This is a genomic window from Nonomuraea sp. NPDC048901 (assembly GCF_040649695.1).
In the GTDB taxonomy this organism is placed as follows: Bacteria; Actinomycetota; Actinomycetes; order Streptosporangiales; family Streptosporangiaceae; genus Nonomuraea.
Map to the genome: position 1 here is coordinate 680,517 of NZ_JBEZFW010000001.1, position 356,883 is coordinate 1,037,399.

Annotated in this window: 334 protein-coding genes and 4 tRNA genes; 163 read left to right on the forward strand and 175 right to left on the reverse strand. The window is 69.4% G+C overall.

The features are described 5' to 3' along the window. Positions 1–234 precede the first annotated feature (234 nt). Positions 235–492, reverse strand: a complete 258-nt coding sequence (locus tag AB0C30_RS03365; protein ID WP_357652685.1) for a hypothetical protein — start codon at positions 490–492, stop codon at positions 235–237. After that, positions 489–788, reverse strand: a complete 300-nt coding sequence (locus AB0C30_RS03370) for a DUF6247 family protein (RefSeq protein ID WP_357939077.1) — start codon at positions 786–788, stop codon at positions 489–491. The genes AB0C30_RS03365 and AB0C30_RS03370 overlap by 4 nt, the downstream gene beginning before the upstream one ends. Positions 789–925: 137 nt before the next feature. Between AB0C30_RS03370 and AB0C30_RS03375 the strand changes: the two genes are divergently transcribed. After that, the gene (locus AB0C30_RS03375) at positions 926–2,359 is read left to right on the forward strand and encodes an ATP-binding protein (protein ID WP_357939079.1); all 1,434 of its coding nucleotides are present in this window, start codon (positions 926–928) and stop codon (positions 2,357–2,359) included. A 154-nt stretch (positions 2,360–2,513) separates the two neighbouring features. Further along, complete coding sequence (locus tag AB0C30_RS03380; RefSeq protein WP_357939081.1) at positions 2,514–4,016, forward strand: alpha/beta hydrolase; 1,503 nt, start codon at positions 2,514–2,516, stop codon at positions 4,014–4,016. Between the two features lie 101 nt (positions 4,017–4,117). Here the strand turns inward: AB0C30_RS03380 and AB0C30_RS03385 are convergent, their stop codons facing one another. From AB0C30_RS03385 to AB0C30_RS03410, 6 genes are all read right to left on the reverse strand, one after another. Next, on the reverse strand, positions 4,118–4,567 hold the full coding sequence (locus AB0C30_RS03385; RefSeq protein WP_357939083.1) for a DUF1931 family protein: 450 nt from the start codon (positions 4,565–4,567) through the stop codon (positions 4,118–4,120). Between the two features lie 5 nt (positions 4,568–4,572). Next, positions 4,573–6,228: an FAD-dependent oxidoreductase gene (locus AB0C30_RS03390; protein ID WP_357939085.1), complete on the reverse strand. Its 1,656-nt coding sequence runs from the start codon at positions 6,226–6,228 to the stop codon at positions 4,573–4,575. Next, on the reverse strand, positions 6,225–6,659 hold the full coding sequence (gene trxA, locus AB0C30_RS03395; RefSeq protein WP_357939087.1) for a thioredoxin: 435 nt from the start codon (positions 6,657–6,659) through the stop codon (positions 6,225–6,227). The genes AB0C30_RS03390 and trxA overlap by 4 nt, the downstream gene beginning before the upstream one ends. A gap of 1 nt (position 6,660) precedes the next feature. Beyond that, positions 6,661–6,819, reverse strand: a complete 159-nt coding sequence (locus AB0C30_RS03400) for a hypothetical protein (protein WP_357939089.1) — start codon at positions 6,817–6,819, stop codon at positions 6,661–6,663. 247 nt (positions 6,820–7,066) lie between these two features. Beyond that, the gene (locus AB0C30_RS03405) at positions 7,067–7,195 is read right to left on the reverse strand and encodes a hypothetical protein (protein ID WP_357939092.1); all 129 of its coding nucleotides are present in this window, start codon (positions 7,193–7,195) and stop codon (positions 7,067–7,069) included. A gap of 70 nt (positions 7,196–7,265) precedes the next feature. Then, positions 7,266–9,779: an AAA family ATPase gene (locus AB0C30_RS03410; RefSeq protein WP_357939094.1), complete on the reverse strand. Its 2,514-nt coding sequence runs from the start codon at positions 9,777–9,779 to the stop codon at positions 7,266–7,268. Between the two features lie 157 nt (positions 9,780–9,936). Between AB0C30_RS03410 and AB0C30_RS03415 the strand changes: the two genes are divergently transcribed. Together AB0C30_RS03415 and AB0C30_RS03420 are read left to right on the forward strand one after the other, a co-directional pair. Then, positions 9,937–10,101: a hypothetical protein gene (locus AB0C30_RS03415; RefSeq protein ID WP_357939096.1), complete on the forward strand. Its 165-nt coding sequence runs from the start codon at positions 9,937–9,939 to the stop codon at positions 10,099–10,101. A 324-nt stretch (positions 10,102–10,425) separates the two neighbouring features. Further along, a complete protein-coding gene (locus AB0C30_RS03420) occupies positions 10,426–12,213 on the forward strand; it encodes an MFS transporter (RefSeq protein WP_357939098.1) in 1,788 nt (595 codons plus the stop codon). Positions 12,214–12,308: 95 nt separating this feature from the next. Here AB0C30_RS03420 and AB0C30_RS03425 read toward each other — a convergent pair whose 3' ends face one another. Then, positions 12,309–13,064 (reverse strand): alpha/beta hydrolase, encoded by a 756-nt coding sequence (locus tag AB0C30_RS03425; protein WP_357939100.1) that lies wholly within the window; start codon positions 13,062–13,064, stop codon positions 12,309–12,311. Between the two features lie 85 nt (positions 13,065–13,149). On the opposite strand from AB0C30_RS03425, the gene AB0C30_RS03430 reads away from it, so the two are divergent. The 8 genes from AB0C30_RS03430 to AB0C30_RS03465 all read left to right on the forward strand — a co-directional run bounded on the left by AB0C30_RS03430 (position 13,150) and on the right by AB0C30_RS03465 (position 21,677). Then, positions 13,150–14,301, forward strand: coding sequence for an alginate lyase family protein (locus AB0C30_RS03430; RefSeq protein WP_357939102.1), 1,152 nt, complete (start codon positions 13,150–13,152; stop codon positions 14,299–14,301). A 79-nt stretch (positions 14,302–14,380) separates the two neighbouring features. Continuing rightward, positions 14,381–15,256: a xanthine dehydrogenase family protein subunit M gene (locus AB0C30_RS03435; RefSeq protein WP_357939104.1), complete on the forward strand. Its 876-nt coding sequence runs from the start codon at positions 14,381–14,383 to the stop codon at positions 15,254–15,256. Between the two features lies 1 nt (position 15,257). After that, on the forward strand, positions 15,258–15,758 hold the full coding sequence (locus AB0C30_RS03440) for a (2Fe-2S)-binding protein (RefSeq protein ID WP_357939106.1): 501 nt from the start codon (positions 15,258–15,260) through the stop codon (positions 15,756–15,758). Beyond that, positions 15,755–18,145 (forward strand): aerobic carbon-monoxide dehydrogenase large subunit, encoded by a 2,391-nt coding sequence (locus AB0C30_RS03445; protein ID WP_357939108.1) that lies wholly within the window; start codon positions 15,755–15,757, stop codon positions 18,143–18,145. Before AB0C30_RS03440 ends, AB0C30_RS03445 begins: the two co-directional genes overlap by 4 nt. A gap of 15 nt (positions 18,146–18,160) precedes the next feature. After that, positions 18,161–18,892: an XdhC family protein gene (locus AB0C30_RS03450; protein WP_357939110.1), complete on the forward strand. Its 732-nt coding sequence runs from the start codon at positions 18,161–18,163 to the stop codon at positions 18,890–18,892. A gap of 4 nt (positions 18,893–18,896) precedes the next feature. Continuing rightward, positions 18,897–19,805, forward strand: coding sequence for a MoxR family ATPase (locus AB0C30_RS03455; RefSeq protein WP_357939112.1), 909 nt, complete (start codon positions 18,897–18,899; stop codon positions 19,803–19,805). After that, on the forward strand, positions 19,802–20,479 hold the full coding sequence (locus AB0C30_RS03460) for an SRPBCC family protein (RefSeq protein ID WP_357939113.1): 678 nt from the start codon (positions 19,802–19,804) through the stop codon (positions 20,477–20,479). The genes AB0C30_RS03455 and AB0C30_RS03460 overlap by 4 nt, the downstream gene beginning before the upstream one ends. Beyond that, a complete protein-coding gene (locus AB0C30_RS03465; protein WP_357939114.1) occupies positions 20,469–21,677 on the forward strand; it encodes a VWA domain-containing protein in 1,209 nt (402 codons plus the stop codon). Before AB0C30_RS03460 ends, AB0C30_RS03465 begins: the two co-directional genes overlap by 11 nt. Positions 21,678–21,701: 24 nt before the next feature. On the opposite strand, the gene AB0C30_RS03470 is transcribed toward AB0C30_RS03465, so the two are convergent. After that, positions 21,702–21,971, reverse strand: coding sequence for a hypothetical protein (locus tag AB0C30_RS03470; protein ID WP_357939115.1), 270 nt, complete (start codon positions 21,969–21,971; stop codon positions 21,702–21,704). Positions 21,972–22,260: 289 nt separating this feature from the next. Then, a complete protein-coding gene (locus tag AB0C30_RS03475; protein ID WP_357939116.1) occupies positions 22,261–22,626 on the reverse strand; it encodes a helix-turn-helix domain-containing protein in 366 nt (121 codons plus the stop codon). A 78-nt stretch (positions 22,627–22,704) separates the two neighbouring features. On the opposite strand from AB0C30_RS03475, the gene AB0C30_RS03480 reads away from it, so the two are divergent. Further along, positions 22,705–23,568, forward strand: coding sequence for an NAD(P)H-binding protein (locus AB0C30_RS03480; protein ID WP_357939118.1), 864 nt, complete (start codon positions 22,705–22,707; stop codon positions 23,566–23,568). Positions 23,569–23,573: 5 nt separating this feature from the next. On the opposite strand, the gene AB0C30_RS03485 is transcribed toward AB0C30_RS03480, so the two are convergent. The 5 genes from AB0C30_RS03485 to AB0C30_RS03505 all read right to left on the reverse strand — a co-directional run bounded on the left by AB0C30_RS03485 (position 23,574) and on the right by AB0C30_RS03505 (position 28,147). Beyond that, positions 23,574–24,533 carry a LysR family transcriptional regulator gene (locus AB0C30_RS03485; RefSeq protein ID WP_357939121.1) on the reverse strand — a complete coding sequence of 320 codons (960 nt, stop codon included), beginning with the start codon at positions 24,531–24,533 and terminating at the stop codon, positions 23,574–23,576. A gap of 67 nt (positions 24,534–24,600) precedes the next feature. After that, the gene (locus tag AB0C30_RS03490; protein WP_357939123.1) at positions 24,601–25,608 is read right to left on the reverse strand and encodes a hypothetical protein; all 1,008 of its coding nucleotides are present in this window, start codon (positions 25,606–25,608) and stop codon (positions 24,601–24,603) included. A gap of 139 nt (positions 25,609–25,747) precedes the next feature. After that, complete coding sequence (locus AB0C30_RS03495) at positions 25,748–26,416, reverse strand: sensor domain-containing protein (protein ID WP_357939125.1); 669 nt, start codon at positions 26,414–26,416, stop codon at positions 25,748–25,750. 121 nt (positions 26,417–26,537) lie between these two features. After that, positions 26,538–27,233, reverse strand: a complete 696-nt coding sequence (locus tag AB0C30_RS03500) for a GntR family transcriptional regulator (protein ID WP_357939127.1) — start codon at positions 27,231–27,233, stop codon at positions 26,538–26,540. A 26-nt stretch (positions 27,234–27,259) separates the two neighbouring features. Continuing rightward, positions 27,260–28,147, reverse strand: coding sequence for a dihydrodipicolinate synthase family protein (locus AB0C30_RS03505; RefSeq protein WP_357939129.1), 888 nt, complete (start codon positions 28,145–28,147; stop codon positions 27,260–27,262). Between the two features lie 90 nt (positions 28,148–28,237). On the opposite strand from AB0C30_RS03505, the gene AB0C30_RS03510 reads away from it, so the two are divergent. The 3 genes from AB0C30_RS03510 to dhaL are packed head-to-tail and all read left to right on the forward strand — an operon-like array spanning position 28,238 to position 31,187. Beyond that, positions 28,238–29,554, forward strand: a complete 1,317-nt coding sequence (locus AB0C30_RS03510; protein ID WP_357939131.1) for an MFS transporter — start codon at positions 28,238–28,240, stop codon at positions 29,552–29,554. Further along, positions 29,551–30,555, forward strand: a complete 1,005-nt coding sequence (locus AB0C30_RS03515; RefSeq protein ID WP_357939133.1) for a dihydroxyacetone kinase subunit DhaK — start codon at positions 29,551–29,553, stop codon at positions 30,553–30,555. Before AB0C30_RS03510 ends, AB0C30_RS03515 begins: the two co-directional genes overlap by 4 nt. After that, positions 30,552–31,187 carry a dihydroxyacetone kinase subunit DhaL gene (gene dhaL / locus AB0C30_RS03520; protein WP_357939135.1) on the forward strand — a complete coding sequence of 212 codons (636 nt, stop codon included), beginning with the start codon at positions 30,552–30,554 and terminating at the stop codon, positions 31,185–31,187. Before AB0C30_RS03515 ends, dhaL begins: the two co-directional genes overlap by 4 nt. Positions 31,188–31,198: 11 nt before the next feature. Here the strand turns inward: dhaL and AB0C30_RS03525 are convergent, their stop codons facing one another. The 4 genes from AB0C30_RS03525 to AB0C30_RS03540 form a co-directional block, all read right to left on the reverse strand. Then, positions 31,199–32,020, reverse strand: a complete 822-nt coding sequence (locus AB0C30_RS03525; RefSeq protein ID WP_357939137.1) for an SAM-dependent methyltransferase — start codon at positions 32,018–32,020, stop codon at positions 31,199–31,201. Between the two features lie 62 nt (positions 32,021–32,082). After that, positions 32,083–32,505 carry a hypothetical protein gene (locus tag AB0C30_RS03530; protein WP_357939139.1) on the reverse strand — a complete coding sequence of 141 codons (423 nt, stop codon included), beginning with the start codon at positions 32,503–32,505 and terminating at the stop codon, positions 32,083–32,085. A 61-nt stretch (positions 32,506–32,566) separates the two neighbouring features. Continuing rightward, positions 32,567–33,223 carry a response regulator transcription factor gene (locus tag AB0C30_RS03535; protein ID WP_357939141.1) on the reverse strand — a complete coding sequence of 219 codons (657 nt, stop codon included), beginning with the start codon at positions 33,221–33,223 and terminating at the stop codon, positions 32,567–32,569. Beyond that, positions 33,216–35,264, reverse strand: coding sequence for a sensor histidine kinase (locus AB0C30_RS03540; RefSeq protein WP_357939143.1), 2,049 nt, complete (start codon positions 35,262–35,264; stop codon positions 33,216–33,218). The genes AB0C30_RS03535 and AB0C30_RS03540 overlap by 8 nt, the downstream gene beginning before the upstream one ends. 146 nt (positions 35,265–35,410) lie before the next feature. On the opposite strand from AB0C30_RS03540, the gene AB0C30_RS03545 reads away from it, so the two are divergent. From AB0C30_RS03545 to AB0C30_RS03555, 3 genes are all read left to right on the forward strand, one after another. Then, positions 35,411–36,061, forward strand: a complete 651-nt coding sequence (locus AB0C30_RS03545) for a hypothetical protein (RefSeq protein ID WP_357939145.1) — start codon at positions 35,411–35,413, stop codon at positions 36,059–36,061. Between the two features lie 88 nt (positions 36,062–36,149). Further along, on the forward strand, positions 36,150–36,440 hold the full coding sequence (locus AB0C30_RS03550) for a hypothetical protein (protein ID WP_357939146.1): 291 nt from the start codon (positions 36,150–36,152) through the stop codon (positions 36,438–36,440). 14 nt (positions 36,441–36,454) lie between these two features. Next, positions 36,455–37,573, forward strand: coding sequence for an NlpC/P60 family protein (locus AB0C30_RS03555; protein ID WP_357939148.1), 1,119 nt, complete (start codon positions 36,455–36,457; stop codon positions 37,571–37,573). Between the two features lie 76 nt (positions 37,574–37,649). On the opposite strand, the gene AB0C30_RS03560 is transcribed toward AB0C30_RS03555, so the two are convergent. Further along, positions 37,650–37,853, reverse strand: coding sequence for a cold-shock protein (locus AB0C30_RS03560; RefSeq protein ID WP_214640926.1), 204 nt, complete (start codon positions 37,851–37,853; stop codon positions 37,650–37,652). A 522-nt stretch (positions 37,854–38,375) separates the two neighbouring features. Here AB0C30_RS03560 and AB0C30_RS03565 point away from each other — a divergent pair. Beyond that, entirely contained in the window at positions 38,376–38,963 is a 588-nt protein-coding gene (locus AB0C30_RS03565; protein WP_357939149.1) for a hypothetical protein, read from the forward strand. 169 nt (positions 38,964–39,132) lie between these two features. Here AB0C30_RS03565 and AB0C30_RS03570 read toward each other — a convergent pair whose 3' ends face one another. The 8 genes from AB0C30_RS03570 to AB0C30_RS03605 form a co-directional block, all read right to left on the reverse strand. Beyond that, a complete protein-coding gene (locus AB0C30_RS03570) occupies positions 39,133–39,663 on the reverse strand; it encodes an N-acetyltransferase (RefSeq protein ID WP_357939151.1) in 531 nt (176 codons plus the stop codon). A 286-nt stretch (positions 39,664–39,949) separates the two neighbouring features. Continuing rightward, positions 39,950–40,729, reverse strand: a complete 780-nt coding sequence (locus AB0C30_RS03575) for a FadR/GntR family transcriptional regulator (RefSeq protein ID WP_357939153.1) — start codon at positions 40,727–40,729, stop codon at positions 39,950–39,952. Positions 40,730–40,797: 68 nt separating this feature from the next. Then, positions 40,798–42,051: a four-carbon acid sugar kinase family protein gene (locus AB0C30_RS03580; protein WP_357939155.1), complete on the reverse strand. Its 1,254-nt coding sequence runs from the start codon at positions 42,049–42,051 to the stop codon at positions 40,798–40,800. Further along, the gene (locus tag AB0C30_RS03585; RefSeq protein ID WP_357939157.1) at positions 42,048–42,446 is read right to left on the reverse strand and encodes a VOC family protein; all 399 of its coding nucleotides are present in this window, start codon (positions 42,444–42,446) and stop codon (positions 42,048–42,050) included. Before AB0C30_RS03585 ends, AB0C30_RS03580 begins: the two co-directional genes overlap by 4 nt. Beyond that, positions 42,439–43,209, reverse strand: coding sequence for an aldolase/citrate lyase family protein (locus tag AB0C30_RS03590; protein ID WP_357939159.1), 771 nt, complete (start codon positions 43,207–43,209; stop codon positions 42,439–42,441). The genes AB0C30_RS03585 and AB0C30_RS03590 overlap by 8 nt, the downstream gene beginning before the upstream one ends. A 46-nt stretch (positions 43,210–43,255) precedes the next feature. Beyond that, the gene (locus tag AB0C30_RS03595; protein WP_357939161.1) at positions 43,256–44,275 is read right to left on the reverse strand and encodes a hydroxyacid dehydrogenase; all 1,020 of its coding nucleotides are present in this window, start codon (positions 44,273–44,275) and stop codon (positions 43,256–43,258) included. After that, positions 44,275–46,155, reverse strand: coding sequence for a hypothetical protein (locus tag AB0C30_RS03600; protein ID WP_357939163.1), 1,881 nt, complete (start codon positions 46,153–46,155; stop codon positions 44,275–44,277). Before AB0C30_RS03600 ends, AB0C30_RS03595 begins: the two co-directional genes overlap by 1 nt. Then, positions 46,152–47,156 (reverse strand): aldo/keto reductase, encoded by a 1,005-nt coding sequence (locus AB0C30_RS03605; protein ID WP_357939165.1) that lies wholly within the window; start codon positions 47,154–47,156, stop codon positions 46,152–46,154. Before AB0C30_RS03605 ends, AB0C30_RS03600 begins: the two co-directional genes overlap by 4 nt. Before the next feature lie 140 nt (positions 47,157–47,296). Here AB0C30_RS03605 and AB0C30_RS03610 point away from each other — a divergent pair, with 140 nt between their 5' ends. Genes AB0C30_RS03610 through AB0C30_RS03650 form a run of 9 tightly spaced genes read left to right on the forward strand, consistent with a single transcriptional unit; the run spans position 47,297 to position 56,606 of the window. Continuing rightward, positions 47,297–49,942: a family 78 glycoside hydrolase catalytic domain gene (locus AB0C30_RS03610; protein ID WP_357939167.1), complete on the forward strand. Its 2,646-nt coding sequence runs from the start codon at positions 47,297–47,299 to the stop codon at positions 49,940–49,942. Further along, a complete protein-coding gene (locus AB0C30_RS03615; protein WP_357939169.1) occupies positions 49,939–51,252 on the forward strand; it encodes an extracellular solute-binding protein in 1,314 nt (437 codons plus the stop codon). The genes AB0C30_RS03610 and AB0C30_RS03615 overlap by 4 nt, the downstream gene beginning before the upstream one ends. Further along, on the forward strand, positions 51,249–52,160 hold the full coding sequence (locus AB0C30_RS03620; protein ID WP_357939171.1) for a sugar ABC transporter permease: 912 nt from the start codon (positions 51,249–51,251) through the stop codon (positions 52,158–52,160). The genes AB0C30_RS03615 and AB0C30_RS03620 overlap by 4 nt, the downstream gene beginning before the upstream one ends. Continuing rightward, the gene (locus AB0C30_RS03625) at positions 52,157–52,975 is read left to right on the forward strand and encodes a carbohydrate ABC transporter permease (RefSeq protein WP_357939173.1); all 819 of its coding nucleotides are present in this window, start codon (positions 52,157–52,159) and stop codon (positions 52,973–52,975) included. The genes AB0C30_RS03620 and AB0C30_RS03625 overlap by 4 nt, the downstream gene beginning before the upstream one ends. A gap of 11 nt (positions 52,976–52,986) precedes the next feature. Beyond that, positions 52,987–53,736, forward strand: coding sequence for an SDR family NAD(P)-dependent oxidoreductase (locus AB0C30_RS03630; RefSeq protein WP_357939175.1), 750 nt, complete (start codon positions 52,987–52,989; stop codon positions 53,734–53,736). Beyond that, positions 53,736–54,110 (forward strand): carboxymuconolactone decarboxylase family protein, encoded by a 375-nt coding sequence (locus AB0C30_RS03635; protein ID WP_357939177.1) that lies wholly within the window; start codon positions 53,736–53,738, stop codon positions 54,108–54,110. Before AB0C30_RS03630 ends, AB0C30_RS03635 begins: the two co-directional genes overlap by 1 nt. A 1-nt stretch (position 54,111) precedes the next feature. Beyond that, on the forward strand, positions 54,112–55,341 hold the full coding sequence (locus AB0C30_RS03640; protein WP_357939179.1) for a Tm-1-like ATP-binding domain-containing protein: 1,230 nt from the start codon (positions 54,112–54,114) through the stop codon (positions 55,339–55,341). A 25-nt stretch (positions 55,342–55,366) separates the two neighbouring features. After that, entirely contained in the window at positions 55,367–56,188 is an 822-nt protein-coding gene (locus AB0C30_RS03645; RefSeq protein WP_357939182.1) for a phosphoenolpyruvate hydrolase family protein, read from the forward strand. A 10-nt stretch (positions 56,189–56,198) separates the two neighbouring features. Then, positions 56,199–56,606 (forward strand): cupin domain-containing protein, encoded by a 408-nt coding sequence (locus tag AB0C30_RS03650; RefSeq protein ID WP_357939184.1) that lies wholly within the window; start codon positions 56,199–56,201, stop codon positions 56,604–56,606. Positions 56,607–56,708: 102 nt separating this feature from the next. Here the strand turns inward: AB0C30_RS03650 and AB0C30_RS03655 are convergent, their stop codons facing one another. Further along, positions 56,709–57,590 carry a CAP domain-containing protein gene (locus AB0C30_RS03655; protein WP_357939186.1) on the reverse strand — a complete coding sequence of 294 codons (882 nt, stop codon included), beginning with the start codon at positions 57,588–57,590 and terminating at the stop codon, positions 56,709–56,711. A 447-nt stretch (positions 57,591–58,037) separates the two neighbouring features. On the opposite strand from AB0C30_RS03655, the gene AB0C30_RS03660 reads away from it, so the two are divergent. Continuing rightward, entirely contained in the window at positions 58,038–58,403 is a 366-nt protein-coding gene (locus tag AB0C30_RS03660) for an ArsC/Spx/MgsR family protein (protein WP_357939188.1), read from the forward strand. A gap of 47 nt (positions 58,404–58,450) precedes the next feature. Here AB0C30_RS03660 and AB0C30_RS03665 read toward each other — a convergent pair whose 3' ends face one another. Genes AB0C30_RS03665 through AB0C30_RS03675 form a run of 3 tightly spaced genes read right to left on the reverse strand, consistent with a single transcriptional unit; the run spans position 58,451 to position 60,303 of the window. Next, the gene (locus AB0C30_RS03665; RefSeq protein ID WP_357939190.1) at positions 58,451–59,020 is read right to left on the reverse strand and encodes a LysM peptidoglycan-binding domain-containing protein; all 570 of its coding nucleotides are present in this window, start codon (positions 59,018–59,020) and stop codon (positions 58,451–58,453) included. A gap of 3 nt (positions 59,021–59,023) precedes the next feature. Further along, complete coding sequence (locus AB0C30_RS03670; RefSeq protein ID WP_357939193.1) at positions 59,024–59,926, reverse strand: hypothetical protein; 903 nt, start codon at positions 59,924–59,926, stop codon at positions 59,024–59,026. Positions 59,927–59,940: 14 nt separating this feature from the next. Continuing rightward, on the reverse strand, positions 59,941–60,303 hold the full coding sequence (locus AB0C30_RS03675; protein WP_357939195.1) for a YbaB/EbfC family nucleoid-associated protein: 363 nt from the start codon (positions 60,301–60,303) through the stop codon (positions 59,941–59,943). A gap of 279 nt (positions 60,304–60,582) precedes the next feature. On the opposite strand from AB0C30_RS03675, the gene AB0C30_RS03680 reads away from it, so the two are divergent. Beyond that, entirely contained in the window at positions 60,583–61,197 is a 615-nt protein-coding gene (locus tag AB0C30_RS03680; protein WP_357939197.1) for a substrate-binding domain-containing protein, read from the forward strand. A gap of 44 nt (positions 61,198–61,241) precedes the next feature. On the opposite strand, the gene AB0C30_RS03685 is transcribed toward AB0C30_RS03680, so the two are convergent. Genes AB0C30_RS03685 through AB0C30_RS03695 form a run of 3 tightly spaced genes read right to left on the reverse strand, consistent with a single transcriptional unit; the run spans position 61,242 to position 63,150 of the window. Continuing rightward, positions 61,242–62,024, reverse strand: coding sequence for a CPBP family intramembrane glutamic endopeptidase (locus AB0C30_RS03685; protein WP_357939199.1), 783 nt, complete (start codon positions 62,022–62,024; stop codon positions 61,242–61,244). After that, positions 62,021–62,641: a YciI family protein gene (locus tag AB0C30_RS03690; RefSeq protein WP_357939201.1), complete on the reverse strand. Its 621-nt coding sequence runs from the start codon at positions 62,639–62,641 to the stop codon at positions 62,021–62,023. Before AB0C30_RS03690 ends, AB0C30_RS03685 begins: the two co-directional genes overlap by 4 nt. Before the next feature lie 38 nt (positions 62,642–62,679). Beyond that, positions 62,680–63,150 (reverse strand): VOC family protein, encoded by a 471-nt coding sequence (locus tag AB0C30_RS03695; protein ID WP_357939203.1) that lies wholly within the window; start codon positions 63,148–63,150, stop codon positions 62,680–62,682. A 338-nt stretch (positions 63,151–63,488) separates the two neighbouring features. Here AB0C30_RS03695 and chvE point away from each other — a divergent pair, with 338 nt between their 5' ends. Genes chvE through mmsB form a run of 3 tightly spaced genes read left to right on the forward strand, consistent with a single transcriptional unit; the run spans position 63,489 to position 67,427 of the window. Next, positions 63,489–64,625, forward strand: a complete 1,137-nt coding sequence (gene chvE, locus AB0C30_RS03700; RefSeq protein ID WP_357939205.1) for a multiple monosaccharide ABC transporter substrate-binding protein — start codon at positions 63,489–63,491, stop codon at positions 64,623–64,625. Between the two features lie 4 nt (positions 64,626–64,629). After that, the gene (gene mmsA, locus AB0C30_RS03705; protein ID WP_357939207.1) at positions 64,630–66,168 is read left to right on the forward strand and encodes a multiple monosaccharide ABC transporter ATP-binding protein; all 1,539 of its coding nucleotides are present in this window, start codon (positions 64,630–64,632) and stop codon (positions 66,166–66,168) included. Then, positions 66,165–67,427, forward strand: a complete 1,263-nt coding sequence (mmsB, locus tag AB0C30_RS03710) for a multiple monosaccharide ABC transporter permease (RefSeq protein ID WP_357939209.1) — start codon at positions 66,165–66,167, stop codon at positions 67,425–67,427. The genes mmsA and mmsB overlap by 4 nt, the downstream gene beginning before the upstream one ends. Positions 67,428–67,432: 5 nt before the next feature. Here the strand turns inward: mmsB and AB0C30_RS03715 are convergent, their stop codons facing one another. Next, on the reverse strand, positions 67,433–68,272 hold the full coding sequence (locus AB0C30_RS03715; RefSeq protein ID WP_357939756.1) for a PaaX family transcriptional regulator C-terminal domain-containing protein: 840 nt from the start codon (positions 68,270–68,272) through the stop codon (positions 67,433–67,435). Between the two features lie 146 nt (positions 68,273–68,418). On the opposite strand from AB0C30_RS03715, the gene AB0C30_RS03720 reads away from it, so the two are divergent. Both AB0C30_RS03720 and AB0C30_RS03725 read left to right on the forward strand, forming a co-directional pair. Next, positions 68,419–69,903, forward strand: a complete 1,485-nt coding sequence (locus AB0C30_RS03720) for a long-chain fatty acid--CoA ligase (protein WP_357939211.1) — start codon at positions 68,419–68,421, stop codon at positions 69,901–69,903. A 24-nt stretch (positions 69,904–69,927) separates the two neighbouring features. After that, the gene (locus tag AB0C30_RS03725) at positions 69,928–70,230 is read left to right on the forward strand and encodes a metalloregulator ArsR/SmtB family transcription factor (protein ID WP_357939213.1); all 303 of its coding nucleotides are present in this window, start codon (positions 69,928–69,930) and stop codon (positions 70,228–70,230) included. A gap of 59 nt (positions 70,231–70,289) precedes the next feature. Here the strand turns inward: AB0C30_RS03725 and AB0C30_RS03730 are convergent, their stop codons facing one another. Continuing rightward, the gene (locus AB0C30_RS03730; protein WP_357939215.1) at positions 70,290–71,195 is read right to left on the reverse strand and encodes a hypothetical protein; all 906 of its coding nucleotides are present in this window, start codon (positions 71,193–71,195) and stop codon (positions 70,290–70,292) included. 119 nt (positions 71,196–71,314) lie between these two features. On the opposite strand from AB0C30_RS03730, the gene AB0C30_RS03735 reads away from it, so the two are divergent. Then, positions 71,315–72,157, forward strand: a complete 843-nt coding sequence (locus tag AB0C30_RS03735; RefSeq protein ID WP_357939217.1) for an AfsR/SARP family transcriptional regulator — start codon at positions 71,315–71,317, stop codon at positions 72,155–72,157. Here the strand turns inward: AB0C30_RS03735 and AB0C30_RS03740 are convergent. Beyond that, complete coding sequence (locus AB0C30_RS03740) at positions 72,054–73,046, reverse strand: helix-turn-helix domain-containing protein (protein ID WP_357939218.1); 993 nt, start codon at positions 73,044–73,046, stop codon at positions 72,054–72,056. The two genes, AB0C30_RS03735 and AB0C30_RS03740, sit on opposite strands and share 104 nt — an antisense overlap. Positions 73,047–73,117: 71 nt before the next feature. On the opposite strand from AB0C30_RS03740, the gene AB0C30_RS03745 reads away from it, so the two are divergent. Continuing rightward, a complete protein-coding gene (locus tag AB0C30_RS03745; protein ID WP_357939220.1) occupies positions 73,118–73,432 on the forward strand; it encodes a cupin domain-containing protein in 315 nt (104 codons plus the stop codon). Between the two features lie 19 nt (positions 73,433–73,451). After that, positions 73,452–73,895 carry a protein-tyrosine phosphatase family protein gene (locus tag AB0C30_RS03750; RefSeq protein WP_357939222.1) on the forward strand — a complete coding sequence of 148 codons (444 nt, stop codon included), beginning with the start codon at positions 73,452–73,454 and terminating at the stop codon, positions 73,893–73,895. Positions 73,896–73,904: 9 nt separating this feature from the next. On the opposite strand, the gene AB0C30_RS03755 is transcribed toward AB0C30_RS03750, so the two are convergent. The 3 genes from AB0C30_RS03755 to AB0C30_RS03765 all read right to left on the reverse strand — a co-directional run bounded on the left by AB0C30_RS03755 (position 73,905) and on the right by AB0C30_RS03765 (position 77,313). Next, positions 73,905–74,498: a DUF305 domain-containing protein gene (locus AB0C30_RS03755; protein ID WP_357939224.1), complete on the reverse strand. Its 594-nt coding sequence runs from the start codon at positions 74,496–74,498 to the stop codon at positions 73,905–73,907. A gap of 111 nt (positions 74,499–74,609) precedes the next feature. Next, positions 74,610–75,773: a histidinol-phosphate transaminase gene (locus tag AB0C30_RS03760; RefSeq protein ID WP_357939226.1), complete on the reverse strand. Its 1,164-nt coding sequence runs from the start codon at positions 75,771–75,773 to the stop codon at positions 74,610–74,612. Positions 75,774–75,888: 115 nt separating this feature from the next. Beyond that, a complete protein-coding gene (locus AB0C30_RS03765; RefSeq protein ID WP_357939228.1) occupies positions 75,889–77,313 on the reverse strand; it encodes an FG-GAP-like repeat-containing protein in 1,425 nt (474 codons plus the stop codon). A 108-nt stretch (positions 77,314–77,421) separates the two neighbouring features. Between AB0C30_RS03765 and AB0C30_RS03770 the strand changes: the two genes are divergently transcribed. From AB0C30_RS03770 to AB0C30_RS03815, 10 genes are read left to right on the forward strand one after another with little or no spacing between them, the layout of a single operon-like run. Further along, on the forward strand, positions 77,422–78,189 hold the full coding sequence (locus tag AB0C30_RS03770) for a GntR family transcriptional regulator (RefSeq protein ID WP_357939230.1): 768 nt from the start codon (positions 77,422–77,424) through the stop codon (positions 78,187–78,189). 51 nt (positions 78,190–78,240) lie between these two features. Further along, the gene (locus AB0C30_RS03775; protein WP_357939232.1) at positions 78,241–79,527 is read left to right on the forward strand and encodes an extracellular solute-binding protein; all 1,287 of its coding nucleotides are present in this window, start codon (positions 78,241–78,243) and stop codon (positions 79,525–79,527) included. Then, positions 79,524–80,441: a sugar ABC transporter permease gene (locus AB0C30_RS03780; protein ID WP_357939235.1), complete on the forward strand. Its 918-nt coding sequence runs from the start codon at positions 79,524–79,526 to the stop codon at positions 80,439–80,441. The genes AB0C30_RS03775 and AB0C30_RS03780 overlap by 4 nt, the downstream gene beginning before the upstream one ends. Continuing rightward, entirely contained in the window at positions 80,438–81,238 is an 801-nt protein-coding gene (locus AB0C30_RS03785) for a carbohydrate ABC transporter permease (protein WP_357939237.1), read from the forward strand. Before AB0C30_RS03780 ends, AB0C30_RS03785 begins: the two co-directional genes overlap by 4 nt. Beyond that, entirely contained in the window at positions 81,235–83,235 is a 2,001-nt protein-coding gene (locus AB0C30_RS03790; RefSeq protein WP_357939239.1) for a hypothetical protein, read from the forward strand. The genes AB0C30_RS03785 and AB0C30_RS03790 overlap by 4 nt, the downstream gene beginning before the upstream one ends. Next, positions 83,232–84,086 (forward strand): ROK family protein, encoded by an 855-nt coding sequence (locus AB0C30_RS03795; protein WP_357939241.1) that lies wholly within the window; start codon positions 83,232–83,234, stop codon positions 84,084–84,086. The genes AB0C30_RS03790 and AB0C30_RS03795 overlap by 4 nt, the downstream gene beginning before the upstream one ends. Further along, positions 84,083–84,847, forward strand: a complete 765-nt coding sequence (locus AB0C30_RS03800; protein ID WP_357939243.1) for an SIS domain-containing protein — start codon at positions 84,083–84,085, stop codon at positions 84,845–84,847. Before AB0C30_RS03795 ends, AB0C30_RS03800 begins: the two co-directional genes overlap by 4 nt. Then, positions 84,844–85,536, forward strand: a complete 693-nt coding sequence (locus AB0C30_RS03805) for an SDR family oxidoreductase (RefSeq protein ID WP_357939245.1) — start codon at positions 84,844–84,846, stop codon at positions 85,534–85,536. The genes AB0C30_RS03800 and AB0C30_RS03805 overlap by 4 nt, the downstream gene beginning before the upstream one ends. Continuing rightward, entirely contained in the window at positions 85,533–86,750 is a 1,218-nt protein-coding gene (locus AB0C30_RS03810; protein ID WP_357939247.1) for an FAD-dependent oxidoreductase, read from the forward strand. The genes AB0C30_RS03805 and AB0C30_RS03810 overlap by 4 nt, the downstream gene beginning before the upstream one ends. After that, entirely contained in the window at positions 86,747–87,691 is a 945-nt protein-coding gene (locus tag AB0C30_RS03815) for a hypothetical protein (protein ID WP_357939249.1), read from the forward strand. The genes AB0C30_RS03810 and AB0C30_RS03815 overlap by 4 nt, the downstream gene beginning before the upstream one ends. Here the strand turns inward: AB0C30_RS03815 and AB0C30_RS03820 are convergent. Further along, positions 87,688–88,515 (reverse strand): alpha/beta hydrolase, encoded by an 828-nt coding sequence (locus AB0C30_RS03820; protein ID WP_357939251.1) that lies wholly within the window; start codon positions 88,513–88,515, stop codon positions 87,688–87,690. The genes AB0C30_RS03815 and AB0C30_RS03820 overlap by 4 nt on opposite strands. A gap of 75 nt (positions 88,516–88,590) precedes the next feature. Between AB0C30_RS03820 and AB0C30_RS03825 the strand changes: the two genes are divergently transcribed. Further along, positions 88,591–89,907, forward strand: coding sequence for a M28 family peptidase (locus AB0C30_RS03825; RefSeq protein ID WP_357939253.1), 1,317 nt, complete (start codon positions 88,591–88,593; stop codon positions 89,905–89,907). Here the strand turns inward: AB0C30_RS03825 and AB0C30_RS03830 are convergent. Continuing rightward, positions 89,895–90,524: a helix-turn-helix domain-containing protein gene (locus tag AB0C30_RS03830; RefSeq protein ID WP_357939255.1), complete on the reverse strand. Its 630-nt coding sequence runs from the start codon at positions 90,522–90,524 to the stop codon at positions 89,895–89,897. The two genes, AB0C30_RS03825 and AB0C30_RS03830, sit on opposite strands and share 13 nt — an antisense overlap. 128 nt (positions 90,525–90,652) lie before the next feature. Between AB0C30_RS03830 and AB0C30_RS03835 the strand changes: the two genes are divergently transcribed. After that, the gene (locus AB0C30_RS03835) at positions 90,653–91,627 is read left to right on the forward strand and encodes a YihY/virulence factor BrkB family protein (RefSeq protein WP_357939258.1); all 975 of its coding nucleotides are present in this window, start codon (positions 90,653–90,655) and stop codon (positions 91,625–91,627) included. Here the strand turns inward: AB0C30_RS03835 and rph are convergent. Then, on the reverse strand, positions 91,606–94,266 hold the full coding sequence (gene rph, locus AB0C30_RS03840; protein WP_357939260.1) for a rifamycin-inactivating phosphotransferase: 2,661 nt from the start codon (positions 94,264–94,266) through the stop codon (positions 91,606–91,608). The genes AB0C30_RS03835 and rph overlap by 22 nt on opposite strands. A gap of 157 nt (positions 94,267–94,423) precedes the next feature. On the opposite strand from rph, the gene AB0C30_RS03845 reads away from it, so the two are divergent. Together AB0C30_RS03845 and AB0C30_RS03850 are read left to right on the forward strand one after the other, a co-directional pair. Further along, on the forward strand, positions 94,424–95,029 hold the full coding sequence (locus tag AB0C30_RS03845) for a TetR/AcrR family transcriptional regulator (RefSeq protein ID WP_357939262.1): 606 nt from the start codon (positions 94,424–94,426) through the stop codon (positions 95,027–95,029). A gap of 410 nt (positions 95,030–95,439) precedes the next feature. Next, the gene (locus AB0C30_RS03850) at positions 95,440–95,817 is read left to right on the forward strand and encodes a hypothetical protein (RefSeq protein WP_357939264.1); all 378 of its coding nucleotides are present in this window, start codon (positions 95,440–95,442) and stop codon (positions 95,815–95,817) included. A gap of 478 nt (positions 95,818–96,295) precedes the next feature. Here AB0C30_RS03850 and AB0C30_RS03855 read toward each other — a convergent pair whose 3' ends face one another. The 5 genes from AB0C30_RS03855 to AB0C30_RS03875 all read right to left on the reverse strand — a co-directional run bounded on the left by AB0C30_RS03855 (position 96,296) and on the right by AB0C30_RS03875 (position 97,882). After that, positions 96,296–96,421 (reverse strand): hypothetical protein, encoded by a 126-nt coding sequence (locus tag AB0C30_RS03855; protein WP_357939266.1) that lies wholly within the window; start codon positions 96,419–96,421, stop codon positions 96,296–96,298. 149 nt (positions 96,422–96,570) lie between these two features. Next, on the reverse strand, positions 96,571–96,711 hold the full coding sequence (locus tag AB0C30_RS03860; RefSeq protein ID WP_357939268.1) for a hypothetical protein: 141 nt from the start codon (positions 96,709–96,711) through the stop codon (positions 96,571–96,573). Positions 96,712–96,858: 147 nt separating this feature from the next. Next, positions 96,859–97,158 (reverse strand): hypothetical protein, encoded by a 300-nt coding sequence (locus AB0C30_RS03865; RefSeq protein ID WP_357939270.1) that lies wholly within the window; start codon positions 97,156–97,158, stop codon positions 96,859–96,861. Continuing rightward, complete coding sequence (locus AB0C30_RS03870; RefSeq protein WP_357939272.1) at positions 97,155–97,379, reverse strand: hypothetical protein; 225 nt, start codon at positions 97,377–97,379, stop codon at positions 97,155–97,157. Before AB0C30_RS03870 ends, AB0C30_RS03865 begins: the two co-directional genes overlap by 4 nt. Positions 97,380–97,753: 374 nt before the next feature. Further along, complete coding sequence (locus AB0C30_RS03875) at positions 97,754–97,882, reverse strand: hypothetical protein (RefSeq protein WP_357939274.1); 129 nt, start codon at positions 97,880–97,882, stop codon at positions 97,754–97,756. 494 nt (positions 97,883–98,376) lie between these two features. Between AB0C30_RS03875 and AB0C30_RS03880 the strand changes: the two genes are divergently transcribed. From AB0C30_RS03880 to AB0C30_RS03910, 7 genes are all read left to right on the forward strand, one after another. Continuing rightward, positions 98,377–98,892, forward strand: coding sequence for a hypothetical protein (locus AB0C30_RS03880; protein WP_357939276.1), 516 nt, complete (start codon positions 98,377–98,379; stop codon positions 98,890–98,892). Positions 98,893–99,034: 142 nt separating this feature from the next. After that, the gene (locus AB0C30_RS03885; protein WP_357939278.1) at positions 99,035–99,664 is read left to right on the forward strand and encodes a GNAT family N-acetyltransferase; all 630 of its coding nucleotides are present in this window, start codon (positions 99,035–99,037) and stop codon (positions 99,662–99,664) included. Positions 99,665–99,742: 78 nt separating this feature from the next. Continuing rightward, the gene (locus AB0C30_RS03890; RefSeq protein WP_357939280.1) at positions 99,743–100,624 is read left to right on the forward strand and encodes an alpha/beta hydrolase; all 882 of its coding nucleotides are present in this window, start codon (positions 99,743–99,745) and stop codon (positions 100,622–100,624) included. A gap of 131 nt (positions 100,625–100,755) precedes the next feature. Next, entirely contained in the window at positions 100,756–101,022 is a 267-nt protein-coding gene (locus AB0C30_RS03895) for a hypothetical protein (RefSeq protein ID WP_357939282.1), read from the forward strand. Positions 101,023–101,025: 3 nt separating this feature from the next. Then, a complete protein-coding gene (locus AB0C30_RS03900; protein WP_357939284.1) occupies positions 101,026–102,237 on the forward strand; it encodes a phosphotransferase in 1,212 nt (403 codons plus the stop codon). After that, positions 102,230–103,222 (forward strand): T3SS effector HopA1 family protein, encoded by a 993-nt coding sequence (locus AB0C30_RS03905; protein ID WP_357939286.1) that lies wholly within the window; start codon positions 102,230–102,232, stop codon positions 103,220–103,222. The genes AB0C30_RS03900 and AB0C30_RS03905 overlap by 8 nt, the downstream gene beginning before the upstream one ends. Continuing rightward, positions 103,219–104,565 (forward strand): lanthionine synthetase LanC family protein, encoded by a 1,347-nt coding sequence (locus AB0C30_RS03910; protein ID WP_357939288.1) that lies wholly within the window; start codon positions 103,219–103,221, stop codon positions 104,563–104,565. The genes AB0C30_RS03905 and AB0C30_RS03910 overlap by 4 nt, the downstream gene beginning before the upstream one ends. A 4-nt stretch (positions 104,566–104,569) precedes the next feature. Here AB0C30_RS03910 and AB0C30_RS03915 read toward each other — a convergent pair whose 3' ends face one another. The 3 genes from AB0C30_RS03915 to AB0C30_RS03925 all read right to left on the reverse strand — a co-directional run bounded on the left by AB0C30_RS03915 (position 104,570) and on the right by AB0C30_RS03925 (position 107,607). After that, positions 104,570–105,340 carry a sulfite exporter TauE/SafE family protein gene (locus tag AB0C30_RS03915; protein WP_357939290.1) on the reverse strand — a complete coding sequence of 257 codons (771 nt, stop codon included), beginning with the start codon at positions 105,338–105,340 and terminating at the stop codon, positions 104,570–104,572. A 142-nt stretch (positions 105,341–105,482) separates the two neighbouring features. After that, positions 105,483–106,607, reverse strand: coding sequence for a serine hydrolase domain-containing protein (locus AB0C30_RS03920; RefSeq protein ID WP_357939292.1), 1,125 nt, complete (start codon positions 106,605–106,607; stop codon positions 105,483–105,485). An 85-nt stretch (positions 106,608–106,692) separates the two neighbouring features. Then, positions 106,693–107,607 (reverse strand): patatin-like phospholipase family protein, encoded by a 915-nt coding sequence (locus AB0C30_RS03925; protein ID WP_357939294.1) that lies wholly within the window; start codon positions 107,605–107,607, stop codon positions 106,693–106,695. Between the two features lie 150 nt (positions 107,608–107,757). On the opposite strand from AB0C30_RS03925, the gene AB0C30_RS03930 reads away from it, so the two are divergent. Further along, positions 107,758–108,540: a DeoR/GlpR family DNA-binding transcription regulator gene (locus AB0C30_RS03930; RefSeq protein ID WP_357939296.1), complete on the forward strand. Its 783-nt coding sequence runs from the start codon at positions 107,758–107,760 to the stop codon at positions 108,538–108,540. Positions 108,541–108,595: 55 nt separating this feature from the next. Here AB0C30_RS03930 and AB0C30_RS03935 read toward each other — a convergent pair whose 3' ends face one another. From AB0C30_RS03935 to AB0C30_RS03945, 3 genes are all read right to left on the reverse strand, one after another. Further along, positions 108,596–109,780: a cytochrome P450 gene (locus AB0C30_RS03935; RefSeq protein WP_357939298.1), complete on the reverse strand. Its 1,185-nt coding sequence runs from the start codon at positions 109,778–109,780 to the stop codon at positions 108,596–108,598. 88 nt (positions 109,781–109,868) lie between these two features. Then, positions 109,869–110,432 carry a TetR family transcriptional regulator gene (locus AB0C30_RS03940; RefSeq protein ID WP_357939300.1) on the reverse strand — a complete coding sequence of 188 codons (564 nt, stop codon included), beginning with the start codon at positions 110,430–110,432 and terminating at the stop codon, positions 109,869–109,871. 75 nt (positions 110,433–110,507) lie between these two features. Next, positions 110,508–111,827 carry a hypothetical protein gene (locus AB0C30_RS03945; protein ID WP_357939302.1) on the reverse strand — a complete coding sequence of 440 codons (1,320 nt, stop codon included), beginning with the start codon at positions 111,825–111,827 and terminating at the stop codon, positions 110,508–110,510. Positions 111,828–111,975: 148 nt separating this feature from the next. Here AB0C30_RS03945 and AB0C30_RS03950 point away from each other — a divergent pair, with 148 nt between their 5' ends. Next, positions 111,976–112,860 carry an AraC family transcriptional regulator gene (locus AB0C30_RS03950; protein ID WP_357939304.1) on the forward strand — a complete coding sequence of 295 codons (885 nt, stop codon included), beginning with the start codon at positions 111,976–111,978 and terminating at the stop codon, positions 112,858–112,860. Positions 112,861–112,864: 4 nt separating this feature from the next. On the opposite strand, the gene AB0C30_RS03955 is transcribed toward AB0C30_RS03950, so the two are convergent. From AB0C30_RS03955 to AB0C30_RS03985, 7 genes are all read right to left on the reverse strand, one after another. After that, positions 112,865–113,818 (reverse strand): dihydrodipicolinate synthase family protein, encoded by a 954-nt coding sequence (locus AB0C30_RS03955; protein WP_357939306.1) that lies wholly within the window; start codon positions 113,816–113,818, stop codon positions 112,865–112,867. Between the two features lie 91 nt (positions 113,819–113,909). Continuing rightward, positions 113,910–114,821, reverse strand: coding sequence for an ABC transporter ATP-binding protein (locus tag AB0C30_RS03960; RefSeq protein ID WP_357939308.1), 912 nt, complete (start codon positions 114,819–114,821; stop codon positions 113,910–113,912). Further along, a complete protein-coding gene (locus AB0C30_RS03965; protein WP_357939310.1) occupies positions 114,818–115,807 on the reverse strand; it encodes an ABC transporter ATP-binding protein in 990 nt (329 codons plus the stop codon). Before AB0C30_RS03965 ends, AB0C30_RS03960 begins: the two co-directional genes overlap by 4 nt. A gap of 29 nt (positions 115,808–115,836) precedes the next feature. After that, a complete protein-coding gene (locus AB0C30_RS03970; RefSeq protein WP_357939312.1) occupies positions 115,837–117,375 on the reverse strand; it encodes an ABC transporter substrate-binding protein in 1,539 nt (512 codons plus the stop codon). Positions 117,376–117,457: 82 nt separating this feature from the next. Further along, positions 117,458–118,333 carry an ABC transporter permease gene (locus AB0C30_RS03975; RefSeq protein WP_357939314.1) on the reverse strand — a complete coding sequence of 292 codons (876 nt, stop codon included), beginning with the start codon at positions 118,331–118,333 and terminating at the stop codon, positions 117,458–117,460. After that, positions 118,330–119,259 (reverse strand): ABC transporter permease, encoded by a 930-nt coding sequence (locus AB0C30_RS03980; RefSeq protein WP_357939316.1) that lies wholly within the window; start codon positions 119,257–119,259, stop codon positions 118,330–118,332. The genes AB0C30_RS03975 and AB0C30_RS03980 overlap by 4 nt, the downstream gene beginning before the upstream one ends. A 46-nt stretch (positions 119,260–119,305) precedes the next feature. Continuing rightward, positions 119,306–120,331, reverse strand: coding sequence for a LacI family DNA-binding transcriptional regulator (locus AB0C30_RS03985; protein WP_357939318.1), 1,026 nt, complete (start codon positions 120,329–120,331; stop codon positions 119,306–119,308). A gap of 213 nt (positions 120,332–120,544) precedes the next feature. Here AB0C30_RS03985 and AB0C30_RS03990 point away from each other — a divergent pair, with 213 nt between their 5' ends. From AB0C30_RS03990 to AB0C30_RS04005, 4 genes are read left to right on the forward strand one after another with little or no spacing between them, the layout of a single operon-like run. Further along, complete coding sequence (locus tag AB0C30_RS03990) at positions 120,545–122,629, forward strand: exo-alpha-sialidase (RefSeq protein ID WP_357939320.1); 2,085 nt, start codon at positions 120,545–120,547, stop codon at positions 122,627–122,629. Then, positions 122,626–124,506, forward strand: coding sequence for a beta-L-arabinofuranosidase domain-containing protein (locus AB0C30_RS03995; RefSeq protein ID WP_357939322.1), 1,881 nt, complete (start codon positions 122,626–122,628; stop codon positions 124,504–124,506). Before AB0C30_RS03990 ends, AB0C30_RS03995 begins: the two co-directional genes overlap by 4 nt. Further along, positions 124,503–126,341 carry a trehalase family glycosidase gene (locus AB0C30_RS04000; RefSeq protein ID WP_357939324.1) on the forward strand — a complete coding sequence of 613 codons (1,839 nt, stop codon included), beginning with the start codon at positions 124,503–124,505 and terminating at the stop codon, positions 126,339–126,341. Before AB0C30_RS03995 ends, AB0C30_RS04000 begins: the two co-directional genes overlap by 4 nt. Next, positions 126,338–127,189, forward strand: coding sequence for a phytanoyl-CoA dioxygenase family protein (locus AB0C30_RS04005; protein WP_357939326.1), 852 nt, complete (start codon positions 126,338–126,340; stop codon positions 127,187–127,189). The genes AB0C30_RS04000 and AB0C30_RS04005 overlap by 4 nt, the downstream gene beginning before the upstream one ends. A gap of 52 nt (positions 127,190–127,241) precedes the next feature. Here the strand turns inward: AB0C30_RS04005 and AB0C30_RS04010 are convergent, their stop codons facing one another. Further along, positions 127,242–130,928, reverse strand: coding sequence for a glycosylhydrolase-like jelly roll fold domain-containing protein (locus AB0C30_RS04010; RefSeq protein WP_357939328.1), 3,687 nt, complete (start codon positions 130,926–130,928; stop codon positions 127,242–127,244). A gap of 295 nt (positions 130,929–131,223) precedes the next feature. Here AB0C30_RS04010 and AB0C30_RS04015 point away from each other — a divergent pair, with 295 nt between their 5' ends. Beyond that, positions 131,224–133,134, forward strand: coding sequence for an amino acid transporter (locus AB0C30_RS04015; protein WP_357939330.1), 1,911 nt, complete (start codon positions 131,224–131,226; stop codon positions 133,132–133,134). Between the two features lie 6 nt (positions 133,135–133,140). Here AB0C30_RS04015 and AB0C30_RS04020 read toward each other — a convergent pair whose 3' ends face one another. After that, positions 133,141–134,205, reverse strand: a complete 1,065-nt coding sequence (locus AB0C30_RS04020; RefSeq protein WP_357939332.1) for a serine hydrolase domain-containing protein — start codon at positions 134,203–134,205, stop codon at positions 133,141–133,143. Positions 134,206–134,305: 100 nt separating this feature from the next. Then, positions 134,306–134,905: a TetR/AcrR family transcriptional regulator gene (locus tag AB0C30_RS04025; RefSeq protein WP_357939334.1), complete on the reverse strand. Its 600-nt coding sequence runs from the start codon at positions 134,903–134,905 to the stop codon at positions 134,306–134,308. A gap of 123 nt (positions 134,906–135,028) precedes the next feature. On the opposite strand from AB0C30_RS04025, the gene AB0C30_RS04030 reads away from it, so the two are divergent. Both AB0C30_RS04030 and AB0C30_RS04035 read left to right on the forward strand, forming a co-directional pair. Continuing rightward, a complete protein-coding gene (locus AB0C30_RS04030) occupies positions 135,029–135,850 on the forward strand; it encodes an SDR family NAD(P)-dependent oxidoreductase (RefSeq protein WP_357939336.1) in 822 nt (273 codons plus the stop codon). Between the two features lie 86 nt (positions 135,851–135,936). Further along, on the forward strand, positions 135,937–137,646 hold the full coding sequence (locus tag AB0C30_RS04035) for a serine/threonine-protein kinase (RefSeq protein ID WP_357939338.1): 1,710 nt from the start codon (positions 135,937–135,939) through the stop codon (positions 137,644–137,646). Here the strand turns inward: AB0C30_RS04035 and AB0C30_RS04040 are convergent. Beyond that, complete coding sequence (locus tag AB0C30_RS04040) at positions 137,627–138,895, reverse strand: MFS transporter (RefSeq protein WP_357939340.1); 1,269 nt, start codon at positions 138,893–138,895, stop codon at positions 137,627–137,629. The genes AB0C30_RS04035 and AB0C30_RS04040 overlap by 20 nt on opposite strands. Before the next feature lie 88 nt (positions 138,896–138,983). Here AB0C30_RS04040 and AB0C30_RS04045 point away from each other — a divergent pair, with 88 nt between their 5' ends. Together AB0C30_RS04045 and AB0C30_RS04050 are read left to right on the forward strand one after the other, a co-directional pair. After that, positions 138,984–140,183: a HAMP domain-containing sensor histidine kinase gene (locus tag AB0C30_RS04045; protein WP_357939342.1), complete on the forward strand. Its 1,200-nt coding sequence runs from the start codon at positions 138,984–138,986 to the stop codon at positions 140,181–140,183. Positions 140,184–140,285: 102 nt separating this feature from the next. Next, on the forward strand, positions 140,286–141,542 hold the full coding sequence (locus tag AB0C30_RS04050; protein WP_357939344.1) for a C39 family peptidase: 1,257 nt from the start codon (positions 140,286–140,288) through the stop codon (positions 141,540–141,542). A gap of 3 nt (positions 141,543–141,545) precedes the next feature. On the opposite strand, the gene AB0C30_RS04055 is transcribed toward AB0C30_RS04050, so the two are convergent. Further along, positions 141,546–142,562: a nitronate monooxygenase gene (locus AB0C30_RS04055; RefSeq protein ID WP_357939346.1), complete on the reverse strand. Its 1,017-nt coding sequence runs from the start codon at positions 142,560–142,562 to the stop codon at positions 141,546–141,548. A 162-nt stretch (positions 142,563–142,724) separates the two neighbouring features. Between AB0C30_RS04055 and AB0C30_RS04060 the strand changes: the two genes are divergently transcribed. Beyond that, on the forward strand, positions 142,725–144,488 hold the full coding sequence (locus AB0C30_RS04060) for a CBM35 domain-containing protein (RefSeq protein ID WP_357939348.1): 1,764 nt from the start codon (positions 142,725–142,727) through the stop codon (positions 144,486–144,488). Between the two features lie 87 nt (positions 144,489–144,575). Here the strand turns inward: AB0C30_RS04060 and AB0C30_RS04065 are convergent, their stop codons facing one another. From AB0C30_RS04065 to AB0C30_RS04085, 5 genes are all read right to left on the reverse strand, one after another. Then, complete coding sequence (locus AB0C30_RS04065; protein ID WP_357939350.1) at positions 144,576–145,556, reverse strand: lytic polysaccharide monooxygenase; 981 nt, start codon at positions 145,554–145,556, stop codon at positions 144,576–144,578. Between the two features lie 79 nt (positions 145,557–145,635). Further along, on the reverse strand, positions 145,636–146,022 hold the full coding sequence (locus AB0C30_RS04070; protein ID WP_357939352.1) for a hypothetical protein: 387 nt from the start codon (positions 146,020–146,022) through the stop codon (positions 145,636–145,638). A gap of 82 nt (positions 146,023–146,104) precedes the next feature. Then, complete coding sequence (locus tag AB0C30_RS04075) at positions 146,105–148,462, reverse strand: hypothetical protein (protein WP_357939354.1); 2,358 nt, start codon at positions 148,460–148,462, stop codon at positions 146,105–146,107. A gap of 3 nt (positions 148,463–148,465) precedes the next feature. Beyond that, positions 148,466–148,768, reverse strand: coding sequence for a hypothetical protein (locus AB0C30_RS04080; protein WP_357939356.1), 303 nt, complete (start codon positions 148,766–148,768; stop codon positions 148,466–148,468). Further along, positions 148,765–149,151: a YbaB/EbfC family nucleoid-associated protein gene (locus AB0C30_RS04085; protein WP_357939358.1), complete on the reverse strand. Its 387-nt coding sequence runs from the start codon at positions 149,149–149,151 to the stop codon at positions 148,765–148,767. The genes AB0C30_RS04080 and AB0C30_RS04085 overlap by 4 nt, the downstream gene beginning before the upstream one ends. 158 nt (positions 149,152–149,309) lie before the next feature. Between AB0C30_RS04085 and AB0C30_RS04090 the strand changes: the two genes are divergently transcribed. From AB0C30_RS04090 to dgoD, 7 genes are all read left to right on the forward strand, one after another. Next, complete coding sequence (locus AB0C30_RS04090) at positions 149,310–150,653, forward strand: sugar ABC transporter substrate-binding protein (protein WP_357939360.1); 1,344 nt, start codon at positions 149,310–149,312, stop codon at positions 150,651–150,653. Positions 150,654–150,718: 65 nt separating this feature from the next. Next, the gene (locus AB0C30_RS04095; protein WP_357939362.1) at positions 150,719–151,585 is read left to right on the forward strand and encodes a sugar ABC transporter permease; all 867 of its coding nucleotides are present in this window, start codon (positions 150,719–150,721) and stop codon (positions 151,583–151,585) included. After that, the gene (locus tag AB0C30_RS04100) at positions 151,579–152,418 is read left to right on the forward strand and encodes a carbohydrate ABC transporter permease (RefSeq protein ID WP_357939364.1); all 840 of its coding nucleotides are present in this window, start codon (positions 151,579–151,581) and stop codon (positions 152,416–152,418) included. The genes AB0C30_RS04095 and AB0C30_RS04100 overlap by 7 nt, the downstream gene beginning before the upstream one ends. Further along, the gene (locus AB0C30_RS04105) at positions 152,415–154,337 is read left to right on the forward strand and encodes a beta-galactosidase (RefSeq protein ID WP_357939366.1); all 1,923 of its coding nucleotides are present in this window, start codon (positions 152,415–152,417) and stop codon (positions 154,335–154,337) included. Before AB0C30_RS04100 ends, AB0C30_RS04105 begins: the two co-directional genes overlap by 4 nt. Further along, entirely contained in the window at positions 154,334–155,044 is a 711-nt protein-coding gene (locus tag AB0C30_RS04110; protein ID WP_357939368.1) for an SDR family oxidoreductase, read from the forward strand. The genes AB0C30_RS04105 and AB0C30_RS04110 overlap by 4 nt, the downstream gene beginning before the upstream one ends. Continuing rightward, positions 155,044–155,724: a FadR/GntR family transcriptional regulator gene (locus AB0C30_RS04115; protein WP_357939757.1), complete on the forward strand. Its 681-nt coding sequence runs from the start codon at positions 155,044–155,046 to the stop codon at positions 155,722–155,724. The genes AB0C30_RS04110 and AB0C30_RS04115 overlap by 1 nt, the downstream gene beginning before the upstream one ends. After that, on the forward strand, positions 155,721–156,866 hold the full coding sequence (dgoD, locus tag AB0C30_RS04120; RefSeq protein WP_357939370.1) for a galactonate dehydratase: 1,146 nt from the start codon (positions 155,721–155,723) through the stop codon (positions 156,864–156,866). The genes AB0C30_RS04115 and dgoD overlap by 4 nt, the downstream gene beginning before the upstream one ends. Before the next feature lie 62 nt (positions 156,867–156,928). On the opposite strand, the gene AB0C30_RS04125 is transcribed toward dgoD, so the two are convergent. Beyond that, positions 156,929–158,968 (reverse strand): SufS family cysteine desulfurase, encoded by a 2,040-nt coding sequence (locus AB0C30_RS04125; protein WP_357939372.1) that lies wholly within the window; start codon positions 158,966–158,968, stop codon positions 156,929–156,931. 195 nt (positions 158,969–159,163) lie between these two features. Here AB0C30_RS04125 and AB0C30_RS04130 point away from each other — a divergent pair, with 195 nt between their 5' ends. Both AB0C30_RS04130 and AB0C30_RS04135 read left to right on the forward strand, forming a co-directional pair. Further along, positions 159,164–160,297, forward strand: a complete 1,134-nt coding sequence (locus AB0C30_RS04130) for a helix-turn-helix transcriptional regulator (protein ID WP_357939374.1) — start codon at positions 159,164–159,166, stop codon at positions 160,295–160,297. A gap of 105 nt (positions 160,298–160,402) precedes the next feature. Further along, the gene (locus AB0C30_RS04135; RefSeq protein WP_357939376.1) at positions 160,403–161,074 is read left to right on the forward strand and encodes an alpha/beta hydrolase; all 672 of its coding nucleotides are present in this window, start codon (positions 160,403–160,405) and stop codon (positions 161,072–161,074) included. A 20-nt stretch (positions 161,075–161,094) separates the two neighbouring features. On the opposite strand, the gene AB0C30_RS04140 is transcribed toward AB0C30_RS04135, so the two are convergent. Then, on the reverse strand, positions 161,095–162,246 hold the full coding sequence (locus AB0C30_RS04140; protein ID WP_357939378.1) for an AI-2E family transporter: 1,152 nt from the start codon (positions 162,244–162,246) through the stop codon (positions 161,095–161,097). 130 nt (positions 162,247–162,376) lie between these two features. Here AB0C30_RS04140 and AB0C30_RS04145 point away from each other — a divergent pair, with 130 nt between their 5' ends. Continuing rightward, entirely contained in the window at positions 162,377–163,288 is a 912-nt protein-coding gene (locus tag AB0C30_RS04145; RefSeq protein ID WP_357939380.1) for a YihY/virulence factor BrkB family protein, read from the forward strand. 105 nt (positions 163,289–163,393) lie between these two features. Continuing rightward, on the forward strand, positions 163,394–163,570 hold the full coding sequence (locus AB0C30_RS04150; protein WP_357939382.1) for a hypothetical protein: 177 nt from the start codon (positions 163,394–163,396) through the stop codon (positions 163,568–163,570). A gap of 8 nt (positions 163,571–163,578) precedes the next feature. Here AB0C30_RS04150 and AB0C30_RS04155 read toward each other — a convergent pair whose 3' ends face one another. Both AB0C30_RS04155 and AB0C30_RS04160 read right to left on the reverse strand, forming a co-directional pair. Continuing rightward, the gene (locus AB0C30_RS04155) at positions 163,579–164,238 is read right to left on the reverse strand and encodes a response regulator transcription factor (RefSeq protein WP_357939384.1); all 660 of its coding nucleotides are present in this window, start codon (positions 164,236–164,238) and stop codon (positions 163,579–163,581) included. Continuing rightward, positions 164,226–165,500: a sensor domain-containing protein gene (locus AB0C30_RS04160; RefSeq protein WP_357939386.1), complete on the reverse strand. Its 1,275-nt coding sequence runs from the start codon at positions 165,498–165,500 to the stop codon at positions 164,226–164,228. Before AB0C30_RS04160 ends, AB0C30_RS04155 begins: the two co-directional genes overlap by 13 nt. A 200-nt stretch (positions 165,501–165,700) precedes the next feature. On the opposite strand from AB0C30_RS04160, the gene AB0C30_RS04165 reads away from it, so the two are divergent. Next, complete coding sequence (locus tag AB0C30_RS04165) at positions 165,701–165,931, forward strand: hypothetical protein (RefSeq protein ID WP_357939388.1); 231 nt, start codon at positions 165,701–165,703, stop codon at positions 165,929–165,931. A 5-nt stretch (positions 165,932–165,936) separates the two neighbouring features. On the opposite strand, the gene AB0C30_RS04170 is transcribed toward AB0C30_RS04165, so the two are convergent. Then, positions 165,937–166,968 (reverse strand): sigma-70 family RNA polymerase sigma factor, encoded by a 1,032-nt coding sequence (locus tag AB0C30_RS04170; RefSeq protein WP_357939390.1) that lies wholly within the window; start codon positions 166,966–166,968, stop codon positions 165,937–165,939. Positions 166,969–167,041: 73 nt separating this feature from the next. Between AB0C30_RS04170 and AB0C30_RS04175 the strand changes: the two genes are divergently transcribed. Beyond that, a complete protein-coding gene (locus AB0C30_RS04175) occupies positions 167,042–167,848 on the forward strand; it encodes an alpha/beta hydrolase (protein WP_357939392.1) in 807 nt (268 codons plus the stop codon). Between the two features lie 10 nt (positions 167,849–167,858). Here AB0C30_RS04175 and AB0C30_RS04180 read toward each other — a convergent pair whose 3' ends face one another. The 10 genes from AB0C30_RS04180 to AB0C30_RS04225 all read right to left on the reverse strand — a co-directional run bounded on the left by AB0C30_RS04180 (position 167,859) and on the right by AB0C30_RS04225 (position 178,248). After that, the gene (locus AB0C30_RS04180) at positions 167,859–168,479 is read right to left on the reverse strand and encodes a YoaK family protein (protein ID WP_357939394.1); all 621 of its coding nucleotides are present in this window, start codon (positions 168,477–168,479) and stop codon (positions 167,859–167,861) included. Positions 168,480–168,592: 113 nt separating this feature from the next. Further along, entirely contained in the window at positions 168,593–170,110 is a 1,518-nt protein-coding gene (locus tag AB0C30_RS04185) for a ricin-type beta-trefoil lectin domain protein (protein WP_357939396.1), read from the reverse strand. A gap of 99 nt (positions 170,111–170,209) precedes the next feature. Beyond that, entirely contained in the window at positions 170,210–171,004 is a 795-nt protein-coding gene (locus tag AB0C30_RS04190; protein ID WP_357939398.1) for a maleylpyruvate isomerase family mycothiol-dependent enzyme, read from the reverse strand. A gap of 153 nt (positions 171,005–171,157) precedes the next feature. Next, positions 171,158–171,724, reverse strand: coding sequence for a carboxymuconolactone decarboxylase family protein (locus tag AB0C30_RS04195; RefSeq protein ID WP_357939400.1), 567 nt, complete (start codon positions 171,722–171,724; stop codon positions 171,158–171,160). A gap of 93 nt (positions 171,725–171,817) precedes the next feature. Further along, positions 171,818–172,834: an oligopeptide/dipeptide ABC transporter ATP-binding protein gene (locus tag AB0C30_RS04200; protein WP_357939402.1), complete on the reverse strand. Its 1,017-nt coding sequence runs from the start codon at positions 172,832–172,834 to the stop codon at positions 171,818–171,820. Then, positions 172,827–173,831: an ABC transporter ATP-binding protein gene (locus tag AB0C30_RS04205; RefSeq protein WP_357939404.1), complete on the reverse strand. Its 1,005-nt coding sequence runs from the start codon at positions 173,829–173,831 to the stop codon at positions 172,827–172,829. The genes AB0C30_RS04200 and AB0C30_RS04205 overlap by 8 nt, the downstream gene beginning before the upstream one ends. Beyond that, positions 173,828–174,772 (reverse strand): ABC transporter permease, encoded by a 945-nt coding sequence (locus AB0C30_RS04210; protein WP_357939406.1) that lies wholly within the window; start codon positions 174,770–174,772, stop codon positions 173,828–173,830. Before AB0C30_RS04210 ends, AB0C30_RS04205 begins: the two co-directional genes overlap by 4 nt. After that, positions 174,769–175,695, reverse strand: coding sequence for an ABC transporter permease (locus AB0C30_RS04215; protein WP_357939408.1), 927 nt, complete (start codon positions 175,693–175,695; stop codon positions 174,769–174,771). Before AB0C30_RS04215 ends, AB0C30_RS04210 begins: the two co-directional genes overlap by 4 nt. Positions 175,696–175,706: 11 nt before the next feature. After that, entirely contained in the window at positions 175,707–177,269 is a 1,563-nt protein-coding gene (locus tag AB0C30_RS04220; protein WP_357939410.1) for an ABC transporter substrate-binding protein, read from the reverse strand. A gap of 46 nt (positions 177,270–177,315) precedes the next feature. Then, entirely contained in the window at positions 177,316–178,248 is a 933-nt protein-coding gene (locus AB0C30_RS04225; RefSeq protein WP_357939412.1) for a 5-dehydro-4-deoxyglucarate dehydratase, read from the reverse strand. Between the two features lie 93 nt (positions 178,249–178,341). Here AB0C30_RS04225 and AB0C30_RS04230 point away from each other — a divergent pair, with 93 nt between their 5' ends. Then, positions 178,342–179,127, forward strand: a complete 786-nt coding sequence (locus tag AB0C30_RS04230; protein WP_357939414.1) for an IclR family transcriptional regulator — start codon at positions 178,342–178,344, stop codon at positions 179,125–179,127. Between the two features lie 12 nt (positions 179,128–179,139). Here AB0C30_RS04230 and AB0C30_RS04235 read toward each other — a convergent pair whose 3' ends face one another. Continuing rightward, complete coding sequence (locus AB0C30_RS04235) at positions 179,140–181,227, reverse strand: beta-galactosidase (protein ID WP_357939416.1); 2,088 nt, start codon at positions 181,225–181,227, stop codon at positions 179,140–179,142. A 164-nt stretch (positions 181,228–181,391) separates the two neighbouring features. Beyond that, complete coding sequence (locus AB0C30_RS04240) at positions 181,392–182,381, reverse strand: LacI family DNA-binding transcriptional regulator (RefSeq protein WP_357939418.1); 990 nt, start codon at positions 182,379–182,381, stop codon at positions 181,392–181,394. 410 nt (positions 182,382–182,791) lie between these two features. Between AB0C30_RS04240 and AB0C30_RS04245 the strand changes: the two genes are divergently transcribed. Genes AB0C30_RS04245 through AB0C30_RS04255 form a run of 3 tightly spaced genes read left to right on the forward strand, consistent with a single transcriptional unit; the run spans position 182,792 to position 186,052 of the window. Further along, positions 182,792–183,724, forward strand: a complete 933-nt coding sequence (locus tag AB0C30_RS04245) for a sugar ABC transporter permease (RefSeq protein ID WP_357939420.1) — start codon at positions 182,792–182,794, stop codon at positions 183,722–183,724. Beyond that, a complete protein-coding gene (locus AB0C30_RS04250; protein WP_357939422.1) occupies positions 183,721–184,641 on the forward strand; it encodes a carbohydrate ABC transporter permease in 921 nt (306 codons plus the stop codon). Before AB0C30_RS04245 ends, AB0C30_RS04250 begins: the two co-directional genes overlap by 4 nt. A 34-nt stretch (positions 184,642–184,675) precedes the next feature. Beyond that, entirely contained in the window at positions 184,676–186,052 is a 1,377-nt protein-coding gene (locus tag AB0C30_RS04255; RefSeq protein WP_357939424.1) for a sugar ABC transporter substrate-binding protein, read from the forward strand. Positions 186,053–186,132: 80 nt separating this feature from the next. On the opposite strand, the gene AB0C30_RS04260 is transcribed toward AB0C30_RS04255, so the two are convergent. From AB0C30_RS04260 to AB0C30_RS04270, 3 genes are read right to left on the reverse strand one after another with little or no spacing between them, the layout of a single operon-like run. After that, complete coding sequence (locus AB0C30_RS04260) at positions 186,133–187,755, reverse strand: hypothetical protein (RefSeq protein WP_357939426.1); 1,623 nt, start codon at positions 187,753–187,755, stop codon at positions 186,133–186,135. Then, entirely contained in the window at positions 187,752–188,645 is an 894-nt protein-coding gene (locus AB0C30_RS04265; RefSeq protein ID WP_357939428.1) for an ABC transporter ATP-binding protein, read from the reverse strand. Before AB0C30_RS04265 ends, AB0C30_RS04260 begins: the two co-directional genes overlap by 4 nt. A 42-nt stretch (positions 188,646–188,687) precedes the next feature. Then, positions 188,688–189,512 (reverse strand): oxidoreductase, encoded by an 825-nt coding sequence (locus AB0C30_RS04270; protein ID WP_357939430.1) that lies wholly within the window; start codon positions 189,510–189,512, stop codon positions 188,688–188,690. Between the two features lie 214 nt (positions 189,513–189,726). Between AB0C30_RS04270 and AB0C30_RS04275 the strand changes: the two genes are divergently transcribed. Further along, positions 189,727–190,437 (forward strand): helix-turn-helix domain-containing protein, encoded by a 711-nt coding sequence (locus AB0C30_RS04275; protein ID WP_357939432.1) that lies wholly within the window; start codon positions 189,727–189,729, stop codon positions 190,435–190,437. A 14-nt stretch (positions 190,438–190,451) separates the two neighbouring features. Here the strand turns inward: AB0C30_RS04275 and AB0C30_RS04280 are convergent, their stop codons facing one another. Further along, entirely contained in the window at positions 190,452–190,766 is a 315-nt protein-coding gene (locus AB0C30_RS04280; protein ID WP_357939434.1) for a sensory rhodopsin transducer, read from the reverse strand. A 141-nt stretch (positions 190,767–190,907) separates the two neighbouring features. On the opposite strand from AB0C30_RS04280, the gene AB0C30_RS04285 reads away from it, so the two are divergent. Further along, positions 190,908–192,329, forward strand: coding sequence for a hypothetical protein (locus AB0C30_RS04285; protein WP_357939436.1), 1,422 nt, complete (start codon positions 190,908–190,910; stop codon positions 192,327–192,329). Here the strand turns inward: AB0C30_RS04285 and AB0C30_RS04290 are convergent, their stop codons facing one another. Continuing rightward, a complete protein-coding gene (locus tag AB0C30_RS04290; RefSeq protein ID WP_357939438.1) occupies positions 192,330–193,685 on the reverse strand; it encodes an NB-ARC domain-containing protein in 1,356 nt (451 codons plus the stop codon). It lies immediately after the preceding gene. 252 nt (positions 193,686–193,937) lie between these two features. On the opposite strand from AB0C30_RS04290, the gene AB0C30_RS04295 reads away from it, so the two are divergent. The 4 genes from AB0C30_RS04295 (at position 193,938) to AB0C30_RS04310 (ending at position 201,446) form a co-directional block, all read left to right on the forward strand. Further along, positions 193,938–197,519, forward strand: coding sequence for a WD40 repeat domain-containing protein (locus AB0C30_RS04295; protein ID WP_357939440.1), 3,582 nt, complete (start codon positions 193,938–193,940; stop codon positions 197,517–197,519). A gap of 43 nt (positions 197,520–197,562) precedes the next feature. Continuing rightward, positions 197,563–198,213: a hypothetical protein gene (locus AB0C30_RS04300; RefSeq protein ID WP_357939442.1), complete on the forward strand. Its 651-nt coding sequence runs from the start codon at positions 197,563–197,565 to the stop codon at positions 198,211–198,213. Beyond that, on the forward strand, positions 198,213–200,891 hold the full coding sequence (locus AB0C30_RS04305) for an NACHT domain-containing protein (RefSeq protein ID WP_357939444.1): 2,679 nt from the start codon (positions 198,213–198,215) through the stop codon (positions 200,889–200,891). The genes AB0C30_RS04300 and AB0C30_RS04305 overlap by 1 nt, the downstream gene beginning before the upstream one ends. 87 nt (positions 200,892–200,978) lie before the next feature. Continuing rightward, complete coding sequence (locus AB0C30_RS04310) at positions 200,979–201,446, forward strand: hypothetical protein (protein WP_357939446.1); 468 nt, start codon at positions 200,979–200,981, stop codon at positions 201,444–201,446. A gap of 2 nt (positions 201,447–201,448) precedes the next feature. Here AB0C30_RS04310 and AB0C30_RS04315 read toward each other — a convergent pair whose 3' ends face one another. Both AB0C30_RS04315 and AB0C30_RS04320 read right to left on the reverse strand, forming a co-directional pair. Beyond that, positions 201,449–202,834, reverse strand: coding sequence for a serine hydrolase domain-containing protein (locus tag AB0C30_RS04315; protein WP_357939447.1), 1,386 nt, complete (start codon positions 202,832–202,834; stop codon positions 201,449–201,451). 6 nt (positions 202,835–202,840) lie between these two features. Further along, positions 202,841–203,089, reverse strand: coding sequence for a hypothetical protein (locus AB0C30_RS04320; protein WP_357939449.1), 249 nt, complete (start codon positions 203,087–203,089; stop codon positions 202,841–202,843). Between the two features lie 235 nt (positions 203,090–203,324). Here AB0C30_RS04320 and AB0C30_RS04325 point away from each other — a divergent pair, with 235 nt between their 5' ends. Beyond that, positions 203,325–204,248 (forward strand): MarR family transcriptional regulator, encoded by a 924-nt coding sequence (locus AB0C30_RS04325; RefSeq protein WP_357939451.1) that lies wholly within the window; start codon positions 203,325–203,327, stop codon positions 204,246–204,248. 162 nt (positions 204,249–204,410) lie between these two features. After that, the gene (locus tag AB0C30_RS04330) at positions 204,411–204,821 is read left to right on the forward strand and encodes a hypothetical protein (protein WP_357939453.1); all 411 of its coding nucleotides are present in this window, start codon (positions 204,411–204,413) and stop codon (positions 204,819–204,821) included. Between the two features lie 54 nt (positions 204,822–204,875). Here the strand turns inward: AB0C30_RS04330 and AB0C30_RS04335 are convergent, their stop codons facing one another. Continuing rightward, the gene (locus AB0C30_RS04335) at positions 204,876–205,817 is read right to left on the reverse strand and encodes an RNA polymerase sigma-70 factor (protein ID WP_357939455.1); all 942 of its coding nucleotides are present in this window, start codon (positions 205,815–205,817) and stop codon (positions 204,876–204,878) included. Positions 205,818–206,024: 207 nt separating this feature from the next. Between AB0C30_RS04335 and AB0C30_RS04340 the strand changes: the two genes are divergently transcribed. Continuing rightward, on the forward strand, positions 206,025–206,780 hold the full coding sequence (locus AB0C30_RS04340; protein WP_357939457.1) for an SDR family oxidoreductase: 756 nt from the start codon (positions 206,025–206,027) through the stop codon (positions 206,778–206,780). Between the two features lie 41 nt (positions 206,781–206,821). Here the strand turns inward: AB0C30_RS04340 and AB0C30_RS04345 are convergent, their stop codons facing one another. Further along, complete coding sequence (locus tag AB0C30_RS04345; protein WP_357939459.1) at positions 206,822–207,688, reverse strand: AraC family transcriptional regulator; 867 nt, start codon at positions 207,686–207,688, stop codon at positions 206,822–206,824. A gap of 126 nt (positions 207,689–207,814) precedes the next feature. Between AB0C30_RS04345 and AB0C30_RS04350 the strand changes: the two genes are divergently transcribed. Then, entirely contained in the window at positions 207,815–208,780 is a 966-nt protein-coding gene (locus tag AB0C30_RS04350) for a DMT family transporter (protein ID WP_357939461.1), read from the forward strand. A 260-nt stretch (positions 208,781–209,040) separates the two neighbouring features. Continuing rightward, positions 209,041–209,901 (forward strand): M23 family metallopeptidase, encoded by an 861-nt coding sequence (locus AB0C30_RS04355; protein ID WP_357939463.1) that lies wholly within the window; start codon positions 209,041–209,043, stop codon positions 209,899–209,901. Positions 209,902–210,027: 126 nt separating this feature from the next. On the opposite strand, the gene AB0C30_RS04360 is transcribed toward AB0C30_RS04355, so the two are convergent. Then, entirely contained in the window at positions 210,028–210,891 is an 864-nt protein-coding gene (locus AB0C30_RS04360; RefSeq protein ID WP_357939465.1) for an EamA family transporter, read from the reverse strand. Positions 210,892–211,108: 217 nt separating this feature from the next. Between AB0C30_RS04360 and AB0C30_RS04365 the strand changes: the two genes are divergently transcribed. Continuing rightward, entirely contained in the window at positions 211,109–212,215 is a 1,107-nt protein-coding gene (locus AB0C30_RS04365; RefSeq protein WP_357939467.1) for a diaminopropionate ammonia-lyase, read from the forward strand. A 9-nt stretch (positions 212,216–212,224) separates the two neighbouring features. On the opposite strand, the gene AB0C30_RS04370 is transcribed toward AB0C30_RS04365, so the two are convergent. The 11 genes from AB0C30_RS04370 to AB0C30_RS04420 all read right to left on the reverse strand — a co-directional run bounded on the left by AB0C30_RS04370 (position 212,225) and on the right by AB0C30_RS04420 (position 224,782). Then, positions 212,225–213,025 carry a GNAT family N-acetyltransferase gene (locus tag AB0C30_RS04370; RefSeq protein WP_357939469.1) on the reverse strand — a complete coding sequence of 267 codons (801 nt, stop codon included), beginning with the start codon at positions 213,023–213,025 and terminating at the stop codon, positions 212,225–212,227. Positions 213,026–213,072: 47 nt separating this feature from the next. After that, positions 213,073–214,941, reverse strand: a complete 1,869-nt coding sequence (locus AB0C30_RS04375; RefSeq protein WP_357939471.1) for a hypothetical protein — start codon at positions 214,939–214,941, stop codon at positions 213,073–213,075. A 2-nt stretch (positions 214,942–214,943) separates the two neighbouring features. Further along, positions 214,944–215,774, reverse strand: a complete 831-nt coding sequence (locus AB0C30_RS04380; protein ID WP_357939473.1) for a carbohydrate ABC transporter permease — start codon at positions 215,772–215,774, stop codon at positions 214,944–214,946. After that, on the reverse strand, positions 215,764–216,705 hold the full coding sequence (locus AB0C30_RS04385; protein WP_357939475.1) for a sugar ABC transporter permease: 942 nt from the start codon (positions 216,703–216,705) through the stop codon (positions 215,764–215,766). The genes AB0C30_RS04380 and AB0C30_RS04385 overlap by 11 nt, the downstream gene beginning before the upstream one ends. Position 216,706: 1 nt before the next feature. Beyond that, entirely contained in the window at positions 216,707–217,969 is a 1,263-nt protein-coding gene (locus AB0C30_RS04390; RefSeq protein WP_357939477.1) for a sugar ABC transporter substrate-binding protein, read from the reverse strand. Between the two features lie 19 nt (positions 217,970–217,988). Continuing rightward, positions 217,989–219,593 (reverse strand): FAD-dependent oxidoreductase, encoded by a 1,605-nt coding sequence (locus AB0C30_RS04395; RefSeq protein ID WP_357939479.1) that lies wholly within the window; start codon positions 219,591–219,593, stop codon positions 217,989–217,991. Between the two features lie 112 nt (positions 219,594–219,705). Beyond that, the gene (locus AB0C30_RS04400) at positions 219,706–220,728 is read right to left on the reverse strand and encodes a LacI family DNA-binding transcriptional regulator (protein WP_357939481.1); all 1,023 of its coding nucleotides are present in this window, start codon (positions 220,726–220,728) and stop codon (positions 219,706–219,708) included. Between the two features lie 947 nt (positions 220,729–221,675). Then, the gene (locus AB0C30_RS04405; protein ID WP_357939483.1) at positions 221,676–222,053 is read right to left on the reverse strand and encodes a helix-turn-helix domain-containing protein; all 378 of its coding nucleotides are present in this window, start codon (positions 222,051–222,053) and stop codon (positions 221,676–221,678) included. Then, complete coding sequence (locus tag AB0C30_RS04410) at positions 222,050–222,223, reverse strand: hypothetical protein (RefSeq protein ID WP_357939484.1); 174 nt, start codon at positions 222,221–222,223, stop codon at positions 222,050–222,052. Before AB0C30_RS04410 ends, AB0C30_RS04405 begins: the two co-directional genes overlap by 4 nt. A gap of 301 nt (positions 222,224–222,524) precedes the next feature. Next, on the reverse strand, positions 222,525–223,931 hold the full coding sequence (locus AB0C30_RS04415) for a pyridoxal-dependent decarboxylase (protein WP_357939486.1): 1,407 nt from the start codon (positions 223,929–223,931) through the stop codon (positions 222,525–222,527). A 41-nt stretch (positions 223,932–223,972) separates the two neighbouring features. Next, on the reverse strand, positions 223,973–224,782 hold the full coding sequence (locus tag AB0C30_RS04420; protein WP_357939488.1) for an AraC family transcriptional regulator: 810 nt from the start codon (positions 224,780–224,782) through the stop codon (positions 223,973–223,975). Positions 224,783–224,912: 130 nt separating this feature from the next. On the opposite strand from AB0C30_RS04420, the gene AB0C30_RS04425 reads away from it, so the two are divergent. The 6 genes from AB0C30_RS04425 to AB0C30_RS04450 all read left to right on the forward strand — a co-directional run bounded on the left by AB0C30_RS04425 (position 224,913) and on the right by AB0C30_RS04450 (position 231,587). After that, positions 224,913–225,626 carry an ABC transporter ATP-binding protein gene (locus tag AB0C30_RS04425; protein WP_357939490.1) on the forward strand — a complete coding sequence of 238 codons (714 nt, stop codon included), beginning with the start codon at positions 224,913–224,915 and terminating at the stop codon, positions 225,624–225,626. Further along, positions 225,623–226,312 (forward strand): ABC transporter permease, encoded by a 690-nt coding sequence (locus tag AB0C30_RS04430; protein WP_357939492.1) that lies wholly within the window; start codon positions 225,623–225,625, stop codon positions 226,310–226,312. The genes AB0C30_RS04425 and AB0C30_RS04430 overlap by 4 nt, the downstream gene beginning before the upstream one ends. Positions 226,313–226,316: 4 nt before the next feature. Continuing rightward, a complete protein-coding gene (locus AB0C30_RS04435) occupies positions 226,317–227,417 on the forward strand; it encodes a sensor histidine kinase (RefSeq protein ID WP_357939494.1) in 1,101 nt (366 codons plus the stop codon). Continuing rightward, entirely contained in the window at positions 227,417–228,013 is a 597-nt protein-coding gene (locus tag AB0C30_RS04440; RefSeq protein ID WP_357939496.1) for a response regulator transcription factor, read from the forward strand. Before AB0C30_RS04435 ends, AB0C30_RS04440 begins: the two co-directional genes overlap by 1 nt. 90 nt (positions 228,014–228,103) lie before the next feature. Next, positions 228,104–230,029 (forward strand): hypothetical protein, encoded by a 1,926-nt coding sequence (locus tag AB0C30_RS04445; protein ID WP_357939498.1) that lies wholly within the window; start codon positions 228,104–228,106, stop codon positions 230,027–230,029. A gap of 586 nt (positions 230,030–230,615) precedes the next feature. After that, complete coding sequence (locus tag AB0C30_RS04450; RefSeq protein ID WP_357939500.1) at positions 230,616–231,587, forward strand: NBR1-Ig-like domain-containing protein; 972 nt, start codon at positions 230,616–230,618, stop codon at positions 231,585–231,587. A 47-nt stretch (positions 231,588–231,634) separates the two neighbouring features. Here the strand turns inward: AB0C30_RS04450 and AB0C30_RS04455 are convergent, their stop codons facing one another. The 3 genes from AB0C30_RS04455 to AB0C30_RS04465 form a co-directional block, all read right to left on the reverse strand. Further along, the gene (locus AB0C30_RS04455) at positions 231,635–232,576 is read right to left on the reverse strand and encodes a SpoIID/LytB domain-containing protein (protein WP_357939502.1); all 942 of its coding nucleotides are present in this window, start codon (positions 232,574–232,576) and stop codon (positions 231,635–231,637) included. A 36-nt stretch (positions 232,577–232,612) separates the two neighbouring features. Then, positions 232,613–233,506: a peptidase inhibitor family I36 protein gene (locus AB0C30_RS04460; protein ID WP_357939504.1), complete on the reverse strand. Its 894-nt coding sequence runs from the start codon at positions 233,504–233,506 to the stop codon at positions 232,613–232,615. Positions 233,507–233,573: 67 nt separating this feature from the next. After that, positions 233,574–234,419 carry a peptidoglycan-binding protein gene (locus AB0C30_RS04465; protein WP_357939506.1) on the reverse strand — a complete coding sequence of 282 codons (846 nt, stop codon included), beginning with the start codon at positions 234,417–234,419 and terminating at the stop codon, positions 233,574–233,576. Between the two features lie 630 nt (positions 234,420–235,049). On the opposite strand from AB0C30_RS04465, the gene AB0C30_RS04470 reads away from it, so the two are divergent. The 3 genes from AB0C30_RS04470 (at position 235,050) to mltG (ending at position 239,758) form a co-directional block, all read left to right on the forward strand. Next, positions 235,050–238,172: a TIM-barrel domain-containing protein gene (locus AB0C30_RS04470; protein ID WP_357939508.1), complete on the forward strand. Its 3,123-nt coding sequence runs from the start codon at positions 235,050–235,052 to the stop codon at positions 238,170–238,172. A gap of 132 nt (positions 238,173–238,304) precedes the next feature. Beyond that, positions 238,305–238,817 carry a SigE family RNA polymerase sigma factor gene (locus AB0C30_RS04475; protein WP_357939510.1) on the forward strand — a complete coding sequence of 171 codons (513 nt, stop codon included), beginning with the start codon at positions 238,305–238,307 and terminating at the stop codon, positions 238,815–238,817. After that, a complete protein-coding gene (gene mltG, locus AB0C30_RS04480) occupies positions 238,814–239,758 on the forward strand; it encodes an endolytic transglycosylase MltG (protein ID WP_357939512.1) in 945 nt (314 codons plus the stop codon). The genes AB0C30_RS04475 and mltG overlap by 4 nt, the downstream gene beginning before the upstream one ends. A 6-nt stretch (positions 239,759–239,764) precedes the next feature. Here mltG and AB0C30_RS04485 read toward each other — a convergent pair whose 3' ends face one another. The 4 genes from AB0C30_RS04485 to AB0C30_RS04500 all read right to left on the reverse strand — a co-directional run bounded on the left by AB0C30_RS04485 (position 239,765) and on the right by AB0C30_RS04500 (position 244,140). Beyond that, entirely contained in the window at positions 239,765–240,136 is a 372-nt protein-coding gene (locus tag AB0C30_RS04485; protein WP_357939514.1) for a fibronectin type III-like domain-contianing protein, read from the reverse strand. Positions 240,137–240,382: 246 nt separating this feature from the next. Beyond that, positions 240,383–241,726, reverse strand: coding sequence for an MFS transporter (locus AB0C30_RS04490; RefSeq protein WP_357939516.1), 1,344 nt, complete (start codon positions 241,724–241,726; stop codon positions 240,383–240,385). 42 nt (positions 241,727–241,768) lie between these two features. After that, positions 241,769–243,532 (reverse strand): sulfatase, encoded by a 1,764-nt coding sequence (locus AB0C30_RS04495; protein ID WP_357939518.1) that lies wholly within the window; start codon positions 243,530–243,532, stop codon positions 241,769–241,771. Next, positions 243,529–244,140 carry a PadR family transcriptional regulator gene (locus AB0C30_RS04500; RefSeq protein ID WP_357939520.1) on the reverse strand — a complete coding sequence of 204 codons (612 nt, stop codon included), beginning with the start codon at positions 244,138–244,140 and terminating at the stop codon, positions 243,529–243,531. Before AB0C30_RS04500 ends, AB0C30_RS04495 begins: the two co-directional genes overlap by 4 nt. A 241-nt stretch (positions 244,141–244,381) precedes the next feature. On the opposite strand from AB0C30_RS04500, the gene AB0C30_RS04505 reads away from it, so the two are divergent. The 6 genes from AB0C30_RS04505 (at position 244,382) to AB0C30_RS04530 (ending at position 252,330) form a co-directional block, all read left to right on the forward strand. Next, positions 244,382–244,930, forward strand: a complete 549-nt coding sequence (locus AB0C30_RS04505; protein ID WP_357939522.1) for a hypothetical protein — start codon at positions 244,382–244,384, stop codon at positions 244,928–244,930. Positions 244,931–245,073: 143 nt separating this feature from the next. Beyond that, the gene (locus AB0C30_RS04510) at positions 245,074–246,387 is read left to right on the forward strand and encodes a family 43 glycosylhydrolase (protein WP_357939524.1); all 1,314 of its coding nucleotides are present in this window, start codon (positions 245,074–245,076) and stop codon (positions 246,385–246,387) included. Positions 246,388–246,513: 126 nt separating this feature from the next. Further along, complete coding sequence (locus tag AB0C30_RS04515) at positions 246,514–247,419, forward strand: alpha/beta hydrolase (protein WP_357939526.1); 906 nt, start codon at positions 246,514–246,516, stop codon at positions 247,417–247,419. 183 nt (positions 247,420–247,602) lie between these two features. Then, positions 247,603–248,133 carry a pyridoxamine 5'-phosphate oxidase family protein gene (locus AB0C30_RS04520; protein WP_357939528.1) on the forward strand — a complete coding sequence of 177 codons (531 nt, stop codon included), beginning with the start codon at positions 247,603–247,605 and terminating at the stop codon, positions 248,131–248,133. Between the two features lie 144 nt (positions 248,134–248,277). Continuing rightward, a complete protein-coding gene (locus tag AB0C30_RS04525) occupies positions 248,278–250,806 on the forward strand; it encodes an excinuclease ABC subunit UvrA (protein WP_357939530.1) in 2,529 nt (842 codons plus the stop codon). Positions 250,807–250,926: 120 nt separating this feature from the next. Continuing rightward, positions 250,927–252,330: a M1 family metallopeptidase gene (locus AB0C30_RS04530; RefSeq protein WP_357939532.1), complete on the forward strand. Its 1,404-nt coding sequence runs from the start codon at positions 250,927–250,929 to the stop codon at positions 252,328–252,330. Here the strand turns inward: AB0C30_RS04530 and AB0C30_RS04535 are convergent. Then, positions 252,302–252,559, reverse strand: coding sequence for a hypothetical protein (locus tag AB0C30_RS04535; protein ID WP_357939534.1), 258 nt, complete (start codon positions 252,557–252,559; stop codon positions 252,302–252,304). The two genes, AB0C30_RS04530 and AB0C30_RS04535, sit on opposite strands and share 29 nt — an antisense overlap. A 583-nt stretch (positions 252,560–253,142) precedes the next feature. Here AB0C30_RS04535 and AB0C30_RS04540 point away from each other — a divergent pair. Together AB0C30_RS04540 and AB0C30_RS04545 are read left to right on the forward strand one after the other, a co-directional pair. Beyond that, entirely contained in the window at positions 253,143–253,802 is a 660-nt protein-coding gene (locus AB0C30_RS04540) for a DUF998 domain-containing protein (protein ID WP_357939536.1), read from the forward strand. Between the two features lie 124 nt (positions 253,803–253,926). Then, positions 253,927–254,598 (forward strand): DNA alkylation repair protein, encoded by a 672-nt coding sequence (locus AB0C30_RS04545; RefSeq protein WP_357939538.1) that lies wholly within the window; start codon positions 253,927–253,929, stop codon positions 254,596–254,598. A gap of 162 nt (positions 254,599–254,760) precedes the next feature. Here AB0C30_RS04545 and AB0C30_RS04550 read toward each other — a convergent pair whose 3' ends face one another. The 5 genes from AB0C30_RS04550 to AB0C30_RS04570 all read right to left on the reverse strand — a co-directional run bounded on the left by AB0C30_RS04550 (position 254,761) and on the right by AB0C30_RS04570 (position 258,961). Further along, on the reverse strand, positions 254,761–256,353 hold the full coding sequence (locus AB0C30_RS04550) for a sulfatase (protein WP_357939540.1): 1,593 nt from the start codon (positions 256,351–256,353) through the stop codon (positions 254,761–254,763). 254 nt (positions 256,354–256,607) lie between these two features. Then, positions 256,608–257,450 (reverse strand): sigma-70 family RNA polymerase sigma factor, encoded by an 843-nt coding sequence (locus tag AB0C30_RS04555; protein WP_357939542.1) that lies wholly within the window; start codon positions 257,448–257,450, stop codon positions 256,608–256,610. 69 nt (positions 257,451–257,519) lie between these two features. Then, on the reverse strand, positions 257,520–258,014 hold the full coding sequence (locus tag AB0C30_RS04560) for a hypothetical protein (RefSeq protein ID WP_357939544.1): 495 nt from the start codon (positions 258,012–258,014) through the stop codon (positions 257,520–257,522). Positions 258,015–258,206: 192 nt separating this feature from the next. Further along, on the reverse strand, positions 258,207–258,383 hold the full coding sequence (locus AB0C30_RS04565) for a hypothetical protein (protein ID WP_357939546.1): 177 nt from the start codon (positions 258,381–258,383) through the stop codon (positions 258,207–258,209). 377 nt (positions 258,384–258,760) lie between these two features. Continuing rightward, positions 258,761–258,961 (reverse strand): hypothetical protein, encoded by a 201-nt coding sequence (locus AB0C30_RS04570; protein ID WP_357653769.1) that lies wholly within the window; start codon positions 258,959–258,961, stop codon positions 258,761–258,763. A gap of 284 nt (positions 258,962–259,245) precedes the next feature. On the opposite strand from AB0C30_RS04570, the gene AB0C30_RS04575 reads away from it, so the two are divergent. From AB0C30_RS04575 to AB0C30_RS04600, 6 genes are all read left to right on the forward strand, one after another. Continuing rightward, the gene (locus AB0C30_RS04575) at positions 259,246–259,335 is read left to right on the forward strand and encodes a hypothetical protein (protein WP_357939548.1); all 90 of its coding nucleotides are present in this window, start codon (positions 259,246–259,248) and stop codon (positions 259,333–259,335) included. Next, positions 259,332–259,730, forward strand: a complete 399-nt coding sequence (locus AB0C30_RS04580; protein ID WP_357939550.1) for a DUF5994 family protein — start codon at positions 259,332–259,334, stop codon at positions 259,728–259,730. Before AB0C30_RS04575 ends, AB0C30_RS04580 begins: the two co-directional genes overlap by 4 nt. A gap of 58 nt (positions 259,731–259,788) precedes the next feature. Beyond that, positions 259,789–260,094, forward strand: a complete 306-nt coding sequence (locus AB0C30_RS04585) for a circadian clock KaiB family protein (protein ID WP_357653770.1) — start codon at positions 259,789–259,791, stop codon at positions 260,092–260,094. Then, complete coding sequence (kaiC, locus tag AB0C30_RS04590; RefSeq protein ID WP_357939552.1) at positions 260,091–261,620, forward strand: circadian clock protein KaiC; 1,530 nt, start codon at positions 260,091–260,093, stop codon at positions 261,618–261,620. The genes AB0C30_RS04585 and kaiC overlap by 4 nt, the downstream gene beginning before the upstream one ends. Further along, positions 261,620–262,675 (forward strand): ATP-binding protein, encoded by a 1,056-nt coding sequence (locus AB0C30_RS04595; RefSeq protein WP_357939554.1) that lies wholly within the window; start codon positions 261,620–261,622, stop codon positions 262,673–262,675. Before kaiC ends, AB0C30_RS04595 begins: the two co-directional genes overlap by 1 nt. Positions 262,676–263,093: 418 nt before the next feature. Continuing rightward, positions 263,094–263,597 (forward strand): hypothetical protein, encoded by a 504-nt coding sequence (locus tag AB0C30_RS04600; protein WP_357939556.1) that lies wholly within the window; start codon positions 263,094–263,096, stop codon positions 263,595–263,597. A 183-nt stretch (positions 263,598–263,780) separates the two neighbouring features. Here AB0C30_RS04600 and AB0C30_RS04605 read toward each other — a convergent pair whose 3' ends face one another. After that, positions 263,781–264,218, reverse strand: coding sequence for a hypothetical protein (locus AB0C30_RS04605; protein ID WP_357939558.1), 438 nt, complete (start codon positions 264,216–264,218; stop codon positions 263,781–263,783). 267 nt (positions 264,219–264,485) lie between these two features. Here AB0C30_RS04605 and AB0C30_RS04610 point away from each other — a divergent pair, with 267 nt between their 5' ends. Then, positions 264,486–265,367, forward strand: coding sequence for a hypothetical protein (locus AB0C30_RS04610; RefSeq protein WP_357939560.1), 882 nt, complete (start codon positions 264,486–264,488; stop codon positions 265,365–265,367). 1,302 nt (positions 265,368–266,669) lie between these two features. Here AB0C30_RS04610 and AB0C30_RS04615 read toward each other — a convergent pair. Together AB0C30_RS04615 and AB0C30_RS04620 are read right to left on the reverse strand one after the other, a co-directional pair. Continuing rightward, positions 266,670–266,745 (reverse strand) — tRNA-Lys (locus AB0C30_RS04615). Between the two features lie 59 nt (positions 266,746–266,804). Continuing rightward, positions 266,805–267,959, reverse strand: coding sequence for an acyl-CoA dehydrogenase family protein (locus tag AB0C30_RS04620; protein WP_357939562.1), 1,155 nt, complete (start codon positions 267,957–267,959; stop codon positions 266,805–266,807). 91 nt (positions 267,960–268,050) lie between these two features. Between AB0C30_RS04620 and AB0C30_RS04625 the strand changes: the two genes are divergently transcribed. After that, positions 268,051–268,350, forward strand: coding sequence for a PspC domain-containing protein (locus tag AB0C30_RS04625; RefSeq protein WP_357939564.1), 300 nt, complete (start codon positions 268,051–268,053; stop codon positions 268,348–268,350). On the opposite strand, the gene AB0C30_RS04630 is transcribed toward AB0C30_RS04625, so the two are convergent. Then, positions 268,351–269,616: an MFS transporter gene (locus tag AB0C30_RS04630; RefSeq protein ID WP_357939566.1), complete on the reverse strand. Its 1,266-nt coding sequence runs from the start codon at positions 269,614–269,616 to the stop codon at positions 268,351–268,353. Positions 269,617–269,725: 109 nt separating this feature from the next. After that, entirely contained in the window at positions 269,726–270,067 is a 342-nt protein-coding gene (locus tag AB0C30_RS04635; RefSeq protein WP_225301693.1) for a metallopeptidase family protein, read from the reverse strand. A 60-nt stretch (positions 270,068–270,127) separates the two neighbouring features. On the opposite strand from AB0C30_RS04635, the gene AB0C30_RS04640 reads away from it, so the two are divergent. The 6 genes from AB0C30_RS04640 (at position 270,128) to AB0C30_RS04665 (ending at position 272,635) form a co-directional block, all read left to right on the forward strand. Further along, on the forward strand, positions 270,128–271,672 hold the full coding sequence (locus tag AB0C30_RS04640; protein WP_357939568.1) for a metallophosphoesterase: 1,545 nt from the start codon (positions 270,128–270,130) through the stop codon (positions 271,670–271,672). Then, a tRNA-Glu gene (locus AB0C30_RS04645) sits at positions 271,673–271,745 on the forward strand. 87 nt (positions 271,746–271,832) lie between these two features. Then, positions 271,833–271,907: transfer RNA gene (locus AB0C30_RS04650), tRNA-Asp, on the forward strand. 4 nt (positions 271,908–271,911) lie between these two features. Then, positions 271,912–271,985: transfer RNA gene (locus tag AB0C30_RS04655), tRNA-Phe, on the forward strand. A gap of 267 nt (positions 271,986–272,252) precedes the next feature. After that, a complete protein-coding gene (locus AB0C30_RS04660; RefSeq protein WP_357939570.1) occupies positions 272,253–272,378 on the forward strand; it encodes a hypothetical protein in 126 nt (41 codons plus the stop codon). Further along, the gene (locus AB0C30_RS04665) at positions 272,375–272,635 is read left to right on the forward strand and encodes a Txe/YoeB family addiction module toxin (protein ID WP_357939572.1); all 261 of its coding nucleotides are present in this window, start codon (positions 272,375–272,377) and stop codon (positions 272,633–272,635) included. The genes AB0C30_RS04660 and AB0C30_RS04665 overlap by 4 nt, the downstream gene beginning before the upstream one ends. A gap of 39 nt (positions 272,636–272,674) precedes the next feature. Here the strand turns inward: AB0C30_RS04665 and AB0C30_RS04670 are convergent, their stop codons facing one another. Next, positions 272,675–273,634, reverse strand: coding sequence for a hypothetical protein (locus tag AB0C30_RS04670; RefSeq protein WP_357939574.1), 960 nt, complete (start codon positions 273,632–273,634; stop codon positions 272,675–272,677). Positions 273,635–273,921: 287 nt separating this feature from the next. Between AB0C30_RS04670 and AB0C30_RS04675 the strand changes: the two genes are divergently transcribed. The 3 genes from AB0C30_RS04675 to AB0C30_RS04685 all read left to right on the forward strand — a co-directional run bounded on the left by AB0C30_RS04675 (position 273,922) and on the right by AB0C30_RS04685 (position 278,183). Then, positions 273,922–274,182: a type II toxin-antitoxin system prevent-host-death family antitoxin gene (locus AB0C30_RS04675; protein ID WP_357939576.1), complete on the forward strand. Its 261-nt coding sequence runs from the start codon at positions 273,922–273,924 to the stop codon at positions 274,180–274,182. Continuing rightward, complete coding sequence (locus AB0C30_RS04680) at positions 274,167–274,574, forward strand: PIN domain-containing protein (RefSeq protein WP_357939578.1); 408 nt, start codon at positions 274,167–274,169, stop codon at positions 274,572–274,574. Before AB0C30_RS04675 ends, AB0C30_RS04680 begins: the two co-directional genes overlap by 16 nt. 534 nt (positions 274,575–275,108) lie before the next feature. Further along, positions 275,109–278,183, forward strand: a complete 3,075-nt coding sequence (locus tag AB0C30_RS04685; RefSeq protein ID WP_357939580.1) for a BTAD domain-containing putative transcriptional regulator — start codon at positions 275,109–275,111, stop codon at positions 278,181–278,183. A gap of 1 nt (position 278,184) precedes the next feature. On the opposite strand, the gene AB0C30_RS04690 is transcribed toward AB0C30_RS04685, so the two are convergent. The 4 genes from AB0C30_RS04690 to AB0C30_RS04705 form a co-directional block, all read right to left on the reverse strand. Then, the gene (locus tag AB0C30_RS04690) at positions 278,185–279,183 is read right to left on the reverse strand and encodes a hypothetical protein (protein ID WP_357939582.1); all 999 of its coding nucleotides are present in this window, start codon (positions 279,181–279,183) and stop codon (positions 278,185–278,187) included. Next, complete coding sequence (locus AB0C30_RS04695; protein WP_357939584.1) at positions 279,180–280,673, reverse strand: AMP-binding protein; 1,494 nt, start codon at positions 280,671–280,673, stop codon at positions 279,180–279,182. The genes AB0C30_RS04690 and AB0C30_RS04695 overlap by 4 nt, the downstream gene beginning before the upstream one ends. Positions 280,674–280,926: 253 nt before the next feature. After that, positions 280,927–282,117, reverse strand: coding sequence for a serine hydrolase domain-containing protein (locus tag AB0C30_RS04700; RefSeq protein ID WP_357939586.1), 1,191 nt, complete (start codon positions 282,115–282,117; stop codon positions 280,927–280,929). Positions 282,118–282,157: 40 nt separating this feature from the next. Beyond that, positions 282,158–282,535 carry a hypothetical protein gene (locus AB0C30_RS04705; protein ID WP_357939588.1) on the reverse strand — a complete coding sequence of 126 codons (378 nt, stop codon included), beginning with the start codon at positions 282,533–282,535 and terminating at the stop codon, positions 282,158–282,160. A 225-nt stretch (positions 282,536–282,760) separates the two neighbouring features. On the opposite strand from AB0C30_RS04705, the gene AB0C30_RS04710 reads away from it, so the two are divergent. After that, complete coding sequence (locus AB0C30_RS04710; RefSeq protein ID WP_357939590.1) at positions 282,761–283,150, forward strand: TraR/DksA C4-type zinc finger protein; 390 nt, start codon at positions 282,761–282,763, stop codon at positions 283,148–283,150. A gap of 15 nt (positions 283,151–283,165) precedes the next feature. Here the strand turns inward: AB0C30_RS04710 and AB0C30_RS04715 are convergent, their stop codons facing one another. Further along, entirely contained in the window at positions 283,166–284,539 is a 1,374-nt protein-coding gene (locus tag AB0C30_RS04715; protein WP_357939592.1) for a hypothetical protein, read from the reverse strand. Between the two features lie 43 nt (positions 284,540–284,582). Here AB0C30_RS04715 and AB0C30_RS04720 point away from each other — a divergent pair, with 43 nt between their 5' ends. Together AB0C30_RS04720 and AB0C30_RS04725 are read left to right on the forward strand one after the other, a co-directional pair. Further along, entirely contained in the window at positions 284,583–285,158 is a 576-nt protein-coding gene (locus AB0C30_RS04720; RefSeq protein ID WP_357939594.1) for a hypothetical protein, read from the forward strand. A 47-nt stretch (positions 285,159–285,205) separates the two neighbouring features. Then, the gene (locus tag AB0C30_RS04725) at positions 285,206–285,811 is read left to right on the forward strand and encodes a hypothetical protein (RefSeq protein ID WP_357939596.1); all 606 of its coding nucleotides are present in this window, start codon (positions 285,206–285,208) and stop codon (positions 285,809–285,811) included. Positions 285,812–285,823: 12 nt separating this feature from the next. Here the strand turns inward: AB0C30_RS04725 and AB0C30_RS04730 are convergent, their stop codons facing one another. Then, positions 285,824–286,411: an NAD(P)H-dependent oxidoreductase gene (locus AB0C30_RS04730; RefSeq protein WP_357939598.1), complete on the reverse strand. Its 588-nt coding sequence runs from the start codon at positions 286,409–286,411 to the stop codon at positions 285,824–285,826. An 85-nt stretch (positions 286,412–286,496) separates the two neighbouring features. Between AB0C30_RS04730 and AB0C30_RS04735 the strand changes: the two genes are divergently transcribed. Further along, on the forward strand, positions 286,497–286,985 hold the full coding sequence (locus tag AB0C30_RS04735; RefSeq protein WP_357939600.1) for a MarR family winged helix-turn-helix transcriptional regulator: 489 nt from the start codon (positions 286,497–286,499) through the stop codon (positions 286,983–286,985). A gap of 181 nt (positions 286,986–287,166) precedes the next feature. On the opposite strand, the gene AB0C30_RS04740 is transcribed toward AB0C30_RS04735, so the two are convergent. Beyond that, positions 287,167–289,206 (reverse strand): cellulose binding domain-containing protein, encoded by a 2,040-nt coding sequence (locus AB0C30_RS04740; RefSeq protein WP_357939602.1) that lies wholly within the window; start codon positions 289,204–289,206, stop codon positions 287,167–287,169. A gap of 441 nt (positions 289,207–289,647) precedes the next feature. Here AB0C30_RS04740 and AB0C30_RS04745 point away from each other — a divergent pair, with 441 nt between their 5' ends. Both AB0C30_RS04745 and AB0C30_RS04750 read left to right on the forward strand, forming a co-directional pair. After that, the gene (locus AB0C30_RS04745) at positions 289,648–290,082 is read left to right on the forward strand and encodes a hypothetical protein (protein ID WP_357939604.1); all 435 of its coding nucleotides are present in this window, start codon (positions 289,648–289,650) and stop codon (positions 290,080–290,082) included. 30 nt (positions 290,083–290,112) lie between these two features. After that, positions 290,113–290,853, forward strand: a complete 741-nt coding sequence (locus tag AB0C30_RS04750) for an endonuclease/exonuclease/phosphatase family protein (RefSeq protein ID WP_357939606.1) — start codon at positions 290,113–290,115, stop codon at positions 290,851–290,853. An 11-nt stretch (positions 290,854–290,864) separates the two neighbouring features. Here AB0C30_RS04750 and AB0C30_RS04755 read toward each other — a convergent pair whose 3' ends face one another. The 5 genes from AB0C30_RS04755 to AB0C30_RS04775 form a co-directional block, all read right to left on the reverse strand. After that, complete coding sequence (locus AB0C30_RS04755) at positions 290,865–291,881, reverse strand: hypothetical protein (protein WP_357939608.1); 1,017 nt, start codon at positions 291,879–291,881, stop codon at positions 290,865–290,867. Between the two features lie 105 nt (positions 291,882–291,986). Next, complete coding sequence (locus tag AB0C30_RS04760; protein ID WP_357939610.1) at positions 291,987–293,195, reverse strand: HAMP domain-containing sensor histidine kinase; 1,209 nt, start codon at positions 293,193–293,195, stop codon at positions 291,987–291,989. Further along, entirely contained in the window at positions 293,192–293,836 is a 645-nt protein-coding gene (locus AB0C30_RS04765) for a response regulator transcription factor (RefSeq protein WP_357939612.1), read from the reverse strand. The genes AB0C30_RS04760 and AB0C30_RS04765 overlap by 4 nt, the downstream gene beginning before the upstream one ends. Before the next feature lie 49 nt (positions 293,837–293,885). Further along, positions 293,886–295,265: a dihydrolipoyl dehydrogenase gene (gene lpdA, locus AB0C30_RS04770; RefSeq protein WP_357939614.1), complete on the reverse strand. Its 1,380-nt coding sequence runs from the start codon at positions 295,263–295,265 to the stop codon at positions 293,886–293,888. 69 nt (positions 295,266–295,334) lie between these two features. After that, positions 295,335–295,709 (reverse strand): tautomerase family protein, encoded by a 375-nt coding sequence (locus AB0C30_RS04775; RefSeq protein ID WP_357939616.1) that lies wholly within the window; start codon positions 295,707–295,709, stop codon positions 295,335–295,337. Between the two features lie 45 nt (positions 295,710–295,754). On the opposite strand from AB0C30_RS04775, the gene AB0C30_RS04780 reads away from it, so the two are divergent. Both AB0C30_RS04780 and AB0C30_RS04785 read left to right on the forward strand, forming a co-directional pair. Next, positions 295,755–296,807: a quinone-dependent dihydroorotate dehydrogenase gene (locus AB0C30_RS04780; protein WP_357939618.1), complete on the forward strand. Its 1,053-nt coding sequence runs from the start codon at positions 295,755–295,757 to the stop codon at positions 296,805–296,807. Between the two features lie 101 nt (positions 296,808–296,908). Beyond that, positions 296,909–297,688: an aminoglycoside adenylyltransferase domain-containing protein gene (locus tag AB0C30_RS04785; RefSeq protein WP_357939620.1), complete on the forward strand. Its 780-nt coding sequence runs from the start codon at positions 296,909–296,911 to the stop codon at positions 297,686–297,688. A gap of 48 nt (positions 297,689–297,736) precedes the next feature. Here the strand turns inward: AB0C30_RS04785 and AB0C30_RS04790 are convergent, their stop codons facing one another. From AB0C30_RS04790 to AB0C30_RS04805, 4 genes are all read right to left on the reverse strand, one after another. Then, on the reverse strand, positions 297,737–299,341 hold the full coding sequence (locus AB0C30_RS04790; protein ID WP_357939622.1) for a beta-N-acetylhexosaminidase: 1,605 nt from the start codon (positions 299,339–299,341) through the stop codon (positions 297,737–297,739). Further along, on the reverse strand, positions 299,338–300,189 hold the full coding sequence (locus AB0C30_RS04795; RefSeq protein WP_357939624.1) for an N-acetylmuramoyl-L-alanine amidase: 852 nt from the start codon (positions 300,187–300,189) through the stop codon (positions 299,338–299,340). Before AB0C30_RS04795 ends, AB0C30_RS04790 begins: the two co-directional genes overlap by 4 nt. A gap of 75 nt (positions 300,190–300,264) precedes the next feature. Then, a complete protein-coding gene (locus AB0C30_RS04800; RefSeq protein WP_225301664.1) occupies positions 300,265–300,519 on the reverse strand; it encodes a hypothetical protein in 255 nt (84 codons plus the stop codon). Positions 300,520–300,615: 96 nt separating this feature from the next. After that, the gene (locus AB0C30_RS04805) at positions 300,616–301,665 is read right to left on the reverse strand and encodes a LacI family DNA-binding transcriptional regulator (RefSeq protein ID WP_357939626.1); all 1,050 of its coding nucleotides are present in this window, start codon (positions 301,663–301,665) and stop codon (positions 300,616–300,618) included. 146 nt (positions 301,666–301,811) lie between these two features. On the opposite strand from AB0C30_RS04805, the gene AB0C30_RS04810 reads away from it, so the two are divergent. After that, positions 301,812–302,477 carry a TetR/AcrR family transcriptional regulator gene (locus AB0C30_RS04810; protein ID WP_357939628.1) on the forward strand — a complete coding sequence of 222 codons (666 nt, stop codon included), beginning with the start codon at positions 301,812–301,814 and terminating at the stop codon, positions 302,475–302,477. Between the two features lie 136 nt (positions 302,478–302,613). Here AB0C30_RS04810 and bldC read toward each other — a convergent pair whose 3' ends face one another. Together bldC and AB0C30_RS04820 are read right to left on the reverse strand one after the other, a co-directional pair. After that, complete coding sequence (bldC, locus tag AB0C30_RS04815) at positions 302,614–302,817, reverse strand: developmental transcriptional regulator BldC (RefSeq protein ID WP_013133571.1); 204 nt, start codon at positions 302,815–302,817, stop codon at positions 302,614–302,616. A gap of 322 nt (positions 302,818–303,139) precedes the next feature. Continuing rightward, a complete protein-coding gene (locus AB0C30_RS04820) occupies positions 303,140–304,003 on the reverse strand; it encodes a hypothetical protein (RefSeq protein WP_357939630.1) in 864 nt (287 codons plus the stop codon). Positions 304,004–304,110: 107 nt separating this feature from the next. Here AB0C30_RS04820 and AB0C30_RS04825 point away from each other — a divergent pair, with 107 nt between their 5' ends. Together AB0C30_RS04825 and AB0C30_RS04830 are read left to right on the forward strand one after the other, a co-directional pair. Continuing rightward, a complete protein-coding gene (locus AB0C30_RS04825; protein WP_357939632.1) occupies positions 304,111–305,190 on the forward strand; it encodes a Glu/Leu/Phe/Val dehydrogenase dimerization domain-containing protein in 1,080 nt (359 codons plus the stop codon). Between the two features lie 151 nt (positions 305,191–305,341). Further along, the gene (locus tag AB0C30_RS04830) at positions 305,342–305,557 is read left to right on the forward strand and encodes a DUF3073 domain-containing protein (protein ID WP_357939634.1); all 216 of its coding nucleotides are present in this window, start codon (positions 305,342–305,344) and stop codon (positions 305,555–305,557) included. A 295-nt stretch (positions 305,558–305,852) separates the two neighbouring features. Here AB0C30_RS04830 and purM read toward each other — a convergent pair whose 3' ends face one another. From purM to AB0C30_RS04850, 4 genes are all read right to left on the reverse strand, one after another. Further along, the gene (purM, locus tag AB0C30_RS04835; RefSeq protein ID WP_357939636.1) at positions 305,853–306,878 is read right to left on the reverse strand and encodes a phosphoribosylformylglycinamidine cyclo-ligase; all 1,026 of its coding nucleotides are present in this window, start codon (positions 306,876–306,878) and stop codon (positions 305,853–305,855) included. Continuing rightward, the gene (purF, locus tag AB0C30_RS04840; protein WP_357939638.1) at positions 306,875–308,311 is read right to left on the reverse strand and encodes an amidophosphoribosyltransferase; all 1,437 of its coding nucleotides are present in this window, start codon (positions 308,309–308,311) and stop codon (positions 306,875–306,877) included. The genes purM and purF overlap by 4 nt, the downstream gene beginning before the upstream one ends. Positions 308,312–308,360: 49 nt before the next feature. Next, positions 308,361–309,107, reverse strand: coding sequence for an SDR family NAD(P)-dependent oxidoreductase (locus AB0C30_RS04845; protein ID WP_357939640.1), 747 nt, complete (start codon positions 309,105–309,107; stop codon positions 308,361–308,363). A gap of 91 nt (positions 309,108–309,198) precedes the next feature. Then, positions 309,199–309,603 (reverse strand): MarR family transcriptional regulator, encoded by a 405-nt coding sequence (locus AB0C30_RS04850; protein ID WP_357939642.1) that lies wholly within the window; start codon positions 309,601–309,603, stop codon positions 309,199–309,201. 142 nt (positions 309,604–309,745) lie between these two features. Here AB0C30_RS04850 and AB0C30_RS04855 point away from each other — a divergent pair, with 142 nt between their 5' ends. Then, positions 309,746–310,783, forward strand: a complete 1,038-nt coding sequence (locus tag AB0C30_RS04855; RefSeq protein ID WP_357939644.1) for a DUF4190 domain-containing protein — start codon at positions 309,746–309,748, stop codon at positions 310,781–310,783. 16 nt (positions 310,784–310,799) lie between these two features. Here AB0C30_RS04855 and AB0C30_RS04860 read toward each other — a convergent pair whose 3' ends face one another. After that, a complete protein-coding gene (locus AB0C30_RS04860) occupies positions 310,800–311,210 on the reverse strand; it encodes a sterol carrier family protein (RefSeq protein ID WP_357939646.1) in 411 nt (136 codons plus the stop codon). Between the two features lie 196 nt (positions 311,211–311,406). Here AB0C30_RS04860 and AB0C30_RS04865 point away from each other — a divergent pair, with 196 nt between their 5' ends. Together AB0C30_RS04865 and AB0C30_RS04870 are read left to right on the forward strand one after the other, a co-directional pair. Continuing rightward, positions 311,407–313,407, forward strand: a complete 2,001-nt coding sequence (locus AB0C30_RS04865) for a PhoX family phosphatase (protein ID WP_357939648.1) — start codon at positions 311,407–311,409, stop codon at positions 313,405–313,407. A 34-nt stretch (positions 313,408–313,441) separates the two neighbouring features. After that, the gene (locus tag AB0C30_RS04870; protein WP_357939650.1) at positions 313,442–315,319 is read left to right on the forward strand and encodes an ABC transporter ATP-binding protein; all 1,878 of its coding nucleotides are present in this window, start codon (positions 313,442–313,444) and stop codon (positions 315,317–315,319) included. Between the two features lie 47 nt (positions 315,320–315,366). Here AB0C30_RS04870 and AB0C30_RS04875 read toward each other — a convergent pair whose 3' ends face one another. After that, on the reverse strand, positions 315,367–316,794 hold the full coding sequence (locus AB0C30_RS04875) for an MFS transporter (protein WP_357939652.1): 1,428 nt from the start codon (positions 316,792–316,794) through the stop codon (positions 315,367–315,369). A gap of 69 nt (positions 316,795–316,863) precedes the next feature. Between AB0C30_RS04875 and AB0C30_RS04880 the strand changes: the two genes are divergently transcribed. Then, positions 316,864–317,520: a TetR family transcriptional regulator gene (locus AB0C30_RS04880; protein WP_357939760.1), complete on the forward strand. Its 657-nt coding sequence runs from the start codon at positions 316,864–316,866 to the stop codon at positions 317,518–317,520. A 10-nt stretch (positions 317,521–317,530) separates the two neighbouring features. Beyond that, positions 317,531–318,280 carry a methylenetetrahydrofolate reductase gene (locus tag AB0C30_RS04885; protein WP_357939654.1) on the forward strand — a complete coding sequence of 250 codons (750 nt, stop codon included), beginning with the start codon at positions 317,531–317,533 and terminating at the stop codon, positions 318,278–318,280. 38 nt (positions 318,281–318,318) lie between these two features. On the opposite strand, the gene AB0C30_RS04890 is transcribed toward AB0C30_RS04885, so the two are convergent. From AB0C30_RS04890 to AB0C30_RS04900, 3 genes are read right to left on the reverse strand one after another with little or no spacing between them, the layout of a single operon-like run. Then, positions 318,319–319,746 (reverse strand): MFS transporter, encoded by a 1,428-nt coding sequence (locus AB0C30_RS04890; protein ID WP_357939656.1) that lies wholly within the window; start codon positions 319,744–319,746, stop codon positions 318,319–318,321. Between the two features lie 44 nt (positions 319,747–319,790). Then, positions 319,791–320,453 (reverse strand): Crp/Fnr family transcriptional regulator, encoded by a 663-nt coding sequence (locus AB0C30_RS04895; protein WP_357939658.1) that lies wholly within the window; start codon positions 320,451–320,453, stop codon positions 319,791–319,793. A 32-nt stretch (positions 320,454–320,485) separates the two neighbouring features. Then, complete coding sequence (locus tag AB0C30_RS04900) at positions 320,486–322,504, reverse strand: adenylate/guanylate cyclase domain-containing protein (protein WP_357939659.1); 2,019 nt, start codon at positions 322,502–322,504, stop codon at positions 320,486–320,488. 240 nt (positions 322,505–322,744) lie between these two features. Between AB0C30_RS04900 and AB0C30_RS04905 the strand changes: the two genes are divergently transcribed. After that, the gene (locus AB0C30_RS04905; protein WP_357939661.1) at positions 322,745–323,596 is read left to right on the forward strand and encodes a hypothetical protein; all 852 of its coding nucleotides are present in this window, start codon (positions 322,745–322,747) and stop codon (positions 323,594–323,596) included. Positions 323,597–323,681: 85 nt separating this feature from the next. Here the strand turns inward: AB0C30_RS04905 and purL are convergent, their stop codons facing one another. The 4 genes from purL to purS form a co-directional block, all read right to left on the reverse strand. Further along, on the reverse strand, positions 323,682–325,886 hold the full coding sequence (purL, locus tag AB0C30_RS04910; RefSeq protein ID WP_357939762.1) for a phosphoribosylformylglycinamidine synthase subunit PurL: 2,205 nt from the start codon (positions 325,884–325,886) through the stop codon (positions 323,682–323,684). Positions 325,887–325,930: 44 nt separating this feature from the next. Then, a complete protein-coding gene (gene purQ, locus AB0C30_RS04915) occupies positions 325,931–326,608 on the reverse strand; it encodes a phosphoribosylformylglycinamidine synthase subunit PurQ (protein ID WP_357939663.1) in 678 nt (225 codons plus the stop codon). A 138-nt stretch (positions 326,609–326,746) separates the two neighbouring features. Continuing rightward, positions 326,747–327,133 carry an ATP-binding protein gene (locus tag AB0C30_RS04920; protein WP_225301701.1) on the reverse strand — a complete coding sequence of 129 codons (387 nt, stop codon included), beginning with the start codon at positions 327,131–327,133 and terminating at the stop codon, positions 326,747–326,749. Positions 327,134–327,355: 222 nt separating this feature from the next. After that, positions 327,356–327,601, reverse strand: coding sequence for a phosphoribosylformylglycinamidine synthase subunit PurS (gene purS / locus AB0C30_RS04925; protein ID WP_225301645.1), 246 nt, complete (start codon positions 327,599–327,601; stop codon positions 327,356–327,358). 226 nt (positions 327,602–327,827) lie between these two features. Between purS and pdhA the strand changes: the two genes are divergently transcribed. From pdhA to AB0C30_RS04940, 3 genes are read left to right on the forward strand one after another with little or no spacing between them, the layout of a single operon-like run. Then, on the forward strand, positions 327,828–328,919 hold the full coding sequence (pdhA, locus tag AB0C30_RS04930) for a pyruvate dehydrogenase (acetyl-transferring) E1 component subunit alpha (RefSeq protein ID WP_357939665.1): 1,092 nt from the start codon (positions 327,828–327,830) through the stop codon (positions 328,917–328,919). 45 nt (positions 328,920–328,964) lie between these two features. Continuing rightward, positions 328,965–329,945, forward strand: coding sequence for an alpha-ketoacid dehydrogenase subunit beta (locus tag AB0C30_RS04935; protein ID WP_357939667.1), 981 nt, complete (start codon positions 328,965–328,967; stop codon positions 329,943–329,945). Between the two features lie 12 nt (positions 329,946–329,957). Beyond that, positions 329,958–331,451, forward strand: coding sequence for a dihydrolipoamide acetyltransferase family protein (locus tag AB0C30_RS04940; RefSeq protein ID WP_357939669.1), 1,494 nt, complete (start codon positions 329,958–329,960; stop codon positions 331,449–331,451). On the opposite strand, the gene AB0C30_RS04945 is transcribed toward AB0C30_RS04940, so the two are convergent. From AB0C30_RS04945 to AB0C30_RS04960, 4 genes are read right to left on the reverse strand one after another with little or no spacing between them, the layout of a single operon-like run. Next, entirely contained in the window at positions 331,448–332,620 is a 1,173-nt protein-coding gene (locus AB0C30_RS04945) for an adenylosuccinate synthetase (RefSeq protein WP_357939671.1), read from the reverse strand. The genes AB0C30_RS04940 and AB0C30_RS04945 overlap by 4 nt on opposite strands. Next, the gene (locus AB0C30_RS04950) at positions 332,617–333,552 is read right to left on the reverse strand and encodes a hypothetical protein (RefSeq protein ID WP_357939673.1); all 936 of its coding nucleotides are present in this window, start codon (positions 333,550–333,552) and stop codon (positions 332,617–332,619) included. The genes AB0C30_RS04945 and AB0C30_RS04950 overlap by 4 nt, the downstream gene beginning before the upstream one ends. Before the next feature lie 10 nt (positions 333,553–333,562). Then, positions 333,563–334,405, reverse strand: coding sequence for a molecular chaperone DnaJ (locus tag AB0C30_RS04955; RefSeq protein WP_357939675.1), 843 nt, complete (start codon positions 334,403–334,405; stop codon positions 333,563–333,565). Continuing rightward, positions 334,402–335,133 (reverse strand): NUDIX hydrolase, encoded by a 732-nt coding sequence (locus AB0C30_RS04960; RefSeq protein ID WP_357939677.1) that lies wholly within the window; start codon positions 335,131–335,133, stop codon positions 334,402–334,404. The genes AB0C30_RS04955 and AB0C30_RS04960 overlap by 4 nt, the downstream gene beginning before the upstream one ends. A gap of 144 nt (positions 335,134–335,277) precedes the next feature. Here AB0C30_RS04960 and AB0C30_RS04965 point away from each other — a divergent pair, with 144 nt between their 5' ends. Both AB0C30_RS04965 and AB0C30_RS04970 read left to right on the forward strand, forming a co-directional pair. Then, a complete protein-coding gene (locus AB0C30_RS04965; RefSeq protein WP_357939679.1) occupies positions 335,278–338,541 on the forward strand; it encodes a carbohydrate-binding protein in 3,264 nt (1,087 codons plus the stop codon). Between the two features lie 4 nt (positions 338,542–338,545). Continuing rightward, complete coding sequence (locus tag AB0C30_RS04970) at positions 338,546–338,839, forward strand: Dabb family protein (protein WP_357939681.1); 294 nt, start codon at positions 338,546–338,548, stop codon at positions 338,837–338,839. Here AB0C30_RS04970 and AB0C30_RS04975 read toward each other — a convergent pair. After that, on the reverse strand, positions 338,802–339,809 hold the full coding sequence (locus AB0C30_RS04975) for a CU044_5270 family protein (protein ID WP_357939683.1): 1,008 nt from the start codon (positions 339,807–339,809) through the stop codon (positions 338,802–338,804). The genes AB0C30_RS04970 and AB0C30_RS04975 overlap by 38 nt on opposite strands. Further along, the gene (locus AB0C30_RS04980) at positions 339,806–340,342 is read right to left on the reverse strand and encodes an RNA polymerase sigma factor (protein WP_357939685.1); all 537 of its coding nucleotides are present in this window, start codon (positions 340,340–340,342) and stop codon (positions 339,806–339,808) included. Before AB0C30_RS04980 ends, AB0C30_RS04975 begins: the two co-directional genes overlap by 4 nt. Before the next feature lie 243 nt (positions 340,343–340,585). Here AB0C30_RS04980 and AB0C30_RS04985 point away from each other — a divergent pair, with 243 nt between their 5' ends. Further along, entirely contained in the window at positions 340,586–341,506 is a 921-nt protein-coding gene (locus tag AB0C30_RS04985) for an NAD-dependent epimerase/dehydratase family protein (protein ID WP_357939687.1), read from the forward strand. Here AB0C30_RS04985 and AB0C30_RS04990 read toward each other — a convergent pair. From AB0C30_RS04990 to AB0C30_RS05000, 3 genes are all read right to left on the reverse strand, one after another. After that, the gene (locus AB0C30_RS04990; RefSeq protein WP_225301634.1) at positions 341,503–341,727 is read right to left on the reverse strand and encodes a hypothetical protein; all 225 of its coding nucleotides are present in this window, start codon (positions 341,725–341,727) and stop codon (positions 341,503–341,505) included. The genes AB0C30_RS04985 and AB0C30_RS04990 overlap by 4 nt on opposite strands. Before the next feature lie 65 nt (positions 341,728–341,792). Continuing rightward, a complete protein-coding gene (locus AB0C30_RS04995) occupies positions 341,793–342,734 on the reverse strand; it encodes an MBL fold metallo-hydrolase (RefSeq protein ID WP_357939689.1) in 942 nt (313 codons plus the stop codon). Positions 342,735–342,840: 106 nt separating this feature from the next. Continuing rightward, on the reverse strand, positions 342,841–344,646 hold the full coding sequence (locus tag AB0C30_RS05000) for an acyl-CoA dehydrogenase (protein WP_357939691.1): 1,806 nt from the start codon (positions 344,644–344,646) through the stop codon (positions 342,841–342,843). Positions 344,647–344,737: 91 nt separating this feature from the next. On the opposite strand from AB0C30_RS05000, the gene AB0C30_RS05005 reads away from it, so the two are divergent. Continuing rightward, positions 344,738–345,547 (forward strand): methyltransferase domain-containing protein, encoded by an 810-nt coding sequence (locus AB0C30_RS05005; RefSeq protein WP_357939693.1) that lies wholly within the window; start codon positions 344,738–344,740, stop codon positions 345,545–345,547. Between the two features lie 41 nt (positions 345,548–345,588). Beyond that, on the forward strand, positions 345,589–346,506 hold the full coding sequence (locus AB0C30_RS05010) for a zinc-binding dehydrogenase (protein WP_357939695.1): 918 nt from the start codon (positions 345,589–345,591) through the stop codon (positions 346,504–346,506). Here AB0C30_RS05010 and AB0C30_RS05015 read toward each other — a convergent pair. After that, positions 346,472–346,921, reverse strand: a complete 450-nt coding sequence (locus AB0C30_RS05015) for a hypothetical protein (protein WP_357939697.1) — start codon at positions 346,919–346,921, stop codon at positions 346,472–346,474. The genes AB0C30_RS05010 and AB0C30_RS05015 overlap by 35 nt on opposite strands. A 95-nt stretch (positions 346,922–347,016) precedes the next feature. Here AB0C30_RS05015 and AB0C30_RS05020 point away from each other — a divergent pair, with 95 nt between their 5' ends. Continuing rightward, positions 347,017–347,481 (forward strand): GNAT family N-acetyltransferase, encoded by a 465-nt coding sequence (locus tag AB0C30_RS05020; RefSeq protein ID WP_357939699.1) that lies wholly within the window; start codon positions 347,017–347,019, stop codon positions 347,479–347,481. Here AB0C30_RS05020 and AB0C30_RS05025 read toward each other — a convergent pair. Continuing rightward, positions 347,454–348,002 (reverse strand): PadR family transcriptional regulator, encoded by a 549-nt coding sequence (locus AB0C30_RS05025; RefSeq protein WP_357939701.1) that lies wholly within the window; start codon positions 348,000–348,002, stop codon positions 347,454–347,456. The genes AB0C30_RS05020 and AB0C30_RS05025 overlap by 28 nt on opposite strands. 67 nt (positions 348,003–348,069) lie before the next feature. Between AB0C30_RS05025 and AB0C30_RS05030 the strand changes: the two genes are divergently transcribed. Next, on the forward strand, positions 348,070–348,810 hold the full coding sequence (locus AB0C30_RS05030; protein WP_357939703.1) for a hypothetical protein: 741 nt from the start codon (positions 348,070–348,072) through the stop codon (positions 348,808–348,810). Here the strand turns inward: AB0C30_RS05030 and AB0C30_RS05035 are convergent. After that, positions 348,788–350,803, reverse strand: coding sequence for a molybdopterin oxidoreductase family protein (locus AB0C30_RS05035; protein WP_357939705.1), 2,016 nt, complete (start codon positions 350,801–350,803; stop codon positions 348,788–348,790). The two genes, AB0C30_RS05030 and AB0C30_RS05035, sit on opposite strands and share 23 nt — an antisense overlap. A 194-nt stretch (positions 350,804–350,997) precedes the next feature. On the opposite strand from AB0C30_RS05035, the gene AB0C30_RS05040 reads away from it, so the two are divergent. Beyond that, complete coding sequence (locus AB0C30_RS05040) at positions 350,998–353,376, forward strand: lysylphosphatidylglycerol synthase transmembrane domain-containing protein (RefSeq protein WP_357939707.1); 2,379 nt, start codon at positions 350,998–351,000, stop codon at positions 353,374–353,376. Here the strand turns inward: AB0C30_RS05040 and mgrA are convergent. After that, entirely contained in the window at positions 353,345–354,343 is a 999-nt protein-coding gene (gene mgrA / locus AB0C30_RS05045) for an L-glyceraldehyde 3-phosphate reductase (protein ID WP_357939709.1), read from the reverse strand. The two genes, AB0C30_RS05040 and mgrA, sit on opposite strands and share 32 nt — an antisense overlap. Continuing rightward, positions 354,340–356,388: a S9 family peptidase gene (locus AB0C30_RS05050; RefSeq protein ID WP_357939711.1), complete on the reverse strand. Its 2,049-nt coding sequence runs from the start codon at positions 356,386–356,388 to the stop codon at positions 354,340–354,342. The genes mgrA and AB0C30_RS05050 overlap by 4 nt, the downstream gene beginning before the upstream one ends. Positions 356,389–356,883: the final 495 nt, after the last annotated feature.

Genomic DNA, 356,883 nt, shown 5'->3' on the forward strand with positions numbered 1-356,883 from the left:
GCGGCCAGGTCGCTCTGGGCGAGCCCGAGCCTGTGCTTGCCCTCGGGAAAGACATGCAGCTCGTACGGCCTGCCCGCGCGACCGAGCGCGTCGGCGAAAGAAGCTAATAGCTATAACCGATATAGAGAGACTCTCAAGGAACCGACATGGCGCTGATGAGCCCTTGATGACGAGCAGGATCAAGGACGTCCACGAGCATCCAAAGCGAACAGATCAACTTCGGCTCCAGCGAGGTCAGCCGGCCCAGAGGAGGTCGATGATGCGCAAGGCCCGGGTCTCCTCATCGAGGATGAACGTCATCATGCCTTGGCCGTTATCTCCGAAGAAGGCGTGCCTCACCGCGGACTGACCAGGGCGCTCCGCGACCGCGTCCCACGGATCGCGGAGGAGTTCAAGAAGACGCTCCAGCAGCGGGCCGTCACGGACCTCCTCGGGAAGACCGTTCAGCTCGTAGAGGGCGCGTCCGTGGAAACCGTCGAACTTGTAGCTCACACCCGGCCTTCCCACTCCGGCGGGGTGTAGCGCGTGAACATCTCTGTACGGTTCTGGAGAGCGTCCTGGACGGCTTCCTCGTAGCCCGGACGGGCGTAGGCGATCGCACGCAGGCGCCACTGACGCAACAGCGTCTGCACCTGCTTGAAGCGGGCCAAGTCGTGCGCGGCCTCCAAAGCCTCGTCGTACTCCGCCCGGAACAGGGCACGGTGCGACGGCGGAAGCGCCTCGAAGATCGCGGCCGGATCCTCACCTGGATCACGACGCGCAACGGGCTCCACAGGCTGAGCGGTCATACCGACCAACCTATCTTCCCGAGCATGAAAGCGCGCCCATCATGCTCTCGCTCAGTCACCCCCAGTCGCGCCTGTCGCTGTAGCTTTTGTGAAGTACGGTTGAGTCAACTATAGTTCGGTCAACTATACTTCGACTCATGCGGAAGCCTCAGCATGTGTTCGGCCGTGAGCGAGAGTGGGCGGGCCTGGTCTCGTTCGCTTCGGAAGCGGGCCCGGGAGCTCGGCTCGGTGTGGTGAGCGGCCGCCGCCGCCAAGGGAAGAGTTATCTCCTGCAGGCCTTGGCGAGCAGCATGGGCGGCATCTACTTCCCCGCGCTCGAGGTGACGGAGGCGGTGGCGTTGCGCCTCTTCGCGGACGAACTGATCAGATTCACCGGCGCGCCTGTTCCGGCCTTCCGCGATTGGATCGACGCCATCCCCTACCTCTTCGGGGTCGTGCGCGATCGGGCGGTGCCTGTCGTTTTTGATGAGTTTCCGTATCTTGTCAAGGCATCCCCAGAGCTTCCCTCGATCATCCAGCGGGAGTTGGGTCCTGGCGGCTCCGGAGCCGCCAGCACGGCCAGGGTGCTGCTCTGCGGTTCAGCGATGTCGGTGATGGGCGGTTTGTTGTCCGGTACGGCTCCGCTACGCGGACGCGCGGGACTGGAAATGGTCATCAGGCCCTTCGACTACCGCCAGGCCGCCCGCTTTTGGGGGATCAGCGACCCGCGTCTGGCGGCCCAGGTACACGCGGTGGTGGGTGGGACACCGGCCTACCGGAAGGAGTTCGTCCGTGGTGATGTCCCGGCTGGGCCGGCGGATTTCGACGACTGGGTGATCAGATCCGTGTTGAACGCCGAGGTCCCGTTGTTCAGGGAGGCCCGCTACCTGTTGGCGGAAGAGACGGAGATCCGCGACCCGTCGCTCTACCACTCCGTCCTTGCCGCCGTCGCCGACGGCAACACGACGTCAGGGGGAATCGCCGGCTACGTGGGGCGGAAGTCCAACGAGATCGCGCATCCGCTCCGCGTCCTGGAAGACAGCCATCTCCTGGTCAAAGAGCGCGATCTCTTCCGGCCGAACCGCGGCTACTACCGGGTGGCCGAACCGCTCATCACGTTCTATCAGGCGATCATGGTCAGGGAGTGGGCGCGGTTGGAGCGCGGGGACGCGGCGACGGTGTGGCGGGGCAGCAGGGCACGCTTCCTGTCGCAGGTCGTCGGCCCCCATGTCGAGATGCTCTGCCGCGAGTACGCCCTGCATGCCGATACCGCGGCCGGTGAGGTGGGGAGTGGAGTCGTACCCGATCCCGCCAATCGCACGCAGATCCAGGTCGATGTCGCTGTTCTGGCGCCCGCGGATCACGGACGCCCGCGACGGGTTCTCTCACTGGGCGAGGTCAAGTGGGACATGGTCATGGGAGCCGAGCATGTGGCCCGGCTCCGGCGCGCGCGCGATCTGCTCACGGCAAAGGGGTACGACACCCGCGACACGGTGCTCACGTGTTATTCGGGCGCCGGGTTCACCCGGGACCTCGGCGCCGAACCAGGGAGCGACGTGCACCTGATCACACTTGACGACCTCTACGGTTGATCGCCAGCTTGCAACGGTCGTGTCCTGTGCGGCGCTTTAGCCTCTAACGCGCAGGTCAGCGTACGGATTCGCCGATAGAAGCCAGGTGGTTACGCCCTGGTTATGGCGAATCGATCACAGTCGTCGGTCAGAAACCCTTCGACGACGGGACGCCATGCGAAGATCACTCCTGCCGGCTCTAGCGCTGACCTTGCTCGCGGTCCTCCTGATGCCCACCGCGCCGGCCGCCGCGCGGACATCGGGGATCGATTGGCAGCCGTGCGATCAGGACGCCACCGCCGAGTGCGGCACCCTGACCGTGCCCATCGATTGGGCCACGCCCGGGAGCGGCACCATTGACCTGGCATTGGCCAGGCGCAAGGCCACCGACGCCACGAAGCGGATCGGCTCGCTGGTGGTCAACCCCGGTGGCCCGGGCGTCTCGGGCGTGGATTTCGCCCTCTTCTCGGATCGTTTCCTGAGCGCCGAGCTCACGAAAAGCTTTGACATCGTCGGCTTCGACCCGCGCGGGGTGGGCCGCAGCCATCCCGTCGTGTGCTCCAGCGCCCTGCTGCGCGCGATGCCGGACACTCTCATGAGGAGCCAGGCCGACTTCGCGGCCCGCATCGCCTACAACAAGCGGCTCCGCGAGGACTGCGAGGCCAGGACCGGGCCGCTGTTCGACCATGTCAGCACGGTGAGCGTGGTGCGTGATCTGGAGGCCATCCGCGCCGCGCTGGATGAGGAGCGGGTGACGTTCTACGGGGTCTCGTACGGAACGCTGATCGGCCAGCAGTACGCCGAGCGATATCCCGGCAGAGTGCGGGCACTGGTCCTCGACAGCAACTTCGACCACAGCCTGGGCACCGGCGCCTACCTCGACACCGCCGCCATCAACGCGGAGAGCGCCTTCGACGAGTTCGCCGACTGGTGCGCCAAGAACGCGACGTGCCCGCTGCACGGCAAGGACGTGCGCGCCTTCTGGGCGAAACTCCTGGCCCGCGCCGACCGCGGCGAACTACACCAGCCAGGACAGCCGGATATTCCACTCACCAGCTGGGATTTGATCGACCAGGCCTTCGGCGCCTTCTACGGGCCGTACTGGACGGAACTGGCCGAGTCACTGCTGGCCACGGACACCGCGGCTGCGGCGAAGACGCCGTCGGGCGAGGCAAGCCAGGCCGAGGAGCTGTCGCCGTTCCCGCGGGCGGTCTTCTGCCAGGACTTCTCCTTTCCCGTCCGTGACTACCGCGAGTACGCCGCGCGCCTGGATCGCCAGCGCGCCCTTGCGCCGGACATGCGTTACAACCCCGCCGCGTTGTACGCGATCGCCGCATGCCTGGACTGGCCCACGCCGATCCCTAACCCTCAACACCGCTTGAACGTTGACGGCACACCGCCCATCCTGGTGGCCAACGCGCTCTACGATCCCGCCACCAGCTACCTGTGGGCGGCCGGTGTGGCGGGCCAGATAGGGCGCGAGGCGGCGCTGCTCACCTACGAGGGCTGGGGGCACGGCGTCTATGGCCGTAGCGACTGCGTCACAGGCGCGATGAACCGCTACCTGATCTCGCTGACCGTGCCCACCGCCGCGGGAAGCCGCTGCCCCGCGATCCCCCCGCCCGCCGTCGGGCTGAACCGATCGCCATCAGGTGTACAGCAGTTCCTGGTCGAGTAGCACGGGCCTCGCCGTCGCGCACGGCCACGCCGCCCTCGACCATCGCCGGCTGCTGAAGATCGGTAGGGTCCCCGGTGGTCGCTCGCCCTGCCGCGTCACGCTCACAGGAGCAGGCCGAACAGCCGGGTCATGCGCTCCCAGTGCTCGCTGGAGGGGTTCTTGAGATCGGGTTCGACGATCTTGAACGCCTGGGCGAGCGCCATGGACAGCCCGCCCGCCACGGCGGGCAGTCGGGCCTCGGCGTCCACGCTGAGCGACAGGTCGAGCGGCGGCAGCGCGGTGAGCTGCTCCAAAATCGGCGTCAGCTCCAGCTCCTCGTCGAGGTCGCGGAAGCCGTGCATGTTCTCCTGCAGGCCCTTGGTGATGGGCAGGTCCCATGGCTGGATGATGTCGCGCCTGTTCTCCTTGGCCGCGGCTTCGGCGACGACGAGCATGTCGTACAGCTTGCTATTGACGAAGTCGTTGAAGCGCTTGAGGTCGTTCTTGTCCACGTTGAGTCCTGCGGCGGCGCGGAAGAAGCGCTCGAACCTGGAGTGTGCCATGACCGGCATGTGGATCACCGTCTCCTCTGTCGATTTTCTGTGGTGGTGAACCGTTCGTACACCAGGCGTACGGCCATGGCGCCCTCCCCTACCGCGGAGGCGACCCGCTTGACCGATCCGCTGCGGACGTCGCCCACGGCGAAGACGCCCATGTGGTCGGTCTCCAGGGGAAGCAGTGCGTTCCAGGTGGTGCGCTGTCCCGTGATGACGAAGCCGCGGTCGTCGAGCGGCACGGCGCCCTCCAGCCACTTGGTGTGTGGGTCGGCGCCGATGAAGACGAACATCGCCCTGGTGGCGATCTCCAGGGACTTCCCCGTGCGCCGGTTGTGGACGCGGACGCCGGTCAGCGTGCCGTCGCCGATGAGCTGGCGTACCTCGGTGTTGAGCATGATCTCGATGCCGGGCGTGCGGTCGAGCTCGTCGGCGAGGTAGTGGGACATGCTGGCGCGCACGTCGTCGCCGCGTACGAGCACCCGCACCGACGAGGCGTTCCTGGCCAGGTAGAGTGCCGCCTGACCGGCGGAGTTGCCGCCGCCGACGATGACCACCGGCGAGTCGCTGCACATGCGCAGCTCGAAGGGCGTCGCCGCGTAGTAGACGCCGGATCCCTCGTACTTCTCCAGCTCGGGGACGTCGAGCTTCCGGTAGCGGGCGCCGGTGGCGATGATCAGGGCGTGGCCCTTGATGGTGTTGCCGTCCTCGACGAGGACGCTGTAGAAGCCGTCGTCCGGCTGCAGGCCGGTCGCCTCGGCCGGGACGGTCAGCGCCGCGCCGAACTTCCGCGCCTGGATGACGGCGCGCTCGGCGAGCTCGGCGCCCGAGATGCCGGAGGGGAAGCCGAGGTAGTTCTCGATGCGGGAGGAGGTGCTGGCCTGCCCGCCCGTGGCCACGGCGTCGAGTACGACGGTCGTCAGCCCTTCCGAGGCCCCGTACACGGCGGCGGCCAGACCGGCCGGGCCGGCGCCCACGATGACCAGGTCGCAGACGCCGTCGCCGGGCACCGGGGCGGGCAGGCCGATCGCCTTCGCCAGCTCGGCGACGGTCGGGCTGCGCAGGACCTTGTCGCCGCGCCAGATCACCACTGGGGTATCCGCGGCCGGGATGCGTAGCTCGCGCAGCAGCGCGTTCGCCTCCTCGTCTTCCTCCAGGTCGATCCACCGGTGCGGCACCCTGTTGCGGGCGGCGAACTCGCGCAGCCGCTTGCAGTCCGCCGAATAGCGGGAGCCGATGATGCGGAAGCCGGTGCCCAGCCCGATCAGCAGGGACCGCCGGGTCAGGTAGGCCCGCAGGATGAGGTCGCCGAGCGCCTGGTCGTGCGCCACGAGCGCGCGCACCTCCTCGGCCGGGACGGCCAGCACCTCGCCTGGCTCCTGGACGACGGCGGTCAGGAATGCCGCCTGGCCGGTGAGCAGGCTGAGCTCGCCGAGGAAGCGGCCCGGGCCTTGGACGGCGATCGTCTTCTCGTCCGGGCCGGAGCCGTGCCCCTCGACCATGGCCACCTTGCCGCTCAGCACGACGATGAACTCCGTGGTGGGCTCCCCCTCCCTGAACAGGACGTCGCCGAGCGAGACGGCCCGGCGCTCGCCGTGGGGCGAGAGCTCGGCGAGCTGCGCCTCGCTCAGCCGGGGGAAGGCGCCGTATAGATCCGGCGTCTCGGGGACCGGCGTCATGTGCGCGTCCTGACCGCGTCCTCGACCCATCGGCGCAGCTCGTGGGCGGGCGAGGCGCCCGCCCGCTGGGCGACGACCTCGCCGCGGACCATCATCATGAGCATCGGAATGTGCTTGATCGTGAAGCGCTCGGACAGGCGGGGCGACCGGTCCACGTCGACTTTGACGAGTTTGACGCGGCCGGCCAGGTCCTGGGAGATCTGTTCGAGTGCGGGCGTGACCATCCGGCACGGCCCGCACCAGTCCGCCCAGAAGTCGACGATGACCGGCGGGCCGGCACGCTCGGCGACCTCGGCGAACGTGTCGTCGCCCGCCTCGGCGATCCACGGCAGCGGCCGGTGGCAGTTCCCGCACTGGGGCACGCCGTCGGCCGCGGCCGGGACCCTGTTCCGTTTGCCGCAGTTCGAGCAGGCGACGGTGGTCGAGATCATGTCAGCTCCCTGGTCCGGCGAAGGTGACGCTCAGCTCGCCGTGGTCGACGTCCACCGTGACGGTCGAGCCGTCGGGGACGTCGCCGCTGAGCAGCGCGCGGCCGATCCTGGTCTCGACCTCGCGAGCGATGAACCGGCGCAGCGGCCGGGCCCCGTACACGGGGTCGTAGCCCTGGTCGGCGATGAGCTTGAGCGCCTGGTCTCGTCGCGGCGGGTGTAACCGAGGCGGGACAGCTCGGCGACCGCGCGGAGCCGGCGGTCCTCCAGCTCCGCGATTTTCGCGGCCGCCTCCGGGGCCTCCTCTAGGTGCTGTTCGTAGGCGTTCATTTGACCTCGGTGAAGTCCGCGTCGATCACGTCGTCGTCGGCCTGCTGGAGCACGCCGTTGAGCGCGCATTGCGGCTCCCCCTAGCGATTGATACTCGCGAGCAGTTCTTCCGCGACCGCTCCCCAGAGCAGGCCACAGAGAATCATGGCGATGGCGGTGAGCGCGAAGACGAAGAGGCCGACGAGCAGCCCGATTTCCAGGTGGCTCACACGCTTTACCAGGCTTTCCCTGGCGCTCCGGGGTCACATCCCCCATGCGTGTAGTTCTGGGGCAAATCCCTTAGTCGACGGTGTCGTCCCGCCCCCGGACGATCACGAGGCGGGTCAGCTCGACGCGGGACTTGATCTGCAGCTTGGAGTAGATGTGCCGCAGGTGGAAGGCGACCGTGTGCGCGCTGATGAACATCTGCTCCGCCACCTGCCGGTTGGACCACCCGTCGGCCACCAGGAGCGAGACGTGCCATTCCGTCTCGGTGAGGCTGTCCCAGCCGGAGGCCGGCCGGTCGGCGTAGCTCCAGTGCCGGTGGCGCACACCCATGGCGCGCAGCCGCTTGCGTACGCGGGCCGAATCCCTGACGGATCCGATCTCGTAGTAGATCGCGAGCGCGCGGTCGAGGCTTACCGCCGCGTCGTCGTGCAGCCCGCCGGCGGCCTGCAGCACGCCGAGGTCCTCCGTGGCGGAGGCGCGCCCCCACACGTCGTCGGCGCGCTCGGCGGCCCGGGACAGGGCCTCGCGATCGCCGTCGAGCAGGCCGCGCGCGTGCGCGGCGGACGCGGTCAGGGCCAGGAAACCCGGGTTGGCGGCCGCCAGTTCCTCCGCGGTGGCGACGGCGGCGTTGGCCACCGCGCGGGCGTCCACGGCGAGGGCGAGGCGGACCAGCCAGGCGCTCGCGGTGGGGTTGCCGGCGAGCATCGAACGTTGCCGTTCGAGCAGGTCGGCCAGTAAGGTCATCGCCTTCAGCGGTCCGTCGCACGCCTCGGTGACCTGGGCCACGATGAGGGCGTGTTCGAGTGAGTCGCCGGGCAGGTCGGCGACGTGCCGGACGGCCGCCCGTACGTTGCCGCGCCGCAGCGCGACGGTGGCCAGGACGTTGGTGGCCGCTGCGGCGGACAGGGGCGTGGCCCGGTCCGCGGCGAGGCTCAGCGCCCGCTGGGCTTCGTCGGCGGCGCTGTCCAGCCGCCCTTCGAGCAGCTCGGACCGGGCCGCGAGGGCGGACAGGTCGGCCTCCCATGCCTGGTGGCCGGAGTCGAACATGTCCTCGCGCGCGTCCTGGACGAGCAGCCGCGCCTCGTCCAGCCGGTGGACGTCGGTGAGTATCGCGGCGGAGATCAGCCGGGATTCGTACGGATGCACGGCCGACCCGTTCGCGCCGGACAGCAGCCTGGCGTCGCCGGACAGCCGCCTGGCGTCGGCGGCCAGCGCCAGCGCCTTGGACAGGCGGCCCTCGTCCCGCTCCGCCTGCGCCAGCGCGATCAGGGCCGCCGCGGTGGCCGCCGCGCTGTGACGGGCACCCGCCTCGATGACCTCGTGCGCGTACGTGCGGACGGACGCCTCGTCGCTGGGCAGGCGCGTCATGGCGTAGAGGCGCACGAGCAGCGCCCGGTCGCGCACGTGGCCGGGAAGGTCGGGCAGCGCCAGCACCGTCTCGGCCTCCCGCATGGCCTCCTCGAGGCTGCCGGTCAGGTACATGACGTCCGCGAGCACGCAGTGCAGCTCGGCCACACTGTGCGTCGAAGCGTGCGCGGAGGAGTGCTCGGCGAGGCCGCCGCGGACCAGCTGCTCGGCCGCCCGCAGCCGCCCCTCCGCCATCGCGGTGTCGATGGTCGCGACGAGGTCGAGCCGGCCCAGCAGCGCCTGCCGGACGGGCGGCGGGACCCGCTCGGCGATGACAAGCCTGACCAGCTCGTGGCGGAAGGCGAGGTCATGCGCGGTGGCGGACAGGATGCCCGCCGCCATGGACTCCTCCACCGCGGGCAGCAGCGCGGCCGTTGTCGTGCCGAGCAGCGACGCGGCCTGCTCGGGGGCGAACGACCGGCCGAGCACGGCGGCCGTCTCCACCAGGTTCCTGGCGACCGCGCTCAGGCCGCCGATCCAGTGCCGCACCACCCTGGTGAACCGGTCGGGGATGCGCAGGGCGGCGTCGCCGTCGAGGACCTGGCCTTCGTCGCGAAGGCCGGCGAGCAGCTCGGTGATCAGCAGCGGGTTGCCGCCCACGACGTCCACCAGAGCCAGCGTCGCCGGTCCCGGCGCGGCCCCGAGCGTGTCGGTGGCCAGGGCGACGGCCGCGGCCGGGGACAGCGGCGAGAGCCGCACCCGGCCGGCCCCGTGGCGCTCCAGCAGGTCGAACAGGGAGGCGGACTGGTCCTGTCCCACACCGGTCGATCGGCTCAGCAGCCAGCCGATCGGCCGGAATTCGAGCAGGCCGTGGAGGGTGCGCAGGGCGACCAGCGTCGCCGGATCGGCCCACTGCAGGTCGTCGAGCACGGCCAGGACCGGAGCCGTGGGCCATTCCTCGAAGCGTGTTCGCAACGCCTCCAGCGTCCGCGAGTCTGGGTCGAGCCGTAGGTCCAGGGCCTCGAACAGGCTGCCGCACGGCACCAGCTCGCCCAGCTCCTCCAGCTCGCCCCGGAGCACGGCGATGCCGCGCTCGCCGGCGGTGGCGGCCGCCTCGTCGAGCAGCCGGGTCTTGCCGATCCCCGGCTCCCCGTCCACCAGCAGGGTCGCGCCCTTGCCCGCCTGAACGGCGTCGAGCAGGCCGTCCACGTCATGCCATTCCTGTTCGCGTCCCCGCATGTAAGACCGCCTCCCAGACGAGGAACGGTGAAGCTCATGCTCTTAAAGATCTTTCACGCCACTGCACGTTTCGGGGATGTGGCCGGGGAGCAGCCGGGACGAGTCTCGAGGTAATGCCTGGGAAAGGAGTTGGGACCCCGGGAAAGGAGGTGGGGACATGGTGGAAACCGGCTACGCGCCGTTCAACCGGACAGTGGACAGGACCCAACTTCCGCTGCTGTTGCGGGGCGTCCTTGAAGTGCTCAAGAGTCACATCACCGAAGGGGAGTGGGAGGACGTGAAGGCGGGCATGCCGAAGAACCTCGCCTCCTTGCTCCCATAGCGGCATTCAGCTCCTCCGACTCCTTTCACGGAGGGCGCGGACGAGCCGCAGCGGCAGGAGCCCCACCAGGGGAGCTCGCCTGCCAAGATCGTCGCGGTCCTCCTTGTCGAAGGCGCGGGCGTAGCGGCGGCTGTCCCGGACGCTCGCGTAGCACTTTGCGCCCGCTGCCCCGCAGCCGCGCTGACAATGCCAGCGCATCGTCTCCCCCTCGTTCTCGAAGCGGAAACGATGCCCGAAAACCCGACAAAGCAGCATTAAAACGACTGTACTGCCGGCATCCCTCCGGAGCACCGCTGAAGGACGTTCCGTGAAGGAGCTTTGACCATGACCGCAGAAGACCTTGGCATGATCCGGACCAACATCCCGGCCCGGCTGGATCGGCTGCCCTGGTCCCGGTTCCACTGGAGAGTGGTGCTGGGTCTGGGAACGGTGTGGATCCTCGACGGGCTGGAGGTGACGATCGTCGGCGCGGTCGCCTCCCGCATGACGGAGCGCGGCAGCGGCATCGCCGTCAACAGCGCCGACATCGGCACCGCGGCGGCCATCTACGTCGCCGGCGCGTGCGTAGGAGCGCTGCTGTTCGGGCAGCTCACGGACCGGCTCGGCCGCAAGAAGATGTTCATGTTCACGCTGGGCCTCTACATGGTCGCCACCGTGGCCACCACCTTCGCGTTCGAGCCCTGGTACCTGTTCCTCATGCGCTTCCTGACCGGGATGGGCATCGGAGGCGAGTACGCGGCGATCAACTCGGCCATCGACGAGCTCATCCCGGCGCGCAACCGGGGCCGGGTGGACCTGGCCATCAACGGCAGCTACTGGGTCGGGGCAGCCATCGGCAGCGTCGCCGCGCTGGCCTTCCTCAGCACCGCCCTCTTTCCGATGGACATCGGCTGGCGGCTGGCGTTCGTCATCGGCGGCGTGCTCGGGTTCGCCATCATGTTCACCCGCCGAAGCCTTCCGGAGAGTCCCCGCTGGCTGTTCATCCACGGTCGCGAGGAGGAGGCCGAACGTATCGTGGACCAGATCGAGGCCGAGATCGGCGGCGACCTGCCCCAGCCCAGGGGCGAGATCACGGTCAGGCAGCGCGCCGCCATCCCGTTCCGGGAGATCGCCAGGGTGGCCATGGAACGCTATCCGCGCCGGGTGCTCCTGGGTCTCGCTCTCTTCATCGGGCAGGCGTTCCTGTACAACGCGGTGACGTTCGACCTGGGGACGCTGCTGCACGGCTTCTTCGGGGTGGCGTCCGGGTCCATCCCGTACTTCATGGTCGTTTTCGCGCTCGGCAACTTCCTGGGGCCGCTCCTGCTGGGACGCTGGTTCGACACCGTTGGGCGGATTCCCATGATCGCCGGCACGTACCTGGTGTCGGCCGCCCTGACCGCGGTAATCGCTGTTCTGATGCTGAATCGGGCACTGACCACGACCTCGTTCATGGTGCTCATCGCGCTGACCTTCTTCGTCGCCTCCGCTGGGGCCGGCTCGGCCTACCTCACCGTCAGCGAGATCTTCCCGATGGAGACGCGGGCGCTGGCCATCGCCCTGTTCTTCGCGGTCGGGACGGCGATCGGTGGCATCACGGGGCCGGCGCTGTTCGGGCAGTTCATCCACAGCGGCAACCTGACGCTGGTGGCCGCCGGGTTCTTCATCGGCGCGGCGGCCATGGCGCTCGGCGGTGTCGCCGAGCTGATGTTCGGCGTCCGGGCGGAACAGCAGTCGCTGGAGGACATCGCCCGCCCGCTGACGGCCGAGGAGGCCGGACCCTACGCGGACGAGCGCCGTGAGCGCATCCACCACCGCCACGAGCAGGACACCACGGGAGCACGGCGGTTCCTGCCGGGGCCGGGGAGCACATTCCCCTCACCCGGGATGGTCGGCACCGGCGCGGCGAGCGGCCGCGTCACCGCCAGCGCCGACGAGCAGCTCGACCGGGAGGTCGCCGCCGTGACCCATGCGCTGGACGAGCACGGTCCCGCCGACCGCGACACGCTCGCCCGGATGGTCCACGGCCGTGCCTGGGGGCCGGGGCGCTTCCGCGCCGCGCTGCGGCAAACCGTCCGGGAGGGACGCGGCCGTTCCCTTTCGCACGGCCGGTACGACTCATCCCGGCACTGACCCCAGGGAGTTGGTCACCCGAACCGCTATGACCGACTGCTGCGTGGCCAGGGACGACCTGGCCGCGCCGCTCGTCTCAGAAGTGCGGGCCGTTCTTAAGGGCGCGGGCCGAAGCCCTGGGCGGCGAGCCAGGTGGCGCAGAGGCCCGGCCAGGCGGACACGGCCAGGTCGCCCTGGGCGAGCCCGAGCCCGTGCTTGCCTTCGGGAAAGACATGCAGCTCGTACGGTGTGCCCGCGCGGCCGAGCGCGTCGGCGAACAGCAGGCTGTTGGCGGCCGGCACCCCTTGGTCCGCCGCAGTGTGCCAGAGGAACGCCGGTGGCGTCTCGGCGGTCACGTTGAGGTGCGCGGACAGGGCCGTCGCCTGCTCCTCGGTGCTGTCGGGGCCGAGCAACTGTCGGCGCGACCCCGAGTGCGCGGCCCACCCGGCGAGGTCGATGACCGGATAGCCGAGTATCAGGGCATCCGGGCGGTCCCCGTCCTTGTCGGTGGCCAGGGTGGCGGCAAGGTGGCCGCCCGCCGAGAACCCCATGACGGCGACCCGCCCGGCGCCGCGCTCGCGGACGACGCGCACCGCCTGGCGCAGGTCGTACAGCGGAGCCGGATGCAGTGGCTCGCGCCCCGGCTCGTCGCCGGCCACCCGGTACGCCAGCACGTAGGCGTCGATGCCGAGCGTGACCAGCCAGCGGGCCACGTCCGCGCCCTCGTGCCCGGCCAGCCGGGAGTAACCGCCACCGGGGCACACCACCACCGCGCCCGTGGCCGGGCCGTCCGCCGCGTACAGGGTCAAGCTCGGGGACTCGCCGGTGGCCGGGCCGGGGGGAGTCTCCGGCCAGAGGGGAACGTCGATCATGCGGGGCACTCTACTCCCCGGAAAAGTTAGGAAACTTTCCTAAGCGGGTTGACCGGGCCCCGTAACGCTCGTTGGATGAGCTGTCATGACCCCCCGTATCATCGCCACCGCCGCCCTGGTCGCCGCTCTGGCCCTGCCGCTGCCCGCGGCCGCCGCCCCCGCGACCTTCACCCACCCCGGAGTGCTGCTCGGCCGGGGGCAGCTCGACTTCATGCGTACCAAGGTCAACGCGGGCGCGCAGCCGTGGAAGTCGGCCTACGACCAGATGATGGGCCACTCGCTGGCCTCACTCACCCGTGCGGCCAAGCCCCGCGCCGTCGTCGAGTGCGGCCCCTACTCCAACCCCAACAACGGCTGCACCGACGAGCGCCAGGACGCGCTCGCCGCGTACACGATGTCTCTCGCCTGGTACGTCACCAGGGACGCCAAGTACGCCAAGAAGGCCATCGAGATCATGGACGCCTGGTCCGCGGTGATCAAGGACCACACCAACAGCAACGCGCCCCTGCAGACCGGCTGGGCCGGCTCGGTCTGGCCACGGGCGGCCGAGATCATCCGCTACACCTACACCAGCTGGCCGAACGTCGACCGCTTCGCCACCATGCTGCGCACCGTCTATCTGCCGAAGGTCATCAACGGCTCCAACAGCAACGGCAACTGGGAGCTGAGCATGATGGAGGCGGCCGTCGGCATCTCCGTCTTCCTGGAGGACCGGACGAGCTATGACAAGGCGATCACCAAGTACCGCGGCCGGGTGCCGGCCTACATCTACCTCAGCACGGACGGCGAGCTGCCCAAGGGCGCGCCCGGTAGCGGCCTCGACACCCGCGACGAGCTCGTCAAGTACTGGCAGGGGCAGACGACCTTCGTCACCGGCCTCACTCAGGAGACCTGCCGCGACTTCACCCACACCGGCTACGGGATCTCGGCCATCTCCCACGTCGCCGAAACGACCAAGATCCAGGGCCAGGACCTCTACCCGGAGGTCGGCGAGCGGCTCAGGCAGGCGCTCGGCTTCCAGTCGAAGTACCAGCTCGGCGCGGCCGTGCCCTCCTGGTTGTGCGGCGGCAGCCTGAACCTGGGCCTCGGCCCGATCACCGAGGTCGGCTTCAACCAGCTCCACAACCGCCAGGGCATCCCGATGACGAACACCCAGCAGCTCACCGAGCAGCAGCGTCCCGCAGGCACCAACCAGCTCTTCGTCGCCTGGGAGACCCTCACCCACGCGGGCAGTTAAGCCTTTCCTTAGGTGAGCGTTGACAACGTCGCTGAGCAGGAGTCGGCTGAGGGCCCACGACGAGCGAGGGGGTGTCCGGATGCAGGTTCCAGCGCCGTTGGAGTACGAGCGGGCCACCAGCGTCGATCACGCCATCGGGCTGCTGGAGCGGCTCGGTGGCTCGGCGCGGCTCATCGCGGGCGGGCACAGCCTGCTCCCGATGATGAAGTTACGGCTCGCCACTCCCGAATATCTGATCGACATCAACGACCTGCACGCCGAGCTCGGTTACATCAGGACCGAGCCCGGCCAGGTCCGCATCGGCGCCATGACCAGGCACCGCGAGCTGCTGGAGTCGGCCGAGCTGGCCGCGACCTTCCCGATCTTCGGTGACGCCGAGCGGGTCATCGCCGACCCGGTCGTCCGCAACCGGGGCACACTGGGCGGGTCGCTCTGCCAGGCCGACCCGTCGGAGGACCTGTCGGCGGTGTGCACCACGCTGGGCGCCAGCTGTGTGATCCGGGGCGGCGCGGGCGAACGGGTCGTGACCATGGAGGAGTTCTACCGGGGGCCCTATGAGACCGCGGTCGAGGACGCCGAGATGCTGGTGGAGATCCGGGTCCCGATCCGGCCCAACGGGTCCAGCGCGTACGAGAAGGTCGAGCGGCGCGCGGGTGACTGGGCGATCGTGTCGGCGGGCGCGGCCGTGTGGCTGGACGGCGAGGTGATCTCCGACGCTCGCGTCGGGCTCGCCGCGGTCGGCCCGAACACGACCGGCATGCCCGCCGTCTCAGAGGCTCTGCGCGGCAGGGAGCCGTCCGAGGAGCTGTACGAGCTGGCCGGGGAGCTGGCCGCGCAGCACTGCGACCCCGCCACGGACATGCGCGGCAGCGCCCTGTACAAGCGCCACCTCGCCAAAGAGCTCACCAGGAGGGCCCTGCGCCGCTCCGTCGCCCGGCTCAGAGAAGGGGTGTGACGTGCGCGTATCGATGATCGTGAACGGCGAGGAGGTCACCAGGGAGATCGAGGGGCGCCTGCTCCTGGTCCACTTCCTGCGTGACCACCTCGGGCTGACCGGCACCCACTGGGGCTGCGACACCAGCAACTGCGGCACCTGCGTGGTCTGGCTCGACGGCGAGCCGGTCAAGTCGTGCACCGTGCTCGCGGCGATGGCCGGCGGCCACGAGGTGCGTACGGTCGAGGACCTCGAACAGGACGGCACGCTCGACCCCGTCCAGCAGGGCTTCATGGAGTGCCACGGGCTGCAGTGCGGGTTCTGCACGCCGGGGATGATGATGACGGCCAGGGCGCTGCTCGACCGCAACCCCGACCCCTCCGAGGGCGAGATCCGCGAGGCGATCTCCGGGCAGATCTGCCGCTGCACCGGCTACGCCACCATCGTCCGCTCGGTGCGCTGGGCCGCCGCCCGGGAAGCTCAGGAAGTCCGCGAAGCCCAGGAGTCGGGGGCGACATCGTGACCAGCACCGAACACCGGCCCGCCGGATTCACCGACAACGACCAGAAGCCGCTCGGCCACGGCCGGATGCTCCGCAAGGAGGACCCGCGCTTCATCCGCGGCCGGGGCCGCTACGTCGACGACGTACAGCTGCCCGCGATGCTGCACCTGGCGATCCTGCGCTCGCCCGTCGCGCACGCGCGGATCGTGAGCATCGACGTCAGCGCGGCGCAGGCGCACCCGAAGGTCAAGGCCGTCGTCACCGGCGCCGACCTGGCCGCCCAGGGCCTGGCCTGGATGCCCACGCTCTCCAATGACGTACAGGCCGTCCTGGCCACGGACAAGGTCCGCTTCCAGGGCCAGGAGGTCGCGTTCGTGGTGGCCGAGGACCGCTACTCCGCCCGCGACGCACTGGAGCTGATCGACGTCGAGTACGACGTGCTCGACCCGGTGATGGACGCCCGCAAGGCCCTCGACCCCGCCGCGCCGGTCATCCGTGACGACCTCGACGGCAAGACGGACAACCACTGCTTCGACTGGGAGACGGGCGACGCGGCGGAGACGGCCGCGGTGTTCGACACGGCCGACGTCGTGGTGAGCCAGGACATCGTCTACCCGCGCGTACACCCCGCGCCGATGGAGACCTGCGGCTGCGTGGCCGACTTCGACCGGGTCGAGAGCAGGCTGACCCTGTGGTCGACGACCCAGGCGCCGCATGCGCACCGCACGTTGTACGCGCTGGTCGCCGGGCTGCCCGAGCACAAGATCCGGGTCATCTCGCCCGACCTCGGCGGCGGCTTCGGGGGCAAGGTCCCGATCTATCCCGGCTACGTCTGCGCGATCGTCGCCTCGATCGTGACCGGCAAGCCGGTGAAGTGGGTGGAGGACCGCGCCGAGAACCTCATCAGCACCGGCTTCGCCCGCGACTACATCATGCGCGGCGAGATCGCGGCCACCCGGGAAGGCAGGATCCTGGCCATCCGTACGAACGTGCTGGCCGACCACGGCGCGTTCAACGGCGTCGCCGCGCCGACGAAGTATCCGGCGGGCTTCTTCGGCGTGTTCACCGGCAGCTATGACCTGCGGGCCGCTTATTGCAAGATGACCGCCGTCTTCACCAACAAGGCGCCCGGCGGGGTCGCGTACGCCTGCTCCTTCCGCATCACCGAGGCGGTCTACCTGGTCGAGCGGATCGTCGACTGCCTGGCGTACGAGCTGGGGATGGACCCGATCGAGCTGCGGATGAAGAACTTCATCCAGCCCGACCAGTTCCCCTACACGACCAAGACCGGCTGGGTGTACGACTCGGGCGACTACGAGCCCACCATGCGCAAGGCCATGGAGATCGCCGGATACGAGGAGCTGCGCAAGGAGCAGATCGAGCGGCGCGCCCGCGGCGAGCTGATGGGCATCGGCGTCTCCTTCTTCACCGAGGCCGTCGGCGCGGGCCCGCGCAAGAACATGGACATCCTCGGCCTCGGCATGGCCGACGGCTGCGAGCTGCGCGTCCACCCGACGGGCAAGGCGGTTGTCCGGCTGTCGGTGCAGAGCCAAGGGCAGGGCCACGAGACCACGTTCGCGCAGATCGTGGCCGAGGAGATCGGCATCCCGCCCGCCGACATCGACGTGGTGCACGGCGACACGGACCAGACGCCGTTCGGCCTCGGCACGTACGGCAGCCGCTCGACCCCCGTGTCCGGCGCGGCGGCGGCCCTGGTGGCCCGCAAGGTACGCGACAAGGCCCGCATCATCGCCTCCGGCATGCTGGAGGTGTCGGTCGCGGACCTCGACTGGGACAAGGGCGCGTTCCGCGTCAAGGGCGACCCGGCCAAGTCCGTCACGATCCAGGAGATCGCGATGCGGGCGCACGGCGCCGGAGACCTGCCCGAAGGCATCGAGGGCGGCCTGGAGGCGCAGATCTGCTACAACCCCGAGAACCTCACCTACCCGCACGGCGCCTACATCTGCGTCGTCGACATCGACCCCGGCACCGCCCAGGTCAAGGTGCGGCGCTTCATCGCGGTGGACGACTGCGGCACCAGGATCAACCCGATGATCATCGAGGGCCAGGTCCACGGTGGCCTCACCGACGGGGTCGGCATGGCGCTGATGGAGATGATCGCGTTCGACGAGGACGGCAACTGTCTCGGCGCCTCGCTCATGGACTACCTCATCCCCACCTCGCTGGAGGTGCCCGACTGGGAGACCGGCTTCACGGTGACCCCCTCACCGCACCACCCGATCGGTGCGAAGGGCGTCGGCGAATCGGCCACCGTCGGCTCCCCGCCGGCGATCGTCAACGCGGTCGTCGACGCGCTCAAGCCGTTCGGCATCCGGCACGCCGACATGCCGCTCACCCCCTCGCGGGTGTGGGACGCCATGCGTGGCGTGCCCACGCCGCCGATCTGATCCTCGGAGCCGTACATGCCGTACACCAAGCGCATGGAGGAGCTGGTCGCCGAGCGCGTCCCGTTCGTCCACGCGGTCGTCGTCCGGGCCCAGCTGCCTACGGCGGTCAGTCCGGGCGACGACGCCATCATCCTGTCCGACGGGTCCATCGAGGGGTTCGTCGGCGGGCAGTGCGCCGAGAGCTCCGTGCGTACGGCGGCGCTCTCGGCGCTGTCGGACGGGCGGACGGTGCTGCTGCGGGTGCTGCCGGAGGGCGAGCCGGACTTTCCCGATTCGCCGGGCGCGCAGGTCGTGGTGAACCATTGCCTGTCCGGGGGCGCACTGGAGATCTTCCTGCGGCCGCTGCTGCCGCCTCCGGTGCTCTGGGTCGTCGGCTCCTCGCCGATCGCCACAGCCCTGGCCGCCCTGGCCGGGCCCCTGGACTTCACCGTACGAGCTGCGGACGCCTCGCCCGGTCCGGCGGGTGCCACCGCCGCCGTCGTGTGCAGTCACGGGCGCGGCGAGCCGGAGGCGATCCGGGCCGCGCTGGAGGCCGGTGTCGGCTATGTCGGCCTGGTGGCGAGTCGGCGGCGGGGTGCTTCGGTGCTGGCGGAGATGGGGCTGACGGAGGACGAGCGCCGCCGGGTCCACTCGCCGGCCGGTCTCGGCATCGGTGCCCGGACAGCGCCGGAGATCGCGCTGTCGATCCTCGCCGAGATCGTGACCGCCATCCGTACCGGGGATCTCGCGCGGACGGGAGGGCGGTAAGGACGTGGCCTCCCAGCCTTCCGCGTCCGCGGCGTCTCCTGGGCTTTTCGCGTTCGCTGGTGCGGATGACATTCGCCGCCGCCTTGACGAGCTCGACTACCTGGTGGACGACGGTACGGCGGCGGCGCTGTACTTCGCCCTGACCCTCGGCCGGCCCCTGCTGTTGGAGGGCGAGCCCGGAGTCGGCAAGACCACCGCCGCCAAGGCCCTGGCCCGCGCCCTGGCCACGCCGCTGATCAGGCTCCAGTGCTACGAGGGACTGACCGCGGGCGAGGCCCTCTACGAGTGGAACTACCAGCGGCAGATGCTGGCCATCCGCCTGGCCGAGTCCCGCCACGACCGGCTGAACGACGCCGACCTGTTCACCGAGGCGTTCCTCCAGGAGCGCCCGATCCTCCAGGCCATCAGGCACCGCGGGCCGCAGCCGCCCGTACTCCTGATCGACGAGATCGACCGGGCGGACGACGAGTTCGAGGCGCTGCTGTTCGAGTTCCTGGGGGAGGCGGCGATCACGATCCCCGAGCTGGGCACCTTCACCGCCGAACGCCGCCCGGTCGTCGTCCTGACCTCCAACCGCAGCCGCGACCTGCACGACGCGCTGCGCCGACGCTGCCTGTACCACTGGATCGACTTCCCCGCCCCGGAGCGGGTGGCGGAGATCCTCCGGCGTACGGTCCCCGCCGCGAACGACGCGCTGATCCACTCGGCCACGGACTTCGTCGGCCAGGTACGCCGCCTCGACCTCGACAAGGCGCCGGGCATGGCCGAGACGATCGACTGGGTCTCGGCCCTGTCCTCCTTGGGCGCGTCACGGCTGGTCAGGGACGACGTCGTACGGACACTGAGCACCCTCGCGAAGACGCTGGACGACCGCGCCGCCATCACCGAGGCGCTCAGCAGGAGAGGCACATGAAGATCGACAACGAGTTCACGGTCAGCGTGCCCATCGAACGAGCCTGGGAGGTCCTCACCGACCTGGAGGGCATCGCCCCGTGCATGCCCGGAGCCCGGCTCACGGGCGTGGAGGGTGACGTCTATTCGGGCAAGGTACGGGTGAAGGTGGGGCCGGTCGTCTCCGAGTACGCCGGGACGGTCAGGTTCCTGGAGAAGGACGACGGGGAGCACCGGGCCGTCATCGACGCCAAGGGGCGGGACTCGCGTGGAGCGGGCAACGCCTCGGCGGCCATCACCGCGCAGCTACGTGCAGACGGGCCACGCACGGTCGTGTCGGTGGACACGGATCTGAAGATCTCCGGGAAGGTGGCGCAGCTCGGCAGCGGCATGATCAAGGAGGTCTCCAACAAGCTGCTCGGCCAGTTCGTCACCTGCCTCGAAGCCAAGCTCACGGAGCCGGTCCCTGACACGGCGGCCCCCGACACGTCCGCCCCCGACACGAACGAGGTGCCCACCACCGAGACCCAGGCGCCCGTCACTGAGGCGCCTGTTCGCGAACTGGAGCCGGAACCGGAGGCGTTGGACGTGCTGGGCGTCGCCGGTGGGGCCATCTACAAGCGCCTGGTGCCGCTCGTCGTCGGGGTGGTCGTGGTCATCGTGGCGGTGGTCGTCATCTGGACCGTTGTCTCATAGCGGGCGGCGGCCGGGAGCCCTGCTGGCGGGCGTGGACCGGGCGGCTTTCGCGGCGGCGCTGGCCGTACGGCTGAGGCGGCACGGCGTGCCCGTGGGCTTCACCGGCATCGAGGACTTCACCCGCGCCCTCGCGATCGCGCCTCCCGCCTCGCTGCCGGAGCTGTACTGGACCGCGCGCGTCAACCTGGTACGGCGGCAGTCGGAGATCGAGCCCTTCGACGAGGTGTTCGCGGCCGTCTTCCACGCGACAGGACCCGCCCTCGACCCGCACGCCCGCCGCAGCCCCCTCAGCACGGCGAACGGCATTACCGACGAGGCGTTCGCCCCGCTGCCGGCCGCTTCCCACGGTGGCGACGACCCTGGCGGGCTGCCCTGGATGACGCTCCCGGCGGTGGTCGCGCCCGCCGAGAGCTCGGACGGCCCGGCCGTTCCGGAACGGCTGCCGAGTGCCGCCGAGGGCCTGGCGGACGTGCCGTTCGAGCGACTCGGCGAGCGGGAGTGCGAGCTGCTCGGCGCGTGGCTGGCGACGACCGTGGCCGCCTGGCCGGTACGGCGCAGCCGCAGGCAGGCGGTGTCGTCGAGGGGTCGTGCGATCGCGGTCCGGGCCACGCTGGCCCGCGCCCGCCGTACCGGCTGGGAGCCGCTCCGGCTGGCCAGGCAGCGACCCGTCGACCGGCCCCGGCGCGTGGTCATGCTCTGTGACGTCAGCCAATCGATGCAGGCCCAGGCGTCGGCGTACCTGCAGCTGATGCGGGTGCTCGCGGTGGCGGTGGACGCGGAGGTGTTCGCGTTCGCGACGACGCTGACCCGGCTGACGCCGGTCCTCGCGCATCGCTCGACGGCCGCCGCGATTGAGCTGGCCTCGGAGCGGGTGAGCGACAGGTTCGGGGGTACGCGGATCGCGACCAACGTACGGGCGCTGCTGGCCTCGCACCACGGCGCGAAGGTGCGGGGCGCCATCGTGCTTGTCGGCTCCGACGGCTGGGACGCCGACCCACCGGCGGAACTGGCCGCCGCGATGGCCCGGTTGCGACGCCGTGCGCACCGGGTGATCTGGATGAACCCCCGGGCCGCCGCACGCGGCTTCGAACCGCGCGTGGCCGGGATGGCGGCCGCCCTCCCGTACTGCGACCTGCTGCTCCCCGCCGACACGTTCGGCTCGCTCCGCACCGTACTCACGGAGCTTGCCCACGCCTGACACGTTGCCTACCAGGGCCGACATTCACGGCAGACGCGACAGCGCGCCGGATCCTGCACCTCCGGTCACGGGGGCAGACCTTGTGGGCGCTCGCGCGTCGGTGATCCACAGGGCAAGCAGTTGGTATCGCGCGATGCTGAACATCAGATCGGCGGAGGAGTCGCTGGTCGCGTAACGGCAGTACTGAGCTACTACACCGAGCGCATGCCCCTCAGCGTACATATCCGCCTTCACGACACTCCGCTCTACAACAGCATCTATCGTTTTGACGATGAGATGCTGGTCAATGTCCACGTGTACGGCATCCTCGCTGCGTACACGCCCACACTGCATCTCCGTCGGGTCGATGGGGCATGGTTCAACACGTATTTGGAATCCTTCGAGCGGGTATGGGCATCGCTCGCCCAGCAGACTCGCCTGATCGAGCAGTTGGGTCGGCTCTCTCAAGACGGTGTCAGCCGACGCAGGATCGGCGTCGACTTCGGCTCGATCGGGCTGTGCCACATCACCGCAGATTTCAGTGACGCGATCGGACCTGCGATCAGTTTGGTCACGGGCATGAGCCCCGAGCCCGCGGAGGGGACTACCTGCTGTGGGCGGCTTCGAGGTCGGACTGGTGGGCGACGGCCCAGAGGCCCAAGGCGCGTACCGGCCCCAGGAAGGAGCGGCCCAGGTCGGTCAGCGCGTAGTCGACGCGCGGCGGGACCCTCGGATGGACCGTGCGGCTGATCAGACCATCCTCTTCGAGGGCGCGCAGCGTACGGGTGAGCATGCGGCGGCTGAGCCCCTCCACGGACCTGTCCAGCTCGTTGAAGCCGTGCGCGCCGCGCTCCAGGATCGAAAGGATCACGACGCTCCACTTGTCACCCACCCGGCGCAGCACGCTGGTCGCGGGGCAGTTCTCGTGCTCAGCCACCGTGACAGGGACGGTGATGGTTGCAGTGGACATGAATGTGCCTTCTTTCGGACCTTTCGCCAGTTGGCCAAAGATCAGGGTACGCACATCGACCTCCAAGGGGGATTTATCGTGATTGTGGTTAGCGGAGCGTCCGGGCAGCTCGGACGCCTCACCGTCGGGCACCTTCTCCAGCGGGTGGAGGCCGCCCGCGTCGTGGCGTTGTCCCGTACCCCTGATGCCATCGCCGATCTCGGAGTGGCCACCCGGTACGCCGACTTCGACGATCCGGCAAGCCTGCCCGGCGCGCTGGAGGGCGCGGAGCGGCTGCTGATGATCAGCATGGGCTCGCTCACCGGGGCGCCTCGCGGGCACGTCAACGCCATCGAGGCGGCGGTCAAGGCGGGGGTAGGCCATGTGATTTACACATCGTTCGCAAGGGCAGGCGAGCCGGGCCAGCCCCAGGCGCTCATCCAGAACCACGGGGAGACCGAGCGGCTGCTGGCCGAGTCAGGGCTGACGTTCACGGCGCTGCGGTTCAACCAGTGGCCGGAGATGTGGAACCTCGTCGGCCTGCCCGCCATCGCCGTCGCCACCGGGGTGCTGCCCAGCAATTCGGGTGACGGCCGGGTGGGACACATCACCCGCGATGACAGCGCCGCCGTCGCCGCGGCCGTGCTGGCGGAGGGCGGCTGCGAGGGGCAACTCCTCGAGGTCACAGGCCCGGAGGCGGTCACGGACGCGGACGTGGCCGACGCGCTCGCCCAGGTCACCGGTCGCCCGATCCGCTGCGAACAGGTCTCGGACACCGACCTGGCCGCGGCGCTGTCCGGACATGGGCTCCCCGAGATGTACGTTCAGGGATGGACGGGCCTGGGGACGTACAAGCGCGACGGCTGGTTCGACGTGACCACACACGCGGTCGAGCACCTTACCGGCCGCAAGCCCACCCCGATCGCCGACTACTTCGCCGCTCAGTATGTTCACGGGCGCTGAGACGGTCAGCTCCACAGCGTGATGTGGATGGACGGGCGGAAGCGGCCGACGTTCACGCCGGGGCCGCGCAGCATGGCCTGGGTGGCGCGGGGCGTGGTGACGAACCTGACCAGCTCGGCCGCCGCCGGAGCCACGCCGCCCTCGGCCAGCGTCATCGTGACCCAGCCCCCGTCGAACCGCAGGGCGGGCCCGGCGATGCGTACCAGGCGCCCGTTGGCGAGGTCCGGCGCCACCGCGAACGAGATCGCCGGCGCCACGCCGCTGTTGCGCTGCGCCTCCTCCAGCGCCGCGGCGTGGCTCTGGTAGATCTGCTGGTGGTGTTCGGGCACGTTGAGCTTGCGCAGCATCGTCGGTACGGCGCCGAGCTCGGTCGCGGCCGAGGGGCCGAGCAGCCACACCTGGTCGCGTAGCTGGTGTACGCCGACGTCTCGCCCGGCGAGCGGGTGCTCGGGCCCGCACACGACGACGAGCTGGAAGTTCAGGAACGGCTTGCAGGACAGCGTCTCGTCCACGATGCCGCCGGGGCCTGGGCCGATCGCCACGTCGACGGTCCGCGCGCGCAGCAACGACCCGAACCGCCGAGGGTCGTGCACGCTCAGCTCCACGTCGAGATCGGCGGCCCGCCCGGCGAACAACCCGATCAGACCGGGCGCCGCGTGCTCGGCGAACAGGCTCGACGCGGCGACGCGTAACAGCCTGCGCCCGCGTCCCGCCTGGCTCACCTCGATGATCGTGCGTTCCTGGAGGCTCAGCAGCTCCGCCGCCCTGCTGGCCAGCCGCAAGCCGCCGGGCGTGAACGCGAGCCCGGCGGCGGTCCTGGTGAACAGCCGGTCACCGAGCTCCTTGCGCAGCTGGCCGACGTGCAGGGAGACGGCCGCCTCCGACACGTCGAGCTCCGCTGCCGCCTGCTTGACCGACCCGAGCCGCACCACGGCCGCGAACGCGCGAAGCTGCGTGGGCGTCATGAGCAAAAGCTACTGGCCGGGCATCAAAGATCATAGATAAACCGATACGGCAAAAGGCCAAAATCGGTCAGTCGCCCGTGACGCTGATCTGGGCGGTCCAGTCGGCGACGACGCGTGTTCTCTTCGACGGCGTGGCGGGGACGACGGCGGCGAACCAGGTGGCCTGGACGAGGATGACCCGGCTGCGGAACTCCTTCTTGCCGCTCAGTACGGCGGGCTCCGGGCGGGTGAAGGAGAGTGCCGCGGCTTTGGGGCGGGCGGAGAAGACCTGCTGCTCCCGTACGCCGTACCAGACGACGGCTCCTCCTCCGGAGGCGCGCAGCGCGTAGATCGTCGGGACCACCTGGGTGCGGTCGCGTACGTCCCACTGGCCGCGCAGGAGGCGCATGTCGGCGAGCCGGGCGGTGGCGGACTGGGTCGTGTAGGGGCCGGCGGCCAGGAGGCGCTTGGCCTCCGTGTCCTTGCCGTTGGTGGCCAGGGAGCGCGCGTGCGCGGCGGCCATCGCGCGGGGGGCGACGGCGAGGTTCGTGGTGTCGTCGGCGGCCACCGCGGTCGCCAGTCCCTCGTCGTCCACCGCGATCGGCAGGGCGGGTGCCTGGAGCGGGGTGGTCGATCCGGCGACCAGGCGCCAGCCGCCGGAGGTCTCCTGGAGGATGAGCTGGGTCCGGTAGTCCTTGCCCTGCTCGGTGATCTCGGCCAGGAACCAGCGGGCGCTGCCGGGGTTCTTCGGGATCACGAAACGCGTGCTGGTGAGGCGGGGCAGCGTGCCGAGCCGGTCACCGCGTAGCCTGGCGAGCCGGAAGACGGCCCGGTCGAGCTCCAACGCCAGGCCGGCGCTCGTTTCCTGCACTCCGGATCCGTTCCGCTTCCTGACCTGCTGCAGTCGCTCACGGTAGCCGTTGAGGACGAACTCGGCCCCGTCCTCCGTCAGTGTGGGCTGCGCCGGTGCGGCGCTCGCCCGGGGCCCGGCGCTCACCGACCAGGCACCGGCCTGGGGTGACGTCCCGGAGGCACTGCACGCGGTGACCATGGCCAAGGCCAAGCCGCTGACGAACAGCTGGCGATTCACCGGCACGGATACCTCCGCGACATGCCCGTGGGAGCGTCCTGAGCTGTCCTCATGATGTACGGCCCGCACCTGGCCCCGGTTCAAACAACCGAGGCTGGGACTCCATACGGACCGTGTTCGACCCGCCGGGACCGTACGACGCGGCTCAGAACTCGGCCGCCGCGAGCCGGTGCGCCCGGACGGTCGCGGGGCGCTCGTCGTACGCGGGGCGGGTCAGCAGCGCCTGGGCGAGGTTGGCCTTGATCAGGGCGGCGCCGCGCACGACCGGCACCAGCGTCAGCGCGAACAGGACGCCGAGCACCGTGTTGAAGACCACGAAGGTGGTGGTGTCACTGCCGAGGCCGAGCAGTTCGGGCAGCCCGCCGTGGAAGTCGGGCAGGCCGGCGATGATCCAGCCGTAGAGCGGGAAGGTCAGTCCGGCGATCGCGCCCGCCCACCAGACGATGGTGACGACGAAGGTGGCGATGGCGAGGGGGAAGGCGACGACGGCGTGCAGCATGTCCAGCGCCGCCTGCCCGCTGGTCAGCGGGTTCATCGTGCGGCGGAACCAGCCGGCGTCCGAGGGAGCCTGCTGGTAGCGAGGACGCGCGACGCGGCGGCCGAGCACGTCGGGCAGCAGCACCCGCTCGACGTCGGCGAAGTTACGCGCCATGGCGGCGGCCGCGGCCAGGATCGGCAGGCCGACGAAGGCGACGGCGCTGCCCGCTCCGGCCGCGACACCGATCAGCACCAGGACGAAGGACATCACGGCGGTGGGGAAACCGAGCAGGACGTAGCGGGTGTCGGTGGCGATGCGGTGCCGGAGCGTTGTCATGCCAAGAACGTTACGAGTCGCCGCCCCTCCAGATCGCTCCCGCTCACTGGCGTATCGAGGTAGTGCAGGCCCTACCAAGTACGCCAGGTCGTGATGGCGTGCGACCGTCATCCGCCACCCGTCAGGTGGTGATGGCGTGCGACTCCATGTCGGCCACCGTCCACTCCTCGACCTCGTCCAGGTGGATCGCGGCCGCCGCCTGCGCCGCCGCGACGTCGCGGCCCGCCATGGCGTCGAGGATCTCCAGGTGGCGGCGGGTGGAGCCGGCGATCCGGTGCGGGCCGGTGGCGCCAAGCACGCGCAGCCACTGCACGAACGGCTCCGTCGAGGAGCGGACCCGGATGAGCCGTTCGTTGCCGGTGGCCGCCACGATCTCGGTGTGCAGGCGCGTGTCACTGACGAAGAACGGCTCGTAGTCGCCCTTCTCCGCGTACGCCAGTGCCTCGACGACCTCGGCGCGGAGCTCGGCGATCCGGGGGAGCGGCATGACGGCGGCGGCGATGCCGGTCGCCAGCCACTCGATGCCCTTGCGCAGCTGGCAGACCTCGTGGACGTCGGTGACGTCCGGCCGGGCCACGAACGTCCCCGACCGAGGCCGCGTCTCGATGAGCTGGTCGTGCTCCAGGCGGGCCAGCGCCTCGCGGACCGGCGTGCGCGAGACGCCGAACTCCGTGGCCACCGAGTTCGGATCGAACCGGGAACCGGGGGCGTACACCCCGCTGGTGATGCGGTCGCGCAGGATCCCGTAGAGCTGGTCCGCGATGGAATCCACGACCAGGGACGAACCCTTCGAGAGCTTGACGGACTGACCCGGCACGATCTCCCCCTGCAGATGTGTGATGTCTAGTCGATCAGGTTAGCCGCGCGGAGGGCCACCGCGATCCGCTCGCGTTCGGCGGAGCTCGCCGGCGCGAAGGGCTTCCGGGGACGTCCTCCGTTGCGGCCCTGCAGCTCCAGTGCCGCCTTGAGCGTGGCCGGCAGGTTGGGTCCGTCGATCGCCCGCCACACCGTGAGAATACGCTCGTGCAGCTTCAGAGCGAGCGCGTGGTCGCCGTCCTGGATGGCGTTCCACAGCTCGACGCTGAGCCGCGGCGTGACGGTCGGGATGGCCGCGAGCGCGCCGTGCGCGCCGAGCACGAACGCCGGGTAGTGCAGGTCGTCGAGCGCCGCCAGGATGGTGAACCGGTCGCGTACCCGGGCCAGCAGGTCGACCAGCAGGTGCATGTCGCCGCCGCTCTGCTTGATGGCCACCAGCTGCGGAACGGCCGCGAGCCGCTCGATCACGTCCACGGGTACGAGGGCCCACGGCACCACGTTGTAGAGCACGATCGGCAGGTCCACCGCGGCCCCGATCTCCCGGTAGTACGCCACGGTCTCCTCGGCCGACGGCGCGAAGACATAGTGCACCGGTGTGATCTGCAACGCGTCGACGCCCACCTCCTTCAGCGCCAGCGAGTAGCGGATCACCTGGGCCGTCGAGTTCTGGATCACTCCGGCGATCACCGGCACCCGTCCGGCGACCTCCTCGACCACGACCCGGCAGATGTCCCGGCTCTCCTCCAGGGAGAGCGTCTGGCCCTCCCCGGTGCTGCCGCACGCGCAGATCGCGGTGACTCCGGCTTCCAGCAGGTACTTGACCTCCTGGCGTAGGAGATCGAGGTCGACCTCGTCGTTCTCGTCGAACGGGGTCACCACCGTGGAGATCATCCCGTGCAGGTCCAGGTCGCTCATCGACATCCTCCTCGTGGCGCGGCTATTGCGCCCATGTTAAATCTAGTGTCTGATACATTAGATTATCACCCGGACATGAAAGGATGTCCAATGCAGAGCGGGACGCCAGTCAAACGTGTCGTCTGGGCCAGCGCCCTCGGCACGACCGTGGAGTACTACGACTTCACGCTCTACGCCACGACGGCCGCGCTGGTCTTCAACAAGGTCTTCTTCCCGGCCGAGATCCCCCTGGTCGGCACGCTGGCCGCGTTCGCCACGTTCTTCGTCGGCTATCTGGCGCGCCCGCTCGGCGGCCTGATCTTCGGCCACTTCGGTGACCGGCTGGGCCGCAAGAACATCCTCATCACCACGATGCTGATGATGGGCACCGGCACCTTCGCCATCGGCCTGATCCCCTCGTACGAGTCGATCGGCATCGTCGCGCCCCTGCTGCTGGTGCTCATCCGGCTGATCCAAGGGCTGGGGATGGGTGGCGAGTACGGCGGTGGCGTGCTGATGGCCCTTGAGTACAGCCCGAAGCGACGCCAGGGCTTCTTCACTTCCCTGGTGCACATCGGCACCCCGGCCGGTGTGCTGCTGCCGGTCGCCCTGGTCACGGCGCTGGACACGTTCCTGCCGGCGGGCGCGTACGAGTCGTGGGCCTGGCGCCTGCCGTTCCTGGCCAGCATCGCGCTGGTCGCCGTCGGCTTCTACATCCGGCTGCGCGTCAGCGAGAGCCCCGAGTTCGTCAAGATGCGGGCCGAGCGCGAGGTACGGAAGCTGCCGGTCAAGGAGCTGTTCGCCGATTACACGGGCAAGGTGCTGCTGTCGATCGTCGCCAAGGTGGCCGAGAGCGGGCTGTTCAACGTCTACTACGTGGTCGCCATCGCCTACGTCACCACGGAGCTGGGTCTGCCGCGCGGGCCGGTGCTGATGGCCGTGCTGATCGCGTGCCTGGCCGAGTGCTTCACGCTGCCGCTGTTCGGGGCGCTGTCCGACCGGATCGGGCGACGCAAGGTGTACGTGGGCGGCGCGGTGTTCCAGCTGCTGCTCGCCGTGCCGTTCTTCCTGCTCGTGCAGACCGGCAGCCTGCCGCTGATGACCCTGGCCATGGTGCTCGGCCTGGCCGTCGGCCACGGCTCCATGTACGGCGCGCAGGCGGCGCTGTTCGCCAACCTTTACCCGGTTCAGGTGCGCTACACGGGCCTGTCGGTCACCCAGCAGGTAGGGGCCACGCTCGGCGGCGGGCTCGCCCCGCTGGCCGGAACCGCGCTGCTCGCGGCCGGTGGCGGCCACTGGACGTGGCTCGTGGTCTATATGATCGCGATCGCGGCTCTGTCCAGCCTGGCGGCCAGTCGGCTGGGCTCGGGCGAGCTCGACCGTGAGGCGCTCGGTGGAGTGCCCGCCGCCAAGGAGGCGATCCAATGAGCCTGTTCCTCGCCGAAGGCGATCCCGTGACGCCCGCCCTGCGCGGGTTCGCGCGGGTGCACGCCGACCTCGTCGAGCTGAGCGAGGACCCGGTCTTCCTGCGGGCCCGCGACCGCGATCCGCGCCGGACCGTCGGGCTGGTGTCCGGCGGCGGCTCAGGGCACGAGCCGCTGCACGGCGGGTTCCTCGGCCGGGGGATGCTCGACGCGGTGGCGCCGGGGCAGGTGTTCGCCTCGCCGCACAACCGGCAGGTGCTGGCGGCCAGCCGCGCCGCAGCCGGTCCCGGCGGGGTCATCCACATCGTGAAGAACTACACCGGCGACCGGATCAACTTCGGCATCGCCGCCGAACGCCTGCGGCACGACGGCATCGAGGTCCGCCGGGTGCTGGTCGACGACGACCTGGCGACCGAGAGCACGGAGACGGCGACGGGACGGCGGGGCACCGGCGCGACCGTCATCGTGGAGAAGCTCCTCGGCGCCGCCGCCGACGAGGGGCTCGGCCTCGACGAGCTGGCCGAACTCGGCGCGCGGTTCGCCGCCGCCTCACGCAGCCTCGCGGTGGCGGCGCGGGCCCAGACCTCGCCGCAGACCGGCGCCCCCTCGTTCGAGCTGGGGCCCGACGAGCTGGAGTACGGCGTGGGCATCCATGGCGAGCGGGCGGCCAAGACGATCACCAGGCCGCCCGTCGGCGAGCTGGTCACCCGGATGCTCGACGAGCTGCTGGCCGGTCTGCCACCGGGTCCCGACGACCTCGTCGTGCTGGTCAACGGGCTCGGCGGGACCACCCAGCTGGAGCTGTACGGCGTCTTCGACCAGGTGGCGGGCGAGCTGTCGGCGCGCGGGCTGGACGTGCGCGGCTCGCTGGTGGGGACGTACGTGCCCGCGCTCGACATGGCGGGCTTCTCGCTGACCCTCACCCGGCTCGACCCGTCCTGGGACCGCTGGTGGCGGGCCCCGGCCATGACACCCGCCTTCGTCCGCCTTGAGGAGAACCGATGACCGCGTCGCCCGTACTCCGCCGCTACGCCGCCGACGTGGAGGCGGCCCACGCCGAGCTGACGCGGCTCGACCAGCTCAGCGGGGACGGCGACTTCGGCGACAACCTGCGCTCCGGGCTGCGCCGCGTCGTCGACGAGCTCGACCGGTCCGGCACGGTGGGGCACGGGTTCGACGTGGCGGGACGGGTGTTCCTCGACGACGTCGGGGGCACGAGCGGGCCGCTGTTCGGGCTGCTGTTCACCGAGATCGGCCGGGCGCTCGATGGCGACGAGCCGACCAGCCGGGCGCGAGACGGTGATGTGCTGAGCTGGGCCGCGGGCGCCTCCGCCGGGCTGGCCGCGATCCAGCGGGTGGGCGAGGCCAATGTGGGCGACCGCACCCTGGTCGACGCGCTCGTGCCCGCGGTCGCGGCGCTGGAGTCGGACGGTGCCGGAGCCTTCGCCCGTGCCGCCGCGGCCGCCGCCGACGGCGCCCGGAGCACGGCCGAGCTGCGGGCTCGGCTCGGACGGGCCAGTTACGTGGGTGAGCGGGCCAGGGGTGTCGCCGATCCCGGGGCGGTGGGAGTGGCGCTGCTGTTCCGAGCGCTGGCCGAGGTCGAGGAGCCCGGCTCGGGAATCGCCCCGCCGTACTGACGGACGTGCGGTTACGGGACGCGCGCGACGCCGCCCAGGACGCCGCCCTTCGCCAGGCTGGCCGGGATGTACTGCTCGTCGTTGCGCCAGTCCTGCACGGGTACGACGCCCGGTTCGAGCAGTTCGAGGCCGTCGAAGTAGCCACGTACGGTGTCGCGGTCTCGCCAGGTCATCGCCCCCGAGCTGGTCTGCCGGTAGACGTCCTGGGCCTCGGCGAGCCTGGCCGGGATGCCCTCGTTCTCCTCGATGTACCCGTGCGAGATGATCAGGTAGCTGCCCGAGGCCAGCGGCTCGCGCAGGGTCTGGACGATGCGGGCCACTTCCTCGTCGTCGGCGAGGAAGTGGAACACGGCGACGACGAGGAGGGCGACCGGCTGGCTGAAGTCGAGGTGCGCGGCGGCGGCGTCCAGGATCGCCTTCGGGTCGCGCGTGTCGCCCTCGACGATCACCGTGTCGGGGTTGTCGGCGAGCAGGGCACGGGCATGGACCAGGACGATCGGGTCGTTGTCGGTGTAGACGACCTTGGCGTCCGGGATGACGCGCTGCGCGACCTGGTGCACGTTGTTCTGGGTAGGCAGACCGGTGCCGATGTCGAGGAACTGCCGCACACCCGCCTTGGCCGCCTCCTCCACCGCCCGGATGAGGAACCCACGGTTCGCCCGGGCGATCTCGCGGATGTCGGAGCCGGTCTCCAGACTGATCCGGATGATGTGTTCGGCCGCCTCGCGATCGGCGGAGAAGTTGTCCTTCCCGCCCAGGAAGTAGTCGTACATCCGGGCGACGCTGGGAACGGTCGGGTCGACTTTCCCCGCGGGCAGCTCGTGCTCGGTCACGCCTACACCTTCCTCGCCTATGCCCGCATCTTACGAGGAATCAGGTGATCTGTGGCGATCTGTCAGTCCGGTGCCCAGTACTTCACCAGAAACCGCTCCATCCGCTGTACCACCGGGGTCCAGGTGGCGGTCAGGGTGTAGCGGCTGACGCGGTGGCCTCGGTAGGTGAGGGTGTACTTGAGGAAGTCGGCTCCCTGGGGCTTGGCCTGGGAGTGGCCGAGGCGCAGGAGCTTCAGGTCGTGGTGGAGTTTGCGCTGTTCGCCGCGGGTGAGGCACTTGTCCACGGTCGGGCCCGTACGACGGCTCAGGCGTACGCAACCGTTGGTGTAGACGATCACCCGGTTGTCGAAGCCCGCGAAGCCGCCCTGCTCGCGCAGCTCGACCAGCACCTTCTTGGCGACGGGCGTGGCCGATGCGGCGGGTGCCATAGTGGCGCTCAGGGCGGTGCTCAAGACCACGATGAGCGCGATCCGCAAGATTCTCATACTCCTACGACGTACGGAGCAGCGAATCGGCTCATCAGACGTGGGGGAGCGGCGAAACGGCTCACCGTCCCAGACCCGCGTCCCGCGCCCGGACGATCGCCTCGGCCCGGTCGGCGACGTGCAGCTTGGCGAAGATGTTCGAGACGTTGTTGCGTACGGTCTTCGGCGACAGGAACAGGGCCGAGGCGATCTGCGCGTTCGCCCGTCCCGCCGCGACCAGCGAGAGTATCTCTCGTTCACGGGGCGTGAGCTGCGGAAAGGCCGGGTCGTCCGAGCGCCCGGTCGCGTTGCCGGTGAAGAAGTCGGCGACGCGACGGGCGACGGCCGGACCGAAGATCGCCTCGCCGTGGGCCACCGCGGTGATCGCGCGGACGATCTCGGCCTGGTTCGCCCCCTTGAGCAGGTAGCCGCGGGCTCCCGCGCGCATCGCGGCGAACAGCGTGGCGTCCTCCTCCGACATGGTCAGCACCACGACCGCGATGTGCGGGCTGTCGGCGACGACCCGCCGGGTGGCCTCGATGCCGTCCAGTCCTGGCATCCGTACGTCCATCACCACCACGTCCGGCTGCGATTCGGCGGCCCGCTCGACCGCTTCGGCGCCGTTCGCGGCGGTGCCCACCACCTCGATGCCGGGTATCGAGCCCAGCAGCACCGCCAGTCCGTCACGGTAGACCGGGTGGTCGTCGGCGAGCAGCACCCGGATCGTCTCTTCAGACACCGGCCGTCTCCATCGCCTGCTCCAGCGGGAGCCGCGCGCCGACCAGCGTCCCGCCGCCGGGCGGGCAGCTCACCTGGCAGTCTCCGCCCAGCTCGGCGGCGCGCTCCCGGAGCGACAGCATGCCGACGCCGGCCACCACGTCCGGCCCGATGCCCACGCCGTCGTCGCGGATCTCCACGTCCAGCCTTCCCTCTCGCACGGTCAGCGTGATCTCGCACCGTGTCGCGCTCGCGTGCCTGGCCACGTTGGTGAGCGCCTCGGACACGATCCGGTAGGCCGCCACCTCCACGGCCGCGGGCAGCATATCCAGCCGCTCGTCGCCGCCGACCATGACCCGCAGCCCCGCCGAGCGGAAGCGGTCCGCCTGCTGCTCGATGGCGCCCCTCAGCCCCAGCTCGTCCAGGGCGGGCGGGCGCAGGTCGTGCACCAGCCTGCGTACGTCGGCCAGCACGCCGGTCACCTCCTCGGCCGTCTGCGCCAGGATGCGGTCGGCTTCGTCGGGCGCGGTGGCCGCCAGGTTCCTGGCCGCCTCGACGCGTAACGCCACCGCCCCCAGGCTCGGGCCCAGGCCGTCGTGCAGGTCGCGGCGGAGCCGGCGGCGTTCCTCCTCCCGGGCGAGGACCAGGCGGGCGCGGATGCGCTGCAGGTCGGTGCTGAGCTCGCTGGCCCGCGCCGCCGCGGCGGCCTGCCGTACGAGATCGCCGAGGAGGCGCTGGTCGCGTTCGGTGAGGTCCGTACGGCACAGCACCAGCAGCCCCACCACCTCACCCCGGTAGGCGACCGGCAGGGACACCGACGGCCCGCGCGGCGAGCCGTGCTCCACCACGGAGCGTTCCCCGCCCGGCCCTTCGATCTCCACCCTGACGTAGGCCAGCCGGAACGCCTCGGCCAGCGTCCTGGCCACCGCGAGCAGCTGCTCGTCCGGGTCGGTGGCCAGTTCCAGCCGCTCGGCCAGCGTCGAGACCGTGGCGTACGGATCGTCGCGCGACCCGCGCACCAGCCGCCGCGCCACCCGCCACAGCCAGGTACGCAGCGGCGCGTAGAGCACCGCGACGATCGCGATGGCGGCCAGCGCCGAGTCCCGCTCGCCGAGCACGCTCCCCGCCACGGTGAACACCGCCACGTCCACCAGCACGACCAGCGCCGCGAGCACGGCGTAGGTGACGGTGGCCGACAGCAGCCGGTCGACGTCGTACAGCCGGTACTTGGTCACCGCGACGACCACGGCACCCGACGTGACCGCGATGGACAGCCCGAGCAGCAGCGCGGGGACCTGCGGCGGCAGCCGGAGCGGGAACAGCAGCACGAGCATGTCGGCCAGCGCCGCCCACATCAGCCAGCGGATCTGGGCCCGCCGCTCGGCGCCGGACGCCCGGTAGCGGCGCACCACCACCGCGAACGGCACCACGACACTCACCAGCACCGACACGTACGCCACCCGCAGCGCGACCTCCCAGACCGCGTACGGGAGCGGGACGGCGAACAGATCGAACTCCAGCCGCTCGATCTCCGGCGGCAGCGCGGTCTGGTGGAAACGCTCCATCACCGACGCGGGCGCCAGCGACAGCAGCACCGTCAGCGACCCGGTCAGCGCGAGGCTGGCCCTCGACAGCCAGCGCCACAACGGGGCTGAGGGCAGCCGCCCGTCCGGGAACAGCAGGATCAGCAGCGGCAGCCCGAGAAGCAGCGACGCCCCGAAGCACGCGTAGAACCAGTACGCCGCGGCGGTCCCCGGCGTGCCCGGCGCGACATAGACGCCGTACACCGCCCAGCTCGCCGCGAGCCCGTCCATCAGCCACAACAGCCCGAACCCGGTCAGCGCCCAGGCCACCGGATGGCGGGGCAGCCGGCGCAGCAGCAGCACGCCGGGCCCGAGCAGGGCCAGCCCCGACAGCGCCGCGGACCAGCCCGGCTCCAGCTCGGCGTTGAGCGGGATCCGCACGGCGGCGGCCCGGACGTCCAGCACCACCGTCGCCACGGTGATCGCCACCCCGACCGCGGCCAGCAGAACGGGCATGACCAGCGCCCGGGTCTTCGTCACGTGAAGCATTACACCGGATTTGTCCGTTCCTGTCCCGGGACAGGAGTCCCGGGACAGGAACGGGACACCGGGCCCTGCCTGCCCGGGTCTGCCCGCCCGGAAGCTGGTCCTCGTTGCTCACACCCTGTGGAAAGGACCAGATCACCATGGACCCGCACATCACGACGACACCCGCGAAAGCCCGCACTGACATGCCCGTCTCCGATGAACCGCCCATCACCGGTAAGCCCCCGCTCTCGCTCGGCATGGTGCGCGGCCTGGGCCTGTCGCTGACCGCCGGCACACTCGCCTGGGCGGCGAGCATCTTTCTGTACGGGACGCAGAACACCGGGTTCGAGGAGCGCGTCGGTGACCTGACCGGGCTCCTCTTCCAGGGCGGCGTGTTCGCCCTGCTCACCGTGCAGGCCAGGAGCCAGGCCACCGGGCTCACCCGGATCTCCCGGGGCATGCTCCGGGTCGAGGCGGTGCTGCTCGCGCTGGCCAGCGTCTGGTCGCTGCTGCACGGCGTCCTGCCCGAGCCCCAGCAGGACGGTCCGCTGCTGGCGGTCCTCGACCTCTTCTGGCCGCTGTCGATGCTCGGCATGATGGTGATCGCGGTGAAGCTCGCGGTGGCCGGACGGTGGCGCGGGCCGCTGCGCTGGTGGCCGCTGATCGCCGAGAGCTGGGCCGTCGTGACGGTCCCGCTGTTCATCGTGTTCGGCGAGCAGGCGTCCCGGTGGGTGGGCGGGCCGCACCTGATCATCGGGTACGCCACCCTCGGCGTGCTCCTGGCCTGGCGTCCGGAGCTGACCCGTTAGGGGCTTACCGATACGATCAGCTCCTTGTGGGGGATGCGCAGTTTGATGGGCGCGTCACCGTCGGTCCCGTACCCCTGGAGGATCGCTGATGGCGAAGGTCGACCTTCACCGCCAGGCGCTCGAAGACTGCCAGTCGGCGGCGAACCGTTTGTCCAAGGAGTTCGCCGACCTCGCTGGCGGGTATCCGGCCAAGACCGCCAACTCCTCGATCTTCGGTGACCTGACCGGCTCCTCCTCGCTGGCCGCCCTCCTCGACAAGATCGAGACCGGGGTCTCAAGCGAGCTGGGACATGTCCAGAACAAGCTCCAGGGCGTCGAGCGGGCGCTGGAGAAGGTACGCGACAACGTCCACACGGCCAACCAGGCCTCGGGCGCTTGATCAAGGAGTGAAGCGTGGAGCTCGGCGACCTGCCCGGCGGTGACGGCCTTGCGAACATCCTCAAGTCCGTCAGTGGCGATCCCGGCTCGGTCCGCGGCGTGGCCAAGCGCTGGCGCGGCGCCGGCGGCAAGACCGGCGAGTACGTCGGCCGCCTCGGCACGTCGGTCAAGGGCGTCAACACGGCCTGGCAGGGCGACTCCGCCGACGCCTTCGACAAGTACATGCGCCGCTACTCCACGGCCGGCGGCGCGCTCCACGACGCCCTGACGAACAGCGCGACGGTTCTCGACGACGTCGCCCAGGCGCTGGAGACGGCCGCCTCGAAGGTACGCGGGATCTGCGGCGACGTCCTCGACAAGGCCCGCGCCTACAAGACCAACAATCCGGACGCCACGCAGGCAGAGTTCGACAAGGCGCTCGCCTCTCCCGTCGCCGACGCGGTCGAGGACGCGAAAACGCACCTCACCTCGGTCAACAAGGTCGTGAACCAGGCCGTGAAGACGATCGGCGAGCACTGGAACGGGCGGGAGGCGACGTTCGCCGCCATCAAGGCGCCCGGCGACCAGACGTTCGTGCCGGCGCCGGGCCACACCGTCCACTGGGACCCGACGCCGCTTCCCGACTGGCAGAAGACGACACTGGCGAGCGCGAACGGCAACGGCAACGCTTACAGCCCCGCCTCCGCGTCCGCCCCGGTGGCCGCGTCTTCCGGGTCCGGCGGATCTTCGGGCTCCGGGGGCTCCGGGGGTGCGGTCGCCCAGGCCGTGCCGTACGTGCCGGGTGGCGGCACCGGCGCCGACATCGTCAACGCGGCGCGGCAGCACCTCGGCAAGCCGTACGTCTGGGGCGCCAACGGCCCGAGCGCCTTCGACTGCAGTGGGCTCGTCTACTACTCGCTGAACCAGGCGGGCATCAAGATCGGCGACACCACGGCGGCCGGCTACCAGGCGAGCGGGCACCCGATCTCAGGGCCACCGCAGGCCGGTGACATCGTCTTCTTCGGCGCCCCGCCCGACCACGTGGGAATCTACATAGGCGACGGCAAGATGATCCACGCGCCGCACCCGGGGGCGAACGTCCGGGTGGGAGAGGTGGCGGTCCAACACGGCCCGATCACCTACCGCCGCTTCTGACCCCCGCGCTTCTGAACACACGCGAGCCGGGGCCCGCGTGTGCGGACCCCGGCTCGTCGTGGTGTTACGTCGTAGATCAGACCGGAACGATGTTCTCGGCCTGCGGGCCCTTCTGGCCCTGCGTGATGTCGAAGCTCACCTTCTGGCCTTCCTGCAGCTCGCGGAAGCCCTGGGCGGCGATGTTCGAGTAGTGGGCGAAGACGTCGGCGCCGCCGCCGTCCTGCTGGATGAAGCCGAAGCCCTTTTCAGAGTTGAACCACTTCACGGTGCCAGTCGCCATGTCGATCTCCTTTGATAGGCGCAGAGCCGGGACTCGCAGGTCACGAATCCCATGTCGCCGCAATGACCCATCCGGAAATGACCGGTGAAAACAACACGCCTTCGGGGCGGAACCCGTCGGGCGCGCAAAGTTCGTGGGTACCAAAACTGCAACAGCTGCCACGCTAGCACGTGGCCTCTCATACTCCCTCCCGAAAAATGGGAGATCTTGCGGCCTGCCTGCTGGAACGGAAAATCGCCGCCTGGACACCGGCTCCCGACCGGTCGAGGAGCGCCGCCTGCCCCTGCCAGACGGGCCCGAGAGCACGCGCAATCTGGGCGGTCGTGACCATCGACCATGACCCGACACGGTCGACGCACTCTCGCCGCCGGCGGGACCGCAAAATTTATGTCAACCCGACATAGATAAAACAAAGCGGCATATCAGACATCTCTCATGTGGCGTCGGGAGAGTTCAGGGCGTGCGGATGACCTTCGGGGGCCGAATTCATCGGGATGCGGCCGGGTCATCCAGGATTGGACGTTGATCTCAGTGCGTTTCCTGAAGCCCCTCACCGTGACCCTGGCCAGTGCCGCCCTCGTCGCCCTGCCGTTCGCGGGCGGCGCCTTCGCCGACAGCGGCCAGCCGCAGCCCGCTCCGACGGTCACCCCGGGCGTGAAGACCACCCCGACCACCAAGCCCACCGCACCGGTCAAGACCGGCCGCCCCACCGCGACGGACGACAACGCGCGGCCCAAGCGCCCGACCTCCACCGCCCACGAGCGGGAGACCACGGCCTCCACCCTCTACTTGAAGGAGCACCGGAGCCCGGCCTCTCTCGAGGTCTCGGTCAACCCGACCCGCGTCAAGCAGGGCGCCTCCTACGGGGTGACCATCGTGGTCAAGGGCGCGTCGGCGGGTAAGGCGGCCACGATCACGAGCCCCGAGGGCAAGAGCTACCGCGTGTCGCTCGACCAGCGGACGGTCACCAAGACGCTGACCGTACCGGCCAAGGCCAAGCTCGGCGCCAAGACGGTCACCGTCAAGGTCGGCAACCGGACCGCCACCGCCCAGTTCACCGTCGTCCGCGGCGCCGACCACCGCGACGACCACCGTCACGAGGGCAAGTAGCCGACCACCGCCACGAGGGCGAATATCGGGAGGCCCTCGTCGCGGAACCAGCCCGCGCTGTGGGCCCGGCCCTCCCCGTGGCCGGTCCCGCCAACGCGGGCGCCCGCGCCGCCGTACCAACTGAGCTGGTACGGCGGCGCGGGCTTTTTAGCGCCGGCTCAGCGCGGGATCACACGCCGAACGGCGGCGCGTACCGGATCGTGCCCGCCGGCAGCGGGCTCCCGTCCAGCGACATGGCCATCAACGCCTCGTCGGGCACGTCGAAGGACACGCCGATGCCGTGACCGGAGGCGATCGTGAACCCGAAGCGCGGGTAGTACTCGGGATGCCCGAGCACGACCACGGCACTCTCGCCCAGTTCGCGGGCCGCCTGGAGCGCCGCCCGGGTCACTGCCGCGCCCGCCCCCTGCTTCTGTACGGCCGGCGACACGGCAACCGGCCCGAGGGCCAGCGCGGGCGCCTGCCCGACGTGGCAGCGGGTGAGGAGGGCATAGGCGACGATCTCCCCGTCAGGGGCGACCCCCACCCAGGACAGGCCCGGAATCCAGGCCGGGTCGAGGCGCAGTGCCTCGACGAGGTCGGCTTCCAGCGGGGTGGGGAAGGCCGACAGGTTCACCGCGCGGATGGCGGCGGCGTCTTCGGGCGTTTCCGCCCGCGTTGCGATGTTGAACGGCGTGATGTCGAGCGGTGTGGTGTTCAACGGAACCCTTCATCGGAAGAGAGGGCTCCCGCGGAGAACGGCCGAGCTCAGCGGCAGTGACCGGCTCCCGGGCAGCCCGGAAGGACAGAGGAGGAGATGCCGCGCACAGCGGCCACCCAACGGGCGGTCATACGCTCCTCGCTCCCTTCCTGCTCAACCGGCGCCTCGGCCGTCGTTTCAACCGACATTGATCAAGGTACCGCATGGCTGTCCGCTATGTCAGCTCGCGCGACCGAGACCATCCGCTCTTCGTCGTCCTGTCGGAGGCGTCAGGCTGTCGGAGGCGTCAGGCTTCGTCGTCCTTGTGGGGAGACTCGTCGTCCTGGAGGGAGCGGTGCAGGCGGCCGCTGGCGGCGTCCATGTGGCCGCGCATGGCTGTGACGGCCGCCGACGGCGAGCGCTGTTCGATCGCGGCCAGCACGGCCGCGTGTTCGGCGATGGTGGTCTGGGTCTCTCCCGCCTCGTGGATCGCCCGCCGGATCCAGACCCGCAGGAGCGAGCGGATGCTGCCGAGAATGTCGTCAAGGACCGAGTTGCCCGCCGCGTGCGCCAGCGTGAGGTGGAAGGCGACGTCCGCTTCCACGAAGGCCGTGCTGTCCTGGGCAGCGCGCATGTCGGCCAGGTGGGCGCGCAGTTCCTCGACGGCTGCGGCGTCGGCGCGTTCGGCGGCCAGCTCGGCGATCACCACCTCGATGTGCTTGCGGGCCTCGATCAGGTCGAGGACCTGGGGCTGGCCCAGCATGAGACCCCATTCGATGGCGCTGGGCAGCAGGCTGGACGTGCTCTGCCTGAGGTAGGTCCCGTCTCCCTGACGTACCTCGATGATGCCGAGCACGTCCAGGGCCTTCAGCGCCTCCCTGACCGTGGAGCGTCCGACGCCGAGCGTTTCGGACAGCTGGCGCTCGGACGGCAGCCGGGTGCCCGGCGCGAGGTGGCCCGAGAGCAACTGGGACAGCAGCTGCCTGGCGATGTCGACCACTGTGCTCTCGCGCTGGGGCGCGGCGAGGGAGATGGACGCCGTCTCCGCTCTCCCCGCGCGCCTGGCCTTGCCTTCGGACTCCGCCACGGTCTTCCCTTCCTCATCAGCCCGAAGGCCTCGTCAGCCCGAGGGCCAGCCTCAAGCCATCGTCTGCCTCAAGCCATCGTCGGCCCCAAGGCTTGTCGACCCGAAGGTCCCAGCAGCCCGAAGGCGTCCGCCACGTCCACCAGGGTTCGCTCGTCGCCCACGTTCCCGGGTACGACGGCGTAGGAGAGCGTAGCCCCGACGGGTACGCCTATCTCCCAAACGGCCACGCCGGGCCGCAGCGGTCCCAGCACGCGCGCGCGATCCGCCCCCAGCCCGTCGCGCGCGACCTGCGCCGAGGTGATGCCACCCTTGGCGATCACCGCGGTGAGGCGCGGACGGAGCGAGGTCACCGTAGCGCACAGTGCGGCCATGACCTTGGCGCCGTGCCCGAGCGTACTGTGCCGGGAATGCCTGACCCGCTCACTGGCGACCAGGGCGACACCCCGTTCGGCGAGGTCGAAGCGGGCGAGTCCGGCGACCCGGCGGCCCTCTGCCTCGGGCTCCGACAGGGCGGCCTCGGTGGACGCCGTACGTACGGGAACGCGAAGTTCGGTGGCGAGTGCGGCGAGTTGCGCGCCGGCGGCCTCGGTATGGGACCCGCAGACGACCAGCGTGCCGCCGGGACGGCGGTGTAGCGGCCGGTCGAGCAGCCCGTACGCCAGGCGTCTCGCGCGCATGGCGGCGAGTGGCGCGGCGCAGCGCAGCACGACGGGGACGTTCGCGGATCGGGCGGCGTCGATCGAGGCGGAGATGGCCGCCAGGTCGGCGTCCGTCTCCACGTCGGGGACGATGACCGCCCCCGGTACGGCCCGGCGCAGCACCGGATCCAGACCGCCGCGCCGTACCGTCTCCAGAGGGACCGTCGTCGCCGCGCGCCCGCCGGTCTCCCTGACCCACTCCGTCATCGTCCTGGCCGAATAGCCGAAGACCGGGTCGGCGGCGAACTCGGTGTCGGCGGCCACCATCCAGCGGCCGTTCACCATGACGCGGTGAACCCCGCCGACCGTCACCCGCCCGATGGCGGGATAGGCCGGGACGAACACCAGCACCCCGTCGGCCGCCCCGAGCGCGTCGGCCTCGGCGAACACGTGCCCGCGCAGGGTGGAGTCGCCGCGCAGGACGTACTCGGCGTCGTCGCCGCACCTGTCGCGCAGCCGGCGTACCAGGCTCACGGCCCGGCCCTCCTCCATGGCGCGGGTGTTGGTGAGGACGTAGTACGACGGGTCGGCGGGGAGTTCGGCGTCCGGGTCGAGCAGCACCGGCACATCGGCGGCGGCCTGGGTGCCGGTGGGATCGTCGTCCAGGACGATGACCCGGCTCATCGCACCGGATCCCGCTCGGTCAGCTCCACGCGGACGCCGTTCGGCTCCCCCAGCAGGAAGCAGGCTCGCCGGCCCCGGCCGCCCATGAAGATCTGGGCGCTCTCCTGCCCCGGCAGGCCCGCGAGCGTCGTCTCGATGTCGGCGACGCTGAAGCACACGTGGTGCAGCCCCTCACCACGCTCGCGCAGGAAGCGGGCGACGGGCCCGTCCCTGAACGGCTGCACGAGCTGGAGCATGACGTTGCCCGCGTCGAGGTACGTGAGCCGCACCCCGGGATCCTCCGCCCGTTCGTCGCCGATCACCGTCATGCCCAGCCGCTCCACATAGAAGGGCAGGGCCTGGTCGGCGTCGTGGACGGCGATCCCGACGTGGTCGACGTGGTCGAAGTCAGCCAAGTTTCCTGACCTCGCGCAACCCGGTCCGCAGTGCCGCCTGATAGATCCACAGATCGCCGCCGTACGCTAGGATCCTGAACCCGCGCTCGACGAGCATGGCGGCCTCCTCCTTGCTCCCCGCCATGAACCCGGCGAACTTGCCGGCGGCCCGCGCCGCCTTGGCCACCCGGTCGAGCGCCGCCAGGTAGTCGGGATGGTCGAACTGTCCGGGAATGCCCATGCTGTTCGTCAGGTCGAAATGCCCGATCCAGAGCACGTCCACCCCGTCCACCGCGGCGATCTCCTCCACGGACTCCAGACCGGCGACGGTCTCGATCTGGGTGATCACCATGGTCCGGGCGTTGGTGTCGCGCATGTAGGCCACGTTGTCGGTGACGACGTAGTCATCGTGCGCGACCCCGAAGGCCGCCCCCCGTACTCCGTCGGGCGGGTACTTCGCCCAGCGCACCACGTCCCGCGCCTGGTCGGCAGAGTCCACCATCGGGATCATGATCCCGCGCGCGCCGGCGTCCAGCGCGCGGGAGATCTGGGTGCGCTCGGCGGTGGGGACGCGGATGTACGGCTCGACGCCGGTCGGCCGGGTGGTGGCCACGACCTTGCCGAGGGTCTCCCACCCCCAGCCGGTGTGCTCCGCGTCATAGATGACGAACTGCGCTCCGGCGCCCGCCACGAGCCGGCCGATGCCCGTGGTCGCGAACTCGAAGACGAAGGTGCCGAGCACGAGCTCGCCGCTGTGGAGCGCCTGCTTGATGGGACCGGTCAACGGAGGACCTTTCTGCAGATTCTGGAGAAGTGGGGTGCGGGGTCGGTCACTGGAGGGCCTTTGAGGAGAGACGCGGGTGGTCGAGTGCCGCCGGATTGACCGGGTACGCCGGTGCGCGACCGGCGGCGACATCGAGAGCGGCCTGGATGGCGCCGCGCCCGTTGCCCAGCGCGAGCTCGTCGGTCCAGGCGACGGCGTGCGGGCTGAGCAGCACGTTGTCCAGCGCCAGCAGCGGGTCGGCCGGATCGGGCGGCTCGACCTCGAACACGTCCAGCGCCGCCCCCGCGATGCGCCCCTGGGTGAGCGCCGCAGTGAGCGCGGCCTGGTCGACGATCGGACCTCTGGCGACGTTGACCAGGTACGCGGTCGGTTTCATCCCGGCCAGCCGCCCGGCGTCGATGAGGTGGTGGGTCTCCGGGGTGAGCGCACACGTGATCACCACGAAGTCGGCCTCGGCGAGCAGCGTGTCCAGCTCGACGAGCGTGACACCGGCCGCCGCCGCCCGCTCGGGATCGGCGTACGGGTCGGCGGCGAGCTGCCGCATGCCCAGCGGCGCGCACAGCCGCGACAGCTCGCGGCCGATGTTGCCCCAGCCGACCAGGCCGAGCGTCCTACCGGTGACGCCGGTCCCCATGTAGTCCAGCTTGTCGTTCCACCGTCCCGCGCGTACCAGCCGATCCTTCTCGCCGAGCCGGTGCGCGGCGGCGAGCAGCATCGTCAACGCCGACACCGCCACCGGCCCGCGCACGCCGTCGGGCGTGATGGTGACCAGCACGCCGTGCCGGGTACACGCCTCGACGTCCACGTTGTCGTAGCCGACACCGAACCGGGCGACCAGGACCAGCCGGTCGGCGCCCTTGAGCGTGTCGGCGGTGACCCTGGGGGTCAGGACGATCAGGGCGTCATAGCCGCGCACCGCCTCGGGCGGGATGTCACCGGCCACGGCCTCGATGAAGTCCCACTCGACCCCGTCGGCCGCGTCGAGCGCGGACAGGCCGATGTCACCCCAGCCGATCCGCCCGTCGTCGGTCAGGAAGTCTCGGGTCAGGCCGATCCTGAAGGGCATCAATGGTCTCCTTCTGAGGGCGGGGTCCTGCGGGTGTGAGGCTTGCGGGGTGCGATGAGGATCGCGACGGCCGGTGCGGTGAGGGCCGTCGTCTCGGTACCGGGCGGATGCTCCTGTACGACCACGCCGCCCGCGTCGCCACCACCGGTGACTGTGGTGACGGTGTAGCCCCGAGTGCCGATGAAGACCGGCTCGCCGCCGCCACCACCGCCGCCACCGCAGTGGCCGCCGTCGCCGTCGCGGTGGCCGTCGCCACGGCCGTCGGCGTCCAGCGCCGCTGCCAGGACGAGCCGTCGTCCGCCATGGTGCACGGCCAAGCCGACCAGACCCGCCGGTAGCCCGGCGTCGACGAGCTGCCCTCCTACGAAGGGACGCAGGGCGGCGAGCACATGCCGCAGCCCGGACGACATGGCGTCGGCGGCATCGCAGGCGTCGACGGAGATCGCGGCTGCTCCGGCGTTGGCGAGAGTGATCAGGGCGGCAGTTAGCCAGGTCGTGCGGAAGAGGGCGGACGGCGCGGGATCGTGAGCGCCGCGCGGGGCGGCGAAGCCGAAGGTGGGCAGCAGGCCGACCGGCCCCACGAGCACGGGCAGGCAGTGTTCGGCGGCTTGCCCGACGAGCAGCGGGTGGACCGCCAGCGTTTCCCGCGCGCTGGCCTCGTCGTCGTGGTGGGTCTGGGCCGCGATGGGGAAGCAGACCAGGTCGAGCAGGTCGGACGGTAGAGACACGGCCCGGTTCAGCTCGGCGAAGTGGGCCCGACTGCCGCCGCCGATCCGCACCGGCGGCCCGGCGAAGGGCACCTGCGCACCGTGGAATGGCGGTGGCATACGCCGGAAGGACCGCCGGGCGGCCTCGGCGAGTTCTCGGGGAGTGCCGTGTGTACGGTCGAACACCAGGAGCGTGTCCAGGCCCGGGACGTCACGCAGTGCGGCCACCTGGTCGGACGACGAGCAGACGGCGCTCAGCGTGAGCGTCGCCCCGGCTGCCCTGGCGGCGGCGGAGAACCGGTCGGCCACCTCGCGCCACCCTGGCTCGTCCAGATCCACGGTCCCGTGCAGGAACGAGGGTCCGGCAAGCTTCCGCCCGTCCACCGGGGGCCGCCTCAGGTACAGCCCCACTGACGGAAGCGTCCCCCCGGCTGGCTTTTCTCGCTGGGTGTGCGGTTCCGCGAACGCAAGTGGGTCTTCGGAAGGGGGTTGCGGGATTCGGAGGCGTACCCGTGTCGTCGGGCCACCGCGGATCCGGCGCCGGGGTGGGCGTGACTGGGATGGCGGGTAGTCGGTGACCGTCAGGTGGAGGCGCTGGTGGACGTGGTCGCCGCGGCGTACCGTCACCGGCCGGCCCAGCCCGAGCGGCGTCCCATAGGTCTTGTAGCCGGCGTCGCTCCAGTTCCGGTGGTCCTCGGTCTCGAAGGTCTCGCCGTCCAGCTCGATCGTGACCAGCGCCCCACCGTCCCGGTAGCGCATGGTCCTGATGCCGGTGAAGATCTGATGCGGGCTGATTCGCTGCGGGAACTCCCCGGCGGCCTGCCCGTTGACCTCGACCGGGGTGCCCGCCAGATGCGGCGGGTGGATGAGGCAGAGTCCGATTCTGGTTCGCTCGAAGTCGCGCTCCGCCCGACCGTCGAACGCGAACGTGAGTGAGTCCTCCGTGACGGTCGCCGTTCCGCGCCAGCTGAAGTCCGCGCCGTGCCGCACATCCAGCGAGAGGGAGAGCGATGACGAGTTCGCGGTCGTGCCGGGGTCGGTCCGCAGCAGTCGCCCCGGCACGGTCATCCACCGGCCGTCCCTGACCAGCACGCCCACCCGGCGCAGCAGGAGCAGCCCGCCGAGTCGTACTCGGTCCAGATGCGGACCGGCGAGCAGGAAGGAGACGGTCATCGCTCGCTCTTCCGCAGCCTGAGCAGGCTCTGGGCGGTGCGTGGGTACGACGGGACGGCGGTCAGCGCGTCCAGTTGGGCCGGTTCCAGGCGTAGGTCGGCGGCGGCCACGCTGGTCCTGAGCTCAGTGAGGTCCTCCGGGCCGATGACCGCGCTGGCCACCGCCGGGCGGGACAGCAGCCAGGCGAGGGCCAGGTGGGCGGGCGGGTGGCCCCACTCGGCACCCAGTGAATCCAGGCGCCCGGCCGTCGCCAGGTGTTCGGGTGAGAAGCCGCCGCCACCCCAGCGCCGCTCCCCGCTGTACTCCCGCCCGCCGGTCCCGGCCAGCAGGCCGCCGTTCAGTGGGCTGAACGCGACCAAGGACAGCCCGAGGCGCAGGCAGGCAGGGACGAGCTCCGCCTCCGGTGTGCGGTCGAACAGGTTGTAGCGCACTTGGACGCAGACCGGGCCGTGCAGGTTGCGCGCCGAGCAGATCCACAGGGCCTGGACGGTCTCCCACGCGGGATAGGTGGACAGCGCCGCATGGCGGACCTTGCCCTGACGGACCAGGTCGTCGAGCGTGGCGAGGGTCTGTTCGAGCGGCGTGTCGGGGTCGGGGTGGTGGGCGTAGTAGAGGTCCACGTGGTCGGTGCGGAGGCGGCGCAGGCTCCGTTCGAGCTGCTGGATCAGGTGCCGCCGTGACAGGCCCCGGTCGTTGACGCCGGGTCCGACGCTCTCGCGGGCCTTGGTCGCCAGGACGACCTCGTCCCGCCGGCCGGCCAGCGCCCGGCCGAGTATCTCCTCGGCCGACTCGCGCTCGGTCCAGGGCGGTACGCCGGGGCGGTCGAACTGCGGGCGGTTGCCGTAGGCGTTGGCGGTGTCGAAGAAGTTGATCCCATGGTCCAGCGCGCCGCGCACGAGCCCGGCGGCGTCGGCGGCGCTGGGGGCCACCCCGAACGTCGCCGTGCCGACGCAGAGCCGCGACACCCTGATGCCCGTCGGGCCGAGCAGCGCGTAGTCCATGACATGGGACGGTACGTCCCAAAAGCGGCATTGGTCAACCGGTTGACCAATCGCGCAACATCGATGTAACGTGCGCCACACCGGCCCTCTTAAAACGATTCAGATCGGTTGTGGGCCTGCGAAGGGAAGTGGTCAAGCCCATGCCCAGCCTGTCTCCGTACGGCCTCACCTGCGAGTTCCTCGAACAGCCACTCGGCATGGACGAGACCGCGCCCCGTCTGTCCTGGAAGCTCCGCTCCGACGACCACGGCGATCGCCAGACCGCCTACCGGCTGATCGTGCGTGCCGGAGACCAGGTCGTCTGGGACACCGGAGGCGCCGGCGAGCACCAGGTCGTCTACGAGGGAGCGCCCCTCCGGCCCTCGACCCGTTACGACTGGTCGGTGGAGGTGCGTGACGCGTGGGGAACCGCGGCGGGCCGTACGGACTCGTGGTTCGAGACGGGGCTCATGGGCGGCTGGCGCGCGGCCTGGATCGCCAGGGACGATGGCGCGCAGCCGGTCTTCGAGCCGCCGGTCGAGGACGACCGCTCCTTCACCACCCGCAAGCTGACCGCCTGCGCCCACCTCCGCCGGGCCTTCGACCTGGCCGAACTCCCCGTGCGGGCGCGACTGTACGCCAGCGCCCGCGGTCTGCACCGGTTCTCGCTGAACGGCGTGCGCGTCTCCGACGCCGAGCTCGAGCCGGGCTGGACCGACTACCGCCACCGGATCAGGTACCAGTCCTACGACGTCACGGCGCGGCTGCACAAAGGGCCGAACGTCCTGGGAGCGTTGCTCGCCGACGGCTGGTGGAGCGGCTTCGTCGGTATGGACCCCCGCAAGGCGGGCAAGCTGTACGGCGACGCGCCCGCGCTCATCGCCCAGCTCGTGCTGGAGTTCGCCGACGGATCACGCCACGTGATCGCCACGGATGAGGACTGGCGCGAGTCGCCGGGCCCGCTGCGCCACTCCGACCTGCTGATGGGCGAGTACTACGACGCCCGCGCCAGGCTGGACGGCTGGGACGGCCCCGGCTACGACGACGCCGCCTGGACGCCCGTGGCCGTCACCGGCACGGACACCTCGGAGCTGGTCTGGTCACGCAGCGCCCCCGTACGCGTGGTCGAAGACCTCCCGACCGTGCGCGTCCTGCGCGGACCCGGGGGCGAGACCATCGCCGACCTGGGCCAGAACATGGTCGGCCGGGTCCGGCTCACCGTTCACGGCGCCGAGCGCGGGCGGCGGATCCAGCTCCGCCACGCCGAGATCCTGGAGGAGGACGGTTCCCTGCACCTGGCGAACCTGCGCCGCGCAGAGGCCACCGACGTCTATGTCTGCGGCGGCGACCCGGTGGAGGTGTACGAGCCCGCCTTCACCGTCCATGGCTTCCGCTACGTCGAGATCACCGGATTCGACGGGCGGATCGAGGTCACCGGGCGAGTGCTGCAGAGCGAGCTGCCGTGGACCGGGGAGTTCTCCTGTGACGACCCGCTGGTCAACCGGCTGCACGAGAACATCCGCTGGGGCCAGCGCGGCAACTTCGTCTCGGTGCCCACCGACTGCCCCCAGCGCGACGAGCGGCTCGGCTGGCTGGCGGACGCCCAGGTCTTCCTCCCCACGGCGGCCCGCGGCGCCGACGTCTCGGCCTTCTTCGCCGACTGGATGGAGGACGTGCTGACCGGGCAGGACGCGGAGGGATCCTTCCCCGACGTGGCGCCGCTGGTCTGCCTGACCAGGGAGGGGGCGCCGGGCTGGGGCGACGCGGGAGTGATCGTCCCCTGGTCGCTCTACCGCTTGTACGGCGACCGCCGCGTGCTGGAGCGCTGCCTGCCCGCGATGGCCGCCTGGGTGGACCAGATCGAACGGCACAACCCCGACCTGATCTGGCGCCGCCGTACCGGAAGGAACTACGGCGACTGGCTCCAGATCGGCGTGGACACCCCGCGCGACGTGCTGGCCACGGCCTACTTCGCGCAGTCGGCCACGCTCGTCGCCGAGGCGGCGCGGATCCTCGACCGGCCGGAAGCCGAACGGTACGAGCAGCTGGCCGCGGCGATCAGAAGAGCCTTCAACCAGGAGTTCGTCGCGCCGGACGGCCGCATCCACGGCGACACCCAGACCTGCTACCTACTCGCCATCGAGTTCGGCCTCATGCCCGCCGAAGTGGCCGCCGAGCACCTCGTGCGTGACATCGCCGCGCACGACGGCCATCTCACCACCGGCTTCCTCGGGGTCGCGCTGCTGTGCCCGGTGCTCACCAGAATCGGCCGCGCCGACCTGGCCTACGAACTTCTCCACCAGGAGACCTTTCCCAGCTGGCTGTTCTCCGTCAGGCACGGCGCCACGACCATCTGGGAACGATGGGACGGCTGGACCCCCGACCGGGGCTTCCAGGCGGCCACCATGAACTCCTTCAACCACTACAGCCTGGGCGCCATCGGCGACTGGCTCTACGGAGGAGTCGCCGGGATCGGCCAGACGGCGGACTCATCCGCGTACGCCGGTCTGGTGATCCGCCCGCGGCCGGGTGGCAAGCTCACCCGGGCCCGCGCCGTGCAGGAGACCGCTCGGGGGCGAGTCGAGTCCGCATGGTCGGTGACGGACGGCGTGCTCACGGTGGACGTGCTGATCCCCCCGGGGACGGACGCCACGGTGCACCTCCCCACCGGCGATCCCGAGGCGATCGAGTCCACCGCCCACGTCACCGTCCTCGAACGGCGTGACGGGACGGTCGTGTGCTCGGTGGCCTCCGGACATCACCGTTTCACGGCCCCCTGGGCCGCCCATGAGAGGACAACGCCTTGAACACCCCCACGCGCCGCGATTTCCTCCGCACCGGTGGCCTGGCCGCCGCGGCGGTGACGCTCAGCTCCTGCGGCTGGGGCCGGACGGACCCCGCACCGGCGAGCGGAGGTACGGCCGGCGCGAGCCTGAAGGTGTGGGACCAGTTCACCACCTCCCCGCAGAACGAGACCGTCAAGAAGGTCTACGACCTGTTCAAGGGTGCGACGATCACCCGTACCTCGCAGACCGGCGACCAGCTCACCACGGTCGGCAAGACCGCGCTGGCCTCGGGCACCGGCCCGGACGTCATCTACTACCAGGTCGGCGCGGGCAACGCCGGAGTGCTGGCCGAGGCCGGCCTGATCAAGCCGCTCGACGACGTGGCCGCGAAGTACGGCTGGCTGGACCGGCTGACGCCGTTCGCGATCAGGGAGGCGTCGCTCGGCGGCAAGCTCTACGGCCTGCCCGACGAGTCGGAGAACACCGTCCTGTTCTACAACAAGACCCTCATCGACAAGGCGGGCCTGACCGTCCCCGAGACCTTCGACGAATTACTGACCTTCGCCTCGGCCGCCGCCAAGAAGGGCTACACGCCCATCGCGTATGGCCAGTCGGACGTCTACCCGAGCTGGTGGGCCTTCTCGATGATGGCCAACAACCTCGCGGGCGCCCAGCCGATGGGCGACCTGATCTTCGACAACAAGGGCAGCTGGAACACCCCGCAGCTGGTCGAGGCGATCAAGCTCTTCTTCGTCGACCTGGTCAAGGCCGGCGGGTTCATCAAGGATCTCAACTCGCTCGGCGGCCCCGACGCCCAGTCGCTCTTCCTGGCCGGCAAGGCGCTGATGAACCTCAACGGCACCTGGGCGGTCGGCACGATCGAGAAGGAGATGCAGGGCCAGGAGATCGGCATCATGGCCATGCCCTCGGTCAACGGCGGACCCCGCGTCTATCCCGGCGGCATCGGCTCGGCCTACTACATCTCGGCCAAGAGCAAGAACGCGGACGTGGCCGCCCAGTTCCTCGACTCGCTCTACAAGCCGGAGGCGGTACGGCTCTGGGTCGAGGGCGCCAAGATCTTCCCCCCGGTGCCGTTCGACTCCGCGGGCTGGAACCTCAGCCCGCTGCAGAAGCTCGCCATGCAGGCGGCCCAGACCGGCGGCGGCGACGCCAAGACCAACATCGGTTACGCCGTCAACCACGGCCTGGCCGCGCCCGGCTTCCTCAACGCGATGACCAGCGGCTTCCAGGCCGTGGTCGCCGGGGACAAGACCCCGGCCAAGCAGGCGGAGGAGCTGCAGAAGGCGTGGGAGGCGGGAGTGACCTCATGACGCTCACTCTTACCGCTACGCGTCGCGGGGCCCGCGTCACCCCGTCGCCGTCCGGCCGCACGCTCGGCTACCTCTTCCTGGTCCCGGCCGGGCTGTTGTACGCGGGCTTCATCTTGTGGCCACTGGCCCAGTCGGTCTACCTGAGCCTCACCGACTGGGACGGCGCCAGCCCCGAGAAGCGGTTCGTCGGCCTGGCCAACTTCCAGCGGATGCTCGGAGACGGCCTGTTCTGGCGCTCGCTCGGGCACAACCTCGTCTGGGTCGTCGCAGGCACCGCGCTGACGATGGGCGTGGCGCTGCTGCTGGCCATGTTCGTGTGGAACCGGCCACGGGGCTTCACCGCGCTGCGCACGATCTACTTCATGCCGCAGGTGCTGCCCGCGATCATCGTCGGCATCGTCTGGAGCTGGATCTACAACCCGGCCTTCGGCATCCTCAACCGGGCGCTGGAGGCGGTGGGCCTCGAATCGTGGACCAGAGGCTGGCTCGGCGACCCGACCTTCGCCCTGTACGCGGTGATGGTGGCCTCGGTCTGGGCGACCGTCGGACTGGCCTTCGTGATCTTCACCGCCGCGCTGCACAACGTGGACACCGACCTGCTCGACGCGGCCCGGATGGACGGCGCGAACGGCTGGCAGCGCTTCCGGCACGTGGTGATCCCGCAGCTGTCCAACGCGATCACGCTCGTCACCGTGCTGCTGCTGGTCCACGGCTTCCAGGCGTTCGACCACGTCTGGATCATGACCAAGGGCGGCCCGGACAACGCCACCCAGCTCATCGCCACCTACACCTACCAGAAGGCGTTCATGGAGAACGAGGTCGGCTACGGCTCCACTCTGTCGCTGGTGCTCACCGTGATCTCGCTCCTGGTGTCGGTCGCGGTGGTCCGGGTCAGGGAGCGCGCATGACGATCACCGTGAAGACGGCCAGGTACCTGATACTCGGGCTGTTCGCGCTGCTGTTCGTGATGCCGTTCCTGTGGATCTGGTTCTCGGCGCTGAAGAGCACGTCGGAGATCAACCAGGACCCGTTCGGCATCCCGACCGCGCTGCACTGGGAGAACCTCGCCGAGGCGTGGACGACCGGCCGGTTCGGCTCCTACATCGGCAACTCCGTGCTGTACGCCGCCTTCGTGGTGCCGCTGGTGACCTTCTTCTCCTGCCTCGCGGGGTACGCCCTGGGCACCCGCCGGCTGCCCGGCGAGCGGATCATCTTCGGCGCCTTTCTGCTCGGCATCATGATCCCGTTTCAGTCGATCATGATTCCGCAGTACTACCTGGTCAGGGATCTGGGCATCCTGGGGACGTACTGGGGGGTGATCGTGCCGAGCGTCGCGCTCGGCCTCGCCTTCGGGGTGTTCCTGATGCGCGCGTTCTTCCGCGGGCTGCCCGAGGAGATCTCGAACGCGGCCCGGATCGACGGCGCCACCGAGTGGCGGGTCTTCACCCGCATCGTCCTGCCGCTGGCCAGGCCCGGCATCATCACGCTGGTCGTGCTGCAGTTCATGTTCACCTGGAACATGTTCCTGATCCCCCTGCTGTACGGGCAGGACGAGGGGCTGCGCCCGATCTCCACCGGGATCATGTTCTTCGTCGGTGAGTACAGCGTGGACCGGTCGATGATCGCGGCCGGGGTGACGCTGGCGAGCATCCCCATCATCGCCCTCTATCTCCTCCTCCAGCGGCACTTCATTCAGGGCATGACCGCCGGAGCGCTTAAGTGAAAGGTTGCGTTATGAGGTTGGCAGGCAGGAAGGCCGTGATCACCGGCGCCGGCGGTGCCATGGGCAAGGTGTTCGCCCAGGTGCTGGCCAGGGAGGGCTGCGACGTCGCCGGGCTGGACGTGGCGGCCGAGGGGCTGGAGCTGTTCGGCGCGGCCGTACGCGAGACCGGGCGGGAGGCGCTGGAGCTCAAGGCCGACATCACCGACCTCGACGCGACCCAGGGCGCGATCGACGAGGTGGTCCGGGCCTGGGACGGGATCGACATCCTGGTCAACAACGCGGGCGGCGGTATGGTGCGGCCGTTCCACGAGATGACCGCCGCCGAGTGGCAGCGGATGGTCGACGTCAATCTGACCAGTGTTTTCAACGTGACCCGCGCGGTCGTACCGTCGATGCTGGCGCGCGGCGGCGGCCGGATCGTGAACATCGCCTCCATCGCGGCCCTGCGCGGCGGGCGCCTGGTCCGGCACGCGAGCGGCTACGCCGCCGCCAAGGCGGGCGTGGTCGGCCTGACCAAGGCCCTGGCCATCGAGTACGCCACCGACGGCATCACGGTCAACTGCATCGCCCCCGGCGCCCAGCACACGCCGGGCCGCGACCGCGACACGCCCGAGCAGCGGGAGGCCCTGCTGGGCCAGATCCCCACCAGGACGCTCGGCAGTCCGGAGGACCTGGCGGAGAGCATCGTGCACTTCTGCCTGCCGTCCGCCGCCTACCTGACCGGCGTCATCCTGCCCCAGGACGGAGGTCACTCGATCTGATGTCGATGGACAGCGGCAGAGCCAAGTACGACGAGGTGTACGGCGAGGGCGCGGCCGACCGGCTGCTCGACGCGCTGTCGGGCCCCGGCGCCGACCTCGGGCGCTACGGCGTGGAGTTCAACTTCGGCGAGATCTACTCGCGCCCCGGCCTGGACCTCAAGCAGCGGCAGATCGCCTCGATCGCCTCGCTGGTCAACATCGGTGGCGTCGAACCTCAGCTCACCGGGCACATCAACGCGGGGCTCAACGTGGGCCTCACGCCCGGGGAGATCGTCGAGGTGATCATTCATTGCGTCCAGTACGCGGGCTTCCCAAGGGCGATCAACGCGATCAATGTGGCGAAGAAGGTCTTCGAACAGAGGGGTGTGGCGTGAGATGCCGACCGTCGTACTGATCGGGACGCTCGACACCAAGGGCGAGGAGTACGCCTGGCTGCGCAACCGGCTGGTGGAGCTGGGCAGCGATGTGCTCGTGGTCGACGCGGGAGTGAAGGAGCCCGGCGTGCCGCTGCTCGCCGACGTCTCCAACGAGCAGGTGGCCGCGGCGGGCGGAGGTGACCTGCGGGCGCTCCAGGAGGGGGGCGACCGCGGGGCCGCCGTCACCGCCATGGGCGAGGGCGCGGCGGCGATCCTGACCGGGCTGTACGCCGAGGGCCGGGTCGACGCGGTGCTGGCCGTGGGCGGTAGCGGTGGATCGTCGATCGCCGCGCGAGCCGTCCGCGACCTGCCCATCGGCCTGCCCAAGCTGATCGTGTCCACGATGGCGTCGGGCGATGTGTCGCCTTATGTCGGAGCAAGGGACGTCACGCTGATGTACAGCGTGGTCGACATCGCCGGCGTCAACCGGGTCTCCCGGGCGATTCTCGGCAATGCGGCCGCCGCGGCGGCGGGCATGGCCAAGGCGCACCAGCTGGCCAGGGCGGTGCGTACGACGCAGAGCGACGAACGGCCGCTGATCGGCGCGTCGATGTTCGGCGTGACCACGCCCGCCGTGGACGCGGCGCGCGAGCGGCTGGCCGAGCTCGGCTACGAGGTGCTGGTCTTCCACGCGACCGGGTCGGGCGGCCGGGCACTGGAGGGGCTGGCGGCGAGCGGGCTGCTGGCCGGGGTGCTGGATCTGACCACCACCGAACTGGCGGACGACCTGGTCGGCGGGGTGCTGTCGGCCGGACCTGACCGGCTGACGGCGGCGGGCGCGCACGGCGTGCCGCAGGTGGTCGCCCCCGGCGCGCTGGACATGGTCAACTTCGGCCCGCGCGACACCGTGCCCGAGCGGTTCGCGGGCCGGCTGCTGTACGTGCACAACCCGACCGTGACGCTGATGCGCACCACGCCGGAGGAGATGGCCGAGCTGGGCGCCCGGGTGGCCGCCAAGCTCGGCGCGGCCAGCGGCCCGACGGAGCTGTTCGTCCCGCTGGGCGGCGTGTCCGCGCTGGACGCGCCGGGCATGGACTTCCACGATCCCAAGGCCGACGCGGCCTGCTTCGAGGCGCTGGCCGCCTTTCCCGCGACCAAGCGGTTCGACCTGCACATCAACGATCCGGAGTTCGGCCGGGCGATGGCCGAGCGGCTGCATCGCCTGATCTCGGGAGAGGATTCCGCATGACCAGGCAGCTCGGAGGGGATGCCGCATGACCAGGCAGGAGGTGCTGGCCAGGCTGCGCCGTACCCTCGCGGAGGGGCGGCCGGTGATCGGCGCGGGCGCGGGCACCGGCCTGTCGGCCAAGTGCGCCGAGGCCGGCGGCGTCGATCTGATCATCATCTACAACTCCGGCCGCTATCGGATGGCCGGGCGCGGCTCGCTGGCCGGGCTGCTGCCCTATGGCGACGCGAACCAGATCGTCGTCGAGATGGCCGCCGAGGTGCTGCCCGTCGTCGCCGACACCCCGGTGCTCGCGGGCGTCTGCGGCACCGACCCGTTCCGGGTCATGCCGCGCTTCCTCGACCAGCTGGCCGCGATGGGCTTCGCGGGCGTCCAGAACTTCCCCACCGTGGGCCTGTACGACGGCGTCTTCCGGCAGAACCTGGAGGAGACCGGCATGGGCTACGAGCTGGAGGTGGAGATGGTCCGGCTGGCCCACGAGCGCGACCTGGTGACGGCCCCGTACGTCTTCGACGAGGACCAGGCCCGAGCCATGGCCGAGGCCGGCGCCGACGTGCTGGTCCCGCACGTCGGGCTGACCACCAAGGGCAGCATCGGCGCGGGCACCGCCCTGACCCTGGACGAGGCCGTGACCCGGGTACAGGCCATGCGCGACGCGGCGGCGGTCGTCCGGCCCGACATCCTCGTGCTCTGCCACGGCGGCCCGATCGCCGAGCCCGCCGACGCGGCCCACGTCCTGTCGCACACCGAGGGCGTGGTGGGCTTCTTCGGCGCCTCGTCCGTCGAGCGGCTGCCCACGGAGCGGGCCATCACCGAGCAGGTACGAGCCTTCAAGTCACTGAACTTCTGAGGAGCTGCCCATGCACGTCAGTCCGGACTCCGTGCCCACGATGGCCTTCGACTGGGGGTCCATCAAGTGGTTCGTCACCCCGTCGGCCATCGAGGGGGCGAGCAGCACGCTGGGCGAGGTCATCATCAATCCCGGGCAGGGACATGCCCGGCACAACCACCCGACGGCCGAGGAGATCATCTACGTCATCTCGGGCGAGGCGTCGCAGATGGTCGACGACGGTGAACCGTTCCCGATCAAGGAGGGTGACACCGTGCACATTCCGGCGGGGGCCTACCACTCGACGTTCAACTCGACCTGGCGGCCGTTGCGGCTGATCGTCACGTACACGCCCGGTGGCGAGGAGAAGGCCCTGGAAGGGGCTCCTGATCTGCATCTGCACGAGCCCGGCAGCGTGGCGGAGTGGCGCCAAGCCTGATGAGCGCCCGGCCGGGTGGCCTGGCGAGTGCCAGGCCCTGACTGAGGTGATGCCCCGCGGCCGGGCGGCCGGCCGCGGGGCATCGTTCTGCTCGGGCGGCCGCTACTTGGCGGCGAAGTCCTGGGTCCAGTAGATCTGGCCCTTGGAGTTCTTGGCCGCGCCGACACCTATGAGGTTGTACTTGCAGTTCATGATGTTGGCCTTGTGGCCCGCGCTGTTCATCCAGCCGGTGACCACCGAGGCCGGGGTCGGCTGGCCCATGGCGATGTTCTCGGCCCAGCCCGTTCCGCCGGTGAAGCCCGCCCCGCGGATGCGGTCCATGAAGCTGCGGCCGTCCTGCGAGGTGTGGCTGAAGTAGTTCTTGGTCGCCATGTCGGAGGAGTGGCCGAAGGCGGCCTTGTGCAGCTGGGCGTCGTGCTTGAGCGGCTTGCAGCCGCCCTTCGCCCGCTCGGCGTTGGTCAGCCGCAGGACCTCGTTCTCGTCGACCGTTCCCACCACGTCAGTCGGCGGATTGGTCGTGTCGGTCGGAGTGGGAGTGGCGGTGGCCGTCGGCTTCGGTGATGGCGTCGGTGTGGTCGTGTCGGTGGGAGTCGGAGTCGGCGTGGTCGGCGTGCAGGACGACAGCCGGACCGGCCGCGACTTGCCGGAGTTGCCGGCGTAGTCGGTGGCGACCGCGTAGTAGACACCGGGGGCGCACAGCATCGAGACCGTGACCCGAGGGCTGATGCCCCTGCCCGACGCGCTCTTGACGATCCGGTCGGGGCCGGCCACCGCGCGCTTGATGCGGACGCGGACGAGGGCGCTGCCTTCGCAGCCGCGCCTGGTGGCGGATGTCTGGATCTTTCCGGCGGCGGTGACCTGCGGCTTGGCGACAGTCACGCGGCATGCGGGTTGCGGCACCGTCGCGGCGTGGGCCGTGGCGATCGGCGCACCGAGGGTGGCCAGGCTCACAACACACGCGAGTACCCCTAGGGGTCTACGCATATGGGTGTCCTCCGTATGGATGGACGGCGGGTGGGCGTTCCGCATTCTGTCGGTGCCAGGCACCCTTTGTCATGAAATTTCGGACATCCAGGTGTGACGGGGGTAAACCAGAGGGGGGTCTGAGGCGTCGGGAACCCCTGCTTGGCCGGGGGTTTGCGGCCGTAAACGATGGTTTGGGATTTTACTTAAGAGACGCCCGTTATGTCACACTCTGTGACCGCGGTGCTCTGGGCCGTGGTGGGCGGGGCGGCTGGAACCCGGCTCGACGCGGCGCGTGGCCGGGTGGCGGAAGCCGTATAAGCGGTGTCGCAGATTGACGTGGTAATCCGAATGGCTAACACTTGCTAGTGAAATAGGGGGTTGGCCACGTCCAGTGCGCCCCCTGTTTTTCCATGGGACGCCTTGCCGGATGGCTCCGCGCTCCTCGCATCCCCAAAGGAAGTCAGCATGGAGATCTGGATCAACCCCGACTGCTCCAAGTGCACCTCCGCGCTCGAACTCCTGGACACCGAGAACGCCGACTACACCATTCGCCGCTACCTCGACGACCCGCCCAACGAGCTCGAGCTGCGCGAGGTGCTCACCAGGCTGCGCCTCGAACCGTGGGACATCACCCGCTTCGGCGAGGCCACGGCCACCGACCTCGGCATCGCCGGCTGGCCGCGCGACGCGGCCAACCGGAACCGCTGGATCAAGGCGCTGGCCAGCCACCCGATGCTCATCCAGCGCCCGATCATCACCGCTGGGGACGGGGCGGCCGTCGTCGGCCGTACCCCGGAGGCCGTCCGCTCGGTGCTGTCGCGCTCGTCCTGACCACAGCTACTCGTCCTGACTGCCGCCAACGCTCGTCCTGGCCGCCGTTAACGGTGTGGCTCGCCCCAGATCGGCCGATCGGGGTCAGGGGTGGGCAGCGCCGCGAGGACGGTGGTCACGTTCTCCCAGTCGGTGACCTCGGTCCGGTCGGCCACGAGCCGCAGGCGCTTCGGGATCTCGTGATGGGCGTCCTGGAGGGCGTCGATGCCCTCGATGATCTGACCTGACACGGCCTCGTAGCCCACGCGGCCGCCTTCGCCCTTGAGGAAGGTGGTCCCCAGCTTGTCGTCGCCCCAGAAGTTGCCGATGGCGTTCAGCTCCGCCGCCGCGGCGTTGACGAATTCGCCGAGGTCGTGTTTCTCGGTGTCGAAGCCCCCGGCGGCGGACCTGATGTGACCCGGGTAGATTTCCATCGGCAGGCGGAGCCGCATGCCCGGCCGCACGTCGTGGGGGCTGTCGAGGACGTCGCGGTTAGCCTGGTAGATGCTCTCCCAGAGTGAAGGGTCCTCGAAGAGTCGCTGGGCGATCTCCCAGAGTGAGTCGTAGTCCCCGCCGGGGGGCGTGACGGTGACGGTATCCGGCCGCTCCGGCGGCTTGGGATCAGGTTCAGGAGCCATACGTCATTCCGCTGGTTTGTGGGCCATCGTGAAATAGAGCAGCGCCCTGCCAAGCGTCTGTTTCCAGGTGGGGACGAGGTCTGTGCCGCTCTCCCCGTTCAGGGCGTCGTACGTGGCGCCGTAGGTGGATCCGCCTACCATCCGGCTGATGAAGTACTGCACGTCGGCGTTCTTGCTCATCGCTCTGGCCGCCGGCATGAAGCCCTCGAACGCGCCGTAGAACGCGACCGACGCGGTGAACTCCTTCAGCATCTGCTTCCCGTTGTCGCTCCACGAGCCCGTGTCCTCGCCGCGCAGCGCGTTGACCCCGGCCACCACACCCACGTCTCCGACCGCGAAGAAGGCGCTGCCGATGCTGTATTCGGTGAGCTTGCTCAGCACGATCCGGCCGATGTTGTGTTCGACCAGTTTCGCCAGCAGGCTCGCCTTGGCGCGGTTCATGGCGATTTCGGTGATCTTGTAGGCGACCCCGGCCTGCCAGGGGAAGGTGGTGATGAACATGAAACTGGCGAGGTTGGCCAGGGCGAGGGACCAGTACGCGTGCTGCGCCTTCTCGATGACCTCCGCGTACTCCAGGCACGCCTCGCTGTTCTGCCGGCAGCGCTGGGCGAGTTTGTCGGCGTAGCCCAGCGCGGGCGGGTTCGGATAGAGCCCGGCGGTCACGGCCTTCTTGTAGGCCTCGATCCCTTCGCCGCCGTTGCGTTTCCACACGGCCTCGGCGAACGGGTAGGTCCGGTTCTGGCTCTGCTCGAGCCGCTCCGCCAGCCGCGTCCAGACGGCGGCGGCCTGCCGGGCCTTCGCCGGATCGCCGTCGGGGTAGTCGACCGCGAGCATCTTGAACACGAAGGCGGCGATGCCGACCGAGCCGACACCATAGATCGCACCACGTGCGGGGCTGATGGCCATGGGAGATCAGCCGGCTACCGGCTGTCCCGGGGGCGACGGGTCGACCCCAGCACGGTGCCCGCGATGAACGGGTCGACCAGGTCGGTCAGCTCCTCCTCTGCGTTGCGCGCCGCGGCCTCGGCCGCTTCGAGGATCGCGGCGGCCAGTTCGTCGGAGCCCAGCCGCATGGCGCGGGGGTCGATCGTGAGGCCCACGAGCGCGCCGGTCGGCGCGGTCTCGGCGACCACCCGCCCGTCCGCCGCCTCGCCCCGGCCGCGCACCTCGGTGATCCGGTCCCTGAGCTGCTCCACCTGTGCGACGTCGGCGTTGAACTGCGCCAGCAGGCGCTCGATCTCCGGATCTCCGCTTCCCCGGAGCGCGTCTGCGGGCGATGTCATCGGGTCTCCCAGAGGTCGGTGCGCGTCAGCAAGGCATGACATGAGTACGTCCCCACGAGGCTCGTCTCAACACACCCGCCCCGCATGTCACGTAGATCGTAACCCCTGCAAAGGGGAGTTTACCGGTCGGAAATAAAGGATTAACCAACACTCCCGGCAGGTCAGTCAAGGATGGCCCATTGACACACTCCGAAAACCTCTTAGCTTCTTCATTGGGCGTGCTGACGGGGGGAAGCGATCACCCCTGGACCCATCCGTCAGGAATTAGAGGTCGAGCACATGGAAAAGTTCCCTCCCAAGGTCGAAGAGGCAGTCGAAACCCTCAACCTCAACCCGGTCGCCCGGCGGCGCCTGCTCTCCGGCGCCGGCCTGGTCAGCGCCTCGGCCGCGGCGTCCGCGCTGCTGACGGCCTGCACCTCCAGCCAGGGCAAACCCGCCGCGTCCGGCGGCTCGGGCGCTCCCGGAGACTTCCCGGCCACGCCCAAGTGGAAGTTCGTGCTCGTCTGCCACGTCACCACGAACCCGTTCTTCACCCCCACCCAGTACGGGGCGCAGGACGCGTGCGCCCTGCTCGGCACCGACTTCCAGTGGACCGGCTCGAAGGACTCGATCGTGGCCGAGATGGTCAACGCCTGCAACACCGCCATCTCGGCCAAGGCCGACGGGCTCGCGGTGGCCGTGGTGGACAAGGCCGCCTTCCGCGAGCCGGTCGCCAAGGCGCTGGACGCGGGGATCCCCGTGGTGTCGTACAACGCCGACGGCGCCCGCGACGACAAGGGCAGCGCGCGGCTGGCCTACATCGGCCAGGGACTCTACGAGTCCGGGTACGCCCTCGGCCAGCGGGCCCTCCAGCAGGTGGACTCCGGCGAGATCGTCGGATTCTCGCCCGGGTGAGCGGGCTCAGGGGAGCCGGCTTGCTCTCGCTCGGGTGAGCGGGCTCAGGGGAGCCAGCTCACCTTGCCGTGCAGGGCGGCGTAGCCGGCGAAGGCGACGGCGTCGATGAGCGTGTGCGCGACAACGAGCGGCATGGCCCGGCCCCAGCGCTGGTACAGGCGGCCGAACACCAACCCCATCACCACGTTCCCGACGAAACCCCCGAACCCCTGATAGAGGTGGTACGACCCGCGCAGCAGCGCCGCCACCACGACGGAGCGCCAGGGCGCCCATCCCGCCTGCTCCAGCCGGTGCAGCAGGTAGCCGCTGACGAGCACCTCTTCGAGCACGCCGTTCTGCGCGGCGGCCAGCAGCAGGACCGGGATCCGCCACCACACGTCGGGCAGTTGCCCGGCGACCACCGAGAGGTTGATCCCGATGGCGTACACGACCAGGTAGAAGGCCAGCCCGGATCCGCCGATCGCGGCCGCGAGCAGGGTGCCGCGCACCAGGTCGCGGCGCGGCTCGCGGAGGTCGACGCCGATGGTCCGCATCGACTCGCCGGAGCGGACCAGCAGGTAGGCGACGAGCGCGACCGGGGCCACGCTGATCGCGATGTCGACGAGCTGCAACGTCAGGTCCAGCCAGGGCCGCCCCGGAGCCAGCGACCGGACGAGCACGGCCTGCTGACCCTTCAGCTGCTCGGGCGCCGTGAGCGCGCCGATCAGCCGGACGAGCGCCAGAAGGCCGCTGGCCCCCAGCGAGACGGAGAACACCACGAGGATCTCGGCCTTGATCAGCCTCGGTCCGAGGGTCGAGAGCGGTGCGGCGGGGGACTGCGCGGTCATGACCGCGGGGCAGACGGTCGAGGAGTCGCCGGAGGGGCAGGCGGTTGAGGAACCGTCGGCCAGCTGTCCGGCCGCCCGCCGAAGTCATAGTCGTGGACCTCGATGTCGGCGTACCGGTCCGGCGTCAGGATGGCGCGTGCGGCGTCCTGGTCCGGCGCCCGCAGCAGCGCCGCCGTGCCCAGCCAGGTGGTGCCGTCGTCGGCCAGCAGCGGCCCGTACGCGATCAGCTCGTCCCGGCCGGGCGGCACGGTGAGATCGGCGGCCTGCCCCGAGCCGAGGCCGAGCACCAGGTATTTGCTGCCACCGGTCCGGCCACCGGGGAAGTCCCACATGGTGCGTCCCAGCAGGTTGCGCCACCGGCGCACCAGCACGTCACGGTAGACGCCGGCCTGGTAGTTGGGCTCGTCGAAGGCGAACGCGCGGGCGGCGGCGGAATCCGGCAGGTCGAGGATGTGCACGCTGCCGGTGGGCGTCTCGTCGTCGTCGGCGGCGAAGGTCGGGCCGCGGGCGATCATCTCCTTCGCGTACCCGTCCATGTAGGACCAGTGCTCCTCCAGCAGCTCGTCGCGCAGCGCCACCGAGCCGGGCCGATCGCGGTGGTAGCAGAAGAACTCCATCCCCACAGTGTGTACCACCTGGATCCCGGCAATAGCCGTCAGCGTGCGAAGAAGTCGGCGCTCTGGACATACTCCATCGCCTTGACGAACACCGGGTCGCTGAGGCGCGCCTCGAGCTCCTCCGGCCCGACCTCTTCGACGCGGGTCTGGATCCACCACAGGTTGCCGAGCGGGTCGCGCACCCGTCCCACCTTGTCGCCCCAGTACAGGTGGGTGACCTCGGTCACCGAGGTGCCACCGGCCGCGACGGCCCGCCGGTGCACCGCGTCGGCGTCGTCCACGTACAGGCGCAGGAACGCGGGCGTCGGCGGCCAGTCCGGCACGGCGTCGAACATCATCACCACCGCGTCGCCGATCCGGACCTCCGCGTGACCGATGCGGCCCTTCTCATCGGTCACCCGGCCGAGTTCCTCGGCGCCGAACGCCTCCTTGACGTAGTCGATGAACCGGGCGCTGTCACGGCAGGCGACGAACGGCGTCACAGTGGTGTAGCCCTCGGGAACGGCCATGATCTCTCCTTTGAAGCGGGTAGCCCGACGCTAGAGGGCATAGAGGTCAGTTTCTGTCCCACATGAACGCCGCGCTGCCGCGCCGACGCTCGGGGGGTGGCCGGCCTTCCGGCTGACGCTGCTGGCCTGTGACTTCTGGGTCCACGAACCCGCCGAGCCCACCGGGCATCCGCCCGCGATCGGCCCGCGCCGCAGGCCCAGGGCCACTTCAACCGTGAAGGTTGTGTTACGTCTACGTTATCGGCTGCGCTTGACACCGGAAATGTTAGCGATAACACTCGCGGGATCGGCTGTCTCCCGTGACGCACGGGCACCTCCCCATTTCCGCAAGGAGAAACATGAGATTTCCACGATTCGCGACCGTGGTCTCCGTCCTGGCGCTAGCCACGGTCGCGACCGCGTGCGGCTCGGCCGAGAAGACGGTCGACAAGGACGCCGCCGCCAGCGCCTCGGCCGGTTCGGCCGGCGCCCTGGTCGGCGTGACGATGCCGACCAAGTCGTCCGAGCGTTGGATCCACGACGGCGACAACGTCAAGACCAGCCTGGAGAAGCTCGGCTACAAGGTCGACCTGCAGTACGCCGAGAACGACATCCCGACCCAGGTCAACCAGATCGAGAACCAGATCACCAAGGGCGCCAAGCTCCTGATCATCGCCTCGATCGACGGCACGGCCATCACCACGCAGCTCCAGGAGGCGGCCGACAAGAAGATCCCGGTCGTCGCCTACGACCGGCTGATCCGTAACAGCCCGAACGTCGACTACTACGCCACCTTCGACAACTTCAAGGTCGGCGTGCAGCAGGCCACGTCGCTGCTGGTCGGGCTGAAGCTGCTCAACGCCGACGGCTCCGCGGGCAGCGCCAAGGGCCCGTTCAACGTCGAGCTGTTCGCCGGTTCGCCCGACGACAACAACGCGACGTTCTTCTTCAACGGCGCCATGTCGGTGCTCAAGCCGTACATCGACAAGAAGACGCTCTCCGTCAAGAGCGGCCAGACCGACTTCAAGACGGTCGCCATCCTGCGCTGGGACCCGGCCACCGCGCAGAAGCGCATGGAGGACCTGCTGACCAAGACCTACAGCGGCGGCACCAAGGTCGACGGTGTCCTGTCGCCCTACGACGGCCTGTCGATCGGCATCCTGTCGGCGCTCAAGAGCAACGGCTACGGCACCTCCGGCCAGCCGTACCCGATCGTGACCGGTCAGGACGCCGAGCTCGCGTCGGTGAAGTCGATCATCGCGGGTGAGCAGTACTCCACCATCTACAAGGACACCCGGCAGCTGGCCGACGTGACCGTGAAGATCGCCGACACCGTGCTCAAGGGCGGCAAGCCCGAGGTCAACAACACCAAGGACTACGACAACGGCAACAAGGTCGTGCCGTCGTACCTGCTCCAGCCGCTGATCGTCGACAAGACCAACTACGAGAAGGAACTCGTCGACACCGGCTACTACACCAAGTCTCAGCTGGGCTGACGTCATGACTGATGACATCCTGCGGATGCGCGGGATCACCAAGACCTTCCCCGGAGTAAAGGCGCTGCAAGACGTCAACCTGTCCGTACGACAGGGCGAGATCCACGCGATCTGCGGCGAGAACGGCGCGGGCAAGTCCACGCTCATGAAGGTGCTGTCGGGCGTCTACCCGCACGGTTCCTATGAGGGCGAGATCTTCTTCGAGGGAGATCCGTGCCGGTTCGCCGACATCCGTGACAGCGAGCACCGCGGGATCGTCATCATCCACCAGGAGCTGGCCCTGTGCCCGCAACTGTCCATCGCCGAGAACATCTTCCTCGGCAACGAGCAGGCCACTCGCGGCCTGATCGACTGGAACCGGACGAACCACGAGGCGGGTGAGCTGCTGAACCGGGTCGGGCTGCGGGAGAACCCCGTGTCGCTCATCTCCGACATCGGGGTCGGCAAGCAGCAACTCGTGGAGATCGCCAAGGCGCTGTCCAAGCGGGTGCGCCTGCTCATCCTCGACGAGCCGACCGCGGCGCTCAACGACGAGGACTCGGCGCACCTGCTCGACCTGCTGCGCGGCCTGCGTGACGAGGGCATCACCTGCGTGATCATCTCGCACAAGCTCAACGAGGTCATCGACATCGCCGACTCGATCACCATCCTGCGCGACGGCCGGACGATCGAGCGGCTCGACATGGTCACCGACCACGTCACGGAGGACCGCATCATCTCCGGCATGGTCGGCCGCGCCCTGGAGCACCGCTTCCCGCCGCACGAGCCGAACGTCGGTGAGGAGGCGCTGCGCATCGAGGACTGGACGGTGCACAGCCCGGCCCAGCGGGGCCGGGTGGTGGTCTCCAACGCCAGCCTCACCCTGCGCAAGGGCGAGATCGTCGGCCTGGCGGGGCTCATGGGGGCCGGTCGTACGGAGCTGGCCATGAGCGTCTTCGGCCGCTCCTACGGCACCGACATCTCCGGCCGCATCTACAAGAACGGCCGGCAGATAGAGATCAAGTCGGTGCAGGACGCGATCCGCCACGGCATCGCGTACGCCACCGAGGACCGCAAGAGGTACGGCCTCAACCTGATCGAGGACATCAAGCGGAACGTCTCCGCCGCCGCGCTCGGGAAGCTGGCCCGCCGTGGCTGGGTCAACGACAATGAGGAGCACCAGGTCGCCGAGGGGTTCCGCAAGAGCATGAACATCAAGGCGCCCAGCGTGCTGAGCGTCACCGGCAAGCTCAGCGGCGGCAACCAGCAGAAGGTCGTCCTGTCGAAGTGGATCTTCACGGACGCTGACGTGCTCATCCTGGACGAACCGACCCGGGGCATCGACGTCGGGGCCAAGTACGAGATCTACTCGATCATCAACCAGCTCGCCGACGACGGTAAGGCCATTCTGGTCATCTCATCGGAGCTGCCGGAACTCCTGGGCCTGTGCGACCGGATCTACGCGCTGTCGGCCGGCCGGATCACCGGTGAGGTCCCGCGCGAGGAGGCCACGCAGGAGGGCCTCATGCAGTACATGACGAAAGGACAGGACGAGATCCGATGAGCAGCAGTACCTCATCCACCGCCGCGGGGCCGGCGCCCACCGGGCAAGAGCCGCCTCCGCCGCGGGAAGCGGGCAAATCATCGTGGCTGTCGTTCAACGTACGGCAGAGCGGGATCTATGTCGCGTTCGCGCTGATCGTCGTGCTGTTCGCCTTCCTCACCAAGGGGGCGCTGCTCCAGCCGCAGAACATCTCCAACATCATCGTCCAGAACTCCTACATCCTGATCCTGGCCATCGGGATGATCCTGATCATCATCGCCGGGCACATCGACCTGTCGGTGGGCTCCGTCGTGGCCGTCACCGGCGCCATCGCCGCCGTGCTGATGGTCAACTACGGCGTGCCGTGGCCGCTGGCGCTGATCATCACGCTGGTCGCGGGCGGGCTCATCGGCGCATGGCAGGGGTTCTGGATCGCCTACTACGGCATCCCGGCGTTCATCGTGACGCTGGCCGGCATGCTGCTGTTCCGCGCGCTCACGCTGACCGTGCTGGGCAACCAGGGCATCGGGCCGTTCCCTGACGCCGTCCGTACGCTGTCGAACGGCTTCACCGACAGCTACCTCGGTAACATCGGGCTCGGCCCGCTGGGCGGCGCCGACCTGTTCAGCCTGCTGCTCGGCCTGGTGGCGGTGGCCGGCATGGCCGTCAGCCAGTGGCGCAGCCGGGTGGCCCGGCTGGGTTACCGCCAGAGCGTGGACCCGCTGCCGATCTTCCTGCTCCGCATCGCCGCGGCCGCCGCCGTCATCCTCGCCGTGGTGGTGCAGCTGGCCAGGTTCAAGAACCTGCCCTGGGTGCTGATCCTGCTCGCGGCGCTGGTGCTAGGTTACTCGCTGGTGACCAACCGCGCCGTGTTCGGCCGGCGGATCTACGCCATCGGCGGCAACCTGCAGGCGGCGCTGCTGTCCGGCATCAAGGTCAAGTCCGTCGTCTTCTGGATCTTCGTGAACATGGGCGTCCTGTCCGCGCTCGCCGGGATCATCTTCGCCGGCCGGCTGAACCAGGCGGGGCCCACGGCGGGCAACTCCTTCGAGCTGGACGCCATCGCGGCGGCGTTCATCGGCGGCGCGGCCGTACAGGGCGGCGTCGGCAAGGTGGTCGGCGCGGTGACCGGCGGTCTGATCATGGGCGTCATCAACAACGGCATGTCGCTGGTCGGCGCGCCGAGTGAGCGGGTCATGCTCGTCAAGGGCGCCGTCCTGCTGGCCGCGGTCGCCTTCGACGTGTGGACCAAGCGCCGGGCGGCTGCCGGCACCCGCTGATCGCTTCAGCTCACCTCGGCCGGGGTGAGCGCCAGTTCGTCCAGCACGGTGTCGGCCAGCGCCCTGGCGCTCGGCGCGTAGTCGCGGGCCAGGGCGCGGAACACCTGCTCGGCCCGGATCGCCGGCCAGTCCGCCGGCAGGTGTTCGGCCGGCAGGTGCGGGTCCTGGCGGACCAGCTGCAGCCAGTCGGTGTGCAGGAGGAGCTGCCGGGCCAGGTCGTCGGCCGCCGAAGGGAGCGGGCGCGGGGTGTCCCAGCGGTCGAGGAAGGCCCGGTAGCGGGCGGCGATCCGCTCGGTGCTGAACGCCTTGCGTACGAGGTCGGCCGTCTCGGTCGGCTCGAAGGCCCGCGCCGTCAGAACGGTGATGTGATCGCCGAGTTCGAGCGGGGCGAGGATGCCCGCGACGTCCTTGGCGCCCGGCGCGATCCACAGCCCGCTCTGCAGCAGCCCGAACCCGGCCCAGATGAGCTGGGAGCGGAGGTCGTGCCGGGTGCTGCGCCGGCTGTCGGGGATCGAGAAGCCCACCAGGGTCCAGGCGCCGTCCCAGTCGCGGTTGACCGCGCCGGTCTCCCAGACTCGGCGGCGCCCGTCGTCGAGCACCTCCGCCGCGTGCTCGGTGAGCCCGAAGTACATCCTGCGCCCCTGACGGTGCCGGGCCAGCAGGTTGCGCTTGACCATGCGGGTGAGCGTCGAGCGCACCGCCTCCTCGGTGACGCCGAGCCGGGCGAAGACGTCGATGACGCTGCCCGAATAGACGGCGGTGTCGCGCCCCAGCACGTAGACGCCGAGAAAGCTGAACATCAGGGACTGCGGACGGGCCGTCAGCACGTCTCCTTCGCCGAGCATCACAGCAAGAGGGTAGACGGATCCGTCACAGTCGGCAAAACTCTGACTCAGGTTGGGAAATTGCCGACCGACGCTGTTGACGGGCGTGATCGTGCTGCCTAGCCTCGCGATCACGGCGACTTACCGACGCGGGAGGCCGTACGCCCATGAACAACGCGGGAGTGGGAGGGTGGCCGGCTCGCCGGGCCCAGATGACGCCGGACCGTACGGCGTTCGTCTTCGAGGGGCGGGCGGTCACCTACGCCGAGGTGCACACGCGTACGACGAAGCTGGCCGCGCGCCTGCGCGAGGCCGGGGTGCGGCCGGGGGATCGGGTCGCCTACCTGGGCACCAACCACCCGGCTTTGGCGGAGACCATGTTCGCCACGCACCTGCTCGGCGGGATCTTCGTGCCGCTGAACTTCCGGCTGGCGGCGCCCGAGATTGCCTACATGCTGGGCGACTGTGAGCCGTCTGTGCTGATCCACGCGCCTGAGTGCGCCGAGGTGGTCGGGGCGCTTCCCGAGGTTCCGCCCTTGCTGGTGTCGGACTACGAGACCTTTCTCGCCGAGGGTGATCCCGCGCCGATCGACGTACGCGTCGGGCTCGACGACATCGCGCTCATCCTCTACACCTCCGGCACCACGGGCCGGCCCAAAGGCGCCATGCTCAGCCACGCCAACCTGGTGTGGAACACCTACAACATGCTGATCGGCGTCGATGTCACGAGCGAGGAGATGACGCTGATCAGCGCACCGCTCTTCCACGTCGCGGCGCTGAACCAGACGTTGCTGCCCACCTTCGCCAAGGGCGGCTGCTCGGTGATCATGCCGTCCTGGGACGTGGACGGGTGCTACGACCTCATCGAGAAGCACGGCATCACCTGGATGTTCGGCGTCACCGCGATGTTCGCCGCGTTCGCCCGGTCGCCGCGCTGGGCCACGGCCGACCTCTCCTCGCTGCGCAACCTGATGTCGGGCGGCGCCCCCATCCCACCCGCGCTCATCCGCGTCTACCAGGAGCGGGGCCTGGTGTTCTGCCAGGGGTACGGGCTGACCGAGACGGCGCCGGGCGCGACCTTCCTGGAGGCCGGGCAGAGCGTGCGCAAAGTGGGCTCGGCCGGGGTGCCGGTGTTCTTCGCCGACGTACGCGTGGTCCGGCCCGATCTCACCGACGCCGCCGTCGGCGAGCGGGGCGAGGTGCTCGTCCAGGGGCCCAACGTGACCCCCGGCTACTGGCAGAACCCCTCCGCGACCGCGGCGGCGTTCGCGGAGGGCGACTGGCTGCGCTCGGGCGATGTCGGGACGTTCGACGCCGAGGGGCACCTGTACATCGTGGACCGGGTCAAGGACATGTTCATCTCGGGCGGGGAGAACGTCTATCCGGCGGAGGTGGAAGGCGTCCTCTTCGAGCACCCGGCGGTGGCCGAGGTCGCCGTGGTCGGGGTGCCGGACGAGACATGGGGCGAGGTCGGTCGGGCGTTCGTGGTCGGCGGGGCGGCGGTGACCGCCGACGAACTGCGGGAGTTCCTCGACGGGCGGCTGGCCAGGTACAAGATCCCGCGCTACTTCGACCTGGTGGACGAGCTGCCCCGGACCGGGTCGGGCAAGATCCAGAAGGCCCGGCTGCGAGACCGGCCGCTGGACAGCTAGTTAGCTAATTGCCACAATGCCCTGGTGCTGGATGTGGACCTGGTCAAGGCGCTGGCCAACGACAAGCGGCTGCTGATCCTCGAGTGGCTGCGCGAGCCCGAACGGCACTTCCGGCCGCAGCGTGACGGCGACCTGGTCGAGGACGGGGTCTGCTCGCTGTTCATCGCGGAGAAGCTCGGGGTGAGCCAGCCGACCTGCGGCGGGCATCTGAAGGTGCTCAGCGGGGCGGGGCTGGTGCGCGGGAAGAAGATCAAGCAGTGGGTGTTCTACCGGCGTAACGAGGATCGCATCGCGGCCGCCAAGGAGGCGCTGGGCGGCGATTGGTGATTCCCACGCGGACTGTGGTGCCGTGCACACGAGCCCATGGTTCGTGTGCACGGTACCCGTTACGGGCAGGGGACGATCTGCTCGGCCCGGCCGCCGACCTGGACCCAGTTGGTGCCCGAGCCGGTCCACTTGTAGACGGCTCTGCGGTCAGGGCTCAGGCCGTAGATGTCACCGTTGGTGACCGCCCAGTCCCAACCGGGGCCGCCGACGAGCTGCCAGGCGTAGGGCGTGTTGAGGTAGCGCCAGATGCTGCCGCGGTCCGGGGTGGTGGCGAACAGGCCGAAGCCGCCGCCGTACAGCCAGTTGGCCGGGCCGCCGATCTGGGTCCAGTCGGTGCCGGCGCCGTTCCACTTGTACACGCCGCTGCGGTCAGGGGCGAGGCCGTAGAGGGCGTTTTTGGTGACGGACCAGGTAAGGCCGGGGCCGCCCACGTTCTGCCAGAGGTTGGGCGAGTTCAGGTAGCGCCAGATGCCGCTGCGGTCCGGGGAGGTGGCGAACAGGCCGAAGCCGCCGCCGTACAGCCAGTTGGCCGGGCCGCCGATCTGGGTCCAGCTGGTGCCGGCGCCGTTCCACTTGTACACGCCGCTGCGGTCAGGGGCGAGGCCGTAGAGGGCGTTTTTGGTGACAGACCAGGTAAGGCCGGGGCCGCCCACGTTCTGCCAGAGGTTGGGCGAGTTCAGGTAGCGCCAGATGCCGCTGCCGTCGGGCGACGTGGCGAACAGGCCGAAGCCGCCGCCGTACAGCTTCCCTGCGGGCCCGCCGATCTGCGTCCAGCTGGTGCCATCGTCGTCGTAGCGCCACACGCCCGCGCTCCCCGGGGAGAGCGCGCAGATGGTGTGGGCGACGGCGGCGGAGGCCGGTGTCGCCACCAGGCCCACCATGGCCATGACCAGGGCGAAGAGCCCGGCGATTGTCCTGATTATGCGTGTCCTGGCCGACAGGCCGGGTTTGACGGTCACCCTCATGTTGATCCCTCCTGGGTGGAAACTCCGTCAGGGTGCCATCACGGGCTGTAATGGAGCTCCAACCAGGCTGGAACGGGGTATGAGACGACGGGGGCTGGTGGTGCGGAAGGGGGACAGGCATGCGGGTGAGACTGCTGGGGCCGGTGGACGTGCTGGTGGACGACGTCCCGCGAAGGGTGAGGGGGCTTCGCCGCACGGCCGTGCTCGCCGCGCTGGCGCTGCGGCCCGGTGCCGTGGTCAGCGTCGATCTCCTGGTCGAGGCGGTCTGGGGTACGACGGCGCCGGCCTCGGCCGCCACGACCGTGCAGTCCCACGTCTCCTACCTGCGCGGCGTGCTCGGCCGCCGGGAGGCGATCACGGCCCGTCGGCCCGGTTACCTGCTGGACCTCGGCGAGCGGGAGGCCACCGATGTCCAGACCGCCGAGCGTCTCATCCGGCAGGGAATGGAGACCGGGGCGCCGGACGTGCGGGCCGACCGCCTGCGGGCCGCGGTGGCGTTGTGGCGGGGCGCGCCGCTGGCCGAACTGGCCGGGCTGGCCTGGTTCGACGAGCAGGCCCAGCGGCTGGAGCAGTTGCTGCTGGAGGCGCGCCACGCCCTCATCGACGCGCGGCTGGCCCTCGGGCATGATCGGCAGCTCGTCCCCGAGCTGACGGACCTGAGCAGGCAGCATCCGCTCCACGAACAGGTGCACGCGCAGCTGATGCTCGCGCTGTATCGGGCCGGTCGGCAGGGTGAGGCGCTGGCCGTCTACCAACGGCTGCGCCGCACCCTGGTCGACGAGCTGGGCATTCATCCCAGCCAGCCGCTGCGGGAGCTGGAGGTGGCCGTGCTGAGGCAGGATCCGGTCCTGGACCGGCCTATTCCGGCCGCACCCGCGTACTTGAGGCCGGTGGCTCGGTCCGCGTGCGCAGGTGGAAGGCGCGCCGGTAGGCGGCGGGGGTGGTGCGCAGGGCGTCGTTGAAGCGCCGGCGGAGGTTCGTGGCCGAAGAGAGGCCCACCCGGGCGGCGATCGCGTCCACGGACAGGTCCGTCTCCTCCAGGAGCGCCCGCGCCCCGGCGATCCGCTGGGCGAGCACCCACTGCCCGGGGCTGGTGCCGAGCTGGGCGGTGAACATCCGGGCCAGCGTCCGGGTCGACACACCGCCGCGGGCCGCCAGGTCGTCGACGGTCAGTGGCTCGCCGAGCCGCTCCGCCGCCCACTCCAGCAGGGGCGCGAGCGAGTCGGGCGCCCGGCCGCGCGATGGCGCGATGGCGTACTGGAGCTGCCCGCCCTCCCGATGCGGCGGCATGACCATGTGGCGGGCCACTTTCGCGGCGTACGCGGCGCCGTGGTCGGTCCGTACGAGGTGCAGGCACAGGTCGATCCCTGCGCTGGTGCCGGCGCTGGTGGCGACGTCGCCGTGGTCCACGTACAGCACGTCGGGATCGACCGGGACGGCGGGGAAGCGTTCCGCGAGCTCGGCCGCCAGCCGCCAGTGTGTCGTGGCCCGCCGTCCGTCGAGCAGCCCGGCCTGCGCCAGGACGAACGCGCCCGAGCAGATGGCGGCGATCCGCGCGCCGCGCCGGTGCGCCCGGCGGAGCGCGGAGAGTACGGCCCCCGAGGCCGTGCGGGTCTGCCAGCCGGGGATGACGACCGTGTCGGCGCTCTCCAGCGCGGCCAGGCCCTCGGTGACCGTGATCGAGTAACCGGCCAGGGTGGGCACCGGTCCCGGCGTCTCGGCGCAGACGCGGAAGTCGTAGGGGCGGGCCAGGCCGGGCCGTACGGTGGCGAACACCTCTGCGGCGCAGCTCAGCTCGAACGTCGCCTGGGGCGGGCTGGCCAGCGCGACGACGCGATGCTCTGATGACATGGCAGAAAAGTACTCCATGACGTCTTTTCTGGCACTGGGTGGATGCCCGTCGCGCTCGCCAGGATGGCGGCATGGAAACGGACCGGCAGGCAGTGCACATCGACGACGTGGAGCCGGTGGAGGTGGCGCCCGGCATCATCAGGCGGCGGCTCACCGCGACCGGGCTGGCGCGGGGCTGGCTCATCGACTTCGCCCCCGGCACGCGGTGGCCCGAGGTGGACGTACACGAGGGGGAGGAGCGTTACTACGTGCTCAGCGGCGAGGTGATCGAGGGCGAGACGCGGTACAGGGAGGGAAGCTACGTGGTGTTCGCCGCGGGCAGCCGTCACCAGCCGCGGACCGAGACGGGGGCGCGCATGCTCGGTATCAACCTCCTGGTCGGCTGAGAGGGGCAAAAATGGGGACATGACCGACTCGCAGCTTGTGGGAGCGATCCGCCTCCCCGATGGAATTTATGTTCGCGGCCGTGGCCTGTTGGACGAGCCGCCTACCGGGCCCGCCCCCGACTACGGCCTCTACCTGGGAACCTCGAAGTTGCGGCGGCGTGGCGGGGCCGGGCTGTCGTGGCCGCACGACTGGATCGACTGGCCGGACTTCCTGCTGCCGCGCGACCGCGACGGCGCGGTCGGCCTGATCCGCTCGTTGCACGAGCAGGCCAAGGCCGGTCGCCAGGTGGAGGTGGCCTGTGGACATGGCGTCGGCCGTACCGGCACTGTCATCGCCTGCCTGGCCGTACTGTCCGGGCTGTCCCCGGCTGAGGCGATCACCTGGACACGGGAGCACCACAACCGGCGGGCGGTCGAGACCCCGTGGCAACGCAGGTGGGTGACACGCTTCCCGGTGGGATGAGCGTCCGGCTCAGAGGCGGTCGACGATCGTCTGGAGCTGGGCGACCTCGTCCCGCTGGTGGGTCGCCATGTGCGTGGCTACCTTCTTGACCTTGGGGTCGGCCCCCTCGGCCTCCTGGGTACGGACCATCTCGATCGCGCCGTTGTGGTGCACGATCATGTGCCGGGCGAACAGCTTGTCGAACTTCTTGCCCTTGGCCTTCCTGAGCTGCTCCATGGCCTCCTCGGAGATGAGACCCGGCATCTCATGACCCACATGGCTGGACATTTCGGGCTTGTTCCACGCCGTCAGCCAGCCCTTCATGGTCTGGATCTCCGGCTCCTGGGAGGCCTTGATCTTCTCGGCGAGCTCCGTGACCTCGATGTCGCTCGCGCGGGACGGCGCCAGGCCGGCCATCTCCACCGCCTGCTCGTGGTGCGGGATCATCATCTGCGTGAACATGACGTCGGCGTCGTTGAACACGACCGACGGTGACGCGGCCGACGTGGCGGCGCCGAGCGCGCCACCCGACCTGCCGTCCTGGCCGGTCATGTCGTTGCCGCCGCACGCCGTGAGCAGGGCGAGTGTGCCCGTGGCGGCGGTGTAGGAGATCTTGCGTTTCATGCGCACCGCGACGCGGTCCCTTCTCGGTCCAGTCGGCTTACTGGGTAGGGCCGGGTGCCGCGCCCGGGTGGACGGGCGCGGCACCACGAATGTGGGGTTTCCGCCGGTGAGTCAGGCGGACAACGGGTTCACGGCTCGATGGTGCAGGCCGGTGACGGGGATCTCGTGCAGGCTGCCGGAGTACAGATACTGGGTCATGCCGACCAGTAAGCGGCGTACGTCCTCCTGCGGCCGGACCACCAGGCGAAGGAACTGGCTGGTCGTGCCCAGCTTGTTGCCGCACTCGCGGACGTACACACCGTGCTCGGACAGCAGGTGGTCGCGCAGCGGCACCCCGTCATGTCCCGGGGGCAGCTTCACCAGCAGAAAGTTGCCCTGCGAGGCGTAGACGGTCAGCTCCGGCATCGCGCTGAGCTGGTGGAACATCGCCCGCCTGTCCTGGGCGAGCCGCCTGAGGCTCTCCTGGTACTCGGGTCGGCACTGCTTCATCATGAACACCACGACCTCGGCGAACGAGTTGAGGTTCCACTTGGGCAGCGCGTCGCGTACCTTCCCGGCCAGCGCCGGGTTGGCGACCATGTAGCCGAACCGGATGCCGTGCAGCCCGAAGTTCTTGCCCAGGCTGCGGAGCACGATCACGTTGGGCCGGACCGCGGCCTCCGCGGCCACGCCCGGATACGGCTCGGCGTCCACGAACTCGCCGAACGACTCGTCGACGATCACCAGGTCCAGGTCGATGAGCAGGTCGAGCAGGCGCAGGACCTCGTGCTTGGGCAGGTACCCGCCGTCGGGGTTGTTGGGATTGCAGATCACCGCCACGCGGGAGCCGCGCATGCGGACGAAGCGCACGAAGTCATTGACGTCGAGGCCGAAATTGTGGCCCTCCATCAGCGGGTACATGTCGACCCGCTTCCCGGTCTCCATCGGCTGGTCGGTCCAGCGGCCGAAGGTGGGGATCGGCACCGCCAGGCTCTCCTTCACCAGCAGGTGGTCGATCCAGGTGATCAGCTCGGTGGATCCGTTTCCCATCGCGACCGTCTTGGGGTGGAGCCCGAGGGTGGAGCAGAGCTCCGCGGTGATCGTGTCCGCGTCGCTCGGATAGAACTTAAGGATCGTCTCCAGGTTTCTCCCGAGATGCTCGAATATTTCCGGGGTCGGGAAGTAAGGGTTACACGGGATGCAGAAGTCCACCGGGGCAAGCTGTCCCGATGATCCGCGCAGCAGTGAGAAGTACGAAGGGCTGTGCGCCTGCGCTCGCAAAAGGCTGAGCTCCACGACACCTCCTGGGGCACGTGTCCGGACGTGAGTAGGTACGCGGGGCTTTGGGAGTCGGTTCAGCCGAAACTGATCTTTCGGACCGCGCCTACGCCGGGGCAGCTCGCTGTCGGCCCTATTTGGCGGACCACATTCCCAGGTGGGAGCCCGTGTCGGACGCCTGGATGGCGGCCGGGTCGAACGAGAGGGCGCCATCGGTGGTCAAGCCGCCGGGTGAACCGGGCAGCACCCACGCCGCGCCGGTCTTCACAGCTTTGCCGTCTTCTCCGGGGGCGCCCACGCCGAGGTCGGCGCGGCCGTCGCCGTCAAGGTCGCGCAGGCTGACGGAGGCGCCGAACCGGTCCCCGTCTTCGGCGGTCCCCGGGACGCCCGGACTGGCCTGGGTGAACAGGCGTGCCCCGGTCGGGCCGCTCCTGCCGCCTCTGAGCAGCAGCACGGCGCCGCCGCCGGCCTTGCCGGGTACACCCGCGGCGATGTCGGCGTACCCGTCGCCGTCCACGTCCCCGGCGGCCAGGTCGAAGCCGAACTGGTCACCTCGCGCGCCGCTCCCCGGCACGCCGGGGCTGTCCTGGGTGAGAGTGCGGGTACGGCGGCCGGGACCGTCCGGCGAGCCGTACAGGACCTTGATGGTGCCCTTGTCGGCCTTCAGGGTGTCGACGAAGCCGCTGGGGATGACGCGCAGCACCAGGTCGCCGTAGTGGTCGCCGTCGAGGTCGCCCACGGTGCCGGTGGCGGCCGCGTCCAGCCGCCTCGGCCGCCCGGCGAGCCCCTGCGGGCCGCCCTTCCAGAACAGGGACGGCTCGGCCGTCTCCTCCCAGGCGTGCGTGGTGACCAGGTCGTCCTTGCCGTCGCCGGTCAGGTCGCCGGCGACCAGCCTGGTCGGCTGCTCGTAGGTCCGGTCCAGGACGACCTTGCGGGCCGGGCGGCCGTCACGCGGGAACGGGCCGTGGAAGACGTTCACCAGCCCCCGCTCGCTGGTGGCGGCCAGGTCGTCCTTGCCGTCGCCGTCGAAGTCGCCGACGGCAAGCTCCCGGCCCTCGGTACGGTCGACCAGGTCCGGCGGGACGTCGGTGCGCGGGGGGTCGACCAGCGGGGTGCCCAGCGCCAGGCCGTCCTTGCCGCCCCACAGCAGGGTGACGAACCGCCGGTCCAGCTCGAAGGGGTTGTACGAGCCGACCGCCAGGTCGGTGTAGCCGTCGGCGTCGAAGTCACCGGCGGCGGTGCGGGCCCCGAACGCGTCCCCGGCCACGGGATCGCCCGCCACATTGGAGCTGTCGAGGTGCAGGATCCGGCGCCGAGCGGGATCTACGCCACCGGCCGCGCCATACAAGATGGCGATATATCCGGCTTTGAGGATGTGGCCGACCGTGCCCGCCGGGGCCGAGACCGCGTAGTCCTCGAAACCGTCACGGTTGAAGTCGACCTTGGCGGTGGTGCTTGGCAAGGTCGCAGCGGGGCGGGAGTTGTCCTCGTGGGGCTGGGATTCGGCGCCGCCCAGCACGAGAGACGCGCAGATCACCGTACACATGACGCCCCGCACAGACCCTCCACCGGCGCTCGACCTCAGCACGATACACAACGAGTGGTTGACACCATCCGGGTCGAGCGGAAAAGATACGGTCGTCCGTACAACTTAGGACGTGAGCGTATGACCGACTGGGAACGCCGGCTGGCCCTCGACCCGTCAGCCGTGGTGCCGCTCTACTACCAACTGCGCGAGCGCCTGAGGGCGGCCATCCGCGACTGCGAGCCCGACACGCCCATCCCCGCCGAGAAGGACCTCATGGCGTACGCGGGCGTGAGCCGGGCGACGGCCCGCCGGGCGATCGGCGACCTGGTGCAGGAGGGCCTGCTGGTGGCCAGGCAGGGCAGCGGCACCTACACCGCGCCGCTGGCCGTGGCCCCCGAGCTGGGTGCGGGCCCGGTCGGTTTCACCGAGACGATGGCGCGGCTCGGCCGCAGGCCGACGACGCAGGTGCTCAAGGCCCATCTGCAACCGGCGGGCGCCGAGGTCGCCGTGGCGCTCGGTGTCAGAGAGACGGAGCAGATCGTCTTCGTCGAGCGGCTGCGGCTGCTCGAAGGCGCGCCCTGCATGCTGGAGAGCGCTCACCTGCCCGCCGAACTGGTGCCCGGCATCCTCGACGAGGACCTGACCGGCTCGCTCTACGACCTGCTGCGGGTGAAGTACGGACTGTCCCCCGCGAGCGGCAGGGAGACGATCGGCGCGGTCAACGCCGACTACCGGCTCGCCGAGTTGCTGCGCGTCCCCATGGCCGCGGCCCTGCTCGCGACCGCCCGCAACACGTGCACCGAGAGCGGTGTCGCGCTCGAATACACCATCCGCCACGCGCGCGGCGACTTCGCCGTGTTCTCCGTGGAGCTCAACGACGCCAAGAACGCCCTGATGGGCCAGTAACCCCCCAAACAGTCATCTACCTGGACGGCATCGCCGTTCCGGAGGTTGAGCATGTCCATGATGACCCGGCGCAACTTGCTCAAGACCGCCGCACTGACCACGGCGTCCGGCCTGCTGGCCGCCTGCGGCTCCGATCCGGTGGCCACGGTGCCCGCCGACGGCGTGCCGCGCGGGAAGATCTCCGTCTGGCTGCACCAGACCAAGGCGTACGACGCGGTGTTCACCCCGCTGCTGCGCGGCTACATGCAGGAGTTCGGCGGCGTCGACATCACCCCGCTCTACGTGCCCGTGGACAAGCTCGACGCCAAGCTGCTGACCGCCTTCGCCGGTGACGTGCCGCCGGACCTGTTCAGGATCGGCGGCTGGACCATCCCGGGTCACGCGCGCAAGGGACGGCTGGCCCCGATCATCCCCAAGGCCATGGGCGTAGCCGACGAGAAGGCGCTGGTCCAGGACTACGACGAGCACGCGATCAGCTCGCTGTCGTACGAGGGCAGGCTCTACGGCGTCCCCACCGACTACACGATCTGCTACCTCTACTACCGCAAGGACAGGTTCGCGGCAGCCGGCCTGGATCCGGACAAGCCGCCCACGACCTGGGAGGAGGTCGCCGAATACAGCAAGCGGCTGACCTCGGCCGACGGCAAGAAGGTGGGCCTGCAGTGGATCCTGGGCAATCCGCAGTGGACGCTGATGCAGCTGCTCGCCCTGGTCAAGGGGAAGGGTGGCACGATACTCAGCCCCGACGCCGCCAAGGCGACGCTGGCCACTGACGCGGGGGTCGCGGCGCTGCGTTACTACGGGAGCCTGGGCAACCCGAAGCTGTCGAGCCCGCTGTCCGGCTTCGGGCTGTTCGCCACTGGTGAGGCGGCCATGCTGGTCTCCGGGCTGTTCGCGATGGACCTGTTCCCGACGCTGAACCCCAAGCTGACCTTCGGAAACGTCTTCGACATCGCGCCGATGCCGCGCTGGGACGCGGGCAAGCCGGTCGCCCCGGCCTACACCTGGGGCTGGGCGGTGGCCAAGCAGTCGAAGCTGCCGTACACCGCCTGGCACTTCGTCGACTACCTCCAGCGCCAGGACGTCGCGGCCAAGCAGCTCAAGGACGCCAGCATTCTCACCCCGGTCAAGGGCTGGGAGAAGTTGTCGGGCGCCGACCAGAAAGCGCTGGACATCATGGCGGACGCGGCCCCGTACGCCGACTTCGGCCCGCAGACGCCGGTGTGGAACGAGATGGCCAAGGCGCTGACCGACGCGGCCGACGCGGTGGCCTTCGGCAAGAAGACGCCCGAGCAGGCGGCGGCGGACTTCGACCAGGCCATGCGGATGACGCTGTGACGGTCTCCTTACGACTGGTGCCGCCCGTCACGCAGGTCTCGGGCAAGGGCCAGCGGTGGGCGGAGGCGCGTACCGGCGGCCTGCTGGCCCTCCCCGCGGCGGTCTACTTCCTGGTCTTCTGGCTCGTGCCGTTCGTCGCGGCCGTGTATCTCAGCTTCACCAGCTACGACTTCGCCGGGACGCCCGAATGGACCGGCCTGGACAACTACCGCAGAATGCTCGGCGACCCCGGCTTCTGGAACTCGGCCCGGGTCACCGCCCTCTACACGATCGGCTCCGTGGTCCCGTCGATCGTGCTCGGCCTGGCGATAGCCGTACCGCTGAGCAAGCCGGGCCGCTACAACGCCTTCCTCCGCGGGCTGGTCATGATCCCGGCGGCGATGCCGCTGGTGGCCACCTCGATGGTGTGGTCGGTGATCTTCGCCGACAAGGGCCTGGCGAACGCGCTGATCGGGCTCGTCGGAGCGGAGCCGAAGCCGTGGCTGACCGACGAGGGGCTCGCGCTCTGGGCCCTGGTGATCATGACGACGTGGAAGCACCTCGGGCTGTTCGTGATCATCCTGACCGCCGGGTTGCAGGGGTTGCCGCTGAGCGTGTTCGAGGCGGCCGCGCTCGACGGTGCCGGTCCGATACGGGTCTTCTACCGCATCACGCTCCCGCTGCTGCGCCGCACGCTGCTGTTCGTGCTGGTCATCGCGGTGGTCGGGGCGATGCAGTCGTTCGTGCCCGCCTTCCTGCTCACCAAGGGCGGCCCGGCGGGCGCCACCGAGGTGCTGCCGCTCTACCTGTGGGCGACCGGTTTCGGGTTCGAGCGCATGGGCTACGCCTCGGCCATCGCGATGGTCCTGCTGGTGGCCATGCTGGCGCTCTCGCTCGTGCAGTTCAGGGTGCTCAGGGGAGGCGATGACGGGTGAAGGTGGTCCGCAACACGATCCTGACCCTGGTCGTGGCCGTCCTGCTGCTGCCGGTGTACGCGATGTTCGCGGTCTCGTCCGCGTCGGACGCGACCGATCTCGGCGGGTTCGGCTTCGACGTCTCCCAGCTGGGCGCGCACGTCTCGCAGCTGTTCGACCAGGGCGGCTTCCCCGTCTACCTGCGCAACAGCCTGATCCTCGCGCTCGGCATCGGCGTCCTCGAAGTGATCTTCTCCTCGGCCGCCGGATACGCGCTCGCGCAGCTCAGGTTCCCCGGCAGCCGGGTGCTGTTCGCGGTCATCGTGGGGACGCTGTCGCTGTCGCCGATCGTGGTGCTCGTGCCGATGTACCTCATCGTCAAGCAGCTGGGCTGGATCAACTCCTACCAGGGGATGATCGTGCCGTTCATGATGAGCGCGTTCGGGGTGTTCCTGGTCCGCCAGTTCGCCCTGGCCCTGCCGCATGAGCTGCTGCTGTCGGCGCGGGTGGACGGCGCGAGCGAGTTGCGGATCTTCCTCCGCATAGGAGTGCCGCTGCTGCGGCCCGCCCTGCTCACGCTCTTCCTGCTGCAGTTCCTCGCGCAGTGGGACAACCTGCTGTGGCCGCTCATCGTGGCCAACGATCCCGGCCTCTGGCCGCTGCCCGTGGGGCTCTCGCAGCTCCAGACGGAGTACGACTTCAGCATCGGCCTGGTCAGCACCGCGGCCCTGATCACGGCGGTGCCGCCGCTGGTGCTGATGTTCCTGCTGCAGCGCTACTACGTGGCGGGGCTGACCTTGGGAGGGGTACGGAAATGAGCGCGTTCGGCGCATGGACCACCGCGTACGGGCTGCCCGCCTTCGCCTACACGACGGACCAGGAGAGCGACCCGCGCGCGGAGTGGGATCCCGTCCTGGATCCGCTCACCCGGCGGCACTTCGTCCATGTCGGGAACCGGCGGATCACGCTGGTCGCGGACAACTACGGGCTCAGCGACCTGTTCGACGAGCACACCGGCCTGCTGTGGCTCACCCGTGGCACCGGCGTGACGCGCGTCGGCACCCTTTCCACCGATATTTCGACATCGGAGCGGATCTTCGGGCCGACGTTCGCGATCGTCCGGGTCGCCGACGACCGAGTGGCGCTGGACCGCACGGTGCTGTGCCCCGAGGGCGAGCACCCGTGGGTGCTGATCCGGCTGCACGTGCGCAACCTGCTGGACGAGCCGGTACGTCTGGAGCTGACCGAGGAGTGGACGGCCGGGGCGGCCCGGGTCGAGCTCATCAGCGGCGCGAAGCCGACCGAGGATCCCGGGCTGGAGCTGGAGCTCGTCGGCGGCCCCAGGACCAGGTCCGGCCGCCTGGCCGTACCCCTGGAGCTGGCGGCGGGCGGAGAGCGCCTGCTGGAGCTGCGATATGGGCTGCTGGACGACGAGACGGACGGCCGAGTTGGCGAGGTGACGGGGGCGTTCGCGAGCAGCCTCGCCGCGCTGCGCGAGCGGCTGCCGAGGGCGGTCGCGGCGCGGGCGCCCGAGGCCGAGCGGGAGGTCCCGTGGCACGCGGCGCTGCTGACCGGCGCGGCCTGCGCCGACGGCGTGCTCGGCGGGCACACCCTCGACCAGGGCTCGTGCTACTCCTTCCGGCACGGCTTCAACGGCGCCGCGCGCGACCCGCTCCAGCACGCCCTGCCGCTGGTCTACATCGAGCCGGACCTGGCCCTGTCCGTGCTGCGCAACACCTGCGCCTGGGGCGGACCCGACGGTGACCTGCCCTATGCGCTCGGACCGGACAAGCAGCCATGGACCGACCTGTTCCGGCCCTCGGACCAGAACCTGTGGGCCCTGTGGCTGGCGGCCGAATACCTGAGCGCGACGGGCGACCTGGCGGCCTTCGGCGACCCCGTGTCGTACCACCCGGTCCATGGGGCGGCGCCGGTGTCGCTCGGCGCGAACCTGCGCCGGCAGTTCAGGTTCCTCACCGACGTGGTGGGCCGGGGAGAGCACGGCCACCTGCGGATACTGAACGCCGACTGGAACGACATGGCCATCACCGAGAGCGGGGTGGACCGCGAGTTGATGATCTCCCACGGCGAGTCGGTTCTGAACTCCGCCATGGCCGCCTGGGTCCTGCCCCGCTACGCGGTCCTGGCCGAGCGGCTCGGCGACCACGCGACCGCCGCCGAGGCCCGCAAGCTCGGCGAGGAACTGCGCGAGCTGGTGGCGGGGGAGTGGAACGGCCGATGGTATCGGCGCGCGTACGGCCCGGGAGCCATCGTCGGGGAGTCCGACCTGTGGCTGGAGGTGCAGCCTTGGGCGATTCTGTGCGGCGCCGCTCCTCCTGAGCGGGCTGTGGAGCTGTTGCACACGATCGAGCGGACCTCCGCCGCCGATTCGCCGCTGGGCGCCCGGCTGCGCTGGCCCGACAAGGGCGCTTACGGCCCCGGCGGGGTCGGCACGATCTGGTACGCGATCAACATGACACTGATCTGGGCCGCCGCCGAGCACGCCCCCGAGCTGGGCTGGCAGTGGTGGCGCCGGATGTCCCTGGCCGCCCATACGGCTGCCTATCCGGACGTATGGGAAGGCACGCTGTCCGGCCCCGACGCCTACCTGGCGCCCGAGACCGAGCGGCCGGGGCGCACCTGGGACCTGGCCGACGTCGGCGTGGCCATGCAGGCGTACCCCGTCGCCAACCTGCACAGCCACTCCCAGCCGCTGCTGGCCTACCTGCGGCTGCTCGGTGTCGAGCCGTTCCGCCCGGTCGCGGTGCCCGAGGACGCCGGGTTCGCCTCGCGAGTCCTGAGGGTCGGGCTGTGACGCGGCTCGGGATCGACGTCGGCGGCACGTACACCAAATGGGTGTTGCTGGACGGCGAGACGGTGGTCGGCGAGGGCACCGTCCCCACGCCGCCGGACCCCGACGAGACGATGACGTTCGTGGCCTCGCTGGCCGCCCGCCGGGTGGAGAGCATCGGGATCGGGCTGCCCGGCCACGTGGACCGCGACACCGGGACCGCGTTGTTCGTGCCGAACCCGCCCGGCGACTGGGACGGCTATCCGGTCGGCTCGCGGCTGGGCGCCCTGACCGGGGTGCCGGTGACCGTGGTCAACGACGCCCGCGCGTTCGGGCTCGCCGAACTGCTCCTCGGGGCGGCTCGCGGGCTGCCCGACGTGCTGTTCGCGGTGCTCGGGACCGGGGTGGGCGGGGCGGTGGCGCTGCGCGGCGGGATACTCGTCGGCCCGCGCGACAATCTCGGCGAGATCGGGCACGTCACGGTCTCCCCCTGGGGGCCGGTGTGCTGCTGCGGCAACCGGGGCTGCGTGGAGACGTTCGCCGGCGGGCCGGGCATCGTGCGGGCCTTCGGCTCCGGCTCGCCCAAGGAGGTCGCCGAGGCCGCCAGGACGGGCGACGGGCGGGCGCTGGGCGTGCTGTCCAGGGCGGGCTGGGCGCTCGGTATCGCGCTGGGCGACGCGGCGGCGTTCTTCGGCGTCGGCACGGTGGTCGTGGGCGGCGGGATCTCCGGCGCGCTCGACCTCATGCGATCCGCCCTGGACAAGGAACTTGAGCGGCGACGTCCGCTCATCGGGGAAATCGCGGTGCTACCCGCCGTACTCGGCCCGATGGCCGGGGCGATCGGTGCCGCGCTCTACGGGAGGAGATCTGGATGAAATGGATACGGCGCGCGATGGACCTGCTCGGCGAGATCGAGCGGACACAGGAGGACGCGCTCGCCGCGGCCGCTCGGACGGCCGCCTCGGCCATCGGCGGCGGGGGCGTGGTGCACACCTTCGGGACCGGACATTCGCGGATGGGTGTGGAGGAGATGTTCCCCCGCTACGGCTCCTATCCCGGCTTCCACCCCATCGTGGACCTGTCGACGACGTTCTACACGCAGGTGGCCGGGTCGAACGGGATGCGGCAGGCGATGTTCATCGAGCGGGTCGAAGGGCTCGCCGACGCCATCCTGGCCAACTTCGAGCTGCGGCCGACCGACGCGGCCATCGTGTTCAGCGTCAGCGGCCTGAACGCCGTGCCGATCGAGATGGCGATGGGGCTGCGCAAGGCGGGACTGCCCGTGGTGGCCGTCACGTCGATGCGGGAGACCACGGCCGTCGAACCCGGTCACCCCAGCGGGACCCGGCTCGCCGACCACGCCGACGTGGTGATCGACCTGTGCACCCCGGTCGGCGACGCGCTGTGCTCCGTCGACGGGCTGGCCGAGCCGGTCGGTCCTGGCAGCACGCTGGCCGCGGTCTCCGTGGTCAACGAGATCAAGGTCCGTACCGCCGAACTGCTCGTCGCGGGCGGCTGGGTCCCGCCGGTCATCTCCAGCGCCAAGCTCGTCGGCGGCCCGCGCTCGGAGGAGCTGTTCGAGGCCGCCTACCTCGAACACGCCCGCCGCGCCGCCGCGGTGCTCAGGAAACCATGAGCGCCGTACTGGTGGCCGGCTCGGACGGCGGCATCGGCCGGGCCTGCGTGGCGGCGGTCGAGGCCACCGGCGGGGCCGCCTTCGGCGTGGACCTGGCCGGCGGCATCGACATCACCGCGCCGGGGCACGCGGAGAAGGCCCTGGCCCAGGCAACGGCCGTACACGGGCAGATCTCCGGCGTCGTGCACGCGGTCGGCATGTCGGGCCGCTCGCTCGGCGACGGCGGCGTGGTCGAGTGCACCGACACGGCGTGGCACGAGGTGCACCGGGTCAACCACGAGTCGGTGTTCCGGCTGCTGCGCGCGGCGATCCCCGCGATGCGGGAGGGCGGGTCGATCGTGGTGATCGGCTCGGCGCTGGCCTCGTCGCTCGACGACGACTTCCGCACCGTGGCCTACGCCTCGGCCAAGGGCGCGCTGATCCCGCTGATCAGGACCGCGGCCCGCGAGGCGGCGCCGCACGGTGTGCGGGTCAACCTGATCTCGGCCGGGCTGGTGGCCACGCCGATGAGCCGCCGCGCCCAGACCTCCGAGGCGATCAAGGCCAAGCTGCCGTCACTGATGCCGCTCGGCGCCGAGCTGTGCCAGCCGGAGGAGGTCGCCCAGGCCGTGCTGTGGCTGCTGTCCCCGTCGTCCGGACGGACCACGGGCGCGGTCATTCCCGTCGACGGAGGGTGGCACCTGCGATGAACGTCCTGTGGGAAGGCGATGTCGTGGTCGCGGGCGGAGGCAGCGCGGGGTGCGCGGCCGCCGTCGCGGCGGCGCGTGCCGGGGCGTCGTGCCTGCTGGTGGAGTCGGCGGGCTTCCTCGGCGGTACGGGTGCCGCGGTGCTCGACACCTTCTACGGCTTCTACGCCCCCGGCCCCGTCTCGCGGCGGGTCGTCGGCGGGGTCGGCTGGGAGGTGTGCGAGCGGCTCTTCGAGGCAGGGGCCGCCTTCGAGCGGCCCAACACCTACGGCGCGGGCACCGGGGTGACCTACGAGCCCGAGGAGCTCAAGCTGGTCTGGGACGAGCTGGTCCCGGACGCGCTCCTGCACGCCAGGGTCTGCGACTTCGTGCCGGGCACCGGCGTCGTCGTGGAGACCGTGGCCGGCCGGTTCCTGGTCAAGGCCCGGGTGGTGATCGACGCCACCGGGGACGCCGAGGTGGCCTGGCGGGCCGGGGCCACCCTCGAACGGCCCGGGATGCGGCTCCAGCCGATGACGGCCACGTTCCGGCTCGGCGGGGTCGATCTGTCCGCCACCAGCACGGCGGAGCTGCACGCGCTGATGGCCGACGCCGACCTGCCGAGGCGCGAGGGGTCCGTGCACCGGACCGTGAACGACGGGATCGTGCACACCAACCTCACGCGGGTGACCGGCCTCGATCCGACCGACCCGGTCGAGCTGGCGGAGGCCGAGCGGGTGGGGCGGCGGCAGGTCCGCGACTATGTCGCCTTCCTGCGGGCGAAGGTTCCGGGGTACGGCTCGGCCGTGCTGCTCAGCACGTCCGTACGTATCGGGGTACGGGAGTCACGCCGCCTGGTCGGACGATATGTCCTGACTTCTGATGATGTGTTGGCCGGGAGGGATTTTCCCGACACGATCGCGCGGTGCGGCGCGCCCATCGAGGACCACGACTCGGGGGCCGCCACCCGCTGGGAGTACGTCCACGACTTCGGCACCTATGGCATCCCCTACCGGTGCCTGCTCCCCGTCGAGGTAGACGGGCTGATCGTGGCGGGGCGCTGCCTGTCGGCCACGCACGACGCCCACGCCTCCGCCCGGTCCATGGGGCAGTGCATGGCGATGGGGCAGGCGGCGGGGACGGCCGCGGCGCTGGCCGTACAGGCCGGGGTGGAGCCCGCGGCGGTGGACGTGGAGCTGCTGCGCACGCGGCTGCGAGAAGAAGGAGCGCTTCTGTGACCGTCCGTACCGTGCTGGGGGATGTCGAGGAGCTTGGCATCACCTATGCGCACGAGCACCTGTTCATGACCGGTGGCTGGCCGGTGCGCAACGAGCCGGACTACCGGCTCGACTCCTTCGACGCGGCCGTGGTGGAGGTGACGGAGGCGCAGCGGCTGGGCCTTTCCGCGGTGGTCGAGATGACGCCGCTCGGCTTCGGCCGCAGTCCGTCCCTGATGAAGGAGCTGGCGGAGCGGACCGGGCTGCACGTGATCGCGGTGACCGGGTTCCACAAGAGCGGTTACTACAGCGACATGCACTGGATGCACCGCTACTCGGTCGACGAGATCACGGAGCTCCTCGTGGCCGAGATCGACCAGGGCATGGACGAGTACGGGCTGGTGGGGCCGCTGGTGCGGCGGTCGTCGGCCCGCGCGGGCGCCATCAAGATCGCCACGTCGTACCACTCGTTCGGGCGCGGTGTGGCGCGGCTGGTCGGCGCGGTGGCCGCCGCCGCCCGGCGGACCGGGGTGCCGGTCGTCACCCATTGCGACAAGGGCACGATGGGACACGAGCTGCTCGACGCGCTGGCCTCCGAAGGGGTGGCGGCCGATCGGGTGGTGCTCGGGCACATCGACCACAATCCCGACGCCGGATATCTCGCCTCGTTGGCGGAGAGAGGGGCCTATCTGGCCTTCGACCGGCCGGGCCGCGTCAAGTACGGCCCGGACAGCGAGATCGTCACGCTGGTCGCCGAGCTGGCTGAGCGCGGGCTGGGGGATCGGGTGCTGTTCGGGATGGACCTGGCGCGCAGGTCGTACTGGCCGAGCCTGGGCGGCGGGCCCGGCCTGACGTACCTTCTGGAGCGATTCGTGCCGCGGCTGGAGGCCGCGGGACTGGGCGAGGTGGCGAAGGCGGCGCTGATCGGCAACCCGCGCGCCGCCTTCGCGCTACGCCGTTAGGGCAGGTTCTTCTCCACCTGGTTCTGCCAGTTGGCGTTGGTGTTGAGCTCCGGGGTGGTGCCGGCGAAGGCGCCCCTGGCGTAGGTGTCGCCCTGGAGCTGGTACATCAGCCAGGCCGTCACATAACCGAGGAAGCCGCCGCCCGTGCCCTGGATCGTGTTGTGGTCGGCGCCCTTGAGCTGCGCCTTCGCCGCCGCTCCCGGGACCTGGCCGTAGTACGTCTGGAGGGCCGAGTTGGGCGAGATGAGGGTGTCGTTGGCGCCGCTGACGAACAGCACCGGGCAGGCCAGCTGGTCGACATAGAACTTGTCTCCCGAGCCCACCCAGATGGGCGCGGGCAGCGCGATGGGGACGACGGTGTCGATCAGGCCGCCGGACTTGGTCGCGGTGTTCACCGAGCCGCCGGCGCCCTGGGAGTGGCCGACCGCGCCGACCTTCGTCACGTCGAGCTTGCCGTAGAAGACGCTGGAGCTGTCGGTGTTCCTGGCGATCAGGTATTGGGCGGCGGCGATCATCTCCGACCCGGTGCCGGTCGTGGTGTCGGTCGAGGCGACCACGGCGAAGCCCCAGGAGGCGAGCTGGTTGAGTAACCCGGAATACTGCGTGGGCACGGCGCCCGTGCCGTTGCCCCAGGTGATGATCGGATGCTTGACGCCTCCGGCGCCGAGGTCGGCCGGGTAGTAGAGCTTGTAACCCGGGGCGTCGGCGGTCGTGACCGCCCAGGGGCCCGCGACCTTGTAGTGCGCTTCGATGGTGTCCGCGGCCTGGGCCGGTCTGGCCATGATCCCCAGCAGGACCATGATGACGGCCACGACGAGCTTCATACAGCCTCCACAAGTTGTACGGATGACCGAAACTGTCGCTTCACAAAGGACCGCTGTCAATGGTTGGATCAGCCCATGGATCACGTGCCTTCCGCCGCCGAGATGCTCGGCTGGATCGAGACCGTCGTGTCCCGGGGCATCCGGCGGCCGGGCTATCCGGCGGACGCGTGGACCGAGCGGTGGCTGGCCGAGCGGCTGACGGAGTTCGGGCTGGAGGTCTCGCTGGAGCCGGTGGAGGTGCCCCGATGGCAGCCCGGCACCGGGGTGCTGCGGCTCGACGACGGCACGGAGCTGACCGGGTTCCCGCTCCCACATACCCTGCCGACGGACGGCCTGCGCGCCAGGATCGCGCCGCTCGCCGACGCGCGGCCCGGCGACATCGCGGTGGACGAATTGGCCTTCACCGAGCTGCCGCAGTCGTACGTCAGCACGCTGGCCACGTCGTCCTACGACCCGGAGGGCGTCTTCGACACGCTCGTCCAGACCCTCCCGTTCGGACCGCGGATGATGGAGGTCGTCGAGCCCGCGCTGGAGGCGGGTGCGGCGGGCTTCATCGGGGCGCTGACCGGGCTGCCGTGGGAGACACGCGACTACTACGTGCCCTATGACGCGATCGAGCGGCCGATTCCCGGTCTGTGGCTGTCCGGGGCCGACGCCCGGCGGCTCCTGGACCGGCTGCCCTGCACGGGCGAGCTGGTCGCCCAGTCGGTCACCGACACGGTGACCACGCACAACGTGGTCGCCACGCTGCCTGGCAACTCGCCCCACACGGTCATCATCGGCTCCCACCACGACGGGCCGTGGGCCTCGGCCGTCGAGGACGCCTCGGGCATCGCGCTCGTCCTGGCCGCCGCGCGTCACTGGGCCGCTGTGCCCGTCTCGGCGCGGCCGCACAACCTGATGTTCCTGCTCACATCCGGGCACATGGCGCATGCGGCGGGCACCAGGGCGTTCATCGAGCGCCATCGCCCGGCGCTGGCCGACGTGGTGCTTCAGGTTCATCTCGAACACGCGGCGCTGCGCTGCGAGGCCGTGGACGGCGAGCTCGTCCCCACCGCGGACCCCGAGGTCAGGTGGTGGTTCACCAGCCGGGTGCCGCGGCTGGAGAAGCTGGTCGCCGAGACGCTGGCGGAGGAGGGGCTGCGGCGGTCCTTCGTACTGCCGCCCGACGTGTTCTCGCCCATGCCGCCGACCGACGGGGCGTTCTTCCATCCGGAAGGGGTGCCGCTCGTGCACTTCCTGTCGGCGCCGATGTACCTGTTCGACTCGGCCGACACTCTCGACAAGATCGATGTGGCGGGGCTGGAGCCGCTGGCCCGCGCGGCCGTGCGCATCGTGGCCGGGACCGCCGGGTGGTCACCCGGCGATTACCCGGCGCCTCAGCGGGACTGATCGAGGGCGGCCTGGGCCTTGGCGGCGTCCTCCAGGCTGAGCATGGGATGCGAGTAGATGTCGATCAGGGTCTTGGCGAGCAGTTTGTCCCCCTCCGGGCTCAGCACCTCGACACCCATGGCCCGGGACATGTGGTGGCGCAGGACGGTGACCGACAGCGCCATCGCGGTGACCGCCGCCGCCCGGGCCTTGCGGGGCACCGGAGAGGGATCGGGCCGGGTCCTGTCGTACTCCTCGATCCACTCCTCGCCCAGCCGTACGAGCTCGTCGAAGACCGCCTCGGCCCGTCCCTCGGCCAGAGCCCGCCCCACATACGCTTGGTAGGGCCCCAGGAGGGTCCGGGCGACGGCGATATAGTTCACGTCACTCGGCATGGGGTCGCTCCGGACCTGGTCGTTGATCCGGCGGATCAACTTGGCCAGATGCTCGTCGCAGGCGTCGCGCAGCGCCTCTTTGGAGCCGAAGTGGTGGCGTACCAGCCCGGAGGACACACCGGCGGTCTCGGCGATGCCCCGGATCGTGGCCCGCTCGAACCCGTGCTCGCCGAAGTGCCGCAGCGCCGCGTCGCGGATCCGGGCGCGGGCGGTGAGGTCTTCGGGGTCGGGTGCGATCGTCACGCTGCCACCTTTTGTATAGCTCGCTGCCTGCTGAGAAAGCCTACTATGCGTGCGTATAGCGGTCGCAGGCATAGGGATGGAGGGCGAGGGTAGCCGCCAGGCCACGACCAGCTGAGGGCGGGAAGATCGTGACGCAGGTAGTCGAAGGGCCGGCGGAGTTGTCCAAGCGCTCCTGGTGGGGAGTGCTCAAGCGGACCGTCAAGGAGTTCAGGGACGACAAGGTCACCGACTGGGCGGCGGCGCTCACTTACTACGCGGTCCTGTCGATCTTCCCGGCGCTGCTGGCGGTCGTCTCGCTGCTCGGCGTGTTCGGCCAGTCGGCCACGCAGCCGCTGGTGGACAACCTGAGCGCGATGGCGCCGGGGCCCGCGCGGCAGATCATCGACACCGCGCTCCAGGCGTTGCAGGAGAGCCCGCGCGCCGCGAGCCTCGCCACCGTGGTCGGCCTCGCCATCGCCCTGTGGTCGGCCTCCGGCTACGTGGGGGCCTTCATGCGGGCCTCGAACGTCATGTACGAGATGCCGGAAGGCCGCCCCGTCTGGAAGACACTGCCGCTGCGCCTGGCCATCACCACCGTGCTGGTGGTCCTGATGGCGGCCGGCGCGGTCGCCGTCGTGTTCACCGGCGGGCTCGCCGATCAGGCCGGCCGGCTCCTCGGCATCGGTCAGACCGCTCTGACCGTGTGGGGCATCGCCAAGTGGCCGATCCTGGTCCTTGTCGTGACGTTCGTGCTGGCTCTGCTGTACTGGGCGGCGCCCAACGTCGTACACCCCGGCTTCCGGTGGATCACCCCCGGCAGCCTGCTGGCCGTCACGGTGTGGATCGTCGCGTCCGCCGCGTTCGGCTTCTACGTGGCCAACTTCGCCACCTACAGCAAGACCTACGCCGCGCTGGCCGGTGTCGTCGTCTTCCTGATCTGGCTGTGGATCACCAACATCGCCGTGCTGCTCGGCGTGGAGTTCGACGCCGAGCTCGCCCGCGAACGCGCCATCGAGGCCGGTCAGTCTCCTGGACGGGAGCCGTACGTCGAGCCACGCGACACCACGAAGATCGATGATGCGGACATTGACCGTACTCGTGATCAGGACAGCAGCTCCACGTAGCCCTCGCTGCCGTTCACCCGGATGAGCTGCCCGTCCTTGATGCGCTGGGTGGCGCCCTCCACGCCGACGACCGACGGCAGGCCGTACTCCCGCGCGACCACCGCGCCGTGCGTCATCACCCCGCCGACCTCCATGACGACGCCCTTCACCGAGACGAACAGCGCCGACCAGCTCGGGTCGGTGAAGACCGTGACCAGGATGTCGCCCTCCTCCACCTCGGCGTCCTCCATGCTCAGGACGACCCGCGCGCGGCCCTCCACGACGCCGGACGACACCGGGATGCCCGCCAGCGCCCCCTCGGGCCGGTCGCCCGCGTCGTACTCGCCGTTGATCACCTCGCCCTCCGAGGTGATCACTCGCGGCGGGGTCAGCTTCTGGTACGTCTCGTGCGCCTCCCGCCGTTCGGTGATCACCGCGTAGTCCAGCCGCCCGCTGTTGACCACCTGCCTGAACTCCTCCAGCGACAGGAAGTAGACGTCCTCCGGCTCCTTGATCACGCCCTGCGCCACCAGCTTCCTGGCCTCGCCCATCAGCGCCTGCTTGTACAGGCCGTAGCGCTGCAGGCACGCGTGCTTGGAGTACTCCCGGTACCCGATGAAGTGGCGCACCAGGCTCATCTGCCGCGCCGCCTTCTTCGCCTTCCGGCCGCCCACCTTGCTTCTCAGCTGGTCCAGGAGGTCGTTCATCGAGCGCTCGGCGTCCGCGCGCCCCTGCTCGACGCGGCGCTCGCGCTCGCCGGGCGGGAAGTTCTTGATGTTGCCGAGGATGAGGGGGACGAGCAGCGTCGGGTCCTCGCTCCAGCGCGTCCTGGTGATGTCGATGTCGCCCTGGCAGTGCATGCCGTACTTGTGCAGGTACTCCTCGATGGCCTGGCGCACGACGTCGCCGCCGTCGAGGTCGGAGAGCCCGGTGAAGAACGTGTCGCGCTCGGGTCCGCCCTTGCCCGCGCCCACGCCCGCGCCTTCCGCGAAATAGTCGACGACGGCCGGGTACCTCCGTACCACGTCGGAGACGTCGAGCAGGTCGAGCCCCATCGCCGCCACGACGTTGTGGTCGGCCGACTGGCCGACGGCGTCGGCGGCGTTCTTCACGCCCAGCCAGGCGTTCATGTGCTTGTTGACCCAGTTCACCGACTGGATGCCGAGGAAGGCCGCCGCCACGCTCCGCGGCTCGAACATGATGTCGGTCAGCTCGCGATGGTCCTCGATGATGAACGCGAACACGTCGTCACCGGACTTCCCGGCGATCGCCTCCCGGAGCCTGGCCACCGACTCCTCGTTCTGGGCGATGAGCTCGGGGACCACGCTGGGGTCGTCCTCGCGGGACAGCTTGAGGTATTGGCGGGCCATCGGCAGGGGCCCGCCCTTGCCGAAGTTCATCACCGACGTCTTCCCGTGGGCCAGCGACTTGACGAAGTCCTTCCGGCTCAGCACGGTGCGCAGGGCGTTGGCCATCAGCACGTCGACCTGACCGAGGCTCTTGATCGTGACCGGCCGGGCCCACGTCGACGAGAGCTCGTTGGACATGTCCTTGTAGAACCGGTTCCCGGCGACCGCCATCTTCGGGCGGCCGAGCCACTCGTCCAGCAGGAGGAAGAACGACAGGCCGAGCGGGGTGAACGCGTCGGTCATCATCTGGCGATGCCCGTACGAGATGTAGACGTGGTTCTTGCCGTCGTCCGAGGCCGGAACCGGGTACAGCGTGGTGATGGGACGGCTCTGCAGCACGTGGAACACACCGTCCGACAGGCCCCACTCGATGTCCTGCGGCCGGCCGAAGTGGGCCTCGATCCGCCGCCCGAGGGTCTCCAGCTGAAGGATCTGCTCGTCGGCCAGGGTCTGCGCGTTCTGCCGCCCGGCCTCCACCGGCCGCTCCTCCGTGCCGCCGTCCGCCGAGGCGCGCAGCTCCATCGTCTGGACGGAGACCACCTTGTCGATGATCTGCCCCGCCTTGACCCGGTAGGTGTCGGCGTTGACCAGGCCGGAGACCAGCGCCTCGCCCAGGCCGAAACCCGCGTCGATCGAGACCACCGTCCGGTTGGACGTGACGGGGTCGGCGGTGAACATGATGCCCGCCGCCTCGGGAAAGACCATCCGCTGCACGACCACCGAGACCTGGACCGCGCGGTGGTCGAAGCCGCTCCTGATGCGGTACGCCACGGCCCGGTCGGTGAACAGCGACGCCCAGCACCGCCTGACGTTGTGGACCACCGACTCGGGGCCGCGGACGTTCAGATAGGTGTCCTGCTGGCCGGCGAAGGAGCTCGACGGCAGGTCCTCGGCGGTGGCGCTCGACCGTACGGCACAGGGGACGTCGCCGAGGTCCGCCAGATGGGTGATGATGTCCCGCTCGATCTCATCGGGCACGGCCAGCGCCTCGATCGTCGCACGAAGGCGGGCGCAGGCGGCGGCGATAGCCGGGCGGTCGTCGGCCCGCAGACCGGCCAGCCCATCGATCAGCATGCTGACCGTGGGATCCCCCTCCACGATTGCCCGATACGCCGCAGTGGTCACGCAGAACCCGTCCGGCACGCGAACGCCGTCGATGCCGGACAGCTCGCCGAGGTTGGCGCCCTTCCCACCGACCTGGGGGAGCAGGGTCTTGTCGATCTCGTGGAAGCCGAGTACGTAGGCGCTCATCGCTGAATCCCATCTGCCCTCTCGTGTGAAGGGCTTCGAGCCACTACCAATACAGTACAGTACTGTATTGAAATCAAACCGCAGGAGGCCCCATGCCCTTCGATCACCCAGGCTCGCCGCTCGGGCCGGTCCGGCGCCGCGCGGCTAGAATGCGGTCGTGTCTCGCCCCTTCGACATGACCGGAACCTCGCAGCGGCCGGCCGGTCGGCCGCGCAGCCAGGAGGTGGACGCGGCCATCCTCGCCGCCGCACTGGACCTGCTGATCGAACGGGGCGCCGTGCTCACCAGCATCGAGCAGGTCGCCCAGCGGGCCGGCGTGACCCGGGCCACCGTCTACCGGAGATTCCCCGACAAGACCTCACTGCTGATCCAGGCCATCGAGTCGGTCCACCAAGCCCCCGAGTCGGAGGTCCTCGACTGGCCGGACATCGACCGGATGCTGACCGACTGGGCCACCTATCTGAGCATGCCGCGAAACCGCTGCATGCTCCGCAGGCTTTATGGCGCCGTGGACGACTATCCCGAGCTGCTCCAGACGTACCGCAAGTCCTACGGCGGCGGCCGCGCCTCGGCCGAGGTCACGACACTGAGCCGGGCCCGCGACAACGGCCAGCTGCCGCCGGACAGGGACCTGAACATCATCCAGCAGCTGCTCACCGGCGCGATATTGCACCACCTCGGCGCGTACCCGGACTCGACGAGCGCGGACGACGTCAAGACATACCTCACGGCCGTACTCCAGCAGATCGGCTACCACCCCTGACAGGCAAGGCCTTCCCTTTGGGCGCTTCGCGCTATAGAAGTCAGGCTGTGTTTTATGGGGGCTCAGCGCCCCCCATGCCCCCACAAAAGCATGGTCCTCGCTTCGCTCGGGCACCCTTATTGGGGGCTTCGCCCCTGGGCGAGAGGCTTGCCAGCCCCTCGCGCTCCCCGGCATTTAGCCGATTCGACCCCGTCCAGTACTTCGGCGGTAGGAAACGGGCTGCGCAAGTTGCTGCCATAAACGCAAGGCATTAAGATCATCCGCAGCTCCTTTTCGCCGAGCAAGGCTTCGGTGTGACCGTTCCCGCGCCTAATGCGCGTTCGAGGACCGGTCGAGCATTGCCATATGTTCGGAGCGTCGGGCGCCCAAAGTGGTTAATCGATGTTCTCCCTCTGATCCGAAGGTTCCTTATGGATATTTCGAATATCGCTCGTTCCGCCATGATGGTCCTTGCGACCGCTGCCCTGGTCTCGACAGCTTCTGCCTGCGGGGGTAGCGCCGACACCGCAGGTAGCGCTGAGACTGCAGGTAGCGCCGACACCGCAGGTAGCGCCGACGCTAAGTCCGTCGACAAGGCGGCACTGATTGCCGCCATGACGAAAAAGGCGCCGGAGACTAAGGATCTCCCAGCTTCGACCCTCGACTGCATGGTTGGCGCGATGATGAAGTATGGCGACCAGCCCACGCTGCAGGGCATCGTCGACGGCAAGCTGGACGTCAGCAACGATTTCAAGGCTTTCGGCGCAAAGGAGAAGCAGGTGCAAAGAGCAGTCAGCAATTGCACATAGCGCTGCCCCACCCCGATGGTCAACCGGCCTGACAAGCAAGGACCTCCCCTTTGGGCGCTTCGCGCTATGGGAGGTCGGGCTGTGTTTAATGGGGGGCTCGGCGCCCCCCACTCCCCCACAAAAGCATGGTCCTCGCTTCGCTCGGGCGCCCTTATCGGGGGCTTCGCCCCCCGGGCGAGGGGCTTGCCAGCCCCTCGCGCTCCCCGGCATTCGGCCGATTCGACCACGTCCAGTTCTTCGGCAGTCGAAAGCGAGCAGCGCATTGTCGTCCGGGGGGCGCCGGAGTTGGTCGGCAGCGAAACCCAATTCTTCGAGCCCTTACGCATTTCCGCATTAACAGAATTGTTGACCGCCGGTGACCCGCTCTTTCTTCCGCCCTGATGACGGGCCGTGACCCTTGCGGTGACCTCCCGAAGCGGCACGGCCGGCCGTGAGCGGTCAACCCCAGAGCCGGATCCTCCGCCAGACTCATGACGAGTCACCGCGTTCGGCTCGTGATATGCCCCCACACCCAGCTCAGCCAGTTCCAGCCGAGCATGCCACTCACGATGATGACGACGCCGGCGGATAGACCGAACGCGGTCAGCATCACTTGTAGATCCATTCAAATCTCTCCATGAGCGAGGGGTGTGGGGCGGCCCGGTCGAGGCCCTCCGGCGGAGAGCGGGCCGCCCGCCCGGCGGTTTGACGGACCGCCGGGGTCGTCGCCCGGCCCTTGCCGTCGAGTCGACAGAGGGGCAAGGGCCGGGCTGTCTATGAGGTCCGCTCGGGCAGCAGGTTCGATACGTGCACGATCAGGGCCCTGGCAAACGTGAACTCCAGCGTGGAGAGATCGATCAGCGGGACGTCCTGGAAGGCCGGCCTGCCGGAGGCGGAGAAGACGAGCCCCTTCACGCCCCACGGCTCGTAGTCGGGCGAGGTATAGACATGGGCTTCGCGCTGGAGATAAGGGCAGGCGGTCCGTGCCTCTGGGATGCACCGCAGGCATGTTGGAGGCTTGCTGAGGCGACCGGACGTGGCGGGTAGCTCCTCGTGGAACACCTAGGACAGGCGCCCGGTGCCCGGATCCATCGCAGGGTCCTCGCACACCTGGCAGAGCCGGTGCAGCATGCATTCCCGCTGCCGGATCGTGTGCATCTCCTTGTAGTTGACCTCCCCGCGCCGAGCGCACTTCTGCCGGGCCCACAGCACGCCCATAACCCAGTCGCTCGCCGCCGGATCGGCATATGACAGCCGACGCCCGCTCAGCGCCCAGACGTCGTGGATGACAGCAAGGTTGAGCGAGACGGTCTCCTCGCTGTAGGCGATGACATACGGCACCCGGAGGGCGGTCGTGGTCATGCCGCCTCCAACGCGTCCATGTACATGGCCTCGTTCACCAGTCCGACGTTCGTATCGGCGAGCGGCGGACGTTCCGGTGGCCAGTCACCGCGTCGAGCCCGCCAGATCCGGTCGGCTCCACGCGATACCTCCCAGCCGGGGCGGGCGCGCAACAGCAGGCCGCACGCCCACTGCGCATGAGCCGGGCCATCGAAGTAAGCGCCAGCCTCTGCGGGAGTCACGTCAGCTCCCCCGTCCGGTACCGCAACTCCCGCCTGGACGTGGGTCACTGCGGACAGCCGAACTCCTGTGGCTCTGGCGGCAGCTTCGGCGGATCTTCTGCTCGCACCGTTCTCCTTATGGTCGAGGGCCGGGGTCCCGTGCGGTGGATACGGGACCCGGCCAGCCCCTGCCGGTCCGGAACGGGCAGGGACGCATCCGGCAACGAGCCATGAGGACCAGGCGGCGTGCCAGAAGTCTTGATGGTCGCCCCGCGCCGTCCCTCCGGCCGCCGCCATCTGGGCTGCGGGCCAATGAGTCGCGGGGCCACCCACCCGGCGCACCGTGACGGGGGCGACGCGGCAGGCCGGGGAGTTCTTAAGCTCGATCGCCAGCATCAGAGTGCCGCCTGCTCGACCTGGGGCAGGTGGCGACGCCGTGGTGGTTCGGCTCGCGGGCAGGCGACGCGATCCACGCGGGGATCGGCCTGCTCGGACAGGTACACCTTGCCGTTGGCGGTGCGCATCCCGCTGACGATCTCGCCGTATGCGACGCACTGTGTGGTGTGGTCGTTCAGGGCGTTCTGGTGCTCAGACTCCAGGAGGTCTGGATGGGCCGAGGAGAGACCGTGGTCGGTCTGCCGACGCCGAGTAACCTCGCCGTCGGCAGACCTGCTCGGGGCGTCAACGCCCGGTCTGGCGGGCGGTCGCGTAGGGGGTACGGACCCGTGGCTGTCCATGTCCTGGACGGTAGAGGCGGCATGTCATGCACATCGCGTTATCGAGACGTCCAGGACCTTGCGGCGTTACCGTCAAAACGTCCCCGACGTCCTCAGTCCCCCGAGGTGCACCGTGGCCGACGCTGGTTGCAGGACGAACTCGCCTTCCACGCCTTCGACGCCAGTGGTCCGTCGGAGAGGCACTAGGAGCTGAGACATCCGTGCTATGGCCAGACGCCCTTCGCAACACCCTCAAGACTGGGCCGGATCGCGAAGTCCTGACCGTCTATCCGTATCGCTCCGTGTGTCCAAAGTCGATCTGGTGCAATCTGATCAACTCCGCGGGCGACGAGATCGTCTTCGCCGACTACACCAACTACTTCTTGTGGCTCGAACACCCCAACCTCGCAACGCTCCTTGAGCGGAAAGCCCAGCAGGGATGCAAGATCTGGTTCGTGGTCGGAGACCCGGACAGCGACGTGACCCGTCGCCGTGAGGAGGCGGAGGGCGCCCCGTTGACCGTTTCGACCCGCATCCGGATCACTCTGTCCGAGATCGAGCGGCTGCGGGACGTCGCGGGGGTGGAGGCCCGGTACGGCGATGAGCATCTCGCCATGAGTGTCTTCCGATTCGACTCCGAGATGCTCGTCACCCCGCATCTGTCCAAGCTGGTGGGGCACGACTCACCGATGCTGCACCTGCGGCGCCATCAGGACGACGGCCTGTTCGACCGGCTCGCGCAGCACGCTTCCGAGCTTTGGCGCAATGGCCGTGAGGTGTGGGAGCGGCCTCAGGGGCTGGGAGGCGGATCCTCCTGACTGTGTTCGGGTTGGAGCTCCCGATCTCTTGGTGGTGAGGTCGGAGGTGTACTAGTTCAATTCCTGGTAGGACTAGTGCACTTGTTTTCGGTAAATGTCCGGATAGGGCGCGTATAGCCGACGGCATCGATACCGTGTGCGCATGGCACTTGATACGGCGTACGCATCCGTGCGGCGGGCGGATGTCGAAGACCATCAGGCGGTGTTGGACGTCCTCGCCGTGGCGTTCATGAACGATCCCGTCGCCTGCTGGGCCTTCCCTGAGGCGGGCGAGAGAGGTCGGCTGCAGCCGCGCTTCTACCGCTCCTTGCTCAGCCATCCCGCCGGGGAGGCATACCTGATCGGCCGTCGCGAGGGGGCGTCGGTGTGGCTGACGTTGGCGGCGGGCCAGACGCTCTCTGCGGAGCATCCGGTCTCTGAGGGGCGTCCGGATGCACCAGAGACGGGCCCGGACATGCTCTTCAGTGAGAGCAGTGCGCGGGCGCGGGCTCTGGATGAGGCGCTGGCTGAGCGGCACCCCGCTCACGAACCGCACCTCTACCTGCCGTGCATAGGGGTGGTCGGCGAGCGGCGGGGGGCCGGGCTGGGCTCGGCGATGCTGCGGCACCGGCTGGCGCGGGCGGACGCCGACGGGCTCGGCACTTATCTGGAGGCGAGTTCGCCCCGGAGCCGTGCCCTCTATCTGCGGTACGGATTCGAGAATCTCGGCGAACCGCTTCGCGTGGCCGACAGCCCGCTCCTGTGGCCGATGTGGCGCCCACCCAGCCGTTGACGGCGACGTGCGACAACGCCGCCGACTCGCGGCATCCAGCAAACACAGCGGTACCCAATAACCACGAGGGAAGAACAGATGAACCACGAAGCAGCGGCCAACGTTGATCGGCGCCCGCCGACCCTGGTGTTCGTCCACGGCACCAACTCCTCGTCCGCCCTGGCATCCGGGCTGATCACCGAACTCAACCTGCGCGGGCACCGGAGCGTGGCCGTCGACCTTCCGGGACACGGCGGCGAGGCGTTCTTCCCCCGTGGGTACCAGGCGCCGCAGGATCTTGAGGCGCTGGCGACCGAGCCGTCGCCGCTCGCCAAGATCACCATTGACGACTATGTCGAGCGGGTCGCTGATGTGGTGCGCCGCGCCCGCCGCCACGGGCCGGTGATTCTCGCCGGCGTCGACCAGGGCGGTGTCACCGTGAGCAGGGTCGGCAACGCCATCCCCGATCTGCTCGACCGGGTGGTCTATGTCGCGGCGTACTGCTGCGTCGACCTGCCGAACATGGCCGCCTATCTCGAAACGCCGGAGAACAGCGAGAGCCTGTTCCCCCAATTGACCGCGGCGATGGTCGCCGACCCGGCGGCCCTGGGGGTGAGCCGGCTCAACTGGCGTTCGGCCGACCCGGCGGTGTTCCAAGGCGTCAAAGCGGCCCTTGCCGGTGACTTCACCGACGAAGGTGTGAGCCGGCTGCTCAACCTGCTCGAACCAGACGAGACCGCCACCATTCCCATGGCCGAAGCCCGGGGCCAGGCGGAGACCTGGGGCCGGATTCCCCGTACCTATGTGCGCTTCACCCTCGACCGGCTGGTTCCGCCGGCGCTGCAGGACCGGTTCATCAACGAGGCCGACCGCCTCACTCCGGACAACCCGACTGACGTGCGAAGCATCGCGGCGCCCCATTTCGGGCCGTTCGACCGGCCTGAGCTGGTGGACATCTTCGCCGAGCTCGCCGGCCGCTGATCTCACCCCGGGGTTCCCGGCCATGCGGCATGGAACGGGTTGGAACGTAGTGGAACGCCATATCTCCAGGGGGCCGCCTCACAAACGGATGCGACGACATCATTCGCCGCACATCCTTGGGGAGAACAACCATGAGCATTCAGTACGGCGTCACCGCGGTCACGGCGCAAGCGTCCTTTCTCCAGGGCGGCATCGCGGCCCGGTACCTGCCTTCGGCCGACGTCGCTCCGTTCGCGGTGCGCCGGGACCCCTACGTCCGCGCCTCGGGGACGCAGGGCATCGACTGTTCGATCAACCAGCACATCCCGACCTGCCGATTCCCGACGACCGATTGCACCAACCGCTGCCCTGACACGCCGACCGGTTCCTTCTGCCCGACCCGCGAGTTCGTGTGCTAGCCGATGGTTCTCGCTCTGCCGGAACTCACCACGTACCTGCTGGATCGGCGGCACGTTCACCCGGAGGCGGTGGTCGACGGTGGTCTCACCATCGTCGACGCGTCCCGCCGCAATCACAACGTCCTGGTGAGTGCTGAGCCGGCGGTCGGGCTGTTCGTCAAGCAGGGTCGTTCCGATCCGGTCCAGTCGGCTACCGGCTGGACCGGGAGCGGATCGCTGGCGCACGAGGCGGCGGTCTACTCTCTGCTCGACTCACTACCGCGCCCTTCCAGCGGCGGGGGGATAACGGGAGCACTGCCGCGCTGCCGTGGATTCGACGCCGACCGCGATCTGCTCATCCTGGAATCGCTGCCGGACGCGTCGGATCTCACCTCGTACCACTCTCGTACGCGCCGTTTTCCGGCCACCGTCGGAACCCGGCTCGGGACCGCGCTCGCCGACCTGCACGAGCGCGCCTTTCACGCGGCGCGGCGAAATCCGGCGGACTTTCCCGGGCGGCTGCCCTGGGTGCTCGGGATCGACCGTCCGGGAACGGCGTTCTACCGCGAGATGAGCAACGCGGGCCTCGAACTCGTCCGCATCCTGCAGTCGTCCCCGGAGCTCCGGGCGGCGCTCGCGGCACTGCGTACCGGCTGGCGTCAGGATGCCTTCGTCCACCACGACGTCAAATGGGACAACTGCCTGGTCCTCGCGGGCGGGGCGTCGGGGCGGCGTACCCGGGTGGCGCTCGTCGACTGGGAGTTCGCCGACCTGGGAGACGCGTGCTGGGACACCGGTTCGGTGTTCGGCTCCTACCTCGGCTGCTGGCTGGCCTCGATCCCGGTAACCGGCAGCGAACTGCCCGACCGCTATCTGGAGCTGGCCGAGTACCCGCTGACGCGCATGCGGCCGGCGATGGGCGCGTTCTGGGCGGCGTACGCCGGCGCGCGTGAGTGGGACGCCGCGACGGCGGACGCGGCGCTGATCCGCAGCGCCCGCTACGCCGGGGCGCGCCTGCTGCAGTCGGCGTACGAACGGGCCCAGGGTGCTGCCCGCGTCTCCACGACCGTGGTGTGCCTGGCCCAGTTGGCGGAGAACGTGCTGGTACGGCCGGAAGAAGCGGTCGAGCACCTGCTCGGTGTGCCTTTGCGAGGCGAACCTGACCGACTGGGTGTACCCCTACGGCGAGAAGCTGACCTGGTCGGCGTGACCCTGCAAGGAGGGGCTGATGAGTGACAGCCGCGCGTTGGTGGCCGAGGCCGTCGCCGCGACGCGTATTCACCCGCCGACGCGCTACACCTGGTTCGGGCGAATGTCGCCCCGGCTGACCGCGCGCGCCGCCCGGGTGCTCAGCCCGCGTGCCAGCCGGGACTATCTGGTGCACCGGCTGGCCGGTCAGTTGTACGGCGACTTCTACCGGCGCGGCCGGGCCGAGCCGCCACGCTGGAATGTTCAGGGGTCGTCCGCGAGCCGTAGCGGCTTCGCGGCCGCGCTGTCGGCGGCGAACCGCGGGCAGGGATATCTGGACGACGGCTGGCACGTGCGCGGAATCGACGAGCGCGGGGTGATGGTCGCCAAGAACGGGCTGGAGCTGACCGTCCACGCCACCGAGCTGTCGGGCGTACCGGTCGTCGGTGAACGGGCCGCGATGCGGCTGCCCAAGGAGCTCTTCGAGATCTCCCCGGGCTTCTACCTGGCCCGCGCCGACCGCCCGATGGACACCGGGCCGAGCGGCCGGGTGGTGCGGTTGTACTGGAACCTCCGCGCGGACGGTGCCGTCCCGTTCGTCGGGGCCGCGACGCGGCTGCTCAACTCGGCGGGCGCGGCCTTCCAGCTCAAGGTGTTGAACGACCCCGGCGCCTTCAGCCGGTGCGACGCGGGGGTGGTCTACCTGGCCCGTGACGACTACCCGGAGCTGGCCGACCTGATGCTGGCGCTGCATGCCGAGATCGGTGGGTTCCTGTCGCCTCGGACACCGGTGTTCACCGCCGAGCTGGCGCCCGGCCTGGGGTTCGCCGAAGATCCGGGAACGGGGGAGAGCTTCGGGGAGCACCGCTGCCGGCTGCTCGCGGAGGCACTGGTGCGGTCGCACGAATCGGGGTGGACGGACGACGCGGCCAGACTGGCGGCCGTCGAAGAACGCTTCGCCCGCGCCGGGATCGACCTGGACGCCCCGCACCTGAGCCCTGACCCGCCCGCAGACCTGGCTCTCGCCCCATGACCGCGCCGCTTGGCGGGCCCGCGGCCGAGCAGTTGACGGTCGCGGTGGCGATCGGCGAGCGGCTCGTGAAGGAGGCTGTCTGGTCGGGGGAGCGCTGCAACTGGGTCGGTGCCGAGCCGGTGGACCTGCGGGACCGAGTCGGTGCGCTGACGTATCGGGCGCTGGGCCCCAATCTGTACGTGGGCAGCAGTGGCGTCGCGTTGTTCCTCGCCCAGCTGGCCGCGACCACCGGCCAGGACGAGCTCCGTCCGACGGCGCTGGCGGCGATGCGGCACGCGATCTCCAGGCGCGACGACGTCAGCTCGGCCGCCCGTCTGGGCTTCTACAGCGGCTGGGCCGGAATGGCGGCGACCGCGCTGCGCATCGGCCGACTGCTCGACTCCTCGGAGCTCGTCGACGCTGGGAGCGGCCTGCTCCACGACCTCGCCCAGCAGCTCCATGGGATGGCGGAGGGAGGGGGACAGGAGCGCGACCTCATGTCCGGAGTGACGGAGGGCGGGGAGCAGGAGTACGACCTCATGTCCGGGGTGGCCGGGTCCGTTCCGGCATTCGCCCTTGCATACCGGTGCACCGGCGACGAGCGGATGGCCGAGGCGGCGGTCACGGCGGCCCTCTGGTTGGGGAGATCCGCCAGGAAGTCCCGTACCGGCTGGTCCTGGCGCTCGCCCGGCCTGCGCAACCAGCACGACCTCACCGGCCTCTCGCACGGGGCGGCGGGGGTCGCCGTGGCCTTTCTGGAGGCGTACCGGCTGACCGGCGAGGAGATGTTCGCGACGGGGGCCCGCAACGCGATGCGTTACGAGGACCGCTGGCTGGACGTTGGGGAGGGCAACTGGCCGGACTTCCGGGAGAACACCGCCGACCGCCGCGCCCGCACCTTCGTGACCCTGTGGTGCCATGGCGCGCCGGGCATCGCGCTGTCCCGGCTGTACGCGTACAAGCTGCTCGGCGAGGCGCGGTGGCGGCATGACGCGATGACGGCACTCGCCACCACGGAGCGGGTGACACGCCCGCTGACGAACGGCGGCGGGGCCGACTTCTCGCTCTGCCACGGGCTCGCCGGCAACGCGGAACCCTTCGAGGAGGCCCGCGAGGTCCTCGGCGCCGTCGGCACGGTCATCCCACGGCTCGGCGCCGACGCCGTCGGCATGGACATCCCGCGGCTTGTCGCCGACCACGGTCTGGAGCGGTACGCGCGCACCGGTGTGAGCTGGCCGTGCGGGACTCATACCGCGGAGACCCCGAACCTGATGCTCGGTCTTGCCGGGATCGGCTACTTCTACCTGCGGCTGGCCGTGCCGCAGGTCCCGTCCGCGCTGTTGCCGGTTCGGTGGGACCGGTGACCGATCACGGCCACAGCAGCAGGCGGGCGACGGTGACGGTGCCGATCGCCACGATCAGGGTTCGTAGCACCGCGGGGCTGAAGCGGCGGCCCACGCGGGCGCCGATCTGGCCGCCGAGAGCGGACCCGAGCGCGATGAGTATGACGGCCGTCCAGTCGAAGTCCGCGACGAACAGGAAGAAGAGCACGGCGACGGCGTTCACGACGGCGACCAGAACGGTCTTGATGGCATTGAGGCGATGCAGGGTCTCGTCGAGGAGCATGCCCATCAGGGACACGTAGATGATGCCCTGGGCGGCGGCGAAGTAGCCGCCGTAGACGCTGGCCACCGTGAGGCCGATGTACAGCAGCGGACCGCCGTCCCGGCTGCCGGGGTTACCGCGCGATTCGCGGCGGCTTCGTACGTACCTGCTGATCAAGGGCTGGAACGCGACCAGGACGAGGGCGAGGCCGACCAGAGCCGGCACGATCGTCTCGAACGCCGTGGCGGGCAGCGTCAGCAGGAGCGTGGCGCCCGCGAGCCCGCCCAGCATGGCACCCACGCTGAGTTTCAGGATGCGACGGCTCTGACCGCTGAGTTCGGCCCGGTAGCCGATGGCTCCGCTGATGGAGCCGGCGATCATGCCGAGCGCGTTGGAGACCGTGGCGGTGACCGGCGGCAGGCCCGTAGCCAGCAGAACGGGAAAGGTGATCAGTGTCCCGGAGCCGACCACGGTGTTGATGGTGCCGGCGCAGACCCCGGCCACGAACACCGCGAGCATCTCTCCCGGCGTCACGCCGTGCGTCCCGCCGCCGCATCGCCGCCGGTGCCAGTCAAGATTTCCATGCGGATGACCTTATGCGGCGAATGCTTCGCCGCTCACCAAAGCATGCAGGCGCGCACCGCCCCTATCGGCGCTCACTGGGGCAGGTAGGCGCCTACTTCCCAGGGCAGAAGACCGCCTTGGCCACCTGGTCGATGGCGGCTGGGGAGAAGTCCCTGTTGCTCACGCTCAACGTGGCGGACACGGCGAGCTGCAGGCGGCCATCGGGTGAGGTGAAGGTCATGGCCACGAAGCCGGACCCGCTGCCCCCGATCGCCTGCAGCGCGGGCTCGCTCCCGCACAGGCGGGCACCGGGGGAAGGCTGGGGCGGCGCGTCCTCCGGCGGGTCGGTGATCACCCGTTGCAACGACGCCGGCAGCAGCTTGCCCTGGACGAACGCGCGCTGGAAGGCGCTGACGTCACGTGCGGTAGAGATCACTCCGCCGGCCGCGTACCCGTAACTCGCGTTGAGCCGGTCCATGTCGCGCAGCTTGCCATCGGGGCCGGGGTAGTAGCCATGCCCGTGCGGGCCCTTGATGGCGGCGGGCGGCTTGGTGGGCAGGTAGGTGCGGCTCATCCCGACAGGGGCGAAGACGCGCCGGGCGAGCTCGGCGGACAGGGGGTGGCCGGTCACCTTCTCGATGATCATGCCGAGGAGCATGTAGTTAGTGTTGGAGTAGGAGAACTTCTCCCCCGGCGCCCCCGTCCGGGGCAGGCCGCGGGTGGCCTTCACCAGCTCGATCGGAGGGTGGTAGGTCGTGAAGTCGAAGTCGTCGAACAGCTCGGATGCGAAGAAGTCGGGGATGCCGGAGGTGTGCCGGATCAGCTGTCGTACGGTGATCTCATCGGCCCGCTCAACCAGGTCCTGCTGAGCCACTTGCGGCAGGACATCGCTGAGTTTGTCATCCAGGCCGAGCTTGCCCTCCCTGACCAGTTGCAGCAGCACAGTGGCCGTCATCTGCTTGGTCTGGGAACCGACACGGTAGCGGGAGCCGGCGGGGATCTTGCCGCCCTTGCCATCGAGGAGGCGGGAGCCGGCCGAGCCCTGACCGACGCGCTTGCCGTCGACGTACACCTCGCCGATGGCGCCGACCACTCCGGTGGTCTTCGCGAGGGCGTTCAACGCCTCCTGTACGTTCCGGGTCCGCGGTCGGTCGGCGGCGGTGGCGGGTGCGGCGATGCTCAGTGCCAGCATCACGCAGGCCAGACCGGCAGTACGAGCTGCGGTCGTACTATTCACAACAATGGTCCTCTCCTCGCGGGAGCGCGCGGGGAGCATTCGGCAGGGCCAAGACGCTCCCAGCGTGCTGACGTTCGAGGACTTTTTAGGCCGACGGCTGTTTCCTCACCGTTTCCGCAGGCAGTGTGGTGGCGGGCCAGGCTACGCGCAGCCGTTCGGCCTCGTGTTCGGCTTGCGAGACTCCGGCGTGGAAGGCTGGTTGCCAGGACGCCACGTCTGACAGGTCTGAACCGAACGCCTCCAGCGAGGGGGCATCGGGACTGACCGCCACGGCCGTGTCCGCGCCGAGCCCGTCGAGTGGCTCGCGGGGGAACAGGTGCGCCAGCGGCTCGACGAGCAGCACAACGCGGGCGCCGGCGGCCAGGGCGACGTTCGCGCCGCCTGCCAAGGCGCCGTCCATGTACCGGTGGCCGTTGATCGTGATGGGCGGGTAGGCGCCCGGTACGGCGGAGCTGGCCGCCACCGCGGCCACCAGCGGCGCGCCGCTGTCGCGGTCCCAGACCTTCGGCTCGCCGCTCTCAGCGTCGACGGCGGTGATGAGCAGCCGCCGGTCGGGCCATTGGCGCGCGGTGATCAGGGACTCCATCAGGGCGATGCGTTCCGCCTCAAGCATGGTGGGAGCCTCGAGGGCGATGCGGCCGACCCGGCGCCGGGCCTCCTGCGGTTCCAGGGTGGGGTCGCCGAGCACGGTGAAGACCTCGGCCATCCGCGCCGGGTCCGTTCGCGGGTGCGTCTGCGGGTCTGTCGGCGAGGCGGTGGTGCGCCCGTCCCGGTCCTGCCGAGGGTCGCGGTCGGGACCTGTGCGGGTGGCGAGCCGGTCGAGGTCCTGGCCGGTCGCCAGCATGGCGCCGACGATCGCCCCGGCTGAGGTGCCGACGATCAGGTCCGCGTCCGCGAGGTCCACTCCGCGGTGCCGCAGCCCGGCGGCCAGGCCCGCCATCCAGGCCGTCCCGGGGACGCCTCCGGGGCCGAGGACCAAAGCCCGCGAAGTTCTGCTCATGACTTCCCTCCCCAATGGATCGGTACGGGAACAGCCTCGGACCTCAACCAAGGTTGAAGTCAAGTCGGCTCGTCGCTCCTCGCGGTGCCGGTGGTGTGAGAGATTAGAAGGATTCGTGGAGGTCTCACCGATGCATGGGGAGTGCCGTAGGTGAAGTCACGCGCGGCCGGTGGGGCCAGCAGGCGCCAGGCCATGGCGGAGCATGTCCTGCGGCATGGCTCGGCCTCGATGACGGAGCTCGCCGAGACGTTCGGCGTGAGCGTGATGACCGTCCACCGTGACCTGGACCAGCTGGAGAGCCAGGGCATGGTGCGCAAGTATCGCGGTGGCGCGAGTGCCCAGGCCTCCAGCATCTTCGAGAGCAACATCGCCTACCGCAAGACCGCCCAGACCGCGGAGAAGGAGGCGATCGCCCGGCATGTGGTAGGGCTGATCGAGCCGGGGAGCTCGGTCATCATCGACGACTCCACGACCGCGCTGGCCGTCGCGCGCCATCTCGACGAGGTGGCTCCCCTGACCGTCGTGACCAACTTCCTGGAGGCGATCAGGCTCCTCGCCCCCATGCCGGGCATCCGGCTCATGGCGCTCGGCGGCGAGTACTACCCGACGCACGACTCCTTCCTGGGCGTGGCCTGCGTCGACGCGGTCGAGGCGATGAACACCGACACGGTGGTCGTCTCCACCTCGGCCATCTCCGACCGGCACGCCTTCCACCAGGAGCAGGAGATCGTGCTGGTGAAGCGGGCCATGCTGGCCGCGGGCACGCGGTGCGTCCTGGCGGTCGACCACACGAAGCTCGACCGCGTGGCCTTGCACCGGGTCGCTCCTCTCGACGCCTTCGACGTCATCGTGGTCGATTCGCACGCGCCGCCCGAGGCCGTACAACGGCTCCGCGACCGGCATCACCGGGTCGACATCGCCCAGGTCGGCTAGTGCGCTGTCCACGGACGTCCACCGGATCGACCTCACCGTTCGGATACAGAGGCCCCTACCAGGTGACAGGGAGCCGGTGCACGCCGTAGATGGTCATGTCCGTACGCATGGGCACCTCCTCCCGCGGCGCCGCCAGCCGCAGAGCGGGGAAGCGCTCGAACAGCGCCCAGTACGCGATCCGCATCTCGAGCCTGGCAAGCTGTTGGCCCAGGCACTGGTGGATACCGTGTCCGAAGGCCAGGTGCCCGGTCGACGAGGGCCTGGTGACGTCAAGGGTCTCGGGAACCGGGAACCGTTCGGGGTCGCGGTTGGCGGCTGGGATCGACAACGTCACCACCTGGCCCTTCCTGATGGTCCGGCCGGCGATCTCGACGTCCTCCAGCGCGGCCCGCATCGGCCCGAGGTGGGCGACCGACAGGTACCGCAGCAACTCCTCGACCGCACCCTCCGTCCGGGCTGGGGTCGCGCGCAGCGCGGCGAGCTGGTCCGGGTTCTCCAGGAGGACGTACGCGCCCAGGCCAAGCATGGCTGCCGTGGTCTCGTGGCCGGCCACCAGGAGCAGCAGGCCGACCCCGGCGATCTCCTCCTGCGTCAGTTCGCCGTCGGTGACGAGGCTGGTGAGTAGGTCGTTCGCCGGGTGCGCCTGTTTCGTCCCCGCGAGCTCGTACAGGTAGCCGAACAGGGAGGCCGTCGCGCCGACGACCTCCTCCTTTGTCGATCCGTCGCGCAGGGCAGTGGCGGAGTCGTGCTGGAACCGTTCGCGATCGGCGTATGGCACACCCAGCAGTTCGCAGATCACCAGGGAGGGGACGGGCAGGGCGAACTCGCGTACCAGATCGGCGGGCGCGCCGACACGTTCCATAGCGTCGAGCACCTCGGTGGTGATCTGGTTGATCCGCGGCTCCAGGGCCTTCAGCCTGCGCACCGTGAACTGGGCGGTGAGCTGACGGCGGAAGCGGGTGTGGTCGGGCGGGTCCAGTTGCATGAAGAAGCCGGGAGGTTGGACGAAGCTCGCCGGATCGAACCCCTCCCAGGCGACGGGCCAGCGCAGCTTCTCCAGGCGGCTGCTGAACCGGGCATCGGCCAGCACCGCCCGGGCGGCCGCGTAGCCGGTCACCAGCCAGCCGTCGTGGCCACCGGGGTAGCGCATGGGCTGGATGGGCGCCTCCTCGCGCCAGCGGCGCAGCTTCTCCGGAGGGTCGAACGGGGATGGGCGTCTCGTGGGGAAGGTAATGGTCACGCTCTCGCTCCTCAACAACTGGAGAATCCTCTACATTTGTAGAGTATCGACGGCGTGCGTCGGTCTCTGAGGCGGTGTGGTCGTACAGTCAGCCCTCGCCGACGGTGGCGAGCAGCGCGCGGATCTTGGGCCGCAAGTCGGGCAACTCGCCTGGGTCGCTGAGCAGGTGGTCGAGGAGCAGGCCGTCGCCGTACGCGATGAGGTCACGGGCCCACAGGTCCGCGTCGGGCACGCCGGAGCCGGCCAGCAGGCGGGTGATCAGGGCCCGCACGCGGGTGCCGCCGGCCACGAGCACCGCGCGCAGTTCGGGCCGCCGCGTGGCCTCCAGGGACAGCTCGTACCTGGCGAGCTGGCGGTCGCGGCTCGTGCTGAGCCACTGCCCGATGAGCCAGGCTGCGGCCTCGACCAGGCCGTCTCGACCGGTGCCGGCTGACTCCGCCCGCTCCTGCATCGCGGCCAGGTCGGCGGCGGTGTGGTCGGCGAGCCGCTCGACCGTCGCCTGGAGCAGCGCCTGCCGAGTCCTGAAGTAGTAGGAGGTCGAGCCTTCCGGCAGGTCGGCCGCCCGGTCGACGGCGCGGTGGGTCAGACCACGCATGCCTTCCGCGGCGAGGAGCCTGATCGCCGCGTCGGCGATCTCCTGTCGTCTCGACACGGGCCGAGTCTAGTGGTGGCTTGGTCCATCCCACCGGGAGGCAGGATGGAGGCCCACTCTGCTCCCGGCCGCGGGCTAGGGGAGGGCGGTGCGGGGGACGGCGAAGATGGCTCGGCCGCAGCTCAGCGGAGTGGCTGTCTCAGTGGCGCACTGGTTCTTCGTCCATTCGGTCATCGACCAGACCAGGCCGGTGGCGTAGTCGTAGGTGAGGGACTCGGGATGCATCCCCCAGCACTCATAGGCCGAGCTGTAGGGGTTGGCGCAGGTGTGGGATCTGCCGGTGGAGGTGTTCAGGGCCCATAGCTCGCCTGCCTCGTCCGGCCAGCTGTGCGCCACATACCAGGTGCCGTTCCAGGACAGCACCCCCTGCATGTTGCCGACCTGGGTGCGGTACGCCTGGGCCGCCGGGGTGTAGCCGCTGGCGTTGGCGCTGAGCAGGAAGTTCGCGCCGCCGAGGTTGTATCGGTAGACCCTGCCGTGCAGGGCGGGGTTGCTGAAGTACTCCACGGCGGTCAGGGAGTCGGGGGTGGTGCTGCGGTCCAGGGAGATGGAGGCGAAGCACGGCACGCCCGTGTCGCTGCTCATGGTGCACGTGCCGCTGGCGTAGCTGTAGAAGCCGACCTCCGGCATGACGTACTGGTAGCCGTACGCGGCGTACCCGCTGCTCGTCTTGCCGATCGCCGAGCTCGCGTCGTTGACCTGAAGGATCTCCGACATGCTGAACACCCTGATGCCGGTGGAGTTGGCGCCCGTCGCGCTGACGTACAGCTTGTCGCCGTACCAGGCCATGCCGCCCATGTGCGTCTTGGCGGGGCCGAAGGTGTTGTTGGCGTAGCTGGTGACGTTCGGGTCGGTGGTGCCGTCCGTCGGCGCGACCAGGTAGACCCAGCGGTACTTCGGCGCCGACGGGTTGGTGTAGTCGATGAAGGCGACCCTGGCGTCGTTGTTGCGGAGGTTCGCGCCGCATTCGCTGGAGTTGCAGTAGTTCCAGCCGCTGAGGATGGCCTTGTACGCCCCCCAGGTGCCGTCGTCGTCGGCGTCGCCGGAGGTGGTGAGGCTCTGCGGGATCCACGTCTCGGTGCTCGCGTCACCGCCGTCCCAGCACCAGCTGACCGTGGCGGCCGGCTTGATCGGCAGTCCTGCGGCCTCGGTGCTGTCGCAGGTACGCATGGGGTGGTTGGCGCTGGTCATGACGTCGGCGAAGTCGACCTCGGTGAGGCCCGGCTGCGCCTTGAGCGTGCTCAGGCCGGTCGTCGGGTGCCAGATGACACCGGCTCCGGAGACGGCGACGAGCGGGGTTCCGTAGGCGGAGTCGTCGACGGGGTCGGCGTGCGCCGGAGTGGCGACGGCGAGGGGGATGATGAGTAGCAGAAGGATGGCCACGAGTCTGGACAAGGGGGTGTCCTCTCTTACCGGCACATGTCCCCCATATTTCGAGAAGGGGACAGCAGAAATCATGGAATCCGGAGCAGGCCCTCAGATAGCACTAAACACGTCTTAGTCGGATGAAATTGACATCAATGCGACGACTAGGGTGGCGGCTGTGACGGCCACCCCCCTGAAGTTGTCCCGAGGTCTGCTCTTCATCGCCGACGGCTCTCCCGCCTACGCGCGGCGCTACACGCACGACGGTGAGGAGCCCGTGCACGCGCACAGCTTCGTGGAGATCGCCGTCGTGGTCGCCGGCACGGCCGTACACCTTTCCTCCTCTGGGCGGCAGGAACTGCAGGCCGGGGACGTCGTCCTGCTGCGTCCAGGCGTGTGGCACGGGTACGAGGACTGCGCGCGGCTCGTCCTGTACAACTGCTGCATCGGCACCGACCTGCTCCGCAACGAGCTGTCGTGGACGCGCGAAGACCCCCGGCTGGGCTACCTGCTCTGGACCGGTCCGCACTCGTTACAGCGGCGCGGCCTGCTGACCACCCATTTGGCGGATCTTGATCTGCGTACGTGCCTCGGCTACCTGGAGGCGCTCGACGGGCTGCGCGACCGCAGCATCCAGCGGCACCGGGCCGACGTCATCGGCTGGCTCTCGCTGTTCCTCGGGCACCTGTCCCGCACCGTCGACACCGGCCAGGACGAGGCGGCGGCCGACGGCGCGGCGACCCATCCGACCGTCATGCGCGTGGTGGGCATGGTGGAGGGGGATCTCGCCCACGACTGGACGCTGAACGAGCTGGCCGGGGCCGTCGCGCTCAGCCCCGCCTACCTCGTGCGGCTGTTCAAGTCGGTCACCGGATTGCCGCCGATGGCCTACCTGGGCCGGCTGCGCGTCGAGACCGCGGCCGACATGCTGCTGCGTACCGAGGAGCCGGTGACGTCGATCGCCCGCGCGGTCGGCTGGCCGGACCAGAGCCACTTCGCGCGCCGCTTCAAGGCGTACTTCGGACTCAGCGCGACCACCTACCGCAACCGGTTCCGCACCTGAAGACCTAGTATTCCGGCCCGTGCCCGGGAGGTACGCGGCCGCTCCCCGCTTCTATGAGATGTTCGGCCTGGTCGGCGGCGAAAACCTGGATGGCGGCCCGTTCGGTCGCGTCGCATGGCAGCAGCGGCGGGGCCACGTGCTCGGTGCACAGCCCGCGCTGGCGCAGCAGCTCCTTCACCGACGGTACACCCGGCCGGATGGCGTGCAGAGCGGCGAGCCCGTCGGCGACCGTCTGCAGATGGTCGAGCGCGGCGTCGTTGCCCGTCTCGTACGCCGTGACGAGCCCGGCCATCGGCCCCGGCGCGAAGTTGGCCAGACCCGGTGCGATTCCGTCGGCTCCGGCACGCAGCCCGGCGGCGAGCCGGCTCTCCGCCCCTTGGGTGACGCCCACGCCGCCCACTTCGCGGGCGATGGCGACGATGCTGGCGAACAGCTCCGCGTCCCCGGAGCTGTCCTTGATCCCGATGACGTGGCCGAGCCGCAGGACCCGCGCCACCAGGGTGGGGGTGAGCGGGTTGGCGTAGCGGGGCGCGTTGTAGGCGACGACGGGCACGCCGTACTCGGCCAGGGCGGCGAAATGCGCGACGATCTCGTCGTCCCGGTGCCTGAAGTAGCCCGGCGGGCTGAGCAGGAAGGCGTCCGGCTCGGCGGTCAGCGCCGCTTCGGCTTTGGCGCGCGCGTCGAGCGTGCCCTGCGCCGATACGTTGACCAGCACGGGGCCGTCGGCGACGAGGGAGCGCCAGGCGCGGGCGGCGGCCGTGGCGTACGCGCCGATGGACGCGGCGGGCAGCAGCGAACCTTCGCCGTTGCTGCCGAGCAGCAGCAGCCCGCGCACGCCCGCGGCGGCCAGGCGGGGAAGCAGGTCGGGGGCGGCAAGGTGGTCGGGGCGGCCGGGAGCCGCCATCGGCGTGACGACGGGCGCGGTCACGCCGCGCAGCAGGGTTCGGCCGTCGTTCATGATCAGTGTCCCTTGACGGTCGGTCACGAAGCGCCTTTCTCCAAGCGGACAGGGGTCGGTCGTCGTGCGACGCCGACCCCAAGTGCTGACCTCAGGTGCTGTCCTGAACGCCTGCGGTGGACAGCTCAAGAGCGGCATCGAGCAGGCCGCGGGTGTACTCGTGCCGCGGCGACCCGAGAACGTCCGCCGTCATCCCTTCTTCCACCACCACACCACGGCGCATGACGGCGATCCGGTCCGCGATCTGGTGCACCACCCCGAGGTCGTGGGAGATGAAGAGCATCGCCAGATGGTGCCGCTCACGTAGGTCGACCAGCAGCCGCAGGATCTGCGCCTGGACCGACACATCCAGGGCGGACACCGCTTCGTCGCACACCAGCAGCCGCGGCCTGACGGCGAGCGCGCGGGCGATGCTGACCCGTTGGCACTGTCCGCCGGACAGCTCGTCCGCCCGGTGCCGGGCGACGCTCGCGTCGAGCCCGACGTCGTCGAGCAGGCGGTGCAGCGCGGCGGTACGGTCGCCGGGCGGGGCCGAGCTCGGATGGGTGCGCCAAGCCTCGTCGATGATGGCGGCGACGGTCATGCGCGGGCTGAGCGAGGACCGCGGGTCCTGGAAGACCATCTGCGCGGCACGTTGCTGCGCCGTGGTCCGGCGCCCGACCGGTCCCACGGGCACGCCGTCGAGCATGACGGAGCCGGACTCGGGCCGGACCAGGCCGACCACCGCGCGGGCCACCGTGGTCTTGCCCGACCCGGACTCTCCGACCAGTCCCACGATCTCGTCCGGAGCCACCGCGAGGCTCACGCCGTCGACCGCGACGAACTGCCCAGACCGCCGCTCAGCGCGCGAGCTGAACCACGAGCCAGGGCGGTCAGCGCGCGACCGCAGCCACGAGCCAGGGCGGTCAGTGCGCGACCCGAGCCAAGCGCCACGGCGGCCGAAAGTGACCCGCAGGTCGCGCACCTCCAGCAGGGTCCCGCCCGCGTCAACGTCTTCACTCATCGCGACAGCAGCTCCTCGGCGAAGTGGCACGCGGCCCATCGGCCGGGCGCGACGGATCTCGGCTCCGGCTCCTCGGTACGGCACCGATCACGTGCCAACGGGCACCGAGGGTGGAACGCGCACCCCGGCGGCCGGTTCGCCGGTGTGGCCGGCGTGCCCGGCAACGGGTGCGCCAGCGCGGTACGGGTCCGCACCGCAGGCACGCTCTCGACCAGCGCACGGGTGTACGGGTGGGCCGGGCGAGCCAGCACCGCCGTGGTGGGGCCGCGCTCGGCGACCCGGCCGGCGTACATGACGACGACCTGGTGCGCGACGTGCGCCACGACCCGCAGATCATGGCTGACCAGGAGCATCGCCAGTCCCTGGTCCTGCTGGATGGAGCGCAGCAGGCGCAGGATGCGCGCCTGCACGGTGACGTCGAGCGCGGTGGTGGGCTCGTCGGCGAGCAGCAGCGCCGGGCTGCCCGCCAGGGCGAGGGCGATCATGGCCCGCTGTCGCATCCCGCCGGAGAACTCGTGCGGATAGCTGCGCATCCTCGTGGCCGGTTCCGGTACGCCCGCCAGTTCGAGCAGTTCGAGGACCCGCTGGCGGACCTCGGCGCGCGGGCGGCCGGCCCGGCGGAGGATCTCGCCCACCTGGCGGCCGATCGCCTGCGTCGGATTGAGTGCGGCCAGCGGGTCCTGAAAGATCATCGCGATCTCGTGGCCGCGCAGCCGGCGCCGCCGGGCGGGGCTCGCCCGGAGGAGATCCTCGCCCCGCCAGCGCAACTCCCCGCCGGTCGCCGCGCCGTTCGGGAGCAGACCGATCATGGCGTTCGCGGTCATCGTCTTGCCGCTGCCCGACTCGCCGATGAGTCCGACCGTAGTCGCCGGCGGGATGTCGAACGTCACCCGGTCGACGACGCGGATGGCGCCTCCGGCGACGGGCAGGTCGATGACCAGCCCGTCCACCTCGAGCAACGGGTCGCCCGTCGTGGCGTCGGACACCGGCCGAGGGTGTGACGTCCGCGTTCGGCTCATGAACCGCTGACCTGCATGCCGGCGAAGTCGGGCAGTCCGTTCGGATCCGGCGTGACGCCGGTGACCCGGTGGTTCCAGACATAGGCGTATTTGACCGCCATCGGGAACATGCCGACCGCGTCCCGCCAGATGATCTTGCTGGCTTCACCGTACAGCTTGACCCGCTCGTCGGCGTCCGGGCTCGCCCCGGCGGCGGCGAGCAGCTTGTCGAGCTCGGGGTTGCAGTAGCCGTTGCGCTTGGCCGCGCAGGGGTACAACCGGCCGAGCGTGTTGGCCGAGTCGAACGTGGGGTTCGACAACTGCTGGAAGTTGATGTCCCAGTTCAGGGCGAGCAGATCCTTGGTGAACACCGCCTGCTCCTTCTCCAGCAGGTCCACCTGTACGCCGATCTTCTGCAGGTCGGAGACGATCGCCTGGTTGAACGGCCGGAACTCGGCGTTGGCGAACTGCAGCCGCAGCTTGGTGGCGAAGTCGAAGCCGGCGGCTTTCAGCGCGGCCTTCGCCGCGTCCGGGTCGTAGCGGACGGGCTCCTGGGGGACGTGGCCGAGGGTGACGGGCGAGACCGGGGCGTCGGCCAGGGTGCCGGTCTGCGGGTACAGCCGCTTGATGATGGTCGCGAAGTCGACCGCCTGCCACAGCGCCCGCCGTACCTTGGCCTCCTTCAGCGCCGGTACGGAGGAGTTGAACCACATGGTGAACACGGCGGTGCTCGGCACCGTCTCGACCTTGAGGTTGGAGTCGCGCTGCAGCTCCGCGAGCTGGTCGTCGGGGATGCCCCAGATGAGGTCCACCTCGCCGGTCCGCAGCGCGGTCATCCGGGCCGCGAGCTCGGGCATCTTGCGGATGGTCACCCGTCCGAGCCGGGGCGCGCCTGCGTAGTAGCCGGGATTCGGCACCAGCACGAGCGTCCCGGCCGCGTCGAACTTCTCCACCTTGAACGGCCCTGATCCGACCGGGTTCTTGAAGAACGCCGGATTCTCGCCGGTCAGACTGCCGGGCAGCACGTAGAAGATGGCCAGCTTGTACGGCACCGCCGCATCCGGTTTCGCTGCCTTCAGCACCACCTCGGTGGGCGAGGTGGCGGTCATCGTGTAACCGGTGAAGTTGGCCGAGCTCGTGCTCTTGAGGTCGATGAACCGCTTGAACGAGGCGACGACGTCGTCGGCGGTGACAGGCTTGCCGTCGCTGAACTTCACGCCCTGCCGCAGCGTGAACGTCCACTGGGTGGCGGAGGCGTCGGGCTTCCAGGCGGTGGCGAGGTCACCCTGCAGGCTGCCGTCCGGGCGTGGCCGCATCAGCCGGCTGAAGATCGCCTGGGCGGCGAGCTGGGTGCCGGTGGCGCTGCCGGCCAGGGGACTGGCCGGGTCGAGGTTGTCGATGGGGTAGGTGCCGGCGACGGTGATCTCACTTCCGCCGGTGCCGCCGCCGGTGCCGCCACCGGTGGCGGCGCTGCATCCGCTCAGCGCGATGGCCGCGGCGGCGATAAGGGCCAGTGCCGCGTGGCGCGGCCTGCCTGAGGCAAGAGGTCTGGTCATGGACGTCTTCCCGTCTTCAGAGGGCTTCAGGGGGTGCTTGTGAAGGGAAGGAGGGTGTGCCGGTCGGACGTGGGCCGGTGCCTTATCTGAGATGTCCGCGTCCGTATCGGGCGGTGAGCTGGTCGCCCAGGATCCCGATGTTGATGATCAACAACGACAGTGCGACGCCGGGCAGAGCCGAGATCCACCAGGCGGTTTCGAGGTACTGCTTTCCGTTCGCGATGGTCTGGCCCCACGAGACCGCCGAGTTGGGCAGGCCGATGCCGAGGAAGCTGAGCCCGGCTTCGGCCAGCACGACGAGGGCGAACTCCAGCGTCGCCAGGGCGACCACCGGGCCGGCCGTGAGCGGCAGGATGTGCCGCAGCAGGATGGACACCGGCCGTACACCGAGGACGCGGGCCGCGTCGATCCAAGGCCGCTCCCGGACCGACAGCGCGACGCCGCGGGTGACTCGCGCGAACGAGATCCAGGCCGTCGCGGAGAGCGCGGTCACGACCACCAGGACGCTGCGCTCGAAGGCGCCCGCGATCACGATGGTCAGCAGGATCGCCGGGAAGGCGAGCAGGATGTCGATGCCACGGGCGAGCACCGTGTCCGGCCAGCCGCGAAAGTAGCCGGCGACGATGCCGATGGTCACGCCGATCAGACAGGAGACGACGACGGTCGAGACACCGATGATCACTGACGTGCGGGCACCGTAGACGACCTGGGCGAGGACGTCACGGCCGAGACCGTCGGTGCCGAACCAGGCGATCCCGCCCGACGTGACATGCGATCCCGGGCTGAGCAGCCGGTCGTCGAGAGCGACGCGCACCGGGTTGTAGTCCATGACCAGCGGGCCCGCTCCGCCGACCACGGCGTAGAGGGCGAGCACGGCGTACGGGATCCGGCTGAGCCACCGACCGGCCGCCCCACGCCCGCGGCCGACGCCGGGCAGGACATCGACGAGGGCGGTCATGCCGCACCGTCCAGTTTGATGCGCGGATCGAGTTGGGAGTAGAGCAGGTCGGCGACGAGATTGAACAGCATCACGATGCCGGCGATCAGGAAGGTCGCCGCCTGTACGACGGCGTAGTCGCGGTTGGAGACCGCGTCCACCACGAGCGTGCCGAGTCCGGGCCAGGCGAAGACGTTCTCGACCACGACCGCCCCGCCCATCAGGCCGGCCATGTGCAACCCGACGATGGTCACCACGGGGATGAGGGAATTGCGCAGTGCGTGGCCGAGCAGCACCTGCCGCTCGGTGAGACCTTTGGAGCGAGCCGTCTGGATGTACGGCTCGCGCATGGTCTCCGCGACGCTCGTCCTGGTCAGGCGGGCCACGATGGCGGTGAACGGCAGCGCCAGCGTGATCGCCGGCAGGATCAGGTGCGCGGGCGTGCCCGCCCCCGCGCTGGGCAGCAGGCGGAAGGCCAGCGCGAAGATGAGGATCAGCATGATGCCCACCCAGAAGGTGGGGAACGACTGCAGGGCGATGGTGCCCGCGGTGACCACGCGATCGACGACGCCGCCCGGACGCCCACCGGCCAGCAGTCCGAGCACGAGGCCGAGGGCCACGGCGATGAGGGTGGAGGCGAGCATCAGGTCGGCGGTCGCGGGCAGGCGCTCGAACACCTGCGACATCGCCGGCCGATCGAAGCGGTAGGAGCCGCCGAAATCCAGCCGCGCCACGTCGGCGAGATAGCTGAGGTACTGCGTGAACACCGGCCGGTCGAGTCCGAGTTTCGTGGTGAGCTCGGCCACCTGCTCCCGGCTCGCGTCCGGGCCCAGCAGGATCGTCGTCGGATCGCCCGGGGCCACCCGGACGATGAGGAAGATGAGCGAGGCGGCTCCCCACATCACCAGCACGCCGACAAGCAGCCGTTTGGCGATGACCCGGATCATGTGTCGTCCCAGATGTTCCAGCCGACGGCTGCGGGCTTGGTCACTGCTATCTCCTTGGTGGTGCCACCGTCGCGCCCGGAATGAGGGGGCATTCGACGTATTCTCTGCGGGCCTCCGGCTCGGGCGCCTCCAGCAGCCGCACCAGCAGGTGGGTGGCTTGCCGGCCCATCTGCTCGCGTGGGACCACCAGGCCGGTCCAGGGCGTGTCGGTGCGGGACGCGCCGGTGGAGTCGCCCAGCACGACGATGCTCAGATCGTCCGGGACCGACATTCCGTGCCGCTGCGCGCAGGTCAGAAGCTCCTCTGCCAGGAGGATCTGCTCCGCCACCACGGCGGTGATGTCGCCGTGCCGGATCTCCGCCAGCAGACCCGGCACATCGTCGGCGGACTTCAGCGTCCATACCGGACCGGTGAGCCGCCTGGCTTCCCCGGCGGGCATCGCTCGCTGGAATCCCTTCTCCCGATCTCGGCTGGGCTGCGCCCCGCCGTCGCCGATGCGGGCGTAGGCGATCCGCCGGTGGCCCAGCTCGTACAGCTGTTCAGTGAGCTGCTGGGTCGCTCCGGCGTAGTCGGCCGCCACATAGGAGATCGGCACTCCGGATACCTCCCGGTGTCCCACGTAGACGAACGGGTAGCCGGTGTCGCGCAGCCGTTCGATCTCCTCGACGTTCGGGTCGCGCCCGAGCAGCAGCGCGCCGTCCGCGAGTGACAACCGGGTCGCCCCGTCACGGAAGACCTGCCGCTCGCCACCGCCGCTGGTGAACATCAGCAGGTCGTAGCCGAGGTCCGCGGCCGCCTGCTCCATGCCGAGCAGGAACGGGAAGTAGAAGTCCACGCTGGTCGTCGGGAAGACCGGTTCGAAGGTGTGCACTCCGATGATCTTGTTCTGGCCGCCGGCGAGGGACCGGGCCGACGGGTTGGCGACGTAGCCCCATTCGCGGATCGCCGCCAGCACTCGCTCTCGGGTCGTCGGACTGATCCGGACGTCGTTCCGCTCGTTCAGCACGAGCGAGACGGTGGCCTGACTGACGCCCGCGAGGCGCGCGATGTCGGCCTGGGTAGGTTTTCGCACCGGTCCGCGACTCATCCGAGCCCCCTGCTAATGCGCCTAACACAGTGATCGCAAAGTCTGGCTCTCGATCCTGTGAAATGTCAATGGACCTGGGCGAGAACGCGCTCTCTGCAATCGAGGGCAATTACTAATACCCATTAGCGTCTGGTGTCCGGGGGAGATCGCCGGTACCGTCCAGTCCTGTCCTCAGGAGGTTGACCCGAGGAGAGCCGCATGACCTTTCCCATCAGCCGGCGGACGTTCGCCCTCGGCCTCGCCGCAGGTGCCGCCACGACCGCCCTGCCATCCCCCGCCGCGGCTTCCCCAGCAGGAGCCGAACCGTTCTTCGCGGAGGCCACCCTGTGGGACTCCGCCGTGGATCCGCTGGCCAGCTACCACGTGCACGCCCTTGCCGTACTGCCCGACGACACGATCCTGGCCTGCACCGAAGGCCGGCACCTGGTGTGCGACGCCGGACCGCACGACCTGCTCATCCGCCGCAGCACCGACAAGGGACAGACCTGGAGCCCGTCCCAGGCGGTGGCGCTCTCCGTCGACGGCCAGTCCTGGTCCAACCCCACCTTCGTGGTGGACCGGACGACGAGCGAGGTGTTCCTGTTCTACGGGCTCTGCGTGCAGCTGCCGGAGAACACGAGCTGCTCCGCCGACTCCAGCACGATGTACGTCAACTCCAGCAAGGACGGCGGCGCCACCTGGGGCGAACCGCGCAGCCTGGCCGGTCTCTTCGACCACTTCCCCTACAACTGGGCGATGCACGGTCCGGGGCCCGGTCACGGCATCCAGCTCGACTCGGGCCGGCTGCTCCTCACCGTCTCCCACCGCACGATCATCACCGGTGTCCCCACCGCAGACCGCCACTACGGCGCCTCGACCGTCTACAGCGATGACCACGGCCGCACGTGGCAGGCGGGCGGTGAGGTGCCGATGGGCGCGGGCTATCCCACCGTGGGGGAGGCCAGGCTGGTGCAGCGCGACGACGGCACGGTGCTGATGAACAGCCGGCCCGGCTCGGGCAACGACTGGCCTCGCGACATCGCGGTCAGCGGGGACGGCGGTCTGACCTGGTCACCCCCCACCATGGACTTCAGCCCCGGACTCTTCAACGGCGTCGACACCGGCCTCACCCGCTACACCGGCGGACCACGCAGCCGAGGCGTCAACCGCGTGCTGTTCAGCCGTCCCGACGCGCCGATGCGCTGGAACATGACGGTCGCGGTGAGCTACGACGAGGGCGACTCCTTCAGGTACAGCCGCTCCGTCAACCCTGGCCGGGGGTATTACTCGGATCTGGCGCGCCTGTCCGACGGCACGATCGTTCTCCTCTACGGCTGCGACGGCGACCTCGACGGCACCCCGCGGCGCGTGGCCGCCGCCCGGTTCAACCTGGAGTGGCTGACGCAGGGCCGGGACAGCCTGGCCACCGGCCCGAGGCTGACCGAGAAGACGCACGATCTGGGTCACTCGGCGCCGCGTGCCCGCCGGTCCGGCGGAACGGTTTCAGTGGTACGCGAGGCCACCGCGCGCGGCGGTGCCCGTGCGGCCTTCGTCCCCGCCGCGACCGGGGACTTCATCGAATATCCCTTCATCGTCACCCACGGCGGTGAGCAGGAATTATGGCTGCGTTACTACCGATCCGGGGACGGCGGCCTCATGGCGGTGACCGTTGACGGGAAGACGCCGCGCAACTCCACGCTGGATCTGACGGCCTTCCGCGGTAACGGCTACGACGTCGCTCTGCTGGACCGGATGCGGTTGCGGCCGGGCCTGCACACCATCCGCTTCACGCTGGCCGGCGCCGGCCGGGGTGGTGGCACGGCCATCTCACTCGACCAGCTGAGCCTCATCCAGGCGGCCGCCGCGCCCGACGTCCGCGAGGAGGTCACCGTCGACAACGGCGGGCTCGGCTTCGACACCACCGGCACCTGGCCGAGCAGCAGAGGCGTCACCGGCTACTACGGATTCAACTACCTCACGCACGCTCGCGGCACCGGAGCCAACGTGGCGCGGTGGCGACCGGCGCTCCCGGGCGACGACCGGTACGAGGTGCTCGTCTCCTACGCGGCCGACCCCAACCGGGCGACCAACGCCACGTACGTCGTCCACCACGCCGAAGGCGTGACTCCGGTGGCCGTCAACCAGCGGGTGCGCGGTGTGCCCGACGTCCGCATGGGCGAGTGGACGTCTGTGGGCACCTTCTCCTTCAAAGCCGGCATCGACGGATATGTCGAGCTCAGTGACGCGGCCGACGGTGTGGTCATCGCCGATGCCGTCCGGTTCCGCAGACAGGTGTCATCGTGACGGCCGTACCCGGTCCGGCCGCCGCGGTGGTCTTGCGCCCGCTCTCCGCCAACCGGGTGACCGGCGGTTTCTGGGCCCGGCGGCTGGAGGCCAACCGGGCCGCGATCCGGCTCGGACACGAACGGCTGGTCCAGGCGGGCAACATCGGCAATCTCCAGATCGCCGCAGGGGAGTCCACCGGCGCGGCCAAGGGGGCCGGCTTCTGGGACTCCGACGTCTACAAGTGGCTGGAGGCGGTCGCCTGGGAGTACGCGCGCAGCCCTGACGAAGGGCTGCTGGACCGCCTGACCGAGCTCAGCCGGACGATCGCGGCGGCGCAACGCGAAGACGGATACCTCAACTCCGCCATCCAGGTCCGCGGCGAGGAACGGTACGCGCGATTGTGGATGAGCCACGAGCTCTACTGCGCGGGCCACTTGATCCAGGCGGCGGTGGCCGCGGCCCGGGCGACCGGCCAGGTCCGGCTGCTGGAGGTCGCCACCCGGTTCGCCGACCACCTCGCCGACACCTTCGGCCCCGATCGGCGCGGCGAGCTGGACGGGCACCCCGTGGTGGAGATGGCGCTCGTCGAGCTGTACCGGCAGACGGGTGTGCGACGGTACCTTGACCTGGCCCGGCACTTCGTCGAAGCCCGCGGCCATGGCCGGGCCGCGAAACCGGGCTTCGATCCCTCGCACTACGGCGACCCCGCCCACTACTCCGACCGGCTTCCCGTACGCGAAGCGGAGACGGTGGAGGGGCACGCCGTGCGCGCCGTCTACTTCGCCGCGGGCGCCACCGACGTCGCCATCGAGACCGGCGACGCCGAACTGCTGGCCGCGGTACGCCGGCAGTACGACACGATGCGCCGTCAGAAGCAACACGTCACCGGCGCGGTCGGCTCACGCTGGGATGGCGAGGCGTTCGGCGACGCGTACGAGCTACCGCCCGATCGGGCGTACGCCGAGACCTGCGCCGCGATCGGGACGATGCAGTGGGCGTGGCGGCTGCTGCTGGCCACCGGGGACTCCGCCTACGCCGACCAGATCGAGCTGCTGTTGTACAACGCCCTGCTGCCCGCGGTGTCGCTGAGCGAGGCGGACTACTTCTACGTCAACACGCTTCACCGGCGGACCGGCGCACGAGGTGACGTGCAGCGGGCACCGGCGTACGGCCGCCGTCCATGGTTCAACTGCGCCTGCTGCCCGCCCAATGTGATGCGTACGCTGGCGGGCCTGCCCGCATACCTGGCGACCGGCACGGAAGACGGGCTCCAGGTGCACCTGTATGCCCAGAGCACGCTGACCTCGGGTGGGCTCACCGTCACCATCGAAACCGAGTACCCAACGGACGGCCTGGTCACGGTGACCGTACAAGAGGCGCCGCCGCGGGAGGTGGAACTGGCGCTGCGCGTACCGGACTGGGCCGAAGGGTCCACCGTGGACGACAAGCCGGTGGCGCCCGGCGGCTACGCCCGCACGCGCCGGGTGTTCCAGCCCGGCGATCGGGTGCTGCTGCGGATGCCCATGCCCCCTCGGCTCCTGGTGGCCGACGACCGCGTGGACGCCACGCGCGGGTGCGTCGCCGTCACCCGTGGGCCGCTGGTCTACGCGATCGAACAGCCCGACCAGCCGTCCGGCGTCGTCCTGGAGGACATCCGCCTCGATCCCGCCACGCCGCCGCGGCTCGAACACCGGCCGGACCTGCTCGATGGCGTGATCGTGCTCCGCGCGAACGGCGCGCTCGCGCCGGGACCCGCTGAGTCCTCCTACCGGCCGTACGGGCAGCCGATCCCGTCGGCGCGGCCTACGGACATCACGCTGATCCCCTACTACGCCTGGGCCAACCGCGGCCCGCACGCCATGCGGGTGTGGATTCCGGTGAGAGGGAACACATGACGAACTACGCCCGTATCCAGGCCGCGCTCGCCCAGGGCTGGAACACCTGGGACACGCGCAGCGTGCTCACCCATGTTCTCCTCCCCGACGCACTGGGCCTGTCCCTCGGCCTGAAGGAGTACTACCGGGGCACCTCGCTGCGTACCGCTCAGATCGGCCGCCGCACCGAGGGCGCGGAGACCGTCACCCTGGGCCGCCACGCCTACGACGGCAGCTTCACTGAGACGATCGTGACGTGGGCGGGCATCACGATCCGGGTGCAGACGGCGCACGCGGGCGACGACCTGGTCGTGCTGGTGACGCCCACCGCCAACCAGCCCAAGAGCGCGCTGCTGACCGTCGGTGTCGGCTACCTGTGGAACCGGCCCGGCTCCGTCACCCGCGAGGGCGACCGGATCACCGCCGAGGGACCCGGTGGGAACGTCCAGGTCTTCTGTACGGCACCGCACGTCGACGACCCCTACACCGACATCGACGGGCCGTACCTGGCGATGGAGCTGACCGGTGCCGTCGGGCTCAGCACCGGCCGCGCCCGTGACCTGCCGGAGATCGCGGAGATCGTCGCCCGCGCCGCCACCGAGATCGGGACGGCCGGCACCGACCCCATGGCGCAGCACCGCGAGATCGTCAGGGACGCCATCTCCTGGAACACGATCTACGAACCCGCGCGGTCCCGCGTGCTCACGACCGTCAGCCGGCTCTGGAACGTCGGCAAGCGCGGCGGTTACGCCCTGTTCTGCTGGGACGCCTTCTTCAACGCGCTGCTGGCGGCCGTGTCGAGCAAGGAACTCGCCTACGTCAACACCGTCGAGATGCTGCGGGCCCTGACGCCGGAGGGCTTCGTACCGAACGTCGAGCAGGGCACCGGCCGCAAGACCTACGACGGATCCCAGCCACCGGTGGGCTCGCTGGTGACCCGCGAGCTCTACCGAAGGTTCGGCGACCGATGGTTCCTGGAGGAGACCTTCGCGCCGCTGCTGTCCTGGAACCGCTGGTGGTGGCGGGTGCGCAGGGACGGCGACCTGCTGTGCGCCGGCTCCACGTACTTCGACCCCGAGTGCCCCTCGCCGCAGGACATCCCCCGCATTCACCAGCACTTCGGCGCGACCTGCGAGACCGGCTGGGACAATCACCCCGTCTTCGAGGACGTGCCCTTCGACCAGACCAAGAGCCTGCTCGCCGCCCACGATGTGGGGCTGAACAGCCTGTACGCGGCCGACTGCGAGGCACTCGCCGACATCGCCGACGTCCTCGGCGACCGCGCTGCCGCGGCGGAGCTGCGCGAGCGGCACGCGGCAGTCGTGGCGGCGATGGAATCCCTGTGGGACGAGCCGAGCGGCATCTACCGCAGCAGGCGCACCGACACCAGGCTGCCGACCGAGCGGCTGTCCACGATGAGCTTCTACCCCCTGCTGGCCGGCGTCGGCACGGGCGAACGGACCCGGCGCATGGTGTCCGGGCACCTGATGGCCGACGACGGCTTCGGCGGCGAATGGATACTGCCGACCTCACCGCGCAGCGAGCCGATCGACCTCCGCGAAGGCACCTACTGGGCGGGACGGGCGTGGCCGCCGGTGAACTTCCTCGTCTATCTGGGACTGCTGCGCGCCGGGGAACGCTCCGCCGCCGAGTGGCTCGCCGAAGGCAGCTCCAGGCTGGTGCTGAAGGAATGGAACCAGCAGCGCCACGTGCACGAGAACTACTCCAGCAGCCACGGCGGCGCGTGCGACAAGCCGAACAGCGAGCCGTTCCAGACCTGGGGCGCGCTGCTGAGCCTCATCGTCCTCATGGAAGGCGGCGAGGTCGGCTTCTTCGAGAAAGGTGGTACGGCGTGACGAACACCGAGCTGAAGAGCACATACGAGCGCGACGGCTTTCTCGTCCTCCGGGACGCGTTCAGTCCAGGTGAGGTCGACAAGCTGGTAGAAGAGGCCGTCCGCATCTGCCGCGGCGAACTCGGCGACGTCCAGGGGGCGCTCCCCGCCGGGCCCGCCGACACCGACGACGACGTTCTTCGCCGCTTCCTCTGCGTCCACTACCCCCACAAGCTCTCCGAAGTGATGCTCGCCGCCATGCGTCATCCGGCGATCGTCGCACCGCTCACCACGATCATCGGCCCGAACGTGAAGTCCATGCAGTCCATGCTGTTCATCAAGTCCGAAGGGGAGCCGGGACAGGCCTGGCATCAGGACGAGATGTTCATCCCGACCCGCGACCGTTCGCTCACGGCGGTCTGGCTCGCCCTCGACGACGCCACCGTCGAGAACGGCTGCCTCTGGGTGCTGCCCGGCTCACACCGATCCGGCGTGGTGTACCCGAACCGTGAGCACGATGATCCGCGCTACGACTGCACGGTGGAGTCCTACGGCTTCCCGTTCGACGACTCCGACGCGGTGCCCGTGGAGGTCCCGGCCGGCTCCGCGGTCGTGTTCAACGGCTACCTGCTGCACAAGTCGCTGCCCAATACCGCCAGGAGCGGCTATCGGCGGGCCCTGGTCAATCACTACATGAGCGCAGAGTCGCTGCTGCCGTGGGACGTCCCCCCGGCGGGGACGCCCATGGCGCAGGTGGACCACCGCGACATCGTCCTGGTCGCCGGCGTCGACCCGTACGCGTACAAGGGCCTGCGGGAGGTGCGCCGGCCGCGGATCCGCCCGAACAGGGACGGCGGCTGTGACAGATGACGGCCGGGGATCGACCGTCATAAGAGCCTGTCACTCGCCTGTCGCTGGAGCACTAGCCGAGCAGCAGGCGCGCCGGGCCGTGCAGGCCGCTCACCCGCTGCCCTGGGAAGACGAAATGCGTGGGGCTGACCGCGTCGAGATGCGGCGCGAGCGTGCCGTACACCTCGACCTCGACGGTGTTCTCACCCTCCCGCAGCGCCGCGCCGACGTCGAACCGGTACGGCGAGCACACCCTGACCCCGCACGACCGGCCGTTGACCCGCACCTCCGCGGTGCCGCGCACCCGGCCTAGATCCAGGAGAGCGGTGTCCGAGCGCTCGTCGAGATGGACGGCGCGGCGGTAGCGGACGCCGCCGCTGTACTCCGGCAGGCCCGAACGCTCCCAGTCGCCCAGCTCGATCGGGCCGGGTCCGGTCTCGATCTCGATCGGCCCGGTGAGGATGGCGCCGCTGGTGTGCCCGGCCTCGGTCACGACGCGGAGCAGGGCCTCGCGCGGCCCGGTCCGGCCATCGAGGGACACCTCCAGGCGGCCGGTGCCCTCCGCCGCCGGCTGACCATCGATCAGCAGCTCGGCCGCGCCGCGCAAGGGCACCCGTAGGGCGGTGGCGCCCGGCGGGACCTGGAAGCGCAGCCATTCGACGCGCCCCGCCGTGCCCGGCTCGGCGAGCACGGTCGGCAGCACGACCGGTAGCCCTGTAGAGGACGCGGGGTCGGCCGGTTCGTTTCGGTCCTTTGACAGCCAGGAGGTGCCGGGGAGGGGGTGCGGGCGGCGCGGCAGGTGCAGGGCGGCGGGGTCGCAGTACTGCGTTCGGTGGATCTCGGCCGCGACGCGCTCGCCGTCGTGCACCGCCCACCAGCCAGGGCCGGAGGTGACGCAGCCGTCGACCAGGACCGGCTCGGCGCCGTCACCGACCCGTACGGTCACCTCGTTGGCGCCGGGCCGCAGCACGCCGGCCAGGTCGTAGCGGCGGACCCGGGGCTTGCGGTGGTCGGCGTACGGGTCGAAGCCACCCTGCCGGCCCATCTCCACCCCATTGACCAGCACCCGGCAGGCCGTTATCGAGGCCACCTGGAGGACGGTCCCCTTCGGCGTGAACGCGGCGGTCAGCTCGGTCGGACCCGCCGGACCGGTGATCCATTCCGGGCGTAGGTAGTGCTCGGGGTCCGTCACGACGGCGACGTGCGCGCGCAGCCACCCGTCGTCCTCGGGCACCAGCCGGACCTCCAGCAGGTGGCTGCCGGGCGAGAGGGGCCGGCGGGCCAGCGCCAGGTAGCCCCGGTCGTCCAGGTCGACGTCATGACCGTCGATCCGCACCGCCTTGGCGGCCGCGGCGCCGACGGCGAGGAACCCGTGCTCCGGCACGGTCAGCTCGGCCCTGAACCGGGCACTCCGCCCCATGGCCACCTGGCCGAAGTCCAGGAACTCCTCCGGCACGTGCCCCTTGGGCCCGAGGTCGAGGCGGTGGATGGGGTCCTTCCTGATGCCGCGCGAGGTCGAGTACACCGCGGGCCGCCACTCCTCGCCGTCGGTCCGCAGGCTGCCGTGCGAGCCGAACGTCGCGTATGCGGGCCGCCACTTCAGGCCGTCCACGCGATGCTCGACCTCCCAGCGGTGCAGGACCGGCCCGGAGTGGCCGAGGTCGCCCCAGGTGTCGTCCAGGGTGGGTACGAGCTCCATTTCCCAGCCGGTGCCGAGATCGAGCTCCTCCGTGGGGGACGCGGCCGGTTCGGGATCCACTACTTGCTCGCCCGTGAAGACGAGCAGTGCGGCGGGCCCGGCATCGAACGGCACGACGACCTCGATGTGCTCGCCCTCCACCGTGTACGGCAGCGCGCGCACGCCGCCGCCGAACGGGTCCACCAGCAGCGGGGTCCCCGAGACGCCGCGCACTCTCACCGGCATCTCGGCGGCGTACCGGGCGGGGTCGAAGTCGATGGTGGCCGAGTCCCAGCCCTGGTCGATGCCGCGGTCACCCGGCCGTTCGACCGACACATGGCTCGCCATGGGGAAGGTGGCCTGGAGGTAGACGATGGTGGCGCCGTCGAACTCCCGTACCAGCGGGGGAACCGGCGCCTCGACCCGGCGCAGCGGCGACAGCAGCGGACCGAGGTCGGCCGTCGTCGCGGCGAAGCGGACCCGCGAGCGCAGCGGCCCCTCCGGGCGCACGCCCACGGCGACGACCAGCCCACCCCGATCCGCGAACGCCACGAGAGCCTCTTCCGTGGCCGGATCGAGCGTCGTGCAGGCGGGCAGCACGATACCGGCATAGGACTCGTCCGCGACCTCCAGCCGCGTCCGGGCCGCGCCGTCCCCGACGGCGGCGTCCGCCCCCGCACCGTCCCCGGCCGCACCGTCCCCGGCCCCGCCGGTCCGGCCGGGCCGGATGGTGGCCCGCTGGACCGAGTCGTCGTCGATCACGTCGGCGTCCAGCCCGAGCCGGTCCAGGACGCCAGGAAGCATCCGGAACCAGGCCATGTCCCCCACGATCTCGCGGTACACCTCCTGCGCCCGCGCGGCCTCCGCCCCCACCCCATCGAGCCGCGTGTCCGCCTGGGCCGTCGCGGTGGGCATGAGGACCGCCAGATCACAGGCATGCCGACCCAGCGAGAGGGCCGCGCACAGCCGGGTGACGGCGTCGGCGAAGACGCGGTGGTGCCGCCAGTACGGCTGCCGCCAGTCCGTGGCCGGCGGCGCCCACTCCCACCACCCCGCCTTGGTCGTGTAGTAGACGGCGTGCGGGTTGTACAGGGTGGCTCCGGCCCGCAGCCAGGGCAGCAGCCAGTCGAAGGTCTCCTCCAGCGTGCCGCCCCACCCGCTGGAGTGGAACGCCTCGATCCAGGTGCGCGGCCGGTCGTACAGGTGGGCCAGCGAGGAATGCACCCGCGCGTCCCCGTGGTGGTCGGAGCCCGGCGCGCTGAACCAGCGGTGCGTGCGCGCGTAGTCGGCGTACAGCTGCACGCCCTCCACCGGATGACCGGCACGGGCGGGATCCTGCTGGTCACAGCCGCTCAGCAGGCCATGGCGGGCGTGCCACTCGGCGAGCGGCCGGAAGAACGCCTCCTCCGCCAGTTCGGCGCGGGTGCGCTGGTAGTCGCGGCGGATCTCACCGGCCCGCGCGCCGTCCGCCCACAGCAGCGGCAGGTGCGGGGTGAGGTCGTAGCCCCGGCGCTTGTCGAACTCCACGGCGAAGGTGTCCGACCAGGTCGGGACCGCGGGCAGCTCGTCCTGGAAGGAGCCGGCGATGACCCCGCCCAGCCGGTGCCCCAGCCGGCGCTCGAACTCGCCGTGCACCCGGTCGATCAGCACCGCGCACGCCTCCGCGGACAGGTAGTCGAAGCCGCGCGTGGTCACCGAGCCGTCGGGGCCCAGCCAGCGGCCGGCGAAGCGGGGCTGCTCGTCGACCAGCCGGGCCTGGAGGTCGGCGCCCGAGAAGCCGAGCTGGTCGTAGAACCACAGGGAGATCCCCAGCTCCTCGGCGTCGGCGCACACCTGCTCCAGCAGGGCCCACCACTCCTCGGAGAAGAACGGCGGATCGTCGGCGTCGGAGCCGAACATCGGTCCCGACGGCGCCAGGTTGAGTATCACGAGGTTCCACACGCCGCCCTCGGCGAACCGCTCCAACTGCCAGCGCAGCCGGTCGCGTCTCAGCCGCTCGCCGCTCCACCACCAGATGGCCGCGGGGGAGTACGCCCGGGGCGGGTCACGCAGGATGTCGGCGAGCGCGGCGGGCAGGGTCATGCCAGCTCCAAGGGGTACGCGGCGGCTGAAGCGGCCTAACATTGGCATGTGATTCTCACGTTGTCCAGTGTTACAAAGGAACCTGCCGGATCCCCTCCAGCTCGCCTGCTTCGGCCAGTGGAGCCCAGCTCAAAGCGGCTGTGAGCGACCGTGTTACATAGCTGGTCGTTTTCACATCCGGCCTCGTGGCCGGTCTGGCGCGATATATACGTTTTCTTGACGCCCTCACCAGCCGAAACACCCATCTGCCGTCACTAGTGTGCGTAGTGCGCGATATTGATGGAGGGTGACCGGGATGGTGCTGGCGAAACGGCCGGTCGCTACTGAGGGAACACTGCGGTCGTGGCTGCTCGAAGGGCTGCAGACCGACCGCAAGCAGATCGAGCACGGCCCGCACGTGAAGCACTCGTGGTGGCGGGTGATGTGCCTGACGGGTGTCGACTACTTCTCCACGCTCGGCTACCAGCCGGGCATCGCCGTGCTGGCGGCCGGACTGCTGTCGCCGCTGGCCACGCTGTTCCTGGTGGCCCTGACGTTGCTGGGCGCGCTGCCGGTCTATCGGCGGGTGGCCGCCGAGAGCCCGTACGGGCAGGGCTCGATCGCGATGCTGGAGAAGCTCGCCCCGCAGTGGTGGGGCAAGTTCTTCGTGCTGGCCCTGCTCGGGTTCGCCGCGACCGACTTCGTGATCACGATGACGCTGTCGGCCGCCGACGCCACCGCGCACCTGCTGGAGAACCCGTTCATGCCCGACTTCCTGGCCGGGCAGCGGGTGATCGTCACGCTGGTGCTGCTGGCGCTGCTCGGCGGGGTGTTCCTGATGGGGTTCACCGAGGCGATCGCCATCGCCGTCCCGCTCGTCTTCGTCTATCTGGGACTGAACGCGGTGGTGGTGGCGACCGGGATCGTGCACGTACTCCAGGCACCACGGCTGGTGTGGGACTGGGAGAGCGCGCTGAGCGTGAGTTACAGCAGCCCGCTGGCGATGATCGGGCTGTCGCTGCTGGTGATGCCCAAGCTCGCGCTGGGCATGTCCGGGTTCGAGACCGGCGTGGCGGTGATGCCGGTGATCAAGGGCGGCATCGAGGAGCGGATCGCCGGCACCAGGCGGATGCTCACCACGGCCGCGTTGATCATGAGCGTGTTCCTGATCTTCTCCAGCTTCGTGACCACCGTGCTCATCCCGCACGAGGAGTTCGCGGAGGGCGGCAAGGCCAACGGGCGGGCGCTGGCCTACCTGGCCCACGGTTATCTGGGCAACTGGTTCGGCACGGTTTATGACATCAGCACGATCGCGATCCTCTGGTTCGCCGGCGCCTCGGCGATGGCCGGCCTGATCAACCTGGTGCCGCGTTACCTGCCCCGGTACGGCATGGCGCCGGAGTGGACCGGGGCCGTGCGGCCCCTCGTGCTGGTCTTCTCCGTCATCGCGTTCGCCATCACGATCATCTTCGACGCCGACGTCGACGCCCAGGGCGGCGCGTACGCCACCGGCGTGCTGGTGCTCATGCTGTCGGCGGCGGTCGCCGTGACGCTGTCGGCCAGGAAGAAACGCCAGCACGCGGCGACGGCCGGGTTCGGCGTGATCTCGGCGGTGCTGGCGTACACGCTGATCGACAACGTCTTCGAGCGGCCGGACGGTGTGAAGATCGCCTCGTTCTTCATCGCCGCCATCGTCAGCCTGTCGGTGATCTCGCGGGCGACGCGCTCCACAGAGCTGCGTGTCATCGACGTGCACCTGGACTCGCTGGCCGAGGAGTTCGTCAACGAGGCGTGCGGCGACATCCATGTGATCGCGAATGAGCCGCAGCAGCGCGACCAGGCCGAGTACAACGACAAGCTCCGCGAGACGTGGATCACCCATCGGCTGCGCAGCAACGAGCCGGTCCTGTTCGTCGAGGTGACGGTGCCGGACGCGTCGGAGTTCGAGACCGAGCTGCACGTCCAGGGCGAGGAGCGGTACGGCCACAAGATCCTGAAGATCGAGAGCTCGGCGGTGCCCAACGCGCTGGCCGCGCTCCTGCTCTACCTGCGTGACCGGACCGGCGGCGTACCGCACATCTACTTCCACTGGACCGAGGGCAACCCGGTCGTGGCGATGCTGCGTTACCTGGTCTTCGGCGGCGGCGACGTGCCGCCCCTCACCCGCGAGGTCCTCCGCAAGGCGGAGTCCGACCCGGTACGCAGGCCGCACGTCCACGTGGGCTGAACCGCTTTACTTCGCCGGGGAGCACAGGGCGGCGTCGAAGGCGGCGAAGAGGTGCCGATCGTCCTTCGGGGTGCCCGTGACGTACACGGTCGCCGCCCGGCCCGCCCGGTTCCGCCCGCTGAGCACCCGTACGCCCGGCAGACCGCCGTCGTGCATGAGGGCGAGGCCGCAGCTCAGCGGGTAGGTGTACAGCCCCAGGCCGTAGCGACTGCCCGCCGGGTCGGTGGCGGGGACCGTGCCGGTGAGCATGGTCCGCAGCGTCCGCTGGGGGATGGCCTGCCAGAACCGGTTCAGGTCCGCCGGTGTGGAGACCAGCCCGCCGCCCGCCCCGAAGCCGTAGCCGGGCAGCTGGGTGATGTCCGTCTCGCCGCCCTTCGGGTCCATCGGGTTCACGCCGTAGTTGTGCGCGTGCTCGCCACGGATGTCCAGCTCGCCGTTCTTGGGCCAGTACGTACCGGGCAGGCCGCGCAGCACGGTGTCCTCGGTGACCCGGCGGAAGTCCTTGCCGGTCACCTTCTCGATGAGCATGCCCGCGACCAGGAAGTTGGTGTTGGAGTAGAACCAGCGCTCGCCGGGCTTGCCCACGGGCTCGCGGGTCATCGCCAGCGCGAGGTGGTCGGCGGGGATCGCGGGCTTGGTCCAGTCGACCAGGTCGAAGTACTCGGGCAGACCGCTGGTGTGCAGGAGGAGCTGGCGGATGGTGATCGGCCGGCCGTCGAGCGAGCCGGGCAGGTAGTGCTCGACCCGCTCGTCCAGGTCCACCTTGCCCTCGGCGGCCAGGCGCAGCACGGTCACCGCGATGACCGGTTTGGTCACGCTGGCCACGCGGAACCGTCCGTCGGCGCCGACCATCGGCTTGCCGGTGCCACGCTGGGCCGTGCCGGAGGTCCACGTGGTGGTGCGGCCGTTCGCGTCACGCACCGAGACCACCGCGCCGGTCAGACCGTCCTGCTTGGTCAGCCGGTCGACATGCTGCTGGACGCCTTCAGTGGTGGCGACGGCGGCCATGGCCGGCGAGGCGGCGCTCAGGAGCACGACGGCGGCCGCGGCTGCTGCGAGGTACTTCCGCATTTTGGACATCTCCTCTTTCCCTGGGGTGATGTCCCAATCCTTGGCTCTCCGGCCCTCAAGATCAGTCAGGTTGCCGGGCTACTTAGGGGTAGGGCCCGCACTACTCCAGCGGGCGGAATGCCTTGAGTGTCAGCTCCACCAGGGCGTCGGCGTACTCGGGTGTGAGCGGCCCGGAACGGAGCAGCCAGCGCTGGTAGAGGGGGGCGTGGAGCAGTTCGAGCGCCAGGTCGAGGTCGGCGTCCGCGGCGAACTGGCCCGCCCGCTGCGCACTGCGCAGTCGCTCCTTCTTGGCCTCGTCCACGGGGCCGGCCAGCTTCTCGCGGTATTGGGCGGCGAGCTTCGGATCGTGGATGATCTCCGTGTTGAGCGCCCTGATCGGCGCCTCGAAGGCCGGATCGGCGAACTCGGCGACCGTCGCCCGCATGACCACCTTCAGGTCGGCCTCGATGTCGCCCGTGTCGGGCAGCGCCAAGCCCTCGACTCCCTCGCTGAGCGTCAGGAAGGAGTCGAAGATCACCGCGCCCTTGCCCGGCCACCACCGGTAGATCGTCTGCTTGCCCACCCCCGCTCGTGCGGCGATGGCCTCGATCGTGACCTTCGCGTACCCCACCTCGGTGACGAGCTCGCGTGCCGCGTCGAGGATCGCCTGGCGCGACCGTTCGTTGCGGCGGCCGGGGTCCGGCTGCTTGGCAATGGACATGCCGGTGAGGATATCAGTACGGAGAGACGAGACGTTCCGTCTTGACGAACTCGATGAGATCGGGCAAGCTGTCCATCGCGGCGAGACGAATCGTCTCGTCTTGAAGTTGAGGAGGTGGGGCCTGTGACGAGCACCCGAGTGTGGTTCATCACCGGGGCGTCCCGGGGTCTGGGCCGGGCGTTCGCGGAGGCGGCGCTGGCCGCTGGAGACCGGGTCGTGGCGGCGGCGCGCAATGTCGATCCGCTCGCGGAGCTGGCCGAGGAGCATCCGGGCCGCCTCGTACGCCTGGCGATGGACGTCTCCGACCGCGCGGCGGTGCGGGACGGAGTGGACCGGGCGGCGGCGGCCTTCGGGCGGCTGGACGTCGTGGTCAACAACGCCGGCGGGTTCCTGTTCGGCATGCTGGAGGAGGCCACCGAGGAGCAGATCAGGGCCCACTTCGACGTCAACTTCTTCGGCGCGATCTGGGTGACCCAGGCCGTCGTCCCCCACCTGCGCAAGCAGGGCTCCGGGCACATCCTGCAGATCACCTCGATGGGCTCCGGCGGGGGATTCGCCTCGGTCGGTCTGTACGCGGCGGGCAAGTCGGCCCTCGACTCGGTCAGCCAGGCGCTGGCGATGGAGGTCGAGCCGTTCGGGATCAAGGTCACGATCGTTCAGCCGGGCGGGTACGACACCGGACTGTTCACGGTCGGCACCACGGTGACCGAGCACCTTCCCGAGTACGAGCCCCTGCGGACGAAGCTGGCCGAGATGTGGGGCGACGACGCCGGACCCGCGCCGAGCACGGCCGCGCCCGTCATCATGGAGCTGGTCGATCTTCCGGAGCCGCCGCTGCGGCTGATCGTCGGTAGCCACTCCTTCGACCTCGTCCAGCAGATGGACCAGGCTCGTACGGAGGTGTACCGCGCCTGGGAGCACCTGAGCCGCAAGGCGCCGGGCTGAATGACCCGTGAGCAGCGACAAATAGCGGAAAATCCGTATATGAGACGGCCCATCCTGGGCCAGGCCGACAGCGTACGCTGCTCTGCATGCGCAGACGGGTGATCGACGACCGGTTCGAGCTGGTGGAACGGCTCGGCGGCGGCGGCATGGGCCTGGTGTGGCGGGCCTGGGACGTGGCCCTGCACCGGGAGGTCGCCCTCAAGGAGGTACGCCCGCCCGACCCGGATATGGACGAGCGCGACCCCGAGGGCGCCCGCGAGCTGCGGGCCAGGGTGCTCCGCGAGGCCCGCGCCCTGGCCCGGCTCAACCACCCGCACGTCGTGACCATCCACCACATCGTGGACCACGGCGACGGCGGCTATCCGTGGCTCGTCATGGAGCTGGTCTCCGGTGGATCGCTCCAGGAACGCCTCGAACGCGGCCCGATGACGCCGCACGAGACCGCCCGCCTCGGCCGCGAGATCCTCTCCGCGCTGCGGGCCGCGCACGCCGTCGGCATCCAGCACCGCGACGTCAAGCCCGCCAACGTCCTGCTGCGGCCGGACGGCCGGTCGGTGCTGACCGACTTCGGCATCGCCGCGGTGCGCGAGTCCACCAGCCTGACCGCGACCGGCTCGTTCATCGGCTCGCCCGAGTACATCGCGCCGGAACGCATCAACGGCTACGAGGGCGACCCGTCCTCGGATCTGTGGTCGCTGGGGATGCTGCTGTACGTCGCCGTCGAAGGCCGTCATCCGCTGCGCCGGGCCACCACGCTGGCGACGCTGGCCGCGGTGCTCAACCAGGAGGTGCCGCCGCCGCAGCGGGCCGGAGCGCTCGGTCCCGTGCTGGGCTACGTGCTCACGCGCGACGTGGCCGCCCGGCCCGACGCCGAGACGCTGGACCGCATGCTCGCCTCGGTGGCCGAGGCCCCCGCGTCGATGCCGCTCGCGCCGCCGGCCTGGGCCCCGGGCCCACCACTCCCGCAGCCGCCCATGGGCGCACAGCCGACGGGCGGCACGCCGTACCCGCACCCGCCTTTAGGCCCGCACTCACCCATGGGCCCGCAGCCGACCGGCCCGCAGTACGCCCAGATGAACACCAGCCCGCCGCTCCCGCGCTCGGTCACCGGCACCAGGCACCGATCGAAGCGCGGCGCGCACCCGGCCATGATCGCGGTGTCCGCCGCCGTGGTCGTGGTGGTCGGCGTGCTGGTGTGGACGTTCCTGCCCCCGATACTGAACGGCGACGCCGCCGACGACCCGCGTTCCACCGGGTCCGGGGAGCCGACCAGCACCGCCACCAAATCCGGGCGGAAGCCCAAGACCACGCCCAAGGCCACGCCCGAGGACACCGAGACGGCCGCCGCCGACGCGGGCAACCTGCTGACCCCGGCCGGGATCCGGACCGCGATCGCCAAGCTGAAGCCGGCGATAGGCGGCACCAAGGTCATCAGAATGGTGATCTACCCCGAGTACGCGAGCGTCCAGGCGCCGGTCAAGGGCGAGAAGGGCGTCTACGAAATGTTCATGTACCGCGACGGCACCGTCAGTCCCCAGCCCGGCGGCAGCACCACGGACGAGGATCCGGTGGACCTGACCAAGTTCAATTGGGACGCCCTGCCCGCCCTGCTCCGCAAGGCGGACCAATCTCTGGGCGTCCGCAAGCCCACCACCCACTACATCGTCGTGGACCCCGCCTATGAGTTCCTGGGTGCCCGCGAGGCGCTGCTCGTCTATGTGAGCGACAAGTACAACCGGAGCGGCTACCTGGTGGCCAGCACCAAGGGGAAGGTGATCAGGACCAATCCGGCGTGAGCGCGATGTCCCGCTGCCGCCGCAGCGGTGAGAACACCAGCCAGAGCACCGCGAGCCACGAGCAGGTCACCGCGACCGCCAGGGTCGTGCGGGCGCCGAGCCACGCGCCGAGGGTGCCCGCCAGCAGGCCGCCGAACGGCATGGCGCCGCGGATCAGCCACCGGATGCTCGCGTTCATCCGGCCGAGAAGCTCGGGCGGGCAGATCGACTGCCGGTAGGTGATCTGCAGCACGTTGTACGCGACGGTGGACAGGCGCGAGGCGAACAGTCCCGCCGCCACCGCCAGCACGCCCCAGCCGGGCCCGCCGAGCGGGATGAGCAGCGTGAACCCGCCGAGACACAGCTTGCCCGCCCATAACGCCCTGGCCGGACCCACCCACCTCGCGAACGACGTGGCGAGCACGCCGCCCACGATCCCGCCGGCGCTGCCCAGCCCCAGCACCAGTCCGAGCGTGGCGGGATCGGCGCCGAGGTCGCCGAGTACGAAGACGACCACAAGAGTGGTGATCATGGCGTCGCAGAGGTTGGAGATCGCGCTGCACGCCACGACGCGCCGCAACACCGGGTGCCCCAGGACGAAGGTGATCCCCTCGGCCGCTGCCTTGCGCATGCTCCGGGATTCACGGACGGGGGGCCGTGATTCGGGGGTGCGGATCAGCAGCAGGGACGCGATGCCGATCACGTACGAGAGGCAGTCCACGACCATCACCCGAGCCGCGGTGTGCAGCAGCGTCATCAGGCCGCCCGCCAGGGAAGGGCCGACGGCGAGGGCCACCGCGTTGGTCGTGGCGATCTTGCCGTTGCCCTCGATGAGCCGCCGCCGCGACAGCAGGACCGGCAGGTAGCTCTGGCAGGCGATCTCGAAGACGACGTTGATCGAGCCCACGAGGAAGGCCATCGCGTACAGGTGGCTGATCGTCAGATGGCCCAGCGCCGCCGCGACGGGGATCGAGGCCACCACCGCGCCCCGCGCCACGCCGCAGCCGATCATCAGCGGGCGCTTGGCCACGCGGTCGACGATCATTCCGGCGGGCAGCGTCATGATCAGCCAGGCCGCCGTGGCGCAGGCGGTCAGCACCCCCACCTCGAAGGTGGTGGCGCGGAGCATGGTGACGGCCACGAGGGGGACCGCCAGCGTCGTCACCGCCGCGCCCAGGTCGCTGATGCTCTGCCCAGTCCAGAAGAGCATGAAGTCGCGATTCTTGAGGAGTGTGCCGTCCTGTTCGGATGCCTGCCGGTTGATGGTCACGTAATCGACCGTACGGAAATCATGCTGGCTTACCCCGGGCTGACACGTGGTCCGTCATCCTCTACCCAGAGCGGAAGGGGTGCTGGTCGTGACGGAGCCCGACGGCCTTGCCGTGCGCCCATGGAACCGGCTGGGGCTCAGGATGCGGCTCACGCTCCTGTACGGCGGCTCGTTCTTCGTCGCCGGATCGCTGCTGCTCTGGTCGACGTACCTGATCACGGGGCAGGCCCTGGAGCAGCAGTTCCCCGCGAAGGGCATGAGGATCGTCGGCGAGCGGGCCGGGCCCGTGCAGGAGGGCGCTGTCAAGAGCGACATGGTCTTCGAGAAGGTGAACGTCCAGCAGCGGGCGGACGGCGTGCTCGACGAGATGCTGCGGTCCTCGGTGGTCATCATGATCGTGATCGGGCTCATCGCGTTCGTGCTCGGCTATTTGATGGCTGATCGGGCGTTGCGGCCGTTGGATCGGGTGACGGAGACGGCGCGGCGGTTGTCGGAGAGTACGTTGCATGAGCGGATCGGGTTGCGGGGTCCGCGGGATGAGGTCAAGCGGTTGGCCGATACGTTCGACGCGATGTTGGATCGGTTGCATCGGGTGTTCGAGGCGCAGCGGCGGTTCATCGGTAATGCCTCGCATGAGTTGCGGACGCCGTTGGCGATCAATCGCACGATTTTGGAGGTGTCGCTGGAGGAGCCGGCGGCCTCTCCGGATCTGAAGGCGCTGGCTCGTGCGTTGCTGGGGACCAACGCGCGTTATGAGCGGTTGATCGAGGGGTTGTTGCTGCTGGCCCAGTCGGAGCAGGAGCTCGCCGTCCGCAAGAGCGTCGACGTACGCCAGGTGATCCTGGCCGTGGAGGAGCAGCTGGACCTGCAACCCCGCAAGCGGCCGGTCACCCTCCACCAGGACCTGAGCGCCGCCCTCGCGATGGGTGACCCGCTGTTCCTGGAGCGTTGTGTGTTCAACCTGCTGGAGAACGCGATCAAGTACAACGTCCGCGACGGGGAGGTGTGGTTGCGTCTGCGGCAGGAGGGTGACGAGGCGGTCGTGGTGGTGGAGAACACCGGGCCGCAGGTCTCGCCGTACGAGGTGGATGACCTGTTCGAGCCGTTCCGCCGGCTGCAGGGCGATCGGGTGCGGTCGGCGCGCGGCGCGGGGCTGGGACTGTCGATCGTCCGGGCCATCGTCGACGCGCACGGCGGCACGGTCACCGCCGAGGCGCGGCCGGAGGGCGGTCTCACCGTCACCATGCGGCTGCCCCGGCTGGAGCGCCAAGCGGCCCTGCGAGCTTGAGCTAAATAGCGGACAGTGCGCTTACGTACATTTTCCGATGCGTTGTATGCCCTCTATGTCTACTGTCTGCCGCATCGAGCGCCGTCCAAGCAAGGTAGGTTCATGCGCGCGCTGACCGTACTCCTCTCCACCGTCCTGGTTTCCGCGACCCTGGCGGCCCCCGCGACCGGCCTCGCCGCCACGAAACCCGCGGCGGCCACGACGGACGTCGTCTATCAACGGGCCGACTTCGCCTCCGGCACGCCCGAAGGGACGGCCATCGGTGAGGGCCTGTCGTTCGCCGCCGCGGTCGGCACCACCACCTACACCGACGCGCTCGGCACCAAGAGCTGGGAGTACGCCCGCTGGATCGGCCCGGAGCGGCCGATCGGCTTCGCCGCCACCGAGCTCATCGCCTCCTGGACCGCCGAACTCCCGGCGGGCAGCTGGCTGCAGGTCGAGGCGCGCACCCGGCACACGGCCGGGCTGAGCAAGTGGTACGTGCTCGGCCGCTGGGCGTACGGAGAGGGCGACATCCGCCGCACCTCGGTGCCCGGGCAGGCCGACGCCGACGGCACCGTCTCCGTGGACACGTTCGTCGCGGCGGCGGACAAGCAGATCAACGCCTACCAGCTACGCCTCACCCTGTACCGGACGCCCGGCTCCGCCGTGACGCCGACCGTACGGACGCTGGGCGCGATGGCCTCGAACGTGCCCGAGCGCAAGACCGTGCCGGTCAGCCCGGGCGGCGGCGCGTGGGGCACCGAGCTGGCCGTGCCGCGCCGTTCCCAGAACGTGCACGAGGGCCACTACCCCGAATGGGACGGCGGCGGTCAGGCCTGGTGCAGCCCGACCTCGACCACGATGGTCCTGGGCTACTGGGACAAGTGGCCGAGCGCGGAGGACACCTCCTGGGTGGATCCGTCCGATCCCGATCCGGAAGTCGACTACGCTGCCCGCTTCTCCTACGACCACGCCTACCAGGGCGCGGGCAACTGGCCGTTCAACACCGCCTACGCCGGCCGCTACGGCATGGACGGCTTCGTCACCCGCCTGCGGACGCTGACCGAGCTGGAGAAGCTGATCAGCGCCGGCATCCCGGTCATCACCTCGCAGTCGTTCAAGAAGGGCGAGCTGCCGGGCGCCGGGTACGGCACCAACGGGCACATCATGGTGATCGTCGGCTTCACCGCCGACGGCGACGTGATCGCCAACGACCCCGCCTCCGCCGATGACGACGCGGTGCGGCACGTCTATCCGCGGGCCGCGTTCGAGAACGTCTGGCTGCGCAGCTCCAGCAGCGGCGGCATCGTGTACGTCATCCACCCGCCCGGCCGTGCCCTGCCCGCGACCACACCGGGACTGCCCGCCAACTGGTGACGCTCAGGATGCTCCCCTGTAGCGGTCGAGGGCGGCGCGGGCCTGCGTGGTGATCGTGTCGATCACCACGGCCGCCGGCTCGATCGAGTCGACCAGGCCCACGCCCTCGCCCGCGAGCAGCGCCATCTCCTCCAGGTCGCCGGTGGTCAGGCCGCGCATCGGGACCAGGAAGGAGAACTTGTGCATCTCCACCGGCTCCCCGTTGACCACCGTGTGCCCGATGACCTCCAGCCCCGAGGTGTCGCGCGGCACCTCGTCGGCCCGGTAGTGCCACTCGCGGACGACCCGGTTACGTAGCACCCGAGTCGGATTGAACGCCGGATGCTCCGGGCCGAACATCGGCGTACGCGCGGTGTCGGTGCCCCGTGCCGTCACCAGCCGGCTCTTGTAGCCCTCGTGCGCCGCCGACTCGGTCGTGGCCACCAGTCGCGTACCGATCCAGGCGCCGTCGGCCCCCAGCATGAGCGCGGCGGCCAGCCCACGGCCGTCCGCGATCCCGCCGGCCGCCAGGACCAGCGCCGGGGCGACCGCGTCGACCACCAGCGGGACCAGCGCGAACGTCGGCAGGGTCGCGTAATTGTGCCCGCCCGCCTCCAGCCCCTGCGCCACCACGACGTCCACCCCGTCGTCCACCGCCCGCTTGGCGTCGTCCACCGAGCCGACCTGCTCGAAGACGCGTACGCCCGCGCCGTGCAACTGGCCGATCCAGCTCTTCGGCGGATGCCCCCAGTGGAATGACGCCACCGCGACGCCGGCCGCGCAGACCGCGTCGATCTGCTCGGGCTTGGCGAAGGGGGTGACGAAGTTGACGTTGAACGGCCCGGTCGTGCCGGCCCGTACCGCTTCGATGGTCTCGACCATGGCGGCGGTCGGCATGAGCCCCACCCCGAGCGACCCCAGCGCGCCGGCGTTGCTCACCGCGATGGCCAGTTCCGGCAGCATCCCGGCGAACGCCATGCCGGCCTGCGCGATCGGGGTGGTCAGACCGTACGCCTCGGTGAAGCGGGTCCGCAGTTCCATATGGGCGCCTTTCCCCTGTGTAGCGATATCTCCTGACAAAGGGGCGTTCCATGCCGTTCCAAGTGAACACATCCGACCTATTGACTCGCCTGGCTGCCGGTGGTCATATCAAGAAATATTAGGAAAGTTTGTTAACGAGCGCACGTCACAGGGAGCTGCGCCATGTCCAGAACGGTGCCTGTCTTAGCCATGCTCGCCCTCCTGGCGACGACATTGATCGGAGGTATAGCGCAGGCGGCCACGAACCGCTACGAGGCGGAGGCCGCCACGATCTCCAAGGGCGTCCTGGAGACCACCCACACGGGTTTCTCCGGCACCGGCTACGTCAACGGCGACAACGTCTCGGGCAGTTACCTGGAGTTCGCCGTCACCGCCCCCTCGGACGGCAGCGCGACCCTCGACCTGCGCTACGCGAACGGCACCACCACCAACCGCCCCGCCACCATCACGGTCAACGGCACGGCGATCGCCACCGGCCACGCGTTCACCAGCACGGGCACCTGGGACACCTGGACCACCGCCACGCTCACCGCGACGCTGCGCGCGGGCGCCAACACGGTCAGGGTCACCGCGACCACCGCCAACGGCAATCCCAACCTGGACTTCCTCGACGTCACCCCCTCCAGCACCCAGGACATCGCCTACCAGGCGGAGAGCGCCGTACTCTCCCAAGCGGCGGTGGCCACCAACCACACCGGCTTCACCGGCACCGGCTTCGTCGACTACGTCAACACCACCGGCGGCTACGTCGAGTGGACCGTGAACGCCGCCGAGGCGGCCACCGCGACGCTGACCCTGCGCTACGCCAACGGCACGAAGGAGAACCGCCCACTGGACATCTCGGTCAACGGGACCGTGGTCGCGGCCGGCAAGGCGTTCAACCCCACGGCGAACTGGGACACCTGGGTCGACCTCCCCATCACCGCCCAGCTCAACGCCGGGGCGAACACGGTCAGGGCGACCGCCACGGCCGCCACCGGCGGGCCCAACCTCGACAAGCTCACCGTCTCCGGGCCCATCGACTCCCACGCGCCCACGGCCCCCGGCCAGCCGAGCCAGACGGCCATCACCTCGTCGAGCGTCACGGTGACCTGGGCGGCCTCGGCCGATGACGTGGGCGTCGCCTTCTACGACCTGTTCGGCGACGGGCGGCCGTGCGGCACCGTCTCGGGACAGACCACCACGGGCACCTGTACGGGCCTGAGCGCCGACACCGACCACGCCATCCACGTCGTCGCGCGGGACGCGGCCGGCAACGCCTCCCCGCCGAGCCCCGATCTCGCCGTCCACACCCCCGTCGCGCAGAACCCGTACGGCGACCCGTACCTGGTCTCCATGTTCGACGGCACCACGCTGAACGGCTGGACCCCGCACGCGGCGGCCGGCTGGACCGTACGCGACAACGCCATCCACGGCACCGGTACGGCGGGCCGAGGCTGGATCTACTACAACAAGCAGCAGACCGGCACGTTCCGCTGGATCTTCAGCGTCCGGCAGGTGTCCGGCGACCACGCGCCGACCGTGCTGATCTGGGGCACCACCACGCCGATCAGGGACGCCCTCAGCGCCATCCAGTTCCAGCCGCCCAACGGCGGCCACTGGGACTACCGCCCCGGTCACAACAACGGCGGCGGCAGCCTGTTCACCCAGTTCCCGCACACCAAGTGGGACATCCACAACTGGAGTCAGTGCGAGCTCGTGGCCAACCAGAGCACCGGCGAGGCCAAGATGGCCTGCTGCCCGATCACCGCGGGCACGCCCACGTGTACGGCGGTGAAGGTGCTGGCCTTCAAGGACACCACCGCCGGGCAGGCCGGCCCGCTGGCCATCCAGATCCACAACAGCGGCATCCAGGACGAATACCGCGACCTCTACCTGGAGTCCCCGGTGGTGGTGAACCCGGACGGCTTCATCACGACGGGCTGACCGGACGGGGACCCCGGCTTCCCGATGATCTCGGGAGGCCGGGGCCCTGATCCCGAGTGCTGAGACCGCGACTTGTGACTCGGGCCCCTACCTCGGGCGGCGGCCTTTCGCTCGGGCCAGCACGATGATCGCCCCGGCCACGGCGGCGAGGAGCGCCACGCCGCCGACCGCCCACGGCAGGCCGCCGCTCCCGCTGCTCCCGGCGAGAGCGGCCGCGGGCGCGGCGGCCACGGGCTCGGATGCGGGGTCGGCGACTGCGGACTCGTCGGTCGTGGGCTCATCGGACCCGGGCTCATCGGACCCAGGGTCGTCGGTCGCGGGGTCGTTGGCTGCGGCCTCGTCGGCTGTGGAGTCGGTGGGTGCGGGTTCGGCAGCGGCGGAGTCCGTGGGTGCGGGTTCGGACGGTGCGGCGGCGGCCTTGGCGGCGCGGAAGACCACGTCGGAGCAGGAGTAGTAAGTGTCCGGCGTGTCGGAGTTCTGCCAGATCGTGTAGATCAGGTGACGGCCGCTCTTGCTGGCAGGCAGCCGCCCTTTCATGACGTACGAGCCGTCCGCCATCGCCGGGTCGGTGACCTTGAGGAAGGGCTGCCTCTCCAGGTCGGACCACTTGAGGGCACGCGACGGGTCGTAGCGGTCCGTCGTGACGTACAGTCGGAAGGTCCCCTTGTGCGGGATCGTGCCGCGATATTTGAAGGTGAACCCCGCTCCAGCCGTCAGCCTGGTGGCGGGCCAGTCGGCACGGGCGAGGTCGAGGCCGCCGAAGCCCTCGATGCCGCCGCTGCACAGCTTCCCGTCGGGGATCACCTCGCGGTCCCGGCCCGCGACGTCCGCCACCCTGAGGTTGTCCCACTCGTCGGGCAGTTCTGTATTGCTCACTGCCATGGCGGCCGTACAGGCAGGGGACTTCTTCGACAGTGGGCTGTCGGCGCCGCAGGCCGCCGCCCGGCTGAGCGGGTTCTCCAGCGCCCCGTGGGCGCCGGCCGGTGCGGCGGGCAGCAGCAGGCCGCCGGCGAGCAGGCCGAGCGCGACGACGGCCACGCCCGCGGTCCGGCGACGACGAACGCCCACGTGGCAGACCTCCTCGGCTCGCGACATCACGTCCTGCGTAGAGGTACGGACCGCCGGCCGCACAGGTTCACCCGATCGGCTATCCGGACTCGGCGGAGAACCGGTAGAACTCCTGAAGGACCCGCGCGGCGGCGTCCTCGCCGACCTCGGGGCACACGTACCCGCCGGCCGCGATGTGGGCGCACAGTTCCGGGTCCGGCCGCAGGTGGTGGGTGCGCAGGTAGTAGGTGACCGTGTCGGTCCAGACGTACGTCCCGTCGGTGCGGAAGCTCAGCGGCACCACCTCGCCGCGCGCCGGCTCTACCCGGTCCACGTCCAGTCCGGTGGTGCCCAGGATCGGCGTGCCCGCCTCCAGGTAGCCGGCCAGCCGTTCGCGCTCGTCTGGGCTGTCCACCAGCGGATGACCGGGCTCGAAGTACGGCACCCCGTCCCGGACACCGTCGAACACCCGAGCGACCATGATCATGGCCTCTTCCCCTCCGGACGGTACCTGTCGAGAACGGACGGCTGCCAGCCGATGATCGCATAGAGGCTGATGAGCTGCTCGGTCACCTCAGGAGCCCGCCGAAGTGGTGGACCGGCTCATGGGTCAACGGCACGTCGCCGGTCGCGTGGTCGGCGATCTGGTACAGGCGGTCGAGCACCTCGTCGTGCCACGCCTGGCGACCCAGCCGCTCGAACTCCGGCCGCAGCGCCTGGATCCGCTCGGTGAACACGTCGATGTCCTCGCGGGTGAGCTGGTTGTCGATCCACTCGCCGTCGTCGTCCATGTAGTGCCAGGCGAAGTCGTTCTGGGCGTACTCGATCTTGTCGAGGCCGAACGAGAAGGACCTGCTGAGGTCGATGCCGCCCACCCCGTCCTTCCCGTACGCGAGCCAGTTGCCGCCCCTGCGGTCGGTGTTGCCGACCAGGGCGTCGAGCAGGCCGAGCCGCCTTCCCCCCGTACTTTCGTAGAAGGGCAACATCTCGCCCCTGATCTCGGACCGGTCGACGCCGTCCATGAACTGCATGTAGACCGCGTCCCGGTTGAACGGATCCCTGATGACGTGCGGTACGGGGGCGCCGACCATCCGCCCGACGAGGGAGGCGAGCAGGTCTTTTTTCACCGTGACATGCCCGTAGAGATGGAGTTTCCGGATCAGGACGGTGCCGTCGCGGAACCGGACCGTCTGCACCACTCCATGCTGGCCACCGGCCAGGAACTTGGGCTGCGGCTTCTCCTGCTCCAGCTTCGCCTTCAGTGTCTCCTCGTTGAGCGCCCCCGGCGGCAGCTCGGGACTCGGCCGGGCCATGTCCGCCGGGACGGCCGGCTGCTGGTGCGGCTGCTCCGGCCGGGTGTGGTGCCACTGGCCGTCGTCGCGGAAGATCGGCCGGCCGTCGGCACGGTATTGAGGGATGCTCCCGGTGTGCGCCTGCCGGTCGGCGCCGATGTAGACCAGCTTGTCAGCCGTGATGACCTCCCGGCCGGTGAGGTCGGCGAGCTGCCGCACCGCGACGCGATTCTGGTCGAGGTCGCAGCCCAGGAGGCGCAGCTTGGCGGTGGGGTCGGCCCGCACGGCCGGGTCGTGGGCGAGCATCGTGCCCACGTCGCGGCTCGACAGCCGCTCGTCGCCGATGTAGAACCCGTGGCGGTCGGTGCGGATGCCCACGTTGATGACGCCGGGCGTCTGCCGCAGCAGCCGCATGTCCGCGCTGGGCATGACCGCCCGGCCCGGATCCCGGTACCAGACGCCCGCGGCGACCTCGTGCCGGCTCTGCCGGATGAGCTCTCGGTGCCTGGGAGTGAGCACCGGCACGGCCGTCCCGCCGCCGCCGGGTTCGGCCCGTCCGGTCACCTCGGGCGGCGGCCGGCCCGGACCGTCGTGCGGGTCCTGGCCGAAGTGGTACGCGGGCGCCCGCTGATCAGCCGGACGCCCCGTGTCCTCCAGCCGCGTGCCCTCCAGCCGGGTGCCGTCCAGTCGTGGCGCCTCTCCCAGGCGCGGCATGCGCAGGCCGTCGGCGGCGCGCGGGCCCGCGTAGCCCGCCCTGCCGTCGATGCCGCCCACGAAGCCCGCCACCGCCGCCTTGGCCAGCATCTCCGGAGTGAGCCGGCCGCTCTCGTACAGCATGGGGATCGAGCCGATCACCGAGGCCACACTGCTCTGGGTCGCCACCCCGCCCACGGTCTGGGTCAGGAACGCGGCCACCCGCTCGCGCGCCGTCAGCTCCTCCTTCAGCACGACGCCGCCCAGCAGCCGCGGACCGCCGACTTTGGCGATGATCCCGCCCAGCCCGGCGAACGCCAGCCCGGTCAGCAGCCCGCCCTCCACCGCCGTGGCCGTCTTGCCGCCGTCCCATTCGTGCCGCTTACCCTCGGCGAACTGCCAGAGCTGGGTGCCGCCGTCCAGGCCGACCATGAACGCGATGCTCATCAGCAGCAGCTTGGTGATCGTCCTGACGTTCAGCCTGGCCATCGAGCAGGCGGGCCCGATGGACAGGAACGAGGCACCGCCCGTGGCGGGCCCGAACGCGTAGGACCGCAGCAGCAGGAAGGCCAGCAGGATCAGGCAGAGCGCGATGTACTTCTGCGTGTAGTCGGTGTCCAGGCCGTATGACTCGAGCTGTTTCGCCGCCGCCTCGCAGGCCTTGGCCAGCTCTTCCACGTACGCGGGATCATCGGTGGTGAACTTCTCCCAGTAGCCGCACAGCGCGGTGGCCGCGGGGCCGACGGCGTAGGCCAGCACGTGGTTGAGCGCTTCGTCCCCCTGGCCGCCCGCCGTGCGGCACATCCCGGCCGCACTGCGCAGGTCGGCGGCCCCCGCCAGGCTCTCCTCGCCGTCGCCTTCCGGGTAGTCCATGCCGACGACCCAGCCGAGTACCGGTTCCACGTACGGAAACGCGGGGCCGAGCAGGGTCTTCAGGTCCACGCCTCAGACCTGCGGATACAGGTGATTGGCCCGCTCGTAGTTGCGGGCCGCCGTGTCGACTTGCTCCGTCAGGTCGTCGACGCTCTTCGCGCCCTGGTGGAAGTCGTCGAGCAGGTCTTCGAGCGTGCCGGTGAACCGGGCGGCGAACTGCCGCCCGTACTGATCCTGTCCCCACGGGGCGCTGTCGAGCACGGACCGCACGAGCCCTCTCGCGTCACGCAGGGTGGCGGCGGGGGCGCACCAGTCCGTGCCCGCCCTACGCATCTGGCCCCAGGCGACGTCGAACCCCTGCGCCCACTCGCTCATCGGCTCTCCCCGCGCTGGAGTGGCGTGTCCGGCAGCAGCCGGTCAAGGTCGAACTCGCCGCCGAACAGCTGCTCGGCCGACATCCCCTCGGGTACGAACGGCGCCATCAGCTTCCGCGACTCCTCGGCGACCCGCGTGTTGGCCTCGGTGATCTGGTCGAGGACCGCCTGGGCCAGCTCCGACGGGGAGAGCCGGGTGTAGACGCGGGGATGGAAGACGACCTCGTCGATCCTGCCCTGCGGACCCGCCGTCACGGTCACGTTGCCGTCGGAGACCGTGGCCGTGACCTCCCGGAGCTGGGCGTGTGTCTCCCGGACCTGGCTGACTTGCCTGCCGAACTCCGCCACCAGACCCTCGATGGCCGCCTGCAAGTCATCGTGCATTCAGCACCCCTTCACTACCGAGGGCCCCATAGTCCCATATGTCACACGAAATCGCAGGAAACCGCCCAGCAACACTCTTGTATTATTAATAAAATACGAATAATGTCTCCCCTCAACCGGAACCCGCAGGTCAGGCGTTCCGTTCGAAGGGAGTCAGCATGGGATCGAAGATTCCCAGGGCGGCCCGACTGGTCGCCGCTGTCGTCGCTATAGGGCTCGCGGCGGCATGCGGGGGCGGTGCGAGCGCGCCGACCGGCACCGCGGCAAGTGGCGATCCGGCCCAGCCGGTCTCACTGACGTTCTGGTCGTGGGTGCCGGACATCCAGAAGGCCGTCGACGCCTTCAACACCGCCCACCCCGGCATCAAGGTCAAGCTGGAGACCATCACCCCGGGCCCCGACGGCGGATACGCGAAGATGCTCGCCGCGGTCAAGGCGGGCAACGCGCCCGACGTGGCGCAGGTGGGCTACGACTCCCTGCCCTCGTTCCTGGTCAACGGAGCCCTGCAGGACGTCACGGAGTACGCGAAGGACGACGCGGCCAAGTTCGTCGACTGGCAGTGGCAGACCGGCGTCTTCGGCGACAAGGTCTACGCGATTCCCCAGGCCAGCGGGCCCATGGGTTTCTACTACCGCAAGGACCTGTTCACCAAGTGGGGCCTGGAAGCGCCCAAGACGTGGGACGACTTCGCCGCGGCCGCGGCGACCATCAGGAAGAAGGACAAGAGCGCCTACATCTCGACCTTCGCCGCCAACCAGGCGCCCTGGATGATCTCGCTGGCTCAGCAGGCCGGGCAGCAGTGGTTCGGCACCGAGGGCGACGCCTGGAAGGTGACGATCGACAACCCCGACACCCGCAAGATGGCCGCGTACTGGCAGAAGATGCTGGACGGCAAACTGGTCAAGACCGAGGCCGACATGTCCAACGCCTGGTACAAGGACCTGCAGACGGGCAGCATCGTGGGCTGGATCGGCGGCTCGTGGGGCGACGCGATCATCCGCGGCAACGCGCCGGACACCTCGGGCAAGTGGGCGGTCGCGCCCATGCCCCAGTGGGCGGGCGCCGCCCAGTTCACCTCCGCGAGCTGGGGCGGCGGCTCGGCCTCCGCCATCCTGAAGGGCACCAAGAACCCCGGCGCGGCCACCGAGTTCGCGGTCTGGCTCAACAGCGCCCCCGAGAGCGTCAACACCCTGCTGTCGGCCGGGTACGGCTGGCCGTCCGTCAAGGACACCAGCCAGATCACCAACCTCCAGAAGGACGACACGGTCTTCCCCTTCTACGGCGGCCAGAACATCTGGGAGGTCTTCAAGCAGGCCGACGCCGCCGTGGCGACGGACTGGCGCTGGCCCCCGGTGAGTGACGCGCTCTACTCCTCGCTGACCGACAACGCCAAGGCCGCGGTCCAGGGCGACGGGACGCTCACCGACGCCTTCGCCAAGACCCAGCAGGCGATGGTCGAGCAGCTCAAGGCCAAGGGCCTCAACGTGGTGACGGGCGGTTGACGGTGACCGGGGTGGTGCGGGGGGCGCGCGCGAACTCGCGGCGCCCCGGTCGGCCAAGGACGCACGTGGTGGTCCTGGTCGCGCCGTTCTTCGTGGCCTTCGCGCTGTTCTTCCTCGCGCCGATCGGCTACGCGATCTACCAGAGCTTCTTCAAGCTCACCAGCAGCGGGCTCGGTCTGACCGAGCCGGTGCTGGAGTTCGCCGGGCTCGGCAACTACGCCACCGCGCTGAGCCAGGAGGCGTTCGTGGCGAGCATCGGCCGGGTGCTGGTGTTCAGCCTGATCGAGGTGCCGACCATGGTGGTCTGCGCCCTGGCGCTGGCCCTGCTGCTCGACTCGGCGAGAGCGCGCTTCCGGCCGTTCTTCCGCGTCTCGTTCTTCCTTCCGTACGGCGTGCCCGGCGTGATCGCCTCGCTGCTGTGGGGCTTCCTCTACGTACCGCAGACCAGTCCGCTCATCGACGTACTGGCCGCCATGGGCCTGCCGCACGACTTCCTCGGCCCCGACACGATCCTGCTGGCCATCGCCAACATCTCCACCTGGCAGTTCGCCGGATACAACATGCTCGTGCTGATCGCCGGGCTGCAGGCCATCCCCCGGGAGCTGTACGAGGCGGCCAGGGTGGACGGCGCGAGCGAGCTGCGGATCGCCTGGCACGTCAAGATCCCGCTGGTACGCGCGCCGCTGATCCTGATCACCGTGTTCACGCTCATCGGCACCCTCCAGCTGTTCGTCGAGCCGCTGATACTCAAGCCGCTCACCACGGCGATCAACAGCGACTACACGCCCAACCTGGCGGCGTACAACCAGGCTTTCGGCCAGGCGGATGTCCATCTCGCCTCGGCGGAGGCCACACTTATCGCGATCATGGCATTCGTGATCTCCTTCGGCTTCCTTCGACTGGTGAACAGGAAGGGGAACAGAGCGTGGTGAACCGGTGGAGGCCGGCCACCGTCGTGGTCATGGCGCTGCTCCTCGCGGCGGCCGTCTACTTCCTGCTGCCGGTCGTCTGGGTGCTGGTCGCCGCGACCAAGAGCACCGCCGACCTGTTCGGCACGTTCGGTCTGTGGTCGCCGCACCCGCAGCTCGGCGCCAACCTCGCCCGCCTGTTCGGCGACGGGCTGTTCGGCCGCTGGATACTCAACAGCTTCCTGTACGCGGGCGTCGGCGCGCTGGTGGCCACCATGCTGTCGGCCGGGGCGGGCTACGCCATGGCCAAATACCCCTTCCGGGGCCGGGAGGCGCTGTTCAACCTGGTGCTGGCGGGCGTGCTCGTGCCGGCCACGGTGCTGGCGTTGCCCACGTACCTCATCTTCAGCCAGACGGGCCTGACCGGATCGTTCTGGTCGGTGCTGCTGCCCAGCATCGTCAGCCCGTTCGGCGTCTACCTCGCGCGCATCCACGCCAACGCGGCGATCCCCGACGCGCTGCTGGAGTCGGCGCGGCTGGACGGCGCGGGGGAGTATCGCATCTTCTTCAGCATCGGCCTGAAGATCATGAGCCCGGCGCTGGTCACGATCTTCCTGTTCCAGTTCATCGGTATCTGGAACAACTACTTCCTGCCCCTGGTGATGCTGTCGGACCAGAACCTCTACCCTGTCACGTTGGGCCTGGCCCTGTGGAACTCCCAGACCTTCAGGAACCCGGCCTTCTTCGAGCTCACGGTCACCGGCGCAGCGGTGTCCGCGCTCCTTCTCGTCATCACCATGGCCTCGCTGCAGCGATTCTGGCGGGCGGGCCTCACCGCAGGGAGTGTCAAGGGATGAAGCACGACCGAGTACATTTCGGCGCCGACTACAACCCCGAGCAGTGGTCGCCGGAGGTCTGGCGCGAGGACATCCGCCTCATGCGCGAGGCGGGCGTCACCATCGTCACGCTCGGCGTCTTCTCCTGGGGCCTCGTCGAGCCCGAGCCGGGGGTCTACGACTTCGGCTGGCTGGACGAGGTCATGGACCTGCTCGGCGACGCGGGCATCGAGGTCAGCCTGGCCACGGGCACCGCGTCACCGCCGGCGTGGCTGTCGCGCCGGCACCCCGAGACGCTGCCGGTCACCCGCGACGGCGTGCGCCTGTCGCCGGGCTCGCGCCAGCACTACTGCCCCAGCTCGCCCGTCTACCGCGAGGCGGCCGTGGGGCTGGCCGTCCAGCTGGCCAAGAGGTACGGCGGGCATCCCGCGCTGGCCATCTGGCACGTCGGCAACGAGTACGGCTGCCACATCCAGGAGTGCTACTGCGACGTCTCCGCCGAAGACTTCCGCACCTGGCTGCGCGAGCGTTACGGCGACCTCGACGCGCTGAACGCCGCCTGGTCCACCACGTTCTGGAGCCAGCGGGTCGCCGACTGGGCCGACGTGCTGCCGCCCCGCGCGGCCCCGACCCTGCGCAACCCGGCCCAGGATCTCGACTACCGCCGCTTCAGCTCCGACGCGCTGCTGGCCTGCTACCGGGCCGAGCGGGCGGTGCTCCAGCAGTTGACCCCCGACGTGCCGATCACCACGAACATCATGGGCATGTGGGAGCCGGTCGCCGACTACGCCTCCTGGGCGGCCGACTTCGACGTGGTGGCGCTCGACATCTACCCCGAGCCGAAGGACCCCGGCGCGCACATCGACGCGGCCTTCTTCCACGACCAGATGCGCTCGCTGGGCGGCGGCCGGCCCTACCTGATGATGGAGACCGCGACCAGCGCGATCAGCTACCGCCCGCCGAACCGGCCGAAGCGGGACGGACTGAACCGGCTGTGGAGTCACCAGGCGGTGGCGCGCGGCGCCGACGCGGTCATGTACTTCCAGTGGCGGGCCTCGGCGGGCGGCGCGGAGAAGTTCCACTCCGCGATCGTCTCCCACGGCGGCGCGGACAACCGGATCTTCCGCGAGGTGGCCGGGCTGGGCGCCGAGCTGGCGGCACTGTCCGGCGTCGCGGGCTCGCGGGTGCGCGCAGACGTGGCGATCGTGCACGACTACGCCAACTGGTGGGCGCTGGAGCTGGACGCCCGGCCGGGCGAGCTGAAGATTCCCGAGCGGGTACGCGCCCACTACGCGCCGCTCTGGCGGGAGAACGTCACGGTGGACGTGGTGCCGCCCGAGGCGGACCTGTCGGCGTACAAGCTGGTCGTGGTGCCGAACCTCTACCTGTGCACCGACGCGGCGGCCGCCAACCTGCGCGGCTATGTCGAGGGCGGTGGGCACCTGCTGATGTCGTTCTTCAGCGGGATCGTCGACGAGTGCGACCGTATCCGGCTGGGCGGCTACCCCGGCGCCTTCCGGGAGCTGCTCGGGCTGCGGGTGGAGGAGTTCTGGCCGCTCAGTGAGGGCGAGAGTGTGGGCCTGACCTCGGGCGGGAGCGCGGACCTGTGGGCCGACCACGTCGTGGCGGAAGGTGCCGAGGTCCTGGCCGCCTACACCGGCGGCCCGCTGGCCGGGGCGCCGGCGATCACCCGGCACGCCTTCGGCCTGGGCGCCGCCACCTACCTCGGCACGCGCCCGGACGAGCGGGCCATGCGCGAGCTCGTCCGCGACGCCCTGCGGCTGGCGGAGGTCGAGCCTGTCCTCCAGGGAGTGCCCGACGAGGTGGAGGTCGTACGGCGTGGGGAGCACTTGTTCCTGCTCAACCACGGTGACCGGCCCGTGAGCGTGGCCGGGGTGGAGCTGGCTCCCCATGATGTCGTCGTACTGGCAGGGTCATGAGCGGGCGCTTCGCGGGCAGGACGGCCGTCGTGACCGGTGGCGCGTCGGGGATCGGCGCCGCGACGGCGGCGCGGCTGACCGCTGAGGGCGCGTCCGTCTTGGTGGTCGATGTCGTCGCGGAGCCGCCGCAGACAGGCGCCGGTTACCTGCGCGGCGACGTGGCCGAGGAGGAGACCTGGGAACGGGTCGCCGAGTGGGGTCCGATCGACGTGATCGTGAGCAACGCGGCCGTCGCCGAGGTGGCGCCCGCGCACCAGATCACGCTGGAGTCGTGGAACCGGCAGCTCGGCGTCGGCCTGACCGGCACCTTCCTGGCCGCCCGCAGGCTGCTGCCCGGCCTGGCCACCAGGGGCGGCGCGATGGTGGTCACCTCCTCCGTGCACGCGCTCGTCGGCCTGCCAGGACACCCCGCGTACGCCGCCGCCAAGGGCGGGCTGACCGCGCTCACCCGGCAGCTGGCGGTCGAGTACGGCCCCGCCGTCCGCGTCAACTGCGTCCTGCCCGGGCCGATCATGACGCCCGCCTGGGACCGGGTGGACGAGGCGGGCCGGGCGGACAGTGTCAGGGCCACCGTGCTCGACCGGTTCGGCACGCCCGAGGAGGTGGCCGCGGTGATCGCCTTCCTGGCCTCGCCGGAAGCCTCGTTCGTCACGGGAGCGTGCGTGGTCGTGGACGGCGGCTGGAGCATCGTGAAGGACTCGGCGTGATGGCGGCCTACAGCGGGCGCGGGCTCCACGGGCAGACGGTCGAGGCCATCGCCTCGATGATCTTCGGCGGGGAGTTCAGGGCGGGCGACAGTCTCGACGTCACCGTCCTGCAGGAACGGCTCGGCGTCAGCTCGACGGCGCTGCGCGAGGCGATGAAGGTCCTCACCGCCAAGGGGCTCATCGGGGCCAAGCCCAAGCTCGGCACCTATGTACGCCCGCGCGCCGACTGGAACCTCCTCGACGGCGACGTGATCCGGTGGAAGTTCGCCGGGCGCCCCGACCCGGGATTCCTGCGCGACCTGCACGAGCTGCGCTCCATCGTCGAGCCCCAGGTCGCCCGGCTGGCCGCGCTGCGCCGTACCCCCGAACAGCTCGACGCCCTGCGGAAGGCACTGGACGCGATGGCGTCCGCCGCCGACCCCGTCGCGGCCGACCTGGACTTCCACCGGGCGCTGCTGGCGGCGGGCGACAACGAACTGCTCATCCGCATGGAGGTCGTCATGGGCGCGGGCCTGGCCGGGCGCGACCGGCTCGTCCACGGCTCCAGCGGCAGCGACGACCCCGTACCCAGTCATTTGGCGGTGCTGACGGCCATCGAGAGACAGGACGGCGAGGCCGCGGAGGCGGCGATGCGGGACCTGCTCGACAAGGCGTGGCGCGACCTGGAGGAACTGCTGTGAAGATCACCAGGATCGAGACGTTCCCGGTGCCGCCGAGATGGCTGTTCTGCCGCGTGGAGACCGACGAGGGCGTCGTCGGCTGGGGCGAGCCCGTCGTCGAGGGACGGGCCGAGGTCGTGCGGGCCGCGGTGGACGTACTCAGTGAATATCTCCTCGGCCAGGATCCGCTGCGGATCGAGGACCACTGGCAGGTGCTCACCAAGGGCGGCTTCTACCGGGGCGGCCCTGTACTTTCCAGCGCTGTCGCGGGGCTCGACCAAGCCCTGTGGGACATCGCCGGCCAGCACTACGGCGCGCCCGTGCACGCCCTGCTCGGCGGGCCGGTCCGCGACAAGGTCAGGGTCTACGCCTGGGTCGGCGGCGACGACCCCGGCGAGCTGCGGGAGGAGATCGACAAGCAGGTCGAGGCCGGGTTCACCGCGGTCAAGATGAACGGCTCGGGCCTGATGCCGCGCTCCCTCACCGCCGCCGACCTCGCGTCCGTGGTGGGCCGGGCGGAGGTCGCCAGGTCGGCCCTCGGCCCCGGCCGCGACTTCGCGATCGACCTGCACGGCCGCGCCACGACCGCCAACGCCAGACGCGTCCTTGCCGCCGTCGCCGATCTGCAACCGCTGTTCGTGGAGGAGCCGCTGGCCCCTGACCACCTGCACCGGCTCCGCGACCTGACCGCTTCGACGGACGTGCCGATCGCGCTCGGCGAACGCCTGTACTCCCGCACCGACTTCCTGCCGCCGTTGACCTCCGGCCTGGCCGTGGCCCAGCCCGACCTGTCCCACGCGGGCGGCATCTCGGAGGTCAGGCGGATCGCCGCGCTCGCCGAGACGTTCGACGTGCAACTCGCCCCGCACTGCCCGCTCGGCCCGATCGCGCTGGCCGCCAGCCTGCAGATCGGCTTCGCCACGCCCAACTTCCTCATCCAGGAGCAGAGCGTGGGCATCTACCACAACGGCGGCGCCGAACTCCTCGACTACGTCCTCGACCCCACCCCGTTCACCTTCACCGACGGCCACGCCCACCGCACCACGCTGCCCGGCCTGGGGGTGACCATCGACGAGCAGGCGGTACGGCAGGCCGCCCGCCACCCGCACGCCTGGCGCAACCCGGTCTGGCGGCACGACGACGGCTCGATGGCGGAATGGTGAGGCTGCGTGTGTGGCGACCCTGCCCGACACCGGGGCCATCCGCCGGGCTGGGTCGCTGACGATCAGGCTCGGGCGGTCACCACGCTCGCCGAGGTCTCCGCGTGCACGCCGTGCCCGTCCGTACAGTGGGCCAGGTTCGCGCGGACGGCGGCGTAGAGGTCCCGGCGATGGACGGAGATGTGCGGCCCGACCGCCGAGAAGTCGAAGAGGCAGCACAAGGCGTCCGGCCCGCCGGGAATGGTGACCGGCACCGTCCACTCGCGCAGCTCGACCCGGCCGAAGCCCGCCTCCTCCACCAGGGCGGCGACCTCCTCCCCGCCCAGCGACCACGGCTCCTCGAACAACGCGGCCGGTCCGGGGCCGAGCACGGCGCCCACCGCGTCGCGCAGGGCGCGGAAGAGCGGATTGTGGCGGAGCGGTGACCAGGTGGCGATGGCGATCCGCGCGCCGGGACGGGCGGCCCTGCGCATCTCGGCCACCGCGGCGCGCCGGTCCGGGACGAACTGGAGCGCCTGCTGCATGGTGATCAGGTCGAACGCCTCGTCGGACACGTGCAGGGGGGCCGCGCCGCACTCGACGTACTGGATCGGGGCCCCGCTGACGGGCGGCTCCTCCCGCGCGAGCGCGAGCATGGCCGGGCTCGGGTCGGTGCCGACCACGGCCCCGCCGTCGCCCACCGCCGCCGCCATGACGCGGGCCACCGTGCCCGGCCCGGTCCCGATGTCGAGCGCCCTGGCTCCCTGGGCGGGAGCCAGCTCCTCGACCAGCCGGTACGCCCAGGGCCGGAAGATCCCCGGCACCAGGACCTCCTGGTACGGGCGGACCTGGCGGGTGTCGTACACCGTGTGCGGGGTCTGTTCACCCCGCCGGGAGCCGCGCGCCTGCTCCAGGGTCGTGGCCAGGACGTCGACCTCGTCGGGCGAGTTGTACAGGTAGAAGGAGGCGCGGATGGCCGCCGGGATGCCGAAGCGGCTGCATGCGAGCTGGGCGCAGTGGTGGCCCGAACGTACCGCGATCCCCGCCTCGTCCAAGGCCGTGCGCACCTGCTGGAGCGGCATGCCGTCCACCACGAAGGAGAGCAGCGGCAGCCGGTCGACGGTGTCCGCCGGCCCGATGAACCGGATGCCGGGCACCTCGCCGAGCCGGTCCAGCGCGTACTCGATCAGTGCCTGGTCATGGGCGGCGACCGCGTCCATCCCGATCTCCGAGAGGAAGTCGCACGCGGCCCCCAGGCCGACCGCCTGCGCCACCGGCGGCGTCCCGGCCTCGAACTTGAGCGGGGGTGCGGCGTAGTGCATGGCGTCCACACTGACCGTCTCGATCATCTCGCCGCCGCCGAGGAAGGGCGGCAGCGCCGCCAGCAGCTCGTGCCGGCCCCACAGCACGCCGATCCCGGTGGGCCCGCACATCTTGTGCCCGGAGAACGTCACGAAGTCGGCCCCGAGCGCGGCGACGTCCACCCCGAGATGCGGAACCGACTGCGCCGCGTCCACGACCAGCAGGGCGCCGACCTCGGCCGCGCGGGCCGCGATCGGCGCGATGGGGTTCACGGTGCCCAGGATGTTCGAGGCGTGCACGACCGCCACGACCTTGGTCCGCTCCGTGACCAGCTCGGCCAGGCGGGACAGGTCCAGGCGGCCGTCGTCCGTGATGCCCAGATAACTGACCTTCGCCCCCACACGCTCGGCGAGCAGCCGCCAGGGGATGAGGTTGGAGTGGTGCTCCATCTCGGTCAGGACGATCTCGTCGCCGGGACCGACCCGGAGCCGCCCGTCGCCCCACATCAGCGTGTTGGCCAGGAGATTGGTGGCCTCGGTGGCGTTCTTGGTGAAGACGATCTCCTCGGTGCGGGGCGCGTTGACGAAGGCCGCGACCTTGCGCCGGGCCCCTTCGTACAGCTCGGTCGCCTCCACGGCCAGGCGGTAGACACCACGGTGCACGTTGGCGTTGGCGCGCGTGTACCAGTGGCTGAGGGCGTCGAGCACCACGGCCGGCTTCTGCGTGGTGGCGGCGCTGTCGAGGTAGACGGGTGGACGGGAGCCGTCAGCGGCTGTCTCGAAGAACGGGAATGCCTTCCGTATCGACTCGACGTCGATCGTCATCGTGGTCTCCTCCTGCCGAACGGTGTCGCGGCAGTCTCACCCCGGCCGGGCCGCCCGGATCCAACTGGAGTTGCGCGACGGCATCCCACGATTCTCCGAATACGATAGCGGCTTTTTCTTCGGCGCCCGGTGGCACAAAGCGGCGGTCATTTATGGCCGTCGATGGCCGTCGAATTCATCGCCTAATCTGGCGGCATGGCCAGCGATTTCTTGGTCGACGGCGGCCGGATCATGGCCATGCGCCGCGCACGCGGCCTATCCCGGCGCATTCTGGCGAATCTCGTGGGCTGCAGCGAGGAATGGCTCCGGCTGGTCGAAAAAGGCGCCAGGCCGCTGGACCGATTATCCACCATCATGCGAATCGCCGATGTTCTCCGCGTCAACGACCTTTCCGAACTCATCGGTGGCCACATAACACTGCCGGCCACGGGCGACCACGGCGAATGCGATGACGTCGGCCGGGCACTGCTGTTCCCCAGATTGTGCGCTGACGGGGTGACCGAGAGCGTGCACCGCGTCCACCGCCACGTGTCGTCGGCGTGGGAGATCTGGCGGCGCTCGCCCAGACGCTACACCGAGCTACGCCGTCGCCTGCCCGCCCTCCTCCTGATGGCCGACACGTCGGCGGAGCACGCGAAGGCCGAGGACCGGCAGGCCGCTGCGGCCGACCTCACCGACGTCTACCGGCTGTTCGCGACGCTGCTGCGCGGCTGCGGCCACCACCCGCTCGCCCTGCTGGCCGCCGACCGCGCCGTGGCCGCCGCGCCCGCCGACCTGCGGGCGCTTACCCGGGCCGAGCTGGCCGAGGTCCTCATCCACCTGGGCAGGTACGCCGACGCCCGCCGCTTGTGCCTGGCCGCGACCGAGCTCACGGACGACCCGTCGACCATCGGCACCTGCTACCTGACGGCGGCGCTGGCCACCGCCGAGGAGAACGACCTCCTCCGGACCGAGGAACTCCTGAACCGCGCCCGCAAGCTCGGCGGGCGGCTCGGCGTGGACTTCATGGCCGAGGTGGACCTGCACGCGGTGGTGGTGGCGGCACGCATGGGACGCTACCGGCAGGCCATCCGGCTGGCGGCGGACGTCGACGCCGACCGGTTGTACGCGAAGGACCGGCAGGCCCGCTATTTCCTGTCCCTGGCCACGGCCTACGCCATGGACCGCAACCCGGAAGCCGCCACCGCCATGCTCAGGAAGGTGGCGGAGACCTGCCCCGAGGAGCTCAAGTACAGCCCTCAGGCCGGCCGGGTGGTGGACCAACTCCGGCGGCTGGACTGCGAGACGACCCGCGGCGAGCTACGGCAGATCGCCCGGCTCACCGCCTGATCCTCCATAACTGTTCCTTCTCATATGGAGACGTACTATCTCTTGGACTTCTGGTTCGTTCTGCCGGAGGCTGGGGACGTACGCCACCTACCTGAGGAATCCCCGATGACGACCTTCGTACTTGTTCCCGGCGCCTGCCACGGCGCGTGGTGTTTCGAACCGCTGGCGCGCCGGCTCCGGCAGCACGGCCACGAGGCGTACCCGATCACGCTGACCGGGCTGGGGGCCAGGAAGCACCTGCTCAACGCCTCCGTCAACCTCGACACGCACGTCGAGGACGTGGTGAACCTCCTGGAGGACGAGCAGATCACCGACGTCGTGCTGGTGGGGCACAGCTATGGCGGAATGGTGATCACCGGTGCCGCCGACCGCGTCCCCGAGCGGGTCGACGGTCTGGTCTATGTCGACGCCTTCGTACCCGAGGACGGGGACTCCTGCTGGACCTTGGCCACGGACGACCAGCGACACTGGTACATCGGCGACGCCCACGCGAACGGCTACGCGACCGCGCCGCTGCCCTTCTTCGATCCGCGGGCGACGCCGCACCCGCTGGCCTCCCTCATCCAGTCGATCCGCCTGCGCGGCGGGCTCGACCGGTTCCGGAGCAAGGACTATGTGTACGCGGCCGAGGGCGAGGGGGAGTCGGCCTTCAAGCCGGCCTACGAGCGGGCGCTGGCCGATCCGTCGTGGCGCGCGCATGCCCTCGCGTCCAGGCACAACGTGATGCGGGACGCGCCCGACGAGCTGCTGAAGATCCTCCTGGCCACGAGCGCCTAGTCCCGCCGCGCATCATCGCGTCACCCGGTCGGCAGCGTTGGTCCGCCGGCGGTCTGGGCGGGTTTGCCGTGGTGCGGTGGTGGTTCCGGCTCCGGCACAGGTGGGAGCGGGAGCGGTTCGTCCCGGAAGAGCTCGGGCACCGATCGGTACAGGATCGCGGCGATCGGCACGGCCACGATCGCGCCCGCGATCCCCGCCAGGATGCCGCCGACGGAGAGCACGATGATGATCGCCAGCGGGTGGAAGTGGAGCGCCCGGCCGACGATCAGCGGCTGGAGGACGTGGTTCTCCAACTGCTGCTCGACGACCAGGATGCCGACGAAGATGAGCGCGTAGATCGGACCCTTCGCGCCGAGCGTGACCAGCGTCGCGACGGCTCCGGCGAAGAAGATACCGACGATCGGGATGAAACTGGCCAGGAAGATCAGCACGGCCAGCGCCGCCCAGAGCGGGACGCCCATGACCGCGAGCACGATGCCCATGAGGATGCCGTGCACCGCCGCCACGGCCACGGTGCCCTGTACGTAGTGCGAGAGCGTGACCCAGGCCGTGCGCCCGGCGCGATCGACCCGTGGCGCGACCGTACCGAACGCCTTGAGGAACCACGCCCAGATCCGGTCCCCGTCCTTGAGCAGGAAGAACGTCACGAAGAGCAGCAGGACGGTCGCGGCCAGCGCTTCGAGCAGCACCACGGTGCCCGCGAGTACGGTCGAGGTGATCTGCCGCTGCTGTTCGGTGACCAGGTTGGCGATGTCGTCGACCCAGTTGCTGAGCTGGTTCGGCTTCACGTGCAGCGGGCCGGTGTAGAGCCAGCCCTCCATCGTCTTGGCGGTCTGCTGCACCTGTTTCACCAGGCCGGGAAACTCCTCGTTGGCCCGGACGCCGATGACCCAGCCCGTCCCGGCCACCACGGCGAACGCCACGAGCATGGTGATCCACGTGGCGTAGATCGGCCGCAGACCCATCGCGCGCAGCCGTCTGGTGAGGGGGAACAGCAGCGCGGTCAGCAGCAGCGCGACCGCGACCGGCAGGGCGATGAGGTGCATCAGCACCACGATGTTGACTATGTAGTTGGCCACGAAGCCGATGAGGATCAAGCAGGCGCTCCAGGCGGCCAGCTTGGCCAGCGTTGGTGGCACCAGCCCCCAGAGGGGTCCCCGATCCGGCTTCACGTCTTCCAGCCTCTCACCTCCGCTCCTGATAGGCACGGATCCTGGCCGCCCAGTAAGGTGCGGCCAGGATGATTCGACGCACGCCCGGGTAGAGGCTCAGCCTGAAGATCGAGCGGTTTTGGACGGTACGGTGAGCAAGCTCGGACGGTTGCCGGCGGCTTGGGCTCGGGCGAGAAGTCGTCATGGCTGGCTGGATCATCTGGTCCGGGCACTGATCCGCTATGACAAGGTGGACGCCGGCCGGTTGTCGGCCGCACTCACGTACTACTCCTTCTTCGCCACCTTCGCGCTCGCCCTGCTGGGGTTCGCCATTCTCGGCCGGTACCTGGACTATCCGCCGGTGCTGGAGGCGGTGCGGCACTATCTGAGCGAGAACTTCCCGCGGCTGGACGTCCAGGCGTTGATCGACGCGCGGGCGACGGCCGGGGCGGTGGCGTTCGTCGCGCTGCCGTTGACGGGCCTTTTCTGGATGGACGCCCTGCGCTCGGCCAGCAGGGCGATCTGGCGGATCGAGGAGTATCCGGGGAGGTTCATCCTGCGCCAGCTCATCGACCTGGGCGTGGTGGCCGGGCTCGGTGTGCTGCTCTTCCTGTCGATCGCCCTCGCCTTCGCCGCCGAGTGGCTGCTGAGCTGGCTGGCCGTCCACACGGTGGGCACGGACGCCGACTGGGCCCAGTGGGTGCTGTCCGCGGCCGCGTTCGTCATCGGTCTCGGCATCAACACCCTGCTGGCCATGGCGTTGCTGACCGCCCCGCCCCGGCTGCACCTGCCGCTGCGCAGGGTGATCGGCCCGGCCCTCGTCATCACGTTCGGCCTGGAGATCCTCAAGACCCTCGGGCAGGTCTACCTCAACCTCACCGCGGCCAACCCCGCCTACCAGGTGGTCGCGGGAGCGGTGGGGATGCTGGTGTTTCTCAAGCTGCTCAACCAGCTCATCCTGTTCGCCGTCGCTCTGGCGGCCACCAGCACCACCGGCCAGGTCAAGGACCTGACGACTGGCGGGCCTCCGCTCAGAAAGTCGCCGAAGGTCCCGCTTCAGTGACGGACGGTGGGAAAACTGTCCGTTTCCTCGGCCTCGCCAGGGGGAGAGACTGGTGACCAAGGCCGAATGATGGAGGTAGAACCGATGCGCTTAGCGTCAGTAGTGGTGATCCTTTGGCTGATCGTCGGCGCCTTCGCGGCGGGCCAGCGTGACTACTACTCAGGACCGGTCGACAACTGCAACAAGTTGGCCACCATCGCCGTGACGATCGTGGCCGGCCCTCTCAACTATGTCGGCATGAACCCGAAGATCGACTGTGAGACACCCCAGCCCAGCAAGTGACATCCGGGTCACACCCGGCGGTTGGCGTCCTCCAGGTAGTGCAGGACCGCGGTGACGCGCCGGTCCGCCCGGTCGGTGGGCGCCAGGTCGAGCTTGGCGAAGATGCTGCGGATGTGCTTGTGCACGGCGCCATCAGTGACGAAGAGCCGCTCGGCGATGGCGGCGTTGCCCAGACCTTCGGCCATCAGGGCCAGCACGTCGCGTTCGCGCGGGCTGAGGCGCTCCAGCCGGGTGTCGGGCCGGGTGCGTACGAGCAGCTGCGCGACGACATCCGGATCGATGGCCGTACCCCCGTCCGCCACCCGATGCAGCGCGGCCAGGAACTCGTCCACTCGCCCGACCCGCTCCTTCAGCAGGTACCCGAGGCGGGAGCTGCCATGGGAGAGCAACTCGGTGGCGAACGCCTGCTCGACATAGGCGGACAGCACGAGCACGGCCAGGTCCGGCTGGCGGCGCCGGGCCTCGACGGCCGCGACGATCCCCTCGTCGGTGTGGGTCGGCGGCATCCGTACGTCGACGATCGCGACGTCCGGCTTGTGGGCCCCGACGGCGTCCAGGAAGCCACTGGGGTCACCGGCGGTGGCCACGACGTCGATCCCCTCGGCGCGGAGCAGCAGCGCGAGCCCTTCGCGCAGGAGCGGGTCGTCCTCGGCGATCACGATCCGCATGGCAGGCTCACGGTCACGGTGGTGGGCCCACCGGGTGGGCTGGTCAGCATGAATGTCCCATCGTGTGCTTCGGTACGTTGGCGGATGCCGACGAACCCGGACCCGTTGCGTTCGTCCGCGCCGCCCTGGCCGTCGTCGGTGATCCGCAGGTGGAGCCGGTCGTCCTGGAGGCGGGCCAGGACGTCGGCGCGCCCGGCACGGCTGTGCTTGGCGATGTTCGTGAGCGTCTCGGCCACCACGAAGTAGGCCGTCGCCTCGACCGAGGAGGCGCACCGGACGGGCAGGTCGGCGTCGATCCGGCAGGGCACCGGGCAGGCCGTGGCCAGACCGGTGAGCGCGTCCGAAAGGCTCCGGTCGGTCAGCACCGGCGGCAGGATGCTGCGGACGACCCCGCGGAGCTCGGCGAGTGCCTGCTCGGCGGCGTCCTGCGCACGTTCGAGAATGGCCTCGGCACTGGCCGGGTCGCGGGTCAGAGCCCGGCGGGCCGCGCCGAGCAGAACGTTGACGGCGACGATCCGGTTCTGCGTCCCGTCGTGCAGCGACCGCTCGATGCGCCGCAGTTCGGCGGAGTGCGCGTCGAGCGCGGCGGCGCGGGTCGCGGTGAGCTGTACGACCCGCAGCGCGAGGTCGGTTCCGGAGACGGGCGCCAGCAGTCGCCGACCGGGCCAGGCCTGCAGCCGCGCCATTCCCGGGATGATCGTGGCGGTGATGACGATCCAGCCGATGCCCAGCAGGGAGACGGCGAGGGCGCTGGGCCAGCCCTGCACGGTCCAGAGCCCACTGGCCGACGTGGCCGCCACGTCCGGTGGCAGCAGCCGCCAGTACAACGGGAAGGGGATGTCGCGCACCGCGTAGAGGGGCAGCGAGAGACCGATCGCTCCGACAAGCAGCCCGAAGACGGCATGCGTCGCCACCCAGCCCACTTCCCCGCGTACGGCCGAGTCCGCGAGGGCGGCGCGCAGCCCATGCGGTATCGGCTCCGGGCCGACGACCTCCGGACCCCAGCGGGAGAGCCGCCCGCGTTCCCGGTCGGCGACGACCCGCACCACGCGCAGCGTGACGGGCGCCAGCAGCAGGCCCACGCCGACGAGGCTGGTCACCGCTGTGGCGATCACCAGCGCGAAGGCGATCAACGCCAGGAACGAGGTGCCGAACCCGCCGACGAGGCGTTCGAGCGCGTCCAGGACGACTCGGGCACGGGCGAGGGCGAACGCGTCCCAGCAGGCCGCCCGCCGGCCGGTCGTGGGGTCGTCGGTCGGCATGCGGCACCTCCCTGGCCCAGGAGATCGCCCGGGCGGCGCCTCCTCAGCCCAGGACAATAGGGCATCACTTGGGCGGTCGGCAGATCATCGGCCGAGGAGTACAGCCTGCTGTACCCGGCTTGTCCCGTTAGTGGGATCGTCGTCAGCGGTGATCGTCCGTAGCTTCGATGTGTGACAGCCCATCGAGTGAGGAGCACCTCATGTCCGACATCCTGAACGTCTCCGAGGCAGCCCGTCCGGCACAGTCCGCCGACGCTCGGCGCGGGATGTTCCGTCCCGTGCTGTGGCTCCTGCTCGCGATCAGCGCCGTCCTCAACATAGTGACCTCGAACATCGGCCCCAACGTCTTCGTCGGCATCGGATTCGGGCTCGCCACCATCGCGTGCGCCGTCGCCCTGGCCGTCCACCACTACCGCCATCGGCGCCCCTGAGCATCTCAGGGCAGTGCGGCGGGCAGCCCGAAGGGCGTGAAGTGCTCGGCGCCGACGAACGAGGTGACCTCGCGGATGCGCTCGCCGCGCAGGGTCAGTACGTTGATCGACCAGGCGAGGTGTGGGCCGGAGCCGTCGTTCCGGAGGTAGCAGGCCACGGCGGGCTGGCCGTTCGCGGTGACCGGCAGGTGCCGCCAGCTGCCGCAGGCGGTCAGCGGGATCCGCGTGGCGAAGTCGGCGACGGCCGCCAGGCCGTGATACCAGTGCGGCAGCGGCGGCATCGACCAGGTGACGTCCTCGGTCAGGAGCGCGACCAGGGCGTCGGCGTCGCCGCGTTCGAGCGCGGTGGAGTAACCGGCGACGATCTCCCGCACCCTGGCGTCGTCGATCTGGCGCAACGTCCGCTGCTGGGTCGGAGCGGGCACCTTCTCCGCGACGATCTTGCGGGCGCGCGCCAGGGCGGAGTTCACTGACGTGGTGGAGGTGTTCATCGTGGTGGCGATCTCGGCGGCGGAGAACCCGAGGACCTCGAAGAGCAGCAGCGCCGCGCGCTGGTTGCCCGGCAGGTGCTGCAGGGCGGCGACGAAGGCGAGTTCGACGGCCTCGCGCTGCTCGTAGCGCGCGGCCGGCCCGCCCGCGCCGAGGCCCGCGTCTGGGTAGGGGCCCAGCCAGGCGACGTCGGCCAGCGGGGCGTCGCCGAGCACGGCGCGATCACTGGACGGGCCGAGGTCCATCGGCAGGGCTCGCCTACCCCTGGATTCGATGGTATCCAGGCAGGTGTGGGTGGCCACGGTGTACAGCCACGAGCGCAGCGAGCTGCGGCCCTCGAAACGGGCGAGCCCCCGCCACGCCCGCAGCAGGGCGTCCTGGAGGGCGTCGTCGGCGTCGTGGGTGGAGCCGAGCATGCGGTAGCAGTGGGCGTGCAGCTCCCGGCGCAGCGGCTCCACGAGCCGGTTGAACGCGGCATCGTCCCCGGTACGCGCCCGGACCAGGTCTTCGGCATCCTCCGCCGACGTGGCGGAAAAGACTTCGCTCACAAGCGACGATTCTGCCCCATCACCGGAGTCACCTCTTGGACCGACCACCAACCTCCAGACCAGGAGAACTCCGATGCACAACACCCTTGAGGTCCCTGACGCCCGCCTGTACTACGAGGTACGGGGCGAGGGCCCCCTGGTGGTGCTCGTCGGCGCCCCGATGAACGCCGACTCCTTCGCCCCGGCGGCCGAGCTGCTGGCCACCGACCACACCGTGCTCACCACCGACCCACGCGGCATCAACCGCAGCCCCCTCCACGACCCCGACCAGGACTCGACCCCGCAGCTGCGCGCCGACGACCTGTCCAGGCTCCTGACCCACCTCGACGCCGGCCCGGCCGCGATCTTCGGCTCCAGCGGCGGCGCCGTCACCGCGCTGGCGTTCGCCGAGGCCCACCCCGAGCAGGCCCACACCGTCATCGCCCACGAAGCCCCGGTGGTCGACCCGCTCGAGGACCGCGAGCAGCTCTACGCCGGGACCGACGACCAGATCGCCACCTACCTCGCGGGTGATGTCATAGGGGCCTGGCGGAAGTTCATGGCTCAAGCCAACATCCCCATCCCGGACGACGCGATCGGGATGATGTTCGGCGGGGACCGCGACCCGCAGCAGGTCGCGGACGAACGCCGCTGGTTCGCCCACGAGATGCGGGCCACCGTCCACTGGCAGCCCGATTTCGCCGCCCTGCGTGCGGCGAGTACCCGCGTCGTGATCGGCATCGGCGAGGACTCGGCCGGCCAGCTCTGCGACCGCACCTCGCTCGCGCTCGCCGCGGCACTCGGCATCGAGCCGACGATGTTCCCCGGCGGCCACGTCGGCTTCGTCGATGACCCGAAGTCCTTCGTCACCCGGCTGCACGCGGTCCTTTACGAGAGCTGATCGGGCGGCGTCAGCTCGTACCGGTGATCAGGGCGAGGGCCACGGCCAGCAGCGCGATCACCGGAGCCGCCGCGGGGAGCAGGTGCAGGCTCACCGTGGCGGCGGCCGCGCCGAATGCCAGGGCGAAGAGCACGGCCACCAGCTCGGGAATGTGCGGCTGCCCGTCCTCGGGAGTGAGGAGGCGGGAGAACGAGCTGGTCAGCGCGCCGGTGATGAACGTCGTCGAGCCGATGAAGGTCCGCAGCCGATGAGTCACCGCGCTCTGGACGCCCATGGCGAGGGCGGCGGTCGCGATCAGCGGGAGGTGCGGGCCGGACAGGGCCCAGGCGATGGCCAGCGCGATCAGCAGGCCCAGCTCGGCGGCCAGGGCCAGCCTGATCCGGGCGGCCCAGCCGGTGGCCTCCCCGGTGAACCGGAACACGGCCACCAGGCCGCAGGCGAAGGCGATCAGCGCCACCAGCGAGCCCAGGGCCTCGGAGAGGCGGCCACGGCCGGCCGACACGCCGAGCAGGACCAGGTTGCCGGTCATGTTCGAGGTGAAGACCTGGCCCAGGGCGAGGAAGGTGAAGGCGTCCATGGAGCCCGAGGCCAGCGCCAGGCTCAGGATGGGCAGGCGGTTGGTGGCCGACATCCCCTCATGGTCGGCCGCCCGTGCGGCCTGCGGCGGGAGGCGCGCTGAGCACAGCTACAGGACGACGTGATGGGCGGGCGCGGCACGGCGGGGCGAGCAGGCTCGTTGGGCGGTTACGGGACGGCGGGGTGGGTGGGCGTGTTGGGTGGGTTCAGCCAGTCGGGGGTGCGCCACTGCTGGACGTTCGCGCGGGTGCACGGGCGCAGCGACAGCGAGGCCCCGTCGGGCTCGAGTTGCAGGCACAGGCCGCTGGCGACGTGCTGGACCTCCCAGTAATGCCACCGCTTGTACGCCGAGCGGTAGTTGAAGCGCCAGAGCTGACCGGCGGAGTCCGAGCAGGGCTCGCGGGACGGGCGCCGCCGGTCCGGTGGGCCGGTGGCGGTCAGGCAGCCGCCCATGATCGTGATCGCGTACGTCCCCTGGGCGCTCGGCCGGTAGCTGAACGCCTGGTTGACGCCGCCGTGGCAGGTCCACGTGATCAGGTCCGCGGCGCCCGTGGCGTCCAGGCACACGCCGTTCTCCGAGCTGGCCAGCGAGCTGCCGAGATCAGGCGGGCGGGTGGTGACCAGCCAGCGCTGGCCGGGCCGGTCGGCCGCGCAGGCCAGCAGGATCAGCGGGGTGCCTGGGTCGGCGATGCTCTGGTTGGGCTCGGCGCACAGGTTTCCCCTGGGGGAGGCGATAGTGATCGCATGGTCGCCGGTCAGCCGCCAGAGCTGGTCGTCGGAGCCGTCGCAGTCCGCCTCGGTGAGAAAGATCCCTTCAGTGACGCGCCGGGCCTCCGGGGTCAGGCAGCGTTCGCTCACGCGGTTGCGGATCCGGTGGAAGAACGCGCCGTCGCGCTTGGCCGGTTCGAGGTCCCAGCGCTGGGCCTCGGTGGGGACCGTGTTGATGGCCGAGCCGCCCAGTCTGGCGTGCGGGGGAGCGGTCGTGGAGGTGTTGACGACCAGGGGCTTGCCGGGTGCGTACAGGGAGAGGATCAGCACGTTCGAGCGCTTGAGCGAGTCGGGGATGTAGGTGTCGACGTACACCACATAGGCCAGGAAGGCCGCGGTCGCGAACACCACCGACACCACCGTGCTGATGACCAGCCTCTTGCGGCGGGCGGGCCGGGACGGCTGGGGATCGGCCAGCCTGCGGTAGGACCGCAGCCACTTGTCCACCGTGGCGTCCGGCACGTCGTGCACCAGGAGGAAGGCCCGGATGACCGGCTCGGCGCTCTTGACGTCGTTGAGCCAGCCGGTGCGCTGCTTGGTGACCTTCTCCAGGTCTGTCCGGTCGAAGGCGAGTTCCCGCCGGGCGGCCCGCGCCTGGAGCTCGGCGAGCTTGGGCGCGCGCGCCTCCCAGCGCAGGTCCTTGAGCAGCCGCTTGTACGTGGGCAGGTCGTGCGCGGTGAACGGATCGGTCGCGGTCGCCGAGCGGTTGGCCCAGCGTGACTGCAGGAGGCCGCCCAGCGGCGGGAGCGCGGCGGCCAGGCAGGCGAAGACGATCGCGGGCAGGATGTGCGCCGGGTTGAGCTGGGGCTGGCCGTCGGTGGCGAAGTTGACGTAGATGCCGGCCAGCACGGTGAAGACCGCGCTGAGCACGGCCACCGCGCCGATCACGAGGGCGAGCTCGCGTGGGGGATTGCGCATCTGCTCCGTCCGACACTGTGTGTCGGCCTATGGTAACGGAACGTACGCGGGTCTATCGGGCGACGGCCGTGCCTGTCAAAAATCGAATCAGTTGGCGGGTCAGAAGCCGGGGAAGATCCGGCGCAGGTCGTCCAAGGTGAGGCTGTCGCTCGTGAGGGTCACCACGCTCGGTGTGTGCTCGGGAGAGTGGCGGCCGGTGGTGAGACGCAGCCACCACTCGGCCGGCGCGTTGAGTACGGCGTCGGGCTGAGCCGGCTCGTCGGTGAGGCTGACCGCGTCACCCACGACGAGCCCGAAGGAGCGCTCGGGCGAGGTGGTCCGGATGGCCACGCCGACCTGGCGTCCGGCGAGGGCGTCGGCCTTGGCGATGAAGTGGATGAGCATGCCCACCTGGTCGAGCAGCAGCCCGGCCGCGGCGGGGGCCAGGGTCGCCGCCGGGTCGAAGGCGACCTCGACGTCCCACGAGTGATGAGCGAACTCGCTGAGCCGCAGCCCCGCCGCGGTCGCGACGTCCACGGGGACCGGCAGGAAGCCGAGGTTGATCCGCAGCTCCTCGCGCGTCTGCGCGTCGAGGCTCTCGTAGCGGCTGACCAGCGCCTCGTTGGCGGTCAGGAAGCCCTCGGCCCGCTCGGCCGGGGACATCGCGTCCCAGCGGGCCCAGACCGACTTGTTGAAGTCTCCGTCCGGGCCGGCGGTGCCGCTGAGCGTGGCCTCCAGGCCGGCCAGGTTGATCTCGGCGCCGCTGCCCAGGTGGCTGAGCACCTGCGACACGTCCCACTCCGACGCGCCGGACGGCCGGGTGAGGTCGTCGGCCGCGAGGCCGCGGACAAGCGTGGCCAGATGATCGTGGCCGCTGCGCAGCGCGTCGATGATCTGGTCGGCACGATCGGTCATGTTCGTCTCCAGAGCGGGGACGCGGAGATGTCTACGGTCCGCCGCGTTGCGAATTTTGTTGACGGGTCAAGGATATGTCCTGCGAGTGCTCCCCGCGGCGGCGAGTACCTGTCGGCGCCCCGGCCACCAGCGATCCGAAGGCGCCGACGAGGCTCATGCGGACGTGTCCCGGGGCTGGAAGGAGTCGAACACGGTCATTCCCGAGGCCGGGTCGAGATCGGTCTCCGTCACCTCGGTCAACCGTGCCATGGTCATGTAGAAGCCGATCACCAGGATAGCCTCGACGATCTCCCGCTCCGAGAAGTGTCGTCGAACCTCCGTGAACACGCTGTCCTCGACCCGGACGGCCTCGATCACCTGCTTCCCGAACGCGAGCAGCGCCCGCTCCGCGTCGTCGAAGACCTCGTCGTCGAGATTCGCGTGTTCGATGGCGTCGATCTGCGCTTGCGGAACGCCGACTCCCAGGGCGATCGGCACATGTTGCCGCCATTCGTAGGCGCCGCCCTCGATCCGCGCGACGAGCAGGATCAGCAGTTCGCGCCGCCGATGCCCGAGGTCGAGGCTGCTGAGGATGGCCGTGCCCAGCCGCACCTGCGGGAGCACACACGACTCCGCATGCGCCAGCATGCGGAAGATGTTGAGCTTGACCGGTAGGGCCGCGAGTACTTCGGCCGCGTCCCCGGTCGCGTCATCAGGATGGATGAGGGTCAATCTCGCCATCGATACCTCCGGCTGTGTCGCCGTTAGCTGGGTGGACAGGAGCGATCGTCAGGTGACCGAGCGCCTGAGAGTCTCACCCCAGCAACGGTCTCATCAACCGGGTTCCGCGACCTCCTGGAGCGGGAGGTGACACGCGGCCCAGTGCGGCGGGTCGTCACCGTACGGCTCCAGCGGCGGCACCACCTGGGCGCAGACGTCCTCAGCCTTCCAGCAGCGCGTACGGAACCGGCAGCCCGATGGCGGGTCGAGCGGAGAGGGCACCTCGCCCTGCAGCAGGATCCGCTCCCGCCGAGCCCCCACGGTGACGTCGAGGACCGGCGCCGCCGACATGAGCGCGGCGGTGTACGGATGGCGCGGCTGGTCGAACACCTGCTTCGTCGGCCCCGTCTCGACGATCTTGCCGAGGTACATGACCGAGACCCGGTCGGCGACATGGCGGACGACGGACAGGTCATGGGAGATGAACACGTACGACACGCCCAGCCGGGCCTGCAGGTCGGTGAGCAGGTTGAGCACCTGCGCCTGGACCGACAGGTCGAGCGCCGACACCGGTTCGTCGCACACGATGACGTCCGGTTCGAGGGCGAGCGCGCGGGCGATCCCCAGGCGCTGACGCTGACCGCCGGAGAACTCCTGCGGGTAGCGGCGGGCGTCGCTCGCCCGCAGCCCGACCATCTCCAGGAGTTCGGCCACCCGCTTCCCGCGCTCCTTCACCGGCACCAGGTCACGGTGCGTCCGCCATGGCTCGCCGACGATGTCCTCGGCGCACAGCCGGGCGTTCAGTGACGCGAACGGGTCCTGGAACACCATCTGCACCCGGCGCCGCCACTTCAGCAGCTCCTTGCCGCGCAGCGCGAACGGGTCCGTCCCCTCGAACCTGACGTGGCCCTGGTCCGGGCGCTCCAGCATGAGCAGCACCCGGGCGAGCGTCGACTTGCCGCAGCCGGACTCCCCGACCAGGCCCAGCGTCTCGCCGCGGGCCAGCCGCAGGTCGACCCCGTCCAGCGCGCGCAGCCGGTTGCTGCCCGAGGCACCGCGGGCCACGTGGAAGGTCTTGCTCACCCCTGCCACGTCCAGCAGGGGCGCCTCCACAGCGGATGTGTCAGTCATCGGTCAGCTCCTTCCAGTGATGACACGCGGACAGACGACCGGGTCCGGCCTCGACGAGGACGGGACGCTCCGCCGCGCACACGTCGCTCGCCATCGGGCAGCGCGCGCGGAAGGCGCAGCCCGAGGGCACCGAGTGCAGGTCGGGCGGGCTGCCCGGAATGGACTTCAGGGTGACGCCGCGCGCCACCTCGGCGGGCACCGAGTCGAGCAGCCCGCGCGTGTACGGGTGGCGCGGCCGGGCGAACACGTCCGCCACCCGCCCGGTCTCGACGATGTTTCCCGCGTACATGACGGCCACGTGGTCGGCCTGCTCGGCCACCACCGCGAGGTCGTGGGTGATCAGGATCAGCGCCGTCTGCTGCTCGGTGCGCAGCTCGCGCAGCAGCTCCATGATCTGGGCCTGCACCGTGACGTCGAGGGCGGTGGTGGGTTCGTCGGCGAGCAGCACCTTGGGGTGCAGGGCCATCGCCAGCGCGATGAGCAGCCGCTGACGCATGCCGCCGGAGAACTGGTGCGGATAGGCGCTCACCCGGGCGCCGGCCTCGGGGATGCCGACCCGTTCCATCAGCTCGACAGCCCGCTCGCGCGCCGCGCGGCGCGAAAGCCGCTCGTGGATCCTGAACGGCTCGGCCAGCTGGGCGCCGACCGTCTGTACGGGGTTCAGCGCGGTGAGCGCGTCCTGGAACACGATGGACAGGCCGGGCCCGGCCAGCCGCCTGCGCTGCGCCGGCGGCAGGGTGAGGATGTCCGTGCCGTCCAGGCGTACGGCGCCGCCCGCCACATGCGCCACCGGGTCGAGCAGGCCGACGATGGCCTGCGCCGTCATGCTCTTGCCGCAGCCCGACTCGCCCAGGAGCGCCAGTGTCTCACCGGAGCGGACGGAGAAGCTGACCTCGCGTACGGCGCGTACCGTCCCGGAAGGGGTGCGGATGTCGACCGCCAGCCGATCCACCTCCAGCACCGGGCGCCCGGCCTCCGTGCTGTTCGACTCGCTCACGCGCGCACCTCCTTGTTCTCAGGGCGGGAGTTCTTGCGGCGAGAGCGGGGCAGGGTGAGCCGCCACCGCTGGCCGGGGTCCATGGCCAGGCGCGCCCAGGACGCGAGGACGGTCGCCGAGACGGTCGTCACCACGATGGCGACTCCGGGGAAGACGGCGATCCACCAGGCGCTCTGCAGTACCTGCCGCCCTTGGGCGACCATCAGGCCCCAGCTCATGTCCGGCGGCTGGATGCCGATGCCCAAGAAGCTCAGCGACGATTCGGTCAGCATCACGAAACAGAAGTCCAGGGTCGCGACGGTGAACAGGGTGGGCAGCACGGTCGGTGCCACGTGCCTGCCGATGATCGCCCAGCTCTTGGTGCCGAACGTCCGCGCCGCGTCCACGAACAACCGGCTCTGCAGCTCGGCCGACTCCGCCCGCGCGGCCCGCAGGTAGACCGGGATGCGGGCGATGGCCAGGACCAGGACGATGTTCCCGGCGCTGGGGGAGAAGACGTACAGCACGACCACGGCCAGCAGCAGCGAGGGGAAGCTGAGGATGACGTCGGCCACGCGCATGGAGACGTTCTCCCGCCAGCCTCGGTGGTAGCCCGCCCACATGCCCCAGACCGACCCGACGACCAGGGAGATCGCCACGGCCGGGATGGCGACGGAGAGCGTCGTACGGCTGGCCACGATGAGCCGGGCGAGCAGGCTGCGGCCGAGCGAGTCGCTGCCGAGCACGAACGCGAAGCCGTCGTCGAGGCTGAACGGCGGCCGGTTGACCGCCCGCAGGTTCTGCTTCACGGCCAGGTCGCCGAGCAGGATCGGCCCCACGACGGCGCCGACGATCACGATCACCAGGATCACCACCGCCAGGCAGGCGAACCGGTCCCGCAGCAGCAGCCGCCACCAGGTGATCCGCCGAGCGGCGGGAGGAGCCTCCACGAGGCTGGTCATGCCGTCACCCCCTGACGGACTCGGGAGTCCAGGAGCGCGTAACAGGCGTCGATGACGATGTTCAGCGCGAAGATGGTGATCGCGGTCACCAGGACCGCGGCCTGCAGCACCGCGAAGTCGCGCTGCAGGATCGAGGTGATCATCAGCTTGCCGATGCCCGGCCAGCCGAAGATGGTCTCGACGACCACGGCCCCGTTGACCAGCCCGACCGCCAGGTCACCGGCCACGGTGAGCGCGGGCGGCGCGGCGTTGCGCAGCGCGTGGCCGAAGACCACCCGCAGCTCGCTCGCGCCCTTGCTCCGGGCCACCTTGATGTACGGCGCCGACAGCGCCGTGACCATCGCCCCGCGCACCACCTGCACCAGCACGCCGAACGGCCGGATCAGCAGGGTGAGCACCGGCAGCACCCACGCCGCCGCGCCCTCGGTGCCCGAGGTGGGCAGCCAGCCGAGCGCCACGGAGAAGACCAGGACGCCCATGATGGCGAACCAGAAATCCGGCATGCTGGCCGCGGTCGTCGAGGTGAAGCTGGCGACCCGGTCGGCCAGGGAGTTCGGGCGGTAGGCCGCCCAGCTCCCGACGACGACCGCGCCGAGGATCGCCAGGACCATCGTGGCGCCCGCCAGCTGCAGCGTCGCGGGGAACGCCCGCAGCACCGCGTTGGCGGCGGGTTCGGCGGTCCGCAGCGACTCGCCGAAGTCCAGCCGGACCACCTGAGCCAGGTAGTCACCGAACTGGACGAGCAACGGCTGGTCGAACCCGTGCCGGGCGGCGAACTCCGCCCGCATCTCAGCGGTGGCGCTGAGCGGCAGGTAGAGGTTCGCCGGGTCGCCGGTCAGGCGGGCCAGGTAGAACACGCCGAGAACCACCACGACCAGCGGTATCGCACTGGAGGTGACGCGACGCCGCAGGAAGGTCAGCACACCTGCTCCTTTCAGCCGGCCGGGTGCAGCTCGGCGAGGCGCATCTCGTCGTTCGTGGCGGCGTTGGGCTTGTAGGTGACCTTCTTCGACAGGGCGAGGATGCCGGTCATGTGCGCCAGGACGGCGTCGCGTACGACGTCCTTGTTCTGGAACTCCAATGCCTTGGCGAACGCCGTCTGGCGCTCCTCGCCCGAGGCCTGCTCACCGGCGCTGATCAGGTCGTCCAGTTCGGGGGTGCCGAAGCTGCTCTGCGCGCCCTTGCTGCCGTAGATCTGGCCCATGGTGAAGGCCGCGTCACCGGCCTGGTTGCCGTGCTGGGCCTGCAGCAGGGTGGGGCCGGCATCCTTGGGGAAGGGGCGCAGCAGGTACTCCAGCCAGGCGTTCACGTCGAGCATCTGGATCTTCACCGAGAGCCCGGCCTCGGTGAGCGAGTTCTGCACGACCTCCATCGCCTCGGCGGCCTTGGGGTAGATCCCGTTCCGGCCGATGATCGTGATGGGGGTGTCCGTGGCGACCCCGGCCGCCTTGGCTTCCGCGATCAGCTTCTTGGCCTGGGCCATGTCGTACGGCCAGGGCTGGATGGCCGAGCTGTGACCGGTCACGCCTTCGGGGACGAGCTGGCCCGCCGGCTTGCCGAGCCCGGCGAAGACCGAGGCGACGAGCCCGTCCTTGTCGATGGCGTAGTTGATCGCCTGGCGCACGCGAACGTCGTTGAGCGGCGGCTTGGCGGCGTCGATGCGCAGGTAGGAGGTCTCGTTGTTGGGGAACTGCACGGCCGAGTCGCCGGCGCCGTCCTCGGGGGCGAGCCCGACGGCGATGTCCGCCTCATCGCTCTTGATCATGGCCGCGCGGATGCTGCCCTCACCACGCCAGACGTACTCGGCCGCGGCGAAGTCCGGCGCCTTGCCCCAGTATCCGGCGAACCGCTCCAGGCGCAGGCTGCGGCCGGCGTCCCACTTGGCGATCTTGTACGGGCCGGTGCCGACGGGCTCCCGGACCTTGCCGGTGGCGTTCGTGGTGGTCGGCACGATCTCGACGAAGGACAACCGCAGCGGGAGGATCGGGTCCGGCTTGGCCGTCTTCACCTTGAGGGTCACGTCGTCCGCGGCCGTCACCGTGAGCTTGATGCCGCCGAAGACGTACCCGTTGACGTTGCAGTCGACCTTGGAGCCGAGCGTGCGCTCGATGGAGAAGGCGGCCGCCTTGGCGTCGAACGCGGTGCCGTCGTGGAACTTCACGCCCTTGCGCAGGGTGAAGGTCCACTCGGTGGGCGAGTCCTGCTTCCACTCCGTGGACAGCGCCGGCTGGAGCTGACCGGAGCTCGGGTCACGCTCCGTCAGCGCCTCGGTGATGTTGGCCCGGGTGACGCGCCCGGTCGCGGTGAGGGAGGCGTCGCACGGCTCCAGCGTGGGCGGCTCCTCGGGCAGCACGATGCGGACGGTGCTCGCCGCCGCGCCGCCGCCGGCCGACGGCTCCGGGCCGCTGTTCGCGACCGAGCAGGCGCCGGCTGACAGCAGGGTGCCCAGCGCCAAGAGGGCAGAGGCCGCCTGACGGCGGCTTGGGGGGTTGATCATAATTCCTCCGAAATCGCCTGCTCCTGGTGCCGGGGCAGGCCACGTGCTATGCGACAGATGCCGCGCTGAGGGCGGAAAGGCCGCGGTCGATGATGCGGGCGAGCTGCTCGCGGTGCTCCGGGGTGACCTGCGCCAGTGGCGAGCGGACGGGCCCGGCGGAGCGGCCGCGGATGTCCAGGCCGGCCTTGACGAGAGAGACGGCGTAGCCGGGCGTCGTGTTGCGCAGTGCGGCGAGAGGGGCGTAGAACTCGCGCAGCAGGAGGTCCTGAGTCGCGTCGTCGCCCTTCTCGAAAGCGTGGAAGAACGCGACGGCGACCTCCGGGAGGAAGGCCAGCACCGCCGAGGAGTAGGCGCGGGCGCCGAGGCCGACGTAGGAGCGGGCGAAGATCTCGGCCGTCGGCATGCCGTTCAGCAGGGGCAGCCGTCCGCCGGTGGCGGTCTGGATGAGCTGGAGCAGTTCCATGTCGCCGTGCCCGTCCTTCAGCGCGACGATGTTGTCCACCTCGGCGAGCTCGGCCACCGCCTCGGGGGAGAACAGCGCCGTACCGCGCTGGTAGAGGATCACGTCCAGATCCGTGGCGGCGGCCACCTCCCGGTAGTGCGCCACGAGCCCGGCCGGCGGGCCGACCTGCAGGTACGGCGGCAGCGCCAGCAAGGCGTCGGCCCCGGCGGCCTGCGCGGCGCGGGCGAACTCGGCGGCCGTCCGCGTGCCGCCGCCGACCCCGGCGAGCACCGGGACCGTTCCCGCGACGTGCTCCACGGCGGCCTTGACCACCGCCTGGTGCTCCGTGGCCGTCAACGACGCCATCTCCCCGGTCCCGCAGGCGACGAAGATCGCGCTGGGCCGCGCGGCGAGCACGTCCGTGAGATGAGCCTTGAGCCCGGACAGATCCACGTCCCCCGACTCCGTGAACGGTGTGACGGGGAAGGCGAGCAAGCCTGAGAGGGAAGCGGCGACTCGCGTGACTGCGGGGGACATCAACAGCAACCTCTTGTCTACATATGGAGACAGCATCTATATTTGTAGCCGAGACATTAAGTGGGTGTTTCACCAAACGTCAAGAGGTGGTCGATGACGCAATACGCCCCGGACTCGTTACCTCAATCCGCCGAGACCGGGGGAGGTGTCCGCAGCGTCAAATCGGCCGAGCGGACCATCGCGGTGCTCGAACACCTCAGCTCCGCCTCGAAGACGTGCTCACTGCGCGAGCTGACCACCGCGCTGGGTCTGCCGCGGGCCAGCGGCTACGCGCTGCTCACCACGCTGGTGAGCACGGGCTGGGTGGAGACCGACGGCGCCGGTCGCTACCGGCTCGGCATCCGCGCGCTGCGGGCCGGGATGTCGTACGTCGAGCGGGACGACGTCGTCCAGCGGGCCCGTCCGGTGATGAACGAGCTCAACGACGAACTCGGCGAGACCGTCCACCTGGCCCGCCTCGACGGCATTGAGATCGTGTATCTGGCCACCAACATCTCCCGGCACTCCCTGGCCGTCGTCACCCGTCCCGGCCGGCGCCTGCCGTGCTGGGCCACCGGCCTCGGCAAGGCGATCCTCGCCGGGCGTCCCTGGGCGGAGGTCGACGAACTCCTGCCGGAGACCCTGGAGCCGCGCACCGTCCACACCTTCACCGACCGGGTGGCACTGCGCGCCGAACTCGAGGAGATCCGGCGCCGTGGCCACGCCGTCGACGAGCAGGAATCGACCCTCGGGCTGCGTTGCTTCGCCGTCACCCTGGACTTCGGACCCGTGCCGAGCGAGGCGCTCAGCTGCTCCATCCCCCTCGTCCGCCTCGATCCCGACCGCGAGGAGGCGATCGTGGCGGCACTGCTCCGGGCGCGGGCCCGCATCATCCGCTGAAGGGATGCCGCCCTAATCCACCGCACGGAGTACGGCGACGCCCGAAGGCGGCAGGGTGACAGTCCCGACGCCCTCGTCCGAGGGTTCCAGGACGTCGGTCCACTCGCCGTCGAGGGTGATGTCGTGCTTGTCGCCGGTGTGGTTCAGCAGGATCAGGAAGCGGCGCCCGGCTCCGGCGCGGACGCTCGCCTGGACCCCGGCAGGCAGCCCCTGGACGACGGGCGTCACTCCCGCTTCGGCGAGCGCCCGGCCGAGGACCGCCCGCATGGTGACCGCGTCGAGCCGGGTCGAGAGGTAGCGGGCGATCCCCGCGCCGAACTCGTGCCTGGTCACGGCCGGGCGCCCGGCCCAGTCGGCGGAGTCGAAGACGAGCTCGGGCTCGGCGCCGGCCAGATGCAGGTCCTCTCGCCACAGGTCGGCGACCCCTTCGAGGTGCGAAAGCACTCCGTGACCGCGGATGGGAAACCGCTCGTGCTTGGCCGCCGGGCAGAACTCCTCGACCCGGACCCCGAGGACCTCGCGCAGCGGCGCGGGGTAGCCGCCCAGGTGGACCCGGTCATGCTCGTCCACGATCCCGCTGAAGAAGGAGACGGCCAGCGCGCCGCCGCCGGACACGTACGCCGAGACGCGTTGTGCGTCCGCGCTCGACAGGAGGTACAGGTTCGGCACGACGACGAGCGCGTAACCGGTCAGCTCGGCCGAGGGCGGCACGACGTCCACGCCGACCCCGAGGTCGAACAGCGGGCCGTAATGGTCCAGCAGGCGCTCCTCCTGCCGCACACCGTCGGAGGGGTGGGAGTCGAGTTCGAGCGCCCACCAGCTGTTCCAGTCGAGCAGGATCGCCACCTGGTTGCGGACCCGCGTGCCGGGCAGGTCGGGCACCGAGGCCAGTTCCCGGCCGAGCGCCGCGATCTCGCGGAAGACCCTGCTGTCGGCCCCCGCGTGCGGCACCATGCCCGAGTGGAACTTCTCGGCGCCGCCGCGTGACTGCCGCCACTGGAAGTACAGGATCGCGTCGGCGCCCTGCGCGACGGCCTGCCAGCTCCACAGCCGCATCTGGCCGGGCTGCTTGATCGCGTTCCTGCCCCGCCAGTTGACCGCGCTCGGCGCCTGCTCCATCAGGATCCACGGCTGCCCGCCCCCGGCGCCGCGCATCGTGTCGTACACCAGGCCAGGGGCCAGATGCGGCCGCTCGTCGTGGGGGTCGGGATAGGAGTCGACCGCCACGACGTCCAGCCGCGGCGCCCAGTCGAAGACGTCCACGGCCTTCAGGCCGCCCAGGAAGTTCGTGGTGATCGGCACCTCGGGAGTGACCCGCCGCAGGATGCCCGCCTCCAGGTCGAAGCAGTCGCGCAGCGCCTCGTTGGCGAAGCGCGTGTAGTCGAGCTGCTGGGCCGGATTGGGGTACGTCGGAGCCGCGCGGGGTGGCTGGACGTGGTCGAAGGAGGCGTACCGCTGCGACCAGAAGTCCGTTGACCAGGCGTCGTTCAGCGCCTCCAGGTCGTCGCCGTAGCGCTCGCGCAGCCAGCGGCGGAAATCGGCCGCCGACACCTCGCAGTAGCAGGCGGCGATGTGGCAGCCGTACTCGTTGCCGACGTGCCACAGCCCGAGAGCCGGATGGTCGCGGTAGTGCGTGGCCAGCCGCTCCACCAGGAGCGCCGCCCGTTCCCGGTAGACCGGGCTGGACGGACAGAAGTGCTGCCGCCCGCCGGGGCCCAGCACGGTCCCGTCCGCGGTGACCGGCAGGATCTCCGGGTGCTCGTGGACGAGCCAGGGCGGCGGGGACGCCGTCATGGTGGCGAGGTCGGCGGTGATCCCGTGCGCGTGCAGGTCATCCAGGACCTGGTCGAACAGGGAGAAGTCGTACGCGCCGCGCGCTGGCTCCACGCGCGCCCAGCCGAACACCCCGACGGTGACGAGGTTGACCCGGGCCTCGGCCATGAGGCGCAGGTCCTCCGCCCTGGTCTCGGCCGGCCACTGCTCGGGGTTGTAGTCGCCGCCGAAGGCCACGCCGCCGAGCCGGCGCCAGAACCGGTCGCCCGGGGACGGGGCGCCGGTGGTCCCGGAGCCCGGCCTGACATCGTGAGGTACGGCGTTCATCGTCGGCGCGGCGGCCTCGGCGGGCGAGGACCGCCGCTCCTCCCTTCTTCGGCGGGGCGTGCTGCGGCGGGTGGGACGTTCTTCGGCGGGGACGTTTCTTCGCTGTGGGCGTGCTGCGGTTGGTGGGACTTTCGTCGGTGTGGGGCGTGCTGGGGTTGGTCGGATCAGCCGGTCGGCGGCGGTGCGCCGGTGCTCTCCCTGACGATCAGCTGAGGGGCGACGAAGGCGGTGGCGGCGGGAGCCGTACCGGTCTCGATCTGGTCGATCATGAGCGACACGATCCGCTCGGCCACCACGTCGAAGTCCTGCCGGACAGTGGTGAGCGAGGGGGACAGGTAGGCCGACTCCTCGATGTCGTCGAAACCGACGATGCTCACATCCTCAGGGATGCGACGTCCCGCCTGGATCATCGCGCGCATCACGCCGAGGGCCATCTGGTCGTTGGCGGCGAAGACGGCCGTCACGCCGGGCCGCCGGGCCAGGACGCGGCCGGCCTCGTAGCCGCTGGCCGCGCTCCAGTCGCCGAACAGCATCTGGGGCACCGCCGCGTCCGCTTCCTTGAGCGTCGCGTGCCAGGACTCCGCCCGGCGTCGCGCGGCATAGGAGTCCTCGGGCCCGGCGACGTGCCAGACCGTCTCGTGACCGAGGCCGAGCAGGTGACGGGTGACGAGCCGGGCGCCGAGGGCCTGGTCGGTGTCGACCATCGGGTGGCGGAGGCTGACGTCGCCGTCGGCCATCACGACCGGCACGTCCGGCGGCAGGCGCAGCGCCGGGGTGTCGAGGATCTGCGCCTCGATGACCACGATGCCGTCGACGGCCTGCACCGTCAGCTGGTCGAACGCCTCGTGCACGGCCCGCTCGGTCTGCGACTCGACGGCGATCATGTTCACGGTGTAGCCGGCGCGCTGCGCCGCTTTGGTGACGGCGTCGACCGTACGGGCGTTGCCGAAGCTGCCGAGCCCGAAGCTGATCAGGCCCAGGGTGCGGAACTGGCCGGTGACCAGGGCGCGGGCGGCGGTGTTTGGCCGGTAGCCGAGGACGCGCATGGCCGACAGGACACGCTGGCGGGTCTCTTCCTCCACGTTGCTGCGGTTGTTGACCACCCGGGAGACTGTCTGACTGGAGACTCCGGCCATCGCGGCGACGTCGGCCATGGACGGCCGCCTGGGCGAGCGCCGTGCCGCCACGCTTTTCTGGGTCGCCCCGTCCACTGGCACCTCTGGTCATCCGATGGGCTTGCTGTCGTGCAAACTCTCGCACGATGTTTACGTGAACATGACCCATCCGTCAATAGGCCGCTGCCCTAGCCGACATGTAGTCACAAACGGTGATAAATCAGGCATTTGTGTTAACTTTGGGTTACCTATTGACATGTTCTTGCGGCGAATGGAGACTACGGGACATCTTCGCCATGTTCACGTAAACACGGAGTCTCGCGATCACAGCACCGAGCGCTCCACGGTGGCGCAGGTAATGGGGCGGTCCATGGATCGCCATGCCCCGACAAGGAGAGTTCAGTGCCAGTCTTCGTGGCAGCGCGAACATCCCACGGTAGGAGTACGGGATGACCGCGCCCGCCGGTCCAGCCGGGCCGGTGACCGCGCCCGGCGGTCTCGCCCGGCCGGTCCTGCGCCTGCGCGTCGCCGGCTACGCCTTCTTCCTGCCGTTCTTCGTGGTCTTCCTGGTCGCGGTGGTCGCGCCGCTGGCGTACGCGATCTATCTCAGCTTCTTCCAGGAACGCATGATCGGCGGCACGGTCTTCGCCGGCGTGGCCAACTACACCCGCGCCATCGGCGACGCGCTGTTCGGCGCCGGCCTGCTCCGCGTCGCGCTCTTCCTGGTCGTGCAGGTGCCCGTCATGCTGCTCATCGCCCTGGGCTGCGCGCTGGCCATCGACAGCGGTCGGCTGCGCTGGCCGTCGTTGTTCCGCATCACGATCTTCATGCCGTACGCGGTGCCGGCCGTGGTGTCGGCCCTCATGTGGGGCTACATGTACGGGGACCAGTTCGGCCTGATCGGCCAGATCGGCAAGGCCCTCGACGTCGCGGTCCCCGACCTGCTCTCGCGCTCCTGGATGCTCTCCTCCATCGGCAACATGGTGACCTGGGAGTTCGTCGGCTACAACATGATCATCCTGTACGCCGCGCTGCGGTCCGTACCGACCGAGCTCTATGAGGCGGCCGAGATGGACGGAGCGGGCGCCATCCGCATCGCCTGGAGCATCAAGCTGCCCGCCCTGCGTCCCGCGCTGCTCGTGGCGACGATCTTCTCGATCATCGGCAGCTTCCAGCTCTTCAACGAGCCGAACATCCTCCAGAAGCTCTCGCCCGCGGTGATCGGGACGAGCTACACGCCCAACATGTACGCCTACAACCTCGCCTTCAACGGCCAGCAGATCAACTACTCGGCCACTGTCGCCGTGCTGCTCGGCGTCGTCACCATCGTCGTGGCGTACGCGGTGCAGATCATCACGGCGAGAAGGGAGAAGACGCTGTGACGGCCGTCGCCGAGGCGAACCGCACCACGGGCGGGCAGGCCGCGCACCACTCCACCAAGGCGCGGCGCCGGGGGAAGAGTCCTGCCCTCACGGTGATCATGCTGGTGATGTTCGCGTACGCGGTGCTGCCGCTGTTCTGGCTGCTGGCCAACGCCAGCAAGAACGGCGGGGACCTGTTCTCGACCTTCGGGCTCTGGTTCGGCGGGGACTTCCACCTGTTCGCCAACATCGGCGAGACCCTGAGCTACAACAACGGCATCTTCGTGCGCTGGTTCGGCAACACCGTGCTCTACTCCGTGGTGGGCGCGGGCGGTGCCGCCCTGCTGGCCACCCTCGGCGGTTACGCGCTGGCGAAATACGAGTTCCCGGGCCGCAAGCTGCTGTTCGCGGTGGTGCTGGGCGGCATCTCCATTCCGGGCACGGCCCTCGCGGTGCCGACGTACCTGCTGTTCAGCCAGGTCGGGATCGTCGACACCCCGTGGGCGGTGCTCATCCCGGCGCTGTGCAGCCCGTTCGGCCTCTACCTGATGCGGGTCTACGCGGCCGACGCGGTGCCCGACTCGATCCTGGAGTCGGCCCGTATCGACGGGGCGGGCGAGTTCAGGATCTTCCGCACCATCGCGCTGCGGCTGCTCGCCCCGGGCTTCGTCACGGTCCTGCTCTTCGCGCTGGTCGCGACGTGGAACAACTACTTCCTGCCGCTGATCGTGCTGAACTCGCCGGACTGGTTCCCGCTCACGGTCGGCCTCAACCAGTGGAACGCCCAGGCCAACAGCGGCACCTCCGGTGCCGGTGACGCCACCTACACGCTCATCCTGACCGGCAGCCTGCTGTCGATCGTGCCGTTGATCATCGCTTTCCTGGGGCTCCAGCGGTTCTGGCAGTCGGGCCTCGCTACCGGAAGCGTCAAGCAGTGAATCCCGACAAACCCCCCGTGGATAAGGAAACGCTATGAAAACCCTTCCATCACGGCGCGGTGTGATCCCTGCCGGGATCGCCGCGGCCCTGTCTCTGGCCCTCGCCGCGTGCGGCGGCGGCTCCGGTGGGAGTGCCGCCGCCCCGTCCGCCGCCGCCCCCAGTGCTACGGCGGCTGTGCAGGACGCGCTGTCCAAGCCCGCCGAGCTGACGTTCTGGACGTGGGTCACGGGGATCGAGAAGACCGTCGCCCGCTTCACCACGAAATATCCGAACATCAAGGTCAACGTGGTGAACGCGGGTCAGTCCGCCGACCAGTACACCAAGCTGCAGACCGCGATCAAGGCCGGATCCGGCGCGCCCGACGTGGCGCAGATCGAATACTTCGCCCTGCCGCAGTTCGCCCTCGCCAAGCAGGTCGTCAACCTGGCCGACTATGGCGCCGCCTCGCTGAAGGACAAGTTCGCCGACTCGGCGTGGGGCCAGGTGGCGATCAACGGCGGCGTCTACGGCGTCCCGCAGGACACCGGCCCCATGGCGATGTTCTACCGCAAGGACATCTTCGACAAGCTGAAGATCAAGCCGCCGGCCACGTGGGCGGAGTTCGTCGACGCGGCCAAGAAGATCAAGGCCGCCGACTCCGGCTCGTTCATCACCTCCATCGACCCCGGTGACGCCGGCGGGGTGGACAGCCTGATCTGGCAGGCGGGCGGCGCGCCGTTCAAGACCTCGGGCGAGACCTCGGTCAGCGTCAAGCTCGACTCCGACCCGGGCGTCAAGCAGTGGGTCGGCACGATGAGCACCCTGCTCGGCGAGAAGCTGGTCGACCCGCAGCCCGGCTGGACCGACGAGTGGTGGAAGGGCATGGGCTCGGGCAAGTACGCCGTCTGGCTGACCGGCGCCTGGGCGCCGAACGGCATCATCAACTCCATCCCCAAGACGAAGGGCAAGTGGGCGGTCGCCCCGATGCCGCAGTACGACGCGGCCAAGCCGATGAACGCCGAGAACGGCGGCTCCTCGGTGGCGGTCATCCCGCAGAGCAAGAACATCCCGGCCGCCGTCGCCTTCGCGCAGTGGCTCAACTCCGACCCGGAGGCCGTCAAGTCGCTGAACACCGAGGCCGGGCTGTTCCCCGCCACGAAGGTGCTGCTCGACGACCCTGCCTTCCGTGACGCGCCGCAGGAGTTCTTCGGCGGCCAGAAGATCAACCAGGTCCTGAGCGACGCCTCGGCCGCCGTCCGCCCCGACTGGCAGTACCTCCCGTTCCAGGTGTACGCCAACAGCATCTTCAAGGACACCGTGGGCCAGGCCATCGACAGCGGCGGTGACCTGTCCGCCGCGCTGAAGACCTGGCAGGACCGCATCTCCGCCTTCGGCACCGAGCAGGGCTTCACCCTCACCAACGGCGGCTGACCCCCCGGCACGACCTCGACCTCGACCACGACCGGCGGCCCGGTGGAACGCACTCCACCGGGCCGTCACCGCTGGCACCTTTAGCCCGAGGCGAGATCGCGGCGGCGCAGACCGTACAGACCGAGGATCGTCAGCGCCGCGGCGAGCACGGTCAGCACCACCGTGGCCACCGGGGCGAAGGACCCCAGCGGGTGCCAGGGAAGGTGGGACAGCACCGACGTGTTCACCAGCCACCCCGGCAGGTTCATGTAGGACCCCAGTACCTGCATGAACCCGCTGTAGACGAGCACCGCCCAGGCCGCGTTCACGGCCCGTGGGGCGAGCCCGAGCAGCGCGGCGGGCACGGCGAGCAGCACCAGCACCTCGGGGGCGCGTATGAGGCTCGCCCAGGTGACCTCTCCCACGAGGCCGGGCTCGCCGGTCGACAGGGCGGCGCCGATGCCGAGCGCGGCGCCGTACACCACCGGCAGGACGACCGCGGCGAGCGCGGTGACCAGCAGGGACGACCAGTACCACGTCGATCTGCCGGTCGGCCCGGCCAGCACGGGAGCGATCCGCCCGCGCAACTCCTCCGACCGGAGCCGGAGGACCGACAGGACCACGAACACGCCGGTGTAGAGGGACCCGGTGAACACCATGAGGCTGATCCAGGCCCGCCCGAAGTCCGCACCGGAGAAGATGGGGAGGTCGGTTTCCGCCATTCCGCCGGTCATGGCGCCCAGGACGAGGCCGACGGCGAGGAACGCGGCTCCCCACGCGAGGATGCCCGCCTGCTGGAGCCGCAGCGCGAGCGTGAACGGCGAGCGCAGCCACGAAGGCGCCGACGCCCGGCCGGGACGCGGGGCCATCAAGGAGGCGCCGAGATCTCTGCGGCTCGCCAGCGAGTAGGCGCCCGCGACCAGCAGCCCGGCGAGCAGAACCGAGAGGCCGAGCGGCCACCAGCGCTCGTCGGCCAGCACCCGGGTCTGCTGTGACCAGCCGATCGGCGACAGCCAGAACAGCGGGCCGCCCTCCGGGCTCTGCAGCGCCCCCGCGCCGCGCAGCAGCCACGCGGTGAAGAGCACGATGCCCGCCAGCCCGTTGGCGCCTCGGGGATGCTCGGTGACCTGGGCAGTCACCGCGGTGACCCCGGCGAACAGCAGCCCGGTCGCGGCGAGGGAGGCACCGAACAGCAGGGCGCTGCCGGCGGGGAACCCGATGCCGATCGTCGCGGCGGTGGTGAGGGCCGCGAGTGCGACATTGCTGATCACGGCGACGACCAGCGCCCCGGTGAGCTGGGCGTGCCGGCCCACGACGGCCGCCCGGATGAGCTCGGCCCGGCCCGTCTGCTCCTCCGCCCGGGTGTGCCGGGTCATGAGCATCATGTTCATGATCGCGGCGGCCAGCAGGAACTCGACCCAGTAGGCGGCGAGGAAGTAGCTCTGCGTGGTGACCTCGCCGAACAGGGGCCCGCCGAGCACCCTCATGAAGGAGACGCGGATCATCTGCGACGCTTCGGCCAGGGCCTGGGGCGTCGGGACGACCGCGCTGACGGCGGCGTAGTAGAAGCGTGGGACGAGGGCCGTGATGGCGACCAGCCAGATGGTGAGCTTGATCCGGTCGCGGCGCAGCGCCAGCCGTACCATCGCGCCGGTGCCGGTCAGGTGGCTGCTCGCCGCGCTCGATCCGGTACGGCCGCGCGCCCGCGTAACCGTGGTGGTCATGCCGCCTCCTTGTGCGCGTAGTGCCGGAGCATGAGCTCCTCGAGCGTCGGCGGGTGGCTGACCAGCGAGCGGATGCCGAACTTGGTGAGGTGCTGGACGGCGGCGTCGAGGTGTTCGGAGTCCACGCTGAACCGTAGGCTTCCGCCCTCGAGCTTCGCGTTGTGGATGCCGGGCACCTGGTTGAGGCCGGTTACCGGGGTGGCGGTCTCGGCCACGATCGTGGTCCGGGTCAGATGCCGCATCTGCGCCAGCGTCCCCGACTCCACCGCCTTTCCGTCGCGGATGATGGTGATCCGGTCGGCGAGGGTTTCGACCTGGGCGAGGATGTGACTGGACAGCAGGATGGTCCGGCCGGCGGCTTTGGCCTCGGCGACGACCTGCTGGAAGACCGCCTCCATCAGCGGGTCCAGCCCGCTCGTGGGCTCGTCGAGGATCAGCAGCTCCACGTCGGCGGCGAGGGCGGCGACGAGGGCGACCTTCTGGCGGTTGCCCTTGGAGTAGGTCCGGGTCTTCTTCTTCGGATCGAGCTCGAACCGCTCGATCAACCCGTTCCGCCGCTCGTTGTCGAGCCCGCCACGCAGCCGGCCGAGCACGTCGATGGCCTCGCCTCCGGTGAGGTTGGGCCACAGCTCCACATCGCCCGGCACGTACGCCAGCCGCCGGTGTAACGCGACGGCGTCGGCCCAGGGGTCGCCGCCCAGCAGCCTGGCGCTGCCGGAGGTGGCTCGGATCAGGCCCAGCAGGACGCGGATGGTGGTGCTCTTTCCCGCCCCGTTCGGGCCGAGAAAGCCATGCACCTCTCCGGTACCCACGGTGAGGTCGAGCCCGTCGAGGGCCCGTGTCGGCCCGTACGCCTTGACGAGCCCGGAAATGGCGATAGCAGGGGTCATGGGTTTCTCCGAATTGCGGGTCTCGTTGAGCAGACGGCTCGATTACTTGAGCGAGCCGGTGACGCGCGCGTCGAATTCGCGGTCCGGGAGGGATCTGTTGAGCTCCAGGAAAGCTTCGGCCTGCCAGCCCACGACGTAGCGGGTTTCCGGCCGGGCCGACTCGACGGCCTGCCGGATCGTCGTCGCGACCACTCCCGGGTCCGAGGCTGGGCTGTCCACGCCTGGCTGCGGCTCGGCCGCCTGTGCCATGGCCTCGGCCATCTCCCGGTAGGCGCCGTTCCCGGAGATCTCCCGCAGTTGCCGCGGGGTCCCGGTCTCGAAGTCGGTCTTGATGATGCCCGGCTGGACGACCACGACGTCGATGCCGAACTGTCCGACCTCCATGCGCAGGGTGTCGGAGAAGGCCTCCAGGGCGTGCTTGGAGGCGTAGTACCAGGCGCCGAGCGGAAGGGCGATCTCGCCGCCGATCGAGGAGACGTTGACGATCGTGCCCGAGCCCCGCGCCCGCATGTGCGGGAGGACGAGCTGGGTCAGCCGGGCCGGCCCGAACAGGTTGACCTCGAACTCGTCTCGAGCCATCGCCATCGGCGTGTCCTCGACCGCGCCGTGGACGACGGCTCCCGCGTTGTTGACCAGGACGTCGATCCGCTCGTGCGCGTCCAGGACGGTACGGACGACCCGCTGGAGGTCCTCTTCCTTGGTCACGTCCATCGGCAAGGCGTGACCGCCCGCTTCGCGGATCGCCTCCATCTGGTGCGCTCGGCGCGCCCCGCCGTACACGACGTGGCCGCCGCGCAGGAGTTCGAGTGCGGTGGCGTGGCCGATGCCGGATGAGGCGCCGGTTACGAGGCATATCTTGGCAGCCATTGTCGGTCCCTCCACGTGAACGGTCGTCGTTCACATATGAGGAAAGCTACGGATGCGTTCGCGGATTCGGCAAGTTAAGAATCTCGTTTTCCCAGGTCAGAAGGGCGCAATTGGCGAAACGACGGTGCTGGCAAATGCAACAACTCCATGCTTTGTGTCGCAATCAATCGGGCCCGGCCGCATACTTGGGCGGGCGCGACAAGCGGGAGGGCGCATGCCAGGAGGCCACCTCACGTACGAGGACCGTCGCAAGATCGCTGAGGGGCTGGTGGAAGGACTCACCTACGCGGAGATCGCCCGTCGCCTGGGACGACCGAGATCGACCATCGGCCGCGAGATCGCCCGCAACGGAGGACCGCACGGCTACCGGGCGGCTCGGGCCCAGCAGGCGACCGGACGGCGGGCCCATCGCCAGCCGCACTCGCCGCTGAATACACCGGCCACCGTGGATATCGGCGGGCGTGACCCCCGGGCCGTACAGGAATTCGAGCGGAAACTCGCCGGGGCGATGTCAGGGATCCCGCCGATGGCGGCCAAGGTGATGGTCTGCCTGTTCACCAGCGACAGCGGCGACATGACCGTCGTCGACCTGGTCGAGCGGCTGCGGGTCAGCCCCGCGTCGATCTCCAAGGGGATCGGCTGGCTTGAGGAGGTGGGGCTGGTCAAACGCGAGCGTGACAATCGGCGTGACCGGTACAGCATCGACGTCGACGTCTGGTATCGGGCCTGGTTGGTGGGCATCCGATCGATGACGCTGTGGGCCGACACCGTCCAGGAGGGCGTCGACGTCCTCGGCGTCCAGACCCCGGCCGGCTCCCGGCTCCTGATGGCAAGCCGGTTCTTCCAGGTCCTCAGCAATGACATGACCCAGGCGGCCGAACATTACCGGCAGATCTTCTCCGGCGCCGGGGACGTCAAGGACTGAACCGCCATGGGAGGTCAGGCGGCCGATCGGCGTACATCGGGGTGCGCATGGGTGAGTTGCACGATCACCGGCATGTCCGAGACGACCGCGACCGCGTAGGGGGTGCCGGGGGACAGGGCGTCGGAAACCGCCAGGTCGTCCAGGCTCAGGTCGCTGGTGCGCTGCGCGGGCACCGTCGCGCGGTAGGGGCCGAGCGGCTCCTCGCCCGTCGCGCAGAACGTGAGCTCGACGTGGGCGTTCTTGGGGCTGACATTGAACAGGCAGAGCCGGTCGCCCCGAACGCACCCGTCGGTGATCGCCATCTTCCAGTTTCCCACCAATGTGCTCATTTGCGACTCCTGTCCTCTCCTGCGACATTCGTCCAGCTACCCCGACAAGAGCGGATATATCGGATTAAGAGCCGGTGAATGAGGCCAGCGAGGGTCCGCGAGCGTATTGTCGGGGATCATCGGCGGTGTGAAGATCGGGGAATGGCCCCTTCAAAAGCCGTTCTCTCCGCGCTCGCCGTCGCCACTTCCGCATTACTGATCAGCGGAAACGCCGAGGCGGCCGCGGATGTGCCGTTACCCTCGGCGATCTTCCGCGCCACGCACAACAGCTACTCGGGCAACGTCAGCGGCGCCAAGAACTCGATCGCCTACCAACTCGACCACGGCATTCGCTTCCTCGAACTCGACATCCACGACAACGGTTACGCCACCTCGCACGACTACTCCGTCGGCCACGACTCTCCCGGCAACCAGGTCGACCACAACGGAAACCCCGCCTCGAACCTCCTGCGCGACTGGCTCGGCGTGATCAACACCTGGTCCGCGCAGCATCCCACCGCCGCACCGATCGTCGTCGCGCTCGACATCAAGGACGACCTGACCGACAACACCTCGTACGCCGCCGGCAACCTGGCCGCGCTCAACCAGGAGCTCACCTCCGTCTTCGGCTCGCGGCTGTTCTGGGCCAAGGACTACCCGGCGAGCCCGCCGTCGGTGGACACGTTGCGCGGCCGGGTGCTCCCCGTGATCTCCGGCGACGGCACGACCCGCGCCCAGTACAAACGCGACGTCGGCTACCACCCGGCCGTCGCGATCAACGGCCGCGGTCAGGTCGTCGAGGTGCACGACTCGGGCGCGGGCGCGCTCTGGTACTGGAGCGGCACGTACGGCGCCGACGGCCGCGTGACCTGGTTACGCCATGGCAAGTACGACAACGGCGTCACCCCGTCCGTCGCGCTGAACGACAACGGCGACCTGGTCGAGGTCCACCAGTCCCAGACCGCGACCACCCTCTGGTACCGCGTCGGCCGCCTCGACGCCGGCGGCGAGATCACCTGGTCGGCCAGCCACCAGTATGACAACGGCGTCCTGCCGACGGTCAGGTTCACCGACGCGGCGGGCACCCAGCTACGCGAGATCCACCGCAGCCAGAGCAACAGCCAGAACTGGGACTGGGACGGCGTGCTCAACGCCGCCGCGGCGACGGTCTCCTGGAGCGGCAACGCCAAGACCTCCGACGCCCGCTACGACGCGACCACCTCGACCAGCGGCTCGTCGCGCGTGCACGTGTGGACCGGCGCCGACGGCCCGACCCCGGCCCAGACCCTGCGCCTGGACACCGACAGGGTCGCCGGCGAGCGCATCCGCTACCAGCAGACCGCCTTCGACGAGTTCCAGAAGGGCGACAGCGCGGAGCTCCAGCAGGGCGCGCTGTTCTACGCGGCGTCGGCCGGCGAGTCCTCGTTCATCACCGCGGCCCGGCAGGCGGGACGGCTCGTACGCGGCTGGGACTTCGACTCCGAAGACGACGCCACCGACCCACTGGCCAACTATCCGGCGTCCAACCACCCGTACGACACCTGGTACCAGGACCTCCTCACCCGCTCGGGCGCCGTCGAGTAGTCAAGCGGAATTGGCCCGCGCGGCCTCACACGGCGTTCGGCGAAGCAGGGCCGAGACGTGGTCGCGCACCAGATCATGGAAGCGGTACCGGCAGGGTGCGGGCTCCTGCAAGAGGTGGACGTCCAGCAGCTGGTCCAGCTGCCGCCTCGCCCGCACCACTGTCGTGTGCTGCACGGCCGCGGCCTCGTCGACCCCGAACTCGGTGCCGGCCTGCGACCCCAGCACCCGGTACACGCGTCGCTGATCCTCCGTGAGCCGCTGATAGGACAGATCCAGGGCGGCGGTGACGCTGTGGCGCCCGGTCGTCAGCTCGGACAGCCGGTCGTCGTTCAACCGGTCGAGCAGATGCCGCACGCCCCACGTCGGACGTGCCCGCAGCCGGACGGCGGCGATGTGGATGGCGAGCGGGAGCCGCCCACACCGCTCCGCGGTCTCCGTCAGCACGCCCGCCGGCGCGTCCGCGACATGCTCCCGCCCGACCATGCGGGTGAACAGGGCGACCGCCTCCTCCAGCGGCAGGACGTCCAACGACAAGGTTCGCGTGTCGTCCAGGCCGATCAGCCGGCGGCGGCTGGTGACGATCAGCAGGCAGCCCGGTCCGGCGGGCAGCAGCGGGCGGACCTGGTCCTCGTCGGCGGCGTTGTCCAGCACGATCAGGACTTCGCGGTCGGCCACGACACTGCGATACAGCGCCGCGCGGTCATCGATATGCCCGGGTATGCGGTCATCAGGGATGCCAAGTGCGCGGAGCATGCGGGCGAGCGCATCACGTGGATCGACGGGGGTCGTTTCCCGGGTATGTCCGTGGAGGTTCACGAACAGCTGACCGTCGGGAAACCGAGAGCTGAGCAGGTGGGCGGCATGAACGGCCAGCGCCGTCTTTCCGACTCCGGCCATGCCGTCAATGGCGATGACCGTCGCCGTGTTCGCATTCTGATAATCCGACAAAGCCGTCAGTTCATGCTTTCGGCCAACAAACGCCGCAACATCGGCCGGTAGCTCTCGCGGAATGGTCACCGCTGCCGGCGCTGGGCAGATCTCTTCCGGTTCAACGCGTTCAGGGGAAGCCGACGGGCCGCGAGCGACGACGGCCAGCATCGCGCGCTCCTCGCTGTCCAGCTCCAGCGCCTCCGCCAGCAGCAGGATCGAGGTGATGCGCGGCTGCTGAAGCACGTTGTGCTCCAACCGGCGGACGGTCCGAACGTTGAGGCCGGTACGTTGGGCCAGCTGCTCCTGGGTCAGCAACGCCCGCCCCCGCCATCGGCGCAGCAGCGCCCCCAAAGACAACTCGGCCTCAGGACACCGTATGACTTCCGTCGGTAGGGAAGTGGTCAACCGAACGTGATTGTCGTTCATCGATTTGTGCTCCTATCCAGGGAGCCGCCCCGTTTTCTCTCGCCGCCCCTGGTCGGCGAGATCCCCATGTACATCGAAAGCGCTTTCCAGCTGTTCCCGCCACTGTTGGACGAAAGCGAACGGAATCGGACGGCCTTGCGACGGATGAGACGATCGCGACCTGCGGTTATCTCTAGGGCTCGGCCGCGACCGATACCTTCGCGGTTTGAATAGAATTGATGAGCATCGCGGCAATTAGCCAGAATGAAGGCCATGAGCGACGGGGACGAGGGCGGCAACCGCCAAGCCCAGGTGCTGTCACCGTCCGACGACGGGGGCGAGGTATGCCCCTACCAAGGACTTGTGCCGTTCGAGAGGGAGAAGACCGAGTTCTTCTTCGGCCGCGCGCGGGCCACGCGCAGCCTCGTCGACCGCCTGGGCGCGCGCCTGGACGGGCACGGGACCGTCCTGCTGGTCTCGGGTGCCTCGGGTGTGGGCAAGTCGTCGCTGTTGCGGGCGGGGCTGCTGCCGGCGCTGGCCCAGGAGATGCTGCCGGTCGCCGGCTCGCGGCATTGGCCGCGCCTGCTCATCACGCCGACCTCGACGCCGCTGCGGGCGCTCGCCGAAGAATGGGCGAAGTCGTTCGGCGAGTACGTCGAAACGGTGTACGAGCAGCTGCGCGACGATCCAGGACGGATGGCGCCTCTCCCGGCGGGCGGCCGTCTCATCCTGGTGGTCGACCAGTTCGAGGAACTGTTCACCCTGGTGAGCGACGAGCAGGAGCGCCAGGTGTTCGTCAGGGCGCTGCACGCCCTGGCCGAAGGCCCGCGGGGCGCCGGAGTGATCGTCGGCGTACGCGCGGACTACTGGGACCGCTGCGCGGCCTATCCGCAGTTGGCCGAGGCCATCCAGGACGGTCAGGTCATCGTCGAGCCGATGTCGGAGTCGGACCTCCGGCTGGCCATCACCGGTCCCGCGGCCGCCGTGGGCCTGGAGATCGAGCCCGGTCTGGTGGAGACCATCCTCGGCGAGTTACGCGTCGACCAGGCCGCCGGGGACGGCTACGAGGCCGGCGCCCTGCCCCTGCTCTCGCAGGCGCTGCGCAACACCTGGGAGAGACGTGAGCACGGCCGGCTGACCGTCCGGGGGTACGAGGAGTCCGGCCGCGTCCGCGACTCCGTACAACGCACGGCCGACGAGATCCTCGACCGGCTGTCGGCGGAGGACCGCAAGACCGCCCTCAGACTCTTCCGGCGCATGACACTGATCACCGCGGGCGGGCGGGTGGCCCGGCGCAGAGCGACGCTGACCGAGATCCACGCCGCCGCGTCGGCACTGTCGGCGGATCGGCGCGGGCAGGTGACGGCGCTGCTGTCCGCGTTCGCCGACCAGCGCCTGCTCACCCTGTACGAAGACACCGTCGAGATCGCCCATGACGCGCTCCTGATCGCCTGGCCGACCCTGCGCCAATGGCTCGAACCCGACTTCACCGCGCAGACGGTGTACGACAGCCTCATCGACGACGCCGCCCAATGGCGCGAGCACCACCGCGACCCCGCCTTCCTCTACCGGGGCGCCCGGCTGCTGGCGGTTCAGGACAGCCGGCACCGCTGGGACCGCGACCCTGACAGCTTTCCACCCCCCGGCCCGGCCGCCGAGGGCTTCGTCGCGGCATCGACGCGGGCGGCACGACGTACCGGCCGCCGTCGCCGGCTGGTCATGGCCGGTCTCGCGGCGCTGTCGATCCTCGCTCTCATCGCGGCCGGCGCCGCCGTCAACGCCGCGAACGAGGCCGATGTGCAACGCGGGGTGGCGCTCTCCCGCCAGGTAGCGGCGCAGAGCGAGATCACCGGCGACGTCCCCCTGTCCTCGCTGCTGGCCGTGGCGGCGTGGCGGATCGCCGACACCGACGAGGCCCGCAACCGCGTGCTGGTCGCGGCGACGCGTACCGGCCGGGGGACTCTCACCGGGCACACGAGAGGCGTCACGGACCTGGCGTTCAGCCCCGACGGTTCGTTCATCGTGACCGGAAGCGACGACGGCACCGCGCGGTTCTGGGACGTGGCGAGTCGGCGGCAGCTCGGCGCCCCGATCACCCGCCCGAAGTACGAGTGCTCAGCCGTCAAGCTGGCACTGAGCCCCGACGGGCGTACGCTGGCCACGGCGTGTCTCGACACCGTCCGGTTCTACGACGTGGCCACCCGTCGCGACCTGGGCGCCCCGCTGGATCACGAGGAGGTCGTGTCGGCGCTCGCGTACAACCCGGACGGGAAGACCCTCGTGACCGGCGACTTCAGAGGCGTCGTCCGGCAGTGGGACGCGACCACGCACCGTCCGCACGGGACTCCCCTTGGCCGCGCCGACTACGGACAGGACCTCTCGTCCATCATCAGGGCGGTGGCGTTCAGCCCGGACGGAAAGACGCTGGCCGTCGCGAAAAAGAAGAGCGCACAGCTTTGGGACATCGCCACCTCCCGCCGGCTCGGCGCCCCGCTCGCCGGGCACACCGACACCATCACCAATCTCGCCTTCAGCCCCGACAGCACGGCCCTCGCGACCGTGAGCTGGGACCACACCGCCCGGCTGTGGAAGGTGGCCACGCGGAAGCAGACAGGTGTGCTCAGCGACCGCCGTACCGCTTTCAACGCGATCGCCTTCAGCCCGGACGGCACCCGGCTCGCCACCGCTGGAGACACCGGCCGCACCGTCCTGTGGGACACGGCCAGCCGCCAGCAGCTGACCGCGCTCGCCGACAATGGCATGGGTGTCGAGCGCGTGGCGTTCAGCCCGGACGGGAAGCTGCTCGCCGCCGCCAGCGACGACGGCGTCGTACGGCTGGCCGACCCCCAGATCCACTTGCAGGTCGGGACCTCGATGCCCGCACAGGCCGCCGTCGCGCTGAGCCCGGACGGACGGATCCTGGCCACCGGCGTGGCCGACCAGATGGACCCCGCGATCCAGCTGTGGGACGTGGCCACCCAGCGTCGCCTCGGCCCGCCGCTGCGTCCCCGGGGCGCGCGCCGTTCCGTGTACACGATCGAATTCACCCGCGACGGGCGGACGCTCCTGACGTCCAGCTCGGACGGCCTGCGGCTCTGGGACGTCGCGAGCCGCCGCGAGATCGCCCATGAGGCGACGCTCAAGGGCCTGGCCAGGCTCAGCCCGGACGGCAGGTACGTCGCCGTCCAGGCGGACAAAGCCATCGCGTTCTGGGACCTCGCGAGCCGCCGGGAGACCGGGCCGCGCATCAGCGTCCCCGACCACACCGACGTGATCACGGCGATGGCGATCAGCCCCGACGGCTCGACCCTGGCGACCTCGGGCTACGACGACCAGGTTCGGCTCTTCGACGTGGCCACCCGCCGCCAGATCGCGGGCTCGCCGCCCCCGGCCGCCGGCGGGTTCGTCAACGATCTGGCGTTCAGCCCCGACGGGCAGGCGCTGGCACTCACAGCCGCCGACTCCAGCGTGCGGTTCTGGGACGTGGTGCGGCACCGCACGCTCGGCATCGCCCTGATCGCCGAGGACGGCGCGATCAACACCTTCGCCTTCAGCCCGGACGGACAGATCCTCGCCACCGGCTCCGCCGACGTGGTGCGGCTGTGGGACGTGCGGAGCCACCGGCAGCTGAGCACCCCGTTGACCGGCCACACCCGCGCCGTGACCGCGATCACCTACAGCCGGGACGGGACGACCATCGCCACGGTGGCCGGTGACGGGACCGCGCGGCTGTGGAACGTCCGCTTGCCCGCCGACCCGGTGGCCGCGGCGTGCGCCAACGCGGGCCGCACCCTCACCCGCGACGAATGGGCGAGCTACGTACGGGGGGAGGCCTACCGGCAGACGTGTCCATGACCCAGGGAATCCCACTGGAATCCACCACGGAGAGAGAGCGAGCATGTTCCTGCGAGGCTTCCGGCGACGGACGGGCAAGCCCGTCCCGGAACTGGCCGCGTTGTTCCGCTCGATCGTCACAGAAGGCCGGGACTTCCACCCGATGGCGTCCGACTTCCTGGAACACTTCATGGACGGCGCCGGTGCCTCCAGGACGATGTCCCTGCGCTGGCTGCGCTCGTTCAAAGTGATCAAGAAGGCCGAGCGCAAGAACCAGAACCGGTTCGAGCGGCAGCTCGTACGAGAGGCGAAAGTGTTGCGCGACGGCGCGTCGACCTGGCTGCACGATTACTGGGACGCCCGGATCAACGCGTTCATCGGCACGGAGCTCTTCTACGTCAGCCGGATGAGCCTGCTGCGCTCGCAGGGCTCGTTCGTCCTGACCCGGGCCGGGCTGGAGGTGCGGATGTCGGGTACGGTCCGCCATCACTGGTTCGATCCCTATGACTGGGACCGCGGCCGATGGGTCTACATCCCCCGGCACGGGTTCGTTCCTATCGCGGTCGGCCGGGAGCTGGTGGAGTCCGACGAGGCGCGCGACTTCCTGATGGAGTCACGTCATGTCCAGACACTGGCGGGCACCTACCTGGACGGCCGATGGCCCCGGCGCGGCAGCACGAGGTTCGAGTGGTCGCTGGTGAGGACGAAGCACTGATGGCCGCGGACCACCCCCGTCCACCCGACCCCACCGAGGCCGGCAGCGCCCCGGACTTCGTCCGGTCGCTGGTCCGGCTCAAACGGTGGGCGGGCGAGCCGTCGCTGAGCAGGCTGCGCACTCTCGGCGGCCAGACGGTGACCTCGGACGGAGCCACGATCGACGCGCTGCCCAAGAGCACGACCTCGCATGTTCTCCGGCAGACCGACAGGCTGCCGCGGTGGGACTTCGTGAAGGCGTTCGTCACCGCCTGCTTCCGTTACTGCGATTATCCGGCCGAGCTGATCCCCGGCGAGCTCGAACGCTGGCGGGTGGCCAGGACCGCCCTGGCCGGGCCGGTCCCCCGTACACCGCCCGCCTCGGATATGGAGCGGCGGACGTCGCCGACGATCGAGCCGCAGGCGGTGGACCCGGCAGAGGTGATGGCGGCGGAGGTGTCCGCGGCGGTCGCGGCGGAGGCGATGGCGGCCGAGGCGTTCGCGATGGTCGCGGCGGAGGCGGTCGCGGCGGCCTCGGTGGGCGGCGCGGTCCAGATCGCGGCGACCGACGCGGAGACCACCGACCGTCCCGGGCGCGGCCACGCCGCCGAGCTCCTGGCGCGGCGAGTGGCCCGGGAGGAGGACAGGGCACGTAAGGGGCTGCTCGGCGGCTACACCATCGCACCAGTCTCCTTCGGCCCGTACGAGGACCCGATCCACCTGGACGACGCCGGCGGCGAGATGAAGGACGGCCCGTGGTCGATCGGCCGCTTCTTCACCGCCCTGCACCCGCGGCGCCTGCTGATCGTGGGTGAGTCGGGAGCGGGCAAGACGGTGCTCGCCATAGAGCTGGTGCTGCAACTGCTGGAGCCTTTCCTGACCGGCGGCGAACGCCCCGGCCACCCACAGATGGTCCCGGTACGCCTGGACGCCGCCCGATGGACCTTGGGCAGCCCGTTCGAGCCATGGCTGGCCGAACAGCTGGCGCACGACTTCGGGCTCACGGCCAAGGACGCGGAGCGGCTGGTACGGGACCGCCAGGTCCTGCCGGTGCTGGACGGGCTCGACGAGCTGGACCCCGAGCCGTCCGTGGGCCCGCCGCGCCGGGCGATCGGCCTGCTGACCGAGCTCAACCGGTACAGCGACCTCTCCGGCCGGCGGCCGGGGGCGGTCGTCGTGACCTGCCGGGCCGCCCGCCACACCGAGCTGTCCCTGGTCCGCGCCGGGCTCGACAACGCCACCCGGATCCATCTGTACGACCTGACCATCGAGCAGATCAACGCCTACCTGCGCACCCGCTGGCCGGACGGCCATCCCTGCGACATCCACCGCGACGGCCTGCACGCCGCGCTGTCCGGACCCACCGGGAGGGCCGTGCACGCCGCCCTGGCCACGCCGTGGCGCCTGTTGCTGACCGTGACCGCGGTGGAGTCCGGCGCCGATCCGGACGAACTGCTCCGCGTCGACCAGGACCCCGACACGCGTTCGGCGGCGGCGCGGATCGCCCGCAGGCTGCTCGGCGCGTATGTCCCGGCGGCGACCGCACTGGCGCCACGCGCCGCCCACGGCACTCCGTACCGTCCTGAACAGGTGCGGTCCTGGCTGGAGAACCTGGCCGCCCACCTGCGGTGGCAGGCCGCCCGTACCGCCGAGACGGATCGGCCGCCGCCCGGCATGACGCCGATCGACATCGTGCCGCACCTGCTGTGGCCGATCGGCGGCGAGCGCCGGGTACGGGCGGTGCACTGCCTGTGCTGTGTGATCTTCGCCGTTGTCGCCATGCTGGCGTTCTGGGCGGGGTCGGCGGTCGACCGGACCGGTGACCCGCGCGACTGGCTCGGAGAGGGGCTCACCTTGTCGCTCATGGCGGGCTGGGTGGTCATCGCCACCGGCCTGTCGATGTCGCAGTGGCCGACCGCCGCCGGTGGGCGGGCCAACGTCCCTCGGCGGCGACGCGTGATCGGCGGCCTGTTCGGCGCCCTGGCGGGCGGCCCGGTCGGTGCGCTCTGCGGCCTGACCGGGCTCGTGCTGACCGAAGGCATGGTCTTCGGTCCCGTGTTCGCCATCGCGGCGGGGGCGGCCGGGGGCGCGGTGTTCGGCGCGGTCATCGGATTGACCGCCGCCGCCCGGCAGGGCGAGCGCATGACCATATCCGAGGCGGTCCGCGCCGAGCCGGTCACCCTGCTGGGCTTCGGACTGTGCGGCGCGCTGACCGGATTGCCGCCGCTGCGCCTGGCCGGCGCCGGTCCGGTGGCACTGACCGCGGAGATCATCGGGGCCTTCGTCCTGGCCTTCGCGCTCGGGGTCCTCTTCAAGATCACCACTGGCGGATGGAGCGAGGACGCGGAGCTGGCCCACCCGCGAGAGGCGCTTCACCGCAACCCGATGATCGGAGTGGCCTTCGGGCTCACCGGGGGTGTCGCGGCCTTCCTCGTATTCGTCATGAACCAGGGCGTCGTCCAGTCGCTGGTTTGCGCGCTCATCGGTGGGGTGACCTTCGGCCTCGCCTTCGGCGCGGTCGCCTGGTCCCGTACCATGATCGGCTTGATCATCGCGGCCGCGCGCGGGGTGCTCCCGTTGCGGCTGTGGACCTTCCTCGACTGGGCCTGCGAGGCACGGCTGCTGCGCGTCAGTGGCGCCACCTACCAATTCCGGCACCGCGAACTCCAAGACTTCCTGACACCGCCCGAGCCTGACTGACCCGTCGGAAGCTGGCGCGACGTAGGGTCCAGGACAGCAGCCACTTCACGGCCGACCGCGTCGGTCCTGGCGGAGATGGGAGCCTTCATGACCGTCACTCCGGCGCAGCTGCGCGCCCTCGCGAGTCGCGCCGAGGCGCTCACCGCGGAGGTACGCGCGCTCTGCGGCACCGCCCTGAACGGATCACCGGAACGCGAGCACCTCGCCGGCGCGTGGCAGGCCGCGGACTGGCTGGCCCGAGGCGCCGAGGATCTCCAGCAGGCGGCCGCGGACCTGGCCAGACTCCAGGACCAGCCGTGCGGCCTGCCGTGGGGCGTCTGCCCCGAGCACGGCAACACCCTGTCCGCCAGCGGAGGCGTCTCCACGTGCCGGGTGTGCCGTCGCTCCTGGACCGGCGACCTGCTCGGCCAGCCATGCCGGGAGCCGAGGACGTGGAAGGTGATCGACCGGGCCGGGACGGAGACGAGGATGTGCGACGGGCACGTTCTCGGCGCCCGCGCCGCCGCCGCGGGCGCCACCTTCATCCGCCTCGACGAGGCGGCCGCGCAGATGTGACGCTATTGCCGGGCTCGTGGATTCACCCGGCAATTGGTGTGGAGATACTGGGCCACGCCATTCTTGAAGTCGTAGATCGCGACGGTCTGGGTGTCTTCCAGGGGATCGTCGGAAGGCATCAAGAAGTGCGTGTCACTTACCGGCAGCAGCTCGTACGTGACGCGTTCTGGTTTGCCGAGAAAGCTCGCCTCCATGGGGTTCAGGGCGAAGGTGAGCGATAGCTTTCCGTCCTCGGCCGTCACCTCGTAGTGGGTGCCGAGCCGCCCGTACGTGCCCTCGTACCTGGACAGGTCGAGGCTCCGCGAAGGGTCGGATTTCGGCAGCTCCGGGATCGTGACCGCGCCGAGCTCGGCCAGGATGACGTTGAACACCTTCTTGTAGAAGCTGTCTCGCGGTCCCGCGTTGGCCAGCATCGAGATCGCGAGATTCGAGTCCGGGAGAATGCGCAGCCGGGCGTTCTGGCCGATGGTGCTGCCGTCGTGGGCGTAGACGGTCTCGCCGTGCCAGTCGCACACGATGAGCCCGAGAGCCCACTCCGGGCCGTACATATAGGGATCGGGAATGGGGACGCGAGATTCCATCATCTCGCGGATGATCTCGGGCGCGGCGATACGGGTGCCGTTCGGTGTCTTTCCCTCGTTGAGGAAGACGTGTGCCATCGTGAGCACTTCCCGCGCCGTCGAGTTCACGTTGCCGCCGGGGCCGAAGGAACGCGGCAGATGCTCCACCGGTGAAACGATGGGGCCCTCGTCAACGGACCGGATGATGTGGCCCGTCGCGGCCCGGTTTGGGGCCACCTGCTCGTGCCGGCTGGTCGTGGAGGTCAATCCCAGAGGGCCGAAGAGACGATCCCGCATGATGTCGTCCCACTTCTTCCCGTCGATCACCTCCATGACGCGGGCGAGGATCGCGTAACCCAGGGCCGCGCTGTAGCCATGGGTATGTCCGAGGGGGTGAACCTGGGGAGCGCCGGTGATGTTCGCGATCATGCGTTCGTATACGTCGTCGTCTTCGCCTGGGTCGCCGTAGTCCTCCTCGATGCCGTTCGTGTGGTTCAGGAGGTGGCGGGGCGTGACTTCGGCGCTCACCTCCGGGTCGGCGACCCGGAAATCGCGAAGATAAGTCCGCACCGGCTCGTCCAGGCCGACTTTTCCCTCATCGACGAGCTGCATGAAAGCGAGAGCGGTCCATGTCTTGGACAGGGAACCGCACTGGTAAATGGTGTCGGTGGTCGCGGGTTCTCGCGTCGACAGCTCCTTGACGCCCAAGGCGAAGTCGGTGATCTCCCCGTCTTGGAGAATGCCGATCGCGACGCTCGGGACCTGGTATTCGGCGAGGAACTCGGCCGTTCGAGCCTTGATCCGCGTGATGTCCAGCCCTTTCGCCATGGGGGCCTACTTCGGGAGGCCGACCGCGTTGGCGGCGTCGGCCTCGAAGTATTCGGTGGTGGCGAAGGAGCCGGCGTACTCCTCGAAGAAGCCCTTAACGCCGTCGATCGAGTCGTGCACGATGACGTTCACCGCCTTGGTCCCGTCGGTGCTCGACACCGCCAGGGTCCACTTCGCCCCCTTGGGCAGCCTGCCGTGCGCCTTCTTCAGCGAGCCCCAGAACCTGTCCCCGTCGGAGATCGTGGAAACCGCCATCACATGCATGCTCGAGTCCTCTCCCGAATGTTTCCGAATGAACAAAGGCTACGTTGCATTCGATTTTTGGTCAACGCTTGGTGAAGTTGGTAATCAAACTGACCTGCATATATAGGTGATAATCGTTGCAACAGCCTTGTGGGGAAATGCAATATAGACCGGTCTCATCGTTGCAATGTCCTGTCGATGAAAGCACACTGGACCCCGCGGACCGTTCACGACAGGAGAGGCGCCGATGCCCGGAGGCAGGCTGACCCATCAGGATCGCCGGCGGATCGCGAGCTGGCTGGCCGAAGGGCTGGGCTACGCCGAGATCGCCAGACGGCTCGGCAGGCCGACCTCCACGATCAGCCGCGAGGTGGCGCGCAACGGCACGTCCGGCGACTACCTGCCGGACCGCGCCCAGCAGGTCGCCGCACGGCGCGCCCGCCGAGCCAGGCCACCTCAGGCGGGGGAGCCGCCCGAGGAGCAGCCGACCGAGGCGGCGCGCGGCTTCGTGGACCAGTTCGCGGCCTTGCTGGCCGCGACCGGCCTGCCGCGGATGGCCGCCCGGGTGTTCGTCTGCCTGCTCACCTCCGACGGTGGGAGCCTGACGGCCGCCGAGCTCGTACGCCTGCTCCAGGTCAGCCCGGCGTCGGTGTCCAAGGCCATCGGCTACCTGGAGGCCATGGACCTGGTCGGGCGCGAACCGGATCCCGGCGGGCGGCGCGAGCGCTACGTCGTCGACGACGACACCTGGCTCCGGGCGTGGCGGACCGACACCGGGGCGCACGCCGAAATCGCGCGGGCCGCGCAGCGCGGAGTCGCCCTCTTCGGCGCCGACTCGCCCGCCGGGACCCGGCTGGGCCAGATGGGCCAGTTCTTCGACTGGCTCAGTGGCGAGATGAGCGGCAGCCGCCTGGCCGACATCGTCATGGGCGATGCGCTGACGGTGCTCGCCGCGCTGGTGTACGCCGCTCGGCCGCTCACCGTGGACGAACTGGTCAGGGCGCTGGGACTGCCGGTGAACCGGGTCGCCGACGCCCTGGCCGCGATCGAAGAGCACTCGGTCATCGCCGACCCGCTCGCGCTGCTGCGCACGGAGCCCGGCACGTACACCGTCACCACCAGATCGGACCGCCTGAGCCCGGCGCAACGCGCGGCACTCGCGCCCGGCTGAGCTCGTCGGCCAGGAGATCATCTTTACCGTGTCGCAACGTCACTCTACGTGTCGAAAAACTACAGTGAGTGCTGGCTCTGGACCGGCTGGAAGATCGTCATCCGGCCTGATGAGAAGCCCTGTTCCCGTACAGTCAGTCCCTTTCTCGAAAAGAGAACCAGCATGCCGCGCATCAAGAAGACCGCTATGGCCGTTGCCGTGACCCTGACCTCCTGCGTCGGCGCGCTCGGCGCCTTCGCCGTCCCGGCGCTGGCCGACCTCGGCGGCGCCTCCGGCCCGGGTGTCCGCGCCGCCGCCATCGTCAACGCCAACGGCTTCGTCGTCCGCTCCAAAGGCGTCACCGGGGTCCGCAAGATCGCCACCGGCCAGTACTGCATCCGGCTCGACGCCGACATCAACGCCGCCAACACCGTCCCGGTCGCCACCACCCAGTGGACGGGCTCGCCCTGGGACTCCAGCATCTTCGTCCGTCCCGACGGCAACATCGTCTGCGGGGACTCGCGCGACATCTTCGTCGGCACCGGTAGCGCGTCCGGCGCCCGTGACACCGGCTTCCACGTGATCATTCCCTGACCGAAACCGTCCTTGAGCGGCCGACCGGTTCGCCGCCTGGGCGAACCGGTCCCCTTACGGCGGGGCGGACACGGCGGTGATCTTGGCCGGGTTCATCATCCACAGCACCTGGTCGATGCCCTGCTCCGAGGCGTTGACCGTAAGGACGGCGAACACCTCTCCGTCGCGGCTCAGCAGCGCGGCGCTCTGCCCGTTCGTGCTCGCGTACGCCACGTCGACCCCGATCCAGAAGTGGCTCGCGAACGCCCTGAGGTACTTCGCCACCCGCGACGCCCCCACCACGGGAAAGCGGGAGGCGCGCACGGCTCCGCCGCCATCGGAGTAGCTGATCACGTCCAGGGCGAAAAGCTCTTCCAGCGCCGTCATGTCGCCGGCGCGGGCGGCGGCGACGAAGGCCGTCAGCAGCTTGCGTTGTTCGGCTTTGGCCACGGGAGTACGTCGTTCGACGAGCACATGCTTGCGCGCCCTGCTGACCAGCTGCCGTACGGCCGGCTCGTTGAGCCGGATGATGTCGGCGATCTGCCGGTACGGATAGTCGAAGGCCTCCCGCAGCACGTACGCCGCCCGTTCGGTGGGCGTGAGCCGCTCCAGGAGCAGCAGCACCGCGAACTCCAGGGCCTCACCGCGCTCGGCGCCGAGGTGCGGATCGGCGCTGGTGTCGACGGGTTCGGGCAGCCACGGGCCGACGTACGTCTCCCGGCGGGCGCGCGCGGACTGGGCGGCGTTGAGGGCCAGCCGGGTGATCGTCGTCGCCAGGAACGCGGCCGGATTGTCCACCGTGGCGCGGTCGTACGCCTGCCAGCGCAGCCAGACGTCCTGCACCAGGTCCTCGGCTTCGGTGGCGCTCCCCAGCATCCGGTACGCGATCCCGAACAGGCGCGGCCGCACGCCGGCGAAGACCACCGCGGCCTGCTCGAGATCCTCCGGATCGCCCGATTCGGTGTCCGCCACTCCCATCGCCCCGCCGAGACCTTTCGCACCGGGATGTGTTTCCACCGACCGTACTCTGCGATCCACCTGGCCTGCGGAACCACCCCACGGTAATGGCGTCCTTTGCCGGTCGGCGTGGGCGAGAAGAGACGGCGAGGGGAAGGAGGGCTCTGGGAAAGATTTCGCCGGGGCTGTCACAGGCCGAGAGGGTGCCCTGTCTTAGCTCGCGGACCGGCTGGCACATGGACGCCCCGGCGGGCAGGAAGGCTCTTCATGAAGATCGTGGTAATCGGCGGGACCGGCCTGATCGGGTCGAAGCTCGTGACGAAGCTGAGAGAACACGGCCACGAGGCGGTGGCGGCCTCGCCGAACACCGGCGTCAACACGCTCACCGGCGAAGGTCTGGACGAGGTGCTGACCGACGCGGCCGTGGTGGTCGACGTGTCGAACTCGCCGTCGTTCGAGCGGGCCGCGGTGATGGAGTTCTTCGAGACCTCCACCCGCAACCTGCTCGCCGCGGAGGCGGCGGCCGGTGTCGACCACCACGTCGCGCTGTCGGTCGTGGGCACCGAGCGGATGCCGGACAACGGCTACTTCGCCGCGAAGATCGCCCAGGAGCAGCTGATCGAGAAGTCGGGGATCCCGTTCTCGCTCGTGCACGCGACGCAGTTCTTCGAGTTCGTCCGCGGCATCGCCGACGAGGCCACGGACGGCGACCAGGTACGGATCGCGCCCGTGCTGTTCCAGCCCATGGCGGGCGAAGACGTCGCCGAGGCGATCGGCCGCGTCGCGGTGGGCTCACCGCTGAACCGCCGGATGGAGATCGCCGGGCCGGAGCAGTCACGGATGGATGAGTTCTTCCGCGACGCCCTGGCCGCTTGGGGCGACCCGCGTACGGTGGTCACCGACCCGCACGCGCGTTACTTCGGCACCGAGCCGGGCGAGCGGACGCTGGTCCCCGCCGACGGCGCCAGCCTCGGCCGAATCCGCTACCGCGACTGGCTGAGCCAGAACGCCACCGGAAAGTAGATCTACGCAGGCGGAGCCACCAATTCGGCGTCGACAGAACCTCAGGCTCTCGCCAGGCGGTATTGGGCGGGCGTGACGCCGTATGAGCGGGTGAACCAACGAGTCAGATGGGCCTGGTCGGTGAATCCGACCTCGCTCGCGACCCGGGCCGCGAGCCGCCCCCGGGCGAGCAGGCGGCGAGCGGCCCGCAGGCGCAGTTGGCGCTGGTAGTCGCTGGGCGCCAGCCCGTACGTCGTGCGGAAGGCCCGATAGACGGCGTACCGGCTGGAGCCGGTCCAGGCCGCGAGGTCGTCGGCGTTGATCGGCTCGGTGTAGCAGTCGTCGATCAGCTCGCGGGCCTTCGCGGCGAGATACGCGGCAGTGGCCGCGCGGAGGGTGGCGGGTGGTTCGGGGGGTCTGCGCGCGGCGAGGCGGACAAGGGCGGCGATCGTGCCGGAGAGCAGTTCGTCGCGCTCGAGCGGGTCGGCGCCGCCCAGCAGCGCGGTGTGCAGGTCGCGTAGCCGCGTCGCCAGGGCGGGAGAGTTGAGGACCGGGCTGGCGAACAGCGGCAATCCGGCGGGGCGCTGCGTCACGTCGGTGAGGACGCCGGTGATCAGCTCCTGGCCGATGTGCACGATCCGATAGGTGAACCCCAGCTCGTGGGCCGCATGCCCGTCGTGGACCTCGTCGGGGTTGAACACCATGACCATCCCGGCCGCGCTCGTATGCCCGGCGCCGCGGCAGGTGAAGGTCTGCGCGCCCTGCTCGGTGACACCGAAGGAGTAGGTCTCGTGGCTGTGGCGGTGATAGCGGTGGCTGAGGAAGCGCGCGTACATGGCCTCCAGCGGCATCTCGGCCGAGCGCCAGTAGCTGGTCCATTCCCGGGCCGGGTGGCCCCTGCCGGTCATCTCGTCATCACCTCGTTCCATGTGCGTACGACTCGCGGCGCACGAGCGTACAAGACCGGCCCATCGCCTGAAGCACAGGATGGTCGCTGCTGTCGCGCCCGCCTCCTCGATCCTCGGGCGCGGAAAGACGCGTTGCGGAGGTTCCCCATGGCAGACACGGAAACGAGTGGCGCGGGCCGAACCCAGCCCTACCTACTGCTGGCCACGACGATGCTGTTGTGGGGAAGCGGCTTCAGCAGCTCCAAGGTGATCGTGGATCACCTGCCTCACTCCGTGGTCGCGACGTTGCGTTTCGGCGGTGGAGCTCTGGCACTCCTGGTCGCCCTGCGGTTGTCCCGGCAACTCGGTGGTGCCCGCCGGCGGTCGTCGCCACGGGACTGGGCACGGGCCGCCGGGGCGGGCGTGATCGGGGTTTTCGCCTACAACCTGTTCTTCTTCTGGGGGCTGTCACTCGCGCCGTCGATCGACGGAAGCAGCATCGTCCCGGTCATGAGTCCCGTGCTGACCACCGCCTTTCTGCTGATCACCCGGCAGGAGAACGCGTCAGTGGCGCGGGTGGCCGGGTTGGCGACCGGAGCGGTCGGCGCGCTGATCTTCTTCGCGGGTTCGGCCGGAGCCGCGGGCGCGGGCCAGGCCCGGCTCATCGGTGATCTGCTGTTCCTGCTCAGCGCCGGCTGCTGGGCGGCGTTCACGCTGTCCGGTCGCCGCGTTCTGGCCGGCATCGAGCCGCTCAAGGCGACGACGTACGCGACGCTGAGCGGGGCGGTGCTGCTGGCGATCTACAGCGCGCCGGCGGCCACGGAGGTCGCCTGGCAGGATGTGCCCGCCTACGTCTGGTTGAACGTCGTCTTCGTGGCGCTCGGCCCGACCGCCGTGGCGAACCTGCTCTACTACCGGGGCATTCACGCCGTGGGTCCCGTGTCGGCGTCCATCATGATGTTCGTCGTGCCCGTCGTCGGGACCGCGTGCTCGGCCGTGTTCCTGGGTGAGTCCTTCGATACGGTGCAGGCCACAGGAGCGGCCGTGCTCCTCGTCGGCGCGGTCCTCGCCGTCACCCAGGGCAGGTTCCGGGCGCGGCGACCCGACACCGCCGCTCGGCAACCCACCTCGTAATCGCTATGCGGGGCATATGCGAGTGATATGCGGGCCCTCGATTACCTTCTTGCTTCGGGTTCGCCCTAAAGGCGGCCCTCCCTTCCGATAGAACGGGATCACCATGCCGCCAACGTAGCGCTGTCCCCACAGGGCTCTTGGCATCAGGCAACTGGGCGCCTAACCGTATCCCCCCATACGCACCTGTTCAGAGAGAAGTGAGCATGCTCGCAATCGGCAGGCCGACCTGGCCGAAGACGCTGAAACTTGCCGTCCTTGCCGTGTCAGTCACTTTCGCGGCGGCAGCGCTGATCCCCCAGGCCGCCTCGGCACAGAGCACCAGCGCCCTGGCCGTGTCCCACAAGAGCCCGTTCAACTGTGGGAAGACCTTCTACGCCAACAACTGGACCCCCACGCACAACCCGTCGGGCTCCATCGACTGGCAGAACTACGGAAGCGACGCCATCAACGGTGAGACCGTACGGGCCACCGCCGCGGGCACCGCGACCTTCCACGACGAGGGAAACACCAGCTACGGCAAGTGGGTGGAGATCCGTCACAGTGACGGCACCAGAACCCGATACGCCCACCTCTCGTCCATGGTGAAGGCGGCCGGCGGCTCGCTGAGCGTCGGCCAGGGCACCACGATCGGGACCGTCGGCTCGACGGGTGGCTCCAACGCTCCGCACCTGCACTACGAACAGCGGACCTCCAGCGGCGCGATGGACACCAGCCCGACCGTTGAGGGCGTGACCGTGTCCTTGGGCCAGAAGAAGGCCATCAAGAGCACCAACGGTTGCGGCGGTGGCGGCAACCCCGGCAACCCCAACACCCCCGAGAGCGTCTGCGGCGCCGGGTTCACGGTCATCGACTCTGCCGCTCTGACGGGTGGCCGCGCGTACCTGCTGTACAACTCGGGCAACGGCAGCAACTGCGTCGTGACGCTGAAGACGACGAACCTCGGCAAGGGGTCGGCGGTGTCGGCGTTCCTGGAGCCGCAAGGGGCGAGCAGGAAGACCGACTCGGGCAGCTTCGACTACTACGCGGGACCGGTCAAGCTTGCCGCTTCCGGAAAGTGCGTCAAGTGGGGCGGCTCGGTCGGCAGCAGCACGTACACCAGCGGCTTCGAGCACTGCGACTGACCTGATGGCCGGTCGCTGAAACGTTCTGTCGAAGGCCACTACCCGATCATGGGTAGTGGCCTTTGACGTGCGGCGGGGCGTTCGCGGAGGGTACGCACGGCAGCCGCCAGCGCCACACGTGGCGGCTCAACCGGCGGCGAAGGCGCCGACGGAGGCCGCGCACAACAGCAGCCCTGCGGCGTGCGCCAGGCTGGTCCGCTCCCGCAGCACCAGGGCGGCCAGGGCGACCGTGAAAGCAGGGTAGAGGGAGGTGATGACGGCGGAGACGGTGAGCGTCGCCGCGCAGGTGGACAGGAAGTACAGAACGGTCGCGCCCACCCCCAGGATCCCAGTCCAAACCGCCGCCCACGGCACCCGCGCCGCGCCGGTGGTTCGGGCCGCCCGCCCCTGCCGGCCTTGACGGCTGGCCAGCGCGTAGACGGCCAGTACCACGACGGCGGACAGTTGGCTCGCGGCCACCGGCCACAAGCCTGCTGTGTCCCCGGCCCGGCCGAGACAGACGAACAGGGCGGCGAAACCGAGCCCGGCCAGCAGCCCTTCGGCCACCCCAGCACCACCTGCGCTGTCACCGCCGCGCTTGCCCGGCTGCGCGGCGACCAGCCAGATCCCGGGGATGGCCAAGGCGACGCCGAGGACCGCGAGCGCCGTGAACTCCCCGCCGGACAGCAGATCGACCGGGATGGGCAGACCGGCCGCGCCGACGGCCGACAGCGGCCCGGCCACGTTCATCCGTCCCCGGGAAAGGCCACGGTAGAGGGCCAGTGTCCCGACCGCCCCACCGAGCCCGGCGCCGATCCCCCATCCGATCGCGCCCATGCTGAGCTGGGCGCTGACGGCAAGGGCGGCGGCCAGGCCACCGATCGCGGCGGCGGACTGCCCGACGAGCCCGACCAGCGCGTAGTGGGTACGACGCGACAGCAGCCCACCGAGGAAGTCCGAGGCGCCGTACAGGGCGGCGGCGGCCAGGGCGAGCAGAACCGCCGTCGGCATCAGTGCTCACCGCCCGACGCGGTAGCGAGGTGGCACGCGTCCGGGCTCATCAAAGCGCTGTCCACGATGGTCTGTCCTCTCTCAGGAGTCATAAGGAGTACATGAGCCATGCTCCCGGCAGATTGGACGGCTGGACAGGACCGATTCCAGTCTGCGACAGAGGTCCGATTTCCGCATTCGCTGGACCGATGGTTGACGCGGGCCACAGGCTGAGGACGTGCTAGATGACGCTTCTTCCACGACGACCCTGCCGTGGTTCGCCCGGCCCGCCGCCCGGTCCTGGACCTGCGCGCCCGCCCCTGCCGGGGTGCGGGACTTCCACGCCGCCTTGCCCGGCTACGCACCCACCCCACTGACCGAACTTCCCTCCCTGGCCACCGAGTTGGCGGTCGGCCGGGTGTTCGTCAAGGACGAGTCGTCCCGCCTCGGGCTGCCGGCCTTCAAGGTGCTGGGCGCTTCCTGGGCGGTGCACCGGGCCCTGGCGGAGCGTACCGCCGCGGAGCCCGTCACGCTGGTCAGCGCCACCGACGGCAACCACGGCCGCGCCGTGGCCAGGACGGCGCGGCTGCTCGGCCGGCGCGCGCACATCTTCATCCCCCGGGGTGTCCATCCGGACGCCGTGGCGGCCATAGCCGCCGAGGGGGCGGAGATCACCCGGGTTCCGGGCTCGTACGACGACGCCGTACACCAGGCGGCCGAGGCGGCCACCGCCGCCGCCGACGCGATCCTGATCCAGGACACCGCGTGGCCCGGCTACGAGACGATCCCGGGCTGGATCGTCGAGGGCTACTCCACGCTCTGCGTGGAAATCGACGAGCAGCTCGCCGCCGCGGGAGCCACGGCGCCCGGGCTCGTCGCCGTCCCGGTGGGCGTCGGCTCCCTGGCCCAAGCCGTGGTCACCCACTACCGCGGCCGTCCGCCCGTACCGGCGCCGGCCTTGCTGTCGGTCGAGCCGGAAGCCGCGGCCTGCGTCATCGAGTGCCTCACCCGTGGCGAAGCCGTCAGCGTCACCACCGGCCCAACCGCCATGGCCGGGCTGAACTGCGGCACCCCGTCCAGCATCGCCTGGCCCTACCTGAACGGCGGGCTGGACGCCGCGGTCGCCATCACTGACGCCGCGGCCGCTCGCGCGGCCGGTGACCTGGTGGAACTCGGTGTTTCAGCGGGCCCGTGCGGGGCCGCCGCGCTCGCCGGTGTCCGCGCGGTGCTCACCGGGGAGGGCGCCGACGAGCGTCGTGTGACGCTCGGGCTCGATCCGACCTCGGTGGTCGTCCTGCTCAGCACCGAGGGTACGGCCGCCAACCCGCACGGGGCCTGTCCTTGAACCTGCGATTCAGCCGAGGTCCGGATGGGGGACGTAGCGGTCCGGTTGGATCAGGTCGAGGCCGGCGTCGTCGGCCATCAAGGTGTCCATGTCCGCGATGCGCCAGCCGGCGCCGAGCAGCGTGGGCACGAGGGGATGCGTCCCCGGGACCGCGATCTGGGCGGTGCGCGCCCGGGTGGCGGCGAGGGCGCCGAGCACCGCGTCCGCGCAGTCTTGTGGGGTGACCCCGCCGCCCGGGCCGATGACGACATCGTGGCCGGTCCGGCGGGCAGCGGCGTAACCTCGGTCCGTCGCGTACGCAGTGACGTCCGGCAGGGCGGCGTACCAGGCAAGGGTGGCCCGCCGTAGCCCTCCGGAGGCGCGGGCGTCCAGTTCCGCGATGTCGTCCGCATCCGTTCGCCGCACCGGTGGCGTGGGCAGTCCCGCCGTCGGCCCGGTCAGGTAGAGCAGCGGGACCCAGGGACGCAGTCCGTGCCGGATATACAGGGCCATGGCGCGGGGATCGGACGAGGCGAAAGTCACTTTCGGCCCGTTTTCGGAGAGCAACTCCGTGAGCATGGTCCGGCCCACCCCTGAGGACTGATGCTCGGGCAGTACGAACAGATCGCCCAGGTGGGTGAGGGGGCCACGTCGGAGTGTGCCACCGAAGCCGAGCCCTCCACCGGCCTCGTCCGCGGCGAAGAGGAGCGTGCCGAAAGAGCGCTCGGCGTCGAGGAAATCGGGTGTCCCAGACCATCCGGCCAGCAGGCCGAACCTCTTGGCGACCTTCCGTACGGCGGGCATGTCCTCGGCTGTCGCGGCTCGAATCACATGTCCTCCATCCGGCTCCGGCCCCCGATTCAATCACCTATCCAGCGTCAGCCCACGATGACCGTGAGGTCGAACGTGCCCTGGTGCGGGATGCGGAGGGCGTGGAAGCGGCGGGCGCCGTCGCGGAAGTAGCGCACGGAACCGGCCGCGACGGTCGCCTCCATCGGGGTGCCCCAGCGGAAACGGATCGTGGTGCGGCCCCGGCGGATGTCGAAGCCGTCGGCGGTGGCCGTGGTCGAGCCGCCGAACGCGGCCTGTGTGCCGTTGGTGAAGGTGAGGACGTCCGTGGGACGGAGGACGAGGGGGATCTGCTCGGTGGCGGCGGCGTTCGCCTTGACCGTGCGCCGGATCGTCCGGCGGGTGACCAGGACGTCCGTGGTGACGTTCGCGTTGCCGTAGCGGATGCCCAGGGCGGCGGGGGGCGGGCCGCCGGTCCACTCCTTGCCACCGGGGGCGCCGTGGAAGTAGGTGGCGGGCAGCGGGCCGTTGGAGTCGGGCGCCTGGCCGGGGAAGACGGTGGCCCAGCAGGCGTAGTTGTTGTCGTTGAGCCCGCAGATGATCGTGCCGGCTTCGGGATGCCACAGGAAGGTCAGGCCGGTGCGGGCGAGGGAGGCGCGGTCGCCGAAGTAGCCGCCCAGGTACAGGCCGGGCTTGCGGACGTACAGGAAGTCCTGGCCGCGGTCCTTGCGCAGCTCCACGAAGTTGTCGGAGCGCAGGTAGGGCAGGTCCGCGATGGCGGCGGCCCGCTGCCGTCTGGTGGGGAACCCCTCGCCGTAGAGGCCGTGAGTGAGGATGCGCGGTGAGGTGTCCTGCTTGGCGAGCGGCGTCACCGGCTCGGTGGAGGCGGCCCAGGCGGCGCGGGCCTCGGCGAGGTCCTCGCGGGCGGTCAGGAAGGCCGACAGCAGCGGCACCTGGCGGATGAACGTCCAGTTGAGCGCGGTCCTGTCGGGGTCGGGCCGGACCTCGTCGTACCAGCGGGCGCTGGTGCGGGTGGAGGGGGCGACGTTGACCATGTACCCGGCGCCGTCGGGCTCGCGCAGCAGGTTGTAGGACAGGAAGCCGGTGAAGGCGCGGGCCATGTTCACCAGGTTCAGGTCTGAGGTCTGCTGGTAGGCGTCGGCCATCTCGGGGAGCATGACCTCGAAGTTGTAGTTCATGTCGTGGCCGCCCTTCTCGTGGAAGAAGCCGGCGGTGCTCAAGCCGGTCGCGGCGAGCCGGGGGAACGCCTCGGTCAGGCTTTTGGCCAGCGCGGGGTCGGGGTCGAGCTTGAGCGCGAGCGCGGCCCCGGCCAGGCCCGAGGTGGTCTGGTTGGCGTAGCTGAGGGGTTCCTGCCAGACGCTGTGGTTCGCGGAATTCAGGAACCAGGTCATGGCCGTGTGCAACGCGGCGGTGAGCTGGGTCTGCCGTGCGGGCAGCACCTTGGCCGCGCGCAGGATCCGCAGGGTCTTGGCCAGGTAGCCGATGCCGAACCCGGTGGGGGCCAGGCCGTGCTCGTTGCGGCTGTACTCGGGGAAGGAACCGTCGGAGTGCTGAAGCGACAGGTAATGGCCGAGCGCCGCGTCGAGCGCGGCCAGCAGGTTCGCGTCCCCGGCGTACGGGTTCCACGGGCGGGCGTTGGCGTAGAACCAGGCCAGCGTGAAGACGTGCTCCTGCACACGGGCGTTGTACGACGCCGCCGGCGAGCGCCACCAGCCGCCGGCGAAGAAGCCGCTGTCGTCCATGTCGTTGACCATGGGCGCGAGGGTGGCCAGGTACGGCGCGAAGCGCTGCTCCTGGGGGGAGAACGACGCGCGATTCAGGGTGGACAGCGGCGGCAGGTCGGGGACCGCCGCGAACGCGGTGCCGGGCACGAGCAGGGGGGTGGCGGCCACCGGGAGCAAGGCGGTGGCGCGGAGGAGGGTGCGGCGAGAGAGCATGATCAGCCTTTCAGACCGGTGTGCGCGAGCCCTTCGATGAACTGCCGCTGGGCCAGCACGAAGACGACCAGGATGGGGAGGGCGGTCATCGTGGCGGCGGACAGCTGTACGTTCCACAGGGGCGAGCCGTAGGCGTCGACGAACTGGGTGAGCGCCTGCGGCAGGGTGAACTTCGACGGGGTCGACAGGAACACGATCGGTTCGAGGTAGAGGTTCCACGAGTGCAGGAACGTGAAGATGGCGACCGCACCGAGCGCCGGCCTGGCCAGCGGCAGCGCCACCCGGTAGAAGGTGCCGAAGCGGCCGAGCCCGTCGACCCTGGCGGCCTCTTCCAGCTCGCCGGGCAGCGTGATGAAGAACTGCCGCATGATGAACGTCGCCAGCACGCTGGGCGCGCCCAGGATCGGCACCAGGATCAGCGGCCAGTGCGTGTCGGTCATCCCCAGGGTGTGGAACATCTGGAACAGCGGGACGATCGTCACCTCGCTGGGGATCAGCAGGCCGACGAGCACGACCAGGAAGAGCACATTCTGGCCGGGGAAGCGGACGCGGGCGAAGGCGTAGCCGGCCATCGCGGCCACCGCCATCGTGCCGACGGTCACCACCGCGGCGATGTAGAGGCTGTTGAAGTACTGCTGCCCGAACGGCTGAAGCTCGAAGACCCGGCCATAGGTGGAGAAGTCAAACCTGGAGGGCACCAGCGCCGGCGGGAAGGCGAAGATGTCGCTGATCGGCTTCACCGACGAGGTGACCATCCACCAGGTCGGGAAGACGAACGGCACGCACAACACGCACAGCAGCGCGTACAACGCGAGCTTGACCCTACGACTCATGGAAGACCCACCTCCGGCGCAGCCGCCACTGCAGCAACGTCAGCGCCGCGACGATCAGGAACAGCAGGACCGACAGGGCGGCGCCGTAGCCGAGGTGCCGGAACTGGAAGGCCTGCTGGTACAGGTAGTAGACGAGGACAGTGGTGGACATGCCTGGCCCACCCTGGGTGAGCACGGCGATCTGGGCGAACACCTGCAGCGACCCGACCACGGTGACGATCGAGGTGAGCAGGATCGTCGGGCTGATCAGGGGCACCGTGATGCGCGCGAACCGGGTCCAGGCGCCGGCGCCGTCGAGCTGCGCCGCCTCGTACAGCTGACGTGGCACGCCTTGGAGCGCGGCCAGGAACAGGACCATGTTGAGGCCCACGTTCTTGACGACCTGGACGACGATGACCGACAGCAGGGAGGTGGTCTCGCCGCGCAGCCAGTTGGGGCCGTCCACGCCCACCAGGCCGAGCACGCCGTTGACGCCGCCGTCCTGCTGGAGCAGGAACTGCCAGACGATGGTCCAGGCGACCAGCGACACCAGCACCGGCGAGAAGAACAGCGTCCGGAAGAACGTGGTGCCGCGCAGCCGTTGGTCGAGCAGGATGGCCAGGAGCAGGGCGAGGGCGAGGTTGAGCACGACCAGGCCGACCGAGAAGAGCGCGGTGCTGGTCAGCACCTGCCCCATGTTCGGGTCGGCGAGCAGTTTGGCGTAGTTGTCGCCGCCGACGAACTCGAACGTGCCCGCCAGGACGTTCCACTCCTGGAGGCTGTAGTAGACGACCAGGCCGAGCGGCAGCAGGACGAACAGCGCGCTTCCCACGAGCTGCGGCGAGATCAGCAGGTAACCGACCAGGGCGTCGCGCCGGGGGATCGTCCAGAAGGGGCGGCGCCGGGTGGCGGCGCGCTCGGCCACCCGGTTGCCCAGATCCGTCACCGTCACGTCATCCGCCCAGCAGCGGCTGGATCTTCGCGCACACGCCGTCCAGCACCGCCTTGACGTCGGCGTCCGGCTTCCACAGCGGGTCGAGCGCGGCCCTGGCGGTCTGGGCGAGCTCGGCCTGCCCCTTGTGGCTGGGCTTGACCACGCCCTTCTCGATGCCGTCGATCACCACTTCCTGGAGCTGGTCGCTGTTCAGCATGGGACTGGTCTTGGCCATGGTGTCGGCGGTCAGCAGGGAGCTACGCGCGGGCGGGAAGTACGCGGCGAGCTTCGCGGAGTTGGCGGCGTTGGTGAAGTAGGCGAGGAAGTCGGCGGCCTGCTCGGCCCTCGGCGACTTCTTCAGCACGCCGATCCCGGCCTGGCCCATGACCGCGTACTTGCCCTTCGGCCCGGCGGGCAGCGGCACCAGGTCCCACTTGAACGTCGCGTCCTTCAGCATGGCGGCGCGGGAGATCTGGGCCACGGCCATCGTGGTGTCGCCGGAGAAGAAGTCGACGGCGGTGCCCGGCCCCGGCATGGACTTGTCGGTGAAGATCGCCTTGTGGACGAACGTCATGGCCTCCACCATCTCGGGCGAGTTGAACTGGCAGGTGGCGCCGTCGTCGCTCCACGCCTTGGCGCCCCAGCCCTGCCAGATGGTGGCGAGGTTGTCCCAGGCCTTGTAGTCGAAGTTGAGGATGGTCAGACCGTTCTTGCCCTTCGCCGCGACGGCCTTGTTGATCTCGTTGGCGTGCTCCCAGTCCCACTGGCCCGCCTTGATCAGCTCACGCGGCGACTTCTGGCCCGCGGACTTGACCAGGTCGGTGTTGACGAAGATGCCGAACGGCGAGGTGGAGAACGGGTAGGCGTACAGCTCGCCGCCGTTCTCCCACAGCCGGGTGGCGGCGGGGACCAGCTCGTCCGCCTTCTCGATCTTGCTCTTGAGCGGGACGAGGGCGCCGGAGCCGACGAAGTCCGGCGCGGAGTTCTCCAGGATCCACGCCAGGTCGGGGGCGTTGCCGCCGGCGATCTGCGTGGTCAGCGTGGTCGTGTAGTTCTCGAACGGGATCGGGTCGAAGGTGATCTCGCCGACCTGCGGGTGGGACTTGCGGTACTCGGCGGCGATGTCCTTGAACAGCTTCAGGTGGGCCTCGTTGGAGGTCCAGATCGACATGCGCAGCGGCTGCGGGCCCTTCGCGGCCGGCGCGGCGTCACCGCCGCCGCAGGCGGTGAGGGTGAGGAGGGCGGTCAGCGTGAGGGCCGCCAGCTTCCCGGGTGCTTTCATGGGGGATTCTCCTTGTACGTCAGTAACCGGTGACGTCGGGCCAACGCAGCTCCACGCCGTCGCCGGCGAGCCGGTGCTGGTAGTCGGCCAGGAGCCGCCCGTCCGCGCGCACGGCGTGCGGCGTGGTGGCCTGGTCCAGGCAGAAGGCGGCGAGCGCGCCGGCCGCCTCGCCGACGTTCCACTCCACCGGGTGCAGACGGTAGGCGCCGTTGGTGATGTGGGTGGTGCCGATGTTCTTGGAGGCGGGCAGCAGGTTGGTCATCCGCTGCGGGATCAGCGCTCCGAGAGGGATCTCGAACGGGGAGCAGGCGACGTCGATGTAGTTGTCGCCGCCGGTCGAGGGGTGCAGGTCGATGCGGTACATGCCCACGCCCACCGAGTCGTGATAGGAAGCGGCGCCCTTGTCGCCGCGTACCGCCACGGACAGGTCCTGTTCGGTGACGGTGGTCAGGGCCCGGATGCGCCGGGACTCGCGGATGTAGGGGGCCTGGGCGAGCCCGTCGGCGCTGCCGGTGACGTCGCCGCGCAGCCGCAGGCCCGGGTAGCCGGTGCCGCCGTCGTGGCGGGGGGCCTCGGTCTGCAGCCAGTACATCACCGACATCGACAGCTCGCGGGCCGCCGCCAGGTGCCGATCGGCGTCCGGCACGTCGATGATCGGCCCTTCCAGGTAGTCGATCATCGGCCAGTTGACCAGCGTGATGTCGCTGTCGTACGTGCCGGGCCGGAAGTTGTCGCGGGCGGCGATCCGGCGGAACGTCCACAGGTTGCCGTCGCCCGGATTGACCCGTTGGTCGGCCTCCACCAGGCGGGGGTCGTCACCCGGGTTCGGGGTGAAGGAACGCTCCACGATCTCCAGCGTCCGCGGGCTCGGGCAGCGCCACGACAGCAGCCGGTCGCCCCAGAAGGGCGGCTGGTAGGCGCGCCAGAAGTCGTACGAGGCGGGCCTGTCCACGGTGTGGTCGCCGTCAACGTGGTCGATCGCGAAGCACACGGACACGGCCTGCATGTTCATCGGCTGGGCCGTCGCCGGGGCGCTCGGCTCACCGGTCTCGTCGCGCGACTCGAACCCGGTCACGTACTCGGCCCCGGCCAGCGGCAGCAGCTCGCCGGTCTCGGTGGCGTCCAGCACGTACGCCGCCACCGCCGTGATCTCGTCGCCGCTGTCGCGATGCGCGAGCCGCACGGCCGTGACGCGGTCGCCGTCCACCTCGGCCCCGACCGGCCGGTACGGCTGCAGTACGCGTAACCTGCCCGACCCCCGGTAGGGGGCCAGCATCTCGTCGATGACCGCGACGGCGACCCGCGGCTCGTGGCACAACTTGCTGACGTGCCCGGCGCCCGGGTTCAGCTCCCGCCACGCCCGCGCCCGCTCGGTCAGCGGATAGTGGTCGCGGTAGTAACGCCGGATGCCGTCGCGCAGCGCGCGGTAGCTCGCCGTGACGCCGAACCGCTCCACCCAGGTGTGCTCGTCCGGGGGTACGGCCTGGCTGGTGAGCTGTCCGCCCAGCCAGTCGTACTCCTCGGTGAGCACCACCGAGCGCCCGGCCCGCAACAGGGCCAGCGCGGCGGCAACGCCGCCCAGCCCGCCGCCGACAACGAGCGCGTCTGCCGATATCTCAACCACGTGGGGTTTTACCTCTCCTCAAGTACGGTCTGTGTCAGGTACGGGGGCCAGGGTCATGTCCGGGGGTAAGGGTCATGTCCGGGGTGCGGGGTGCTGTGCGGGGGTGCCAACGTCATGTCCGGGGTGCGGGTGCCAACGTCGATCCCTCGACCAGCTCGCACGCCAGCAGTTCCTGCGGAACACCACCGCGTTCCAGCACCCCGGTAAGCAACTCGACGGCCCTGCGCCCCATCTCCCGCCGGGGAATGCGGAACCCGGCGAAGTCGATGTCGGTCGACACCGGCCTGGTGGACGCGCCCAGCGCGAGAATGGACAGGTCGCGCGGCACGTCCAGGCCACGGGCTCGGGCGCTCTCGACGATGGCCACGCCGTCGGCCAGCTCCTCGGCGAACACCACGCTCGCACCGGAGGCGAACAGCCCGTCCGCGGTGGTCAGATGCAACCCTTCGACACCGGTCGCGGCCACACCTGCGGTGAAACCGCGCAGCCGATCGGCGAAGGACTCCGCACCCGCCCCCACTCCGACATAGGCCATCCGGCGATGCCCGAGCGCCGCCGCCCGCTCGACCAGCGCGCGCATCGCGGGCGGGTAGTCGGCCCCGACGTACGGCACCGGCCCACCGGCGTCATCGCGACGGCCGACCGAAACGAACGGGATGCCCTCGGTCAGCAGCCGAGACAGGTCGTCCCGGTCGATGGTCCGGCCGAGCAGAACGCATCCGTCAGCCAGCCGAATCCGGCTCTCCCCACTGAAGATCCGCCGCCGCTCACCCTGCTCCACCTTGGCACTGGTGAACAGCAGCAGGTCACAGCCCGCCTCCTCGGCACACTCCTCAATGCCGACCAGGAACGGATGGTAGAAATCAGCACCTTCCGCCGGGAAGACGGCCTCATAGGTGAACACGCCGTAGATACGGTTACGCCGCTCGGCCAGCCCGCGCGCCGCCGGATCGGCAACGTATCCGGTCTCCCTGATTACCTGGAGTACTCGGTCGCGGGTCTCGGGCGAGATCCGCACCTCGCCGTCGGCCCGCCCGTTGAGCACCAGTGACACCGTCGTCTGGCTCACGCCAGTCATGCGCGCGATGTCCTGCTGCGTCAGACGCCGCCCTGAACCAGTCACTGTGCGTATCACCCATCGTCCTGCTAATGCGCATTAGTTCGGTCATTGTGAAACCGGACATTAGAGGATGTCAAGGGGTAATAGCTGAAGTAATCCGTATTATCAGCGGCTCTGGGCTTCGCGGGTGTGACGACACCCAGTAACGCCGCCAAAACCCGCCGACGGTATCTGACCTGGCCTTCCGGGACCGTGACCAGTCCAACCTCGACGCCCTTGGCCGCTCAGCAGACGGGCGGTCCCGGCTACTGTGCGGCGAACGGGCAGAAAGCCGAACCGGGGAGTGAACGAGTGCGGTCGCCCCTCCTCATGGCCCAGTGATCAGTCCTGGAGAGCACACGTTCCGTTCTGTCGGAGCGCTGCTCTACGGTTTGCGTCCACGGACTTCCTGGTGATCGGAGTGAGAAGGCGTGCGACTGTCGACCCCGCCTGCGCCAGTGGATGTGGCGGCGATCTTTCCGGACCTGGCTGACCAGGTGAAGACCACGGTCCGGCTGCACCCGCGCCGTGGAGCTCCGGCCATCACGGATAGTTCCATGGGCGGTCCTGTGCTGTGGCCCGCCGGGAGCTGGACAAGAAGGTCGCCGAATGGAGCGACTCTTCGCACAATCCCGAGGAATGGAGCTACCAGGACCACCTGTCCACGGCCCCGGGAACCAAGGTCGGCGGGTGGGTTGACTGGATTCAGGACCCGATCTCGATGGAGTGCGACCGCGGACACGAGATGTCGCACCTGCTCACCATCGCGAGCTGGGAGCACGATGGGGGGTCGGACAAGAGATGGGTACCACTGGAAGAACAGCACCTGCTGCGCCCCCACCAGGTCTCCGAACTCCAGGAACCCGCAGGCATCATGATCGGTGACGCAGGATCGATGTACGTGTTCACCTGCTTGGAATGCTCTGACCGACCCGTGGAGACAGCCAGTCAGTGCTCGTAACCTCAGGCGCGGAGCGGACGGATCACGCTGATCGCTGGTCGGAGGAGGCGGCGCGCAGTTGCGCCAGGTCCAGTTCGATGCGGCGTCCGTGGACGGTCACGACGATGCTGGCGCCTTCGGCTCCTGTTGCCGTGAGGTAGTCGAACAGAGTGGACAGCAGCATGTCGCTGCGATTCTCCAGCCGGGACACCACAGCCTGTCCCACACCGAGTCTCTTGGCTACTTCGACCTGGGTCATCTGTCCGGCTTTGCGGATCATCGCTAGGTTCATGGCATAGGCGCGGTCCATTTCCTCGGCCGCCTCGTGCGCCTGGGCCACGTCAGCGGCGAGTTCGGGATCGGCGAGCAGTCGGTCCAGGTGTTCGTTGCCGCGGACGAAGGTGTTGTCAGGCTCGGTCATGGCTTCTCCTCAAACGCTGTCTCCCGTTTCCACTGATCGATCAGCCCGTCCGCGCGTGCGGCCACGCTGTCGTAGAACAGATCGCCCAGCTTGGCCTTGTCCCCGGCGAACAAGGCCACGACGACCTTCCCGGTGTTCGGTGGAAACCAGCAGATCAATCGCACCGCCACCTCCGGATGGTAGGCGTGCGACACCCGCCACAGCTGATGACGGCGTGACTGGCGAACCCACCGCAGTGTGGCCGTTTCCGCATCCGGGGTGAGTGGTCCAGTCATATTCCGAAGCTGATCCAGGGCGCGGGCGGTGAACACCAGGAGCAGCCGCGACCGCTGGTCGCCGGCGCGGGCTTCTGCTTCGAGCCGGTCAAGCCACGCACCGAATTAGGCTGGCCAGTCAATGTCCACATACTCCACTATGCCATCGGAGTCATATGCCCTTCAAGTCATATCGATTCGGAGGTGTCGCCTTAGATCAGCACGCTGATCGGATGATTCCCAGTGCCTCCTCGACGCGGTCCGCGTGGGTGCGGAAGCTGAGCACGCACAGGCGCAGGAAGAACCTGCCGTCGATGGCCGTACTGCTCAGATACACGCGCCGACTGGAATTGATCTCGGCCAGGAGCCGCCTGTTGTCCTCGTCCGTTCCGCGCAGCCGGAAGAGCACCACTGTCAGGTCCGGTTGCCACGGCACCTCGAAGCGTGGGTCCCCGGCGAGCTGGCGGTGGACATAGGCGGCGAGGTCGAGCTTTTCGTCCAGCTCCCGTTCGAAGGCCCGTACGCCGTGCAAATGCAGGGGCAGCCACAGTCGCAGCCCCCGGAACTCCCGGGTCAGCTCCACCCCGAGGTGGCCGAAGTCGGGCAGGTCGTCCACCGGGCTGAGGTCCTGCAGATACCGGGCGTCGGCCGCGTGGGCGGCATGCAGTACGGCGGGGTCGCGCACCAGGAGCAGGCCCGTGCCGTACGGCAAGAACAGGCTCTTGTGCGGATCCAGCGCGATCGAGTCGGCCGCCTCGATCCCGGCGAGCCGGTCCCGGCCCCGCTCGGTGAGCTGGAACCCGCCACCGTAGGCGGCGTCCACGTGGAACCACAGCCCCTCGCCGCGAGCCAGTTCGCCCAGCTCCACAAGCGGGTCGATGGTGCCGGAGCTGGTGGTTCCCGCGGTGCCGACCAGCAAGAACGGACGCAGCCCTGCGGCGCGGTCGGCGGCGATCATCGTGGCCGCCGACGAGACGTCCATGCGCAGGTCCGCGGTGGCGGGCACGGTCCGGATCCGCTCGGCGGGCAGGCCGGCGATGCGGGCGGCCTTGGCGACGCAGTAGTGCGTGTGCTCGGTCACGTACAACATGCCGTCGCCGTCGCCTCCGCCGTCGCCTCCCCCGTCTCCGTGGGCGTGGCGGGCGGCGAGCAGCGCCGAGAGTGTTGCCACCGACGCGCCCGTCGTGACCAGCCCGCCCGAGCCCTCCGGCAGTCCGAACCGGTCGCAGAACCAGGTCAGCACCCCGTGCTCCATGGCGACCAGCGCGGGCGCCACCTGGGCCACGCCGGTGAAGCGGTTGACGGTCTGGGCCAGCAGTTCGGCCAGCGCCGCTGTGACCAGCCCGCCCGCCGGGAAGTACGCGAGATAGCCTGGACCGGCCGTGTCCACGCCTTGCCCGGCGGCTTGGCGGAAGAGCTCCAGGAGGGCGGCGAAGTCGCCGGGGCCTTCGCCGGGCGGGCGCCGCAACGTGGTGACCAGTTGTCCGGCCTGCCGGTAGTCGCTCGCGGGCGCCGAGTCCAGGTCGCGGACCCAGTCGGCCAGGAAATCCACCGCGTGCCGGCCCAGGCGCTGAATGGCGGAGGGGTCGAGTTCGAGGGGGAGAGCGCGTTCGTCGGTCGTCATGCGGGCACGGTAGATACGCGGCGTACGCGAAGGATTGGACGTTATTGCACCCCACGCTGGTAGGCGCGCGGCGGCACTCCGACGAGGCGCCGGAAGTGCCGCGAGAGGTGCGACTGGTCGCAGAACCCCACCGTGACGGCCGCCTGCGCCGGCGGCATGCCCTGCCGCAGCAGCTCGCGAGCCTTCGCGACGCGCAACTGGGTCACGTACGCGTGCGGCGGCATGCCGTACGCGCGCCGGAAGGAACGCAACAGGGCGTACGGAGTGACCTCTGCCACCGCCGCCAGTTCGGTCAGGCCCGGCGGGTCCGGCATCGTCGCGTGCAGCAGATCCCGTACCTGGGACATGCTCCTCCTGCCGGTCCGGCGGGCCTGGCGCTGCGGTCGGCGCGTGCCGTACGCGCGGAGCATGAGGGTCAGCAGCGTGTGGAGCTGGGAGTCCGCGGCCAGTGACGCGCCGGACTCCGCCACGCGATGGGCGGCCGCCACTCGCCGGGCCATTCGCGGGTCGGTGATCACCCGCCGCTCGAACGACGGGGTCCCGCCGGGCACGCCGATCTCGTCGGCGACCTCCCGCACCTGCTCGACGCTCGGATACAGCACCCGGTACGTCCATCCGTCGGTCGTGTGGGGCCCGCCCGTGTGGACGACGCCCGGTTCGATCACCACGACCTCGTCCGCCCCCGCGTACTGCACGCCGTCGGAGAACCGGATCTCCTCCTGACCGGCCTCCAGCGTTCCCATCGCGTACGTCTCGTGGCTGTGCCGGGCGAACCGGTGCTGGACGAACTGCGCGCGCATCAGATCCAGGCCACCGAGCCCGTGGTAACGCCAGTAGTGGGCAGATTCCACATATCCCTTCATAGCGCGAGAGCGGGTGAAACGCGCCGCTCAGGAACCGACGCGTATCACCCGGATGGAGGATGCCGGGGCGGCGTGATGGGCGATGTTGCGCGACCCGCCCCGACGGGAGTCTTGAGGCATGGAAGCCATCGAGGTGACAGACCTGCGCAAGACGTACGGGGACACCACCGCCGTGGACGGCGTCACGTTCACGGTCCACGCCGGCGAGACCTTCGGCATCGCCGGCCACAACGGGGCGGGCAAGACCACCACCGTCGAATGCCTCCTCGGGCTGCGGCGCGCCGATGGAGGCAGCGTGCGCGTCCTGGGCGAGGACCCCGCGCGCCGGCGCCGGGCCCTGGCCCAGCGCATCGGCGCCCAGCTTCAGGAGAGCGCGCTGCCGGAGCGGATCAAGGTCGCCGAGGCGCTGCACGCCTTCGCCTCCTTCTACCACCAGCCCGCCGACTGGCGGGTGGTCATGGAGCGCTGGGGACTGACCCCCTTGGCGCGCAAGGCGTACGGCGACCTGTCCGGCGGGCAGAAGCAGCGGTTGATGCTCGCCCTGGCCCTGGTCGGCGACCCCGAGGTGGTCGTGCTGGACGAGCTGACCACCGGCCTGGACCCCGTTGCCCGCCGGGAGACCTGGCGGCTGGTGCGGGAGCTGAAGACATCCGGCACCACCGTGGTGCTGGTCAGCCACTACTTCGACGAGACCGAGGCCCTGTGCGACCGCCTGGCCGTCTTCGCCCGCGGCCGGATCCGGGCCATGGGCACCCCGGCCGAGATCATCGCCGGGACCGGCACCTCCAGCCTGGAAGAGGCGTACTTCGCCCTGGAAGGAGCGGACCAATGAAGGCGTTCACCGCGCTCACCACGACCGAGCTGAGGCTGCTGCTGCGCGATCCCGCCTCGGTGTTCTTCATGATGGCCTTCCCGCTGATGCTCCTGGTGCTCAAGCGCGGTGACAGCGGCGCGGTTCCCGGCTACATGGCGATGATCGCGGCCATCGGCGGCATGGGCGCCATGCCCGGCATCGTGGCCGCCTACCGCGAGCGCAAGGTGCTCAAGCGGCTGGCGACCACGCCGATCTCCCCGGTTCTGCTGCTCGGCGCCCAGCTGGTGGCGCAGGTCGCCGCGGCCCTGGTCGGCTCGGCGCTGCTGGTGGTGGCCGCGATCGTGGGGTTCGGCGCGAAGCCGCCCACGAACGTACCCCTGCTGGCCGTCGCCTTCGTGCTGTGCTCGGTGACGGTCTGCGCGCTCGGCTTCGTGATCGCCGCGATCGTCCGCAACACCAGGGGCGCGAGCCTGATCGGCATGATGGTCATGTTCCCGATGGTCTTCCTGGCGGGCGCGGCCGTGCCCCGCAAGGCCCTGCCCGACTCGCTCCGCGTGATCGGCGACTTCCTGCCGCTGACCCCGGGCGTGGACCTGCTGAACGCCGCCTGGACCGGCGCCACCGTACTCTTCCCGATGATGATCCTTGCCGGGATAATCGTGGCGGGTACGGCGGTGGCCGCGGCGCTGTTCCGATGGGAGTGACGGCGTGAACGTTTGGGAGGCGCGCTGGGTGCGCGCCTTCCACCTGTTGTTCTACGCCTGCCTGGCACTGGGGCTGATCCTGTCGATCGGCGAGAACAAGAGCCCGGCCCCCGTGACTCTGGTGGTGCTCGCGTCGCTGGCCGTCTGGCACTGGTTCTTCGTCGTCCGTCGGCCGCACCTGCTCGGTCGGCTCCGCCCCATGGCGCTCCACCTGGCCGTGCTCTGCGCCCTCTACGTCGCGCTGGTGCTCACCGACCGCTCCTTCGATGTGGTGATCTTCGGGTTGATGCCCCAGCCGTACGTGCTGCTGACCACCCCCTGGTCGTACGCGGGGGCCGTGACGACCATCCTGTGCACGTTCGCGGCGAGGGGCTACCTCGACGACCCCGACGCCGTGTGGCAGCTCGCCGGGAGTTGCGGCCTGGTGGTGGCGATCGGCATGTTCCTGACCTACGTCTTGCGCCAGAGCGAGCAGACCAAGACGCTCGGCGTGCTGGAGGAGCGGGCCAGACTGGCCAGAGAGATTCACGACACCATCGCCCAAGGGCTGAGCGGGATCATCACCCAGCTTGAGGCGGCCGAGCAGGCCATGCCCGGATCGGGCACACCCGACCTGCCCGCCGTACGCAGGAGGATCGCGCTGGCCAAGGAGCTGGCCCGCGACAACCTCCAAGAGGCCCGCCGCTCGGTGGACGCGCTCCGGCCGGGCCCCCTACAGGACGCGCGCCTCGACGCCGCCCTGGCGCAGGTCGCCGAGCGGTGGTCACGTACGTCCGGGGTGAGCGCCACCGTGACGGTGGAGGGCCCGCCCCGGCCACTGCCCGGCGAGGTGGGCGCCACGCTGCTGCGCGCGGCGCAGGAGGGGCTGTCCAACGCGGCCAAGCACGCGCGGGCGGGCCGGGTGGCGATCACGCTGACGTACATGGACGACGAGGTGATGCTGGACGTGTTCGATGACGGTAGGGGCTTCGACCCGGCCGCGCGCGGCTCCGGTTACGGGCTGGCGGCCATGCGCGAGCGCGCCCGCGGCGTGGGCGGAACGCTGACGGTGGAGACGGCGCCGGGAGAGGGGACGGCACTGTGCCTGCGTATCCCCTCAAGCTGATGATCGTGGATGACCATCCGGTGGTCCGCGACGGGCTGCGCGGCATGTTCGACCACGTGGACGACATCGAGGTGGTGGCCGAGGCGGGCGACGGGTACGAAGCGCTGGCCATGGCCAGGCAGGCACGGCCGCACGTCATCCTCATGGACCTGCGCATGCCCGGCCTGGACGGCGTGGGCGCGATCGAGCGGCTGCGCGTGGACCACCCGGAGATCAAGGTGATCGTGCTGACCACGTACGACACCGACGCCGACGTGACCCGGGCCATGGCCGCCGGGGTGGCGGGCTACCTGCTGAAGGACGCGCCGCGCGAGGAACTGCACCGGGCGGTCCGTACGGCCGCCGCGGGCGGCGCGGTCCTGGCGCCGTCGATCGCCTCCGCGCTCATCCGCGGGCCCGCGACGCAGGCGCCGAGCCCGCGCGAGCTGGAGGTGCTGCGCCTGGTGGCACGGGGCGCGGCCAACAAGGAGATCGCGAGAACCCTGCTGATCAGCGAGACCACGGTCAAGACGCACCTCAAGCACGTCTTCGCCAAGCTCGGCGTCGAGACCAGGGCGGCGGCGGTCGTGGTGGCCATGGAACGTGGGCTCCTCTGACGCGGTCTGTCATTCAGCGGACACAGCGTAGGGAATCGGGAATCTCCCCGGTTACCGTTCAAGGGAGCGTTCCAATGGAGGGAGCCGTCCATGGATGCAGCGGTGACGCCCACGCGCAAGGTACTCATCAAACTTGACGAGATCAGGACGTCGTTTAACGAAACGGACGGTCGTCTCATCGATCGCCCGACGCGGACAATCCGCCTCACGGACGTCGCCAAACTCCTCGCTGCCGGGCGCACCGCCTACGAGCAGGACAAGGACGCCGTCGGCTTCGCCGTCTTCCTGGCCAAGTGGCCGGAGACCTGTCCGGTCACTTCGGCTCAGCTGGCCGGGGTGGCTCTGGCCGCCGAGGACGGTGCGGCCCTGGGGGATGTCTGGGAGGGCGTCTTCGGCGCGTACCTGCGCCTGCTGGAGCAGAAGTGGGCCGAGCTGAAGGCCACTGACCTGCGGGTCCGTGACCGCATCCTGGCCGGCCTGCGCCGCTGCGCCGTCACGGTACGCCCCGGCACCGACGGCGTCGTACGGTTACGCGCGCTCACCCGCCAGGACCTGCAGCAGAACGAGTCCTTCCTCCTCCTGCTGCGCCGAGTGGTGAACCTGCTGCTCGGCGACGGTAACGGTCCGGCACCGACCATGCTCAGGCTCGTCCCCCCAGCGGAACCGCTGCCCCGGGACTTCGGGGACACCGGCGCCGCGATCCGCGATGCCAAGTACACCACCAACCTCACCTTCGTGCCCGTGCACGAACGCGATGCCGTCCAGTACATGATCATGCGTGTCACCACCCGCCTCACCCGGCCCGACGGTCAGCCGCTCGAACTGCCGGGAACCGTCTGGCCGCTGACGATCCCCCTCCCGAACGGATCCGCCCGCTACGAGCTGATCACCGATGACAACCGCGTGGTGCGTGCCGAACGGCTGGGCGACGTGGTGGACCGGCCGCTACCGGCGTGGTACCCACGGCCGGTTTCGATCAAGGAGGGCAAGGACGCGCTGCAGAGGCGGTTCGCGCTCGGCGGCGTGGGCGACCGGCTGCCTGCCGACAATCGTCCGGCGAAGGCGTGGAGCCTGGCCGAGCTCGGCCAGGTCGCGTCGGCGTTCGAGCGCATTCCGGCCGGCGACCTCGAGGCGCTCAAGGGCACCTCACTGATCCGCGACATGCCCGTGGATCCCATAGCGGCCGGCCGGCACGGCGGCGAGGCCCATGTGAGCACGGGTGGTCTGGACCTGATCGGTCCGAAGCCTGTCGAACCGACGCCGCACGTCCATTACTTCGACCTCGCCTTCGACGACATGACTCGCGCGGCGTCCGGCCCGCCGGGCGACTGCGGGCCGGGCGGCGACTGGACCCTGTTGCACGAGATCGGCCATGTGGTCACCATGTGCCCCCACGAGCAGGCCTCACTGTCGCTGGCTCGGCTCAGGGACAAGCCGCGGCAGGCGTACGACCTGCTCGACCAGCGGCTGCGCGCCTCCTTGGCGAACGCCGACAATCGGCTCATCCAAGCCTTCAACACCTGGACCACCGCCTACGGGGCCTACACCGACGCGAACGACGACTTCGTCCCCGTCGCGAACGAGACCTGGGCGGCACTCCGGGAGACCGTACCCCCCAACGTCAGGGATGTCATAGCGACCTTCGCCAAGGCGCAGGAGGCGGCCGTCGCGCAGGCGGACCCCACGCTGGCCGCCGCCCGGACGCTGGACGCGTTGCTTCCTGAGGGGCAGCGCGATGTCGTCAAGGTGACTACGGTGCTGCTGCTGCGGCATACGTATATCGCGGGGTTGGCGGCGCCCGGGCTGCTGTTGGCGCGGTTCGCCGCCTATGCCGCACAGGTCGGATACCAGTCGTGCACGCCGTACGGGCGGACGTCGACCAAGGAGTTCTTCGCCGAGACCTACGCGCTGTTCACGTCGGATCGGGAGCGGCTGTGGGCGGCCAACTGGCGGATGTGCGCTTGGCTGGAGGACGGCTATCCGCCTGTGGAGGGGTACATGCCGCGGGTCCGCTGATGGCGCGGACGCTCTGGAGATCGTAGCCGGCAGTGACTCTCCGTGCTCGCTGACTTGATGGGCGGGCCGGTTGACTTGAGGGATTACCCCGCCGGATGAGAAATTGCCGATTGTCGACTGTGTGGTTACAGCAGATGTCAAGTCGGCGCGGCTTTGCGGTGTCCGAATATGTAAATCGAAGGATTACAGAGTGTCCGTCTGTCGTCACTTGGATCTCACTCGTGCCAGTTCAGGGGTGGCCTAGATCGCCCACGAACCATGCCCTCGGGGGTGAACACACGGGTTATGGCTTCATTGACTCGGATTCTCGGAAAGACGGGAAAGCCGGTTCATACATTCTCAGCGTCTGACGGGGCCATTGACGGTCGCTTCGTCCGACGGGTACGGCGATGGCGTGGCGAGTCCGGCCTTCGCGCCGGACGGTGGGCCCGCCACCTTGGGTGGCGACCATGCTGCGCACCGTATTCGAGCGGAACGATGAATGGTGCGAATGGTTCTCGGGTTATCGGTTGCCTTCTCAAGCACCGTCTCACTGGGATTGTCCGTTTCGGTTGATGAACACCATGGGTGCTGTTAGCTTCACACGGTGGACGACACGCGGGTACGGACGGAGGCGATCGAGGACTTCGCGGTGACCTTGCGGGAACTGCGTACCTCGGTCGGCAACCCGTCTTTTCGGGAAATGTCCGGTCGGTCAGGGGCGATTTCTCACACAACGCTGCACGAGGCTACGAAGGGTAACCGGCTCCCGAGTTGGGAGACCACCGTCGAGTTCCTCAAGGTGTGCGGCGCGGACCCGGCCGCGTACCGCGAACGCTGGGAGCGAGCGAACTTGGCGGTCAGGTCGGGGAGCACCGGGGAGCTTTCGATTCGCACGGACACCTCAGCGGATCATCTGCCCGGCGAAGCCGCGGAACCCCATACCGTGCGGCTCGCCCACGGATGGTCGACCGGCGAGATCGTGGGCGAGGTCCATACGCCGGAGGGACAAGGGCGATCACGGTGGATCCGCCCGGCCGCGTTCGCGGCGGCGGTCGTCACCGTGGGGTCGGTGGCCGTCATCGTGGCCACCATCAATCGCGGCGCCACGCCCGACGTACAACCCGGCCCGGCCCTGTCCGGCACCTCGGCGATGGCCGCGCTGTCCCCGGCCGATTGCCCGGTGCGTTCGACCAGCCCGCCCTTGGCCGCGCCGCTGCACAAGGGGGACGCGGTGACGTTCATCGAGGACGTCACGCTCCCCGACTGCTCGCGCGTCGGCACCGGTAAGACCGTGACCAAGACATGGCGACTCAAGAACTCCGGGACCGTGCCGTGGAAGGGCTATTCGCTGCGTCGCCTCGACGTCACGCAGCAGGCCGATCAGTGCCAGACCATTTCCCACGTGCCGATCAAGGACACCCAACCCGGCGAGCTGGTCGACATCCAGACCGTCGTCACCACGCCGAGCAAGCCGGGCCTGTGCTACGTGCGATTCAAGATGGTGGACGCCTCGGGAACGGTCCTTTTCCCCGGAAGCCGGCCGGTCAACTTCCAGATCATCGTCGACGCGCCATAGTTCCCCGCCGCGCAGGATACGGCGGGGAACTATGGTCTTCGGAGGGGTCAGGAGCCGATGACGATCCCGGTGTAGTAGTTCTTGAGGATCCTGGAGTAGCTCCAGCCCGCTCTGGCCTTGTCGCGGGAGCCGTACTGCGACATCCAGTCGCCGTTGACCCAGTTACCGCACGCCGTCGTCGTTGAGCAGTACTGGGCCCGGAAGATCTTCCCGCTGCGAGTCAGCCGGGTGCCCCAAGTCGCGTCCACCGCGGCGTTCGTCACCGCCTTCGCGGAGCCGGGCTTGTACACCTGGCTCGAGGTGTGGTCATAGACGTCGAAGCACTGGCCGCTCGGCGTCTTGCTGGCGGAGTGCAGCGCCCAGTACCAGCCGAAGTTCTTCACGGCCATCGCGCCGGCCTTGAGGGACTCGCTCGGCCAGCTCGTCACCCACTCGTTGGGCAGGACGTTCTTGACGTAGGTCTTGAAGTCCACCCGCTCCACGCGATTGAGGGACTCGCGGTACACGAGGATCGTCGTGGGCAGCTTGCTGTCCGTGCCGTCGGTCTTGCATTGGGTCGGCGGTAGAGAGCTACCCAGGAACTCGTGGGAGGCGTTCTGGTTCTTGAGAGTGGAGTTGAGGTTGGCCTTGGCGCCTGGGGCGAAGTCCTGGTAGGAGCCGGTGAGGCCGGTGTTGAAGTAGACGCGGACCTTCTTGCTGCTGCGGTTCCAGGCGGAGGCGGCGGCGTTCTTGATGCACTTGCCCTTGCCCGCGCCGGGGCCCTTGAAGTCGTAGCAGCTGGGCTGCGTGGTGGAGTAGTCGGGGATCGAAGTGGTGAAGTCGGAGACCGATCCCTGGTTGTTGCTGTTGAAGTAGTAGCAGAACTCGCCGCTGTCGCAGACTCCGTCGCGGCTGGCCGCCGAGGCGGGCGTCGCGGTGGTCAGCATGGTTCCGCCGAGTGCCACCGCGGTGGTGAGCCCCGAGATCAGCCGTACAGTTCGTGAAGGCACAGGTGTCTTCCTCTCATGTCAGCGGGTCGCGGGTCGTTATCGGACGTTGTAGCCCTGGGAGTTCCAGAACGAGGTCGGGTTCGGGTTCTCCAGGGTCGGGTCGCCGACGCTCTTGGACGCCCGCGTCTGCCGTCCGGGGCGCATCTCGACGTGGGTGTGCGCGGACGCACTGCTCGAAACCCCGTGCCACGACTCGTCAGCGATGATCTGGCCGCGGCTGACCGACTGGCCCACACGCAGGGAGGACCGCGGAGCGGAGTGCAGGTAGATCACCGTCTTGTTCGCCGCGGCGTTGTAGACGGCGATCGTGGACAGTCCAGCCCGGCCGGTGGATCCGAACTGGACATTGGTGATCGTGCCCGCCACCAGGTTGTGAACATCCGCGCCGATGCCGCGGGCGATGTCGATGCCCTCATGCCGGCCGGAGGTGGAGGTGTAACCGTCGAAGCCGCAGGTGATCCCGCCGCCGGAGGACGCGTACAGCGCGAACGACATGTTGGTGCGCGCTGTTGACGACGGGTTGAACTCGTGCGAGGCGTTCTGGTTCTTGAGGCTGGCGTTCAGGTTGCCCTTGGCGCCGGCGGCGAAGTCCTGATAAGTGCCGGTATTGCCGGTGTTGAAGTAGACGCGGACCTTCTTGCTGCTGCGGTTCCAGACGGAGGCGGCGGCGTTCTTGATGCACTTGCCCTTGCCCTCGCCGGGGCCCTTGAAGTCGTAGCAGGTGGGCTGCGTGGTGTCGTAGTCGGAGACCGATCCGGTGAAGTCGGAGACCGAGCCCTGGTTGTTGCTGTTGAAGTAGTAGCAGAACTCGCCGCTGTCACAGACGCCGTCGCGGCCGGCTGCCGAGGCGGGCGTCGCGGTGGCCAGCACCGTTCCGCTCAGTGCCATCGCGGCGGTCGTCGCGGTGAGGATCCTGGTGAAAGTTCTCATGCTGTTTCTCCTTTGTCTGCGGTGCTTCAAGGTCTCGGATGGTCAGCGGAGCTTGGCTTCGGAGGACTCAGCGGCGCTGGTACTCCTCCCAGGTGCGGATGGTCACCTTCGGCCCGTCGTCCGGCCCGCGGTTGGCGAGCCCGTTCTGACCCAGGTAGTAGTCACCGATCTGGTGCTGTGCCTGGCTGGAAAGACTGGTGTCGTTGATGGCGGCGGCGTGGATGTGCCACGGCCAGTCGCCCTGCTGGGGGCTGCGCACCCAGGCCGCGAAGCCGACCCGGCGCAACACGCGGCAGACCGCGGTGCGGGTGGCGGCGGTCATCCCCTTTACGGAGACGTCGATGACGCCGCCGCCATCGTGGGTGCCCACGGAGGTCGGGTCGCCGCCGGGGTTGTAGGAACCCTGGTCCAGCGCGAGATCGCGGCCGAGCAGGCGCTTCGCCTCGGCCAGCATGTTCCGGGTACGGGTGTTGACGACGGCGGCGCCGTAGGACACCCGGGCGCCCGGGTCGACGGTGGCGGTGACGGTGAAGCGGCCGGCTCCGAGCTTGGCGAGCGACCCCTTGCCCGGCAGGCCGTTGGCGTCGAGACCGGTAAGGCCGAGCGACTTCTGGTACTTCGCATAGGCGGTGACCGTCGTGGAGCCGAAGTAACCGTCCACCCACTTCGCGTCGAGCAGGCTCCGGTCGCGCAGCGCCTGCTCAACGAGGAGCACACTGGCTTTGGCACCCGGGGTCTGCGTGGTGTCAGGCCGCCTCGGGTCGATCAGGGCCGCCTTGACGGTGGCTTCCATGTTCACGCTCGGAAGGGCCCTCATGCCGGCCGCCTCGGCCGCCGACATCACGGACCCTTCGGCCAGTGATGTGAGCAGGGCGGCCGACAAGAGGGCAGCGGCGCATGAGGCCAACTTCATCGTTACTCCTGTGGTGGGGTTGCTGGGCGGCGGGATCAATCTCGCCGGTTACCCAACGTGTCCACAAGGAGATCGGTGTTGTCAGCCTGTCCACACGCGATCTGACAGCCCTGGCCGTACGCCATCTGACAGGTGTTCCGGTGGCGCTGACAGTGCCTGACCAGGCACGTCGTGCACTATGACGTCGGCCGGGCACTGACGGCAGAACGGCCCGCTCCGGGGGCGCGGCAACATCGGCTGCGGCTACACACAGTTGCCGACGGCGCGCAGTGAGTGGGAGATGGGGCGCTAGTGCCAGTTGTGCGGCGCGCGTTTGAGAGTGTAAGCCGCCTCTGGCAGGTCGTCCCGGACGCGGATCATCCAGCGGACGAGATCGGTGGTGTTCTCGACAGGATGGACGAGAGGAGCCTTCCACGCCTTGATCACGGCAGGACGTACGGCTGGACACAAGATCGTCTCCGGCCACCGCGCCGAGATCCGCACCTCTACTGACCGATTCACATACCTCACTGACCGGATCCGATCAATATGTCCCCCCGATCTTGTCAAGTCGATCAGTCTGGTCAATAGTTGCGGCAAAGCAGTCAAATTCGGTCCGTGCCCGATCGAACGTGACTAAGGAGCCGCCCAGTGCGACCAAGCCCCTTCCTGCGCCTCGTAGCCGTCGCGATCACCGTGGTGGCCATGTCAGGCATCGCCCCCGCTCCGGCGGAGGCGATGCCAGACAGCAACCGGATCAAAGCGGTGACCTCAGGAAACGCCCGTTTCGAAGTGCTGTCCCCAACCCTGATAAGGACCGAGTACGCGGGCGACGCCAAATTCCTCGACACTCCGACCTTCAACGCCGTCGGGCGCGGCGCCTTTCCGGCAACGCCCTTCACATCGAGTACGTCGAACGGCTGGCTCACCATCAGGACGAGCGCGCTCACCCTGCGCTACCAGGTCGGTTCGGGCCCGTTCACCCCGCAGAACCTCTCGGTCAGCCTGAAGACCACGACCGCCGCCCCATGGCAACAACTGACCTGCCCCGCCGGAGCCCTCTGCGAGGCCGAGGACCTCTCGTACGGCGGGCTGGCTGTCGCCACCGACCACTCCGGCTTCACCGGCGCGGGTTTCCTGGCGGGCTTCGAAGGCACGGGCAACTCGCTGTCTGCGGACGTGAACGCGACCACGTCAGGGCAGTACCAGTTCGCCATCCGCTACTCCAACGCCGTCGGCGGCGACGGTCAGCACACGCCGCGCACGCTCACCCTGTCGGTGGACGGGGGCACCGGTCAGACGGTGACCCTGCCGGTGACCGCGAACTGGGACACCTGGGCCATCGCCACACCGGGAGTGCAGCTCGCCGCGGGACGGCACATGATCACGCTGACCCGTACAGCCGCCGACTCCGGCAACGTCAACATCGACAGCCTCGCGCTGCTGCCACCGGGCACCGGCTATCCGCCGACGTCGGCCAGAGCCACCGTGCCCTGCGCGTACGGCACGAGCTGCGAGGCCGAGTCGGGCGGGCTCGCCGGTACGGCCAAGGTGGTGCAGGACCACGCCGGCTACTCGGGCAGAGGTTTCGTCGCCGAACTCAACCAGGGCGCCGGCCTGGCCACCCGCCTGGTGGGCGTGTCCGCCGACGGCACGTACACGCTGCACATCCGCTACGCCAACGGCGTCGGCGGCGACGGCCAGCACCAGACGCGAACGGCCACCATCACAACAGGCGGCGCCACGCAGCAGATGACCTTCCCGACCACGGCCGACTGGGACACCTGGGCGACGGCCGCCATCCCGATCGCCCTCAAATCCGGCACGAACGACATCACCCTCACCTGCCCCGGCGCCTCCGGCTGCCGCGTCAACGCGGACACGCTCGCCGTGACCCCCACCGGCACGGCCGCCCCGCCGCCCCACCTCCCGCTCGGCGGCTACCGCCGCAGCCTCGACAACGTGAACGGTGACAACGGCACCCCGCCGACCACTCCGGGCCTGCTGCACAAGGACGGCTGGTACCTGCTCGACGACACACCCTCCGCCCTGTACGACCCCGCCACCGGGAAGGTCACCCAGCGGCCCGGCGGCAGGGCGTACCAGGACGGTTACTTCTTCGGTTACGGTCACGACTACAAGCGCGCCCTGTCGGACCTGTCCACCCTGACCGGGCCGCCGGCGCTGCTACCCCGCTGGGCGTACGGCGTGTGGTACTCCGAGTACATCGACCGCACCGCGGCCGACTACCAGAACACGATCCTGCCCAGGTTCCGCTCCGAGGGCGTCCCGCTGGACGTCCTGGTCACCGACACCGACTTCAAATCGCCCAACACCTGGAGCGGCTGGCAGATCGACCGCGCGAAGTTCCCCGACCCGAAGGCGTTCTTCGACTGGTCGGCCGCCCAGGGCCTGCACAACACGCTCAACGTCCATCCCAGCATCGTCGGCGACGACCCGCAGTTCACCCAGGCACAGGCCACGGCCAAGGGCAAACTGCGCAAGGGCGGCTGCGCAGGGGCCGCGGGCGCGAACTGCTACACCTTCGACTGGGGCGACCCCGACCAGCTCAAGGCGTACATGGATCTGCACAAGACCATGGATCAGCAGGGCAACGACTTCTGGTGGCTCGACTGGTGCTGCGACGCCTCGCAGTCCTCGCTGCCCGGCGTGACCCCTGACGCCTGGATCCACCAGCAGTACGCCGCGGCCAACGGCGGCTTCGTGCTCTCCCGCGCCTACGGCTCCCTCCAGACAGGCTCGTACGCCGGCCGCTCGGGCCTGCCCACCGGCCCGTGGGCCGACAAGCGCACCACCCTCCACTTCACCGGCGACACGTCCTCCACCTGGGGAACCCTCCGGGCGGAGGTCGGCTACACGCCCGGCGAATCCGCCGCCACCGGCATGTCGTCCATCAGCCACGACATCGGCGGCCACAACGACACCACGGGCCTGCAGGGCTCGGAGACCTACCTCGACAACGGGCAGAGCAGGCGGACCAGCAAGCTGCCCGACGACCTGTACGCCCGGTGGGTCCAGTTCGGCACCTTCCAGCCCATCGACCGCCTGCACAGCAACCACGGCGACCGGCTGCCCTGGCAGTACGGGGCCGCGGCGAAGGACCCGGCGAAGAAGTTCCTCAACCTGAGGGAGAACCTGGTCCCCTACACCTACACGCTGGCCCAGGAGGCCAACGCCACCGGCGTCCCGATCGTCCGCCCGACATACCTGGAATATCCCGAAGAGGAGAACGCGTACGCCACCGCCGCCGGCCAGTACTTCTACGGCCCCGACCTCCTGGTCGCGCCCGTGACCACGCCCGGCGCCACGGCCACGACCTCGGTGTGGTTCCCGCCCGGACAGTGGACCGACTACTTCACCGGCCAGACCTACACCGGCGGCACCACCCGGAACATCACCACCGGCCTCGATACGATGCCCGTGTTCGTCAAGGCCGGGGGCATCCTGCCGACCAGGACCGCTGACGTCGCCAACGACGTCCAGAACCCCCTGGACAAACTCACCCTGAACATCGCCTCGGGGGCCTCCGGCTCGTACACGCTGTACGACAAGACCACGATCCGATACTCGGAGTCAGGAGGGCGGCGCACCGTGAAGATCAGCGGCAAGGCGCGCCAATGGACGCTCAACTTCCTGAACGCCGCACCTCCCAAGGACTTGCCCGCCGACGCGTACCGCTATGACAGCGCCACCCGCACCCTGACCGTCAAGCTCCCCGAACACACGACGCGGCTCAGCTTCACCTCCGGCTGACACCCGAGGCCCCGTCGGGGCGGGGCCTCACACCTCGGCGACTGAGCGCCTTGACGCGGATCAGTTCGGCCATGGCGGCATAGATCGACCCCCTGTCCGCGTCCTTGCTTGGCGACATCGCGAGGAGGACAGGTGGATCCAGGATTTGCGGCGGACTTCCGGGAGTTCGTCATCGATCGATCAGGAGCGCTGTTCCGTACCGCGTACCTGCTGACCGGTGACCGGCACGCCGCCGAGGACTTGGTCCAGTCGGCGCTGGCGAAGACCGCCGCGAAGTGGCGCGGCCTGCGCGACCCCGCGGCCATCGAGGGCTACGTCCGCCGCGTCATGTACCACGAGCAGGTGAGCTGGTGGCGGCGCCGTTCCCGCGTCGCGGAAGTGTCCACCGGATGGCTGCCCGAGCAGATCGGCGATGGGCACGCCGAGATGGTTGATCTTCGCCTGGTGATGCGCGCGGCTCTTGCCCGGCTGACACCCCGGCAGCGGACCATGCTCGTGCTGCGCTACTTCGAAGACCTGTCCGAGACCGAGATCGCGCGGCTGCTCGGCGTCAGGGTCGGGTCGGTGCGCAGCCAGATTTACCGATCGTTGGAGCGCCTGAAGAAGGCCGCACCTGAACTGAGCACCGTGAGGGAGTTCGGATGAACATCGAGGATCTGCTGCGAGAGACCCTCTCCGACATGGCCCATGAGGAGCAGCCGCCTCCACCGGGCCGGTTCCTCCAGGTCAACCGAGGTCGACCCCGTCGGCGCGGCCTCGCCCTGGCGGCAGCGGCCGCCGTGACCGTGATGGCGGTCGGATCCACGCTCGTGGTCCAGGGGCTGTCCTCCGTCTCCAAGGACGTCGCCGGGCAGGGCTCTGGAGAGACGCTTGTGGACACCAAACAGGGACAGATCACCCTGACTGTGAGGGAAGGACTACGGCTCTCACAGATCTTGAAGCAGTTGTCGACCGCCACCGGCAGACCGCTGGTGGAGTTCGAGCGGGCCGCCAAGGACGGCAGGGCGCTCGGTCTTCCGGCCTACGCCAAGGGCGAGCTGGAAGGATTCGCCTTCCCCGGAACCTACGAGGTCTCGCCCACGTCGCGCCCCGCCGAGATCCTCGCCGCGATGGTGACACGCTTCAATCGCGCCGCCGAGGAGAGCAACCTGGTGGACGGTGCCAGGCGGGTCGGCCGTACGCCACTGGAGATCCTGACCATCGCCAGCATCGTCCAGGCCGAGTCGCTCGACAAGCGCGCCATGCCCAAGATCGCACGGGTGATCTACAACCGGCTGAAGCACGCACCCGAGATGAAGCTGCGGATGGACAGCACGGTCCTGTACGGCCTGAACAAGTTCGGCGCCACGGCATCGAACGAGGATCTCAAGAGCCGGTCGCCATACAACACCTACGCGCGCCTCGGCCTGCCGCCCGGTCCCATCTGCAACCCGGGGACCGACGCCATCGCGGCTGCCCTGAAGCCGGACTCCGGGCCGTGGCTGTACTTCGTGACGATCGATCCGAAGACGGGCGTCACGAAGTTCGCCGGCTCCCCATCCGAGTACGACAAGCTGGTCGAGGAATACAGAAAGAACACCGGGTGAGGAGCGTCACGTCAGCGGAGACGATGGCGGGCGGCCTCTCCCAGCCAGGCCAGGCCCGGCTTGGGCGGCGGAAGTAGTCGGCAACCAAAGGCCTAGGCCGACGTGTACGCCGTATTCGCCCGGCTCTGCCACCCATCGCCCGTGCCGGGTGCTCCAGTAGCTGAAGGCGCGGGCGTCGAGCTCGATCACCACGCGGGCGCTCTCCCCGGGCGCCAAGCGCACTTTGCGGAAGCCGCGCAGCTCGCGTACGGGACGGTCCACGTCAGAGACGGGGTCGCTGACGTACACCTGGACGACCTCGGCGCCCTCACGCGCGCCGGTGTTGGTGACGGTGACCTCGACGCGCGCCTCGGGCCGGGTCGGGTCGGGTACGTGCACGGACAGTTCGGAGTAGGCGCCCGCTGCATGCGTACGCCGTGCGGGCCGTCGGTGAGCACCGCGGCCGGCATGCCCGCGCGGGCCACCTCCGCGGTCGCCCAGAAACCGGCGCCGGACACGAGGCTCGCCTTCTCTTCGAGCGTGAGCCGCTCGACGACGGATCGTCCGTCGGTCATGTCGTGACCTTCCTGGTAGGGATCGCAGGGGGTGCCGCCGCCTCAGGAGGCGACGGCGCCCTTCTAAGCGTCAGTCCGAGAGCGTCTGCCGGCGACGGACGTCGAGCGTCTCGCTGACCCGGCCGACGTCTCGTGGATAGGTGAAGTACAGGACCGAGAGCAGGAGACCGTTGACGATCATCAGCACGACCAGGACCCAGAAGAACACGCCCTGGATGCCGATCGCCGCCGCGAGCGCGCCGGCCAGGAGCGAGAACAGCGCCCACCCGATCGTCTCGAACACCGTCAGCCAGATCGCGAACGCCTGTCCGCGCAGCTCGGGCAGTACGACGGCGGCCACGATGGGCCGGTTGACCGGCGGGTTCAGCCCTTGGCAGGCGCCGAGCAGCGCCCAGAAGACCGCGTAGACGGTGATCGTCTCGTACCGGAACTGAGTGCCGAAGAAGGCGATGACGCCGAACGCGATCTGCGCGAATTGCAGCATCACGACCCGGCCTCTGCTCGGCATGAGCCGGTCGAGGCGGGGGAGGATGAATCCGGCGCCCAGCGTGGCGACGCTGTAGCCGATGCCGAACGGCAGCGCCACCAGGATGGCGGTGGAGTTGGGGATGCCGCGCTCGGTGACGAGGAACTGGACGCCGAAGATGAGAATCAGCAGATGCCCGGACAGGAGCCGGCTCAGCATCATCACGGCGTAGGTGGGGATGCGGAACAGTCCGATGACGGAGACGAAAGTGACCTTCGCCTTCGCTCGGTCCTCACGCGTGAGGTCGGCGAGTTGCTGCTCGGCGGCTCCGATGCCGGGATCCTTGAAGAATGCCAGGACGACGAATCCGGCGACGATGCAGACGCCGCCGAGCGTCCACAGGGCCCAGCGCCAGCCGTCCTGCATCGCGACGAAGGCCGCCATGATGGGGCCGAGGACGATGCCGGCGAGTTGGAGCGAGCTGAAGAAGATGCCGTTGGCCCGGGCGCGCTGCTCGTCGGGGAAGGAGTCGGCGATGACGGCCATGGCGATGGGAGAGCCGCCGATCACGGCGGCGGACATGAGGGTGCAGCAGATCAGGAGCTGGACGAAGTTCTGCGAGAAGCCGGCGGCGATGCCGAACAGGCCGCCGGTCACCGTCGTGGCGGCCAGGGTGGCGCGCCGGCCGATCCGGCCGGACAGCCAGATCCAGAATGGTCCGGCGGGTACGCTTGCGATCTTGCCAAGGGCGGCGACGAGGCCGAGGTGTCCGCTGTTGAGCCGCAGCGCGGCCGCCAGCGTGGGGAAGACGGTGTTGATCAGGCCGGCTTCGGTGCCATCGACGACGCTCACGCCGGAGACGACGGCGAGATTGCGCCAGCGGTGGGGGACATTGGCGGCCTGAGCCGCTCCTGGCTGGACGGACGTGGTGGAGGCGCTGGCATCCATGGGGGGTCCTGTCTGCAGTGGTGCGATAAAGCAAACGCCGTCTCAGGGGGCTGAGACGCCGGGTGGTGCCGTGAGAAGGGCGAATCGCTCGTCGATGCGGCGCAGTACCGCGGCGGGTATGTAGCCGTAACGGGCGAGGTCCAGCAGGGTCATGGAGATGGGGGCTGACAGCAGCTCCGACTGCACCAGCGCGGGCGCCTCCTGCGCGAGGACGTCCTTGGCCCCCGTGATCCGCAGGAGGTCCAGGAGCGGAGCGCGGAGCAAAGCCGGGGCACGCAGGGTCTCCATCGCGGGAAGGGGCGCGGCGACGGCCGTCGCGCGCTCGCGCTGTTCGCGGACCAGGAGGTGCTTGGGCTCGATGTCACCGACGCGCGGGATGCCCAGGCGCTCGTACTGGCTGGGCGGCGCGTCATTGTCGAGCATGAGGCGGCGCAGCAGCTCGACCATCCGCAGCTCCACGTCGTCGTCGACGATCGGCGTTTCCTGCGCCGGATCCTCCTGGAGGTCGAACAGGAGCGTGCCGTGCTGCCACGGGTTCATCCACGAGGGCGAGGCCGGTATCCGCATGGTGCGTACACCCTTGGTGAAGGTGAACGGCTCGGCCGGTTCCCACTCCTTGAGCTCCTGTGTCGAGAAGCGGGCGCGCATGTGGGTGGGCATGAGGGTGAACTCTTCGAGCGGGCCGTTGGCCTGCTCCTTGGCGGCGCGCATGTAGACGTAGCGGCCGTCGGTGACGTTGACGTGCCCGCCGTGGATGCCGAACAGCGCGCCCTCACGGAGGGGCTCGTCCTGGGCGAGGTCCGCGCCTTGCATGTCAGGGGTCGGCTCGATGCCGAAGTAGCGCAGCACGGTCGGCGCGATGTCGATGGTCTGCGCGAGCGCGCCCCTGCGCTGGTCCCGGCCGCCGGTGCGTGGGTCCCACAGGAACATCGGCAGGTGCACCAGCTCGTTGAACCACGGCATCACCGACTTGGCCCACCAGCCGTGCTCGCCGAGCAGGAAGCCGTGGTCGGTGTTGACCAGCAGGAGCGTGTCGTCCCACATGGCGTGCTCGTCCATGAAGTCCAGGACCCGGCCGAGCGAGCGGTCGCACATCGAGACCAGGGCGGCGTACTCGTTGCGGGCGTGTTCGACCTGGTCACCGGGTTCGAGGACCTTCTGGTACGGCGGCCAGTCGAACTCCGGGCCGTCGTAGTCGTGCGGGTAGAGGTCCTTGTAACGCTGGTGAGTGAAGAACGGCTCGTGCGGATCGAACATCTCGATCTGCAACAACCACCGGTCGGCGTCCACGTTGGTCTCGAGAAAGTGCAGGCCCGCGTCCACGGTCCGGGTCTGCGAGTGCTCCGCCTCGGTCGGCATGTACGTGCGGTTGACCGCGTCCTGCCGCTTCATCGCGTCGCCCGGGCCCTTCGGGGGGTCACCGACCACGCCCTTCCACGGGTCGCCCTCCTGGCCGCGGAAGAACTCCCATGTGCTGTAGCGGGTGTGGTAGGTCGCGCCGCCGTCCTCCCAGTAGTGCGGGTGGTCGGAGGCCAGGTGCGTGTGCACCCCTGCCTGCTTGAGCAGCTCCGGCATGGAGTCGTCGAACGGCTCCAGCGGGCCCCAGCTGCGGTGCAGGAAGTTGTACCGTCCGGTGTGCATCTCGCGCCGCGCGGGCATGCACGGCATCGAACCGGCATAGAAGCGGTCGAACGTCACCGCCCGTGCCGCCAGCCGGGCGAAGTTCGGCGCGTCGATGAACGTGTCGGCGTACGGCGAGAGCATGTGCCGGTTCAGGCTGTCGAACATGACGATGATCGCCCTCATCGCGACGTCTCCTCCGTCCACACGATGGTGGGCGGGGAGTCCTGATTGAGCGGCTCCCCGTCGAGCAGGCGCCGGCGCAGTTCGATGAGGGAGGCGATGTGGTGGTCCATCGCCTCGGCGCCGCGCCGATGCAGCCACTCGTCCATCTGGGCGCCGAGCTGGACGTCGTAGCCGGGCGGAGGCTCGTCGAACCGGGTGCGGTCACGGTGGCGGTAACGCGCCACCTCCGCCACCCGGGTGTTGATCTCGATGTCGAGCAGGGCTATCACCTGCTCGACCGTCATGAAGCCGGCGTAGCCGAGACGCGCGTGCAGGTCGGGATCTCCGAAACGGGTGGGCGGGTTGTACGGGCGCGTCAGCCAGTCGATGAAGACGGTGTAACCCTCTTCGGTCACGTGGTAGCGCTTGGCGTTGCTCGCCCCGGGGCGCTCCTCGATCGTGTGCTCGACCCAGCCGCGCTCCTCCATCGAGGCCAGCGTCCGGTAGGCCTGGCTCATGGTCGTGTTCGAGCGCGCGAACCGGCCGTGCGTGTCGAAGAACTTCTTCAGCTCATAGCCCGTGCTGGGACGGTTGAGTAGCGCCCCGAGGAGAAGGATCTCAAGCTTCATCAAATGTGCCCGTCGTCGTAACGAAGTTAACCGTGCCACAAATGGAATGGTGATACCATGACATAAGTGTCATGCTCTGTCGAGAGTCTTCTTGCGCAAGATTTCGCCTGATCAGGCCAGAGCAGGAGATCTTCTGGACCGAGCTCGGCGGCTCGGCCACGATGAGGACATGACGGGGAGCGGATCAACGCAGCCGCCGACGGCGGGCGGAGGAGCAGGCTCGCGCCTGAACTGGACGGCAGTGAGCGCTCTGGCGGCCGCGATCGCCGCCGTCGTCGCGCTGGCCGCGTACCTGGCGCCGCCGACCCCGCCGCAGCAACCCCAACCCCAGGCCCAGCCCGATACCGTGGCCCCCACCCCGGCCCCGGAGTCATCGTCACCAGAACCGGTCAAAACCCGGCACGCACGACGGACCCCGAAACCATCGCCCGAGTCCAGCACGCCCGACCCACCGAGCCCCACGCGAGAGGCCCCGGTTTCCTCTTCACCGCTGTCAGCGGTCCGGCCCGGCGGCTGCGACGAGGCGGCGGCGGCGCTGACCGCATACCGCCGGAACGCCGGGACCGTCCGCAGCAGTCAGACGGCCGCGGCTCAGCAGACGTACAGCGACCTGATGGGTGCGGCCTTCCACGCGGAAGGAGTGGTGGGGGCGAAGATCACTCTGCTGGCCCGCGAATTCCAGGAACTGAACTTTCGCCTGACCGGCATGACCGGCGGCGATCCCAACCAGGTGATCGCGGATATCAACACAGACGCCGCGGAGCTCAACAGGCTGTGCGAATCCCCCTGAGGCTGCTCGACCGGGTGCTGTGACCTACCTGCGCGATCACCGATTAATTTTTCCGGGTTATTGACGATATATCGCCATCTGGGAAAACTCACCCGCAAGCTGCGCACCGAACGGACCGCGCGCTGATGCGGAGGACGTAACTGATGACTGATTCCACCAACGGATTGACCGTCGGCCGACGCTCCCTGCTGGCGGGAGCCGCCGGCCTTCTGGGAACGGCGGCACTGCCCGCGACCGCCGCGCGGGCGAGCACCTCGATGAAGCGATACCCGTCGAACTGGCCCGACCTCGAGCCCTACGGCCTCGCCGACACCCGGCTCGACCTGTGGCCGCGCGAGGACAACTCCCTCATCCTCCCGCTGGAACTCCGCCCCCGTGACAAGGAGCTCGGCCGGGTCTGGATGCGGGACACGTACGTCAACTGTTTCGTGGTGAAGGGTCGTCCGATCTACGTCGCCACCGGCACCACCCGGGCGCCCGGGATCGAGGCCGCCGCCCCGTGGAACGACGGCATCTTCATGTGGGTGTCCCCGTCCCTGCGCGGGCCGTGGAAGCTGGCCGACACCACCGGCATCCGCCCCGGCGCCGAGAAGGGCAAGGTCTGGTCGCCCGAGTTCGTCGACGAGAACCGGCCAGGACGCATGGTGGTCGCTCCGTGGCAGGAGTACTGGACCGACGACCAGTTCGGCAAGCGCGGCGATGTCTGGGCGCCGGAGGTGCACTACTTCCGCGGCAAGTGGTACATCGTCGCCTGCATGGGTGACCACGCGCACAAGGTCGGCTCGTTCATGCTCGTGAGCGAGGGCGGGCCCGAAGGCCCGTACCGGCTGGTCCAGGGCAACCACGACAAGCCCTTCGGCGACCCCGTCACCGGCGGGCCCGGCTTCATCCTGCCCGGCGCCTACCACCACATCGACGGCAGCCTCTACAGCGAGGGGGATGACGCCTGGCTGGTGCTGCACAACCACCTGTACGCGAAGTTCCGGGACGACATGGAGGACATCGTCCCGACCACCAATCTCCCGCAGTTCCAGCAGACGCCGTACTCGCCCGAGCCGTATCTCGAAGGCGCGTACGTGTTCAAGTACGGGGGCAAGTACTTCCTGCTCCAGGCCGCCTGGAACCGGACCTCGACCAACGCCGACGGCAGCACCCGGTACGCCTACGACCCACCCGGCACCGGTCGCGCGCAGTACCACTACGACGCGGTAGTCGCCGTCTCGGACACCTTCGAGGGACCGTACTCGAAGCGGTGGACCGTGGGTGTCGGCGCCGGCCACAACAACTTCTTCGTGGACCACAACGGCAAGCTGTGGGCGACGTTCTTCCGCAACCCCAGGTTCGGCTACTGGGCCGACCCGTCACGCGTCGGCGACACGGCGGTGCCCGGGATCGTGCGGGTGGAATGGACGGGACCGAAGGGCAACCGCCTGTACGTCCAGCGCCGGAACCACTGACCTGTCCCCCGAGCGAGCTACCGGCGAATGTCCTCCGTGCGGTGACGATTCCGCACCCGTCGACTCCATAACGTTACGGCGTGGCACGGCACCGCGGCCACTTCCGATTTCGCACTGGAGGACATCATGCCCCGCAAGCTCAAGGCAGCCGTTGTGGCCGCACTGTGCGTCACCGTGATCGGGGCGGGGGTCACCGGCTGCGACGAGGACACGATGGACAACTGGGACCCACTCGCCCCCGTGACCCACAAAGCCGACACCGGCCGGATCTCCGGAACCAAGAAGATCAATGTTGACGGCCGGTCGGTGAACGTGTCCTGTTCGGGCGACCCGGCGAAGGGCAAGCCCGTCATCGTGCTGATGCACGGAGGAGGTGACGGGCTGGACAAGATGGCCGCTCTCCAGAAGACGCTGAGCGAGAAGAACCAGGTCTGCAGCTACGACCGGCTCGGCGCGGGCGCCAGCGACCAGCCGGACGGCCCGCAGGACTTCGCCGGCACCGGGAAGATCCTCACCGGCGTGCTCGACCGGGTCGCCGGTGACGGCCCGGTCGTCCTGGCGGGGCACTCGCTGGGCGGACTGATCGCCGCCAGATACGCCCCCGACCATCAGGACAGAGTCAAAGGGCTGGTCCTGATGGACGCCACGCCACCCACGATGGTGCACGACATCACGAAGGCGATCCCCGAGTCCGCCAAGGGCCCGGCAGCCGAGGTACGCGCGCAGAACCTCGCGATATTCCAGGGACAGAACCCGGAGAAGCTCGTCATCACCGATGGAAAGGCGCGCTCCGCCGGAAACATCCCGGTGGAGGTGATCCAGCACGGCAAGCGGTACCTCGCGGCCATCCCCACATACGGGCCGCGCCTGGAGCAGGCGTGGTCCGCGGGACAGCGCAAGTGGCTCGCGCTGTCCAGCCGCAGCAAGCTGAGCACGGCCACCGGCAGCGGCCACTACATCTACGTCGACCAGCCTGACGTCGCCGTCCAGGCCATCCAGCGCGTCACCTCGGCCGCGGAAGACAGCGCCTGAGCCCAGATCCACCGGATTCCCGCAACGGTGTCGCGGAACCAGGTTGCTACTCGTCGATCCAGGTGATGTCCGCGCAAGCGATGAAAAACATGACACAAGATGTCGGGTTTTGGGACGAGCATGGTTTCGCCGGTCGGCGCTGATGGAGGACGTGGGCCGCGCCCTACATAGATGAGGACAGCAATGCGCGAAACCCGAGAAGAGCTCAAAGAGCTGCAGGTCCTACTGGATGCTTCTCTCTCCGTTTCCACCTCGCATCTCCGCTCGATCATCAGTACCGAGCGCACGCTGACCGCGGAGCAGCTCACCGGCGTCCTCACCGGGATGTGCACCCTGGCCCTGTCCACCGTGACGGCCAAGGGCGAGCCGCGGATCAGCGGAGTGGACGGGCACTTCCTGCACGGCAAGTGGCACTTCGGCACGGCGCGCAAGGCCGCCAAGGCCCGCCATCTGGCCGCCCGCCCCGCCGTCAGCGCCGCGCACATGCGCGGTGAGGACCTGGGCGTGTTCACGCACGGCACGGTGGAGATCCTCAACCCCTTCGGTGGCGAGCCGGCCGAGGACTGGCCGGACCTGCTCGCCTACTTCAAGGACTTCTATGGCGGCGACTTCTTCGACTGGGACAACGAAGTGGTCTACTACCGGCTGCATCCGCACTGGATGACCGCCTACGCTCCCGACGTCGCCAAGGTCACCGCGATGTCTCGGTCCTGATCCGCGGCACGTGCCGCATCGGGACCGGCCACGTGCTGAGAGACCTGGTGAGAGCGGCCGCCGCGTAGTGGCGTGATCGGTCATTCGGCATGGGCGGGGCCTGTTCGCCCATGTCCTGCTGCGTTGCGAGAGGGTGGGCGAAGGTTGACGGCATTCGTACGGGACGTCGAGGGCATGGGGCGCGAGACCATCGACGTGGTGGGGGCTCGTACCAACAACCTGCGGGACGTGTCGGTGAGCATCCCCAAAGGGCGGCTCGTCGCGTTCACAGGAGTGAGCGGCAGTGGCAAGACCTCGTTGGCCATCGACACTCTGCACAATGAGGCCCAGCTGCGGTATCTGGAGGGGCTTTCGCCGTTCGTACGGCAGTACATCACCCAGCGCAATCGACCGAAGGTCGACCGCATCCTGGGACTCGGCGCGACGCTCGCGGTCGATCAGCGTCGCCTGAACCGCAACCCCCGCTCCACGGTCGCGACGATCACCGGCATCGACGGGCACCTGGGGCTGTTGTACTCGCGCCTTCCCGGGATCGGCGCGGACCCGGCGGCGGAGAGTGTGGACGGGCATCTGACGACCGCTCACTTCGACCGCAACACGCCGGAAGGGAGCTGCGCGGACTGCCATGGGGTGGGCGGGCGCTGGCAGGCGCAGGAGGACCTGGTCATCACCCACCCGGAGCTGCCGCTGTTCGAGGGGGCCTCGCCCTGGTACGCGAAGTGGCGGTCGGGAGAGCACGCGTTCGTACCGGCGCTTGCCGACAAGCGGGGCGTGGACCTCGGCCGGCCGTGGCAGTCGCTGCCTGAGGAGTTCCGTCACTGCGTGCTGTACGGCACGGGTGACGAGAAGATCGAGGCGACCGTTGACATGACGAACAAGAATGAGACGGCCCAGGTGACCTACACCTTGAGCGAGCCGCTGCGGGGGGCGCTCGCCGAGGTGGAGCGGGTGTTCATGAACGCCCAGACCTCCAGTGCCAAGCAGCGCTACCTGCCGTACATGCGCAAGCGGCCCTGTGGCACCTGCGGTGGCAGCGGGTACGACCAGGTGGCCCTGGCTGTGCGGCTCGGCGGGCTGACCTATCCCGACCTGCTCGAGGTGGAAGTACGGGAGGTTCGCCGGTGGGTGAGGCGCGTGGCGGACGACCTGGGCTCCCGGCAGCGCGAGGTGGGTGAGCCGCTGCTGCAGGACCTGGGCCGCAGGCTCGGCATCCTTGACCGGCTCGGCCTGGCCCATCTCCAGCCGGCCCGGAGCGCGGCGACGCTGTCCGGGGGTGAGTTGCAGCGGACCCGGCTCGCCGCGCAGCTCAGCACTGAGCTGAGCGGCATCATCTTCGTCCTGGACGAGCCCGGGGCCGGGCTGCATCCGGCGGACAAGGCACACCTGCTCGACATCGCCCTGGAAGTGCGCGCGGCCGGCAACACGGTGCTCCTTGTCGAGCACGACCCTGAGCTGATCGCCCGGGCCGACTGGGTGATCGATATGGGGCCGGGCGCGGGCCGTCTCGGCGGTGAGGTTCTGGTGTCGGGGCCGCCCGCCGACGCGGCCGCCCACCCGAAGTCGCTGACCGGGCGCTATCTGGCCGGTGAAGGGCCGCGGCTGCGCCGGACCCGCCGCCCGGCCGGGGACGACACCGGCTGGGTGGAGCTGCACGGCCTGCGTGTGCACAACGTGACCGCAGACCTGGTGCGTTTCCCCGCCGGTCGGCTCACCTGCCTGACCGGGGTGAGCGGCAGCGGCAAGAGCAGCCTGCTAGGCCTGCTCGGGACGAGCGTGGCGGCCGCCCTCAACGGGGCGGTGACCGACACGGTGCGGGAGGTGACCGGCTTCGAGGGATTCGGCTGGGTCGCCGTCGTCGATCAGGAACCGCTCGGGCGGACGCCGCGGTCGAACCCCGCTACGTATAGCAAGGCATTCGACATCGTCCGCAAGCTGTTCGCCGAAACCGACATGGCGCGCGAGCACGGGGTCAGTGCCTCCTGGTTCAGCTTCAACACCGCGGGTGGCGGCCGCTGCGAGACCTGCACCGGTTATGGCCGCAAGCTGGTTGACATGCACTTTCTGCCGGATGTGTGGGTCGTCTGCGACGCGTGCGAAGGGCGGCGCTACAAGCCGGAGGCCTTGGACATCAGGTATCAGGGGCTGGCCATCGACCAGGTACTGGAGCTGACCGTCGCCGAGGCCGTGGCGCGGTTCCGCGAGCCCCGGCAGCTCACGGAGACCCTGGAATCCTTGAACCAGGTCGGACTCGGCTATCTCCAACTCGGCCAGAGCGCCACCGAGTTGTCCGGCGGCGAGGCACAGCGGCTGAAACTGGCGTCCGCGATCCAGCGCGGTGCCGCGAGCCGCAAAGCCGGCCTCGTCGTTCTCGACGAGCCCGTCTCGGGCCTGCACCCATCCGACATCCAGCGGGTGGTGGATGCGCTCGATGTGTTGCTCGACTCGGGCAACACCGTAGTCGTGGCCGAACATGACATCCCCGTCGCCGCGTCTGCGGACTGGGTGATCGACCTGGGGCCGGGAGCCGGTCCGGACGGGGGCGCGGTGGTCGCGGTGGGCACCCCGGACGCCGTCGCGACGGCGGACACCCCGACAGCCGGCTTCTTCCGCCGGTACGCGGCGGGCCTGCCGCTCCTGGAGATGCGAGAAGTCGTTTCGGCGCCTTGTTCGTGAGCGTGGGGTCGTGGGCCGTGGTAGCGATGGTCGTCGACGCGGGTGCCGAATTTTGGGTCCGGACAAGTTCCGGTTTTTCCTTCACTCTCGGGCTAATGACCTACCCCACGGAGGCTTGCGATGGTGCTTGCCCAGATCGCTCGCTGGACCGCCGCTCTCAGCATGGCGGCGGCCATGACCTTCGCAGCCGCCCCGTCCGCTGCCGCGGCCGCGCCGCCCGACTTCCGGCCAGGTGCGCCCGGTCTCGGTGACCCCTACTTCCCCCTGGAGGGAAACGGCGGGTACGACGCCCAGCACTACTCCCTCAACCTGGGCTACGACCCTGCCACCAAGGTGCTCAGGGGGACGGTGCACATGCTGGCTCGAGCCACCCAGGACCTGTCCCGCTTCGATCTGGACTTCCAGCAGCTCACGGTGAGATCGGTCACGGTCAACGGCCGTCAGGCCGCGTACGTGCGCGACGGCCAGGAGCTGATCGTTACGCCCGGGTCGGGCCTGCGGCGTCAGAGCGTGTTCGACGTAGGCGTCACCTACGACGGCATCCCGCAGCCGCTCGGCGGCCCGATCGTGTTCGGCCTGCCGTACGGGTGGATCGCCACGGAGGACGGCGTGCTCGTCGCCTGCGAGCCGAACGCGGCCAGCACCTGGTTCCCCTCCAACGACCACCCGAGCGACAAGGCGACCTACTCCATCTCGGTGACCGTCCCGAAGGGGCTCACCGCCGCGGCCAACGGCGTGCTGGCGGCCCAGGTCACTCACGGTGACACAACCACCTTCCTGTGGAACGAACTGCGTCCGATGGCGTCGTACCTGGTCACGACCACGATCGGCCGGTTCGACGTGCAGAAGGGCAGGACGCCGGACGGCCTGCGCGAATGGGTCGCCACCGATCCGACCGTGCCTGGTACCGAGGTCGTCTTCCAGCAGACCGCCGACATCACCGACTACTGGAGCGAACTGTTCGGGCGCTACCCGTTCGAGGAGACGGGCGCGATCGTGGACAACGTCCCGATCGTCGGCTTCTCACTGGAGAATCAGACCAAGCCGCTGTACTCCGCCGTCCGCAGCGAGACCACGGTCGCGCACGAGCTGTCCCATCAGTGGTTCGGCGACAGCGTTTCGGTGCGGACCTGGCAGCACATCTGGCTCAACGAGGGCTTTGCCACCTTCGCCCAGCGCTACTGGACCGAGCACACCGGCGGCGAGACCGTCCAGGCGTGGTTCGACCGGCAGTACGCCACCAGGCCGGAGTCGTTCTGGCTGTCGAAGGTGGCCGACCCGCAGCGCGACACCATGTTCGACACCGCCGTCTACAACCGTGGCGGCATGACGCTCCAGGCGCTGCGCGTGAAGATCGGCGACGAACCCTTCTTCCGGCTGCTGCGGACGTGGGCGGCCGATCATCGCTACGGCCTGGCCGACACTGATGAGTTCATCACGCTCGCGGAGAAGATCTCCGGCCGGGACCTGACCGACTTCTTCAACGTCTGGCTGTTCACCCCGAGCAAGCCCGTGACGTGGTGACGACGTTCTGCTGAGCCTCTGAACAGTCCTTGCCCTCCGCGATCGCGCTCAGTACCTGCGCTGCGACCAGCTCGTCTCGCGCGGCGAGCTGGTCGAAACCGTTGACGGCGGGATAGGCGTAGGGGCCCAGGGACCCGATGAGGATCGCGCCGATGACGAGGATGCCCATCAGCACAGGGATGACTGGGTCGTACGAGCCCAGCACGTCGTACCCCAGGCCGAGCAGCAACGGTCCGAAAGCGGTGCTCAGCAGGAACGCGGCCTGGACCGCGCCGAGCGGTTGAACGATACGCCCGCGGAGATCGTCACTGAACTCGGCGAGACCCTGCGGCAGACCCCGATGGGTGTCGCCCTCAGCGGCGACACGACCCAGTACACCGGGCCGGCGCGCAGCGCGGACGGTAACGGAGCGTTAAGCCGCATGCCTGCCCCACCGTACGAGCGGAACGCTCCCGCCGAAGGCCCGTATCGACCTTAATAAGACTTGACTTATATAAGTACTGAGTGAAATTGTTGCTCCCGTTCACGCACTCGACGTGCTCGGCGGCGCGGTCGGCACCCCGGCGCCTGGACGCGCTGGCACCGAACTCGCGAGCGCCGCCACCCGCTTGACGAGACGCCCCCGCTTGACGAGACGCCGCCCGCGGAGGAACGACCAGGCTCGAACGACGAGGAGGAAGAAGAGGAATGATCGACATCGTCAACCAGATCAACGCCACCCACCGGGAGATCGGCAACCAGCCGGTCGCCGCCGGGGACGGCGACAGATGACCCGCCGCGCGGTGAATCGTCCCGTTCTCAGAGAAGTACCGATGACCGACGACCTCACTGGCGGGGCGACGCGGACGCTGCTGGGCTGCGGCATCGTCGCCGGCCCGCTCTACATCGTCGTGGTGCTGCTGCAGATGCTCACCAGGGACGGGTTCGACATCAGCCGGTACCCGGCCAGCATGCTGAGCAACGGTGACCAGGGATGGATTCAGATCGCCAACTTCGCGGTCAGCGGCCTGCTGTTCGTGGCGGGAGCGGTCGGCCTGCACCGGACACGCGGTCCGGCGGGCTGGGGAGGTATCTGGGGGCCTCGGCTGGTCGGTGTCTTCGGCGCCGGGATGGTCGCCGCCGCCTTCTTCTCCGCCGACCCCGCCGATGGCTTCCCGCCTGGGACGCCTCTCGGCCCGCCCATGAGCATGAGCACGCACGGGATGGTGCACTTCCTCGTCTCCGGGGTCGCCTTTGTCGCGCTGATCGCCGCGTGTTTCGCGTTCGGCCGACGGTTCGCGGCGGCCGGCCGCCGCGGCTGGGCCGCCTTCAGTACGGTGACCGGCGCGCTCTTCCTGGCAGCCTGGATCTCGATCTTCGCGTCGCAGGGCTCACGGGTGGCCAATGTCGCCTTCGCCCTCGCCATCGCGCTCGTCCTGGCATGGACATCGCTCCTGGCGGCGCAACGGCTGACTACCGGCTGCTCGGAGTGAAGGCAAGGGTCAGGGCGCGAAGATGCGGGATCCCGTGTCGGTGGCTGCCGCCGAACCAGCATGTACGGTACGAAGCCGCCTCCCGTCTAGGCTGAATCTCGCACGTGACGGACAGGAGGCTGAGGTGGCCGAGACGACGCTGGGCCAGGTGATGGCCGAGCTGGCCGGGTTGGAGGACCCGAAGGCACGCGAGGTGAACGAGAGGCACGGTGACGATCACGGTGTGTACCTCGGCAAGCTGCGCGCGCTCGCCAAGCGGCTGAAGACGCAGCAGGAACTCGCGTGCCGGCTCTGGGAGACGGATGACACCGCGGCGAAACTGCTGGCGATCCTGATCTGCCGCCCGAAAGCATTCGAGCGTGACGAACTGGACGGCATGCTGCGCAAGGCGCGCACACCCAAGGTGCACGACTGGCTCGTGAACTACGTGGTGAAGAAGAACCCGCACGCCGAAGAGCTGCGCCTGGCCTGGTTCGCCGATCCGGACCCGGTGGCCGCGAGCGCCGGCTGGGCGCTGACCGCCGAACGCGTGACGAAGCAACCCGAGGGACTCGACCTCGCGGGACTGCTCGATGTCATCGAGGCGGAGATGAAAGACGCCCCGGATCGCCTGCAGTGGGCGATGAACAACTGCCTGGCTCAGATCGGGATCGAGCACGCCGAGCACCGCGCCCGTGCGATCGACATCGGTGCGCGCCTGGAAGTGCTCAAGGACTACCCCACTTCCCCAGGCTGTACGTCTCCGTTCGCGCCCATCTGGATCAACGAGATGGTGGGCCGGCAGCACGACAAGTAGGGAGGGCTTACACGCCTCGTTCACACGCAGCCCCCACGAGAACCTGCAGGTGCTGTCCGTCATCGGAACACAGACGCTTCGCTGACGCCGAGAGCCGCGCGGCAGAGGCGCCCGGCCGGGGGCAGCGGATGTCGTCGCTGCCCCTGGCCGGGTTTGCCCAGGTCAGAGGCGGGCCGCGGTCCAGCAGTCCGGGGCGCCTGCCTTGCCGCACTTCGTCAGTGCGTCGAGGACCTTGGCCAGGTCGGCGGTCCTGGCGTTGTCGGAGTCGTTGGACTCCTGCTTCGGGTCCGACACCGTGTCGTAGTACTCGGGCTTCGACGCGCCCTCGTATTCGACGTACAGGTCCTCGGCAGTACGTACGGCCGCGTAACTGGGGGGCTGGGAGTTGCCCGCCTGGAGGGGTTCGGCGTCGGGGTCCGGCTCCGGCTCTCCGGGTGCGGCCGGGTTGGGTTTGACGTGCTCGATCAGGGCCGACTTACGCCAGTCCTCGACCTTGTCGCCCTGGATGAGCGGCAGCAGGCTGCGGCCGTCGCGGCTGTCGCGGGTGGCGGCGCCGATGCCGGCCATGTCGAGGAAGGTCGCGAACAGGTCGACGTTCTGGGCGATGGCGCTGGTCACGAGGTCGCCGTGCCGTCCCGCTGTAGGACGCTTGACCAGCAGCGGCACGCGTACATCGTGGTCGTAGGCGGTGCTCTTGCCGCGTACCAGGCGGTGCTGGCCGAGGTGGAAGCCATTGTCGCTGGTGAACACCACGTACGTGTCGCGCTTCTCGGCGGCCGTCAGCGTGCCCAGGACGCGGGCCACCATGTCGTCCACCGACTGCACCATGCGGATCCGGTCGCGGAAGTCCGTACGCAACTGCTTGACCAGCGCGGGAGCGAGCGGCTCGCGGCGTACCCAGGAGGGCTTGTCGGCGGTGTCCTCGTCGAACGCGGGCAGCTTGCTCACATCGATGTCGTCGCAGTCGGGCCCGCCGCAGTCGCCGTTCGGGAACTCCCCGGCCGGGAACTGGGTCTTGGGCCGGTCGCGGCGGGCGGGCGGGAAGCGCGGCTCCTTTTCGCCCGGCTTGACGTTGAGCCTGGCGTGCGGCGCGAACGGCGCGACCTGCAGGAAGAACGGCTTGCCCGGGGCGCGCTCGCGGGAACGTGCGATGAAGTCCGTAGCCCGCTTGCCGAGCAGGTCCACCAAGTACGTGCCGTCGGAGGAGTCCAGGCCGGGCGTCTCCCCCTTCACATAGTTGGTGAGCTGGTACTTGAACTCGCCGTAGCCGGAGCCGGCCGCCACGTGCCACTCGTCCCAGCCTGTCGGCACGTGATAGTCGGTGCCCGTCACTGGGTACTCGTTGATGTACTTGCCGAGATAGCCGGTACGGTATCCGGCCTTTTCCAGCGAAGCGGCGTACGTTCTGGGCTCGTGCGGCGCGAACGCCTTGTAGCCGCCGCGGTCGGAGTTCAGGTTGGTGGCCACGCCGGTGTTGTGCGGGAACTGGCCGGTGAACATCGAGGCGCGCGACGGGCAGCACAACGAGTTCGACACGTAGTAGTTGGTGAACGTGGTGCCGCCGTCGGCCAGGCCGCGCACGGTGTCCATGTACGGCAGCAGGTCGGCGGACATGTCGTCCACCAGGAAGAAGATGATGTTCGGCCGCTGGGGCTTGGCGGCCGCGGCCGTCCCCGTACCTGCCTGGGAAACCAGGCTCAGGCTGAGGATGAGCGCTAAGGCCACCGCCAAGGCTCTGCGGGTACGTCGGGTCATCGTCGTGACCGCCTTCTTGACAACTCGGGAAAACTGAGGGTGAAATGCACGTTAATAGCCCTCGATGCGATGGATCAACCGATCGATCCTGAAAACTTCCTGGCAAGCGCGCCGAAGTAAGGCCAGGCAAAGATGACCCGAATCTGCCCCGCATCGAAAATGCGGTTCTGTGAAACCCCTGGCCAAGAGGGCTTTTGACGGTTAGGGCGTCCGGGACTCGAACCCGGAATCTACGGATTGAAAGTCGTCGGCTTTTATATCGGGCCTTGTCGGACAGAATTCAATGCCAAGACCATGGCGATGCCCCGACGGGGAGTTCCGCAGGCCGAACGGCCCAGCTCATAGATGGCGTCGGCTTCCCAGATCGTAATCCTGGGTGTGCCCGTCACACCGGTGAGCCAATACATGACCAGGTCCTCGGCCCAGCGCCGGTGGACCGACGGAAGCGGTACGCGGTTCGCGACCGCGGAGAGGATCGCGGCGGCCTCCTCGGCGCGCTCGGTGTTGATCGCGCCCTGATCCAGGTGCCGATGATGGCCGACCAGCGGAAGAACTGTGGCCAGTTGCCGGCGGGCGTCACTCAGCCGGCTGCGTACGGTGCCGACCGGGATCCCGCACAGCGTGGCGATCTCCGCGTAGGAGTTGCGGACGGTGAAGTAGCGGAGCATCGCCACCGGCAGTGTCGCGGGCGTCAGCTGCCGTAGACCGTGCCAGACCAAGTCACGCAGGGCGCTGCGTTCGATGGCCGCGACCGGGTCGTCGAGGAACGAGGCGATCAGGTCGGCGCCGGCCGACTCGACCAGGCCGGGCAGGCGGTTGCGCAGGATCATCCGGCAGTTGTTGCGGACGATGGCGTGCAGCCATGGGCGGACCTTGGACGGATCACGCAGGTTGCCGATGCGTGAGAGCGCGGTGACCGCGGCGTCCTGGCAGGCGTCGTCGGCATCCGGTCCCGCGCCCAGGACCCCGACCGCCACCGCCCGCATCCCGGGGTACTCATGCTGAAGAAGGCGGGCGAGCCCCTCAGGGTCACCCTGTTGAGCCGCACGGACGAAAGGCTCCATGTCGGCGACCGGTTCTGAGCTGACCAAAATCATGGCGGCGACGGTATCGACGGCCAGTGGAAACTTTCTTCCTCGCGATCCGAACTTCTCGCCCCACCTCTGTCAGCCGAGGCCGGCCAGGAACGTCTCCGCGCGGCGGGCGAACAGGTGGGCTCCACGCGCGGTTGAGAGCTCGCGCGCCTTTTCACCCGCGGACCGGACGGCGGCCGCGGGTTCGCCGCGGGCCAGCCGCATCTCGCCCAGCAGCCCGAACCAGGTGGCGACGCACGAACGCGGCGGGTCGAGGAGGTCCGTGGCGATGATCTGCTCGGCCTCCGCTGTGGTCCCGGCGGGGTCGTCACCGGTCATCGTCAGCGCCCAGCATCGTGCCAACCGCTGGTAGGTGCCGAGGTAGGCGAAGGACAGCCCGGGATCCGCGGCGGTCCCCAGCTCCGTCACGCGTAGCGCCTCGACCGGGTCGCCGGTCGCGTCTTGGGCGGTGGTCACGTTGAGATCTTCTACGCGGAGGTACCAATCCCCGGCATTGACGTTGACCACGACGGGGGTTTCGTCGGGCAGGCCGGTGAGGTAGTCGAGGAGTTGGCGGACGGTGAGCATAGGCGCAGGGTGGCATGGATTGCGCACCTGCGTACACCCCGCCCGATCATCCCGTCTGCCGTCGACCCTCGCGAAGGGGAAGCGGGCCAGGGCCCCGTGGCCCTGGTCTGCTCGGCTTGTCCCGGGTCGATGGCGGGCGGGATGATCAGGCTTCCACCTCGGCCATCTACGGCCATCCGGTCTACGCGGCGATCATCCCGGAGCCGGAGCGCCCCCGCCGGAGGCGGGCCCTTTACGCTGCTCCTGGTAGAACTCAGTCGCGTCCCGCATGCTGCACTCGAACAGTTGCATGGTGAGCTGAATGCTTCGGATGATCTGCTCATGGGCGATGAGGTCGTCAAGCTGGGCTAGCTGCTCCTCGTCGGTCATGGCGGCATCCTGGCAGGCGGCGGCGTGTCGGCGGTCGGTGAGTTGGCTGGGTGTGCCGCGGTGTGACTACGGCGATGCCCGCGCGGCGCCCGCGCCGTGACCGGCCTCCAGGCCGCAGCGCGGCGTGGCGCATCACGGGCCTGGACCGCGTTGCCGTGCCGACCGGCGTCACGGTGAACATGGGCTCGCTGGACGCGAAAACGACCCCGGCGTGTTCGCGCCGGGGCCGCCCCTTCCAGGCCGTTGCACATGAGAGTGCACGACCTTCATACAACACTACAGCCGACCGAACCCGATTCCTCGTCAATCGAGTTGCCGATTCCAGGACGGCCGCAAAGGTGCCAGGAGTGGTGTCAATCGCGGGGCCGGCTTCCCCGCTACAGGTACTGCCCCGCCTCAGCGCTGTCTGTCTTCGACACCCGCACCAAAACCACGTTGGCCAGGTTGATGACCACGCCGTTCGTCTCGGTCTCCCGGTCGTACCTAGCGCGGGTCAAAACCAGGCTGCGCTGCTCGTCAAGAGCGCGAGCGATCACCTCGAGCGCTCCCTGCTCTCCGTCGAAATCTCTACTGATCATGGAGATATCTTCACCGCTTAGTGAGTGAAATCGAATGATCAGTACGCAGTTGTCAGGCACTGTTGGCCCCTTTCACCAGAACCGGATTCAGGCAGCGGCTCAAGCCTGGGCTCTGTGCGGTCCTGCGGGCGATCTCCCCAGTGGGACAATGCCCGTTCAAGGGGCCCTCCTGGCCGCGCGCAGGTCCGAGGCTCAGCCGTAGGGCTCGCGTCCCTCCCAGACCTCCGGTTCAAGCATCCGCCGTACGGCTGACCCTCGCAACTGCGCGTGGCCACGTTGGGCCAGTGGACAGGACATCGTGGTTCCGCTCGACCGACGCGGCGGCCGAGCTCCCGGCCCTCATCGCAGCCGTCGACCAGCGCCTCGGGAGATGACCCTCCGAGTCGGGCTCCACGTGGACGCCTGGGACGACATCCCGCACCGGATCGCGACTCCCGGCCGGGCGGTCAGGGTGGGACGGTTCCGATCCATGGACGGCCGACTGGTCACCCTGAGCCTCAAGGGAAAGCCGGAGGTGATACCGCCACAGGCCACGGCGGCGAGGGCCGCGTTCGCAGCGACCGGCGCGAGCATGAACGGCGGGTGCTCCAAGCCGCCGGTCGACATCGACGGGCAGATAGCGGGCGGTCAGCGGGGGTATACCGGGGGTGATGGGGGCCGACTGGCGCCGGTGGGGGGCGACCGGCCGCATAAGCACCAGGCGCAAGCGGCCAGGGCCGTGATGAGCGTGTCGGCCGTCACGGGTCGGCGCGGCGAGGGGGCGTCATGAATGGGAGTCCGGCCGGGTCGGAACACGAGTTCCTGACGGCACGGCGGTGTTGACGCCGATGGCGACCTACTCGTTCAGGTTGTACGTGGTAGGGCAGACACCGCGGTCGCTGGCCGCGGTGGCGAATCTGCGGGCCCTATGTGACACCTATCTTCCCGGCTGCCATGAGATCGAGGTCATCGATGCCGCCGAACAACCGGATCTCGCGGAGGAGGAGCGGATTCTGGCCATCCCAATCGTGATCAGGACCAAGCCGCTCCCACGTTTCCGGGTTATCGGAGATCTGTCCGATCAGGCTCGGGCTGCAGCTTTGCTCGGCCTTCCTGAGGTGGGCAGATCGTCCCCAGAAGGGCAGGCGCAATGATGGGCAGTGCCACGGTCGGGCGGACACCGACCGGTATCAATGGCTTCGACGACATCGCCATCGGGGGGCTTCCTGCCGGTCGGTCCACCCTCGTGGCCGGCACGACCGGCACCGGGAAGACGCTGTTCTGCCTGGAGTTCCTCGCCCGGGGCATCGCCGGTTTCGGTGACCCCGGCGTGTTCGTCGCCTTCGACGAGACACCTGAGAACCTCCGCCGCAACGTCGGCTCCCTGGGCTTCGACATCGCACGCTGGGAGGCCGAGGGAAAGTGGACGTTCGTCGACGCCTCGCCGGAGGCCGGTGAGCAGACGCCCACCGTGGGGACGTACGACCTGGGCGCGCTGATGGCCCGCGTCGATCGCGCCGTGCGTCAGATCGGCGCCAAACGGGTCTCCTTGGATTCGCTCGGCGCGGTCTTCATGCGTTTCGACGATCGGGAACTCATTCGCCGTGAGTTGTATCGGCTCGCCCGGGTCTTGGAGTCGCTCGAGGTCACATCGGTCCTGACCGCCGAACGCGACGCAGAATACAACCACATTACCCGGCAAGGCATAGAGGAGTTCGTATTCGATAACGTCATGATCATGCGGAACGTCATGCGGGACGAAAGACGACACCGGACGATCGAGATTGTCAAGTTCCGCGGCACCACTCACCGCACCGGGGAGTGGTTGTTCACCATCGACCCGAATGACGGGCTGGTCATCATCCCGGTCGCGTTCCTCGTGCCACGTGACCGGGCATCGCAGGAGCGGGTCTCTACCGGGAACATCGAGCTGGACGCCATGGTGGGCGGTGGTGTCTTCCGGGACGCGGTCGTCCTGCTCATCGGGTCGTACGGCGGCGGAAAGACCCTGGCGGCTCTGCAGTTCGCCGATGCCGCGTTCCGGGCGGGCGAACGCTGCCTTTTCCATGCCTTCGACGAGACTCGCGGGCAACTCGGCCGCAACGCCGCTGGCTGGGGTCTGGACTTGGACGTCATGGAGGCGTCGGGACTGCTCCGAGTAACTGCCACGTACCCGGAAGTGGCCTCAGTGGAGGATCATTTCCTGCGTATCAGGAGGGACACCGCGGACTTTGCCCCGGCTCGGCTCATCATCGACGGTCTCTCCGCCCTTGAGCGGAGAGCGACGCCGCGGACACTGCTGGATTTCGTCATCGCACTGGGCGGGGTCGTGCGGCAGCACGAGATCACGACCCTGTTCACCTCCGCACCGACCGGCGGGGGAACGTCGATGTTCACAGCGCCGATCATGGACGTCGCCAGCATCGCCGACGTGACGATCCTGCTGCCCTACATCGAAGGAGCGGGTGTGGTCCGGCGTGCCATCGCCGTCCTGCAGACGCGCGGCTCGGCACATGACCACACCATCCGGCAGGTCGCCATCGACGGTGCCGGTATGCACATCGGTGACCCCTATACCGAAGCCTTCCACATGCTCTCCGACGCCGTCGTACTGCCACGCCACCCGGAGTGGCCGACCGACCCAGACCGCGCAACGGCCGGGGACCAGGATGAGAGCTGATGGGTGAGCCCCGCGACAGCGCGGAGAAGCCGAACACCGAACCGGTGTGCCTCTCCGATCCCGGGCGCGACGCCGGACGTATGGTCATGGCGGCGCTGGCGGACGGGATCGTCGGGGTCGACGAGGACGGTGTGATCCGGATCTGCAACCCCGCCGCCGAGGAACTGCTCGGCCGGCCCTCGGACGAACTCATCGGCACCCCGTTCGGTTACCCGGTCGTCAACGGCGAATCGACCGAGATCGACCTGATGCTGCCCGGCGGCCAGACGCGAGTGGTCGAGATGCGCGCCACCACCGCGACGGTGGCAGGAGAACACCTGTACGTCGCCGCGTTGCGCGACGTCACTCTCCGGCGCGAGGCCGAACAGCAGCTCGAAGCAGAACTCGAACGCCACAGCAGGGTGATCGCCGTGGTCGCCCATGAAGTCCGCAACCCGCTGGCGGGGATCGGCCTGTTGGTGGACATGCTGCGTGAGCCCGAGGAGAGCTTTTCCGACGAGGAGCGTGCCGACGTCCTCGACCGCATCGCGGTTCGCACGGCGAATCTCCAGGCACTGGTCAAGAAGCTGCTCACCGTGGCGAAGATCGATGCGAACGCCGTGCGGGTCTCTGTGGAGCCGGTGCCGGTGCTGGAGGTGATCCTCGAACGGCTGGCCGAGTTCGCCGATCGGCCCAAGGACGTGTACGTGTCGTGCGATCCCCAAGTCCGGGCTCTGGTGGATCGTAGCGAGTTGTCAGAGATGTTGATCAACTATCTGGAGAACGCCTTCCGATACGGAGCCCCGCCGTTCGAGGTACGGGTAGCCGAGCAGCCCGACGGCGTGGAGATCCGGGTGTGCGACAACGGGCCCGGCGTGTCCGAAGAGTTCCGGCCGAGCCTGTTCGAGCGGTTCAGCCGTGAATCGCGCACCCAGCGGGAGACCGAGGGCTCGGGGTTGGGTCTGTGGATCGTCCAAAGCCTGGCCCAGGCCAACGGTGGCGACACCTACTTCGAACCAGGCGAACAAGGAGGCGCTTGCTTTTGCCTGCGTCTACCCCAGGCACCGCCGTTCTGAGCGTTCGCCTGTGGGTGCCAAGAACTCGGCCACCCTATGCAACCTGCGCGTATTCGTGGATCAGCCCGCCAAGGCGGACACGTCGGATGACCTTGATATCGTCCTCGTTCCCGGCCCTCATGGAGCAGATCCTCACCGACGCCCGATATCCAGATGGTGCTCACCGGCGTTCGCATGTCTCGTATGAACTCGGTCATGGAGCGGTGGGTGCAGCCTGCCTGCTCTGGAATGAATGCCACTTACGGCATGCTCATCTGCATGGATGGCGTTTTCGGCAGGCGCACAGCTCCCGGGCCGCGAGGAGTTCGATACGTCGGCCGCCCGTGTAATGCTGGTATCTGCGGGGAAAGCGCCTTGATCAAGTCTTGATGTGATAGCAGGCGAAACCCGGATCGGGCTGCCCGGCAGGGCTTCCGGCTTGGTGTTCTCTTGGCCTTCCTGTAGGTCTGGCCTGAAAAACGGGCCCCGCCGCGTCACCGTGCGCCTGGACGGCATCACCGCCCGCGTCATGGACGAACAGCGCCTCCTGCTGCGCGCCGTGCCCTGCCCGCTCCCGCTCGCCGAATGCGTCACCCTGCGCAACGCCCGCCCCGCCGGACCACCACCCACCTCGCCGACCGAACCCGTCACCGTCCAGCGAGTGGTCTGCAGCCGCGGCCACTTCCAGATCGTCGGCCAGAAGATCCAAGTCGGCCGGATCCACGCCCGCAAAATCCTGGACGTGACCGTGGACGACACCCACATCACCATCCACGACAACGGCGAACCCATCCGCGTCGTCCCCGAACCACCACTCAGGAGATCGCCCGGATCAAGTCCACAGCGCATACTAAGACACCAGCGGGGTTCCGGCCTCTTGGCTGTAAAAGGTGGCTGTACGACCTCGTCCAACAAGATCGAAGATAAGTGTTTTTCCTGGTAGGGCGCCCGGGGCTCGAACCCGGAACCTACGGATTAAAAGTGGATGTTGCTTTCGTCTGCGGCATGCGTCGTGACCTGTGGTGGAGCACCGACATGTTCAAGCGCTCCCCCTCCCGTTCCGCGCATGTTCCGGATCTTGTGTCAGGAGCATGGTGCGGTTGGGTGGCGTAATGGATCAGTACGATCAGGTCAGTTCCATTAGGTGAGCGGTGGGGCTGTACTCAATCTTCCAGTCTGCGTAGACGCCTAGACTTCCGTCCTTCAGACAGCGTAAGCCAATGCTGACCCAACGCACTTCACCGTCACTGCGGAAGGCGAATCCCACTACTGCGGCGAACTCCTCGCCTCCACATGGGCAAGCACATTCTTCGAGGTCAGCGTCATTCACACAGTCGGCACTGTCGGCGATATATGAGGCGTCCCCGCATGCGACGCAAATACGTTGTACGCAACCTTCAATGTCATCGGCCATGACGCTGAAGTACTTGCCAGCGCATCCGACGCACACTGCCTCACTCACTTGCTGGACGGCGTAGCCACCCGGCTGGTACTCGCGGAGAAAGTCGGCGAGATCCTCGAAGTCCTCACCCCGCCAAAGATCGCCCGACGCGTCGATCGCCATGACACACGAGTGTATGGCCGTAGGGTATGGCTTTACAGCGCGTGCCCGTTCCTGCGCTCACACGGCATCTGACCTGTGGCGCTTGGATGTCACAGCGCTTGTGCCGCCATGATCATTGCACGCATATCGCACGGTGCTACGTGCACGTCCCGCCGGGTTGGGTTGCACCACCTCATCGACGACTGACATCTCGAACTGCGCCATCGACGATCGAACCTCATTCTGTCGGTGCACTGGCCTATGGTGTGCTGCCTGACGGTATCCGTGATGATCGGGGAAGAAGACGTGGGCTTGACGACGCCTCCGGCGCCGTTCGACGTGGCGAAGCTCTTTCCCGAACTGGCCGACCAGAGCCAGATCGCTGTCCGGCTGCACCCGCGTCCCGGAACACCTTCGCCTACGGGCAGTTCCATGGGCGGCCCGATGCTGTGGCCCATAGGCGAACCCTGGCCGTTCTGCACGTCTCCGGACCACGAAAACCTCACAGGGGGACAGCCGATCGCGATGGTGCCGATCCTCCAACTCTACGCCCGGGACGTACCTGAGCTGCCGTTCCCACCGGGCACGGATGTGTGCCAGATACTGTGGTGTCCTTTCGTGCACGAGTCCGACTTTCGGCCGGTGGTACGCGTGCTCTGGCGGAAGGCGAGCCTCGTCGTCAAGCTCCTCACCAAGGTTCCGGAGCCGGTGGCCAGCGAGGAAGGACTTCTCCCCCAGCCGTGCGTGCTCTCACCCGAGCGGGTCAAGGAATATCCGGCCTGGGAGACGTCGGCGGAGCTGGCCGAGAAAATCGAGGAATGGGAATCGTCGCTGGACGATGCGGAAGATTGGAGTTACCAGTACCACCTGTCGGCTGCTCCGGGCACGAAGGTCGGCGGATGGATCGACTGGATCCAATCGCCCGAGACCGTCACATGCGGCCAGGGCCATGAGATGGCGCATCTGCTGACGATCGCCAGTTGGGAGCACGATCCCGGATCCGCGACGAGGTGGGTACCGCTTGAGGAGCGGCACCTCCTCAGCTCAGACTTCGACCCAGGGCAGATGGGTCCCTCCGGACTCATGATCGGCGATGCCGGCGCAGCTTATCTCTTCGTCTGCATGGAGTGCCCTGATCGACCCATCGGCAGCGTCACCCAGTGGTCGTGAAGTTGCCTGATGGGGTCTCTGACGGTGAAGCGGCAGGCAATCGAATGCCACGCTGTAGCTTGGGAATTGCAGGGATCTTGGCTTGTAGGAGCGTTGACCTGCGACTGAGGCTGGTCGTGAGTAGCCGTGGTTGACCCCTCGTTACCCCTCTTAATGGCACGCTAATGGCACGACGACCAGCCCGTGACCTGCTGTCTCCCGCGCGACGCGTGGCCCTGGCCCGCTCGGCTTGTCCCGGGTCGATGGCAGACGGGATGATCAGGCTTCCTGCTTAGCCGTTTACGATCTGCGTCTAGCGTGGGCGATCATCCTGGAGCCGGAGCACCCCCGCCGGAGGCGTGCATTGCCTTGGGCAGTAGGTGCTTGGACGTGACGCACTTCGCATGTGATCATCATGAGCATGTCATCGACCAGAAAGGGCCATGCCGCGTAGGCGCCCTTCCGAGGTCCGTACGCGAGGATCGGCGTGTGGGACCCACCGAGCTGTGATTCATCATGTTCCCGGGCTTGGCCGCCGTCCCATGGCCGCGGTGATCGCCCTCGAACACACCCGCATGTGGCCGGGCGCGGTGGCGGCGTCCCTGGCGGCTTGGCAGGAGGCGGCCCTGGTCGGGACCGCTGACCGCCTCTTCTTCAGGTGCGAGTGCGAGGAGTGCACCGGAGATGCGCCCCGCCGGCGACTTCAACGGGCTCTCGTCGACTTACCTTCGTGGGCCAGACCGCATCTGTATGCCCTGGTCCTACCCGTCGACCGGTATTACCTCCGTCGAACCTCACCACAATCGCCTACGTCCCCCGACTCCGACGGGACATGGTGGCAACGACGTCGCCGACGCGAGGATCGGAGCGTGTAGAGGCGGATGTGGACAGCTTGCTCAGGCGGCGCGGCAACCCCCGAGCGGGCCTTTCGGTAAGTACGGCGGAGCTGGCGTGCGGCGCCCGGCCCGGTGTCCCGCCGCCGTCCGGGACCGGCCCCCAGGCCGCACGCCCGGACGGCGGGCGGGCGGAGGGCCGGGGGTGCGGCGGCGCGCCGCGCCGCCGCTTGATGCTGCGTGACAGGACTGCTCACAGAGGACCCCGAGACACCTCGGGGTCCTTCGTTGTTGTCGCGGCGTGGACGCGGAATCTCCGAAGAACGCTTCCAAATTGCCGTCTCGACCTGCGTAAACACGCCAAGATCCATTCCGCGTATATTCCGGGAAGGGTGGCAGACGGCTGCTTTCGGTGGCCTGTGGCTGCCTGTGAGGCTCAAGCCTTGTCGGAGCGAAACCCCAGCTCAGAGCCAAGATTCGAGGTAGAGGATGGTAGGGCGCCCGGGGCTCGAACCCGGAACCTACGGATTAAAAGTCCGCAGCTCTGCCAATTGAGCTAACGCCCCCTAGCAACAGCACAAGGGTACAGAGATTACCGCCCCCCACGCGACGCCCTTAAGCCCCCTCACCGGTAAGCCGGGAGCCCCGTCAGCGCTTCCCCCAGCACCAGCGTGTGGATCTCCTGGGTGCCTTCGTAGGTGAGCACGCTCTCCAGGTTGTTCATGTGCCTGATCACAGGGTACTCCAGCGTGATCCCGTTCCCGCCCAAGATCGTCCTGGCCTGACGGGCGATGTCCAGCGCCGCCCGTACGTTGGCCAGTTTGCCGAAGCTGATCTGCCGGGGCTCCAGCTTTCCCGCGTCCTTCAGCTCGCCCAGGTGCAGGGCCGTCAGGCCGGCCTGTGCCGTTCCGACGTACATCCACGCCAGCTTTTCCTGGGTCAGCTGGAAGGCGCCGATCGGCTTGTCGAACTGCACGCGCGTCTTCGCGTACGAGACCGCCGCCTCCAGGCAGGCGCGGGCGGCGCCCACTACGCCCCAGATGATGCCGAAGCGGGCCTCTGAGAGGCAGGAGAGCGGGCCTTTCAGGCCGGAGACTTCCGGGAGTACGGCCGAGGCGGGCAGGCGTACGTCGTCGAAGTACAGGGACGAGGTGACCGAGGCCCTAAGGGACAGCTTCTTGTGGATCTCAGGGGCGGAGAAGCCCGGCGTATCGGTCGGTACGACGAAGCCGCGGATGCCTTCGTCCGTCTGTGCCCACACGACGGCGACGTCGGCGATGGAGCCGTTGGTGATCCACATCTTGGAGCCGTTCAGGATCCAGTCGGAGCCGTCTCGCTTGGCGTACGTGCGCATGTTGGCGGGATCGGAGCCGTGGTCGGGCTCGGTCAGGCCGAAACAGCCGATCGCCTCACCGGCGGCCATCCGGGGCAGCCATTGCTCTTTCTGCTCGGAAGACCCATAACGCCAGATGGGGAACATGGCCAGCGACCCCTGAACCGACACGAAGGACCGCAGACCCGAGTCTCCGGCTTCGAGCTCGCGGCAGGCCACACCGTACGAGATGGCGTCCGTGCCGGCGCAGCCGTAGCCCTCGAGGTGCATGCCGAGCAGGCCGAGCGAGCCGAGTGCGGGCGCGAGCTCGCGTGCGGGGAAGGTGCCCTGCTCGAACCAGTCGCCGACGTACGGCAGGACGCGGTCGTCGACGAAGGACCTGACGGTGTCGCGGATCAGCCGCTGCTCGCCGTTGAGCCGGTCGTCCAGGCGCAGCAGGTCGTCCATCGAGCGTCCTTCCGTCACGTAAGGGCCTACCAGGGTTCTACCAGGGGGAATCCTGATGTGCGAACGCCGGGTCGCCGGGCAGTCTTGAGACATGAGCGAATACAACGTCAAGCAGCTTCGTCGGACCAACAACGGCCGCGTCATCGCGGGTGTCTGCTCGGGCCTCGGGGAGTACCTGGGCATCGACGCCAACCTGATCAGGATCGGCCTGGCGGTCGTCACGCTGTTCGGTGGGCTCGGAGTCGGCGTGTACGCCGTCGGCTGGCTGCTCATGCCGGACGAGGACCGTAACACCTCGATCGCCCAGGACCTCCTCGGCAAGCAGCAGGCCAAGTCCACCTGGCAGGACAGTACCGACTACTACCGCGGCGAGCAGAAGCCGCAGCAGTGATCAGGCGGGGGCGGGGGTCTCGACCCGGGACTCGGACCAGAGTATGGCGAGCACGGCCGCGGCCGTCACACCCGTGACGCCGGCCAGCGCGACCACCGGCTCCGGTCCGAGTTTCTCGGCGGCGAATCCGCCGATCAGGATCCCGATCCCTTGTACGGCCAGAAGCCCCGACTGCACCAGGCCGAACGCCTGGCCGCGTTGGTCGGCCGGTACGCACTGGACGAAGGCGGCATTGGCCGCAAGCTGGTACGCCCCACCCACCCCCGAGAGGAACCACGCCCCCAGCACCACGGCCAACGGCGGCTGCAACGCGGTCACGACCAGCGGCAGACAGCTCAAGATGGCCAGCCACCCCATCATGCGCAATCGCCGCGGCGGCGTGACGAACCTACTGAAGAAGAACGCCCCCACCGCGGTCCCCATCGGCATCGCCGCCATCAACAGCCCGGTGACCACCGGGACCGACAGGGTGCCGGTGCTGAGCTTCGCCGCGTAGGGGACGGCCAGGCCCTCCGGCAGGATGTAGAAGCCGCAGAGCCAGGCGAAGAGCACGAGAGTGCGGAGTTCCCGATCGCCGAAGACGAGCCGGGATCCCGCCCTGACCATGGCCCACATCGACGGCCTGCCGCTGTGGTGGGCGGCCCCGGGGCGCCGATGGACGCGCGCGACCAGGATCAGCGCGGAGCCCAGGAACGTGGCCGCGTCGACCGCGAGCGCGCGATAGGGGCCGATGGCGGCGATCATCGCGCCGCCGGCCGCGAAGCCCAGCATTTGGATGCCCTGGTTCGTCATGTTCTGCAGTGCGGACCCGACGAGGTATCGGTCACCTTCGAGCACTTCGGGCAGCAGCGCCGCGCGCGCGGCCGAGAAGGGCGCGCTGAGCAGCACCACGAGGAACACCAGCCCGCACAGCACGGGGAACGGCACCCCCGGCAGTGCCATCACGCTCACCAGCGCCGCGCGGATCAGGTCGCACGTGATCATGACGCCCCTGCGCGCGAACCGGTCGGCGAGGCCGGCCAGCAGCGGGCCGCCGAGGATCGTCGGCAGGTAGGTCAGCGCGTAGACGGCCGCGGTCGCGAGCGGGGATCGCGTGCGGTCGTAGACGAGCACGGCCAGCGCCACCTGGGCGAGTTGGTCACCGAGCAGGGACAGGCTCTGGCCGTACCAGAGCGCGCGGAACTCCCTGATGGCGATGACCTCGCCGTATGTGACTTGGCGCGGGAGGGCACGGCGATGCCGTCCCAGCAGCCGTCGCGTCCGCATGGCCCCCATTGGACTCCGCTGTGCCTGACTCAGAGTGTTCGCTATGTCACCTAAGGTGCCCGATCATTTGACAGGCCGCAACCCAAAGCAGCCAACCCATTGCGAACGGTTACCAGCCTAGTTCATGGAGCCGCGCGTCATCGATGCCGAAGTGGTGCCCGACCTCGTGCACGACTGTTATGCGCACTTCGTCGATCACGTCGGCCTCGGTATCGCAAATCTGACATATCGGATTGCGGTAGATCTCAATGCGGTCGGGCAAGACTGCGGAGTACCAGTCGCCGCGCTCTGTGAGGGGGATTCCGGTGTACAGGCCCAGGAGGTTGGGTTCGGGCGCATCGTCGACCACCGTGACGACGACATTGCTCATCACCCGGGTCAGACCTGGGGGAATCACGTCCAACGCCTCGGCTACGAGCTCCTCGAACCTCTCCCGCGAAACCTCAATCACGCTTGCCATTCTGCCTCGCAGGTTGGGTAAGCAAGAAACTGTATGAAGTTCGCTGACAGATTGAAGACAGTCCTCCAGTCGCGGGTGTCCAGGGTTGTGGCCGTACTCATCGTGGCCGCCGTGGGCGCCTGGCTCGGCATCTTCCTCAGCGGCACCGTCAGGGCTCAGGTCGGTCCGGTAGAGACGGGTATGTCGCTCCGACCAGCCTGGAACGGCGAGACGATCGTGGACGCCAGCCCGCTGGGCACGCTCACGTTCCGCACCCATGACGCGCCGCTCCGGCTCCGCATCTCCCTCGAGAACATCGACCAGGAACGCGCCAAGGCGATCATCGAGGACCCACGGCTGGCGGACCGGCTACCGGAGATCATCGAACGCGACCTGCTCGACGGTGTCCGCGCGCTGCTGATCCGCTCGCTGCTGTGCGCGGGGGCGGGGGCGCTGATCGCGAGCCTGCTGGTGTTCAGGCGCCCCAGAGTGGCGCTGCTGGGCCTGCTGGTCACCTCGGTGGCACTCGCCGGCACCAGCGCGCTGGCGGCGCTCACGTTCCGCCCCAATTCGCTCGTGGAGCCCAGATACTCGGGGTTGGTCGCCGCCGCGCCGTCGCTGGTGGGCAGCGCGGAGTCGATCGTGACGAAGTTCGAGTCGTACCGGTCGCAACTCACCAAGCTGGTCACGAACGTCTCCAAGCTGTACGACACGGTGTCGACGCTGCCGTTGTACGACGCGGACCCCAGATCCATCCGCGTCCTCCACGTCTCGGACATCCACATCAACCCGATCGCCTGGAACGTCATCCGCTCCCTGAAGGACCAGTTCAAGGTCGACATGATCATCGACACCGGCGATATCTCCGACCATGGCACGAAGACCGAGAACAAGTTCGTCGATGAGATCGGCACCCTGGGCGTCCCGTACGTCTACGTCCGCGGCAACCACGACTCGATGATCACCCAGAAAGCGGTCGCCAAGCAGAAGAACGCCGTAGTCCTGGACGACAAGACCCAGAAGGTGGCAGGCCTGAACATCTACGGCCTCGGCGACCCCCGCTTCACCCCCGACAAGACCGTCGCCGTGGACTCGGACCCGGCCGTTCTGGCCCAGTTCGGCCGCTCGCGTGTGCCGCGGATGGGGAAACCGGACGTGGTCGCCGTCCACGACCCGGAGGTCGGCCGTGGCTTCTCCGGCGCCACACCGATCATCCTCGCGGGCCACACCCACGAACGGTCGACGACCGTGCTGCCCTCGGGCACCCGCCTCCTGGTCCAGGGCTCCACGGGCGGCGCCGGCCTGCGCGCCCTCGAACACCCCCAGCCGACCCCCGTACAGGCCTCGGTCATGTACTTCGACAAGGAGACCAGACGCCTGCAGGCCTGGGACGACATCACGCTCGGCGGCCTCGGCGAGCAGTCGGTGTACATCCAGCGTCACGTGGAGCGTGACCCGGGACGTATGATTTCTCCAGAGCCAACGACCGCCCCGTCGCCAACGGGATCGATCACTGGCACGACGTCGCCGGCCGCTGGTCCGCCACTTTGGCATCAAGGGCAATCGTCCCCTATGCTTCAGAGGTCTCCAACGGAAGACGACAGGGAAAGTTCCTGAGCCCCCATCGTCTAGCGGCCTAGGACACCGCCCTTTCAAGGCGGCGGCACGGGTTCGAATCCCGTTGGGGGCACGGCGAAGCGCCTGGCGCACCGCAAAACGGTTGGTCGAAAGCCAACCGGGAGCTGGTAAGCTAAGCGAGTCGCAAAGCAAGGCGCAAGGTCCTGTAGAGCAGTTTGGAGTGCTCGCCACCCTGTCAAGGTGGAGGTCGCGGGTTCAAGTCCCGTCAGGACCGCTCGGGTCAGGTAGCTCAGTTGGTACGAGCGTCCGCCTGAAAAGCGGAAGGTCGGCAGTTCGACCCTGCCCCTGACCACCTTCTTTGGACAGCAAGAACGCCCCGAACGGATTATCGTTCGGGGCTTTTTGATTTCTCCTGACAGCAACGTCGCCATGTGCGGATCCACCGACCTTGATGTACATCATCACGTACACCGATGGCATGAAGGTGATGACCATGTCCGAATCGCGGGCCAACTACGCCGCCACCCTCGACGCCGTCATCAACGACTAGGAAGAAGTCCTCATCACCCGCCCCAGTGGAGAAGGCGTCGTGATGGTGTCGTAGCGCGAATACGAATCGATGCGCGAGACGCTCTACCTCATGGCCTCTCCCGTCAACCGCAGGCGGCTGTCGGAGGTGGTCGCCCGTCTGGAGGCCGGAGGCGGCACCGTCCGCGAGCTGGCCGATGAGGACACCACCTCGTGAAGATCCTTTTCGACGAATTCGCCTGGGAGGACTACTGCTACTGGCAGCGAGAAGATCGACGCGTCCTCAAAAGGATCAACCAGCTGATCGCCGACGTAGCCGGGAACGAGAATGAAGGCATCGGCAAACCAGAGCCGCTGAAGTATGAATGGTCCGGTTACTGGTCCCGGCGCATCACCTCAGAGCACCGGCTCGTCTGCCGCGTCAACGACGACACCATCATGATCGCCGCCTGCCGCTATAACTATGAGAAGTAGCGTCCGTCCGCCAGCAGAATTCTCCTCGGACGCTTCGCTTTACCGCGTCGGCGTGAAGGACGAGACGATCAGCCAGATGCCGGCGATCGCGATCACAGCTGCGACAGCGAGTTGCTTCGCCCGGCCGCCAATCATGCTTCGCGCCACATGGACGGTCCCGGTCCAGGAGATCCTCACCCAGGGGCGCAAAGCGGCCGACGCGACGAGGACGGCCGCGAGAAGCAGCGGCCACCGTATCGACTCGGCGAACGGTATCTCCAAGTCGTCGCTGTACGTCGCGACGTCGAGCAGCGGGAAGAGGAGAAGAGCCGCCGCGGCCGCGATACCGGCAAAGCGTCCCCATCGGGTGGAAACGGTGGCTCTCGCGGCCGCCGCCAATGCGACGAGAACGACCGGCAAGCCGATCCTGTCGGCCTCCCCGGACCACCACGCGAGGCCGTCCCAGGGCGACTCCGGAATCGCGAGGTAGATGACGCTAAGCCCCCGCATGTCGTATGTGACCATGTAGCGGTGGAACATCGCCGCCCATGCCGCCGCGCCGACGGCGCCCGCCCACAGGATGACCCCCTGTTGTCTCCGGGGCAGAGGTGACCGGGCCGCCAGGAGCAGCGCGCAAGCGGCCACCGGATAACAGACGATCAAAGGCCAGGGCAGGACGACCGCACGTTCCTGCCCGGTGCATGGGTCGGGGCCCGGCAGCAGAAGCGCGGTGATGAGCCCGAACGCGAGCACGAAGCCGACCGTGGCGACGGCGGTGAGGGCGGCCCGGCGTGACCCGCGCAAGAGAAGGCTGATCACGATGACCGGCAGCAGGAGAACGCCCCAGAACAGCAGCTCTCCCGGTACGTACTCCAGCGTGTGCGGACCTTCCATCGGAAAGGGAGCCGAGCTCGTCGCGGAACAGAACCAGCCGACGCTCTGCCTGCCGACCCCGAAGGCCGTCAGGATCACCGGGCCGGACGCGGCCAGGACCGCACCTAAGCGCAGCGCCGCCGCCACCAGGGCCGTGGGTTCCCGCATCACGGCACCTCCGTAAGTGATCAACCCGGGTCAGGGTAGCGGACCCGCGGCCCTCCTTGTCGAATAGCGAATTTTGCTGAGCTAAGGCATCTCCGATTTGCGCCACTGTAACTTGTTGGCATCGCCACCCGCGTTTGCTCGTGTCATTGCCGCCTCTCAAGGCGCAAACTTCCGACAATCGATAATTTCATGGCATACCGCAACGGGGTTTCGCCTCAGGGGATGCCGCGCCTTCCAACCAGGTGGCGATCAGATAATCTGATTACATGAAGGTGATGACTGCCACTGAGGCTTCACGAAGCTTCGCAGCGGTTCTCGATGAGGCTGAGCGGGGCGAGACCATCATGGTCACGCGTGGTGGGAAGCGGATCGCGGTGATCGGTCCCGCGCCCACGGCACCTGGTCGTATGGTCAAGGCGTTTCTCGCCAGAAGCGCGGGAACGCTGGACGACGATTTCGAGGCCGATGTCGTGGCGGCTCGGGAGACGGTCGATGACGAGATGAGGGGCATGTGGCCCGACGCCTGATCCTGGACACGGGTGAGCTCATCGCTGCGGAGCGCGGTAAGGCGTCTGTGGACGAAGTCATTGGTGACGCTGACGATGTGGCCATCGCTGCGATCACTGTGGCGGAGTTGCTCGTCGGGGTGGAGTTGGCCGACGACGTGCGCCGTCCAGCCTGGCAGGCGTTCGTGGATGAGGTCCTGGCGTTGATCCCGGTTGAGGAGTACACCACTGATGTTGCCAGGGTGCATGCTCGGCTTTTGGCGCATGTCCGGCGGGAGGGGAAGGCGAGGGGAGCGTATGACCTGCTGATCGCCGCCACCGCCGCGACCACGGCGAGAACCATCGTCACGATGGACTCGTCGGCCGCTTTCGATGATCTTCCCGGTGTGCGGGCTCAAGTCGTTCCCCGCTGATCGCTGGGGAATGCGCCTTTACCTGCTAGGGATTTTATGCGCCCGGCGACGGCTCAGCACCGCCGCGATGGGGACCGCCGCCGCCAGGCCGCTCAGCAGCACGGCGGCCAGCGCTCCCAGCGCTGCCCTCGACGGCGGGATGGCTGATGCCGTCGCGGTAGCCGAAGGGTTCGGTCTCGGTGGGCAGCGCGTGGCAGTTCTGGCGCCAGATCGCCGTCACGCCGGGCAGGGCCTCGTAAGCCGGCCGGGTTTGACCTTCGCGATGATGGTGAACCCGTCACACGCCGGGGTCCGCGGGTAGACAGGGCCGTATTTACCCTGCTCCAGGTGGTCGGTCTCCTTCGGGATGACAGCCGCCTGCGGCCTGATCTCCATGCCGATCCCCTCCATTTTTCTACTGCTGGGGGAAGGCTAAAACCGGCTGAATGTCCTGATTGTCCCATAGTACGGCTTTTCGAGCCAGTCTGGGCGGTGAGATCGAGCTTGATCCACATGGTATCAATGGACGATTCTTACGCTAGGGATCTTTCCTAGGTGTCGCTAGGGATTGGGCACTTCATGGTGTACCACTTCGCCGTTCTGGGCTCCGTTCAGGTCTACCCGGAAGGGACGCCGCAGACCCCGATCCATCTTCGTGGCAAGCCTCGGGCCGTACTGGCCACGCTGCTGCTCAACGCCAACACGGTGATCTCCCGCGACGGGCTGGTGGCCGCTCTGTGGGATGAGCCGCCGGCCACGGCGGTGGCCAATATCCAGACCCACGTATGGCAGCTACGACGGGCGATTCCCGGTGGGGACCAGATCGTCAGGACCGAAGGGTCCGGCTACCTGCTGCGCGTCGAACGCGATCAGCTCGACGCGCTGATCTTCATTGACGCGGCGCGCGAGGGGCGGCTGGCCGTCCAGCGGGGCGAGCTGGCCGTCGCCGAGAGGGCCTTCGGGCGGGCGGTGGCGCTCTGGCGGGGCCGGCCCGCCGAGGACCTCGTGCTCGGTGACGTGGTGACGCCCCGGATCGCCGAGCTGGAGGAGGAGCTGTACCAGGCGCGTTCCGACTGGATCGACGTCCGGCTGGCCCTCGGGCAGCATGACCAGCTGATCGGTGAGCTGCGGAAGATCGCGGACGCGCAGCCGCTGCGCGAGCGTTTCTGGGGCCAGCTCATGCTCGCCCTGCACCGGGCCGGGCGGCGGGGTGAGGCGTTGGACGCCTACCGGCGCGTACGGACGCTCCTGGTGGAGGAGCTGGGCGTCGAGCCGGGCGCCGAGTTACGCCGGCTCCACGCGAGCCTCCTGGAGGACCATGAGGCACCGGCCGCACCTGTTTCGGGGACAAAAGCGGTTCCCGACCTCACAACGTGGCACCACATTTGCCAGCTCCCCGCGGACCTCGCTGATTTCGTGGGCAGGAGCGCAGAGTTGAAAACGATTACCTCGATTGTGCGCGGCAGGAACCCCGCAGCCTCCGCACCCATGATCGTGACTCTGTCCGGCGCCCCCGGACTCGGTAAGAGCACCCTCGCGATCCGCCTCGCGCATCTGCTCCGGCCCGCCTTCCCCGACGGCCAGCTCTACGTACGCCTCGGCGCGGCCTCGCCCGCTCCACGCGATCCCTGGCGCATCCTCGGGGAGCTGTTGAGAGCGCTCGGAGTGGACGGGAGCGCGCTCCCCGACACGCTCGAAGAGCGCGCCACCCTGTACCGGTCCCGCCTCGCGGACCGCGAGATCCTCATCATCCTCGACGACGCGGCGGACGAGGCGCAGGTGTCGCCCCTGCTGCCGGGCACGGCGCGGGGCGCGGTCCTGGTGACCTCCCGCGCGCAGCTCGCCCTTCCCGGCGCTCAGGCGATCTCCCTGGACGTACCCGGCGAGGACGAAGCGGTGGAGATGCTCGAACGTACGGCAGGACAGGCCCGCGTGCGCGCGGAGCCGCAGGCGGCGGCGTCGATTCTGCGCGCCTGCGGCCGCCTGCCACTGGCCCTCCGCATCGCGGGGGCGAGGCTGTCCGCCCGGCCCGCCTGGCCGTTGTCCGACTTCGCGGCCCGCCTGGAGGACACTCGCCGGCGCCTCGACGAGCTGGCTCTGGGCCAGCAGACGGTTCGGGCCAACTTCGCCGTGAGTTACGACGCCCTCACCGACGTGGCGCGGCGGACGTTCCGGCTGCTCGGCCTGTGCGGCCTGGAAAGTGTGCCTGAGTGGGCGGCGGCGGCGCTGCTCGGGGAGTCCGGGGATGTGGCGGATCGCGCGCTGGAAGCCCTGGTGGTCGCCGGTCTGGTGAACGGGCCCGAAGCCTGTGCCGCAGGCGGCCTGCGATATCGGTTGCACGATCTGTTGCGGGCGTTCGCGCGGGAACAGGCCGAGGCGGAGGACAGTGAGACGCAGCGGCGCGCGGCCCTGCTCCGGCTTGTCAGGGAGAGCCTCGACCGGGTGACGGCGGCCGTAGGCGACCTCCCCCTGCCCTGCGCGCCCACGCCAAGCGCCGGCGAGTCCCGCCCGGCGGCAGGGGAGTGCGACTCCGGGTGGCTGATGGAGGAGCGCGGGAACATGGTGGCGGTGGTCGAGCTCGCCGCCGCGCTGGACAGACCCGCCCTCGCGTGCGAGCTGGCCTACTATCTGACGGCCTATCTACGGATCCACGGCTTCTTTGACCAGGCCACCCGCATACACGATGCCGTCATCGCCGCCGCGACCCGGCTGGAGCTCACCCCGGCGATCTTGACCACCCGGCTGCTGCGGGCGGATCTCATGGTGGAGCGCGGGATGTTCGGCGACGCGCTGCGGGAGTTCCAGTCCTTGCTGGAGCCGTTCGAGCGCTTGGGCGACCGGCACTCCACCGCGTACGCGCTCAGCGGCCTCGGCATCTGCCGCCATGTGTTCGCGGACTTCGAGGAGGCTCTGGACCGCACCACGCGCGCGGTCGACCTGTTCGAGGAGCTGGGCGATCACGGCGGCCTGCTCAGCGCGTTGATCCACCTGACCTCGATCCACCTTGAGCTCGGCCACCACGACCAGGCCGCCGAGGTCTGCCGTCGTGGGCTGGAGCTGGCGCGCGGCGCCCGCACCGCGTACCCCCGGGCGATCCTGCTCCGGGCCCTGGGCATCACCCACTACAGCAAGGGCGAGGTGACGGAGGCGATCCGGCGCTATGAGGAGAGCCTTGAGCTCAGCCGCAGGCACGGCTATCCGATCATCACCACCTTGACCGAGCGCCGGCTGGGGGAGGCTCTGGGCGCGGTGGGCCGGTTCGACGAGGCGGTGCGGACGCTCACGCACTGCGGGCGCAGCTTCGCCCGCTTCGGCGACACGTACGGTGAGACGCTCACGGCGTACGCCCTCGGGGAGGTCGCCTTCCGGCGCCGTCTTCCGCGAGAGGCGCTGCGGCACCTTACGCACGCGCTCGACGTGCTGGGAGTCCGGGAGATGCCGCTCTGGCGCGCCCGAGTCCTGCGTGAGATCGGCCGCGTCCATGCCGATCTCGGCGAACCGGACGCCGCCATGGCCGTCTGGAACGAGGCGCTGGCCATCTTCCACAGCGTCGACTCCGGGGAAGCGGCGGAGGTGAGCGCCTTCCTCGCCACCTTGCGGCCACGCCCGTGGCAGGTGCCCGCCGGGTGACTCAGCCGCCCGTTCCCCGTACGACCGGCACGGCTGTGACGCCTGCCTGCCGCGCCGCCCGCCGGGCCGTACCCGGCGCGCTCCCTGTCGCGACGACGGCTCCTTCGTGCAGCGCGACCCAGGACCGCGCGTCGGCGGGAAGATCCTCCAGCGCCCGGGCGAGCTCGACTCGCCCCGGTCCGGCGCGCAGCGCGCGAGCCCGCTCGCGGCGCCGCCAGAACAGGTGCTGTCCCACGATCAGCGGCCCCAGCGGCAGGAGCAGCGGTACGAACTCCAGCTCGGTGAACAGCACGGCGAGCGTCAGGCCCAGCAGCAACGTCCCCTCGACCACGGCGGCCCACCAGCCGGCGGTCCTGCCGTACGCCTTGGCCGCCACCAGCGGCCACACGGCCAGCATCAGGCAGTCGCCGAGACCGGCCAGGCTCGACACCGGCCCGTAGCCGGTGGCGAGTACCGGGGCGAACGGCAACCCTTCGACCCGGGACACGAAATCAGCCGTCAGAGAGCTCACCCCCGTGGCCAGGGCGTCATAGACGGTCAGGGCGGCGGCCAGCCCCGCCACGTGGGCGGCCCGCATCCCCGTCTGCGCCCACATGTTGGCGACCCCGACCGTGAGGAGGATCATCGTGAGGTCGTTGACGACGAGCACCGCCGTCGGCCATTGCGCGAAGTACGCGGCCACGTCCGCCGCGCACAGCAGGGCGGCCGCCAGCGCGGCGTTCCGGCCGCCCAGGAGCGGCGACAGGACGAGCTGGCACACGGTGAAGACGACCACACCGAAGATCGTGACGATGACCCCGGTCGGCATGTGCATATAGGCGAACGGCATGGCGATGAGCGCCACGACCATGATCCAGATGTCGGTCCAGACGAACCTGCCGACCGGCGGGCGTGGCATCGTCACCCTGGCGAAGTAGCTCGCCGCGACGCCCATGGTCAGCAGGATGAGCAGGTAGAGGACCAGCCCGCGCAGGACCGCCTCGGTCATCAGGGCGCTCATCGGACTCCCATCTCGGCGACCGCCTCCGCGGCCGCCCGCAGGGCCGACTTGCCCGTCCGGGTGGACTCGGTGGCCGTGAAGTGCTCGAACGTGTGCTCCCGCAGGTCCGCGCGGACCCGGCAGAGGCCGGGCAGTGCGGCCGGATCATCGACGAGCTCAATGCCCCGCAGGGGAAGCCCCAGGTCGGCCGCGCGCTCCTCCAGCCGGGACACCAGCGCGCGGCTCACGTTGCCGGTCACGGCGTGCAACACCGGTCCCGACCGGGTCTCCTCCAGCACGTACCGCGTCGGGAGCGGGATCTCGCGCTCCGCCTGGAGGAGGTCCAGCACGTCGCGCGTGGTGACGGACGAGGGCGACAGCCGCCCGAGGACCCGCGAGGTCGCCGGTACGGCGGCCAGTTCGCAGGCCGGCTGTTCGCCCTCGGGCAGCACTTTGACGATGTCGCCGGTGACATAACGGAGCAGCAGGGTCGTGTCGCGGTACGTGGTGTACGGCGTCACCACCAGCACACCGTGCGCCCCTGGAGCCGCCGGCTGGAACGTCTCGGGGTCGAGAACTTCGACGTGCCCCTGGTCGGTGGGGAGATGCAGGTGTCCCTGCCCGCAGACCTGGCCGCCCACGGGGGCGATCTCCGTCATCGAGTAGCTGTCCAGGACGCGAGCCCCGAACATGGCCTCCGCCCGCTCCTTCAGCGCGTCGGTGAGGACCTCGCCACCGGAGTGGATCTCTTCGAGGCCGAAGTCCTTCGCGTCCCAGCCGCCCCGCTCGGCCTCCTGGACCAGGGCCGCGAGGTACGAGGCCGTCGTGTTGAGGTGGGTCACCTGTGGCCGCTTGCCCGGAACGTGCAGCGGGACCGCCAACCGGTCCAGCGTGGCGCGGGGGTCCACGAGACCTACGTGGGCGAAGGCCGCCCCGGTCATGGTCGCCGCCCGCTCGATGAGGATCTGGGCGATGGACCGCGAGGTGATGCAATTGGCCCAGACGTGCTCGGAGCGGAGTCCACCGGCGAGCATCAGCGCCAAGGCCGACATGCCCGACATCAGGTCGATCTCGTAGCGGGAGAACCAGACCATGGTCGGCACACCGGTCGTGCCCGTGGTCTGGGCGAGTACGGCCGGGCTGGCCCCGTCCGCGACGAACGCGGACGGCAGGTCACGCAGCGCGGCCTTCGTCGTCGGCTCGATCGACGCCAGGGACTCCAGGGTGATGGATCCCGGGTCGATGCCGTGCTGCTCGAACCACCGCCGGTAGTAGGGGGTGTCGCGGGCGGTCAACCGTAACGTCCGCCGGAGCCGGCGAGTGGCGAGGTCCCGCTGCATCTCAGGGTCGGGCGCGGTCAGCATCTCGCCCGCGCCTTCACCGGGGGAGCCGAACTCCTCCAGGGTCGCGCGGAGGTCCTCGACCAGCGCGGTCACGTCCTTCACCCGGAACCGGCGGCCCGCCAGCATCGACCAGGCGTACCCCAACTGCCGGGCGGCTGTCCCGAACATCCTGTCCCATCCTTTGCGCGGTGGTCATGGAACACGACGGTCCCTGGGAGCGGCACGAAGCCGCTCCCAGGAGCCGTCAGGAGGGACCGAGTCTCAGCCGTTGAGGCTGAACACGGCGGTGGAGAGGGCGCTGACGACGTAGCGCGCGTAGAACCTGGCCGTCTTGACCATGACTTCTCCCTTCGTTCCTGCCCCGGAAAGGGCCAGGAACGACTGTCGTCGCGGGGCCTACACGATCGCTACACGGCCACTATCAGCGCAGGTCAGCGCTCTCCATTGCGCACTGGACCGCGTCGAGGAGGGTGGCGGCTCTGCGGTCAGGTGTTCCTTCCTGAATGTGGTTCATGACGTAGCCGAACGCGAGGCCGCTCGCCGGGTCGGCGAAGCCGAGCGATCCGCCCATACCGGGAAACCCGAAGGCGGTCGGGCTGTACCAGAAGGCGTCGGGTGTCGGCAGGCCGAAGCCGGTGCCGATCCGGACGGGTACCCGAAGGATGCGGTCGACACCATTGACCTGCTCCGCGGTCGCCGCCGCCAAGGTCTCGGGGGAGAGGATGCGCTGTCCGTCGACCTCGCCGATCAGCGCGGCGTAGAAGCGGGCCAGCGCGCGGGCCGTGCAGATGCCGTTGGTCGAGGGCATCTCGGCGGACTGCTCGTCGGGGTCGTTGTGGTCCAGTGGAGGCGTGATGATGGTCAACGTGGACCGCACGGTCAACGACGTCGGATCGGTATAGGCCGCCATCACCTCGCGCATGGGTTCGGGAAGGGCGTCCAGGTCGATCCGGGCCAGCGCGTCCAGGTCGAGCGGGGCGGCGATGATCCGGCTGACCCGATGCCGCTCGGTTTTCGGCAGCCCGATCCACAGGTCCAGGCCGAGCGGTCCGGCGATCTCCTCGGCGAGGAACGTGCCGAGGCTGCGGCCGCTCACCCGGCGGACGACCTCGCCGACGAGCCAGCCGTAGGTGTGCCCGTGGTAGCCATGGTCGGTGCCCGGCTCCCAGGATGGGCGCTGGGCCGCCAGCGCGGTCACCATCGGGTCCCAGGCGATGGCTTCCGCCGGGGTGATCGGGTGGTCGATCGTGGGCAGTCCGGCCTGGTGGGTGAGCAGCCAGCGGACGGGGATGCGGTCTTTGCCGTTCGCCGCGAACTCCGGCCAGTAGTCGGCGACGGGTGCGTCGAGGTCCAGTTCGCCGCGCTGGGCCAGCAGGTGCGCGCAGGCGGCGGTGATGCCCTTGGTGGTGGAATAGACGACCTGCAGGGTGTCGCGCTCCCAGGGGCGGCCGGTCTCTGGATCGGCGATTCCGCCCCACAGGTCGACGACTTTCCGGCCGTGCAGGTAGACGGCCACCGCGGCGCCCACCTCCTGGCCGCCGGCCAGATTGGCGGCGAATGCCGTACGCACTTCTTCGAATCCTGGTGCGGTGCTGCCGCCGATCTCGGGCATGTGTCATCGCCTTCCGGTCTTGTGGCGTCGCCGGAAAGTGTCAGTCGCGCCATTTCTCGATGAGCCAGGCGCAGACTTCCGGCTCGGTCATCTCGGGAAACTCTTCGGTGAACGCGAGGAGAGCGCGCAGCGCCTCGCCCCGCTCAAGGCCGCGCGCCGCCGCGTGCCTGAGGTACTCCTGACGTGCGGCGGAAGGACGGCCCCCGCCCGCGCCGCGGCCAGGCAGGCCGTTGCGCCATTGCACTATTTCCGCCAGCCGATCAGCCCGCCAGCCGGGAACCCCGTCGATCTCGACGTCGGGCTCGGGAAACGGATGAGTCGAATCGCTCGGATAGCGGGAGCGCCATTTGTGCACCGCGTGCCGGCTCACCCCCAGCGCCTCGGCGATGCCGATACCGCCGAGGTAGCGCTCGGTCATGATGCACCAACTTCTCTGTCCGGCCTCCTTCGTGGATCTCATGACTACCACGCCCGAGGTGCTGTCCCGGGCGCGGTCGAACCTTGTCTCTGTCGGAGACAACGATAGGTCTGTACGGGAAACATCGTCAACGGTGGAGACGAGGTTTCTGCACTCCAGGGCCAGGCGATTTGGTATGGATGTCAGGCACCGCGCGTACCCTGGTAGTGAAGGTGAGGGACCGTGATGACCACACAACACCGGGACGCCGCGCTTTCCCCCTCAGAGCAGGCGACCATACGACAACTGCTCGACGCCGACCGTCAAAGGACCGAAACCCGCATTGCCGTGCTGGGCCAGGATCGGGACGAGATGGTCCAGTCGGCGGCGCAGTCGGCCGCCGACGACGAGCACGACCCTGAGGGGACATCCACCGCCTTCGAGCGGGCTCACATAGAGGCCCTGCTCGAACAGGCCCAGACGCACCTCGTCGACCTGGACCTGGCCGTCGAGCGGCTGCACGACGGCACGTACGGGATCTGCGCGAAATGCGGGCAACGCATCGCCATCGAGCGCCTGATGATCCTGCCGGCCGCCAAGATGTGCGTCGGCTGCGCCGCCCACCACCGCCGCTGACCAGCGCCTGGTGGCTCAGGTCTTGCGTCGCCAGAGTTTGCCCGTCGCCAGGTCGAAGTAATAGACGCGTTCGCTGTAGCCGCCGCGGACCAAGAAGGCACCCTCCTTCGACCAGCCGAGGGCGACGTCAAGGAAGTCGTCGCCGGGGAACCTGAGAGGGACGCTGGCCAGCCGCTTGCCGGTCTCTGGGGCGAAGGTGTCGACCCGCGTCCCCTGATCGCCGATGACCACGAAGCGGCTGCCGTCCGCCCGGAGGTGGTAGCTGTCCTGGGGCTTCAGGGGAAGGCTCATTCGCGTCCGTCCGCGGTAATCGAGAACGAGCACCTGGGATTGCGTCGTCACCACGATCCCGCTCTCGTTGAGGTCATGGACCTGCCGGGCGCCGGGGAGTGACACCGTGGTCCAGGTCTTGGTGTCGGTGATCTGGGCGCCGTCCTTGGCCAGGGCGATGTACCTGCTCTGACCGGCGAACGTCGCTGTGGGCACCGCCGTGTCCGGGAGGGCGGCGGTGAGGTAATGAACGCCCTTGGCGTCCTGATACACCATGCGTCGATCGTTTCTGTCCAGGTAGACGACGGCCTTCTTGTCGGAACTGCGTACGAACGGCGCCGCCTGGGGCGCGCCGCCTTTCCCGATGATGTACGGCGCGGCCTGCGGGAATGGCTGCTTGTTCACCAGCCACGTGCGGCAAGGGTCGTCCGTTTGGTCGGTCCACGGACAGGTGGGTCTCTTGTATTCACTCACCGTCATGAACTCGGCCCGATAATCCGGGAACGACAAGGGCGGCGTGTATTCGGGCAGTTCACGCTGTAGCGGGTGACCAGGAGTGAGCAACGTGGCCGAAAGCACGATTGCCGTTCCCGCCAGATAGAGGCTGCGCGCCGACCATTCGCGGATGGTCCGGTCCGTCTCATCCGGTGCTTCGGGCCGGGCGCTCAGTTTTCCAGCGGCACGGGGTACGGCCGCCGCCACGATAATCACGATGACGGCATGGACCAGCCGCGCCGGAGTGATGTCCTGGCTCGCCAGCAGATAACCGCCCGCCACCACGGCGCCACCCAGGCCGAGCAGCCATGCCGTCCGATAGGTGTTCGCGTCGTCGGGAGTATGGAGCGTTGGGGCCGGCAGCCGTACATCGCGGAATATGGAAACAGCGCACCAGCCCAGCACTAGATAGAGCGGGTCGTTGGTGAAACCGGCCAAGGGAACAGCCGGGACGAGGGCGATCAGCCGCCATCGGCGCAGGCCCGCGAAATGGTCGACGACCTGGCGGGCGTTCGCCGCCGTGACGGAAAGGCCCATCAGCGTGGCGAACCTGGTCAGCCGCTCCGATGTGACCGGTATGGCTGCCATCAGCACGGTGACCATGGCGACTACCCAGGAGATCATCGGAGGTACCGTCACGAAGTGCCACCATATATGGTGCTATATCGTGAGTTCGGATGATATATGGCGGCAATTTGGCATCGCTACGTGGCGTGCTCAGCGTTCGCGATTATCGGCTATGGCGGCCGGCGGCCTGACGCTGGTGATTGTCGCGGCGGCCCTGTGGGGATCCGGGTCGATAACTCCGCGGGTGCAGTGGAGCCTCGAGGCTTTGTTCCTTCGCGCGGAGGTGGACCAGAATGGCGTCCTGTCGACGCCCGTGTATATCGAGCTGGAAAACGAGGGGATGGCCTCGTTCGTTCTTACCGGCATCTCGGCGGAAATACCTGGGCTCCGCCTGCTATCTGCTGACCAGGCGAAAGGGGAGAGTTCCGAGGTCGCCGTGGAGAGCGGTAACAGGCAAATCATGGAGAGGCGCATCGTCATCACTGACTGCGCGGCGGTGCCTCACGAGCCCCAGCCGATCCGCTTCACCTACCGAACCTGGCTGGGTCCGGGGTCAGTGGAGGTGATGGGCGACTCATGGGGGCTGCCAGGACTCAAAGGAAGTGTCCCGGTCGCCTGGCAAAGGGGTCTCGCGGCCGAGGTCTGCAATGACGCGGTGAGTCCAGATTGGCCCTGACAGGTAGCCCATTCGTGGGCAACGGCCAGCCGGGAGGGTCGTGGGACATGCCGCCTGCGGCGAGGATCGCCACCGGTTTCGTCTGCACGTTCGGTGCCCTCCGTTTCAACGGGTTCGACCTGCTGTTCGACCCCGCCGGATGGTTATTGTGCGCGTCCGGGCTGTCCAAGCTGCAGCGATCCGTCGACGACCCCTTCAGCCGGGCCAGGTCCTTGGCTGTCGCCATGGCCTGCGTCTCGTTCATCGCCATGATCGCGTCCAGTGAGTACTCAAGTCGTAGCCTGGCGGATTCCCCCATGACGATCACGCAGCTGATCGAGATCGCCAACGCGCTCGGTGCGCTGCTCGCGGTCTGGCTGATCACCGAGGCCGTCATCAGACGGATCCGTTCCTGTGGGGACACCTCCAGGGCCGCCCTCCTCGACGTGCTGCGCTGGGCCGTGGCCGTTCTGGGAGTGCTCGGCACGCTGGCCGGGTACGGCTACGCCGACCTGGGACCGATCACGGCCATCGCCTGGTTCGCGACCGTCGTGGCCCTGATCGTCGTGCTCTACCGCTCGGCGCATTCGCCGTACCTCTCCCCGACATGGGAGGACCCTGTCCGTGAGAGCGCGGCGACCGCCGATGAGGGACGACCCCCGGGCGCTGACTAGCGCGACAGGGCCTCAGGCCGCCGCGCCCGTGTCCGACCTGGCCTCGCGCACGCCGCGCAACGCGTCGGCCCAGGCGATCACCTGGTCGAGCATGCCGTGGAGCGCGGCGTCGAGACCCTCGCCGGGGACGAAAGCGCCGGTCGCGAATGAGGGGAGCAGGGGGACGGCGGGCTGCGCGCGGACCGTGGCCACCTGGAGCTCGGCGAGCACGAGCCTGAGGGCCTCGGCGGCTCGGACCCCGGCGGCCCATCCGCCGTAGCTGACGATGCCGGCGGCCTTGTCGTTCCACTCCCGGTACACGTAGTCCAGCGCGTTCTTGAGCGCGCCGGGGAAGGAGTGGTTGTACTCCGGGACAAGGAACACGAAGCCATCGAAACCGTCGATCAGTGCGGACCATTCGCGGGTGTGCGCGTGCTCGTACTGCTGGAGGTTCGGATTGCCGCCCTCGTCGAGGTTGCCGAGGCGGTGGTGCGCGAGATCGATCAGCTCGTAGTCGGCGCCACCGTGAGCGCGCGCCGTGTCGAGCACCCAGGAGGCGATCTGCTCGCCTCGGCGTCCGGGTCGGGTGCTGCCGAGAATGATGCCAATGCGGAGTGCCATGACGCCCTTTCGAGAGAGTTGACGCGTCAACTCTAGAACTCGCGGAGTTGACGCGTCAACTCGCTCGGTCGGTATGATTTCCGCCATGGCGGAGACCCGTACGCTGGAGCCCGAGGAATGGGAGCTCTGGCACACCTGGATGCTCGCGCAACGCCTGCTCGCCCGGGAGTTCGAGCGTGGTCTGCAGCGCGACTGCGGCATCTCGAAGGCCGAGTTCAGCGTGCTGGTGACGCTGTGGAAGGCGCCCGGCCGCGAGATGCGCGTCGGCGAGCTCTCCGAGTCACTCGCCTGGGAGAAGAGCCGTGTCTCGCACCAGCTGACCCGCATGGAGAACCGCGGCCTCGTGGAGCCGACCCAGAGCGGCGCCGGCGGCCGCCGCACCGGGATCGGGCTGACCACCAAGGGCCGCGAGCTCGCGGAGAGCGCCATCCTCGGGCATGCCGGCAACATCCGCCGTTACTTCCTCGACTCGCTCACGCCCGAGCAGGCCGCGGTTATGCGGGCCTGGAGCGAGCAGGTAGTCGACCGCATCGAGCCGCGCCGCGGCGAGGCCGCCAACGAACACGTCTTCTAGAGCAGACCGGACGCTGCCCCTCGGAGGGGGTGTTCCTCCGAGGGTCCCCAGCCACCACGGGCCGTCTTCTTCCCCACCCCCGGAGGGGGTTTCCCTACAAGGGACCTTAGCCACCACGGACCGTCACAGGGGTCGAGACGGTCCGTGGGACGAAGCACCTGGGGACTCTGGAGTCACCGCCCTAGCGGGTAGCGCAGACGGTTCCGTTGAGGGTGAAGACAGCAGGCAGAACGTTCGGCCCGCTGTAGTTGCCGACGAAGCCGATCGTGGTCGATGCCCCGGTCGGTAGCGAGCCGTTTCCAGGTTCGTTGACGGCCTTGACGTCCGGCCCGTTCTGCGTCCAGGTGGCATTCCAGCCGCTGCCCAGGCTCTGCCATGTCCTGGGCCAGCTGAAGGCCAAGGTCCAGCCGTTCATCGGCGCGCCGTTGTTGGTGACTTCGATGGCGCCGACATAGCCGCTGGCCCAGTCGGTCTGGACGGTCAGCCGTACCGTGCAGGAGCTCGAAGCGGGGGTGCCGGTGGTGAAGGTCAGCGGCGGGGAGGCCCACGAGACGCCGCCGCCAGTGTCGCGGGCGATCACGTTGAGCGTGTAGCGGGTGCCCGGCGTGAGGTTGCTCACCGTGAGCGAGGTGCCGGTGCTCTCGCCGAGTTGCTCGCTGATGGCTCCGTTCTGCCGGTGGAGCTCGTACTTGGCGATCGGGCGGGTGCCGGGGGAGGCGGCGGGCCAGGAGATCGTGGCGGCCCGGTCCGTCACGTCGGCGGCGGTCGGCTGCCCCGGCGCGCCTGGGCGGCCGGTCTGGGGCGTGGCGGGGTGCAGCACGACGGTGGTCATCGAGAGCGGCGGCAGCGTCTGGCTGGTCGCGCTGCCCGCGGTCGAACCGGTGATGCTCGTGGCGCCGTTGGTGTGGGTCAGTACGGTCGGCGCCCCCGACGCCGGGCTGAAGCCGGAGTAGCCGATGGTGACGGGGTAGGACGTGTCGGACGACGTATTGATCAACAGGACGGCCAAGTCGCCGTCGGGGCGGCGGGCGGCGTGCGCGGTGACCTTCGCCTGGCCGGTCGCGGCCCGGATGAACTGGTCGCCGGGGCGGGCGAACTTGCTCATCATCTGCAGGGCGTAGTAAGGCGCGAAGGGAGTGTTCAGCTGCGGCTCGCAGACGCTTCCGTCGGAGGTGCACGTACCGCTCGACAACAGGCCGAAGTCACCGTAATCGGTCTGTCCTTCGACCTGAGTGATGTTGCCGATGCCGTTGTGGACGTTCCACCAGTCGACCGTGAACACCCCGTTGGCCAGGAGCGTCGCGTAGGCGTCGGCGGCGGCCAGCGCGCTGGGCTGGGTGGTGCTGCCGACGCTGCTGGACCCCGTGTTGAACTCGGTCATGGCCATGCCGATCCGCTCAGAACCGGGCCCGGCGTACTTCGCGATCTGCTGGCGGGTGAGTTGGATCATGTCGGGGACGTGGGCGGCCTTGTCGAGGGCGCCGGGGTACCAGTGCAGGATCACGAAGTCGATCTTCGGTCCGGCGATCGAGAGGACGGTCTTGTTCCAGGTGCCGTCGTCGCCGTCGGCGACTATGGCGTCGGGCCAGTTGGCGGCCGTGGTCAGCACCGCGCCGATCTTGATGGTGGGGTCGACCGCCTTCATGGCGTCCGCGTACGTCACGACATGGCGGGCGTACTCGGCCGGGCTCTTGTCGGCGTGATCGTCCGCCTCCCAGGCGGAGCCGTAGTGCCCGTTGCCGTAGTTCTCGTTGCCGATCTCCCAGTATTTGACGCCATAGCCCTTGGTGATATTGGCCTGACGTACCCAGGCCGCGGCCTCGTCGGCGGTGCCGGTGCCGTAGTTGGCGGTCACCATCGCCTGCGCCCCGGTGCGGCGCACGCCATTCATGAAGGTGTCGAAGTCGGTGTTGGGCGCCACATAGCCGCCGGGAGCGGTGTGAGTGGCCCAGTGGTAGATGTCCGAATAGGAGCCGCCGGGATAGCGCAGCAGCTTCACCCCGGCATCCTTGAGCAGGTCGGCGGTCGCGTTGGTGCCCAGGTTGGTGTCCCAGATGGCATGGTTGGTGCCGATGCCGGTCTCCGGGACGGTGGCAAGCGCGGCGCGGGCGTTGACGGTCACCGCGACCGGGGTGACCTCGTCGGCGTGCGCCGCGGGGACGTTCAGGGCGGTCAGCGTCAGCAGGACGGCGGACGCGGCTCGTAATGCGAATCTCGGCATCGGTGCACCTCGCCATGGGTAGCGGCATTCACTCGACGCCCCCTCCTGCCAGGCGGCAACATGATCATGAGGTGTGGCGTCATGCCCGTCAACCAACCGTGAAACTTTCACGCCGACCGGCCGGCGACCAGCGGATTCATGCTGACCGCCCCCGCCCGGCGAGCCGGGACGCCGCACCTTGGAGGCGGACGCGGCGGCCGGATCGGGCGCTCGCGGCGTCGTACCGCCGGTGCCGGAGACCACGACGGCCACGACAGCCACGGCGGTTACGGCTGCGGCGCCGACGAGGCCGAAGTTCCACAGCGGCCGGGCGGCCCCGCGCCGGGGCAGCCGGGACCACCGGCGCCCATGGCGTCCTGCGCTCGGTGGAGGAAGCGCGCCAGGCTCTTTGACCATGCTACGTTTTACGTACTATAGTCCTCCGCGTGCTGAAGAAAGAGCGTGAAGTCAGAACAGGACTGGTTCGAGCAGGTGGACAAGCTGGTGAAGCAACGAGAGAAGCGTGAGCTCGACGGCGACCCGCGCCTCGTGGAGCTCGCCTCGGCCATGGCCGACTGCATGGCCGCAAAGGGCTACCAGACGGCCGCCAAGAACCCGATCAACATGGAGACCTGGGGTCAGCTGACGTTCATGAAGGAGCTGCACGAGCCGGCCCGCAAGGAGGGCGGCCGTGACATTCCCCCGTACACCTCCACAGGGCCGTGGTACCAGCCGACCCACCTGCCGGACGCGGACCCGCGGCGCTATCTGGCCAAGGAGGTCAAGATGGCCCTCGACGACCTTGAGTGCGGCAAGGACTTCTATGCCGCCTACCTGCCCAAATCCGTGCAGGTCGCGGAGGCGGCCCAGGCCGAATTCGGGATGGATCCGGACTGATCACTCACAGATGGCCTAGGCTCAGCCGTCATGGGCGATGAAGCGGGGATGAAGTACGACCGCGTCGGCACGATCGCCGACGGTGTGCTCAAGGCGGTCGACGACGTGGCGGAGGGAAGCAAGAAGCTGGGCGAGGCGCTCTCGCCGGTCACCTACGTCCCGGTTCCTTCCGTGCCGGGGTTCAACGCCTTCGGCAACACCTCCAAAGCCGTCAGCTGCGGCTCCGACTACGCCGACACCCTGACCGCCGCCGCCGACGCCTCCGAGTTGCTCGGCGCCCTGCTCGACAGAGACGAGAAGCGCCTGCGCAAGGTGATCCAGGTCTTCAGGACCACAGATCACGAAGAGGCCGACCGTATCTGCGCCAACTCGGCCAAGTCGCTGGACGTCTACAGCGCCCACGTCCACAGCCACGGTCTGCACGGGAACGACGAGACCGTACGCGCCATGCAGATCGACAAGCTGCACGACTCGATCGACGGCCCCTCCGTGATCGGGGCCGACCTCAACGCGATCACCGAGGACGGCCAGACCGATTCGAAGAAGGCGGGACCGCAGTCCATCGCCGGCTTCGCCCAGGAGGGCTACACCGTCTACTCGGGCGCGAGCACCCCCGACGGCGCCATCGCCGGCACGTCGCCGACGGGCACACGCATCGACCACGTGATCGGCTCACCGAGCGTCGAGTTCGGCGGCCGGCCGCAGTTGGTCGACGGGGGCAGCTCCGACCACGACGGGCAGAAGGTGGACCTGATCATCCCCGACTGGTGACGCGATTTTGCCTACCGGGGCTTGAATCTGATCTCCGTCTTGGCCGCCGACCGCCCCTCGCCGTCCTCGATCTCGACGTTGCCCATGCCGGGCGCGTTCCCCGGCAGTGTGATCGTGCTGCCGGGAGCGTCGAGCTTGATGTTCTCGCCGCCGCCGACGCTCTCGATGGCGTCGCCCTGCCGTACGAGGACCGCGTTGCCGAACGGCTGGTGCCAGCTGTCGCCCAGGATCGGGATGGAGTCGCTCGCCTGGTACTTCCTGCTCGCCTCCTCGAACCGGACCTCCCACTTGACGCCGGTCTCCCGCTCGAGGCTGTGCTTGAGGTCGAAGGCGCTGTTCGCCTTGAAGCCCGCGTCGATGTCCTTCTTGAAGACCTCCTGGAGGGTCACGACGTCGGCGCCCGAGCCGGCGATCAGCTTGGCCATGCCGGGGATGTCTTCGGGGTCCGTGCCGTTCTTGTCGCGCCAGGCGTTGCCCGCGCCCTGACCCACGTTGAGGTTGAGCATGGTCAGCGTGCGCGGCTTCCACTGCTTGGCGTGCGCGTCGAACTGCTCCTTGTAGTAGGTGAGTTCCTGACGCTTGGCGTCGAGCAGGTCGTCGAGCCGCGCGCGCATCTCGGTGGCGGTGGTGATCGCCGTACTGACCAGGGTGGCCTGGTCGGCGTTCTTCGGGCGGAAGGTCAGGCCGTTCAGGTCCTCTGTTACGGGTACGTGCTTGAGCTTGTCCCACTCGTCGTCGAGCAGGCTCTGGTACGTCTGGAGGACGGAGGCCATGCTGTCGAGCACGCCGCCGACGTTCCCCGCCTGGGCGCTGAACAGCTCCATGTCGCTGGTCAGCCTCTTGCGGTACTTGTTGAAGGCGTCAGCGGAGTCGCCGACCCACTCGTCCTTGTTGAAGACGGCCTGTGCCGCGTCATGGACCTTGCCCTCCGCCGAGGACGCCTTGGTCCCCAGCGCCCGCCAGGAGTCGGCGATCGTCTCCAAGGTGGACGGCGACGCTTCCAGCCGCCACAGGTGAGAGCTCCGCACCGAAGCCGTCGAGCTCCCCTGACCGTCGGGTTCCTGTCCCATGGACGACCTTTCCTCAAACGAACGGGCAGCCCACCCCTACACAACCTCGACAATTCGCGCAACTCAGGGTGCGGTCTCCAGTGACCGCCCTCGTGCGCGGCCGGCGGTCACGTGAGCCGCGCCCGCCAGCCGTACGGTCACCGCCAGGCCGCCTTCCGGTCGGCCCACGGCCGTCACCGTGCCGCCGTGCGCGTCGACGATGGCCCGGACGATCGACAGTCCCAGCCCCGCGCCGCGCGCCGACCGCACCCGGTCGCCCTGCAGCCGGCGGAACGGCTCGAACAGGTCATCCACCTCGTACGGCGAGACCTGCGGCCCGGTATTCTCCACCACGACCACCGCCTCGTCACCCTCCTGCCGCAGACGCAACCACACCTCCCCGTCGCGGACGTTGTACTTGATCGCGTTCTCCAGCAGGTTGAACACGCAACGCTCCAGGAACAGTGGGTCGCCCATGGCCACGGCCTGCCGCACATCCTGGTGCACGGTGATGTGCCGCTTCGTGGAGGCGAGCTCGATCTGCTCCAGCACGGTCCGTACGATCCGCGGCAGTTCCACGGGCTTGCGGACGGCGAGCTCCTGCTCCGACTGGGCCAGCAGCAGCAACCCCTCGATCAACCGCTCATAACGGGCGTTGGTCCCCAGCAGCGCACGAGCCAGCGCCTTCAGATCCGGTGAGGCCGCCGGCTCCTCCAGCGACACCTCCAAAATCGTGCGATTGATCGCCAACGGCGTACGCAACTCGTGCGAGGCATTACCGATGAACCGCCGCTGCGCCTCGAACACCCGATGCAACCGATCCAACATCGCGTCGAACGTATCGGCCAACCGCTTGACCTCATCCCGCGGACCCCGCAACCCGATCCGCTCATGCAACGTACTCTCCGACAACCGCCGCGCCGTCTCCGTCACCCGATCCAACGGCCGCAACGCCCGATCAGCCACCAGATAGCCGAGCACGAACGCGATGACCCCGATCACGATCATGATCACGATCGAGGACCGCAGCATGTCGCTCAGCACGGTGGCCGCGCCCTGCTCCACATCGACCCGCACCTGTTTGACGGGCGAGCCGGCGTCGGGCGGCAGGTCTTCCGTACCGGTGATCAGACGGCCGCCGAACTTGGTGACGAACTGCGTGTTCATCGCCTGGGCGGTCAGCAGGTAGGTGACCCAGAGCAGCATCGACCCGGCGACGAAGAACAGCCCGCCGTACAGCAGGGCCAGCCGCATGCGCAGCCCGAGCCGCTCCCACGGCCAGGGCCGCGTCACAGCCGGTAACCCTTGCCGGGGACGTTCTGGACCGCGAGCGGCGCGCCCAGTTTCCTGCGCAGCGACGTGATCGTGACGCGCAGCACGCCGGTGCCCGTGTCGGCGTGCTCGTCCCAGACGCGCCGGCGCAGCTCGGCGGAGGTGACGAGGTCGCCTCCGGCCAGCAGCAGCTGCTCCAGGACGTCGAACTCCTTGCGGTTCAGCGCGACCGCCCGCTCGTCCCTGGTCACCGTACGGCGGCCGGGATCGAGCCGGATCCCGGCCCGCTCCAGCGGCGTCGGCGCGACCCGGGACGACCGGCGGGCGAGCGTCCGGATCCTGGCCACCAGCTCGGCGAACGCGAACGGCTTGACCAGGTAGTCGTCGGCCCCCAGCGACAGCCCGTCGACCCGGTCGCGGACCTGCCCCGCGGCGGTCAGCATGAGGATCCGGCTGGCGCTCGCCAGCTCGCCGCAGACGTCGTCGCCGTGCACCTCGGGCAGGTCGCGGTCGAGGACGACGACGTCGTAGTCGACGTACGAGGCCAGGTTCAGCGCCTCCTGCCCGTCGTAGGCCACGTCGACGGCGATCGCGTGCAGCCGCAGTCCGCGCGCGACCGCGTCGGCCAGCTCTTCCTCGTCCTCCACGACAAGCACTCGCATGGGTCGAGCGTGGCTGGTCGGGTGTTAGCCGCGAATAAGCGCCGTTCCGTCACATGTTGATCATGTGTCCCGAGAGGCCGTGGATCGCTTCCTTGACCGCCTCGCCGAGCGTCGGGTGGGCGTGGACGTTGCGCGCGACCTCGTGCACGGTGAGGTCCCACTGCTGGGCCAGCGTCAGCTCGGGCAGCAGCTCCGTCACCTCCGGGCCGATCAGGTGCGCGCCGAGCAGCTCGCCGTACTTGTCATCACTGATGATCTTGACGAAGCCGTTCGCGTCGCCCAGGCCGTGCGCCTTGCCGTTCGCGGTGAACGGGAACTTGACCACCTTCACGTCATAGCCCAGGTCACGGGCCTGCGCCTCGGTGTAGCCGAAGCTGGCCACCTGCGGCTGGCAGTAGGTGGCGCGCGGGATCATCACGTAGTCGAGCTCCATGGTCTCCGCCTCGCCGATCGTCTCGGCGGCGATGATGCCCATGGACTCGGCGGCGTGCGCCAGCATCAGCTTGGCGGTGACGTCGCCGATGGCGAAGATGTGCGGCACGTTCGTCCGGCACCGGCCGTCGATCGCGATCGCGCCCCGGTCGGTGAGGGCCACACCGGTCTTCTCCAGGCCGTAGCCGTCGACGCGCGGCGCGAAGCCGATGGCCTGCAGCACCTTGTCGGCCTCCAGCACCTGCTGCTGGCCGTCGCGGGTGACGGTCACCTTGACCGTGGCGCCGGTGTCCTCGATGCCGTCGACGCGGGTGGAGGTGAGCACCTCGATGCCGAGCCGCTTGTAGCGCTTGGCCAGCTCGGCCGAGACCTCCGCGTCCTCCAGCGGGACCATCCGGTCGAGGAACTCCACGATCGTCACCTTGACGCCGTAGTTGTGCAGGACGTACGCGAACTCCACGCCGATCGCGCCGGCGCCCGCGATGATGATGCTGCCGGGGAGCTGATCGGTCATGATCTGCTCCTCGTACGTCACCACCCGCTCCGACAGCGACGTGCCCGGGATCAGCCTGGTGCTGGCCCCGGTGGCGATGATGCAGTTGGCAAAGGTGATCGTCTCGCCGTTCACCTGGATCGTGTTGGCGTCGAGGAAGGTGCCGCGGCCGTCGTACTCCGTGATGGCGTTCTTCTTCATCAGGTAGTGGACGCCCTTGACCCGGCCGTCGGCCACCTTGCGGCTGCGCTGGAAGGCGGCGCCGTAGTCGAAGGTGACCTCGCCGCTGATGCCGAAGGTCTTGGCCTCGTTGTGGAAAATGTGCGCGAGCTCGGCGTTGCGCAGCAGTGCCTTGGACGGGATGCAGCCCACGTTCAGGCAGACGCCACCCCAGTACTTCTCCTCGATGACCGCTGCGCGCAGCCCGAGCTGGGCGGCGCGGACCGCGGCCGTGTACCCTCCCGGACCCGCGCCGAGAACGACGACGTCATAGTGAGTGCTCATGAGTCGGACCATACCGCCCGCCCAACTCCACTCCTGAACCTCGCCCCTGTGTCAAGGACCCGGCCGAACCTAGACCTCCACCTTGTACGGCAGCGCCAGCTCGTCCGCCGGAACCCCGCGAATGCCCCAGTTGACCTTGGGCATCTCGATGATCGTGATCTCCACGTCCTCGGCGGCGAGCTGAGATCTTTCATAGATCGTCCGGATCAGCGCCCGCTTGGCGTCGTCGCTGCGGCCGGTGAAGCAGACCACCTCGATGATCAGGTAGTTCGGGCCGCGCTGCGGGCACACGAAGTCCTCGGCGTCCAGCAGCAGGAACCGGTGGAACCGCTTGTCCTCCGGCAGCCCCCATGCGCTCATCAGGCAGGAGTGCAGGAGGTCCGAGAGCTCCCGCTGCCGCCCGGCCCACACGTCCCGCCGACCGTAGATCTTGAGCTGTGCCATGCCAGTCAATATAGGGAGTCACCGCGATTGGTACCCTGACCCCTGATGTATCGCCTCGTCTTCACGCAGGTCTTGCGACGTTTCGACGCCGAGGCCGTGCACCATCTGACTGTCAGGGCCCTCGCGCTGCTCTCGGCGCTACCCCTGCTCAAGCGGCTGCTCCACCGAGCTCTCGCGCCGCACGACCCGGTTCTGCGCGTCAGCGCGTTCGGCGTGCACTTCCCCGGACCGCTCGGCCTGGCCGCCGGGTTCGACAAGGACGCCGCCTGCGCCGAGGGCGTCGCGGCGCTGGGCTTCAGCCATGTCGAGGTCGGCACCATCACCGCGCACGCCCAGCCCGGCAACCCCCGGCCCCGGCTGTTCAGGCTGGTGCCGGGACGGGCCGTCATCAACCGGATGGGGTTCAACAACGCCGGGGCGGCCGCCGCGGCGCGCCGCCTGCGCCGCACCCGTGGGGTTCCGGTGGTGGTCGGGGTCAACATCGGCAAGACCAAGGTGGTGCCCGAGTCCGAGGCCGTCGCCGACTACGTGGCCAGTGCCAAGGAGCTGGCGTCGCTGGCCGACTACCTCGTGGTCAACGTGAGCTCGCCCAACACGCCCGGGCTGCGCGACCTGCAGGCCGTGTCGCTGCTGCGCCCGCTGCTCGCCTCGGTCAAGCTGGTCGCGGACGGCACACCGCGCCGTACCCCGTTGCTGGTGAAGATCGCACCCGACCTCGCGGACGAGGACGTCGACGCCGTCGCCGACCTGGCGCTGGAGCTGGGACTCGACGGGATCATCGCGACCAACACCACGATCCGGCACGGTGGCGAGACCGGCGGGCTGTCGGGCCGCCCGCTCAAGGCCCGCTCCCTGGAAGTGCTGCGCCGGCTGCGGGCCCGCGTCGGCGACCGGCTCACGCTGGTCTCGGTGGGCGGCGTGGAGGACGTCGACGACGTGTGGGAACGCCTGCTCGCCGGGGCCACCCTGGTCCAGGGCTACACCGGGTGGATCTACGGCGGGCCGTTCTGGGCCGCGCGCATCCACCGGCAGCTGGCCCGCCGCGTCCGCCGCCACGGCCTCACCTCGATCTCCGAAGCCATCGGCCGCACGGCCTGAGGCGCGCTACGTGAGAACGTACGGTGTGAAGCGCGTGACCTGAAAAATGCGATCCCGGAAACGGGACAGCACGCGTTTCCCGGCGTTGCTAGGGTTCCCGGATGCTCGATGATCTGCCTGACATACCCTCGCGTCTTTGCCGGGACTACCTCGCACTGGCCGATCGCCACGCGCCCGGTCTGATCGAGGGGCTGTACCTGCAGGGGTCGATCGCGCTGGGCGACTACCGGCCGCAGCTGAGCGACGTCGACTTCGTCGCCGTGACCAGCCGGTCGCCCGATCCAGCGGTCCTTCGTACGATCCACGCCGAGCTGCGGCCCAGCGGGGCCAAGCCGCACTTCGACGGCCTCTACGTGACCTGGGACGACCTGCGCAAGGACCCGGCGCAGGCACCCGACGGCCCGTCGGTGCGCGAATGGCGGCTGACCGAGTCGGGACGGGCCGAGCGGCATCTGGTCACCTGGCACGTACTCGCCCAGAGCGGGGTGGCGGTCCGGGGACCGGCGGCGGCCCAGCTCGGCATCCACACCGACTGGGACACGCTAGCCCGAACGACCAGGGAGAACCTGGCGACGTACTGGACCAGGTGGGTCCAGCGCAGTGCCCGGCGGATCTCCTGGCCGGGTGTGGCCGCGCTGAGCGACTACCAGACCACGTGGGGCGTGCTCGGCATCGCCCGCCTGCGCCAGACGCTCGCGGTGGGTGAGGTGACCTCGAAGTCGGCCGCCGGCGAATACGCGCTGGAGGCCTTCCACGAGCGCTGGCACCGGATCGTGCGCGAGGCGCTGCGGATCAGGCAGGGCGGCCCCGCGCTCTATCGCAATCCGTTCCGTCGCCGGGCCGACCTGCTGGCCTTCATGACCATGATCCTGGAGATGTAACCCGGCTCTCACGCCCTGGGGCCGCCTCTCACGCGCTGGGACCGCGGCTCACACGCTGGGCCTGGTCGACTCCGCGTCGTGGGTCATCGAGTCCAGGCGCGTCATGACGTCGGCCACGCGTACGGCGGCGGGCCGGTGGGGCCTGCGCCGCTGCCACGGCTTGGGCCCGTCCAGCGGCCGGTACTCCACCCCGATCGCGTCGAGCCGGCCGAGATGTTCGGTCAGACGGGCCGGAAAGTCGCTCCCCGCCGAGCCGGACCACGCCACCTCCGCCAGGGCGCACGCCCGCGGCCACGCCCGGTAGTCGAGCGTACGGGGGTCAGGGATGCGCTCGCTCCAGAGCTGGGCCTGCGCCCCGACGACCCGCGACCGCTCCTCCTCGGACCAGTCGTCCGGGGCGGGGGAGAAGGCCGCGACGTCGGCGACCGTGATCGCGTCGCCGATCGCCACGGGCTCGTCGGCCGACGCGGACTCCGCGTAGTCGAAGTACAGCGGGAACACCGGCGTCGCGATCACCTCGTGGCCCGCCGCGGCGGCCCGGCGGCCGACGCTCATCCCGCGCCACGGCATCACCAGCGTGTCGTGCCGCAGCTCGCCGCTGACGAACGCCTCGTCCCACACGACCGCCCGCGCGCCGCGATCGGCGAGCACGTCGGCGAGCCGGCGCAGGAACCACGCCTGCAACTCGCCCATGGACGACAGGCCCAGTGAGTCGCGGTAGGCGGTGATCTCGGGGGAGGCGGCCCAGTGGTCGAGGACCACCTCGTCGCCGCCGATGTGCACGTATGGGGTCTCGCCGATGGCGCCGATCAACTCGTCGAAGATCGTGGTCAGGAACTCCACCGTGGGCGGCATGGGAGACAGGATGGCCGGAGTGATGCCCCACCGCTCCAGCACCTGGTAGTCCTCATCGGAGGAGCCGAACTCCGGATAGGCGGCCAGGATCGCCTGGGCGTGCCCCGGTACGTCGATCTCCGGCACGACGGTGACGGCGCGGGCCCGCGCGTAGGCGGCGATCTCCGCCAGGTCGTCGAGCGAGTAGTGGCCGCCGTGCGGGATCTCGTCGTAGGTTTCCGGCTCGCGGTAGTGGTTGGTCGCGGTACGCGAGCGGTGCGACGACACCTCGTGCAGCCTCGGATAGGCCCTGCTCTCCACCCGCCAGCCCTGGTCGTCGACCAGGTGCAGGTGGAGCCGGTTGAGCTTGTGCATTGCCATCAGGTCGACCAGGCGCAGCACCTCCCGCTTGGGGAAGAAGTGCCTGGCCACGTCGAGGTGCAGCCCACGCCAGGAGAAGCGGGGAGCGTCCTCGATCCGTACGCCGGGAACGATCCACGCCGCCTCGGCCGAGAACGCCGAACGGTAGGACGCGTGCGGCAGCAACTGGTGCAGCGACTGTCCCGCGTAGAAGGCGCCCGCCCGGTCACCCGCCGTGATCTCCACTCCGCGCGACCCCACGACCAGCCGGTACGCCTCCGGCCCGAGGGTGGGGTCGTGCCGCAGGTCGACGGCTCCCGCGTCGCCCGGCCGCAGGTCGAGCACCGGGAGCGCCAGTCGTACGGCCTCGACCAGGTCAGCGGGCCCCGAGACGGCCGCGCCCGAGGTCAGCTCGTAGGAGGCGGAGAGATCACTCAGCAGATTGGGGCGAGGAATCATGCTTTGAGATAGTGCTGCAATCCGTCGGCGAGCGCCACCGCGATCCGCTGCCTGAACGCGGGATCCTGGAACTTGGCCGCCTCGCCCGCGTTGCGCATGTTGCCGCACTCGATGAAGATCTTCGGCACGGTCGACAGGTTGAGGCCGCCGAGGTCGTTGCGGTAGTCGAGGGCCTTGCTGCCGATGTAGGTGGAGTAGGGCAGGCCGGTGCCCTTCTTGAACGCGTCGCGTACGGCCACGCCCAGCCTGCTCGAGTCGGCCACGACGGGGTCGACCGGGCCGTTGATCTTCTTCGGCATGATGACGTGGAAGCCGTGGTCGGCGGCCGGGGCGCCGTCGCCGTGCACGGAGATCGCGGCGTCGGCCTTGGCCTTGTTGCCGATGGCGGCCCGCTGCGTGATGCACGGCCCGACACTGTTGTTGTCGCTCCTGGTCAGCTTCACCTTGGCGCCGCGGGCCTGCAAGATCTTGACCATGCGGTTGGCGACGTCCCAGCTGAAGGCGGCCTCGGTGTAGTGGCTCGCCGTCTCGGTGCCCGTCGTGTCACACGGCTTCCACTTGGTCAGCACGTTGACCTTGCGGTTGATGGCCGTGGGATTGCGGTAGTTGCCGCCGTTGTGCCCAGGGTCGATGACGATGGTCTTGCCCTCCAGCGGGCCGGCCACCGCCTGAGGCTTGGCATGGGCCTGAGACCTCGCCTGAGTCGGCGTCGACGCCGGGGCCGAGGCGGGCGTCGTCGCGGCCGCTCGGGCGACCTGACCCGCCGCGGCGCCACCGCTGCCGGTGCCGCCGCACGCGGTGGCGATCAGGCCGCAGGCGGCGAGGAGTGACGCTGGAAGAGCACGCATACGCTCCAACTTACGTCAAGCGGCGTCCTCACCTGACGCTTATGTCAAGACCGGCTCCTGTTGGAGCGAGGCTCCTCACCAGACGTGTTCGCCCACCTCCTGCCGCTCCAGCAGCGCGGCGAGCTCCCGGGCGTCCTCGGCGTCGAGGCCGAGGACGACGCGGGGACGGCCCCACGGGTGGTCGAGGGAGTGGGCGACGTAGCTGGCCACGGACTCCGCACCGACGTCGATTCCCCTGCCCCTGTCCCGGCCCGCGCGCCACTGCGCCCAGGCACGTTCGAGCTCGGTCGCCGCGCGCTGGGCGCAGGACACCAGTTCCGGATCACGCATGGCTGTCCCCCCGGATCAGATCGTGTCGCATGACCTTGACGAGTAAACCGCCGTGCGGCGCCGCCACCGCACGGGTTGACCCAGCTTTGGCTTTCTCTAAACGGGACCCGTGCTCCGCCGGACGATGAGTTCGGGGGTCACCTGGCGCAGGCGGGCTACTTTCGCGGGGTCTCCGATCCGGTCGCTGAGCAGTGCCGCCGCGGACCGGCCCATGGTGCGGCGCGGCTGGTCGACGGAGGTGAGAGAGATGTGGTGCGAGGCGGCCAGGTGGGTGTTGTCATAACCCACCACCGACAGGTCGTCCGGCACCTTCAGGCCCAGTTCCGCCGCGGCCGAGAGGACGCCGAGCGCAACCACGTCGTTGGCGGCGAAGATCGCCGTGGGCCTGGGTTCGCGGCTGAGCAGGGCGAGGGCCGCCTGCCGGCCGCTCTCCTCGGTCGACTCCGCAGCCTCGACCATGATGTAGGGCGCCAGCGAGTGCCTGCGCATCGCCACGAGATAGCCCTCGCAGCGTGAGGAGCGCGGACCCTCGATGTGCGCGATCCGTTTGTGGCCGTGATCGACCAGGTGGTCGATGGCCAGCCGGGCGCCGAGCTGGTCGTCGTCGACCACGATGTCGACGCCGTCGAGCTCAATGTCACGTTCCCCTACGACGACCGTCGGCGTGTAGGAGGTCGCCTCGATCAGCGTCTCGCTGGTCGGCGCGATGCCGAGTAACACCAGCCCGTCGACCCTGAGCTCCAGGAAGGCCTCTACGGCCTCGTCCTCGAAGGCGGGGTCCCATTGGCTGTTGCCGATCAGCATGCGCAGTCCGTCGCCGTGCAGGCTCTCCTGCAGTCCGTCGAGGAACTCGGCGTAGAACGGGTTGTGCAGGTCGGCGACGAGCGCGCCGACGAGGTGAGTACGGCCTTCGACGAGGCTCCGCGCGACCGCGTTGGGCCGGTAGCCGAGCTCGCGGGCCGCCTGCAGCACGGCTTGCCGCCGGTGCTCGCTCACGTGCGGGGATCCGCGTAGTACGAGCGAGACCAGCGATTTCGAGACGCCGGCTCGCTCGGCGACGTTGCGGATTGTCGGTCGTGGCCGAGGTACCGCGTCTACCTCCCTGAGCTCGGAAATAGTTGAAGTGTTGACGGGTGGTCCTGACATGTGTCTCCCCCGCGATGCGAAGTTGGGCACCTGTCTGACCAAACGATCGAGTTCGCCGCAGGGTACGGCCTCATGTTAGGGAAGGCTGATATTGACCACTTGGCTACATGCCCGCTATTAGGCACGGCGTCGGATACTGTGCTGTTGTGACACCCGGGAAGTCAGCCGAAGCGGCCCGACCGGCTCGGCGCCGGCTCAGCGTGGATCGCCGTCGCGAGGAGCTGATGGCCGCGGCCCTCGAACTCTTCAGCACACGCGACGCGGAAGACGTCTCGATCGACGACGTGGCCTCGGCCGCCGGCGCTTCGCGGGCATTGGTCTACCACTACTTCGGCGGCAAGCAGGAGCTCTACGTGGCGGCGCTGAAGAGCGCGGCCGACCAGCTGGAGTCGCGGCTGCGCCCGCAGGGCGGCGGCAGACCTCTCGATGAGCTGGCCTCGGGGCTCGGGCGCTACTTCGACTTCGTCGAGGAGCACGCGGCCGGGTTCGCGGCGCTGCTGCGCGGCGGCCCCGCCAACCGGGCGGGGGAGGTCGGGGAGATCGTCGACGGTGTGCGGCAACGTCTCTTCCGGCTCATCCAGCGGCAGATGCGGGTGGAGCGGCCGAGCCCGGTGCTGCGTACGACGCTGAGATCGTGGATCGCGTCGGTGGAGACCGCCGGCCTCGACTGGCTGGAACACCGCGACATCGAGCGTCCGACGCTCGAGAAGATGCTCGTGGACCACATGGTCTCACTACTCGGAGTAGCCGCCGGCTATGACCCGGAGGTCAACCGGCTGCTGGATCTGCTGACCAAGGAACAACTGGCCTAGGTCCCCTTCGGGAAGGATGGCGCCGGGCGGGCGGCGCCAGCTCCCCATTTACGACATGACGTCGTCACCTGGGTGGACCGGGCTGTCCAGCACGGCCCACCATTCAACCCCCCTGAGGTTCGTGACGACCTCGGCACTACTCCGAGCGCTGCTGCGGAATCCCCGCCAGCAGTGCGCGGACCTCGGTCTCCCGGTAACGCCGGTGACCGCCGAGGGTACGAATCGACGTCAACTTGCCTGCCTTCGCCCACCGGGTAACGGTCTTGGGGTCGACCCTGAACATGGTCGCGACCTCAGCGGGCGTGAGCAGCGGCTCGGCCTCGGGTGTACGAGCTGACATTTGTGCGGCCTCTCCTCCGTGTGGACCGGCTCAGCGATCCTGTGACTCCCTTTGCGCGTGTCACGGATGTCCCCCTATAGCCCAGAGCGTGCGGCTTTTCTGAGCCATATGCGGCATCACCCGAAGTGACCATACCGCCACGCAGAGCGATTTGCGAGCCCTTCTTTGACCCAACTGCCCGCTCACATGGCGATGTCACGCTCGGTGATTCTAGCGACACGTTTCGTGGTATCGCAGTGAAAACGGCAAACTACTCAGTTCGCAGAAGAGAGCAGCCGCGAGTCATGACCTACTTATGCAGGTCAGACGGTTGTATTGGGGTTCAGTTGGCAGATTCCAGAAGTTGCATTGACTTCCAGCGCAGGATCACCCTCTGATACATGGCGTAGGCAAGCTCTTCTTGACCCGTGTCCAGCCCCGTGAGGGCCGCTGAGAGCTCCGCGACGGACTGATCCGCTTGCAGAGCGTCATCGTTCATGAGCCGCACCAGGCCGCCGTAGTCGAGCTCGACCAGCGAGTGCGGGTGGAACTCCTCCAGCCACCTGGCCACGTCCTCCACGTCCAGGTTGGCCGCCACGTCGCCCAGGTGCCTGCGCAGCACCTGCAGCGCCCGCGCGGAGCGCCTCCTGGCCTGGGCCATGGAGGTGACGTAGATGAGGTTGCGTCCCGTCGTGGTGGTCACGTCCTGTCCCGGCGTCGCGGAGCCGAGCACCAGCCAGCGCTCGTTGCCGTCGAAGGGCACGAACCACGCCGGTGGCACGTGCCACGCGGTCGTGCGGATGTGGGTGCGGAGCGCGGCGGAGTCACCGGTGCGCTTGTACCGGTCGAAGTCGTCGGCGGTCTGCTCGGCGATCGCCTTGGGCACGAACCGGTCCATGAGCTTCGCAGGAGTACTGCCACGCAGCCTTGAGAAGGCCAGCCACGAGCGAAGCCGGGTCTGCCACGGACACACATAGAGACGGTCCTCAACGCGCCGCAGATAGGCGTTGGGGCTCTCCTGCGCGGGTGCCGGGTGGGGCGGCATGCCGAGCAGGCGCCTGACGGCCTCGGCGTGCTCGGCGTTGAGCGCGGTGGCCCGGCGGGGACGATCACGCGATTCGGCGTACTCGGCCCAGACCTTGCGCTCGGACTCGGCGAACGCGGTCAGCGGCTCGTAGACCCGGAGGTAAGCGGCATAGGGCAGCACGGAGGCATCGTGTCATGAAGACAACCTGCTCGCATCGTCGCGCTACTACGCTGATAGACGAGATCCGTCGCAACGGGGCGACGGACACGGGACAGGGAGTCACTACCGTGACCGATGTCTTCGGCTCGTCCCACAAGGACGTCCATGAGCAGGTCGTGTTCTGCGCCGACGAGCAGAGCGGCCTGCGGGCCATCATCGCCATCCACAACACCGCACTCGGGCCGGCCCTGGGAGGCACCAGGTTCTATCCGTACGCGGGCGAGCAGGCGGCTCTGGCCGACGTGCTCAACCTGGCCAAGGGCATGGCCTACAAGAACGCGCTGGCCGGTCTCGACCATGGCGGCGGCAAGGCCGTCATCATCGGCGACCCGCGCCGGGACAAGAGCGAGGCGCTGCTGCGCGCCTACGGTCGCTTCGTCGAGTCGCTCGGCGGGCGCTACATCACCGCCTGTGACGTGGGCACCTACAGCGAGGACATGGACGTCATCGCCAGGGAGTCACGCTACGTGATCGGCCGCACGCTGGCGCACGGCGGCGCGGGCGACTCCTCGATCCTCACCGCCTTCGGTGTCTACCAGGGCATGCGCGCCTCGGCCGAGCGCGTCTACGGCTCGCCGTCGCTGCGCGGCAAGCGGGTCGGCGTCGAGGGCGTCGGCAAGGTCGGCCATCGGCTGGTCGACCTGCTGCGCGAGGACGGGGCCGACGTGGTCCTGTGTGACGTCGATCCCAAGGCGGTCGAGCGCGTACGACAGCGCCACCCCGAGGTCGACGTCGTAGGCGACGCGGTGACGCTCACCGGAGCCGACATCGACGTGTTCGCCCCCTGCGCGCTGGGCGGGGCTCTCGACGACCACTCGGCGGCCAGGCTCCGCGCCAAGATCGTCTGCGGCGCGGCCAACAACCAGCTCGCCCACCCGGGCGTGGAGAAGCAGCTCGCGGAGCGCGGCATCCTCTACGCGCCCGACTACGTGGTCAACTCGGGTGGCGTGATCCAGGTCGCCGACGAGCTGGAGGGCTTCAACATGGAGCGTGCCAGAGCCAAGGCGACCCAGATCTACGACACGACTCTGAAGATCTTCGCGATCGCGGCCGACGAGGGCGTCCCTCCGGCGGTCGCAGCAGATAGGCTGGCCGAGCGCAGAATGTCGGAAGTCGGGCGTATTAGGGGCATTTGGCTGGGCCGCTGACGCCCCGCGCCCATACGACGTACCGAGCTGGGCACAAAACAGGTACGGTAATAGGCGAACGATAGGCTGACGCCCAAAGTCAGGCGGCGTCAGTGTGTGGTGCGTTAGCGACGAGGGGTCGGGGACGACCCCACACGAGGGGGTCGAGCCAATGGGGCGCGGCCGAGCAAAGGCCAAGCAGGTCAAGGTTGCTCGCCAGCTGAAGTACAACAGCGGTGGCACGGATCTTGATCGTCTTCGCGATGAACTCGGGGTCGGAGACTCCAGCGACAATGACGACGCCGCCGACGACCTCAGCGATGAGCTGGCGGATCGCTATGCAGATTACGCCGACGACTACGGCAACAAAGACGCCGACGACCGGTAGCGGTTGTTCCGGTTGAGCGCGCCGCCCCACGGCACCCACCCGTGGGGCGCTTTCTTGCTGTCGGGGGTCTTTACTTCTTGGGGTTACGGCAAGCACGGCTGGCCCTACCCGCCGTACAGGGCTGAGGGCCTCCAGGAATACGGCCGCTGAGCCCGCACAGGGCCGGGCGCCGTTACAAGACGGTGCGACCGCCTGGGTGCTAACGGCTGGCAGGTGTCGTCAGCGACTCCTGCCACCCGGTGCGTCTATGTGACCCTGCCAGCCCGTGGCTCTAGGTGGTCTCCCACCCTGTGTGTCAGCGGTAGGTGGCTTGGCCGGTTCCTTCTGTGATTTCGCCCATGATCCAGGCGGGTTGGTGGCGTTCGGTCAGTAGGCGGATGGACTCGTCCGCTGCCTCCTGGGGGACGATGGCGGCCATGCCGACGCCCAGGTTGAAGGTCTTGTCCATGTCCTTCTGTTCGATGCCGCCATAGCCCGCCAGTACCGAGAAGATCGGTGGCGGGGTCCACGAGGAGCGGTCGAGGACGGCGTCGAGGTGGTCGGGGAGTGAGCGGGACAGGTTGCTCTCGATGCCGCCGCCGGTGATGTGGGCGTAGGCGTGCACGTCGACCCTCCGGGCCAGCTCCAGGCAGTCGAGCGAGTAGATCCTGGTCGGCTCCAGCAGCTCGGCGCCCAGCGGCCTGGCCAGCTCGGGCAGGTCGGCGTCGAGCGACAGCGACGACTCGCGCAGCACGTGGCGTACCAGTGAATAGCCGTTGGAGTGCACTCCCGACGACGCCAGGCCGAGGACGACGTCGCCGGCCCGCACGCGGTCGGCGCCGAGCATCGCCGACGCCTCCACGACGCCGGTGCCCGCGCCCGCCAGGTCGTATTCGTCGGGGCCCATGGCCCCTGGGTGCTCGGCGGTCTCGCCGCCGAGCAGGGCCGCCCCGGCCAGCCTGCAGCCTTCGGCGACCCCGCCCACGATCTCGGCGATGCGCTCGGGCACCACCTTGCCGCAGGCGATGTAGTCGGTCATGAACAGCGGCTCCGCGCCGCACACCACCAGGTCGTCGAGGACCATGGCGACGAGGTCGACGCCGATCGTGTCGTGCTTGCCGTATTGCTGGGCGAGCATGACCTTGGTGCCCACGCCGTCGGTCGAGGTGGCCAGCAGCGGGCGCTGGTAGCGCAGCAGGGCCGAGGCGTCGAACAGGCCGGCGAACCCGCTGGCGTCGTCGACCACCTCGGGTCTGCGTGAGCGGGCCACCTTGGCCTTCATCAGTGAGACGGCGCGCTCGCCCGCCTCGATGTCGACCCCGGCGGCCTCGTACGTCGTCACGCCTTGCTCTCCAACACGAACTTGCCCACGTTGTCCTGGTCGATGGGGATGGGATAGGAGCCGTCGAAGCAGGCCCGGCACAGCCGCTCGGCGGGGATCGTGGTGGCCTTGGTCAGGCCCTCCAGCGAGATGTAGCCCAGAGAGTCGGCGCCGAGCGAGGCCCGGATCTCCTCGACGCTGAGCGATCCGGCGATGAGCTCGGCCCTGGTGGCGAAGTCGATGCCGTAGAAGCACGGCCAGGCCACGGGCGGCGAGGAGATGCGTACGTGCACCTCACTAGCGCCGGCCTCGCGCAGCATCCTGACGATCGCGCGCTGGGTGTTGCCGCGCACGATCGAGTCGTCGACGACGACCAGCCGCTTGCCCTCGACGACCTCGCGCAGCGGGTTGAGCTTGAGCCTGATGCCGAGCTGCCGGATGGTCTGCGAGGGCTCGATGAAGGTGCGGCCGACGTAGGAGTTCTTCACCAGGCCCTGGCCGTAGGGGATGCCGCTCTCCTCCGCGTAGCCGACGGCGGCGGGCGTGCCCGACTCGGGCGTGGGGATGACCAGGTCGGCCTCGACGGGGTGCTCGCGGGCCAGCACGCGGCCGACCTCGACCCGGGTGACCTGGATGCCGCGCCCGGCGATGGTGGTGTCGGGGCGGGCCAGATAGACGTATTCGAACAGGCAGCCCTTCGGCTCGGCCAGCGCGAACCGGCGCGACCTGACGCCGCGCTCGTCGATGGTGAGCATCTCGCCCGGCTCGATCTCGCGGGTGAACGTGGCGCCCACGATGTCGAGCGCGGCCGTCTCGGAGGCCACCACCCAGCCCCGCTCCAGGCGGCCCAGGACCAGCGGGCGGATGCCCTGCGGGTCACGGGCCGCGTAGAGCGTCCGCTCGTCCATGAACACCAGCGAGTAGGCGCCCTTCACCTGCGGCAACAGCTCGGCCGCCGCGTCCTCGATGGACCGGTCGCGGTCCTGGGCGAGCAGCGTGGTGAGCACTTCGGTGTCGGTGGTCGCCCTGGTCGCCCCGGGGGCCAGCCGCTGGGCCAGCTCCGGGGTGTTGATCAGGTTGCCGTTGTGGGCGAGCGCGAGGCCGCCCTCGTCGGTGGAGCTCAGCGTGGGCTGCGCGTTCTCCCACACACTGGAGCCGGTCGTGGAGTAGCGGCAGTGGCCGATGGCCAGGTGGCCCCTGAGGGTGCCGAGCACCGACTCGTCGAAGACCTGGGAGACCAGGCCCATGTCCTTGTAGACGAGGATGCGACTGCCCTCGCTGACCGCGATGCCCGCGGACTCCTGTCCGCGGTGTTGCAACGCGTACAGCCCGTAGTAGGTGAGTTTGGAGACTTCCTCGCCTGGCGCCCAGACACCGAAGACGCCGCAGGCGTCTTTAGGAGCATGGTCTTGGGGGTCCAGGTCATGGCCGAGCCGGCCGTCGCCTTTCAGCACGTGCTTCAGTCTAGGTCGGCCGCTCCCCTGCTCGCACCCGGGGGCCAGATCAGAGGGCGTGCGCCGACCGGCCGGCGTTGGATCCGTCGCGAATGATCTCTCCGGTGAGGTTGCGGTTCGCCGCGGAGCCGAGGAAGACGATCAGCGCCGCCAGGTCGTCCGCCGTCGAGAGTCGCCGGGTGGGCGTGCGGGCGGCGAGCGCGTCCGCGAGCTCCTGCGGGACGGGCCGTTCGCGCTCGGTGAGGGTGAATCCGGCGGCGGCGACGTTCACCAGGATGCCGTCCTTGCCGGCCTCCCAGGCCAGTGCGCGGGCCATGCCGTGCAGGGCCATCTTGGCCGTGCCGTACGCCCCGGGGCCCGGCAGTCCCTCCTCCGCCGCACCCGACGAGACGAACACGATCCGCCCGAAACCGTTCCGCCGCATATTGGGCAGTACGGCCCCCGCGAGGATCGCGTTGCCGACCACGTTGGCGTGCAGGGCGGCCGTCCACTCCGCCGCGGGTACGTCCTCGAAGGCCATGCTGTTGGGCATGATCGTGCCCCAGCGCACGGCGTTGGCGACCAGCGCGTCCACGGGTCCCGCTTCCGACACGGCGGCGGTGATGCTCGCGTGGTCCTCCAGATCGAGGCGGACGGCCGTGGCCTTGCCTCCGGCCTGCTCCACCCGCTTGACCACCTCGGCCGCCCGTTCCTCGCCCGAGTGGTAGGTGATGGTGACGCGGGCTCCCGTGGCCCCGTAGGCGACGGCCGTGGCCGCGCCGATGCCGGACGAACCGCCGGTGACGAGCACGTGCATGATGGACTCCTCTAGTTAGCCGACTAATTAGCCAGCTAACTCTATGGCGACGCCTGCCCGCAAGCCGGTTTCGCTGGGAGTGAAAGGGTCGTTAGGGCATGGCACGCAGCAGGCGGCCGAACATGTCCCGCTCGTCCGGGTCGAACGCGCTCAGCAGCTCTTCGTCCATCCTGGTCCAGATCTGCTCCACGGGCTCGCGGACGGCCTTGCCCGCGTCGGTCAGCCAGACCCGGATCATCCGTGGCCGGTCGGGGTCGGGCGAGCGGTGCAGGAAGCCGGCCCGCTCCAGGCGCTGGACGGTCTTGGTGACGGTCGGCGGCTCGACGCCCAGCCGCCGGATGAGCTCGCTCTGGGTGAGGCCGTCCTCCTGCCACAGCTGGTTGAGCAGCAGTTCCTGGCCGCTGTGCAGGCCGAGCGGGACCAGGGCCGCGGCCATCTGGTTGCGCTTCGTCTTCATGACCATGATCAACGCGTAGGTCAGGGTCTCTTCCAGCATGTCCTCATCTTGCCCGTCGCCTGCCATTTGGGCGCATGGTGACCCAAGGATGAGCGGGCTCTTACCGTGTCGTGCGGTTTCGGGGATGTCAGCCGCGAAAAGGTGAAGTATCCGGCATACAGACCCGTCGGGAGACGCAGACGTGACCACACCTGGGGATCCGAACCAGCCTCGCCCGAACGACGGCGACCCTTCGAAGGACGAGCCTCCGGAGGAGCAGCCGCGGCCCCGCCGCGAGCCGGGCAAGCCGTTCCACCCCGACCTGCCCACGGCGCCCGAGACCCCTGAGCCGGCCGAGGTTCAAGAGGGTGAGGAGGCGGAGGAGACCCAGGTGTTTCCGGCGCCGGGCGCGCGGCCGCCCTACCCGGGGTGGGACGACGAAGGAGCGGAGCCCCAGAACGGCGCGCCGGGACCCACGCCGCCGTCGCGTTACGAGCCGCCGACGACGCCCGAGGGCGAGCCACCACGCTATGAGTCGCCGACGACGCCGGGCGAGCCACCACGCTATGAGCCGCCGTCGCCACCGGGCGTGCCGCCGCGCCATGAGCCGCCGCCCGCGCCTCCGACCTCGCCGCAGGGTGAGCCGCCGCCGTCACCGCCGGAGGAGCGGCCGTCGTTCGTGCCGCAGCCTCCGTCGTACGGGGAAACCGGGCCGCAGACCCCGTCCTACGGGGAAGGCCAGCCGCCGGGCCCGCCCCCTCGAACCGAACCCATCCCGGCCGTGCCCGGCACCTCGCCCTCCAGCCCGTACGGCGGCCCGCCCGGCGGAGGTGGCCCCGGCTATGGCCCGCCGCCAGGGGGCGCCTACCCGCCAAGGGGCCCGTACCAGCAAGGGGGTCCGTACCAGCCATACCAGGCCGGCCAGCCCGCCCCGCCTGGCAGCGGCCTGGCCACGGCCTCGCTGGTGCTGGGGGTCGCCAGCCCGTTCCTCGTCTTCGTCTGCTTCACCGGCCTGCTCACCGCGATCCTGTCGATCGTCTTCGGCTGCGTCGCGCTCAGCAAGGGCGTGGGCAAGGGCCGCGCCATCGCGGGCATCGCGGTCAGCGTCCTGGCCCTGATCCTCTTCGCCGTCGTGGCCATCTGGTTCTGGAGCGTGGTCCAGGAGTGCGGCCACCTTCCCGGCCAGCTCGCCGACCAGTGCTTCGAGAGCAAGTTCCCCTGGATGAGGCGTACTCGCTAGTACCCGCTAGTACTCGCTAGGAGAGCGGGAGATGGCCGGACAGGTCGGCACGGGCGCCGCTCGCTGAGACGGCGCCCTTCGCCATGGCCTCGGCCCAGGTGAGGCGGCCCAGCGCGAGCTCGATCCAGGTGCGGCCGTCCGTCTCCACGACGTTGGGGGGAGTGCCGCGCGTGTGGCGCGGACCGGCGATGGCCTGCACGGCCGCGTACGGCGGCACCCGCACCTCTACCGTCCGGCCGGGCGCGGCGGTCGCCAGCCGGTCGAGCAGGTGGCGTACGGCCTGCCGGGCGGCGTCGCGCTCGGGCCGGAGATCCCGTTCGTAGGCGGCGAGCACGGCGGAGACCAGCGCGTCGGCCAGCGCCGAGGACGGTCCGTCGAAGGGCGGTTCGTCCAGCGCCACGAGTTGGGCGTCCAGTGCGGCCCGCATTTTTTCCGGGTCCAATTTCCGCGAAGGCACTTGACCATTGTGTCGTGGAAAGCGTTCATCGTGTCGGAGGTCCTCGTTCACCTGCGGTTTCGATGGCGGTCGTAGCGTCCCCGCCGTAAGACAGCTCATTTTTGGAGGAACTGTGGCGAACCGGTTGCTACCGCTGCTTCCCGCGCATACATCTGGACGATCGGCGATGACCTGCCGGTTCCGCTGCGGCAACGCTTGTGCGCACGACGTGGCCAACACCAGTGACAACACCTACTTCGGCGACGTGGTCGCCGAGGCGATGTCCCGCCGGGGCATGCTCCGCGCCGGCGCCCTGGGCGCCCTGGCCGCCGGGGTCGTCGGGGTCGGCGTCGCCGGGGCCGTACCGGCTCTGGCCGACCCGACGGAGCCCCCGGAGGCCGAGCTCATGGGCCACTCCTCGGGCGGCATCCGCTTCACCCCCGTGCCCCCGAACAAGGAGGACGCGCTGACCGTCGCCGACGGCTACATCTCGGCCGTCGTCGCGCGCTGGGGCGACCCCGTGACGGCCGACGCGCCCGCGTTCGACTTCGACAAGCAGAGCCCCGAGGCGCAGGCCAAGCAGTTCGGGTACAACTGCGACTTCGTCACGCTCTTCCCGATGGGCGCCAACCGCGGGCTGCTCTGGGTGAACCACGAGTACACCAACGAGAACCTGATGTTCCGCGGCTACACCACCGGTGCCGCCGCCACCGAGGACCAGATCAAGATCGCGCTGGCCGCCCATGGCGGCTCGGTCGTCGAGATCGAGCGCGTCCGCGGCACCGGCCAGTGGAAGCTGGTCACCTCCGGCCGCAGGCGGTACAACCGGCGCGTCACCGCCCAGACGCCGATGCGCTTCAGCGGCCCGGCCGCGGGCAGCGACCTGCTCAAGACCGCGGCCGACCCGAAGGGCCGTACCCCCGTCGGCATGCTGAACAACTGCTCCGGCGGATCCACGCCGTGGGGCACCGTGCTGACGGCCGAGGAGAACATCGACCAGTACTTCGTCAACGGCGACAAGGTCCCGGCGGCGCAGCTGCCGTACATCTCCCGCTACACGATCACCACCGGCACCCCGTCGAGCAGCCGCCGCTTCGACCGCGTCGAGGAGCGCTTCGACCTGGCCAAGCACCCGAACGAGGCCAACAGGTTCGGCTGGGTCGTGGAGATCGACCCGTTCGACCCCGACTCGACGCCTGTCAAGCGGACCGCGCTGGGCCGCCTGAAGCACGAGGCCGCCAACACCACGCTGGCCCGCGACGGGCGCGTGGTCGTGTACATGGGCGACGACTCCCGCTTCGAGTACATCTACAAGTTCGTGTCAAAGAACCGTTTCATCCCCGGTAACGACCGGCACAACAGGGACCTGCTCGACGAGGGCACGCTCTATGTCGCCAAGTTCACCGGCGACAGCCCCGCCGCCGAGATCGACGGGTCGGGCAAGCTGCCCTCCGACGGCGCCTTCGACGGCTCCGGCCAGTGGATCCCGCTGGTCTCGGGCAGCAAGTCGTACGTGGACGGCATGACCGCCACCGAGGTGCTGGTCTACACCCGCGTCGCCGCCGACAAGGTGGGGGCGACCAAGATGGACCGCCCCGAGGACATGGAGCGCAACCCCGTCACCGGTGGCGTGTACGTGGCGCTGACCAACAACACCAACCGCACCGCGGTGCAGGTCGACGAGGCCAACCCGCGCCCGTCCAACAAGCACGGCCACGTGCTGGAGATCGTGGAGCGGCGCGACGACGCGGGGGAGAAGACGTTCGCCTGGTCGATCCCGCTGGTCTGCGGCGACCCGAACGACGCCGCGACCTACTTCGCCGGTTACGACAAGACGAAGGTCTCGCCGATCTCCTGCCCGGACAACGTGGCCTTCGACCGGGACGGCAACCTCTGGATCGCCACCGACGGCAACCAGCTCGGCAGCAACGACGGTATGTTCGTGATGCCCGTGCGGGGTAAGGAGCGCGGTCACCTGCGGCAGTTCCTCACGGTCCCGCTCGGCGCGGAGACCTGCGGCCCGATGGTCACCGAGGACCAGCGCAGCGTGTTCGTCGCGGTGCAGCATCCGGGTGAGCTGGACGGCGCCACCCCCGACAAGCCGGCCAGCCACTGGCCCGACGGTGACCAGCCGCGTCCGTCGGTCGCGGTCGTCTGGCACGAGAAGGGCCAGAAGATCGGCGCTTGACCTGAAGTTAAGTTGAGGTCCTAGGCTGCCATGCATGAGCATGGAAATGACCGCCTGGCATCAGCTGTATTCGATGAACAACCAGACGGAGCGTCGCCCACTGTCCAGGGCGACGCTCCGTCGCGTCGGGGCCTTCGCCCGGCCGCACCGGCGGCGGGTGGCGTACTTCCTGGTGCTGAGCGTGGTGATGGCGGCCCTGGCGGTGGTCTCGCCCGTCCTCGCGGGCCGGGTCGTCGACGCGATCGTCAAGGGTGAGACGTTCGGCATCGTGGCCGGTTTGGCGGGGTTGATCGCGGTTCTCGCCCTGGCGGAGGCCGGGCTCGGCCTGGTGACCAGATGGCTGTCGGCGGGGCTCGGCGAAGGACTCATCCTCGACCTGCGTACGGCGGTCTTCGACCACGTCCAGCGGATGCCGATCGCCTTCTTCACCAGGACCCGCACGGGCGCCCTGGTCAGCCGGTTGAACAACGACGTGATCGGCGCGCAGCGCGCCTTCACCGACACCCTGTCCAGCGTGGCGGGCAACATCGTGACGCTCGTACTGACCCTCATCGTGATGATCGGGATCTCCTGGCAGATCACGCTGCTCGCGCTGTTGCTGCTGCCGGTGTTCGTCCTGCCCGCGCGCCGGATGGGCACCAGGATCGCCCGGCTGCGGCGTGAGGCGGCCGACCACAACGCGGCCATGGGCACGCAGATGACCGAGCGCTTCTCCGCGCCCGGCGCGACGCTGGTGAAGCTGTTCGGCCGGCCCGCCCGCGAGTCGGCGGAGTTCGCCGCCCGGGCGAGGCGGGTGCGTGACATCGGCGTGCGCACGGCCATGACCCAGTCGGTCTTCGTCACCGCGCTCACCCTGGTGTCCGCGCTGGCCCTGGCCCTCGTGTACGGCCTCGGCGGCTTCTACGCCCTGCGTGACCAGCTCGACCCCGGCTCGGTCGTGGCCCTGGCCCTGCTGCTCACCCGCCTGTACACGCCGCTGACCGCCCTGGCCAGCGCCAGGGTGGACGTGATGAGCGCGCTGGTCAGCTTCGAGCGGGTCTTCGAGGTGCTCGATCTCGAACCGCTGATCAAGGAACGGCCGGGCGCGGTCAGCGTCCCCGACGGGCCGGTCTCCGTGGAGTTCGACGACGTGCATTTCGCCTACCCCGCGGCCGACAAGGTCTCGCTCGCCTCGCTGGAGGAGGTCGCCGTCCTCGACACGCGTGGCGGGGTCGAGGTGCTGCACGGCGTCTCCTTCACGGCCGAGCCGGGCCAGATGGTCGCCCTCGTCGGCTCCTCGGGCGCGGGCAAGTCGACGATCGCGCAGCTCCTGCCGAGGCTGTACGACGCCGACTCGGGGACTGTGAGGATCGGCGGCGTGGACGTACGCGACCTGACCGCCGACTCGATCCGCGACACGCTCGGCATGGTGACCCAGGACGGGCACCTGTTCCACGAGACGATCAGGGCCAACCTGCTGCTCGCCCGGCCCGAGGCCGATGAGGCGGAGCTCTGGGAGGTGCTCGGCCGGGCCCGGCTGGCCACGCTCATCGAGTCCCTGCCCGACGGTCTCGACACCGTGGTCGGGGAGCGCGGCTACCGGCTGTCGGGCGGCGAGCGCCAGCGGCTGACGATCGCCCGGCTGCTGCTGGCCCGGCCCAGGGTGGTGATCCTGGACGAGGCCACCGCGGCGCTCGACTCCACCTCGGAGGCGGCCGTGCAGGAGGCGCTGGGTGAGGCGCTGCAGGGCAGGACCGCCGTGGTGATCGCGCACCGCCTGTCCACGATCCGCGCCGCCGACGTCATCCTGGTGATCGAGGACGGGCGGGTGGTCGAGCGGGGTACGCACGCCGAGCTGCTCGCCGCTGGGGGCCGTTACGAGGAGCTGTACCGCACCCAGTTCGACGAGCCCGCCACCGCCGGGGTCGCGTGAGGGGTGCGGCCCGGTCGCGTGAGCGGGTGCGGGTGCGGCTCGGTCGCTCAGGCGGCGGTCGTCTGCTCCCGCCGCTCGGCTCGCGGCTGGTTCGCCTGGCTGTCACTCGTACGGCGGGTGCGCAGGGCGTACAGGCTGACCGGGATCGCCGTCAGCACGAGCACGGCCGCCAGCACCAGCGTGAACTGGTAGGCGTCGAGGAAGGCGGCCAGCGGCGGCCGGTCACTGGCGCTCTGCCTGGAGCTCAGGACCGCGCCCAGGACGGTGATGCCGAGCAGCCCGAACACCTCGCGCGACACGTTCAGCACCCCAGAGGCGACGCCCGACCTGCCCTGGGGCATGCCGGACAGGATCGCGGCGGTCAGGGGCACCAGGAGGCCGCCGCCCAGGCCGTACAGCAGGAACCAGGGGACCACGTCGCCGTACCCGCCGTCGGCGCCGATCCCGGAGATCATGAACAGGGCGCCGCCCATCAGCGCCATGCCGAGCGCGACGGTCGGGCCGATGCCCAGCCGCGCGCTGACCCGCTGCGACAGGATCGCCGTGACCGCCATGACCAGGGCCATCGGCACGAACGCGGCGCCGGCCTCGGAGGGGGAGAAGGCGAGCACGTTCTGCAGCCAGAGAGCGCTGAAGAAGTAGATGCCGAACACGCCGAACGACCAGATGCCCATGGTGATCAGGCCGCCGCTGAACATCCGCGCCCTGAACAGTGACAGGTCGATCATCGGCTCGGCGGACCGCGCCTCGATGAGCAGGAACGCCAGCGCCGCCGCGAGCGCCACACCGAAGGCGGCCAGGATCTCCGGCGAGGTCCATCCGGCGCCGTCGCCCTCGATCAGCCCGTAGGTGAGGGCGAACAGCGCGAGCGCCGAGGTGACCAGGCCCGGCAGGTCGAGGCCGCGCCGTACCCGGGTGAAGGCGGGACGGACGGCCCAGAGCGCGAGGCCGAGCGTGACCAGCCCGATCGGCACGTTGATCAGGTAGATCCAGCCCCAGTGCAGCCGCTCACTGATGAAGCCGCCGGTCACCGGGCCGAGCGCCATCGACAGCGCGCCGGAGGCGCTCCAGATGCCCACGGCCCGCCCGCGCTCGCCCGGGTCGGGGAAGATCTGCGTCAGCAGCGAGAGCGCCGTCGGCGTGAGCATGGCCGCGCCGAGACCCTGCACGGCGCGGGCGGCGATCAGCATGGTGCCGTCGGTGGCCAGCCCGGCGGCGAGGGACGACAGCGTGAAGATCACCAACCCCGTCGTGAACACCCGCCGGGCGCCGAACACGTCGGCCAGCCTGCCGCCTACCAGCATGAGCCCGGCGAACACCAGGATGTAGCCGCTCACGATCCACTCCAGACCGGAGATCGTCAGCCCGAGCTCCCGCTGGATCGTCGGCAGCGCGACATTCGCCAGGTTGTTGTCGAGGTAGGTCATGAAGGTCCCGAGCGTCACCGCGGTGAGCGCCCACCAGCGCCGGTCCATGTTCGTCTCCTATACGTCGTACTTGTACGTCGTATAGTGAACTTGTACGTCGTATAGTTGTCAACCGTGATGGGAAAACTGACCGCGGCGGCCATCGTCGAGCGGGCCCTGGAGATCGGTGACGCCGAAGGGCTCGACACCGTGACGATCAGGCGACTGGCGGCCGACCTGGGCGTGACGCCGATGGCCCTCTACTGGCACTTCAAGAACAAGGACCAGCTGCTCATCGGCATGGCGGACCACCTGATCCTGGGCTTCGGGATCAAGACCGAAGACGACGACCGCCCGTGGCCCGACCGGCTACGGGAGCTGGTCGAGGGCCTGATCAGGGTCCTGCGCGCCCACCCGTGCGCGAAGAGCGTGCTGGAGCAGGTGGACCAGGGCGCGGTGCCCAGCTTCCTGGCGGTCTGGGACCTGGCGCTCGGGCTGGCGCGGGCGGCGGGGTTCACCGTGGAAGAGTGCTGCCTGATCTCCAAATACCTGCTGCAGAGCGCCATCTCCATCGCCGACGCCCCGGTCCACTTCCGCTCCCGCCATACTTCGGAGGAGATCGCCGAGATCGTCCGGGTGAAGCGCCTGGGCCTGGAGTCCCTGCCGGCGGACCAATACCCGAACCTGGTGGAGATGGCGGGCCCGATGGTCGAGGGGATGGCGGCCGGCTTCTACGACTCGTTCGGCGTGGACCTGGTCATCAGCGGCGTGGAGGCTTTGGCGGCCAGACGTTAGGGTGCTCGGCATGACTTTCGAGCTGGTCTGCGAGATCGAGCCGCCCACCACGCCGGACCTGAAGCACGTCCGGCACCAGATCGGCACGATGAGCAAGATCGCCCACTCGTTCCTCATCCCTGACAACCACATCGGCCGGGCGACCGTGTCCAGCGTGGCCGTCGCGCACGAAGTCGAGGCGATGGGCGGGCGGAGCATCGCCTGCCTCAACTCCCGCGACCGCAACCTGCTCGGCTTCCAGCGCGACCTGCTGACGGCCGCGGCCTACGGGGTCGACCAGTTCCTGTTCGTCTACGGTGACAAGCCGGCGAGCGGCAACCGGACCAGCGACCTGACCGTCCGCTCGATGATCGAAGAGGCCAGGAACTTCGACGGCGGGTTCCGCGTCGGCGCGGCGGCCGGGCTGCGTCCCCTGCCCGCCTGGAAGCGCGCGGCCGACTTCCTGTTCCTCCAGGTCGGTTTCTCCCTGGAGGCACTGCTGCGCTGGCGCGAGGCCAACCAGGTCGACATGCCGGTCTACGCGGGGGTGATGGTGCTGGCCAGCGAGCGCCACGCCCGCACGTTGGCCGCGGCGATCCCCGACATCGCCATCCCCGACCGGCTGATCCACGCGGTGGCGGCCGACCGCATGGCGGGCGTGGACGCGGCCTGCGAGCAGGTCCTGGCCATCCGCGACTCGGGCGCCTTCGACGGCGTCCACCTGATCCCGGTCAGCCGCTACCGCGACGTGGAATCTCGGCTGGCCGCGGCTTTCCGCTGAGGCCGCTGCTGCGCTCCTGGGCGCCGGGAAGCCGACCATCACGTCTGTCGCGGCCGGGCCAGCGCCGCGAATAAGGCGCCCGTCAGGGCGACGGCGAACAGCATCGCGTACGTTCGCTCGAACCCGTGCATCACCTGCCCCACCGCCACCGGCGACAGCTTGGCCAGCGTCCCCGCGTACACCTGGGCCCGTTCGGCGGGCCCCACCGAGCCGGCCAGGACGCTCAGTGACAGGCCCACGCTGATCACGATCCCCATGTTCATGATCATCACCCGGAACCCGTTGACCACCCCCAGGCTGCCGCGAGGCAGCGCCCGCATGACCTGTGTGGTGTTGCCGGTCAGGAACGTGCCGCTCCCGCACCCGGCCACGAAGAGGCCGACCCCGATGATCCAGTACGGCGTGGCGGGGTCCGCGGTCAGCATCAGCGTGCCGAGCCCCACGGCGCTCATCAGCGCGCCGCCGATCGACACGGCATACGGGGAGATCTTCAGCGAGCCCGCCAGCGGTGAGGCCAGCGCCATGCCGACCGGCACCGGTAGCACGCTCAGCCCGGCCGTGAAGGCGTCCACGCCCCTGGCCGCCTGGAAGTACAGCGCCACGACCAGGATCAGCGCCGAGCGGGCCAGCGCGTTGCAGAACGAGGCCAGGTTGGCGAAGGCCAGCAGCCGCTCCCCGAACAGCCGCAGGTCGAGCACCGGATGCGCGGCCCGCCGCTCCACCAGCGCGATCACCGGCACCAGCACCGCGAACACCGCCACCCCCGTCAGCACGGCAGGGCTCGACAGCCCGGCGGAGCCCGCCTCAGACAGGGCGATGAGGATGGCCGAGAGCGCGGCGAACACCAGGGCGTTGCCCAGCGCGTCCACCGGTTCGCGGGGGCCCCGGGGCATCTTGCGCAGGATCACCGCGCCCCAGCCGAAGGCGATCAGGCCGGCCGGTACGTTCACCCAGAAGATCCACTGCCAGCCGGCCGTGTCCGCGATCAGCCCGCCCAGCGTCGGCCCGGCGAGCTGCGCCACGGAGAGGGTGCCGATGTAGACGCCCATGCCCTGGCTGAGCCGGTCGGGCGGGAACGCGTCAGTGATGATGACCGTGCCGTTGGCCAGGATCATCGCCGAGCCGACCGCCTGCAGCACGCGCATCGCGACCAGGAACCACACGCCCGGCGACAGCCCGGCCAGCAGCGAGGCGACGGTGAACAGCGCGAACCCGGCCAGGTAGATCTCCCGCCGCCCCAGCAGGTCGGCCACCCGGCCGAAGAACACCAGGCTCGCGGTGTTGACCAGCAGGAACGCCAGCAGGATCCAGCCGGACTCGAACGGGCTCGCGTGGAAGTGCCGAACCACGGCGGGTAGCGCGACGTTCAGGGTGCTGCCCGCGATGCCGATGAGGACGAGACCGAGGCTGGTGACCGAGCACACGCGCCAGGCGTAACGGAGGCGGTCGTCGTACGCGAGGGGCATGCGGTCCACTATGACGTACGACGTACGTCCGATTTGTCGGGGGGTTATCTGGCCCGCTTGCGCAACCCGTCAAGATCGTGGATCACCACGCGCCGCCGCCCGGTCTCGATCAGCCCGCGGTCCCGTAGCAGCCGCAGCGCCTTGCTGACGGCCTCGCGCGAGGCCCCGGTCCACCCGGCCAGCTCGTCCTGGGAGAGCGGCAGCGCGACGCGTACGCCGCTGTTGGTCTTCTCGCCGTAGCGCTCGGCCAGCTCGATCAGCCGGGTCGCCACCCGGCCCGTCGTGTCGAACGCCCCGTACTCGATCCGCTTCCGGTCCGCGTCGCGCAGCCGTCCCGTCACCAGCTGCATGAGCAGTACGGCGATGCGTCCGTGGGCCTGCAGGAACGCGGGAAAGTCGCGGACCACGATGCCCGCGATCGGCTCCAGCGCGGTGACCGTGGCCGACCGCGGTGAGCCGTCGATGGCCGACATCTCCCCGAGCAGCCCGCCCGGCCCGCGTACGGCCAGCACCACCTCGGTGCCGCTGCTCGTGTGCGACGAGACCTTCACCCGGCCCTCGGTCAGGACGAGCACCCAGTCGGAGGTGTCGCCCTCGCTCATCACGGTCGTCCCGCGCTCCCACCTGCGCGGGCGTCCCGCGGCGCGCATTTCCTCGACCTCGTCGGCTGTGAGCATGGAGAGGAACTCGCCGGGATCTGGGTTCATGCGCCGATTATGTCGGTACGGTCAGCGCCCTTCTAGGTCATTGCGGTCAGAACGTAGGCACCCACGAGTTCTTCCTTGCCCTTGAGGCTCAGCTTTCCGAGGGGGTTCACCGTGACGCCGGCTCCCAGTTGCCTGCGCGTCGTCTCGCCGATCACCACCGTGCCCGGCTCGGCGAGGGACTGCAGCCTGGCGGCCACGTTCACGCAGTCGCCCATCGCGTTGAAGCCGCGCAGCTCCGGGCTGCCGATGTTGCCGACCAGGGCGGGACCGGTGTTGACGCCGACCCGGAACGTCGGCCACGCTTCCGCGTCCTCCCGCCTCCAGGCGATCTCCTCGGCCACCTCGGAGGCAGCCTCCTGCATGGCCAGCGCGGCCCGGCAGGCCGCCCTGGCGTGGCCGTTCTGCGTGGCCGGGGCGTTGAACAGGGCCAGCAACGCGTCGCCGACGAACTGCACGATCGTGCCGCCGTTGGTCAGGATGCAGGGCACCGCGGCCGTGTGATAGCGGTTGAGCATCTCGACGATCTCGCCGGGCGTGACCCGCTCCGAGAACGTGGTGAAGCCCTTGAGGTCGGCGAAGAGCGCGGTCAGCTCCTTCATCTGACCGCCGAGCGCCGCCTGACCGGGGTCGGCGAGCAGGGCATTGGCCACGTCAGGCGACATGTACTGCCGGAAGAGCGTGTCGAGCTCCTGGTAGAGGCGGGCGTTCTCCAGCGAGATCGAGATCTGCCCGGCCAGGGTGGCGGCCAGCGCCTCGTCCTGCGCCGTGCGGCCGACCGGCACCTCGAGCACGCCCGCCAGGTTGCCCTTGACCGTCAGCGGGAAGGCGAACAGGTTGTCGCGTCTGATGGGGCCCTCTCCGGCGAACTCGTACGCGCGGGAGCCGATCTGCGTCTTGCCGTCGGCGACGAGGCCGATCCGCACGTCGCCGTACGCCTGACGGACGCGTTCGAGCGTGGTGGCCAGGAGGTCGCTCTCGGACTGGCGTACGCGGGTCTGGGCGCTCACCGCCACCAGGGCGCTCAGTCGCTCAGAGAGGTCACGCTCGCGGGCCAGTGCCTCGCCGGCCCGGTCGAGGACCGCAGCCTGCCCCTCGTTGAGCCGGAACTTGTCCGATAACCGGGTGGCCGCCAGCGATTCTCCGCGCCGTACGTGCTCGACCAGCTCTTCCAGGGCCTCGTCGTAGTGCAGCTGGATGCGGGCCACGGTCGCCGACAGCGCCACCGAGTCGAACAGGCCGCCGCTGGACCCCTCGCGCCTGAACTGGATGTAGGCGCTGTAGGCGACGAAGACGAAGGCCAGCGTCAGCAGGATGTGCCACTCCCACCAGGACAGGTGCCAGTTGAGCTGCGACATCCCGGCGATCATGGCCTCGGCGAGCAGCGCGTAGGCGGTGATCAGGCTGACCAGCATGGCCGACGGCCGCTGCCGGTGCAGCTGGAACATCATCACGCTGGCCGCGCCGTACAGGCCGAGGCCCGGCAGCGACAGCCACACGAGCCAGTTGACCGGCTCCTTGAGCGGGGGCTGGCTGAGCGGCGTCAGCCCCGGGATCAGCGAGGCGAGCCCCCAGAGGATCATGAATCCGAGGAGCACGCCCCGGATGAGGTGCTGGGATCTCATGACGGTCAGTGCCGCCCGCTCGCCCAGCGGGAACGCCGAGGCGAACGCGAACCCCGAGGCGATCGTCAGCCCGACCTGCTGCCCGAGGTCGAACCCTATGGATCCGGTGGGCAGGATGATCTGCGGAGTGGCCAGGCCGTGCAGGAAGAAGAAGCCGGCGCTGGCCAGGAACACCATCGAGACCAGGAAGAGCCGGGCGTCCTGCCGCTTCCGCGACGCCTCGCTGATCAGCGCGCCGAGCGCCACGTTGAGGCCGGCCACCGAGATGATCATCCAGAAGTGGCTGGAGTGGTGCTCCCACATGATGTTGAGGTGGCTCTGGGCCAGCAGCAGCCACAGGCCGAGCAGCGGCAGGACCAGATGGATGGCCCAGACGACCCCTCGCACCGGCTGCGTGGCAGGAGGGAGGTAGGGACTGGCGGTCGACAAGGTCATCCTCCGTGGAATGCGTGCGCCCCCGAACGGTCCCGATTATCCATCGTAGACAGGCCCGGCCACTGCGTCCTTTTACCCACAGCCGACTTTCATGACTGGTCAAGTAGCGTCACCGCTTTCTGTCCGGTTTGTCCTGTAATGAACCTGTTATGCGATTCCTGTCATCCGTTGGAACGGTTGAAACGTGAACCTCATGCTCAACCTGAGCAACACAGGTTCCTCGGAAGGAAAGCCGTGGCTATCAAGATTCGCGGTGCGCGCACGCTCACCCTCGCCACTGTTGGAGCGCTCGCCGCCTCGCTCCTCGCCGTTGGCGGAGTCGCCACCGCGTCGTCGGCTTCAGAGGTGTACGCGTGCGTGCACAAGAAGACCCGGTACGCCCGCATCGTCAACGCCACCACCCCCTGCCGGAAGACGGAGGTCCGGATGGTGATCGGCGGCGGCGGTCAGTCGACGACCACGATCACGGAGGGCACCAAGGGCGACACCGGCCCGCAGGGCCCGAAGGGTGACACGGGCCTCCAGGGCCGTCAGGGCTTCCCCGGCAAGAACGGCAAGGACGGCAAGGACGGTCTGCCCGGCAAGGACGGCAAGGACGGTCTGCCCGGCAAGAACGGGACCGACGGCAAGGACGGGCTCCCGGGCAAGAACGGCACCGACGGGGTCGATGGCAAGGACGGCAAGGACGGCCTTCCGGGCAAGGCCGGCGCCGACGGCAAGAACGGTCTCCCGGGCAAGGACGGCGCCGACGGCAAGGACGGCGCTGACGGTAAGAACGGCCTGCCGGGCAAGGACGGTAAGGATGGCAAGGACGGTGTAGACGGCAAGGGCATCACCTACACGACCTACACCCGCTCGAACGCCTTCAGCTCGGGCAGCGGCTCCGTCTCCTGCAACAGCGGCGACGTGGCGACCGGCGGCGGCTTCACCATCAGCGGCAACGGCAACGTCACCAGCAGCGCCCCCAGCGGCGGGTCTGGCTGGTCGGTCACCGCGGCCAAGAACGACACCAACAACAACCTGACCGGCGGCAACCACGGCGGCGTGAGCGGCACCGTCTACGTGGTCTGTCTCAAGAAGTCCTGACCCTCAAGAGGTCCTGACTCACCAGACTCTCTGACAAGCGAAGGCCGGTACGACAGCACCCCGTACCGGCCTTCGCGCTGAAACCTCAGCCGAACAGCGCCGGCAACGTGCCGGAGTGCGTCTCGCGCAGCTCCGCGACCGGCACCTCCAGCACCCCCTCCACCACCAGCGACGTGCCGCCGGTGGTGCCGAGGCCGTAGCAGGGCACCTCGTGGTCGGCGCAGAGCGCGGCGAACCGGTCGAACGCCTCCGGCCGGACCATCACCAGCGCACGGGCCGACGACTCGCTGAACAGGTCGGTGAACGCCTCGCCGCTCAGCGCCACCGTCGCCCCGATGCCCCGCGCCAGGCAGGACTCGGCCAGCGCGATGGCCAGGCCGCCGTCGGACAGGTCGTGGGAGCCCTCAAGGAGTCCTTGAGCGGCGGCCGCCACCAGCACGGTGGCCATGGCCTGCTCGGCCGCCAGGTCGGCCGCCGGCGGCAGGCCGCCGAGGTGGCCGTGGGCGACGTGCGCCCACTCCGACCCGCCGAACTCCTCCTTCGTCTCACCGAGCAGTGCGATGCGCAGGCCCTCGGCGACGAACCCGGTGGCGACCCGCTTGGCCACGTCGTCGATCACGCCGAGCACGCCCACGACCGGTGTCGGGTGGATCGGGGTCGAGCCGGTCTGGTTGTAGAAGGAGACGTTGCCGCCGGTCACCGGCACGCCGAGGGTCCGGCAGGCGTCGGCGAGCCCGCGTACGGCCTCGGCGAACTGCCACATGACCTCGGGGTCCTCCGGCGAGCCGAAGTTGAGGCAGTTGGTGACGGCCAGCGGCCGGGCACCGGTGACGGCGACGTTGCGGTAGGCCTCGGCCAGCGCGAGCTGGGCGCCCGCGTAGGGGTCGAGCCGCGCGTAGCGGCCGTTGCCGTCGGTGGCCAGGGCGATGCCCCGGGTCGTCGGCTCGGCGCCGGCCATGACCTCGGAGATGCGCAGCATCCCGGCGTCGGCGGGCTGGGCGAGCACGGTGTTGGAGCGGACGTAACGGTCGTACTGAGAGGTCACCCACTCCTTCGACGCCAGGTTCGGCGAGCCGAGCAGCTCCAGCAGCGTGGCGCGCAGGTCGGCGGGCCGGTCGAGACGGTCGGGGGTGTCGGCGTTGAGCGCGACCTGCCCGGCGGGCTCGTGGAAGGGCCGCTCGTAGACCGGGCCGTCGTCGGCCGCGGTGCCGGGCGGGATGTCGACGATCGTCTCGCCGTCCCAGGTCATCACCAGCCGGCCGGTGTCGGTCACCTCGCCGATCACGGTGGCCGGGACATCCCACTTCTCGCAGATCGCCATGAACGCCGCGATGTCCGACGGTCGGACGACGGCCATCATTCGCTCCTGCGACTCGCTCATCAGGATCTCCTCGGGCCTGAGCGAGGGGTCGCGGAGCGGGACCAGGTTGAGGTCGACGTGCATGCCGCCGGTGCCCTTGGCGGCCAGTTCGGTGGTCGCGCAGGAGACGCCGGCCGCGCCGAGGTCCTGGATGCCCACGACCACGTCGGCCGCGTAGAGCTCCAGGCAGCACTCGATGAGCAGCTTCTCCATGAACGGGTCGCCGACCTGTACGGCGGGCCGCTTGGCGTGCGACTCGTCCTCGAAGGTCGCCGAGGCGAGCACCGACGCGCCGCCGATGCCGTCGGGCCCGGTCGAGGCGCCGAACAGCACCACCTTGTTGCCCGGCCCCGGCGCGGTGGCCAGCTTGATCTGGTCCTTGCGCAGCAGGCCCACGCAGAGCGCGTTGACCAGCGGGTTGCCGATGTAGCAGGGGTCGAAGACGACCTCGCCGCCGATGTTGGGCAGGCCCAGGCAGTTGCCGTAGCTGCTGATGCCCTCGACCACGCCGGGCAGCACGCGCCGGGTGTCGTTCTGGTCGGCGCCGCCGAAGCGCAGCGCGTCCATGACCGCGATCGGGCGGGCGCCCATCGACATGATGTCGCGGACGATCCCGCCCACGCCGGTGGCGGCGCCCTGGTGCGGCTCGACGTAGGACGGGTGGTTGTGCGACTCGATCTTGAAGGTGGCGGCCCAGCCGTCGCCGATGTCGACGACGCCGGCGTTCTCGCCCATGCCGACGAGCAGTGCGTCGGACTTGGGGGCCTTCGTGGCGAACTGCCGCAGATGCACCTTGGACGACTTGTACGAGCAGTGCTCGGACCACATGACGCTGTAGATGGCCAGCTCGGAGCCCGTGGGACGACGGCCGAGGATCTCCTTGACCCGGTCGTACTCCTCCTGCTTCATCCCCAGCTCGGCGAACGGCATCGGCTCGGCAGGCGTTTCGACGGCCCGCTTGACGCTGTCGGTGCTCACGCGTTCACCAGCTTCTTGAGGATGGAGGTGAAGAAGCCGAGCCCGTCCGTGCTCGGCGCGCCGACGAGGTTTTCGACGGCGTGTTCGGGGTGCGGCATGATTCCGACCACGTTGCCGGCCTCGTTGCGGATGCCGGCGATGTCGTTGACGGAGCCGTTGGGGTTGCCGAGGTAGCGCACGACCACGCGGCCGTCGGCCTCGAGCGCGGCGATCGTCTCGGGGTCGGCGACGTAGCGGCCCTCGCCGTGCTTGATCGGCAGCACGATCTCCTGGCCGGCCGCGAAGGAGTTCGTCCAGGGCGTGCCGGTCGCCTCGACCCGGAGCCGCTGATCACGGCAGACGTAGTGCAGCGAGGCGTTGCGCGTCAGCGCGCCCGGCAGCAGGTGCGCCTCGCACAGGATCTGGAACCCGTTGCAGGTGCCGAGCACCGGCAGCCCCTCACGGGCGGCCGGGACGAGCTCCCGCATCAGCGGCGCGAACCGCGAGATGGCGCCGCACCGCAGGTAGTCGCCGTAGGAGAAGCCGCCGGGCAGGAAGACGGCGTCCACACCCTTGAGGTCGTGGTCGGCGTGCCACAGCGGAACCGCTTCCGCGCCGGACAGTCTGATCGCTCTGGCGGCGTCCTGATCGTCGAGAGTTCCTGGAAAGGTGACTACCCCCACGCGGGCGCTCATGTCTTGCGTTCCTCCAGCGTTCGTGGTGTGCACCGCCAAGGTTATCTGGTGCTCGACGATGCCTCCCAACAGCGTGTACGGCATGCCAAGAGGCGGGCCGCCGCGACGGCCCGCGAAGGGGTCAGATGAAGCGAACGGCTAGACCGCGGCCAGCTCGCGGGAGCGGCGGTTCGCCGTCTCCTCCCAGGCGAGGGTCTTGCGGAGGTGGACCGTGGTGCCGCGGCCGGGGGTGATGCCGAAGGAGATCTCGTCCACGACCGAGCGCATGATCAGCAGGCCACGGCCGTTCTCGGTGTCGGGGGGCGGAAAGTGCAGGGGCATCGAGGGCAGGCCGACCCCGTTGTCGACGACGCGTACGTCGCAGCGGCCGTAGCCGATCGAGGCCGTGACCTCATAGCGGTTGGCCGGGCCGCCATGGCGTACCGCGTTAGAGCACGCCTCGGAGACCGCGAGCAGCATGTCGGAGATGCACGCCTCGCTCACGTTGAGCGAACGCATCGCGTCCCCTAGCACTCGTCTGACCATCGGTATGCCGATCGCATCCCGAGGCAGCGCCAACGAGAACTCAATATCCACCGGACTCCTCCGGGCTCCGGAATGTCACCTGGAGTAGGTTTCCCCGTGAAATCGGGGCTAACCGCAAAATCACGTTGTTGTTATTTACTGTTGGCACGCCCGTGGCATTGTGGCATGCCGGAACCCGACTTTAGCCGCTCGCGGGTATTTCGATGCGTCAAATGTGCTGTTCTACTCTTCAACCCGCACGACGTAGTCCTCGATGACGGTGTTGGCCAGCAGCGTCTCGGCCATCTTTCGGACGTCCGCAAGTGCCGCCTCGTCGGCCGGACCGTCCAGTTCGACCTCGAAGCGCTTGCCCTGCCGGACGGCCGCGACGCCGGAGAAGCCCAGCCTGGGCAGCGCGCGGGCGATGGCCTGGCCCTGCGGGTCGAGAATCTCGGGCTTCAGCATGACGTCTACGATGACGCGCGCCACTGCGTTCCTCCTGGGTGCGGCGGGAGTTGGGAAAGCCAGCCTACCGGCGCGTGTGGCAGGCAACACAACGGGAACGGGGAGGGCATGGGGCTTGCGCTGAGGGCTGTGACGTCTGCCACCATGTCCCCAAACGCGTACGAACCACCACCACATGGTCCGACGCTCGAAAGGCTGGCCTAAGGTGGCAACCCCATCGACCCCGGCCCTGACCGCACAGGAGTGGCACGTGACACTCGACGCCTCTCGTGGTGCACAAGCACCCCCGGAGCTCGTCCAGCTCCTCACCCCCGAGGGTGAGCGGGTCGAGCACCCCGACTACGACATCGACCTCAAACCCGAAGAGGTCCGGTCCCTCTACCGCGACCTCGTGCTCGTCCGGCGCGTCGACCTGGAGGCGGTCGCTCTGCAGCGGCAGGGCGAGCTCGGCATCTGGGCCTCGCTGCTCGGCCAGGAGGCCGCGCAGATCGGCTCTGGCCGCGCGCTGACCGACGCCGACATGGCCTTCCCCACCTACCGGGAGCACGGCGTGGCCTGGTGCCGCGACGTCGACCCGGTGAAGCTGCTCGGCCTGTTCCGCGGGGTGAACCATGGCGGGTGGGACCCCAAGGAGCACAACTTCCACCTCTACACGATCGTGATCGGCAGCCAGACCCTGCACGCCGTCGGCTACGCGATGGGCGTACAGCGCGACGACGCGAACGCGGCCGTCATCGCCTACTTCGGCGACGGCGCCAGCTCCCAGGGCGACGTGAACGAGTCGTTCGTCTGGGCCAGCGTGTTCAACGCGCCGATCGTGTTCTTCTGCCAGAACAACCAGTGGGCCATCTCCGAGCCCCTTGAGAAGCAGAGCCGCATTCCCCTCTACCGCAGGGCCTCCGGGTTCGGTTTCCCCGGCATCAGGGTCGACGGCAACGACGTGTTCGCCTGCCTCGCCGTGACCAGGCAGGCGCTCAAGAACGCCCGCGAAGGCCAAGGTCCAGTGCTCATCGAGGCGTTCACGTACCGGATGGGCGCCCACACCACCACGGACGACCCGACGCGCTACCGCGTGGCCAGCGAGCTGGAGGCGTGGAAGCTCAAGGATCCGATCGAGCGCGTCAAGGCGTACCTGTTCAAGAACGAGTTCGCCGACCAGGCGTTCTTCGACTCGGTCGAGGGCGAGGCCGACCAGCTCGGCGCCGACCTGCGCAGGCGCTGCCTGGCGATGCCCGACCCCGGGCCGCTCGCGATGTTCGAGCACGTCTACGCCGAGCCGCACGCGTTGATCGACGAGGAGCGCGCCCAATACGCCGCTTATCTGGAGGGCTTCAGTGAGTGAGCGAACCCCTGAGCGCCGCATGACCGTCGCGCCGAAGGAGGCGTCATGACCGTGCTCAGCCTGTCCAAGGCGCTCAACGAGGGCATGCGCAAGGCCATGGAGGACGACCCCAAGGTCCTCATCATGGGCGAGGACGTCGGCAAGCTCGGCGGCGTGTTCCGGGTCACCGACGGCCTGCAGAAGGACTTCGGCGAGGACCGGGTCATCGACACCCCGCTGGCCGAGTCGGGCATCATCGGCACCGCTATCGGCCTGGCGCTGCGCGGCTACCGGCCGGTGTGCGAGATCCAGTTCGACGGGTTCGTCTTCCCCGCGGCCGACCAGATCATCACTCAGCTGGCCAAGATGCCGATGCGCTCGCTCGGCGCGATCAAGCTGCCTGTCGTCGTACGCATCCCCTGCGGTGGCGGCATCGGCGCGGTCGAGCACCACAGCGAGTCGCCGGAGGCCTACTTCACGCACACCGCCGGGCTGCGCGTGGTCGCCTGCTCCAACCCGGCCGACGCGTACACGATGATCCAGCAGGCCATCCGCTGCGAAGACCCGGTCATCTTCTTCGAGCCCAAGCGCCGTTACTGGGAGAAGGCCGAGATCGACACCGTCGGCACCGACTGGTGGCTGCCTCTCGACCGCGGCCGGCAGGTGCGCCAGGGCACGGACATCACGTTGATCGCCTACGGCCCGATGGTGAAGACCTGCCTGGAGGCCGCCACGGCCGCCGAGGCCGACGGGCGTTCGGTCGAGGTCCTCGACCTGCGCTCGCTCAACCCGCTCGACGCGCCGCTGGTGATGGAGTCGGTACGCCGTACCGGCCGGGCCGTGGTGGTGCACGAGGCGCCGATCAACAGCGGTTTCGGCGCCGAGCTGGCGGCCAGGATCACCGAGCAGTGCTTCTACCAGCTGGAATCGCCGGTGCTGCGCGTCGGCGGCTTCTCCACGCCCTACCCGCCGTCGAAACTGGAGGAGCACTACCTGCCCGACCTCGACCGGGTGCTCGACGCCGTCGACCGCGCCTTCGGCTACTGAGGAGGGGGACTCATGCGACGTGAATTCAAGCTCCCCGACGTGGGCGAGGGTCTGACCGAGGCGGAGATCGTCCGCTGGCACGCCAAGCCCGGTGACACGGTCAAGGTCAACCAGATCGTGGTGGAGATCGAGACGGCCAAGTCCATCGTCGAACTGCCGATCCCCTGGGACGGCGTGGTCTCCGGGCTGATGGCCGACGAGGGCCAGACGGTCGACGTCGGCAGGCCCATCATCGCCGTCGACACGGACGAGCCGGACGACGGCTCCGGCAACGGGGCCAACCGGGTCAAGGCGGCTGAGGCCGGCGGGGCCAAAGCGGCTGACGCCGGTGCGGTCGGGACGGCGGACGCCGACCGGATCGAGGCGCTGGCCGACGACCTGGTCCCGCGCCCCCCGGCGGAGGGAGCCGTCGAACCCGGCGCCCACGGCAGCCCCGCCCCCAAGGAGGAACGCCAGGCGGTCCTGGTCGGCTACGGCGTCAAGACCGGCACCACCAAACGCCGCCCCCGCAAATCCCGCCCTGACGGGCCCGCCCAGTCAACCGTGGTCCCGGCCGCTCCCGAGCCGCCCGTGATCCCGGCCACCCCGGTCGCGAACCCGTCCCGCGTCGAGGTCACCGCGCCATCCGGCCCGGCGGCGCTACGGCGGGTCGCGGTCCTGGCCAAGCCACCGGTACGCAAGCTGGCCAAGGACCTGGGCGTGGACCTGACCACCCTGGCCGGCTCGGGCCCGAACGGCTCGATCACCAGGGACGACGTCCACGCAGCCGCGGAAGGGCCCGCGCCACGAGCGACCACGCAGCAGGGCGAGGAGGAGCGCATCCCGGTCAAGGGCGTCCGCAAGATGACCGCCCAAGCCATGGTGGCCAGCGCATTCACCGCCCCGCACGTCACCGAGTTCCTCCAGCTCGACGTCACCGAGACCATGGAGGCGGTCCGGCGCCTGCGTACGATCCCGGACTTCGCCGAGGTCAAGGTCTCGCCGCTGCTCCTGGTCGCCAAGGCCGTGCTCACGGCCGCCCGGCGCCATCCGATGATCAATTCCTCATGGGACGAGGCCGCTCAGGAGATCGTGGTCAAGCACTACGTCAACCTGGGCATCGCCGCCGCCACCCCGCGCGGCCTCGTCGTCCCCAACATCAAGTCCGCCCACGGGCTGTCCCTCCCCGAGCTGGCCGCCGAGCTGGGCCGGCTCACGGAGACCGCCAGGGCGGGCCGTACCCAACCGGCCGAAATGGCGGGTGGCACGATCACGATCACGAATGTGGGCGTGTTCGGCGTCGACACCGGCACGCCGATCCTCAACCCGGGTGAGGCCGCCATCCTCGCCTTCGGTCAGATCCGGGACATGCCGTGGGTGGTGGACGGCGAGCTCGCGGTACGCAAGGTGACGACGCTGGCGCTCTCCTTCGACCACCGGATCGTGGACGGTGAGCTGGGGTCGCTGTTCCTGCGCGACGTCGGCGCCATGCTGGAGGACCCACTCCGCATGCTCGCCTGGAGCTAATCAAGGGCGGGCGTGAGGACGCGCTTGTCGGCCGAGGTCGGGCCGTGTGACCCGACCCAGACGGGTGCGCCCAGAGCGTCCGCCACGGCCGCGGGCCAGTCGGTGACGGCGTCGCCGTACACCGGCTTGGCCCGCAGCAGCCGAGCGGTCCGCGTGGCGGGGTCGCCGAGCCGGAAGTCACCCCCCTCGTACGCGTGACACAGCCGCGAAACCGGCGCGTCCAGATGCGTCAGCGCCAGTGCGTCGACCCCGCCCGCCACCTCCACCGCGTATCGATGCGCCACGGCGTCGAAGTGCCCCACCCTGAACGGCCCCTGCCACGGCCCGGTGCCGTTGTGCGGCTCCGGCAGCTCCAGCGTGGGGTCCTCCGTGACCAGCGGCCCCGGCCCGTGCCGGGGAGTGTAGGTCCGCAGCACGCCCAGCCGCAGCGCCCCGGCCCCGCCGAGCAGCTCCAGCGCGTTCGCGAAGGTCGTGGTGCTCCAGGTCGTGTACGGATCGAACCCGTGGTTCTCGTCCAGCAGCACCCCCTGAGCTCCCTCGAACACCACCGGCCCCCGCCTGAGCAGCTCATCGGTGGAGTCCACCAGCCGCACCCGCGACGCGAACGCCCGATAGGCCGCCACGCAGTCCGCCACCGGCGGTCCGTCCACCCCCAGCGCCTCCCGCAGCAGGCCCAGCTTGCGGGTCAGCGTCGCGGGGGAGTCGCCCGCGCGCGGGGCGAGCGCGCCGTGCGACAGCGAGTACGCCATCGCCTCGCCGACGCCCATCCCGCACGACCCGTGCCGCTCCGCCCCGCGCGCCAGCTCGCGCCGCCGGCCCGCCTCGACGTGGTACGGCGTGGCCAGCAGGCAGTCCCGATGAACCGTGATCAGCCCGAACGGATCCGGCACGCCAAGTCGTTCCAGATGGGCGGCCTCGGCGGAGAGCGCCAGGGGATCGACCACCACGAACCTCGACAGATGCGTCGGCACCCCCCGCAGCGTCCCCGAGCCGAACTGCGCGAACGTGTGGTGCCGACCGTCCGGCAGCACCACGTTGTGCGCCGCCTGGGCGCCGCCGTTGAAGCGGATCACCGCGTGGACCGGCCGGGTGGCGCACAGCCAGTCCACGACGGTGCCCTTGCCCGCGTCGCCGTACCCGAGGTCGGCGACAATGACGTGTTCGGTCACGAGTCGAGCCCGTCGAGCGGCTCCGACACCACGAGCGTGCCGCGGTCCAGCTTGGCCAGCGCCTTCGACACCGAGGCGCCCGCGGCGGAGCCGAGCCCGGCCAGGTCGTCGAGGCCCTCGTCGAGACCGATGGCGTCCTCGCCGAGCCCGATCGTGAGCGCGATCGTCTCGCAGACCGCGTCGAGGTCGTCGAGCTCCAGCACGTTCTGGCCGAGCAGGTCGCGCCAGACACGCAGCACCCGCGCGTCGCCGGCGTAGCTGGAGCCGGCGGGCAGGATGTAGTAGACGTCGTACTTCTCGGTCAGCTCGGCGACGATCGCGGCCACGTCGATGTCGCGCGGGCGCGGGTCGCCGATCAGCTTGGCGACGGCCTTCCCGCTGACCCGCGGATAGGGCAGCTCGTCGCCGATGATGAACAAATATCCCCGCTTGCCGCGCTTGTCGTAGCAGTCGATCGAGGTGTGCCTGGCCATGAAGTACATGGCCAGCTCGTACGACTCCGACATCTGCCCGCCGCCCCCGCCCTCCAGCAGGATCTGCCCGAGCTGGTCGTCCATGCGGTTGTCCGACTCGAACTGCCCCACCTGGAGCGGCGCCCGGTCGCAGGTCGCGTCGCCGATGGCGCCGAACATGATCTGCGGGTCGGCCGCGTACCCCTTGCGCAGCAGCAGCCCGAGCAGGTCGGGCAGCTTGGCCTGCAGCGTACGCGGGACGTGGCCCATCGAGCCGGTCACGTCGAAGAGCACGGCGACGGCCAGCGAGTCCGGGTGCTCGTCGGAGTCGCGGCTCTCCCGCGTGACGCCGAACGGGTCGAGGTCGGGGTGGGTGGTGGAGGCGCCGCCGTCGCTGTAGGCGAAGGCGCTGGCGCCGGTGGCGGCCCGGTAGCGGGCGGCCGAGCTGTAGACGTCGGTGGACCAGATTCCGCTGCCCATGATGTTCTCCCTAGAGGTGAAGGGGCCGGTAGGTACGCGGTCCGTAAAGGTCTTCGAGGAGCTCGTCGAGCTCGCCGAGCAGTGCCCACGCGTCGGCGGGCGGGCGCAGCAGGCAGCCGCGGACGAAGGCGCGCATCGTGCGGGGGTGCTCGCCGAGCAGCCCGGCGACGCATCGGGTGACGCCCAGGACGTCGTCCGACGCGTCGGAGAGCTGTGATCGGCACCAGTCGACGAGGACGAGCCCGTGGTCGAGAGGGTGGACGAGTACGTGGCGGGGGAGCACGGCGCCGTGCGTGACACCGGCCCGGTGCGCCAGGCCGGTGGCCACCAGCAGCCGCCGCCAGATCCAGGCCACGTCCCGGGGGTCAAGGCCGGTGCCGATCCGGGTCAGGGGGACGAAGCCGCCGGGTGCCCGGCTGAGGACGTTCGCCTGCCGCACGGCCCGCCCGGCTTTATGCCGAAATTTCGCGACAAGGCGGGGGACGTACGGCAGGAAACGCGGGTCCGCGTCCGAGGCGAGCCGGGTGAGTGCGGCGGCCTCCCGCACCAGCAGGTGGTTGTCGGCCGGGTCGCGCGGCAGCTTCAGCAGCGCGTCACCGTCCGCCGGATACAGGACAGCGGTGCCACCCCGATGCAGCGGCGGCCCGATCCGGTACGGCCCGACCTGCCGGCCCCGGTTGAAGTCGGACCACAACTCGGCCAACCTGGCGAACGCCGCAGCGGTCCCGGGAGACAGGTCCGGGTGGAGTAACCGGGCATAACGCCGGTAGACCCGCGCAGGGGAGTCGCCCGTGAAGAGGTCGGCGGCCGAACGCGCCCCTGTGACGATCGCCGCCGCCTCCTCTGCGTTCACCGGATCTCGTCCTCCCGCGAGGGCCGCAGCAGGGCGGGGTGCAGCAGCCGGGCGTCGCCCGCGCGGTACAGCTTGGCCCGCGGCCCGCCCCTGGGCCCGCCGGTCTGCGTGGTCTCTCCGGTGCCCTCCACGAACCCCGGCACCGACAGCACCTTCCGGTGGAAGTTGCCCGCGTGCAGCGGGGTGCCCCAGACGCTCTCGTAGATCAGCCGCAGCTCGGAGATCGTGAACGTGCCGCCCGCGAACGCCGTGGCCAGCGGGGTGTATTCGAGCTTCGACCGGGCCCGCTCCACCCCGTCGGCCAGGATGCGCTGATGGTCGAAGGCCAGCCGAGGCACGTCGTCGACCGGATGCCACACGGCCGCCGCCGCGTCGGTGCCCGCCCGGGGATCGGGCAGGTCGGGGGCGAAGGCCAGGTACGAGATCGACACCACCCGCATCCGCGGATCCCGGCCGGGACCGCCGTAGCTGGCCAGCTGCTCGATGTGCGCGGGCGCGGTGTCCAGTCCGGTCTCCTCGGCCAGCTCGCGCACCGCCGCCCCCGCCAGGTCCTCGTCGGGCCTGATGAAGCCGCCGGGCAGCGCCCAGGCGCCCTCGTACGGCTCGACGCCGCGCTCCACGATCAGCACGTGCAGCCGCCGGTCGCGGATGGTCAGCGCCACCACGTCGACCGTCACCGCGACCGGTGGATAGCGCCGCGGGTCGTAGCCGGCCAGGAACTCTTCCATCGACAGGTCCTTCTCAAGCTGAGTAAATCTCCATTTGAGAATAACCAGCCATCGCCACGATGTCCAGAAATTTGGGCATTTACGAGATCGCGTTTAGTTGTTAAGAAGGTTTATTAACAAACTCCATCGGCCTTGCGAGGACCCATGGCGCGCTCCCGGCTCATCCTCATCCTGCTCTGGACCTGCACTTTGCTGGTCAGCGCTGGAGGTGTCGCCCTGGCCGCCCCAGCGGCGACGGCCTCCTCGACAGCTCTCCCCGGCTACAAGATCCAGTCATCCGCCAAGGTGTCGGACTCCGGCGCCGCGATCTCCACTCCCGGCTACGCGGCCTCCGGCTGGTATCCGGTCGGCCCGCGCTCGACCGTCCTGGCCGGCCTGCTGGAGAACAACGTCTACTCCGACCCGTTCTTCTCCACGAACATGCAGTCGATCCCGACCGCCGACTTCGACGTGCCCTGGTGGTACCGCTCGGACTTCACGCTCGGCTCGGAGACCGGGTTACGCACGTTCATCGACATCAGCGGCGTGATGTCGAGCGCCGACGTGTGGGTCAACGGGAGCCAGGTGGCCACGGCCGCCCAGATCGCCGGCGCCTACACCCGGAACGAGCGCGACATCACCGCGCTGGTCCACTCAGGCACCAACTCGGTGGCCTTCCGCGTCAACGCCAACAACCCCAACAACCACCTGACGATCGGCTGGATCGACTGGGTGCAGGTCCCGCGCGACGACAACACGGGCATCTTCCGTGACGTGCTGATCAGGCGCAGCGCCGACGTCTCCCTGCGCGACGCGCACGTGATCACCAACCTGGCCGTCCCGGCGCTCGACCGCGCCGACCTGACGATCAAGGCCGATGTACGCAACGGCACGGGCAGCGCGGTGACCACCACGGTCAGCGGCACGATCGGCTCGCTCACCTTCTCCCAGAACGTCTCGTTAGCCGCGAACGAGACGAAACGGATCACGTTCAATCAGACGCTGACCAACCCGCAGGTCTGGTGGCCGTACCAGATGGGCGCCCAGCCCCTCTACGACCTCAACCTGACCGCGACCGTCGCCGGCGCGGTGAGCGACTCGCTGACCCAGCGCTTCGGCGTCCGCAAGGTGGAGTCGGGCAAGAACACCAGCGGCCGTCGCTTCTACAAGATCAACGGCCGGTCGATCCTGATCAGGGGCGGCGGCTGGTCGCCGGACATCTTCCTGCGCAAGGACCTGCGCTACCTCGAAGACAAGATCCGCTACGTCAAGGACCTCGGCCTGAACACCATCCGCATCGAGGGCCACCTGGACACCGACGAGCTCTACGACCTGGCCGACAAGTACGGCATCCTGACCATGCCCGGCTGGGAGTGCTGCAACAAGTGGGAGGGCTCGTTCGCCACGGCCGACTACCCCATCGCCAAGGCGTCGATGCAGGCGGAGGCCACTCGGCTGCGCAACCACCCCAGCGTGATCTCGTTCCTGATCGGCTCCGACAACCCGCCGACAGCCCAGAAGGAGACCAACTACCTCGACGCCCTGACGGCCGCCGAGTGGCCGCTGCCGATCGTCTCCGTGGCCTCGGACAAGTCCAGCCCGCAACTGGGCAACTCCGGCCTGAAGATGCCCGGCCCGTACGAGTGGGTGCCGCCGAACTACTGGTACAACAAGCGCGAAGGCGGCGCGTTCGGCTTCAACTCCGAGACCAGCGCGGGCCCGGACGTCCCGACGCTCGACTCGCTGAAGCGGATGATGACCACCGCGCAGATCAACTCGCTCTGGCAGAGCCCGAGCGCGACGCAGTATCACCGCTCCCCGTCGAGCACGTTCAACAACCTGACGATCTACCACAACGCCCTCAGGGGCCGGTACGGCGTGCCGTCCAGCCTGGCCGACTACGTGAAGAAGGCGCAGCTCGCCCAGTACGAGGCGGTCCGCGCGCAGTTCGAGGCCTACGGCCGCAACTTCACCGACTCCAGCAACCCCTCGACCGGCGTCATCTACTGGATGCTCAACAGCGGCTGGTCGTCCCTGCACTGGCAGCTGTTCGACTACTACCTCGACCAGGGCGGCTCCTATTGGGGCGCGCGTGAGGCGAACAAACCGCTGCACGTGCAGTACTCCTACGACAACAAGTCCGTCGTCGTGGTCAACTCGGGCACCTCGGCCGCCTCGGGCCTGACGGTCAAGACCGACGTGTTCAACATGGACGGCACCTCGAAGTACACCAACACGGCCACTGTCACCGCCCCCGCCGACGGCGGCAAGGCCACCGCGGTCACCATCCCGTCGATCAGCGGCCTGTCCACGACCTACCTCGTACGGCTGAGCCTGCTGCGCGGCGGCGAGGAGATCGACCGCAACGTGTACGCGCTGTCCACCGCGAGCGACGTCATCGACTGGGACAACAACGACTGGTACTACGTGCCGACCACCAGTTACGCCAACCTGACCGGGCTCAACGGCCTGGCCCAGGCCCCGATCACCGCCACCGCCACCTCGCCGTCCCCCGGGAACGTGAGTGTGACGATCAAGAACACCGGCACGGGCGCGATCCCCGCGTTCATGCTCGACGCGCACGTCGTGGACGCGGCCGGCAAGCCGGTGCTGCCGATCCAGTGGTCGGACAACGCCATCAGCCTGTGGCCGGGCGAGTCCAAGACGCTGACCGCCACGTTCCGCGCCTCGGACCTGAGCGGCGCGGCGAGCGTCAGGGTCTCCGGCTGGAACACCGCGACGCTCACCGTCCCGGCCGGCCCGACCGGCCCGCCCGACACCGAGCAGCCCAGCTTGCCGGGCAACCTGCACAGCACCGCCAAGACGTCCTCAAGCGTCTCGCTGGCCTGGGACGCCTCGACCGACAACACCGGGGTGACCGGCTACGACGTCTACAACGGCTCGACCCTGGCCACCACCGTCACCGGCACGACGGCGACGGTCTCGGGACTGACGGCCGCCACGGCGTACACGTTCACGGTCAAGGCCCGCGACGCGGCCGGCAACACCTCGGACGCCTCGAACGCGGTGACCGAGACCACCGGCAGCGGCCCGGTCATCTACCAGGCCGAGGACGCGACGATCTCCCAGGGCGTGGTGGAGTCGAACCACGACGGCTACACGGGCACCGGGTTCGTGAACTACGACAACCTGACCGGCAGCTACGTCGAGTGGACGGTCAACGCCCCCGTAGCGGGACCGGTCACTCTGGAGCTGCGCTACGCCAACGGCACGACGGTGAACCGGCCGATGTCCATCACGGTCAACGGCGGCGCCGCAGTGACCCGCGACTTCAACGCCACTGGCAACTGGGACACCTGGCAGACCTCCACCCTCACCGTCACCCTCGCGCAAGGAGTCAACAAGATCAGAGCCACCGCCACGACGGCCAACGGTGGCCCGAACGCCGATCGGATCTCGATAGGCTGAGCTCATGATTCGCCACGTCGTGCTGTTCACCTGGACCGAGGACGCCACCGAGGAGCAGAAGGCCACGGTGGCCACCGAGTTGCGGAAACTGCCGGGGATCATCCCGGAGATCCGCGCTTACACGGCGGACGCCGACGCGGGCATCAACCAGGGCAACCACGAGTTCGCGGTGGTCGCCGACTTCGACAACGTCGACGACTACCTGGTGTACCGCGATCACCCTCAGCATCAGAAGGTGATCGCGGAGCACATCAAGCCCATCATCGCGAGCCGGGCCGCCGTTCAACTTTCTCTGTAGGCTGCTCGTCGGTCCACCCCAGCCGCTCGACCAGCAACGACTCGAACGTTCGGCCGATCGGGAACGTGGCCTGCTTGCCGTCCGACCGGAGCATCTTGCTCTGCACGGCCAGCAGGTCACCGCTGTCCCGGTCGATGATGATCTGCTGCTGCAGGGGGTCGCCGAGGAGCAGCGCGACCCCCGCGCGTCCCTCGTCGTCCTTGACTCCGTCGGTCACCTTCACCTGCGGCAGACCGGCGAGCATCCGGTAGACCGCCGCCCGCGTGCCCGGAGTGCTCGGAACGTCGAGGAGCAGCCACCTGCTTGCCGCCCAGAGCCAGGCCTCCTGAGTGTCGCGGCCGTCCGCGGGATACTGCTTCAGCAGCTCGGCCTTGAGCGCTTTGGCGTCGGTCGGCAGTTGCCCCACGGGCTCCAGCTTTTTCGGGTCAAAGGGGGTGAAGAACACCCGGCCGAGCGTGCAACCGCGAGTTGAATTGCAGAGCCGCAACGAGCCGGCCTCCTTCCACGCCCGCTTGTCGGCCGGCGTGAGCGGCACGGTGGTCACAGGCTTCAACTCGAGCCGGGTCTCCCCTTTCCGACTCACCCACAGCACCTCGCCGGTCCGCTGCTCGACGACATAAGCGGGCTTCCCCTTGCCGACCTGCCGCGACACCTGCCGCACCTCTCGCCGCCACCAGGCGCCCGTGCCCGGCGGCTGCGCGGCCAGTCGGTCCGCCGCCGCCGCGAGCACCGGGGGCACGTTCGAGGTGGCGGCCGTTTGGACCTCGCCCCCGCCCAGTCTGGGCACCACCACGAATCCGCCGACCAGCACCAGGGTCACGGCCGCCGCCGCGAGCGTCGCCCGGGACCAGCCGGGCAGCCGCCGGCGCGGGGGGCGGCCCATGAGCTGTGCCCGGATCCCCATCGTCCTGGCCGGATCGGCGGGCGGCATGTCCGGCATCACATCGTCGATGAGCTGGAACTCCTTCATCGCACCTCAACTCCCAGCGTGTCACGCAGCTTGGTCCTGGCCCGGCTCAGCCGGGAGGCGACGGTGCCGTTGGCGATGCCGAGCGCCGCGGCCACGTCGTCGTAGGTCAGCTCGCCGTAGGCGACGAGCAGCAGCACATCGCGCTCACCGCGCGACAGTTCGGCCAGCGCGGCCGAGAGCTTCTGTACGGTCACTCCGGCGGTAACCCGATCGGCGACCCGCTGGTCATGGCCGCCCTCGTCCGGCGGCGGGCCGGATCTGGCCAGCGCCCGATAGCGCCGGAGCTCGGCCCGCCGATGCTTGCCGACGAGATTGGTGGCGATGCCGTACAGCCAGGATCTGATGCCGCCTTTGGCGGCGTCGAAGCTGTCGCGGCGCCGGAAGGCGATGAGGAAGGTCTCGGCGGCGAGGTCCTCGGCGATGTCGAGGTCAAGGCGGCGGCCGATGTAGCGCCGGATCTCCTCGTAGTGCGCGTCGAAGACCGTGGCGAACCGCTCGGGATCGGCCACCGCTCCTTCAGGAGATGTGATCACGCAAGGGTCTCCCTTGCCGGGGAACAGGGACACCTGTGATTACCCGCTCCCGGGAGACCCTTCCATCAGATTGCCAAGCAACCCAAACGCCTGTTGACCGTGGCCGCACCCAAGCCCGCGACCTGCTGTTCCGCAGGACTCGTTGGATCGGCGACCTGAAATGAGAGCACTGCTCTTGACTCGGTCGCCAGTTTGAGAGAGCATTGATCTCGTAAGAGAGCGGCGCATCAAACGGAGGACATCATGGGCAAGCACGTCATCGCAGGAGCGGGACAAGTCGGCAAGCACCTCGCTGGGCACCTGCTCGCCCAGGGGCACCAGGTCGTCGTGATCACCAGGTCAGGCAAGGGCCCAGCCGGCGTCGAGTCCGTCGCGGCCGATCTCACCGACCGCGACCGGCTCACCCGGATCGTCAAGGGCGCTGACGCCCTCCACAACTGTGCGGGTCCCGCCTACCCCCGCTGGGCCCAGGACTGGCCGCCGCTGGCCTCCGCGTTGCTGGCCGCCGCCGAGGCCACCGGCGCGGTGCTCGTCACCGCCGGCAACCTCTACGCCTACGGACCCGTGACCACGCCGATGGTCGAGGATCTCCCCCTCGCCGCTCCCGGCGTCAAGGGCCGTGTCCGCGTCAAGATGTGGACCGACGCGCTGGCCGCGCACCAGGCCGGCCGTGCCCGTGTCACCGAGATCCGCAGTTCGGACTACTTCGGCCCGGGCGCCAGCGACCAGACGCCCGTCGGCACCCGTTTCGTGCCTTCGCTGCTCGCCGGCAAGAGCACCTCTTTCCTCGGCGACCCCGACCAGCCCCACTCGTGGACCTACCTGCCCGACGTGGCCGCCGCGATGGCCATCGCCGCCACCGACGAGCGCGCCTGGGGCCGCGCCTGGCACACCCCCAACAACACCGCGCTATCGGCCCGCGCGTTGGCCGGGCGGCTGTGCGAACTCGCCGGAGCGCCCGCGCCGCGCCTCAGCCGCCCCCCGGCGCCGATCCTGCTCGCACTCGAGCTGATCAACCCCGTCATCCGTGAGCTGAAAGAGACGCGCTACCAGTTCGACCGGCCGTTCGTCGTCGACTCCTCGGCGTTCGAGAACACCTTCGGCATGACCGCGACTCCGCTCGATGACGCCCTCAAGGCCACCATCGCCGCGGCGTCGAACTAGATTTCCGGCGGGTTGTTCTCGCGGTGCATCAGCTGGTGGTCAGAGGTGCGGCCCCGCTTCGGGGCCAGCACGATGCTCAGGACCACGCCCACCCCGCCGACGATCATGAAGATGACGCCGATCGTGTCCATGTGCACGCTCTGACCGAACACGTCCGGTTCGATGGCGAATCGCAGGATGGCGCCGAGCGTGAGGAAGAAGATGCTGACCCCGACACCCATGACGACCTCCAGGACGGCAAAGAACGCGTACGCCCTCGGTCATACCCGAGTATGCGCGATCACACTCAGGCGAGACAGGACAGTGGCTTCCCGTCATTGAAGGTGATCATGTCGACGACGGCGGCGACGAGGTCGATCGTGCCGCCACGGGGCAGTCCGTCCAGCTCGGCGTAGGCGCGGTGCAGGTTGCCGACGATGCGCTCTGGGTCCAGGAGCTCGCCCCACTCGCCCAGATCGGTCTCGCGGGCCGTCTCCAGGGGAGTCAGTCCCGCCGCCCGGCCGCGTTCGGCGGTCGCCAGCACGAACTCCAGGTAGCCCCGCACCGGGTCGAAGACCTCGGGCCCGCACACGTCGCCGTGTCCGGGCACGACCGTCTCCGCGCCCAGCTCCCTGAGCTGGTCGAGCGCCTCGATCGCGCCCGTCACCGACCCCATCAGCACGAACGGCGTGCCGCCGTTGAAGGCCAGATCACCCGCGAACAGCAGCCGCCGCTCCGGGATCCAGACATAGGAGTCGTTGGTCGTGTGCGCGGCGAAGCCGACGTGCCGCACCTCGCAGCGCAGGTCGTCGGAGTAGACCGTGACCCCGTCGGTGTAGGTGAGGAACGGCGCCACCGCCTCCAGATCGCCCCACTCCACGTCGGGCGACCAGGCGAACGTCCGGTAGTCGGGGATGCCCTCGGCCAGGATCAGCTCGCGGGTCCGTTCGTGGGCGACGATGGTGGCCTCGGGGAAGAGGTAGTTGCCGAAGGTGTGGTCGCCGTGGTGATGGGTGTTGATCAGCGTGGTGATCGGCCGGTCGGTGACCTCGGCGATGGCCTGCCGGTACGCCCGAGTACGGCGCTCGGTCGAGCAGGCGTCGATCGAGATCACGCCGCGCCGCCCGGCCAGGAAGCCGGTGTTGTTGATCCACCAGCTGCCGTCGGGCTGGATGTAGGCGAAGACGCCTGCCGAGACCTCTTCGACGCGAGGCGGGGCCAGCGGGTGATCGTGGGTGGACGCGCTCATGCCGCGAACGTACCCCGGCGGGCCGGACGGACTGTGCATTTCTCAGCAGAACGCCCGCTTCACAGTGAAGCGGGCGTTCAGCGGGAGGCGGCTGGTCTGTTCGGATTTAGAAGGCGTCCTCCGGCAGGTCCATCAGGTCCTGGCCGGTGGCGGTGAGCACCCGGCGCTCGGTGGCCAGGCGGGGCAGCACGGTCGTCGCGAAGAACGAGGCGGCGGCGACCTTGCCCTGGTAGAAGGCGTCCTCGCCGTCGGCGAGCCGGGTCAGCGCGATCTCGGCCTGGCGCAGCAGCAGCCAGCCGATCACCAGGTCGCCCAGGGCCAGCAGCAGCCTGGTCGTGTTGAGCCCGACCTTGTAGACCTCGCTCGGCGTCTCCAGCGCGCCCAGCGCCCAGCCGGCCATCGTGTCGCCCATGACCTTGATGTCGGCGGCGGCCTCGGCGAGCAGCTTGCGCTCCTCCTTGAGGCGGCCGTTACCGGCGTCGGAGGAGGCGAAGGCGTTGATCTCGGCCAGCAGCGAGCCGATCGCGGCGCCCTGGTTGCGCAGGATCTTGCGGAAGAACAGGTCCAGACCCTGGATCGCGGTGGTGCCCTCGTACAGGGAGTCGATCTTGGCGTCGCGGATGTACTGCTCGATCGGGTAGTCCTGCAGGTAGCCCGAGCCGCCGAGCGTCTGCAGGGACCGGGCGAGCAGCTCGTACGACCGCTCGGAGCCGACACCCTTGACCAGGGGCAGCAGCAGGTCGTTCATGTCACGCGCGTGCCGGTCTCCGGGATCCATCTGGATGGCGTCCTGGAAGGTGGCCGTGTAGAGCACCAGCGCGCGCATGCCCTCGACGTACGACTTCTGCAGCATCAGCTCGCGGCGTACGTCCGGGTGATGCGTGATCGGCACCCGGGGCGCGGACTTGTCGGCCATCCTGGTCAGATCGGCGCCCTGGGCGCGGCTCTTGGCGTACTCCAGGGCGTTCAGGTAGCCGGTGGACAGCGTGGCGATGGCCTTGGTGCCGACCATCATGCGGGCGTGCTCGATCACCATGAACATCTGCCTGATGCCCTCGTGCACCTCGCCGACCAGCCAGCCGATGGCCGGGTGCTTGTCGCCGAAGGTGAGCTCGCAGGTCGTGGAGACCTTCAGGCCCATCTTCTTCTCCACGTTGGTGACGTAGACGCCGTTGCGCTCGCCCAGCTCACCCGTCTCCAGGTCCACGTGGAACTTGGGCACCAGGAACATCGACAGGCCCTTGGTGCCGGGTCCGTGCCCCTCGGGGCGGGCCAGCACCAGGTGGAAGATGTTCTCGGCCATGTCGTGCTCGGCGCTGGTGATGAAGCGCTTGACGCCCTCGATGTGCCAGGTCCCGTCGGGCTGCCGGATCGCCTTGGCCCGGCCCGCGCCGACGTCGGAGCCCGCGTCGGGCTCGGTCAGCACCATGGTGGCGCCCCAGTCGCGCTCGATGGCCAGCTCGGCGAAGCGCTTCTGGTCTTCGGTGCCGACCTCCCACAGCGTGTAGGCGAAGTTGGGGCCGGCGGCGTACATGTAGAGGGCCGGGTTCGCGCCGAGGACCATCTCCGCGGTGGCCCAGGCCAGGCTCCGGGGGATGCCGGGGCCGCCCAGCTCGCGCGGCAGGTCGAGATGCGCCCAGCCGCCGTCGACCAGCGCCCGGAACGACTTCTTGACACCCTCCGGCACGGTGACCGAGCTCGTGGCGGCGTCGAAGACCGGCGGGTGGCGGTCGCCCTCCTCGAAGGAGTCGGCGAGCACGCCGGTGGCCAGTCTGTTGACCTCTTCCAGAATGCCGCGGGCCACCGATTCGTCGATGTCGGCATACGGCCCGGTGCCGAGGATCTCGCGTCGCCCGAACACCTCGAAGAGGTTGAACTCCAGGTCACGGACGTTGCTCTTGTAGTGGCCCATGAGTGTCGATCTCCTTGAACCGGGGGCGTTATGTACTGGCCAGTAACCTTACTCGAAATGCTACCCGCGAGTAACCGTGAATATGCGTGGCATGCTCATCTCCATGGACGCCGAAGAACTCGCCACTCGCTGGCGAGAGCGACTGGACTCCTGGGCCATCCCCGCCGAGATCATGGCCAAGGCGCCGGTCGATCCGTGGGGCCATCACCCGGCGCGCTTCGCCACGCGCACCGACAGGGCGCTCGCCGAGCCCGACGACGGGCCGACCGCGACGCACCTCATCGAGGCGCTGGACGAGGGCGCCACACTGCTCGACGTCGGCGCGGGCACCGGCGCCGCGTCACTGCCCTTGCACGACCGGTTCTCCATGCTGTACGCGGTCGACACCTCCGCCGCGATGCTCGACGAGCTCACCCTCAGGGCGGACAAGCTCGGCGTCCCGCTCACCGCGATCGAAGGCCGCTGGCCCGACATCGCGGACCAGGTGCCGGTCGCCGACGTGGTGGTCTCCGCCCACGTCATCTACAACGTGCCCGACCTGGCCGACTTCCTCCGCGCGCTGAACGACCACGCCAGGAGCCGCGTCGTCATCGAGCTCCCACATCGCCACCCCATGAGCTGGATGGCCCCGCTGTGGCAGCACTTCCACAACGTGGATCGCCCGGTCCGGCCGGTCGCCGAGGACTGCGTGGCACTGGCGGCCGCGCTCGGCTACCCCGTACGGGTCGAGGAGCGGGAGGCGCCGCTGGACCGATTCAACTCCCTGGAGGACCTGGCCGACAGCGTCTGCCAGCGCGCCTGCCTCGACCCCGCGCGCTCGGCGGAGGTCGGCGCGACGGCCCTGGAGCTGGGCATGTGGCCGCTCCCACGGGAGCGCTGGACCACGATCTGGTGGGACTGACCAGCTTGTCAGAATGATGTTCTATCGGGGACGCTGTCCGGATGAAGGCAGTCGTCTGCACCGCGTTCGGCAAGCCGGTCGAGCTCGTCGAGCGGCCCGATCCCGTCGCGGGTCCCGGCCAGGTGGTGGTCGAGGTCGAGGCGGCCGGGGTCAACTATGTCGACGGGCTGATGGTCGGCGGCACCTACCAGCTCAAGCCACAGCTGCCCTTCACTCCGGGGTACGAGGTGGCCGGGCGGCTGGCCGACGGCAGCAGGGTTCTCGCCATCACCGGGCTCGGCGGCTACGCCACACATGTCGTCATTTCAGAGGAGCAGGCCGTACCCCTGCCGGAGGGCCTCGATCCGCGGACCGCGGCGGTGTTCGCGCAGAGCTATTGCACGGCCATGTACGCGCTCAGGGAGCGCGCCGGGCTGCGGCACGGTGAGCGGGTGCTGGTGCTCGGCGCGGGCGGCGGGGTGGGACTGGCGGCCATCCAGGTGGCCAGGGCGCTGGGCGCCGCCGTGCTGGCGGCCGCCTCGACGCCGGACAAGCGCGAGCGCGCGGCGCGGGCCGGGGCCGACGAGGTCATCGGCTATGAGGGGCTGAAGGGCGCCGCCCGGCGCTGGGGCGTGGACGTGGTGGTGGATCCGGTGGGGGGCGAACTGTCCGAGGAGGCGCTGCGCTCGCTGCGCGAGGGCGGGCGGCTCCTGGTCGTCGGCTTCGCCGGGGGCGGCATCCCGCGGCTGCCCGCCAACCAGGTGCTGCTGCGTAATCGGGCGGTGGTGGGGGTGGATTGGGGCGCGTGGTCGATGAGCCACGCGGCCGCCAATCGGCTGATGCTCCAGGAGCTCCTCACGATGCCCGGGATCGACCCGGCACCACCGGAGGCCAGGCCCCTGGAGGAGGCCGGACGGGCCATGGACGACCTGATCAACCGCCGGGTCACTGGGAAGATCGTGCTCGTCCCTGCCTCGTGAGCGTCAGGACGCCGGCGATCACATAGACCAGGGCGCCATGCCAGACCGACTGGAACGCCGAGCCGAACACCCCCTCCCCGTCGAGTACGAGCTGCACCGGGTAGTCCAGGACCGCCGCGATGGCGGCCGGCAGCAGCGCGAACCTCCACGGGTGCTTCAGCGCCCACAGACGCGCCTGGCGGGTGACCCGGTCGCCCTCGTTCGGCTTGGACACCGCGCCGATGGCGGCGACCAGCGCGAACACGCTGATCCCCAGGCCGAGCGACCACACCAGGCCGGCGGAGTCGGTAAGCACACCCAGCCCGAAGCTGACCGCGGCCGTCGCGCCACCGCTGACGGCGGCGGTCTTCCAAGGGGCGCCACGCAGAGCGGCGCCGGACAGCGAGACCTCATCGCGTCGACTGATTTCGTTCATGTCCCCAGAGTGCCTTTCGACACCCCTTTATCGCATCGGGGACCTACCCTGAGCCCTCCCTGACTTGTCGGGCATGATTCGGGCATGATTCGGGCATGGACGAAACCTGGATTATCCGCCCGGCCAGTGCCGACGACGTGCCCGCCGTCGTGGCGATGCTGGCCGACGACCCGCTGGGCGCCAAGCGCGAGGGAGACCCGGCCGACGAGCGGTATCTGGCGGCCTTCGCCCGGATCGACGCCAACCCCTACGACGAGCTGATCGTCGCCGAGCGCGGTGGCAAGATCCTCGGGACCATGCAGCTCACCTACCTGGCCGGGCTCTCGCGGCTCGGGGCCGAGCGCTGTCAGATCGAGGCCGTCAGGGTCGACGCCTCGACCCGGGGTCAGGGCCTGGGCCGCGAGATGATGCTGTGGGCGATCGACCGGGCGCGGGCTCGGGGTTGTGCGATCGTCCAGCTCACCTCGGACAAGTCACGCACCGACGCGCACCGGTTCTACGACTCGCTCGGCTTCAATGCCTCGCACGAGGGTTACAAGCTGTCGCTGTCGCCCAGCTGATCGATCATCCATCTGCACCACTCGGCGCGGTGCCGCTCGTATCCCAGGCCGCACCGCAGTGTCGCGTAGTTGCCGAAGCGCGGATCGCCGAACGGCGGTGGGCCGCCGAACGCCGCCTCCTCCCGTTCGTACTCGGCCAGCCGCGCCTCGTGCGCGGCCAGCTGGTCGGCGAACATCCGCCTGACCAGCCCCGCCTCGGCCAGCCACGCCGCGTACGTCTTGAGCACCAGCTCATCCCGCTCGGGCCGCTCCTTCGGCGGCCGGGTCACCCACCCGCGCAGCTCCGCGGAGCCCTCGTCCGTCAGGTGGTAGACCTTTTTGTCCTGCGGCCCCGGCCCGCGTTCGGCCTCGTAGCCGACCAGGCCCGCGGCCCGCAGCTTCTGCAGCTCGGCGTGGATCTGGCTGTGCCCGGCGGTCCAGAAGAAGCCGATGGGCCGCCGCATGGCCGCGGCGATGTCGTATCCGGTGCGGTCGCCGCGAGCCAGCACGGCGAGGATCGCGAATCCCAGCGTTGAGGTCATGGTGCCGCCAAGGGTATTGTCACCCACGACTATGTCACTTCAGACATAGTGTGGTGAAGGGGCGGCGATGCGCGCGATCATCGGCTCGATCGGGCTTGTTCTGGTACTTACCGCCTGCGGAGGCGCGGTCAGCACCACGACCACGACCGCCACCCCGCCTACACCGGTGGCGAAGGTCACCACTCCTGACGTCTCCGGCCCCAACGTCTCCGGCTGCTTCACCAGCGCGGACGGCAAGATCTTCACCTACGGTGACGACCTGCCCGGTGTCATCACCGGCAAGGGCGCGGTCGGCGTGGTGATCACGTACGAGCGCAACGGCAACGTCTGCACCTGGCGCCCGCTCTCCGACCGCCTGGTCGCGGCCGGCTACCGCGTCCTGCTGTACGCCAGGAAGAGCGCCGAATACCCCGACGAGGTGACGGTCGCCATGGCCAAGCGCCTGTCCAAGGAGAAGGGCGTGCGGCGCCTGTTCCTGGTCGGCGGCTCCATCGGCGCGACCGCCTCCGTCCCGGCGGCCGAGCGGCTCGGCTCCCGGGTGGCCGGGGTGGTCGCCCTGTCCGGCGCGGTCGCCGAGGGCGAGGCGGCCAAGCTGACGGTCCCGCTGCTCCAGATCGGCAGCGAGAACGACGCGTACGGCGGCGCCAAGGACCTCCAGCGCACCCACGACGCCGCCACCAAGGCCCCCGACAACGAGCTCCACGTCGTCAAGGGCGAGAGCCTGCACGCCTCAGCGCTGTTCGGCAGCCCTCACGGCCCTGAGGTGCTCGACCGGATCATCGCCTTCATGGACCGGCACAAGGGCTGACCTCGACCAGGTTGTCATGGTAGGCCGGACCCCTGCCCATGTCGGCGTCGCGTTCGGCCACGACCGCGTTGGCGTTCGCGCCGCCCGGGCTGTGCTTGGGCCAGCGCCCCTTGGGCGAGGCCACCACACCGCGCGCCACGCGGTCGCTCACCTCGACGTCGGCCAGGAACTCGCCACTCGCGTTGTGCACCCGCACCCGCTGCCCGCTCACCAGCCCGCGCGCCTCGGCGTCGGCCGGATTGACCAGCACCACGGGCTCCTTGGCCCGGCGTCTGAGCTCCGGGTTGTTGCCGAAGATCGTGTTGAGGAAGGTGTGCGCCGCCGGTGTCACCAGGGTCAGCGGGTACGGCGAGCCGTCGGCCGTACGCACGGAATGAGGTTGGACGTACGCCTTGCCGCGCGGCGGGAAGCGGAGCCGGCCCGAGGCGGTGGGGAAGCCGTCGGCGAAGGGGGTGAACGGCTGGGGATAGTTCATCCGCACCCATCCCTCCTTGCGCAGCCGGTCCAGCGTGACGCCCTCCAGCGACGGGTGGCCGCTGCTCAGCAGCTGCTCGGCCAGCTCCAGATCGGAGTGGTACAGCGACGGCTCCGTCATCCCCATGTGGGCGGCCAAGCGGCGGAACGTCTCGGTGGTGGACAGGCACTCGCCCGGCGCCGCCACGGCGGGCTCGTTCCAGAGCAGGTAGAGGTGGCCGTACCCGGCGTGCAGATCCATGTGCTCGGTCTGCATGGTCGCGGGGAGCACGATGTCGGCGTAGTCGACCGTGTCGGTGGGAAACTGCTCCATGACCACCGTGAACAGGTCCTCGCGGGCCAGCTGCCGCCGGATCCGGTTGGCGTCGGGGGTCGAGCCGACCGGGTTGGCGGCGTACACCCAGAGGCACTTCACCGAGTCCAGCTCGGAGGCCAGCCGGGTCATGGTCAGCGTACGGACCGGCTTGGCCAGCAGGTCGTCACGCTTGTCGATGTTGAGGTGCATGTGGCCGCTGGTGGAGTAGGCCACGCCGCCGCCCGGGTGGCGCCAGTCGCCGGTCACGCCGGGGATCGCGGCGATCGTCCGCAGCGCGGTGCCGCCGCCGGCGTGCCGCTGGATGCCCATCGTGGTCCGGATCGCGGTCGGCCGGGTGTGCGCGACCCGCGTACCCAGCTCGCGGATGTCGGCGGCCGGGATGCCGGTGATCTCGGCGGCCCACTCGACGGGGTAGGCCAGGATCTCCTCGCGGAAGGACTCCCAGCCCTGGGTGTGCTCGGCGAGGAACTCCTCGTCCTGGGCGCCCTCGGCGAGCACCACGTTCAGCAGGGCCAGCGCGAGCACGGCGTCGGTGCCCGGCCGGATCGCCAGGTGCCGGTCCGCCTGGTCGGCGGTCCTGGTGCGGATCGGGTCGATGGCCACCACGTACGCGCCGGCCGCGCGGGCGTCCTGGACGAACTTCCACAGGTGGTGCCCGCTGGTCAGCGTGTTGGTGCCCCACAGCAGGATCAGCCTGGACAGCGCGAGGTCCTCGGGGTCCATGCCGGCGGGCGTGCCGTTGGTCAGGCTCAGCCCGGCGCCGCCGGCCGTGGCGCAGATGTTCAGCCAGTGCTTGGAGGCGCCCAGCATGTTCCAGAACCGGCGCCCGGCCACGCCCTCGCAACCCTGGATGTAGCCAAGCGAGCCCGTCCCCACGTACGGCCAGATGGCCTCGCCACCGTGCTCGTCGATGATGTTCCGCAGTCTGAAGGCGATCTCGTCGAACGCCTCCTCCCAGGAGATGCGCTCGAACTCGCCCGACCCCTTGGGCCCGGTACGGCGCAGCGGGTAAAGGATGCGGTCGTCGGCCTGGGTATGCTCCAGATATCGGTTGACCTTCACGCAGAGCGCGCCCCGGGTGTAAGGCTGCTCCGGGTTGCCGCGCATCTTCACGGCCTTGCCGTCTTCGACCGTGACGATCCAAGAGCAGGTATCAGGGCAGTCCAGTGGACATGCCCCCAAAACTCGCAACTCACCCGACATGCGACACAGCTTACGTGTCGCCCGCCAGGCATTAGGGGAGCCACGACATGCCCCGACGCGCGGTAGAAATCAAGGGTGAAGGATTGAAGGGGCCCAAAGATCGTACGGTCGGTCGGGAAGGTGCAGAATCTCTGTCGGTGGCCGAAATCAGGGAACGTGATGACGCGGAGGACCTCGCGGAGGGGGATCCAGCCGTGGCTGAAGCGCGCGCTGAAACGGACGTCTATGTAGTCGAGCCGCTGCTGCCCCAGCGCCTGCGGCGGCCCTCCGACCTGCTGCGCTTCCTCACCACGCTGCTCGTGCTCGCCGCGGTCGTCCTCATCGCCCTGGTCGCCAAGCAGACGCTCAACGGCCTCGAAGCGGACGTCAAAGAAGGCACCACCCTCGTCCCCGATCTGCTCAGCCGCGTGGCGTCGTTCCTGGGCGGCGCGGCCGTGCTCATCGTGCCGGTGGCCTTCGCCGTCGAGCGCGTCTTCCACCGCGACGGCCTGCGGGTGGCCGAGGGCCTGATCGCCGCGATCATCGGCATGGTCGGCTCCTTCCTGCTCGGCCAGTGGCTGATCGGCGGCAGCGTCGAGGACCTGCGCATGCTGCTGACCGGCGGGCGTTCCATCGAGCCGCTCAACACGCTGCTCACCTCGGTGGTCGCCTACGCCACCGCCGTACGCATCTCGCGCCGCCCCACCTGGCGCATGCTCATGTGGACGGTGATCGCGCTCGACATCTTCGCGCTCTTCTCCGCCAGGCAGATCACGCTGCCGGGCGCGATCGTGCCCGTCCTGGTCGGCATGGCCGTGGGCTACGGCACCCTGTACGGCGTGGGCAGCCCCAACACCCGGCCGCCCGGCAACGCGGTCATCGCCGCGCTCCGCAAGCTCTCCTTCTCCCCGCAGACGGCCCGCCGCATCGAGGACGACCACCAGGGCAGCCGCCGCTACGCCGTCGGGCTCAAGGACGGCAGCAGCCTCGACGTCACCGTGCTCGACCGCGACCGGCAGGTCGCCGGCCTGCCGTACCGGCTCTGGCGGCGGATCCGGCTCAACTCGGAGACCAGGCGCCGGGCGATCAGGTCGCTCCGCGCCGAGCTGGAGCGCGAGGCGCTCATGGCCTACGCCGCGCAGGCGGCGGGCGCGAGCACGCCACGTCTGCTCGGCACCAGCGAGATCGGCACCGAGGCCGCGCTGCTCGCCTACGAGCACCTCGAAACCCGCCCGCTCGACGACGTGCCCGACGCCGACATCGACGACGCCCTGCTCGCCCAGATCTGGGAGCAGGTCGCGCTGCTGCAGATCCAGCGGCTCGCCCACCGGCGGCTGACCGGCGACAGCATCCACCTCGACGGGGCCGGCCGGGTCGTGCTCACCGACGCCCGCAGCGGCGAGATCGCGGCCGGCGACCTGCTGCTCCGGCTCGACGTCGCGCAGCTGCTCACCTATCTGGCGCTGCGCGTCGGCGCCGAGCGTTCCGTGCGGGCCGCCGCCGCGGTCATGGGGTCCGACGCGCTGGCCGCCGCGATGCCGCTGCTCCAGCGCATCGCCCTCACCCGTGAGACCCGCGCGGCGCTGTCGAAGGACAAGGGCGTGCTCGGCGAGCTGCGCGAGCACATCGTGGCGCTCAAACCGCAGGGCAAGGTCGAGGAGATCCGGCTGGAGCGGTTCCGGCCGCGCACTCTGGTCACGATGATCGCCAGCACGCTGGCCGCGTACTTCCTGCTGTCGCAGCTCAGCCAGGTCAACGTCGTGCACGTGGTGACCACCGCCAACTGGGCCTGGTCGGTGCTGGCGCTGGCCGCCTCGTTCGTCAGTTTCGTGGCCGCCGCGCTGATGCTCAGGGGCTTCGTACCCGAGCATCTACCGCTCTGGCGCACGGTCCTCGTCCAGTTCGCGGCCTCGTTCGTCAAGCTCGTCACGCCCGCCGCCGTCGGCGGCGTCGCGATCAACACGCGTTACCTGCAGAAGCGCGGCATCTCGCCCGCGCTCGCGGTGGCCAGCGTGGGCGCCTCGCAGCTCAGCATGATGGTCTTCCACATCGCGCTGCTGCTGCTGTTCGCCTACATCACCGGGTCCAACACCGCCACCGCGTTCAGCCCGTCCCGTGGGCTGGTCGTGGTGATGCTGTCGGTCGCGGTGCTGGTCGTGGTGCTGTTCGGGGTGCCGCCGCTGCGCCGGTTCATCACCGGGCGGATGCACAAGCTGTTCGCCAACGTGCTGCCCAGGCTGCTCGACGTGCTGCAGTCGCCGCGCAAGATGATCGAGGCCTGCGTCGGCACCCTGATGATCACGATCGCGTTCGTCGTCTGCCTCGACGCCTGCGTCGAGGCCTTCGGCGGCGACATCAGCTTCACCGCCGTCGCCGTCGTCTACCTCACGGCCAACGCGATCGGCTCGGCCGCGCCCACACCTGGTGGCCTGGGCGCGGTCGAGGCGTCGCTCACCGTCGGCCTGACCGTGGCCGGGCTGCCCGCCGAGCTGGCCACGTCGGCCGTCCTGCTGCACCGGCTGCTCACGTTCTGGCTGCCGGTGCTGCCCGGCTGGGCGTCCTTCACCTACCTCCAGCGGCACGAAGCTCTATGACCTTGTCGATGGCGTCGAGCTCGTCCTGAGTGAACGCCGGCCCGTCGACGCAGGCCACGTTGTCCTCCAGCTGCTTCACACTGCTAGCGCCGATCAGCACGCTGGTCACCCGCGAATCCCTGATCGCCCACGACAGCGCCATCTGCGCCAGCGACTGGCCGCGCGTCTTGGCGATCTCGTTGAGGTCGCGCGCCAGGTCGCGGTCGATCCGGTCGGCGCTCAGGAACCGGCTGGTCGCCGCCCGCGAGTCGTCGGGGACGCCGTCGAGGTAGCGGTCGGTCAGCAGCCCCTGGGCGAGCGGTGAGTAGACGATGCACCCCATGCCCGCCTCCTCCAGCACGTCGAGCAGCCCGTCCTCGATCCAGCGGTTGATCATCGAGTAGGACGGCTGGTGGATGAGCAGCGGCGTGCCCAGCCCCCGCATGATCCGCGCGGCCTGCGCCGTCTGCTCGGCGGAGTAGTTGGAGATCCCCGCGTACAGCGCCTTGCCCGAGCGCACCGCCCGGTCCAGCGCGCCCATCGTCTCCTCCAGCGGCGTCTCGGGATCGGGCCGGTGGCTGTAGAAGATGTCGACGTAGTCGAGCCCCATCCGCTCCAGGGACTGGTCGAGGCTGGCGAGCACGTATTTGCGCGAACCCCACTCGCCGTACGGCCCCGGCCACATGTCGTAGCCGGCCTTGGTTGAGATGACCAGCTCGTCCCGATAGCGGGTGAAGTCCTCGCGGAAGATCCCGCCGAAGTTGCGCTCCGCCGAGCCGTACGGCACGCCGTAGTTGTTGGCCAGGTCGAAGTGCGTGACGCCCAGGTCGAACGCCCGCCGCAGGATCGCCCGCGAGTTGTCGATCGGCCGGTTGTCGCCGAAGTTGTGCCAGAGGCCGAGCGAGACGGCAGGCAGCTTGAGGCCGCTGCGCCCGCTGCGGTTGTACGGCTGGCGTTCGTAGCGGTCGTCGTCCGGCTGGTAGGTCATGAGGTGCCTCTCTCGATGATCCAGGAGAGCGCGAAGGCCTCTTCGCGCCAAACGTCATAGCGCCCGCTCCGGCCGCCGTGACCCGCGCCCATCTCCGTCTTGAGCAGGAACGGACCGCCACCGGCCGTGGCTCGCAGCCTGGCGATCCACTTCGCGGGCTCGTGGTAGAGCACCCGGGTGTCGTTCAGGCTGGTGATCGCGAGAATCGGCGGGTACGGGCGATCGTCCACGTTCTCGTACGGTGTGTAGCTCTTCATGTAGGCGTAGACGTCGGCGTTGTGCAGGGGGTCGCCCCACTCGTCCCATTCGATCACTGTGAGCGGCAGCGACGGGTCGAGGATCGTGTTGAGCGCGTCGACGAACGGCACCTCGGCCACCACGCCCGCGAACTCCTCCGGCGCCAGGTTCGCCACCGCGCCCATCAGCAGGCCGCCGGCCGAGCCACCCCTGGCGATGATCCGCTCGCTCCAGCCCGACGCCTTCAGGTGCCTGGCCGCCGCGACGAAGTCGGTGAAGGTGTTCTTCTTCTTGGTGAGCTTGCCCTCCTCGTACCAGCGACGGCCCATTTCGCCGCCGCCCCTGATGTGCGCCACGGCGAAGACGAAGCCGCGGTCGAGCAGGGACAGCCTGGGGACCGAGAAACCGGGGTCGATGGAGGTCTCGTAGCTGCCGTAGCCGTACAGGACGGTGGGGGCGGGCTTGGCGGTGTCCTTGCGCTTGACGAGGGAGATCGGCACCCTCGTGCCGTCCTCGGCGGTGGCCCACTCGCGGAACTGCTCGTAGTCGGCCGGGTCGTAACCACCCAGGACGGGACGCTGCTTGAGCAGGATCAGCTCGTGGGTGGCCAGGTCATAGTCGTAGACGCTGGCCGGGGTGATCATGCTGGTGTAGGCGAGCCGGAGCCGGCCAGTGCTGAACTCCGGATTGCCCGCCGGCCCGACGTCGTAGAGCGGCTCGGGGAACTCGATCTCGTACTCGTCGCCTCCGTACGGGAGGACGCGGATGCCGGTCAGCCCGTCGCGGCGGAAGTGGACGACGGCGTGGCCGTCGAACGCGTCGATCTCCAGGAGCCTGGTGTCCGTGCTGTGGGCGATCACCGGTGTCCAGGTGCCGGGAGCGTCGAGCGGGGCGGTGGCCAGCTCGAAGTTCTCGGCGTTCTCGTTGTGGAGCACGTAGAAGAAGTCGCCGGCGTGCTCGATGCCGTACTCGACACCGGCCTTCCTGGGCCGGACGACCTGGAACTCGCCCGTCGGGTCGGCGGCGTCGAGGATGCGCACCTCGCTGGTGATCTTGCTCCCGGCGCCGAGCACGAGGTACTTCTCGCTGCGGGTGAGCCCGATCCCGACCCAGTAGCGCTCGTCGGTCTCCTCGTAGACCAGCACGTCGTCCGGCGAGCCGAGCGTGTGCCGGTAGACCTGGAAGGGACGCCAGGCGTCGTCGACGCGCGTGTAGAAGAACGCCGACCCGTCGGCCGACCAGGCGCCACCGTAGAAGACGTTCTCGATCTCGTCGTCGAGCGGCTCGCCGGTCTCCAGGTTCTTGAACCTCAAGGTGAAGCGCTCGTCACCCTTGTAGTCGGTGGAGTAAGCCAGCATCTTCCCGTCGGGCGTGATGGCGCTGGTGCCGACGGAGAAGAACGCGCTCTCGCCCGCCAGCTCGTTGCCGTCGAGGATGACCTGCTCCCGGTCGAGGCGCTCGCCAGGGGTGACCGCGGGCGGGGTCTCGCCGTCGGCGGGCACGCGGCAGGAGACGGCGTACTGCTTGCCCTCCTCTGTCCGGCTGAAGTACCACCACTCGCCCTTGCGGCTCGGCACCGACAGGTCGGTCTCCTGGGTGCGGCCCTTGATCTCCTGGAAGACCTGCTCCTGGAGATCGCCGAGGTGAGCGGTCTGCTCCTGGAGGAACGCGTTCTCCGCCTCCAGGTAGGCGATCGTGTCGGGATCGTCCTTATTGGTGAGCCAGGCGTACTCGTCGATCACGGTGTCGCCGTGATGGGTGCGCTCAGTCGGTGACTTCTTCGCCAGCGGCGGTGTTTTGCTACTCACGTGGGGAGTCTATGTTCCGGGCCGTGATCGTTCTGTGGCCTCCGATCGGTGTGAAGGCGTCTCGAGTGGTCGGGGGCGCTGCTAATCTTTAGAAGTCGCCAGGTGCGGCGCAACCAACCTCCTCCACTCCGGTGGCTTTGACGTGGGTTGTGTTGTGCTTGGAGACAGTCGCTTCGATTCGCTACCCGGTCTACGGGATGGTAAATTGAAGAGGCAGTCGAAATTCCAAGCAAGTCCGGTCAATTTGACACAAAAACGGACTGGTGAAAGAATAGAGACACAACGGAAAACGAAATGTACGCCTCTCGCAGGTTGGGGAGTACGCGTCCGTTTCTTGAGAACTCAACAGTGTGTTAAAAGCCAGTGCATGATGCACAACCCCGTCATGTCTGCGCCTCTGGGTGTGGATGTGGTGGATTCCTTTTATATGGTTGGGATTTCTTTCCCTTCAGACATTGTTTGGAGAGTTTGATCCTGGCTCAGGACGAACGCTGG

What these genes read in the sequence shown, in the direction of transcription:
- AB0C30_RS03600 (WP_357939163.1), bottom strand. Translation starts at nt 46,155, where the DNA reads ATGACCGTCTCCTTCCTGCTCGCCGGTCCGCATCTGGACCGAGTACGA.
- AB0C30_RS03655 (WP_357939186.1), bottom strand. Translation starts at nt 57,590, where the DNA reads ATGCGTAGACCCCTAGGGGTACTCGCGTGTGTTGTGAGCCTGGCCACC.
- mltG (WP_357939512.1), top strand. Translation starts at nt 238,814, where the DNA reads ATGAACATCGAGGATCTGCTGCGAGAGACCCTCTCCGACATGGCCCAT.
- AB0C30_RS04255 (WP_357939424.1), top strand. Translation starts at nt 184,676, where the DNA reads ATGAAAACCCTTCCATCACGGCGCGGTGTGATCCCTGCCGGGATCGCC.
- AB0C30_RS04025 (WP_357939334.1), bottom strand. Translation starts at nt 134,905, where the DNA reads ATGTCCATTGCCAAGCAGCCGGACCCCGGCCGCCGCAACGAACGGTCG.
- chvE (WP_357939205.1), top strand. Translation starts at nt 63,489, where the DNA reads ATGAGATTTCCACGATTCGCGACCGTGGTCTCCGTCCTGGCGCTAGCC.
- AB0C30_RS04190 (WP_357939398.1), bottom strand. Translation starts at nt 171,004, where the DNA reads ATGACCGATCGTGCCGACCAGATCATCGACGCGCTGCGCAGCGGCCAC.
- AB0C30_RS03505 (WP_357939129.1), bottom strand. Translation starts at nt 28,147, where the DNA reads ATGAGCGACCTGGACCTGCACGGGATGATCTCCACGGTGGTGACCCCG.
- bldC (WP_013133571.1), bottom strand. Translation starts at nt 302,817, where the DNA reads ATGTCAGCTCGTACACCCGAGGCCGAGCCGCTGCTCACGCCCGCTGAG.
- AB0C30_RS04530 (WP_357939532.1), top strand. Translation starts at nt 250,927, where the DNA reads ATGGTGCTTGCCCAGATCGCTCGCTGGACCGCCGCTCTCAGCATGGCG.
- AB0C30_RS04885 (WP_357939654.1), top strand. Translation starts at nt 317,531, where the DNA reads ATGACTTTCGAGCTGGTCTGCGAGATCGAGCCGCCCACCACGCCGGAC.
- AB0C30_RS03670 (WP_357939193.1), bottom strand. Translation starts at nt 59,926, where the DNA reads ATGGCCATCAGCCCCGCACGTGGTGCGATCTATGGTGTCGGCTCGGTC.
- AB0C30_RS03695 (WP_357939203.1), bottom strand. Translation starts at nt 63,150, where the DNA reads ATGGCCGTTCCCGAGGGCTACACCACTGTGACGCCGTTCGTCGCCTGC.
- AB0C30_RS04155 (WP_357939384.1), bottom strand. Translation starts at nt 164,238, where the DNA reads ATGCGGATCGTGATCGCCGAGGACGACCCGCTCCTGCGCGAAGGGCTC.
- lpdA (WP_357939614.1), bottom strand. Translation starts at nt 295,265, where the DNA reads ATGAGCACTCACTATGACGTCGTCGTTCTCGGCGCGGGTCCGGGAGGG.
- AB0C30_RS04735 (WP_357939600.1), top strand. Translation starts at nt 286,497, where the DNA reads ATGGCGGAGACCCGTACGCTGGAGCCCGAGGAATGGGAGCTCTGGCAC.
- AB0C30_RS04085 (WP_357939358.1), bottom strand. Translation starts at nt 149,151, where the DNA reads ATGCACGATGACTTGCAGGCGGCCATCGAGGGTCTGGTGGCGGAGTTC.
- AB0C30_RS04695 (WP_357939584.1), bottom strand. Translation starts at nt 280,673, where the DNA reads ATGTTCGGGACAGCCGCCCGGCAGTTGGGGTACGCCTGGTCGATGCTG.
- AB0C30_RS03790 (WP_357939239.1), top strand. Translation starts at nt 81,235, where the DNA reads ATGAGCGCGTTCGGCGCATGGACCACCGCGTACGGGCTGCCCGCCTTC.
- AB0C30_RS03955 (WP_357939306.1), bottom strand. Translation starts at nt 113,818, where the DNA reads ATGAACGACGGCCGAACCCTGCTGCGCGGCGTGACCGCGCCCGTCGTC.
- AB0C30_RS04935 (WP_357939667.1), top strand. Translation starts at nt 328,965, where the DNA reads ATGACCGTGCTCAGCCTGTCCAAGGCGCTCAACGAGGGCATGCGCAAG.
- AB0C30_RS04265 (WP_357939428.1), bottom strand. Translation starts at nt 188,645, where the DNA reads ATGACCCCTGCTATCGCCATTTCCGGGCTCGTCAAGGCGTACGGGCCG.
- AB0C30_RS03910 (WP_357939288.1), top strand. Translation starts at nt 103,219, where the DNA reads ATGACCGCGCCGCTTGGCGGGCCCGCGGCCGAGCAGTTGACGGTCGCG.
- AB0C30_RS04390 (WP_357939477.1), bottom strand. Translation starts at nt 217,969, where the DNA reads ATGAAAGCACCCGGGAAGCTGGCGGCCCTCACGCTGACCGCCCTCCTC.
- AB0C30_RS04950 (WP_357939673.1), bottom strand. Translation starts at nt 333,552, where the DNA reads ATGGGCAGCGGAATCTGGTCCACCGACGTCTACAGCTCGGCCGCCCGC.
- AB0C30_RS04055 (WP_357939346.1), bottom strand. Translation starts at nt 142,562, where the DNA reads ATGGAACTGCGGACCCGCTTCACCGAGGCGTACGGTCTGACCACCCCG.
- AB0C30_RS04160 (WP_357939386.1), bottom strand. Translation starts at nt 165,500, where the DNA reads ATGCCGACCGACGACCCCACGACCGGCCGGCGGGCGGCCTGCTGGGAC.
- AB0C30_RS03510 (WP_357939131.1), top strand. Translation starts at nt 28,238, where the DNA reads ATGCAGAGCGGGACGCCAGTCAAACGTGTCGTCTGGGCCAGCGCCCTC.
- AB0C30_RS03865 (WP_357939270.1), bottom strand. Translation starts at nt 97,158, where the DNA reads ATGACCACGACCGCCCTCCGGGTGCCGTATGTCATCGCCTACAGCGAG.
- AB0C30_RS03690 (WP_357939201.1), bottom strand. Translation starts at nt 62,641, where the DNA reads ATGGAGTTCTTCTGCTACCACCGCGATCGGCCCGGCTCGGTGGCGCTG.
- AB0C30_RS03435 (WP_357939104.1), top strand. Translation starts at nt 14,381, where the DNA reads ATGCAGGTTCCAGCGCCGTTGGAGTACGAGCGGGCCACCAGCGTCGAT.
- mmsB (WP_357939209.1), top strand. Translation starts at nt 66,165, where the DNA reads ATGAGCAGCAGTACCTCATCCACCGCCGCGGGGCCGGCGCCCACCGGG.
- AB0C30_RS04185 (WP_357939396.1), bottom strand. Translation starts at nt 170,110, where the DNA reads ATGCGCAATCCCCCACGCGAGCTCGCCCTCGTGATCGGCGCGGTGGCC.
- AB0C30_RS03620 (WP_357939171.1), top strand. Translation starts at nt 51,249, where the DNA reads ATGACGCTCACTCTTACCGCTACGCGTCGCGGGGCCCGCGTCACCCCG.
- mgrA (WP_357939709.1), bottom strand. Translation starts at nt 354,343, where the DNA reads ATGACCTACCAGCCGGACGACGACCGCTACGAACGCCAGCCGTACAAC.
- AB0C30_RS03740 (WP_357939218.1), bottom strand. Translation starts at nt 73,046, where the DNA reads ATGTCATCAGAGCATCGCGTCGTCGCGCTGGCCAGCCCGCCCCAGGCG.
- AB0C30_RS04445 (WP_357939498.1), top strand. Translation starts at nt 228,104, where the DNA reads ATGGATGCAGCGGTGACGCCCACGCGCAAGGTACTCATCAAACTTGAC.
- AB0C30_RS04990 (WP_225301634.1), bottom strand. Translation starts at nt 341,727, where the DNA reads ATGGGTGTCGGGGTCAGCATCTTCTTCCTCACGCTCGGCGCCATCCTG.
- AB0C30_RS03820 (WP_357939251.1), bottom strand. Translation starts at nt 88,515, where the DNA reads ATGAAGCTCGTCGTGGCCGTCATCATGGTCCTGCTGGGGATCATGGCC.
- AB0C30_RS03735 (WP_357939217.1), top strand. Translation starts at nt 71,315, where the DNA reads ATGCGGGTGAGACTGCTGGGGCCGGTGGACGTGCTGGTGGACGACGTC.
- AB0C30_RS04180 (WP_357939394.1), bottom strand. Translation starts at nt 168,479, where the DNA reads ATGTCGGCCACCAACCGCCTGCCCATCCTGAGCCTGGCGCTGGCCTCG.
- AB0C30_RS04360 (WP_357939465.1), bottom strand. Translation starts at nt 210,891, where the DNA reads ATGCCGACGGCGGTTCTGCTCGCCCTGGCCGCCGCCGCCCTGTACGGC.
- AB0C30_RS04620 (WP_357939562.1), bottom strand. Translation starts at nt 267,959, where the DNA reads ATGGACGACCTGCTGCGCCTGGACGACCGGCTCAACGGCGAGCAGCGG.
- AB0C30_RS03640 (WP_357939179.1), top strand. Translation starts at nt 54,112, where the DNA reads ATGCCGACCGTCGTACTGATCGGGACGCTCGACACCAAGGGCGAGGAG.
- AB0C30_RS04750 (WP_357939606.1), top strand. Translation starts at nt 290,113, where the DNA reads ATGGGCGATGAAGCGGGGATGAAGTACGACCGCGTCGGCACGATCGCC.
- AB0C30_RS04890 (WP_357939656.1), bottom strand. Translation starts at nt 319,746, where the DNA reads ATGCCCCTCGCGTACGACGACCGCCTCCGTTACGCCTGGCGCGTGTGC.
- AB0C30_RS03560 (WP_214640926.1), bottom strand. Translation starts at nt 37,853, where the DNA reads ATGGCGACTGGCACCGTGAAGTGGTTCAACTCTGAAAAGGGCTTCGGC.
- AB0C30_RS05035 (WP_357939705.1), bottom strand. Translation starts at nt 350,803, where the DNA reads ATGTCGGGTGAGTTGCGAGTTTTGGGGGCATGTCCACTGGACTGCCCT.
- AB0C30_RS04245 (WP_357939420.1), top strand. Translation starts at nt 182,792, where the DNA reads ATGACCGCGCCCGCCGGTCCAGCCGGGCCGGTGACCGCGCCCGGCGGT.
- AB0C30_RS04070 (WP_357939352.1), bottom strand. Translation starts at nt 146,022, where the DNA reads ATGATCATGGTCGCTCGGGTGTTCGACGGTGTCCGGGACGGGGTGCCG.
- AB0C30_RS04895 (WP_357939658.1), bottom strand. Translation starts at nt 320,453, where the DNA reads ATGAACCCAGATCCCGGCGAGTTCCTCTCCATGCTCACAGCCGACGAG.
- AB0C30_RS03890 (WP_357939280.1), top strand. Translation starts at nt 99,743, where the DNA reads ATGAACCACGAAGCAGCGGCCAACGTTGATCGGCGCCCGCCGACCCTG.
- AB0C30_RS03650 (WP_357939184.1), top strand. Translation starts at nt 56,199, where the DNA reads ATGCACGTCAGTCCGGACTCCGTGCCCACGATGGCCTTCGACTGGGGG.
- AB0C30_RS03720 (WP_357939211.1), top strand. Translation starts at nt 68,419, where the DNA reads ATGAACAACGCGGGAGTGGGAGGGTGGCCGGCTCGCCGGGCCCAGATG.
- AB0C30_RS03420 (WP_357939098.1), top strand. Translation starts at nt 10,426, where the DNA reads ATGACCGCAGAAGACCTTGGCATGATCCGGACCAACATCCCGGCCCGG.
- AB0C30_RS04230 (WP_357939414.1), top strand. Translation starts at nt 178,342, where the DNA reads ATGACGCAATACGCCCCGGACTCGTTACCTCAATCCGCCGAGACCGGG.
- AB0C30_RS03900 (WP_357939284.1), top strand. Translation starts at nt 101,026, where the DNA reads ATGGTTCTCGCTCTGCCGGAACTCACCACGTACCTGCTGGATCGGCGG.
- AB0C30_RS04495 (WP_357939518.1), bottom strand. Translation starts at nt 243,532, where the DNA reads ATGAGGGCGATCATCGTCATGTTCGACAGCCTGAACCGGCACATGCTC.
- AB0C30_RS04730 (WP_357939598.1), bottom strand. Translation starts at nt 286,411, where the DNA reads ATGGCACTCCGCATTGGCATCATTCTCGGCAGCACCCGACCCGGACGC.
- AB0C30_RS03770 (WP_357939230.1), top strand. Translation starts at nt 77,422, where the DNA reads ATGACCGACTGGGAACGCCGGCTGGCCCTCGACCCGTCAGCCGTGGTG.
- AB0C30_RS03975 (WP_357939314.1), bottom strand. Translation starts at nt 118,333, where the DNA reads ATGACCGCCCTCGTCGATGTCCTGCCCGGCGTCGGCCGCGGGCGTGGG.
- AB0C30_RS03380 (WP_357939081.1), top strand. Translation starts at nt 2,514, where the DNA reads ATGCGAAGATCACTCCTGCCGGCTCTAGCGCTGACCTTGCTCGCGGTC.
- AB0C30_RS05025 (WP_357939701.1), bottom strand. Translation starts at nt 348,002, where the DNA reads ATGACCTCAACGCTGGGATTCGCGATCCTCGCCGTGCTGGCTCGCGGC.
- AB0C30_RS04740 (WP_357939602.1), bottom strand. Translation starts at nt 289,206, where the DNA reads ATGCCGAGATTCGCATTACGAGCCGCGTCCGCCGTCCTGCTGACGCTG.
- AB0C30_RS04405 (WP_357939483.1), bottom strand. Translation starts at nt 222,053, where the DNA reads ATGACCGAGCCTGACAACACCTTCGTCCGCGGCAACGAACACCTGGAC.
- AB0C30_RS04115 (WP_357939757.1), top strand. Translation starts at nt 155,044, where the DNA reads ATGGCGGCCTACAGCGGGCGCGGGCTCCACGGGCAGACGGTCGAGGCC.
- kaiC (WP_357939552.1), top strand. Translation starts at nt 260,091, where the DNA reads ATGATGGGCAGTGCCACGGTCGGGCGGACACCGACCGGTATCAATGGC.
- AB0C30_RS03855 (WP_357939266.1), bottom strand. Translation starts at nt 96,421, where the DNA reads ATGGATCTACAAGTGATGCTGACCGCGTTCGGTCTATCCGCCGGCGTC.
- AB0C30_RS03580 (WP_357939155.1), bottom strand. Translation starts at nt 42,051, where the DNA reads ATGAGCCGGGTCATCGTCCTGGACGACGATCCCACCGGCACCCAGGCC.
- AB0C30_RS04285 (WP_357939436.1), top strand. Translation starts at nt 190,908, where the DNA reads ATGGCCCCTTCAAAAGCCGTTCTCTCCGCGCTCGCCGTCGCCACTTCC.
- AB0C30_RS03925 (WP_357939294.1), bottom strand. Translation starts at nt 107,607, where the DNA reads ATGAGCAGAACTTCGCGGGCTTTGGTCCTCGGCCCCGGAGGCGTCCCC.
- AB0C30_RS04765 (WP_357939612.1), bottom strand. Translation starts at nt 293,836, where the DNA reads ATGCGAGTGCTTGTCGTGGAGGACGAGGAAGAGCTGGCCGACGCGGTC.
- AB0C30_RS04305 (WP_357939444.1), top strand. Translation starts at nt 198,213, where the DNA reads ATGGCCGCGGACCACCCCCGTCCACCCGACCCCACCGAGGCCGGCAGC.
- AB0C30_RS03980 (WP_357939316.1), bottom strand. Translation starts at nt 119,259, where the DNA reads ATGATCCGGGTCATCGCCAAACGGCTGCTTGTCGGCGTGCTGGTGATG.
- AB0C30_RS04775 (WP_357939616.1), bottom strand. Translation starts at nt 295,709, where the DNA reads ATGGCACAGCTCAAGATCTACGGTCGGCGGGACGTGTGGGCCGGGCGG.
- AB0C30_RS03665 (WP_357939190.1), bottom strand. Translation starts at nt 59,020, where the DNA reads ATGGCTCCTGAACCTGATCCCAAGCCGCCGGAGCGGCCGGATACCGTC.
- purL (WP_357939762.1), bottom strand. Translation starts at nt 325,886, where the DNA reads ATGCCGTTCGCCGAGCTGGGGATGAAGCAGGAGGAGTACGACCGGGTC.
- AB0C30_RS04920 (WP_225301701.1), bottom strand. Translation starts at nt 327,133, where the DNA reads ATGGTCAGACGAGTGCTAGGGGACGCGATGCGTTCGCTCAACGTGAGC.
- AB0C30_RS04275 (WP_357939432.1), top strand. Translation starts at nt 189,727, where the DNA reads ATGCCAGGAGGCCACCTCACGTACGAGGACCGTCGCAAGATCGCTGAG.
- AB0C30_RS03415 (WP_357939096.1), top strand. Translation starts at nt 9,937, where the DNA reads ATGGTGGAAACCGGCTACGCGCCGTTCAACCGGACAGTGGACAGGACC.
- AB0C30_RS04125 (WP_357939372.1), bottom strand. Translation starts at nt 158,968, where the DNA reads ATGACGATCGACGTCGAGTCGATACGGAAGGCATTCCCGTTCTTCGAG.
- AB0C30_RS04610 (WP_357939560.1), top strand. Translation starts at nt 264,486, where the DNA reads ATGATCGGGGAAGAAGACGTGGGCTTGACGACGCCTCCGGCGCCGTTC.
- AB0C30_RS03660 (WP_357939188.1), top strand. Translation starts at nt 58,038, where the DNA reads ATGGAGATCTGGATCAACCCCGACTGCTCCAAGTGCACCTCCGCGCTC.
- AB0C30_RS04295 (WP_357939440.1), top strand. Translation starts at nt 193,938, where the DNA reads ATGAGCGACGGGGACGAGGGCGGCAACCGCCAAGCCCAGGTGCTGTCA.
- AB0C30_RS04580 (WP_357939550.1), top strand. Translation starts at nt 259,332, where the DNA reads ATGACCCTCCGAGTCGGGCTCCACGTGGACGCCTGGGACGACATCCCG.
- AB0C30_RS04710 (WP_357939590.1), top strand. Translation starts at nt 282,761, where the DNA reads ATGACCACACAACACCGGGACGCCGCGCTTTCCCCCTCAGAGCAGGCG.
- AB0C30_RS03970 (WP_357939312.1), bottom strand. Translation starts at nt 117,375, where the DNA reads ATGACCAGACCTCTTGCCTCAGGCAGGCCGCGCCACGCGGCACTGGCC.
- AB0C30_RS04320 (WP_357939449.1), bottom strand. Translation starts at nt 203,089, where the DNA reads ATGGCGGTTTCCACGATCTCCGACGGGGACAGGTTCTGGGGCTCGCTG.
- AB0C30_RS03375 (WP_357939079.1), top strand. Translation starts at nt 926, where the DNA reads ATGCGGAAGCCTCAGCATGTGTTCGGCCGTGAGCGAGAGTGGGCGGGC.
- AB0C30_RS04565 (WP_357939546.1), bottom strand. Translation starts at nt 258,383, where the DNA reads ATGACCGACGAGGAGCAGCTAGCCCAGCTTGACGACCTCATCGCCCAT.
- dhaL (WP_357939135.1), top strand. Translation starts at nt 30,552, where the DNA reads ATGACCGCGTCGCCCGTACTCCGCCGCTACGCCGCCGACGTGGAGGCG.
- AB0C30_RS04870 (WP_357939650.1), top strand. Translation starts at nt 313,442, where the DNA reads ATGAGCATGGAAATGACCGCCTGGCATCAGCTGTATTCGATGAACAAC.
- AB0C30_RS03750 (WP_357939222.1), top strand. Translation starts at nt 73,452, where the DNA reads ATGACCGACTCGCAGCTTGTGGGAGCGATCCGCCTCCCCGATGGAATT.
- AB0C30_RS03685 (WP_357939199.1), bottom strand. Translation starts at nt 62,024, where the DNA reads ATGACCGCGCAGTCCCCCGCCGCACCGCTCTCGACCCTCGGACCGAGG.
- AB0C30_RS04210 (WP_357939406.1), bottom strand. Translation starts at nt 174,772, where the DNA reads ATGACCAGCCTCGTGGAGGCTCCTCCCGCCGCTCGGCGGATCACCTGG.
- AB0C30_RS05005 (WP_357939693.1), top strand. Translation starts at nt 344,738, where the DNA reads ATGCTCATCTCCATGGACGCCGAAGAACTCGCCACTCGCTGGCGAGAG.
- AB0C30_RS04995 (WP_357939689.1), bottom strand. Translation starts at nt 342,734, where the DNA reads ATGAGCGCGTCCACCCACGATCACCCGCTGGCCCCGCCTCGCGTCGAA.
- AB0C30_RS04240 (WP_357939418.1), bottom strand. Translation starts at nt 182,381, where the DNA reads ATGGCCGACGTCGCCGCGATGGCCGGAGTCTCCAGTCAGACAGTCTCC.
- AB0C30_RS04110 (WP_357939368.1), top strand. Translation starts at nt 154,334, where the DNA reads ATGAGCGGGCGCTTCGCGGGCAGGACGGCCGTCGTGACCGGTGGCGCG.
- AB0C30_RS04795 (WP_357939624.1), bottom strand. Translation starts at nt 300,189, where the DNA reads ATGCGTGCTCTTCCAGCGTCACTCCTCGCCGCCTGCGGCCTGATCGCC.
- AB0C30_RS04235 (WP_357939416.1), bottom strand. Translation starts at nt 181,227, where the DNA reads ATGAACGCCGTACCTCACGATGTCAGGCCGGGCTCCGGGACCACCGGC.
- AB0C30_RS03475 (WP_357939116.1), bottom strand. Translation starts at nt 22,626, where the DNA reads ATGTCCACTGCAACCATCACCGTCCCTGTCACGGTGGCTGAGCACGAG.
- AB0C30_RS03730 (WP_357939215.1), bottom strand. Translation starts at nt 71,195, where the DNA reads ATGAGGGTGACCGTCAAACCCGGCCTGTCGGCCAGGACACGCATAATC.
- AB0C30_RS03895 (WP_357939282.1), top strand. Translation starts at nt 100,756, where the DNA reads ATGAGCATTCAGTACGGCGTCACCGCGGTCACGGCGCAAGCGTCCTTT.
- rph (WP_357939260.1), bottom strand. Translation starts at nt 94,266, where the DNA reads ATGAGCGCCTACGTACTCGGCTTCCACGAGATCGACAAGACCCTGCTC.
- AB0C30_RS03550 (WP_357939146.1), top strand. Translation starts at nt 36,150, where the DNA reads ATGGCGAAGGTCGACCTTCACCGCCAGGCGCTCGAAGACTGCCAGTCG.
- AB0C30_RS03905 (WP_357939286.1), top strand. Translation starts at nt 102,230, where the DNA reads ATGAGTGACAGCCGCGCGTTGGTGGCCGAGGCCGTCGCCGCGACGCGT.
- AB0C30_RS03805 (WP_357939245.1), top strand. Translation starts at nt 84,844, where the DNA reads ATGAGCGCCGTACTGGTGGCCGGCTCGGACGGCGGCATCGGCCGGGCC.
- AB0C30_RS04000 (WP_357939324.1), top strand. Translation starts at nt 124,503, where the DNA reads ATGACGAACTACGCCCGTATCCAGGCCGCGCTCGCCCAGGGCTGGAAC.
- AB0C30_RS04830 (WP_357939634.1), top strand. Translation starts at nt 305,342, where the DNA reads ATGGGGCGCGGCCGAGCAAAGGCCAAGCAGGTCAAGGTTGCTCGCCAG.
- AB0C30_RS05030 (WP_357939703.1), top strand. Translation starts at nt 348,070, where the DNA reads ATGCGCGCGATCATCGGCTCGATCGGGCTTGTTCTGGTACTTACCGCC.
- AB0C30_RS03545 (WP_357939145.1), top strand. Translation starts at nt 35,411, where the DNA reads ATGGACCCGCACATCACGACGACACCCGCGAAAGCCCGCACTGACATG.
- AB0C30_RS03645 (WP_357939182.1), top strand. Translation starts at nt 55,367, where the DNA reads ATGACCAGGCAGGAGGTGCTGGCCAGGCTGCGCCGTACCCTCGCGGAG.
- AB0C30_RS04515 (WP_357939526.1), top strand. Translation starts at nt 246,514, where the DNA reads ATGCCCCGCAAGCTCAAGGCAGCCGTTGTGGCCGCACTGTGCGTCACC.
- AB0C30_RS04875 (WP_357939652.1), bottom strand. Translation starts at nt 316,794, where the DNA reads ATGGACCGGCGCTGGTGGGCGCTCACCGCGGTGACGCTCGGGACCTTC.
- AB0C30_RS04080 (WP_357939356.1), bottom strand. Translation starts at nt 148,768, where the DNA reads ATGAGCGAGTGGGCGCAGGGGTTCGACGTCGCCTGGGGCCAGATGCGT.
- AB0C30_RS04460 (WP_357939504.1), bottom strand. Translation starts at nt 233,506, where the DNA reads ATGAGAACTTTCACCAGGATCCTCACCGCGACGACCGCCGCGATGGCA.
- AB0C30_RS05010 (WP_357939695.1), top strand. Translation starts at nt 345,589, where the DNA reads ATGAAGGCAGTCGTCTGCACCGCGTTCGGCAAGCCGGTCGAGCTCGTC.
- AB0C30_RS03495 (WP_357939125.1), bottom strand. Translation starts at nt 26,416, where the DNA reads ATGACAACGCTCCGGCACCGCATCGCCACCGACACCCGCTACGTCCTG.
- AB0C30_RS04325 (WP_357939451.1), top strand. Translation starts at nt 203,325, where the DNA reads ATGCCCGGAGGCAGGCTGACCCATCAGGATCGCCGGCGGATCGCGAGC.
- AB0C30_RS04785 (WP_357939620.1), top strand. Translation starts at nt 296,909, where the DNA reads ATGCTCGATGATCTGCCTGACATACCCTCGCGTCTTTGCCGGGACTAC.
- AB0C30_RS04725 (WP_357939596.1), top strand. Translation starts at nt 285,206, where the DNA reads ATGCCGCCTGCGGCGAGGATCGCCACCGGTTTCGTCTGCACGTTCGGT.
- AB0C30_RS04975 (WP_357939683.1), bottom strand. Translation starts at nt 339,809, where the DNA reads ATGAAGGAGTTCCAGCTCATCGACGATGTGATGCCGGACATGCCGCCC.
- AB0C30_RS04675 (WP_357939576.1), top strand. Translation starts at nt 273,922, where the DNA reads ATGAAGGTGATGACTGCCACTGAGGCTTCACGAAGCTTCGCAGCGGTT.
- AB0C30_RS04195 (WP_357939400.1), bottom strand. Translation starts at nt 171,724, where the DNA reads ATGGCGAGATTGACCCTCATCCATCCTGATGACGCGACCGGGGACGCG.
- AB0C30_RS04845 (WP_357939640.1), bottom strand. Translation starts at nt 309,107, where the DNA reads ATGCACGTGCTCGTCACCGGCGGTTCGTCCGGCATCGGCGCGGCCACG.
- AB0C30_RS04380 (WP_357939473.1), bottom strand. Translation starts at nt 215,774, where the DNA reads ATGAGTCGTAGGGTCAAGCTCGCGTTGTACGCGCTGCTGTGCGTGTTG.
- AB0C30_RS03630 (WP_357939175.1), top strand. Translation starts at nt 52,987, where the DNA reads ATGAGGTTGGCAGGCAGGAAGGCCGTGATCACCGGCGCCGGCGGTGCC.
- AB0C30_RS04700 (WP_357939586.1), bottom strand. Translation starts at nt 282,117, where the DNA reads ATGCCCGAGATCGGCGGCAGCACCGCACCAGGATTCGAAGAAGTGCGT.
- purQ (WP_357939663.1), bottom strand. Translation starts at nt 326,608, where the DNA reads ATGAGCGCCCGCGTGGGGGTAGTCACCTTTCCAGGAACTCTCGACGAT.
- AB0C30_RS04345 (WP_357939459.1), bottom strand. Translation starts at nt 207,688, where the DNA reads ATGGAACGAGGTGATGACGAGATGACCGGCAGGGGCCACCCGGCCCGG.
- AB0C30_RS03430 (WP_357939102.1), top strand. Translation starts at nt 13,150, where the DNA reads ATGACCCCCCGTATCATCGCCACCGCCGCCCTGGTCGCCGCTCTGGCC.
- AB0C30_RS04805 (WP_357939626.1), bottom strand. Translation starts at nt 301,665, where the DNA reads ATGTCAGGACCACCCGTCAACACTTCAACTATTTCCGAGCTCAGGGAG.
- AB0C30_RS04130 (WP_357939374.1), top strand. Translation starts at nt 159,164, where the DNA reads ATGGCCAGCGATTTCTTGGTCGACGGCGGCCGGATCATGGCCATGCGC.
- AB0C30_RS04430 (WP_357939492.1), top strand. Translation starts at nt 225,623, where the DNA reads ATGAAGGCGTTCACCGCGCTCACCACGACCGAGCTGAGGCTGCTGCTG.
- AB0C30_RS04985 (WP_357939687.1), top strand. Translation starts at nt 340,586, where the DNA reads ATGGGCAAGCACGTCATCGCAGGAGCGGGACAAGTCGGCAAGCACCTC.
- AB0C30_RS04175 (WP_357939392.1), top strand. Translation starts at nt 167,042, where the DNA reads ATGCACAACACCCTTGAGGTCCCTGACGCCCGCCTGTACTACGAGGTA.
- AB0C30_RS04605 (WP_357939558.1), bottom strand. Translation starts at nt 264,218, where the DNA reads ATGGCGATCGACGCGTCGGGCGATCTTTGGCGGGGTGAGGACTTCGAG.
- AB0C30_RS04315 (WP_357939447.1), bottom strand. Translation starts at nt 202,834, where the DNA reads ATGGCGAAAGGGCTGGACATCACGCGGATCAAGGCTCGAACGGCCGAG.
- AB0C30_RS04010 (WP_357939328.1), bottom strand. Translation starts at nt 130,928, where the DNA reads ATGACCCTGCCCGCCGCGCTCGCCGACATCCTGCGTGACCCGCCCCGG.
- AB0C30_RS04705 (WP_357939588.1), bottom strand. Translation starts at nt 282,535, where the DNA reads ATGACCGAGCGCTACCTCGGCGGTATCGGCATCGCCGAGGCGCTGGGG.
- AB0C30_RS04280 (WP_357939434.1), bottom strand. Translation starts at nt 190,766, where the DNA reads ATGAGCACATTGGTGGGAAACTGGAAGATGGCGATCACCGACGGGTGC.
- AB0C30_RS03485 (WP_357939121.1), bottom strand. Translation starts at nt 24,533, where the DNA reads ATGACGCCCACGCAGCTTCGCGCGTTCGCGGCCGTGGTGCGGCTCGGG.
- AB0C30_RS03385 (WP_357939083.1), bottom strand. Translation starts at nt 4,567, where the DNA reads ATGCCGGTCATGGCACACTCCAGGTTCGAGCGCTTCTTCCGCGCCGCC.
- AB0C30_RS03675 (WP_357939195.1), bottom strand. Translation starts at nt 60,303, where the DNA reads ATGACATCGCCCGCAGACGCGCTCCGGGGAAGCGGAGATCCGGAGATC.
- AB0C30_RS03800 (WP_357939243.1), top strand. Translation starts at nt 84,083, where the DNA reads ATGAAATGGATACGGCGCGCGATGGACCTGCTCGGCGAGATCGAGCGG.
- AB0C30_RS05020 (WP_357939699.1), top strand. Translation starts at nt 347,017, where the DNA reads ATGGACGAAACCTGGATTATCCGCCCGGCCAGTGCCGACGACGTGCCC.
- AB0C30_RS03425 (WP_357939100.1), bottom strand. Translation starts at nt 13,064, where the DNA reads ATGATCGACGTTCCCCTCTGGCCGGAGACTCCCCCCGGCCCGGCCACC.
- AB0C30_RS04270 (WP_357939430.1), bottom strand. Translation starts at nt 189,512, where the DNA reads ATGGCTGCCAAGATATGCCTCGTAACCGGCGCCTCATCCGGCATCGGC.
- AB0C30_RS03635 (WP_357939177.1), top strand. Translation starts at nt 53,736, where the DNA reads ATGTCGATGGACAGCGGCAGAGCCAAGTACGACGAGGTGTACGGCGAG.
- AB0C30_RS05000 (WP_357939691.1), bottom strand. Translation starts at nt 344,646, where the DNA reads ATGGGCCACTACAAGAGCAACGTCCGTGACCTGGAGTTCAACCTCTTC.
- AB0C30_RS03515 (WP_357939133.1), top strand. Translation starts at nt 29,551, where the DNA reads ATGAGCCTGTTCCTCGCCGAAGGCGATCCCGTGACGCCCGCCCTGCGC.
- AB0C30_RS04510 (WP_357939524.1), top strand. Translation starts at nt 245,074, where the DNA reads ATGACTGATTCCACCAACGGATTGACCGTCGGCCGACGCTCCCTGCTG.
- AB0C30_RS04715 (WP_357939592.1), bottom strand. Translation starts at nt 284,539, where the DNA reads ATGATCTCCTGGGTAGTCGCCATGGTCACCGTGCTGATGGCAGCCATA.
- AB0C30_RS04425 (WP_357939490.1), top strand. Translation starts at nt 224,913, where the DNA reads ATGGAAGCCATCGAGGTGACAGACCTGCGCAAGACGTACGGGGACACC.
- AB0C30_RS04660 (WP_357939570.1), top strand. Translation starts at nt 272,253, where the DNA reads ATGCGCGAGACGCTCTACCTCATGGCCTCTCCCGTCAACCGCAGGCGG.
- AB0C30_RS03850 (WP_357939264.1), top strand. Translation starts at nt 95,440, where the DNA reads ATGGATATTTCGAATATCGCTCGTTCCGCCATGATGGTCCTTGCGACC.
- AB0C30_RS04500 (WP_357939520.1), bottom strand. Translation starts at nt 244,140, where the DNA reads ATGAAGCTTGAGATCCTTCTCCTCGGGGCGCTACTCAACCGTCCCAGC.
- AB0C30_RS04595 (WP_357939554.1), top strand. Translation starts at nt 261,620, where the DNA reads ATGGGTGAGCCCCGCGACAGCGCGGAGAAGCCGAACACCGAACCGGTG.
- AB0C30_RS03625 (WP_357939173.1), top strand. Translation starts at nt 52,157, where the DNA reads ATGACGATCACCGTGAAGACGGCCAGGTACCTGATACTCGGGCTGTTC.
- AB0C30_RS04550 (WP_357939540.1), bottom strand. Translation starts at nt 256,353, where the DNA reads ATGACCCGACGTACCCGCAGAGCCTTGGCGGTGGCCTTAGCGCTCATC.
- AB0C30_RS04260 (WP_357939426.1), bottom strand. Translation starts at nt 187,755, where the DNA reads ATGACCACCACGGTTACGCGGGCGCGCGGCCGTACCGGATCGAGCGCG.
- AB0C30_RS04800 (WP_225301664.1), bottom strand. Translation starts at nt 300,519, where the DNA reads ATGCGTGATCCGGAACTGGTGTCCTGCGCCCAGCGCGCGGCGACCGAG.
- AB0C30_RS03450 (WP_357939110.1), top strand. Translation starts at nt 18,161, where the DNA reads ATGCCGTACACCAAGCGCATGGAGGAGCTGGTCGCCGAGCGCGTCCCG.
- AB0C30_RS03390 (WP_357939085.1), bottom strand. Translation starts at nt 6,228, where the DNA reads ATGACGCCGGTCCCCGAGACGCCGGATCTATACGGCGCCTTCCCCCGG.
- AB0C30_RS04300 (WP_357939442.1), top strand. Translation starts at nt 197,563, where the DNA reads ATGTTCCTGCGAGGCTTCCGGCGACGGACGGGCAAGCCCGTCCCGGAA.
- AB0C30_RS04520 (WP_357939528.1), top strand. Translation starts at nt 247,603, where the DNA reads ATGCGCGAAACCCGAGAAGAGCTCAAAGAGCTGCAGGTCCTACTGGAT.
- AB0C30_RS04865 (WP_357939648.1), top strand. Translation starts at nt 311,407, where the DNA reads ATGACCTGCCGGTTCCGCTGCGGCAACGCTTGTGCGCACGACGTGGCC.
- AB0C30_RS04965 (WP_357939679.1), top strand. Translation starts at nt 335,278, where the DNA reads ATGGCGCGCTCCCGGCTCATCCTCATCCTGCTCTGGACCTGCACTTTG.
- AB0C30_RS04350 (WP_357939461.1), top strand. Translation starts at nt 207,815, where the DNA reads ATGGCAGACACGGAAACGAGTGGCGCGGGCCGAACCCAGCCCTACCTA.
- AB0C30_RS04220 (WP_357939410.1), bottom strand. Translation starts at nt 177,269, where the DNA reads ATGATCAACCCCCCAAGCCGCCGTCAGGCGGCCTCTGCCCTCTTGGCG.
- AB0C30_RS03775 (WP_357939232.1), top strand. Translation starts at nt 78,241, where the DNA reads ATGTCCATGATGACCCGGCGCAACTTGCTCAAGACCGCCGCACTGACC.
- AB0C30_RS04570 (WP_357653769.1), bottom strand. Translation starts at nt 258,961, where the DNA reads ATGATCAGTAGAGATTTCGACGGAGAGCAGGGAGCGCTCGAGGTGATC.
- AB0C30_RS04060 (WP_357939348.1), top strand. Translation starts at nt 142,725, where the DNA reads ATGTCCAGAACGGTGCCTGTCTTAGCCATGCTCGCCCTCCTGGCGACG.
- AB0C30_RS04940 (WP_357939669.1), top strand. Translation starts at nt 329,958, where the DNA reads ATGCGACGTGAATTCAAGCTCCCCGACGTGGGCGAGGGTCTGACCGAG.
- AB0C30_RS03680 (WP_357939197.1), top strand. Translation starts at nt 60,583, where the DNA reads ATGGAAAAGTTCCCTCCCAAGGTCGAAGAGGCAGTCGAAACCCTCAAC.
- AB0C30_RS04035 (WP_357939338.1), top strand. Translation starts at nt 135,937, where the DNA reads ATGCGCAGACGGGTGATCGACGACCGGTTCGAGCTGGTGGAACGGCTC.
- AB0C30_RS04225 (WP_357939412.1), bottom strand. Translation starts at nt 178,248, where the DNA reads ATGTCCCCCGCAGTCACGCGAGTCGCCGCTTCCCTCTCAGGCTTGCTC.
- AB0C30_RS04790 (WP_357939622.1), bottom strand. Translation starts at nt 299,341, where the DNA reads ATGATTCCTCGCCCCAATCTGCTGAGTGATCTCTCCGCCTCCTACGAG.
- AB0C30_RS04560 (WP_357939544.1), bottom strand. Translation starts at nt 258,014, where the DNA reads ATGCTCACCGTCCGCCAACTCCTCGACTACCTCACCGGCCTGCCCGAC.
- AB0C30_RS03530 (WP_357939139.1), bottom strand. Translation starts at nt 32,505, where the DNA reads ATGAGAATCTTGCGGATCGCGCTCATCGTGGTCTTGAGCACCGCCCTG.
- AB0C30_RS04625 (WP_357939564.1), top strand. Translation starts at nt 268,051, where the DNA reads ATGAGCGAATACAACGTCAAGCAGCTTCGTCGGACCAACAACGGCCGC.
- AB0C30_RS03370 (WP_357939077.1), bottom strand. Translation starts at nt 788, where the DNA reads ATGACCGCTCAGCCTGTGGAGCCCGTTGCGCGTCGTGATCCAGGTGAG.
- AB0C30_RS04585 (WP_357653770.1), top strand. Translation starts at nt 259,789, where the DNA reads ATGGCGACCTACTCGTTCAGGTTGTACGTGGTAGGGCAGACACCGCGG.
- trxA (WP_357939087.1), bottom strand. Translation starts at nt 6,659, where the DNA reads ATGATCTCGACCACCGTCGCCTGCTCGAACTGCGGCAAACGGAACAGG.
- AB0C30_RS04415 (WP_357939486.1), bottom strand. Translation starts at nt 223,931, where the DNA reads ATGACGACCGACGAACGCGCTCTCCCCCTCGAACTCGACCCCTCCGCC.
- AB0C30_RS04540 (WP_357939536.1), top strand. Translation starts at nt 253,143, where the DNA reads ATGACCGACGACCTCACTGGCGGGGCGACGCGGACGCTGCTGGGCTGC.
- AB0C30_RS03885 (WP_357939278.1), top strand. Translation starts at nt 99,035, where the DNA reads ATGGCACTTGATACGGCGTACGCATCCGTGCGGCGGGCGGATGTCGAA.
- AB0C30_RS05015 (WP_357939697.1), bottom strand. Translation starts at nt 346,921, where the DNA reads ATGAACGAAATCAGTCGACGCGATGAGGTCTCGCTGTCCGGCGCCGCT.
- AB0C30_RS04020 (WP_357939332.1), bottom strand. Translation starts at nt 134,205, where the DNA reads ATGCGGAAGTACCTCGCAGCAGCCGCGGCCGCCGTCGTGCTCCTGAGC.
- AB0C30_RS04340 (WP_357939457.1), top strand. Translation starts at nt 206,025, where the DNA reads ATGAAGATCGTGGTAATCGGCGGGACCGGCCTGATCGGGTCGAAGCTC.
- AB0C30_RS04090 (WP_357939360.1), top strand. Translation starts at nt 149,310, where the DNA reads ATGGGATCGAAGATTCCCAGGGCGGCCCGACTGGTCGCCGCTGTCGTC.
- AB0C30_RS03875 (WP_357939274.1), bottom strand. Translation starts at nt 97,882, where the DNA reads ATGCGCACCGCCAACGGCAAGGTGTACCTGTCCGAGCAGGCCGATCCC.
- AB0C30_RS03745 (WP_357939220.1), top strand. Translation starts at nt 73,118, where the DNA reads ATGGAAACGGACCGGCAGGCAGTGCACATCGACGACGTGGAGCCGGTG.
- AB0C30_RS04465 (WP_357939506.1), bottom strand. Translation starts at nt 234,419, where the DNA reads ATGAAGTTGGCCTCATGCGCCGCTGCCCTCTTGTCGGCCGCCCTGCTC.
- AB0C30_RS04330 (WP_357939453.1), top strand. Translation starts at nt 204,411, where the DNA reads ATGCCGCGCATCAAGAAGACCGCTATGGCCGTTGCCGTGACCCTGACC.
- AB0C30_RS04200 (WP_357939402.1), bottom strand. Translation starts at nt 172,834, where the DNA reads ATGACTGACACATCCGCTGTGGAGGCGCCCCTGCTGGACGTGGCAGGG.
- AB0C30_RS04490 (WP_357939516.1), bottom strand. Translation starts at nt 241,726, where the DNA reads ATGGATGCCAGCGCCTCCACCACGTCCGTCCAGCCAGGAGCGGCTCAG.
- AB0C30_RS04440 (WP_357939496.1), top strand. Translation starts at nt 227,417, where the DNA reads ATGATCGTGGATGACCATCCGGTGGTCCGCGACGGGCTGCGCGGCATG.
- AB0C30_RS04310 (WP_357939446.1), top strand. Translation starts at nt 200,979, where the DNA reads ATGACCGTCACTCCGGCGCAGCTGCGCGCCCTCGCGAGTCGCGCCGAG.
- AB0C30_RS04135 (WP_357939376.1), top strand. Translation starts at nt 160,403, where the DNA reads ATGACGACCTTCGTACTTGTTCCCGGCGCCTGCCACGGCGCGTGGTGT.
- AB0C30_RS04105 (WP_357939366.1), top strand. Translation starts at nt 152,415, where the DNA reads ATGAAGCACGACCGAGTACATTTCGGCGCCGACTACAACCCCGAGCAG.
- AB0C30_RS03605 (WP_357939165.1), bottom strand. Translation starts at nt 47,156, where the DNA reads ATGGACTACGCGCTGCTCGGCCCGACGGGCATCAGGGTGTCGCGGCTC.
- AB0C30_RS03715 (WP_357939756.1), bottom strand. Translation starts at nt 68,272, where the DNA reads ATGCTCGGCGAAGGAGACGTGCTGACGGCCCGTCCGCAGTCCCTGATG.
- AB0C30_RS04555 (WP_357939542.1), bottom strand. Translation starts at nt 257,450, where the DNA reads ATGATTTTGGTCAGCTCAGAACCGGTCGCCGACATGGAGCCTTTCGTC.
- AB0C30_RS04970 (WP_357939681.1), top strand. Translation starts at nt 338,546, where the DNA reads ATGATTCGCCACGTCGTGCTGTTCACCTGGACCGAGGACGCCACCGAG.
- AB0C30_RS04050 (WP_357939344.1), top strand. Translation starts at nt 140,286, where the DNA reads ATGCGCGCGCTGACCGTACTCCTCTCCACCGTCCTGGTTTCCGCGACC.
- mmsA (WP_357939207.1), top strand. Translation starts at nt 64,630, where the DNA reads ATGACTGATGACATCCTGCGGATGCGCGGGATCACCAAGACCTTCCCC.
- AB0C30_RS03960 (WP_357939308.1), bottom strand. Translation starts at nt 114,821, where the DNA reads ATGAGTGAAGACGTTGACGCGGGCGGGACCCTGCTGGAGGTGCGCGAC.
- AB0C30_RS04165 (WP_357939388.1), top strand. Translation starts at nt 165,701, where the DNA reads ATGTCCGACATCCTGAACGTCTCCGAGGCAGCCCGTCCGGCACAGTCC.
- AB0C30_RS04860 (WP_357939646.1), bottom strand. Translation starts at nt 311,210, where the DNA reads ATGCGGGCCGCACTGGACGCCCAACTCGTGGCGCTGGACGAACCGCCC.
- AB0C30_RS03990 (WP_357939320.1), top strand. Translation starts at nt 120,545, where the DNA reads ATGACCTTTCCCATCAGCCGGCGGACGTTCGCCCTCGGCCTCGCCGCA.
- AB0C30_RS03610 (WP_357939167.1), top strand. Translation starts at nt 47,297, where the DNA reads ATGCCCAGCCTGTCTCCGTACGGCCTCACCTGCGAGTTCCTCGAACAG.
- AB0C30_RS03810 (WP_357939247.1), top strand. Translation starts at nt 85,533, where the DNA reads ATGAACGTCCTGTGGGAAGGCGATGTCGTGGTCGCGGGCGGAGGCAGC.
- AB0C30_RS03460 (WP_357939113.1), top strand. Translation starts at nt 19,802, where the DNA reads ATGAAGATCGACAACGAGTTCACGGTCAGCGTGCCCATCGAACGAGCC.
- AB0C30_RS04690 (WP_357939582.1), bottom strand. Translation starts at nt 279,183, where the DNA reads ATGAGCGCCCTGATGACCGAGGCGGTCCTGCGCGGGCTGGTCCTCTAC.
- AB0C30_RS04015 (WP_357939330.1), top strand. Translation starts at nt 131,224, where the DNA reads ATGGTGCTGGCGAAACGGCCGGTCGCTACTGAGGGAACACTGCGGTCG.
- AB0C30_RS04850 (WP_357939642.1), bottom strand. Translation starts at nt 309,603, where the DNA reads ATGCTGGAAGAGACCCTGACCTACGCGTTGATCATGGTCATGAAGACG.
- AB0C30_RS04780 (WP_357939618.1), top strand. Translation starts at nt 295,755, where the DNA reads ATGTATCGCCTCGTCTTCACGCAGGTCTTGCGACGTTTCGACGCCGAG.
- AB0C30_RS04290 (WP_357939438.1), bottom strand. Translation starts at nt 193,685, where the DNA reads ATGAACGACAATCACGTTCGGTTGACCACTTCCCTACCGACGGAAGTC.
- AB0C30_RS03410 (WP_357939094.1), bottom strand. Translation starts at nt 9,779, where the DNA reads ATGCGGGGACGCGAACAGGAATGGCATGACGTGGACGGCCTGCTCGAC.
- AB0C30_RS04960 (WP_357939677.1), bottom strand. Translation starts at nt 335,133, where the DNA reads ATGGAAGAGTTCCTGGCCGGCTACGACCCGCGGCGCTATCCACCGGTC.
- AB0C30_RS04880 (WP_357939760.1), top strand. Translation starts at nt 316,864, where the DNA reads ATGGGAAAACTGACCGCGGCGGCCATCGTCGAGCGGGCCCTGGAGATC.
- AB0C30_RS04375 (WP_357939471.1), bottom strand. Translation starts at nt 214,941, where the DNA reads ATGCTCTCTCGCCGCACCCTCCTCCGCGCCACCGCCTTGCTCCCGGTG.
- AB0C30_RS03825 (WP_357939253.1), top strand. Translation starts at nt 88,591, where the DNA reads ATGGATCACGTGCCTTCCGCCGCCGAGATGCTCGGCTGGATCGAGACC.
- AB0C30_RS03755 (WP_357939224.1), bottom strand. Translation starts at nt 74,498, where the DNA reads ATGAAACGCAAGATCTCCTACACCGCCGCCACGGGCACACTCGCCCTG.
- AB0C30_RS04630 (WP_357939566.1), bottom strand. Translation starts at nt 269,616, where the DNA reads ATGCGGACGCGACGGCTGCTGGGACGGCATCGCCGTGCCCTCCCGCGC.
- AB0C30_RS03595 (WP_357939161.1), bottom strand. Translation starts at nt 44,275, where the DNA reads ATGCCCTTCAGGATCGGCCTGACCCGAGACTTCCTGACCGACGACGGG.